The sequence below is a fragment of the Arthrobacter sp. Y3222053 genome (genome assembly GCF_059092805.1).
Genome location: NZ_JBNHIA010000001.1, coordinates 281126 through 728122, shown reverse-complemented (window position 1 = coordinate 728122; position 446997 = coordinate 281126). Strand labels below are relative to the sequence as shown.

The following is a 446997-nucleotide window of genomic DNA, read 5'->3' as shown; positions in this document are numbered from 1 at the left end:
CGGATGGTAGAGGTACTGGCGCCGTCCGGCGGCGTCGGTGCCGGTGGCCTGGATATGGCCGTTGGTGTAGGGACTGATCCACACGTCCTGCCAGGCCGGCGGAATGGCCAGGGAGCGGATGCGGTCCAGGGTCTGCCGGTCCGTGACCTTCGCTCCGCGGGCGTCGGTGTATGAAAAGCCCCGCCCGTGCCGACGGCGCGTCAGGCCGGGCCGCTCACAGTTGCTTCGGCGCAGTCGCATGGGTGCCTCTCCTCGCGCGGGCCGGGGCCCGCCGTGTCCTACCCCTGTTCTTCCCCGCGGACGAGCGATTCAAACCAGGTGTCGGCGGCTTCGAAGGCCTCGTTGCGGTTATGCCGCGCCACGGTGTGCTCCCGGCCGTCGGCCCTGGGGTAGGACCCCAGGAACCGCAGGCCGGGACTGATCCGGTGCAGGCCCTTCAGCGCCGCGGCCATCCTGGCGTCCAGGACGTGCCCGTCGGCGTCGATGCTGAAGAAGTAGTCCCCCAGATACTGGCCGGTGGGCCGTGATTCGATCCGGCTGAGGTTCACCCCGCGGGTGGAGAAGTGGCCGAGCATTTCCATCAGCGCCCCGGGATGGTCGTCCGGCAGCGGCACCACCAGGGTGGTCTTGTCCGCCCCGGTGGGCTCGGGGAGTTCGCCCGGGCGGCTGATCAGGACGAATCGGGTCACGGCGTCGGCGACGTCGCCGATGTCCTTGGCCAGGACGTCCAGCCCCAGCTTTTCTGCGACGAAGGGGGCGGAGATCGCCGCGTCATAGCCCGGCCGCTCCCCCGCGAGGCCGACGGCCGCGGCCGCGGTGGAGGACGCCGGAACATATTGCGCTTCAGGAATATGCGCTGCGGCCCAGCTCCGGCACTGCGCCCAGGCGTGCGAATGCGTGGACACGGAGCGGATGTCGGCCAGCTCCACTCCCGGCCGCACGGAGAGCACAAAGGTGATCGGCACCAGGATCTCGCGCAGGATCCGCAGGCTGCTGCCGGCGGAAATCGCGTCGAGGGTGGCGCTCACGCCGCCTTCCACGGAGTTTTCAATCGGTACGACCGCGGCGTCGGCCCCGCCGCTGCGCACCAGCTCCAGGGCGGCCGTGACGGAGGTGGACGGAATCCGGTGCGCCTGCCCCGCCCCCGGAACCTGCAGCAACGCAGCCTCGGTAAACGTCCCCTCGGGACCCAGGAACGTGTAGACGGGGGCCGGCGGCGGAACCGCGCTCATACGACGGTGGGCTCCTGACCGTTCTCCGACACCATCGGCTTGCCGGCTTCCAGCCACGCGCCCATGCCTCCGGTGACATTCACGGCCGAGTAGCCGTTGGCCTCCAGCCACTGCGTGGCCCGGGCGCTGCGGCCGCCGGTCCGGCAGATCACCGCGACGTCGGTGTCCGGGTCCAGCTCGCCCAGCCGGTCGGGCAGCTGGTCGAGGGGAATGTGCAGGGCGCCTTCGGCGTGTCCCGCGGCCCATTCGTAGTCCTCGCGGACGTCCAGAACGACGGCGTCGCCGGTCAGGGATTCGACTGATACGTTTTCCATGTCACCTGTCCTCAGGTCGGTGCGGCGCAGGCCTGCCGGCCCGCGGTCTGTTCCCGGCATCCAGCCTATAGCGGCCGGGGGCGGGCAGGAACAACGGTGACGCGCCCCGCCCGCTCCGGCCTTCACCGCCGCAGGCACAGAAAGGCCGCCATGGCTGAACTCCACCGCCTGACCGCCCTCCAGCTCCGCGACGAACTTGCCGCCGGCCGGGTGGGCGCCGTCGAAACGGCCGAGCATTTCCTGGCCCGCATCGCGGAGCTGAATCCCGCGCTCGGAGCCTTCCTGCGGGTGACCCCGGAGGCTGCACTGACCGCGGCGCATGCGGCCGACGCCCGCCGTGCCGCCGGCGGGGAGCTGCCGCCCCTGCACGGCCTGCCGCTGGCCCACAAGGACCTCACCGACGTCGCCGGCGTGCCGACCACCATGGGCAGCGCCGCGGTGGACGCGTGGGTGCCGAAGGCCGACGCGCCGCTGCCGGCCGTGCTGCGGCGGGCCGGAGCCGTCAGCCTCGGCAAGACCCAGGTTCCCGAGTTCGGGCTGAGCAGCTACAGCGAAAACCTGGTGGGCCCGCCAGCCCGCAACCCCTACGCCACGGACCGGAGTCCGGGCGGTTCCTCCGGCGGCAGCGCCGGAGCCGTGGCAGCCGGCCTGCTGCCGTTCGCGCCGGGAACCGACGGCGGCGGCTCGATCCGCATTCCGGCCGCGGCCACCGGCATCATCGGACTCAAGCCCTCGCGCGGCAGGGTACCGTCCGGATCCGGCCTGGCGGACCTGGGCCAGTTCGTCGTCGCCGGGCCGCTGGCCCGGACGGCCGCTGACGCCGCGCTGATGCTCGATGCGCTGATCGACGAACCGCTGCACCGGGCCACCGCGGCGCCGCCGGACCCCCAGCTGGACGGCCCCGCCACGGCCCCGAACCACGGGCCGTACCTCTCAGCGGCCCTGCGCGCCGAGGGCCGGTACCGGATCGGGGTGAGCACCGCGTCGCCGTTCGCCTCCAGGCTGGACATCCGGCTGGCGGATGAGGCGCTGGACGCGCTGCGGGCCGGCGAGGCGGCGCTCAGCGCAGCGGGACACACGGTGGACGAAGCGGCCCTCAGGTATGACGCACGGTATCCCGACGCCTTCGGGCTGGTCTGGACCGCGGCCCTGGCCAACCTGCCGCTCGGCCCCGGCCGGGAAGAGGACCTGACCCCGCTGACCGCCGTCATGCGCCGGCGCGCCCTGCAGCGCTCGGCGGCGGACCTGGCCGACGCCGTCGACGTCCTCCGCCGCTTCGAGGAGGACACTATCCGGGCCTTCAGCGACTGGGACATGATCCTGACGCCGACCCTGGCCATGGAGCCGCGGCCGATCGGCTGGTACGGCACGGACGCCGACGAGGATTATGCGCGGCAGTGCCTGTACTCCCCCTTCACCTCGCTGGTGAACGTGTGCGGTCTGCCGGCCGTCAGCCTGCCGGTGCACCGCACGGCCGCCGGGCTGCCGATGGGCGTGCAGCTGATCGGCCGCCCCGGGGCGGAGGCATCACTGCTGGCGGTGGCCGCGCAGCTGGAGGCCGCCGGAAACTACATCGAGGGCCCGCCGGAGCCGTTTTCGGCCTAGCCGCCCGGTTTCGGTATGAGATTTCTCACCTGCGGCGCGCCGGTGGGCCCGCCACGCCGGGCCTCACCGGCCCGCGGGGCCGAAAGCGGACATAATCCCGGTGCGACCATGGACGGATGACCGCAACGCCAACGCGCCCCACGGCGGATAACAAGACCTTCCTTGGCCACCCCCGCATGCTGGCCAACCTCTTCAGCGTCGAGCTGTGGGAACGGTTCTCCTTCTACGGCATGCAGGGCATCCTGCTGTACTACATGTACTACTCCGCCGCGGACGGCGGCCTGGGCATCGACCAGGCAACCGCCACCGGCCTCGTGGGCGCGTACGGCGGCGCGGTCTACCTGTCCACCATCCTCGGCGGCTGGCTGGCCGACCGGGTGCTGGGCAGCGAGAAGGTGCTCTTTTACTCCGCGGTCCTGATCATGCTCGGCCACATTTCCCTGGCCGTGCTCCCCGGCATCGCCGGGCTGGCCGTGGGCCTGGTGCTCGTCGCCTTCGGCTCCGGCGGGCTCAAGGCCAACGCCACCTCGCTGGTGGGCACGCTCTACAGCACCCACGACACCCGCCGCGACGCCGGGTTCTCCATCTTCTACATGGGCATCAACATCGGCGGCCTGGCCGGGCCGCTGCTGACCGGCCTGGCCTGGGACACCTGGGGCTTCCACTTCGGCTTCGGCCTGGCCGCCGCCGGCATGGCGATCGGCCTGGTCCAGTACGCGGTGACCCGGCACCGCCTGCCGGAATCCGCGCACGCCGTGGCCAATCCGCTTCCCCGCCGGCAATACCCGAAGATGGCCGGCATCGGCGCGGCCGCCGTCGTCGTCATCGCCCTGGCCTTCATCACCGGCCTGGTGACCGCCGAGAACCTTGCCCCCGTGATGGCCGGCGCCGCCGTCGTCGCGTCCGTGGCCTACTTCGTGGTGATCCTGCGCAGCCGCAAGGTGGGCGCCGAGGAGCGGAGCCGGGTCTACTCCTTCATGCCGCTGTTCATCGCCAGCGCCGCCTTCTGGGCCCTGTTCCAGCAGCAGTTCACTGTGGTGGCCCTGTACGCCGACACGCAGCTGGACCGCACCATCTTCGGCTGGGAAATGCCCCCGAGCTGGGTGCAGTCCATCAATCCGGTGTTCATCATCATCTTCGCCGGCATCCTGGCCGCCCTGTGGAAGAAGCTCGGCTCCCGCCAGCCCTCCTCCCCGCTGAAGTTCGCCGTGGGCCTGGCCCTGATGGGCGTGGCCTTCCTGGCCTTCATCCCCTTCTCCGGCGGCGGCCCCGCCAGCACCCCGCTGCTGGGCCTGGCGTTCATCCTGCTGCTGTTCACGCTCGCGGAGCTGTTCCTGTCCCCGATCGGCCTGTCGGTGGCGACCAAGCTGGCCCCCGAGGCCTTCCGCACGCAGATGGTGGCCCTGTTCTTCCTCAGCGTTTCGCTGGGCACCACCCTGGCCGGTTGGCTGGCCGGCTTCTACAGCGTGGAGAACGAGGTCAGCTACTTCGCCTTCAGCGGCATCACCGCGATCGTGCTCGGCCTCGCGCTGGCAGCCGCTTCCCCTGCCATCCGGCGGCAGATGAAGGGCATCCAGTAGTCCCCCGGCCATAAGCCTGCTGATAAACTCTTCGCACTCCGGGCCGGGCTTCCCGGCCCGCCACCAGATGCGAGGAGGCAGCCCATGGGCGGCAAGGACAGCACGGACAACCCGATCGGCAACGCGGCGGAAAACCTCATCCGGGACGGCGCGGACAACGGCCCCACCCCCACGGGGGACCAGGGCCACGCCGACGAGCGGACCGATGTGCATGCCAGCATCAGCGAAGGCTCCAACGCCGAGGAGGACGGCGCCGGAGCGGCCGGCTCACCGGAGCGCTCCGCCTGATCACCCGGCCACAGGGTGCGGTACCCCGACAGGGGTGCCGCACCCTTCGCGTTTCCCCCGGTTTATTACGTCCCGAACCTGTTGCCGGGATTGGACAGCACGTCCGCCCCCATGCTTCCAGTGCGACGAATCGTTCCGCCTGCCCGATGATGACCGTTGAATTGTCCATTCATGCGCCGACCTGTTAGACAATGTGACTGCGCTCACAGCTACTATCGGTAGACCGGTCCGAAGGCTCCCGGAAGCGGCGAGGACAAAGTGGTCCCGCCGGCTCCGCACGGCCAGGATGCACCGGCCACCACAACGGGTCTTCCGTGCGCCGCAGCACCGCGCGCACGGCTGCGCTGAAAGGGCACACATGAACAAGAGGACTGGAGCACTGGGGGCGCTGCTTCTGGGCGTTGCGCTGACGGCGACCGCCTGCGGCGGCGACACGGCGGCCGAGGGCAGCAGCGAAGGCGGCCCGGAGAGCATCAGCATCGGGATCTCCCAGCTGGTGGAGCACCCCTCCCTCGACGCCGCCCGCGAGGGTTTCGTGCGCGCCCTGGAGGAAAACGGCTACACCGAGGGAGAGAACCTCGAACTGGACGTGCAGAACGCCCAGGCCGACCAGGCGACCGCCACCACCATCGCTTCCACCTTCGCCGCCGACGGCAAGGACCTGGTCCTGGCCATCGCGACGCCGGCCGCCCAGGCCGCCGCGCAGGCGATCCCCGATATCCCGGTCCTGTTCACCGCCGTCACCGAGCCCGAGGTCGCCGGCCTGGTGAACTCCTGGGACGCACCCGGAGCCAACGTCACCGGCACTTCCGACCTGAACCCGGTTGCCGAGCAGCTGGGCCTGATCAAGGAACTGGATCCGGACGCGAAGAGCGTCGGCATCGTGTACAGCTCCGGCGAGGTCAACTCCGAGGTCCAGGTCGAGCTGGCCGAGGAGGCCGCCGCGGAGCTCGGCCTCGAGGTCAAGCTGGCCACGGTCAGCAACTCCGCCGAAGTGCAGCAGGCCACCGAGTCCCTGGACGTCGATGCGCTCTACATCCCGACCGACAACAACGTCGTCTCCGCCCTGCAGACCGTGATCCAGATCGCCGAGGCGAAGCAGCTTCCGGTGGTCGTGGGCGAAGGTGACTCCGTGGAGAACGGCGGCGTGGCCACCTACGGCCTGGACTACGAGTCGCTGGGCTACCAGACCGGCCTCATGGCGCTGAAGGTCCTCGAGGACGGCGCCGACCCGGCCGAGATGCCGGTGGAGACCCTGGAGGAGATCCAGCTGATCATCAACAAGTCCGCCGCCGAGCGCCTGGGCGTCGAACTGTCGCAGGAGATGCTCGACAAGGCCGACAAGGTCATCGAGTAACAGCTACCTGCCGAACGCACCAAAGGAAACGGATCTTCCATGATCACAGCAGTTGAACTGGGGCTCATCTATGCGGTGATGGCCCTGGGCGTCTATCTCACCTTCCGCATCCTGGATTTCCCGGACCTGACCGTGGACGGCAGCTTCACGACGGGTGCGGCCGTGGCGGCCATCATGATCATCAACGGGGCTCCGCCCCTGGCAGCCACGGCCGCGGCCTTCGGCGCCGGCCTCGTAGCCGGCTGCATCACCGGCCTGCTTCACACCAAGGGCAAGATCAACGGCCTCCTGGCCGGCATCCTGACCATGATCGCGCTGTACTCGATCAACCTGCGCATCATGGGCAAGGCCAACCTGCCCCTGCTGCGCGAGGAGACCCTGATCACCCCGCTGCGGGAGAACGGCTGGTTGGGCGGCGCGGTGTCGATCGCGATCTTCGCGCTGATCGCCCTGCTGGTGAAGCTCTTCCTCGACTGGTTCCTGCACACCGACCTCGGCCTGGCCATGCAGGCCACGGGCGACAACGAGGAAATGATCCGCAGCTTCGGTGTCAGCACCGATTCGATGAAGATCCTCGGCCTGGCCCTGTCCAACGGGTTTGTCGCCCTCTGCGGCGCCTTCATCGCCCAGTACCAGGGCTTCGCGGACATCGGCATGGGCATCGGCCTGATCCTGGTCGGCCTGGCCTCGGTCATCATCGGACAGGCGATCTTCGGCAGCCGGGTCATCATCATCTCTACGCTGGCGGTGATCCTGGGCTCGATCATCTACCGCATCGTCATCGCGCTGGCCCTGCAGGTGGGCTTCAATCCCTCCGACATGAAGCTGATCTCCGCGATCCTCGTGGTCCTGGCCCTGGTGCTGCCGCAGTGGAAGCTGTTCCGGAAGCTTCCGGCGCTGCGCTCGGTGCGCAAATCCAACGTGACCGTGGCGAGCTAGGAAGGGGCAGGCACATGCTGAAGATCGAGAACATCAAGAAGACCTTCTTCGCCGGCACGGTGAACGAGCGGGTGGCGCTGGACGGGATCTCCCTGGACCTGGCGGCCGGCGACTTCATCACCGTGATCGGCAGCAACGGCGCCGGCAAGTCCACGCTGCTGAACATGGTGTCCGGCAAGCTTCGTCCGGACGCCGGCAGCGTGCGGATCGACGGCCAGGACGTCACCCGGCTGCAGGACTTCCAGCGGGCCCGCTTCATCGGCCGGGTCTTCCAGGATCCGATGGCGGGCACGTCGCCGCAGATGACCATTGAGCAGAACATGTCGATTGCCTGGGAGCGGGGCAAGCGCCGCGGGCTGGGCTTCGGGGTGTCGGCCAGGAAGCGGGAGATCTTCTGCGAGGAGCTCACCTCCCTGGAGCTGGGCCTGGAAAAGCGGCTCAAGGCCAAGGTGGGCCTGCTCTCCGGCGGCCAGCGGCAGGCTTTGTCCCTGCTGATGGCCACGTTCAGCGAGCCGAAGATCCTGCTCCTGGACGAGCACACCGCTGCCCTGGATCCGCAGCGCGCGGCGCTGGTCTCCCGGCTGACCGGCGAGATCGTGGCCCGGCACCGGCTCACCACCCTGATGGTCACGCACAACATGCAGCAGGCGCTGGACCTGGGCAACCGCCTGATCATGATGCACGAGGGCCGGATCATCCTGGACCTGGACGCGTCGCAGAAGGCCGGCATGACCGTGCCGGACCTGCTGCACGAGTTCGAGAAGATCAAGGGCGGGCTGGACGACCGCACGCTGCTGCAGTAGCCGCGCGCGTCGTTGCCGCCGGCGGACGGCAGGCGGGCCGGAAACGGCCCACCTGCCGTCCGCCGCTTTTCTTTGGCATGCTTGGGACCATGTCTAATCGCGCAGGAACCCCGGCCCAGTCCTCAGACCTCATCGATGTCAGCGCCCTGCTGGACGCCTATTACGACGTCGCGCCCGACCTCGCCGATCCGGCGCAGCGGGTGGCGTTCGGCACGTCGGGGCACCGGGGCACCTCCCTGAACGGTTCCTTCAACGAGCGGCACATTGCCGCCATCACGCAGGCGATCGTGGAATACCGGGCGGGTGCGGGCATCACCGGCCCGCTGTTCATGGGGCGGGACACCCACGCCCTGTCCGAGCCGGCGCAGAACACCGCCCTCGAGGTCCTGGCCGGCAACGGCGTCGAGGTGCTGATCGACGCGCGCAACCGGTTCGTGCCGACGCCGGCCCTGAGCCACGCGATCCTGATGCACAATGCCGACCGCACCGACCAGGCCGACGGCATCATCATCACGCCCTCGCACAACCCGCCCTCGGACGGCGGGTTCAAGTACAACCCGCCCTCGGGCGGCCCGGCCGGCTCCGACATCACCAACTGGATCGCCGGCCGCGCCAACGAGCTGCTCGAGGACGGCCTGCGCGGCGTGAAGCGGGTTCCGCTGGGCGAGGCCCGGCTGGCCGATTCGGTGGGCACCTACGATTTCCTGGCCGCCTACGTGGACGACCTCGGCTCGGCCCTGGACCTCGGCGCCGTCGCCTCCTCCGGCCTGCACATCGGCGCCGATCCGCTGGGCGGCGCGTCGGTGGACTACTGGGCGGCCATCGGCGAGAAGTACGGGCTGAACCTGGATGTGGTCAACCCCGAGGTGGATCCGCAGTGGGGCTTCATGACCCTGGACTGGGACGGGAAGATCCGCATGGACCCCTCCTCGGCCAACGCGATGGCGTCGCTGATCTCCCGCGCGGGCAGCTATGACATCGCCACCGGCAACGACGCCGACGCCGACCGGCACGGCATCGTCACCCCCGACGCCGGGCTGATGAACCCCAACCACTACCTGGCCGCCGCCATCCGCTACCTCTATGCGAACCGGCCGGGCTGGTCCGCCGACGCCATGGTGGGCAAGACGATGGTGTCCTCCTCGATCATCGACCGGGTCACCGCCGACCTGGGCCGGACCCTGCTCGAGGTGCCGGTGGGCTTCAAGTGGTTCGTGCCCGGGCTGCTCTCCGGCGAGGTCGGCTTCGGCGGGGAGGAATCCGCCGGCGCCTCCTTCCTGCGCAAGGACGCCCGTCCGTGGAGCACCGACAAGGACGGCATCCTCCTGGCCCTGCTCGCCTCCGAGATCACCGCGGTGACGGGCCGGACCCCCTCGCAGCACTACCGGGAACTGACCGACCGCTTCGGCGATCCGGTGTACGAGCGGGTCGATGCGGCGGCCACCCGGGAGCAGAAGGCGGCCCTGGCCAAGCTTTCGCCGTCCGACGTCACCGCCACCACCCTGGCCGGGGAGGAGATCACCGCCCGGCTGACCGAGGCGCCCGGAAACGGCGCCCCGATCGGCGGGCTCAAGGTGACCACCGAGAACGCGTGGTTTGCGGCCCGGCCCTCGGGCACCGAAGACGTGTACAAGATCTATGCGGAGTCCTTCAAGGGCATCGAACACCTCAAGGCCGTGCAGTCCGAGGCGAAGGCGATCGTCGACTCGGTCATTTCCTGACCCCGGCGCGGACGGGGCGGCGGCCCGGCTCCCCTCGGGGCCCGGGCCGGCGCTGTCCGGTTTGGATCTGTCCTGCCCGACTCAGAGCAGGCGGCGCAGCAGCCGCTTCTTGAGCCCGGTGTAGGGCGGGTACGCCACGCGCAGGGTGTCCAGCAGGGTGTTCTTGGTGAACACGGGGCGCAGCTGGCTGAAGGTCTCGAAGGAACGGCGGCCGTGGTAGGCGCCGGTGCCGCTGGCTCCGACGCCGCCGAAGGGCAGCTCGGGGACGGCCAGGTGCACGGTGCTGGCGTTGTGGCTGATGCTGCCGGCACGCACCCCCTGCTCGAACCGGGCGCGGGCGGCGGCCGAGTTGCTGTACAGATACGCGGACAGCGGGGTGGGCCGGGCGTTGATGAACGCCATCGCCTCGTCGAGGTCCGCCACCCGCAGCACGGGCAGGATCGGACCGAAGATCTCCTCCTGCATGACCGGCGCCGACGGGTCGACGCCGGTGAGCACGGTCGGCTCGATATACCGCTCGGCACGGTCGTGCCGGCCGCCGGCGAGCACCGTGCCGCCCTCGATCAGGCCCACCAGCCGGTCAAAGTGGTCCTCGTTGACGATCCGTCCGTAGTCCGGGCTGCGCGAGGCGTCGGCACCGAACAGGCTGCGGGCGGCGTTCGCCAGCTGCTTCTCCAGCTCGGGAGCGGAGTCCTCGCTGACCAGCACGTAGTCCGGGGCCACGCAGGTCTGCCCGGCGTTCAGCAGCTTTCCGTACATCAGCCGCCGGGCGACCGCCGGCATCTGTCCGTCCAGCACGACGGCGGGCGACTTGCCGCCCAGCTCCAGGGTCACCGGGGTCAGGTGCTCGGCCGCGGCCTGCAGCACGATCCGGCCCACCCGCTCGCCGCCGGTGAAGAAAATCGTGTCGAAGCGCTCCTTCAGCAGGGCGCTGCTGGTGTCCGCGCCCCCTTCGACGACGGCGACGGCGTCCGGATCCAGGTACTGGGGCACCAGACGCGCGAGCGCGGCGGAGGAGGACGGGGCCATTTCGCTCGGCTTGAGCACCGCCGCGTTGCCGGCGGCGAGCGCCCCGACCAGCGGCGCGAGGATCAGCTGCACCGGATAGTTCCACGGCCCGATGATCAGGGCCACGCCCAGCGGCTGCGGCTCGGTCTTCGCGGCGGCCGGCTGCAGCCCCACCGGCACCGGAACCCGTCGGGGGCGGGCCCAGGCGGCGAGGTTCTTCAGGGCGTGCTCCGCCTCGGACCGGGTGATGGACAGCTCGGTGAGGTAGCCCTCCAGGGGATTCTTGCCGAGGTCCTGCTTCAGCGCGGCATTGAAGTCCTCCTCCCGCTCGGTGACCATCCGGACCAGGCCCTGCAGCTGGCGCCGGCGCCAGTCCAGCGGGCGGGTGCGCCCGTCGTCGTACGCGGCCCGAACGGCGGCGACGGCCTCCGGCACGGAGGCCTGGACGCCGGGGTTCACCTGGCCGCCCCGCGGGAATCGGCGGTGCCGCGGGTATCGGCGGTGCCCGCCGTGGCGGGCCGGCCGGTGAAGTGGTCCATCGACTGGTAGACCTTGAAGACCTTTCCGGCCACGATGTCCCAGGCCGGCTGCGGCAGCAGTCCGCGCAGGGCACCGGAGAGGAAGACCGTCCAGGGCAGCTGGACGCGGGCCTTCCCGGCCAGCATGGCGGCCCAGGCCTTGTCCACTACGTACTGCGGCTCCATCAGCGGGGTGAGCAGCGGCCCGCGGGCACCTTCGAACATGCCGGTCTTGATGTAGCTGGGAATCAGGGTGGTGACCTGGATGTGGCCGTGCCCGGCTTCGGCCAGTTCCAGCCTCAGGGAGTCGCTCCAGCCGATCATGGCCCATTTGGAGGCGGTGTAGACGCTCATCTTGGGCACCGACAGGGTGCCGGAGGCGCTGGCGACGTTGAGGATGCGCGCCGGCGTGCGCCGGTCGATCATATGCGGCAGGAAGGCCCGGGTGATGTGCATGGGCGCCAGGATGTTGACCTTCATGGTCGCCTCGATGTCCGCCTCGGGGGCGTGCTCCCAGAAATACTTTCCGCGCACGATCCCGGCGTTGTTGATCAGGATGTCCGGCGCGCCGGCCTCCGCAAGGACCCGGGCCGCGGCGGCGGCCGCTTCCTCCCGGTCGGCCACGTCCACCGCGTAGGGGTGGACGGCGGCGCTGCCCAGGGCACGCAGCTGCTCCGCGGCCTCCTGGAGCGCCTTTTCGTCGCGGTCCCAGAGGACGACGGCGGCGGCCCCCTCCCGCACGGCCCGTTCGGCGTACAGGCGACCCATGCCCATGGCGGCGCCGGTGATGAGGACGGTGCGTCCTGCGGCGGAGATGCTCATCCTGCTCCTGCTCTCCGGGCGGGCCGTAAAACAGGCGGCCGGGCCCGACAAAAGGCTTAAACTGCTGACGGTATGCAACGTAGCATCCCGGGCGCGGCCGTCCGGTCGGCGTTGATCATTCCCCACCCTTCCCGGAAGGCACTCCCTTGAGCAGAATCGGCACGGCTTGGCAGGTTCACGGCGACGGCCGGACGGTGAAGCCGGGCGAGATCGTCGCCCCCGAGGAGCGCCTCAGCTGGCCGCTCACCTTCAGCATCGGCGCCCAGCACGTGGTCGCCATGTTCGGCGCCACCTTCCTGGTGCCCCTGCTCACCGGGTTCCCGCCCGCCACGACGCTGCTGTTCTCCGGCATCGGCACGCTGCTGTTCCTGATCATCACCGCCGGGAAGGTGCCCAGCTATCTGGGCTCCAGCTTCGCGTTCATCGCCCCGATCGCCGCCGCCCAGGGCAGCTACGGCATGGCCGGGGCCCTCGGCGGCATCATCATGGCCGGCGCCGCCCTCTTCCTGGTCGGCCTGGCCGTCCAAAAGGCCGGAGCCCGGTGGATCCAGGTGCTGATGCCGCCGGTGGTGACCGGCACCATCGTGGCCCTGATCGGGCTCAACCTCGCACCCTCGGCCAGGGACAACTTTGAAAAGGGTCCGCTCACCGGCCTGATCACCGTGGTCGTCGTGCTGCTGTGCACGGTCCTGTTCCGCGGCATCCTGGGGCGGCTGTCCATCCTGGTCGGGGTGCTGGCCGGCTATGCAGCCGCCGTGGTGCAGGGCGAAGTGGACTTCTCCGCCATCTCCGAGGCCGCCTGGTTCGGGTTGCCGGAGTTCCAGACGCCGACCTTCCACTGGTCCGTCATCGGACTGTTCGTACCCGTGGTGTTCGTCCTGGTCGCCGAGAACATCGGCCACGTGAAGTCCGTGGCCACCATGACCAACCGGGACCTGGATCCCTACGCCGGGCGGGCGCTGATGGCCGACGGCGTGGCCACCGTGCTCGCCGGAGCCGGCGGCGGCTCGGCCACCACCACCTATGCGGAAAACATCGGCGTCATGGCCGCCTCGCGCGTGTACTCCACGGCCGCGTACTGGGTAGCCGGCATCATCGCCATCCTGCTCAGCCTGTTTCCCAAGTTCGGTGCGCTGATCGCCACCGTGCCCGGCGGCGTGCTGGGCGGCGCCGCCGTCGTGCTCTACGGCATGATCGGCATCCTCGGCGTGCGCATCTGGGTGGACAACCGGGTGAACTTCTCCAATCCGATCAACCTGTCCGTGGCGGGCGTGGCCCTGATCATCGGCATCGCCAACTTCACGTGGACCGTGGGCGGGCTGCAGTTCGAGGGCATCGCCCTGGGCACCGCCGCGACGCTGATCATCTACCACGGCATGGCGGCCATCGCCCGCTGGCGCGGCACCGACCCCGAAGATCCGCAGGAGGACACCGGCGCCAGGCCGAGCAAGCTGGGCTGAGCCCTCCGCCGCGCCTAGACTGGCTGGCACCGTGCGGAGTCCGGAGCTCCGCGCCGCCACGTCACTGGAGGTGGCCGCATGGCAACGGTCTCGGCCCCAGCGGCGGGAGCCGCAGGGCACCGCCGGCAGCGTCTGGGAAAGCGGGCCGCGGACCTGCTGCGCACCGCCCCCGTCACGCTCACGTTCGTGGTGCTGCTCTGGACGCTCGCGCTGGCGACCTCCTCGCTGGCCGCCGGTCCCGAATCACCGCTGCTGCAGTGGGTCAGCGTCACGCCGCAGTCCCTGCCGCAGCATTGGCCCGCCGTGCTGCTCTCCGGGCTCTGGGCCAGCAGCACGGCCGGCTATCTGGCCGGCACCCTGCTGGCCCTGGGCGTCGGCCTCCCGGCCGAACGGCTGCTGGGATCCCGGCGGCTGCTGGGCGCCGCGGCCCTCACCCACCTGGCCGGCGTCCTGGCCGGCATCGGTTTCGCCTTGTTGGCGGGCGCGCTCTTCCCCGACTGGGGCCGGGAGCTGGCGCTCGAGTCCTTCGTGGGGCCGACGGCGCTGCTCTGCGGGGTCGCCGCCGCCGGTTCGGCTGGCCTCGGTACCCTGTGGCGGCGCCGGCTGCGGCTCTTCCTGTTCACACTGCTGATGCTGCTGGTCCTCTACTCCGGTTCCTTTCAGAGCATCGTCGTCCTGGCCGCGGCGCTCAGCGGAGCCGCCGTCGGCCCCCTGCTGTTTGGCCGCCGTCCACGCCCGGCCGCCCGGCTCATCTCCTCCCGAAGGGAGGCCCGGGTGCTCGTGGCCATCGCCGTGGCGGCCTCGGCGGCAGGGCCGGTCCTGGCCGCACTCAGCGCGGAGGCCGCAGGACCGCTCGCGGTGCTCCGCTACCTTTACACCGACATCCAGGCCCTCAACCCGCAGGCACTGGAGCAGCTGTGCGCAGATCCCGGCCGGCAGACCGAATGCAGTGCCGCGCGATTCGAGCTGCGGGCCGGACCGGCGGGTTTCTTCCTGGTCGTGCTGCCGCAGATCCTGCTGCTGGTGCTCTGCGACGGGCTCCGCCGGGGGCGCCGATTCGCCTGGACGGCGACGCTGGTGCTGCAGGCCGCCATGACGGCCGCAGCAGCCGTCCGGCTGGCCGGCTACCTCGCGGCTCCCGCCCCCAACCAGGACCCGTTCGGCATCGGCTCCGCCAACCCGCTCGCCGCGGTGCTCCCGATGCTGGTGCCGCTGGCCGTCCTGGTGCTGCTGACGCTGACCGGGCGCCTGTTCACGGTGGCCGCGCCGCCGGGCACCTACCGCCGGTTCAGCCTGGCCGTTGCCGCCTCCGCCGTCATCCTGGCGGCCCTGTACCTGGGCGGCGGGCTGCTCTTCCGCACGGGATTCACACCCGAGGCCACCCCCGCCAGGCTGCTGGCGGATCTGCCCGCCTGCTTCATTCCGCTGGTGGAACTGAGCAGCGCCAACGTCCTGCTGCCGCTGACGCTTCCCGCCGCCATCCTCTACGAGGGGGTCGGGCTGCTCTTCTGGCTGATCGTCTGCGTCCTGCTCCTGCTCACCTTTCTCCGCCCGCCCGGCGGCGAAAAGGAGCAGGACCGGCGGCGCGCCCGCACCCTGCTGAAAACCCATGGCGGAAGCACCCTGGCATGGATGACCCTGTGGCCGGGAAACCGATACTGGTTTTCCGACGGCGGCCGGTCCTATGTCGCCTATCGGCTGGACTTCGGAGTGGCCCTGACCGTGGGGGAACCGGTCGGGCCGGCGGACGAACTGGCGGGAACGGTACGGCAGTTCGCTGCCTGGTGCATGGAGAACGGCCTGCAGCCCTGCTTCTACTCCGTGGGCACGAAGGTGCGGGCCATCGCCGCCGCGGACGGCTGCTTCAGCCTGGAGGTTGCCGAGGAAACGATCCTGGACCTGGAGCACCTGGAGTTCCGGGGCAGGAAGTTCCAGGATGTCCGCACCGCCCTCAACAAGGCCCGGAAACTGGGCATTCACCCCGAATGGACGACGTATCGGCAGGCCCCGCCCGCCGTGCTGGACCAGCTGCGGGCCATCTCGGAGGAGTGGGTGGCGGATAAGGGAATGCCGGAGATGGGGTTTACCCTCGGCGGCCTGGACGAGGTGGACGACCCCGAGGTCAGGGTGCTGCTCGCGGTTGATGAGGACCGCACGGTGCACGGCGTAACGTCCTGGCTGCCCGTCTACCGCGATGGGGAGGTCCGCGGCTGGACCCTCGATTTCATGCGCCGCCGGGACAGCGGATTTCCCGGGGTGATGGATTTCCTGATCGCCTCGGCGGCCCTGTCCCTGAAAGCGGAGGGCGTCGGGGTCCTCAGCCTCTCCGGCGCCCCGCTCGCCCGGGCCGAAGCCCCGGCCGGCCAGCAGTCCGGTTCCCCGGCGGTGCTGGACCGCGTGCTGGACCGGCTGGGCTCCACGCTGGAGCCGGTCTACGGTTTCCGGTCCCTGCTGGCGTTCAAGGCGAAGTTCCAGCCACGCTACGAGCCCCTGTACATGAGCTATCCGGATCCCGCCGCGCTGCCCGCCATCGCCAACGCGCTGGCCCGGGCCTACCTGCCGCACGTCTCCGTGGGACAGGGCCTCACCATGGCCCGCAGGATCATCGGCAGCTCCCGGTGACCGGCCTGCCGTTGGCCTCCGGGCCCGTGCCCGTTGCCGTGGTCCTCCTCGGCACCCTGGCACTGGCCTGGCTGGCGTACACCGTGGCCCGCCGGAGCCCTCGTGCAGCGGCGTTCACCGCCCTCGCCGCCCTCGCCCTGACCGGGCTGCTCCTCCTGCTCGCTGAACACCTGCTCTTCTGGTGGAACGCCTCCTTTCCACGCTGGCTGTATGTATATGCCTTCGCGGGCATATGGGCGGTGCTGCTGGTGGGTCCCCTGCTCCGGACGGTTTCGGGACGGGCCGGACGGGCGGCGGCGGCCCCCGCGGCCGCCGTGGTGCTGCTCGCCGTCATGTCCGGCGCCAACTCCGCCTACGGGCAGTACCCCACCGTGGGTTCGCTGATGGATCCTCCCCGCCCGGAGACGCAGGAGCTGCCGCGCCGGGCCCCGCCGGCCGCGCCCGGGCCGCCGACCACCGAGGCCACGTGGCAGCCGCCTGCGGACATGCCGGCCCGGGGAAGGGTCTTCGCAGCGGCCATAGGAGAGTCAGGTTCCGGCTACCGTTCCGATCCCGCCTGGATCTGGCTGCCGCCGGCCTATCTGGCCAGCCCGCCGGCGGTCGACCTGCCGGTCCTGGTCCTGCTGCACGGCCAGCCGGGCGGACCGTCGGACTGGTTCGTCAGCGGCCGGATCGCCGAGGCCCTGGACGAGTTCGCGGCCCGGCACCGGGGGCTGGCCCCGGTGGTCGTGGTGCCTGACCTCTCGGGCGCAGGGACCGGTCGGTGGCCGCTCTGCCTGGACTCCGACATCGGCGGAGCGGCAACCTACCTTGCCGTCGATCTGCCGCGCTGGGTGCGGGAGAATCTGGCCTCCGGACTGGCCGGAGGCCGACAGTGGGCGGTGGCCGGCTATTCCTACGGCGGCACCTGCGCGCTGCAGCTGGCAGTGACGTTTCCCCAGGCCTATCCCACCTTCATCGACGTGGCCGGAGCTGCCGGGCCCGCGGTGCCGTCCGGGCGGCGGCAGGAGCTGATCGAGGACTACTTCGACGGCGATGCGGCGGCCCTGTCCCGGCAGGAGCCCCTGGAGCTGCTCCGGAGCAGGGACCTGGCCGGCAGCGCCGGAATCGTCGTCATCGGCTCCGCGGACGGCTTCTATGCCCCGGCGGGGCGCCGGGTGTACGACGCCGCGCGGGCCGCGGGAGCCCACATGCAGCTGCAGGAGCGGCCGGGCGGGCATTCATGGCAGGTGTGGCGGGCCGGGGTTGTCGACAACCTGGACTGGCTGGGCGGGCGGCTGGGCCTGACGGCACCCTGATCCGGAGGCGCCGGAACGGAAAGAAGCGCCGCCCCTGCCGCCGTCAGGCAAGCGGGAGTACCGTCGGCGGGGACCACCGAAAGGACATCCGATGCAGACCGTCACCCTGAACAACGGCGTCGAAATGCCGATCCTCGGCTTTGGCGTGTACCAGGTTCCGCCGGAGGCGACCGAGGAGGCGGTGACGCATGCCCTTGAGGTCGGCTACCGTTCCCTGGACACGGCCGCGGCCTACCGCAACGAGGACGCCGTGGGCCGGGCGGTGCGGGCCAGCGGCATTCCCCGCGGAGAGCTGTTCATCACCACCAAGCTCTGGATCCAGGACAACGGGGCCACCACGAGGCAGGCGTTCGAGACCTCCCTGCAGAACCTGGATATGGACTACGTGGACCTGTACCTGATCCATCAGCCGTTCGGCGACGTCTACGGGGAGTGGCGGGCCATGGAGCAGATCAACGCCGAGGGAGCCGCCCGGGCCATCGGCGTGTCCAACTTCGGCCCGGACCGGCTGATGGATCTGATCTTCCACAACAGCGTCGTGCCGGCGGTGAACCAGATCGAAACCCATCCGTTCTACCAGCGGGCGGTGGAGAACCAGCTGATGGTCAGCCAGGGCGTGCGGCAGGAGTCCTGGGCCCCGTTCGCCGAGGGAAAGAACAATCTGTTCTCCGACCCGACGCTGGGTGCGGTGGCCGAGGCGCACGGCAGGAGCATCCCCCAAGTCGTGCTGCGCTGGCTGATTCAGCGGGAGATTGTGGTGATCCCCAAATCGGTGCGCCGGGACCGCATGGAACAGAACTTCCAGGTCTTCGACTTCGACCTCAGCCCGCAGGAAATGGCCGCCATCGCCGACCTTGACCAGGGGCACTCGCTGTTCCTCGACCACCGGGATCCGGCCGTCGTGGCCCAGCTCAGCGGCGTGACCATGGAATAGGCCCGGCGCCCTCCCGCTACGCTCCTTCGAGCGCCTGCCGGGTTCCCCAGGTGAGCCAGCGAGCGGCCTGCGTCATGGCCTCGGCCGGTTCCCGGACCAGGTCCAGCAGGCTCACGGCCGCGACGATGCCGTATTCCTGCAGCTGCTGCGGGGTCAGCGTGATTTGCCCGGCGACGGCCACCACGGGCAGTCCCCGCGCCGCCGCCCGCCGCGCCACCTCAAGCGGGGCCTTGCCGTAGGTGGACTGTTGGTCCAGGGAGCCTTCGCCCGTGAGCACCAGGTCGGCCGACTCCAGCGCGTCGGCCAGTCCGGTCAGCCCGGAGATCAGTTCAAAGCCCGGTTCCAGGGTGGCGTCGGTGAAGGCGAGGAAACCGGACGGGAAGCCGCCGGCCGCGCCGGCTCCCGGCACGTCCACGTCGTGCCCGGTCGCTTCGAGCAGCAGCCGCGCCCAGTTGCCCAGCGCGTCGTCGAGCAGGTCCCGGGCAGCGGCGTCGGCACCCTTCTGGGCGGCAAAGACATGGGCGGTTCCGTCGGCCCCGAGCAGCGGGTTAGTGACGTCGGCCGCGATGCGCAGCCGGACCTGCGCCAGCCGCGGATCCAGGTCCGCGGCGTCGACGGCGGCGGCCAGCGCGAGGCCGGCCCCGCCGTCGGGCACGGGCGCGCCGTCGGCGTCGAGGATGCGCAGCCCCAGGGCGCGCAGCGCGCCGGAGCCGCCGTCGGTCATGGCGCTGCCGCCGATGCCGAGTACGATTTCACGGGCGCCGGCGTCAAGGGCGGCGCGGATCAGTTCACCGGAGCCGTAGCTGGTGGCAGCGAGCGCGGTCTGCACGGTCGGTTCCACCAGCATCAGCCCGCTGGCCCGGGCGGTCTCGATCACCGCGGTTCCGTCGCCGCGCAGCGCCCACACCGCCGTGACCTCCGTATCCAGGGGGCCGCGGACCCGCGCCGTGTGCGGCACCCCGCCGGCGGCCAGGGCCGCCTCGAGGGTGCCTTCGCCGCCGTCGGCCACGGGTACGGCGGTGACCTGCGCCTCCGGGTAGACCGCCAGCACGCCCTCCGCCATGGCTGCGGCGGCTTCCTCGGCGGAGAGGGTGCCCTTGAATTTGTCCGGTGCAATCAGAACGCGCATGGGCCCCATTGTGCCAGCCGGCCCGGACACCGGAGTGACGGCCTCAGCCCTGCGGCCAGCACCCGCGGGCGGCAAGCACTTCGGCCAGCAGGTCGGCCCGGTCTGAGACGATCCCGTCCACCCCGGCGTCGAGCAGCTCCTCCATCTGCGCGCGCTCGTTGATCGTCCACACGTGCACCTGGACCCCGGCCCGGTGGCAGCCCCGGATCAGGGCAGGGGTCACCACGGGCAGGACGCCGTAGCGGCGCGGCACCTGCAGGCACTGGAAGCGGCCGAGCCGGGCGAGCAGCCCCACCCCGCCGAGGGGCGCGAGCAGCACGGCGAGGGCGGTGAACACGGAACCGGCGGAGCTGGCGACCGGGCCGGCGCCGCTGCGGCGCAGCCGGCGCAGCACGGCCAGGCGCCGGCGGTCCGAAAAGGACGCGACCAGCACCCGGTCCCCGGCACCGTGCCTGCGGATCAGGTCGGCCAGCGGTGCGACGCCGGCGGCGTCCTTCACGTCCACGTTCAGCCGGATCTCCGGCCACGCCGCCAGCAGCTGCTCCAGGGTGGGCACGGGCTGCCCGCCCACCCTCACGTCCGCCAGCTCGTGCATCGTGCGGGCCCCCACCGGCCCGGAGCTGCCGCTGACCCGGTCCAGGTCGGCGTCGTGGAAGGCCAGCAGCACGCCGTCGGCGGTGGCGCGCACATCCGTTTCCAACCAGCCGAAGCCCAGGTCGACGGCGGCCTGGAACGCGGGCAGCGTGTTTTCGGCTCCGCTGCGGGAGAAGCCGCGGTGGGACAGGCCGATGGGGGCCTGCCGTTCCGTGTCGGAGCCGGAGCCGCGGATCGGGTTGCGAAGGTATGGGGGTACCGTGATCACCTTCGTACTGTAGCCAAACCGGGCGGGCATACTGGTGGGATGGCTCCGGTTCCCGCGTCCCTGCGTTCCCTGTCGGCTTCCTTCGCGGCGTGGCTGCGTGCCCATGCCGGGCTGCTGCTCATCCTCGCCCTGGGCCTGGTTCCGGCGCTGGCGCTGACGGCCGCGTCGGCGGAGCTGTATGACGCGGTGACCGAGGAGGACGGCGTGGCGGTGCTGGACCGGCCGGTGCTCGACGCCGCGCTGGGCCTGCGCTCCCCCGGGCTGGACGCTGCGGTCACCGGCTTCACGAACCTCGGCGGCGCCGTGGGCATGCCGCTGCTGGCCGGCGCCGCGGCGGTTCTCATGGTGTGGCGGTTCCGGAGCTGGACGCCGCTGCTGCTGCTGTCGGTGTCCGCGGCGGGGTCGCTGCTGATGACCGTCACCGGCAAGGCGCTGGTGGGCCGCCCCCGGCCCGACCGGATGCTCGCCGTGCCGCCGTACGAGGTCTCGGCATCGTTTCCCAGCGGCCATGCGCTGAACTCGATGGTGCTGGCCGGGGTCTTCGCCTATCTGGTGCTGCTGTACTCCCGGTCCCGGGCGGTGCGGATCGTCGCGGTGGCCGGGGCGGCGCTGTTCGTGGTGGGCATGGGGTTGTCCCGGGTGTACCTGGGCCACCACTGGCTGACCGACGTGCTGGTGGCGTGGACCCTGGGCGCCGCGTGGGTGGCGGTGATCGTCACCGCCCATCAGCTGTTCCTGCGCCGCCGGCGTCCTGCGGTGCAGGGGCCCGGCGCCCCTTAGGCCTGCGCCCGGTCCAGCAGCCGTTCGAGGACCTGCGCGACGCCGTCCTCGGCGAAGGCGGGTGCGCTGCGGTCGGCGGCCGCGAGGGCGTCGGGGTGCCCGGAGGCCATGGCGTAGCCGCGGCCGGCCCAGCTGAGCATTTCAATGTCGTTGGGCATGTCCCCGAACGCGACGACGTCCGCCCGGTCGATTTCCAGCTCCTTGGCGTACTCGGCGAGGGTGACGGCTTTGTCCAGGCCGGGAGCGGCCATTTCCAGCAGCGGCATGCCCGGGGCGGAGTGGGTGGCGGACACCAGGCCCGCGACGGCGGGGCGGACCTGCGCCAGCAGCTCATCGGGGGACACCCCGTCCACCTTGGTGAGGAACTTGACCACGGGGGTGTCCCGGCCGAGGGTTTCGGCCAGCGGCGCCGGCTGGATCCCGCCCAGCCGTTCGGCGGTGGCGTGCTCCAGGAAGCCCGGCTCCAGATGGAAGCCCTGCAGGCTCTCGGCGGCGAACCGCGCCGCGGGATACAGGCCGCGGATGATGTCCGCCGCGGCGAAGACGTCCGGCAGCGGCACCGCCCGGGCGTCCAGGACGGTTTCGTTGCGCAGGTCGTAGGTCACCGCTCCGTTGGAGCAGATGACCGTTCCTTCGTGGCCGATCTGCCGGCGCAGCGGGCCCAGCCAGCGCGGCGGCCGGCCGGTGACGAAGACGATGTGCACTCCCGCGGCGGCCGCGCGGCGGAAGGCTGCGACCGTGCGGTCGCTGATCCGGTTGTCCGGCCCGATGATTGTGCCGTCGAGGTCGCTGGCCACCAGCCGCATCGTATTCCCTTTCCTCCGCGCCGGTGCCGGCGCCCCGCTTCCAGCCTAGCCGCAGCGGTTCCGCTTCCCGCCCCGGCGCGGCCGGGACGGGACGGGACGCGGAATCAGTCCTCGGGGATCTCGCCGATGCCGGTGATCCGGGCCCGGCCGAGGGTGTGGCTGAACAGGTTGAAGCCTAGGTACGCGGGGGTGGCGTCGGCGGGCACGCCCAGTTCCGCGACGTCCACCGCGTGCACCACGACCATGTAGCGGTGCGGGCCGTGCCCGGCGGGCGGGGCGGCGCCGGTGAACCCGGTGAAGCCGGCGTCGTTGGCGAGCTGGACGGCGCCCGGGGGCAGGCCGCCGTCGTTGGCGGCGCCGGCGGGCAGCGAGGTGCAGTCGGCGGGCAGGTTGAACGCCGCCCAGTGCCAGAAGCCGCTGCCGGTGGGGGCATCGGGGTCGAACATGGTCACCGCGAAGCTGCGGGTGCCTTGCGGCGCGCCGGACCAGCTCAGCTGCGGGGAGCGGTCCTCACCGTGCGGGACGCCCATCTGTCCGCTGTACAGTGCCGGCGGCAGCTGGTCCATGTCCTGGAAGTCCTCGCTGGTCACCTGGAACTGGGCGACCTTCGGCAGCACGGCATACGGGTCGTGGCTCTGCATGCGGTTCTCCTTTTTGCGTGGGTTGCGGGTGGTTCCGGGGGCCCGGTGTCAGGCCAGGTCGGCCCGGGTGGGCGGGTCGGCGCCTTCCCGGGTGACGGTGACGGCGGCGGCGCGGGCGGCGAACTCCAGCAGCCGGCGCAGGTCCGCGAGCGAAATCCGGGCCAGCTCGGAGCGGCGGGCTCCGCCGTCGAGCTCCTGGTCCATCAACCCGACCAGCAGCGCGGACATGAACGAATCCCCGGCGCCCACCGTGTCCGTGACGCTGACCGTGGGCGCGGGCACCTCGGCTTCCCCGGCGGCGGCCACCGCCCACGGCCCCTGCGAGCCGCGGGTGACGACGACGAGCGCGGGACCGGCGGCCAGCCAGCGCCGGGCGCTTTCCTCCACCGGCACGTCCGGGTAGAGCCAGCGCAGGTCCTCGTCGGAGGCCTTGACGACGTCGGCGAGGGCGACGAACTTCTCCGCCTGGTCCCGCGCATAGGAGACGTCGGTGATGATCGAGGGCCGGCAGTTCGGGTCGTAGGTGATGGTGGCCAGCGGATGGGCGCGTTCGACGGCGCGTTCCACGTCCCGGGCGCCGGGCATCAGCATCGCCGCGATCGAGCCGGTGTGCAGCATGGTGGTGCCCTCCAGCAGCCGCGGCAGGTCCGCCACCAGGCCGGGCAGCTGCCACTGCAGGTCGAAGGTGTAGCGGGCGCCGCCGACCGGATCCAGGGTGGCGGTGGCCACGGAGGTGGGCAGGTCGTCGGCCGGGGCGGCGGTGAGGACCGAGTTGCCGCGCAGGTGCTCGGCGATCAGCGCCCCGTTGGCGTCGGAGCCCCAGCGGCCGATGAACTGCACCGGCTTTCCCAGCCGGGCCACGCCCACCGCCACGTTCAGCGGACTGCCGCCGGGGTGGGAACGGCGCGGAGCGGTGTCGCTGACTACTTCGTCCACGAGGGCTTCGCCGATAACTGTGAGCACGCTCATCAACCTAGCATCGGCGCTCCGGCGGTGTCCTTAACGCCGGGTGCCCGGCCGGTTCGCCTCCCCTTTGTCCTGTTTCCCCCGCTTCGCCCGGTTTTCCGCCGCGTTGTCCGTTTCCTCCGGTTCCAGGCGGAGGAAACGGACAACGCGGAGGGAAACGCAGGCTGCGACCGGGCCCGGCTGGCATACGCTGGAGAGGAGCGGGCCGGCGAAGGGCCGCCGGCGGAAAGACGGGGAGGACATGGGCGCCTGGGAGAGCCTGGATGAGAGGCTGCGGCCCGCCGTGGCGGCGAGCACCGAGGAGTATGCACGGGTGCGGCCGGCGCTGGAGGAGGTCACCCGGGAGGTGGAAGGCGCCCTGCGGACGGTCCTGGCGGGCTCCGAGGTGCGGCCGCTGTTCATCACCGCGCGCACCAAGTCGGTGGAGTCGTTCCGGGACAAGGCCTCGCGCATGCTGGTCTCCGACGACCCCGAGGAAGTGCCCGCCCTGGTCTTCCCCGATCCGCTGCGTAACCTGACCGACCTGGTGGGGGTGCGGGTGATCATGACCCTGCCGCATGAGGTCGACGCCGCCGCGCAGCTGATCAAGCGCCAGCGCGCCGAGTTCGACTGCCGCGGAGACCGGGAAAAGGACATCGGCTCCATCGAGTCCGGCACCTACGGCTATTCCAGCCGCCACCTGATCCTGCGCACCATCCAGAACGAGACGGTACGGGCGTTCCACAAGGTGCTGGAGCCGGAGCACCGGCCCAACGGCAGCTACCTGTTCGAGGTGCAGATCCGCACCGTGCTGGCGCATGCCTGGTCCGAGATTGAGCACGACATCCGGTTCAAGGCCGGCGATCCGCGGGCCTGGAGCCCGTACTTCGACCGGCAGTTCACCGCCACCGCCGCCATGCTGGAAATGGTGGAGAAGGAATTCGCCGAGCTGCACGAGCGGTACGAGACGGTCACCGGGTTCTGGGACGAGGACGGCGAGGGCAGCGCTCCGCTGACCCCGAACCGGATCCGGCACGTGTGGCTGACGCTGCTGCCGCACGTGAACCGCAAGGTCGACGACGACTGGGGCTGGGCCGCAGAGCTGCTCGCCGCGCACGGGCTGAAGACCACCATGGACCTGGCCGGGCTGCTGCAGGCTGATGCGGTCACCGCCGTCCGGCAGGCCCTGGATCACCGCTACTCCCCCGGCCCGGACCGGCTGCTCGATGACCTGCTGCTGTGGCGGTTCGGCAAGGAGCACATCGAGCTCACGGCGGAACCGGCCGACGCCGCCTCGCACCCGCGGCGGGATTCGCTGGGCCGCCGCTACCGGCAGATCCAGCTGTACCGGGCCCGGCAGAAGGCCTGAGAGGCTGCAGCCGCGCCCCTTGCCCGGGGGCCTGCGCCGCCTTACCGTGACCGGATGAGCGTCAACCTCACCGCCGGGCAGGCCCGGCGGCTCCGCCTGCGGTCCCACCTTTTGGACGGCTCCGATCTGGCACCCGCCGACGTCGTCCGCCGCGCCGTCGCGCTGCAGGGCCAGGACCTGCCCGCGGTGCAGCGGGCCGTCGCGGTGCGCTCCCGGCCGGGCACCACGGTGGCCGAGGTCCGGGCCGCGTTCGACGCCGGGGAGCTGGTGCGGTCCTGGCCGATGCGCGGCACCCTGTTCGCCACCACCCCGGAGCACCTGCGGGCCCTGCTGTCCTTCACCGGCGAGCGCATCCACCGGGCCACGGCGCGGCGGCGGGAACAGCTGGGACTCTCCGACGCCGTCGTCGGGCAGGCCCGCGAGGTGCTGGCGGAGGCGCTGGCCGTGCAGCCGCTGCGCCGTGCCGAGGTGCTGGACCTGTGGGAGGCCACCGGCATCGCGACGGCGGACGGGCGCGGATACCACCTGCTGATGAACCTGTCGGTCGGCGGCGTGGCGCACTGGGGGCCCTTCGACACGGCCGGCGCCGAGCAGTACCTCATCCTCTCCCCCGCCGCGCCGCCCGCGGACCCCGACGCCGCCCTGGCCGAAGTGGTGCGCGGCTTCGTGCTGGCCCGCGGGCCGGTGACCGTGGACGACCTGGCCTGGTGGACCAAGCTGCCCAAGACGCTGCTGCGCCGGGCGGCAGCGCGCATTGAGGACCTGGTGGAGGTGCAGGTGGAGGGCACGCCGGCGTGGATGATCGGGGACCCGGCGCCGCCCGACGCCTCAGCGGCGCCCGACGCCGGCGCCGTAACCCTGGTGCCCGGCTTCGACGAATGGATCCTCGGGTACGCGGACCGTTCGCTGGTGGCGGGGCCGGACATGCTCCAGGCGCTGGTGCCCGGCGGCAACGGCGTCTTTCGGCCGGCCGTGCTGGTGGACGGACTCGCCGTCGGCACCTGGCGGCTGCCGCGCACCGGCCGCGGCGCACCGCAGCCGGTGATCGAGCTGGTGGAGCAGGTCCCGGCGCGGACCCGGGAAGCCGTTGAGGCCGCGGTGGCCGCCTGGCCGCACGGCTGACCGGACCACGGGTCAACCGCGTCGGACGGTGTAGGTCACCTGCACCATGCCGTTGTCGAAGCGGCGTTCCCGGGTCAGGTCCAGGTCCAACCGCAGCCCGTCCGGGAACACGCGCGTGCCGCCGCCGACCACTGCCGGGCAGATCAGCAGCTCCACCACGTCGACCACGCCCAGGGCCAGGGCGGTTCCGGCCAGGGTGGGGCCTTCAATGGTCAGGTCCCCGTCCGTCGCTGAGCGGGCCCGCTCCAGCGCCTCGAGGGTAAAGGCAGGCTCCAGCCGGGTGCGGGTCGTCCAGACGTCCTTCAAGGTGGTGGAGAAGACCACCTTCTCGGTGTCCTGCCACAGCCGGGCGAAAGCGGCGGATTCCGGGGACTCCTCCGCCGCGGACGGGTCGGTTTCCCAGATCGCCATCGTCTCGTACATCTTCCGGCCGTACAGGAAGGTCTTCACCGTGGCGAGGTCCTCGCTCAGGGCAGCGACCACGCTGTCCTCGGGGAAGGCCCAGTCGAACCGGCCTTCGGCGTCGGTGTTGTAGCCGTCCAAGGAGGACGCGACGGAGTAGATGAGTTTGCCCATGGGCCCACTCAAGCCATCGGGTGCGCCGGGGGCAAGAGGATCCCGCTTCCCGGCTGCCACGATCCCCGGACCCGGCGCGGGCGGCTCAGAACAGCAGGCTCCCCGGCCGGCCCGCTTCCCGGTCCAGCAGCCGCTGCTTGAGCTCCAGTCCGTACCGGAATCCGCCGAGCGTCCCGTCGGTGCGCAGGATCCGGTGGCAGGGCACGAAGAGGGCGGCGGCGTTCAGGGCACAGGCCGCCGCGGCGGCGCGTACCGCCGTCGGCCGTCCGGCCCGGGCGGCGTAGGCGGCGTAGGTCAGGCGTTCGCCGGGCGCGACGCCGCGCAGGGTGTCCCAGGCCTGGACACGGAACCCGCCGGAGTGCTGGCGGACCGGAATCCTGCCCGGAGCCGCCAGGTCGCCCGCATAGTAGGCGTGCACCGCAGCGACGGCGTCGGCGGCAACGGCGGCGGCCACGACCGGCGCTGCGCCGGAGCGCGGATCGGGGCGCTGGTCCGCCCGGAGCCGCAGGTCGGGGTGCGGCAGGGCCGCCACGGCGTCGTCGGCCGGGCGCAGGCTGGGATGCACCAGGGCGGACAGCGCCGCCTGGTCCGGCGTCCACCCGGAGGCGAGGACCCCGTCGACTGTTGCCAGCAGGGAGAAGGGGCCGTCCGGGGTGTCCAGGGTGGTGAAGACCGCCGCGGCGGGCGGGATGGGGTCGGCGGCTGCGGGCTCAGGTGTCGGGGCTGCCGGGCTGATGGTGGTTTTCATTGGTCGTCCTTTCCGGAACGGGGCGCGGCGGCGGGCCCGGCGGCGGCCCGCCACAGGTGCATGGCGGCGTAGGAGCGCCACGGCGCCCAGTCCGCGGCGCGTGCGGCCAGCGCCCGGTGGGCTGCGGGCCTGGGCAGGTCCGCAGCGGGCAGACCGGCGGCCCGGGCCCCGGCAAGAAGCGCGACGTCGCCGGGCAGCCAGGCGTCCGGGTCGCCGAGCACCCGCATCGCAATGTAGCCGGCCGTCCAGGGCCCGATGCCGGGCCGGGCCAGCAGGTCCGCGCGCAGGTGCTCGGCGTCGGCGCCCACGTGCACGGCCAGGTCGCCGGTGTCCAGGGCACGGGCGGCGGCCAGGACGGCCGCAACGGCCCGGGCGGGAAGCCGCAGCGGGCGGTCGGGGTCCTGGGCGCCGCCGTTCTCCGGTGCAGGCACCGCGGCGAGGATCTGTGCCGGGGCCGGGAAGAGCCGGTCCAGGCCGGGGATCGAGGCGGCGTACGGGCTGCCGGCCCGGCGGGCCAGCCGCGTGAGGTGGGTGGTGGCGGCGGCGACGGAGATCTGCCGGCCGAGCAGTGCCCGGATCACCAGCTCGTGCGGATCCACGGCACCGGGAACCCGGATGCCGGGCGTGCCGGCAATGAGCGGGGCGAGGGCCGGATCGGCGGCGAGGGCGGCGTCGACGGCGGCGGGATCGGCGTCCAGGTCCAGCAGCCGGCGGATGCGGGCGACGGCGGGCGCGGCGTCGGCCAGGGAGGCCAGCTCCAGCCGGGCGGTCAGCTGCCAGCCGCGTTTCGGGTGCTGTGCGGCGGTGATGTCGACGGCGGCCGGGCCGTGCGGCAGGGCCAGGGTGCGGGCGTAGCGCAGCCGGCCGGGGTCGCTGAGGTCGGCCAGTTCAACGCCGGCGACGGCGCGGGCCGCGAGGAAGCGGAAGATGCCCGGGGCGTCGTAGGGCGCCCGGACCGGCAGGTCGATGTCCAGCCGGGCGGCATGCGGGGCGGGGTCGGCGGAGGCCGTGCCCGGGGCCGGCCGGGCAGCAGTCGTTGCGGCGGAACCAGCGCGGTCGGCGCCGGCGGTCCCGGTCCGGCGTCGGGCGCGGGCACGCAGCTCGCCGGGCCTGCTGTCGAAGACCTCGCGGACGGTGTCGTTGAACTGGCGCACCGAACCGAACCCGGCGGCGAAGGCGACTTGGGCCAGCGGCAGGTCGCTGCCGGCCAGCAGGGCACGGGCGGACTGGGCCCGGCGGGCGCGGGCCAGGGCCAGCGGCCCGGCGCCCAGTTCGGCGAGCAGCAGCCGGTGGATGTGCCGCGGGGTGTAGCCAAGCCGCGCCGCCAGGCCGTCGACGCCTTCCCGGTCCACGACGCCGTCGCTGATCAGCCGCATCGCGCGGCCGGCAAGGTCGCCGCGCAGGTTCCACTCCGGGGTGCCGGGCCCAGCCTCGGGCAGGCAGCGTTTGCAGGCACGGTACCCGGCCTCGTGCGCTGCGGCGGAGGTCTGGAAGAACGTCACGTTCTCCGGCTTCGGCGTCCGGGCCGGGCAGGAGGGCCGGCAGTAGATGCCGGTGGAGGCCACGGCCGTGAAGAACTGTCCGTCGAAGCGGGCATCGCGGGCGTCGATGGCCCGGTACCGCTCGGCGAAAAGAGGATCCCCGGCCGTACCGGTGGAGCGGCGCGCCCGGGGCCGTCCCAGGGCGTCCGCGGCATCCGGTGCCGCGGCCTCGGTGATGGTCATGCCTCCAGTAAAGCGCGTTTCGGCACCGGCGTCCGGCGGTTTTCGGACACGGCAGTACGGGTTGCACCATGGCGGCAGGCCCCGTTCCGGAGGGGCCTGCCGCCACAAGGCGGCGGAAGCTGCGCCGGGACTTAGTACTTCGCGATGAAGCGGCCGACCACGCCGCCCTTACGGAGCTTGTCGATCGCGTCCGGGATCTCAGCCTGGGTGATGATGTTCATCGGCGGGTTCAGCTGGCCGGACTTCATCAGCTCGTACAGGGCCTCCAGGTCCTCCTTGGTGCCGGACTTGGAACCCTTGATGGAGAGCTGGTTGATGATGATCGGGTAGGTGTTGATCGTCGCTTCCAGCCGGCCCATGCCCACCTGCACCAGGGTGCCGAATTCGGCCAGGGTCTCGATGGCCGCCGCGGTGGTGGTGCCGAAGCCGGCGTAGTCCACGATCAGGTCCAGGCCCTTGTCCTTGAACTCGGTGATGGATTCGGCGACGCCGGCCAGGCCGATCTCGTCGGCCAGCTCGCGGGTGGCGGGGTTGATTTCGGCGCCGTAGACCTCCGCGCCGGAGAGCACCGCGACCCGGGCGCCGATGTAGCCCAGTCCGCCGAGGCCGATGACGCCGACCTTCATGCCCTTCTTCGCGCCGCCGACGGCGATGATCGCGTGGTAGGCGGTGAGGCCGGCGTCGGTGGCCATGGCCGCGAGGTCGAAGGGAACCTCGTCCGGGAGCTTGACGAGGTTGTCGTCGGTGGCCAGCAGCTTGGGCCCGAAACCGCCGTCCCACTTGCCGTAGCCGAGCGCGTCGCCGTCGCTCATCACCGGTGCCAGGCCCACCCGGTCGCCGACCTTCCAGTGCTCCATGCCCTCGCCGACCTCGGTGATCACGCCGGCGTTCTCGTGGCCCATGGTCCGCGGAAGCTGGAAGAACAGCGGCATCCAGCCCGGGTCGTCCAGGGCGGTGACGTCGGAGTGGCAGACGCCTGCGGCCTTGACCTCCACGACCACCTGGCCCGGCCCGGCGTGCGGCTCGGGCACTTCATTGAGTTCCAGCGGCTTGTTGGTTCCGGTGAACTGCCATGCCTTCATGGGGCATCTCCTTCGATGGTGCATGTTCTTGCATTTCCAGATTACGCCCGCTCCCGGGCCGGATCCGGCGGTGCCGGCGAACGTGCATCTGCACCATAAGTGTGCTTACTGTTGCGTGTGGGGGGCGCTGCTCCCCCGTCCGGTTTTCCCGATGGAAAGGACTCATATGTCACGCGTAGCCATCATCGGCGGCCACGGCAAGGTCGCACTGCACCTCGCGAAGGACCTCACCGCCAGGGGCCACCAGGTCACCTCACTGTTCCGCAACCCCGACCACGCCGCAGACGTCGAAGCCACCGGTGCCGCCGCCGTCGTTGCCGACGTCGAGCACCTTTCCACGGAGGAGATCGCCGACAAGCTGGCCGGCCAGGACGCGGTGGTGTGGTCCGCCGGTGCCGGCGGCGGCTCCCCGGAGCGGACCTATGCGGTGGACCGCGACGCCGCGATCCGTTCCATGGACGCCGCCCAGGCCGCGGGCGTGCGCCGGTACGTGATGGTGTCCTACTTCGGGGCCGGCCCCGATCACGGCGTGCCCGAGGACAACGGGTTCTTCGCCTATGCCGAGGCCAAAGCCGCGGCGGACGCGCACCTGCGCGGCAGCGGCCTGGACTGGACGATCCTGGGCCCCAGCGGGCTGACCACGGATCCGGGCACCGGAAAAATCGAAACCGGCCCGGGCATCGAGGGCCGCCAGGTCTCCCGCGAGGACGTTGCCCTGGTGGCCGCGGAGGTGCTGGACCGGCCCGGAACCATCGGCCGGATGATCGAATTCAACAACGGCTCCACCCCGGTGGCGGAGGCCCTGGACGCCCTGGCGGATCGAAGCGCCTGAGCCTGATGCCGGCGGCGCCTCCGCGCTCCCTGCCTAGGCCGAGGTCCGGCGCACCAGGGTGACCGGCGGCAGCCGCGCCTCGCCTTGCCCCGCGCCGTCCGGGACGCAGGCTGCTTCCGCGCCGCCGGCGTCGGGAGCCGACAGCTGGGCTAACCGCTGTCCCAGCCGGCGGGCATCCACCCGCACCGTGGTCAGCGGCGGCACCGCCAGCGCCGCGAGCGGAATATCCTCGGCGCCGATGACGGCCAGGTCCTGGGGAGCAGCGAGGCCGCGGCCCGCGAGCCCGGAGAGCAGCGCGAAGGCGTACTCGTCGTCGAACGCGCACACCGCGGTGACCGGCTCCGGGCGCCGGCGCCACTGCGCGACGGCGGCCCGGGCCTGGTCTGCGTCCAGCTCCATCCGTGCGACGGCCGGCGCCGGCAGCCCGTGCCGGACACAGGCGTCCTCCACTGCCGCCTGGCGAACCCGTGCCCGCCACTCGTAGCCTGGCGCCGCAGGCAGCGCCAGGCCCAGCCGGGTATGCCCGGCGCCGGCCAGGTGCTCCACCTGCTGCGCACCGATGCCCAGGTCCGGGGACAGCGGATCCTCCAGCTCGTCCTGCAGGCTTGCCACCGGTGTGCCGGAGGCGCGCAGTTCGGCCAGTTCGGCGGGATCCAGCGGCGTGGTGAGAATCAGGGCGGCCGGCGCCAGGGCCCGCACCAGGGCCGCGGCGCCGCCCTGCGGCGGCAGCCGGTGCGCCAGCAGCCGCTGCCCGCGCAGCTCCACCTGCTCGCTGGCGGCATCCAGCACCATGGCCAGGGCCTGGCCCAGCGGTTCGGGCGGCAGCAGCATCAGCACCACATCGCTGCGGCCGCGGCGCAGGGTGCGGGCCGCCGTCGACGGCGTGTACCCCAGCGTGCGGGCGGCGGCGAGCACCCGGTCCCGGGTGGCCGCGGAAATGCTCTGCCCGGACCGGCCGTTGAGCACGTAGCTGACGGTGGCCCGGGAGACGCCGGCGGCCTGCGCGACGTCGGCCGAGGTGACCCTGCGCTCCACGTGCCTGCCCCTCCCGACCCGCGAAAAACACGGGATGATGATGCTTCGATTTGTCCGGTAATCTGACGATACAGGCAACTTACACGTGTAACCCGGGGTTGCCTGCGCAACGGCCGCGCAACCACGGCCGTCCCACCGACCGAAAGGACCGGCACGTGGCCGATCAGCCCATCACCGCCCAGAACACCGTCCAGCAGTGGCTCGACCACCCGGCAGGCGGCCCCGCCATCCGCGGCATGCTTGCGCAGGCAGGCAGTGACGAATCCACCCTGGGCCCGGCCCTGAGCCTGAAGCTCCAGCAGCTGGTGGACCTCAGCCAGGGCAAGTTCCCGCAGGCTGCCGTGGACCAGCTGGTGCTGGCAGCCAACGGGGGCGTTATGCCGGAGGCCGCCGTTGCCGAGCTGCCCACCGTGCCGGGCCGCTTCGAGGGCAAAACCGTCATCGTCACCGGCGCCGGCAGCGGCATCGGCCGTGCCACCGCAGCCCGCATCGTGCGTGAAGGCGGACGCGTCATCGCCGTCGACATCGCCGAGGCGAAGATCAACGAGCTCGCCGAGGAAGCCGGCGACGCCGTCGTTCCGGTCGCCGCGGACCTCACCGACCTCACCGCCATTGACCGCATTGTGGCCGCCGCCGGCGGGCAGATCGACGCGCTGGCCAACGTGGCCGGCATCAACGACGACTTCTCTCCGCTGCACGAAGTCACCGACGCCATGTGGCAGAAGATCTTCGCGGTGAACGTGGACGGGCTGGTCCGCCTCACCCGCGCCGTGCTGCCGGGCATGCTCGAAGCCGGCAAGGGCTCGATCGTGAACGTCACCTCCGAGGCCGGCCTGCGCGGCTCCGCCTCCGGGGTCGCCTACACCGCCTCCAAGCACGCCGTCGTCGGCATCACCCGCAGCACCGCGTTCATGTATGCCCGCGAAGGCATCCGCGTGAACGCCGTGGCCCCGGGCGGCGTCGCCACCGGCATCCCGATGGGCGGCAAGACCAGCGAGTACGGCGAGGCGCACCTGGCCCCGGCCCGGGTGAACATCCCCGGCCTGGCCTCCGCCGAGGACCTGGCCGCGTCCATCACCTTCCTGCTCTCCGACGACGCCGTGAACATCAACGGCGCCATCCTGCCCTCCGACGGCGGCTGGTCCGCGGTCTAGCCACTGCAGTACGACGGCGGCCGGTTTCCTTCCGTTGAGAAGGGAACCGGCCGCCGTCGTGCTGTTAAGCCGGAGCTGCTACGCCCCGGAGACCGCCGCAGCGAGCTTGTTCAGCGACTCCTCCAGGTCATCCTTGGAGACCATCGGGAAGTTGACCTTCTTCAGGGTCTCCTTGTCCGTGACCTTGGACCAGTCATAGGTGAGCGTGACCTCGGTGGAGTCCTGGCCGAGGGCCTGCAGCTCCCAGACCCACTCCCAGCCCTTCGGCTCGGTGCCGGCGGGCGCGGTCTGCCAGGCGATCAGCTTCTTGGGGTCGAATCCGGTGACGTGGTTCTCGGTCTTGTAGTCCCCCATCTTGTCGTTGTGCATGTTCATGGTGAACACATCGCCCACCGCAGCGATGCGGTCGGTCTTCTCGTCCGAAACCACCATGCCGGAGCCGTCCAGTTCGTGGTGCCGCTCCGGGTTGGACAGCAGCCGGAAAATATCCTCCGCCGATGCGTCGATCACCCGGGTGACTACCACGTTCGTCTGCTCACCTGACATATGTTGATCTCCTTTTCGTCGGTTCTTCTTACTTCCGGCGGCGCGGGGCCGCCGAAGATTGTGCCGGGCCGCACGGCGTCGTCAGCCCGGAGTGTCGGCTTCGGCCTCCTGCAGGTTCCAGCCGGAAATGTAGGGCGGATCCTGGCCTTCGTCGCGGGTGTACTGCCGGGCGCGCAGCCGCTCGTCCTGCAGCCGCTGCCGCAGCGGTGCCTGCCGTTCCCCGAGCCCGGGCACCCGGTCCAGCACGTCGATGGCCAGCTGGAACCGGTCGATCTGGTTCAGCATCGCCATGTCGAAGGGCGTGGTGGTGGTGCCCTCCTCCTTGTAGCCGCGCACGTGCAGGTTGGCGTGGTTGGTGCGGCGGTAGGTCAGCCGGTGGATCAGCCACGGATAGCCGTGGTAGGCGAAGATGATCGGCCGCTCGATGGTGAAGAGCGTGTCGAAGTCCCGGTCCGGCAGCCCGTGCGGATGCTCCGCCGGATCCTGCAGCCGCATCAGGTCCACCACGTTGACCACCCGGATCCGCAGGTCCGGCAGGTTCTGCTTCAGCAGCGCCGCCGCGGCCACGGTCTCCAGGGTGGGGACGTCGCCGGCGCAGGCCATCACGACGTCGGGCTCCGCCGCCTGCGCCGGATCGGCCGGCTCGCTGCCGGCAAAGTCCCAGATGCCGATGCCGCGCTGCACGTGCAGCTTCGCCTGCTCCGGATCCAGCCAGGCCGGGGCGGGCTGCTTGCCGGAGACCACGACGTTCACCCGGTCCCGGGTGCCGAGGATGTGCTCGGTGACGGCGAGCAGGGTGTTGGCATCCGGCGGCAGGTACACCCGGATCACGTCGGCCTTCTTGTTGACCACGTGGTCGATGAACCCGGGGTCCTGATGGGAGAAGCCGTTGTGGTCCTGCTGCCAGACGTGGCTGGAGAGCAGGTAGTTCAGCGAGGCAATGGGCTGCCGCCAGGCCAGTTCGCGGGAGACCTTCAGCCACTTGGCGTGTTGGTTGAACATCGAGTCGACGATGTGCACAAACGCCTCATAGCAGTTGAAGACCCCGTGCCGGCCGGTGAGCAGGTAGCCCTCAAGCCACCCCTCGCAGAGATGCTCGGAGAGCACCTCCGCCACCCGCCCGCTGCGCGCCAGATGCTCGTCGACGGCGTCGATGCGCTGCTGCCAGACCTTGTCGGTGACGTCGTAGACCGCCTGCAGCCGGTTCGACGCCGTCTCGTCCGGCCCGAAAATGCGGAAGGTGGACGGGTTGAGCCGGATGATCTCGCGCAGATAGCCGCCGAGGTTGATCATCGGGCTCACCTGTTCGGCGCCGGGGCGCTCGACGGCGACGGCGTGGTCCGCGTAGGCAGGCAGGCGCAGGTCCTGCAGCAGCCGGCCGCCGTTGGCGTACGGGGTGGCGCTCATCCGCAGCTCCCCCTCCGGGGCGAGGGCGGCGATCTCCTCCCGCAGCCGGCCGGCGTCGTCGAACAGGTCCTGGGGCCGGTAGGAGCGCATCCACTCCTCGAGCTGGGCCAGGTGCTCCGGGTTGTCGTGGATCTCGGACAGCGGCACCTGGTGGGCGCGCCAGGTGCCCTCCACCTGCTGCCCGTCGACCTTGCGCGGCCCGGTCCAGCCCTTGGGTGAGCGGAGCACGATCATCGGCCAGACCGGGGCACCCGCGCCGGCGGGCGCATCACCGGCATCGGGGACCGGCGTCTCCGCGTCCGGCGGCGTCTCCCCGGAGCGGTACCGGGCCTGGATGGCGCGGATCTCCCCGACGCAGGCGGCCAGGGCGGCGGCGAAGTCCTCGTGCGCCTGCTCCACGGCGTCCGGGTCCTCGACGGTGACGAAGTAGGGCCGGTATCCGTAGCCTTCCAGCAGCTTGGTCAGCTGCTCTTCGGGCATCCGGGACAGGATGGTCGGGTTGGCGATCTTGTACCCGTTCAGGTGCAGGATCGGCAGCACCGCGCCGTCGGCGGCGGGGTCCAGGAAGCTGTTGGAGTGCCAGCTGGCGGCCAGCGGGCCGGTTTCGGCCTCGCCGTCGCCGATGACGGTGGCGGCGATCAGGTCCGGGTTGTCGAACACGGCGCCGTAGGCGTGCGCCAGCGAGTAGCCCAGTTCGCCGCCTTCATGGATGGAGCCCGGGGTCTCCGGGGCGGCGTGGCTGGGAATGCCGCCGGGATAGGAGAACTGCCGGAACAGGGTGGCCAGGCCTTCCTCGTCCAGCCCGACGTGGCTGTAGATCTCGGAGTAGGTGCCTTCCAGCCAGGCGTTGGCGACGTTGGCCGGGCCGCCGTGGCCGGGGCCGGTGATGAACAGGAACGGCTGCCTGGTGGCGCGGATCAGCCGGTTCAGGTGCGCGTAGATGAAGTTCAGGCCCGGGGTGGTGCCCCAGTGGCCGAGCAGCCGGGCCTTGACGTCGGCGGCCTCCAGCGGGCGGCGCAGCAGCGGGTTCTCGCGCAGATAGATCTGCCCGGCGGAGAGGTAATTCGCCGCCCGCCACCAGGCGTCCACCTCGGCCAGCTCCCCGGCGGGCACGGGTGCGGTGCCGGGCAGCGGGTCGGTCATGGTTCCGGCCGGGGTGCCGGTGCCGGGCTCGCTCATGGTCAGCTCCTTCGTTGGGGTCGGGGGTGCTGAAGACTGTCGGTTCGGGTTCCGCTACGGAACCTCCAGGACGACGTCGGACGGTTTCTTGTCCGGTCGCAGGCCGCGCCAGACCGGGTGGCGCAGTTTGCCGGTGCCGGTCATTTCGGCGTAGGTCACCTCGCCGACCAGGGCGGGCCGGACCCATTGGGCGTCGGCGGCGTCGGAACGGGGCACGTCGGGCAGCGGGGCGGTCTTGCGGCCCATCTTCTTCAGCTTCGAGCCGAGCACGGCGAGGTCCTTCTCGCCGAGGCCGGAGCCGACCCGGCCGATGTACTGCAGCTCGGTGCCGTCGGGCACGGCCAGCAGCAGGGACCCGACCTTGTTCGCCCGGTTGCCCTTGCCGGGCCGCCAGCCGACGATGACCACTTCCTGGGTCAGCTGGTGCTTGAGCTTGATCCAGGCCTTGGAGCGCCGGCCGGGAGCGTAGGTGCTGTCCAGGCGCTTGGCCATCACGCCTTCCAGGCCGAGTTCGCGGCTGGACTCCATCGCCTCGTCCAGGTCCAGCTGCAGCACCGGGGGCACCTGGATGGTGCCCTCCGGCTCGGGTTCGACGGCGGATTCCAGGATCTCGCGGCGCTGTAGGTAGGTCAGGTCCTCGAGGGAGTTGCCGTCAAGCCAGAGCAGGTCGAAGAGCATGAAGTGCACGGGGGTGCGGGCCGCGGCGACGTCGATCTCCCGCTTCTTCGTCAGGTGCATCCGCGGCTGGAGCAGGCCGAAGTCCGGCCGGCCGGCGGCGTTCAGGGCCACGATTTCGCCGTCGAGGACCGCGCGTTCGCCGTTGAGCCGTTCGCCCAGCTGCTGCAGTTCGGGGTAGGCGGCGGTCATGTCATTGCCGTTGCGGCTGATCAGCCGGACGCCGTCGGGGGTTACGTCGGCGATGGCCCGGACGCCGTCCCACTTCATTTCGTAGCCCCACTCCTCCTCGTCGCCGATGTCGGCGCGGGTGCCGAGGGTGGCGAGCATGGGTGCCAGGGCGGGCATCCCGGCGTCGGCCATGTCCGCGGCGACGGCTTTGGCGTCGGGAACCTGGGGCAGCGGGCGGCGGGTGGTGGGCGGCGGCGGGACGTCCTCGGCCGGGTCGCCGCCGTCGCCGTCCTGCGGATCGGGCTGGTCCTTCATGAGGTGGATGAGCCAGTTGTCCTTGCCCTGCTCGCGGCCGCCCCCGGTGTGGATCAGCGCGAACCGGCGGACGCTGCTGCCCTGGCCCGCCAGGCCGCCGTCGGGCTGGCCGTGCAGCACCGCGATGACCTCCTTGCCGTCCCGCCATTTTTCCCGCTCGTAGGTGCCGTGGTCCCAGATGGTGACATCGCCGCCGCCGTATTCCCCTTTGGGAATATGTCCCTCGAAGGTGGCGTAGTCCAGCGGATGGTCCTCGGTCTGCACCGCCAGATGGTTCTTTCCCGGCGAGGTGGGCGGACCCTTGGGCAGCGCCCAGGAGACCAGCACGCCGTCGTGTTCCAGCCGGAAGTCCCAGTGCAGGCGGCGGGCGTGGTGTTCCTGGATGACGAAGCTGTTGCCCTCCCGGGCGGGGGCCGGCTCGGCGGGAACGGGTTCGGGCGTCTTCTGCGGATCGCGCATGCTGCGGTATTTGCGCAGCCGGTCCGGGCGGCCGGCCCCTCTGCCGTCATCGCCGGCTGCGGCGTCTGCTTCGTCGCCGGCTTCGTCGTTGCCGGCTTCGGGCCGGTCCATGGCCTCGGCGAGCGCATCTTCGCTCAGCTCGCCGGCGTCGCCTCCGCCCTGTTCCAGTCCCTCCAGCGGATCGCCCAGCGTCTCCAGCCGGTCCAGGACCTGTTCATAGTCGAGATGCTCCAGGTCAGGGTCCTCGAGCTCCTCCCAGGTCCGCGGCGCGGCGACCATGGGCCGGAACCGGCCGCGCAGCGAGTAGGGGCAGATGGTGGTCTTGTTGGCGTTGTTCTGGCTCCAGTCCACCAGCACCTTGCCGGTGCGCAGCGACTTCTTCATGTCGGAGACCACCAGGTCCGGGTGGTCGGCTTCCAGGGCCCGGGCCAGTTCATGGGCGACGGCGTTGACTTCGTCCGCGGTCTGCGTGCCGTCCAGCGCCACATAGAGGTGGATGCCCTTCGAGCCGCTGGTCACCGGGCGGGCGTCCAGGCCCATGTCATCGAAGATCGCCCTGGCCCAACGGGCCACCTCGGCGCACTCCGGCAGTCCGGCTCCCTCGCCGGGGTCCAGGTCCAGCACCAGCCGGTCCGGGTTGCGGATGGCCCCGCGCGGGCCGAACTGCCACTGCGGCACGTGGATCTCCAGCGCGGCGGACTGGGCCAGCCAGGTCAGGGTGGCCAGGTCGTTGACCACCGGGTAGACGTTGGTGCCGCTCTTGTGCTCGATCGGGAAGCTCTTGACCCATTTGGGGGCGGAGTCCTCGATGTTCTTCTGGAAGAACACCTGCCCGGGCTTCTCCGGCGTGCCGACGCCGTGCACCCACCGCTTGCGGGTGGCCGGCCGCATCCTGGCGTGCGGAATCATGACGTCCGCGACGGCGGCGTAGTAGGCGAGGATGTCGGCCTTGGTGGTTCCGGTTTCGGGATACAGGACCTTGTCGAGGTTGGTCAGGCGCAGCCGGTGTCCGTCAACGCTGACCGTTTCCTGCTGCGACTTTGTCCCCGTGGTTCCCGCCATATCCCCTAGTCTTGCGGGATTGAAGGCAAAAGGCCAGCATTTCCTCAGCGTGCTTAGTATTTGCTTGGGGGAGGGGCTATCTTGGCCCCATGGCCCAAGAACGCATCCTGGTCACCGGCGCGACCGGTTACATAGGCGGGCGGCTGGTGCCGCTGCTGCTCGAGGACGGGCACCGGGTCACGGTCCTGGCCCGCACTCCGGATAAGCTTCGCGACGTGCCCTGGGCGGCCGACGTCGACATCCGGCAGGGCGACCTGTCCGACCCCGACTCCGTGCGTGAAGCCTTCCGGGACATCGGCACCGTCTACTTCCTGGTCCATTCCATGGCCTCCGGTGCCGGGTTCGCGGGACAGGAGGAGGCCATCGCGCGCAACACGGCCCGCGCCGCCGAGGACGCCGGGGTCCGCCGGATCATCTACCTCGGCGGACTGCACCCGGACGAGGGCGAACTGTCCCCGCACATGCGCTCCCGCACCGCCGTCGGGCAGGTCTTCCTGGACTCCGCGGTGCCGGCGGTGGTGCTGCAGGCCGGGGTGGTCATCGGCTCCGGCTCCGCTTCCTTCGAAATGATCCGGCACCTGACCGAAACCCTGCCGGTGATGCCCGCCCCGTCCTGGGTCCGCCGCCGGATCGAACCGATCGCGGTGCGCGACGTGCTGCATTACCTGGCCCGGGCGGTGGACCTGCCGGCGGATACCAACCGCACCTTCGACCTGGGGTCGCGGGAGGTGCTCACCTACGCCGAGATCATGAACGGTTACGCCGCCGAGGCCGGCCTGCCGCAGCGGCGGATCTTCGCCCTGCCGCTGCCCGCACCGCGCCTGGCCGGGCTCTGGGTGGCGCTGGTGACCCCGATTCCGCTGGCCATGTCCCGGCCGCTGGTCGAGTCGCTGCAGCACGACGCCGTCGCGAAGGAACATGACATCGACCGGTACGTGCCGGCCCCCGCCGGCGGGCACACCGGCTACCGCGAGGCGGTGCGCCGGGCGCTGGGCAAGGAGCAGCGCGGCGAAGTGGAAACCACCTGGGCCGGCGCCACCCCCGCCGCCGATGCGGCGTCCCAGCCGCTGCCCAGCGATCCGGAGTGGGCCGGCCGGAAGGTGTACGTCGATTCCCGCCAGCGCCGGGGCGAGGCCGCCCCCGCCCGGGTGTGGGAAGTGATCGAAGGCATCGGCGGGCGCAACGGCTGGTATTCACTGCCGATGGCGTGGGCGCTGCGCGGAATCCTGGACAAAACCGTCGGCGGCGCCGGACTCAGCCGCGGCCGGCGCCACCCCAAGCGCCTGTACACCGGCGACGTCGTCGACTGGTGGCGGGTGGAGCTGCTCGAGCGCGGCAGCCTGCTGCGGCTGCGGGCGGAAATGCGCGTCCCCGGCCGGGCCTGGCTGGAACTGGCCGTGGACCCGGACGGAAAAGGCGGCAGCGTGTACCGCCAGCGGGCCATCTACTTTCCCCGCGGGCTGACCGGCCGGCTCTACTGGTGGCTGATCTCCCCGTTCCACGGCCTGATTTTCCCCGCCATGGCCCGCAACATCCTCCGCCAGGCCTCGCGGCTGCCGGCCTGAGGACCCGGCCGGCCCCACGCCGGCGCAGGGACGTTCCGTCATCGACGCCCGCGCGCCAGCGGGTGCTCATAACTTTCGCGTATCATCAGGGCGCACAACAGTGTTCGCCTCCGGCCATCGGCGGCAGAATGGACTGGAATGCCCGGGCCGGTCAGCGCCGGACGACGACGCCGGCTGACCGGCGCAGCAAACACACTTCCCAGGGGGATCTCTCACAGTGCAGGAATCAAGCAGCACCGGTCGCAGGAAAGCGGCAGTCTGGACCACCGTGATCGTGGTGGTCGTTGCCGTGGCCCTGGGTGCCGCCTGGGCGCTGGGAGCCTTTGACCGCAGCAGCCGGCCGGCGGCCGGGCAGCAGCCGACCGCCTCGCCGACCGCCGCTGCGACCGCCGCCGGGCCGGTGAGCTTCACCACCGTGCCCGCCGACGGGGCTCTGGAGGTCAACCCGATCACGGTCGCCGAAGTGGCTGCCGTGAACGCCGAGATCGACAGCGTTTCTCTCCGTCCCGCCGGAGGCGGCGAAGCGGTGCAGGGAACCCTGGACGAGGACGGCGCGCTGTGGCGGGCCGACGGTCCGCTGGCCTTCAACACACAGTACGAGATGAAGGTCGTCCTCGCGGGCGACGACGGCTCGCGGGTCACCGAGACCAGCAGCTTCGCCACGGTCACCCCGCCCAACGAGGCCAACGCCTTCATGTACCCGCTCGACGGCGCGGTCGTCGGCGTCGGGCAGCCCATCGAGATCAACTTCAGCGAACCGGTCCTCAACAAGGACGCCGTCGAAGCGGCGATCTCCGTGGACGTCAGCTCCGGGCAGGAAGGCGCCTGGCACTGGGTCACCGACACCAAGGCGCGCTATCGGGCCGCCGAGTTCTGGGCGCCGTACACCACGGTGAAGGTGGACATGCAGCTGTTCGGCGTGGACTTCGGCAACGGCATGATCGGCAACTTCAACGAAGAGCGCACCTTCAGCACGCACAACACCAGGCTGGCCGTGGTGGACAACAACACCAAGACCATGCAGGTCTTCGTTGACGGCCAGCTCACCCGCACCTTCCCGGTCACCCTGGGCGACGCCGAGTGGCCCTCCCCGGAGGGCTACCTCGTGGTCATGGAACAGCACCGGTCCGTGCCGTTCCGGGCCGAGAGCATCGGCCTGCAGCCGGGCGACCCGGCCTACTACGAGCCGTTTGACGCGACCAACGCCAGCCGGCTGACCCACGGCGGCGTGTTCGTGCACCAGGCGCTGCCGGGAGCCATGGGGGCGCTGGGTGTCATCAACGTCTCGCACGGCTGTGTGGGCATGTCGCCCGAGGGCGCGCAGTACTTCATGGACACCTTCGACCCGGGCGATGTGGTCCAGGTGCTCAACACCGGTTTCCCGCCCGTGCCGATCGGTGACGGCTACGGGGACTGGAATACCCCGTGGGAGCAGTACGCGGCCGGGTAGCGGGCACGCCCTGCGTCAGGCAGGGCACCTGCCGCAGGAGAGCCCTCCGCAGCTCAGCGGCGGCGTCCGAACAGGAACCAGGCCGCCGGGCCGAGGAAGTTGATGCCGCAGGCCATGGACCAGGCAATCCGGTTCCCGCGCACCCGGGTTGCTGGGCGGCGCCAGATGTCGATCAGCGCTGCGGCGGCCAGGCCGACCTGGACGACGCCGGCGACGCCCAGTGACTTCTTCTGGCCGGGGGTGAGGTCGGAGAGTCTGCGCTTGGGCATGAGGGTTCCTTCCTGGATCCTGCGCCGGGCCGAGGTGCGGCGGGGGCGCCGCGTCGGGGTCCCCAATCTACCCTGCGGCGGCTCAGGGCAGCAGCGAGCCCGCGGAAAGCCGGTGGAAGGACCTGTTGTGGTAGACCAGCGGCGCGGCGTCGTCGTTCGTCTCGAGGACCTCTTCGACCTGCGCGGCGATCAGAACGGACGCCCCGACCGGGGTGCGGGAGAGGATCCGGCAGCGCAGCGCGAAGGCGGTGCCGTGCAGCAGCGGTTCACCGCCGGGCAGCCAGGACCACTGGCGGGGATCGGTGAACCGTTCTCCGCCCGGCCGGGCAAAGCTCCGGGCGAGCTCCACATTCGCATCGGACAGCAGGTGCACGACGATCGTCTCCGCAGCGCTGACCGCGCCGGCCGAGCCGGCCTGGGAGGCCAGGGAGAAGGCCAGGATGGGCGGCTCGGCGGAGACCGAGGCCACCGAGGACGCGGTCAGCCCGACCGGCGCCTCGCCGCTGCGGGCGGTGATCACAGCAACGCCCGCGGGGTGGTTGCGGAACGCGTCCTTGAAGCGGTCCACCAGGACCGGGCTGGACATGCGGGTGGAGGTCATGGGGTGGTGCTCCCTTGGCCGGTTGCGGCGCCTGCGCTGAACATCCCTCCACGCTAAGACCTCAACATTGGTTGAGGTCAAATCCGTCCCGCCTGCCGGAACCCGCCACGGTCCGGGCCTTCCGTCCGACTACTCCAGGACCCCCGAGCCGGTGCCCCGCGCAGCGTCGTCCGGGTTGACGAAACGGCACTCCGCCAGCGACAGGCAGCCGCATCCGATGCACCCGCCCAGCCGGTCCCGCAGCGCCTCCAGCCGATGGATCCGATCATCCAGCTCGCGCCGCCAGGCTGCGGAAAGCCGCTGCCAGTCCGACTGGTCCGGAACGCCGTCGGCCGGCAGCTCTGAGAACGCCTCAGCGATCACCGCCAGCGGAATGCCGGCGCGCTGCGCGGCGCGGATCACCGCCACCCGGCGCAGCATGGACCGGTCGAACCGGCGTTGGTTGCCCGCCGTGCGGCGGCTGGAAATCAGGCCCTGCCGTTCGTAGAAGTGCAGCGCGGACACCGCCACGCCGCTGCGCTCGGCCAGCTGGCCGACCGTCAGTTCCGTGGAGGTCATGGCCCGCCTGCCTTCCTTGTACACAGCTGTCCGCTGCGCTGCTGTCCTGTCCGGCCGCCGTTGCTCCGGCTTCCCGCCCAGGCTCCCGGCCGGGCGCGCTGGTCCGGTAGCATCGCGCCATCCTCCAGTATCCCAGCACCTGGAATAGGGCATCTTCGGAGAGGAGCCGGACATCGCCGACGCCGGCCAGGGCACCCTGGTCTTCCTGCAGGGCACCGGGCCGACCGACGGCTCGGTGGCCGATCTGCTGCGCGCGGGCCTGGCCGGGGAACCGCGCCTGGCCCGTTTCGGGCTGCAGGTCCTGGACTGGACCCGGATCGCGCCGCCTGACCTTCCCGCCGCACCGGCGCTGCCGGAGGAGGAACCCGCCGTGGCGACCGGGGTCACGCCGGACGCGGTGACGGCCGGGGCCGCGGCGGACGCGGCAGCGGATCTCGCGGCGGAACTGGGTGCCGAACCGGGTGCGGCCGCCGGGCAACTGGCCGGCGATGCCCTGCTTGGCCTGCTGACCGGCGTCGCGGTCCGGCACCGGGCCGCGCTGACCGACGCCGCCGGTGACTTTGCCCGCAACATCGGCTTCTACCTGGCCCAGGGCGCCCGGGTGCGGGAGCTCATCCGCGCCGACCTGGCGGCCTCGGCTCCCGTCCGCCCCGTCATCCTCTACGGGCACAGCCTGGGCGGGGTCGCGGCCGTGGACCTGCTGCGGGAGTCCGACGCCGCCTCCCTCGGAGTGGATCTGCTGGTGACCGCCGGATCGCAGGCGCCCTGGCTGGTCCTGCTCGGGCTCGCCGTGCCCGGGGCGGACCCGGCCGCGGCACCCGCGCCCGCGCCGTCGGCGCCGTGGCTGAACCTCTGGGACCGCCGCGACCTGCTGGCCTTCTGCGCTGAACGGGTGTGGCCGGCGGGCGGGCGCACCCATCCGGTGCGCGACGTCGAGCTGAGCTCAGGACAGGCGTTTCCGCAGTCGCACGGGTCCTATTTCCGCAGCGCCGAGGGCTTCCGGGCGGTCGCCGACGCCCTGTTCCCGGACGCGGGCTGACCTGTCACCGGCCGACGGACTGTGGCGGTGCCAAGCATGCTTGGTGTTCACTGGTTCCATGAGAGCCATCTGGAAGGGCGCGATCGCCTTCGGCCTGGTCAATGTCCCGGTCAAGGTCTATTCCGCCACCGAAGACCACGACGTGAGCCTGCACCAGGTCCACGACCACGACGGCGGCCGGATCCGCTACCAGCGGCGCTGCGAGATCTGCGGCAAGGTCGTGGACTATAAGGACATCGCCAAGGCCTACGACGACGGCGAGCAGACCGTGGTCCTGACCGATGAGGACCTCGCGTCCCTGCCGGTGGAGAAGAGCCGGGAGATCGACGTCGTCGAATTCGTGCCCAGCGAGCAGGTGGACCCGATCATGTTCGATCGGACCTATTACCTGGAGCCGGATTCGAAGTCGACGAAGTCCTACGTGCTGCTGCGCCGCACCCTGGAGGAGACCGACCGGACGGCCATCGTGCAGTTCTCGCTGCGCCAGAAGACGCGGCTAGGTGCGCTGCGGGTGCGCGGGGACGTCCTGGTGCTGCAGACCCTGCTCTGGGAGGACGAGGTCCGCGAGGCCGCCTTCCCGTCGCTGGATGAGAAGGTGCGCATCTCGGCCAAGGAACTGGAGATGTCCTCCGCCCTGGTGGATTCCTTCAGCTCCGACTTCGAGCCCGCCGCGTTCACCGATGAGTACCAGGAGCAGCTGAAGACGCTGATCGAGGCCAAGCTGGAGAAGGGGGAAACGGTCAGCACCGAAGACACCTTCGGCGAGGATGATGAGGAGGAGGGCGGCAAGGTCCTGGACCTGATGGAGGCCCTGCGCCGCAGCGTCGAAAAGGGCCGGGGCCGGCGTTCCTCCGGGGGCTCCGCCAAGGACAAGGACTCCGACGATTCCCCGGACGCGGAGGAGGACGACGACGCGAAGGCTCCGGCCCGGTCACGGTCACGGTCCTCCTCCGGCGGCTCGAAGTCGTCGTCGGGCTCCTCGTCCTCGTCTTCCTCGAAGAGCACCTCGTCGAAGGGGACATCGTCCCGCAGCACGTCCGCCCGCAGCTCCTCGTCCCGGAGCAGCGGCACGAAATCCGGCACCGCGAAGTCGTCCTCCAAGACGGCTTCCGGCAAGTCCGGCACCGCCAAGAGCACGAGGACCAGGAAAGGGGCCTGAGCATGTGGCTGAGCAGTTTCTTCAAGGACCGGTTCGGACGGCAGACCATCATTGAGAAGCCGAACGCCCCGCTGCTCGCCGCTGCGGGCTTCGGGGCCGCCTCGCTGATGGCGCTGACTCCCCGCTACCAGACGCTGATGGCGCGTCTGGCCCGCTGGTCGCTGGCGCTGTGGGCGGCGTTGGAGACGTTCGGCGGGGAAAGCTGGTTCCGCCGCACGGTCGGGGCCTGGACCCTGTCCCGGGTGCTGCTGCCGGGCGAACGTTCCGGCCGCTGACCTGCTCCGGGGCCGCGGCCCCGGAGCAGGTGCGGCTACTGCCGGTAGCCTTCCACTTCGTCGACCGGGCGGACCTCCGCGTCGTCGGGATCCTCTCCGGCGTCGAGCTTCGCCCGCCGCTGCCGGAGCAGGTCCCAGAGCTGATCCAGCTGCTCCTCCGTGCGGCGGAGCGTGGCGGCGTGCTCGGGGCCGGCGTCCGGCCCGGCGTCGCGCAGCTCCTGTTCGCGCTCGACGAGGTCCTGGATGCGCTGCTGAATATCGTCAGTGTCCATGACCACACCCTAGCCACACCCGGCCGCCGGGAACCACCCCGTCGGGGCGGCCCGCAGCGGTGCCGCGGGTCAGTCCGAGCCCGTCAGGAACGTGCTGAGCTCGGCGTTGTCCATGATCCGCTGGCGGTATTCGTCGGTCAGCATCTTGAGCATTGACTGTTCGTATTCCTCATCGGTGGAGGCCACGGCCTCACCGGCGAAGACCACCCGGAAGTTGTGTGCGAAAGCCTCGGCGGCGGTCTGTCCCACGCAGTTGTGGGTGGCGACGCCGGCCAGCACCAAGTGCTCCACATTCCAGTTCCGCAGCCGCAGCAGCAGGTCCGTACCGACGAACGCACTGTCGCGGGTCTTGACCAGGCGGGGCAGCTGTTCATATTCCAATCCGGGAATGAAGTCCGCCTGCTCGCTTCCGCTGAAAATGAAGCCCTGTCCGTCGTCGAGCATGCTGAGCGTCCAGGTGGACCGGTCCTGCTCGTGCTCGGTGCAGACCATGAGGACGGGAACGTCCGCGGAGCGGGCGATGCGGATCAGCTCGTTGGTCTTTTCGACCATCCGCGCCTGGTGCTTCTGCAGCTCAGGGCTTTCAAAGTAGGCGTTCTGCATATCGATGACCAGAAGTGCAGTGGACAAGGGATTCCTTCCCGTCGGGCCGGTGGTGCCTCCCAGTCTGCCACTGCCGCGGCACTGCACGCAGCCGCCCCCGGCGGCTGCCGGGGGCGGCTGGTGCAGGACGGACGCGGCCGGGCCGGCCGGGCAGCAGGCCTAGTTGGGGACGTAGCCCTCGCCGGAGGGGTAGCCGCCGCTGCCGGCACGTCGGGTGGAGTTGCCCAGGGCAAAGCCCAGGATGATCATGGCCGCTGCGAGGAACAGGTGCAGCCAGTTGTCCGCCTGGTTCAAGGGCACGAAGTTGGCCTGCGAGCCGAGGGGCACCAGCAGTCCGTACAGGAACAGCAGCAGGTACAGGACGCCTGCGCCGATCAGGTAGGTCTTCGCGGAGGAGTTGGTGCGCGCCATCCAGAGACCCGCGAAGCCCAGCAGCATGTGGACCACGTTGTGCAGGATCGAAACCTGGAAGACGCCCAGCAGGACGGCGGTGGAATCGGGCCCCGCGAACAGCAGGGATCCGTATTCGGTGGTGAGTCCGGGAATGAACCCGGCCACCCCCAGGACCAGGAAGGCGATGCCGAAGACGATCGCTGCGATCTGTGCTGAGGTACGGCGGGTGGAAAGTCCGCCGCTGCCGCTCTGTGCGTATGACATATCGACTCCCGTGCGTCGGAAATGCGGGCCGGGCGCCCACCGAACTGGCGCACCCGCGGTGGTGTTCCAACTCTTGCACAGTGCCCGATTCATGGGAAGCATGCTTACTATTGTTCGAAACGAAGGAGGAATAAATGCCGGAGGCACCCAGCAGGGCGATCATCACCGCAGCGGATTCCGGAATCGGCCGGGCGACGGCCGTGGCCCTGGCCCGGGCGGGAATGGACGTAGGCATCACCTGGCACACGGACGAGGAGGGCGCCCTGGGTACCGCGGAGGAGGTCCGGACCCTGGGGCGGAACGCGTACACGGCGCAGATCGACACCTCCGATCCACTCAGCTGCGGTCCGGTCATCGAACAGCTCGCGGAGCAGCTCGGCGGGCTGGACGTGTTTGTCAACAACGCCGGAACGGGCGACGGCGAGAAGTTCCTCGAGGTGCCCTTCGATACCTGGATGCAGACCGTCAACACCAACCTTAACGGCGCCTTCGTCTGCCTGCAGACCGCCGCCCGGCTGATGGTCGACGCCGGGCAGGGCGGCCGGATCATCGGCATCACCAGCGTGCATGAGCACCAGCCGCGGGTCGGGTCCGCCGCCTACACCGCCTCCAAGCACGGCCTAGGGGGCCTCCTGAAGGTCATGGCCCTTGAACTTGGACAGCACGGGATCACGGTCAACGCCGTCGCTCCCGGGGAAATCGCCACGCCGATGACCGGCCAGGACGATGAGGATCCCCGAGCGAAGGACCGCCCCGGCATCCCGCTCGGCCGGCCCGGCGATGCTTGGGAAATCGCCGAGGTCGTCGCCTTCCTGGCCTCCCCCGCCGCGTCCTACGTGACCGGTGCGTCCTGGCCGGTGGACGGCGGAATGCTGCAGATGGGCCCGCAGGGCGGTTCGCACATCACCACCGGAGACTGGCGGGAGGGCTGACCGCCCCCGCCGACCGCTGCCCACAGGAACCCGCCGGACTCGGAAAGGACCCGATGAAATCCCTTTGGCTCGACACCGCCCCGTCCATTGATACCGATACCTTTGCCCCCGGAGCCAGCTACGACGCCGTCGTGGTGGGCGCCGGGCTGACCGGCCTGACCGCCGCCGTCCTGCTGGCCCGCGCCGGCCTGAGCACGGCCGTGCTCGAGGCCCGCCGGGTGGGCGCGGTCACCACCGGCAACACCACCGCCAAGGTCTCCCTGCTCCAGGGCACCAGCCTCTCCTCGATCCGCCAGCACCACGACGACGACGCGGTGCGCGCCTACGTCGAAGGCAATCGGGAGGGCCAGAGCTGGCTGCTGCGCTTCCTGGAGGAGAACGGCGTCGGCTACGAGGTCCGGGACGCCTGGACCTACGCCGAGACGGCCAAGGGGCGCAGGAGCCTGGAGGCGGAGCGGGATGCCGCCGCGGCGGCCGGCCTCGATGTGGAGCTGACCACCGAAACCGAACTGCCGTGGGCGGTCAGCGGTGCCCTGCGCCTGCCCGGACAGGCACAGATCCATCCGCTGCAGGCACTGGCGGCGCTGGCGGCCGAGCTGCGCGCCCGCGGCGGGCAGCTCGTCGAGGGCGTCCGCGTCACCTCCCTGCGGCACGAAGGCGGCCAGGCGCGGCTGCTCACCGGGTCCGGCGAGGTCACCGCCGGCAATGTCATCCTGGCCACCGGCATACCGTTCCTGGACCGCGGCGGGTACTTCGCCGCGCTCAAGCCGCAGCGCTCGTACGCCGTCGCCCTGCCCACCACCGGCCGGGTGCCGCAGGGCATGTACCTTTCCGTCGATTCGCCGAGCCGCTCCCTGCGGACCGCCGCCGTCGACGGGACGGAGTACCTGCTGGCCGGCGGAAACGGCCATACGGTGGGGCGGCACCGCCACACCCGGGACCTGGTGGACGACCTCACCGGCTGGACCGTGGACCGTTTCCCGGTGCTGGCCGAGCACAGCTACGCCTGGTCCGCCCAGGACTATTCCCCCGCCTCCAAGATGCCGTATGTCGGCAGGGTTCCGCTGGGCGGCGGCGACGTCTATGCCGCCACCGGCTACAACAAGTGGGGCATGACCAACGCCGTCGCGGCCGCCCTGGCGTTGTCGGCGCAGATCCTCGGCGGACGCAACGACTGGGCTGCCCGGCTTTACAAGCCGCAGCTGGCACCGCGTGACGCCGCTGCCGGTGCCGGCTACAACGCCGAGGTGGGTCTGTCCATGGTCACCGGGTGGGCCGGCGGCCTGCTGCGGACCACCGATGATGAGCCGCCCGTCGAAGGCGAAGGCGTCGTGGCCCGGGAGAACGGGCAGCCGGTGGGCATCTGCACGGTCAACGGAGTCACCAGCCGGGTCTCGGCGGTCTGCCCGCACCTGAAGGGCGTGCTGAACTGGAACGACGCCGAGCTGTCGTGGGACTGCCCGCTGCACGGCTCCCGCTTCTCCGCCGACGGCACCCTGCTGGAAGGTCCGGCCACCAAGGGACTGGAACCGGCCTAACGGCAGCTCCGCCGCCCCTCAGACACGACGAAGCCCGGCCTCCTGAGGAGGCCGGGCTTCGTACCGGGGTGGTTACAGGCCGGCGCGCGGCCCGCCGGACTCCGGGTCATCCATCGCCGGGTCGGCGGACGGCGCCGCGTGGAGTCCGCTGCCGGTGGCGGCCGCCGTGCCGGTGCCCGCCGCCGCCGCACCTGAGGCGGGGGCCGGGCCGGATCCGGTGGCGGCATTGCCGGGGGCGTCCACGTTGCCGCGCCAGGCACCGGTTTCGGACCCCCTCGACTCAATGAACTCCTTGAACCGGGCCAGGTCGGACTTCACCTGACGGTCATCGGCGCCGACCAGGTGCCCCAGCTTCTCGGTGAAGGTTTCGGGATCCCAGTCGAGCTGGACGGTTACCCTGGTCTCGGTGTCACTGAGCCGGTGGAAGGTGACAACGCCGGCATGCGACTTTCCGTCGACGCTCTTCCAGGCCACCCGCTCGTCCGGGTGCTGCTCCGTAATCTCGGCGTCGAACTCACGTTCCACACCCCCGACCTTGGTCTTCCAGTGGGTCATCGTGTCGGCCGTCTGGGTCACGGACTCCACGCCGCCCATGAAGTGGGGAAACGACTCGAACTGCGTCCACTGGTTGTAGGCGGTGGTTACGGGGACTGCGACGTTGATTGATTCTTCTACGGTGGTCATGCACTTCCCTCCGATAGTGGAAATCTCAGTGCGGAGGCCTTTCCGGCCCCTCGCCTGACACGCTATCCAAAGTAAGTAGCCTTATCAACATTTGATAAGCTTGCTTAGGCAGGTTCCCTTACAGGCTGAACCGTTCCCATGAGTGGAGGAAAAATGAAGGCATCCGAAACACTGACCACCAATCTGCAGGCCGTCCTCGTTGACCTGATCGAACTGCATCTGCAGGGCAAGCAGGCGCACTGGAACGTCGTGGGACGCAACTTCCGGGACCTCCACCTGCAGCTGGACGAAATCATCGAAGATGCCCGCGCGTTCGCGGACGAACTGGCTGAGCGGATGCGCGCCCTGCAGGCAGTGCCGGACGGCCGCAGCCGCGCCGTCGCAGAAGGCACCTCACTGCCCCCGTTCCCGGCGGGCCTTGTCGGCACGCGGGACACCGTCGCTCTCGTCGTCGCCATGCTGAACGCCGTCGTTGACCGGATGCGGAAGGTCCATGACCAGGTGGACGAGGAGGATCCGACCACCGCGGACATCCTGCACGGCTTCATCGCCAAGCTTGAGCAGTACGCCTGGATGGTGGACGCCGAGAACGTTGAACCGACGGCAAGCGTGGTCATCCCGGAGGGCATGGCCACCCAGCCCACCGAGTAGTCCATCTTCGGCCGCCGGGGCGGCGGGCACCCCGCACGCGGGGCCCGCCCCTCCCGGGGCAAAGGTCAGTCGCCGATGGCGGAGCGGACCTCATCCAGCAGCCGCGCGGTATGGTCCTGGGCCTCCGCCGGCCGGCCCTCCGAGACGGCACGCGCAATGAGTTCGTGCCGGTGCACCGCCTGGGCGGGCGAGGCAGGCATCAGGCCCAACCGGGTACGGCCCTCCAGGACCTCACGCACCACATAGTCGAGCGAAGCGAAGAGCTCGTTGCCGCTGCTGCGCAGCAGCAGCGTGTGGAACGCGATGTCGGCGGCCAGGAAGTCCTCCCCGCCCCCGGCCGGGCCGGTCCGGCGCATCCGTTCAGCCAGTTCGACCAGGAGGGCCCGCTCCTCCAGCCCGGCGCTGCGGGCCGCGCAGGCGGCTGCGACGGGTTCAACCGCAGCCCGCAGCTCGGTCAGGCTACGGAACTGGCTTGCCCTGCCCCTTCCGGACAGACGCCAGCGCATGATCCGCGCGTCGAGCACGTTCCAGCGCTGGGCGGGCTGCACGACCACCCCGATCCGGCGCTTTGAGTACACCAGGTTGAGGGTCTCGAGCGTCCGGATGCTCTCGCGTACCACGGTGCGGGACACGAGGTATTCCTCCTGCAGCGCTTCGAGGGTCAGCCGGTCACCCGGGCGCAGTGCTCCCTCGATGATGCGCCGGCCCAGGGCCTCGATCACGCCTTCGCTGAGGACGGCTGCCGGCGCAGCTGTCGCGGACCCGCGCAGTTCCACCCGATACCCCTCTTCCCGTCATCGGTCCCCGCCGCGGACCCCGCTGTTCACAGTAGTCCGCGGCAATGCGGCAGGCCACTCTATGGTGATACCTTTGTCACGGATCGCGGTGCCTGCCGACACGCGTCGTCCGCAGCAGGCTGAGCAAGGAGATGACCATGGAGGTTACCCCGCAGCACGTGGTCGTCATGGGCGTATCCGGCTCCGGAAAAACAACCATCGCCTCCTGCCTCTCCGAGCACCTGGGCTGGATTGCGGCGGAGGCCGACGAGTTCCACTCCGCCGCCAACATCGCGAAGATGACCTCGGGAATCCCCCTCACCGATGACGACCGCCGCCCCTGGCTCGCGGCGATCCGCGACTGGATGAGCATCCAGGCCCGGCATGGACGCTCCACCATCGTCACCTGCTCCGCCTTGAAGCGGTCCTACCGGAACAAGCTGCGCACTGCGGAAGGAGACGTCCATTTTGTGCACCTTTCCGGTGCCCCGGAGGTCCTCCGGGAACGGATGAAGACCCGCAGCGGGCACTTCATGCCACCGGCGCTGCTCACCTCCCAGCTCGCCGCCCTGGAGCCGCTGGACCCGACCGAACCTGGTATCACCGTCGACATCATGCTGACACCTCCGGAAATTGCGCAGGACATCCTGCAGCGGCTGAAGCTCCCGCAGAACCGCTGACCGTCCAGGCCTCTCCGGCCGTTTGTCAGTGCCGCATGTGAAGATCATCTGGTGCCGGTCCCGGCACAGGCATCAACGAACGTCAGAAGGATCACCGCACCATGATGGGTGGCCACCACGCCGCGAGCGGGGCAGCGGCTTGGGTCGCCGTCGCCTCCACCGCCCCCTTTGCCCTTGGCTGGTACCCGGTCGATCCGCTGGGCATCGTCAGCGGAGCCCTGCTCACGGCGGGGGCCGCCCTGCTGCCGGATATCGACCACCGCAGCGGAACGATTGCCCATGCCCTGCCCCCGGTCACCACCGTCCTGGCCCGGCTGGTCGAGCACTTCAGCGGCGGCCACCGACGCGGGACCCACTCCGTGCTCGGGGTGATTGCGTTCACCGCCCTGGCGGCGGCGCTCGGCCGCATCACCGCCGATGTGCCCGTCCTGGGCAGCGTCGCGGTGGGGGCCGGGATCCTGTCCGTGCTCCTGATGGGTTTTGCGCTCAAGGCGCTGAAGATCGCCGGAGGGCCGGTCCGCAGCTGGGTCCTGGCCCTCTCCCTGTCACTGTTCGTCGCCGTCTACGCCCCGGAGAACAATGCCTGGCTTCCCCTGGCGGTCGGACTCGGCGTGGCGGCCCACATCGTGGGAGACCTGCTGACGCATCAGGGAGTCATGCTGCTCTGGCCGTTTCGGCTCAAGCGCCCCCGGGCCCTGCAGCGCGTTCCCGGCATCAACAGGATCTGGCGCAGCAGCGGCTGCGTATCCCTGCCGCTGATCGGGCGGGCAGGCTCCTGGCGCGAGTGGATGCTCATGGTTCCCGTTAGCCTGTACGCCGTCTACGGCACCGTCCATGCCCTCCTCGGCGGAGTGCGGATCTGGCTGTCTGCCTAGTCAGTCCTGGTGCAGCTGGATGTAGTTGCCGCAGCCGTCGTCGAAGACCGCCTGGGTGCCGAGGGCGTCGGAGGTCGGTTCGCCGGTGAACCTCACGCCCAGGGCGGTCAGCCGGTCCACCTCGGCCGCCAGGTCGTCCACCCCCAGCACGACCGCCGGCAGGCGCAGGGCGTAAAGGCCGCTCCGGTACGCCTCGGCGACCGGGTTGTCGCTGGGCTCCAGCAACAGTCCCGGACCTGTGGGCTCCTCAGGGGAACGAACCACGAAGAGGTTGTACTCCGGCATGACCATCAGCGGTTCGAAGCCCAGTGTTCCGGTATAGAACTCAAAGGCGGCCGCCGGATCCGTGACGTGGATGCTGCTCATCTTGATTCGCATGGGCACACGTTACCCAACACCGCCCCCAAATCCGCGCCGCCGGGCCTTCCGGTGACTCACCATGCGGAGGGGCCGCGGTTCACCGCCCCCGACGCCGGGGCGTCGCTCCTCCCGAGGCCCGCCCGCCCCGCCCGGCGCCGCGGCCCGACCGGGGCCCTGCGGCTGTCCCCGCGCCCTTTCCCCTGCTCGTGGCGGCGGTTCCCTTCGCGGCGCTCTTATCGGCGCCCTTACCGGCGCTCTTACCGCTGCGTGGAGTCTCCGCCGAGGGCTGGCGGGAACTGTTGGCGGTCCGCCCGCGGACCACCCCAACGAATTCCTGGATATCGTCGCTGTCGACGTCCTCGGGCCAGGCCAACACGATACGGGTGGCCGCGGCGTCGCGCACCGGCCGTGCCACCACGTCCCGCCGGGCGTGCAGGCGTGCCACCGACATGGGCAGCAGCATCAGGCCGGCACCCGAGGCCACCACTTCGATCCCCGGGCCCGCGCCGCCCATCACCGCCGGGTCCAGCAGTGTTTCCCCGGCCAGCGCGGCAAGGTCGAGTTCATCGAACAGGGAGAGTTCATGGTCACGGGGGGCAACCACCACCGGCTGCTCCACATAAAGAGGTACGGCACTGAGCCCCTCGGGCCGGGCATATCCTTCCGCCGGGAAACGCAGGAAGGCAAGGTGTGCCCCGCCGCTGCGCAGCATGTCCTCCGCTGCTGTTTCCTCAGCCTGGAACGCGTCGAGGGGACGGTCCGAGCGCTCCCGCCAGCGGCCCAGCCATTTGCCCGGGGTCACTCCCGGAACGTAAACCACGCGGAGCGCGGCGGGATCGGATTCAGTCTTGGCGGCCACCCGTCAACTTTCCCACACCGCCGCCCTGTCTCCGGCCGTCCCCTGACAAATGGGAGACCCGCCGGAGCCCGGAGCACGGCCGGCCCCGCGCCCGATACCCTTGCCGTATGAGTTCCTCCAAGAGCCAGCCGGCCATGAAACCGGCAACGGCCGCCAAGAAACTGGGCATCTACCTGCCCGCAGCACCCGCAGACTTCCAGGACAGCCCGCTCACCCGTGAGCAGTTCCTGGCCCTGCAGTCCAACCCGCCCGAGTGGCTCACCGAGCTGCGCCGCAACGGTCCGCACCCCCGGCCCGAGGTCGCCCGCAAGCTGAACGTGTCGATCAGCGGACTGACCCGCGGCGGCATCACCGAGGCCCTGACCACCGAGCAGATCAAGGCGCTGCTGGCGGACCCGCCGGCATGGCTGGTCGAAGAGCGTGCTACCTTCGCTGCCGTGCGTGAGGAAGAGCGCCGCCTGCGGGAGAAGGCCGCGCAGGACGCCACGGACCGGAAGAAGCAGGCACCCGGACGCTGACGGCTGTCCGGGACGGCGCACTGCCCCGTCCCGGACCCGCGCCGTCGCCGCACGGATCCGCAGACCCGCACAGGTGCCGCCGAGCTGCCTCCGCACCGGAGGCGTCCGGACATACAAAAAAATCACCCCGGCCGGAGCCGGGGTGATTCCCTGTTGGTGCGCGAGGGGGGATTTGAACCCCCACGCCCTTTCGGACACTGGCACCTGAAGCCAGCGCGTCTGCCGTTCCGCCACTCGCGCAAGTGAACTCCCGCGGCCACGATGTGCAATCGGTCTCCCTGCCGGTTATCAGCCGGCTGGTCGAACCTCTGCGTTTCCGTTTCCTCGGGAACAGCAGAATCAAGCATACAGAACTTTTTCCGAAACGCCTAAACGAGCCCAAAACCCCCTCCGACAAGGGGCTCGAAGGGCCTTCCCGGCGCCGGAGAGGCGCTTGCCGGCGTCCGCCTCCGCGGACAGGACAGCAGGCGCGGCGTCAAGGGCAGTGCCTGTTTCGGCGGTACCTTGTTGAGACACGTGAGCGCGGACCCCAGTAGTATCGGAGTAGGTGTACCAGTGCCGTACCTGCGCCGCCGCCGCTTTCGGCGGAGCGGCGGTCCGGCATCCATCAGCTGTGAGGATTGTGGAAGGAGGCGAACATGGGCTTGCTCGACAACGTTGAGCGCGGCATTGAACGGGTCGTCCGCAGCGCCTTCTCCACCGGATCATCCGGCCGGGTAGAACCGCTGGAACTGGCCACCGCTTTGCGCCGGGAGCTGGATGAGCGCTCCTACACGGTCAGCCAGGGCCGCGCCCTCGCCCCCAACGTCTTCACGATCCGCCTCGCCGACTCCGATTTCTCGCGGGCCCAGGAATGGGGCGCGCCGCTGGCGGAGGAGCTGTGCGACGTCATCATCAGGCACGCCCGCAGCCAGTCCTACACGCTGCAGGGCCCGGTCCGGGTGTCCTTCACCCGTGATTCCTCGCTGCGGGGCGGCAGCATGGAGATCGATTCGTCCTCGGAAAAGTCCACCCGGGCCGCGGCAACACCTCCGCACCGCCCCTCCCCGCCGGCTCCCCGGCAGAGTCCGGCCAGGATGCAGCCGGTGCTGGACATCAACGGGCAGCGTTATTCGATCAACGCATCCTCTGTGGTCCTGGGCCGTTCCTCCGAGGCCGACATCATGGTCGACGACACGGGAGTGTCCCGGCGGCATCTGGAAATCCGGGCCGGCGGCGGGACGATCCGCGCCGTGGACCTCGGATCCACCAACGGCAGTTACGTGAACGGCCAGCGAATCCGCGGCGAGGTCCGGCTGGAGGACGGCGCGGTCATCACCATGGGCCGCACCCGCATCACGTTTCGGCTGCTTCCTGTACCGACCGGGGGACACTAGTGCTTGATGAACTGACGGTCACGCTGCTCCGCTATGGCTTCCTGCTGCTGCTCTGGATCCTGGTGCTGTCCGTGGTGGCTGCGATCCGGCGTGACCTTGTCGTCGGCGCCCGCAACCGCACCGCGGCGCCGAGCGCCCGGCAGCTGCGCCGCAATCCCGAGCTCCAGGCACAGACACCGGCCCCAAGGACGGCACCGACCCGCCTGGTGGTGACTGAAGGCCCGCTGCGCGGCACCTCGCTTGACCTGGCCGCGAGCCCCATCCTGCTGGGCCGCGCCCAGGAAGCCACCCTGGTCCTGGAGGACGACTACGCCTCGGGCAGGCACGCCCGGCTCTTCCCGCAGGGCAGCCGGTGGTTCATCGAGGATCTGGGCTCCACCAACGGCACGTTCCTCGGCGAAAACCAGCTCACCAGGGCACAGCCCGTGGAACCCGGCGTCCCGATTCGGATCGGTAAGACGGTCATCGAATTGAGGCCATGACCATGGGTATGGTCCTCAGGTACGCCGCGCGCTCCGACGTGGGCATGGTCCGTACCAAGAACGACGATTCCGCTTACGCCGGCCGTTATCTGGCCGTCGTGGCCGACGGCATGGGCGGGCACGCCGGCGGCAACGTGGCCTCCGCCTCCACCGTCCTGGACCTCGTGCATCTCGACCGCCCGGAGCAGGACGGTCAGCCCCTGACCGTCCTGGCTGACGAGATCCAGGCCGCAAACTCGCTGCTGTCCGAGCTCGTCACCACCAGCCCCCAGCTCTCCGGCATGGGCACGACCGTCACGGCCCTGCTGCTGCACGGCAGCAGCTTCGCCTTCGCCCACATCGGCGATTCCCGGGCCTACCGGCTGCGCGACGGGGTCTTCGAACAGATCAGCATCGACCACACGTTCGTGCAGCGCCTCATCGATGAGGGCCGGCTGCGCCCGGAGGAAGCGGAGATCCACCCGCACAAGAACGTCCTCATGCGCGTCCTGGGCGACGTAGACGCGAGCCCCGAACTCGATCTGGCGACCTTCGACGTCGTCCCCGGCGAAAAGTGGCTGCTCTGCTCCGACGGGCTGACCGCCGTCCTGCGCGAGGAGGAGATCGAGGCGGTGGTCCGGTCGACTCCGGACCTGCAGGAATGCTGCGACACCCTCGTTGAGCTGACCCTTGCCGGCGGCTCTCCCGACAACGTGACCGTCGCCGTCATCGAGCCGGTGCCGGAGTCCGAAGCCGAAGCCGCGGCCGTCGCCGCTGCCTACGCCGGCCATGCCCCCGACGCGTCGGCTCCGGGCGGAGCACATCCCGCCGCCGGCCCCGCTGCGGTACGTGAGGCAGCGCCCGGGGATATTGACTGGCAGCCCGCCGCCCGGGCCCGGACGACCTCCGAGGACGACGCCGACGAGGCCCGGGGCCAGGTTCCCGGCCCCGGCGGCAACAGCGCCGAGGACGACGCCGCCGCCGAGGCGGCACGGGTCGCCCTCATCCGCCAGGACCTGCAGTCCCGTCCGCACGTCCTGGTGGGAGCGGCCGCCCTGGCCACCGAAACCGGCCAGATTCCCATCGTCGCCCGCCAGTCCGCGGACCGCCGCGCCGCCCGCATGCTGATGCACAAGCCGGAGTCGGAAACCGAGCAGGAGCCGGCAGCACCACGGCGCCGCCGGCCGCGCTGGCTGATACCGGCGATCCTCACCGTGCTGGCCGTCCTGCTCGCCGGCGTGCTCTGGGTGGGGTACGCCTGGACCCAGACCCGCTACTACGTAGGGTCGCAGGACAACCGGGTGGCGATCTTCAACGGCGTGTCCCAGACCGTCGGGCCGATCAAGCTGAGCCATGTCTCCGAGGTCTCCGACATCACCGTGGACAGCCTGCCCGAATACTCCCGGGACCGGGTGGAGCGGACCCTGCCGGCCAGGGATCTCGAACACGCCGAACAGATCGTCGAAGAGCTCCGCGGCACGGCCCGTGCGGCTCTGGCCTGCCCGCCGGCCGAGGGCGGGGCGGAGGACAACCGTGCCGAGGCTTCCGCCCCGGCGTCCGCCTCCCCCAGCCGGGCGCCGGAGGACACCGAAGCGCAGGCCTCCCCGGAAGCCGGCGCCGCCGACCAGTGTGAGGGGCAGCAGTAATGTCCGATCTCCTGACCGCTCCGAAGCCCCGGCGCAACATCGAGGCCCTCCTGCTGCTCGTCGCCCTCGCTGTGGGCGTGGGCGCCAACTTCCTGGTCACGGTTGACCAGGAAGGCACCTTCAGCCGGGACTTCTGGCTCCAGGCGGGTACCCTCGGCGGCCTCGTCGTGGTTTTCCACATCGTGCTGCGCTTCCGGGCGAAATATGCCGACCCGGTAATACTTCCGCTGGTGACCGCGCTGAACGGCATCGGACTGGCCATGATCCACCGGCTGGACCTCGTGTCCGGGGACACCGCGGCGGACCGCCAGCTGCTCTGGACAACCCTCGCGGTGGCTGCGTCCATCGTGGTGCTGTTTGTCCTGCGGGACCACCGCATCCTGCGGAGGTTCACCTACATCTCCCTGATCGTCAGCGCCGTCCTGCTGCTGCTGCCGCTGACTCCGCTCGGCGTGGAGATCAACGGCGCCCGGATCTGGATCAGTCTTGGCTTCGGCACCTTCCAGCCCGGTGAAATCGCCAAGATCACCCTGGCCATCTTCTTCGCCGGATATCTCTCCACCAACCGGGACCTGATCCTGCTGGCCGGCCGCAAGGTCGGGCCGCTCCAGCTGCCGCGGTTCAAGGACATGGGGCCCATGGTGGTGGCCTGGCTGGTCAGCATCGGCGTCCTCGTCTTCCAGCGCGACCTCGGGTCCTCCATCCTCTTCTTCGGCCTGTTCATGGCCATGATCTACGTGGCAACCAGCCGCGTCAGCTGGGTGCTCATCGGGCTCAGCCTGGTGGCTGTCGGCGGCCTGGTCGCCATGCAGCTCTTCAGCCACGTCGCGCTGCGCATTGACGGGTGGATCAATGCCTTCGATCCCGAGGTCATCGAGCGGCCGGGCGGCAGCTGGCAGGTCGTCCAGGGCCTCTTCGGCCTGGCCAGCGGCGGCCTGACCGGCACCGGGCTGGGCGAAGGCCGCCCGGACCTGGTCACCTACGCGAACTCGGACATGATCATCGCCGCGCTGGGTGAGGAGCTTGGCATGATCGGCCTGTTCGCCATCGTGCTGATGTACGTGCTGCTGGTCTCCCGCGGCTTCCGCGCCGCCCTGGGAACGCGCGACGGATTCGGCAAGCTGCTGGCCTGCGGCCTGTCCTTCACGATCGCCCTGCAGTGCTTCGTCGTGATCGGCGGCGTGACCCGGCTGATCCCGCTGACCGGCCTCACCACGCCCTTCATGTCCGCCGGCGGATCGTCCCTGCTGGCGAACTGGATCATCGTGGCCCTGCTGCTGCTGATCTCGGAGGCCTCGCGGCGGCCGGCGGTGTCCGGGCCCCTCGACTCCGAAATGGTCCCGGCGCTGCCCGGCGCCGGCACGCCGGCACTGGCCCGGCCGCGCAACCAGGAAGCAAGGGAGGCAGGCCGGGCATGAACCAGGCAATCCGCAACAGCTGGGTCGTCGCCCTGGCAATGTTCGTCCTCGTCCTCGGCTCGCTGACCTACGTGCAGTTCTTCGCCGCCGAGGAGCTGGGGGACATGACCCCCTACAACAGCCGCGGCGTGTACCAGGACTTCGGCCGGGACCGGGGCTCCATCCTCGTTGAAGGCGTCCCCGTGGCCGAGTCGGTGCCCTCCGACGACGAGTTCAAGTTCCAGCGGGTGTACAACTCTCCCGAGCTGTATTCGCATCTGACCGGCTACTTCTCGCTGGCGCACGGCAACACGCAGCTGGAGAGCGCCATGAACGACTATCTGGCCGGCACCAGCAATGAGCAGTTCTACGAGCGGCTGGTCCAGCTGTTCACCGGCGGCGAGGCGCAGGGCGCCTCGGTGGAGCTGACCATCGATCCGCAGCTGCAGCAGATGGCCTATGACCTGATTCCGGACGGGCAGCGCGGATCCATCGTCATGCTTGATCCGAAGACCGGCGACATCCTGGCGATGGTCTCCAAGCCGTCCTATGACACCAATCTGCTGGCCGGGCACGACACCGGCGTCGTGACGCAGAACATGGACGAGCTGCTGGCGGTTCCGGGCCTCTCGCCCTACCTGAACCCCGCCACGCAGTCCCTGCTGGCCCCCGGGTCCGTGTTCAAGCTGGTGGTCGCGGCCGCCGGGCTGGAGTCGGGCAGCTATGACGCCGATTCGGTGATTCCCAATCCGCAGGAACTCCCGCTGCCCGGCACCAACATCGCCCTGCCGAACTTCGTCAACGGGGCCTGCTCCAGCCGGACCGAGGCCGACCTGCAGTTCGCCCTGGAGCAGTCCTGCAACACGGTCTTCGCGCAGATGGCCTGGGAGCTGGGCGAGGGCGCACTCGCCGAGCAGGCCAAGCTGTTCGGCTTCGATACCTCCATCAACATTCCGACCCGGGTCGAGGCCAGCCACTTCCCCACCGAGCAGGACCAGGCGCAGCTGGCGCTGTCCTCGATCGGTCAGGGCAGCGTGACCGCCACGCCCCTGGAGGTCGCGATGATCTCCTCCGCCATCGCCAACAACGGCGTGCAGATGAAGCCGAACCTCATCCGCACCGTGCGTGCCTCCGACCTCTCCGTCATCGAGGAGCCGGACCCCGAGGTCCTCAACACCTCGGTAAGCCCGGAGACTGCCCGGCAGCTCACCGAGTGGATGGTGGATGTGGTTGAGCGGGGCACTGCGACCTCCGCCCAGGTTCCCGGCTTCACGGTCGCCGGCAAGACCGGCACCGCCGAGGTTGAAGGCCGCGGCGACAACGCCTGGTTCACCGGCTTCGCCCCGGCGGACGACCCGCAGGTGGCCATCGCCGTCGTCATGGAGGACGTCGACCTGGCCACCGGTGCACAACTGACTACTCCAAGCGCTCAAAAACTCCTAGAGGCGGTGTTGAACAAGTGAGGCCTACATCGGGTATCACCTTAGGCGGCAGGTTCCAGCTGACCGAGCGGATCGCGATCGGCGGCATGGGCGAGGTCTGGAAGGCCCGCGACCAGGTCCTCGGCCGCATCGTCGCCATCAAGATCCTCAAGGAGGAGTACACGGGTGACCCCGGGTTCCTGAACCGGTTCCGCGCGGAGGCGCGGCACACCGCCCTGCTCAACCACGAAGGCATCGCCAACGTCTACGACTACGGCGAAGAGGAGGGCTCGGCCTATCTGGTGATGGAGCTCGTGCCGGGTCTGCCGCTGTCGACGATCATCGAACGTGAACGGGTGCTGTCCCCGGACCGCACGCTCTCCATCATCGAGCAGACCGCTGCCGCCCTGCAGACCGCCCATGAGCGCGGGCTGGTCCACCGGGACGTGAAGCCGGGCAACCTGCTGATCCTGCCGGACGGCAGGGTGAAGATCACCGACTTCGGCATCGCCCGCCTGGCCGACCAAGTGCCGCTGACCGCAACCGGGCAGGTCATGGGCACCGCCCAGTACCTGGCCCCGGAGCAGGCCACGGGCCAGCAGGCCACCGGGTCCAGCGACATCTATGCCCTGGGCGTGATCGGTTATGAGCTGCTGGCGGGCACCCGCCCGTTCAGCGGCGAATCGCAGATCGCCATTGCCCTGGCCCAGGTCAACGACACCCCGCCGCCGCTTCCCGACAGCATCCCCGCGCCCGTGCGCGCCCTGATCATGTCGATGCTGGCCAAGGACCCGGCCGACCGCCCGGCCGACGCCGCCGCCCTCGCCAAGGCTGTCGCGGCCATCCGGCGCGGCGACATCGCCGCTGCGCAGGCCGCCGTGCCCGGGATGCTGGCCTTTGGCGCGGCGGACAGCGGAGCCGTGACCGCTCCCGTGCCCACCGCCGGAACCTCGGCCACCCAGGTGGTCGGCTCCGCCGCGCCGTCCACGTCCGCCCTGCCCACCGTGGCCGGGGCGTCGGTGGCCGCCGACACCGGCAGCCTGGAAGCGTCCCGCGAGTGGACCGACGAGGAGATCGACGACGACGGCGCCCTGCCGCCCGAGCAGGATGACCGTCAGGACGGGCGCAGCCGGCGCTGGCTGATTCCGCTGATCGTGGTGCTCGTGCTGCTGCTGGGCGGGCTCGTCACCTGGCTTGCCCTGGCCTCGAACACCGAGGACGCGGACAACGATCCCGCTCCCAGCAGCCCGGCCGCGACCAGCCCCAGCGCGGCGCCGTCGAGCCCCTCGCCCGAGGAGACCACGCCCAGCGAGGACGCCAATGAGGTGACCGTCAGCGCTGCCGGCTACACCGGCCGCAACATCAACGAGGTGGCCGCCGAGCTGACCAACCTGGGCCTGCAGGTCGATGCCCAGCGCGTGCCCTCGTCCACGGTGGCTGAGGGCATCGTCATGGATGTGCGCCCCGAAGGCGTCCTGAACCGCGGCGACGTCGTCACCGTCATCGTTTCCTCCGGCCCCGAGCTGGCCACCGTGCCCAGCGTCGTCGGGCTCAGCGAGGTCGAGGCCCAGGCTGCCATCGGCGAGGCCGGACTGGTGCCGATCAACGGCGGCACCGAGCCTTCCAGCCAGCCGGCCGGCACGGTCATCCGCACCTCCCCGGCGGCGAACCAGAGCGTCGAAGCCGGCAGCAACGTGACCTACATCGTCTCGTCCGGCCCGCGGGAGACCAGCGCTCCCCAGCCGTCGCCGTCCCAGCCGACCCAGCCGACCCAGCAGTCCGAACCAAATGACGGCAGTACGCCATGACCGAAGACTACGGATACCGTCAGCCCACCATGAAGGCCGACCGGGTGCTGAACGGGCGCTACGAGGTCAGTGAGCTGATCGGGCGCGGCGGCATGGCGGACGTCTACCTGGGCCGGGACGTCCGGCTCGGCCGGACGGTGGCCATCAAGGTGCTGCGCCCGGACCTGGCGCGGGACCCGCTGTTCCAGTCCCGCTTCCGCCGCGAGGCGCAGGCCGTGGCCGGCCTGAACCACCAGGCCATTGTCTCCGTGTACGACACGGGTGACGAGGTGGCCGACAACGCCGGTCCGGACGACATCCGGCTGCCGTTCATCGTCATGGAGTACGTGGCCGGTCAGACCCTGCGCGACCTGATCAAGGCCGGGGACATCACGCCCCGGGACGCGGTCGGCTACATGCTCGGCGTGCTCTCCGCGCTGGAGTACAGCCACCGGGCGGGAATCGTCCACCGCGACATCAAGCCCGCGAACGTCATGGTCAGCCCGCACGGCCAGGTCAAGGTCATGGACTTCGGCATCGCCCGTGCCATTGCGGACTCCGCCGCCACCATGACGCAGACCCAGGCCGTCATCGGCACCGCCCAGTACCTCTCCCCCGAACAGGCCCGCGGCGAGACCGTGGACGCGCGCAGCGACCTCTACTCCGCTGGCTGCCTGCTGTACGAGATGCTCACCGGGCGGCCGCCGTTCATCGGTGACAGTCCGGTTTCGGTGGCCTACCAGCACGTCCGCGAACAGCCTCCGGTGCCCAGCTCCCTGAAGCCGGGCATCTCCGTCCAGCTGGACCGGATCCTGCTCCGCGCCCTGGCCAAGGACCGCAATGACCGGTTCCAGGACGCCCGCGAATTCAGCCTGGCCCTTGAGGCGGCGGCCCGCGGCGAGGAGCCGCTGACCGCGGCCACCGAGGCGATCGCCGTCGCCCCGGCCCAGCCCGTCCCGGAGGCTGCGGAGGAACCGCAGACCCGGGCAATGGCCAGGGTCATGGCCGGCGGACCGCTGACCAGCCAGTCCCCTGCCTCCGACGCCGATAACGACGACGACGACGGCTCCCGGGACAGCGACGCGGGTGCCGTGACGGCCTCCCGGGACCGCGATCCGCAGCGCCGTGACCGGCGGCGGGCCTGGGTCACCACCCTGCTGGTGCTGCTGGCCCTGCTGCTGACGGCGGCGGGCGTCCTGATCTACAGCCTGCTGACCTCCGCCGAGCCGGAGGCCACGACCGCCGTCGTGCCCGACGTCGCCGGCATGAGCCAAACGGACGCACAGAACGCCATTACCGGTGCCGGGTTCAATGCGCCCATGATTGAGCAGGACTACCACGACACGGTGGAAAGCGGCTACGCAATCGGTACCAAGCCCGGCGGCGGCACGGACACGCCCCTCGACGGGCGGATCACGCTGCTGATCTCCCAGGGCCCGGCGGAGGTGACGATCCCGGAGGACCTGATCGGGATGACCGAGCCCCAGGCGCGGGATGTCCTGCGCAGCCTGGGCCTGCAGGGCGGAACGACCACCACGGCCAACAGCGCGTCGGTTCCCGAGAGCCGGGTCCTTTCCAGCGGCCCGGAGCCCGGCACCTCCGTCGCGACCGGCTCCACCGTCGATTTGGTGCTCTCCACGGGCCAGGTCACCCTTCCGGACCTGGTCGGCATGAGCCGCGCGCAGGCCGAGGAGGTGCTGGCGAACACCGCATACCAGCTCACCGTCACCATCAGCGAGGTGGAGAACGCCGAGGTGCCGGCCGGCACGGTCGTCGACCAGTCCGTGGCGGCGGGAACCGATGTACCCCAGGGCAGCAGCATCTCCCTGACCGTGGCCAAGGCGCCGGTGACCCCGTCACCCAGCCCCAGCCCGAGCGCCACCGAGCGCGGCGACGACGACTGACCCGCTCCGTTCGCGGCTGAACGCCTCCCGGTGATCCGGCGGGGCGCTCAACCGTTTCGGAGGCCGGCCCGCTCCGCCTCGGTGGACATCAGGGGGCTCAGGCCCGCGGCCCGCTCCGCTGCTCCAGCCAGGCCCAGGGACTCCAGCCAGGTGCCGAGCATCTGGTAGCCGCCCTCCGTGAGCACAGACTCCGGATGGAACTGGACGCCCGACAGGGGCGCCGTGCGGTGCCGCAGCCCCATGATGATCCCGCTGGGGGTCCGGGCGGTCACTTCGAGGTCGGCCGGCACGCTGTCGGCGACTGCGGCCAGCGAGTGGTAGCGGGTGGCGGTCAGCGGCGACGGCAGGCCCTGGAAGACATCGGCGCCGGCGTGTTCGACCTGCGAGGTCTTGCCGTGCATCAGTTCCTCGGCATGGGTGACCGTGCCGCCGTAGGCCTCGGCCAGCGCCTGGTGGCCCAGGCAGATCCCCAGCATCGGCTTGCCGACCTGACCGCACCAGCGGATCAGCTCGATGCAGACCCCGGCCTCGCCGGGAGCGCCGGGGCCGGGAGAGACCAGGACGCCGTCATGCCGGGCGGCCAGCTGCAGGACGTCGACTGCGCCCAGCTCATCGTTGCGGATCACGGTGGTTTCGGCGCCCAGCTCCTGCAGGTAGCCCACCAGGGTGTAGACGAAGCTGTCGTAGTTGTCGACGACGAGGATGCGGGTCATGATCAGGAACCTTCAATGGTGGAATCGGTAAACGGACTGAGGAAGCTGAACTCGGCCAGCCAGGGAAAGACATAGGTCATCAGGGCCAGCACGGCCGCGGCCGCCAGCAGGACGGCCGTCAGGATCCGCACCCACAGCGGGCCCGGCAGGCGCCGGAAAATCCATCCGTACATCTTAACTCTCCATTCTTCAGCCGGCCCGGCCGGCGACCCGCGCCACCTGGTCGGCAATTTCCTGCGGCGGCCCGTCCTGCAGCGGCTGCCAGGAGTCGAGCGCGGCATAGGCGATGATGCGTTCCTGGGAACCGAATCTGGGGTTGCAGGAGGTAAGCGTCAACAGCCGCTCCACCGGCTCTGCCTGCGGCCGGGTCGGGACCGGAGCGATCACGTCCACCCGGTCCGGCATGACGATCTCGCTGTTGCGGTACACGTAGCGGTAATAGCCCTCGGCGGTCTGGACATAGATGCTGTCGCCGGGCACCAGCGTGTGGATGGCGTCCAGTACCTGGCCGTGGGTCTGCCGGTGGCCGGCGAGGGCGACGTTTCCCACCGCTCCGGGCATGGCGGTGTCCGGATAGTGGCCCAGGCCCAGGTTGTCGAGCACGTCGCCGCCCACGCCGGAGGTCAACGGCCGCGCGTAGTCCTCCCCGAACCGCGGAATGTAGACAATGCCGAAGGTGGTGCCCGCTGCAACGGGATCGGAAACCTGCGGCTCCCGGTCCACGGCAGGTGCCGGCGCCGGGTCAAGCGGCACCTCGAACTGCTCGACAAGCCCGCTCACGGCGTCGGCCTGCTGCCGGTTGGAGTCGATGTTGGTCCACCACAGCTGCCAGACGACAAACAGCACCAGGAGGATTCCGGCGGTGATCAGCAGCTCCCCCACGGCCTGGACGGCCATTCCGGCAAGGCTGCGCCTGGGCTTCGGCCGGGCAGCCGTGCGGCGGCCCGTGCTGGTGGCGCTCACGCGCACCCCCTCCTTCCCGGCGCACCGGGCTGCTCTCGGGATGGTGACCCTGGGCGGGCGCGGATTCGCTAGGATAAACGAAGCGTTACGGCTTCAGCGTCGCCCCCTGCAAGGATAGCTTCCGGCGCGGCACTTCCGGCAAAGCCGTTTCGCCCGCAACGAGAAGCCGGCACCGTGCCGGTTCTGCTAGGAGGATGCGTGCCCGAGTCGAAGCCCCGCAAGAAGCCGGTCCCGGCGAAGGCAGACCGCAAGCCGGCTGCCGAGCCCGGGCCCAACCCCGTCTGGTTCAAGCCGGTCATGTTCGGGCTCATGCTGATCGGGCTGGTGTGGATCCTCGTGTTCTACATTTCCGAGGGCCGCTACCCGGTGCCTGCCTTTGGTTCCGGCAATATCCTGGCCGGGTTCGGCATCGCCATCGCCGGCTTCCTGATGACCACGCGCTGGCGCTGACCCGCCCCGGCCTCGCCGATGCCCGTCTCCCTCGGAGACGGGCATCGCCGTTTAACCCCGTCCGCGGGAACTTCTGTACACACCGTGTGCACAGAGTTATCCACAGGTGTGTACAGAACTGTGGGATCTGCAACCAAAAAGCGCGTCGTTACTGGGAAGCAGGGTTATCCACAGCTGTGGAATTACATGTGTGTAAGTCTGGACAGCCTCTGGATAACTCGGTTATCCACAGAATTGTGGATAAGTCCTGTGGATACCTGTGTGTAGCTGTGGACAGTCCCTTGGACCGCCTTTCGGCCGTTCCCGCCCGTCACGACGGTCCTTCCCCCGGCTGACGCCGTTTACTAGGCGGTCGAACGACACGCCTGTAGTTATTAACACTGTTGGTAACCCTGTGGATAAGACTTTTTAACGGGTGTGGGTAAGTCTGTGGATGAAAATCGCTCAGCCCAGGCCCCCGGCCAGGGCGCCGTACAGGGCGTCCACACGGATCAGTCCTCCGACGAGGATGACGGCGGTGATCCCGGCGAGTCCCAGGCACTGGATCAGGGTGCGGTGCCGGCCGCGGGGCGCGTATCCGAGGACGAGGGCGCAGGCCAGGCCCGTGACCAGTCCGCCGACGTGCGCCTGCCAGGAGATATTGGGGTAAAAGAAGCCCAGGGCGAGGTTGATCGCGAGCAAGACCACAATGCCGCGGATGTCACCGCCTTGGCGCCGCTGCAGGATCAGCAGCGCCCCAAAGAGCCCGAAGATGGCCCCCGAGGCGCCCAGCACCGGAGCCAGCGGGTTGCCCAGCAGCAGGACTCCGAGGGAACCGCCCAGGGCCGAGATGAGGTACAACGCGATGAAGCGGCTGCGTCCGAGCATCGGTTCCAAGGCCCGTCCCAGGAACCACAGCGCATACAGGTTGAAGGCAATGTGCAGCACCGAACCGGTGGAGTGCAGGAAGGCGGAGGTGAGAACCGTCCACGGTTCGAATCCGGTGAGCAGCGGCCGGTACCAGAACCGTTCGGTGAAGCCGGGAACCACCCATTGCAGGATGTAGGCGGCGGCACAGAGGGCCATGAGCGTGTAGGTGACCACCGGGCGTCCCCCGCGCACCGTTCCGCCTACGGCCGTGCGGTACCTCGGTGCCTGGGCGCCGGCCTGGCGGAAGCAGTCCACGCACTGGATGCCCACCGGAGCCGCATGCTGGCATTCCGGGCAGGCAGCCCGGCCGCAGCGCTGGCAGCGGATGTAGCTGATCCGGTCGGGGTGCCTCGGGCAGACGGGTGCCTGGGACGCTTCAGACTCAGCGGGAACTCCATAGGACATGTTCGTACTCTCCCGAATGGACGAAAAGCCCCGGCCGGAGGAACCGGCCGGGGCTGTGGCGACAGCGTTAGAGCTGTTCCACGGTGATGTTGTTGATGACTACGTCTTCGGCCGGCTTGTCGCGCATGTCGGTGGCGACGGCGTTCAGGGCGTCGACGACGGCCTTCGACTCATCGTCCGCGACCTCGCCGAAGATGGTGTGCTTGCCCTGCAGCCAGGTGGTGGGCACCGAGGTGATGAAGAACTGAGAACCGTTGGTGCCGCGGCCCATCTGGATGCCCGCATTGGCCATGGCCAGCTTGTACGGGGCGGTGAAGTCGAGATCGGGGCTGATCTCGTCGTCGAACTGGTAGCCGGGACCGCCGGTGCCGCGGCCCAGGGGGTCGCCGCCCTGGATCATGAAGTCCTTGATGATCCGGTGGAAGATGGTGCCGTCGTAGAGCGGACGGCTGGTCTTCTCGCCGGTGGCGGGATCGGTCCACTCGATTTCGCCCGTCGCAAGGCCGACGAAGTTCCGCACGGTCTTCGGCGCGTGGTTGCCGAAGAGGTTGACGCGGATATCGCCCATCGACGTGTGGATGGTCGCTTTTGCGGTAGGAATAGCAGTCATAGGGTTATTCTTCCACGCGGTGTCCGGCGAACGGCTGAAAACCGGCCGTTCCGCGCAGAGTGAAAAGCTCCCCGGGCAGGGCCCCGATAGCACTGCCCGGGCAATGCACGTAGGCTAGCGGTGAATCGTCACTATCCGGGAGGTTAGTTTTGAAGAAGAAGGACACCATCGCCCGCGATCTGCAGGCCAATGTCACCGCGGGCGTCGGCTCCGCCCGCGAGTGGGCGGCCCCCAAGGTGGAGAGCGCCGTGGGCTGGGCGGTTCCCCGCATTGAAAAGGGCATCGAGACCGCGTCCCCCAAGATCCAGGACGGCCTGAAGCGCGCAGCGGATGAGATCGCCATGGGCGTCGCCACGGTCACGCCGAAGCTGCAGGACGGCCTCCAGAAGGTCGGGCCGCGGATCAGCTCGGCCGTGGACGAGGCGGCTCCGAAGATCCAGCACACCCTGGACCGCGCCACTCCCGCCCTCAGCCATGCCAAGGACCGGGTCGTTGACGACTACCTGCCGGCCCTGTCGAAGGGCATCGGCGACGCCGCCGACACGGTGACCCGCACCCTGGGCACCGCAGCGGTGCCGGTGCAGACGGCCACCGCCAAGCTGACCGGCAACAAGAAGGCCATGAAGCAGGCGGCTAAGGCCGCGAAGAAGGCCGCAAAGGCCGGCAAGGGCAAGGGCAAGGGCAAGGGCTGGCTGATCTTCGGGATCGCCGCCGCAGCGGTGACTGCCGCCGTTGCCGCCTGGCGTGCCTCCCGCCCGGTCGAGGACCCCTGGAAGACTCCGGCGCCGGCTGCCCAGCGGCCCACCGTGGCCTCCTCGCCGGCAGCCCCGGCGCCGGCACCGTCGGCGGCGGCGGCAGCAGCTCCCGCCGCACCGGCCGTGAAGGAAGAGGCCCCGGCGAAGGCTGAGGCCCCGGCTCCCAAGCCTGCGGCAGCCGCCAAGCCGGCCGCTGCATCCAAGGCCACCGAGGGACTGGCCGGCAACGGCACCGCGGACAAGGCCGAGGCGGGCAAGCACTCCGCTGCGGCCGCGGACAAGCCGGCGAAGCCCTCCGGAGCGCACGCCGACAAGCCCTCCAAGTAGGGGCGCTGTCGTCCTCCGGGACGCTGGACTGAACTGAAGGCGGGGGCCTTCCGACACCTGTCGGAAGGCCCCCGCCTTTCCCTGTCAGGGCTCGATGTCCCCCAGTGCCGGCGGTGAGGGCGGCAGCGGCGCCCTGCGCCGGCCCCGCCTCGGCGTCCACCGCCCGGAGGACTGGATGACCACCGCGAGGCCGGCCAGGATCAGCGCCAGCCCGGCGTAGGTGCCGGCCGGCAGCTGCTCGCCCAGGAAGACGGCGGCCAGAAGGGCCGCCCCGGGAATCTCCAGCAGGATGATCATGGACACCACCAGGGGTGAGATGACTGCCAGCAGATGGTTGAACACCGTGTGGCCCAGCAGTTGCGCCGCGATGGTGACCCCCACGATCCCGGCCCACGCCGCCGGAGGGAACGAGACGAGCGGCTGGCGGAAGATCAGGCACATGCCCAGCAGGACCAGCGCGCACGCTCCGTAGCAGAGGGTGGTGTAGGTGGCTGTGTTCATGCTGGCCCTGGCCTTGCCCCCGGCAATGGTGTAGACGGCCGCCAGCAGCCCGCCGGCCAGTGCCAGCAGGTCCCCCAGCAGCGCCTCCCGGGAGAGCGCGAAGTCGAAGCCGGAGATGACCAGGACACCCACGAACGCGGCACCGAGGCCGGCCAGCAGGCGGGCGCCCACCGGGGTGCCGCTCAGCAGGTTGAACAGGGCGATCCACCCGGCCTGCAGGCACACCAGGGCCGTGGCGGCAGCCACGGAGGTCATCTGCAGTGCGGTGATGAAGCAGGCGAAGTGCAGCGCCAGGGAAAGCGCAGCCACGGCGGTCCACCGGTACTCCGCGGCGGTGAGACCGCGGATGCGGATCCGGCCACGGGCCGCGGACGGCAGCCCGATGGCAGCGGCGCCCAGGGCGTTGCGCCAAAACGCGATGGCCAGGGCGGGAGCGGCCGTGGCGGCCATGATGGGTCCGGAAGCGGAGACGCCGAGTACGCCGATGACGGCGAGGAGGAAGGTCACCTCGAAAGCCTACTGTTCCATGGCGGCCATCGACGGCAGCCGGCCCACCGTAAATCCCGGCGGCGGCACCGGGGGGCATCCCGGCTGTTAAACACGGAAGGGTTCCGGCTGATTGCCGGAACCCTTCCATTCGGTGGAGGCACGGGGACTCGAACCCCGAACCCCCTGCTTGCAAAGCAGGTGCGCTACCAATTGCGCCATGCCCCCGTATGTGAAGCTACTCGACCTTGTCGGTGGCTTCCTTCCAGACTGCCTTCTCAGCGGCACTTTCCTGCCACCTGCGATAGGCGAAGACTCCTGCGACCGCCGCCGCAGCGAATGCGACCAACTTCTTCACGGAGCCTCCTTTTCTGGTGGTCGACCGGCAATGCCGGCCTTCCGTGGGCGTACCAGGACTTGAACCTGGGACCTCTTCGTTATCAGCGAAGCGCTCTAACCGCCTGAGCTATACGCCCCGATTACCTCTCGGGCCGAGATAAGACTCTACCGCACTTCTCACCGGTTGCCAAAACCGGCGGGCATTCCGGGGCCGGTGCGGTGTACCGGCCCCGGAATCCGTCAGTCGTCGGTGAGGGTGACGCCGATGCCGCCGACCAGGGTGGAGGCGATGTTGTAGAGCACCGCGGCCAGCATGGACAGGGCAGTCAGCAGCAGGACGTTCACGACGGCGATGATGGTCGCGAAGGAGACGACCTGGCCCAGCGACGCGAAGTCCCGCAGGTCGAAGCCGCCGGACTCGGTGCCGGCGATTTCCCCGAGCAGGTCGTTGACCCGGTCGAAGATGCCGGTCAGGTCCAGCACGGTCCAGAGCACGATGGCCGCAATGACGGTCACGACGCCCAGGGCGACGGAGAGCAGGAAGGCCATCTTCAGCACGGACCAGGGGTCCACCTTGCTGACCAGCAGGCGGGCACGCCGCGCCTTGGCTTTCGGAGCGGGCCTGACCAGCGGCTGCCGGTTGCCGTTGCCCTGACCGCCGCCAGGGCGCTGTGCAGGCCGTGCAGGCGTCTTCACGCGCGGGCCCGCACCCGAGGTCGCCCTAGGGTTTGAGTTGGTCGAGCTCACTCACTACCTCCATTTTGCTCTTCCGGCCCGCCGGCCGTTTGGTCTGTAGACAACCGTACTTCATCGGTCATCGAGTCCACAGGTTCGGTTGCGGGCTCGGGAGCCGGTCCGTCGTCCTCACCGGTCTCCTCGATGGACAGCTGGCGCTCCGAGTTGCGGGCGACGGCAATGATCCGGTCGTTCTTGTCCGGCTTGGCGAAAATGACGCCCATGGTGTCGCGGCCCGTCGCGTTCACGCCGTTCACGGCGGAACGGACGACCTTGCCGCCCTGCATGACCACCAGGACCTCGTCGCCATCCTGGACCACCATGGCCCCGACCAGGTGGCCGCGGTCCTCGACGAACTTGCCGACCTTGATGCCCAGGCCGCCGCGGCCCTGCACCCGGTATTCCTCCACGCTGGTCTTCTTCGCGTAGCCGCCCTCGGTCACGGTGAAGACAAACGAGTCCTCGGTGACCACGTCGGCCGCCAGCAGCTCGTCGTCCTCGCGGAACTTCATGCCGGTGACGCCGGAGGTGGCCCGGCCCATCGGGCGCAGCGCGTCGTCGGAGGCGGTGAAGCGCAGCGACTGGCCCTTGCGGGAGACCAGCATCAGGTCATCCGATTCCGACACCAGCTGGGCGGAGACCAGCTCATCGCCCTCGCGCAGGTTGATCGCGATCACACCGGCGGACCGGTTCGTGTCGTAGTCGGCCAGGCGGGTCTTCTTCACCAGGCCCCGCTTGGTGGCCAGCACCAGGTACGGGGCGGCATCGTAGTTCGGCAGGTCCAGCACCTGGGCGATGTGCTCGTCCGGCTGGAAGGCCAGCAGGTTCGCCACATGCTGGCCCTTGGCGTCGCGGCCGCCCTCGGCCAGCTCGTACGCCTTGGCGCGGTACACCCGGCCCAGGTTGGTGAAGAACAGCAGCCAGTGGTGCGTGGTGGTGACGAAGAAGTGCTCGACGACGTCGTCTCCGCGCAGCTGGGCGCCGCGGATGCCCTTGCCGCCGCGGTGCTGGGCCCGGTAGTTGTCGCTGCGGGTGCGCTTGACGTAGCCGCCGCGGGTGATGGTGACGACCATTTCCTCTTCGGGGATCAGGTCTTCCATGCTCATGTCGCCGTCGAAGCCCGCCACGATCTGGGTCCGCCGGTCATCGCCGTGCTTGTCGACGATTTCCTGCAGTTCCTCGCTCACGATGATGCGCTGACGTTCGTCGGAGGCCAGGATTTCGTTGTACTCGGCGATCTCCGCCTCCAGCTTGGCGTGCTGGTCCTGGATCTTCTGCCGTTCCAGGGCGGCCAGGCGGCGCAGCTGCATGTCCAGGATGGCCTGGGACTGGATTTCGTCAATCTCGAGCAGGCCCATCAGCCCGTTCCGGGCGTCCTCGACGGTGGTGGACCGGCGGATCAGGGCAATGACCTCATCGAGGGCGTCCAGGGCCTTGAGCAGGCCGCGCAGGATGTGGGCGGCCTCCTCGGCCTTCCGCAGCCGGTAGCGGGTGCGCCGGACGATGACTTCCAGCTGGTGGTTGACCCAGTGCCGGACGAACGCGTCGAGGCTAAGCGTGCGGGGCACGCCGTCGACGATCGCCAGCATGTTGGCGCCGAAGTTCTCCTGCAGCTGGGTGTGCTTGTAGAGGTTGTTCAGCACCACCTTGGCCACGGCGTCGCGCTTGAGCACGATCACCAGGCGCTGGCCGGTGCGGCCGGAGGTCTCGTCGCGCAGGTCGGCGATGCCGGTGACCTTGCCGTCCTTGACCAGTTCGGCGATCTTCACCGCCAGGTTGTCCGGGTTGGCCATGTAGGGCAGCTCGGTGACGACCAGGCAGGTGCGGTTCTGGATCTCCTCGACGTTGACCACCGCGCGCATGGTGATCGAGCCGCGGCCGGTGCGGTAGGCCTCCTCGATGCCCTTGCGGCCCAGGATCTGGGCGCCGGTGGGGAAGTCGGGGCCCTTGACCCGCTTGAGCAGCTCCTCGAGCAGCTCCTCGCTGGTGGCCTCGGGGTTGCGCAGGTACCACTGCACGCCGTCGGCGACCTCGCGGAGGTTGTGCGGCGGAATGTTGGTGGCCATGCCGACGGCGATGCCGGAGGAGCCGTTGACCAGCAGGTTCGGGAACCGGGCCGGCAGGATGGTCGGCTCGAGGTTCTTGCCGTCGTAGTTGGGCTGGAAGTCGACGGTCTCCTCGTCGATGTCCCGGACCATTTCCATCGCCAGCTGGGCCATCTTGGTCTCGGTGTACCGGGGGGCGGCGGCGCCGTCGTTGCCGGGGGAGCCGAAGTTGCCCTGGCCCAGGGCGAGCGGGTAGCGCATGACCCAGTCCTGGATCAGGCGGACCAGCGCATCGTAGATCGCCGAGTCGCCGTGCGGGTGGTACTGGCCCATGACCTCGCCGACCACGCGGGCGCACTTGTTGAACGAGCGCTCCGGGCGGTAGCCGCCGTCGAACATCGCATACAGCACCCGGCGGTGCACGGGCTTCAGCCCGTCGCGCACGTCCGGCAGCGCGCGGCCGACGATGACGGCCATCGCGTAGTCCAGGTAGGAGCGCTGCATCTCGGTCTGCAGGTCGATCTGCTCGACGCGGTCCATCACGGTCCCGGTCAGCGGCTCGCCGTCGGCCGGTACCTCGGGAGTCTCATCACTCATTTGTCAGTTCCGTTCTGGTTCTTTCGAAGAAAGTCTGTCCGCGCCCTCCGCCGGAGGCGGCGCGGCGGCGGCGCCGGATCCGGGTCCGGCGCCGCCCTGTCCGGGCCGGCCTCAGATGTCGAGGAAGCGCACGTCCTTGGCGTTCTGCTGGATGAACTGGCGGCGGGATTCGACGTCCTCGCCCATCAGGACGGAGAACACCTGGTCCGCGGCGGCGGCGTCGTCCATGGTCACCTGCAGAAGGGTGCGGTGCTCGGGGTCCATGGTGGTGTCCCACAGTTCGGTGTAGTCCATCTCGCCCAGGCCCTTGTACCGCTGGATGCCGTTCTCCTTGGGTAGCCGCTGGCCGTTCGCGAGGCCGCGGGCGACGGTCTCGTCGCGCTCCCGGTCGCTGAAGACGTAGTCGTGCGGATGGTTGGACCACTTGATGCGGTACAGCGGCGGCTGGGCCAGGTACACGTAGCCGTGCTCGATCAGCGGGCGCATGTAGCGGAACAGCAGCGTCAGCAGCAGCGTGGTGATGTGCTGGCCGTCAACGTCGGCATCGGCCATCAGCACGATCTTGTGATAGCGGGCCTTCTCGACGTCGAAGTCCTCACCGATGCCGGCGCCGAACGCGGTGATCATGGCCTGGACTTCTGCGTTGCTCAGGGCCCGGTCCAGCCGGGCCCGCTCGACGTTCAGGATCTTCCCGCGCAGCGGGAGAATGGCCTGGGTCTCCGGGTTGCGTCCGCGCACCGCGGATCCGCCGGCGGAGTCGCCCTCGACGATGTAGATCTCGGACTTCGACGGATCCTTCGAGGAGCAGTCCTTCAGCTTGCCCGGCATGCCGCCGGATTCCAGCAGTCCCTTGCGGCGGGTCGACTCGCGCGCCTTGCGGGCCGCCATCCGCGCCTGGGAGGCCTGGATGGACTTGCGGATGACGTCGCGGGCCGGGCCCGGGTTCCGCTCCAGCCAGTCGCCGAGCTGATCGGTGACCACGCGCTGCACGAAGCCCTTGGCCTCGGAGTTGCCCAGCTTGGTCTTGGTCTGGCCCTCGAACTGGGGTTCGGCCAGCTTCACGGAGATGACGGCGGTCAGGCCCTCGCGGATGTCCTCGCCGGTGAGGTTGTCATCCTTGTCCTTGATGATGTTCTTTTCCCGCGCGTACCGGTTGATCAGCGAGGTCATGGCGGCGCGGAACCCCTCCTCGTGGGTGCCGCCCTCATGGGTGTTGATCGTGTTGGCGTAGGTGTGGACGCTCTCCGAGTAGGCGGTGGTCCACTGCATGGCCATCTCGACGGCGATCTTGCGGTCGCCGTCCTCGGTCTCGAAGGCGATGATGTCGTCGTGGATGACCTCGACCTTCTTCGAGGAGTTCAGGAAGTGGACGTAGTCCAGCAGGCCCTGCTCGTAGTGGTACTCGACGGTCCGGTGCGCCGGCGCCTCGCCGGCGTCGCCCGCGTCCTCGTTTTCGGCGATCTCCTCGTTGTCTTCGGCGGGAGCCCGCTCGTCGGTGAGGATGATCTTCAGGCCCTTGTTGAGGAAGGCCATCTGCTGGAACCGGGCGCGAAGCGTCTCGAAGTCGAACTCGGTGCTCTCGAAGATCTCCGGGTCCGGGTAGAAGGTCTGGGTGGTGCCGGTCTCGTCGGTTTCCTCACCCTTGACCAGGCCGCCCTGGGGATGGCCGCCGTCGGCGAAGCTCTGCCGCCAGACGTGGCCCTGGCGGCGGACCTCGGTGTCCACCCGCTTGGACAGGGCGTTGACCACGGAGATGCCCACGCCGTGCAGGCCGCCCGAGACGGCGTAGCCGCCGCCGCCGAACTTGCCGCCGGCGTGCAGGATGGTCATGACGACCTGCACCGTGGGCAGGCCTTCGGTGGGATGGATGTCCACGGGAATGCCGCGGCCGTTGTCCCGCACCCGCACGCCGCCGTCGGCCAGGAGGGTGATTTCGATCCGGTCGCAGTAGCCGGCCAGGGCCTCATCGACGGAGTTGTCCACCACTTCGTAGACCAGGTGGTGCAGGCCGCGGGGTCCGGTGGAGCCGATGTACATGCCCGGGCGCTTGCGGACGGCTTCCAGGCCTTCCAGGACGGTGATTTCATTCGCCCCGTACTCCGCGGGAGTGGCCTTTTCCGGATCGGTGTGATGCTCTGGAGTTAGCTCCGTGTTGTCCATCTCATTGTCGTTAGCCACAGGTGCTGTCGACTCCTCTTGTGTTGGTCTTGACCGACGCATGCCGGCGCCTCCCCGGCGCGGATAGGCATCCTTGTCCATTCTACCGTGCCGGCAGGGACAATCCGGCCCAAAACACCCTCCAGGAGGGCAGGAAACCGGGTTTTGAGCCGGTGCCGACCCCCGGCACGGGAACGGATACCTCCGAAGGGGTTTTCCCGCCGCTAATCGGCGGCTGCGGGATCCGCCGGACCTTTCCGCCGGACCCCTGCCACGGCGGGCGCCCCTCGTTTCGGATTCCTCCTACCCGTAGGTGTCGCGCGGACCGCGGCCTTTCACGCTGCGGGCGCCCCGGCGCCAGTTGGGCGCCGCCGGGCCAAGCACCTGGATGCGGGTGACGACGCCGGGGCCCAGCGCCTCGTCGAAGCGGGAGATCAGGGCCGGGCGCAGCAGGCGCAGCTGAGTGGCCCAGGCGGTGGAGTCGCAGCGCACCTGCAGCGTGGTGTCGGAGAACGATTCGGGACGGCAGTGGGCGGCCACGTCGCGGCCCACCAGCTCGTCCCAGCGGGCGATCACCGAACCGACCGCCACGGGGGAGTTCCAGCCTCGTTCGCTGACGAATCGGCTGAAGACGGAGCCCAGGCCCTGCGGGTCCCTTCCGACGTACTCTCCGGGGACAAAGGGCTGCCGGCGCTTCGGGGTGCCTTTGCGGCGCGGGCCGGCGGTGCGGTGCTCGCCGCGGGCCCGCGCGGCGTCACGCATGCGGTTCAGCTGGGCCTGCGCCGCATCCGGACCCAGCGGCTCCGCTTCCTGGCCGCCGGATTTCCCGGGCACGCCGGCACCGGCCTCCGGCGGTTCAGCGGACGGGCTCACGCACGCCTCCGGGCACCACGGTGATCTGTTCGCCCGACAGGGCACCGGGGATGTCATCGCCGACGGCGGCGGTCACCAGGACCTGTTCGGCGCCGGTGACGATGCCGGCCAGGCGCTCCCGGCGGGCGGCATCCAGTTCCGCGAAAACGTCGTCCAGGATCAGGATCGGTCCGGAGCCGGGGCGGTCATCGTCGTCGGCCAGCAGGTAGTAGGAGCCCAGGCGCAGGGCCAGGGCAAAGGACCAGGTCTCACCGTGGGACGCGTAGCCCTTCGCCGGCGCACGTCCGAGCATCAGCTCCACTTCGTCCCGGTGCGGTCCCACAAGCGAGGTGCCGCGGTCGACCTCCCGCCGTCGCGCAGCGGCAAAGGCCGCCAGATAGCGCTCCGTCAGCTCTGCGGTGTCCAGGCCGAGCAGGTCCCGCGGGTCGGGACCGGCAGCCCCCGACCCGTCTTCATCCACCGGCCCGAGCAGGGTGGAGCGGTACAGGGCGGAGACTGCCTTCGATCCGTCCGTCAGGTCCCGGTAGGCCGCCTGGAGGTGGGGCTGAATGCGGTCCAGCGCTGCCAGCCGCGCCGCGGTCAGCTCGGCTCCGGCTACGGCCATGTGCTGGTCCCAGACATCGAGCGTCGCTTCATGCGCCGAGGTGAACCGGCCCGCGGCGCGTGCGGATTTCAGCAGGGCGTTGCGCTGTTTGAGGACCCGGTCGTATTCCGTACGGGTTGCCGCGTGCCGGGGGACCAGGGCCACGATCAGCTCATCCAGGAAACGCCTCCGACTGCCCGGATCGCCCTTCACCAGCGCCAGGTCCTCCGGTGCGAACAGCACCGTTCGGCACAGGCCGAGGATGTCCCGCGCGCGGACCGGGTTTGCCCTGTTGATCCGCGCCCGGTTGGCGCGGCCGGGGTTCAGCTCCAGTTCCAGGGTCGTCGCCTGCGAAGCCCGGACCAGCCGGGCCCGGATCATCGCCTGGGCAGCATCGAAGGAGACCAGGGGAGCGTCGGAGCTGACCCGGTGGGAGGACAGCGACGCCAGATATCCGATGGCCTCGACAATGTTGGTCTTTCCGGTGCCGTTGGGACCGACGAAGACGGTCACGCCGGGGCGGAGGGCAAGGTCCAGCTGGTCATAGCTGCGGAAGGAGGTGAGCGAAAGCTGGTCGATATACATCAGGCCTCAACTTCCCATGGCGGCCGCGGTGGGAGCGCACAAGCATTCCGCATGAAGCATATACCCCTTATATTCCGTGGTCTGAATATATCGCGGGCTGCCCGCTTCTGCCTGCGGGCCGGCCCGGAGGCAGGCCTCGGACCCTCGGCAGCCGCCGGAGTTCCGGGTGGCGGACCGGTCGGTCCGGTGCAGATCCACCGGGCCGGCCGTCCGCGCTGCAGGATACCCGGGCTGCTACTGGTTGGGCAGGCGGACCGGCATCAGCAGGTAGCGGTAGTCTTCCTTGTCCTCGCCGTTGAGGTCCTCCTGCGCGGAAATGACCGCGGGCTTGGGCGGGGTGGTGAAGGAGAACCGCACGTACTTGCTGGGGAAGGCACCCAGGCCCTCACTCAGGTAGTGCGGGTTGAACGCCACCGTGATGTCGTCCCCGACCAGTGCGGCCTCAAGGACCTCGGAGGCCTGGGCGTCCTCGCCGGTGCCGGCGTCGAGGGCCACCTGCCCGTCAGTGAAGGCCAGCCGCACCGGGGTGTTCCGCTCAGCGACCAGGGAGACACGGCGGACCGCTTCCACCAGGGCACTGGTTTCCACCGTGGCGTGGATGGCGGTGTTCTCGGGGAACAGACTGCGGATCTTGGGGTAGTCGCCGTCGACCAACAGCGATGTCGTCCGCCGGCCGCCGCTTTCGAAGCCGATCAGTTCGCTGTTCTCCGAGAGTGCAATGCTGAGGTCCCCGCCGCTGCCGAGGGTCTTGGCCACTTCGCTGAGCGTCTTGGCCTTGACCAGCGCGCTCGTGGACAGGCCCGGCACGGACGGCTTCCAGGGCAGTTCACGAAGGGCCAGCCGGTAGCGGTCGGTGGCGAGGAAGGTGATGAGATCGTCCTCGATTTCCATCCGGACGCCCGTCAGGATGGGCAGGGTGTCATCACGGCTTGCGGCGATGATCACCTGGGACACCGCCTGCGCAAACGCATCGCCGTCAACGACGCCGCTGACGTCGGGAAGGGCGGGAAGTTCCGGATATTCCCCGACCGGCATGGTGGCGAGGTTGAAGTGCGAGTTGCGGCAGGTGAGGGAGACCTTTGATCCGTCGGTCTCCACTTCCACCGGTGCGGACGGAAGGCTGCGGCAGATCTCGGCCAGGAGCCGGCCGGAAACCAGGATGGTTCCTTCTTCGCTGATGTCGGCGGGAATGTGCAGCCGCGCCGAAATCTCGTAATCGAAGCTGGCCAGGCTCAGCACTCCGGCTTCCGCACGGATCAGCAGGCCGGACAGCACAGGCACCGGCGGGCGGGGGGAGAGGGAACGCGCTGTCCAGGTGACGGCCTCGGCCAGGACATCCCGCTCAACTCTGAACTTCACTGCAGGGTGCCGCCTTTCGCAACATACGACTCAGTACGGTTTCGGTACTTCTCAGGATGGGCGGGGGACCGCCGCAGCGGCGCGGGGCAGTCCCCGGACCGAATGACAACAATACCCCGCTCACAGCTTAGCCCCAGCGGGCGGGCCCTGCACCGGCGCAGGGCCCCGGCTTCGAGTCCAAAGGTGGGCATGGCTGGTGGTCTTCAGATGGGCGAGGTTGGGAACTTGTTATTTGGTGGAGCCAAATTTCTTAAGATCCGTAGTGTTAATAACTTCTGTGGAAACTGTGGATAACCCCGGCCGGCGGCGCGGCCTCACCGATTCGGCCTGTGGACAAGATGTGGACCTGCTGCCGCCCCGGCAGACCGGGCCTGTGGGGAAGATTTTGTGTAGTTCGCCGGTCCACAGCGGAAGCCCGTTAACCACGGGTTATGCACCGGGTTATCCACAGCCTTGTCCACAAATGTTAATTTCGAGCCCCTGCGGGGCTCGGGAACGGCCTGCCGGCCGGTCCGGTCAGGCCTCGCGCTGCTGCTGCTTGATCCGGTTGGTCAGCTCGGTGACCTGGTTGTAGATGGCGCGCCGTTCGGCCATGAGTTCGCGGATCTTGCGGTCGGCGTGGATCACGGTGGTGTGGTCGCGGCCGCCCAGCTCCTGGCCGATCTTGGGCAGCGACATGTCCGTCAGTTCCCGGCAGAGGTACATGGCGATCTGCCGCGCCGTAACCAGGGTGCGCGTCCGCGACTTGCTGCAGAGCTCCTCCAGGCTGATCTGGAAGTACGCAGCGGTCTGGCCAAGGATGGAGGCTGCCGTGATTTCCTGTGCACCGTCATCGGTGATGAGGTCCTTCAGCACGATTTCGGCGAGGCCGACGTCGACCTGCTGCCGGTTGAGGCTGGCGAACGCCGTGACGCGGATGAGGGCACCTTCGAGCTCACGGATGTTGGTGGAGATCTTCGAAGCGATGTACTCGAGCACGTCGTCGGGAGCGCTCAGGCTGTCGCCGATGGCCTTCTTCCGAAGGATGGCGATGCGGGTCTCCAGTTCGGGCGGCTGCACGTCGGTCAGCAGGCCCCACTCGAAGCGTGAACGCATCCGTTCCTCGAAGCCTGAGAGCTGCTTGGGCGGCAGGTCGGAGGTGATGACCACCTGCTTGTTGTGATTGTGCAGCGCATTGAAGGTGTGGAAGAACTCTTCCTGCGTTGCGTCCTTGTTGGCCAGGAACTGGATGTCGTCGATCAGCAGGATGTCGACGTTGCGGTAGAGCTGCTTGAAGCTGGCGCCTTCGTCGTACCGGATGGAGTTGATGAAGTCGTTGGTGAACTCCTCGGAGTTCACGTAGCGGACACGGATCCCGTTGTAGAGATGCCGGGCGTAGTGGCCGATGGCATGCAGCAGGTGGGTCTTGCCGAGACCCGAATCGCCGTAGATGAACAACGGGTTGTAGGCCTTGGCCGGGGCCTCGGCCACCGCCACCGCCGCAGCGTGGGCGAACCGGTTCGAGGAGCCGATGACGAAGGTCTCGAAGACGTACTTCGGGTTCAGCCTGCCGAACTCCTGCGAGTTGCTCGGCGGTGAGGGCGCCGGGGCGCCGCTCTCACCGCCGGGGACGGGGCTGGGCGTTTCCTGGGCCGGTTCCTGCTCGGGCTCGGGCTCGAGCACCGGGGTCATATCGGGGTCGATGACGAAGGCGCACTGGATGTCCGCCTGGAAGACGTCGCGGAGGACGTCGTCGAGGATGTTCTTGAGCTGTGTCTGCAGCACTTCCCGGGTGAGCTCGTTGGGAACTGCCACCAGCAGGGTGGTGCCGATCAGGCCCTGAGCCTGGGCGAGGACGACGAATCCCCTCTGGCGGGGTGAAACGCGGTCATCACCTTCCAGCGTCCGGATGACCTTCCGCCAGGAGCTTCCGACGTCGTTGCTTTCGTCCGTACCCACGCAAACCTCTCATGACGCATCCGTTCGGATGCCGTCGATGCTACTTGGCAGCCGCACCGGCTGCCGGCCTTCATCCACAGGGTTATGCACAGAAGTGGATAAAAACGGCCCGTGCCCAGACTAGAGGATGAACCGCCCCGGGGGTAGCTGGAAATCCGGGCGCGGGCGGCGATGGGACCGTCCTCACACGGCTGCAGGCCAGCCTTTGGGCGGGTCGCTTCCTCCACAGCTGTTGATAAGGTTGTTCATCCCTGTGGACATCCTCCGGTTTGACTGCTCAGGGCTGCTCCTCTAACGTGGGATAGTCCTTTGTGTCTGCTGCTTGCGCTCATGCATGCCCAGCCGGGGTTCTGGAAACTAGGGATCCAGGGTCCGGGTGAGCCGCGGCGGATACATGAAATACGCGCCGCTTGTTCTTCCCCCTTGTTGCAGCAAGCAGGGCGCATCTTCCGATCGTCTTGGAGTAACTACCGTGAGCAAGCGGACTTTTCAGCCGAATAACCGCCGTCGTGCCAAGAAGCACGGCTTCCGCCTTCGCATGCGTACCCGCGCCGGGCGTGCCATTCTTTCCGCACGCCGCGCCAAGGGCCGCACCGAACTGTCGGCCTAACCAGTTCTTCCGTTGTCGATGCTGCATCTGCGCAGCTTGACCGGCTTCCGGGTGGCGTGAATGCTGCCTCAGCGGAACCGGGTGCGGACGTCGACTGACTTCACGAACACCGTACGTTCCGGTGCCCGCAGCGGGCGCCGGAACGTAGTTCTATACGCAGTCGCCAACGGCGGCGGTCCCACCCGGGTGGGCTTCATCGTTGCCCGGAATGTGGGGAACGCCGTGACCCGGAACCTCGTTAAGAGGAGACTGAGGGAAGCGGCCGCCCGTGAAATTTCCGTACGCCCGGCCGGGCTGGATGTTGTGGTTCGGGCGCTGCCGGCATCGGCATCGGCCTCGTGGCAGCAGCTGTCCGCCGATTTCGGTTCCGCCCTGGGAACATGCAGGAAGAAACTGGCGCAGGATGACCGCAGGCAGGGGATGGTGAAACAGCAATGAGCAGCCCCTCGGGCGGTTTCCTCGCGCGGTGGGCCGTTACGGCCGGCCGCGTGGTGTGGAACCTTCCGCGCTACGTGCTCATCGCCGTATTGGTCGCCTACCGGGCGCTGATTTCTCCCCTCTACGGACAGGTCTGCCGGTTCTTCCCGTCCTGTTCGGCATATGCTCTTGAAGCCGTGACGGTCCACGGAGCCGTCCGCGGTTCATGGCTGGCCGCCCGCCGGCTCATTCGCTGCCATCCGTGGAACGACGGCGGCGTCGACCATGTTCCGCAGGGAAGCAGGACGTGGCGACACGGCCGGGTACCCCGCATCATTGTGCTGAATCATCCCCCGATTCCAGCCGACGAAGACAGCCGCACCGCGGCCTGAGGAGAGAAAATTGGGTTTCTTCGAGACGATTCTGTTCCCCTTTAAGTGGGTGGTCTCCTGGATCATGTGGATCTTCCACGAAGGGTTCGTCTTCGTGGGTATGGATCCCGCCTCGGGCTGGACCTGGACTCTTTCCATCATCGGCCTGGTCATCGTTATCCGGGCCGCCCTGATCCCCGTCTTCGTGAAGCAGATCAAGGCCCAGCGCGGCATGCAGTCCCTGCAGCCGGACCTGCGCAAGCTGCAGCAGAAGTACAAGGGCAAGACCGACCAGCTCTCCCGCCAGGCAATGGTGCAGGAGCAGACGGCGCTGTACAAGAAGCACGGGACCAACCCGTTCGCGGCCTGCCTGCCGATGCTGATCCAGATGCCGTTCTTCTTTGCACTGTTCACGGTGCTCAACGGCGTCTCCTCGGCGAACGACGGCGGCACCGGCATCGGGGCGCTCACTCCCGACGCCATCCGCCAGTTCGACGAGGCGACCATCCTGGGGGCCCCGCTGTCTTCCTCGCTGCTGCATGGTTTCGGCACCGAGGGGCACACCAGCGTCATCGTCCTTTCGATCATCATGATCCTCGCGATGACCGCCTCGCAGTTCATCACGCAGAAGCAGATCATGAGCAAGAACATGTCGGAGGAGGCCCTGGCCTCCCCGTTCATGCGCCAGCAGAAGATGCTGCTCTACGTACTGCCCGTGGTCTTCGGCGTCGGCGGCATCAACTTCCCGATCGGCGTGCTCATCTACTGGACGACCACCAACCTGTGGACCATGGGGCAGCAGTTCTTCGTCATCCGCCGCATGCCGACTCCCGGTTCCCCGGCGGCCAAGGCCCTGGCCGAGCGCCGCGCCAAGCGCGGCCTGCCGATGGTGCCCCTGCTGGGCGAGAAGAAGGCCCCCGAGCCGGCCCCGGTTCCTGCGTCCGCCAAGAAGACCCAGCGCCAGCAGCCGCAGCGCAAGAACAGGAAGAAAAAATGAGCACCGAGCACATTGACGAGTCCGTGGACCTTCCTGAGAACGGCCAGGCGGCCACCGGCCGCCTCGAGGAAGAGGGCGACGTCGCCGCGGATTACCTCGAGGAACTGCTCGACATCGCCGACATCGACGGCGACATCGACATTGAGGTGCGCGCCGGCAGGACCTACATCTCAGTGGTCTCCGAAGAAGAGGACAACGACGCCCTCCAGGCCCTGGTGGGCCCTGACGGAGAGGTGCTCGAGGCACTCCAGGAACTCGCCCGGCTGTCTGTGCTGACGGCTACCGAGAACCGCTCCCGGCTGGTGCTGGACATCACCGGATACCGGGCCGAGCGCTCCGCCGTGCTGCGCCGGCTGGCGGAGGACGCCGTTGCCCGGGCACGCGAGACGGCCCAGCCGGTGGCACTGGACCCCATGAGCGCCTACGAGCGGAAGATCGTGCACGACGCCGTTGCCGAGCTGGGCCTCATCAGCGAGTCCGAGGGCGAGGGCAGCGGACGGCACGTCGTCGTCATGCTCGCCGATGACTGACGACTGAAGCCCCACGGCTCGGCATGAGGCGTGATCGGCACGGGTCCGCAGGGGCCGCACCTGAATGCGGCAGATCGAAGAGGAACAGCACTGTTGGTTGAAATGAGTCCCGAGGAGACCGCCGCAGCCCGGAAGGTCTTCGGTGAGCGGCTGGATCTTGCCCGACGGTACGTGGAACACCTGGCGACATCCGGGATTGAGCGCGGGCTTCTCGGCCCGCGTGAGGTGCCCAGGCTGTGGAGCCGGCATGTGCTGAACTGTGCCGTGGTGGCTGATCTGCTTCCCAAGGGGGCCAGTGTTGCCGATGTCGGCAGCGGGGCAGGACTGCCCGGACTCTGCCTGGCGATCGCGCGTCCGGACCTGAGCCTTACGCTGATCGAACCGCTGGAGCGGCGCGTGATCTGGCTGAACGAGGTTGTTGACGATCTCGGGCTGGATAATGTGACGGTCCTGCGCGGCCGCGCTGAGCAGGTTGCTGCCGACGTGGACGTGGACTTTGCCACGGCCCGCGCCGTGAGTGCGCTGACCGGGCTGGCCCAGCTGACCATACCTCTGCTCAAGGGCAGGGGAGAGGTTCTGGCGATCAAGGGACGCAGCGCCGGCGAGGAAGTGCAGAAGGCCTCGAAGATCATTCGCCGGATGGGCGGACGCCGGACCGAAGTGGTGACCGTGGGCGCTGACGTGCTCGAGGAACCGACCACCGTCGTGCGTATCGTCGTGGGTTCCTGACACCCACCCATTCCAGCAGGCGGCTCCATTTCACGGCGCCCGTTCCGGGATCCGCTGGCCCTTAAGATCCGGGGACTACTCGGACGGCCGCAGTGGCGCCCTCCTGATTTGTCCCCTGCTGCGCTGCGATCCCGGCGATCAAGGCTCTACCCGATAGGCTAGATGCAGTTATTGCCTTGAGTTGGAAAGAGAGCACGTCCCGGTGACTATGCGCGGTTCGGCAGCTAAACGGATTCCCCCCTTTGCAGCGCTGGGGTCTGCCCTGTCGGCGTCGTTTGGACGTCAAAATCAACCGCAGCCGGGTGCCTATGTGGATCCGGCGGCTATCCCGTACGAATCCGTGGCGACGTTTGCCGACAGTTCCACCGTTTCACGTGAAACACCGTCCGTCCCGCCGGCAGTCGAACCGAAGCAGGAGCTGCAGGCGGATCCCGAAGCCGAAGAAGGGGGTGCGACCGCCGGGACTGATCTGGTATCCCCGTCGGTCGACGTCATGGACCTCATGGATGAAAGCACGCCGCTGGCCCGCGAGCTGGCCAGCGAAGCCCGTAGGCGCGAGAAGCTGGCGGGACGGAGCTTCCCCCGACCGGCCGAGACGCGGATCCTCACCGTCAGCAACCAGAAAGGCGGGGTGGGTAAAACCACGACGACCGTCAACCTGGCCGCAGCGCTGGCCACCGCCGGGCTGAACGTCCTGGTGATTGACATTGATCCGCAGGGCAACGCGTCGACTGCCTTGGGGATCGATCATCACGCTGAAGTGGAGAGCATTTACGACGTACTGATCGATGACCTTCCGTTGGGCAAGGTCGTGGCTCCCTGCCCCGATATCAATAACCTGCTGTGCGCGCCCGCAACCATCCACTTGGCCGGGGCTGAGATCGAGCTAGTCTCCCTGGTGGCCCGGGAACAGCGGCTGAGCCGGGCGATCGCCATGTATGCCAAGGAGCGGGAAGCCGCAGGCCTGCCGCGGTTGGACTTTATCTTCATTGACTGCCCGCCGAGTCTGGGCCTGCTGACGGTGAACGCCTTTGTGGCCGCCCGTGAGGTGCTTATTCCGATCCAGTGTGAGTACTACGCCCTGGAGGGATTGAGTCAGCTCCTGAAGAACATCGAGATGATCCAGAAGCATTTGAATGCTGATCTGGAGGTTTCGACGATCCTGCTGACCATGTACGACGGACGTACCAACCTGGCTGCCCAGGTCGCGGCCGAGGTGCGGGAACACTTCCCGGAGCAGGTCCTGAAGGCCGTGGTGCCCCGCTCCGTTCGTATCTCCGAGGCCCCGAGCTATCAGCAGACGATCATGACCTATGACCCGTCCTCCAGTGGTGCGCTGTCCTATCTCGAGGCAGCGGCCGAGATCGCCCAGCGTCAGTAGACACCACTGCAGCAGTTACCGGGATGTTCGCATCCTGAACCCTACAATGAGTTCACAAGCGATGTGCCGCCGGTTTTTCCTGCGGTAAATGGAAGGACTTACCCGTGACCGAAAAGCGTCGTGGATTGGGCCGCGGGCTGGGCGCCCTCATACCCAGCACACCTGAGGACAGCGAGAACGCAGCAGCGGCTCGCCCCGGACGTCCGGTCGACCTGTTCTTCCCTGCCGGCGGCAGCGGAACCGGCGCGGCCGGAAGGGGAGGCATCAACAAGGACGCCCTGCTGGGGCCGGCTCCCACACGGCGGTCCGCCACACGCAAGCCCGTAGACAAGGCTGCCACCAAGGCACAGAGCAATGGCACGGACGCCGCTGACAGTAATGCAGGTTCTCAGGCCGTCACTTCGTCCTCTGCGGCCGTAGCGGAGGCCCAGGGCGTCGCTGAACGTCCTTCCACGGCGACTCAGGGCCGCAGGGGCAAGACGGCATCGAAAGCCGGGGAAAAGCCCGTAGAGACGGTTTCGGATGCAGCCGAAGCCGGCCCTGGCAAGGCCAAGCAGGTAGCCCCGGCCGGTGCCGCAAGCAGCACGACAGACGAGTCATCGGTTTCCGCCGCGTCCACCCCGAAGTCGCCCCGTAAGTCCAAGAGCGCCGCTGCTGCCCCCGCTTCAGCGGCCCGTAAGGCTAAAGCGGGCACTCCCGCGGATGAGGAGGCCGCGGCGAACAGCACGACGGACACGACCGATACGGACGCGGTTTCACGTGAAACACTCGTTCCGGTTCCGGGCGCAACGTTTGCCGAGCTGCCGCTCGACGCGATCCACCCCAATCGGAAGCAGCCGCGCACCGTCTTTGATGAAGACGCGATGGCTGAGCTGGTGCACTCCATCCGCGAGATTGGGGTCCTGCAGCCGATCGTGGTCCGTCCGTCCAGTGAGGAGGACGATGCTCCGTACGAACTGGTCATGGGCGAACGGCGGTGGCGGGCCTCCCGAGAAGCCGGCATGGAGTCCGTTCCTGCGATCATCCGGTCGACTCAGGATGTTGACCTGCTGCGTGACGCCCTCCTTGAGAACCTGCACCGCAGTCAGCTGAATCCGTTGGAAGAAGCCGCCGCCTACCAGCAGCTCCTGGACGACTTTGAATGCTCGCATGAAGAGCTGGCTGAGCGCATCGGGCGCAGCCGACCGCAGATCACCAACACGCTGCGGCTCATGAAGCTGCCTCCTTTGGTACAGCGGCGGCTTGCAGCCGGGGTGCTCTCAGCCGGTCACGCTCGAGCGCTCCTGGGGCTTGCGGAGCCGGCCGACATGGAGAAGCTGGCTCAGCGGATCGTGGCCGAAGGACTCTCGGTTCGGGCGACCGAGGAACTCGTGTCCCTGAGTGCAGGGGCGAAGCGCACCACCCGCCAGCAGAAGCCCAAGGAAAATGCGCGGCATGAGCGCCTTGATTACTTGGCCAATGCCCTGTCTGACCGTCTTGATACGAGCGTAAAGATCACGCTGGGGGCCAAGAAGGGTAAGGTCAGCATCGAGTTCGCGAGTGTGGATGACCTTAACCGCATTATGGGGGTCCTGAACCAGCCCGCAGGCTGAATACTTCAGAAGCGAGGGTACTGTTTCACGTGAAACGGTACCCTCGCTTCTTTTTATCCGAGCATTGCCGCCGGTCGTGAAGAGCGCTAGCCAACTTCCTCAGCTCCGTGGGAAGGAGGGTGGCGTCAGCGACGGATGAGCTCGGTGGCAGCACCTTGCGGGCGCCTTGGTAGGGGACTGTTGCCCACTAGCGCGGGACTACGTGATCCTCGCTAGCGCTAGCGTTGGGAGCGCGCCCCATGGACCGCGTGGAGAAGAGGGGAGTCATCGAGCGTGCTAAGTGACGTTGGGCCCGGTGGTGAAGTCAAACTCGGGGGAGTCGCACGCACAGCTGAGTCCGCGAACAGGCGCCGAGCCGAGTTAGGTGTGTGGCTCTTCACGCGCTAAGCCGAGCGTTGAAGGTTTCACGTGAAACCAAGCAAGGTAAGCGGAAGGAACTCTGATGGGCGGCCAGCTGGCCAGCGCTAGGACTCGATGACCGGGAGGCAACCCGCACCCTGGCGTTAGCCCAGGAAGGGGTAGAAGCCGGAACCGGATGCTGGACTTGCAGTGCAGACGTACGGAGCAGGAAGCGCACGCGAGCAGGCCACGTAGCAATGGCCAAATAGGACAGCCAGGGAGCGCGAAGGTGTGTAAAGACAACGCACTGCCGATACTGGTGACAGCGAACCGGCCGCCTGACAACGTCGCATCAGACTACTCCAGCTGGCATATGTACTCGCGACAGTAGGCGTGCCAACGCCTACTTCCTTGGTGCACCGAGGCCCGTGTACACAGTGACCTCTAGCCCGTTCGGGGTTCGGACCGCTGGCCCCTTGGCTTGCGAGCAACCGCAGCTGAGGACAGGGGGTCAGAGTACGGTTCAGGGGCGTACTGGTACCCTCTGCGGGTTACTGTGCTTATCCGTCGCCGGCCCCTGCACCTGTCGAAGCCGAGTCTTTTGTTTGGGGCGCTTTAACCGCCTACCTTGTGGCACCCCGCGGCGCCGTTTCACGTGAAACTCGGTATGCCGCCCTCGAACCGCTGGGAGGCTCGTGATGAAAGCGGTGCGCGACAAGCGATCATTCCGGCCGTGAGGAACCAGGCGGCTGGAACTAGGCGTAGCGGGCAGGCGGTTGACGCGGGTTAGCGGAGGACGAGGGCACCGGCTCAGTCGTCGCCTGATCAGGCCGGGGTGGCGGCGCTACGCGTGGAACCATAAGGGGATCGGCCAGCTTCCTATCCAGCTGGTGTAAGTCTGCACGGTAGGGCAGCTAGTCCAGGGAGAAGAGTCCGGTACCCGGGCTTCACAAGGGAGACCTAATCCCGCGTTCAAGGAGCAGGGAAGTTTGCATTTGATGTGCCATCAGCCAGTAGGCATACATCGGCCTCGGCCTAGCAGGTACGGCCCTCTTAGCCGGGCGGTCCCATGGGCGGCGCTTACGAACACCTGGCCGGCATTGCCGACAACATGGGGGACCGGCCGGTTTCATTCTATGGTGATGTGGCCCTCTCCGATGACGGACGGTGGACATCCCGCCCTCAAGACTGCCGATTGCCTCGCCACTCGCCTTCGTTGCGGCTCAGCCGCGAAGGGTTGTTGGGTGCCGAGGCTGGGCCATGAGTAGCTCGCAGAGGCGCCATGAGTTGCGGCTGGGTCATGGAGGTTTTCGGCTTTGGGGCGGCCTCTAGTGCGTTCTGATGCTGTAGCTGCGGCTGCACCAAGAGTCGTGCCTGCCTCGGGAACGACCGGAGGGATCGTGGCTGTTTCACGTGGAACGCCCTGGCTCACGGCGCTCCACGCAGCTTGGGCAAGCAGGGCCCGGGTGGCGCCCCGGTTGCCAATCGCAGCGGCCGTCTGCTGGCATTGGATCATTCTCCGGAGCTACCTACTGGTACGACAGGTCGACCCGGATGACTCCAAGCTCAAGTCAGCTGGCCCGCCTCTCACCTTGGAGAGTCCGCGGAGAGGGCTCGGCGCTGTTGGTTTCACGTGAAACAAGCAGCATGGTGCTCCCTCGTCTCGTTCGAGCATCCACGGTTGGAGGGGGAGCGCGCTTCCGGAGGGGAATGAGTCTCAAGGGTCGATCAAGGATCCAAGGAATTGTGGGTGGCCCGACCAGTGTGGGAGACCGCTGCTGGGCCCAGCCGGCAGGGCAGACTGCTGCTGGGGCAAGCGGTAGTGCAAGTCGCTGGCGGGCCCGCCGGCAGAGCAGGACGTTGCCGTCGCAAACGGACGAAGCGGCTGGCGGGACGCAGAACGGGAAGCAGGCGAGGTCACACGAGTCGGGCCAAGACAGCTCTACTGAAGCATCTCCCGGTGGGGCACCCTTGTAAGGCAGGTATGCATGTGGACGGCCATAAGCACGCAGCGATCAGAGACGAAGTAAGCAGGTTGGCGCAGCAGTGATGCTGGTCAGACGCAAACGGGTTGTCTGTTTGGCCGCCCAGGTCAGCGGCCCCAGCAGCGCAAGGCAGGATCTGTCACGGGCAGTCATTCCGGGCCTAGGACAAAACGAAACTGATAGGCACTCGTAAAGTGGCCTCTCATGGGAGGTGAAGCAGGGGTGATTCGTCAGCTTGCGAGGGTGGTGGGTGTTACCCAAGGCAGGGGGCCACGTAGCTGATGCTGGGCGGGGCTATCACTGGCGACAGGGGCTGGCCGTGGTTGGGCGGTGCGGGCGCGTCATGTACGTGGGTCCATCGCCGAATGAGTGGACAGACGTGCGTTCGCATTTCCAGACCAACTATGTGTCCGCAGTGTGAAACGAGCCGACGGAGCATCTTCGGCTGGGGCGAAATGCTGACTGCGTCGAACATGTCTTGGCCAGGCGAGGTGGGTAGACGCGGGAGACTCCTGCGGGCACCGCCTCCAAGGTGGTGGCGGTGCCGGGCATGAAGGGTGTTCAGAACCTTGTGAGAAGGATCGGCGTCAGGACCCATCGGTTGTGACGCCGGCAGCGGTTGTGACTCCGGCAGCGCGCCGGCCAAGCCGCTCGCGGGGAAGTCCGGCCCCTCGAGAGTCTGGCACTGAGCAAATGGCCACATAAGGTTTAAGCAGGTGACTACGCAATCCTCACCAGCGCGGTATCAGTTCAGGTTTCTCACCAAGCACCTTATGGCAGCTGCCTCGACCCCATCGAGGGGTCGGCCCGGAAGGATCCCAGCACACACGCCCTCGTGCCGCTGCCGGGCTCAGTGCACGGACTGTGGATGGGCGGGGGAGCGCCGGCGGAGCCGGCACAAGTCGGCGATGCACGTAGTGTCATCGCCGGACCGAGGGCACTTCAGTCGGACCAGCGCTTCATCCATCGAGGGTGGCCGTGCGCACAGCCTGTTCTGCAGGGAGCGGGGGGATTCGGCACGGCAGGGTCGGACGGCCTCTCCAGCGTCACAGGCGACCCCGACGGGCACAGGGTTCCGGTCTCACAAGAGATAAGGGGAGAGACGTTCCACGTGAAACATTTGGTACCTCCTCCTGGCCGATCCTGCGGCCAGGAGGAGGGCTGAATCATTTCTAACAGCCCGCGGGCTGTTTATGGAACTGACACGCGGAAGGCACCGCTCTGTTACAGAAAGCCGGAAGACTCCGTTCGAAAGCGACGGTCAGCCGGTGAGTCGCTGCTCTTCGGAGGGGTTGAAACGGCTGACGTCATCCAGCGCCAGGGTGCCCGTCGGCTGGTCTTCCTCCTCCAGCAGGTACAGGCGCTGGACCGCGATGACGATGGAGTCGGCGATGGTCTGCCGTACCACCGGGTCGGCCAACCGCGCGGCATCATGAGCGTTGCTCAGGTAGCCCATGTCGATGCTGACCGACGGGGTGCCGGCGATACGGAGGGTATCCCAGGTGCGGCCGTGCACGCCCAAAGGCGCGAAGTCGGTGCGTGCGGTCAACTCCTTAAGCATGAGGATCGCTGCCCGGTGACCGATCGGTGACCGCGGCTCCCCGGTGGAGGGGATGCCCCAGTAGTAGGTTGCGATGCCCGCGGCGGCCTCCTGGTCGAGCCAGTCACAGTGCAGGTCCAGGCTGAGGCTCGGAACCGTTTCACGGCGTCGGTCGCCGCTTCCCGCAGGAGCAGGGCGTGTCGAATCAGCGGAGACGACGTGGGCGCCGAACTGCGCGAGGATCCGCTCCACCCGACGGGCTACGTCGCCTGCCACCAGCAGCTCGGTAAGGGCCGCACCCGTGAGACGTTCGGTGGCATGCGGCGAAACCGCGGTGGACCGGCCCGCGCTGACCCGGATGAGCCTTCCGCGCAGGGCAGCGGTGCTGCGGTCCAGGCGGTCGTAGTCCCGCAGGGCGAACGCCTGGCTGGGGGACAGCGCACGGTTCACCCGCGCCATCGCCGTCATCGTTTCGGCATCACATACGCCGGTTCCCGGGATGCCCAGGTTCTGCTGCAGCTCCGCCACCGCGTATCCGGTGCGGAAGCCGAAGGATCCGTCGATATGGCCGTAGTAGAAGCCGAGGTGGGACAGGTGCCGCTGCAGCTCCGCGACGTCGTCGCCCCGCTGCACCGGTTCGTCCTCTTCGTAGGACAGCACACGGTCGCCGAACCGGAACTGGGCCTCCTGCAGGGCACGCTGCGTGTCCGGGCCCGCAACGCCGTCGACAATGAGGCCACGGCTCTGCTGAAAGGCGCGCACGGCGGCATCGACGTGGTCGTCAAAGACGGAGGGGTTGTTGACGGCGTCAGGGGCGAGGTAGGACATGGAAATGCCGGCGCGCAGCAGCGCTTCACGAAGCGCCACCACGCGCCGGCTTACGTCCAGCCTCTGCAGACTGTCATCTGCGGAGTGTTGAATCATGGCTACTTCAGGAACGCCGCGAATTCCTGCTCCAGGACCTGCTTGGGCTTGGCCCCGATCGACGTGGCGGCCACCTCGCCGTCCTTGAACACGTAGACGGCGGGAATCGAGGTGATGCCGTACTTCGCTGCGGTCGCCGGGTTCTCGTCGACGTTCAGCTTCACGACCTCGACCTTCTCGGCGTACTGGGCCGCAAGATCGTCGAGGATCGGGGACAGCATGCGGCACGGACCGCACCATTCCGCCCAGAAATCGACAATGACGGGCTTGTCAGCCTGCAGGACATCGCTGCCGAACGAAGCGTCGGATACAGCCTTGGCGTTGCTCATGTGGGGCTCCTATCTAAGGGTCCGGGTCTAGAGGGTGGCTTCCTCGGAAACAGCCTCGGCCGGCGGGGTGGGGACCTCCGCCGCCGTGTCGTTGCCGGCGACGTCGGCCAGGTAGTGCTCGACGTCGATCGCGGCCACACACCCGCTGCCGGAGGCGGTGATTGCCTGGCGGTAGGTGGGGTCGATGACATCGCCGGCGGCAAAGACGCCGGGCAGGGAGGTCTTGGAGGTGCGGCCCAGGACCGCAATGGTGCCCTCCTCGGTCAGCCGCAGCTGGTCCTTGACCAGGTCGGTGCGGGGATCGTTGCCGACGGCGACGAACAGGCCGGTGACCGGCAGATCCGACTCGGATCCGTCGGCGGTGTTGCGCAGCCGCACGCCGGTGACCTTGTCCTCGCCGTGGATGCCGATGACCTCGGAGTCCCAGACAAAGCGGATCTTCTCGTTGGACAGGGCACGGTCCTGCATGATCCGGGAGGCGCGCAGCGTGCTGCGGCGGTGGATCACGGTCACCGAGTTGGCGAACTTGGTGAGGAAGAGTGCCTCCTCCATGGCCGAGTCGCCGCCGCCGACGACGGCGATGTCCTGGCCCTTGAAGAAGAAGCCGTCGCAGGTGGCGCACCAGGAGACGCCGCGGCCGGAAAGCCGCTTCTCGTCCTCGAGGCCGAGCTCACGGTAGGCGGAGCCGGTGGAGATGATGACCGCACGGGCACGATGGACGTCGCCGTTGCCCAGGGTGACGACCTTGATCTCGCCCTGCAGGTCCACGGCCGTGACGTCCTCGAACAGAATCTCGGTGCCGAAGCGCTCCGCCTGCTTCTCGAACTGGGACATGAGGTCCGGGCCCATGACGCCTTCCGGGAAGCCCGGGAAGTTCTCGACGTCGGTGGTGTTCATCAGCTCGCCGCCGGCGGTTACGGAACCGGCGATCAGCAGCGGCTTCAGGTTGGCGCGGGCGGTGTAGATCGCAGCCGTGTACCCGGAGGGGCCGGAGCCGACGATGATGACGTCGCGGACCTCGCCGGCGGTGCCGGCGTCCACGGTGGTTTCGCTGCTCACGTGCTGTGAACCTCTTCCTTGTTGACGCTGTTACTTTCCTGGCCCTTGCGGGCGGAGAGGATACCGGCAAAACGCCTGCTGCTCCCAGCTTATTCCGCGGGCGGCGCCGAGGGATATTCCCGGAGCCCGGAGCCGGGCCTCAGGCGGCCCGGCAGCTCAGGACACGCTGATTTCGCTGATGCGCAGGCCCCAGGGGTACTCGGCCTGGACACCGCTCAGCCGCGGCAGCTGCGTGAAGTTGATGATCACGTAGCGGGCGCCGTCGCCGGCCTCCTGCTCGGGCACCTGGATGGTGGTGGTGGAGCCGCTGAAGCCGCTCTGAGCCACGGTCCGAGCGCCGTCCAGGGTGGGTTCGTTGTTGAGCATCACCGTGAAGTTGCCGCCGGTGCCGTTGAGCTGGGTGATTTCCACCGCGTTGACCGTGGCTTCCTGCTCCAGCTCGACCACCAGGGCCAGGCTGGGAGCCAGGCCACCGAAGGTGTCGTTGGCGTAGACGTAGCTGGACCAGAAGCTGGCCGGGTCGCCGTCGATGATCCGGGGAAGCGCTCCGTCGTTGACCGAGTCGAGCTGCTGGTTTCCCGGAACCAGCCGGCTGACGCCGGCTACCACGGGGGCGGGCGCGGTCTCGGCGGCGGGGCCGTCCGACGGGGCGGCGGGCTCCGGCGCGGCCGAGGTCTCGGGAGCGGCCTGTTCGGCGGCGCTGAACATGTCGCCGAGCCGCCCGAGGTTTCCAACGGCGAATACGACGGCCAGGATCAGCACCAGGCTGAGCACCCCGCCCACGACCAGCCGGCCGGTGCGCTTGCCGCCGGAGGAGGAAGTGTCCTCGTCAGCGTCGTCGTCGGTCAGCTCGCCGGCGAGGGAGTCGTCGTAGCCGGTGCCGGCCATGGCTGACCGGGGGAAGCTGGAGGGGCGGCGGGCGTCACCGTTGCCCTCCTCCGTGCGCTCATCCTCCCACCGGCTGACCTTGGCGCTCTGGGCGCGGGCGGCGGGTGCCGCAGCCGGAGCTGCGGGCATGGCGGACGTCGCCGCCTCCCGGCGCGGGGGAGCGGACGGCGGCGGCGGTGCGGCGGCGGCGCCGGTGGCCGCTTCGGCGGGGGCGTCGTCCACTCCGCCGTACTCCAGGTCCTGTCCGCTGCCGGCGGCGGCCGCCGCGGCCGCGCCGGCTCCGGAACGTCCGAACCTGGGCATCCTGGCCTTCGCCATGTGCGGCAGCAGGGGCCGCTTGGGGCGGTCCTCGTCCACTTCGACGTAGATGTCTTCGCTGTCGTCGGGCTCCGGCTCGCGTGAGCGGGGCATCCCGAAGATCTCGGAACCGAGGGTGTCGGTAAAGAAGGGCTCGACGAACGGCGCGTCGCGTTCGATCACGAGGTCCAGCAGGTCCGCGGCGTGCGACTCGCTGGTGACGAGGTAGGTCTGCCCGTCGCTGATGCCCAGGTCAAGCACCTGCACATTGGCCTCGCGCTCACCGGTGGCGATTTCGCGGGCACTGGCCGTCACCTGGCTGGCATTCGCCGGAGCCGCGAGGAGGATGCTGACCGGCCGGTTCAGGACCTGGTCCACGCCGTCGAGGACAAGGTCGTTCTCAGCTGAGGCCAGCACCTGGGCGGTCACTTTATAGCGTCCTCCCAGCACTGAGCCGACGTCTACCGGCTGCGGCACGTTTTCCTCCCAAGGAAACGGCAAGTGGGGCCTTGCCTATGGACAACTGCTGTCGGGCTGCGGACCACGCAAGACCGCCCGCTCTCGGTCCCATGCTACCCGCGCCCCCGGGCAAAACCGCAGTTCCGGTACTAGGCCCCGCGGCGGACCCTTGCCAGCAGGGGCGCCAGGAAGGTATCGAGTTCGCGGACCTTCAGCAGGCGCAGCCCGACGTAATAGACCGCCGCCATCACCAGGCCGCAGACCGCGATCACCACCACGGAGGAGGTCATTGACTGCCAGGCGTAGCCGTCCGCGGAGTATCCGCCGAGCAGCGCCAGCACTGCGGCGCCGACGGCGGCGCTGCCCAGCGCGGCCACCGTGAGGCGCAGGTGCACGTCCACTGTGCGGGCGGCGCCGTAGCTGCCCAGCCGGCGGGTAAGGAAGATATGGCTGAGGATGACGGCGGCGACGTTGCCCAGGGAATAGGCCACGGCCAGCCCGAACACGATGCGGTCCGGGGGCAGCGCCAGGGCCGCGAAGGCCAGGGCGATCCCGAATGCGGAGAGGATCAGCTGCATGATCAGGGGGGTCTTCGCGTCGTCATTGGCGTAGAAGGCCCGGTTCATCAGGAAGGTGGCGCTGAGGAACGGCGCGCTGACGGCCAGCAGCACCAGCACCTGGGCCTGCACGGCGGCCGAGGCATTGGACCCGCCGCTGAACCACATGCTGATCGGCCCGGCGAGGACCACGAGGACGGCGGCGGCAAACACGGTGGCGACACCGATGGAGCGCAGGCCGCCGGAGAGGGTGCGGCGCACCGAATCGAGGTCCTGCTCCGCGAAGGCGTGGGACATGTGGTTGAACAGCACCGTGGCAATCGAGAGCGTGATCACCGAGTGCGGGATGATGTACAGCATCGAGGCGGTCTCGAGGTTCAGATGGCCTGCGATCACCTGCGGCGGGTCCAGGGCGAGGTAGGCGTCGCGTGCCCGAGTCGCGGCCGTGGCCACGTTCGTGTAGACCAGGTACGAGCCGTTGCCCACGAGCATGGTGATGATGGTCCAGCGGGCCACCTTGGCCGCCTGCCCCAGTCCGGCGCCGCGCAGCTTCAGGGACGGCCGCAGGCCGAGGCCGAGCCGCTTCAGCGGCACGAGCAGGATCAGCGCCTGGGCCGCGATGCCCAGGGTGGTGGATCCGGCGAGGATCAGGGTGGCGGTTCCGGACCAGGTGTCCGGGGTGAACCCCTGCGTTTCCTCCCGTCCGATGACACTGATGAACAGCAGCAGGCCCGCGATCGCCACGATGTTGTTCAGCACCGGCGCCCACATGTAGGCGCCGAACCGTGCGTTTGCGTTGAGGATCTGCCCGATCACCGCGTAGGCGCCGTAGAAGAAGATCTGCGGGAACAGCCAGTAGGCGAAGGTGGTGGCCAGCCCCAGCTGATTCTCGTCGAAGCGGGTGACCACGGGCAGGATCAGCGGGGCGGCGAGCGTGACCAGCAGCGTGACGGCGGCCAGGAAGACCAGGCTCAGGGTCAATATGCGTGAGACGAACTCCCGGCCCCGGTCCGGCCGCTTGCTCGCCTTGATGATCTGCGGCACCAGGACGGCGTTGAACACGCCGCCGGCCACCATCAGGTAAATGAAGTTCGGCAGCACGTTGGCCGCGCTGAAGAGGTCGGTGACCAGGCCGGTGCTGCCGATCGCCACGGCGAGCAGTGCCGTCCGGACCAGTCCCAGGAGGCGGGAGGCGAGTGTTCCCGCGGCCATTACCGCGCTGGAACGGGCGGTACTCGTTGCTGTGATGTTCTCGGCCATGGTGCCTTTATGCTCTCACCTCCGCGGCCGGGCTCCCCAACCGCAGCACCGCGGCTCAGAGGTGGCGGGGCAGGATTTCCCGGGCGAGGTCCGCGATGCGGCGCTCGTTGGGGAAGGAGAGCCGGCGTCCCAGCTCGGCCAGCGGCACCCACGCGACGTCGACCGCTTCGTGGTCGGGATCGTTCTCGATGGTGAGGTGGCCGCCGGTGGCTTCGAGCAGGAAATGGTGCACCGTCTTATGCACGCGGTGCCCGCTGACCGTGAACCAGTAGTCGATGCTGCCCAGGGTGCTCAGGATGCGTCCGCTGATCCCGGTCTCCTCGGCGATCTCCCGCACGGCGGCCTGCTGGTTGGTCTCGCCGTTCTCGGGGTGCCCCTTCGGCAGGCACCATTCGAGCCGTCCGCCGCGGTTGAGCCGGGCGATGATGGCCACCGGCAGCTCCGGCGCCGTGCAGTCCACCACGATTCCCCCCGCGGAGACCTCCTCCACGGTGGGCAGCGGCATCTGTCCCGCGTGCGTGCCGGAGGAGCCCATTGACGCAGTCAACGGGGTCCTCTTCGGAGCACTCGGAACAGGGTGGGCCATAACCCCACTCTAACGACCTTTGTCCGGCGATGATGACTGTTCGGCGACGCCCCGGTGCTGCCGCGGCGCCCCCGGCGTGTCCGCCCGCTACAGGGCTCCCGTGGTCCGCCCCGGCCTCTTTATCTGGCACGCTTAAAGCACTATGGTGCACCTTTTTGACGGCTCGGCCCTCCAGACCCCGCTTCCTCCCGTCGTGACGGAGCTCGGCGGCCTGTTCGAGGCCGCCGGATTCGAGCTGAGCCTGGTCGGCGGGCCGGTTCGTGACCTCTTCCTTGGCCGCCTGTCCCCGGACCTGGACTTCACCACCAACGCCCGCCCGGACGACATCATCGGCGTGGTCCGCACGTGGAGCGACACCTTCTGGGAGATCGGGCGCGAGTTCGGCACCATCGGCCTGCGCAAGGGCGGCTGGCAGATCGAGATCACCACCTACCGCGCCGACGCCTACGAGCGCAGCTCCCGCAAGCCGGAGGTGCGCTTCGGCGAGAAGCTCGAGGATGACCTGTTCCGCCGCGACTTCACCATGAACGCCATGGCGCTGCGGCTGCCCTCGCTCGAGCTGGTGGACCCGTTCGGCGGAGTCCAGGACCTGCATGCCGGACGCCTGCGCACCCCGGGCACCCCCGCGGCATCGTTCTCCGATGATCCGCTGCGGATGATGCGCGCGGCCCGGTTCGCGTCCCAGCTGAAGGTCGACGTCGCCCCCGAGGTGTTTGAGGCGATGCAGGACATGGCTGAGCGGATCACGATCATCTCGGCCGAACGGGTGCGCGATGAGCTGGTCAAGATGATCAACGGGGCCGACCCGGCCACGGGCATCGACCTGCTGGTGCGCACCGGCATCGCGGACCAGGTGCTGCCGGAGGTTTCGGCGCTGCGGCTCGAGCTCGATGAGCACCACCGGCACAAGGACGTGTACCAGCACTCGCTGACGGTGCTGCGGCAGGCCTGCGAGCTGGAGTCCGACGCCGACGGCCCGGTTCCCGGCCCCGACTTCATCCTGCGCTTCGCCGCCCTGATGCACGACGTCGGCAAGCCTGCCACCCGCCGTTTCGATCCGTCCGGGGCGGTCAGCTTCCTGCACCACGACGTGGTGGGCGCCAAGCTCACTGCCAAGCGGATGAAGGCGCTGCGCTTCGACAACGACACCATCAAGGCCGTGGCCCGGCTGGTGGAGCTGCATATGCGCTTCTACGGCTACGGGGATGCCGGGTGGACGGATTCCGCCGTCCGCCGCTATGCGAACGACGCCGGCGCGCTGCTGCCGCGCCTGCACCGGCTGACCCGTTCCGATGTCACCACCCGGAACAGGCGCAAGGCCGAGCGGCTGGCCTTCGCCTATGACGACCTGGAACGGCGCATCGCCGAACTGGCTGAGCAGGAGGAGCTTGCCGCCGTCCGCCCTGACCTGGACGGCGAAGCCATCATGGCGCTGCTGGGCGTCGGTCCCGGGCCGGTGGTGGGCCGCGCGTACCGGTTCCTGCTGGAGGAGCGCCTGGAGAACGGGCCGCGCAGCGACGCGGAAGCGGCGCAGCTGCTGCTCGCCTGGTGGCGGGACCAGCCGGAATCGGCAGACTCCGCCGGTTCCGGCGCGGACCGGCCCGGGGACGCCGGGCCTGCCCGCTAGGCGCGCTTCAGGCGGATCAGCTTCAGACGGACCCCTCGACTCGACCCCATCGGACTCAGCGCAGCGTGGAAGGAAAACCCATGGAGGCACCCCAGGACCTCGGACCGGCAGTTCCGGACCTCACGCCGTCCGGCACCCGGCTTCCCATGCTCTGGCTGCTGCGGCACGGGGAGACGGAATGGTCCCGGGACGGCCGGTACACCGGCCTCACCGACATTCCGCTGACCGACGCCGGCGAGGCCCAGGCGCGCGCTGCCGGACGCAAGATCGGCGACGTCGTCTTCGACCGGGTGCTGACCTCACCCCTGGGGCGTGCCCGGCGCACCGCCGAGCTGGCCGGCTACCCGGGAGGCCAGGTCGTTCCGCACGCCCACGAATGGGACTACGGGAACAACGAGGGCCGCAGCAGCCGGACTGTCCGGGAGGAGAACCCCGGCTACCTCATCTGGAACGACGGCGCCCCGGGCGGCGAGAGCCTGGAGCAGATCGCCGCCCGCGCGGACCGGATCATCTCCGACGTCCAGGCCGGCTGCGGCACGGCCATGGACCGGGACCCCGAGGCGGTTCCCGTGGAGCGGGTCCTGCTGGTTGCGCACGGGCATTTCCTGCGGGTGCTTGCGGCCCGCTGGCTGGGTCTGCCGGCTGCGGCCGGCAGGCATTTCGTCCTCGGCACCGCCGCCGTCTGCATCCTGGGCTGGGATAAACGGACCCCGGCCGTCGTCCGCTGGAATAGCTAAAAGTAATATCTTTCGGCTTTTTTGCCTTTTCGGCTTGTGCGCCGCCGCGTATTCGGGGTAGCTTTATTCCACACGAATCCCAGCGGTTGAGAGCAGCCGCCAAACACCAAATGGAGGTGGAGAATGATCACAGCGCGAATCAACGTCGTAAACACCTCCGGTGTAGGCATGCTCCCGCGTCAGCGGATTTCGGCGGCCCCAGGTCCGCGACGGCATGGTGCATCCGCCCATGGTTTCGTCGCCGGCCTCGGCCGCGGGGCGGGCTTTGGCACCGGCCTTGGCTTCGGATCGCGGGGCAATAAGGCCTGAGCGTCCACCGGCGGGTTGAGCCTGCCGGGCCGTTGGCCGCCTGCAAGGCAGGCGCGTAGCTTCGCCTCCCTTGCGCCGGAGTTCCGACCCGGGCTACTGCACTGACCTCACGCACCGCCAACGGCGGCCTTCGCCTCACCTTACGGACTGCCGGAACATTCCGGCCTCCTGCGAAGGCGCCCGCGGCAGCGGCTGGAGGGCGGCTGTGGCTCCGTTTCCGTCCCGGTCCGGCAACGCCTGGTTTTTCAATTGGCGGACGCGGCCCGGCCGGCATCGGAATCGGTGCTCATTTTTCCGGCGGCCACGGCTCAACGCCCCCCGTATATTCTGCGGCACTTTCAGCCCCGTTTTTCGCGGCTGTTTTAACCCTTTATTTCCGTGCTGATTCCTGCCCGAATTCAGTCATATCACCAGGAGAAATTGTCATGCCCAAAAACGCCCTCCCATCTCCCGCACCCCCGGCCGCACTGTCCGCCGCCGCCCTCCACCGTCCCGCCCCTGCGGCAGGGGCAGGGGCGGCAGCTCGAACCTCTGCCTCCGCAGCGGCCAGGCTGCTGCGCCGCCTGGCTGCTGCCTGGCACCGCGCCGGAGCCGGCAGCAGCGCCGTCGCCGAGGCGCACCGCCGGACACCGGAATGGCACCTGCTCTCCCATCACCGCCACATGGTCCGCTGACGCGTCCGGCATCACGCCCGGACCCGGAAACATCCGGGCCCCTGCCGGCGTTATACAGTCGATAGTGCGGCCGTTGCTCGGCGGCCCGCGCGCAGGCCGGCAGTGAAGGGAGCGGGGTGCCTGAAGTCAAGCGTGTAGCCATGCTGTCCCTGCACACCTCCCCGCTCGAACAGCCCGGATCCGGCGACGCCGGCGGCATGAACGTCTACGTCCGCTCGGCCGCCCTTGAGCTGGCGCGCACCGGTATCGACGTCGACATTTTTACCCGCGCCTACGCGGGGTCCCAGCCGGACGTTGTCCGGCTGGGACCCGGCGTTGTGGTTCGGCACGTCAAGGCCGGCCCGCTGCGCCGGGTGCCCAAGGAGGACCTGCCCCGGCTCAGCGGTGAGCTTGCGCACGGTGTCTGCGAGGCCGGAGCCGGCCAGGACTACGACCTGCTGCACTCCCACTACTGGATCTCGGGCATAGCCGGCCTGGACGTGTCCCGTGCCTGGGGCCTGCCCCTGGTCCACACCATGCACACCATGGCGCAGGTCAAGAACCAGCGGCTGCAGCCCGGGGAGCAGCCCGAGCCGGCCGTGCGCATCCACGGTGAACAGCAGGTCGTCGACGGCGCGGCGCGGCTCATCGCCAACACCGCCACCGAGGCCGGTGAGCTGCGCGATCTTTACGGCGCCGATCCCCGGCTGGTGGACGTGGTGGCCCCAGGGGTGGACCTGCGGCTCTTCCATCCCCACGGGCGGGCCACGTCCCGGGCGGCGCTGCGGATGCCTCCTGAGGCGTTCCACGTCGTGTTCGCCGGGCGCATCCAGCGCCTGAAGGGCCCGCACGTGCTGCTGCAGGCGGCCGCCGACCTGGTTCGCCGCCGCCCGGATATTCCGCTGGCGGTCAGCGTGATCGGTGCCGGCAGCGGAGCGCAGCTGCTGGACCTGAAACCGATGGTCACGGCCCTGGGGCTTGAGCGGCGGGTCACCCTGCATGAGCCGGTCCAGGCCGCCGCGTTGGCTGGCTGGTTCCGCTCGGCCGACGTCGTGGCCGTTCCCTCCTTCAGCGAATCGTTCGGACTGGTGGCCCTGGAGGCCCAGGCCTGCGGCACGCCCGTGGCCGCCGCCAACGTGGGCGGCCTGCCCGAGGCCCTGGGCAACGGGCGGTCCGGAGTCCTGGTGGATGGACACGCACCCGAAGCGTGGTCCCGTGCGCTGGAACGGCTGCATGACGATCCGGCGGGGCGCACCGCCCTCGGAGCCGCTGCGGCGGCACGCGCACAGAACTTCGGTTGGCAGCACACGGCGGCGCTCACCGCCCGCAGCTACGAGGCCGCGGCGGCCCGGCACCACGCCTTCTCGCTGCCGCACTGAACCGTTCCGGCGACAGCCGGGACGGCCGCTGATAGGTTGACGCAGAGAGTACCGCCGCGCCGAAGCGGCGCGGCCAGCACGAGCCGGAAGGAGACGCTGCATGCGTCCGGCAGAAGCCGCCTCACCTGATCTTGAAATCTCCCGCCGCGCAGTGATGCTGCCCATCGCGGACATCGCCCGCCGGGCGGGCATCCCCGACGAGGCGCTGGAACCCTACGGACGGCACAAGGCCAAGGTGGATCCCGGGCTCGTACCCGACGCCGGTGCCCGGGGAGCAGTCGTGCTGGTCACCGCCATGAGCCCCACTCCGGCCGGCGAAGGCAAATCCACCGTGACCGTGGGCCTGGCCGACGCCCTGGCCCGCAGCGGCCGGCGCACCATCGCTGCCCTGCGGGAACCTTCCCTGGGACCGGTCCTGGGCATGAAGGGCGGCGCCACCGGCGGCGGCTACTCACAGGTCATTCCGATGGAGGACATCAACCTGCACTTCACCGGCGATTTCCACGCCATCACCAGCGCCAACAACGCCCTCGCGGCGCTGATCGACAACCACATCCACCACGGCAATGAACTGGGCATCGATCCGCGGCGGATCACCTTCAAGCGCGTCCTCGACCTCAACGACCGCGAACTGCGGCAGGTGGTGGTGGGCCTCGGCGGCCCCGCCCAGGGCACCCCGCGCGAGGACGGCTTCGACATCACCGTCGCCAGCGAGGTGATGGCCGTGTTCTGCCTGGCCCGCGACCTCGCCGACCTCAAGGCCAGGCTGGCGGCCATCACCGTGGGTTACACCTGGGACCGCCGTCCGGTCACGGTCGGGGACCTCGGCGTCGAGGGCGCGCTGGCGCTGCTGCTGAAGGAAGCGGTCAAGCCCAACCTGGTCCAGACCATCGCCGGGACACCGGCCCTGGTGCACGGCGGCCCGTTCGCCAACATCGCACACGGCTGCAACTCCGTCATCGCCACGTCGCTGGCGCGCCGGCTGGCCGACGTCGTCGTCACCGAAGCCGGCTTCGGCGCCGACCTCGGTGCCGAGAAGTACATGGACATCAAGGCCCGGACAGCCGACGTCGCTCCCGACGCCGTGGTGGTCGTGGCCACGATCCGTGCCCTGAAGATGCACGGCGGGCAGCCGGTGGAGCGCATTGACGAACCGGCGCCGGAGGCGCTGGCGGCCGGCACCGCCAACCTGCACCGCCACCTGCGGAACGTGGCCGGCTTCGGCATCCGCCCGGTGGTGGCCATCAACCGGTTCGCCTCCGACACCGACGACGAACTGCAGTGGCTGCTGCGCTGGTGCGCCGACCAGGGCTTCGACGCCGCAGTGGCCGACGTCTGGGCCGGCGGCGGCGGGGGACCGGGCGGCGACGAGCTCGCCGCCCGGGTGCTCAAGGCCCTGGACGAACCGCGCAGCTTCCGCCACCTCTACCCGCTGGAGCTTCCGGTGGAGGAGAAGATCCGCACCATCGCCCGCGAAATCTACGGGGCGGCGGACGTGGAGTTCGCCCTGCCCGCCCTGCGCCGGCTGGAGGAGATCCGCGCCAACGGCTGGGACCGGCTGCCGGTGTGCATGGCCAAGACGCAGTACTCCTTCTCCGACAATGCCGCGCTGCTTGGCGCTCCGGAGGGCTTCACCCTGCACGTCCGGGACCTGGTGGTGAAGACCGGAGCCGGGTTCGTCGTCGCGCTGACCGGCGCCGTCATGACCATGCCCGGCCTGCCCCGGTACCCGGCGGCGCTGCGCATGGACGTCGACGCCGACGGCACCCCTTCCGGCCTGAGCTGACGCCGGAAGGGGGCGCTGACGCCGGAAGGGGTCCCGGGCCGGGCGGGCAGCCTAGCGCTCGGCCTCGCCGCGGATGAACTGCTCCACCTTTTCGCGGGCAATGTCGTCGTTGTACTGCTCCGGCGGGGACTTCATGAAGTAGCTCGACGCGGAGAGGATGGGGCCGCCGATGCCGCGGTCCAGGGCGATCTTCGCCGCACGCACGGCGTCGATGATGACGCCGGCGGAGTTGGGGGAGTCCCACACCTCCAGCTTGTACTCCAGCGACACCGGCGCGTCGCCGAAGTTGCGGCCCTCGAGGCGGACGAACGCCCACTTGCGGTCATCCAGCCACGCCACGTAGTCCGACGGGCCGATGTGCACGTCGTCGGCCTTCAGCTCGGCGGAGGTGTTGGACGTGACCGCCTGTGTCTTGGAGATCTTCTTCGACTCCAGCCGCTCCCGCTCAAGCATGTTCTTGAAGTCCATGTTGCCGCCCACGTTCAGCTGGTAGGTGCGGTCCAGGGTCACGCCGCGGTCTTCGAACAGCTTGGCCATGACCCGGTGGGTGATGGTGGCGCCGATCTGGCTCTTGATGTCGTCGCCGACGATCGGCACGCCGGCCGCCGTGAACTTCTCGGTCCATTCCCGGGTGCCGGCAATGAAGACCGGCAGGGCGTTCACGAACGCCACGCCGGCGTCGATCGCGCACTGGGCGTAGAACTTCGCCGCCTGCTCCGAGCCCACCGGCAGATAGCAGACCAGCACATCGATGGCTGCGTCGCGGAGCGCCTGCACCACGTCCACCGGCTCCTCGGAGGACTCCTCGATGGTCTCCCGGTAGTAGCGCCCCAGCCCGTCGAGGGTGGGGCCGCGCTGTACCCGCACCCCGGTGGCCGGCACGTCGCAGATCTTGATCGTGTTGTTCTCGCTGGCACCGATCGCGTCGGCCAGGTCCAGGCCGACCTTCTTGCCGTCGACGTCGAACGCCGCGGCGAACTGCACGTCGCGGACATGGTAGTCGCCGAAGCGGACGTGCATCAGCCCGGGAACGGTGGAACCGGGATCGGCGTCACGGTAGTAGTGCACCCCCTGCACCAGCGAAGCCGCGCAGTTGCCGACGCCAACGATTGCCACCCGGATGGGATTCTCAGCCACTTTTCTCCTTTGAAGAACAGGTCCCGTGCGGTGCTCCCGGCGCCGCAACGGGACCAGTCTAAGGGGTGTGACCGGGGATACACCCCCGGATCCGGGAGCCTGCGGTCCGGAACCGGCCGGGGCCGCAGACGGCGGCCTACGGGGCAGCCTAAGGTGGAACGGCCCGGACCTGATCAGCCGCCCTCCACCGCAGGGAGTCGAAGATGTCCGCACCTCCGCAGCACGCGGGCGGCCGCCTCGCCCTCGCCGCCGTGCTCACCGCGCTCGCCGCGGCCGGCTGCTCGGGCGGCGGCAGCCCGGAACAGAGCTCCTCCGGCACCGCGGCCGGCACGCCCACCGGCGGCCAGCCGGCGTCGGCCGCAGCCTGCAGTGCGCCGCCGTCGGGGGACATCGGTGCGAGTCCCACCTCCGGACAGGACTTCAACACCTCCGCGGCCGACGCCTCGGCGCTGGCGCTCTCCGACGGTGAAAGCCGGTCCCTCACGGGCGGCACGATCACCAAGACCGGAGACAGCAGCAGCGAGGACCAGTCCAGCTTCGCCGGGCTCAACGCCGCCGTGCTCGCCCCCGGCGGCGCACGGCTGGCGCTGTCCGGCACCACGATCACCTCCACCGGCACCGGAGCCAACGCGGTCTTCGCCACCGGCACGGGCTCCCTCATCCAGCTGCAGGACCTCACCATCACCGCCGGCGGCAGCCTCGCCCACGCCGTCATGGCCACCGCCGGGGGAGCGGTGACCGGAGCGAACCTCACCATGGAGACCACCGGCGAGCGTTCCTCCGCCGTCGCGACCGACCGCGGCGGCGGCGAGATTACGCTGGCCAACGCCACCGCCAGCACCAGCGGGGAACGCTCCGCGCTGGTCTACTCCACCGGCCAGATCACCGCGTGCAACCTGGCCGGGGCCTCCGGCGCCGCCGAAGCGGTCGTGGTGGAAGGGGCCAACGCCGCGGCGCTGACCGCCTCCGACGTCACGGGCGCCACCGCCGGAGCCCGGCTCTACTCCAGCACCTCCGGCGGCACCGGCGGCGGGTCCTTCAGCATGAGCGGCGGCAGGCTCACCGCCCGCTCCGGCGACGCCGTGCTGATCGAGGGCGTCAGCGGACAGGTGAACCTTTCGAACCAGGCGCAGCTGCAGGCGGACGCCGGGATCCTGATCCACGCGACGGAGGGCGCACGGGGCAGCGCCAGCCTGGCCGAAACCACCCTGACGGGGCCGGTGGGCGCCGACGCCGCGTCCAGCCTCGACCTCTCGCTGACCGCCGACAGCGTCATCGAAGGAACCCTGGAGAACGTGGGCGTCACCCTCGACAACACCAGCAGCATCCGGCTTGAGGCGGACTCCACCGCCACCACCGTGGCCGGAGCATTGGTCAGCGGGAATCAGATCAGCAACATCACCGGCAACGGCCACACCCTCACCTACGATCCGTCGGCTTCCGGCAACGACTACCTGGCAGGCGGCAGCTACGACCTGCAGGGCGGGGGCACGCTGCAGCCCGCCGCCGAGGCGGGCGAAGGCGGGTAGCCGGACAGCGCCCGGACCGGGACGGCGGTCGGCAGCCGGACCGTCCAAGGGGAATACTGGAAGCCATGGAGGAACCAGCCCCCCGCCGCCGGCCGCTGCGCATCGTGGTGCCCAGCCGCAACGACCCTTTCCTGCGCCGGTTCACCGAGCTGATCGGCGGCCCGCTGGGCCGCTTCACCGCTCCGGGCATCGTCTCGCCGGGCTTCTGGACCGTGCCCCGGGTGCTGGTCCTGCTGACCACCGCCGCCGCCCTGCTGGCCGTGGCGGTGAAGAGCCCCTGCCGGGCGGCGGGCTGGAACACCCCGGAGCACTTCTACCGGGCCTGCTATTCGGACTGGCCGGTCCTGTTCACCGGACGGGGCCTGGCCGACGGGGTGTTCCCGTTCCTGACTCCCGGCGCACAGTTCGAGTACCCGGTGCTGCTGGGCCTGATCGCCGGAGCCACCGCGCTGCTGGTGCCCGGCACCGGCACCGGGGCCGACCGCGCCCTGGCCTACTTCGACATCAACGCGCTGCTCGCCACCGGCGCCTGGATCGGCACCGTCATCACCACCATGCGGATGAGCCACCGCAGGCCCTGGGACGCCGCAATGGTCGCCCTGGCCCCGGCGCTGATCCTGTCCGTCTACATCAACTGGGACATCTGGGCGGTGCTGGCCGCCGCCCTCGGCATGCTCGCCTTCTCCCGCGGGCGGTACCTGCAGGCCGGCCTCTGGCTGGGCCTGGGTACCGCGCTGAAGCTCTACCCGCTGATCCTGCTCGGGGCACTGCTGGTCCCGGCCCTGCGGACCCTGAAGCTGCGGCCGTTCCTGATCACCACGGCGGCCACGGCGGGCACCTGGCTGCTGGTCAATTTCCCGTTCATGCTGCGCGACGTTGAGGCCTGGTCCTTCTTCCTGCAGTTCACGGGCGACCGGCCGGCCGGCTACTCCTCGGCCTGGTTCGCCTGGAACCTCACCGCGGACCGGCTGGGCCTGCCCGGCGTCGACGCGGGATTCATCAACGTCTGGGCGTATCTTCTCTTCGCCCTGGCCTGCGCCGGAATCGCGGTCCTCGGCCTGGCCGCGCCGCGCCGGCCCCGGGTGGCGCAGCTGGCCTTCCTGATCGTGGCCGCGTTCGTGCTCACCAACAAGGTCTATTCGCCGCAGTTCGTGCTCTGGCTGGTGCCGCTGGCGGCCCTCGCCCTGCCGCGCTGGCGGGACTTCCTGATCTGGCAGTTCTTCGAGGTGCTGCACTGGTGGGCCATCTGGATGTACCTGGCCCGGGAGACCTCCGGCGGCTCCACCCAGAACAACATCGACGATCCCTGGTACGTGGCCGCCGTCGTCGCCCACATGGCGGCCACGGCCTACCTGATGGCCCGGGTGGTGGCCGGGATCCTCGATCCGCGCGAGGATCCGGTGCGCCGCACCGACGTCGACGACCCGACGGGCGGGCCGTTCGACGGCGCCGCGGACCGGTTGCGGCTGAAGGGGCTGCGACCCGTTCGGGTAGCCTTGGAACCGCACGCGGAACCGGCGAAAGAAGCATTGTGACCCCCCAGTCCTACCGTTCACAGCAGTTGACGGACCACGAATTCGAGGCCCTGGCGAAGGAGCACCCGGACACCGTCATCCCGCTGGAGCAGACCCCGATGTGGGCCCGGTTCGAAAAGCGGCTGGGGCGGGACCCCTACGGAATCTGGGCCTACTACGACGACGCCGGGCAGCTGGTGGCGCTGGCTTCCTACCTGCGCTCGCAGCGGAAGCTGCGGCCCTCGCTTGTGGTGGTCAACGGCCCGGTGTGGTTCGCCGAGCGCACGGCCGACGCCGAGGCCGCCCTGGTGGCCACGGTGCGGCGCCAGTTCCGCGACGATCCGGCGGTGGACCCGCTGTACGTGCGGATGCAGGTCGCCCACCCGGCGCCGCCGGTGGCCGGGCCGCTGGAGCACGGCTGGTACGAGCGGGAAATCGTGGTGGACCTGACCCCCGACGAAGACGCCATCTTCGCCGCCTTCCGCTCCAACGCCCGGAACCTGGTGCGCAAGGCCCGGAAGCTCGGCGTCGAGGTCCGCAGCATCGAACGCAGCCGGTGGGCCGAGGTGTTCCGCACCGAGCTGTATCCGATCCTGCAGGAGACCGCGGCGCGTGACGGCTTCACCAGCTTCGATTCCGGCTACTACGAGACGCTGCTGGACGAGCTGGGGGAGCACCTGCGCCTGATGGTGGCCTACGCGGACGGCCGGGCGGTGTCCTGGCTGATCACCACCGAATACCGCGGCTACGCCGTGTACTACTTCGCCGGCAGCTCCGCCGACGCCCGGAAGACCAACGCCCCCTACCTGCTGCTCTGGGAGGCGTTCCGCGAACTGAAGGCCGCGGGCAACAGCGCGTGCGGCCTGACCGGCATCGAGAGCGAGAATTACCCCTCGCTGGCGAACGTGACGACCTTCAAGCGCAATTTTTCCAAGACCGTGGTCACGGTTCCCACCACCTATGACATCCCGCTGCATCCGGCCCGCTACCGTATATTGGCCGCAGTGCTGGCTGCGCGCCGGGAGATGCCTGGCCGGGCCCGGGCGGCCGTGGGAGCCCTCCGCGGACTGCCGGGGCGGCTGCGCCGGCGCGGTTAGGAGATCCATGGCAGACGTCACCGTAGTGGGAGCCGGGCCGAACGGGCTGGCGGCGGCCGTGGTCATGGCCCGCGCCGGCCTGTCCGTGGAGGTCCGGGAAGCGGCGGATACGGTCGGCGGCGGCAGCCGCACCAAGGAGCTGATCGAGCCCGGCCACCTCCACGATGTCTGCTCGGCCGTCCACCCGATGGCCCTGGCCTCACCGTTCTTCCGCGACTTCGAACTGGCCCGCCGGATCCGGCTCATCGTCCCCGAGCTCTCCTACGCCAATCCGCTCAGCGGCGGCCGGGCCGCCCTGGCCTGGCATAGCCTGGAGCGGACGGCGGAGGGACTGGGCCGGGACGGGGCCGCCTACCGCACGCTGATGGAACCGCTGGCCGAGCATTCCGAAGCCATCACCGATCTGTTGATGGGATCGCTGCTGCAGTCACCTCCCGCAGCCCTGCGCCATCCGGCGGCCGCCCTGCGCCTGGGCCTGGCCGTGCTCGAGCAGGGCAGCCCGGCCTGGAACCTGCGCTTCCGCGGCGAGGAGGCCCCCGCCCTGCTGACCGGCGTCGCCGCGCACCCGGTGGGCCGGCTGCCGAGCCTGTCCTCCGCGGGAGCCGGAACGATGCTGAGCCTGCTGGCCCACACGGTGGGCTGGCCGGTGCCGGAAGGCGGCTCGCAGGCGATTGTCGAGGCGATGGCCGACGACGTGCGGGCCCACGGCGGGGACATCCTGACGTCCAGCCCGGTCACCTCGCTGGACGAGGTCCGCGGTTCGCGGGCGGTGTTCCTGGACACGGCACCGGCAGGACTGCTGGCGCTCGCCTCGGACCGGCTGCCGGCGCGCTACCGCCGCAGCCTGGAGCAGTTCCGCTACGGCAACGGAGCCTGCAAGGTGGACTTCATCCTCTCCGAGCCGGTGCCCTGGTCCCATCCCGACGTGGCCCGGGCCGGCACCGTCCACCTGGGCGGAAGCCGGGCCGAAACCGCCAGGGCGGAACGGCAGGTCGCCGACGGCTTCCATCCGGACGTTCCCTATGTGCTGGCCTCGCAGCCCACCGCCTTCGATGCGGGCCGTGCTCCCGAGGGACGGCACATCCTCTGGGCCTACTGCCACGTGCCGGCCGGTTCGGACATCGACATGACCGAGACCATCACCCGGCGGATCGAGGATTTCGCTCCCGGGTTCCGGGACACGGTCATCGCGTCCCGGGCGACGACGGCCGCCGGCCTGGAGCAGTACAACGCCAACTACGTGGGCGGGGACTTCGGCGCCGGGGCGATCTCCCTGCTGCAGATGCTCAGGCGTCCGGTCATCTCGCCCTCGCCCTGGCGCACCCCGCTGGACGGCGTCTACCTCTGCTCCTCCTCGACCCCGCCGGGGCCCGGCGTGCACGGCATGGCCGGCTACCACGCTGCCCGGATCTCCCTGCAGCGCGACTTCGGCCTGCCGGTGCCTTCGCTGGCCGCCTGAGCGCTCCACCGCTCCCCGCCGTCTCCGCCGGCTGCTTCCGCCCGGCGGGGCCGGACGAAAATGGGGTGAGCCCATCAAAACCTTGTATGTTGAGGAGTTGCGGCGTCAGGGGGACGCCGTTTTATTCCTTGGGGGGAATTGATGAATAACGGACCCGACAACGCGAACGGTTGGGGGCAGGGCGGCAATCACTGGCCGCAGATGTCCCCTCCGGCGCAGGTCCCGCCGCCCGGCCAGCCCGGGCAGCCGTATGCCGGACAGCCTCAGGCTTCCGGATCTCACACCTCGCAGAACGCGGCGCAGGAACAGAGCGCAGGGCAGCAGCAGAACGCAGGGCAGCAGCCGGTTGCCCCGCAGCAGCAGGCCGCCGGGGCGCCCGGCCAGCCCGCCGGGCAGCCTTATATCGCCGGGCAGCCGCCGGTGCCGCCGGTTCCACCGGGGCCCGCGGGCTTTGGCGCCGGCGCCCCGATGCCGCCGGCGCCGTCCCGGCCGCCGATTCCTTCCGCCGCCTGGCTGGCGGGCCTGCGGGCGGCAGCCCTGGCGTACGGGCTGACCCTCGCCGCAGCGGTCGCCGCGATTGTGCTGCTGGTCATCGGCTTCATGATCGATGATTCGGCCTTGGACTACGCGGCTCCGCTGGCGGGCATCGACGTTTCTCCTTCCGCGGTGCTGACCCTGCTGGGGCTGCCGTTCCTGCTGGTCGGAATGGCCCTGGGCGGCACTGCCGCGGCCGGCAGCAGCGAGTCGATGTTCGGATTCAGCGCAGACGTGGCCACCAGCATGTTCGTGCTTCCGCTGGCATTGACTGCGGTTGCGGTCATCGTGCTGTGGAGGCAGGGACGGAAGGCCGAGCAGGCCGCCCCGCTGGCAGGCACCGGAGCCCGCTGGCTGGTCTCCGCGGCCACCGGCGGCATGTTCGCCGTGACGGCGCTCGTCCTGGCGCTGGTCTTCACCGTGCGCGACGAGGGCAGCACCGTCACCACCGCCGGTTTCAGCCTGTTCCTGGGTGCACTGTCCATCGGGCTGCTCGCCTCCTGGGGCGGCCGCCAGGCCGCATCTCCGCGGCCGGTGCTGCAGTTCGGGCCCGTGCTGCGCGCCTTGCCCGAGACGGCACCGGCCGGCCTGCTCTTCGGCCTGCATTTTGCCGCCTGCACCTTGATCGCCGGGGTCTTCCTGTTCTTCGCCGTCCTGTTCAACGGCAGCTTCGGAGCCCTGTTCGCCGCCCCGCTGTGGATTCCGACCGTCAGCGCCTGGATGTACGCCGCCATGCACTTCTCCGGCATTTCCGCCGCGGCGGGCGGGTTCGGCGGCACCGGCCATATCTTTGATTACCCCGGGTGGGCGGCCCTGCTGGTGGTCCTGGTGACCCTGGCCGCGACGGTCGCGGCCTCCGTGGCCTGGCTGATCATCCGCGGCCGGATTCCGGCGCCGGGCGATGTCCGCGCCTGGCTGGTCCTGCCTGCCGTCTTCACCGCAGGCACGCTGCTGATCCAGCTGCTCACCCTCGCCGCCATGGCCGGCGGGGTCGGCGGTTTCGGCGTCACCGCCGTGATGGGCATGGCCTGGTGGACCTTCCTGGTCATGGCCGTCTGGGCGGCCCTGATCGAAACCTCGTCCCGGTTCCTCGCTCCCCGTCTGGCCCGGGTGTTTCCCGCCGTCCTGCGCTCCCGCCTGTCGTGGCTTGCGGCGAAGGCGCGGTCCGAGTCCATCTGGGGCCCCGTCCCGGCGCCCGCAGCGCAGGCACCCGCCCTGTCCGCCGGCCAGGCAGCCGTGGCGACGACAGCCGCCGCACCCGCCGCGGCTGCGACGGGGCAGCTGCCCCCGCAGCCCGCGGATTCCGGTGCCGGGACAGCCGCCGCACCTGCCGCACCTGCCGTTCCCGGCACCGGGATCCCCGAGCCGGCCCCGTTGAGCCCCGAGGCCAGACGGAAGCTGAAGATCGGTGCGCTGGTCGGCGGCGGCGCGGTGCTGCTCGTGATCGCCGTTGCGGTGGCCTACAACGTCCTCGCCGGGTCGGTGTTCAGTCCCAAGGTGCAGGTCGAAAAGTACCTGGATGCCCTGAAGAACGGTGACGCCGAGGCCGCGCAGGAAATGTTCCCGGTCACCGGCGATGCCACCCGGGCGGCGCTGACGAACGAAATCTACGGCCAGTCCGAGGGACGCATCACTGAATACGAGGTGATGGAGGTGTCTGCGCGGTCCGACCGGGCCGACGTCGCGGTCACCGTGTACCGGGGGGACGAGTCCTCGACCATGGTGTTCAACCTCGCCGCCAACGGGCGCACCGCTGTGCTGTTCCAGGACTGGCGGATCGCCTCCGGGCCCTCGGAGTGGACTGCGGACCTGTCCCTGCCGGAAGGCCAGGACACCATCACCGTCAACGGGGTCGAAGTGCAGCTCGACGAGGTCGATGCGGACGGTTACGCCCGGCTCGCGCTGCTGCCCGGCGAGTTCGTGATCGGTGCCCCGGAAGGCTCGAAGTACGTCGAGTACGGGGAGGACCAGGTCGTCGAGATCTCCCCTAACGGCTATTACGACATCGTGCGGTTCGAGGCCGGGTACACCGACCAGCTGGCCGAGGACGTCACCACCCAGGCGAACGCCCTGCTGGCCAAGTGCATGGAGTCCACGGAGATGGACCCGGCGGGCTGCCCCAACCAGGCGTATGCGTACCGCGACGCCGAGGACTACCGGAACGTCAGCTGGAGCCTGGAGAAGGAACCGACGTACGAGGTCACCGACTATTACTCGGGCGAAATCGTCTTCCGGTCCTCGGACGGGGAGGCCGTCGTGAAATACGAGGAGAACACCGCCTGGCGGGACGGCGAGGAGGAATGGGAGGCCGAGGAGGACTCGGTGTCCCTGTACATCAGCGGCGAGGTGCTGCTCGAGGGAGACAAGCTCACCGTGGAGTTCACTGACTAGCGTCCGACCGCACCAGGTTCCGCCGCACCGCTTTCCGGGCCGGTCCCGGCACGCAGCCCCCAGGGCCGCCCGCCGGGACGGCCCGGAGGCATGTGGGCTTCCCTTTTGCGGCCCGCCGTGGCGAACTGGAGGAAGCATCCGGCGACAAGGAGCCTGCCATGCCCGTCCACCTGAATGACCACCACCGGGACACCCTCCAGGAGATCCTCCGGCATCCGACCAGCGGCAACATCGAATGGCGAAGGGTGCGGTCGCTGCTTGAAGCGGTGGCCGACACGACGCGGGAGCACAACGGCAAATACGAGGTCACCCTGGCCGGACAGACTGAGTACCTCACCCCGCCGCACGGCAAGGACATCGACGAACAGACCGTGGTGGACCTGCGCAAAATGCTGCAGCGGGCCGGCTACACGCTCGATACGCGGTAACCGGCCCGCTGCAGCGGGGGATATCCCTAGTCGACGGTGAGCTCACCCATCCGGGACCATTCGGTGGCGCCCTCGATCACCGTGTTGATGATCTGCGGCGTTTCCACCAGGGCCGGCTGCATGTCCTTCATGGCCTGCTGGAAGTGCTCGCTGTTGACATGGGCGGCCGCGGCGTCGTCCTGGAACGCCTCTACCAGCACGTATTCGTTCGGGTCCTCGAGGCTGCGGGACCAGTCGAACCACAGGTTGCCCGGTTCGCTGCGGGTGGCCTCGGTGAAGGCCCGGGTCAGCTCCGGCCACTGCTCGGCCATCTCCGGCTTGACCTTGAACTTGACGACGATGAAGATCACGGCTGTCCTGCCTTTCGTTCGTGGGGTACAGGCTGCCATCGTATTCCGGCCTGGCGAGGCCCTGTCCAGCCGAACGCCGGCAGGCACGCGCTGCCCGCCGGCGGATCCGGGTCAGGGACGGGGCCAGGGCCTGCCGTCGATCCGTTCCACGCCCTCGTTGAACCGCTGGAGCATGCCCGCAAACGTCTTCAGTTCCTCCGGTGACCAGCCGGCCAGGACCTTGTCCAGGGCAGTGAGCTTCTCGGCCCGGTCTGCAGCAAGCTGATCCGCTCCGCGGGCGGTGATTCGGAACGGCCGGGCCGCGCCTCCATCCGGATCCGGTATCCGCTCGACAACGCCCGAGCGCAGCATCGCCGAGGTCTGCCGGCTCAGCGTTGACTGGTCGAGGCCGAACGCTTCATGCAGCTGGCGGATGGTCATCGGTCCCTGGCTCTCCAAACGGTTCAGGATCAGGTACGCCGAACGGTCCAGCGAGCCTCCCCGAGCTTTGGACGACGCCGGGCCGAGCAGGGCATGGCGGCCCAGCAGCATGACCTCCAGCTCCACCCGGCCATGGACGCCCTCTGTCTCCTTGCCCATGGTTTTAGTATAGGCCGTGAAATATGTACTATGCATATGCACACTACACATCCCATTTGAGGACGAACACATGAAGCAGCCCACTGCCTCCCCGGCAGCGGCCAAACGCGGCGCCGCGCAGACCCGCGTCATCGTTGCCCTTGCCTTCGGCGGCATCGTTTCAGCGGTCATGCAGACGCTGGTCGTGCCGCTGATCGCTCAGTTCCCCGAGCTTCTGGATACTTCCCCGGGGAACGCATCGTGGATCGTCACGGTGACGCTGCTGGCCGGTGCGGTGGCCACCCCGATGGCAGGAAAGCTGGGTGACATGTACGGCAAACGGCGCGTGATCCTGCTGCTGACCCTGCCCATGATCCTGGGATCGGTGGCCTGCGCGCTCGCCGACGGCCTGGCCCTGATGATTATCGGCCGGGCCCTCCAGGGACTCGGCATCGGCATTGTGCCGCTCAGCATCAGCTTGGTCCGCGACGTCATGCCGCGGGAACGGCTGCACTCCTCGATTGCGCTGATGAGCGCGTCCATGGGCGTCGGCGGCGCGCTGGGGCTGCCGATCGCCGCCGCGGTGGCGGAGCAGGGGTCCTGGCGGCTGCTGTTCTGGTTTGCGGCCCTGCTGAGTGCGTTGATTACCCTTGCGGTCGTTCTCTGGGTGCCCGCCCCCGCACCGGACGGTGAGGAGCGCGGCCGGTTCGACGTCATCGGCGCGCTCGGCCTGTCGGCGGTGCTGGTCTGCCTGCTGCTGGCCGTATCGAAGGGCAACGAGTGGGGCTGGAGCTCCACGGTGGTCCTGGCCCTGTTCGCCGCCGCCGTGCTCGCCGCCGTGGCCTGGGGCTGGTGGGAGCTGCGGGCCGCGAATCCGATGGTGGACCTGCGCACCACGGCCCGGCCGATCGTGCTGTGGACGAACGTTGCGTCCTTCCTGGTCGGCTTCGCCATGTACGCCCAGTCCCTGGTGGTTCCCCAGCTGCTCCAGCTTCCGGTCGAAACCGGTTACGGCCTGGGCCAGTCCATGGTCGCCATGGGCCTGTGGATGGCCCCCGCGGGCGTGATGATGATGGCCATGAGCCCGGTGGGGGCAAAAATCACGGGGCGGTTCGGCGCCAAGGTCACCCTCGCCATCGGCGGACTGGTAGTGGCCGCAGGCTACGGTTCAGCACAGTTCCTGCTCGGTTCCGCCCCCGCCCTGCTCATCAGCACCGTCCTGACGTCCTGTGGAGTGGGCCTGGCCTACGGGGCAATGCCGGCGCTCATTATGGCCGCCGTGCCGCATCACGAAACCGGTGCCGCCAACGCATTCAACTCGCTGACCCGTTCCGTGGGCTCCTCGGTCGCGGCGGCGATCATGGGAGTGGTGCTGGCCGGGCTCACCATGGACCTGCACGGACACGCCGTGCCGTCGCTGGAAGGTTTCCGGATTGCCTTGCTTATTGGCGCCGGCGTCGCCGTCCTGGCCGCGGTGATCGCCGCCCTGCTCCCCACAGGCCGCTCCGAAACGGCGGCACACCGCCCGGCCGCCGAGAAGGCGGGCACCGCTGCCCGCTGAGGCTTCCCGGTCCCGGCAGTGCGAGGATGGAGGCGTGGCGCATCTCGACGTATCCGGTATCGACTACTTCCTCTCCGACGGCAGGCAGCTGCTGAACGGGGTCTCCTTCAAAGTGGGGGAGGGGCACAAGACTGCCCTGATCGGGCCCAACGGCACCGGCAAGACCACTTTGCTGCGGATCATCTGCGAAGACATCGCCCCCGACGCCGGAGTGGTCTCCCGCTCGGGATCCCTGGGCGTGATGCGCCAGTTCGTCGGCCAGGTCCGGGACGAGAGCACGGTCCGGGACCTGCTGGTCAGCACCGCCACCCCGGCGCTCGCCGCCGCGGCGAAGGCGCTCGACGCCGCCGAAACGGCCATGATGGAGGACGCCGACAGCGAGGCGGTGCAGATGCGCTACGCCACGGCGATCTCGGACTGGGGCGACGCCGGCGGCTATGAGCAGGAAACCGTTTGGGACGAAGTGACGATGGCCGCCATGGGCCTGCCGTACGACCGGGCACAGCACCGGCCGGCCGCCAGCCTCTCCGGCGGCGAGCAGAAACGGCTGGTGCTCGAGGCCCTGTTCGCCGGCCCGCACGAGCTGCTGCTGCTGGATGAGCCGGACAACTACCTCGACGTGCCGGGCAAGCGCTGGCTGGAGGCCAAGCTGGCCGCCTCGCCCAAGTCAGTCCTGTTCGTCAGCCACGACCGGGAGCTGCTGGACAACGCCGCCACCCGCATCGTCACCCTCGAACCGGGCATCAACGGCGCCTCCGCCTGGATCCACGGCGGCGGCTTCGGCAGCTACGTGCAGGCCCGCGCGGACCGCAACGCCCGCTTCGAGGAACTGCGCCGGCGCTGGGACGAGGAGCACATCAAGCTCAAGGAACTCGTCAACATGTACAAGAACAAGGCCGCGTTCCGCTCCGACATGGCCAACCGCTACCAGGCGGCCCAGACCCGCCTGGCGAAGTTCCTCGAGGCCGGCCCGCCGGAGGCCCTGCCGATCGAGCAGAACGTGTCCATGCGGCTGCGCGGCGGCCGCACCGGCAAGCGCGCCGTCGTCGCCGAGAAGCTGGAACTGACCGGCCTGATGAAGCCCTTCAGCACCGAAATCTGGTTCGGGGACCGGGTGGGGGTGCTCGGCTCCAACGGCTCCGGCAAGTCCCACTTCCTGCGCCTGCTGGCCGCCGGCGGCACCGACCCGGACCGCGAGCACGAGCCGGTCTCCGAGGTCACCATCGCCCCGGTGGAGCACACCGGCAGCGCCAAGCTGGGCGCCCGCATCCGGCCCGGCTTCTTCGCCCAGACGCATGTCCGTCCCGATTTGCTGGGCCGCACCCTGGTGGAAATCCTGCACCGCGGCGACGACCACCGCTCCGGGCTGGGCCGCGAGGCGGCCGCCGCCGTCCTGGACCGCTACGGGCTCGCTGCCCAGGCGGAGCAGAAGTACGACTCGCTCTCCGGCGGCCAGCAGGCGCGGATGCAGATCCTGCTGCTGGAACTCTCCGGCGCCACCCTGCTGCTGCTGGACGAGCCCACCGACAACCTGGACCTGCACTCCGCCGAGGCGCTGGAAAAGGCGATCGACGGCTTCGAAGGCACGGTGCTGGCGGTCACCCACGACCGCTGGTTTGCCCGCAGCTTCGACCGCTTCCTCGTCTTCGGCTCCGACGGCCGGGTCTATGAAAGCACGGAACCGGTATGGGATGAGTCACGGGTGGACCGGATCCGCTGAGCACCGGGGAGACAATGGCACCGTGACCCGTACGTCCGAATCCGCTGTCCATACCGCCGCCGCGGTGAACCGGTCGATGTTCGCCGTTTTCGCCGTGTTCGCCCTGAACGGCATCGTCTTCGCCAGCTGGGCCGCCCGGATCCCGGCCGCCGCCGAGGCCCTGGGCATCGGCGCCGGCGGCACCGGCGTGCTGCTGCTGTTCTCCGCCGTCGGCTCCGTGATCGCCCTCCCGCTGGGCGGAGCGGTCGCTGCGCGCATCACCAACGCCGGCGCCGTGCGTGCCGGCGGGCTCACGACGTCGGCCGCCTCCCTGCTGATCGCCTTCGGACTCTCCGCCGGGTCGATGCCGCTGACCGCCGCCGGGCTGCTGGTCTTCGGCGCCGGCATCGCGCTGTGGGACGTGGCCATGAACCTGGAGGGCGCCGACGTCGAGCGCCGCCTGGGCAGGACCATGATGCCCCGCTTCCATGCGGCCTTCAGCGGCGGCTCCTTTGCCGGTGCCCTGATCGGCGCCGGGCTGGCCGCGCTGGGCGTTTCCCTGCCGCTGCACCTGGTGGGCGTGCTCAGCGTCGTCGCGGTCACCGTCCTGCTGCTGCCGCGCAGCTTCCTGCCGGCCCGCCCGGTCCGGTCCCGTGCCGCAGCCGGCAGGGTGCCCGCCCACGCGGGCCGGGACCGCCGCCGCGGCGGCGCCTGGACCGAGGGCCGGACCCTGCTGATCGGCGTGGTGGTCCTCGGAGCGGCACTGACAGAGGGCGCGGCCAACGACTGGGTGGCGAAGGCCACCGTGGACGGTCTCGGCAGCAGCGAGACCGCCGGCGCTCTGATGTTCGCCGTCTTCGTGGCCGCGATGACCGCCACCCGCTGGGTGGGCTCCACCCTGATCGACCGGTTCGGCCGGGTGCGGGCGCTGCGCTGGTGCATGGGTGTCTCGCTGGCCGGGCTGCTGGTCTTCGTGTTCGCGCCCAACGTGTGGCTGGCCGGTGCCGGGGCCGTGCTCTGGGGCATCGGTGCGGCGCTCGGGTTCCCCACCGGTATGTCCGCGGCGGGGGAGGACCCGCAGCACGCCGCCGCCCGGGTGTCGGTGGTGTCGACCCTCGGCTACATGGCCTTCTTCGTCGGCCCGCCGGTGCTGGGTTTCTTCGGCGAGCTGTGGGGCATCCGCACCGCGCTGCTGCTGGTGGCCGGCGCCATGCTGCTGTCCATCCTGGCCGCACCCGCGGCCAGGGAGCAGCACCGCACGGCATCCACGCCCGACTAGCAGTCCCGGGGCAACCCCTCCGGCATTGCCGCGGACCGAAGCTGTCCTCAAACTGGGCGCGGTGAGGCCCGGCCCGGGCCTACTCTGCTGCGATGAGTGCTTCCCCCACCACTTCCGCGCTGATCCAGGCGCAGCAGCTGCGCAAAACGTATAAGTCCAAGTCCGGTCCCGTGCACGCCCTGGCCGGGCTGGACATCGCCGTGCCGGAACGTACCGTGACGGCGCTGCTCGGGCCCAACGGGGCCGGCAAGACCACCGCCGTGAAGGTGCTCACCACCCTGATCACCGCCGACTCGGGCACCGCCGTGATCGACGGAATCGACGTGGCCGCGGACCCCCGGGCGGTGCGCCGGGTCATCGGCGTCTCGGGCCAGTACGCGGCGGTCGACGAGAACCTCACCGGCCTGGAGAACCTCGCCATGGTCGGGCGGCTGTACCACCTGGGCACCCGCCGGGCCCGTGCCCGGGCCGCGGAGCTGATCGACGTGTTCGACCTCTCCGACGCCGGCTCCCGCCCGGTCAAGGGCTACTCCGGCGGCATGCGGCGCCGGCTGGACCTGGCCGGCGCCCTCGTGAACGAACCGCGGGTGCTGTTCCTGGACGAGCCGACCACCGGGCTGGACCCGCGCAGCCGGCTGGCCCTGTGGGACGTGATCAAGGACCTGGTCTCCGCCGGCACCACTCTGCTGCTGACCACCCAGTACCTGGAGGAGGCGGACCAGCTTGCCGACAGCATCGCCGTCATTGACGGCGGCACCGTCATCGCCTCCGGCACCTCCGACGAGCTCAAGGCGGACATCGGCGGGCACCGCGTGGCCGTCACCCTGGTCGCCGGGGCCGACGGCGGCACCGCCCGGGCCGTCCTGGCCCGGCACGGCACCGGCGAACCCCGGGCCGGCGGCGACGGCCGCAGCTGGGAGGTCGCCGTCGTCGACGGGCCCGCCGCCCTGCAACGGGTCCTGGCCGACCTGGCGGAGGCCGGAATCGAACTGCACGACGCCGGCATCCGCCGGCCCACCCTCGACGACGTCTTCCTGCAGCTGACCGGCCGGCCGGCGGAGGCGGACGAGGCGGAGAGTGAGGCAGGCAGCGGAACCGGCAGCGCAGAGAAGGAGGCAGTGCGATGAGCGTCGCCGTAGCCCGACCCCGCGCCACCCGGACGGATGCCCCGGCGCCCGGCGTCATGGGGCGCTGGTTCGCCGACGGCTGGACCGTCACCGCCCGGAACCTGATCAAGGTCAAGCGGTCCCCGGACATGATCATTTTCGCCGTGCTGCAGCCGATCATGTTCGTGCTGCTGTTCAGCCAGGTCTACGGCGGGTCCATCGCCGTGGCGGGCACCGACTACACCCAGTACCTGATGGCCGGGATCTTCGCCCAGACCGTGGTGTTCGGCTCCACCTTCTCCGGAGCGGCGATGGCGCAGGACCTGAAGGAAGGCATCATCGACCGGTTCCGGACCCTGCCGATGAGCAGCTCGGCGGTGCTGATCGGGCGCACCAACGCCGACCTGGCACTGAACGGGATCTCGATGCTGATCATGATGGGCACCGGCCTGCTGGTGGGCTGGCGGGTGAACACCGATCCGGCGCGGTTCCTCGCCGCCGTCGGCCTGCTGCTGCTGTTCTCCTACGCGTTCAGCTGGGTGATGGCGCTGCTGGGCATGATGGTCCGCACTCCGGAAACCATCAACAACGCCTCGTTCATGATCCTGTTCCCGCTCACGTTTATCTCCAACGCCTTCGTGCAGAGCGCCAACCTGCCCGAGCCGCTGCGGATCTTCGCCGATTGGAACCCGGTCTCGGCCCTGGTGCAGGCCGCCCGCGAGCTGTTCGGGAACCTCGGCACCGCCCCGGTGCCGGACACCTGGCCGATGCAGCACGCGGTTCCCACGGTGCTGATCGGCTCCGCCGTGATGCTGCTGGTGTTCGTGCCGCTGGCGGTGCGGCGGTTTGCACGCAGCAGTTCCCGCTGAGCCGCCGTCATCCTTAAGGTGGAGCGGAGCGGGGGCGAACATCATTCGTCCGGCCAATGTGCCGCCGTCGCGAAATGCCTAGTGTGGAATACGCAGGAAGACGTGCGAGAGGCCCCGCAGGGGCCCGCACCGACACGGACGGCAGCGGAGCGAGCTGCTGCGCGCGGGCTCCTGCGCCGAACTGTCCGCTCCAACCAGAGGACGAACCATGATTGAGGCACAGGGCCTCGCCAAGCGCTACGGCGCCAAAACCGCCGTCGACGGCATCACCTTCACGGTCCAGCCGGGCAGGGTCACCGGCTTCCTGGGCCCGAACGGCGCCGGCAAGTCCACCACCATGCGCATGATCGTCGGCCTGGACCGCCCCACCGCGGGCACCGTGACCGTCAACGGGCGTCCCTACGCCCGGCACCGGGCCCCCCTGCACGAGGTCGGCGCGCTGCTGGACGCCAAGGCCGTGCACACCTCCCGCTCCGCGTACAACCACCTGCGCGCGCTCGCCGCCACCCACGGCATCCCCAACAAGCGCGTCGACGAGGTCATTGAACTCACCGGCCTCGGCCCGGTGGCGAAGAAGCGCGTGGGCGGCTTCTCGCTGGGCATGGGCCAGCGCCTCGGCATCGCCGTCGCCATGCTGGGCAACCCGCAGACGCTCATCTTCGACGAGCCGGTCAACGGGCTGGACCCGGAGGGCGTGCAGTGGGTGCGCAACCTGGCCCGCGGGCTGGCCGCGGAGGGCCGCACCGTGTTCCTCTCCTCGCACCTGATGAGCGAAATGGCTGTCACCGCCGACCATCTGATCGTGATCGGCCGCGGCCGGATCATCGCCGACGCGCCGATCCAGGAGATCATCGCCGGCAGCGACCAGGAGCGTACCCTGGTCCGCACCGACGACGCCGAGGCCCTGGTCAGCGCCATCGGCTCCGCCGGCGTCGAAGTCCGCCGCGTCGAGGCCGACCGCCTGGAGGTCCTCGGCCTGGCGCCGCGCAGCATCGCGGAGGCCGCCCTGTCCCGCGGCATCCTCATCACCGAGCTCACCCCGCAGCGGCTCTCCCTCGAAGAGGCATATATGGAGCTGACCCGCGGTGAGGTCGAATACCAGTCGCAGCAGATGAACCAGCCGGCTTCCGCTCCGGCCCAGGAAGGACAGCCCGCATGAGCACCGCCACAGCCCCCGCCGCCCGGCCGGCCCGCGCTGCCGGAAACGAACGCGTGACCTTCCCGCGGGTCCTGCGCTCGGAATGGATCAAGGTCACGACGCTGCGCTCCACCGTTATCCTGCTCGCCATCACCGTCGCGGTGATGATCGGGCTGGCGGCGCTTTACGCCTGGTCCACTGCCCTGACCGCCGACATGGTCGCCGACAACCCCGCCATGGGCCCGGACATGGGCGTCGGCCCCGGCTTGGACCTCCAGCAGATGGCCTACGACGCTCCGTCCTCCGGGCTTGTGTTCGGCCAGCTGCTGATCGCCGCGCTCGCCGTGGTGCTGATCGCCTCCGAATACACCACCGGCATGATCCGCTCCACCATGGTGGCCGTGCCCACCCGCATCCCGGCCCTGCTGGCCAAGACCCTGGTCACCGCGGTCGTCGCCTTCGTCGTGGGCGTTGTGGCCGCCTTCGCCAGCTATTTCATCAGCCAGCCGCTGCTGGCGCCGGAGAACCTGGAGTTCGGCCTGGATGCGCCGGGCGTGCTGGGGAGCATCATCAACACCGGCACGTTCCTGGCCCTGGTAGCCGTGATGGGCGTGGCCATCGGAGCGCTGCTGCGCAGCACGGCCGGCGGCGTGGTGACCATCATCGGCCTGCTGTTCGTGGTGCCGATTATCGTCTCGCTGATCTCCGGCCTGGCGGACTGGATTCCCGACGCCGCCCGGTTCCTGCCGGACTCGGCGGGCATCCAGCTGGTGGCCACCCGGATCAGCGACGGAGACCTGACCCAGCTGCAGGGCGGCCTGGTCATGGCCGCCTGGGCCGTGGGCCTGCTGGCCGCCGCCGCCCTCGTCGTGAAGAAGCGCGACGTCTAAGGACCCCGCCATGAGCGGAAGAAGCCCGGTGGAAGGGGCAGCGGAACGAACGGCCGCCGCCCCTTCCACCGAATCCGTTCCCCTCGGCGACATCAGCTTTCGGCGCCGCGGGCCGCTGCGCCGCTACCTGCACCGCCACCCGCGCGTCACCGACGTGCTCGTCGGCCTCATCTACCTCCTCGGCACCGTTCCGGATGTGCTGGCCGCCCCGCGCGACACGGCGGACCTGAATGCCGCGGTGATGATCCCGGCCTTCCTGGCCGGAGGCGTGCTGCTGGTCCTGCTGCGCCGCAGCCGGCCGATCCTGGTCACGGTGCTGCTGGCCCTCGGCGACCCGCTGCTGCTGGTCTACAGCGGCGGGCTGTTCAGCCTCGGCTTCGGGGTTCTGCTCGGCCTGTATTCCGTGGCCGTCAAGCACCGGGCCGCGGTGACCTTCACGGTGCTTGTCCTGGCCGCGGTCCCCACCGGGGCGGCGCTCCTCATCCTGGGTGACACCCTGGCGGAGGGAAACCCCACGGTCATCTGGATCCTGGTGGTCATGCTCCTGATGATGTACGTCATCGCCGCCGGGGCCGGCATCACGGTGCGCCGCAACCGCCTGCACGACGAGGAGGTCAGGGCCTGGGCAAACCGCAACGCGCAGCTTGCCTCGGTCACCGAACGCAACCGCATCGCCCGCGAGATGCACGACATCGTGGCCCATTCGCTGACCGTCATGATCGCCTTGTCCGACGGCGCCGCCGTCGTGCTGCGCCGGGACCCGGCACGCGCCGGCGAGGTGCTTGCGGAACTTTCCGGCACCGGCCGCTCCGCCCTGGCCGACATGCGCCGGGTGCTCGGCGTGCTCCGGGAGGACGCCGCCGGCTCCGGGCCGGACCCCGGGCAGCCGGCCGCGCCGGCCCCGCGCAACCCGCTGCTGCCCGGCTCCCTCGAGTCGCTGGTCGACGGGTTCAGCTCCGCCGGCCTGCCGGCGACGCTGACCCGCAGCGGCCCGCCGCTTCCCGACGACCCGGCGTTCCTGCTCACCGTGCACCGGATCGTGCAGGAATCGCTGACCAACGCCCTGCGGTACGCCCGCGGGGCGTCCCGGGTGCAGGTACGGATTGACCGCACCGCGGAGACTGTACGGGTCAGCGTGTCCGACGACGGAGCCGGCCCGGTGCTCCACGCGGCGTCGAACGGCGACGCAGCGGCCCGCCAGGCCGACGGCGGTGCAGCCCCCGGCAGCCGGCCCGGCAGCGGCCAGGGGCTGCACGGCATGCGCGAACGCGCAGCCATCTACGGCGGCACAGTCCAGGCCGGCCCGCTGCCCGGCGGCGGGTGGCGGACGACGGCGGTGCTCACCGTACCCGGGGCCCCGGCGCACGCGCCGTCCGGGCCCGCCGGGGACACCGCGGGCGCGCAGGGCACCGCGGATCCAGCGGCTGACGGCGACGCCGGCACCGTCCGACAGGGGGAGGACCAGCAATGAATGACGTACCCATCCGCGTGCTGCTCGTGGACGATCAGCCGCTGCTGCGCATGGGCTTCCGGCTGATCCTCGAGGGCGAGGAGGACCTGGCGGTCGTCGGCGAGGCCGGGGACGGGGCCGAAGCCGTCCGGCTCGCCGCGCAGCTGGCCCCCGACGTCGTGCTGATGGACATCCGGATGCCGGGCATGGACGGCATCGAGGCCACTGCCCGCCTCTGCGCGGCGGACGGGCCGCGGGTGATCCTGCTGACCACCTTCGACCTGGACGAGTACGTGTTCTCCGGGCTGCGTGCGGGAGCCTCCGCGTTCCTGCTCAAGGACGCCGCTCCGGCGGAGCTGGTGCACGCCCTGCGCGTGGTCAACGCCGGCGACGCCGTCGTCGCCCCGCGGGTCACCCGACGGCTGCTGGAAAACCACCTGCTGGCCGCCCCCGCGGCCCGCCCCGGCCCGGACCCGCGGCTGGCCGACCTCACCGCCCGCGAACGGGAGGTGCTGCACGCGGTCGCGGAGGGGCTGTCCAACAGCGAGATCGCCGCGCGGTTCGTGGTCAGCGAAGCCACGGTCAAGACACATGTGGGCCGGATGCTGGCCAAGCTGGGCCTGCGGGACCGGGTGCAGGCCGTCGTCTACGCCTACGAGTCCGGGCTGGTGGTCCCAGGCGGCTGATCCGGGCGCCGTGCGCCCGGGCGCGCGCGGTGGTTGAATCGGAGCATGTCTGATGCACTCGAGCACGTCCACGACCTCGGCGCCTACGTCAGCGCCTCGCCCTCCAGCTTCCACGCCGTCCGCGAGGCGGTCCGCCGGCTCACCGCCGCCGGCTTCACCAAGCTGGATGAGCGGGCGGACTGGCCCGCCGCCCCGGGCCGCTACGTCGCCGTGCGGGACGGAGCGTTCATCGCCTGGATCGTCCCGGAGGACGCCGGCCCGCACACCGGATTCGCGGTGCTGGGCACGCATACGGACTCGCCGACCTTCAAGCTGAAGCCGCGTCCCACCACCGGCCGCTACGGCTGGCTCCAGGCCGGCGTGGAAGTCTACGGCGGGCCGCTGCTGAACTCCTGGCTGGACCGTGAACTGCAGCTGGCCGGCCGCCTGGTCACCCTGGACGGCCAGGAACGGCTGGTGGAGACCGGGCCGCTGCTGCGCTTCCCGCAGCTGGCCATCCACCTGGACCGGGCCGTCAACGAGGGCCTGAAACTGGACAAGCAGCAGCACATGAATCCGGTCTGGGGGCTGGGCGATCCTTCCACCTCCGACCTGCTTGAGCTGCTGGCCGCCCGGGCCGGCCTCGACGTCGGGCAGCTGGGCGGCTACGACGTCGTCGCCGCCGACACCCAGGCGCCGCAGGTCTTCGGCGCTGACGGGGAGTTCTTCGCGTCCGGGCGCCTGGACAACCTCTCCTCCGTGCACGCCGGGCTGAGCGCGCTGATCGGCGCCGCCGAGGACAAGCGCTCCGGCGCCATCGCCGTGCTCGCCGCGTTCGACCATGAGGAGGTCGGCAGCGGCTCACGCTCCGGAGCCGCGGGGCCCTTCCTGGAGGATGTGCTGCAGCGCATCGGCGCCGGGCGGGGCGCGGGCGACGCCGACCGCCGCCGGGCCATGGCCGCCTCCTTCTGCCTGTCCGCCGACGCCGGGCACGCCGTGCACCCCAACTACGCCGAGCGGCATGATCCGGCCAACCACCCGGTGCTCAACGGCGGGCCGCTGCTGAAGATCAACGCCAACCAGCGCTACACCACCGAGGCGTGGGGCACTGCGGTGTGGGCGCGGCTGTGCGCGGAGGCCGGGGTGGCCTACCAGGAATTCGTCTCGCACAACCAGGTGCCGTGCGGCTCCACCATCGGCCCGCTGACCGCCACCCGGCTGGGCATCCGCACCGTCGACGTCGGCATCCCGCTGCTGTCGATGCATTCGGCCCGGGAGATGGCCGGCGTCGCCGATCCGCTGGCCCTTGCCCGCGTCAGTCGCCGCCTCTTCCTGGCCGAAGGGTTCTAGGAGCCTGCGCTTTTCCACGGCAGGGCCCGGCGTCGGCGCGGAGCGGAAAAGTCGGATAGGATAGTGAAGTCTGTGCTGTGGGCCCTGCCCGCTGCCGCGCCGACCGGCATGAACCGCCGGCCGGCCGAGACAACGCAATAGAACCTCCTGTTACGGAAATACCGTGACCGTATAGCCCAAAGGAGGTGGGTTCACAATGCGTGCTTATGAACTGATGGTAATCATCGACCCCGAGGTCGACGAGCGTACCGTTGAGCCTTCGCTCGACAAGTTCCTCAACGTTGTCCGCAACGACGGTGGAACCATCGACAAGGTCGACATCTGGGGCCGTCGCCGCCTCGCCTACGACATCAAGAAGAAGTCCGAGGGCATCTACGCGGTCGTCAACTTCACCGCCAACCCCTCTGCTGCTGCTGAGCTTGACCGCCAGCTTGGCCTCAACGAGACCATCCTGCGCACCAAGATCATCCGCCCCGAAGACCAGAAGGTTTCCGCCGAGTAGTTTCGGCGACACTTTCTTTCTTACGACGAGCCCCGCAACGGGCTCAGACAGCAGGAGGCAGTCATGGCAGGCGAAACAACGATCACCGTTATCGGCAACCTGACCAACGATCCGGAACTCCGGTTCACCCCGTCGGGTTCGGCAGTGGCGAACTTCACCATTGCCTCGACTCCGCGCACCTTTGACCGCCAGTCGAACGAGTGGAAGGACGGCGAAACGCTGTTCCTCCGCGCTTCGGTCTGGCGTGAGGCCGCTGAGAACGTCGCGGAATCCCTGACCAAGGGAACCCGCGTGGTTTGCCAGGGCCGCCTGAAGTCGCGTTCGTATGAAACCAAAGAGGGCGAAAAGCGCACCGTCATGGAGCTGGAGGTCGACGAGATCGGCCCCTCGCTCCGCTATGCGTCGGCCAAGGTCACCCGCACCCAGCGCTCCGGCGGTGGCGGCGGCGGCTTCGGCGGCAACAGCGGCGGTGGCGGCTTCGGCGGGAACTCCGGCGGCGGCTTCGGCGGCGGCAACTCCAACTCCGGTTGGGGCGGCGGCGGCCAGCAGCAGCAGTCCGGTCCCGTAGATGATCCGTGGGGCGCTCCGGCCGGAGGCAACTCCGGCGGCGGCTGGGGCACCGGCCCCGGCTCGGACGACCCGCCCTTCTAACCCCCTCGGGCGGATGCGGCGGCCCCGTCGGCCGCCGCCCCGCCCCTCCCGGCGCTCCGGCGCCACACTCAGACGGCAACCGCCGTCGAGCCCATCCCGTGGAATGATCCACGGGCTCCAACAGACATAAGGAGCTCCACGATGGCTAAGGCTGAACTTCGTAAGCCCAAACCAAAGTCCAACCCCCTGAAGGCCGCTGACATCACTGTCATCGACTACAAGGACGTCGCGCTGCTGCGCAAGTTCATTTCCGATCGCGGAAAGATCCGCGCTCGTCGCGTCACCGGTGTCACTGTTCAGGAACAGCGCAAGATCGCCCTGGCGATCAAGAACGCCCGGGAAGTCGCTCTCCTGCCCTACTCCGGCGCTGGCCGCGGCTAAAGGAAAGGAACGAATCCCATGGCAAAGCTCATTCTGACCCATGAAGTGACCGGTCTCGGCACCGCCGGCGATGTCGTCGAGGTGAAGAACGGTTACGCACGTAACTACCTGCTGCCCCGCGGCTTCGCCCTGGCCTGGTCCAAGGGTGGCGAGAAGCAGGTCGAGTCCATCAAGGCCGCCCGCGCTGCGCGCGAGCACGCTTCGCTGGAAGACGCCCAGAAGCAGGCTGCCGCACTGTCGGCCAAGCCGGTCAAGCTGGCCGTCAAGGCCGGCGAGTCCGGCCGCCTGTTCGGCACCGTGAAGGCCGCCGACGTTGCCGCTGCAGTCGAGGCCGCAGGCCTGGGCAGCATCGACAAGCGCAAGGTGGAGCTGCCGACGCACATCAAGTCGCTCGGTTCCTACCAGGCCAACATCCGCCTGCACGAGGACGTTGCCGCCGTGATCGACCTCGAGGTCGTCGCCGGCTAGCGTTTTCCGCTGCGGTTTCGAAAAGCGCCTCCTGCCTTCGGGCGGGGGGCGCTTTTTGCTGCACCGTAACGTGTTTCCGGCCACTCTCCGCCTGATCGGCCTGAAGGTTATCCACCGCTGCAGGCGGTTTATACACAACAATCCACAGCTGGGGACAACCGCTGTGGATAACTTTGGGACGCTGGGCCGGAAACGTGGACAACCCCGTGCAGCCTCACCCCGCATCCGGGGTTTGTCAACCGGGGTTTGGGCTACGGCGTGGCGCAAAAATACTTTTTCTCCACAGGTGTTAACACGCGTTTGCCCTAGTCAGAGCCATATTTCGCACATATGTTCCCCTCTGTCCACAGAGTTATGCCCAGCCTGTGCACACAACACGCCGCGTTATGCACAGGCCACCCACAGGCTCTGTGGATAAGTCACTTGGCGATGTGGTCGGAGGAGGACTACGGTGACGGGGAATCCCTCATACGCCGGGGAAAAGTCCCCTTATCCCCACATTCCCTGCCCGCCGCCGTCGTCGGCGGGAATGTCGGTGGCAGGAGGTAGGACTGGAACCAGCCGGCCCGGTGCCCAGGGGTCGCCAGCATTACCTCTCGGAAGGCTTTTACAGTGTCGCTCACGCATTCGGACGCTCCGGCGGTCTCCAGCGCCGGGGATTTCGGCCGCACACCCCCGCAGGACCTGGTGGCGGAGCAGTCCGTGCTCGGCGGCATGATGCTCTCCAAGGACGCCATCGCCGACGTCGTCGAGGTGCTGCGCGGCGTCGACTTCTACCGCCCGGCCCACGAGGCGATCTACGAGTCAATCATCGACCTGTACGGCCGCGGCGAGCCCGCCGATGCGGTGACCGTCTCCGATGAACTCACCAAGCGCGGTGAGATTACCCGCATCGGCGGCCCGGCCTACCTGCACACGCTGATCCAGTCCGTGCCCACGGCCGCGAACGCCGGGTTCTACGCAGAGATCGTGCGGGAGCGCGCCGTCCTGCGCCGGCTGGTGGATGCCGGCACCAAGATCGTCCAGCTCGGATACTCCAACGACGGCGAGGTCGACGACCTGGTCAACGCCGCGCAGGCCGAGGTCTTCGCCGTGGCGGAGCGGCGCACCGCCGAGGACTACGTGCCGCTGAAGGACATCATCGAGGGCACGGTCGACGAGATCGAGTCGGCCGGACACCGCGGCGAGGGCATGACCGGCGTGCCCACCGGCTTCTACGAACTGGACGAACTGACCCAGGGGCTGCACCCCGGTCAGATGATCGTCATCGCCGCCCGTCCCGCCGTCGGCAAGTCCACCTTCGCGCTGGACTTCGCCCGCTCCGCGGCGATCAAGAACAACATGACCACGGTGTTCTTCTCCCTGGAAATGGGGCGCAACGAGATCGCCATGCGCCTGCTCTCCGCCGAGGCCACCATCGGGCTGCAGGACCTGCGCAAGGGCACCATCAAAGACGAGCAGTGGGGCAAGATCGCCACCACCATGGGCCGGATGAACGACGCGCCGCTGTTCATCGACGACAGTCCGAACATGTCGCTGATGGAGATCCGCGCCAAGTGCCGCCGGCTCAAGCAGAAGCACGACCTCAAGCTCGTGGTGCTCGACTACCTGCAGCTGATGTCCTCCGGCAAGCGCGTGGAATCCCGCCAGCAGGAAGTCTCCGAGTTCTCCCGTGCCCTGAAGCTGCTGGCCAAGGAGCTTGAGGTGCCGGTGATCGCGCTCTCGCAGCTGAACCGCGGCTCCGAACAGCGCACCGACAAGAAGCCGATGGTCTCCGACCTCCGTGAATCCGGCTCGATCGAGCAGGACGCCGACATGGTCATCCTGCTGCACCGCGAGGACATCTACGACAAGGAGTCTCCGCGGGCCGGCGAAGCCGACGTCATTGTCGCCAAGCACCGTAACGGCCCTACCAAGACCATTGTGGTCGGCTTCCAGGGCCACTACTCCCGGTTCGCGAACATGGCCGTCGAGGGCGGCAGCGGGTTCTGACCCGCGGTTCCGTCCCCGAGCCTCCGCACTCACCCACCCCACCGCCACGGCCTCCAGGAGTCCCGATGCCCAAATCAAAGCCCCGCAGGAAGGCCGCCGCCAAGAAGAAGCAGGCCCGCCGCGCCACGCATGAGGTCAACGCCCGCTTCCGCGGCGAGCAGGCCTTCTTCAGCGACGAGGCGGACGCCCTGCTGACCGCCCGGGGCTGGATCAGCGAGCGGGCCCAGCCCGGCGGCGCTGACCTGGGCGACGCCTGGTACTGGATGCCCTCCCAGCTGCCGGCCTACCTGGCCGAGGGGGAACCGGTTCCGACGTCGGTCTTCGCCCTGGCCGAGGGTGCGTTCGGCAGCGAGTTGGCCTCGGTGGGCAGCTCGGTTCCGCCCGGCGCGCAGCGCGAGTACGCCTCCCTCGCTGAGCTGGAGGCCGACCTCGAACGGCTGGAGGCGCACCGGGTTCCGGAGGGGCAGTACACGGTGCTCGATGGCGGGCCCTCCGAGCAGGAGACCCCGGATGACCTCATCGACTCCATCGCCGAGGAATGGGAGCTGATTGCCGAGCTCATCCACTTCCCGTACAGCGACGCCGGCCCCCGCTCCTTCGCCGCCGTCGAGCAGGCCCGGGACCAGGGCCGGCTCTCCGACTACGCGTATCAGTCCGTGCTGGCCGGCCGGGCCGGATAGCACGGCCCACGCCGGCCCGGGCGCGTCCGGCCGGGGCCCGCGCCGGCCCGGGCCCCGCGTCCGCCCGCTCCTGCGCGCCTTGCCTGTACCGGCCGGGCATGGCTAGCATCGACCCATGTTCAAGTCCTGATTGACGTGCCCGCGCCTGCGGCTGCCCCGGAGCGATGCCGACGCCCATGCTGCGTCCGCTCCCGGAGGGTTCCACGCCCGGCGGGCTGATCCATCTGCGGACGACAGGACCCTTCATGGCCGACTCCACTCCGGCGTCTTCGACTACCTCCCCGACTTTTTCCTCCGCCGCGCGCCGTGCCCGCACTGCCCGGCACTTCAGTTTCGACGGCATTGGGCTGAGCTATCCGGGCCACCGGATCCTCACCGACGTGACCTTCACGGTTCCGGCGGGATCACGTACCGGCCTGATCGGGGAAAACGGGGCCGGCAAGTCCACCCTGCTGCGCATTGCAGCAGGACAGCTTGCGCCTGGCGCAGGGACGGTCCGGCGCCCCGCCGGCACCGGGTACCTGGCGCAGGAGTCGATTCCCTCGCCGGCGGCGACCCTCGGCGAGGCGGTGGACGCCGCCGTCGCACCGGTCCGCCGGCTGGAGCCGGCCCTGGCCCAGCTGGCGGCGCAGCTGGCCCGCGGCCCGGAGGACGCCGCGGTCGCCCGGGCCTACGACCTGGTGCTCACCGAAGCGGAACGGGCCGGGCTGTGGGCCCTGGAGGCCCGAATCGGCACGGTGCTCGGCGGGCTTGGGCTCGCGGATGCGCCGCTGGACAGGCCCCTCCGGCGGCTTTCCGGCGGCCAGCGCCGCCGGCTCGCCATCGCCGTGCTGCTGCTTGAGCGCCCCGACGCGCTGCTGCTCGACGAACCCACCAACCATCTCGACGACGACGCCGTCAGCTTCCTCGCCGCGGAACTGCGCGGCTGGACCGGGCCGGTGCTGATGGCCAGCCACGACCGGTGGTTCCTGGACACAATCGCCACGCACCTGGTGGATCTGGACCCGTCGCCCGGGCCGGAGGGCTACGGTACCGACGCCGTGCAGGGGCGGCGGTACACCGGGGGGTTCTCGGCCTACCTCAGGGAACGGGCCGAAGAGCGGCGGCGATGGGTCGAGGCATGGCACGCGCAGCAGACCGAACGGGCCCGGCTCCGACGCGCAGCCGGGACCACGCAGGGCGAGGTCTTCCACACCGACGTTCCGCGGACCGAGGCCCGCGGAGCGCAGAAGTTCTATGCCGACCGCGCCGCGAAGACCGTCGGCGGGCGGATCCGCTCAGCCCGGCAGGCCCTGGCGGCGCTGGAGCGGCAGGCCGTTCCTCCGCCGCCGGTGCCGCTCCGCTTTCGGGGCGCCGACTCATGGCGCGGCGTCGACACCGCTGCCGGGCCGGGATCCACAGCCGGCCGCCCCGATCGGCTGTCGGATGCGGAGGAGCCGCTGCTGACCCTGGCCGGAGCCGGAGTGTGGAACAGGCTGGAGCCCCTGGACCTGGTCCTGCACACCGGGGACCGGCTGCTGGTCGAGGGCGCCAACGGGTATGGCAAGTCGACGCTGCTGGCCGTCCTCGCGGGGGAACTCCACCCGGATGTCGGCACCGTGCAGCGCCGCCCGGAGCTCGGGGTCGGCTGGCTGCGCCAGGACGGGGAGGTGGGGCTTCCCGCTGATCTGACGGCGGAAGAGGCGTATCGGCGGCGGCTGCGGTTCCCGGACCTGGCACCGTCGCTCCCGGATCTCGGCCTGCTGCCGGCATCCCGGTGCGGGCTGCCGCTGAGCCGGTTGTCCCCCGGCCAGCGGCGGAGGGTGGCCCTGGCGCCGCTCCTGGCCGAGCCCCCGGAGCTGCTGCTGCTCGACGAACCCACCAACCATCTGTCCCTGGCCCTGGCGGAGGAACTGGAGAGCGCGCTGGACGCGTACCCCGGCGCCGTGGTCCTGACCAGCCACGACCGCTGGCTGCGCCACCGCTGGGACGGTCCCAGGATCGGGCTGCGGCGGGGCTGACGGCCCGGCTCAGCCCCGGGTGTGGGCGCCGGGACCGCCGGCGGGCTGGCCCTCGGCGTCGCGGCTTGAGGCCAGCTGCCACGGCACGCTGGCGACCATGATGCCGGGCTCGAAGTGCAGCCGGGCCTTGATCCGCAGCGCGGTCTGGTTGTGGACCAGCTGCTCCCACCAGCGGCCCACCACGTATTCGGGGATGTAGACCACGAACAGCTCGCGGGGCCGGTTCCGGCGCGCTTCACGCAGGTAACTGAGCACCGGTGAAATGGTCTCCCGGTACGGGGAGGACAGGACGGTCAGCCGCACCGGGATCTTCAGCCGCTCCCACTCGTCGGTGACCCGCCGGGTCTCCTCCGGGTCCACGTCCACGGTGATGGCCTCCAGGCTGGAGGGTCGGGAGGCGCGGGCGTAGGCGACGGCGCGCAGCGCCGGCTTGTGCACCTTGGACACCAGGATCACGGCGTTGACGCGCGAGGGCAGCGCAAGGCCCTGTTCGTCGTCGCCCAGGGCCAGTTCCCGGGCCACGGACTCGTAGTGCGAGCGGATGCCGAACATCATCAGGTACAGCCCGGCCATGGCGAGCAGTGCGATCCACGCCCCGTGGGTGAACTTGGTGACGATGACGATCACGAGCACCAGCGCCGTCATCCCGAAACCCAGCGAGTTGATCGCCCGGGACCGCTGCATGGCGCGCCGGGCCTCCTTGCTCCGCTCCAGCCGCAGCCGTCCCGTCCAGTGCCGGATCATGCCCAGCTGGCTGGCGGTGAAGGAGACGAAGACACCCACGATGTAGAGCTGGATCAGCCGGGTCACGTCCGCATTGAAGAGCAGGATCAGCACCAGTGCGCCCGCCCCGAGGGAGATGATCCCGTTGCTGAAGGCCAGCCGGTCGCCGCGGGTGCGCATCTGCCGCGGCAGGTACCCGTCGCGGGCAAGGATCGAGGCCAGCACCGGGAAGCCGTTGAACGCGGTGTTGGAGGCGAAGACCAGGATCAGGCCGGTGGCCCCCACCACCAGGTAGAAGAGCAGGCTACCGTCACCGAACACCGTCTCCGCCAGCTGGGAAATCACCGGGTGCTGGATGTAGCTCTCGCCCACCGGCCGGCCGTCGTCGAGCAGCTGGGTGGCCGGGTCCTGGACCACATGCACCTTGGCCGCGGCCGCGAGGGCGAGGATGCCGGCCAGCAGCGAGGCGGCGATGATACCGAGCAGCAGCAGGGTCGTGGCGGCGTTGGCGCTCTTCGGCTTGCGGAACGTGGGCACGCCGTTGCTGATAGCCTCCACGCCGGTCAGTGCCGCCGCACCCGAGGAGAAGGCACGCAGCAGCAGGAACGCGCCGGCCAGGCCCACCAGGCCGTTGTCCAGCCCCGCCTCGGGCACGATGCTGAAGTCGGCGGAGGGCGCCTCGCCCAGCTCTCCCGTGACGGCCAGGAAGCCGCCGTAGAGGCACATGCCCAGCACGGAGGCCATGAAAATGTAGGTGGGCACCGCGAACAGCGCCCCGGCCTCCCGGACGCCGCGCAGGTTCACGAGCACGAGGATCACGACGCCGGCGGCGGCCAGGGCGGCGCGGTGCTCGTGAAGGGCGGGGACCGCCGTCGCCAGATACGCCGCGGCGGAGGACATGGACACCGCCACGGTGAGCACATAGTCCACCAGCAGGGCCGAGGCCACCGTGAGGCCGGCCGGCCGGCCCAGGTTCGTCGTCGCGATCTCGTAGTCGCCGCCGCCGGAGGGGTAGGCGCGCACGTTCTGCCGGTAGGAGGCGACGACGGTCAGCAGCACCACGATGACGGCCAGGCCCACCCAGGGGGAGAAGGTGACGGCGGCTACGCCGGCGAGGGCCAGGGTGAGGAGGATCTCGTCCGGCGCGTAGGCGGCCGAGGACAGCGCGTCGGAGGAGAAGACCGGCAGGGCGATCCGCTTGGGTAGCAGGGTCTGCGAGAGCCGCTCGTTGCCGTAGGGGCGTCCCACCAGAATGCGCTTGAGCGCATTGAAGAACGTGAGCACGAGGACCAAGGTTAGACCGGGGCCTGCGGACTGTCCAGAAACGGCCGAAACCGGGTGTGAGAAACCTAACCGATAGGCCGTGGATGGTACTCGATCGGCTTGCTGGCGCGGATCTGCGACACGTAACGATTCACGCCGAGTTGATATCGATTTGGTCTCGACTGCAGGCTGCCCTATCTTCGTTAAGAGCCCGAATCGAGGGTGAACCGTTGACCGGAACAGCGTCGACGGCGGTCGGCACCGCAGAGGTGCGACCGGGTAGGAAATGCCAAGTGCCACGCGTCCACCGTGCAGTCGCCGCTGCGTGCGCACCGTAAGAGACCTCCGACAGTCTGGGGTAGGCGACGGCGCGATGAAGCCCGGGGACGGGTAGAGCGCAGGTGGAACCCTTGGGAGCAGAAGAAACCGATGAAGAACCAGAAGATCCGTCGTATCGTGCGTCGCAGCCTGGCCACTGCCGCCATCACCGGCGCGGGCGCAGCGGGACTCGTCAGCCTCGCTGCTCCCGCCAACGCCAGCTCCATGGACTGGGACGCCCTTGCACAGTGCGAAAGCAGCGGAAACTGGCAGATCAACACCGGCAACGGCTACTCCGGGGGACTGCAGTTTGTCCAGAGCACCTGGGAGGGCTATGGCGGTACGAGCTACGCCCCGACCGCCGCGCAGGCGACTCGTGAGCAGCAGATCGCTGTCGCCGAGCGGGTCCTGGCCTCGCAGGGCCCCGGTGCCTGGCCGGCTTGCACCGCCAAGCTGGGCATGACCGGTGCCACCGCCAACCCGCAGGCCACCGCTCCGGCCCCGACCCAGACCGAGACCTACGTCCAGCCTCAGGCTGAGGTTCCGGCTCAGACCTACGTCCAGCCGCAGGCCGCCGAGCAGGTTGCCCCGGTGGAGACCTACGTCCAGCCGCAGGCCGCCGAGGTTCCCGCGCCGACAGCTGCCGAGAACATCCAGGTGCAGGCCACCGCTCCGGTGCAGACCGCTCCGGTCCAGACCGAGGCTCCGGCCCTGTCCGGTGAGACCTACACCATCCAGGCCGGCGACACCCTGTCGACCATTGCCGAGAAGCTGGGCATCGAGGGCGGCTGGCAGGCTCTGTACAACGCCAACGTCGACACCGTCATCCACCCCGACCTGATCTTCACCGGCCAGGTCCTGCAGCTGCCGGCCTAGCAGGCTGCTGCAGTCAGGCAGGTTCTGCAGTCCTGCAGCAGCACTCCTGCAGTACCTGCCGCCGGTGACGGCAGGCACTACGGAGGGCACTCCCGCGCACAGCGGGGGTGCCCTTTCGTCGTTGCCGGGCGGACTCGTGCTGCCGGGTGGCCCCGGCCTGCTGCGCTCGGGCGGCGGCCGGAACGGGGGCGGTCCCGGCCTGCCGCTGTCCTCCACAGGAATGGGCCGCGAGAGTGTTGTGCCCGGCACTGACGGGTACGCGACAGATGCCCGAAGCCTGTTGCTGGAATGGGGCTATGACAGCCACCGTGAACGGCGGAAGCGGACCGGACGGTCCCGGGGAGCGCGGCCCGATGAAGCCGGGCGGCAGCGCAGGCTCCGTGGCGCCTGGGCCGGGGCATGAGTTGGCCGCCGGTGTGCCGGAGGCGGTCCCCGCAGCTGTGTCGGACCATGCGTCGGAGTTTCGGCAGGCAGGTGGGGAAGGTGCCGCAGGGCTTTTCACTTCCCGGCATCCGGTGCTGACCGGTTCCCTGGTGCTGGAGGACGTCATGGCTCTGCCCCAGGATCGTCTCGTCGAGGCCTTGGAACTGCTTGAAAGGGTGCTGTCCTGGGCCCGGGCCCAACAGGCCCGAGGCATCCACCGGCTGCAGCAGCTGGTGGCGGATGAGCTGTCTTTCTTCGACCGGACGGATCCACAGCTGGCATTTCGGGCGGCCGCTTCGGAGGTCGGTGCGCTGCTGTGCCTGCCACCGCTGACGGCCCAGCGGCTCATGGCTGAGTCGCAGACGCTTGCCGCCGACTGCCCCGAGACCCTGGCCCGGCTGGAGGACGGCCGGCTTACCTACGGGCAGGCGCAGGCCATTGCCCGTGTGGTCGCGGGGTTGGGCCGGGAGGACCGGGAGCGGATCGAGCAGATCATGCTGGGGAAGGCCAAGGACCTGACGGCTGCCCAGCTCGAGCGCATCGGACGCCGGCACCGGGACGCCCTGCTCAGCGAGGAACAGCTGGCCAGGCAGCATCGCCAGGCGCGGGCTGAACGCTCCGTGTGGCTGCGTCCCGAACCGGAAGGCATGGTGCAGCTGTCAGCTTTCCTTCCGGCTGCCCAGGGGCAGGGCATCTACGCGATGCTCACCACGGCGGCCCGGGGTGAACAGGCAGCGGGCGATCCCCGGACATTGAACCAGCTGCGCACCGACATCTTTGCGGCATTGCTGACCGGCGATCCTCAGTGCAGTCCGCCGGCTGAGGGGAGCGGGGGCGCTGATGAACAGGAGCATCCCGGCGCCCTCCGGGGCTGCACCCCTGACAGGGCAGCCGGAGGGACGCGGTGCGAAGTCATGGTGCTGCTGACGGCGGAGACGCTGCTGGGGTTGAGCGGTCAGCCTGCTGAGCTGAACGGATATGGCTCCATCAGCCCTGAGGCAGCCCGTGCCCTGGTGGAATCGGCTTCACACCTGACCGCTTTGCTGACCGATTCCCTGGACGGTGAAGTCCTGGCGGTGGGTGCCCGACGTCGAGTCCCCCCGGGCGTGAAGCGCTGGCTGCAGGCCAGGGACGGGACCTGCCGCTTCCCCGGATGCAGCGCCGGAACCATTGCCGCCGAAACCGACCACACCGTGCCCTACGTACAGGGCGGAAGCACCGACCATCGGAATCTCGCCTGCCTGTGCCGGAAACACCACCGGCTCAAGACGCTCGGATTCTGGCACGCCCGCCAGCCTGAGCCCGGACACCTGGTCTGGACCTCGCCGACGGGACGGACGTACCGGACCGAGCCTCAGCTTGTCCTGAAACAAGGCCGGGCGGAGCCCGAGCCGGCCCCGTTCTAGGGGATGACCCTTCCGGAACCGACACCGATCCGGGCCCCTTCACCGGCCGGGGGAGGGGCGGTCCGCACCTTTGCCGGGCACAGTACCCTTTCGCTATGAAAGCACTTCCGACCGTCCACGCGGAGCCGCGCCTAACTGTGAAGGCTCCGGCGTACCGTGTTCACTTCTGGGAGCGGCCGGCTCCGGGCTGGGCGTGGAACCTTGATGCGCACGTTCTGACGGAGGCCGCCGACGTCGGCGAGGTCCTGCGGTGGGTCGAGGACAACGCGCGGGGACGCCGCGTGGAGATCTTTGTCGAGATGGACGAGGAACCGCAAGGGGATTTTCAGGCTGCCCGGGAAAGCGGGCTCCTCCGCCTGCTGGGCAGCGACCCCAACGATCCCGACAGCAACAACGACCCCAGCGGCGTCAACGGCTCAACGGGAGCAAAATAGGAGGACCCGCAGGGACCCACAGCCGTTAGTAGGAGCCGTCGGGGGTTTCAGCCGCCGGCTACGGACTGCAGCACCAGTACTTCGGCACCGCCGACGACGGACCCTCCCCGGGCAGCGAAGTCGCGGATGTCCTCCCCGTCCACATATATGTTGACGTAGCGGCGGACGGCCCCGGCTTCATCACAGATCCGGTTGAGGATCCGCGGGTACTGGCTGCGCAGGGCGGCAAGCAGCCCACCAACCGTGGGGACCTCGGCAACCACCTGCACGACGCGCCGTCCATCCACAGCCTCGGCCAGGGAGGCCGGCAGCATCAGCAGCACGGCCACCGGCCCCGACGCCGCCGGTCCCGGCTCCGCCGTCTCCGGCGGCCTAGAGCTGGACGGCGCGGACACAGAGCACATCTGGAAGATTGGCGGCGACCAAGTTGAACGATTCGCCCTCGTCGGCGCTGGCATACACCTCGCCGCCCCGGGTGCCGAAGTAGATGCCCACCGGGTCAGCGTTGTCGATGGCGGCGGCGTCGCGGAGGACGGCATTAAAGTCGTAGGCCGGCAGTCCGTCGTTGAACCGCTCCCAGCTGTCCCCGGCGTCCCTGCTGCGGTACACGGCCGGCCGTCCCTGCGGCGGATTGCGCTCCTCGCCGGACCCCATGGGAATGGTCCAGATCGTGTCCGGCCGGGACGGGTGGGCAAGCATCACGAAGCCGAAATCCGAAGACAGCCCGTCGGCGATGGAGATCCACTGCCCGCCGGCGTCGTCGCTGCGGTACACCCCGCCGTGGTTCTGCGCGTAGAGCCGCTGCGGGTTTCCGGCATCGCGGGCGATCTTGTGGACGCACTGGCCAAACTCGGGGTACTTCTCCGGCTGGAAGTCCGCGATGATCCCCGCGTTGGCGGGCGCCCAGCTGCCGCCGGCGTCGTCGGAGCGGTACACGCCGCCGGTGCTCATGGCGATGTGGACCGTGTCGTCCACCGGGCTGGTGGAGATGCTGTGCGCGGCGGGCCCGCCGTATCCCTCGCCCCACTCGGTGCGGTGCGGGTGGTCCCACAGCCCGCGCATCAGTTTGAAGCTGCGCCCGCCGTCCTCGGAGCGGAACACGGAGATCGGCTCGCAGCCGGCCCACACGACGCCGGGCCGGTCCGCGGTGTCCGGATACAGCTGCCAGATACGGTGGAGGGTGGCGCCGGTGTCTTCGGGGAAAGCGATCGCCGGGCCGTCGGGCTCCTGCCAGCTCATCCCGAGGTCTTCGGAGATCGCCACATTGGTGCCCCACCACTCCGACCGGACACCCGCCAGCAGGCGCGGCGGGCCGTCCCGGGTATCGAACGCCAGGGAGGGAACCTCAGATGCGGCAAAGTGCGGGCCGGTCAGGTCCCAGTTCCTGCGGTCCGGGCTGCTGGCCAGCCAGAGGCCTTTGCGGGTTCCGATGGCGACGACGGTCGACGGCGCGTCCATGCGACCCATTGCAGCATCACAATGCCGCTCCGACAAGGGGGAAAACCAATTCAACCGGCAGCGCGCCGCGCCGTCGGCAGGATTGCGGGGAGGCGCCGCGCAGAAGCCCGCCCCGGGGTCGCCGACGAGCTGCGCGTGGCATTAACCGGCCGCGCTGCGATAGGTATAGGTGATGCAGCTGTTCCGGCCGGAAGCCCGTCCATGATCTACATCGACCCGCCGATGTGGCCGGCGCACGGCACGCTCTTCTCCCACCTGGTCTCGGACACCAGCTTGCCGGAGCTGCACGACTTCGCCGGCCGCTGCGGGATCAGCCCCCGGGCCTTCGACGGCGACCACTACGATGTTCCCGCGCACCGGCACGGTGAGCTCGTTGCCGCCGGCGCCGTGGCCGTGGACTGCGGCAGCCTGGTCCGCATCCTCATTGCCAGCGGGCTGCGGATCCCGGCCCGGGAACGGCCAGGCGCCCTGGTCCGCCCGCTGATGGAGCGCTGGCACCGGCTGCTGCCGCAGCAGCCCGACCTCGGGTCGGCCCTGCTGGACCGGTGGAATGAACCGCACCGCCGCTATCACGACCGGCGGCACCTGCTCCAGGTCCTCGAGGCCCTTGACCTGCTCGCCGGCGGCCGGGTGCCCCGGCCGACGGCGCTCGCTGCCTGGTTCCACGACGCCGTATACGCCGGGCAGGCAGGAGCCGACGAGGAAGCCTCGGCCCGGCTGGCCGAAGACCTGCTGCCCGCCGCCGGAGTACGTGCCGCGGAGGTCGCCGAGACCGTCCGGCTGGTCCGCCTGACGGCGCAGCACCGGCCGGCGGACGGGGACGACGCCGGCGCGCTGCTCTCCGACGCGGACCTGGCCGTCCTGGCGCGGGACCCGGACGGCTATGCCGCATATGTCCGCGACGTGCGGGCCGAATACGCGCACGTGCCGGACGAGGCGTTCCGCCAGGGCCGGCGGCAGGTGGTGGAAGGCCTGCTCGCCGCCGATCGGCTCTACGCCACCGCGGAGGGCCGGCGCCGCTGGGAGGACCGCGCCCGCCGGAACCTGGCCGCGGAGCTGGCGGAGCTGGCGGAGCTGGCCGGGCTGCCCGGCCCGGCCGCCGCCCGCTCGCCGGCCGCGCAGCCGGACCCGGTACCCGGCCCCCACCGGACCACGCCGTGAGCTCCGGCACCGCCGGGGCAGGATTCACCGGCCACCCCAGGGGCAGCCGCGGCTACCGGGGCGTGCTCGTCGGCCTGGCCGCCGCCGGCGTCGCCACCTTCGCCCAGCTCTACTCGCTGCAGGGCGTCCTGCCGGACCTGGCCGCGGACCTGAACCTCCCCGAATCCTCCGCAGCGCTCACCGTCTCCGCCGCGACCCTCGGCCTGGCGCTCGCGGTGATCCCGTGGTCCGCCGCCGCGGACCGGTTCGGCCGCCTGCCGGCCATGCGCACCGCGATCCTGGCGGCCGTCGTCCTGGGGCTCTCCGTTCCCCTGGCCGACAGCTTCTCCCTGCTGCTGGTGCTGCGCTTCCTTGAGGGTGCGGCGCTGGGCGGCATTCCCGCCGTCGCGCTGGCCTACCTCAGTGAAGAGGTCGATGCGCGGTCGGCCGCCCTGGCGGCAGGCACCTACGTTTCGGGCACGACGGTGGGCGGACTGGCCGGCCGGATCATCGCCGCGCCGCTCGCCGAGGCAGTGGGGTGGCGGCTCGGCGTGGCGGCGGTCAGCGTGCTGGCGGCCCTCGCCGCCGTCGTCTTCATGCTCACCGCGCCCCGCCAGCGCGGCTTCACGCCCGCCGCCGACGGCGACCGGCTGGCGCGCAGGCTGGCAGCCCACCTGCGTGAACCCCGCATGCTCGTGCTGTATCTGCAGGGCTTCCTGCTGATGGGCGGCTTCGTTGCGGTCTACAACTACCTCGGCTTCCGGCTGGTCAACCCGCCCTTCGGGCTGCCGCAGTCGGTGGCCGCGTCGCTGTTCCTGGCCTATCTGGCCGGCACCTGGTCCTCCCGGGCCGCCGGACGGCTGACCGGGCACCCGCGGCTGGGCCGACGGCGGGTCCTGCTCGGCGCTATCGCCGTGATGGGAGCCGGGCTGGCCCTGACGGTCCTGCCGTTCCTGCCCGCGGTGGTCGCCGGGCTGGTGGTGTTTACCGCCGGGTTCTTCGGCGCGCACGCCGTCGCGTCCGGCTGGGCGGCGGCGATCGCCGTCCAGGGCCGCGCGCAGGCCTCCTCGCTGTACAACCTCGGCTACTACGCCGGATCCAGCCTGCTCGGCTGGGTGGGCGGCTTCTTCTTCCAGGACGCCGGCTGGGCCGCCCTGGCCGGGTTCGTGGCAGCGCTGATGGCCGTCGCCGCGCTCGCCGCCGCGCTGGTGCTGCGGGCCGACTCGGTGCTCCCGCCCGCGCCTGACCCCGTGCGCCGCCGTAGGCTGGAACGGTGAAAACGCGCACGCAGCCGCACCGGGGGACCGGGCGGCAGATCCTCGCCCTGGCGGTGCCGGCGCTCGGCGCCCTGATCGCCGAGCCGATGTTCCTGCTGGCCGACTCCGCGATCGTCGGGCACCTCGGCGTCGCCGAACTCGCCGGCCTGGGGCTGGCCTCCACCATCCTGCAGACCGCAGTTGGGCTGATGGTCTTCCTCGCCTACTCGACCACGGGCACCGTCGCCCGCTTCCTGGGTGCCGGCAGGCGTGGCGACGCCGTGGCCGCCGGGCGCGACGGCATCTACCTGGCGGTGCTGCTGGGCCTGTTGCTCTCGGCCGCCGGCATCCTCCTGGCCCCCGCCCTGGCCACCGCCCTGGGCGCCGACGGCGCGGTGCACGGCTTCGCGGTGGACTACCTGCAGTGGTCCATGCCCGGCCTCACGGCCATGCTCGTGGTCCTGGCCGCCACCGGCATGCTCCGCGGACTGCAGGATACGAAGACGCCGCTGCTGGTCGCCGGCGTCGGCTTCGCGGTGAACATCGGCCTGAACTTCCTGCTCGTCTACGGGGCGGGACTGTCGGTGGCCGGGTCCGCGATGGGCACCAGCCTCACCCAGCTGGGCATGGCCCTCGTCTACGTGCTGATGCTCGCCCGGATGGCACGCCGCGAGGGCACCCGGCTGCGGCCGGACCTGCGCGGGGTCCGCGCCGTCGCCCGGGTCGGCTCCTGGCTGATGCTGCGCACCCTCAGCCTGCGCGTGGCGGTGCTGGCCGCCGTCGTCGTCGCCACCGCGCAGGGGCCGGTGCAGCTGGCCGCCCATCAGCTGGTGATGACCGTCTTCACCTTCCTCGCCTTCGCCCTCGATGCGCTGGCCATCGCCGCGCAGGCCCTCATCGGCAAGGAGCTCGGCGCCGGCAACGCGCCGCTGGTGCGCCGGCTCACCGGCACCATGGTCCGCTGGGGCGTGGGCTTCGGCGTGCTGACCGGGGCGGTCCTGGCGCTGGCGGCCCCGCACCTGGGGGCGCTGTTCAGCCCGGATCCCGGTGTGCAGCAGGCCATGGCCGCCGGGCTGTACGTGCTGGCCGCGGCGCAGCCGGTCTGCGGACTGGTGTTCGTGCTCGACGGCGTGCTGATCGGCGCCGGGGACGCCCGCTACCTGGCCCTGACCGGGCTGCTGAACCTGGTGGCCTATCTGCCGCTGCTCTGGGCCGTGCACCTGGCCGCTCCGACCGGCAGCGCGGCCACGGCCTGGCTGTGGGCTGCCTTCGGGCTCGGCTACATGCTGGCCCGGGCGCTGACCCTGTCCTGGCGGGCCCGCCAGGAGGCGTGGATGGTTCCCGGTGCGACAGCAGGCGGGGCGAACGACTAAGCTTGACGGTGGCCAACCGGCCGCTCAAGCAACTTTTCCTGGAGGCTCAGCGTGGGCGTCAAGAATCCCGTCGCGCCGTGGACCCCGGTCCTGCTGCGCTCCGCCGCAGCCGCCGTCTACGGGCTGCTGTCCATCTTCTGGCCCGCGCAGGACACCACCTTCGTCAGCATCGCCGGCGGCCTGTACCTGCTGGTGACGGGCGTCGCCGTCTGGCGGACGGCCGCCGTGGCCGGCGCCGGTGAGGTTCCGGGCCTGCGGGCGCTGCTGCTCGCCGAAGCCGGAGTATATGCAGCAGCCGGCATACTCGTTGGGGCCCTGCAGGACAACTGGGTGTTCGCCCTCGCCGCCGGGGCCGCGCTGGCCGTCGGCGGCGTCGTGGAGCTGATGTTCTGGTTCCGGGCCCGCACCCGGTTCCTGCCCGCCCGCGACTGGCTGATCACCGGCGTCACCAGCATCGGCGCGGCCGTGCTGCTGCCCGTGATGCTGCAGATGGGCCTGGACGCCCGGGCCCTGCTTGGCGTCAGCGGCGGCTCGGCCGTCATCATCGCGGTGATCCTGGCGACCTCGGGGTTCGGCGCCCGGCATGATGCCCGGCAGCCGGCCGCCCCGCGTGCCGCGGACGCCGTAAACTAACAGCTACGGGTTTCTACTTTCTGTAGAAGCCGAGGAAACAGCAGGAGGACAGTTTCGTGGCCAAGAATACGAACGGGGACCCGCAGGAGCGGAACTCCGTGAAGGGACCGCTCGCGTTCTCCGCCGTGCTGGCAGTCATCGCCGGCGTCACCACCACCATCTTCGCCACCGGCGGTGCCGAGAAGGAACTTCGCCTGGACCTGGGCCTGATCGGCGCGGGCATCGCGTTCATCGCGAGCCTGCTCATCTCGTCGCTGCTGCTGATGACGGAAAAGCCCAACCCCGAGCACCTCAGCGCCGGCTCCGGCATCCACCGCAGCGCAGCCAAGATTCCCGGCGGCGCCGGCAGCGTGGGCGGCAACCAGCCGCAGCCGCGTGCCGCGGAGGACGACGGCCCCGCGCCCGCCGACGGCACCGCACCCCGCTCCGACGACGACGGCGCGGCCGGCCCCGGCACGCCGCGGACCCCCGGCACGCATTAGCCGGTCGAGCACAGCCTGACGCCGCCGTCCCCGCAAGGGGCGTCGTGCGTTCGGCGGCTGTCCACCGCCTGCCGGCGGCGAGCCGCCGGCAGGGCAGTCAGTCGAAGATTTCCTTGCTGATGTCGGTGGGGGCGTCGTACTGACGGTCCGGCAGCCCCTGGAGGGCGTCCATCACGGATCCGGAGGTGCCGGCGTCGGAGGCCTTCTGCACGATGGCGTCCTTGGAGGCGGGGTAGTCGAGGCCGCCGAGGGCCTTCTGGATGTCGATCGGGCTGGGCTTGTCGGCCATGGGCGCTTCTCCTTCGGCAGGTTCCCGGCGTTCCCGGGCTCCTTCCTTTGTAGGCCGACGGCGGCCGCCGTGCCTAGGTATTTCGGGCGCCGGGTGGTCCGGATGCCCGAACGCCCGGACTCAGGTGCCGAGCAGATCCGCGGCATCGACAGAGCGGTCGGGGACCGTGGTCGGCGATTCCAGGTGCACGGCGCCGCTGGGCAGGATCCCGGCGCCGCCGTAACGCTCCATCACCGCCCACTGCGCCGCGACGTCCTCGCCGGCGTGTTCGGGCGGCAGGTTCCGCCAAAAACCGAACCCGCCGCAGTCCTCCAGCTTGGCTCGGTCGAACAGGACGCAGGCGCCCACCCAGGCGACCTTGTACAGGCGCCACTCTTCCGGTCCCAGGCCGAGGTCGGCGGCGGCATGGACCAGGTTCGCGGCGTTGTGCAGGGTCCAGCGTTCCGAGCCGGGACCGTCGCGGCGCAGGTGTTCGGGCTGCACCGGACCGTCCCAGAACTCCAGCGGTTCGCGTTCGTGCGGCCGGTCATCGTCGAGATAGGACAGGCCCTGCACGGCCGAGCCGACAAAGCCGGCGCCGCTGGAGCGGACCGCGGCCAGCATCCGCGCCAGCGAGCCCGGCTCCAGCCACACGTCGTCGTCGAGGAACAGAACATAGGGTGCCGTCGCCTGTGAGAGCAGGAAGTGCCGCTGTTCGGCCAGGCCGCGGGCCGGAAGGTGCCGTTCCCGGCGCACCGGCCGGCCCTGAGCCTGCAGCACCCGGCACATGGCATCCGCGGCCGGGTGTTCATAGGAGGCGTCGCCCGTGCTTTGGTCGCTGATCAGCACGCGGAAGTCCGGGTCGTCCTGGCCGGCGAGCCCGGCGAGCGTCACGGCCAGCTCGGCCGGCCGGTCGCAGGTCGGGATCAGCACCTCGAGCGTCGGCGGCGCGGCCCCGGGCCGGCCGGCGTCCGGGCCGGTGCCCGGCCCGGCCCGGCGCGCATCCTGCCGGGCGGCCTCCGCCCAGCGTGCGGCACCGCGGCGGTTCACGGCCTGCTCCCGTCCGCCGGGTCGGGCTCCTGCCCCGGCAGCCTGCCGGCCTCCGGCCGGGCGCGGATCCGCTCCACGACGGCGGTCGTTGAATGGTCGGCGACGTAGTCCAGGATCCGCACCTGACCGCCGCAGGCCTCGACCACCGGCGTTTCCTCCAGCATCTGGGGGGAGTAGTCCCCGCCCTTGGCGTAAATGTCCGGGCGCAGCGCCTCGATCAGCGGAATCGGGGTGTCGGTATCGAAGACGGTCACGTAGTCCACGCAGCTGAGCGCGGCGATCACCCCGGCCCTGTCGTGCAGCGGATTGATCGGCCGGTCCGGGCCCTTCAGCCGCCGGGTGGATTCGTCGGAGTTCAGGGCCACCACGAGCACGTCGCCCAGCGCCTTGGCCTGGTTCAGGTAACGGGTGTGGCCGCGGTGCAGCACGTCGAAGCAGCCGTTGGTCAGCACCACGGTCTTCCCGGCGTCGCGTTCCAGCGCGATCCTGCCGAGCAGCTCCTCCGGGGCCAGCGCCGTATCACCGAGGCTGCCCAGATAGGAGACCAGATCGGTGGTGGTGCACACGGAGGTGCCGGGCCGCTGCACCACGATGTCCGCCGCGCTCTGCGCCAGGTCGACGGCGGTGGCCGGCGGCAGCCCGCAGGCCCGGGCCAGGGCCAGGCAGGCAACGAAGGTGTCGCCGGCACCCGAGGCCTGCTTCTCCGTCGCCGGGCGGGCCCACGTGCGGTGGGTGCCGCCGTCGCCGGCCAGCAGCAGCGCCCCGTCGCGGTCCAGGGTGACGACGGCGGCGCCCGCACCGGCGAGCGAGCGGATCCTTTCGGCGTGGCGGGCCACCTCGGCCGCCCGGTCCGCGGCCGGATCGAGCTTCAACCCCAGCATCGCCCCGGTCTCGGCGGCGTTCGGGGTGATCAGGTCCGGGCGCAGGTCCGCCCAGCGGGCGGGTTCGTGGGCGTCCACGAGCACCAGCTTCCCGCCCCGGTGCGCCTCCAGGGCCTGCCGGACTTCGCCGTGCAGCAGCCCGGAGCCGTAGTCGCAGACCAGCACGGCGTCCACGTCGGCGAGCTGCTCCGGCAGGGCCCGGGCCAGGTCGGCGGCGGCGTCGGGCGGCAGGGTCCGCGCGCCGTCGTCCATCCGCAGCAGCACCTGGTCCCCGGCGATGACCCGGTACTTGGTGGTGGTCTGCCGGTCCGGATGCAGCTGCAGCCCGGAAACCTCCACGCCGCCTTCGGCGAGCAGTGAGGCCAGCCGGCGGCCGGCCTCGTCGTCGCCGGCCAGTCCGGCGACGGCCACCCGGGCGCCCAGGGCGGCCAGGTTCATCGCCGTGTTGGCCGCACCGCCCGGGGCGTAGACCCGCCGGTGCAGGTCCACCACCGGTGCCGGCGCCTCCCGGCAGAGACGTTCCGACACGCCGGAAAACCAGCCATCCAGCATCACGTCGCCGACCACCAGGATCCGCGGCGCGGCCTCGGCCAGCTGTACGGGCAGGGCGGCGGTCAGGCCGCGGACGGCGGAGAAGTCGGGCTGCTCGCTCATGGGCGGTTCCCTGCGGCGTCCCGGGTCTGCGGCAGGCCGACGTGCACCACCTTGACCAGGGAGAACTCGTCCAGCAGCTCCGGGCCGTAACCGAAGCCGCTGCCGGATTCGCCGCGCGGCTGGGCGGCGCCGCCTGGAGCGCCGCCGAAGACGGCGTTCACCTTCACCGTGCCGGCCCTGAACGCCGCCACGGCGCGGTGCGCATGCCCGATCCGGCCGGTCAGGACGTTGGCGGCGAGCCCGTAACGGCCGGCGGCGGCGAGGGCCAGGCCCTCCTCGAAGCTGTCCACCACCTGCACGGGCGCCACGGGGCCGAAGGTCTCTTCGGTCATGATGCTCATCCGGTCGCTGCAGCCGAGCAGCACGGTGGCCGGGTAGTGCGCGCCGGGCCCCGCCGGGACCGCGCCGCCCTCCGCGGCGGTGGCGCCGAGCCGCAGCGCCTCCTCGACCTGCTCGTGCACCAGGGTGCGCATCCTGCCGTCCACCAGCGGGCCCAGCGGATCCTCCGTGTTGCGGCGCCGCGCCTCGGCGGTGAGCGCGGCAACGAACTCGTCGGCAATGCCCCGGTGCACGTAGATGCGTTCGACGGCGGTGCAGATCTGCCCGCTGTTCGCGAAGCAGCCCAGCGCCGCCTGCTGCGCCGCCCACTCCGGATCGACGTCGTCGTCAATGAGCAGCGGATCGTTGCCGCCGTTCTCGCGGATCACGTGCGCGCCGGTCAGCGCCGCGGCGCGGGCGATCCGGGCGCCGGTCGCGGAGGACCCGACGTGCGCGAACATGTCCACGTCGGTCTCCGCGGTGAGCGCGGCACCGAGCTCCGGCCCGCCGGTCAGGGTGGCCAGCACGCCGTCGGGAAAGTGCGGGGCGAGTATTTCGCCCAGCCGGGCGCCGGTGTGCGGGCACCGCTCCGAGGGTTTGTGGATCACCGTGTTGCCGGTGACCAGGGCCGCGCCGAGCAGCCCGGCGGCGACGGCGACCGGATCGTTCCACGGCGTGAGCAGGACCGCGACGCCGCGCGGCTCAATCACCGTGTAGTCCGCTGCGAGCACGGAGCCGCGCAGGCTGCGGCCGCGGTGCACGGGCCCGAGCTCGGCGTACTGCTCCAGGGTGGCGACGCCGGCCTCCACCCCGCCGAGCGCGTCGCCGTAGGGCTTGCCGGTTTCCCGGGTGTTCAGCCGGGCCAGTTCCTCGGCGTGTTCGGCCACCGCGGCGGCGGCGGCCCGCAGGGCCTTGCCCCGGGCCGCCGGATCGGTCGCGGCCCAGCCGGCGCGGGCGGCAGCGGCGGTACGCACCGCCGCGGTGGCCTCGTCCCGGCCGGCGACGGGCAGGCTGCCGACGACGGACCCGTCGGCCGGGTCGTGGATGGTCAGCTCGGACTGGCCCGCTGTGGTGTCGATGTAGGCGCTGGTGGTCATGCCGCTCCTCAGGTCGGTCCTCCCGGCTGCGCGGAGCCGGTACGTGCTCTTCTACACGGCCTGTACCCCCTTCCGGAATGATTCAGACACCTGCGGGCCCGGGGCGGGCGGGGTTGGCCCGAATCCGGGGCGCGGCCCTAGGGTGGGGAAAAACCTGTCCGGCGGGACGGGGCCGGTGTGGAAGGGGTTTGCAGTGCCAGGAGCCAGGGAAGACATGCCGCAGGAGATGCCCGCAGAGCGCGGCGGGCAGCAGCCGCCGGCCGCTGCGCCGGAGCTGATGCGCCGCGGCGTCGGGCCGGTGCTGGCCCCGTTCGAGGGGGTGCGGAAGGTTGCCGTGCTGCGCGGCGGGGGACTGGGCGACCTGATGTTCGCGCTGCCGGCCATCGACGCGCTGGCCGCGGCCTACCCGGGGGCGGAGATCGTGCTGCTGGGCACGCCGGCGCATGCCGCGCTGCTGGCCGGACGGCCAGGGCCTGTGGCGCGGGTGGAGGTCCTGCCCTTCGCGCCGGGTGTCCGCCCGGGGGAGGAGGATCCGGCCGCCACCGAGGAGTTCTTCGCCCGGATGCGGGCCGAGGCCTTCGACCTGGCCGTGCAGGTGCACGGCGGCGGACGCAACTCCAACCCGTTCCTGCTGCGCCTGGGTGCCCGATATACGGTGGGCACCCGCACCCCGGATGCCGCCGCCCTGACCCGCGCCATCCCCTACGTCTACTACCAGCACGAGGTGTTCCGGGCCCTGGAGGTGGCCAACCTGGCCGGGGCGGTCCCGGTGAGCCTGGAGCCGCAGCTGCAGGTGCCGGAGGAGGAGCGGCGCGCGGCGGCGGCGCTGCACGGCGGTGACCGGCCGCTGGTGACCATCCACCCCGGTGCCACGGATCCGCGCCGGCACTGGCCGGCGTCGTCGTTTGCCGAGGTGGCTGCCCGGGCGGTCGCCGCCGGCTGCGAGGTGCTGGTGGTCGGCGACGAATCCGACAAGGCTGCGGCGGAGGAGATCTTGCAGGGCGCCCGGGCCGCGGCTTCCGGCGGCGAGGGCGTGCTGCGCAGCCTGGCCGGGGAGCTGGACCTGGGCACGCTCACCGGGCTGCTGCACGCCAGCGCCGTGATGGTCGGCAACGACAGCGGTCCCCGGCACATGGCCCAGGCGGTGGGCACCCCGACGGTGGGCGTCTACTGGTTCGGCAACGTCATCAACGCCGGCGCGATGGGCCGCACCCTGCACCGGGTGCACATGTCCTGGACCTCCACCTGCCCGGTCTGCGGCATCGACGTGACCCAGGTGGGCTGGACGGCCGAGCGCTGTGAACACGACGATTCGTTCGTGGCCGAGGTGCGGCCCGAGGCCGTGTGGGCCGACGTCGAGGAGCTGCTCGCCGTGCCCCGGGAACTTCGCCGCTGATCAGCCGGCCAGGGCCCCCAGCTCCTGGACCAGGACGAAGGCGCCCATCAGCAGCACGAAGATGCCGAAGCCCTTCCGCAGCGCGGCCTCCGGGATCCTGCCGGCCAGCCGGGCTCCCAGCAGGGAGCCGACGACGGCGGCCGCGGTCACGGCTCCCACCAGCCCCCAGTCCAGGGAGACGCTGGTGAGGTAGCCGCCGAGACCGGCGAACGACTTCATGGCGATGACCACCAGCGAGGTGCCCACGGCCAGCGGCATCGGCAGCCCGCCCAGCAGGGCCAGGGCCGGCACCACCAGGAAGCCGCCGCCGGCGCCGACCAGGCCGGTGACCAGCCCGACCACCAGGCCCTCGGCCAGGATCTTGGCGATCGGCAGCCGGGCCGGAGCGCCGTCGCCGGCGGTCTTCTTCCGGCCGCGGATCATGGCGGCCGAGGTGGCCACCATCATCAGTGCGAAGGCGATCATCAGGACGGTGCCGGGAATCCGGCCGCCGAGCAGGCCGCCGGCGAACGCGCCGGCCATGGAGGCGGCGCCGAAGATCAGGCCCGTCCGCCACTGGACCCGGCCGGCGCGGGCGTGGGAGACCGCGCTGACCGCGGAGGTGACACCGACGACGAATAGGGAGGCGGCGATCGCCTCGCGGGGATCCAGGCCGGCCACGTAGGTCAGGATGGGCACGGTCAGGATGGACCCGCCGCCGCCCAGCAGGCCGAGCGAAACGCCGATCAGCACGGACAGCGCCAGGGTTGCGGTGAGCACCAGGGTCATGGCACGGGTTCCTTTCGGGTGGAGCCGGGGCTACTTCGCTGCGGGGATGCGGGCGATGGCCGCGGCGGCGGTGGGCTCGTCGGCGGTCCGGTTCCACGGCATCTTCGACAGGGCTTTGCCCATGGCGCAGGTGTTGGTGGCGGCGGAGAACGTCAGGCCGGCGCCGATGCCGCCGGCCAGCAGGCGCAGCTTGGGTGAGACGAAGCGTCCGGCCAGCATGCCGGCCAGCACGAGTGAGCCGGCGGCCATCCGGACCTGGCGCTCCAGGTCCCAGCGCTGGGCGCCGCGGACGACGTCGCCGCCGTCCGCGGCGAAGCCGGGCACGCCGCCGGTGAGCACCTGGGCGCCGGTGATGCCCGCCGCGCCGAGGCGCTGCCGGGCCTGCTCGGCGCGGACGCCGGACTGGCAGACGAGGACGACCCGGCCGCCGAGCCGGCTGCCCAGCTCGTCGGCGTGCTCGGCGAGCAGGGGCAGCGGCACGTTGTACGAGCCGCGGATGTGCATGGTTTCGAACTCGGCGGCGGAGCGCACGTCGATGACCACCGGAGCGTCAGCGCCGGCCAGCTGCCCGCGCAGGGTTTCCGGGCTGATGGCGGCGAGGGTGGAGGAAGTCAAGGGGTGTCCTTTCGGGAACGGTGAGGTGCTCTGCCGCCCGGGCGGCGCCGGGCGGCATCCCGCGGCGCGGGAAAGGGCGGTGGGGCGGCGCTTGGCCACCCCACCTGGGTATATGCCGTCAAGGCGATATTTCGGAGCGGGCGTCCGGCCGGTCGTGTGCAGGGCCGGACATGGATGCTTAGGCGGGTTCGCCGGCGGCGCGCCAGGCGCTCCAGCCGGCGTAGCTGCCGTCGAGTTCGACGACGTCGTAGCCGGCGCGCCGCAGGGCGCTGGCGGCCACTGAGTTGCGGACGCCGGACTGGCAGTAGGTAACCAGCGTGCCCTGATCGGGCAGCTGGTCGGTGTGCCAGAGGACCCGCCCGGCGCTGAGCTGCAGGGAGCCGGGAATGTGGCCGGCGGCGTGCTCTGTCTTGTTGCGCACGTCCACCAGGGCAGACGCGTCGAAGTCCTCCAGCTCGGCGGCGCGAATCACCTTGGGCGTTGCCGTGGGCAGGCCCTGCAGGCTCGGCACGAAGCCGGCGACGGCGTCGATGCCCACCCGGACCAAGTGGTCCCACATCTGCCGCGCGGCGCCCTGGTCCGGAGCGAGCAGCACCAGCGGGCGGGAATCCGTTTCCGGATCATAGGCCCAGGCGCCGAAGCTGGCGGCCTTGGTGCCGGCGGGGATGTTCAGGGCGCCGGGCACGGTGCCGGTGTGCACCGCGGTGTGCGGACGGGTGTCCACGAAGGTGATCCGGTCCGCGGCCAGGTCGGCGGCCACCTGCTCGGCGGGCAGCTCGGGCAGCGGGCCGCGCTCGCCCAGAACCTCCGGGCCGAGCCGGTTCTGCCGCTTCATGCGGGCGAAGTAGGCGTGGGCGTCGGGCTGGCCGTCGAGCAGCTCGTCGATGAAGCCCTGCTCGTCGTCGGCCGCCAGGTAGGGACCCCACCAGGCGTTGAGGCGTTCATAGCCGACCGTGGTGGAGGGCAGGGCGCCCAGTGCCTTGCCGCAGGCGCTGCCGGAGCCGTGGCCGGGGAAGACCTGGACATGGTCCGGCAGGGTCAGGAACTTCTCCCGCAGGCTGCGGAAGAGGTCCTTCGCGCCGGCGAAGCGGGTGTCGACGCCGCCGGCCGCCTCATCCAGCAGGTCGGGCCGGCCCAGGTCGCCGGAGAAAACGAAGTCGCCGGTCAGCATGTAGCCGGGCTGCCGGCTGAACGCCCCGTCGGTGATCAGGAAGGCCAGGTGCTCGGGGGTGTGCCCTGGCGTGTGCACCGCCTGGATGGTGATGTTGCCGATGGCGATCGCGTCGCCGTCGTGCAGCCGCGCGGCCTCGAAGCCGTACTGCCAGTCCTCGCCGCCCTCGCCCGAGACGTAGACGTCCGCGCCGGTGGCGGCGGCCAGTTCGCGGGTGCCGGAGAGGTAGTCGGCGTGGATGTGGGTCTCGGTGACGGCGGTGATCTTCATGCCGTTCGCCTTGGCCAGAGCCAGGTACTGGTCGATGTCGCGCCGGGCGTCGACCACCACGGCCTCGCCCTTGGCCTGGCAGCCGATGAAGTAGCTCGCCTGGGCGAGGTCCTCGTCATAGATGCGTTCCAGCAGCATTCGTTTCTCCTTCCGGTGATACCCCTAGGGGTATTGCTTGCCCTTCACGATACATACCCCCGGGGGTACGCCGCAAACCGGCTGCGGCAGGGTGCGCCCGAAGGCGGGTGTTGACGCGGACACCGCGCGCACCCCGGGGCTAGGCTGCCGGGGAGGAGGCGGAATGGACGACGACGCCGAGGTGCTGGCCGGCGGGGTGGCGAATGCCGGGGCCGTGGTGCGGATCGGAAACGAGGTCCGCCGTCCGGCCTCGCCGCGCTCCGAACTGGTGTTCTCCTTCCTCGCGTATCTGCGCGCGGCGGGCTTCACGGGGGCGCCGGAACCGCTGGGCTTTGACGCGCAGGGCCGGGAGCGGCTGGGGTTCATCCCGGGAGATGTCGGGCTGCCGCCCTTTCCCGGTTGGGTGCTCGAACCGCAGCTGCTCGCCTCCGCCGCCCGGTTGCTGCGCCGGTTCCATGAGGCGGCGGCCGGATTCGTGCAGCCGGCCGCGCTGGGCTGGAACACCGAGCTGGCCTGGCCCGGCGGCGGGCCCGTTGTCGGGCACAACGACGTGTGCGTGGAGAACGTGGTGGTCCGCTCCGGGCAGGCCGTGGCGCTGCTGGACTTCGAGTTCGCCGCGCCCACCCATCCGCTGCATGACCTGGCCGTGCTGGCCCGGCACTGGGTGCCGCTGGACACCGCGGCCGACGCCGCCCGGCTGGGCCGGTCAGGCTTCGACGTACCGTCCCGGCTGCGGCTGGCGGCCGACGCCTACGGCGTGCCGTTCGGGGCCGAACGCGAGGAGCTGGTGTCGATCATCGTGGCCGGCGTGCACCGCGGCGGGCGGTTCATCAAGGCCCGGATGGCCCGGGGCGAGCAGCCGTTCATCGACCTGTGGGAGAAGCTCGGCGGCCAGGCGCACGTGGACCGGCGGATCGCCTGGATCGACGGGCTCCGGCCCGAGCTGGAACGGGCGCTGAACCGGCAATGAGCCGGCGGCGTCGCGCCGCCCTCAACTCCGGTTATCCCGCCGGGACCCAACCGGTATCCTGCAGCCACGCCGGCAGGTTCCACACGTCCGGATCGATCCGCCGGGTCGCGGCCAGGTTCCCCTGATAGGCCGGCGGCTGGGCGAACCAGCGGAACATGGCCTGCATGTCCTCGTTGCCGTCCAGCACGTCCAGCGGCAGCGGCCGGTAGGTCACGGGCCGGCCGGTGTGCTCGGCGAAGGCGGCGGCGATCTGGCTGCCGGTCCGCTCATCCCCGGCGATTTCCACGGCGCCGTCGGTCAGCACGCCGTCCGGGAGCTGGTCAAGCAGCGCCGCGGCGCTGACCCGGCCGACGTCGCGCGCGGCCACCATCTGCAGCGGCACGTCGTCGGGAAGCGGCATCGTCACAGTCAGGGCACCATCTTCCGGCCCGCCCTGCGGGGCCATGTTGTCCGCCGAGAGGTTCTCCATGAAGAACACCGGCCGGATCACGGTGGCGTCCAGCCCCAGCTGCTGGATCCGTTCCTCCACCCGCCGCTTGCTCTCGAAGTGCGGAATGCCGGTGTGCCGCTCGGCCCCGCCCACGGAATTGAACACGACGTGCGGCACGCGGGCCTGCGCGGCGGCGTCGGCCAGCGCCCGGCCCTGCCGGACCTCGCCTTCGGTGCCTTCGGGGGTGAACGGCGTGGTCATGAAGAAAAACGCGGCCGCCCCCTCCAGTGCCGCCGGCAGCGTGGCCGGATTCGCCAGGTCCGCGTGGGCCAGCTCGACGCCGCGGGCGGCCAGCGCGCCGGCCCGTGCCGAGTCCGGTTCCCGCACCAGCGCGCGGATACGGGCGCCGCGCTCGAGCAGGGCCTCGACGACGGCGCCGCCCTGGGTGCCGGTGGCTCCGAAGACGGCGACGGGCCGGTCTTGGCTGGGCATGGCTGCTCCTTTTCGCCGGCGGCGGGTCCGGGGCAAATGTACTGGTCCGGGGTGCAGAGGGGAAGGGCTGTTGCTGGTGCTAGGGCAGCAGCAGCGGTGCGGGCGGGGTGAGGAACGGTCCTAGCCGCCCGGCCCGCGGCTCCGCCGCGGCCGGGCGCGCAGATGTGCCCGCTCGCCCTGCGGGCCGAAGAGCGCCAGGAACTCCACCGGAGCACCGTCGGCGCTGTCCATCCAATGCGGCAGCCGGGTATCGAATTCCGCGGCCTCGCCGGGCTTAAGGACCAGGTCGTTCGCGCCGAGGAGCAGCCGCAGCCGCCCGCTGAGCACGTACAGCCACTCGTAGCCCTCGTGCGTGCGCGGCTCCGGCCCGGCCGGGCTTAGCCGCGGCGGGAGGATGTACTTGTAGGCGCGGATGCCGCCGGCCTTCTCGGTCAGCGGCAGGATGGTGGCGCCGTCGCGCTGGATCGGGCGCATATGCACCCGGGGATCGCCGGTGGCCGGCCCGCCGACCAGCTCATCCATGGTCACTCCGTAGACCCGGGCCAGGGGCAGCAGCAGCTCCAGCGTGGGCCGGCGCTGCCCGGATTCCAGCCGGGACAGCGTGCTCACCGAGATACCGGTGGCTGCCGCCACGGCCTTCAGCGTAGTGCGCCGCCCGGCCCGCAACGCCCGCAACCGGGGCCCGACGCCGGTCAGCGCCGCCTGCAGTTCGTCGTCCATGCACCGACCCTGCCACAGAGGCGCATGGAACCGCCGGGCATTTGCCGTCGCGGCAAAAAACGTTGCCCGGGTTTCCCGCTCCGCCGCACAGTGAAGGCACCGGTCCGGCCGGCGCGCCGGCCCCGCACAGAGACGGAGAGCTTTCATGGACACGCACAACAGCAGCATTACGGGCCACGCAGACGCGGACCAGGACGCCCGGTACGACGTCGTGGTGGTGGGCGGGGCGGCCGCCGGGCTCAGCGGAGCCCTCACCCTGGCCCGGGCCCGACGCCGCGTCGCGGTGATCGACGCCGGCGCGCCGCGCAACGCCGCCGCCGGACACATCCACAGCTATCTCGGCCGGGAAGGCACGACCCCGGCGGAGCTGTACGCCGACGGACGGGAAGAGGTCCGCAGCTACGGCGGAACGGTGCTGGACGGCAGCGTCGAGGACATCCGCCGCACGGAGGACGGACGCTTCGGCGTGCACCTGGCCGACGGGCGGCAGCTGCGTGCCCGGAAGATCCTGGCCGCCACCGGCGTCACCGATGAGCTGCCCCCGGTGCCCGGACTGGCCGAGCGGTGGGGCCGCGACGTGCTCCACTGCCCGTTCTGCCACGGCTGGGAGGTGCGCGACGAGCCGATCGGCATCCTCGCGGTGGACCTGGGCGCCGCCATGCACCAGGCGCTGCTGTGGCGGCAGTGGAGCGACAACGTCGTCCTGTTCCTGCGCGATGCGGGCGAGCCCGACGCCGCGCAGGCGGCCAAGCTGGCCGCCCGAGGCATCCGCGTGGTGCGCGGGCAAGTGACGGCCGTGGAGGGCGCGCCGGGTGCCCCGGTGGTGCTGCTGGCTGACGGCGAACGGGTGGAGCGGCGCGCCGTCGTCGTGCTCACCCGGCTGCAGGCGCGGGCCGGATACCTTGCCGGGCTGGGACTGGAGCCGGTGGACCAGGTGGCCAACGGCCTGAACTTCGGCACCGCCGTGCCCGCCGGGCCGACCGGCGCCACCTCGGTGCCCGGGGTGTATGCGGCGGGCAACCTGGCCGCCCCCATGATTCAGGTGCTGCCCGCGGCCGCGGCCGGGCAGGCCGCAGCTGCTGCGATCACCGCCGAGCTGATGATGGAGGAAGTGGAGGCGGCGGTTGCCGGTGCGGCCGCCGCCGCCGCCGTGGGTTAGCCTCCGGTGCCGTAACGCGTATCCGGGCCCGTCAGCGGCCGGCCGCGGCCGGGCTGTCCAGCGCTGCGCTGCGCGCCGCCAGCCGGGCAAAGGGGCCGCCTGCCGCCCGCAGCTCGGCGGCGGTGCCGCGCTCGACGATCTCCCCGCCGTCGAGCACCACCACCTGATCGGCGTTCTCCACGGTGGAAAGCCGGTGCGCGATGGTCAGCGTGGTGCGCCCGACGGCGAGCCGCTCCAGTGCGGCCTGCACCTGCGCCTCGGTGGTGTTGTCCAGGGCGGACGTGGCCTCGTCCAGCACCAGCACCGGCGGGTTGCGCAGGATGGTGCGGGCGATGGCCAGCCGCTGCTGCTCACCGCCGGAGAACCGGTGCCCGCGCGCCCCGACCAGGGTGTCCAGGCCCTCGGGCAGGGATCCGACGGTATCCGCGATCCGGGCCGCGGCCAGCGCCGTCCACAGCTGCTCATCGGTGGCCTCCGGATCGGCGAGCAGCAGGTTCTCCCGCACGGACGCGTGGATCAGGTAGGTCTCCTGCGAGACGACGCCGACGATCCGGGCCAGGTCCTCCGCCGCGATCTCCCGGACGTCCACGCCGTCGATGGTGACCGCCCCGGCGGAGACGTCGTTCAGCCGGGGCAGCAGCGAGGCCAGCGTGCTTTTGCCCGAGCCGGTGGGGCCGACGACGGCGGTGGTGGTTCCGGCGGGCAGGTGCAGGTCGATGCCGCACAGCACCTCCCGCCCGGGCACGGGCGCCACGCCGCCCGCCGGAGCCGCGCCGTCGTAGGCGAACCGCACGCCCTCAAAGCGGACCTCGCCGCGTACCCGCGCCGGGTCCAGGCGGACCGGGTCCGTTGCGGGGCGGATCTGCGGCACCAGGTCCAGGTACTCGAAGATCCGGCTGAAGAAGGCCAGCGCGGTGACCCACTGGACGCCGATGTTCAGCAGGCCCATCACCGGGCGGAAGATGGTGCCCTGCAGCGCAGTGAACGCCACCAAAGTCCCGATCGTCATGCCGCCGGTGGCGGCGGGAAACCCGGCGGCCAGGTAGATGACCGCCGGTATCGCGGCGAAGACGATCTGCATGGTGGCCATCCGCCAGCGCCCGGCCAGCTGGCTGCGCAGCTCCAGGCCCACCAGGTTGTCGGACCGGGCGGTGAACCGCTCGGCGTCGCGGGGCACGGTGCCCAGGGTCTTGGCCAGCCGGACGCCGGAGACGGACAGGCCCTCCTCCACTTGGGTGTGCAGGGCGGCGAGCTCGCGCTGCCGCTGGTCGGTGACGTCGCGGCGGATCATCGCGACCCGGCGGGAGAGCCAGATGGCCGGCGGCAGGACCGCCAGCGAGATCAGGCTCAGCCCGGGGGAGAGCGCGACCATGGCGACGGCGGTGGCCACCGCCGTCGTCAGGTTGGCGGCCACTCCGGTGGCGGTGTTGGTGACGACCGACTGCATGCCGGCGATGTCGTGGGTGAGGCGGGACTGCACTTCGCCGCCGCGGGTGCGGGTGAAGAAGCCCAGCGACTGGGCCTGCAGATGCGTGAACAGCTTCACCCGGAGCGTGTGCATGACCCGCTGGCCCATTTTCGTGGCCAGCCAGGTCTGCACGACGCCGATCACGCTGGTCAGCGTCGCGACGCCGACCATGGCGGCGGTGAGCAGCACCAGTAGGCGGAGGTCCTGCTGCGGAAGCGCGCGGTCGATGACGGCGCGCACCAGGAACGGCTGGGCCAGGTTGATCACCGAGGACGCGGTGATCAGGGCGACGACGACGGCGATGGTGGTCTTGTGCGGTGCGAACAGGGCCCCGATGCGGCGCAGCGGCACCGGATGCCGGGTCAGCTGGGTCTTGTCGCCGGGGTGCAGCTTGGCGGGGCCGCGCCGGCCGCCGCCCGGTCCGCCGCCGGGCAGGCCGTCCGGAACCGTGCCTGGACCGTCGGGAAGGCCTGAGCCTCGTGCCATGCGGTACCTCCAAGGGCAGGAAAGAGCGCCTCATCTCGAGGCAATATGGAGAGGTTACCTCATTATGTGGTTGCCCCCAAGGCCGGTAGGCTGGGCGGGTGACCGAACCGCTTCCCGACTCCGCTGCCCTGGGTGAACTGATGCACGCCGCGTTCCGCGGCCTGCGCAAGCGCTGGATGCACCAGCTGGCGCCCTACAACCTGACCCCGCACCAGTATCGCGCGGTCAACGCGCTGGGCCGGATGCAGGAGCACGGGCACGTTGCAGGGCCGCACGATATGGGCGGCGCGACCGGGAAGGCCGCCGGGGTCGCTGAACCGGAGGGCATCCGCCTCAAGGAGTTGGCCGAACGGCTGCACATTGCCCCGCGCTCGGCCACCGAGGTGGTGGACCAGCTGGTGGCGAAGGCGCTGGTGGAGCGTCGCCCGCACCCGAGGGACCGGCGGGCGACGCTGCTGTCGCTGACCGAGGACGGGCAGGACCTGCGGACCCGGGTGAAGGAGGATCGGAAGCGGGAGGCGGACGAGTTCTTCGCCGTGCTGGAACCGGCGGACCGGGCGGAGCTGGCGCGGATCCTTGGGCGGCTGTCGCGGGGCCGGGGCTAGCGGGTTCTGGGACGGCGGCGGCGGGAACCGCAGAACGGTAGGCTGACCGGCCGGTGGCTGACGGTTGATCCGGCCGCGGAGACCTATCGGAGAACCGCGGGCATTCTGAGGTGAAATGGAAGGCGCGGATTGTGCGGAGGACACCGATGCAGTTTGTGTTACTTTGACTGCTTCGCACGTGCCGCGAATTCTCCGAATGATCTGAAGGTCGGAACGGACAAAAGCGCTGACGCGGGAGGTGTCCGCAATCGAGTTTGTCGCAACTCTTTGGTGGCTGCTGGTGATGGCATACCTCTCTGTGTTCGTCCACGAAGTGTGACATCTGGTCACCGGACGAATGGCGGGCGTTCCGCGGGACGGCATGAAGATGGTTCTTCGCGGTGTTCCGCATGTCGCGATAAATGACGGTTCCTCGTGGCGCGCCCCTGATGATGCTGGTTACGCGGAGGTATTCAGCAGGCGGTACAACGACTCCGCCGGCGGTGCGTGGCTTTTCATCGCGGGCGGATTCCTGATCGAAACCCTGACCGTTGCTGCCCTGGGGTGGGCCCTTTATCTGTGGGTTACGGAAGAGCTGGCCGCTGTGCTCTATTGGGCCTCTTTCGGGGTTTTCGTTCTGTACATTGGTCTCGATTTTGCGATGTCCGTCCGCCGCAGAGCTGCACACGGCGACGCTTCGGCCATGTGTGAGGTTAACCGGCCAGGAACCGCCGTTTTCCTAGCCGCCATCCTGGTGATCAAGTCCGCTGCCCTCTGGGCTGTTTCCAGCTGAGGATGTGCGTACCGGCTGTGGCCGGCACTCGCCGGCGTCCTGTCCCGGCGGGGTGTCGGATATTCCTGCAGGTCGGGGATTCCCGCCTCCCCGGGGGATCCGGTGGGGGCAGCCTGTCCCGCCTGACAGCGGCCCGGTAGCGTCGTAACTGTCCGCTGCGCCCGGTCACCGGCGCGCGCACGGCAACCCGGGAGGTCCGTCCCATGCCCGCACATGCAGCACCCCTTCCCGAAGCCTCACCGCCGCCGCCCCGCACCGGGGGAGAGCACCGGCATCTGCGCCCGCCGGGCCAACGCCGCGGCGCCTACATCTCGCCGCGGACCTGGCTGCTGCCGCTGCTGGTTCTCCTGCTGCTGGGCGGCACCGGCTCCGCCCTTTACATCGGCGGGCTGGGCAGCCCGGGGGATCACCTGCGGCACTTTCCGATCGCCGTCGTCAATGAGGACCGCGGCGCCGAAACTACCGGGCCGGACAGCGCGCAGACGCAGGAGAACCTGGGCCAGACCATCGCCGATGAGATGCGTCAGCGGACCAGGGACAGCGACGAGGTCGACCTGCGCGAGCTGAGCTGGGACCAGGCCCAGGAGCAGCTGCGTAAAGGCCAGCTGTACGCCGCCGTCGTGATCCCCGAGTCATTCTCCGCCGACGCCGTCGGGCTGGTCTCCTCCGCGCTGACCCAGGCCGAGGCGGCGCGGCCGGAGATCACCGTCTACACCAATCCGCTGGCCAGCCCGCTGGGCACCTCCCTGGCCGAGGCCAGCGTGGATCCGGCCCTGCGCGACGCGAGCGCCAGCCTCGGCAGCCAGCTCACCGAATCCTCGCAGCAGGCCCAGGCCCAGGCGCAGGCCGAAGCGCAGGCCCGGCTCGCCCAGCTGCCCGCCGCGGTGCGCGCCCAACTGGGCACCGGCTTTGAACCGCAGATCGACGGCACCGCCGCGGCCGCGCTCCGGGACCCCATCCAGGTGAACACCACCCCGTTCCGGGCGCCGCCCGAAGGCGCGGCGCTGGGCATGGGCGCCTTCTTCTACTCCGTGCTGCTGATGGTGGTCGGCCTCAGCGGCTCGGTGGCCCTGCACTTCCTCCTCGACTCCCGCACCGGGGTACTGCCGGTGGAACTGGGCCCGCGGTTCGTGCTCGGGCCGCGGCTGCGGCCCTCCCGGTGGGGGGCCTTCCTGCTCAAGTGGGGCGTCGCGGTGCTGGCCGGCCTGCCGATGGCCGGGCTGATGATGTGGATTGCCAACGCCGTCGGCATGCCGATCCCGCACGGCGGCTGGTTCTTCCTCTCCACCTGGCTCTCCTTCGTCACCGTTGCCTCCGTGGTGCTGGCGCTGATCACCCTGCTCGGCAGCGCCGGGATGATCCTGTCCGTCATCTACGTGGTGTTCATGGGCCTGCCGGCGGCCAGCGGCGTGGTGCCGCTGGAGGCCCTGCCCCGGTTCTTCGACGCCATCGCCCGCGGCGAGCCGCTCTACCAGATGACCATCGCCAACAAGGCGGTCCTCTACTTCGATGCGGAGGCCGATGCCGGGCTGCAGGCGGGCATCATCGGCATGCTCGTGATCATCCTGATCGCCGTGGCGCTCGCCTTGGCCGGCGGGTTCCTCTACGACCGGTGGTTCGGCCGCCGAGGGGCGGCGCTCGCTCCGGAGACGGCCGCGGCCGGTTAACCGCCCCGTCACAGACCGGCCGGCAGCATGCCCGACGCCGGGCTCCGGCTACGCTTTTCCGGTGACCCTGAGCATCCGGCGGGCCGATTTCAGCGACCCCTCCCTGAAGGACTTCCTGCAGCAGCATCTGGACGACATGGCGCCGACCGCTCCGCCCGAAAGCCGGCACGCCCTGGACCTGGCCGCGCTGCAGGCCCCCGGCGTCCGGCTCTGGACGGTCACGGCCGACGGCGGCATCATCGTGGCCACCGGGGCGCTCGCCGCCCTGGCGCCGGGTCACGAGGAGCTGAAGTCGATGCGCACCGACCCGCTGCGCCGCGGCCAGGGCCTGGCCCGCCGCCTGCTGGACCACCTGCTGGCTGACGCCGCCGCCCGCGGGGTGGGCCGGGTATCGCTGGAGACCGGCAGCATGGACTTCTTCGCCCCCGCCCGGGCGCTCTACGCCTCGGCCGGGTTTACCCCGTGCCCGCCGTTCGGCAGCTACCGGGAGGACCCGAACAGCGTGTTCATGACGCTGTTGTTGCCGTCGTCGTGACCGACCGTCCGGAAGACTAGCCGCCGATCCCGACCAGCGACACCATCAGCGGCAGCAGCGCGATGATCAGCGCCGCGCCGAGGATGTCGAAGACCAGACCGGTGCGGATCATCCGGACGATCGGCACCGCGCCGGATCCGTAGACAATCGCGTTCTGCGGCGTCGAGACGGGCAGCATAAACCCGAACGACGCCGCGAACGTCGCCGCCAGCGCGGGCACGAACGGGTCCACCCCGATCGCGGTGCACAGCGGAATCACGATGGGCACGACGACGGCGGCCGAGGCGGTGTTGCTGGTGGTCTCGGAGATCAGGATGGCCAGCAGGGCGGAGAACGCCGTGATGGCGACGATGTTGGTGATGCCCAGGGTGTCCGAGGCGGCGGCGCCGATGGTTTCGGCCAGCCCGGTCTCGGCCAGCAGGGCCCCGAAGATGATGCCGGTGCCGAACAGCAGGATGGTGCCCCAGTCGATCTTCGCCGCGTCCGTCCAGGTCAGCGTGGCTTTCCGTTCCTTCCAGTTCACCGGCAGGATGAACAGCAGGGACGCGCCCAGCACGGCGACGATGCCCTCGTCCAGCCGGTCGTCCAGGAACGCGTAGGCTGCGGAGTCGGTCCCGGCCACCAGGGAGGCGATCGCCGGGGTCAGCCACAGCACCACGGTGAGGCCGAACGCGATCAGGGTGTTGATCTCCGCCCGGGACATCGGGCCCTGCTCGGCCTTCTGCTCGCGGATGAACTCCGAGACGCCCTCGATGCGCCGGACCTCCGGCCGGTTGAGGAGGAACATCACCAGCACCAGGACGATGAACATGCCCACCACCAGCGGGGCCGCGGCCGCCATCCACTGCGCGAACGAAATGCGCTCCCCGGTGGCCTCCTCGATCAGTCCCCGGCCGATCAGGTTCGGCGGCGAGCCCACCGGGGTCAGCAGCCCGCCGACGCTCGCGCCGTAGGCGAGGGTGAGCATCAGGGCCGCGCCCACCCGCAGCCGCAGCGGATCGAAGTCCGGCTTCACCAGCCCCTTGTCCTGCAGCAGCTGGGCGATGACGACCAAAATGCCCAGCGCCGTCGGCAGCAGCATCGCCACGGTCGCGGTGTTGGACACGAACGCGGACAGCAGGCAGGTGATCAGCCCGAACGCCGCGATCAGCCGGTAGGTGGACCCGCCGACGCCGGGCAGCGACAGCACCGCATACGCCAGCCGCTGCGCCAGGCCGTGTTTGAGCATGGCCTGGGCAAGGATGAACGCGCCGATGAACGTGAAGATGGTGGTGGAGCCGAACGGTGCGAGCACCGCCGTCGACGGCGCGACGCCCAGGATCACGACGGCGGCGACGCCGATCAGCCCGCCGACGGGAATGGGGACCGGCTCGCAGATCCACAGCACGATCACGCCGAGCAGGATCGCCGCGAGCAGCTGCTGGGTGGGATCCATGGCCGAGGGCACCAGGGCGAAGATGATGGTGACCGCCGGGGCGAGGAAGAAGCCCGTGGTCTGCCGGATGCGTTCGAAGCGTTCCTCGCGCGGCGAGAGCTGCTGCTCGCTCAGGGTGCGGAAGGTCCGCCCGCCCAGCAGCGCGGCTTCGACGTCGGTCCGCTGGGGCTCCTCCGGGCTGGTCCGGGAGGGGGAGAGATCGTGGGACATCGTCGGCCTCCGTCGTCGTCGAGCGGAACGTGCCCGGAAACGGGCGCGGCACGGCGAACGTAGCGCCGCCGCGGCGACGAATCCAGAGGGCGGACCAAAACGGAGCCGCCCGGTGCGGTTACCGGGTCTCGGTCCGCAGCTTGTCCAGGCAGCGCCGCGCATATGCGGGCTCGGCAGGCCTGCGCGTAACGCTGCGGCGCCGGTTGTCGCAGGGGTGTGAGACAGCTAACATAAAGCAATAGTCGAACACCGCGTTCGATTATCGAACGCTTGCTACAACGGCAGCCACATGACGAAGTGAGGAAAGTCCGTGCAATTCCACCATCACGGCTACGTGTCCGGGGACCCGCGCATCGAGCCCGCCGCCGGCGTCGGAATCGACCGCCCCGAGGAGCTCCCGGAGGAAGTCGACGTGCTGATCGTCGGCACCGGCCCGGCCGGCATGATCGCCGCCGCGCAGCTGTCCCAGTTCCCGAACGTCACCACCCGGATCGTGGAGCGGCGGCCCGGCCGACTGGTGATCGGCCAGGCCGACGGTATCCAGGCCCGCAGCGTGGAAACCTTCCAGGCGTTCGGCTTCGCCGAGGAAATCACCGCCGAGGCGTACCGGATCACGGAGATGTGCTTCTGGCGCCCGGACCCGGAGGACCCCTCCCGCATCGTCCGCGCCGGCCGCGCGCTCGACGACCCGGCCGGCATCAGCGAGTTCCCGCACCTGATCGTCAACCAGGCCCGCGTGCTGGACTACTTCGCCCGGTTCATGGCCTACTCCCCGGCGCGGATGACGCCGGACTACGGCTACGAATTCGTCTCCCTGGAGGTCGACGACGCCGCCGAGTACCCGGTCACCGTCACCCTGCTGCACACCGCCGGCCCGCTCGAGGGCACCGAGCGCACGGTGAAGGCCAAGTACGTGGTCGGCGCCGACGGCGCGCGTTCCAAGGTCCGCGCCTCCATCGGGTGCACGCTGGCCGGCGACGCCGCCAACCACGCCTGGGGCGTGATGGACGTGCTCGCCAACACCGATTTCCCGGACATCCGCACCAAGTGCGCCATCCAGTCCTCCAACGGCGGCTCCATCCTGCTCATTCCGCGTGAAGGCGGGCACCTGTTCCGCATGTACGTGGACCTGGGCGAGGTGCCCGAGGACGACAACGGCGCGGTCCGCAAGACCACCATCGAGCAGATCATCGCCAAGGCCAACGGCATCATGGCCCCCTACAGCCTCGACGTGCGCAACGTCGCCTGGCACAGCGTCTACGAGGTGGGCCACCGGCTCACCGACCGGTTCGACGACGTGCTGCCGGAGGACCTGGGCACCCGCACCCCGCGCGTGTTCATCACCGGCGACGCCTGCCACACGCACAGCGCCAAGGCCGGCCAGGGCATGAACGTCTCCATGCAGGACGGCTTCAACATCGGCTGGAAGCTCGGCCACGTGCTGGACGGCCGCAGCCCTGAGTCGCTGCTGGCCACCTACTCCGCCGAGCGCCAGGTGGTGGCGAAGAACCTCATCGACTTCGACAAGGAATGGTCGACGCTGATGGCGAAGAAGCCCGAGGAGTTCGAGAACCCCTCGGACCTCGAGGACTTCTATGTGCGCACCGCCGAATTCCCGGCCGGCTTCATGACCGAGTACACCCCGTCCATGCTCATCGCCGAGGCGAAGCATCAGGACCTGGCCGCCGGCTTCCCCATCGGCAAGCGCTTCAAGTCCGCCCCGGTGCTGCGGGTCTCCGACACCAACCCGGTGCAGCTGGGCCACCAGCACAAGGCCGACGGCCGCTGGCGGATCTACGTCTTCGCCGACGGCGCCGCCGCCGGCACCTCCCCGGCCGTCACCGAGCTGGCGGAGTGGCTGGAGAACGCCCCGGACTCGCCCCTGGCCGCCACCCCGGCCGGCCTGGACCGGGACGCCTGGTTCGACGTGAAGGTCATCTACCAGCAGGACCACACCGCCATCGACCTCAACGCCGTTCCGGCCGTGTTCAAGCCGCAGGTCGGACCGTTCCAGCTCACCGACCTGGCCAAGGTCTACGGCACCGATCCCAACGCCGACATCTACGAGGCGCGCGGGCTCTCGCGCGACGGCGTCGTGGTGGTGGTCCGCCCGGACCAGTACGTGGCCAACGTGCTGCCGCTGACGGCGACCGCGGAGCTGGGCGAATTCTTCGCGCCGCTGGTGGCCGGCCGCAAGGCCGGGGCCGTCTAGGACTGCTTCGGCTCCACGACCGGTTACTCGACCCACGCACGACGACGGCGGCACTCCGGTGCCGCCGTCGTCCTGCGTGTGCCCGGCGCCTAGACGTTGAGCTCCTGGAACCAGAGCACGCGCACGTTGGAACAGCTGCCCCGGAAATAGTCCCGGTCCGTCGCAGTGTCCCCGCTCTGCGCAGGGGCGATGACCGTCGCGTCGTAAACCTCGAGGTTGGCCACGTATGCCTGGAGGGCGGGCAGCGACGTGAACGTGGCGAGGTGCGCCAGGGCCTCGTCCCGGCCCGTCGCATCGCCGTCGTCCCCGGCCTGGAGATAGGAGCCTATCCACGCGCAGAACCAGTAGTAGGCCACGTCGAGGTCCTGGTTGCCGTCCTCGATGACGACGTTTCTGCCGTTGGGATTGATCTTGGGATCGGTGCTGGTGAGGTGGCTGGTGTCGAAGTACCAGTCGACGCCGTCCGGCAGCGGCTGCGGGAATTCCGCGATGGCCTCGGCCAGCGCCGCGTCGTAGCAGTCAACCTTGATGCTGGTCATGCCGCCGGGCTCCTGGCGCAGGATCTCTCCTCCGGGGCAGGGCCGCAGCGTCATGGTCGGCTTCGGCGCGGGCCGGGCCTGAAGCTCGGCGATCGCCTGCGCCTCGTTGAGCTCCGCATCGGTCGGTCCGCAGCCGGTGAGGGCGGCCGCCAGCAGGGCTGCGGACAGGACCGCCGCCGTTCGTCTTTTCATTTATCCCCCAGAAGTCAGCTCCCTGGAGGATAGACGGGAAAACCGCCGACGGATAGCTGTCGAATCAGCCGACGAACCCGTGCCGCGCCGGCGGTGGATCTCCCCGGTCCGGCCAGAGCGGTCCGGCCTTTGCCGCCGCGGCCAGCAGAGGAGCGACGGCGACGCCGGTTACGGTCTCCGGGATGCCTCGATCCAGCCACTGCAGGCCGATCCGGATGCTGCCGGCAGGCGGCAGCGGCCACATCCAGTAGTCCCGGGCCCAGCGGTCCATGAAGGCCGCGGGCGGGCCCAGGCCCTCCAGGACCGGGCCCTCGACCTGGTCCGAGCGGATGTCCTGCACTCGCGCCCACGGCGACTCGTCCAAGGTGGTGACCTTCCGCCCGTCGTCGAACTCCACACCCCAGCGCAGGCCGCCGGCTCGGAGCCGCTCGTCGAGCTGCCCGCGGCCGTGCGAGCGCTCCAGATAGGAGAACACCCGGTTCCGGGCCTGCCGGCCGGAGTCCCGGATGCGCAGGACCAGCCGGAGGCTCAGCCCGTGCGGGAAGCAGCCGGCGCTTTCCAGGAACGCCGCCGTGCTCTCGGAACGGGCGATCTCTGTGTTCAGGGCCACGATCACCGGGCGCTGATGCCAGGCCGGGCCTGTCCACGGCGGGTCCTCTAACGGCGGCAGGTGGTCGTCATCCTCCGCGGCGAAGCCACGCTGCGGTACCGCGGGAAAGAAGGAAGTCACGCTGCTGCCCCCTGGAATCGGCCGTGCCCTGCACTCGTTTGTCTGGCTGAGTGTACGCGGGACCCGACGCAGCCTCTCAGACGGATGGCATCAGGTGAAGGTCAGGTCATCTCTTGTACAGCTGATGTCGCTAAGACCCCGCCTAAGCTGCGTTATCTGTACAAACGATGGACGGCAGAGCGGCAGGACGGCGCTATCCAGCATTATCTGTACAAAGGATGCGCGGGTAATGGGGGCGGAGCTGCCTGAGGTAGACGCTGCGTCAGCGGCCGGATCTGCCTGCGGGTGGCGCGCCGGCAGCGTCAACGAAACCGTCGGCCTCCGGGCGCATCCGCGTTCGAGCCATGCCGCCGGCGCCGGGGCCGCTCCTATACTGCAGCAATGGAGGCCCAGCCGCGGATCCTGGTGGTCGAGGATGACCGCCGCCTTGCCCGGATGCTGGAGGAGATCCTGGAATCGGAGGGCTACGCCGTCACCTTGGCCTTCGACGGGCAGCGGGCCCTGCACGAGGGGCTGACCCGCGAGTTCGACGTGCTGCTGCTGGACCGCGGGCTGCCCGCCATCGAAGGCCTCGACGTGCTTACCCGGCTGCGCAGCCGCGGCGTGCTTGCTCCGGTGCTGGTGCTCTCGGCGTTGGGCACTCCAGCGGACCGGGTGGAGGGCCTGGACCGCGGCGCCGAGGACTACCTGGCCAAACCGTTCGACGTCGATGAGCTGCTGGCCCGGCTGCGCGCCCTGCGCCGGCGCAGCATCGCGCGGGTTCCGGTGCTGACCGTTCCGGGCGGCTCCTTCGACGCCGCGGGCCGCACGGTCAGTACCGCGGACGGCGCGCAGGTGGTGCTCTCCGAGCGGGAGGCGGCGCTGCTGGAGGAGCTGGCCCGCAACCCGCGCCTGGTCTTTCCGCGGGCGGAGCTGCGGGACCTGGTGTTTCCGGACGCGGACGACGACGGCGTGGTGGACACCTACGTCCACTACCTTCGGCGCAAGCTGGGCCGGCCGGTGATCACCACCGTGCGCGGCGTCGGCTACCGGCTGGGCGCACCGGCATGACCGGCCGGGACCGGTCCGAGCTGCGCCGCGCCGCCGTCCGCCTTTCCCTGCAGTACACGGCGCTGACCGTGGTGCTGCTGTCCCTGGCCGGGCTGCTGGTCTACGCCCTGGCCGCCGCCGGAACCCGGGACGCCACCCACGACACCCTGGAAACCGCCGTGCAGCTGGACAACGTCCGGGACGTCCCGCTGAACGTCTTCCTGGCCGTCTACGACCGGGGTCGGCTGACGGTCTCCCGCGACATGCCCGGCGGGCTGCCCGTCCAGGACGCCCTGGCGGAGGTCGCTGCGGGCGGCGGGCCGCGGGAGGACACCGTCGAGGCGGACGGAAACACGTACCAGGTCCTCACCGCCCGCACCGGCCGGGACGTGGTGCAGGCCGCCGTCGACACCCGGGAGGCCCGGCAGGAACTGGAACGGCTGGCCCTGGCCCTGGTGGCGTCGGTCCTGGCCGCCGCCGTGATCGCCGCCGTGTTCTCGGTGCTCGCCGCCCGGGCGGCCATGCGGCCGCTGGCCCGCGCCCTGGACCTGCAGCGACGCTTCGTGGCCGACGCCGGCCACGAGCTGCGCACCCCGCTGACCCTGCTCAGCACCCGGGCGCAGCTGCTGCGCCGCCAGCTGGGAACCCGCGCGAATCACCCCGCGCCGGAACCGGTTCCGGAATGGCTGGACACCGGACTGGACGAGATCGTGGCGGACACCCAGGTGCTCACCGGCATCCTGGAGGACCTGCTGGTGTCGGCGGACCCCCGCCGCGCCGGACCGGCGGAACCGGTGGACGTCGCCACCCTGGCCCGCCGCGCCGCCGAGGCCTTCGGCGCGGAGGCTGCGCGCCGGAACCTGCAGCTGGCCGTGACCGGGGACGGCGGGCCCCTGGTCGTGCGCGGCAGTCCGGCCGGACTGCAGCGGGTGCTCACCGCGCTGCTCGCCAACGCCGTCGACTACGCCCGCACCCGCATCGAGGTGAGCGCCGTACGGGAGGGCCGGGACGCCGTCGTCCGCGTCACCGACGACGGACCGGGGCTGCCCGCGGAGCTGCAGGACCGCATGTTCGACCGGTTCGCCTCCGCCCGGAGCACGCCCGACACCGGCGGCGGACATGAGCGGCACTACGGGCTGGGTCTGGCGCTCGCCGCCGAGATCACCGCCCGCAGCGGCGGAACCCTGCGCGCCGACTCCCGGCCCGGTGCCGGCGCCTCGCTGGTGGTCCGGCTGCCCCTGGCCGGCCGCGGAGCCGGGACCTGAGCGGCGCACAGGTCTAAGAAACCTCCAAGAAATCCCTCCGACGATGGAAGCATCAGGAACGATTCAACGGAGGTGAAACCCATCATGCAGGTGGGAGACAAGGCCAAGCGGATCCTCATCTGGACCGGAGCGGGCCTGGGCGGCGTGGCCCTGCTGGCCGGCAGCTTCTTCACCGGAGCGGCCGTGGCAGAGCATGACCGGTGGGAGGATGCGTCCTACTCCCAGGAGGACTTTGACCGGGACGGCGACGGTCCCTTCGCCGACCAGGACCAGGACGGGGACCAGGACGGCCGCGAGCGGCACCACGGCGGCCCGCGCGACCGGGACGGAGACCGACCCGAGGCGCCGGACCGGGACGCCGACGATGACACTGACGCCGACTCTGACTCCGACGCCGAAACCGACGATAACGCCGAGACCGACGGCAACAGCGACGACGGCAACGACGACGGCGGCGAGCAGTCCTGACGCCCAGGGCGGAAAAGCCGGGCAGGGCCGGCACCTTCCCGTGGGGAGATGCCGGCCCTGCCGTTTGCGTTCGGACTAGGCCGGGGTGGTTTCCGCGGCCGCCGGGCGGACGGCGTCGGTGCCCTGATGCGGGCGCAGCCGCCACAGGGCCAGCGCGGCCAGCAGGACGACCACCGCGACGCCGATGTACAGGCTGGTCGGCGACCAGCCGGCGTCGAGCAGCGCGCCGACCAGGATCGGTGCGAGGATGGCGCCCACCCGCCCGACGCCGATGCCCCAGCCCACGCCCGTGGTCCGCACCGCCGGGGCGTAGGACTGCGGAGCCACCGTGTACAGGCCGGCAATGCAGCCGTTGATCAGCATCCCGACGACCACGCCGCTGGAGAAGGCCAGCAGCGGCACCGAGGTGCTGGTGATGAACAGCACCAGCGTCGCTGCGGAGAGCACGGTGAAGGCGATCAGGGTCAGGCGGGCGTCCCACTTGGTGGTCAGCGCCCCGTAGAGCAGGGAGCCGAAGGTGCCGCCCATGGTGAGCATCAGCCCGCCGATGATGCCCTGCTGCTGGCTCATCCCGGATTCCACCAGCAGGGTGGGGGTCCAGGAGTTCGCGAAGTAGAAGCCGAACATGATCAGGAAGAAGGAGAGCCACAGCAGCAGGCTGGTGGTGCGGTAGCCGGGACCCAGCAGCTGGGCCACGCTGCCCTTCCGGGGGCCGTCGACGGCGGGCGGCGTGCCCAGGACGATGTCGCCCTGCAGCCGGAGCCGGCGGACGATGCCGGCGAGCTGCTTCTCGGCGTTGGCCGGTCGGCGGGCCCGCAGGTAGTCCACGGATTCGGGGAGCACGACGGCGACCAGCAGGATCGCCACGACGGTCACGATGCCGCCGGCCAGGAACACCGAACGCCAGCCGAAGGCGGGAATCAGCTGGGTGGCGCCCATGCCGCCCAGGGTGGCCCCCACGCCGTAGCCGGCGGTGTAGATGCTCACCGCCATGCCCCGGTACCGGTTGTTGGAGTATTCGCTGGTCAGCACGGTGACCGTGGCCAGGATGCCGCCCACGCCCAGGCCGGTCACCACCCGCCAGATGCCGAGCTCGAGGGCGGAGTTCGCGGTGGCGGAGAGGAACAGGCCCAGCGCGTTGACGGCCAGCGCCACCAGCAGGATCAGCCGGCGGCCGTACCGGTCCGCGAACGGCCCGAAGGCCAGGGAGCCGGCGGCCATGCCGATCAGGCCGGTGCTCAGCAGCCAGCCCAGCTGGGACCCGGTGAGCCCGAACTCCTCGGTTACCGAAGTGGCGGTGAAGGCCATGGCCAGCACGTCGTAGCCGTCCAGGGCGTTGAGGAAAGCCGCGATGGTGACGATGCCCCACTGATAGGGGGACATGCTGGAGGTGTCGATCTTCTGTCGGATGTCCATGCGGGACCTTTCAGGAAACGTCAATGGTGACGAGGGCGGGGGAGCCCGGGGCGGCGGAGGGAGCGACGGCGCGGGAGACGCAGCAGCACATCTGGGTGTTGGGTTCCTTCTGCCGGTCCGAATAGAAGACGTCCCGGTGGTCGATCCGGCCCTCCAGGGCCAGGACCTTGACCTGGCAGAGCCCGCACTCGCCCTTCCGGCAGTCGAACATCATGTCCACGCCCTGCCGTTCGAGGGCTTCGAGCATGGACTCGTCCGAATTGACGGTCGCCTCCACGCCGAGGCGGGGGATGCGCACGGTGAACGGCTCGGCGTCGAACCATCCGCTGTTGCCGAACGTCTCGTAGCGCAGGTTGGTCGGGTCCAGGCCGCGCTCGAGCCAGGCGCGGCGCACGGCATCCATCAGCCGGATGGGCCCGCACATGTACAGCTCCCCGCCCGCCGGCACGCTGTCGACCAGGGCCTGCACGTCCAACGAGCTGCCTTCGTCGTCGATGTGCGTCTCGAGGCAGGAGCCGTGCGCCTGTTCGAGCCGGTCGGCGTAGGCCATCGCGGCGCGGGAACGGGCGGCGTAGACCAGCCGGTAGCTCGCACCCAGCCGCTGCAGCAGGGCGGCCATGCCGGCGATCGCCGTGATGCCGATGCCGCCGGCCAGCAGCACATAGTGGGGAGCGCCCACCCGCAGCGGGAAATTCTGCAGCGGCTGGGTGATCTCCAGGACCTGCCCCGGGACCAACCGGTGCATGAACACCGAGCCGCCCCGCGAGGTCGGGGTGAGGAACACGCTGATGGCCAGCTCGGCGCCGTCGGGGCTCGCGTCGACCACGGAGTAGGAGCGGAGGGTCGCCGTTCCGTCGATCAGGACCCGGACGTCCACATGCTCGCCGGGGCGGACGGGCCGCGGCAGCTCGGGGCGCAGGACAATGCGGCGGATACCGGCGGCAACCTCCTGCACCTCCTGCACGACGGCGTTCTGCCAGACCTGTGAATTGGAGTCAGCCATGATGCAGCCTCAGGCCCCCGTGACGACGGCGGCGTCGGCGGCGGCGAGGCGTCCCTCGGCCTCCAGCGCCCGCTCCAGCAGGCGGCGCACCCACATGCCGCCGGCGTCGATGTTCAGGCTGTAGAACTCGTAGTCCGGGTTGGCATCGATGGCGGCCTGCTGGGCCTGCAGCATGGCCTCATCCTCGCCGAACACCCCGTGCACGCCGTTGCGCAGCTGGGTGGTGATGAGCTGGCTCTCCAGCCGGTAGTTGCGCATGAAGGCCCAGAAGTAGTGGCAGGAGCGCTCCGTTTCGGGAGTGATGGTGTTCATGACGTAGCCGTTGACGCCGCGGGAGCGATCGCCCTCCGGCGCGCCGGTGCCGGCCTCCGCGACCCCGACGTCGATGCAGATGGTGGAGGGGAAGTAGTAGTGGATGATCTGCCAGCGGTCGACCTTGCCTTCGAAGCCGGGGAACTTGTCCCGCATGTTCTTCAGCCAGAAGGGCGGCGCGTCGATGTTCCGCATCCAGCGGGTGACGGTCACCGAGTTCTCATCATGGGTGACCTCGAATTCGGATTCGCTGAGCTCCTCCTGGCCGATCGAGGAGCTGTGCACGAACTCCTCGTGGGTGAGGTCCATCAGGTTGTCCAGCACCAGCTGGTAGTTGCAGGGGGCGTGGATGGTCTCGCCGTCGCCGGCCCATTCGGTACTGCCCAGCTGGTGCATGTCGGGCACGAGGGTGGGGTCGGCCAGGGTGGGATCGCCCAGCCAGACCCAGATGTACCGGTAGCGCTCCACCACCGGGAACGAGGGCACGGTGGCGGAGGGGTTGAGCGTCTCCTGCGCCGGCATGCCCGTGCAGCGGCCGGCCGAGTTGTAGCGGAGCCCGTGGTACGGGCACTGGATCTCATCGCGGCCCACCAGCTTGCCCATGGACAGCGGCGCGAGCCGGTGCCAGCAGGCGTCGGCGAGGGCCACCGGGTTGCCTTCCGCGGTGCGGTAGAGGGCCAGCGGGCGGCCGGCGACCTTCCGCGCGAGGATGCCCTTTCCCGTGACTTCGTGGTCCCAGGCCGCCACGTACCAGGCGTTGAGCGGGTGGGAGAGGAGTTTGGCGGTGGTGGTGCTCTTGGTGGCGGGAACAGTCATGGCGGGTCCTCTGCTGCGCTCGGCGATGGTAGCTAGCCAACTACCTATGTCGATAGTTAGTCGGTGAGATAGCTCACATGCTAGCCAGCGGAGGGGGCGGCGGCAAGCGTTGCGGCCCGCGGGCCGTCTGCGCCGCCCGCCTCCCGGTCCCGGCCTGCCGCCGGAGCCCGGCTAGGCTTTTGGAGGAATACCGACGTGTGTGGAGGGGCGAGGGCCGGTTGAGTCTACGAATGGCATTACTTGCGCTGCTGTCATCCGGTCCCATGACCGGGTACGACGTCGGCAAGCAGTTCAGCGCCTCCGTCGGCCATGTCTGGCACGCCCCGGATTCGCAGATCTACCCGGAGATGCGCCGGCTGAACGCCGAAGGGCTGCTCTCCGCCCGCCCGGTGCCCTGGGGCTCCCGGGGGGCAACCAAGACGGAATACGCGCTCACCGCTGAGGGCGAGGAGGAGCTGCGCCGCTGGCAGGAACGGCCGCCGACGTACGTGCGCGAACGGGACCCGGCCCGGCTGCGGGCAGCCTACTTCGAGTGGGCCCCGCCGGGCGCCGCCGCCGCGCAGCTGCGGGCGCACATCGCCCATCACGAGGAGCAGCGGCTGCAGACGCTGCGGGTCATCGACGAGCTGCAGCGCCGCACGCAGCCCACCCTGGCCCGCCGCCTCAGCCGCTATCCGGAGCAGGAGCAGGACCGGATCGTCGCCTTCAAGGTCTTCGCGTACGAGGGTCAGCTGGCCCGGGTGGAACAGGAAATCGCCTGGGCGAAACGTGGATTGGAGCTGCTGGACAGGCTCGGCGAGCCCGAGGCTGCCGGCTAAGGTCCGGGGCGCGGCACCAGCTCCAGCATGTGTGCCTGCACGTAGTCCAGCGCCAGGCGCACCGCTCCGGCGGGCACCAGCAGCTCGCCCATGTCCGAGACGGCCACCCGTGGCGGCTCCGGCACGTACCGGCCCAGCTCCTGGGTCATCGCCGGCAGCAGCGCGGTGGCGGAGGCGGCGACGGCGCCGCCGATCACGATCAGCTTCGGATCGAAGAAGGTGCTGACCAGTGCCAGTACCCGGGCCATCCGGCGGGCGATCCGGTCCAGGATCTCCGCCGCCACCGGGTCCCCGTCCGCGGCGGCCTCGAACACGAACCGCGCCGACGCCCGGTCGGTGTCCGGCCCGACCAGGGCCCGGATCCGCCCGTTGTGCCCGTCCCGCAGCGCGGCGCTGCCCCAGAGGCGGGCCAGCTTGGCGATGCCGTCCTCGTTGCCCACGCCCTCCACCAGTTCCAGCCCGCCCATCGCCCCGGTGCCCCCGCGGGCCCCGTGCAGCAGCCGCCCGTTCTCGATGATGCCGCTGCCCAGGCGCTCGCCGGCGAGGATCACGGCGAGGTTGTCCTCCCCGGCGCCCACCCCGCGCCAGCGCTCGGCCAGGGCGGCGAGCTTTGCGTCGTTCTCCACCAGCAGCGGCCAGCCCCGGACTTCGCTGAAGGCTTCGGTCAGGCCCAGGTCGAACAGCTCGGCGGCCTCCTGCTCGGGGGCCACCGTGCCGTCCGCAGTGACCTGCGCGGCCAGGCCGAGCCCCGCGCACAGCACCGCGGAGGCGGGCACCGCGGCGTCCGCCAGCGCGGCGTCGACCGCGTTGGTGACCACCCGGCGTCGGGCCTCCGGCTGCCCGCCGTGGCGGGGGAAGCGGGCTTCCGCGCGGCCGACGACGGCGCCGGCCAGGTCGGCGACCAGCACGCGGACGGTGGCGATGCCGACGTCGAGCCCCAGCACGTAGCCGGCGGTCTCGTTGAACGCGAAGCGTCGGGCCGGCCGGCCCTTCTGGCCGCCGACGCGCGGGGAGTCGGCTTCGCGCGCCCAGCCGCGTGCGATCAGGTCGTCACACACGGCGATGACGGTGGCGCGGGTCAGGCCGGTGGCCTCGATGAGGTCGGTGCCGGTGGCCGAGGGGACGGTGCGCAGCACGTCCAGGACGGCGCGCAGATTCGTGCGGCGCAGCAGCTGCGGAGTGCTGGCGGAGGAGTCCATGGCGCAGGTCCCTTTGACGTGTGGCGGTTACAACAGCATAATTATAGAAGGTACTAAATATAGGTTCTAAATCTAATACTCTTGAGCCTGAGGAGGCCACAGTGACGGTACGCGTCGGTATCAACGGTTTTGGTCGCATCGGCCGCAACTACCTGCGGGCGGCCCTGCAGCACGGAGAAGGCTTCGAGGTCGTCGCGGTGAATGACCTGGGCGATCCCGAGCAGCTGGCCCACCTGCTCAAGTACGATTCGGTCGCCGGACGGCTGGCCGAGAAGGTCTCCGTCGAGGACGGCAACCTGCGCGTCGGCGAGCGGACCATCAAGGTGCTTGCCGAGCGCGATCCGGGCAGCCTGCCCTGGGCCGAGCTGGGCGTGGACATTGTCATCGAATCCACCGGCTTCTTCACCAACGCCGAGGATGCGCAGAAGCACATCTCCGCCGGCGCGAAGAAGGTCCTGGTCTCCGCCCCCGCGAAGGGCGACGCGCTGACCGTGGTGATGGGCGTCAACGAGGGCGACTACGATCCCGAGAAGCACGACATCATCTCCAACGCCTCCTGCACCACCAACTGCCTGGGCCCGCTGGCCAAGGTCCTCAACGACGCGTTCGGCATCGAAAAGGGCCTGATGACCACGGTGCACGCGTACACCGCGGACCAGAACCTGCAGGACGGCCCGCACAAGGACCTGCGCCGCGCCCGCGCTGCAGCCCTGAACATGGTGCCCACCTCCACCGGTGCCGCCAAGGCCATCGGCACCGTGCTGCCGGAGCTGAAGGGCAAGCTGGACGGCTTCGCCATCCGCGTCCCGGTGCCCACCGGTTCCGCCACCGACCTGACCGTCACCCTGGAGAAGGAAGCCACGGTCGAGGAGATCAACGCCGTCTACCGCGAGGCCGCACAGGATCCGCGCTGGGCCGGCATCCTCACCTACACCGAGGATCCGATCGTCTCCTCCGACATCGTCGGCGACCCGGCCTCGTCCATCTTCGACGCCGGCCTGACCCGTGTGATGGGCAACCAGGTCAAGGTCGTCGCCTGGTACGACAACGAGTGGGGCTACTCCAACCGCCTGGTCGACCTGACCGGGCTGGTCGCCTCCAAGCTCTAAGGCGACACCGCACTCTTTCGCAACGTGTACGACGGCGCCGCCGGACCTTTTCGGTCCGGCGGCGCCGTCGTTGGTGTGTCCGGGCGGTTTCGCTGCTCGGTGGGGCCCGGTCTCTCAGCCCAGGACGGCCCAGCCGCGGGCCGGCAGCTGCGCCGTCCGGTGCTCGGGGTTCAGTCCTGCGGCTCCGGCGAGGACGTCCCTGCTGCTTCCCGCGGGAACGGTGGCCGGCGCATTGGTAAGATTGAGCGCGACGACGAGCGGCGGCTCCCCGGCGGCGCTTGCCCGATAGGCGAGGACCTCATTGGAGCGTTCGAGTACCTCGGTGCGGGCCCGGTGCAGCCACGGGTGGCGGCGGCGCAGTCCGATCAGCTGCCGGTGCAGCTCAAAAACCGGTGCCCCGACCGGGGAGAACTCTTCCGGCGCGGCCGGGAAGCGGGGCCGGATGTCGTCGTCGCCGCCGGCCCGGTCCTCCTTGATCCCGCGGTAGCCCTGCTCATCGCCGTAGTACACAGCCGGAGTGCCGCCCACCGTCATCAGGATCACCAGCGCGTGCGCGGCCAGGGCCGGATCCGCCAGCTTGCTGGCAATCCGGGTGACGTCGTGGTTGCCGATGAAGGTCCACGGGACGAAGGAGTCGAGGAACGCGTTGTGCCGCTCCAGCGCGGCGGTCAGCTCCCAGAAGTTGGCGTCGTTGAGCGAACTCCAGACGGCCTTCCAGAGCTCGTACTGGGTCGCTGCACCCAAGGCGCCGGCCTGCACTTCGGCGGCGTAATCACCGTGGATGTACTCGCCCACGAAGTAGGCGTCCGGGTGGGAACGGCGGACCCGGCCGGTCACCTCCGCCCAGAACGACGCCGGCACCGCATAGGCTGCGTCCAGCCGCCAGCCGTCTGCGCCGCGTTCCAGCCAGTAGTCCATCACCTTGACGACGAAATCGGCGACCTGGGGTTCCGCGTGGTTCAGTGCCACCAGGTGGTGGTGGCCCTCGAAGTCCCTGTAGCCGGGCTCGGTGCCCGGGCCGGCGCCGTCGGGCCAGTCCAGGTGGAACCAGGCGGCGGTGCCCGCCGGCGGCCCCTCGGCCAGCACCCGTTGAAACGGCTCGAAGGAGCGCCCGACATGGTTGAACACGCCGTCGAGCAGGATCCGCAGGCCGCGCCGATGCGCCTCGGCGACCAGCCGGTCGAAGTCCTCGTCCGTGCCCAGGCGTGGATCGACCCGGTAGTAGTCCGTGGTGTCGTAGCCGTGGGTTTCGGAGGCAAAGATCGGCCCGAGGGCCAGGCCGGAGGCGCCAAGTTCGACGACGTAGTCCAGCCAGGGCAGCAGGTCCAGCAGCCGGTGCGCGCGGGCCGGCTCGGACACGGCCTGCTGCTCAGCTCCGGTGAAGCCCAGCGGATACACCTGCCACCAGATGGCGTGCTGCACCCAGTCCGGTTCGTGCATATCTGCCATGCCTTTCGCCGCCGGTACCGAGGGCGGAGGACCTGATCGGACGCCGCCCGTTCCCGCTCAAGTCTGCTGGAGGGCTGCAGCGATGGCCAAACCTTCCGGTGTGCAGCGCCGACGGCGGGTGCGGCGGCCGTCCATTGGATGGCAGTGCCGCTTCCCTCCGTTTCGCGCAGGGGCCCTCCACTTGGCGGCGTTTCCCTCCAGTTGGCGGCGTTCCCCTCCGCTTTGACCGTTACCTCCGGTTCTACCTGGAGGAAACGGCCGAAGTGGAGGGGCTGACTGCGAAGCGGAGGGGCCGTCGGAAAGCGGAGGGCTCTGGGTAGGAAGTGGTGGACTCGCCAGGGTGGGCCGACACATAAGAGGCCGACCGGCCCGGAGCGTTGGACAGGGAGGGTGCCCGACGGCGGGTAGGTTGGGCGGGGGTTGGATCAGTCACCGGAATGCCCCGACCGGCAGGGAGACGGCTCCCGCGAAAAGAAATCGGAGCAGACCGTGAACCTTTATCGGTGAGCGGGCATTACAGAGCGTGAACACAGACAAAGAGCTGGTGGAACGGTCGCGCTGGGGTCCGGCCGTTTTTGGGGAACTCTATGACCGGCACGCGCCGGACATCTACCGGTACGCCGCCCGGCGGGCCGGTGACTTCGCCGCCGAAGACGTGATGGCGGAGACCTTCCTGATCGCGTTTGAGCGGCGGCAGACCTTCGAGGGTCCGGACGAGGCAGTGCGGCCCTGGCTGTTCGGCATCGCGACCAACCTGCTGCGCCGGCATCATCGGGCAGAGTCGCGGATGCTGCGGGCGCTGGCCCGGAACAGCGGCCGGGCCGAGACCGCTGACGGGCTGGACCTGGTGGACGCGCGGGCTGATGCCGACGGCGCCCGTGCCCGTATCGGCCAGGCCCTGCAGGCGCTGGCCGACATCGACCGCGAAGCGATCCTGCTCTACGTCTGGGCGGACCTGACGTATGAGGGCATCGCCACCGCGACCGGAGTGCCCATTGGCACCGTCCGCTCGCGAATCAACCGCGCCCGGCGGAAGCTTCGGGCGGACCTCGGCTTCACCCTCCTGGATGAAATGGACAGTGATCATGGACGACCTGCAGCTGCTTCGCGCCACGCGTAACACCGCCGAAACCGTTCCGCCGGCGGTCCTGGCCGCCGGCCGCGAACGGCTCATGAAAAAAGCCGCCGAGGAAGAGCGCCGTTCCCTGGCGCACGCCGCGGCCGGGCCCGACGCCGGCGGGTCCGACGCCGGCGGGTCCGGTGCCGCGTCCGACACCGGCTTTGGCGGCTCGGGCGGGTCCGCCGGTGCCGGACACGGCGGGGGTCAGGTGCTGCGGCCCCGCCGTCTCTTGCGGCGGGTGCTGGTTGCCTCCGCGGCTGCGGCGGCCATCGTCGCCTCGGTGGTGACTTTCGACGTCGTCGGCTCCGGTGACAGTCCGGCGACAACTGCCTCCGCAGCCGAAGTGCTCAACGCAGCTGCGACGACGATCGAGGCCTCCGACCCGGTGCTTGCACCAGGGCAGTACCTGTCGATCGACACCAAGGCCGTGTATACGACCGCCACTGTCGCGGCGAACGGCGAAGAGTTCGTCTGGTTGGCGAGCCAGGATCACCAGCTCTACGTTCCGGCGGATCGAACCGGCGAATGGGTCTGGGTCCGGCAGCCAACGGAACCCGTGCAGTTCTTCGACGAGGCTTCCCGGCAGGAGGCTGAACGTCAGGCCGCCGAACGGGAAGCGGACGGAACATTGAACGAGGCTGAGGTCTGGCGGGCACCTGCCGGTCAATGGCGGCCATATGGGGAAGAGCTGGGGCCCGTTGCACTCGGCCCTAAGATCTTGGGCGATATGCCGCTGGAGGAAGCGATTGCCACCGCGCCGCGGGACCCTGAGGCGCTGCTGGAGTTGATTTACGACTATCAGCGCGGCCAAGGCAAGGGCGATGCGCCCTACGAGGAAGCCTTTACCACCATTGCGGACACCCTCCGAGAAGGCGTCATCGTGCCGGCGGACCTTCGGGCGGCTCTGTATAAAGCGGCGGCCCTGATCCCAGGTTTGACCGTGGTGGACGAGCAGGCCACGCTGGACGGCCGCACCGGTGTGTCGCTCGGCATGCAATCCAGCCGATATGAAGCTCGCCGGGAAATCATCGTCGATCCGGCGACGGGGCAAATGATCGGCGAGCGCGAAATCCTGCTCGAGGATGTGGAAGGCATTCCGGCGGGAACCGCCTCGGCCTGGACCGCCGTGACCACCTCCGTGGTGGACTCGGCACCGTAGCCGCCCGGCGTTCCCTCCGCTTTGTCACTGGGCCTCCGGTTTGTCCGTTTCCTCCGGCTCTACCTTGAGGAAACGGACAAACCGGAGAAACCGGCCGAACCGGGGGGATCCGGACGAAACGGCGCGACGCCGTCAAGCGATCTTCCGCCGCACCTTGATTCACCTCTCGAAATTCGATAGATATGAGCCGTTACCCATTCGAAGGAGGAGCCATGGGACGGCTCACCATCCTCACCCTGCACGTCCTGCTGGCGTTGGTCCTGGCCGGCACGGTGTTCGTCCAGGCGGTCATGGTGCCGCTGCTGGGCGCCGACCTCGCCGAGGCGGGCGCCGGCGTCGTCCGCCTCCCGATCCTTGTCATCGTGCTGCTGGGCATCGTCTGCTTCCAGCTCACCCTGATCTGCGTGTGGCGGCTGCTGACCATGGCGCGGCGCGGCACGGTCTTCTCCCATGACGCCTTCCGCTGGGTGGACCTCATCATCGGCGCCGTCGCCGCCGCCGCGGTGCTGTTGGTGGCCCTCGGCGTCGTGCTGGCGCCCGGCGAGGCCGTGGCGCCGGGCATCGTCCTGCTGATCGGGGGAGCGACGGTGACGGTAGCCGCCGTCGCGCTGGTGGTGCTGGTGATGCGCACGCTGCTGGCCCAGGCCGTGGCGCGCGACGCCGAGGCGCGGCACCTGCGCAGCGAGCTGGACGAGGTGATCTGATGCCGATCGTTGTGGACATCGACGTCATGCTCGCCCGGCGCAAGATGCCGGTGGGCGTGCTGGCCGAACGCATCGGCATCACGCCCGCCAACCTGGCCGTGCTGAAGAACGGCCGGGCGAAAGCCGTCCGGTTCACCACCCTCGAGGCGCTCTGCGAGGTGCTGGACTGCCAGCCCGGGGACCTCCTGCGCTGGGAGCCCGACGACGACGGCGGGCAGGAACCCTCGGGCACCGCCGAAACAGCCGCCCGGGAACGGTAAAGGGAACGTTTCCCGCGGGAAACGCAACGGAAACCGCCGCTGCCTAGCGTGGCGGGATGAGTCTCGTACAAACGCCGCCGCGGTCCCGCTGGTACACGTCCCTGTTCGTGCAGCTGCTGGTGGCCGTGGTCCTCGGCGTCCTTGTCGGTACGCTGTGGCCCGAGGTCGGAGCGGCGTTCAAGGTCCTCGGCGACGGATTCATCCGGTTGATCAAGATGATCATTGCGCCGCTGATCTTCCTGGTCATCGTCACCGGCATCGCGCACATCAGCGACGTCAGCGCGGTGGGCCGGGTGGGCGCCAAGGCCCTGGCCTACTTCCTCGGCGCCTCCAGCTTCGCCTTGGTCTTCGGCATGCTGGTCGCCAACCTCGTCCGCCCCGGCGCCGGGCTGAACATCGACCCCGGCACCCTGGAAACCTCGCAGCTGGAGGCCAAGACCTCGGCGGAGGTGGCCTCGCCGTCGGAGTTCATCCTCAACGTCATCCCGGTGAGCGTGTTCGACGCCTTTGCCAGCAACTCGCTGCTGCAGGTGCTGTTCTTCGCCGTGTTCTTCGGCGCGGCCGCCGTGGTGCTGGGCCGCGAAACCTGCGAGCCGGTGCTGAAGGTCATGGAGGCCACGCTGGAGATCATCTTCAAGGTCATGGGCTGGATCATGCGGCTTGCCCCTATCGGCGCATTCGGGGCCATGGCCTTCATCATCGGTGAGTACGGGCTGGCGACGCTCGGCACCTACGCCAAGCTGATCGCCGCCTGCTACGGAGCCGCCGTGCTGTTCATCGGCATCCTGTTCGTGATCGCCCGGGTCTGTGCCGGAGTTCCGCTCTGGCAGTTCATCAAATACACCCGGGAGGAGTTCCTGCTCGCCCTGGGCACGGCCTCCACCGAATCGGTGATGCCCCGGATCATGACCAAACTGACCAACGCCGGCTGCTCGCGCGCCACCACCGGACTGGTGGTGCCCACCGGCTACTCCTTCAACCTCGACGGCGCCGCGATCTACCTGTCCATCTCCGTGGTCTTCCTGGCCCAGGCCTTCAACATCGACCTCAGCCTGGAGCAGCAGATCGCCGCCCTGGGCGTGCTGCTGCTGACCTCCAAGGGCATGGCCGGGGTGCCGGGTTCATCGTTCCTGGCCCTGTCGGCGACGGCGGCCGCGCTCGGCCTGTTCCCGGTCGCCGGCGTGGCCCTGCTGCTGGGCGCGGACCGGCTCATGGATTCGATGCGGGTGGTGGTCAACCTGCTCGGCAACTGCGTGGCCACCTTCGTGGTCGCCCGGTGGGAAGGCCAGCTGGACCGGCAGGCGATGCTCGCCGCGTTCACCCCCGCCGTCCAGGCCGACGGACATGACGCCGACGGCGGCGCTCCGGCTGCCGGCGAGGTCACCGGCGTGCCGGCCCCGTCCACGGCGCGGTGATGAGCGTGCCGCCGCGTCAGTGCGGGCCGGCAGCCAGCGGTTAGGCTGACACCCATCGCAGCCGGAGCCGGTCAACATCAGGCCGGCCAGGGCCTGCGCGATCGGCACCGCACGGACGGCCGGGGGGACACATGGGACAACAGGCACGGCACCGGGCGCCCACGCGCCTGCAGGAGTCAGCCGTGGAGCGGCCTTCGGCTGCCGACGACGGCGCAAACGCCGGCACCGCCCGCGGGGCCCGTCCCCGTCCGCCGGTGGCGGCCCGCCTGGCCGGCGGCTTCGGCATCGGGCTGCTGGCCGCCCTGGTCGGCCTCGCACCCTGGCTGGCCACCGGCGCCCGGCTGCCGCTGCAGAACCTCTGGGCGGAACCGACGCTGCCGGAGGCCATGCCGCTCAGTGCCCTGCCCCTGAGCCAGTACCTGACGAGCGGCCTGCTGGCCCTGATGGCGGCCGGAGGACTGGCGGCCGGACTTGCCCTGCGCCGGTGGGTGCGGGGCGGCGGCGTCGCCGTCGTGGCCGCAGCGATCGGGCTGCTGACGGTTCAGCTGGCGGCGACCGACCAGTCCTTCGGGCTGCTCGAGGACGGCCTGCGTCCGGGCAGCGCAAGCGAGCTGTACAGCTCGGGGCTGTTGGGCGGCGTCCTGGCCTCCACGGCGCTGGCCGTCGTGGTGCTGCTGCTGGTCGCCGCGCGCCGGGGCGGTGCGGTGGCCCTGGGCATCGGCCTGGCGGCGGTGCCTTTCGCCGAATGGCTGCTGCTGTGGACCGTGCCGCCCTTTGAGTCCTCGGACGTCCCGGTCCAGCTGCTGTTGCTGATCGGTTGGGTGCCCGCCGTCCTGGTCGGACTCGCCCTGGCCTGGTACTCGGCCTTTGGCGGGGCCGGCGGATGGCCTGCAGCGACCGCAGGGACGACTGCCGGGACCCGGACCGGGCCGGCGCGCGCTGTCCTGGCCGCGGTCTGGTTGGTGGACCTGGCCCTGCTGTGGGTGTTTCCCGCCCTGCTGATCGGTGTCGAGGCCGCCCTGGGCAGCCGCGTCTATCTGGGCGAATGGGCGATGATGGCCCAGTCGGCGCGAACAGCCTTCAGTATGGAGCTGCTGACGGGCTGGGGCCCGGTCCTGTGCGCCGCCGTGCTGGGCGTCGTCGGCGCCGCCGTCCTGAGCCGCCTCCGGGCAGGCCGGCTGCAGGCGCCCGGGCCGGACGCCGCGTCGGGCAAAGACGGGTCCCGGTAAGCCCCGGGGCCCGGCAGGCCCGGCCCCGGTACGTCTGGGGCCGGCCGGCCCTAGCCCCGGGGCTTCCGGCGGCCCGACTCCGAAGCATCCCGCACGACATCCAGGGCCAGTGAAGCGGCGGCTGCTCCCGCCGCCATCCAGCGACGGGGGTGGCGGAGGCCGTAGCCGGCCAGCCGGCGTTCGATGTCAGCGTCCACCTTCAGGGAGCCGGCCTGCAGCGCGGTGATGATCACCGCCGCCGTCACCGACACGAGGGCACGCGCGGCCAGGGCTTTTCGGGGTTCAGATCCCGCACCGGCGGCATCGGTCCCGGGCGCCGGCGCCGGGGCCGCGGGTGTCGGTCCTGCGGGGAACTCGGCGGCCGGGGCTCCGGCTTTCCCATCGCTCTTCCGCCCCGGCCGGGTGGTCCAGAGGACGCCGCCGGCAACGGCCGCTCCGGGCAGCCAGACATAGGCGCGGCGGACGGCGGGACGCCAGTCGGCGGGGCGGAGCAGGGTCAGCGCGCCGGATGCGGCGGCGGTGGCCAGGGAGACAACGGGCGGAGGCAGAGACATCATCGGTCCAGCCTACTAAGGCCGCCTCAAGTCCGGGCGGCTTCCGCGGCGGGGCCGGCGGCGTCGGGGTGGCCGGCCGGCCTGGTCCGGGCGGCCAGGACGGCGCGGGCGGCGGCGGCCAACGCCAGCCGCCCGCCGACGACGCCGGCAGCCATCCAGACGCGGGGCCGCAGGGCTCCCCGACGGCGCAGCCGGTCCTCGATCATGGCATCGGCCTTCAGCCGGACCAGCTGCACGGCTGCGAGGAGGGACGCCGTTCCGGCAGCAATGGCCGCGGCCCTGCCCCAGCGCCCGTGAACCGGCGCGAGGTGCCCTCCCGGCACGATGCTGTCCGCCGCGCCAATCGGCGTAGGACCGCCCGCGGAGGCGGCGCCGTCGGCGGCCGTCGGTTCCTTTGCGGGCCGCTCCGGGCTGTCCGTGCTGCCGGGGCCGGTTTCGGCCCGCGCCGCGGCGAGGACGCCCCAGGCCGCGATCGACCCGGGCAGCCAAACGTACGCCAGACGGAGGCCGGCCGGCCAGTCCGCTGGCCGGATCAGGGCCACGGCGCCGTAGGCGGCGGCCTTGGCATAGGGCAGGTGGGTCGGCGGCACGGCTGTCATGGGCCCACCCTACAGAGTCCGCTTCAACTCACCCGGACGGGCCTGCACCGGACTCCCGTTCCCGCCGCGGTGCGCGTAAAGGCGCGCCTGTCGGCTGGACAGGGCCAGGATCAGCAGCACGTCCAGGGAGTAGCCGGCCAGGTTGCTCTCCAGCGGCACCGCCGGCCCGCCCGCGGACACCGCGGTGATCTGCCCGAGAATCGCCGCCGCGCTCAGCGACATGGACGCCAGCCGCGCCCCGTTGCCGCCGCGGAGGATGCCGACGCCGAGCGCCGCCTCCACGCACGCGAAGGCCGCCAGGGCGAGTCCGGTGATGGTGTTGGCGCTGCCCAGGTCCGCCACGTCCTGCCCCTCGCCCAGCAGGAACGAGCGCCAGGGCCCGGCGCCGGGCTGCGCCAGGAACGCCCACGCCACCACCAGCGCGGCAGAGGCGCGCAGGAACACCAAAGCGGCGCCCACCGAGGTCTGCAGCGGCCGGCGCGGTACGTTTGCGGCCGCCGGCGCGACGGCGCCGCCCGGCTGGGCGGGGACGCTGCCGACGTCGAGCACCGGCAGGTCCCCGTCCGTCACGAACGAATCGCCGCCGCCGTTGCGGGAGTGGTACCCGGTGGAGAAGTCCCGGATCACGTCCACCGTGATCTGAGGGCAGGCGTCGGTCAGCGAGGACACCACGTGGTCCCGCTCCCGGTCGATGTCCGCCCCGATCCGGTGCGTGACCTGCAAAGTAAAGAAGGACAGGCCGACGGCGCTGTCGTACTCGGCTGCGGCAAGCCAGTCCACCGAAGTCCCGCCGGGCAGCATCCAGCCCTCCGGGCAGCGCCAGAACCGGATGTGGTGGCGGCGGCGCGGATCGCCGTCGAGCTCCTGCTGGTAGGCGAAGTCCTGCTGCCGGTCGAACAGGAACAGCGGGCTGACCGGGGCCTGCGGGTAGCTGCGGTGCAGCAGGCTGGCGGTGACGATACGTCGGCTGCTCTGCAGCGTCACCGGGTCCGCGGCGGTCCAGCCGGCCATCTCCAACGCGGTCCGCAACGGGCCCTCACCGCCGCGGAAGGCCAGGTTCACTGCGTCGCCGAACAAGCCGTCGCTGGTGCGGGTGCGGCCCATGAAGTAGTCGGGAATGTAGATGCGGGTCAGGATCCGGTGCAGCCGTGGCAGCACCAGATACGCCAGTACCGCCCAGAAAAGCACGAGGAACCAGAGATGCCGCCAGCTCAGGCTCTCCTCCAGCAGCAGGACCGCGAACCAGCCGGCGGCCACGCCGCCGAAGACGAAGAACGCCCGGTCCAGCACGGTGGCAGGCCCGACGTGCGGCCGCCTGAGGACCCCGGCACGCATGCGTTCCATGGGCCCACGATCGGCGGTGCCGTGCCGCCGGTCAAGCCCACGCGGGCCCGCTCCGCCCGGCACGGCCCGGTCCGGGCAGTCAGGCGCTCCCGGGCCGAACGACGGGGCGCACCTCGACCAGGGCCATCCGCCGCCCCTCGGCCAGGCCGCCCAGCTCGGCCGCCGTCAGGGCGGGCGCGTGCATCTGCTCGAGGGTCTCCGGCCGCAGCATGGAGCCCGACGGCGGTGCGGCGCCGAGATGGGCGAGCATGAAACGGCCCATATCGGCCGCGGTGGCGGACATGGCGCCGGCGGGCGCCGCGGCCACGTACTCGAAGGGCAGTGCCGGCTGCGCGGCGTCCGGATGGCCCGCAGCCAGCCGCCCCGCGAGATGCGGGGGCAGCGGCTGCTCGAAACTGGAGGACTCCATGCCCAGCGGATCCAGGATGTTCCGCTGCACGTACTCGGCAAAGGCCAGCCCGGTGACCCGCTCCACGATGTAGCCAGCCAGCGCGTTGCCGTAGTTGGAGTAGGCCGGCAACGCGCCCGGAACGAACACCTGTTCCGGCGGGTCCACCGCCACCGCCTGCCGCAGGGCCGGGGCGGCCTCGGCGGAGATCAGCCCGCGGACGCGTTCCTCGAACCCCGCCGCGTGGGTGAGCAGGTGCCGCAGCGTGATCTCGCCGAGGGGCTGCGGCAGGTCGAAGTCCAGGTACTGCGCGACGCCGGCGTCCAGGTCCAGCTCGCCGCGCTCGGACAGCTGCATCACGGCCGTGGCGGTGACCGCCTTCGACACGGACGCAATCCGGAACACGGTGCGCTCGCCGTCGACCTCCCGGTTGCCCCCGCCGGCGTCGGCAGCGGCGCCGTCCCCACCGATGTCCGCCCGGCCGAAGCCGCGCGGAGTCAGGATCCGGCCGTCCGCGACCACCGTGACGGCGGCTCCGGGAATGCCGGTCGATTCGAGGCTGCGGGGAACGACGTCCTGGAGCCACGAGTCCACGTCCTCCCGGGAGAGCAGTACAGAGGCCGGCGCTGACGGAGCCGGTTCAGTTGCCTCCGCCGCGGGCAGCTCGCTGCAACCGGAGGCCGTCAGGGCCAGCGATCCTGCGCTGAGGAGGAGCAGGGCATGGCGCAGTCGTCTGCGGGCCGGCCGGGCAGAAAGGGCAGCGGGTGTGGAAGCCATGCCGAAAGTCTGCCCGGGCGGCTCCGCCGGCGCATCCGGCGCAGGTCCTCATTACGCGTGCGACTTTCGGCTGACCCTGTGCTGGACTCGCGGCTGCTTCGGGGCTGGAACTTCGGTTCCCGCTCCATGCGGACCGGCAGTGCACGGGCCGGGCATATAGTCAGCGCAGATGGAGCGGCCCGGACGAGGAGGCAGCATGGGTGGACAAGTGGTTTTGCTCGGCGCGACCGGATACACCGGCGGATTGGTCCTGCACGCACTGCTGGAACGGGGCATCCGGCCGCTGATCGTCGGCCGAAGGGCCGCCGCGCTGGAGGCACTGGCCGATGAACGGGGCGGGCTGGCCACGGCGGTTGCCGACGCCGAAGACCGGGCAGCGATCCGCGGCCTGCTGCGGGAAGGTGACGTCCTCATCAGCACCGTGGGGCCTTTCGAGCGGTTCGGGCTGCCGGTCGCGGCGGCAGCAGCAGAGGCCGGCGCGCGCTATCTGGACACCACCGGGGAAGTGGGCTTCATCCGTACCCTGCAGCAGCGGTACGCCGCGACGGCTGCCGGGAGCGGCGCGGTCCTGCTGCCCGCTTTTGGCTACGACTATGTGCCGGGGATTTTGGCCGGCGCGCTCGCCGCGCGGCAGGCAGGTGACACCGGGCGGGTCCTCGACGTCGGCTATTTTGTCACGGGAGCAACCCGGAACGGGCTCAGCCAGGGCACCCGGACCACTCTGCGCGACGGTCTGACCCTGCCCTCCCTCCGCTGGCTGCGCGGGGAGTTCGTCCAGGAACGGACGGCCGGCCGGGTGCACCGCTTTCCGACGGCGGACGGGTGCACCAAAGCCGCCGTCCTGGCGTCCGGCAGCGAGGTCCTTTTCCTTCCCGGCCGGTTCCCGAACCTGAACACGGTCACCGTCTGGAACGGCTGGTTTGCCTCGTTGAGCCGCCCGCTCAGCGTCCTGGCGGCCCTGCCGCAGGCAGCTGCGCGCACGGCCGGCGGCCGCCGGATGGTGGACGCCCTGACCCGGCCGCTGATCGGCCGGCCGGGTGGCCCGGACGCCGCCGAACGGGGCCGGACCCGCACCCAGGTGGTGGCGACGGTTGCTGATGCCGCCGGCGCAACGCTCGCCGCCGTGCAGTTGGAAGGGCCAGGCACGTACACCCTTACCGGAGAACTCGTCGCATGGGCAGCGCAGCAGCTGCGGGACCGGGACGACGTGGAGCCCGGAGTTCTGGGTCCGGTGGAGGCATTCGGTCTGGAGGGGCTGCGGGAGGGCTGCGCGCAGATCGGGTTGGTTCCGGTCTAGGTGTACCGGGCACCGGGGTCCGCCTCACGGCAGGTGCACAGGCTGCCGCCGGCCACGGCCCCGCGGTGGACAGGCCCGCGGCAACCTCAGCCGATGCGTTCCAGCGCGGTCCGTACCGTGTGCAGGGCCGCGGCGTCGATCCGATCGAAGAACAGCTCGCGCACCTGGGCGATGTGTTCCGGCAGGACCTTGTCCAGCAGTGCGCGTCCCTCATCAGTGAGGGTCATCCGGACAGCGCGGTCATCATTGGGGTCCGCGACCCGGGCGACCAGGCCCCGCGCTTCGAGCTGCTTGGCCTGGTAGGTCAGCCCGCCCTTCGAGACGACCAGGGCCTTGGCCAGCTCACCCATGCCGATTCCCCCGGCTTCGGAACGGAGCTGGGCAAGCACAGTGAACTGCACCTCGGTCAGCCCGTAGGGCCTCAGGTGGCCGGTCACGGCCCGCTGGAGGAGGTCTCCGGCCCGGCGCAGCGCGAAGTAGGCGGCAAGTTCCTCGGCGGTGAGGGCCTGCCGGGGCCCGTCTTCGGACATACGGAGGCGATAGCCCGCAGCTCCGTCGTCCTCAGCGCGCTCGCCGCGGCCCACTCGCTCGAGACGCTGTCGGCCCTGCGCGGGGACCTCGCCGGCCGCGTCCTGATCGCCATCGGCAACGCCGTGGATCCGCAGATGGAGCTGATCTACTCCGACTCCAGCCTGGGGGAGCGGCTGCAGCAGGCCCTTCCGGAAACGAAGGTCGTCAAGACGCTCAATACCGTGCCCGGACCGATCGGCGCGGACCCGGCAACCCTGTCGGCGCCCACGAGCGTCTTTCTCTCCGGCAACGATCCCGAGGCGAAGCAGCTCGTGTCGGCGCTGCTGGTCGATCTGGGATGGGCGCCCGGGCAGCAGATCGATCTGGGCGGCATCGCCACCGCCCGCGCCGCGGAGCATTACTTCCTGCTCTTCGCGGCGCTGATGGGCGCGCTGCGCAGCCCCAGCTTCAATCTCGCGATTACCCGCTGACGCCGGGCGGCGGCGTTGGGAATCTCCGGCGCAGACGGCGGCAGGGCCCCGCGGAATCATCTCCGCAGGCCCTGCCGTCGTGGGTTGCTGCGCCGGATCGCCTGCCGGCCTAGGGCCAGGAGTCCTCCTCCTCGTGGCAGATCACCATTTCGCGCACCTCGCAGCCCTTCGGCTGGTTCAGCACGAACAGGATCGCGTTGGCGACGTTCAGCGGATCGTTCAGCCGGGAATCGTCCTGCGGCTTGTACTGCTCGGTGCGGTCGTCGAAGAAGTGCGTCTTCATGCCCGCCGGAATCATGGTGGTCACCCCGATCTCACCGCGCGTCTCCGCCGCCAGCGCCCGGCTGAAACCGACCACGCCGAACTTCGAGGCGCAGTACGCGGTCGCGTCGGACACCGCCTTGATGCCCAGCGAGGACGCCACCGTCACGGCCCGGCCGTGGCTCTCCTTCAGGTACGGCAGCGCCGCCCGGACCACCGAGACGGTGCCCATCAGGTTCACGCCGATGACCTTTTCCCATTCCTCGGCGGGCACGTCCTCCAGCCGGCCGCAGCGGTCGATGCCCGCGGCGGTCACCACGGCGTCCAGCCCGCCGAGCTCCTCGGCGGCCTGCGTCACCGCCGCCTCCACGGAGGCGCGGTCGGCGACGTCGGCCTGGAAGGCCTTGGCGCCGGACACGGCGCTGATGTCGCGGTCCAGTACGACGGCGGTGCCGCCGGCGGCGGTCACGGCCTGCACCACTGCGGCCCCCAGGCCGGAGTTTCCGCCGGTCACGAGGACCCGTCCGGGATTGCCCATTGTGTTGCTCACTGTGTTCCTTTCCTAGGGGATCGTTGGTCGTTCCGCGGAGCGCCCGGCCGGTCAGCCGACCTTGGCCAGGGCCGCCGCAAGCTTGGTGGTGGAGCGCGCCGGGTAGTAGGGCACGGTCACGGTGTCGCCGCCCCAGCTGCGCAGCAGCGCGGTCTCGGGCAGGTCGTCGGCGCGGTAGTCGCCGCCCTTGACCCAGATGTCCGGGCGCAGCCGCTCCAGCGCCGCCTCGGGGGTGTCCTCGTCGAAGATCATCACCCCGTCCACGCATTCGAGCGCCAGCAGCAGTTCGGCGCGGTCCTCCTGGCCGATGATCGGCCGCGCCTCGCCCTTGAGCCGGCGCACCGAGGAGTCGGAGTTCAGGCACACGATCAGGCAGTCGCCGAGCCTGCGGGCCGCGGAGAGCGTGCGGGCGTGCCCGGCGTGCAGCAGGTCAAAGCAGCCGCCGGTAGCCACCACGGTCCCGCCGGCCTCCCGGGTCCGGGCCGCGGCGCGCAGCGCGTCCATGGCGTCGCCGGGCAGCGGTTCGGGTTCCTTCTCCCGCTGGAGGCCGGCCACGCCGCCGGCGGCGAGGAACGTTGCGGCGGCCTTCGCCGCCTCGGCGGCGGCGTCGTCCACGGAGGCCCCGGCGGCCAGTTCGAGGATCAGCGACGCGGCGAACCGGTCCCCGGCCCCGCATGGATCGGAGGTGGCCACTTCGGGGACGGGCACCACCTGCGGCAGGCCGGCCTCCGAGAGCACCAGGGCGCCCTGCCCGCCGAGGGTGACGACGACGGCGCGCGGCTGCCACCGTCCCAGCAGCTCCTCGGCGGCGGCGAGGGCGGCGGGCAGGCTGTTGCCGGAGCCGCCGGTGGCGCGCAGCGCCTCGGAGAGGTTCGGGGTGACCGCGGCGACGTCGGGCACCGGGTCGGTGCCCGAGGGGTGCGGATCCCAGACCACCGGGATGCAGCCGGCCAGCCGCTGCACCGCCTGGCGCAGCGCGGGCACGGCGGTGATGCCGCGGCCGTAGTCGGCCACGATCACCGCTTCGGCCGCGTTCAGCGCCGCGAGCATCTCTTCGGTGGCCTCCGGCACGGGGGCGGGGGCGCAGCCCTCATCGAAGCGGACCACCGCCTGTCCGGCGGCCCGCACCCGGGTCTTCACCGGCGTCGGCGCTCCGGAGGGGCCGGCGATGACCGTGATGCCCGCCAGGGCGGCGCGCAGGTCCTCGGAGGCCGGGTCGTCGGAGAGGACGGTCACCAGGGTGACGCGGTGCCCGTCCCGGGCCAGCATCCGGGCCACCAGGCCCGCCCCGCCGGCCCGCCGGTGCACGGCGCCCACATCGACGACGGGTACCGGCGCGTCGGGGGAGAGGCGCTGGGCCTCGCCGGCGATGTCCATGTCCAGGAGCACGTCTCCCAGCACCACGATGTTCATGCCCGTGCCTCCTGTGCGGACTCGGCTGCTGAGGGGGATGGTCCGGCTTCCGGGTCCGCCGTGCCGGGCGCCGCGGCCGCCTCCGCGTCCAGGCGGGCGATCTCCGCGTCGAAGGCGCGGCAGAGCATGTGGACGCCGATCAGGTGCGCTTCCTGCGCGTTGGCGGACCGGGCCTGGATGGCGACGTGGTCGTCGCAGGCTTCGGTCAGCGGATTCGGGGCCGAGCCGGTCAGGGCCCAGGTGGTGATGCCCGCCGTGCGGGCCGCGGCGGCGGCGCGCAGCAGGTTGGGGCTGCGGCCGCTGGTGGAGAGCAGCACCAGCACGTCGCCGGGGCGGCCGTGCGCGGCGACCTGGCGGGCGTAGAGCTCCTCGAAGCCGTAGTCGTTGCCGATGGCGGTGACCGCCGAGGTCTCCGCGTGCAGGGCGATCGCCGAGAAGGCGCGCCGCTCGCCGTCGAACCGTCCGACCAGTTCGGCGGTGAGGTGCTGGGCCTCGGCGGCGGAGCCGCCGTTGCCCGCGGCCAGCAGGCGGTGCCCGGCGTGCAGCCGGCGGGCCAGGTCCACGCCCCAGGCGGTGAGCCGCCCGGCCTGCTCCTGCAGCGAGCTGATGGCCGGGGCCAGGTGTTCGAGGTGCTCGCGGACGGCGTCGCGGGCCGGGCCGTCGCTGCGCGGTGCCGTCGCGGTGCCGGCGGGCGCCGGAACGGCCGCGGGCGTGGTGCCGGGGTGGATGCTGAGCGGATTCACAGGGCCTGCCCTCCCAGCGGCTGCAGCCGGCGGCGCGGGCTGGCGGTGACGGTGGCCTGGTAGGCCTTCTCGGTGTCCGCGGCCACCCGATCCCAGGAGTAGCGGGCGTTGGTGCGGGCCAGGCCGGCGGCGCCCAGGCGCCTGGCGTAGGCGGGGTGGCCCAGCAGCTCCGCGAGCGCCTCGGCCAGCGCTTCCGGATCCCGGGGCGGCACGTGCAGCCCGGTCTTGCCGTGGACCACGGTGTCGATCAGGCCGCCGACGGCGGAGGCGACCACGGGGATGCCACAGGCCATGGCCTCCAGCGGGGTGATGCCGAACGGCTCGTACCAGGGGGCGCAGACCACCGCGTCGGCGCTGCGCAGCACGGCGGGCATCTGTTCGCGCGGCACCTGTCCGCGCATCACCACCCGGTCCTCGACGCCGAGCTCCTTCGCCAGCGCCTTCAGGCGCCGGGCCTCGGGATCGCGGTCCAGCCCGGCGGAGTCGCTGCCGCCGCCGACGATCAGCAGCTCGACGTCGTCGATGCCCTGCCCGGCCATCAGCGCCAGCGCCCGGATCACCAGGTCCATGCCCTTTCGCGGCACCAGCCGGCCGATGGTGGCGATCCGGTGGGTGCGTCCGCGTGGCTCCACCGGCCCCTCCGCTCCGAACAGGGACAGGTCGACGCCGCAGGGCACCACCGAGATGCGGCTGCCGGGAATGCCCAGGGCCTTGAGTTCGAAGACCTCGTCGGAGCAGGTGGCCACCACCCGGTCCGCGTTGCGGCCCACCGACGGTTCCAGCCAGGTCCGTTCGGAGGGGCTGGTGTCCTCGGCGCCCTGGTGGCGCTTCTTCACCGAGCCCAGGGCATGGAAGGTCTGGACCACCGGCACCGGATAGCCGGGGCCGTCCAGCCGGCGGGCGGCGTCGAGGGCGGCGACGCCGGACATCCAGAAGTGGCCGTGCACCACGTCCGGCGGGCTGGCGCCCCAGTCGGCGGAGATGCCGGCGGCGAAGTCCTCCATGTAGGGCAGCAGGGTGTCCTTGGGCAGTGCCTCGGCGGGCCCGGCGTCCACGTGCACCACCTCCAGGCCTTCGGCGACCGCCACCCGTTCGGGCAGCGCCGGATCGTCCCGCCGCGTGTACACGCTGACCTCATGGCCGCGGCGGGCCAGGGCCAGGGACAGGGCGGCGACGTGCACGTTCTGCCCTCCGGCGTCCACCCCGCCCAGCGCGGCGAGCGGGCTGGCGTGCTCGGAAACCATTGAAATCCTCACAGGGCGCTCCTTCCACCGGCCGTGGAGAGGACGCCGGTATCGGTGACGGGGTGCCCGGGCGCGGAGGCGCCGGGACGGGAGGAAACGACGTCGGAGAGGACGTTGTCCCAGTCGGTGAGGAACCGCTGCAGCCCGTACCGGGCCAGGGCCGCCTCGCGGGCGATCCTGCCGCGGGCGCGGGCCTCGTCCGGGTCCTCGATCAGCCGGGCGGCCGCCCGGCACAGCTCATCGACGCTGGCCGAGATGGCTCCGGCCTCCGGCGGCACCGCGCGGGCCGCTTCGGTGGCGTCCAGGGCGATGACCGGCATCCCGAGGTGCATGGCCTCCAGCAGGGACAGGCCCAGCGAGGTCCAGCGCATCGGGTGGACGTAGGCGCGGCAGCCGGCCAGGGCCGGGTGCAGGGACCCGCCGGACAGGTCGCCGCGCACGGTCAGCTCGTCGGGGCCGAGGTCGGTGGCCTCGTTGAGCCCGTCGCCGCCCATGCCGAACACCTCCAGGTGCCCGGCCCGGGCGAAGTGCGGCAGCAGGTCGGTGCCGGTCACCCGCCAGCGGCGCACCGGCTCGTTGATCACCACGCCCAGGTGGTCCCGCTCGCCGGTGTACAGCAGGCCCGGGTCCGGAATGCCGTGCTCGATGACCCGGACCGGAGCGGATCCGGTGTCCCAGAACAGGGCGTTGAAGTGGGTCACGTGGATGATCGGGATGTCGTTCTGGTCCGCCAGCGGATGCCGGCTGTCGGGGACGCGGCCGTCCTTGGGTGTGTTGTGCTCCAGGAACACGGCCGGCAGGTCGCGGCCCGGGCGGCGGCCGGTCAGCCGTTCGACTTCGGCGATCTCCTCGGGCCGCTGCAGCACCACGACGTCGATGTCGTGGCCGCGCAGGTCCCCGGGCGCCACCTCGACCGCGTTGTCGGGCCAGGCCCGGCCGCCGCGGCCCAGGCCCCAGGAGCCGCCGTCGGGCGTGGCGGGCAGCAGGCAGCGGTGGCTGCCGCGGACAAAGGCCTCCATCCAGCCGCCGTGGACGTGCCAGACCAGGATGTTCATCCATTCCTCGTTTCTCTGCGGGTGCGCAGTGACGTGACGCCGGTGGTGAGCCGGACGACGGCCTCCAGAACCTGTTCGGGGTTCACCCCGGCCAGGCAGGGATGTCCGGGAACCGGGCAGACCCGGGCGCGGCTGTTGCGGCACCGGGCGTTCTGGTCCCCGAGCAGTTCCAGCGGCACCTTGTAGGGTGCCCAACGGACGGCCGGAACAACAGGGGAAAACAGGCTGACAATCGGCGTGCCGACGGCGGCGGCCAGGTGGGCCGGGCCGGTGTTGCCGACCACCACGCAGGACGCGCCGGCGAGCACGCCGGCCAGGGTGGGCATGTCGGTGCGCCCGCCCAGGTCCAGGGCGGCGACGCCTGCCACGGTGGCGGTCAGGTCGGTCTCGCCGGGCCCGCCGGTAACCACCACCCGGTAGCCGGCGCCGGTGAGCAGCTCGACCACGGCGGCGTTGTGCAGCGGCGGATAGGCCCGTGCCGGCACGGCCGCGCCGGGGTGGACCACCACGTACGGGCCGTCGCCGACCAGGTCGGTGACCTCGGGGATGCCGCGCACCATGAGCCGGCCGTCGTCGTCGGCGGGCAGCCGGTAGCCGGCGGCCGCGGCGATGCGCAGGGCCCGCTCCGCCTCCGGCTGGTCCTCGGGGAAGTCCTCGCCGGGCTTGAGCCGCACGTCCAGCAGCGAGCCGGCGTAGTCCACGGAAGCGCCGCTGATCTTCGCCACCCCGGCGGTGCGCAGCAGCAGCGCCAGCGGCAGCGGGGACTGATGGAAGCTGGTCAGGATCACGGCCTCGTCGATGTCCCTGGCGCGCACCCAGTCCAGCAGCGTGCCCAGGTGTTCGGGCGTGGCCTGCGGGGCCGGGTCCACGATCCAGGGGCTGGACCAGGTGAAGACCTCGGCGACGCCGGGCAGCAGGTGTGCCGCGGCGGTTCCCTGGGGCCCGCACAGCAGCAGCACCTCGGTGTCCGGAGCGGCGGCGACGGCGCGCACGGCCGGCCCGGAGACCAGGACGTCGCCGGCGCTGTCCAGCCGGGCCACGAGCACCCGCCGGCTCATGCGGGCCCCCGCAGCAGTGATACGGCCTCGGCGAGGGAACCGGCCACCAGTTCGGCGGCTTCAACCTCTTCGGCGCGGGTGACCGGTGTCGGGACCAGGACGCCGCGGGCGCCGGCCGCACGGGCGGCGTCGACGTCGGCGCCGATGTCGCCGATGAAGCCCAGTTCCCCGGGGGCCAGGCCCAGCCGTTCGGCGGCCGAGAGCAGCATGCCGGGGGCCGGCTTGCGGCAGGGGCAGCCGTCGTCGGGGCCGTGCGGGCAGATCTCCCAGAGGTCAAAGGGGCCCAGCAGGTCCTCGACCCGGGCGTTGACGGCGTCGACCTGGCTGCGGTCCAGCAGCCCGCGGGCGATGCCGGACTGGTTGGTCAGCACGCCGGTGGGTACACCCTCGGCCCGCAGCCGGTCGAGCACTTCGGCGGCTCCGGGGATCGGGCGGACCAGCTCCGGGTCGGAGTTATAGGGCACGTCGAAGACCAGGGTGCCGTCCCGGTCGAACAGGACGGCGCGTACCGGCGGCTTCGGCTGGTGTTCCATACCTGTCCTGTGCCCAGCCGGGCGGGAAATGAAACAGCCGGGCGGGATTTTCTTGCCCCACCTTGGGTTGTTCTAGTGGTAGTAGAATAAGAACATGTTGATGCGAGTGGATCCGGGCAGCGGTCAGCCGCTGTTCGCGCAGCTGGCGGCCTCTATCCGCGCCGACGCCGCAGCCGGGCGGCTGCGCCCCGGCGAACGTCTACCGGCCGCCCGGGAGGTGGCCCAGGGCCTCGGCATCAACGTGCACACCGTGCTGCGGGCCTACCAGGAGCTGCGCGACGAAGGACTGATCGAGCTGCGCCGCGGCCGCGGCGCGGTGGTCACCGAGGCGGCCGCTCCGCTGGCCGCCCTGCACGACGACGTGCTGGCGCTGGCCGCGAAGGCGCGCGCGCTCGGATTGTCGCCGGAGACCCTGGCTGAATACGTGAAGGAGATTGCCCATGAGCGCTGACACCGCTTCCGCCCGCCGCCGCTTCCTGCTGGTCGCGGTGGCCGTGCCCGCCGTCGTCGTGGCCGCCGCCCTGGCGCTGCAGCTGGCGGCCCTGGGATCGCTGCCGGATCCGGTCGCCGTGCACTGGGGCGGGCAGGGCCCGGACGGCTTCGGCCCGCCCTGGCTTCCGGTGCTGCTCACCACTGTCTTCGGCGCGCTGGTGCCGGCGCTGATGGTCCTCTCCGCCCTGCCGGGCCTGCGCGACGGCGGTGCCAGCTACCGCTTCCTCGGAGCCCTGGTGCCCGGGTTCACCGTGCTCCTGTGCACGGTCCTGACCTGGGGACAGCTCATGCAGGCAGGCCTCGCCGATGCCCGGCAGGCACCGGGCATCGGTCTTCCGCTGCTGGCGTCCACGGCCGCCGGGCTGACTGTGGCCGCCCTGGCCTGGGCGGTGCAGCCGGCCCCGGCGCCGCCCGTCCCCGCCGTTCCAGCCCGGCCGCTGCCGCTGCGCGCCGGAGAGCGGGCCGTCTGGTTCCGGGAGGCGTCCCTGGCGCTGCCCGGACTGCTGCTCATCCTCGGGGCGGTCACCGCTGCGCTGGCCGGCACGGTGACCGCCTGGCTGTGGGCAGAGGCCAACCTGGCCTGGGTGCTCACCGCCGTCACCCTGGTGCTGCTGGCCGCCGCGGCCACCACCACGGCGTTCCGGGTCAAGGTGGACGGCCAGGGGCTGACGGTGACCTCAGTGGCGGGGCTGCCCCGCTTCCATATCGCGCCCGACGACGTCGCCTCCGCCGAGGCGGTGACGGTGAACCCGATGGGCGAATTCGGCGGATGGGGACTGCGTTCCGCCCCGGGCCGCTTCGGCGTGGTGCTGCGCACCGGCGAAGCGCTGCAGGTCCGCCGGCGCAACGGGCGGCAGTTCGTGGTCACCGTGGACGACGCCGGCACCGCAGCCGCCCTGCTGCAGGCGCTCACGCGGCGCGGGTAGCCCGGCCCGGCCGCGGCGGCACCCGGAGGCGGTGCCTGTTCCGGCGTCTGGCAGGATGAAAGCCGTGCACTGACGCCCGCCGGAAGGACGCCGACTTGAAGAACGAAAACACCCCCGCCCGGGACGGGCGCCCCGAGGTGCTCGCCCTGCGCGCCCTGAAGCTGGGCGACCTGCTGGTGGCCGTACCGGCCCTGCGCGGCCTGCGCCGGGCCTTCCCGGAGCACCGGATCTTCTATGCGGCACAGCCGTGGCTGCGGCCGATCGTCGAGCTGGTCGGCAGCGTGGACGAGCTGCTGCCCATGCACGGGCTGGACGTTCCCGTGCCCCTGGAGCCGGGCCGGGTGGACGTCGCGGTGAACCTGCACGGCAACGGCGCTGAAAGCCGCCAGCGGCTGGAGGCCCTGCAGGCGGCCCGCGTCATCGGGCACAAATCCCCTGGCTGGGACGGTCCGGAATGGGAGCACGGCATCCACGAGCGGGAGCGCTGGGCCCGCCTGGTCTCCTGGCACGGCATCGAGGCCGATCCGCTGGACTACAAACTGAACCGGCCGGCCGTGCCCGCTCCGGTGCCGGGCGCCGCGGTCATCCACGTGGGCGCCGCGTACGGCAGCAGGCTCTGGCCGGTGGAGCGCTTCGCCGCCGTTGCCCGCCAGCTGGCCGACGCCGGCCTGCCGGTGGTGTTCACCGGCAGCCAGGGTGAGCGGGCCCGGGCCCTGGCGGTGGCTGACCGCGCGGGCCTGCCGCTGGAGACCGTCGCCGCCGGCGAGCTGGGCCTGGACCGCTTCGCCGCCGTCATTGCCGAGGCCGCCGTCGTCGTGTCCGCCGACACCGGCGCCGCACATCTGGCCTCGGCGTATGAGCGGCCCTCGGTGGTGATCTTCGGCCCGGCACCGGTGAGTGAATGGGGTCCGCCGCCGGGGCCGCACATCGCGCTCACCGACGAATCGGTGCGGCGCGGGGAGACCTTCTCGCCGGATCCGGACCCCGCACTGCTGGCGGTCACGGTGGAGGACGTGCTGGCCGCCGTCGGCAAGCTCGACGTGATCTGACCCGTCGCTCCCGCCGCCCGGCGGCGGGACCGACGCGGGACGCGGGTCAGGCCGACTGCGCGTTCATCCCGGACGGCGCGTTGCCTTTCCCGTCGGAGCGTTCCGGGGTGCCGAGCAGCCGCAGCTGGAGCTTGACCAGGACGCGGGCCAGCCGGCGGGACACCTGCATCTGCGTCATGCCGAGGCGCTCGCCGATCGCCTGCTGGGACAGTTCATGGAAATATCGCAGGAACAGCAGCTGCCGTTCGGTCTCCGGAAGTCCGCGCATGGCCTGGCGAAGCATCAGCACGTCATCGGAGCGTTCGGTCCACGGTCCCTGGGGGTCCTCGGGCTCGAGTGCCGCACCGCCGGGGGCCGGTGCGTCCAGGGACTCCGGCCGCATGCTGCCCGAACAGGCCAGCGCTTCGAGGATGTCCTGGACCGGTTCGCCCAGCTCGGCGGAGAGGTCCTGCGCCGTCGCCTCCCGGCCCAGCCGCTGGCTGAGGCCGGGCTGGGTCTTGGCCACGGCCGTGCGCAGGTCCTGCAGCCGCCGCGGCGGGCGGATCACCCAGCCGTTGTCGCGCAGGTGGCGTTTGAGCTCGCCGTGGATGGTGGGCAGGGCGAAGGCCGGAAAGTGTTCGCCCTTGGACGGGTCGAACCGGCGGGCGGCCTTGATCAGCCCCACGTAGGCGACCTGGCGCAGGTCCGCCGCCTCGCGGCCCGGAGCGCGGTAGCTGCCGGCCGCGGTCTCGGCCAGGTACCGGTGCTCCTGCACCATCTCGTTCTGGAGGGCCACCTGCAGGTCGCCGCCGCGGCGCCGCTGGGGAGCCGGGCCATCGCCCGGGACATCAATTCTGTTCATGCAGCGCCTCGAATACCACCTCAGGGACGGGCCAGGCCGTCGAACCGAAAGCATACTTAGGACAACAAAAACAGAAGTAACCTTAGGTTTCAACTGCCCCATTGGTCCGGAGGTGGTGTTTTATGCGCGGCGCGGGGTTCCGGGACTGTCTTCGGCAGGCGGAAACCGGGTGCAGGCAGCTGGCCGGAGCCGGCTACCCTCCGGGAGGGCGGGTGCCGGCGTCCTCCGTTGCCGCGTCCGGCGTGCCGCGCATCGAGCGGTAGTGCCGGTAGAGGATGGCCGCCGCCCCGGCCCCGAGGGCAAAGCTGAGGATGACGGCGATCAGGGCAAAGTACAGGAACAGGAGCATCGCCATGGGCGGCGTGCCGGCCGGCGGCCGGAGCAGGTTGAGGGCTCCGGCGGTCCAGAGCACGGCGCAGCCGAGCAGGACGAGCCAGGCTGTACGGGGACGGACGCGGGTGAGGAAGCTGCGGTTCACGGGACTCCCAATGAGGCCGGATGCCACGCCAACTGCTTGACGTTCCCAGCGAGTCTAGGGTTCACCGGAACGGGGTGGAACGGTCCGAAGCCGTTTAGGGGGCCTTCCGGGGGTAAGGCTGTGCCAGGCCTGCGGAGGCCCGCACCTGGACCGGAACGCCCCGGCCGGGATTGTCGCGGCGCGCCGCCTCCTGGAGCCCCGGTGCCTCCTCCGCGGGGACGTGGAGCACCACGCAGCCTTCACGGCCGTTGAGCAGCGCGCGGTGGAGGTGGACTTCGGGCCCGCCGGGGGAACGTGTCCAGGCGAGCACCCGGTCCAGGGCCTCCTTCAGCGCATCCTCGGTGAAGGGCGCGCGGTGCGGCTCGGCGCCGGCGGCAGCCACCCTCTGCGACGCGGCGTCGCTGGTGACCGCGATGTGGAGGCTTCCGTCCTCGATCCAGGAGGCGGCGTAGTTCTCACGGACGTCGTCCTTGATCCGGCTGTTGAGGGCCAGCAGTTCGTCGGTCTGGTCCTGGCTCATGCGGTGGTCCTTGTCGACGGAGGTTGTGTGGGAACGGGAGCGCGGAGCGCAGCCGCGCCCGCCCGGGCGGCGGGCTGAAAGCCGCAGGGCGGGTCCCGGCCGAAGCCGGGACCCGCCCTGGTGGCTTGATGCAGGCTAGCTGCGGGTTGCCACGTGAGCGCCGCGGCGGCGGCGGTTCAGCAGCAGTGCACCGGTGCCGCCGCCCACGAGGAGCAGGCCGGCTGCGGCTGCCATGCCGACGCCGTTGGCGCCGGTGTCGGCGAGGTCGCCGTCATCGTTGCCGCCGGCGTTGCCGTTGTTGTTGTTACCGCCGTCGTTGTTGCCGCCCGGGTTGCCGGGAGCACCCGGGGTGCCCGGATCGCCGGGGTTGCCGCCCGGTGCCACCTGGAGGGCGGCGACGCGGACGGTCAGCTGGGTGAAGTCGGAGCCGACGCCGTCAACCTGCTGGGAAGCGGTGATGGCGTACTCGCCGGCGGCCCAGGGCTCGACGTCGTAGGACCAGCGGCCGTCTTCGTCAACCTCGGTGGTGCCGGTGGCCAGCGCGTTGCCGACGGCCACGGTCACAGTAGCGCCCGGACGGGCGGTGCCGGTGATCGTCTCGGGGGTGGAACCCTCGGTGAACTCCTGCCCGTCCTTCAGGTTGGTGATGACCGGAGCGGTGTACAGGACCGAGAGGTCCAGGGCGGCTTCATCGGAGTCCGGCGTACCGGTCATGGACTGCACCGCGGTCACCCGGTAGGTGCCCGGCCGCAGCGCGTCCTCGAGCTCGACGGTCCAGCTGCCGTCCTTGACCTCGACGGTTTCGGTCAGGGGGAGTTCGGCCAGTGCGGCCGCCTCGCCCTGCTTGGCTGCGGCGCTGATCTCCACGGTCACCGTGGCGCCCTCGACGCCGGTGCCGGAGATCTCGGCCACTTCCCCGACCACGGTGGCCGGGGTGGTGAACACGGGCAGATCCAGCGGAGCCTTCTCAAGGTTGAGGGTGAACTCGGCCATCGAGGACTTGTTGGACCCGTTCACGGCGCGGACGGTCATTTCGAGCGTCCGTTCCATGACGTCTTCGTCCGTGATGCCCGGGGCGGTGACGCTCCAGGTGCCGTCCGCGGCGACGTCCACCGGATCGATCGGCTTGCCGTCGAAGGTGACCTGGACCTTGGTGCCGGCGGGAGCGCCGGGCACGGTGCCGGTGATCGGCTTGCCGGTCAGGACCGTCCCCTCGGCCGCCGGGCCGGTCAGGGTGGGCTTGGCGATGAACATCGCGAGCTCAAAGGTGCTGGGAAGGTAGCGGACCGCGTCGGACAGCAAGGCGCCGTTGGTGATGACGCCCTCGATGCCGGCGCTGATCAGGCCGACGGCGGTGGTGCCGCTGACGATGCTGCCACCGGAGTCGCCCGGGGCGGCAACCAGGTCTGCGCTGCCGAAGCCCCAGACGGCGCGGACGTCGTCGACGCCGTTGCCGCCGCCCACGAAGAAGATGCCCAGTTCGGAGACGCTGCCGCAGGTCCAGAAGGTCGTGCGTCCGGACTTGCAGATCGGGCTGCCGAGGGCGACGTCCGCCGAACCGGTGACCGCCAGGGTGTCGGCGTTGCGATCGGTGTTGGCGCCGCGCTCGGTGACCTCGGCCGTCAGGTCGATGTCCTCGTCAATGTTCTGGATGAGGGCGATGTCGGTGCCGCGGTTCGGTTCCGCTTCAGGATCGTTGGGGGTGGGGCTGTGGTTCGTGCCGCCGAACTGGGAGAAGGTGAATTCGCCCAGCGGCACCAGCACGTTGTCGCCTTCAAGCGGCTCCAGGAAGGCCAGGTTCGAGGCGTCGTCGCCGGTGCAGTGGCCTGCGGTCAGGGCGGCGGGGCTGCCCGCGGTGAACCCGTTGAAGCCGATGGAGCACAGCCCGTCCGGACCCGCGGCGCTGCCGGTGACGATGCCGGAGCCGCCCGGCACGTCCTCAAAGGTGATCAGCGGCTGGGGCTGCTCCAGAACGGTGACGTTGGTGTACTCGGCGTCGAACTCGGCTGGCGTCATCTTCGGGGCGCTGGCCATGCGGATCAGGGACCCGGCGGGCTGGGCGGGCAGCGCATCCAGCGGCGTGCCCAGCTTGATGGTGTATTCGCCGGGACCGGTGAGCATCACGGAGCGCAGGCCTTCGGCGCTGCCGACCTTCTGCACGTACGCGCGGAGCAGGCTGTCGACGTCTTCGGCGACGGAGGAACCGGCGGCCGGCTCCTCGTCGTCAGCGGCTTCTTCCTCAGCGGCGGGAGCTTCGGCTGCGGCGGTTTCCTCGGCCGTCTCGGCGGCGGCGTCCTCGGACTCGGCGGGAACCGGCTCCTCAAGGATGGCGCCGAGCTCGGACACCGCAGCGGTGAGTTCCTCGCCCGAACCGGTGACGACGATCTGGTCGGCTTCCAGGCGCAGGCTGACGAAGCCCTCGATCTTCTGGAGCTCGGGCAGCGCGAGGGCTGCCTTCTCGCCCAGCTCGCCTGCCGCGATGAATTCCTCGAGGCTCATGCCAAGGTCGCGCATGAGTGCCTCGGCCAGGCCCGGGGGCAGCTCGGAGGCCGCTGCGGTTCCCTCTGCATCCGCTTCCGGCGCGGGAACGGCGTCCTGGGGAGCAGCCGGTGCCTTGGCGGGAGCCGGCGTGGCGGGAGCGGTGGCCGGAACGGCGGTGGTGGTGGCCGTGGGCTCGGCGGGTGCCGTGGCCTCGTCGGCGTTGGCCGGCGCGGCGGCCATAAGCCCGGTGAAGGCCAGCACGGCTGCGGCGCTGAGTGCGCCCGCGCGTTTGTGGATGGCGCGTGGTTGATGCATGAAGTTATCCCCCCGGTAAGCGGTCCGTGCGGGACTGCAGGCTGCAGCGGTGCAGCCTGCGGCCTCGGACGGACCGTTCAGAGTTGCGAATGAGACTTGCTGGAAAGTGCCGTCGGCTTCCGAAAGCACCCGGTTCAGGTGCTTCAGCGCAGCCCGCAGTGGGGATAGGGCTGCAGCCGGAGGCAGGGTTAGGCTAGCCGACCGTCAGCGTGCTGACAACAGTGCATGCGCACGCATGTGAACCCAGCCCAGCATCCGGCAGGCATTGATCCGCGACGGAGTGTGAATCGGACGCGTTGACCGCCCTCGGCGGCCGGGGCTAGCGTCATCCTCATCAGCACTTTCCCGCTCCTGCCGGCGCGCGCCGGGACAGCCCCCCGGGAACCCTCGGCACCACATGAAAGGGGAGCCCGGCATGCCACGGCGCAGCTCACCCCACCACGGCAGCACCCCCGCCGGGCAGACTGCCTCCATCGCCTCGGCCGGCGCCTCGGGGCTGGCCGTTGCGCTGTTGTCCTCAGCGGTGTTCGGCCTCTCCGGCTCCTTTGCGAAGGCCCTGCTGGAGACCGGCTGGAGCTCAGCGGCCGCCGTCGCGGTCCGGATGGGCGGCGCCGGCCTGGTCCTGCTCGTTCCGGTCCTCTGGGTGCTGCATGGACGCTGGCACCAGGTCCGGGCGAACTGGCGCACCATTGTGCTGTTCGGCCTCATCGGGGTGGCCGGCTGCCAGTTCTTCTACTTCAACGCGGTGAACCGCCTGTCGGTGGGCGTGGCCCTGCTGCTGGAGTTCCTCGCACCCGTGCTGATGGTCCTGTGGATCTGGCTGGTCCGCCGCCGCCGGCCCGGACTGCCGACCATGCTGGGCACGGTCGCCGCCGTCGCCGGGCTGGTGCTCGTCCTCGATGTCACGGCCGACGCCCGGGTGGACCCGATCGGCGTCCTCTGGGGCCTGGCGGCCGCGGTCTGCCTGGCGGTCTACTTCTTCATCACCGCCCGGCAGAACGACACCCTGCCTCCGCTGGTGCTGGCCACCGGAGGCATGTTCGTGGGCGCGGCCACCATGGCCCTGCTCGGCGCCGTCGGCCTGGTGCCGATGGCCTGGAACACGGCCGACGTCGAACTCGCGGGCTGGACCACCCGCTGGTGGGTGCCGCTGCTGGGCCTGGTCCTGTTCTCCACCGTGCTGGCCTACGTGACCGGCATTGTCGCGGCGCGGGCGCTGGGCTCCCGGGTGGCATCCTTCGTCTCGCTGACCGAGGTGCTGTTCGCGGTGCTGTGGGCCTGGCTGCTGCTGGCCGAGCTGCCGCGGCCGGTGCAGCTCACCGGCGGCGCGCTGATCGTGATCGGCGTGTTCCTGGTCCGGGCGGACCGCCGGGGCGCCCTCCCGGAGGAAGGCGCCCCGGAGGTGTACTCCTAGGTTCCGCCCGGGCCTGGCCCGGCCCGGATCCGCCTAGCCCTGGCCGCCCTGGCCCAGCGCGTCCTCGGCCGGCTTGCCGGCCGTCACGTTGATCTCGCGCTTGAGGATCTTGCCCGTGGGCCCCTTCGGCAGGGTGTCCGTGAGCTGCACGATCCGCGGGTACTTGTAGGCCGCCAGGCGCTCCTTCGCGAAGTCCCGGATGGCGTCGGCCAGCTCGGCCCGCCCGGGGCCGTCGTCCGGCAGCATGCCTTCCTTGACGCCGACGACGGCGGCCACCTCCTCGCCGGACAGCTCGTCCGGAACGCCCAGCACGGCGGCTTCGGCGACCGCGGGGTGCTCGTACAGGACCTCCTCAATTTCGCGCGGATAGACGTTGTAGCCCCCGCGCAGGATCATGTCCTTCTTCCGGTCAACGATGTAGATGTTGCCCAGCTCGTCGAACCTGGCCAGGTCCCCGCTGCGGAACCAGCCGTCCGGTATTGCTGCGGCGGTCGCCTCGGGATTGTTCCAGTAGCCCTGCATCACGCCCTCGCCGCGGATGGCGAGCTCTCCGACTTCGCCCACCGGCAGGTCCGCGCCGGCGTCGTCCACGATCCGCACCTCCATGCCCGCCACGGGCTTGCCGATCGAACCGGCCCGCCGGTCGGGGCCGGGAAGGTTGAAGGACACCACCGGCGAGGTCTCGGACAGCCCGTAGCCCTCGAGCATCTCGGTGCCGAACACCTCCTCGAACTCGTGCAGCACCTCCAGCGGCAGCGACGCGCCGCCGGAGATCGCCCCGCGCACCGTGGAGGTATCGGTCTGTGCCATGGCCGGGTGGCGCAGCATCGCAATGTACATGGTGGGCACGCCCTGGAAGATGGTGACCCGGTCCCGCTCGAGGATCTGCAGCGCCTGTCCGGGATCGAAGCGCGGCAGGAGGCTGATCGAGGCGCCGGCCATCACCGCCGCGTTCAGGGCCGCGGTCTGGCCGAAGACATGGAAGAACGGCAGGCCGCCGAAGATTACGTCCTCGGGCTGGGTATCCAGCAGCGAGCGGGATACCTCGGCGTTGCTGTACAGGTTGTGGTGGGACAGGGTTGCTCCCTTGGGCCGTCCCGTGGTGCCGGAGGTGTAGAGGATGACGGCGGTGTCGTTGTCGGCTTTCTCCGCCACCTCCGGCCGGGCCTCCACGGAGGCCAGCAGCTGCCCGAAGGTGGCCGGGTTGACCGCCACCACCTCGACGTCGCCCGCCTCCGCGGCGCCCGCTTCGGCCTGCGCGAGCATGTCCTCGAAGTCGAAGGCAAAGATCATCCGGGCTCCGGAGTCCTGCAGATGGTAGGCAATTTCCCGTGCCTTGAGCAGCGGGTTCAGCGGCACCACCACCGCTCCTCGGCGAAGGATGCCGTAGTAGATGGCGGCCATCGGCGGGATGTTCGGCAGGATGATGGCTACGCGGTCGCCGGGCTCGATGCCACGCTCGGCAAGCAGCCCGGCCACCCGGGCGCTCATGCCGTCCAGCATGCCGAAGGTGACCGCGGTGTCCTGGATCCGCAGCGCCGTGCTGTCCGGAAGGCGGGCTGCGGTGTCGGTGAGGATGGTGGCGAGGTTCGGCACGTGATCTCCCTTGATCTGGCGGATGTGCAGCAGAATCTAGCAACGATCCATCGGCCTGGGAATGCCATTTTCGGCGGGTCCGGAAACATACCGGGGGTATGTCCGGAGGCGCCCGGAACATACCCCCGGTATGTGCAGCGGCGGGCTCCGCATAGGCTGTAGCGGGAGGATCATGAGCACTGAATTACCGGCCGACACCTGCGCCGGGGCTGCCCGTCCCGCAGCCGCCGGCTGCACCGGCGCGGCCCGGGCCAGGCGGGAGGTTTCGGCATGAGCGGAGAGCTGTTTCCGCGTGAGCGCAGCGCGCCCGCGCTCGGCGCGGTGCATGTCCCCGGGTGGCTGGGCCCGGAGCAGCAGCGGGACATCGTGACGGCCTGCCGCCGCTGGGCGGTGGGGCCGGTGCCGATGCGCTCGGCCGTGATGCCGGGCGGACATCCGATGTCGGTGCAGACCGTCTGCCTGGGCTGGCACTGGCAGCCGTACAAGTACACGCGCACCGCGGACGACGTCGGCGGCGGCCGGGTGGCCGAGCTGCCGGACTGGCTGGCGGACCTGGGCCGGCGGGCGCTGGCCGCCGCCTACCGCACCCCGGGCGAGCCGGGCTGGGATCCGGCGTCGTTCGATCCGGAGTCGTATGAACCGGACACCGCACTGATCAACTGGTATCCGCACGGGGCGAAGATGGGCCTGCACCAGGACAAGGACGAAAAGTCGCCGGCCCCCGTGGTGTCCCTGAGCATCGGCGACAGCTGCATCTTCCGGTTCGGCAACACCGAGACCCGGACCCGGCCGTGGACGGACCTGGAGCTGGCCTCCGGAGATTTGTTCGTCTTCGGCGGGCCGTCCCGGTTTGCGTATCACGGGGTGCCCAAAACACTGCCGGGCACCGCCGATCCGGAGTGCGGCCTCACGCAGGGGCGCATCAACATCACGCTCAGGATGACCGGGCTCTAGCGCAGCCGCCGGCATGCACTGCCGAAAAGACGCCGCGCAACATTAACGATAATGATTCTCATTTAAGTTACGCTGGCCGGCATGACACCACGATCCGGTTCCCGCCGCGCGTTCGCGGCCCCCCGCCAGCACGCTCTCCTGCCCCTCGCCGCCCTGCCCCTTGCCGCCCTGCTGCTTGACGGCTGCGCCGCGCCCGCGGCGCCGCCCACGACGTCCGCACCGCCTGCGGAGGGGTCCTCCTCCGGCGCGCCGTCGCCGTCGCCCGCACCCACCCGGGAAGCCGGCGCCGCGTCGCCGCGGCTGGTGCTCACGCACGACGGCGGCCTGAGCGTGCTCGACGCCGCCACCCTGGAGCCGGTGGCGGAGCTGGACCTGCCCGGTTTCCTGCGCCTGTCCGATGCCGGGGACGGCCGTCACCTGGCGGTGTCCGGCGACGGCGGCTTCCATCTGCTGGACGCCGGCGCCTGGACCCGGCAGCACGGCGACCACGGGCACCACTACACCACCGAGCCGCGGCTGACCGGCCAGCGGATCGACGCCGGCGCACCCGGCCACGTGGTCGCCCGGGACGGCCGGACGGCGTTCTTCGACGACGCCGACGGCAGCGTCACGCTGCTGGACACGCAGCGGCTCGCCGCGGGCCGGGAGGATACGGAACTGCGGCTGCCCGAACCCCACCACGGCGTCGCCGTGCCGCTGGCGGACGGCGGGCTGATCGTCAGCCGCGGCGACGATCAGGCGCGCACCGGCGCGGCCGTGCTGGCCGAGGACGGCACCGAGGTCCTGGCCGGCGGAGACTGCCCGGGGCTGCACGGCGTGGTCGAGGCCGCGGACGCCCTCGCCTTCGGCTGTGAGGACGGCATGCTGATCCACCGCGACGGCGCCTTCGCGAAGGTGCAGAGCCCGGACGGCTACGGACGCCTGGGCAACCAGGCGGGCTCTTCCGCCTCCGCCGTGATCCTCGCCGATTACAAAACCGATCCGGAGGCGGATCTGGAGCGGCCCCGGCGTGTGGCCCTGGTGGATACGGCCGCAGCCTCGATGCGCCTGGTGGACCTGGGCACCAGCTATTCGTTCCGTTCGCTCGGCCGCGGTCCGGCCGGGGAGGCCCTGGTGCTGGGCACCGACGGGGCGCTGCACGTGATCGACCCGGACACCGCGCAGCCCACGGCCCGGATTCCGGTGACCGATGCGTGGGAGGAGCCGCTGGACTGGCAGCAGCCCCGCCCCACGCTGTTCGTGCTCGGCGGCACGGCCTACGTCACCGACCCGGCCCGCCGCGCCCTGCACGCGGTGGACCTGGCTGCGGGCGCCGTCGTGCGCTCCGCGGACCTTGAGCACGTGCCCAACGAACTCGACGGCGTCGAAGGGTAGGCGCGTCAGGCGCCCAGCAGGGTGAACACCAGCGCCACCGCCGCAGGCCCGCCCTGGATCAGGGCCGGGCGGGCCATCCGGCGGTCGTTCACCAGCAGCACCAGGGCTGCGAGCAGCATGCACGCGGTGGTGAAGCTCATCAAGGTCAGTCCGGCCACTCCGTTGCCCAGCGTGAGCAGCAGGACGCCCAGCAGGGCGCCGACGGCGAGGAACAGGTTGTAGAACCCCTGGTTGTAGGCCAGGGCCTGGGTGTCGGCCGCCGCCTGCGGGCTGCCCACCCGGAAGATCGCCATGGTCTCGGGTTCGGTCCAGCGCAGCGACTCAAGGATGAAGATGTACACGTGGACGGCCGCGGCGGCCAGCGCGGCAATAACGGCGATGATGAGCACTGGTTCTCCATCGGCCGGGGATGCGGACCGCATCCTGAGGTGCGGGCGCCGTCGCCGGCGGCCGCCGTCGGTCCGACCATCGTGGCACCGCGGTGCAGCCGGGCCAAGGGCGGGCACGGAAACCGGCGGCCGGGTCCGCCGGCCGGTTGGCGGTGCAGGCGCGGGGACCGCTAGCCTTGATGAGGCGGCCGGCCACAGCCGACGCCGCCGGCCCGCCCACAAGCCTGCTGCCGCACCCCCGTCTGGATGTCTTTGGAAGGACCGCCCCCAGTGCCCCTGCCCCGCCTCGCCCGTCCTCTCGCCCTGGCTGCCGCGGCGGCCCTGGCCCTGACCGCCTGCGGTTCCGATTACCCGCTGGGGGACGAGCAGCGCGAAGCCGCCGAGCGCAGCACCTCCAACCTCACCGGCACCCTGTCCGGCTCCGGGTCCAGCGCGCAGGGGCCGGCGATGGACGCGTGGATCGCCGGCTTCGGCCTGCTCCACCCACGGGTCCAGCTGCAGTACTCGCCGGACGGCTCCGGCGCCGGCCGCAACGCCCTGCTCAACGGAGCGGTGCAGTTCGCGGGCTCCGACGCCTATCTGCAGGAGCAGGAAATGGGCCAGGCCCGGGACGTCTGCGGCCCGGACGGGGCGTATGACATCCCGACCTACATCTCCCCGATCGCCGTGGCCTTCAACCTGCCCGGCATCGAGTCGCTGAACCTGGACGCAGCCACCATTGCCGCCGTCTTCCGCGGCGACATCGATACCTGGACCCACCCGGAGATCGCCCGGCAGAACCCCGACGTCGAGCTGCCGGACCTGCGGATCACCCCGGTCAGCCGGGCGGACGACTCGGGCACCACGGAGAACTTCACCGAGTACCTGCACGAGGTGGCGCCTGACGCCTGGCCGGATGCGCCGTCGGGCACCTGGCCCGGCGGCCTGGCCGGGGAAAACGCCCAGGGCAGCGCCGGCGTCGTCAGCACCGTGACGCGCACCGAGGGCGCCGTGACCTACGCCGACGATTCGGTGGTGGACGAGTCCATGGGCACCGTGAACCTGCTGGTCGGCGAACAGTACGTGCCGATCAGCGGCGAGGCCGCCGCAATTGCCGTCTCCGAGGCCACCCGGGTGCCCGGCCGCGACGAGCACGACATCGCCCTGCACCTGAACCGCACCACCACCGCGCCCGGGGCATATCCGCTGGTGCTCGTCTCCTACGAGATTTTCTGCAGTTCCTACGATGATCCGAAGATGGCGGAACTGGTGAAGGAATTCGGTCTGTACCTGGTCAGCGAGGAGGGCCAGACCGCCTCCGAGGAGGCTGCCAAGAGCGCGCCGCTGCCCGAGGAGCTGGCGCAGCAGGCCCGCGCGGCCATCGGGTCCATCAGCGTCCGCGACTGACAACCCGGTCCCGGCCGCGTGCCGGCGCGGCGGCCGGTACCAGCCGGGGGCCGGAACCGGAAGCTGGCGGCGTCCCCTTGCGCGGGTGCGGGGCCGGTGCCACCTTTGTTCTACTGCGAATGAAAGGGGGCTGTCATGGAACCCATCCGCATTGAACGCTGGTGGCCCTACCTGGACATCACGGCCAAGGAATGGCTGCGGGAGAACCTGCGCGATGAAGGGATCCCGCCGAAGGTCCAGACCCGCATTGCCGAGGCCGGCGGCCCGGTGATGGATCCGATCCTGAACAACCAGGACTGGGACTTCATCGAGACGCAGTCCGAGTTCGTCGACTGACGCTTCAAGGCCCGCTGTCCGTCACCGCGCGTTCCTGCCGGCTAGAAGAGCAGCACCAGGCGCCCGCGCGTGCCGCCGGCCTCCAGCCGCCGATGCGCCTCCGCGGCTTCCTCCGCAGGCAGAGTGTCGGCGACCCTCAGCGTCAGGACGCCTTCCTCGGCCAGGGCCCGCAGCCGGTCCAGCTTCTCCTGCGAGCGGTATTCCTCGCCCACCCAGATCGGGTGCACGGTGATGCCCCGGCCGGGATCGCCCTTCCAGCCGCGGACGGTGGCGAAACCGCCGCCGTCGCGCACCGCTTCGGCGGCCGCCTCGTTCTGCACGGCGGCATCCGCCACGGCGTCGACGCCGTCGGGGAACAGTTCCCGGACCCGCCTGCCGAAGTCATCCCCGCGCTCGACGATGTGGTCCGGGCCCAGCGCGGCAACCAGTTCACGGTCCTTCGGGGCGGCGTCGGCGACGACGGTCAGGCCGGCGAGCTTGGCCAGCTGGACAAGGTAATTGCCCAGGGTGCCCGCGGCGCCGTTGACGGCCAGGACCTGGCCGGGGGAGAGGTCGAGCTTTTCGAGGATTTGCACCGCGGTCAGCCCGTTCATGGGCAGGGTGGCGGCGGTGGGCAGATCTGTTCCGGCGGGTATCGGTGCCAGCGACTCATCGGGAGCGATGAGGTACTGGACGTAGGCCCCGCGGTGTTCGCCGCGGGGCACGGCGATGGCCATGACCTCCTCGCCTATGCTCCAGCGGCTGCCCTCACCCACCTCGTCGATGATGCCGGCTGCATCCATGCCGGGAATGTGGGGCGCCTGCTTGCCGCCGGTGCCCTGCAGCCCTGCCCGCAGCACGGTGTCGGTGGGGTTGACGGCTGCTGCGCGAACCCGGATCCGGACTTCACCGGGCCCAGGGTGCGGGTCGGGTACCTCCAGCACCTGCAGGGCCTCGGGTCCGCCGAATTCGGTTACTCCAACAATCTTCATGCGGTTCCACCTTTCAGTTGGGTCGGGTGTTCTCGCTGTTTACATCTGCAACGGGTGTGCCGTCGCGGGCATTCCCGGTCGTTTTGTCCAAAGCGGAGCTTTAGGGCCAGCCTCGGCCCGCTCGGCGGCGGTGCAGCCAGACGGCGGCCAGCAGGGCGGCGCCCAGCTCCCACGCCGTCAGAATCAGCATCGCTTCCAGGCCTGACGGCGCGGCGGCCGCAGTGCTCGACGCCGCCGCGGGGGACCCCGGGCCGGTGCCCGACGCCGCTGGCAGAGCCCCGGAGGCGACGGCCACGGAGCCGTGATGCGCGTGGGTTGCGGACCCGCCGGCGAGCAGCAACAGGGCATGGAAGCCGGCCATGGCCAGGGCCGCCGCCATGGCCATCCGGGCGCCCGACGCGGAAGGAGAGCGCCACAGGCCCCAGCCGCACGGCAGGCAGGCAGCCGCCATGCCCAGCATCAGGACCGCCTGCCACCACGGATGCGGATGCGCCAGCACCATCCACAGATGCGCCAGGGCGCCGGCCAGCACGGCCGCCGCGCAGGCCCGGGCGTGGATCAGCTGCCCGCCGGCTACCGCTCCCGCAGGCGGGAACCGCACGGCCGCGCCGTCTACCGGTGGCAGTGCGCGCCCGGGGCGGGCGGGGGCACGTCGAGCACCGGCGACCGGTCGAAGAATCCTTCCGGGCGCAGCTTGAACCCGGCGGTGTCCACGGGCATGATCGGCCAGTCCTCCACCCGCGGAAAGTGCGTCAGGCCGAAGGTGTGCCAAACCACCAGGTCCTCGCCGTCCAGGTTTCGGTCCGCCTGCACCCACTCGGGCAGGCCCGCGTCGCCGGCATGCTGGTTGACGAAGTCGCCGGTCGGGTACCGCTGCGCCTCGTCCCGCCGGGTCACCCACAGCGCCTTGGATGCAAAGGTCGCCCGCCGGTAGATCGAGGAATCCTCGTCCGCCAGCAGCGTGGGCTGGCCCTCCGGATGCAGCTTGTAGCCCACCGGCTCGCCCAGCCGGTTCCGGACCTCCGGGTTGGAGACCACCCAGGTGCGGCCGACGCCGGGCGCGGCGTCGCGCGCGGCCTCGGACTCCCTCGCCAGCACGGTCCGCCTGCGGGTGAAGGCATTGCCGCGGGGGTTCTCCGCGCTGACCGCCACGCGCACGGCGTCCTCCTCCTCGACCCGGCCCGGACCGCCGTCGAGCGCGAAGTCCAGCCGCGCGCTGAACAGGTGCTGATGGAACGGGGCGCCCAGGCCGGGCGCCATTTCGGAGGCGTAGGGGTAGTCCTTGCCCGGGTAGGCGCTGGTGAACACGACGCCGGTGGCCTTGGCCTCGAACTCGATGGTGCCGTCCAGGTACAGGTACCAGTAGAAGCCGTAGTCGTAGTTGCCCACGGTGGTGAAGAAGCTGATCACCAGGCGCCGGTTGCGGCGGGTGTAGTTCACCCTGGACCACAGGTCGGAGTGCTTGGCGAGGATGGAGGCGTCCTCCTCATGCATGCAGATCCCGTTTTTGATGGTGCGCGGATTGCCCCGCGCGTCGGAGACGGTGGGGGAGATGTAGTGGATCTCGCCCAGGCAGTCACAGCCGAGTTCGAGCGAGTTCGCGAACTGGCCCACGAGGTATTCGCCGGTGTCGAAGTAGTTCTGCCAGGACCGGGTGGGGGCCGGATCGCCGTAGGGCACCACCATTTCGGCGATGGACGCACGGTTGAGGATCCGGCGCACCCTGCCGCCGTCCTCGAAGCCGATGTTGTGCAGCACCAGGCCCTCGCGGACGTCGAAGCCCACGTCAAGGTGCCACTTTTCCCACTCGACGTGGTTGCCGCCGGTCACCGTGAAGCTCGGGCCTTCGGGCTGGGTGATGCTGATCGGCTTCTGGGTGGTGCGCAGCGGCCCGGTCAGCGCGGGGTCGGTGTAGTTGCCGTGCTCCTCGGGCACCGGCATGGCGCCGAAGTCCAGCACCTGGTCCACGGTGCGGGCGGTGACGTCCACGTAGGCCACGAGCCCGTCGATCGGATGCGCCCAGGCCGAGTCCTCGGCGTGGGTCTGCAGGAACGCCAGTCCGCGCAGGATCCGCCGGCCCTTTTCCTCCGGGTATTCGAAGACGCCGGCGGACAGCGGCGCCACGCGTACCTGCGCGACGTCGAGCCCGCGCTTTTCCAGCGCCGCCAGCCAGTCCGGATCGGCGGCGAGGATCTGCTCCACCACCTCGAACTCCTCCTCGAGCACGGGCAGCTCGCCGGTGACGGCGGTGTCCAGCTCGGTGTCGGAGAGCACCTCGCGACGGGCCGCGGAGACGACCACGTCGTGCGGCCGGCCGCCGGCGGTGTCCAGCAGGAAGACCCGGAATCTGCGGTCCGGTGCTCCGGCTCCGGCTGCTGCGTCGGTATCGGCGTCGGCAGCGGTGCCCCGGGGCGGATCGACCAGGCCCAAATACGCGATCCGGGCGGTCTCCGGGAACAGGCCCGCTGCCTCCAGCACCTCGCGGACGGCGGTGATTTCCTCGGGTGCGGCCAGTGCGTAGGCGCCCGCGGGGCCGGGATCGACGGCGACGGCGGCCGGTGCTGCGGAACCGGAGGGGGCGCCCGGGGCGGATGGGGAGTGGCACGAGCTCATGGGGGATCTCCGTTTTCTGGAAGCCGGTTTGCTGCGGCGGGACGGGCGGCACTGCGAAAACCCACGGGTAGCTGCGGCGGCTGAACCACGGGTTTTTCTATGGCTGTAGACAATAACCGCGTGTGGCGTGGGTTACAAGAGGTGTTTTTTCGGACCCGGCGCTCCTGCGGCGGCGCTCCGTAAAGGACTGCGCGCAATGACAAGGGGCAGTCGCCGGACGACAAGGCCGATCCGCCCCGCACAGCCGAAGCTGGCAGAAGACCGCCTGCTGCCTGCCGAAAGAGGACCGCCCCGTGACCACCCACGCTCCCATCGACTTCATCGTCGTCAACGGACCCGTCTACACCAGCGACCCCGCGAACGAGTGGGCCGAAGCCTTCGCCGTCGGCGCCGGCCGGATCCTCGCCGTTGGCAGCGAGAGCGAGATCCGCGCCCGCGCCGGCGACGGCGCCCAGGTCCTGGACCTGGGCGGCCGGCTGGCGATGCCGGGGTTGGTGGACGTGCACGCGCATCTGGGCCTCGGCGGCCGGCAGGCGGCGTTCGAGCTGCCGCTGCTGCCCACCGACGGCACCGGACAGATCTTCGCCAAGGTGCGGGCGTGGACCGAACGGCTGGAACCGGGGGAGTGGATCATCGGCGGCATCGTCGGCTCGACGGTGATGGACGACCTCACGGTCGAGGACCTGCACGCCCTCGACGAGGCCGCCGCCGGGCACCCGGTGCTGCTGCGGGATGACTCCATGCACAACCGCTGGGTCAACTCCCGCGCGCTGGAGCTGATGGGCGTGGACGCGTCCACCCCGGATCCGGAGGGCGGCACCTACGTGCGCGACGACGCCGGGCAGCTCACCGGCGTCCTGCAGGAGCTGGCCAGCCCGGTCGCCGAGGCGGCGGCCGCGGCCTCGATCGAGGAGACCCCGGAGCGGCACGCCGCCGCGTTCCGCACCGCCGTCGACATCCTCAACGGCTACGGCGTCACCGCCGTCCAGGAGGCCGCCACCATGGACTACGCCCTGGAAACCCTGGCCGGCATGGATGAACGCGGGGAGCTCACCGCCCACGTCGTCGCCTCGATGCCGTCCCGCCCGTTCATCGAGCCCGGCACCACCGGCGCGGACCTGTACGACGTCGGCGCACGGCACCGCACCGCGCATCTGCATCCGGACTTCTCCAAGTACGTCTTGGACGGGGTGCCGATGACCCGCACCTCCGCCATGCTGACCCCCTACCGCTGCAGCCACGCCGGCCACGATCCGCAGCACACCGGCGAGCCGCTCTGGCAGCTGGAGGAATTGGTCTCCTCCCTGGAGGATCTGGTGGACCGCGGCCTGCATGCCAAGCTGCACGCCACCGGCGACGCCGCTGTGCGGCTGATCCTCGACGCCGTGGAGCGGGTGCGTGCCGGCCGCGGCGACGGTCCGCTGTTCCAGATTGCCCACGCGGAGTACGTCAGCGATGCGGACCTGCCCCGGTTCGCGGCCCTGGGCGTGGTCCCGGATGCGTCGCCGTACATCTGGTTCCCTTCCGTGATCCAGGAGAGCATCGCGAAGCAGATTCCGGCCGAGACCTTCGAGAAGTCCTGGCCGCTGAAGGACCTATTCGAGGACGGCGCGCTGGTCAGCGGCGGCTCCGACTGGCCCTGCTCGGCGCCGACGCCGGACCCTTGGACCGGGCTGGAAACCATGATCACCCGCCGCAACCCCGATTCCGCCGTCGAAGGCGAGCTCAACGCCGCGCAGGCGCTGGACATCCGGCAGGCCGTGGCCGCCTTTACCCGCAATCCGGCCGCCGCGATGGGCCTGCAGGACACGGTAGGCATGCTGCGCGCAGGCCTGTCGGCGGACTTCATCGTGCTGGACCGGAACATCTTCACCATCGATCCCGGGCAGATCCATGAGACCCGCGTGCAGCAGACCTGGTTCGAGGGCCGGTTGGTGCACGACGCCGCGGCGCAGCAGGTGCCCGAACCCGCCTGACCGGGGCCCTTCGGGACGGCGCCGCTGCCGGGCTGCGGGATCGCTACGATGTCCGGGGACCTCCGGCCGTCCGGGCCGGGCCGGAAAGGGAGTATGCCCAAGATCGTCGACCACGAACGCCGGCGCGCAGAAATTGCCGAGACCACCTGGCGGATCATCGCCCGGCGCGGGCTCGACGGTGCCACCCTGCGCGAGGTGGCGGCCGACGCCGGCTACGCCAACGGGGCGATCAAGCCGTACTTTCCGAGCAAGGCGAGCCTGATGGAGGCCACTTTCCGGCACGTCTTCGGCCGCACCAACGCCCGCATCGCCGAAGCCACCGCCGGGCTGGACGGCTTCGCGGCCCTGCGGGCCTTCAGCCTGGAGGTGCTGCCGCTGGACGCGGACCGGCTGGACGAGGCGCGGGTGGTGGTCGCGTTCTGGCAGCAGGCGCTGCACCATCCGGCCCAGGCCGAGGTCAACGACTCGGCGATGCGCCAGTGGCGGGAGCGCATCCGCAGCTGGCTGCAGGAAGCCCGACGGCGCGGCCTGGCCGCGGACCGGCCGCCCTTGGAACCCGCGGCGGAGACCGTGCTGACGTTCCTGCTCGGAGCGCAGATCGCCGCCGTGCTGCATCCGGACTTCAACTCGCCGGAGCAGCTGATCAGTCAGCTCGACGCCCAGCTGGAGCTGCTGCGCGGGTAGCGCCGGAGGACGGGCCGCCGCCGGCCGCCGGGACATGAAGTTCACCAACGGGAGAAAATCTTAGACAAGTACGAAACAAGAGCGTAGATTGCCCCTCATGTGAGCCACGCCACCGGCGGCGGAAGGAGGAGCATGAGCATCACGGCATCTCAACCGGTATCGCCTGCCGCCGCACCCGTGCAGCGCGCCGCAACCTTCGCCGAATGGCAGCGCCTGGTCTCCGATTCCTTCGTTCCGCTGGCCGCCTCGCCGGCCCACGGCGGACGGCCCGACGGCGCGTTCGGCGGGCAGCTGCTCGGCCGCCGGCTGCGGGAGCTGGCCATCGTTCGGGTGGATGCGCAGGCCCATACCGTCGAACGCACCGCCGCCCTGGCTGCCGCCGCCGAGCAGGGCTACTACAAGCTCAGCCTGCAGATGAGCGGCCGCGGGGTCCTGGTCCAGGGTGGCCGAGAGACTGTGCTCGATGCCGGCGACCTGGCCATCTACGACACCCAGCAGCCCTACACGCTGCATTTTCCGGGAGAGATGACCAGCCTGGTCCTGATGTTCCCCAAGCAGCTGCTGAACCTGGCCGCCGAGGACCTGGCCGAGCTGACCGCCGTCCGGCTCGGCGCCGGGCACCGGCTGGGGGACGCCGTCGTGCCGTTCCTGACCCAGATCGCCGGCCTGCTGCCGGACCTGGACGGGCCGATCGGGCACCGGCTGGCCATGAACACCGTGGACCTGCTGGCCACCATGCTGGCCGCCGAGGCCTACGCCGGCCCGGAGAGCGCCGGCCATGAGCGGATGCTGCGCCGCATCAAGCACTTCATTGACGGGCAGCTGGCCAATCCCGAACTCTCACCCGGCTACATCGCGGCCGCGCACTACATCTCCACCCGCAGCCTGCACAAGCTTTTCGAGGACAGCGGCACCACGGTGGCCGCCTGGATCCGGGAACGGCGGCTCGACGGCGCGCGCCGCGACCTGGCCGACCCGCTGCAGGCCGACGTGCCGGTGGCGGCCATCGGCGCGCGCTGGGGACTGCCGGATCCGGCGCACTTCAGCCGGGCGTTCCGAACCGCGTACGGCTGCCCGCCCTCGGCGTACCGACTGCGGCGCTAGGAGCCGCGGGGCCGGCTCGCGCTGCCGGTTTGCGTCGGGGCTGCCGGCGCGCAACGGCAGCAGCCGGTCAAAGCGGCAGCGGCGCGGGCCCTTCCCCCCATGGGCCTGCGCCCGGCGACAACAACAGCACGCGCAAAGCCAAGCTGCACCAGTGTGGCGCAGGACACAGTAAGGGTGAACATCCCCCACTGTTCCCGTCCACCAGGAGGCCCCCATGGGCACCACCCTTCCGCCGCGCGGCTCCGACGCCGGCATCGGCCTGGGGCAGCGCCGCCTCGGCGTTCCGGCCCTCGTGTTCATGATCATCGCGGCCTCGGCGCCGCTGACCGTCGTCGCCGGCGGCGTCACCAGCAATTACGCGGTCACCGGCCTGCTCGGCATCCCGCTGTCCTTCCTGGTGCTGGGCGCGGTGCTTGTGCTCTTCTCCGTGGGGTATTCCGCGATGAGCCGGCACGTGCACAACGCGGGCGCCTTCTACGCCTACATCGCCCGCGGCCTCGGCCGCCCGGCGGGAGTCGGCGCCGCCTGGATCGCCCTGACGGCCTACAACGCCATGCAGATCGGCATTTACGGGATGTTCGGCTTCGCCCTCAGCTCCTTCCTCGGCGGCGTGACCGGATCCGTTGTGCCGTGGTGGGCGTGCGCGCTCGCGGCCTGGCTCATCGTGGGGCTGCTCGGCGTGAACAAGGTGGACCTTTCCGCCAAGGTGTTGGGCGTGCTCGTGGCCCTCGAATTCCTCGTGGTTCTCGTGTACGACGTCGCCGCGCTCGGTGCCGCTCCGGAGGGCCTGAGCACGCAGTCGCTGATGCCGGGCAGCCTCTTCGGGGCCGGCGTCGGCGCCGCGCTGGCGTTCAGCATCGCCGCGTTCATGGGCTTCGAATCCGGTGCCATCTACAACGAGGAGGTGAAGGATCCGCGCACCACCGCCCGCCGCGCCACCTTCATCGCCGTCGGCGTCATCGCGGCCTTCTATGCCTTCTCGGCCTGGGCCATGGCGGTGGGCGAAGGCGACGGCGCGGTGATCGGCCGTTCGGCGGACCTCGGCCCCGACCTGGTCTTCCTCTTCCTGGCCGAGCGGGCGCCGCAGTGGTTCGTGGACCTGTGCTCGCTGCTGTTCGTCACCAGCCTGCTCGCGGCGCTGGCCGCGTTCCACAACGTCGTGGCCCGCTACGTGTTCTCGCTCGGCCGCGAGGGCGTGCTGCCCCGCGCACTGGCAGCCACCAGCCGCCGCACCCAGGCGCCGGTGGCCGGCTCGCTGGCGCAGTCCGCCGTCGCGCTGGTGCTGCTGATCGTCTTCGCCGCTGCCGGCAGCGGACATGAGTACGGGCCGCTGTTCCCGGTGCTGACCCTGTTCACCTGGCTGACCAACATGGGCGCCTTCGGGCTGGTGCTGCTGATGGCGCTGACCTCCTTCGCGGTGATCGGCTACCTGCGCCGGCACCGCACCGAGTACGGCGCCTGGACAAGGAGCGTCGCCCCGGGGCTGGCCGGCGTCGCCCTGGCCGGGCTGTTCGGGCTGATCGTGATCAACTTCGACGTGCTGATCGGCCTGGCCGAAGCCAGCGCGCTGTCCTGGCTGCTGCCGCTCATCGTGGTGCTGCCCGGAGTCCTCGGCGTAGGCCAGGCGCTGGCGCTGCGCCGCTCCCGTCCCGCCGTCTACGCCGGCATCGGCGGCGGCGGCGACCCCGACGTGCCGCTTCCGGCTCCGGCGGAGCCTCAGGTGACGGCGTAGCGGACCCGCACCGCGCCGTTCGCGAACCGCCGCTCCTCCAGCAGCCGCAGCTGCAGCCGGATCCCGCGCGGCAGTGCGGGGGTGCCGCCGCCGACAACCACCGGATAGATCAGCAGCGAGATCACGTCCACCACGCCCAGGCGCAGGGCCTCGGCCGCCAGGCCCGGCCCGCCGATGGTCGCGTCACCGGCCGCCTTGGCCCGCTCCGCGGCCTCCCGGGTGAAGGCCGGTTCGATCCGGGTGCGCCGGGTCAGCGGCTCGTCGAGGGTGGTGGAAAAGACCACCTTCTCGGCCGGGGCCCAGGCCGCGGCGAAGCGGGCCGACGCCGGGGAGAGCTCCGCCAGGGCCGGATCCGTCTCCCAGACGGCCATCGTTTCGTACATCGCCCGCCCGTAGAGGAACGTCCGCGCCGCAGCGACGTCGGCGGCGTACGCCTCCGTCGTCTCCTCCAGGTCATCGCTGAAGTCGAAGTTCCCCTCGGCGTCGGCGCTGAAGCCGTCCAGCGAGCAGTTGATCAGGTACGTCAGCTCTCCCATGGGCCCAGCCAACCGTGCCCCGCGCACGCAGGCAAGGGTGCGCGCCGGGACTCCGGGTCCGGACCGTGCACGCAGCGGCAAGCACCGCTCACGCAAAGCCAACCGTCCACGATGAGACGTGCGCCACAGTAGAGGGAGGACACCCCGGCCGATACCCAGCACAAGGAGAACCCCCATGCAGCTCGCCGATTCCACCCTGACCTCCTACACGGCCCTTCTGGCCGCCGTCGCCGCGCCTGCCGGGGGCCGGGACATCCTGGACCCGGCCACCGGCGAGGTGATCGCGGCCGCGCCGGTGCACACCGCCGCGGACCTGGAGACCGCCGTCGCCGCCGCCCGCGCCGCGCAGCCGGGCTGGGCCGCGCTGGGCCATGCCGAGCGCTCCGCCGTGATGCACCGCGCCGCCGACGCCGTGGAGGCCTCGTCCGAGGCCCTGGCCGAGCTGCTCTCCCGGGAGCAGGGCAAGCCGCTGAACGGCCCGAACGCCCGCTTCGAGGTCGGCGGGTGCGTGGCCTGGCTGCGCGCCGCGGCGTCCTTCGAGCTCGAGCCCGAGGTGCTGGTGGACGACGACGGCGGGCGCGCCGAGCTGTTCTACCGCCCGCTCGGTGTGGTGGGCGCCATCGGGCCGTGGAACTGGCCGATGATGATCAGCATCTGGCAGCTGGCCCCGTCCCTGCGGATGGGCAACACGGTGGTCATGAAGCCCTCCGAATACACCCCGCTGTCCGTGCTCGCCCTGGCGGCGGTGCTGAACCAGGCGCTGCCCGAGGATGTGCTGCAGGTGGTCTCCGGCGGCCGCGACGTCGGCGAGGCGCTCTCCGCACACCCGGACATCGCCAAGATCATGTTCACCGGCTCCACCGCCACCGGCAAGGCGATCATCCGCTCCTCCGCCGACACGGTGAAGCGCCTGACCCTGGAGCTCGGCGGCAACGACGCCGGCATCGTGCTGCCCGACGCCGATCCGGCCGCCATCGCCGAGGACCTGTTCTGGGGCGCGTTCATCAACACCGGCCAGACCTGCGCGGCGCTGAAGCGGCTCTACGTGCACGAGGACCTCTACGACGATGTCGTCGACGCGCTGGCCAAGGTCGCCGCCGCGATGCCGATGGGCCGCGGCCTGGACGAGGCCAACGTGCTCGGCCCGCTGCAGAACAAAGCCCAGTACGACATCGTCGCAGACCTGGTCGAGCAGGCCCGCGCCGCCGGGGCCCGCGTCGTCGTCGGCGGGAACCCGGACCCGGACCAGCCAGGCTACTTCTACCCGGCCACCCTGGTCGCCGACATCGACAACGACAACCCGCTGGTCGCCCGTGAGCAGTTCGGCCCCGCGCTGCCGATCATCCGCTACTCCGACGTGGACGAGGCGGTGGCCATGGCCAACGGGCTCGAGGTCGGGCTCGGCGCCTCGGTCTGGTCCTCGGACAAGGACGCCGCCCGCGAGGTCGCGGCCCGGCTGCAGGCCGGCACCGTGTGGATCAACAAGCACGGCGCGATCGACCCGCGGATTCCGTTCGGCGGCGCCAAGCAGTCCGGCTACGGCCTGGAGTTCGGCGTCGAAGGCCTCAAGCACCTCGGTGCCCCGCAGGTCATCAGCTACTAGGACACGGTTTCCGGGCGCCGGCTCCGCGCCGACGTCCCGGGATCTTCCAGCGTGCCGGGCAGCGCCGCCCGGCACGCCGCGGTGCCGGGCCGCCTACCCCCGCCGGCCCGGCACCGCACCTCCGCACCACCCTGGAAAGGCCCCCCACATGGAATCCGACTACATCGTCATCGGCGCCGGCTCGGCCGGCTGCGTCATCGCCCGCCGCCTGCTCGACGCCGGCCACCGCGTCACCGTCCTCGAAGCCGGCGGCGAGGACACGAACCCGATCATCGCCAACGTGCACGAAGCCGGCGGGCTCTGGCACGGGCCGGAGGACTGGGACTACTACACCGAGGAACAGCCCGGCTGCTCCAACCGGCGGATCCACCTGCCCCGCGGCAAGGTCCTCGGCGGCTCGCACGCCCTGAACGCCACCATCTGGGTCCGCGGCGCGAAGCAGGACTACGACACCTGGAACTACCTCGGCTGCCCCGGCTGGGGCTGGGAGGACGTGCTCCCCGTCTTCCGCGCCATCGAAAACTACGACGGCGGGGCCTCCGAATCCCGCGGCACCGACGGCCCGCTCGACGTCGTCGGGAACTTCCCGATGAACCCGGTGCAGGAATCCATCCTGGCCGGCGCCCAGGAGATGGGTATCAAGCTGAACGAGGACTACAACTCCGGCGACGTCGAAGGCGTCTCCAAGATGCAGCTGAACGTACGTGACGGCAAACGGTTCAACACCTGGCATGCCTACCTGCGCCCGGTCGCCGGCTCGCCTGACCTCACCCTGCTGACCGGCGCCACCGTGCGCCGCCTGCTGATCGAGGACGGCGCCGTCACCGGCGTCGAGTTCGAGCACGAGGGACAGGTCAAGACGCTGCGCGCTGCGGAGACCATCCTCGCCGCCGGGGCGATCGGCTCCCCGGAGGCGCTGTTGCGCTCCGGCGTCGGGCCCGCGGAGGAACTCCGCGCCGTCGGCGTCGACCCGGTGCTGGACCTGCCCGGCGTGGGCAAGAACCTGCACGACCACCTGCTCTCCCCGGTCATTTACACCACCACCGCCAAGCCGGTCCCCGACTGCGAGGTGGGCGCCGCGGAGACGCACCTGTTCTGGAAGTCGAACCCTGATCTGGCGGTGCCGGACACCCAGCCGATCCACTTCTCGCTGCCGATGTACTTCCTGGATTCCATGACCGGCCCCGAGAACGGGTTCTCGCTGGTCGCCGGCATCGTGCGCCCGCTCAGCCGCGGCGAAATCACACTCTCCGGGCCGGCGTCGGAGGATCCGATCCGGATCGACCTGGGCGCGCTCACCGAGCAGGCCGACGTCGACTCACTGGTCGCCTCGGTCCGGCAGTGCCGCGAGCTCGGGCGGACCCGGGCGCTGGCCGAATGGGGTCCCGAGGAGGTCTACCCCGGACCTGAGGTCTCGGACAGCGACGAGGACCTGGAACAGTACGTCCGCGACACCGCGGTGACTTACCACCACCAGGTCGGCACCTGCAAGATGGGCCTGGACGCCCTCGCCGTGGTGGATCCGCGCACGCTGCGGGTCCGCGGACTCGATGGCGTCCGTGTCGCCGATGCGTCGATCATGCCGCTGGTGCCCACCGGCAACACGAACGCGCCGTCGATCATGATCGCCGAGCGCGCCGCGGCGCTGCTGACCGGCGTCGGCCCGGGCACGGCTGCAGAAGCAACGGTGGAGGCAGCGGCGGGCGCCTGATCAGGCCGGGGGCGTGCCCGCCTGATCGGCCCGGTGGGTCTCCGGTTCACAGCCGGTGCAGCGCTCCCCGCAGGGAGGCGAGGTCGGGGTAGCCGTTGACCGCCATGGTCAGGTCAGCCTCGGCGAGCAGGGACCGCATCACGTTGCGTGATGCCGGCCTGCCCGCCCACGGCCAGCCCGTACACGTAGGGCCGGCCGATGCCTGCCGCCGTCGCGCCCAGGGCCAGGGCCCGCAGGGCGTCGACGCCCGAGTCGAAGAGCACCGGAGCGCCGTCGGCCGCCTCGACGACGGCGGCCGGATCGTCCGAGCCTTGCTCGGCCAGCAGCTTCCGGAACCGCTCGTCGGTCAGGTAGTTGGCCAGGCACTGCCCGCTCAGCATGGGTAGGTAGGCAGGTGATGCCGGCGGCCAACTCGCTGCTGTGGTCCGTGTCCATCCTCAACCCGACCTACGGGCTGATGAACTGGCTGATCGGGCTGGTCGGGATTCCGCCCGTGGACTGGACCAGCGCGCATCCGATCGTCTCGATCCTGATGTCCCTGGTCTGGCAGTGGACGCCGTTCATGATGCTGCTCGTGCTGGCCGGGCTGCAGGCCCAGCCCAAGGACGTGCTGGAAGCGGCGCAGGTGGACGGCGCGGGCTGGTGGCGCACCTTCGTCTGGGTCACCCTGCCGCAGCTGCGCCGCTACATCGAACTCGGCGTGCTGCTCGGCGCCATCTACGTGGTCAACACCTTCGACCAGATCTACCTGATGACCGCCGGCGGGCCGGGCACGGCCAGCGCCAACCTGCCCTTCTACATCTACCAGCGGGCCTTCCTGGGCTTCGACATCGGCCAGGCCGCCGCCATGGGCGTGGTCGTGGTGGTGGCGACCATCGTCGTCGCCACGCTCGCCCTGCGCCTGATCTTCCGCAGCTTCGACGTAAAGGACTGATCCGTGGCCACCTCCACCGCTCCCGCCCCGCCGAGCCGGCCGGACTCGGCGGGCACCCCCGAACCGGCGCGCCGGCCGGCCCGGCGTGCACCGGCCTCGCTGCTCACGGCCCTGACCTGGATTCTCGCCGTCGGCTTCTTCTCCCCGGTGCTGTGGATGGTGCTCACCAGCTTCAAGCAGGAGTCCGCGGCGGCGTCGACGCCGCCGACCTTCGTCTTCGCGCCCACCCTGGACCAGTACCGGGCGGTGCTCGACGCCGGTGCCGGCTCCTACTTCCTCAACTCCCTGATTGCCACGGGCGTGTCCACGGTGCTGGTGATCCTGCTGGCGGTCCCCGCCGCCTACGCGCTCAGCATCCGCCCGGTGAAGAAGACCTCCGACGTGCTGTTCTTCTTTATCTCCACCCGCATGCTGCCCGTGGTGGCCGTGATCATGCCGATCTACGTCATTGCCGGGCAGCTGAAGGTCCTCGACAACGTGTGGACGCTGGTGGTGCTGTATACCTCCATGAACCTGCCCATCGCCGTGTGGATGATGCGCTCCTTCTTCCAGGAGGTCCCCGGCGAGGTGCTGGAGGCGGCGCAGATGGACGGTGCGGGACTGATGACGACCATGCGCCGGGTCCTGATGCCCATGGTCGCCCCGGGCCTGGCCGCCACCGCGCTGATCTGCGTGATCTTCGCGTGGAACGAGTTCTTCTTCGCGCTGATCCTCACCGCCGGAAAGTCCGCCACCGTGCCCGTGTTCCTCGTTTCGCAGATGACCAGTGAAGGCCTGTTCCTGGCCCAGCTCTCCGCTGCGTCCGTGCTCGCGTCGCTGCCCGTTATCCTTGCCGGATGGATTGCACAGAAACAGCTGGTCCGCGGACTGTCCATGGGGGCGGTGAAGTGACGCCGCTGCCCGCCGTCATGTCCGCCAGCGTGCTGGACGGACCCGGGAAGCTGCGCCTGGAGGAACGTCCCGTCCCTTCACCGGGTCCCGGCGAGGTGTTGGTGCGCATCCTTGCCGTCGGGGTCTGCGGCTCCGACACGCACTACTACCGGGAAGGCCGGATCGGGGACTTCGTGGTGGAGGAGCCGCTCGTGCTCGGCCACGAACCCGCCGGCCGGATCGTGGCGCTGGGCCCCGGGGTCACTGACCGCCAGGTGGGCCAGCGTGTGTCCCTGGAACCGGGCATCCCGGCCCCGTATTCGCCGCAGACGCTCAGCGGACGGTACAACCTGGACCCCGACGTCCGGTTCTTCGCCACCCCGCCCGTGGACGGGGTGTTCTCCGAATACGCCGTGCATCCGGCCGCCTTCTGCCATCCGGTGCCCGACGCGGTCTCCGACGAGGCGGCGGCGCTGCTCGAACCACTCAGCGTTGCGCTCGCCGCCCGCGCTGCCGGACAGATCGTGCTCGGCCAGCGGGTGCTGGTCGCCGGCGCCGGGCCGATCGGGCTGCTGATCAGCATGGTCGCGCAGCTGGCCGGCGCCGTCGTCACGCTGACGGACACCCGCGCTGACCGGCTGGAGGCGGCAGCACGCTACGGCGCCGCGGAAACCTTCACCCCGCAGGAAGCGCCGCCGGCGTCGGACCCCTGGCCCGGCGGCGGCTACGACGTGTTCATCGACGCGACCGGCGCCGAGCCGGCCGTGCTCTCCGGGCTGGCCCGGCTCGCGCCGCGGGGCCGGGCGGTGCTCGTCGGCATGGGCGCCGACACCCTGGCGCTGCCGGTGCCGCTGCTGCAGAACCGCGAGCTGACCATCACCGGCACGTTCCGCTATGCGAACACCTGGCCCACTGCCGTCGAACTGGCGGCCCGGGGCCTGGTGGACCTGGACGGGCTGGTCACCTCCCGGCACGGCCTGGACGACGTCGAGCAGGCCCTCACCGCCGGGGAACGGCCGGGTGCGGTGAAGGCGGTCGTGGTTCCGTAACCCGCCGTCGGGCCGTGCCTGCGGCGCCGGGCCGTTACTGCGGGCCGGTTCAGCCGATGACCCGGTTGCGGCCCACGAGCAGCGCCACCACGCACAGCACCGCCATCACGGCGGCGGTGGCCACCAGGGAGGGGGTCCAGCTGCCGGTCGCGTCGTACAGGGCGCCGAATCCGATTGGACCGAGGGCGGCGAGGCCGTAGCCCAGCGACTGCGCCATGCCGGAGAGCGAGGCCGCCTGGCCCGGGCTGGAGGTCCGCAGGCTGAACAGCGACAGGGCCGTGACGATCAGGGCGCCGCCGGCCGCCGCGCCGCAGACCACCCAGACCAGCACCACCTGGGGAAAGGCGGCCAGCCCGGCAAACGCGACGGCGGCCAGCACGGAGGAGCCCACCGCCACCGCCCGCTGGTCGGCGAACCGGTGCAGCAGGGCGCCGGCCACGAGGCTGGCCGCCATGCCCACCAGCAGGAAAACGGCGGTGTGCAGGCCGGCTTCGGCCTCACTGATGCCGAGGCTGTGCTCGATGCTGGGCAGCCAGGCCATGAACACGTAGAAGGAAATGGACTGCAGGCCCATGAACGCCGTCACCTGCCAGCCGAGCAGGCTGCGCCAGGGGGAACGCCCGGCGCCCGCGACGGCCGCCGTCGGCGCCGGCGGTTCGCGCCGCAGTACCCGGGGCAGCAGCGCGGCCAGGGCCAGCAGGGCGACGCCGGCCCAGACCCCGAGCGCCAGTCGCCACCCGTCCGGGGTGGTGCCGGCAATGGGCACCACGAGCGCCGTGCCGACGGCGGCGGCCGCGCTCTGCGCGCTGCTGTAGATGCCGGTGACCTGGCTGACGCGCTCGGGGAAGTCCCGTTTGCCCAGCGAGGGCAGCAGGACGTTCAGGAAGGCGATGGCGATGCCGATGACGGCGGTTCCGGCCCAGATGGCGCCGGGCACGGGCAGGGAACGGCCCACGATGCCGGCGGCGAGCAGCAGCAGGGACAGCCACAGCGCGCGGTCCAGGCCCACGCCGCGGGCCAGCGGCGGCGCGAGGGGGGAGAACAGGGCGAAGGCAATGAGCGGCAGCCCGGTGAGCAGGCCCGCCTGGCTGCTGGTCAGGTCCAGGTCGGTGCTGATGCTGCCCAGCAGCGGCCCGACGCTGACGAAACCCACCCGCAGGTTCACGGCAATCAGCAGCACCCCCAGCAGGGCCAGGCCGAGCCGTGCCCGCTGAACCCCGCCGTCGGCCGTTGCCGCCGCGCCGCCGGCGCCTCGATTCTCCGTCACCGCCATTGCTGCTGTCTCCGTCTCTGCTCTCCGGCCCGGTACCGGTGCCGACCGGCTCGACGTTAGCCCACCCCGCCGGGGAAGACGAACCTTGTCCGGACACACCTGAAATACGTCGGGAAGAACGGCCTCCGGCCCAGGCCCGCCCAATCCGTCGTCGGGCGCACCGGAACGGGGGCGCCGCTGTTGACAGCCTGCGCAGGCCAACTGGCAGGGTGGCCCCGCGGACGGCAGGTGGGGGAGCCCGGCAGAACGGCGGGCGGGGGCGCAGCGTCCGCAGGAGCATCCATCCATGCCCTTCCGGGCACGCACTCCCTAGGCGGATTTCCCATGAGCAACAGAACACGAACGACACTGGCAACGACGGCGGTGGCGGCGCTCCTGCTGGCCGGCTGCGGCACGGGCAGCGTTCCCGGCACGGCGGGGGACGGCCGTGGCGGGCCTCCGGGGCAGGACCACGGCGGCGGTAACGGCGGCGGGAACGGCGGGAACGGCGACGACGACGGCGCCCGCAACGTGATCCTGATGGTCGGGGACGGCATGGGCGCCGCGGCCCGGAACCTGATCCGGCTGGGCACGGTGGGCCTCAGCGGCGAACTCGAAATGGACTCGCTGCCGGTGGAGGGCCGCGCACACACCAACTCCGCGGACCCTGAAACGTTCGTCACCGACTCGGCCGCGGCGGCCACCTCGATGGCCACCGGCGTGAAGACCTACAACGGCGCGATCGGCATGGACCTGGCCCGGCAACCGGTGCCCACGGCCCTGGAGGTCGCCGAGGAGCTCGGCAAGGCCACCGGGCTGGTCACCACCAGCCTGGTCACTGACGCCACTCCGGCCGCCTTCGGCTCCCACGTGCTGGACCGGGACGAGCAGAGCGAAATCGCCCGCCAGTTCCTCGAGTCCTCCCGCCCGGAGGTCATCCTCGGCGGCGGAGAGGACTACTGGTATCCGGCAGGGAACCCGGGCGCCTTCCCGGACAACCCGCCGGAGGATCCGTCCGAGGAAAGCCAGGGCAGCGCCGGGAACCTGGTGGAGCGGGCCCAGGAGCTGGGCTACGACTACGTGACCGACGCCGAACAGCTCGCGGCGGCCGACGGCGACCGGCTGCTGGGCCTGTTCGCCAACCAGGAGATGTTCCAGTACGGCGACGACGTCGAGGAATCCTACGCCCCAACGGTGCCGCTGACGGACATGACCGCCAAGGCCCTCGACGTGCTCTCCGCGGCGGAGGACGGCTTCTTCCTCCTGGTGGAGGAGGAAGGCATCGACTCGATGGCCCATGTCAACGACGCTGCGCTCACCCTGGCCTCCGGCGCGGAGTTCGACCGCGCCGTCGGGCTGGCCCGGAACTTCGCGGAGGAGGAGGGCGAGACCCTGGTGATCGTCGTCGGCGACCATGAGACCGGCGGGCTGACCATCGAATCGCTGGACGACCCGGAGAATCCCGATGAGAGCGGGGACGGCCCCTCGGCCGAGGACGGGCCGCTCGACGTCGCTAACTCCGACCAGCAGTTCATGGTCGACTGGACCACCGAAGGCCACTCCGCGGTGGACGTGCCGCTGACCGCGATGGGCCCCGGCTCGGAGGAACTTGACGGGGTCTACGAGAACACCCGGATCTTTGAAGCCATGGTGGCGGCGATGCGCGCAGGAGCCGCTGACGACGGGGACGGTGACGGCGGAAGCGGCAGCCCCGGCGTCGGGCAGCGGCACCGGTTCGACCTGCAGTCCCACCGCGGCGGGCGGGGCGAGTACACCGAGGAATCGCTGACCGCCTTCGCCCGCTCCCTGGAACTGGGCGTGAGCACCCTGGAACTGGATACCCACCTCACCGAGGACGGGCGGGTGGTGGTCTGGCACGACGACACCATCCAGCCGGAGAAGTGCCGCGACACCGCACCGGCCCAGCCCGCCGATCCGGAGTACCCGTACGTCGGGGACAGGGTGGCGGACCTGACCCTGGCGCAGGTCAAGACCCTGGACTGCGGTTACCAGCAGCTGCCCGGCTACCCGGAACAGCAGGTCGTTGAGGGCAACCGGATCGCGGAACTGCGCGACGTGTATGCGCTCGCCGAGGAGTACGGCGCCCGCAAGGTCCGTTTCAACGTCGAAACCAAGGTGGAGGAGGGCCAGGCCGGCGGACCGGGCATGGTGGCCCTCACCGAGGCCGTGGTGGCGGAAATCCGGGCCGCCGGCACCGAACGGCGCACCACGGTGCAGTCCTTCGACTGGAGCGCGCTGAACCTCGTGCAGGACATCGCCCCCGAGCTGCGCACCGTCGCCCTGGCCGCCGACGCCGAGTCGCTCGGCGTCGGACAGCCCGGTGCGGCACCCGAGCTGGGCGGGATCGACATCGACGACTTCGGCGGGTCGGTGGTGCGGGCAGCGGCCGCGCAGGGCTACGACGTTGTCTCACCCATCTACACCACCGTCGATGAAACGATGATCCGTGATGCACGCCGGCTCGGCCTGCCCGTGATTCCCTGGACGGTCAACGAGGAGGCCGAAATGGTCCGGCTGATTGAACTCGGGGTGGCCGGCATCATCACCGACTACCCCACCCGACTGCGCGGCGTCATGGAGGACCTCGGCCTCAAGCTGCCCCGGGCCTATCCCGCCCCATACCAGTCCTGACCGTCGCCTCCCGGCGGCCGGCATGGAGGCAGCGCCCACCCTGCTCCCAGAAACCGTCCAGCCGGGAATCGTACGTTGGACGCAGGGCCGAACCCCGTTCCCCGGTCGCAGCCATGGGGGTCCGGCCCTGCCACAGGGCTTGGGTGGCTAAGCGGTCGCCCCGCTCCGCTGGTTGTCACACACAAGGATGCCCCGACCGTTCCGGAAGACCGGTCGGGGCATCTTGCTGTGCTGGGAACCACCAATCATGGACAGGCGGCACCAGTTTCGTCGTCTGCTCTTCTGGTACCGTGCCGCCGTCGTTACCGTCTGGGGTTCCCTAGCGTCTCACCAGCGCTTTGTTCCAACCCAAGGCAGGCACCCTTATGGCATCGTCACTACCTTTCGCGCGGTCGGGAACGCGGCCGGCCCTCAGACGCCCCCACGGTCTTCGCGCGCTGCTCGTGGCGCTGCTGGCGCTGTTCCTGGTCGCCGCGCCGCTCGGCGTCCCCGCCGGAGCCGTCTTCGAGGGCGAGCCTCCACGCAACACCCCCATCATTGAAGGCCCGAATACGGACCTCATCATTACCCGGCTGGGCGAGGGGCAGTCTGTGACCGGAGCGCTGCCGCCCGCGGGCAGCACCTGGGCCGTCAACGAGTACCCGACGTCCATCCCTCCGGGCTACCAAACCGACAACGTGGATTTTGCCGGCATCATCTATGCGCAGGACGTGGAGGGCACGGAGGAGGCGCCCACGTACTGCATTGACATCCGCACCTCGACCCGGGTGGACATCGGCTACGAAAACGGCACCTGGGGCGAGGCCAACGTCCCCAACGTCGGCTACGTGGCCCGGATCCTGAACTCCTACTACCCGGCCGTCCCGGGCCAGCCCGCCGGGTTGACCAACAACCAGCGTGCGGCCGCCGTGCAGGCAGCCATCTGGTTCTTCAGCGACGGCTATGTGGTCAACCCGCGTAACCCGCTGTATTCGGCGGTGCAGGCGATCGTCAACGCCACCGTCGCCGCCGGGCCGCTCACCGAGCCGGAGGCCCCCGACGTCAACATCGACCCGCCCACAGCGGAAGGCCCCGTCTCCGGTCTCACCGGCCCCTACACGCTGACCGCGGAAGACGGCGCCACGCTGACGGTGGCCGTGTCCGAGGGGTACAGCCTGTACGCCGACGCAGCCGGCACGCAGCCGCTGCCGGAGACGGTCCCCTCCGGCACCCAGGTCTGGGTGCGCAGCGACACCGGCAGTACGGAGCCCGCCGTGATCACCGCCAGGGCGGTGGTCACGGTGCAGAGCGGCAATGTCTTCCTCTATGACGGCAACACGCCGGGGGTGGCGAATGCGCAGAAGCTGATCCTTGCCGCCACCCGGGATATCTCCGCCACCGCCGAGGCAACCGCGGAGTTCTTCGCCGTCGGTGGCCTGACGGTCACCAAGAGCATTGCCGGGGAAGCGGCTGGCCAGCAGGGCGCGGTGACAGTCGCCGTCGACTGCGGCGACGACGGCCAGTTCACCCTCGACGTTCCAGCCGAAACCACGGAGGACACCTCCCAGACCTTCACCGGCATCCGCGCCGGTGCCGTCTGCACCATCACGGAGCCCGCCACGGGGGCCACCGACACCGTTCTGGTCATCCCCTCGATTCCCACCCCGGTGACCATCACCGCGGGCACGACGGCGACGGCCACGGTCATCGACACCTACACCTTCGCTCCGGGAACCCTGGTCGTGGAGAAGCTGTTCACCGGCGAGGCGGTGGGTAACCAGGGACAGATCGTGCTGAATGTCGTCTGCACCAACGGGCTGAACACCACAGTGACCATCCCGGAAGGCCAGGCCGAGACCTTCACCGCCGAGTTCGGCGACCTCCCGGCAGGGACCTCCTGCACCGTGACGGAGCCGACCACCGGCAGTACCGAAGAAGTCACGGTCACCCCCACCCTGCCCGCGGCGGTGACCATTCCTGCGGCAGGCAGCGTCACGGCCACGGTCAACAACGCGACGGCCTTCAACCCCGGCGTCATCGCGGTCAACAAGGTCATCGCCGGTCTGGCAGCGGGCCAGCAGGGCCCGGTCGTCCTCGCCCTGACCTGCACCAGCGGCGGCGCAACCGTCTTCTCGCAGAACATCACCATTGATGCCGGAGCCACCGGCACGGTCCGCAACGAATACGAGGGCGTGCCCGCGGGCGCCTCCTGCTCGGTGACGGAGACCAGCAGCGGGGCGACCGCCGCCGTCGGGGTTGCCACCGAAATCACCGGTCCGGTCACCATCCCGGCCGGCGGCGGAGCGGAAATCACCGTCACGGACACCTACACCCTGAATCCGGGCAGCATCACGGTGGCCAAGGCCCTGGCCGGGCCTGCCGTGGGCCAGCAGGGCCCCGTGACCCTCCGGGTCATCTGCACCGCAGACGGCGCCGTCGTGCTCGACGAAACCGTGGAGCTCGCAGCCCAGGCAGTGGCAGGCACCTCCGAGACCTTCCCGAACGTGCCGGCCAACGCCTCCTGCGCCGTCACCGAACCGGCCACCGGGGAAACCGTGCAGGTCGCGGTGGACGTCGACCTGCCTGACACCGTGACCATTCCCGCCGGCGGTACGGTCACGGCCACGGCGACGGACACCTACACCCTGAAAGACGGCCTTCTCCAGGTGGTCAAGACCATCGACGGTGAAGCGGCCGGGCTGCAGGAGGGGATCGAAATCGACGTCAGCTGCGGTCCCGACGGGTCCGTGCTGCTCCAGACCTGGACGATCCCGCCCGGAAGCACCGGCGAGAACGTCTCGGAGTACCGCAACATCCCCGCCGGCACCGAGTGCACGGTCACGGAAGTCACGGCCGGCACCACCCCCGCAATCACCGTGGTCACGGTGGAGCCGGATCCGGTGACCGTCCCGGCGGGTGAACGGATCCAGGAGCGGGTGTCCAACACCTACAGCTTCGCTCCCGGAACCCTGGCCGTGAACAAGGTCTTTGCCGGTGCCGCCGCAGGCGAGCAGGGAGACGTGCAGCTTGAGGTGCTGTGCACCCTCAACGGCGAAGAGGTGCTGTCCGAAACGGTGGACATCCCCGCCGGGGAGACGGAAACGTTCCAAACCGCCTTTGAGGACATCCCTGCCGGAGCGGAATGCTCGGTGACCGAACCCGTCACCGGCGCCACCGAAACCGTCAGCGTTCTGACCGACCTGCCCGATCCGGTCACCATCCCGGCCGGCGACGGTGCGGAGCTGACCGTGACGAACACGTACGGGTTCGGTCCGGGGATTCTCGCGGTCACCAAGACGATCGCCGGCGCGGCCGCGGGAGAACAGGCGGAAGTGATCATCGACGTCCGCTGCACGGTGGGTGAGGAGGCCAGCCTGACGGCGACGGTCACCGTGCCGGCCGGCACCACGGGCAGCTTCAGCCAGGAGTTCCCGGGCGTGCCGGCAGGTTCGGAATGCGCCGTGACGGAGACCGCGGACGGGCGCACCGAAACGGTCAGTGTGGAAACCGTGCTGCCCGCCGCGGTCACGGTGCCCGCAGCCGGCAGGGCCGAGCTGGCGGTGGTCAACACCTACGCCACCGACGTCAGGCCGGCGCCCGCGCCCCGGCCGCGGCCGGAACAGCCGGGAAACCTTCCGGACACCGGCAGCAACGGGGTGGGCCTGGCCTTCTCCATCGGCGCCGGGGCGCTGTTGCTGGGAAGCGTGCTCCTTATGGCGGTCCGGCGGCGCCGGGGGACAACAGGTGAGAACCTCTAGCCGCTGAACGGGAGGAAGCGGGCGGCAGCCTCCTGCCGTCCGCTTCCTGCCGTCCCGGCGTTCCCGGCACCCCGGAGACAAAGCACGTGACGGGGCGCATACTGGTGCGGGCGTTTGAAACGACCGGACACGACGGGACGGTGGAAGAGCAGTGGAACGCGAAGGCCGAACGAAGACTGTCTCCGGCCTGCCTGACAAGCAATCGGGCGGCCGTCCTTCGTACGCACGCACCCCGGCGGGCGGCGGGCCGCTCGGCAGGGCGCGGGCCCTGGACCTCGCAGCGGGACTCTGCGCGGTTGCGGCGGCGCTGCCCACCCTGCTGCTGTGGGGGATCATTCTCGGGCCGGTGCCCACTGAACCGACCGCCGAGGAGATGCTGTCCCTCACCGCCGGTGCGGGCGGATTCGGCGCCCTGGGCAGCGGCCTGGCCCTTGCCGCCGCCGCACTGCGGCAGGCGCCCGGGTCAGGGGCGTCCAGGCCTGCCCGTCACCGGCGGATATGCGCCGCAGCCGCCGTCTCGGCAGCGCTCTGCCTGCTCGCCAATCTGATGCGCCACGTCATCTGGGAAACCGACCGGATCGTTGTTCCGGTCCTGGCCGTCTGCTCGGCCGCGTTGGTGCTCGCCCTGTTCTCCGGAATCTTCGGACGGATGGAACGCGCCGGCTGAGCCGGGCGGTCCCTCCTCCTTTCGACGGATGGGGAACCTCCTTTTGAAGGACGACGGCGGCCCGGGACGCTTCCTAGGGTTGCGGCATGAGCATCACACTCCTGGGCGTCCTGGCCCTCCTGGCGCTGATTGATTCGACCAGCTTCGGCACTCTGCTGATTCCCATCTGGCTGATGATGGCCCCCGGGCGGCTGCGGCCGGGCCGGGTCCTGCTCTTCCTCGGCGTGGTGGCGGCCTTCTATCTCGCCCTGGGCCTGGCCCTGGCCGGCGGCCTCATGATGATTCCCTGGCAGGACGGCGGGTTCGAACTCCGGTCCCTGTTCGAGGAACGGCCGACGGCACTGATCCTGCTGGCGGGCGGCGCGGGCCTGCTCGCCTGGAGCTTCCAGCTGGAGTCGAAGGCAAAGCGGGACAAAGCTGCCCGGCAGGCCGCTGAAGTCCAGGCAGCGGGAACACGGCAGGCCTCCGACGCCGGAGCCCCGACTGCGTCCGTACCCGCCGCGGTGCCGCCGCTGCCGGGCCGGCTTGGCCGCTGGCGGCAGCGCGCCGTCGGGCAGGGCGGAGCCGGCGGAGCGGGGGCGCTCGCCGGCCTGGCCCTGGCGGCCGCCGGGCTGGAGGCCGCCAGCATGCTGCCCTATCTGGCCGGCATCGGGCTGATCACGACCTCGGGGATCGGATGGCCGCTGACCGGCGGTATTCTGGTCGGCTACTGCACCGTCATGGTGCTGCCCGCCCTGCTGCTGCTGGCGGCGCGGATGCTGGCCGCGCGCCGCATGGAACCGGTGCTGCGGCGGCTGGACGACTGGCTCACCCGCAATGCAGCGAACACGCTGTCCTGGGTGGTCGGAGCACTGGGTGTGATCCTCATTGTCAACAGCGTGGACGGCGCCCTCAATGCATGACACGGGGCGCAGCCCTGCGCCGGGGCCGTGGCCGGGTGCGCACGGGTTCGTGACGCAACAAAGCGGTTGATAGGGGCGTCCGGGCTAACATGCTCGAAAATACCGAGTTATCACCGACCCCCGGCCAGCGGCGCCGGACGGGGCAGATCTGCGAGGACACGACATGGCAACGGAGCCTTTGGAACAGCCGACCCTGGAGGCGGGCGCCCTGCGCGCCGCAGCCCCCGCAGCCACCAAATCGGCGGGTCACGTCATCGTGGATGCCCTGGCCGCCCACGGTGTGAAGCGGGCCTACGTCGTTCCGGGTGAAAGCTACCTTGACGTGCTCGACGGCCTGCACGACTCCGCGATCGAGACCATCGTCTGCCGGCATGAAGGCGGTGCGGCCTACATGGCCGAGGCTGACGGAAAAATGAACCAGGTGCCCGGCGTGGCCATGGTGACCCGTGGCCCGGGTGCCGCCAACGCCCACGTGGGACTCCATACCGCGTGGCAGGACTCGACTCCCATGGTCCTGTTCGTCGGCCTGATTCCTTTCCAGCACCGGGACCGGGAGGCCTTCCAGGAGTTCGACATCAAGGCGTGGTTCGACACCGGAGCCAAGCGCGTCATGGTCCTGGACCACCCCGAGCGTGCCTCCGAGATCGTTGCCGAAGCCATGTTCGCCGCCAGCAGCGGACGGCCCGGCCCCGTCGTCGTCGGCCTGCCGGAGGACGTGATCCGGATGCAGGTGGACTCCACCCCGCACCCGGTCATCCCGGTCGCTCCGGGCGGCATGACCGTCACGGACTGGAAGGCCCTGCGGGATGCGCTCATGGAGTCGGAGAAGCCCCTGTTCGTCACCGGCGGCAACGACTGGACCCAGGAAGGCGTGGATGAGCTGACCCGCTGGCTGGAGGAACACCACATCGCGGCCGCGGTGGAATGGCGCTGCGAGGGCAACATTCCGTTCAGCTCGCCCAGCTATGTGGGGCCGATCGGCTACGGCCGGCCCAAGCCCACCTACGATCTCCTGGAGGAGACGGACCTGCTGGTCTTTGTGGGCACCGTGCCCGGTGACGTGATCACCGACGGCTTCATCATCCGCCAGGACTGGGCGCGGAAGAACTTCCTGGTCACCATCGACCCCTCGCTGCGCGGCCGCTCCGGCGCCGTGTCCTGGCAGATCGTGGCCAAGCCCGACGTCTTCGTGAGGGACCTCGTGAAGATGGACCTGCCCGTGCGGGACGAATGGCGGGCCTTCACGGAGCGGATGCGCTCGGAGCAGGAGAAGTTTGCGGCGCTCCCGCCTGCCGAGCCCTCGGCGGGCCGCGCCCGGATGGACACTCTCATGGCCAACCTCGTCCCGACGCTGCCCGAGGACGCCGTGGTGACCCTGGGCGCCGGCGAGCACACGAACTGGGCGCACCGGTACTTCCCGTCCGAGCGGTTCGCCTCCATGATCAGCGCCCGCAACGGCTCCATGGGATATTCGGTGCCGTCCGCGATCGCCGCCTCGCTGAACTTCCCGGGGCGCCGGGTGGTCACCATCGCCGGCGACGGCGAGTTCCTGATGAACGGGCAGGAGCTGGCCACCGCCGCCCAGTACGGTGCGACGCCGCTGGTGGTCGTCATGGACAACCAGGAATACGGGACCATCCGCACTCATCAGGAACGGCACTATCCGGAACGGGTTTCGGGCACCCAGCTGAAGAACCCGGACTTCGCGGCCATGGCCCGGGCCTTCGGCGGCTGGGGGATCCGGGTCGAACAGGACAGCGAGGTGCCCGGCGCCGTCCGCGATGCTCTGCAGGCGATCGACGAGACAGGCACCTTCGCGCTGATCCACCTCATCGTGGACCAGCGGGTCAAGGCGTACTGACCGCATGGGCCGTCCCGGGTGGTCGGACGGCGTGCGCGCCGGGCGGGAGAAAGACCGCCCGGCGCGCACGCTTAAACGGCCGCATAATGCCTGCAGCCCAAAGAAATGCGCAACCCGTTGACTGCCGGCAATTGCAGTCGGGCGGCATGGAACAAAACAGATAAAATACCTGAGGGAAACGGCGCGCGGAGTGCCGAAAATATTTAGCTGCCCCGCCTGGCTTCAGTCCAAAGCCAGGCGGTGCAGGGGCTGCGACGGGGGTGGCCGCCCGGTGTGGCGACGCCGGGCGGCCGTTCCGTCAGCGCTGGTTCTTGCGCGGCTTGATGATCTCGCTGGTCTCGGCCCTGGCCCGCTTCTCGGCGCGTTTCTCCAGGATCGTGCGGCCGGTCTTCTTGGCTCCGGAACCGCGTGGCGACTTGCCTGCCATCCCAACCAACTCCTTCTGTAGGTCCGTAGTTCGAACCATACCCAAGAAAAAAATAAAAGCCAGCCGCAGGGCACCCGGGTTTTTTGCGGTGTGATGTGCGCGGCGTTTTTCCCGCCCGGCTGTCTTTTCCCGGGGCGGTTTCCTACGATGGTCGGATCAGCTGTCCGCTGAGGTTCAATTCGGGCGGTTTTGTGGAGGAAAAATGTTCAGGCCGGGCGCACCCCTGGAAGAGATCGAGCAGGACGTCGAGTCGGTGATCCAACGCCTGGTGGCGGAGCTGGACACCACCGCGCAGCGGGACCCGCATCAGCCCGGGGCAGGGGACCGGGCCTACATCAAGGCCTTCTCCGATGCCCGGGCCAACAGTGATACCGACCAGGTCTCCCTGCTGGCCACGGCCGTGACCCGGCCCCAGCTGGCGGAATCGCTGCTCTACCTGAACCGCACCCTGGACAGCCAGGACCTGGATCCGCGCGAACCCGCCGGGCTGATCGGCATTGTCGTGCGGCTGGCGATGGACGGGCTGTGGGTCAGCGACATCCTGGACTCCACCCGCTTCACGGAGGCCCAGCGCCGTCGGATCACCGACCTGCTGACCCGGCTGACCTACGTCGACGACGCCCGGCTCGGGCAGCTGCTCGATGAGCTCACGCCTGGCGGCTCAGCGCCATCAGCTGCTCAAGCTGGTCCCGGGGAACGGCGGCACCGGTAAAGTTCAGGAACTGGCCCATCGGCATGGAGGAGATCATCTCCAGCAGATCGGCCCCGGCGTCTCCGCTGCCTCCCGGAGCCAGCGCGGCCAGGGCCTGGCGCAGCACCGGGCCCACGGCCGGATGGGAGAGCCATTCGCCGAGCGTGGAATCAAGGTCGAGAGCGGGGTCGGGACGGTCTCCGTCCAGCTGAAGCTCGGCCTCCGCCACAATCCACGCAGCGCTCTCCCCGATCTGGATCCGGTACCGGCCGCCGGCCACGCGCCAGCCGCCGGCCGGCGTGTCCCAGAACGCGAAGGCGCGGCGGCCCAGGTCCAACCGGATCTCCCGCTCCTCGCCAGGTTCCAGGAACACCTTGGCGAAGGCCCGCAGCTCGCGCTCCGGGCGGCGCACCGGGCCGTCCCCGGCGGCCACATAGCACTGCACCACGTGCCCGCCCGCCCGGGTGCCGGTATTGGCCACCCGCAGGCTGACGACGGCGCTGTCCGGGCCCGCCGGCGCGACGGTGAGGGCGGAGGTGCTGAACGTGGTGTAGCTCAGGCCGTGGCCGAAGGGATAGCGCACCGCGCGGCCGGCCGTCTCAAAGCCCCGGTAACCGACCATCACCCCTTCCCCGTACCGGACATGCCCCAGTTCGCCGGGAAAGTTCAGATAGCTGGGGGTGTCCTGCAGGCGCAGCGGAATGGTCTCCGCAAGCCGTCCCGACGGGTTGGCCACACCGAACAGCAGATCCGCCAGGGCGCCGCCGCCGGCCTGGCCCAGCAGCCACCCCTCCAGGATGGCGTCCACCCCGTCATGCCAGCCTTCGAGGCTCACCACCCCGCCGTTGGACAGGACGACGACGGTACGCGGGGCAGCGGCGGCGACGGCGCGGATCACGCCCACCTGTGCGGCTGGGAGGTCGATTCCGGTGCGGTCCACGCCCTCGGACTCGTCCTGGTCAGCCAGTCCGGCGAACACGACGGCGACGTCGCACCCTTCAGCCGCCGCCGCCGCGTCAGCCAGCAGGGCCGGGGCATCTCCGCCGCCGTCCAGGCTGAATCCCTGCCGGTACTCGACGGCACCGCCGCGCTCAGCGGCCAGGGTGCGGACCGCCTCCAGCGGAACGTCCACCCGCGTCGGGTTGATGTGGGAGCTGCCGCCTCCCTGGAAGCGCGGTGCCACGGCGAACTCACCGACCACCAGCAGCCGCTGCGGCCCGTCCAGCGGGAGCACGCCGTCGTTCTTCAGCAGCACCGCGCAGCCGACGGCCAGTTCGCGGGCCAGCCTATGGTGGGCGTCGACGTCGAAGGCGCCCTCGGGTTCCCGGGCCAGCGCGGCCAGGGCCGCAGCCCGGGCGGCGGCGTCGTCGACCACGGCTTCATCCAGGTGTCCGTCCCGGACGGCGCGGACCACCTCGGCGTCGCCCAGCCCGCCGTTGCCGGGCATCTGCAGGTCCAGGCCGGCCGCGAGCGCGGCGACGCGGTCGGCGACCGCGCCCCAGTCCGAGACCACGGCACCGGTGAAGCCCCACTCCCGGCGCAGCACCGTGGTCAGCAGCCAGGGGTTCTGCGAGGAGTAGACGCCGTTGATCCGGTTGTAGGAGCACATCACGGTGGCCGGGGAAGCGGTGCGGACGATGTGCTCGAACGCTGCCAGGTAGATTTCGCGCAGCGTCCGTTCGTCCACCTCGGCGCTGATCCGCATCCGCTCGGTTTCCTGGTTGTTCGCCGCGAAGTGCTTCACCGAGGCGCCCACGCCGCGTTCCTGCAGCCCGGCCACGTGGGCCGCGCCCAGCTGTCCGGACAGCAGCGGGTCTTCGCTGTAGTACTCAAAGTTGCGTCCGCACAGGGGAGAGCGCTTGATGTTCACGCCCGGGCCCAGCACGACGCCGACGCCGAGGGCGCGTGCCTCCTCGCCCACGGCTGCGCCCAGCCGGCGCGCGGCGTCCGGGTCCCAGCTGGAGCCCACGGCGACGGCGGGCGGGAAGCAGGTGGCCGGTGCGCTGCGGTTCAGGCCCAGATGGTCGGCGGCGCCGGTCTGCAGCCGCACTCCGTGCGGGCCGTCGGTCATCACCACTGAGCCGATTCCGGCTTCCGGTACGGCCTTGGTGGACCAGAAGTCCCGTCCGGACAGCAGCGACGCCTTCTGCTCCAGGGACAGGGCAGCCACGTCGACGGGCTCGTGCGGCGCGGCGGGCGGCTGGGCAGGGGCGGCTGAATCGGGCATGGTGCTCCTCAGCGAAGGGGACCGTTCAGGCCACTGAGTAAACCACTGATCAGGGTGCGGCGGCACCCCCGGGCAGGGACGGCGGGAGCCGGGGCAGGCCGGGTTAAACAAAAACGGTTCCGGCTGGATGTACCAGTCGGAACCGTTTTCCTTGGTTGCGGGGGCAGGATTTGAACCTGCGACCTCTGGGTTATGAGCCCAGCGAGCTACCGAACTGCTCCACCCCGCGGCGTGATATCCACTCTACAGCAGGGGCGCGGAAACCTCGAATCGTGTGGGCTGATTCACAACTATCCGCTCACGGGTTCGCTACGCTGGCCGCGTGACTATGCCCTGCCGTGACACCCAGGTCAGCTATCCCGACGGCGCCACCGACGGATTATCAACCGTGCTCCATGTGGAGGCGCTTCCCGACGGCCGGCAGGCCGTCCTGCTCGAGGTGACGCCGGTGCACCCGGTGGATTTCGCGTGGCCGGACCAGGGCGCGGACCGGGCCTGGCTTCAGACCGGCGGTGATGAGGTGCCCGTGCTCGACTGTGTGGTCGGAGCCGTGGCGGACGGCCGGCTGCATCTTGGCGGGGCCATCCCGGTCAGGAAGGGCACCGAAGGCTGGGCCTTCGTGGTCGCGCACATCGTGGGCCCGGAGGCGGCCGTGGAGGAGGGCGGCGTCGTCGGCGTCCAAGTCGACGCCTCCCACCGCGCCGCGCTGTCGGCCGGGCATACCGGCTGCCACCTCGCGTCGCTGGCCCTGAACCGGGAACTGGCCGGGGCATGGCGGAAGGACGTGGCGCTCGACGCCGCCGGGCATCCCAACTTCGATGCGCTGGCCATCGACACCTCCACGATCCTGCCCGACGGCTCCCGGGACGTGTACCGGCTGGGCAAATCCCTGCGGCGCAGGGGATTCCAGCCGGAGGAGCTCCTCGGCCGGCTGGAGGACATCACGAACCGTGTCAACGCCGTCCTGGCCCAGTGGACGGCATCCCAGGCAGCCGTGGCGGTCGAGCGTGAAGGCGGCAGGGGCCTGACCGACCTGCGCCGCTGGACCTGCGCCCTGCCGGAGGGAACCGTGTCCATTCCGTGCGGTGGAACGCACGTCGCCTCCCTGGCTGACCTTCTGGAGGTCAGGGTGCACCTGCAGGCCGAGGAAGCGGCCGGAGCAGTCGTCGTCACCATGGATACCCTCAGCCCCCGGCGCTGAGGCTGGCTGCGCGCAGCCGCCGGTCCGCTACCTTCCCCCGAACCCGGTGGCCGGAGGACTCCGTCCCTGTGACGCGGGAAGCCGACGCGTTTTGGCCCGGCTCCGCCGTCCGCCTTAGCGTGGTCCTCCTGAAAGCCCGCCGGCAGCCCATGCCCGGGGGAAAGGACAGCGTGAGAACAGCAGATACCGGTTCGAGGCCGGCAGCGCCGGGAAACGGCACGCCCGGTGCGCCCGAAAGCGCGGAACCCGGGCCCCGGACCGGCGGGCGCCCCGCCGTCGCCCGCCGCGGTGTCGCCCGCCGGGGCGGGCTCTACCTGGGTTTGTGCATCGTGCTGATCGGGCTGAACCTGCGCACCGTGTTCTCCAGCTTCTCCGCTGTCCTGGCCGAGATCACCGCGGCCACGGGCATGCCTGCCGCGCTGGTGACCGTCCTGACCACGATGCCGGTGCTGCTGCTGGGCGCGGTCGCTCCCGCGGCGCCGCCGCTGGCCCGCCGTTTCGGCATTGAACGGATCATCCTGGCCGCCATGCTGCTCCTCGCCGCAGGGCTCGCCGTGCGCGGTACGGGTGCCTTCCCGGCCATGCTGGCGGGCACCGCGGCCGCCGGGGCCGGGATCGGCGTCGTCAACGTCCTGCTTCCCACCCTGGTCAAGCGAGACTTCCAGCACCGCGTGGGACTGATGAGCGGGCTCTACACCGGCGCCATCTGCGCCGCAGCCGCGCTCGGCGCCGGTTTCACGCAGCCGCTGCTGCAGGCCACCGGCTCCTGGCAGGGAGCGCTGCTGTTCTGGGCGCTGCCGGCCGCCGTCGTCGTGCTGGTCTTCGCGCCGCTGGCGCTGGGGCGGCCGCCGGTCCCGGCCGGCACCGCGACGGCGGCGCCCGTCTCCGTCTGGCGCTCGCCGACCGCCTGGCAGATCACCGCGTTCATGGCCCTGCAGGCCATGATGTCCTTCAGCGTCTTCGCCTGGCTGGCACCGATCCTGCGGGACCGCGGCATTGACGGCGGAACTGCGGGCTGGGTCGTCGCGGCGTCCATCGTGGTCCAGGTGGGCGGTTCGTTCCTCGCCCCGCCGCTCGCCGCCAGGCTGCGGAGGCAAAGCTGGCTCAACGCAGCCATCGCGCTGCTCACCGGAGCCGGCTTCGCGCTGTGCATCTTCGGGCCGGTCCAGCTGATCTGGCTCTGGGCCGCGATGCTGGGCGTCGGCCAGGGCAGCCTCACCGCCCTGGCCCTGACGCTGATCGTGCTGCGCACCCGCGGCGCGGACACCGCGGCGCGGCTTTCCGGAATGATGCAGTGCATCGGATACGGCGTCGGGTCCTCCGGAACGCTGCTGGTGGGCCAGCTCCACGCGGCCACCGGCTCCTTCGTGCCGGCCGGCGTGATGTTCCTGGGCATCGGCGCCGCGGCCGCCGTCTTCGGTTTCCTAGCCGGCCGCGACCGGTACGTGGGGGAGGGCCGGCAGGCCTGACGGCGGCAGGATTGTCACAATCCTTCGCCGGGCCTCGGCGGCGGGAGGAAGCGGTGTTACTGTCGCTGTGCAAAGGCGGGCGCGGCACGGCCGCGCTATCCACCTGGCGTCCACCTGCAGATCCGCACGGTCCACGCCGGACCGGAGCGCCGGCACCACGGGGAGCCCCACATGAATACTGCCGACACCGCCACCCGCACCGGAGATGAAGCCCGCTGGCTCGCCCGGGCCGTCGACCTCGCCACCCGCAACGTCGCCGACAACGGGGGTCCCTTCGGAGCCGTCATCGTCACCGCGGACGGGCGGGCGTTCGACGGCGCGAACCGCGTCACCGCCAACAACGACCCCACCGCGCACGCGGAAGTCACCGCCATCCGCAACGCCTGCGCAGCGCTGGGCACCTTCGACCTCAGCGGCGCGGTGCTCTACACGAGCTGCGAGCCCTGCCCCATGTGCCTGGCGTCCTCGCTCTGGGCGCGCCTGGACCGGGTGGTCTTCGCCGCAGACCGGCATGACGCCGCGCGGGCCGGCTTCGACGACGCCGAGTTCTACGAATACTTCGAAACACCGGTCGAGGAGCGCACCCTGCAGGTCACCCGGATGGCCCTGTCCGACGACGCCGCCCAGGCGCCCTTCACGGCCTGGCGGGGAGTCGAGAGCCGCGTCGACTACTGAGCGGCCGCCTGCCGACGGCCCGCCTGTCGCCTGCCGGCGGGCGGGCCGCGGCGCGGGCGGGGTTCGCTGTCCAGACATGGCGCGGCGTCCCGAAAAGGGGCCGCTGCGCGGCCCTATCCCGGCGGGTGTGGCAGCACGGCCCGCAGTCCCGCTCCGATGTCCTTGGCGTAGCAGACCGACCCCGGGGCGCCGGCGTAGGGTCCGTATCCCGGAACCATCCGGTATCCGGCCGTCTCGTAGAACCGCTTGCCGTCCGGCTGGGCGGAGCCGGCCTCGGCCGCCACGGTCCGGTACCCGGCCTGCCATGCGTGGGCTTCAAGGGCGGCCAGGATCGACGTCGCCACCCGGGAGCCGCGCGCGTAGGGCAGGACATACAGCCGCTTGACCTCCGCCGTCGTTTCATCGACCCGGCGCAGCCCGCCGCAGCCCAGCGGCTGGCCGTTGGAGCGGGCATAGGCGATGAAGAAGACCTCATGGTCCTGCTCGGACGGCGGCGCCGGATCATGCCGGGCGGTTCCGAACCGGGCGTCCAGCTCGGCCTGCTGCGCGGCCCGCAGGTCTGCGCCGACAGGGTTGGACCAGGGGACTTTCCGCAGCCGCAGCGGAGGCGCCGCGTCAAAGGAGCCGGACAAGGGGGCCTCCCGGGGGCAGTTGGGACGGTACAGCGTTCCCTGCGCGGCCGGCAATCCCGGCCGCTTTCGGCCAGCCTAGGCACGGCCGGTTACCCCCGTGTTTCCGCCCCGTGGCAGGCAGGCAACGGTTCCGTTCCAACGGATGACGGGCCGCGCTGCGGGACCCGACTGTGGTGTTCCCGACACCCTCTGCTGCCGATTGGACAGGCGTGCCACAATAGGTGCTGATGCCTTCCCCCAACATTTCCCCCGCGAACAACCGTGCCCAGGTTCGCCCCGCCACCGAAGGGTGGCAGCAGGCGACTGCCGCGGACGGACGGCCGCTGCTGCAGTTCAAGTCCTCGCCGCGCGTGTCCCAGCCGCCGAAGCACCTGGCGGACATGACGCTGGCCGAGCGCCAGGACAAGCTCAAGGAGCTGGGCCTGCCGGCCTTCCGCGCCAAGCAGCTGTCGGTGCACTACTTCCAGCACTACACCACCGACCCCGAGGCGATGAGCGACCTGCCCAAGGCCGGCCGCGCAGAGCTGGTCGAGGCGATGTTCCCGAAGCTGCTCACCGAGGTGAAGCGGCTGACCACCGACAACGGCGACACCATCAAGTTCCTGTGGCGCCTGTTCGACGGCTCGCTCGTAGAGTCGGTGCTGATGCGCTACCCGGGCCGTGTCACCCTCTGTGTGTCCAGCCAGTGCGGCTGCGGCATGAACTGCCCGTTCTGCGCCACCGGCCAGGCCGGGCTGACCCGGAACATGTCCACCGCCGAAATCCTGGACCAGATCGTCCAGGCCAACCGGGTCATCGCCGAAGGCGGGCTCGGCGGCGGGCGGCGCGACGGCGGCCACGACGCCGAGCGGGTCACCAACATTGTCTTCATGGGCATGGGCGAGCCGCTGGCCAACTACAAGCGGGTCATGAACGCGGTGCACCGCATGGTGGACGAGGCCCCCGAGGGCCTGGGCATGAGCGCCCGCGGCATCACGGTCTCCACCGTGGGCCTGGTGCCGGCGATCAACAAACTGGCGGATGAGAAGCTGCCGTTCACCTTCGCCCTGAGCCTGCATGCGCCGGACGATGAGCTGCGCGATGAGCTCATTCCGGTCAACTCGCGCTGGAAGGTGGACGAGGCGCTCGACGCCGCGTACGGCTACTACCGGGCCACCGGACGCCGCGTGTCCATCGAATACGCGCTGATCAAGGACATGAACGACCACGCCTGGCGGGCCGATCTGCTGGCCAAAAAGCTGAACTCCCGCGGCCGCGGCTGGGTGCACGTGAACCCGATTCCGCTGAACCCCACGCCCGGCTCCATCTGGACCTCCTCCGATCCCGACGTCACCCGCGAGTTCGTGGCCCGGCTGAACGACGCCGGCATTCCCACCACCCTGCGCGACACCCGGGGCAAGGAGATCGACGGCGCCTGCGGCCAGCTGGCAGCGGCCGAGTAGCGCTTCGGGCGGCTGATACGACAACGACGGCGGCGGGCCGGGTCCAATGGATCCGGCCCGCCGCCGTCGTCGGAGCAGGCTGTGCGGCCCTACTTCTTCAGGTGGTCCACCAGCGCGTCGGCGATGCCGGTGTAGCCGCCGGGGGTGAGGTCCAGCAGCCGCTGCTGCGCGGCGTCGGACAGGCCCAGACCGGAGACGAACTCCCGCATCCGGGCCGCGTCCACGCGGTGGCCGCGGGTCAGTTCCTTCAGCCGCTCATAGGGGTTCTCCATGCCCGGCACGCCGGCGATCGCCTCGGCGCGCATGACCATCTGGATGGCCTCCCCGAGCACCTCCCAGTTGGTGTCCAGGTCCGCGGCCAGGACGTCCGCGGCGACGTCGAGCCGGTCCAGGCCCTTGGCGACGTTGGAGATGGCCAGCATCGAGTGGCCCAGGGCCACGCCGATGTTGCGCTGCGATGAGGAGTCGGTGAGGTCGCGCTGCCAGCGGGAGGTGACCAGCGTGGCGGCAAGGGTGTCCAGCAGGCCGTTGCTGATCTCGAGGTTCGCCTCGGCATTCTCGAACCGGATCGGGTTGACCTTGTGCGGCATGGTGGAGGAGCCGGTGGCGCCGGCCACCGGGATCTGCGCGAAGTAGCCGATCGAGATGTAGCTCCACACGTCGGTGCAGAAGTTGTGCAGGATCCGGTTGAACCGGGCGATGTCGGCGTAGAGCTCCGCCTGCCAGTCGTGGGATTCGATCTGGGTGGTCAGCGGGTTCCAGGTCAGGCCCAGGTGCTCCACGAAGGTGCGGGCCACCTGCTGCCAGTCCACGCCCGGGGCGGCCACGGTGTGCGCGGCGTAGGTTCCGGTGGCGCCGTTGATCTTGCCCAGGTATTCGGTGCGTTCGATGCGGCCCAGCTGGCGGGTGAGCCGGTGCGTGGTGACCGCGAGTTCCTTGCCCAGGGTGGTGGGCGTGGCGGGCTGGCCGTGCGTGCGGGAGAGCATGGGCACGTCCCGGTTTTCCTCGGCCATCGCGGCGATCTGTGCAACCATCGTGCGGGCGGCCGGCAGCCACGCCTGCTCGACGGCGCCCTTGACGCCGAGGGCGTAGGAGAGGTTGTTGATGTCCTCCGAGGTGCAGCCGAAGTGCACCAGGGGTGTCAGGTGCTCCAGGCCCAGGGCGGGCAGCCGCCGGCCGATGAAGTACTCGACGGCCTTCACATCGTGCACGGTCTGCCGCTCGATCTCGGCCAGCTCCGTAACGGAGTTGCCGTCAAAGGAGGCGACGATTTCGCGCAGGCCCGCGACCTGTTCATCGGTGAGCGGGCGGGTACCGGGAAGGACCGAGCCGGCGGTGAGATGGATCAGCCACTCCACCTCCACATGGGTCCGGTCGCGGTTCAGCGCGGCTTCGGAGAGGTAGTCCACCAGCTCTGCGGTGGCGGCGCGGTAGCGGCCGTCCAGCGGGCCCAGCGCGATGGCGGGGACCACGGAGGCGAGGGACACACGGGAGGTGGGAGCAGGAGTTTCGGCCATGGCCACAATTCTTCCACGGACGACGACGGCGCCTGCTTCCGTGACGGGCCCGCCTCCTGGGCGGGGCGCTTGTCCTCCACAGCGGGTGCCAGGGCGGCGGCTATCCCCGGCGCTGGCCCCTCCACAGCCGTCCTCTTGGCCTCGCCGTAGCGTTTCCGCAGCGGCGCAATGGAGGGGGAGGGCGTGTACGACTTTTCGGGAGCGGCATACGTCGGGCAGGGTTCCCTGCTCGGCGGCAACGGAAGCGTTGAGGAACTGGCGCAGGAGCTGGACGCCGCGGCAGCCGACGTTGACCGGATTGCAGGCGGAGCTGCAGATGAGAGCTTCGTGCGCTGGCATTCCGGGGCCGCGGAAGCCTTCCGGGACGCGCTTGCGGATTCGGTCGCATCGGTGCGGGCGGCAGCGGATGCGCTCATCGCCGCCGCGGCTGCGGTGGCGGCCTACTCCCACCTGGCGGAAGGCCCGGCCTAGGCCGGGCGGGAGGAGCGATGGGCATGGATGATTACCGGGTAACAGGCGGTACGGGAGGCCTGACGGTCGAATACGAGGAACTTGAGGCCGCGGGACATCGCATCCAAGGGCTGGCGGAGCAGCTCGGTGACAGGGCGGCGCAGCTGCACCGGCAGGCCGCCCTGCTCGCATCGCCCGCTCCCGCCCACGCTTTGGCCGCGCGGCTGCATGCCGTTGCCCTGACCGGAGAAGCCGTCGAGGACCTTCGGGCAGCGGCGGAAAGCCTAGAGGACACGGCCCGGGGCGTGGTTTCCAGTGTCAGGAACTACCTCGCGGCGGAGGGAAGGCTGCGCTTTGGCGGGTCCGGCGCCTCTTTGGGCGCCGCTATTGGGCTGTGGGGGCTTCCCGGCGCGTCCCGGGACGGCCAGGCAATCGAGACTCTGCTGGGCTCCCCGCTTCCAGCCCAGGTGTTTACCTTCCTGGGAGGGAAGGTCGGCAGCCTGGAACGTGCCGCCGTCCTCCGGCCCACCGGGCAGACCGTGGAGGTCGACGGCGCCGCATCCTTCCTGGTCGGCCGCAGCCGCAGCCTGCAGGACGAGGCCAGGGGAGATGTGTTCGAGATCGTTGTGCATGAGGGGCCGGAAGGAAAGGTCTTCATCGTCACGCTGCCAGGCACCCAGTCCGAGGGGGAACTGTTCGACGTTTCCGGCATTTCGGAGGCGACCACGCGCGGCAGTACCCGGACTGCCGCGCTTGTGGCCGATGCGTTGCGGCAGGCCGGGGCGGCGGCCGACGACGCGGTGGTGCTCAACGGCTACAGCCAGGGAGGAATCCATGCCGCCAATGCCGCCGGGCCACTGCTCGACGAGGGATTCGACGTGCAGTTCGTCATGACCGCCGGAGCTCCCACAGGGGACATCGACACTCCGACGGGCGTAACGGTGGTGCATGTGGAACACGGTCAGGACTGGGTTCCTGCTTCCGACGGTACCCCCAACCCCGACACCCCTGACCGCACCACCGTCATTATGGAGGATCCCGTGGCGACGCCGGAGGGAGCGGGTAAGGGACTCGGTCCCGGACACCGCCTGGAGAATTACGAGGAAGCGGCCCGCGTCGTCGAAACGGCGCCGGAGCAGTCCCTTCAGGATTCCATGGCCATTCTCAGGAACATTCTTGGTACCGCGGGCGGATCAGCGGGGCAGGCCAAAGTGATTCGGGTGGAGGCGCGCAGGGTTCCGCCGCCCGCACCTCCGCGTCCCGCAGCAGCGGTCCCGACAGAGCCGCGAAAGCCCCCTTCGGGCCCCGGGCCTCAGCCCTCTCCTCGCCCGGGCCCACAGCCGGCGCCCCCGGCGGAGCCCCCACCGAAGCCGCGGGATATGCCGCCCGCGGGCCGTGGGGAAGACCGGCCCACCCCCGCGGCAGATAAGAAACTGGGCGGCCGCTGACGGCCGGGGACCTCAGTAAGGACAGTGTCAGCGGCGCCCGCCGGTCACCGCACTGAGCACGGTGGAGACGAAGCTGATGATCAGGGCCGCGAGGATCGCCTGCCAGAAAAAGTCGGTGATTTCCAGATGGATGGGGGTATGGGTGGACAGCCAGGACGTGAGCATCAGCATGGCCGCGTTGATGATCACGGTGAACAGGCCCAGGGTGAGGATGGTCAGCGGCAGCGAGAGCAGCTTCACCACCGGGCGCACCAGCGCGTTGACCACCCCGAATATGAAGCCGACGAACAGGTACGCAATGATCAGGTCGGCGGTGGGGTTGCCGGTCAGCGGGCCGCTGCTGGCAGTGATGTCCATGCCCGGCAGCAGCCAGGCGGCAACCCACAGGGCCAAGGCATTGACGACAATCCGCAGAAGGAACATGCACCCCATGCTGGCACAACAAAACGTCTTTGCGGCAGCAGTAGTTCGATCCAGTGGTCCACTACCCGCCGAGGAACGTGACACAGGACACGGGCCGCAGGGTGCGGGGACTACATTTAATCCATGACCACTACCGAAAACGACTTCAACGACGTCGGAGTTGAAGCCCCCGAGATCACGCCGCGCCCGGTCGTTGGTGCGCTGCCGCAGTACAAGGCCGGCAAGCCGCCGGCAGTGATTGATGGGCTGCAGGCCTACAAGCTCTCCTCCAACGAAAACCACTTCCCGCCGCTGCCCTCCGTGCTGGAGGCCATCCGGGGGCAGGAAAGCGTGAACCGGTATCCCGATCCGCTGGCCAGCGTCCTGCGCGCCGAACTCTCGGCGTTCCTCGACGTTCCCGCCGAGGACATCGTCACCGGGGCCGGCAGCCTTGGGGCCCTCAACCAGCTGCTCTCCACCTTCGCCGGCCGGAACGACGACGGGACCGCCGACGAGGTGGTCTACCCCTGGCGCTCCTTCGAGGCCTACCCGATCAGCGTCGGCCTGGCCGGAGCCCGCAGCGTCCAGGTGCCCCTGAACGAAGACGGCACCCACGACCTGGAGGCGATGGCGGCGGCCGTCACCGACCGCACCAAGATGGTCCTGCTGTGCACGCCCAACAACCCCACCGGGCCGGTGCTGACCACCGCCCAGGTAGAAGATTTCCTCGCGAAAATCCCCGCCAACGTCATTGTGGTGATCGACGAGGCGTACGAGGACTTCGTGCGCGATCCCGGCGCCGTGGACGGCGTCGATGTCTACCGCCGGCACCGCAACGTCGTGGTGCTGCGGACCTTCTCCAAGGGCGCCGGCCTTGCCGGGCTGCGGGTCGGCTACTCCATCTCCCACCCGGAAGTCACCCGCTACCTGCGGATCACCGCCACCCCCTTCGCCGTCTCCCAGATCGCCGAACACGCCGCCGTCGCCTCCCTCCGCCACCACGATGAACTTGTGGAAAGGACACAAGCGCTGGTCGAGGAGCGCACCCGGGTCGTCAACGGGCTGAAGGAGCTGGGCTGGTTCGTGCCGCAGGCTGAAGGCAACTTCGTGTGGCTCGCCCTCGGCGAGAATACTCCCGAGTTTGCAGTGCTGGCCGAACAGCAGGCCCTGGCCGTCCGGGCCTTCGGCGCCGAGGGCGTCCGGGTCACCATCGGCGAGGAGGAAGCCAACAGCCGCTTCCTCGCTCTCTGTGCGACCTATACAAAAGGACCGCGGGTTTCCTAGCGGGTAGTCAACACGGGCCGCTTCCCGGCCCTCGCTAGGCTGTGAGAAGAACCTTCCACATATATGCTGAATCGGGAATGTATTCCGACAGAGGCATATCTCTAGCGGGGGCCGGTCAGCCGGCCTTGGCGAGGAGCGGCCCATGGACACGCAGTATTCCCCCCTGCCCGACGCGCCGGCGGAGACGACGGACGCGCAGATGCTGCAGCTGCTGACCCCGGACGGTGAGCTGCTCGGGGACGAAGCCTTCGCGCCCTACCTGGGCGTGCTCGACGGCGACCGGCTCCGGGCCATGTACCGGGACATGCACCTGATCCGGCGCTTCGACCAGGAAGCAACCGCCCTGCAGCGCCAGGGCGAACTGGTCATGTGGGTGCCGCTGGCCGGTCAGGAGGCCGCACAGATCGGATCCGGCCACGCGCTGGCACCCGACGACTACGTCTTCCCCACCTACCGTGAGCACGGCGTCGCGCTGACCCGCGGCCTGCAGCTGTCCAGCCTGCTGCGCCGCTTCCGCGGCATCAGCCACGGCGGCTGGGATCCGAGGGAGACCAACTTCCACCTGTACACACTGGTGCTCGCCGCCCAGGTTCCGCACGCCGTCGGCTACGCCATGGGCATGGCCCGCGACCGGGCCGCCGACCCGTCCGTCCCCGAAGCGGCCACGGTGGCCTACTTCGGCGACGGCGCCAGCTCCGAAGGCGACGTTCACGAGGCGATGGTGTTCGCCGCCTCCTACAACGCGCCGGTGGTCTTTTTCTGCCAGAACAACCACTGGGCCATCTCGGTGCCGACCGAGGTCCAGACCCGCGTGCCCCTCGCCCGGCGGGCACAGGGCTACGGCTTCCCGGGGCTGAGGGTGGACGGCAACGACGTGCTCGCCGTGCACGCCGCCACGCGCTGGGCCCTGGAGCAGGCCCGTTCCGGGGCGGGGCCCGTGCTGATCGAGGCCTTCACCTACCGCATGAGCGCCCACACCACGGCGGATGACCCCACCAAGTACCGGCTCAGCGAGGAGGAGCAGGCCTGGGTGGGCCGCGACCCGCTGTCCCGGCTGGAAAAGCACCTGCGGGCGGCGGACCTGGCCGACGACGCCTGGTTCACCCGGCTGGCCGCCGAAGGCGACGCCATGGCCTCCGCCCTGCGCAGCGACGTCCAGGCCATGGAGGCGCCTTCCTTCGAGGACGCCTTCCGCCACGTGTACGCCGAGGCCCACCCCCTGGTCCAGGAGGAGCTGGACTTCCACCGCCGGTACGAGGCCGGCTTCGTCGACCCCGAGGAGGCCCGCGCATGAGCGCCGACGTCCGGACCGTCCCCGCCGAGGGCATGGTCCGCACCATGACCCTGGCCAAGGCCATCAACGCCGGGCTGCGCGACGGCCTGGCGGCGGATCCGAAGGCCCTGCTGATGGGTGAGGACATCGGCCCCCTGGGCGGCGTCTACCGCGTCACCGAGGGCCTGTCCGCCGAGTTCGGCCCGCAGCGGGTCATGGACACGCCGCTGGCCGAGTCCGGCATCGTGGGCACCGCCATCGGCCTGGCCCTGCGCGGCTACCGGCCGGTCTGCGAAATCCAGTTCGACGGGTTCGTGTTCCCCGCCTTCAACCAGATCACCACCCAGCTGGCCAAGATGCACTCCCGCAGCGACGGCGCGCTGTCCGCCCCGGTGGTCATCCGCATTCCCTACGGCGGCGGCATCGGGTCCATTGAGCACCACAGCGAGTCGCCCGAGGCCCTCTTCGCCCACACCGCCGGCGTCCGCATCATCACGCCGTCCAGTCCGCAGGACGGCTACTGGATGATCCGGCAGGCGATGACCGGAAGCGATCCGGTGATCTTCTTCGAACCCAAGCGCCGTTACTGGCTCAAGGGCGAGGTGGACACCTCCGCGCCCGCGTCTGACCCGTGGACCGCCCAGGTGCTGCGCAGCGGCACCGACGCCACGATCGCCGCCTACGGGCCGCTGGTCCCGGTGGCCCTCGCGGCCGCCAACGCCGCGGCCGAGGACGGCCGCAGCGTGGAGGTGGTGGACCTGCGCTCCATCTCCCCGATCGACTTCGACACGCTCACCGAATCGGTGCGCCGGACCGGCCGGCTGATCATTGCGCACGAGGCCCCGACCTTTGGCGGGATCGGCGGCGAGATCGCCGCGCGGATCACCGAGCGGGCCTTCCTCTCGCTGGAGGCCCCGGTGCTGCGCGTGGGCGGGTTCCACATGCCCTACCCGGTGGCCAAGGTCGAGGACAGCTACCTGCCCGACCTGGACAAGCTGCTGGACGCCCTGGACCGCTCCTTCGCCTACTAGCTTCCGGCCGGCCGCCGACACCCTTCCACAGCCAGAAAACGAGAACCATGACTGACCAGACCTTCAGCCTTCCCGACGTCGGCGAGGGCCTCACCGAGGCCGAGATCGTGCAGTGGAAGGTCAAGCCCGGCGACCGGGTGTCCATCAACGACGTGATCGTGGAGATCGAGACCGCCAAGTCCCTGGTGGAGCTGCCCAGCCCGCACGCCGGCGTCGTCAGCTCCCTGCTGGTGAAGGAGGGCGAGACCGTCGACGTCGGCACGCCCATCATCGCCGTCCGCCCGGACGGTGCGGCTGCCGGGACCGTGCCCGACGGCGGCGCGGCGGTGCCCGGCGAACCCTCCACTCCGCCGGTGGTTCCGGCACCGGCGGCAGACGACGCGCAGCCGGCCTCCTCGCTGACCGGCACCGGACCCAAGGCCGACGCCGTCAAGCGCCGGCCTCGGCGCCGCAACGCCGCTGCTTCCGGGGCTGTGGACGGCGCCGCGGATACGGCAGTCCCCGATACGGCAGTCTCCGATACGGCCGCCGCGGCCGGCCGCCGTACGGAGGCCCGGGCACAGGTGGCTGCCGCCGGGGCCCAGGTGGCGGCGGCAGGGGCGGCCGTGCAGGACAGGGTCAACCAGCTGCTGCAGCGGGTGCTGGCCAAGCCGCCGGTCCGCAAAGCGGCCAAGGACCTCGGCATCGACCTGGCCGAGGTGCCTGGTACCGGCGCCGGGGGAGAGGTGACGAAGCAGGATCTGCTCAGTTACCAGGCCCAGCGCGAATCCGAGCAGGACGCCGCAGACACCTTCTGGACCCCGGCTGGCACGCCCAAGCGCCGCCGGATCGAGCGGGTCCCGGTGCGCGGGGTGCGCAAGGCGACGGCCAAGGCGATGGTGCAGAGTGCGTTCAGCGCCCCGCACGTGAGCATCTTCGTGGATGTCGATGCCTCCCGCACCATGGAGTTCGTCAAGCGGCTCAAGGCCTCCCGCGACTTTGAGGGCATCAAGGTTTCACCGCTGCTGATCCTGGCCAAGGCCGTGATCTGGGCCGCCGCCCGCAACCCCTCGGTCAACGCCACCTGGGCCGGCGACGAAATCCACGTCAAGCACTTCATGAACCTGGGCATCGCCGCCGCCACCCCGCGCGGGCTGATGGTGCCCAACATCAAGGACGCGCAGGACCTGTCCCTGAAGGAACTGGCGGTGGCCTTGAACGAGCTTGCCGCCACGGCCCGCGCCGGACGCACCAAGCCGGCGGACATGCAGGGCGGCACGCTGACCATCACCAACATCGGCGCTCTCGGCATCGACACCGGCACGCCCATCATCAACCCGGGCGAAGTCGCCATCGTCGCCTTCGGCACGATCAAGCAGAAACCCTGGGTGCTCGACGGCGAGGTGCTGCCGCGCTGGGTGACCACCTTGGGCGGATCCTTCGACCACCGGGTGGTGGACGGGGACCTTTCCGCCCGGTTCATGGCCGACGTCGCGGCCATCCTGGAGGAGCCGGCGCTGCTGCTGGACTAGGGCTGCCCGGCCGGGGCCGCGTCCACCGCGCGGCGGATGATCGGGGCCAGCCGGCGCACGCCCTCGGCGATGTCCTCGGGCGAGACCCCGGAGAACGCCAGGCGCAGCGTGGACGCGGGCTCGTCCGACGGCGTGAAGGCGGCTCCGGGCACGAATACCACGCCGGCCTCCACGGCCTCGGCCAGCAGCGGATAGGTGTCCACGCCCTCGGGGAGGGTGAGCCAGACGAAGAACCCGCCGTCGGGCTCCGTCCAGGACACGCCCGGGGGCATCTGCCCGCTCAGGGCTGCCAGCATGGCGGCGCAGCGCTCCGCGTACAGGGCACGTGAGGCCTGCAGCTGCGCCCGCCAGTCGTAGTCCCGGAAATAGGCGGTCACCAGCATCTGGTTCAGCGGCGACGGGCACAGGACCACGGCCTCGCAGGCCAGGTAGAAGCGGCGGAACAGGTGCCGCGGCACCAGGGCCCAGCCCAGCCGGACCCCGGGGGCAAAGATCTTGGAGAACGAGCCGAGGTACAGCACGTCGTCGGGGTTGCCCGCCCGCATCGGCGCCAGCGGATGGCCGTCGAACCGGAGCAGTCCGTAGGGGTTGTCCTCGAGGACGAGGATGCCGTGGTCCCGGCAGATGTCCACGATCTGCTGCCGTCGTCCGGCGGTCATGGTGATGCCGCTGGGGTTGTTGAAGCTGGGGATCGTGTACAGGAGCTTGATGCGCCGTCCGGCGGCTTCCAGCTCCCGGATCCGCTCCGCCAGGCGCTCCGGAACGAGCCCCTCGGCGTCGGTCTCCACCGGCTGCAGGTCCACCTGGTAGGCCTCGAAGGAGTTCAGCGCACCCACATAGGTGGGGTCCTCGCAGAGCACGACGTCGCCGGGATCGCAGAAGACCTTCCCCGCCACGTCCTGCGCCGCCTGCGAACCGGTGGTGATGACGACGTCCTCGGGATCGGCATCGGTGATGCCCTCCTCGGCCATGATCTCGCAGGCGAGCCTGCGCAGCTCGTCCGTTCCGCGGCCGCCGCCGTACTGGAGCGCTTCCAGGCCATGCCCGCGGATGAGGTCCGCGGCCGTGGCGGCCAGGTCGTCAAGGGGCAGGGAGCGCAGGTACGGGCTGCCGCCGGCCAGGGAGATGAGCCCGGGCCGGATGGAGATGTCGAAGACGTCGCGGACCGCGGACTGCTTGATGTGGTGTGCGCGCTGCGAGAACAGCTGCTCATGCCGGTGGGCTGCCTCCGCCCGTTCCAGGGCCACCTCGGTCTCGGCGGCCAGCTCCACGGATTCCGATGCGTTCGTCGACGAAGTCATTCCCACATGATAGTTCCCGCGGTTCACCCGCAGGCACCGCCTGTTGACCTCTCGGTGCCATGCCGGCCGCGGCGCGGGCGCATCCTGCCGTCCGGCCCGGCTCTGCCGTGCAGCTTAGATCCAGCCGACCCGATGCGCCTTGATTCCCGCCTGGAAGCGGCTCTCTGCTCCGAGCTCCTCGAGCATCCAGGCGATGTGCCGCCGGCAGGTCCTGACGCTGATGCCCAGCCGCCGCGCGATGACTTCATCCGAGGCGCCGGAGGCCAGCCCGCGCAGCACGGATCGCTGGGTGCTGTTGAGCGCGGCCCCGCTGGCCTGCTCCGCCAGGAACGGTTCGGCCAGGCCCCAGGCGAACTCGAAAAGATGCGTCATGGCATGCACCAGGTTCGGATCCCGGATCACCAGCCCTGCCCGGTCCTCGGGGTGGAGCTGGCGGGCCAGCACGCCGACCTTGTCGTCAAAGATCAGTGCCCGCACCGGCAGGTACGGCAGGACGCGGAACTCCCCGCCGGCTGCCGTGATGGCTTCGACGGCCTTGCGGGTAGGGACATGGTCCCGGGTGCTCGACTGGTAGAGGGTCTTGCGCAGGACGCCCTGCTGGAGCAGCTCGACGTCCTTCTGGACGCTCTCCTCCTGGAAGTCCGCGCTGGAGCCCTGGCCGGGCCGGGCGATCAGCACCCGGTCGGAAACGGAGCGGCCGTACTCGATCAGCACGCGCTGGACCTGTTCGGGGTCTTCAAGGACCTCGACCGAGGCATCCTCACTCACCTGGCGGCGCGCCTCCAGGAAGGCCGGAACAAGGCTGGTGAGTTCCCGTCGGCGCTCGGCGATACGCGAGCGCAGCTCCAGCAGGGCGCGCTCGTCCGGATCCACCAGCTCAGCCAGGGCAACGTCGGGGGAGACCGCGCTCAGGCCCACGCCGTCGGGCTGCTCCACCAGGAGGCACCGGGTCCGGAGCACATCGATGGCGGACTCGATCGCCTTGGAGGTGAACCCCAGCGCCTCGGACGCCTGCGGTACGCTCCATCCGGGATGGCTCACCGCGAACCGGTACACGTCGAGCGATACCTGATCCAGCACAACTGCTCCTTTCCTGCCCTCCCCCCGGCACTTCTCTGTAACCCTATCCGGAAGCCTCCCATTCGGTGCGCAGAAGGCTCCCGGCGAACATTCAGGAACCCGACTGCTTGTGAAAACCCTGCCATGTCCGGATGCTGACAGCTATCGGAAACATTGCGCTTTTCCCTTCTGCGCCCCGGATTCGCCGCCGTGTCGGACCATCATCCGCGGCGGAGCCGTTTTCCCTCTGGATGTCCAGTTCCTGTTCCTGTCATGTCCGCAAGAGGGCAGTGGGAAGGGGTGGACACTGGTCTTCCCTGCGCGGGAAGCTTTCGGAGTCAATCAAGGCACCGGCCCCACTCTCAGGGGGCTGCAAAATGAGGGGAAATCACATGAACAGGATTCGCATCAGCGCCGCCGGCTCCAAGAGCTGGGAGTGGTTCTAGGCTGGTCCCCTCTTTTGGGGGAACAGTTTTTGTTTTTTAGCAGGTAAAGACTCGCCCCAGCGGCGGTAGCCAGGTTTACCCGGAGGGAAGACGCCATGAGTCAGCTAGCTGCAGTTCGATCAGCCTCGCGGACACAGACAGGCACTCATTGGTGGACCCTTTCCATCTATACCGGGGGATTCGATGTAGCGGACGGCATCATTGGAGAACTGGTTACCCCGCTGGCGGCGCAGGCTCAGGTGTGGGGCGCCCAACGGTGGTTCTACACCAGGTGCTCGGAGCCGGGCAATGCTCATGTCCGGCTCCGGGTGCTGGCCGGCCGGGAGACCATGGACCGGCTGCAGTCGCTCCTCGCGGCCCTGCAGGAGCGGGCCAGCGGAGTCATCGGGCACCTTGACGTCTCGCACGAGTTCACTGAGCCGGCCATGGACCGGCTGGGTCCGGGCGGCATGGAGCCCCAGGACCCCCGGGTCGAGGCCGACCTCGCCAAGTACGGCGGGGTGGAGGGCCTGGCCCTGGCGGAGGAGGTCTTCGAGCTTTCCTCCGACCTCGCCTGCTGGGCGACAGCACGGTTCCCGAAGGTGCAGAACCGCTGGGCGCTCGGATCCCTGCTGCTTTTCGATTCCGCGCGCAGCATGATGAAGGGCCCCCGGGCCTCAAGCTGGCCGGATCGGCGGCGCCTCTCCTGGGAGTACTACTGGGACAGCCACCTGCGCAGCTGCACTGCCGGCCTGGGTCCCCGGGCCGCCGGAATGCGGCAGGCGATGACGGTGCAGGTCGGTGCCAAGATCATGCCCACCCACCGGCTGATGGCCGCGACCGCAGCCGAGTCGGCCGTGGAGAACTGGCGGCGGCGCTGGTTCCGGGCCATGGACACGTACCTTTACCGTGCGGACAAGGCCCGGATCAGCAGGAGCGCACAGCATCTGACGGTGTACCAGGCGCACATGCTGCTGAACCGGCTGGGCCTGTCGCTGAGGGAAGAAGCCGCCATGGGCCTCTATGCGCGGACCTGGAGCCCTGAACGGGAAGCCATGCTGCTGGACAAGCGCTAGCCCCGCGTGGGTCGGGGGAAACCACTGAAAGGGGCAGTATCACCATGGGGGAGCAGGAAGACGTAGTCCTCGCAGCCGACACCGGCGATCTCGGAACGGCTCTCGGCTGTTCCGAAGACCAGGTGCTTGATATGTGTGAAATGGGAATGGTGGCATCGCGCGGCGAACTGTGGGATGTCGCCTCGGCACGGAGCTATCTGCGGGATGCGGCCTGGGCGGACGGCCTCTGGGAGTAGTCCGCCGCGGAGCCGGCAGACGTAGGGCGGGCACCTGAAAAGTGAATAGGCAAGCAAGCAAAAGACCATGGAACCCGGGCCCCTGCTTCGGCACCAGGCCTGCGGTGTAACCCAGGATTTCAAGACTTGCGCTGCGTCGGCCGGCCGTGCTGGGATCCGACCCACGCAGCGCAGCGGCGGGGTGCCGGCCAAGCCCCCGCCACGGAAGGACCTGCCGTATCCCCCTGCGGCGGGTCCTTCCTCACATCCGGGTATCGTCGGCCGGCCCGCGGCCGGGTGGCTCCGGCGTCGGAAGGGGATCCGCGGCGAGGCGTCGGATGATGCCGATCAGTTCGGAGCGCAGGAGAATCTCATCCTCCGGGGCCAGTGCCGGCGCGGCACTGCATCGCTCCTCAGCGGCGGCGGCTACGTAGGCGGCCGCCGAGAGCAGGCGCGGGGAATAGCCCACCGGATACGGCGGCTTCATGGTTGCCCGGGGGCGGACGGGGCGGGGATGGGGGCTGATAAACGCGTCAAGGGTGCTTCCTCTGCAGCAGGCAGGAACCACGGCCGCGTCTTGACCGGTGCTTATCGTATGATCATTCTTTCCTGACACCAATTCTGGACCCTGATGGTCCGCGGGAAGGCCTGCTGATCATGATGGATTCCAACGCGCGTGATCGGGCCCTGCCCTCATCGGAGAAGGACGGGGAGGCCCGCCAGGCGGCCGCGGCGGCGCTGCAGGACCTGCTGGTGGATTCTGCCGACGTGATCGGGTTCCTGCAGGAGCTGGCCCGCCTGAGCGCATCGGGTTTCTCCTGCCGGGGCACCGTGTACTGCGGCATCACCCTGCAGCGCGCGGTAGCCGCGGAATACACCGTGGCCAGCAGCAGTGACACCGCCCAGGGCCTCGATGAGGTCCAGTACGACTTCGGTGACGGTCCCTGCCTGCATGCGCTGCGGACCGGCGAGGAGGTGCTGGTGGCGGATACCGTGCTCGAAAGCCGCTGGCGCAACTACACCGCGCACGTCACAACGCTGGGGGTGCGCTCGGTCTTCAGCCTGCCGTTGGCCCTTGAGGGCCGGGCCAGGGCGGCGCTCAATCTGTACGCGACGGAACCGGGGTTCTTTGATCACCGGTTCCGGCACGCGGCCCGCGCCTACGCGGAGCAGGCCTCGCAGGCCCTGAAACTCGCGGTGCGGATGGCGACGCAGGTGGGCACGGTCGCCGACCTCCAGGCCGTGCTGGCCTCCCGGACCGACATCGACCTCGCGGTCGGCATCGTCATGGGCCAGAACCGCTGCGGACAGCAGGAAGCATTCGATGTCCTCCGCCGGGCCTCCAATGCGCGGAACCTGAAGCTGCGGGAGATCGCCGCGGAAGTCGTCCAGCGGTACAACGGAGCCCCGGCGCAGACCCACTTCGAGAACGCGTAGGGGCGCGGGCGCCGCAGCCCGCACCTCCTGCGCACCACGGCCCTATGCCGGGAGCAGCTGCTTCCAGTGGGCCAGTTCGAGGCCGTGGGCTTCGGACACCGAGTGGTGCATGACCTGCCCGTCCGCGGTGTTCAGCCCCTGGGCCAGCGCCGGGTCCGCCTCGAAGGCGGCCGGGACGCCCTTGTCGGCGAGGGCGACGGCGTATGGCAGCGTGACGTTGGTCAGCGCGTAGGTGGAGGTGTTGGGAACCGCGCCGGGCATGTTTGCCACGCAGTAGAACAGGGAGTCATGGACCCGGAACGTCGGGTCCTCGTGCGTGGTCGGGTGGCTGTCCTCGAAGCAGCCGCCCTGGTCGACCGCGATGTCCACGAGCACGCTACCCGGCTTCATCCGGGCGACCAGGGCGTTGGTGACCAGCTTGGGGGCGCGGGCGCCCGGGATCAGGACGGAGCCGATGACCAGGTCGGCGTCCAGCAGGGCCCGTTCAATCTCAAAGGCGTTGGACGCGACGGTCTTGATACGCCCGGCGTACTGGGCGTCCAGCTCGCGCAGCCGGGCAATGTTGATGTCCAGCACCGTGACGTCGGCGTGGGCGCCCACGGCTCCGGCGACGGCGTTGGTGCCGGCCACCCCGGCGCCCAGGACCACGACCTTGGCCGGACGGACACCGGGCACCCCGCCCAGCAGCAGTCCCGGACCGCCGGCAGGACGGGTGAGGCACTGCGCGCCCACCTGCACGGAGAGCCGCCCGGCCACCTCCGACATGGGTGCCAGGAGGGGAAGCGTGCGGCCCGTCTGCACGGTCTCATAGGCGACGGCGGTGACGCCCGCGTCGAGCAGGGCCCGGGTCAGCTCCGGCTCGGCAGCGAGGTGCAGGTAGGCGAACAGCACGAGGCCGGGCCGGAAGTGGCGGTACTCCGAGGCCACCGGTTCCTTGACCTTCAGCACCATGGCGGAACGGGACCAGACGTCATCGGCTGTTTCCGCGATCTCCGCGCCGGCCGCGGCGTATTCCCCGTCGCTGATCTGGGACCCCGCCCCGGCTCCCGACTCGATCAGCACCCTATGTCTGCGGGTGGTAAGTTCATGCACTCCCGAGGCCGTGATGGCCACCCGGTATTCGTTGTTCTTGATTTCCCTGGGGACGCCGATGATCACGAGACCTCCATTGGTCGACAAATGTGGGGCGGATCACGCCCGTCAGACCAGCATAGGTCGCCGCAGGCCCGGGAGCCATCAGGCCGGAACCGCGCTGCGCGGGGTCCCTTCGGCAGGAGCCGGTCAGTCGGCTCCCGTCACGGCCCGGCCCGGGGCCTGCCGGGCTTCCTTCGCGAGGCGCTGCTGCTCCAGCCATGCCTGGATGTCCTCCATCCGGATGCGCCGGTGCGAGCCCCGGTATTCCACCGGGATGATCCCGGCGTCGGTGAGGTTGCGCAGGTAGGTGTGCGAGATGCCCGCCGCGGCGGCAGCCTGCGAGGTCGTCAGCAGGGGAGAGGGCACGGCTGCGGCCTGTGCGGCGGGCCGGGCGCCGGCGTTTTCCAGGCTCCTGCCGGCATGTGCGTCGGCGACGGTTACGGCGGCCCCGCGGGCGAGCCGCGCCAGCAGGTCGAGCACGGCGTCACGGGCCTCCGGCGGCAGCCGCAGTGCCGTTCCGTCGACAAAGACCGTCACGTCCCCGGCGTCCAGGGCCCGGGCGAGCGCCGCGGCCTCTTTCTCGGGCAGCGGCTGCGTGGTCCGCGAAGTGGAGTCCATCGGACCATCTTGCCAAACCGGAACGGCGCATTGCGGGCGCCTCACCGGAAACGTGCCCGGCGTCCTTTGGTGCCTGCCCGGCTGCGTGCTGCAATGGAGGCATGGCCAACCGCAGGACTGCAGGACCCCGTCCCGCCGCCCCGCCGGCCACCGCCGCGCAGCCTGCGGCTGAGCCTGCCCGCTGGCGGCCCGACATCCTCGGCCCCGGCTTCGAGCAGCTGACCCTGCACCTTCCAGAGGATCGGATCGCGACGCTGGTGCGCCGGCAGCCGGATCCGGAGGACACCCGAACCCCGCGGATGGACGTCCTGTACGTGCACGGCTGGTCGGACTACTTCTTCCAGAAGGAACTGGCACAGTACTGGGTCGACGCCGGCGCGCGGTTCTTCGCCCTGGATCTGCACAACTACGGGCGTAGCCTCCGGCCCGGGGACACCCCCGGCTTCGTCACCGACCTGGCCGAATACGACGCCGACATCGCCGCGGCGCTGCAGGCCATGGGCCGCAGCGATCCGGGCCGGGGGCGGGCAGCCGGACCTCCGGTCGGTGCCGGCGGGCCGGAGGCCGCGGCGGACCTGCCGCTGGTGCTGCTGGGCCATTCCACCGGGGGCCTCACGCTGAGCCTGTGGGCGGCCCGTCATCCGGGCCGGGCAGCAGCGCTGATCCTCAACAGTCCCTGGCTGGAGTTCCAGGGCGCCGAGCTGGGACGCCGGGCGATCAGCCCGCTCATCAACCTGGAGGCTGCCCGGAATCCACGCGGGACCCTGCCCGCCGTGGACTCGGGGAACTACTCCCGGGCCGTTTCATCGGCTTTCGGCGGGGAATGGCATTACAACACGCAGTGGCGGCCGGTCCGCGGCTTCACGGCGACGACGGCGTTCATCCACGCGGTGTTCCGCGGCCAGGCGGCGGTGGCCCGGGGCCTGCACCTGGACCTGCCCGTCCTGGTCCTGCTCTCCAGCCGCAGCTACCTGCAGCCGCGCTGGTCGCCCGAGGTTCGCACTTCCGACGTCGCCCTGGACGTGAACGTGGTGGCGCACCGGGCCTTGTCGCTGGGCAACACCGTCACCATCATCCGCGTCCCGGGCGCGATGCACGATGTCTTCCTGTCGCTGCCGCCGGTACGGGCGGACGCCTACGCGGCGATCAGCCGCTGGGGGGCCGGCTACCTGCCCCCGGAAAGGGAGCAGGCCGCCGGACCGCCGCGCTGGCTGCGCGGGCTGGCCCGCCTGCGTGCCCGGGCCGGCCGCGCGGTTCAATCGATCAGTTCGTAGGCCGGCAGGGTCAGGAAGTCCGGGTAGTCCTCGGAGAGGCTGATGGACCCGATGAGCCGGCTGGCCGGCTCGTAGTACCGGCTGAACATCTCCTCGGACACTTCGCCGCGCAGCCGCTCGGTCTCCTCCGCCAGCAGGCGCCGGACGAGGTCTTCGGTGACGGTCTCCCCGGTGTCTTCGAGCACCACGGCGTTGCGCACCTGCTGCCAGACCTGGGAACGGGAGATTTCGGCGGTGGCGGCGTCCTCCATCAGGTTGTGGATGGCCACCGCGCCGTTGCCCGAAAGCCAGACGGCGGTGTACGCCACTGCCACATACAGGTTGGAGCGGAGGCCCGCTTCCGTGATCGAGCCCTCAGCGGTGGTGACGTCGAGCAGGTCCCGCGCGGTGACGGACACGTCCTCGCGCAGCCGATCCACCTGGTTCGGCTTCTCGCCCAGCACGCCGTCGAACACCTCCAGGCAGGTGGAGACCAGGTCCGGGTGGGCCACCCAGGAACCGTCGAACCCGTCGGTGGCCTCGCGGGTCTTGTCCGCCTTGACCTTCTCGATGGCGGCGGCGGTCACCTCGGGTTCCCTGCGGTTGGGAATGAAGGCGGCCATGCCGCCCATGGCGAAGGCGCCGCGGCGGTGGCAGGTCTTCACCAGCAGCTCCGTGTAGGCGCGCATGAAGGGCGCGGTCATGGTCACGTCGGCCCGGTCCGGCAGCAGGAAATCCTTTCCGGCATCGCGGAAGTACTTGATGATGCTGAACAGGTAGTCCCAGCGGCCGGCGTTGAGCCCTGAGGCGTGGTCGCGCAGCTCCCAGAGAATCTCCTCCATCTCGAACGCGGCCGGGATGGTCTCGATCAGGACGGTCGCGCGGACCGAACCGTGGGGCACGCCGACGTACTCCTCGGAGAAGGTGAAAATGTCGTTCCACAGGCGGGCCTCAAGGTGGCTTTCCATCTTCGGCAGGTAGTAGTACGGCCCCTGCCCGTTCTCCAGCAGGCGGGCGGCGTTGTGGAAGAAGTGCAGGCCGAAGTCCACCAGCGCGCCGATGCCCTCCCGGCCGTCCACGCTGATGTGCTTCTCGGGCAGGTGCCAGCCGCGCGGGCGCATGACGACGACGGCGAGCGGCGCGTCGGTGCGCAGCGCGTATTCCTTGCCGTCGGACGAGGTGAAGGACAGGTCACCCCGTGCGGCCCGGTAGAGGTTGACCTGGGAGTCGACGGCGTTGTGCCAGGTGGGGGTGGCGGCGTCCTCAAGGTCGGCGAGCCACACCCGGGCGCCGGAGTTCAGCGCGTTGATCGCCATCTTCGCGGGCGAGGCCGGCCCGGTCATCTCCACCCGGCGGTCCTGCAGTGCGGCCGGGGCCTCGGCCACCTTCCAGTCCCCGCTGCGAACCTCGGCGGTTTCGGGCAGGAAGTCCAGCTTGCCGGTGGCGGCTACGTCGGCGCGGCGCCGGCCGCGGGCCGCCAGCAGCTCGTCCCGGGTGCCCCCGAAGCGGCGGTGCAGCTCCTCCACGAAGGCCAGCGCCTCTTCAGTGAGGATCTGATCCGCGCCGTCGGCGGGCCGAAGGTCGGTTGTCTCGATGGCCATGCGTGTTCCTCCTTGGATGGGGCTGGGGCTCCGGGACCGTGCAGCGGGCCGGAGGTTCAGCTGGGGCTGTGGTGGCAGGCGCTCCGGTTCCGACCGGAACACCTACTTTCACAGTGTGGAATTTAAGACCGCGAATTTGAAAACTGGTGGTCTCATTATGCTGTCCGTCACAGGCGAGGGCAACCGTGCGGGCCCAGGGCAGGTCACACAGGGCAGGTCACACAGCGGCGCCGACCCCGGCGGGCCGCGCACAGGGGCAGCCGCCGCCCGCGCCGTGCGGTCACCGCCAGGCGACCATGGCTTCGGCGAGTTTTTCCCGGGCCCGGGCCAGCCTGCCCCGCACGGCGTGCGGACTGATGTGCAGCGCGCTGCCGATCTCCCGGTAGCTCTGCTCGTGGAGCTCACGCAGCAGCCAGCACGAGCGCAGATCCTCCGGCAGCGCCCGCAGGGCAACGGCCAGGTCCAGCAGTTCCGCCGCTGTCTCGGCGGTGCGGTGGGGATCCATGTCCGGCTGCCCGGATCCGATGAGGGCGCTGCCCAGGTCCGCCGCGTCGACCGCCTCCTCGGGATGGGAGCTGCGGCGGCGCAGCACGTCCCGGGACTTGTTGGCGGCGGTGCGGTACAGCCACCCGCCGAAGGCGCCGGGCGTTTCCAGCAGGGGCAGGGCACGCCAGCCGGCGGCGAGCGTCTCCTGCATCACGTCTTCGGCTTCACCGGCGTCGCCCAGCATCCGCAGCGCCAGGCGGTGGATCCGGCCCCGGTAGGCCAGGACCAGGAACTCGAAGGCGGCGGCGTCGCCGGCCTGGGCCAGGGCGACGACGGCCGCCTCCTCCAGGGCGGTGAAAGCAGCCGGGGCGCCGGGGTGCTCCGGCCGGCGGGCAACGGTCACGTCGAACCCCCGTCCGAACGGCCGGTGCCGTTCAGGACCGATTTTCCCACCGCCGCCACGGGGGAGGAATAGCGGGTGCGCCGTCGTCGGGCATTAACGGCAAGTTCACGCGCCGGCCGTGACGAAGCCCCGCGGCGTGCGTCTTTAAGGACGTCAAGGTGCGACGAACAGGCAGGAGATGAGTTCCATGGCCGATGTGTCGAGGAACCAGGCGGGATCCGTGGCCGCCGAGCAGAAGAACCCGGTGGAAACCGATGTCCCGCCGCAGGAATCCCAGCGGGTGTCCGGGCCGCTGCATACCCCGCGCGGTGACACCACGATCGAGGAGACGGTGGTGCAGAAGCTGGCCGGCATCGCCACCCGGGAAGTGCCCGGTGTCGCCGCGATGGGCGGCGGTGCCCGCCGTGCCCTCAGCGCCATGACCGAGCGCATCCCCGGGTCGCAGACCAATGTGGCCAACGGCGTCAGCGTCGAAAAGGGCGAACGCCAGGCGGCGGTCGACGTGAGCATCGTCGTGGAATACGGATACTCCATCGTCGAGGTCAGCCAGGCCATCCGCCGCAACGTGATCCGTTCCGTGGAGAACGCCACCGGGCTGGAGGTCCTGGAGGTCAACGTCAACGTCTCGGACGTGCACCTGCCCCAGGACGACGACGACGGCGGCAGCGGCGACGACAGCCGGCAGGGCTCCACCCGTCTCGAATAGGAGCCCGGGCACCGGATTCGAAAGCAACGATAGGAGAAATGCCATGTCCGCAACGCGTTGGTGCCTGGCCGTCGGCCTGGTGCTGGGAATCGTCCTGGCCTTCGGGGGATGGCTGGCGTTCCTGCTGACCATCCTGTTTGGACTGATCGGGCTGCTCGTCGGGCTGGCGGCGGACGGGCGGCTGGACCTGCAGTCCCTGTTCGGCAGGGCGTCGAGCAGATGACGGCCCAGGCGCCGCGCAGGCCGCGCCCGGTCGAGGAACGGGGAGCCACACGGATGGCCCGCCAGGTGCTGGAGAAGATCGCGGGGCAGGTCACCGCGGATGAGACCGCCGCCGGCGGCGGAAGCGGCGGGTTCATGGGCTTCGGCTCCGCGGCGGACCTCTCCGCGCGGCCAAAGACCTCCGTGGAGCTGGCCGGCAACATCGCCAGCCTGCAGGTGGAGGTGGGCATGCCGTATCCGGTGCCGCTGCGGGCCGAGGCTGACCGGCTGCGCGGCCGCCTGACCGCCCGGATCGGGGAGCTGACCGGCGTCGAGGTGCGGCAGGTGGACATCCTGATCCGCTGGCTCCAGCCGCCGCGTGCGGACGGCCCGCGCCGGAGGCTGCAGTGAGCGCGGAGGCGCCGGGGCAGCTGAACCTCCGCCGGCGCCCCAGCCGGACCCTCCCGGCGCTGATCACCTCGCTCCTGCTGCTGGCCCTGGCGGTGGCGCTGTGCTGGGTGGCCGTGGAACGGCTCCTCCAGGGCCGCTGGCCGCAGGTCCTGCGCAGCGGCACGCGGGAGGCGTCGGAGACCATGTGGAACGAGCCGGCGGCCTGGATCGTGGGCGCGTCCCTGGCCGTCCTCGGGCTGGTCCTGCTGCTCTGCGGACTGATTCCCGGCGGTTACCGCACCCTGCCGGTGCGCATGCCGGCGCGCAGCTCCGGTGTTCAGGACGCGGCCGTTTCCGGTTCGGGCGGCGCCGCCGCGGTGATCTCGCGCCGTGGAACGGCCCGGCTCGCGGCAGCGACCTGTGAACACATCGACGGGGTGTCCTCGGCCTCCGCGACCGCGGGGGACCGGACGGTGCGGGTGGCGGTGCAGACGGCCCTGCGGGACACCGCCGATCTGCAGAACTGGGTCGCCGACGGAGTGCGGTCCCGGCTGGAGGCCTCGGGGCTGGATCCGGTGCCCGAGGTCCGGGTGGACGTGCGGTCCACGGCGTGATGCGGCGGAAAGGACAAGGACATGCGTGAGCATCCCGGGGCGGCCAACCGCACCTGGCTGACCCTGCTGGGGCTGCTGGGCCTGGCGGGGGGCATCTGGATCCTGCTGCTGGCATCGGGCGCGGCGGACGGCGCCAGCGGCGGCGCGGCGGGGCGCCCGCAGGACCGGGCAGCCCCCGGCCTCGGCAGCTTCACGGAGGGCTCCGACTGGCTGCCCTGGGCCGTGCTGGCCGCCGGAGTGCTGCTGGGCCTGCTGGCGCTGTGGTGGCTGATGGCCCAGATCCCCCGGCGTCGGCCCGGCAGCCGGTTCCGGCTGCAGGAGAACCCCGCCCGCGGCATCACCGTGATCGATCCGGCCGTCCTGGCGGGTGCTGTTGAGGAGCAGGCCGGCCAGGTGGCCGGTGTCGTCGGCTGCGACGCGCTGCTGCGCGGCACGGCCGAGGAGCCGGACCTGGCCCTGCGGCTGACCGTGAACTCACGGGCGGACATCCAGCAGGTGCTCCGCGAGGTGCAGGACCGCCTGGTGCCGGACCTGGCGGCGGCCCTGGAGACGCCGCTGCACTCCCTGGGCATCCTGGTGGAGGTGTCCGGACAGCCGGCGAAGGCGGGCACGACCGTGCCCGCCAGCGGCACCGTGGTGTACTAGCCGGGCTGCTGCCCGACGGCGGCCAGCGCCGCGCGCTCGGCGCTGCGCTGTGCCCTGAAACCGGCCACCCGGGCGCGGTGTTCCGGGCGGCGGCGCATCACGGCGTACACCACGCCCAGCAGGAGGAACCAGATGGGCGTGACCAGCAGCGCCTGCAGGGTGTCGGGCTGGGTGGTCAGCGCCCAGAGCAGGAACACGAAGAAGGCCAGCACCAGATAGACCATGCCGACGCCGCCGGGCAGCTTGAACGTCGATGCCGCGTGCAGGTGCGGGCGGCGCCGGCGGTAGGCCAGGTAGCTGACCAGGATCAGCGTCCAGACGAACATGAAGCACAGCGCGGAGATGGTGGTGACCAGCGTGAAGGCCGCGCTCACCGAGTCGCCGGCGTAGAGCAGCACGACGCCGGCGAGCAGGAAGGTGCAGGAGAAGAACAGGGCGTTCTGCGGCACCTTGCGCCGCGACAGCCGGCCGAACGCCTTGGGCGCGTCGCCCTCGTGCGCCAGGCCGTACACCATGCGCGAGGTGGAATAGATGCCGGAGTTCGCCGAGGATGCGGCGGAGGTCAGGACCACGAAGTTGACCACGGCCGCGGCGGTGCCCAGCCCGGCCAGCGCGAACATGCCCACGAACGGGCTCTCGTCCGCGCTGAATCCCGTCCACGGGGTGACCGCCATGAGGATGGCCAGCGCCGCAACGTAGAAGAGCATCACGCGGATCGGAATGGAGTTGATGGCCTTCGGCAGGTTCTTTTCCGGATCCTTCGTCTCGGCGGCGGCGGTGCCCACCAGCTCGATGCCGACGAAGGCGAACACGGCGATCTGGAAGCCGGCCACGAAGCCCATGGGCCCGGTGGGGAAGAAACCGCCGTGCGCCCACAGGTTGGTGAAGGAAGCCTCGCCGGAGTCGGAGCTGAAGCCGGAGAAGATCATCACCAGGCCCACCACGATCAGGGTCAGGATGGCAATGATTTTGACCAGGGCGAACCAGAACTCGGTTTCGCCGAAGGCCTTCACGGTGGGCAGGTTCAGCGCCACCAGCAGCAGGATGCAGGCCAGGGCCGGAATCCACAGCGGGGCGTCAGCCCACCAGAACGTCACGTAGTGCGCAATCGCGACCACATCCGCGATGCCGGTGACCACCCAGCAGAACCAGTACGTCCAGCCGGTGAAGAATCCGGCCCACGGGCCGAGCAGATCGGCGGAGAAGTCGGTGAAGGACTTGTAGTTCAGGTTGGACAGCAGCAGCTCGCCGAGGGCCCGCATGACGAAGAACAGCATGAACCCGATGACCATGTACACGAAGATCACCGACGGGCCTGCCACCGAGATGGTCTTGCCCGAGCCCATGAACAGGCCGGTGCCGATCGCTCCGCCGATGGCCAGCAGCTGGATGTGCCGGCTGGACATGGAGCGGGCCAGCCCGCTCCCGCCGCCCCCGCCGTCGTCCGTTCCGGAGCCGGGAACAGCCGGGGTGGATGAAGGGGAGATGGAGGCGGTGCGGTCAGACATGGAGATCTTTCTTCTAGGCGCAGCCGGAGCGGACGCGTCCGCTCGGCCGAGGCCGCCGCCCGGGGAGACCGGGGGATGCGGCGCCGCCGCCGACCCTTGAAAGTCTGGGAGTCCGCGCAGGCGATGTCAAAACAGGAGCGGGCCGCTCCCCGCCCCGAGTCACCGGGCGCGCGGCGCCTCCGCGCGCGGAGGGAGGGCACCCCGCCGCTTGTCACGGGCCGAAACCGCCTTGCTGCGGCCGGGGGTGCGGGCTAGAGTTTCGTAGCGTAGAACACAATTGAAAATGCCGTTATCAGCCGCGGCGGGAGAGCCCGCCGGAGCATCACATCCGTCGGCGCCGTAGGAGCAAACCCTCCCCGGGAATCTCTCAGGCACCGGTACCGCCGCAGCGAGGCAACTCTGGAAAGCAGCCCGGCCCAAGGCCGTGCTCACCGACGGTGCAAGCGGGCCTCACCCGCGGAATCTCTCAGGTCCAATACAGAGCGGGGAGGAGCCGGCTGCCCGCCGGCATGCCCTCATCCTGCCTGCCCCGGAGTTGAAGATGACTGCCCCCGCCGACACCCCCGCCGCCTTCGTCGACCGCCACATCGGCGCCGACGCCCCGGCCACCGAGACCATGCTCAAGGCCGTCGGCTACGACAGCCTGGACGCGCTGGTGGACGCCGCCGTTCCCGCCGCCATCCGCCAGGACGCCCCGCTGGTGCTCGGGCAGGCCCGCAGCGAGGAGGAGACCCTCGCCGAGCTGCGCGCGCTCGCCGGGAAGAACCGCACCGCCGTGCAGATGATCGGGCAGGGCTACTACGGCACGCACACTCCGCCGGTGATCCTGCGCAACATCGTCGAGGACCCGGCCTGGTACACCGCCTACACCCCGTACCAGCCGGAAATCTCCCAGGGCCGGCTCGAGGCGCTGCTGAACTTCCAGACCATGGTCCAGGACCTCACCGCCCTGCCGATCGCCAACGCGTCGCTGCTGGATGAAGCCACCGCCGTCGCCGAGGCCGTGCTGCTGATGCGCCGGTCCAACAAGAAGAAGGCGGACGGAAAGATCGTCCTCGACGCCGAGGCGTTCCCCCAGACCATCGCCGTGGTCGAGGGCCGGGCCCGGGCGCTCGGCTTCGACGTCGAGGTCGCCGACCTCTCCGCCGGCCTGCCCGAGGGAGAGATCACCGGCGTCGTGCTGCAGCAGCCCGGCGCCTCCGGCGTCGTCCGTGACCAGGCGCCCCTGATCGCCGAGGCGAAGGAACGCGGCGCCATGGTCACCGTCGCCGCCGACCTGCTCGCCCTGACCCTGCTCACCCCGCCCGGGGAGCAGGGCGCCGACGTCGCCGTCGGCTCCGTGCAGCGCTTCGGCGTCCCGCTGTTCTTCGGCGGCCCGCACGCCGCGTACATGGCCGTGCGCAAGGGCCTGGAGCGCTCGCTGCCCGGCCGCCTCGTCGGCGTGTCCAAGGACGACGCCGGCACCCCCGCCTACCGGCTGGCACTGCAGACCCGCGAGCAGCACATCCGCCGCGAGAAGGCCACCTCCAACATCTGCACCGCCCAGGCGCTGCTGGCCATCACCGCCTCCATGTACGCCGTCTACCACGGGCCCGAGGGTCTGCGCGCGATTGCCCGGCGCACCAACGACCGGGCCCGTACCCTGGCCGCGGCCCTTGTGAAGGCCGGACTGGAACCGCTGCACGAGACGTTCTTCGACACACTGACCGTGCAGGTTCCCGGCCGCGCCGCCGAGGTCCTGGCCGCCGCCCGGGAGCGCGGCATCAACCTGCGCTCCATCGACGCCGACACCGTGGGCGTCTCCTGCGACGAGACCACCACCGAGGCGGTGCTGGCCGACGTCGCCGCCGCGTTCGGCGCCGGCGAGCCCGGCCCGGCCGACGCCGCAGGGTACGAACTGCCCGACGCCCTGCTGCGCACCTCGGACTTCATGACCCACCCGGTCTTCTCCGCCTACCGCTCCGAGACGCAGATGCTGCGCTACCTGCGCCGCCTCTCGGACCGGGACCTGGCCCTGGACCGCACCATGATCCCGCTCGGCTCGTGCACCATGAAGCTGAACGCCACCGCCGAGATGATGGCCATGACCTGGCCGGAGTTCGCCACCATCCACCCCTTCGCCCCCGAGGAGCAGACCGCCGGCTGGCGTGAGCTGATCGAGGGCCTCGAAGCGAAGCTGGCCGAGATCACCGGCTACGACGCCGTGTCCATCCAGCCCAACGCCGGCTCGCAGGGCGAACTGGCCGGCCTGCTGGCCATCCGCGGCTGGCACCGCTCGCGCGGCGACGTCCAGCGCGACATCTGCCTCATCCCCGCCTCGGCGCACGGCACCAACGCCGCCTCCGCCGTCCTGGCCGGGATGAAGGTCGTGGTGGTCGGCACCGCCGACGACGGCGCGATCGACCACGCCGACCTGCGCGCCAAGATCGACGCGCACCGGGAGAACCTCTCGGCCATCATGATCACCTACCCCTCCACCCACGGCGTCTACGACGACGACGTGCGCGACGTCTGCGACGCCGTCCACGAAGCCGGCGGGCAGGTCTACATCGACGGCGCCAACCTCAACGCCCTGGTCGGCCTGGCCAAGCCGGGCGAGTTCGGCGGCGACGTCTCGCACCTGAACCTGCACAAGACCTTCTGCATCCCGCACGGCGGCGGCGGCCCGGGCGTCGGCCCGGTCGCGGCCCGCTCCCACCTGGCACCGTTCCTGCCCGGCAACGCCGCGGCCTGGGACGGCGGCGAGGACATTCCCGTCTCCGCCTCCCGCTACGGCTCCGCCGGCGTGCTGCCCATCTCCTGGGCGTATGTGAACCTGATGGGCGGGGAGGGCCTGACCCAGGCCACCAAGAGCGCCCTGCTGGCCGCCAACTACGTCGCCGCCCGGCTGAACGAGCACTTCCCGGTGCTCTACACCGGCAAGGGCGGTCTGGTGGCGCACGAGTGCATCCTTGACCTGCGCGAACTGACCGCGAAGACCGGCGTCACCGCGGAAGATGTCGCTAAGCGGCTCATCGACTACGGCTTCCACGCTCCCACCCTGTCCTTCCCGGTGGCCGGCACCCTGATGGTCGAGCCCACCGAGTCCGAGGACCTGGGCGAGCTGGACCGCTTCATCGACGCGATGATCGCCATCCGCGCCGAAATCGACCAGGTGGCCGCCGGCGAGTTCCCGGTCGAGGAGTCCCCGCTGCGCCGCGCCCCGCACACCGCGGCCGCCGTCGTCGCCAACGAATGGACCCGCCCGTACCCCCGCGAGCAGGCCGCCTTCCCGGTGCCCGGGCTGCGGATGGACAAGTACTTCCCGCCGGTCGGCCGGATCGACGGCGCCGCCGGCGACCGGAACCTGGTCTGCTCCTGCCCGCCCATCGAAGCCTTCGAGAACTAGGAGCGCTCCCGTGACCGACAAGACCACTGCGCTGTATGCACAGCACCAGGCCGCCGGCGCGTCCTTCACCGACTTCGGGGGCTGGCAGATGCCGCTGAAGTACAGCTCCGAGCTCGCCGAGCACCGTGCCGTCCGCGGGGCCGCCGGGCTGTTCGACCTCTCGCACATGGGCGAGGTCCGGGTTTCCGGTCCCGAGGCCGGTGCGTTCCTGGACTACGCGCTGGCCGGAAAGCTCTCCGGCGTGAAGGTGGGCAGGGCCAAGTACTCGCTGATCACCGACGCCGACGGCGGCATCATCGATGACCTGATCAGCTACCGGCTGGCCGACGACGAATTCCTGGTGGTGCCCAACGCCGGCAACGCCGCGGTGGTGGCCGGCGAGCTGGCAGCCCGCGCCGAGGACTTCGACGTGGCTGTGGAGGACGAGTCCGCCAATACCTCGCTGGTGGCAATCCAGGGCCCGAAGGCGGAACAGATCCTGCTGCGCCTGGTTCCGGCCGCCACGCAGGAGACGGTCACCGGCATGAAGTACTACGCCGCGGCCCCGGTGCCCCTGGAGCTCGCGGACGCCGGGGCAGCCGAGCTGCTCGTGGCCCGCACCGGCTACACCGGCGAGGACGGGTTCGAGATCTACGTGCCCAACGCACAGGCCGCCGCCCTTTGGTCCGCCCTGCTGGCCGCGGGAGCCGACGACGGCCTGGTGCCCGCCGGGCTGGCCTGCCGCGATTCGCTGCGCCTGGAAGCCGGGATGCCGCTCTACGGAAACGAACTCAGCCGGAACCTGGACCCCTACGCTGCGGGCCTGGGCCCGGTGGTGTCGCTGGCCAAGGAGGGCGACTTCGTCGGCCGCGCCGCCCTGGAGAAGCTCTCCGGAAGCGAACCGGCCCGGAAGCTGGTCGGACTGAAGGGTGCCGGACGCCGCTCGGCGCGCTCCGGCTATCCGGTGCTCGCCGACGGGCGCACCGTGGGCGAGGTAACCTCCGGTGCGCCGAGCCCGACCCTCGGCTACCCGATCGCCCTCGCCTACGTGGACGCCGCGCTCGCCGAGCCGGGCACCGCCGTCGAGGTTGACCTGCGCGGCCGCCCCGAGGCATTCGAGGTCGTCGCCCTGCCGTTCTATCGGCGCGACCGCTCCTAGACTCATACCAGCGCCTGCTCCCACGGCGGCGTTCCCCGATCCCTCCGCACCCTTTCGAAAGGCACCCACCAATGAGCAAAGTCGATTCCTCCCTCCGCTACTCCGCCGAGCACGAATGGGTGGACAGCTCCTCGCCCGTGAAGGTCGGGATCTCCGCCGTCGCCGCCGACGCCCTGGGCGATGTGGTCTACGTTGACCTGCCCGCCGTCGGCGACACCGTGACCGCCGGCGAGACCTGCGGCGAGGTGGAATCCACCAAGTCGGTCTCCGACCTGTACGCCCCGGTCTCGGGCGAGGTCGTGGAGATCAACCAGGAGGCCATCGACAACCCGGCCCTGCTGAACGAGGACCCGTACGGCGCCGGCTGGCTGTTCACCGTGAACGTCACCGCCGAGGGCGAGCTGCTCTCCGCCGAGGAGTACGCGCAGAAGAACGGCGGCGAGCTGTGAGCTGCCGCCTTTCCGGCGGCGGAGCGTAACCATGGCCGTCGGCGTTTTTGACCTGTTCTCCGTGGGGATCGGACCTTCGAGTTCCCACACGGTGGGCCCCATGCGGGCCGCCGCGGCCTTCGCCGCGGAACTGGCCGACGCCGGTGTCCTGCCTGCCGTGGCCGGGCTGCGGGTGGACCTGTACGGGTCCCTCGCAGCGACCGGCCGCGGACACGGCACCATGACCGCCGTGCTGCTCGGGCTCGAAGGCTTTGCGCCCGAGCTGATCCTGCCCGGGCAGGTGGACGAGCGGCTGGCCGACATCTCCGCCACCGGCAAGCTGCGGCTCGGCGCGGAGCTGACCGGCGCCGGCGGCGTCGTCCTGGCCTACACGGCCGAGGACATCATCCTGCACCCGCTGACCATCCTGCCCCGGCACACCAACGGCGTGAAGTTCGCTGCGCTCGACGCCGGCGGGGCCGTGCTGCACGAGGGCACCTGGTTCTCCGTGGGCGGCGGCTTCATCGTCCGTGACGGCGAGGAGGACGCCGCGGCGGCGGAGCTGGAGTCCAGCAAGGCGCAGCTGCCCTACCCCTTCCGGACCGCCGCCGAGCTGCTGGCACACTGCGAGGCCGGCAACCTGTCGATCAGCCAGGTGATGCTGGCCAACGAGATGGCCTCCCGCACCGAGGCCGACATCCGCGCCGGCCTGCTGCACATCCGCGACGTCATGGAGGAGTGCAAGAACTCCGCCATCAGCCGCACGGGGCTGCTGCCCGGCGGGCTGAACGTCCGCCGCCGGGCCCCGGCCTGGCACACCCGGCTGCGCGCGGAGGACCCGACCCGGGATCCGAAGTTCTGGCAGGAATGGGTCAACCTGGTGGCCCTGGCCGTGAACGAGGAGAACGCCTCCGGCGGCCGGGTGGTCACCGCCCCCACCAACGGCGCGGCCGGCATCATCCCCGCCGTCCTGTTCTACGCCACCCACTACGGCCCGGGCATGGAGGGCGCGACGCCGGCGGAGCGCGACGACGTCGTCGTCCGGTTCCTGCTTGCCGCCGGCGCCGTGGGGGTGCTGTACAAGGAGCAGGCTTCGATCTCGGGCGCCGAGGTGGGCTGCCAGGGCGAGGTGGGCTCGGCGTCGTCCATGGCCGCCGCCGGGCTGGCCGAGATCCTCGGCGGCACGCCCGCCCAGGTGGAAAACGCCGCCGAAATCGCGATGGAACACAATCTGGGGCTCACGTGCGATCCCATCGGCGGGCTGGTGCAGGTGCCCTGCATCGAGCGCAACGCGATCGGTGCGGCGAAGGCGGTGAACGCCGCGAAAATGGCGCTGTGGGGCGACGGCGACCATCGGGTTTCCCTCGACGAAGTCATCATCACCATGCGCGAAACCGGGCGCGATATGAGCGACAAGTACAAGGAAACCGCCATGGGTGGGCTGGCCGTGAACGTCGTGGAGTGCTGACGTCGGGAGGCCCGGCAGCGCACCCCCTCCTTCTGTGATTTGTGTTACTCCTGTGATTTAAGCAAGGCTATAGGCCACGAAAGTCAGCCTGCTTATTAAACCGGAGGTTCCGCATGGTTCCCAGCGCATTCGCACCCATGGCATCGGAATCCGGGGGTGGCTGGCTGGCTTCCGTGGACAGCGCCGTCAATTCGTTCTTCGAGCCGATCGCCGCGCTGTTCAACGCCGTCGTGTTCGTGCCGCTGACCATCGGAGACTTCAGCTTCCCGCTGGTCGTCGCCTGGCTGATCATCGCGGGCATCGCCTTCACCTGCTACTTCGGCTTCATCCAGTTCCGGGGCCTGAAGATCACCGCCGAGGTGGTGCGCGGAAAGTTCTCCACCAAGCGGGACCCGGGCGAAGTGCCGCATTTCCAGGCATTGACGTCCGCATTGTCCGGCACGGTCGGGCTGGGGAACATCGCCGGCGTCGGCGCCGCGATGGCACTCGGCGGGCCGGGCGCAACCTTCTGGATGGTCCTCGCCGGCCTGCTCGGCATGGCGACCAAGTTCGCCGAGTGCACCCTGGGAGTCAAGTTCCGGCAGGTGCACGAGGACGGCAGCGTCAGCGGCGGGCCGTTCAAGTACCTGCCCGTGGCCTTCCGGCGCTTCGGGCATCTTCCCGCCAAGGTCCTGACCGGGATCTTTGCGGTGGCGATCCTGCTCTTCGGCGTCGCCGGCGGCAACATGTTCCAGGCGAACCAGACCTTCGCCCAGGTCCGCAACGCCACCGGCGGGGAGAACGGGTTCCTGGGGTCCGACGGCGCCGCCCTTGCCTTCGGCCTCGTCCTGGCCGTGCTGGTGGCCGTGGTGATCCTCGGCGGCATCAAGTCCATCGGCGCGACCACGTCGCGGCTGGTGCCCGCCATGGCGGCGCTCTACATCGTCGCCTGCGCGGCGGTGATCCTTGTGAACATCGACCAGATTCCCGCAGCGGTCGGGGCCATCATCGAGGGGGCCTTCCGGCCGGAAGGATTCGCCGGCGGCGTCCTCGGCGTGATGATCATCGGCTTCCAGCGCGCGTCCTTCTCCAATGAGGCCGGGGTGGGATCGGCGGCCATCGCGCACTCCGCGGTGAAAACCCGCCGCCCGGTCAGCGAAGGATTCGTGGCCATGGTGGAGCCCCTGGTGGACACGGTCCTCATCTGCACCATGACGGCCCTGGCCATCATCATGGCGGGAGCGCCCAGCCTGCAGTCCGGCATCGACCAGGTGCAGGCCGGCGGCGACGCGCCCGACGGCGTCATCCTCACCTCCGACGCGTTTGCCACGGTGCTGCCCTGGTTCCCGATCATCCTGTCCGTCGCGGTCGCACTGTTCGCCTACTCCACGCTCATCACGTGGTCCTATTACGGGCTTAAGGCCTGGGAGTACCTTTTCGGGAGGGGGCGGCGCCGCGAAATCGCCTACAAGGTCATTTTCCTGACCTTCACCGTGGCGGGCTGTGTGCTGTCCTTCAGCCAGGTCATCAGTTTTACCGACGCCACGCTCTTTATCTGCGCCTTTGTGAACCTGCTGGGCGTGTATTTGCTCCTGCCGGTTGTCAAACGGGAAATGAAGGCTTACCTGGCGGACCGGAAGGCGGGGCGGCTGGAGATCCTCGGCATCGAAGACGAGGAGATCGAGGAGGCGCGCCCCCGCGGATGAAGGTCACCGGATCGGGGCGGTGCGGCAGTTGGTGCAGCAGGGGCGGATGTGCAATCTGATAGTAAGTGTGCTTATGATGGTGCACCAGACTTCGTAAAACCCACGAGAGATTGGACAGGCATATGACTTCTCCCGGAACCGGCGGCGTCGAAACCCGCAGCCGTACCAACGTCCAGAAGGCAGCCCTCGCCTACGGTGTGGTTTTCCTTCTGGTGGGCATCATGGGATTCATTCCCGGAATCACCACAAACTACGAGGCACTGAGCGGTGCAGGACATCATTCCGGCGCATTGCTGCTGGGTGTTTTCCAGGTGTCGATTCTGCATAACGCCGTGCACCTGCTCTACGGAGTCGCAGGCCTGGTCCTGGCCCGCACGGTGGGCGGAGCCCGCAGCTTCCTGCTCTGGGGCGGTGCGGTGTACCTGGTGCTGTGGATCTACGGCCTGGTCGTCGACCACGACTCCTCGGCCAACTTTGTGCCGCTGAACAATGCCGACAACTGGCTGCACCTGTTCCTCGGCGTGACCATGATCGGCCTGGCCCTGCTGCTGACCCGCGACCGCGGACCCGCCGGGCGCCAGGTGGGCCACAACGCCTAGCCGGTTTGCCCGCAGGCGGCGGGCAGCGGTGGAATGAAAGGGGCGGCCGGCTGGCCGTCCCTTTCAGTCTTAAGGGGAACAGATCAGTCGGGAGCAGGGAGCAGAGTCCGTGGATATGGCAGCCAGGTCCGGGGCGTCGGCGGCGTCGCAGCCGGCAGGCAGCGGTGCACGCAGGTTTCGTATCGATCGGGAGGCGCTAAGGGCGTCCGTGTGGTTCTGGCCCACCTGTGCCTCCCTCGCTGCGCTCGCCGTGACCCTGCTGCTGCTGCCGGTGCGGCCCGGGCAGGACCAGGCGTGGGCCCGCTGGATCTGGCCCAGCGGCATGGAGGCGGCCTCCACGCTCCTTCAGGCGGTGGCCACCAGCGTGATGACCGCCGTGACCGTGACGTTCTCGCTGACCGTCGTGGCCCTGCAGTTGGCGTCACAGCAGTTCTCGCCCCGGCTGCTGCGCGAGTTTGCCCGGGACAAGCGGACCCAGCTGGTCCTGGCCGTCCTGCTGTCAACCTTCGTGGTCAGCATCACCGGGCTGCGCGGCATGGACCCCCAGACGCCGGTGCCGGTGCTCGTCGTCGGCCTGGTTTATGTGCTGGGCATCGCCTGCGGCATGGTGCTGCTCCTGTTCATCGGCCACATCACCAGGTCCCTCCGGGTGGACACGATGATGGTCACGGCCCATGGGCAGGCGCTGGCCGTGCTGCGCGCGACCTATCCCGATTCCCCGGACGGCGAGGAGCAGTGCTTCCCGGCGCCCGACGGCGGCACGCTCCTCCGCGCCCCGCGCAGCGGCATCATCAAGGCACTGGACTGGCGCCCCCTGGTGGAGGCGTTGGAGCGCAGCGCCCAGGTGCTCCATGTGGACGTCCAGCCGGGCGACCACGTCGCGCTGGGTGCACCGATCGGGCGGCTGTGGAACGACGACGGCGCGCCGGCCGCCGACACTGCCGACGTCACCGCAGCCCTCGCCCGCGCCCTGGAGATCGGCTATGAACGCACGCCGGAACAGGATGCCGCACTTGGCCTGCGGCAGCTCACGGACATTGCCGTGAAGGCCATCTCGCCCAGCATCAACGACCCGGTGACCTGTTCCCATGCCCTGGGCTACTGCACCGACCTCCTGGTGGATATCCAGCACCGGCGTCTTGGGCCGGAGGCGCACCGGGGCAGGAACGGAACGCTGCGCCTGGTGACTGCCGGCCGCGACTATCGATCCTTCATCGACCTGGTCTGCGCACCCGTCCGCCACTACGGCTCCGGTGATCCGGTCGTGCTGACCGCGCTGCTGCGCCTGCTGCGGGACTGCGCGGCGAGCGCCGCCAACGATACCCAACGGGACGAGATCAGGCGCCAGGCCTCCCTGGTGCTGGATGCCGTGGACGACCGGATGGTGGGCGTGGATGCGGAGAAGGTCCGGGGCATGGTCCGCCGCGTGGAACTCGCCCTGGACGGTGAACTGATGGAGTCCTACCTTGATCGGGCCGGGGAGACGCGTTCCGCCTAAGGTGCACGCCTGGTCCGTGACGCGCCTGATCGGGGCCCGGGCGGCGGCGTCGGGCGCTTGAGGGGGCGGCGATATGGTGATAGACCATAAGTACCCTTAGTAACAGCGGAGAGGTTCAGGACGCCATGGAACCCAACCGCACCGCAGAGACCGGCGAATCCGGGCGCAACAGCTGAGCCGGCGGGACAAGGAGACATGATGCCGAAGACGTCAAAGAGCGGCCATGCGAAGGACAGCGAGCTGCCCTCGACCCTGCAGCGTTCGGACACCAAGGCGCAGGACACGTTCGCCAAGACCTACGACTCGGCCATGGAGTCCTACGACGGGAACGAAGAGCGCGCAGCCCGCGCCGCCTATGCCTCGCTGAAGCACACACACGAGAAGGTGGGTGACCATTGGGAGGAGAAGGACGAGTCCGGCCCTTCCGACAAGCGCGCGGAGGGCGGCGGCCCGGGATCCTCGAAGGGAACCGCAGGCGGTGTGGACGCCAATGCCTCCAAGGACCACCTCTACGAGCAGGCAAAGAAGCTGGACGTGCCCGGGCGGTCCACCATGACGAAGGACGAGCTCGTGGACGCGCTGCAGAAAGCCAACGACAAGCAGACCCGCAAGGCCCGCGAAAAGTAGCCGCGCGGGACGCTCCGGGCCGGCCCGGCATCTTCCCGCGCCGCACGGCCCTTCCGCTTCATGGAAGGGCCGTGCGGCTTTTCAGCGGCAGGGGAAATCAGGAACCTGACGAGGGTTGACCGCCCTGAGGGGCGCGCCTACTGTCGTCCCCATCGTGAGACGGCTACGGTGCCGTCCGGCCGGCCCGGCTCCCGAGGTTCCACGGGGAGACTGGCCAGCACAAAAACGAGGGGGTTTTTGTGGCTATCCAGGTTGCGGCTTTTCAGCAGGTCCTCGATCCGGTGGGCGGGTCGCTGGTGTTCTCGGCCATCCTCGCTGCCCTGCCCCTGCTGCTGCTGTTCGTCCTCCTCGGCGTGTTCCGGATGAAGGCCTGGCAGGCCGGCGTCATCGGCCTGGCCCTGTCCTTCCTCCTCGCGGTGATCGCCTGGGGAATGCCGCTGGGCCAGGCGCTCTCGGCCACCGGGCTCGGTGCGTTCTACGCGGTCTTCCCCATCCTCTGGATCCTGATCAACGCCCTGTGGATCTACAAGCTCACCGTCTCCACCCCGTGGTTCGAGCTGCTGGGCAGGACGATCCGGTCGATCTCGGATGACCTGCGCATCCTCTCCATCCTGATCGCCTTCTGCTTCGGCGCCCTGCTCGAATCCCTGGCCGGGTTCGGAGCGCCCGTGGCGATCGCGGCGGCCATGCTCATGGCCGCCGGCATGAAGCCGATCAAGAGCGCCGTCGTCGCGCTGCTGGCCAACACCGCCCCGGTCGCCTTCGGTGCGATGGCCGCGCCGATCATCGCCCTCAACGGCGTCACCGGCATCCCGCTGCAGGAGCTGTCCTCCATGACGGGCCGGCAGACTCCGTTCGTTGCCCTGGTGGTGCCGCTGATCCTGGTCTTCCTGGTGGACGGAAAACGCGGCCTCCGCCAGACCTGGCCGGTGGCCCTGGTCTCCGGCATCGCCTTCGGTCTCGCCCAGTTCGTGGCCTCCAATTTCTTCGTCGTGGAGCTGACCGACGTGGTGGCCGCCGTCGTCACCGTTATTGCGGTGCTGCTGATGCTGCGGGTCTGGCAGCCGAAGGAAATCATCGGCATGAACGGCCAGTCGCAGGACGTCGAAGACACCGCCGTGGCCGATGCCCGCGGCGGTGACGCCGACGGCGACGGCGCGCTCCCGGTTTCGGCCGGAGGCGGCAGCGGCGGCGGACGGCATGCAGCGCCGTCGCCTGCGGGTCCGGGCGGCCTCGACGGTGCGGCGGAAGCCCCCGGCCGCGCCGGAGCCCACGCCGCGGCGTCGCCCGCGGACGGTGGCACCGATCGCCCGGCAGAGGACGCCGACAACACCCGGCCCGATGCCCGGAGCGTCTGGATGGCGGTGGCACCGTACCTGATCATCATCACGGTCTTCTCCCTCGCCCAGATTCCCGCCGTCAAGGCCTGGCTGACGCAGATCGGCGGGGTGACCTTCCACTGGCCGGGCCTGGACGTCACCAATTCCGCGGGCGAGCCGGTGGCGGCGCAGAACCTGCGCTTCGATCATGTGAAGGCCACCGGAACGCTGCTGCTGTTCTCCGGCATCCTGACCATGCTCCTCTACCGCATCAGGCCCGGCGCCGGGGTGCGGATCTACGGCGAGACCCTCAAGCAGCTGCGCTGGACCATCCTCACGGTCTGCGCCGTGCTGGCCCTGTCCTTCGTGATGAACCTGAGCGGGCAGACCACCACTCTCGGCGTGGCACTGGCCTCGGCGGGCGGCTTCTTTGCCATCCTCTCGCCGCTGCTGGGCTGGATCGGCGTGGCGCTGACCGGTTCCGACACGTCGTCGAACTCCCTGTTCGGCCAGCTGCAGGTTGCCGCCGCCAACGAGACCGGCCTGTCGCCCACCCTGATGGCCGCCGCCAACTCCTCGGCGGGCGTCATGGGCAAGATGCTCTCGCTGCAGAACCTGGCCATCGCCTCCGCCGCCGTCGGCCGGGAAGGCTCCGAGAGCCTGCTGCTGCGCAAGCTCATCGGCTGGAGCCTGGCCCTGCTGGCCATGCTCACCGTCATCATCTGGCTGCAGTCCACACCCATCCTGGGGTGGATGGTTCCCTGACGGCTCCGCGCCCGACGTTCGAGAGGACCCATGAACACCATCGACTTCGACCTGACCGCCGGTTCCACCGCCGCGCTGCTGCAGGCGGCACCGAACGCATCCATCCGAAGCGAGGACCGGGAGCGGGCCAGCACCGACCGTTCCGGCTACCTCTCGCCCAGCCCGCCGGACGGCGTGGTCTTTGCCCGCAGCGCCGACGACGTCGTGCAGACCCTTCGGCTCGCCAGCCGGCACCGGGTGCCGGTGGTGCCGCGGGGCGCCGGCACCGGCCTCGCCGCCGCCTCCGCCTCCCGCGCCGGGGAGGTGGTGCTCGACGTCTCGGGCATGAACGAGATCCTGCGCATCGACCCGGTGGAGCAGCTCGCCGTCGTCGAACCTGGCGTGCTCAACGCCGAACTGAACGCCGCGGCCGCCGGCTACGGGCTGTTCTACGCCCCGGACCCGGCCAGCACGGCGATCTGCTCGATCGGCGGGAACATCGCCACCAACGCCGGCGGGATGCGCTGCGCCAAATACGGAGTGACGCGGGAATCCGTCCTGTCGCTGCGGGTCATCCTCGCTGACGGCCGCGAGCTGCGCACGGGGCGGGACACCATCAAGGGGGTCACCGGATATGACCTGAACGCCCTGTTCATCGGCTCCGAGGGCACCCTCGGGATCGTGGTCGAGGCGACGCTGCGGCTGCGCCCGCTGCCCACCGCCACGGCCACGGTCGCGGCCTTCTTCCCGGATGTGGAGAGCGCGGCTCGGGCGGCGTCGGCGGTGGTCGCCGCGCGGGTCCAACCCTCGATGATGGAGCTGATGGACGGGCCCACGCTGGAGGCCGTGGACATGGCGCTGGGCACCGACTACCGCTCCCGGGGCGGCGCGTTCCTGCTGGTGCAGACCGACGGGTACGGCGCCTTCCTGGAGCAGGAGGTGGTGCTGGAGGCGGTCAGCCCGCTCGGCACCTGCGAGAAGGCGGTCGACGACGAGCATGCGGCCGCGCTGGTCACCGCACGGCGGGAGGCGATTCCGTCGCTGGAGCGGCTGGGCCGGGTGTCCATCGGCGACATCGGGGTGCCGCGCGGCCGGCTGGCCGAGGTGGTCGCCGGGCTCGAGCAGATCAGCGCCGACACCGGTGTGCGGATCTTCACCATCGCGCACGCCTCCGACGGGAACCTGCACCCGATGATCGTCATGGATCAGGAGGAGTCGGTGACCGAAGGGCCGCCGAAGGAGGCGCTGGGGCGGATGTTCCACCTCGCCAAGCGCCTGGGCGGCACCCTCACCGGCGAGCACGGCGTCGGGCTGCTCAAACGCGACTGGCTGCGCGACGAGCTGGGGGACGTCTCCCTGGAGGTGCAGCACGCCATCCGGCAGGCACTGGATCCGCTGGGCATCCTGAACCCGGGCAAGGCGATCTGACCGGGCGCGCTGAGCGGGGGGAGCCGGATCTCAGAGAAGAAAGATCGCCGGGATCCCCAGGGCGGTGATGGCCAGGCTCACGGTTGCCAGCAGCAGGGCCCGCTTCCCTGAGCGCAGCCGGCCCGCTGCCGCGCCGGCCCAGGCGGCGCCGCCGAAGAGGGCGATGAAGTACAGGACAAGGAGCGCCATCACGCCGTACTCCGGGCCCGAGCAGCTGACGGACTCGGGCGTGCAGCTGGGCATCAGGCCCCTGCCGCTGTCGTCGTACCGGCTCGAGGCGAACAGGAACAGGACGGCGGCAAAGGCGGAGACCGGCACCAGCAGGGCGCTGATGCCGCCCGTTACCGCGATCGCTCGTCCCCAGCTCGGTTTCGGTCGCGTGGGCTGCGTCATGTCGGACTCCTCGTCAGGCCGGGACGTCGGCCTCGGCCTGCAGCCCGGACCGGTCCGGCTGCACGCCGTCCCGCAGCCCCAGGTACAGCACATCGTGGGCCAGCGGCAGCCGGGCAAAACGCACGCCGGTGGCGCTGCGCACCGCGTTCGCCAGGGCCGGGGCCACCGGGTTGAACGGGCTTTCGCTCATCGACTTGGCGCCCATCGGGCCCAGCTCGTCGCTCGTCTCGGCGAAGAACACCTCGGTCCGCGGCACGTCCGCGAAGGTCGGCACGTGGTACTGGCGCAGGATCCGGGTCTCGACGTCGCCGTCGGCGCCCACCCGCACCTCCTCGAACAATGCCGCGCCCAGGGCCTGGGCCACGCCGCCCTCCACCTGGCCGCGGCACTGCAGCGGGTTCATCACCACGCCGGCGTCGGCCGCCTGCACGCTCTGCAGGATCCGCAGTTCCCCGGTGCCCGGATGCACCGCCACGCGGAAGCCCTGCACGTTGAACGCGACCGAGCGGGGAGTGCCGCCCCAGCGGGCCTCGGCGGACAGGTCGACGCCGGCCTCCGCCGCCCTGCGGGCCACCTCGGCCAGCGGAATCCGCTCGTCCCCGCACTCGACGGCGTCGGCGGCCAGGCGCACCTGCGCCGAGGTGCCCGCGAACAGCGACGCGGCGAAACCCACGAGCCGCACCGCCAGCTCCGCGGCGGCGGCCAGCGAGGCCTTGCCGGCCACCACGGTACCGGTGGAGCCGTACGCGCCGGTGTCATGGTCCACCAGGTCGGTGTCCGACTGGCGGATCACCACCCGGCCCGGCTCGGTGTGCAGGGCCGAGGCGGCCAGCTGGGCGTGGACGGTGGTGGTGCCGTTGCCGAATTCGGCGGTGCCGACGTCGAGCCCGTACCGCCCGTCCGGCAGCAGCGCGACGCGGGCGTGAGAGACGTGGCCGCGCGGCGGCACGGTGTCGATCATCGACAGCGCCGTCCCCTCGCCGATCAGCCAGTCCGGCTCCAGCCCGACGCCGGAGCGGGCCGGATCCTCCCGACCGGCGGCCAGGGCGCCGCGGACCAGGGAGATGCACTGGTCCAGCCCGTAGCTGCCGTAATGCACATCCTCCGCGGGTTCCGCGGAGGTGGACACCATCGGGTCGCCCTCGGCCACCACGTTGCGGGCCCGGAACTCCAGCGGATCCATGCCCAGGCCACGGGCGAGTTCGTCCATGGCGGACTCCACGGCGAAGACCATCTGGCTCAGCCCGTAGCCGCGGAACGCGCCGGCCGGGACGGTGTTGGTGTAGACCGAGCGGGCGTCCACCCGCTTGTTGGCGCAGCGGTAGACGGCGACCGACTCGCCGCAGCCGTGGAACATCACCCCGGGGCCGTGGTTGCCGTAGGCGCCGGTATTGGCGGTGGCGTCGACCTCCAGCGCGGTCAGCGTGCCGTCGGCGGAGGCACCGGCCTTCACCCGGACCCGGAAGGGATGCCGGGTGGTGGCGGCGGCGAACTGCTCCTCACGGGTGAATTCCAGCTGCACAGGCCGGCGCAGGCGCAGCGCTGCCAGGGTCACCAGGTCCTCGACCAGCACCTCCTGCTTGCCGCCGAACCCGCCGCCCACCCGCCCCGCCAGCACCCGCACCTGGCCGAGCTCGAGGTCGAACAGCCGGCACAGGGTCCGCCGGACCAGGAACGGGACCTGGGAGGAGGTGCGGACCGTGAGCCGGCCGGCGTCGTCGAACCAGGCGCGGGCCGCGTGCGTCTCCAGCGCCACATGCGCCAGCCGCTGGCTCTCGTAGGTGCCTTCATGCACGACGTCGGCCGTCGCCAGCGCCGCCGTCGGCTCGCCGATCACCGAGTGGACTTCGGCCACGGTGTTGCCGACGGCGCCCGGGGCATCCGGATGCAGCAGGGCCGCGTCGGGGGCGAGGGCGGCATCGACGTCGAGCACCGTCGGCAGCGGCTCGTACTCGACGCGCAGCCGGCGCACGCCCTCCTCGGCGGCAGCGACGGTGGCGGCGGCCACCACCGCCACCCGCTGGCCCTTGAACCGGACGACGTCATCCAGCACCCGGGTGTCCTCAGGGTCGTCGGTGTGCAGCTCGTGCTGGGCGGTGGAGAACCGGCGCTCCGGAGCGTCCAAATGGGTGAAGACGGCCTCGACGCCGGGAACGGCCAGCGCGGCGGACGTGTCGATCGAGAGGATGCGGGCATGGGCGTGCGGGGAGCGCAGCAGCTTGAGGTGCAGCATCCCGGGAGGGGCAGGCTGGTCCAGGGTGTAGGCGGCGCGGCCGGTGACGATGTCCGGCCCGGCCGGCGCGGGAGCGCACCGACCTACGGGAGAGTCCCCGGACGCGTCGTCGTCCACGTTCTTTCTCCCGAGGACCGCGTCCTTAATGGCACGGTAGCCGGTGCAGCGGCACAGGTTGCCCTTGAGGTTGCGCGGCAGGTCCCGCCGCTGGTCCTCCGAGAAGGTGGCGGCGGTCATCACCATCCCGGCAGTGCAGAAGCCGCACTGGAAACCCTGCGCGTCCAGGAACTGCTGCTGCATCGGATGCAGCTGCTCGTCCGGGCCAGCCAGGCCTTCGATGGTGGTCACCTCCCGACCCTGGGCCCGCACGGCGGGGAACAGGCAGGAATGCACCGGCGCGCCGTCCACGTGCACGGTGCACGCGCCGCAGTCGCCGGCGTCGCAGCCCTTCTTCACACCGAAGCTGCCCTGGTCGCGCAGGAAGGTGCGCAGGCACTGGCCGGGGGCGGGGGAGGCGTCGGTTTCCCGGCCGTTGAGGGTGAACTTCATGCCCTGGCTCCTTCCGCCGCCGCGGCGGCCAGTTCAGCGCGGATCTCTTCGGCCAGCCGGCCCGTCATGTCCCGCCGCCAGTCCGGCAGCCCGTGCACGTCGTCGTGCCACAGGTCCGGGGCGACGGCGGCCGCGAGGGCCGCGGCCAGCTCCGCGGCCCCCGGGACCGCGGGCATCCGCAGCTGCACGGGACGCTTGACGGCGGCGGTGACGGTCAGGACGAACCCGCCGTCGGCGTCGAGCCGGCCGATCAGCAGTACGCCGGAGCGGCCGAGGCTGGTCAGCGACAGCCGCCGGAACGCGGTGCGGGCGCTCAGCGCGGCGGCCGGAAGGCTGATGCTGCGCAGCAGCTCGCCGGGCTGCAGGGCCGTCTTTCCGTCGCCGGTGACCAGTTCGGCGACCGGTATCCGGCGGGTGCCGCCGTCGGGTGCCAGGAGAAGTGCGACGCCGTCCAGGGCCGCGGTGAGCGAGGTCATCGGCCCGGCGGGCAGGGCGGTGCAGATGTTTCCGCCGACCGTGGACACGTTCCAGATTTTGAAGGACGCGACGAAGGACTCGCAGCAGCGGCGCACCAGGTCCAGGGCCGGCCACTGTCCGGCGTGCCGCGACCGGTGGGGGAACGCGAACAGCTCGGCGATGGTGCAGGTGGCCGCGATCTCCAGGCCCTCGGGGCTCTCGGTGAGCGGCTGCCACCCGGCGCCGGTCAGGTCCAGCAGCCGCCGTGCCGTGGTGCCGTAGGAGAAGAGCACGGTGCCGCCGGCGAGCCAGGCGTCGCCGGGCTGCCAGTGCGCCGGGTCGGCGGCGGGCAGGTGGGCGGTGACGGTGTTCAGGTCCACGGACCAACCTCCGGAGTCGTGGCGGCGGCGCGGCCGTGGGGTGCGGGTACGGGTCCCGAGGCGGCGGTTTGCCCGGTTGGGGCGGCGGGCACGGCCCCATGCAGGGCGCCGGAGCCGAGTGACAGCGGCAGCCCGGTGCGGCCGGTGCGTTTGGCCAGGATTTCGGCGAAGACCGCGACGGCGATTTCCTGCGGTGTGGCGGCGCCGATGTCCAGGCCGATCGGGGCGTGCAGCCGCGCCAGGCGGTCCGCCGGGACGCCGCGGGCCTGCAGCTCCCCGGCGCGCTGCGTGCAGGTCCGGCGGGAGCCCATGGCGCCCACATACGCCCAGTCCTGCCGGAGTGCGGTGTCCAGCACGGCGGCGTCGAACCGTGCGTCGTGGCTGAACAGGCAGAACACGGTGCGCGGATCCGGGGCCTCGGCGTCGATCAGCTCCGCGATCCAGGTTTCGGGCCACTGCACGGTGACCGCCGCGTGCGGAAACCGTTCCGGGCGGGTGAAGACGGGCCGCGGGTCGCACAGCGAGACGTGGTAGCCCAGGCTGCGTCCCAGCGCGGCGACGGCGGCCGAGTGGTCGTTCGCCCCGACCAGGAGCAGGCGGGGTGCGGGCAACCGCGATTCGATGAAGAGTTCAACGGCGGGGCAGTCGTCTCCGCCGGGCAGGGAAACGAGCCCCGTGTGCCCCTGCTGAACGGCGGCGTGGACCGCGGCGGTGAGGCGGTTCACGGCGTTGTCGAAGAGGCCGAGCCGGCCGACGATGCCGGCCAGTGCCTGCGGGCCGGCTGCGGCGAGGCGCCCGGTGTCGGGCAGCAGGAGCGGAGCCGCGGCCGGACCGTCGACCCGCCACAGCAGGGCGACGGCGGGTGTGGGGGCGCTGCCATCAGGGGTGACGGAGGCGTCGGCGGCTCCGGCGTCGCCGTCCGGCGTCGTCACCGGCTCACTGCCGGCCCGGAAGGGTTGGATGTGGACGTGGAGGGTTCCGCCGCAGCTGAGGCCGGGTTCGAAGGCATCCTGGGGGCTGTAGCCGAAGCTCATCCGGCGGGGCTGCTCCGTGGCCAGGGCCTCGAGGGCGGCGTCGAACACGGCCGCTTCCACGCAGCCGCCGCTCAGCGTGCCGGCGACCTCGCCCGCGGCGCTGATCAGCATGGTGGTGCCCACGGGCCGCGGGACGGATCCTTCGACGGCCACGATGGTGGCGGCGGCGCAGTCCTGCCCGTCCGCCAGCCACTGCCGCAGTGCTGAGAGCTGGTCCAGCATGAGTGCCTCCAGGACCTGCCGACGGCACACACCACCGGCCAGGCCAGTAACCCAAGCGGTGAGTTCCCCGCGGCCGCCCTCAGGGGCCGCGGGCCTTAAATCCGCGGAACGATTTGGAAATCAACCACTTTCGGAATTCATTTCCGAATCATCGGCGCAGCGGACACGCGGCGCCGATAAATGCGGTGCCGAACAAATGCGGTGCCGAACAAATGCTGTCCAGCAACGGCTCCGAAAGTAATTGGCAGGAAGCGTACCACGCCGACCAATCATGCGATACGGGTTTGACCAAATACGTCCGAGGCAATTGACGTGCCGCCGGGCCGGGCTTAATCTGGCGCCGGACCGGAGAGCCGGTGCCCCCTGGATCGGGCCGACCTTGGATCAGCAGACAAGTGCACTGAGCTGGCTGACGCAGGATCCCCTGCGGCCGCCGGCCGTGGTCCCTGCCCGGCACCGAGGTCAGGAGGCAGGCATGGGCCGGCTCTGGATACGCACGCCCCTTGCGGTGTTCACCGCGAACGACCTGGACGCCGCCGGCGGCGTCGTGGTGGAGGACGGCCGCATCGCCGAGCTGGTCCCGGCCGGCGGGGCTCCCGCGGCACCCTGCACGGAGGTGTTTGACGCCTCGGAGCACGTCCTGCTGCCGGGGCTGATCAACACCCATCACCACTTCTACCAGACCCTCACCCGCGCCTGGGGGCCGGTGGCCAGCGCCGAACTGTTCCCCTGGCTGAAGAACCTCTACCCGGTCTGGGCCCGGCTGACGCCGGAGGCGCTGCACCTGGCCAGCACCGCCGCGCTCGCCGAGCTGCTGCTCTCCGGCTGCACCACCGCGGCCGACCACCATTACCTGTTCCCGGGCGGGCTCCAGGACGCCGTCGACATCCAGGTGGAGGCCGTCCGCTCGCTCGGCATGCGCGCCATGCTCACCCGCGGCTCCATGACCCTGGGGGAGGACGACGGCGGCCTGCCGCCGCGGCAGGTGGTGCAGGAGGCGGAGACGATCCTGGCCGACAGCGACCGGCTGATCCGCACCTATCACGAGCGCGGCGACGGAGCGGTCGTGCAGATCGCGCTGGCGCCGTGCTCGCCCTTCTCGGTGACCACGGACATCATGAAGGCTTCGGCCGCGCTGGCCGAGGAGCACGACGTGCGGCTGCACACCCACCTGGCGGAAACCCTGGATGAGGAGGAGTTCTGCCGGGAGATGTTCGGGCTGCGCACGGTGGACTACCTGGACAGCGTCGGCTGGCTCGGCCCGCGCACCTGGCTGGCCCACGGCGTGCATTTCGACGACGACGAGGTGGCCCGGCTGGGTGCCGCGGGCACCGCCGTCGCGCACTGCCCCACCTCCAACATGCGCCTGGCGTCGGGGATCGGCCGGATGCTGGAACTGGAGGACGCCGGGGCGCCCGTGGGCCTGGGCGTGGACGGCTCGGCCTCCAATGACGCCTCCAACCTCATCCAGGAGGTGCGGCAGGGGCTGTACCTGCAGCGGCTGCGCTACGGCGCGGCGGCCGTCACCCCGGAGCGGGCCCTGGGTTGGGCCACCCGCGGCTCCGCCCGGGCGCTGGGGCGGACCGACATCGGCGAGCTCGCTCCCGGCCGGCAGGCGGACCTCGCCCTGTTCCGGCTGGACGGCCTGCGCTTTTCCGGGTCCCACGACCCGCTGGCGGCGCTGGTGCTGTGCGGGGCGGACCGGGCGGACCGGGTGATGGTCGGCGGGCAGTGGCGGGTGCTGGACGGGCAGATCCCGGGCCTGGACCTGGCCGAGCTGACCGCCCGGCATTCGGCGGCGGCCGCCCGGCTGATCTCCGGTTGACCGGCCGGCGGGGCGGTCCGCGCGTTTCCGGACGGTCCCGCTCGGCCGGGCTGCCGGCGCGCCCGGAGCCGGCGCGCCTGGAGCCGGAGCGCCGGCTCCAGCACGGCTCATACGTCAGTCCGGGCACCCCCGGCCGGCGGCCCCTGCCATGCCGGAGCGGCTCCGGAAACGGCCGTATCACGGCGGTGCGGCGTCCCTTTTTACCCGGAATTTACGCGGCGGAAACAATGCGCCGAAACGTGCGGCGGGATTCGGATTTCCCCTTGACATTTCCGTATTCGACTTGCTTACACTGGGCACCAATAATTTCCGGTTGGGAAACATCGAATCAAGTCGGCTTTGCCGATGGTCAAGGGTGTTCAGCGCCGAGCCGGAATCATGCGCCAACGAAAGCTGACACCCGTGCCCTCCACGCCCTCCACCGCCGTCGACGGCGGACTCGCCGCCTTCAACGCCGCCCCGCTGCCCGCCGCAAGGGACTTCCTGCGCCCGTGCGTGGACATTGACCGCTGGATCGAGGAGGTTGCCGACGGGCGCCCCTACGCCGACGTCGCCGCCGCCCTCGCGGCGGCCCGCACCGCGGCGCCGGACTGGACCGAGGCGGAGCTCGACGCCGCCCTGGCCCGGCATCCGCGGATCGGCGAGCGGGCCGCCGGCGCGGACGCGGAGGCGGCCCTGTCCCGCCGCGAGCAGTCCGGCGTCGGGCACGACCCCGATGTCCAGGAGCGCCTGCGCGAGGGCAACCGGGCCTATGAGGACAAATTCGGGCGGGTCTTCCTGATCCGCGCCGCCGGGCGCAGCGCGGAGGAGATCCTGTCCGCGCTGCAGGCCCGGCTCCGCCATACTCCCGAGGAGGAACTGCCGGTGATCGCCGGGCAGCTGAGGGAGATCGCCATCCTGCGACTCGAAGGACTGCTCACCGCATGAAACGCAGCCATGTCACCACCCACGTCCTCGACGCCGCCGCCGGCCGTCCCGCCGCCGGCGTCACCGCCCGGCTCGACGGGCTCCGCGGCGATGCCTGGGAGGAAATCGCGCAGGCCGTCACCGACGACGACGGCCGGATCAGCGCGTTCGGACCCGAGCGGCTCGACGCCGGCACGTACCGGATCGAGTTCGCCGTCGGGGAGTATTTCGCCCGCACCGGGACCGAGACCTTCTATCCGAGCGTGACGCTCACCTTCGCCCTGGCCGACCCCGCGCAGCACTACCACGTTCCGCTGCTGCTGAGCCCTTTCGCCTACTCCACCTACCGAGGAAGCTGACACCATGACCGCAACAGAACAGGCGCCCACCGCGCGCATCGTGCTCGGCGCCAACCAGTACGGCAAGGCCGAGGTCCGGCTGGTCAAGGTCACCCGGGACACGGCCCGGCACGCCATCGAGGACCTCAGCGTGACCTCCCAGCTGCACGGCGACTTCACCGCCGCGCACACCGAGGGCGACAACTCCCACGTCGTGGCCACCGACACGCAGAAGAACACCATCTACGCCTTCGCCCGCGACGGCGTCGGCTCGCCGGAGCAGTTCCTGCTGCGCCTGGCGGACCACTTCACCGGCGGCTTCGACTGGGTCACCGGCGGACGCTGGGCCGCCGAGCAGTACGCCTGGAACCGGATTGACGACCACGACCATGCGTTCGCGAAGGACAAGTCGGAGGTCCGCACCGCGGTGCTGCTCGCCGAGGGCGGGGAACGGAGCCTGGTGGCCGGGCTGCAGGGGCTGACCGTGCTGAAGTCCACCGGATCCGAATTCCACGGCTTCCCGCGGGACCGGTACACCACCCTGGCCGAGACCACCGACCGGATCCTTGCCACCGACGTCACCGCCCGCTGGCGGTACAACCGCACCGACCTGGACTTCAACGCCCTGTACGCCTCGGTGCGGGCCCTGCTGCTCGCCGGGTTCGCCAATACCCACTCGCTGGCCCTGCAGCAGACCATGTTCGAGATGGGCCGACGGGTCCTCGAGGCGCATCCGGAGATCGACGAGGTCCGGCTCTCGCTGCCGAACAACCACCACTTCCTGGTGGACCTGGCCCCGTTCGGCCTGGACAACCCCAATGAGGTGTTCTTTGCCGCGGACCGGCCGTACGGCCTGATCGAGGCGGCCGTGCAGCGCGACGGGGACGCCGCCCCGGCGCCGGTGTGGAACACCATTGCGGGGTTCTGCTGATGCCGCGCCGGTCCGACGGCGATCCCCAGGCGGGCGCGGGGGCCCGCATGAGCAGCCGCGGCTCAGGACGGGGCCGCGCCCGCAGCGCCGGGTCGACGGCGCCGGAGGATGAGCGCCTGCCGCTGGGCAGCACCTTCGCCTACGGCCTGCAGCATGTGCTGACGATGTACGGCGGGATCATTGCCCCGCCGCTGATCATCGGCACCGCGGCCGGCATGTCCGGCGCCGAGATCGGCATGCTGGTGGCCGCATGCCTGTTCGTCGGCGGCGCCGCGACCCTGCTGCAGACCCTGGGCCTTCCGTTCTTCGGGTCGAAGCTGCCGCTGGTGCAGGGTGTCTCCTTCGCCGGCGTCGCGACGATGACCGCCATCCTGGACGGCGACGGCGGCATCCAGTCGGTGTTTGGCGCCGTCATGGCCGCCTCCGTGGTCGGCCTGCTGATCACGCCCATCTTCGCCAAGGTGATCCGTTTCTTCCCGCCGGTGGTCAACGGCGTCGTGATCACCGTCATCGGCCTGTCACTGATGCCCGTCGCCGCGAACTGGGCGATGGGCGGTGACGCCGCCGCACCGGACCACGGTTCCATGGGCAATATCGGGCTGGCTGCGCTGACCCTGCTGGTGGTGCTGCTGCTCAGCAAGGTGGGCAGCGGCACCATCTCCCGGCTGTCCATCCTGCTCGCGATCGTCGTCGGGACCGTCGTCGCGTTCGTCATCGGCAAGGCGGACTTCTCCGGCGTGGGGGAGGGGGACATTTTCGCCCTGCCCACGCCGTTCGCGTTCGGGCCGCCGACCTTCGAGATTGCGGCGATCATCTCCATGCTCATCGTCATCCTGGTGACGCTGACCGAGACCACCGCCGACATCCTCGCCGTGGGTGAGATCACGGGCAGCAAGGTCTCCTCCAAGCGCATCGCCAACGGGCTGCGGGCGGACATGCTCTCCAGCGCCCTGTCTCCGGTGTTCAACTCCTTCACCCAGAGCGCGTTCGCGCAGAACGTGGGCCTGGTGGCCATCACCGGTGTGAAGAGCCGGTTCGTGGTCAGTGCCGGCGGCGCGATCCTGGTGGTCCTGGGCCTGCTGCCCGTCCTGGGCCGGATCATGGCCGCGGTGCCGACGCCGGTGCTCGGCGGGGCCGGCATCGTGCTGTTCGGCACGGTCGCGGCCAGCGGCATCCGCACCCTGGCCAAGGTCGACTACCGCAACAACATGAACCTCATCATCGTGGCGGTCTCGCTGGGCGTGGGCATGGTGCCGATCGCCGCTCCCACGTTCTACGAGCACTTCCCGAGCTGGTTCGGCACCATCTTTGACTCCAGCATCAGTTCCGCCGCCGTGGTCGCCATCCTGATGAACATCCTGTTCAACCATGTGAAGGCGGGCAACCCGGAGAACCCCTCGGTCTTCGCCGCCACCGACCGGGCCATCGATCCCGCACGGATCGCGTGCCTGCAGGAAGGCGACCATGTGGCGGACGGGCGGCTGCTCGACGCCGACGGGCACGAACTCGCCGTGGTCCCCGGGGAACCGGCGGCTGACGCGCCGGCTGGAGACGCCGCCGGAACGGGCGACGCCGGGGCTGGCGCCGCCGGTGCTGCCGGGACGGGGCCGGCGGCAGAGCCGGGCGACGTCGGGACAGGCGACGCCGCGGCGCCCGCCGGATCCACTGAGGCAGGGAGGCGGCAGCCATGACCGTATTCACCGACGCAGACCGGGCCGAGCTGGAGGCCATGCTCGCCGATACCGACAAACTGCTGGCCACGGCCTACCCGGGAGATCCGGGCACCCGGCAGCCGGTCCACACCGTGTACGTTCCGGCGAACCGGTTTACCCCCGACCTGCCGGCCGTGTGGGGGGCCGAGGCGCTCGACGCCGCGGCCCGGCAGGGCGGGCTCGCCCGGCTGGCCGCGGATCTCGGTTTGGACGGGACCGCGGGGTCCGGGACCGGTTCCGGGGCCGGGGCCAGTTCCGGGGCCGGGGAAGCGGAGGCCGTCGCCGCGCTGGTGCAGGCCAAGCTGGAATCCGAACCCATCGAGGACCTGCGCCTGGACTTCGAAGACGGCTACGGCACCCCGGACGACGGGACGGAGGACGCCGACGCGCGCGCTGCGGCGGCCGCCGTCGTCCGCGCCCGGGAAGCGGGCACCGCCCCTCCGTTCATCGGCATCCGGTTCAAGAGCTTCGAAGCGGCCACCCGCACCCGCGGCCTGCGCACCCTGGACCTGTTCCTGGCCGGGCTGCTCGAGGGCGGGGACCTGCCGGACGGGCTGGTGCTGACCCTGCCCAAAGTGTCCACGGCCGCGCAGGTGACGGCGATGGCCTGGGCGTGCGCCCGGCTCGAGGAACGCCACGGGCTGCCGGCCGGACGGCTGCGGTTCGAGGTGCAGGTGGAGACCCCGCAGCTGATCCTGGGCCCGGACGGCACGGTGCCGGTCGCGGCGTTGCTGCACGCCGCGGACGGACGGATTTCCGGGCTGCACTACGGCACCTACGACTACAGCGACGCGCTGCAGATCGCGCCGGCGTGGCAGGCGATGGACCATCCCGGCGCGGACTACGCCAAGGCCGTCATGCAGGTGGCCGCCGCCGGCACCGGCGTCCGGCTCTCCGACGGGTCCACCAACATCCTGCCGCTCGGCACGGACGAGGAGGTGCTCGCCGCCTGGCGGCTGCACGCCCGGCTGGTCCGTCGGTCCCTGGAACGCGGCTACTACCAGGGCTGGGACCTGCATGCCGCGCAGCTGCCCACCCGCTACCTGGCCACCTATGCGTTCTACCGGGATGGCGTCCCCGCTGCCGTCCGCCGCCTGGAGAACTACCTGTCCGAGACCGGCAGCGGAGTCCTGGACGAGCCGGCCACCGCGCGGGCGCTGGCCCGGTTCGTGGACCGGGCGCTCGCCTGCGGGGCGGTCACCGAAGCCGAGGCCCTGGCCCCGGCCGGGCTGGACCGGGCGCAGCTGGCCCGACTTGCCCGCGCCCGGGCTGCAGGTGCCGCGGGTTCCTCCGCTGACGACGGCGGTTCCGGGCCTGCCGTGCCGGACGGGGCAGGAGCCGGGACCGGCAGGCCCGCTGCCGACGTCGGGTATGCCGCTGACGCCGGGCCGCCGTCGCCCTGAATCCTGCCGCCCTTCCCTGAATCCGCACTGACGACCATCCGAGCATCGAACCGCTCCATCTGATCAAGAGGTCCTTTTCGTGAACACTCCCTTCTATTACGACCCGACCGCCGGCCACCCGCCGCAGACCGAGCTGCTCACCGGGCGCGCCGTCGTCACCGAGGCGTACACCGTGATTCCGCGCGGCGTGCTGCGCGACATTGTGGTCAGCGAGCTGCCGGGCTGGTCCGACACCCGCACCTGGATCCTGAACCGGCCGGTCTCCGGGGGCGCGACGACGTTCGCCCAGTACCTGCTGGAGGTCAGCCAGGGCGGCGGGTCGAAGACGCCGGAGCCGCAGCCCGGCGTCGAGAGCTTCCTGTTCGTGCTGTCCGGCGGGCTGGAGCTGAGCATTGACGGCGAAGAGCATGTGCTCGGTCCCGGCGGATTCGCGTACGTGCCGCCGGGCGCGGTGTGGCAGGTGGTGAACCGGCTGCCCGCGCCGGCCAAGTTCCAGTGGATCCGCAAGGCCTGGGAGCCGCTGGCCGGGTACACGCCGCGCGCCGTCGTCGGCAATGAACGGGACATCACCCCGAATCCGATGCCGGGCACCGACAACAAGTGGCGCACCACCCGGATGATTCCGGTGGACGACCTGGCGTACGACATGCACGTCAACATCGTCACGTTCGAGCCGGGCGCGGTGATTCCGTTCGCCGAAACGCACGTGATGGAGCACGGGCTGTACGTGCTGGAGGGCAAAGCCGTGTACCGGCTGAACCAGGACTGGGTGGAGGTGGAGGCGGGGGACTACCTGTCGCTGCGCGCGTTCTGCCCGCAGGCATGCTATGCCGGCGGGCCGGGGAACTTCCGCTACCTGCTGTACAAAGACGTCAACCGGCAGATCATGCTGGGGACGCCGTGAAAGACGGCATGAGTTTCGACCTGGTGATCCGCGGCCGGGCCGTGCTGCCCGGCGCCGGGACCGTTCCGGCCGAGGTGGGCGTGTCCGGCGGGGTGATTGCCGCCGTCGAGCCGCTGGGGGCCGGGCTCGACGGCGCGCGGGTGCTGGAGCTGGCCGGTGACGAGACGCTGCTGCCGGGCCTGGTGGACACGCACGTGCACGTCAACGAGCCCGGCCGCACCGAGTGGGAGGGGTTCGCGTCCGCGACCCGGGCTGCGGCGGCCGGCGGGGTGACCACCCTGATCGACATGCCGCTGAACAGCATTCCGCCCACGGTGTCGGTGCCGGCGCTGCGGGCCAAGCAGGAGGTGGCCGCACCGCAGGCGTTCGTGGATGTCGGGTTCTGGGGCGGAGCGGTCCCCGGCAACACCGGGGAGCTGGCGTCGCTGCATGAAGCCGGGGTGTTCGGGTTCAAGTGCTTCCTGGTGCATTCGGGCGTGGACGAGTTTCCGCACCTGGACGCGGAGGAGCTGGAGCGGGACCTCGCCGAGCTGGCCCGGCTGGGTGCGCTGATGATCGTGCACGCCGAGGATCCGGCCGTGCTCGACGCCGCGCCCGCCGCGGCGGGCAGCCGCTACGCCGGGTTCCTGGCGTCCCGGCCGCCGGAGGCGGAGGAGCGGGCCATCGCGCTGGTGCTCGAGGCCGCGCGGCGCACGGGAGCGCGGGTGCACATCCTGCACCTGTCCGACGCCGGAGCGCTGCCGATGATCGCGGCGGCCCGCGCTGAAGGGGTGCCGGTGACGGTGGAGACCTGCCCGCACTACCTCACGCTGGCCGCCGAGCAGATTCCGGACGGAGCCACCGCGTTCAAGTGCTGCCCGCCGATCCGGGAGGAAGGCAACCGGGAGCGGCTCTGGCAGGGGCTGCTGGATGGAACCATCGACTGCATTGTGTCCGACCATTCGCCCAGCACGGCCGACCTGAAGGACCTGGAGAACGGGGACTTCGGAGTTGCGTGGGGCGGAGTGGCGTCGCTGCAGCTGGGCCTGCCGCTGATCTGGTCGGAGGCGCGGGAGCGCGGGATCGCGATCGAGCAGGTGGTGGAGTGGATGTCGGTGCGGCCGGCTGCGCTCGCCGGGCTGGCGTCGAAGGGCGCCATTGAGCCCGGCCGGGATGCGGACTTTGCGGTGTTCGCGCCGGAGGAGGCGTTCGTCGTCGACCCGTTGCTGCTGCACCACCGCAATCCGGTCACTCCCTACGCGGGGGCGAAGCTGCACGGGCGGGTGCGGCGGACGGTGCTGCGCGGCGTCGAGCTGGCCGGGATCGGTGTTGGCGGTGAAGGTGCCGGTGGTGAAGGCGGCGGTGCTGGTGCCGGTGTTGGGGGTGGAGGCGGCGTTGGGGGTGGAGTCGGCGGGGCTGGGGCCAAACCTGGGACCGCGCCGCGGGGACGGCTGCTGCGACGGGGCGAGGCATGAGGGAATCCGGGACGGCGGCGGACCGCCGGGAGGGCGATGGCGGGCGGCGTCGGAATCGATGCGTTGTAATGCTCGCCACTGTCGCTGCTCCCCATTGGAATACCCCCGACGCAGGAAAGTAAGGTCGTACCTATGGCCCCATTCCGAAACACGCGTGCCGCCGCGCTGCCCGCCAAGCTCTCCCGTTCCTGGCTGCTTGCCTCGGCTGCCGATGAAGCCAACTTCGGCCCGGCGCTGGCCTCCGAAGCGGACTCGGTGGTCTTTGACATGGAGGATGCGGTTCCTGCGGACGGCAAGGCCGAAGCGCGGGAACGCGTGGTGGAGGCGCTGTCCACCGGCATGACCGCCTGGGTGCGCGTCAACGGCATCGAGACCGATTACTGGGCTGACGACCTGGCCGCGCTGTCCAAGGCGCCCGGCCTGCGCGGCGTCATGCTGGCCATGACCGAGAAGCCCGAGCAGGTCACCCACACCGCCATGCGGCTGCAGGCCGGCACTCCGGTGCTGGCGCTGGTCGAGTCGGCACTCGGCATCGAAAACGCCACCGCGATTGCGTCCGCTCCGGGCACCTTCCGGCTCGCGTTCGGCGTTGGCGACTTCCGCCGCGACACCGGCGCCTCCGACGATCCGATGGCGCTGGCGTACGCCCGCTCCAAGCTTGTGGTCGCCTCCCGGGTGGGCCAGCTGCCGGGCCCGATCGACGGGCCGACGCCGGGTGCGCTGGGCGAGCCGCTGCTGGAGGCCTGCAAGGTCACGCAGTCGATGGGCATGACCGGCAAGCTCTGCCTGATGCCTGAGGCGGCGGACACCATCAACGTCGGGCTGTCGCCGAGCGCGTCGGAAATCGCCTGGGCGCACGAGCTGCTGGAAGCGCATGCTGCCGGGGCTGTCGTCGGCGACGGGTCCTACCTGCCACGCCTGGCGCGCGCGCAGAAGATCTCCTCGCTGGCCGATTCGTACGGTCTCTGGAACGCGTAGGTCCTGGGACGGATTCTTCGGCGCTTTTGCTGAGCTTTGCTGAGCCGCAGTGCCGCCTCTCCGAGCGTTCATGCAGCGCTTCCTGTCTGAGCTTTCCGCGCTGAGCTTTCTCACAGAGCCGCAGTGCCGCCTTTGGCGGGCTGCGGCTCTGCTGTTTCGAGCGTAGGGAGTGGGGCGTTGGGAGTGGGCGGCGTCCCGATCCCGGCACTGGTGCGGGTGCCGAGGGCCTGGCTGTACCAGCCTCGCCTTGCCTCGGCGGTGCGGGTTCGGCGGTCTTCTGTCGGGCCTCAGGCGCCGGTTTGAGCAGTGACGGGAACGTAGGTAACCGGCGCGAAAAGTCCCGTAATTGCGCGAATCCCCAGACCCCTTTTGGGGCCCGAAAGTGTCAGAGGCCACTGGAAGACTTAAGGCATGACCAAGCGGGGAAGCAGCCGGACGGACAAGGAACAGGCAGTCCTTTTTGGTGCCTCAGCCCTGTCCGCAGACGCTTCGCCCCTGGCTGGTTCCGGGCCCTTGCCGCCCGCTTCCAACGCTCCGAACCCCGACGCCGTCTCTGCCGTGTTCCGGGCCTGGCCGGACGACGTCGATGGAGAGGCCGACGGCACGAGCGGCGGCGTCCGTGCGGTCGGAGCAGCCGGCGGCAGCGACTGCAGTGACGGCGCGGGCACGCCGGACGGACTGTCGGGAGAGCTGTCCCTGTACGGGCCGGAGAGCCTGGATTCCACCGAAGCTGTGGCGACCTTGGAGCGTCTGAACGTGCTGAACGCCTGGGTACAGGCGCAGCAGGCGCTGGTGGTCGCCCGCGTGGAGGAGCTGATGGCGCGTGCTGCCGAGGTCGAGCGGCTTCCGGAGAAGGACCGTCCGAGCAGCGCGTTCGATCTGGCGGCGGCGGAAGTCGGTTCGGTGCTTCAGGTGCCGCACGTGACAGCGCAGCGGGTGGTGGCGGAGTCCGGCCTGCTGGTGCGCCAGCTGCCCTCGACCTTGGCACGGTTGTCGTCCGGCCGGATCACCTATTCCCACGCGCGGGTGGTCCTCGATGAGATACGTTTCGTGCCCGCTGAAGACGCCAAGGGCTTCGAAGCCGAGGTGCTGGATGCCGTCAAGGATCGGACGGCGGCGCAGCTGGCCCGCAAGGTGAGGGTCATGCGGGAGCGCCGATATCCGGAAACCGTTCCGGAGCGCCACGGGGACGCCTTGTCCAAGCGGCGCGTGTGGCTGGAGCCCGCCCCTGACGGGATGGCCTCGCTGACTGCCCTTCTGGCGGCCGAGAAAGCCCAGGCCATGTTCAACACCTTGACCACGGCCGCACGGGCGCGGCGGCGGGCGGGTGATCATCGGACCCAGGACCAGCTGCGTGCCGACCTGTTTGCTGCCTCCGTCCTGGGCCGCCGGCCTGCTGCGGAACCATCCGGCGGCGTGGGCGGGGAGGGCGCTGGCGGCCTTGCGCCCGCAGGGCCGGATATGGGCGGCAAAGGCGGCCCGCAGGCTGGTGCGAGCCGGGGCAGGGCTGCCCGGGGTGCTCGTGGCGGCGGTCCAAACAGCGGCGGGAGTGCAGGCACCGGGGCTGACAGCGGCGGCGCAGGTGCGGGCAGGGCGGCTGGCGGCGGCGGTCCGAACAGCGGCGGTCCGAACACCGGTGGTCCGAACACCGGCGGGAGTGCAGGCACCGGGGCTGACAGCGGCGGCGCAGGTGCGGGCAGGGCAGCTGACTCGGGCGAGTGGGCCGACAAAGCCGATTGGACTGACGACCCGGAAGACCTGCCGGGGATGCGTACCGAGCTGATGGTCATCATCAGTGCCGAGACGCTTCTGGGCGCTGACGACCGGCCCGCTGAACTTAGTGGCTACGGACCGATCAGCGCTGATGCCGCCCGGCGGCTCATCCGGACCGTCAGGCACTGGACGGGTTTGGTGCAGGACTCCGCTACGGGGGAGATTCTGGCCGTGGGTCGGCGCCGCAAGGTTCCGGCCGGGCTGGCCCGGTGGTTGCAGGCTCGTGATGGAACCTGTCGTTTTCCGGGCTGCAGCGTCAACGCCGTTCGGGCGGGCATGGAGATTGACCATACGGTGCCGTGGTCACACGGTGGAGCGACCGAACACGGAAACCTCGAGTACCTCTGCCCGAAGCATCACCGGCTGAAAAGTCAGGGTTTCTGGAAGGCCAGGCAGAACCAGCCCGGCGACCTGGAGTGGCTCTCTCCTCTGGCCCGCCGTTACGGCAGCGAACCTCAGCTCAAGCTGAAACCACCTCCTACAACGGATTCAGGGCGAGAGCCCGCTGCTCTGCCAAGCGGCTCCGGGAACGAGGACATCCCGCCGCCGTTCTAAGTGCTCCGGGTGTGGTTCTGGGCCGCGCGCCTCTTGGGGAATCACACACCCAACCCTGGTCTGAGGATGGCCAGAGTTCAGTGGCGACCTCAAACCGTCCGGGGACCTTCCCCCGGAAGCCGAGGACTTCCAGTTCGCGGCGCGCGCCGCTGGCATACCGGCCGATGAAGCTCGGAACCTCCAACCTCCGCGGCCCCATGGACCGCAACGATCAGGTCGACGCGTCCGCCCGCGCAAGCAGGGCCAGCACCCGTGCGGTCAGAGCGTGGGCGGCCTCGGCGTCGTAATCGGGTGAACTGATGTCCGCGAAGAAGTGGCCGCTGCCCGGGTACAGCACCAGTTCTCCGTCCGGTGCCGTCTCCACCAGGTTGCGGGCGGCGTCGAGGTCACCCTCGTCGACGAACACCGGGTCCTCGGCCATGGCGTGGACCTGCAGCGGAACAGCAGCAGGCCATGTGTCGGCGTAGGCGCCCGGCGGCAGGCACGAGCTGACCAGGACGGCTCCCCGAGCACCGGCCCGGGTCTGTGCCAGGCGCTGCGCCGGCATCACGCCGAGCGAAAAGCCGATGTACACCAGGTCCGGAGGCAACCGGTCGGCCAACCGCACCCCCAGTGATTCGAGCACATCGAAACCGATGTCCTGGGCATACTCCACACCCGCCTCCAGGCTGGAAAAGGTTCGGCCGTCATAGAAATCCGGCACGGTCACCATGTGGCCCGCATCCCGCAGCACATCGGCGAACGCGTCCACTCCTGCAGTGAGGCCCAGAGCATGATGAAACAGCAGCACATTGGCCAATGGGGTCCCCTTGAGGTCGAAGAGACGTTGGTTCTACCTCCCAGCCTCTCAGAACAGTGTCGGGCAGGGTCGGGGGCGGTGTCGGGTAGAGCCGAGCTGAGCAGTGTCGGGCGGGGCTGAGCTGAGCAGAGCCGGGCGGGGCTGAGCAGAGCAGTGTTGAGCAGGGCAGAACGGGGCGGGTCAGCGCCGGGCAGCGCCGGGCAGCGCCGGGCAGCGCCGGGCAGCGCTGAGCTGAGCAGAGCCGGGCAGGGCTGCGCGGAGCGCTGAGTCAGCGCTCGACCAGAATCCCGTCCTCGTCCGCCCACAGCATCGCCCCGGGCCGGAAGGCGACGCCCCCGAACTCCACCGGCACGTCGACCTCGCCCACTGACTCCTTGGCGCTCTTGCGCGGGTTGGACCCCAGCGCCTTGACCCCCATGGGCAGCTTCGCCAGGGCGGCACGGTCCCTGATGGGCCCGTGAATGACGACGCCGGCCCACCCGTTGGCGACGGCGGCCTCGCCGATCATGTCGCCCATCAGGGCGGTATTCATGGAGCTGGCGCCGTCGACCACCAGCACGGCACCCTCGCCCGGAGAGTTCAGGGTGGACTTCACGAGCCCGTTGTCCTCAAGGCAGCGGATGGTGCGGATCGGACCGGAAAAGCGGGTTCGCCCGCCGAGGTCCTGGAACTGGAGCGACACCGAGGCCAGAGCCTCGCCCTTCTCGTCATACAGGTCTGCTGTGCTGATATCCATGCCCTCCACTGTGGCAGAAATCACCCAGCGGCTGCTGCTGCGACGCGGGTGCGGACGGCATCTCGGCCCGTGGCGTTCACTCTGTGGCGTTAACCCACAGTGCCGTTAACCCCTGTGGCGTTCACCCGTTGGCGTTAACCCCTGTGGCGTTAACCCCCAGTGGCGTTTAACCCCCAGTGGCGTTAACCCCTGTGGCGTTCACCCCTTGGCGGCAGCGGCAGCCTGCGCCTTCAGCAGGTCTACGACCTGCAGCAGCTGCTGCACGGATGCCTCCGAGGACCGGTCCTTGTCCTGCGGCCACCCGCCGGGCAGGCCCTCGTTGTAGTAGAGCCCGTCGCCAAGGAGCACGATGGCCCGGGCAATGACCGGATCGCCGACCTCCTGGTGCACGAGGTCGTACCAGCTGCGGTGTATGCTGCGCAGCAGGTCCGATGCCGCCGGATCGTTGGCCTGCGCCAGACGCACCACTCCGATCAGTGCGCGGTCCAGCTCGCTGCCCACATAGACCGACTCGCGCACCAGATAGCGGGAGGGCCCGTCGGCGTCGGCCGCCATTTTCTGGAGGTCCAGGTCGGCGAGCTCGCGGAGCTTGGCAATCAGCCCCGCCGCCAGGGCTTCCTTGTTCTTGAAGTGGTACAGCAGTCCGCCCTTGGAGACTTCCGCCAGCGCGGTGACGGCGTCGAGGGTCGCTCCCCGGGGGCCTTCATTGATCAGCAGGTCCTCGTAGGCAGCGAGAATCCGCTCCCGGGCAGGTGTGGGCGAGGTCATGGAATTTAAGGTACGCCATCGATGCTGTACAGTCTAGACGGTACAGTAACGGTCCGGCCCCACGAGAGCGCCCGAAAACCGTTGCTGACTCTCCCCTTAATGGCACGTCAACAGGCGTGTCCGGAAGACATCACAGACGTGAGGAATGGAGGACTCGTGCTCGCGGTGCAGGAAGCTCCCCGGCTGCAGCAGCAGTCCGCCGGCAAGCGTGAATGGCTTGGCCTGGCGGTGCTCATGCTGGCGGTGCTGTTGGTTTCGGTGGACAACACGGTGCTCAGCTTTGCGGTGCCCGCCATCTCCCAGGCCCTGACGCCCACGGGCACCCAGCTGCTGTGGATCATTGACATCTATCCGCTGATCCTTGCCGGCCTGCTGATCCCCATGGGTTCGTTGGGTGACCGGATCGGTCGGCGCCGGATCCTGATGCTCGGCAGCGCCGGGTTCGGCCTGGTGTCCGTGGCGGCCGCGTTCTCTCCCACCGCGGAAGTGCTGGTGGGCGCCCGTGCCCTGCTCGGCTTCTTCGGCGCCATGCTCATGCCGGCCACCCTGTCGCTGATCCGCAACATGTTCGTCGATCCCTCCCAGCGCCGCATCGCCATCGCCATCTGGGCCGCCGGCTTCTCCGCCGGGGCCGCCCTGGGCCCGATTGTCGGCGGCGTGCTGCTCGAACACTTCTGGTGGGGCTCCGTGCTGCTGCTGGCCGTCCCTCTGCTCGTTCCGCTGCTGGCCTTCGGCATGATCCTGCTGCCGGAAAGCCGCGACCCGGAGCCGGGTCCGGTGGACCTGGTCAGCATCGGACTGATCATGGCCGCCATGTTCCCCGTGGTGCTCGGCATCAAGAACTTCTCCAGCTACGGACTGGGCCTCGAATCGCTGCTGCCGATCGCCGTCGGCGTCGTCTTCGGATTCCTCTTCGCCCGCCGCCAGCTGGCCCGCCGCTACCCGATGCTGGACGTGCGGCTGTTCCGCAACCCGGTGTTCACCGGCTCCATCACGGCGAACCTCCTCAGCCTGTTCGCCATGGTCGGCTTCATCTACTTCCTCTCCCAGCACCTTCAGCTGGTGCTCGGCATGAGCCCGCAGGAAGCCGGCGTCTTCATGCTGCCCGGCCTGCTGGTGACCATCGTCGCCGGCCTGGCGGTGGTGCGCCTGGTGCGGCACGTACGGCCGGTCTATGCCGTCGTCGGCGGCCTGCTGTTCAACGCCGCCGCGTACACGCTGGTGATGCTCACCGGACAGGAGTCGCTGCTCGGCCTGGCGGTGGCGTTCATGCTGCTCGGCGTCGGCGTCGGCGCGGCGGAAACGATCTCCAACGACCTGGTGCTCGCCAGTGTTCCGGCAGCCAAGGCCGGCGCGGCGTCGGCCATCAGCGAGACGGCATATGAGGTGGGCAGCGTGCTCGGCACCGCCATCCTCGGCACCATCCTCACCGCCTCCTACCGCTCCGGAGTGATGCTGCCCGACACGCTCAGCCCCGAGCAGCAGGCCGCCGCCGGCGAAACACTCGGCGGCGCCGTCGAAACCGCCCGGAACCTGCCGGCGGACGTCGCCGGGCCCCTGCTCGAGACGGCCAAGGCCGCGTTCGACTCCGGTGTCGTGGTCACCTCGGCCATCGGCGTCGCGGTGATGCTGTTCGCCGCGGTGCTCAGCGCCTTCCTGCTCCGCCGCGCCCGCAGCTAGCACGGCGCGGCGGAGCGCCGCTAGGGTTCGGCCCGGCGACGACGGCTGGCCGGGCGGCGACGGCGGCTGGCCGGCTCGCGGCGGCGCGACGACGGCGGGTGGCCGGCTCGCGGCGACGGCGACTGGCCGGCTCGCGGCATCGCGGCGACGGCGGCTGGCCGGGTCGCCGGTCGGTCGGGTGGCGGCCGGCTGGCGCCCTCCTGATCGCTTCGCCGCCCTCCTGGCCCCGCTCCGAGCGGGTGATAGAGGGGCTGCCCGGTTTAGTGCCTGACCCGGCGTCGACCGTGCACAATCAGTACCGGACAGCGGGCGTGGGAGGCCGCCGCGGTGCTGACCGAACCGAGCAGGAGGTCACTGATTCCGCTGCGCCCCTTGTTGCCCACCACCAGCATTTCGGCCTGGTCGGACGCTTCCACCAGCACTCTCGCGGCCTGTCCGCCGACCACGGTCTTGCGCACGCCCTGCGGTTCCGGCTCGCCGTAGACCTGTTCGACGCATTCCTCCAGCAGGCCGACAGCCTCGGCACCGGGAGAAAGCTCCGACGATGCCACCGGCACGGCCATCGCCACGGGATACTCCACCACCGTCAGGGCATGGACCGTGCATCCCAGTTTTCCGGCCAGCCGCCGGGCAGTGCGCAGCGCGACGATGGACAGCTTGGAGCCGTCGACGCCCACTACGATTTCCGGCAGCTGCCCCTCCTCGGGCAGCTGCTCCGTCAGCTCCGGTCCCGTCTGCCCCGACGCCGCGGAGGCATGCTGTCCGGCGGAAACGGGAACGCCGTGCGGCCCGGTGCTGTCTGGCTGTGCTGTCTTCACGTGTCTCCTCCGGTACGGTCACGCGCTGGCGGCCACAGGTGCCCGATGTCGTCCCAAAAGTCTGCGCTGTCACTTCCGCTTCGACCAGAGACGACGGCACTGCCGGGGTCTCCGAAGTCCTAAAGCGTTGGTGCACGGGTATATGGGTGCACGGGTATATGGGTGCACGGGTAGCGGTGAGCACGCCGTGGGTGCGTCGCCATGCAGGCACGCGAATGGGCGGAAGCGGGTGCGTGACCCGCGCGGCGGTGGCTGTTCAAGCGCGGGCAGACGGGCCCGGCCGTCATGATCCGAAACGGAGGAACCGGCGAGCATAGGATCAGGTCCATGCCTGCACCGCCCTTCGGCCGGCGCGCGGTTACGGCGCTGACGCCCGGACTCTTCCTGGCGCTGGCGCTGCTTTCCGCCACCGGCCCCTTCGCCACCGACCTCTACCTTCCCTCGTTTCCCGAGATCGGCCGCGACTTTTCCGCAGGCGCCACGGGGGTGCAGCTGACCCTGACTGCGTTCCTGCTTGGCATGGCCGCCGGACAGCTGTTCTTTGGCCCGGCCTCCGACAAGTACGGCCGGTACCGGCCGCTGCTGATCGGCTCGGCCGGTTTCGTGGCAGCTTCGGTGGCTGCCGCCCTGGCTCCCAACCTGGCGGTGCTGATTGGAGCCCGGCTGGTGCAGGGACTGTGCTCCTCCGCCGGAGTGGTGATCGCGCGGGCTGTCGTCTCGGACCTGACGCACGGGCCCCAGGCCGCACGGACCTTCAGCCTGCTCATGACCATCGGCGGCGTCGCCCCGGTGATCGCCCCCACCGTGGGCGGCCTGCTCGCCACAACCCTGGGCTGGCGCGGCGTGCTCTGGGTGCTGGCCGGCCTGGCCCTGCTGATGTTCGCCTGCGTGGTTTTCGTCCTGGGCGAGACCCGGCCGCCGGAGCAGCGCAGCAGCGGCTCGCCGTTTGCCGGCCTGCGGCAGGTGCTGCACAGCCGCCGTTTCCTTGGCTATGCCCTGCTGTTCGGCTCGACCTTCGGCGTGCTCATGGGCTACATCTCCGCATCGTCATTCATCTACCAGAACCTGATCGGCTTCACCGCGGCGCAGTACGGCTTCGCCTTCGGGCTGAACGCCCTTGGTCTGGTGACCACCGGCTACGTCTCCTCCCGCCTGGCGCGGAGGGTTCCGCCGCGGCGGACCGTCACCGTGGCCGTCCCCGTGCTGCTGGCAGCGTCCGCGACTGTGCTGGCCCTGGCGCTCTCGCCCGCACCTCCGCTGCTGCTGGCCGTGGCCATCTTCTGCGCCGTGGCGAGCATCGGCTTCATCATGGGCAATACGACAGCCCTGGCGCTCGCCGAGGTGCGTCATACCAGTGGCAGCGGCTCCGCCGTGCTCGGCGGAGGCCAGTTCCTTCTGGGCGCCCTGGTCTCACCGCTGACCGGACTCGCCGGCGAAAGCAGCGCCGTGCCGCTGGGCATCGTGATGACCTGCGCGGCGCTGCTGGCTGCCACGGCGCTGTTTGCCACCCGAGACCGGTCCGCCCGCACCTGACCGGGCCGCACGCCGGCTCCGAGATGCCGGACTGTCGGCGGCCGACGTCCTGCCACCGGGATCCACCCGGCTCGCCGCCCTGGCCCGCCCGGCGCAGCCCGGCGGCCGTCGTCCTGCCACCGGGATCCACCCGGCTCGCCGCCCGTCGTCGTGCCGCCCGGCGCAGCCCGCCGCCCGGGGCCGGACTTGAGCCGCCCGCCCGCCAAGGCGTAGGGTACTAAGCATACTTACAGTAGTAAGTGGCCCGAGAGGACATCTACCGAAAGGTGGCATGAATGACCAACGGCAACTCGACTGATCAGTACACGTTCCAGGATCCGGTGACCCGGTACCCGAAGATCGCTCCGCCGGAGCAGGACCAGTCCGAACCCGGTCTGGATAAGGACATGACTCCTCATGTCGACCACGGCGAGGACACCTACCGCGGCACCGGCCGACTCGAAGGCCGCAAGGCGCTGATCACCGGCGGCGACTCCGGCATCGGCGCGGCCGTGGCCATTGCGTTCGCCCGGGAAGGCGCCGACGTCGCGATCTCCTACCTCCCCGAGGAGGAACCGGACGCCCAGCACATCGCCGAGGTGATCGAAAAGTCCGGCCGCAAGGTGGTGAAGCTGCCCGGCGACATCAAGGACGCCGAGCACTGCGTCCAGCTGGTCGAGGACGCCGTCGCCGGTCTGGGCGGACTCGACATCCTGGTCAACAACGCCGGCAAGCAGGTCGCCGTCGACAACCTTGAGGACCTGTCCGACGAGCAGCTGGACCACACGTTCAAGACGAACATCTACTCGTTCTTCCGGATCACCAAGGCTGCGCTCAAGCACCTGAAGCCCGGCTCGAGCATCATCAACACCACCTCGATCCAGGCCTACATGCCCTCGGCCAACCTGCTGGATTACGCCAGCACCAAGGCGGCGATCAACAACTTCACCAAGGGCCTGGGCCAGCAGCTGGCACCCAAGGGCATCCGGGTGAACGCCGTCGCGCCCGGTCCGTTCTGGACTCCGCTGCAGCCGAGCGACGGCCAGAACAAGGAAGACCTGCCGGAGTTCGGCCAGAGCGTCCCGCTGGGCCGCGCGGGCCAGCCCACCGAGCTCGCCCCGGCGTACGTGTTCCTGGCATCGCCCGAATCCAGCTACGTGATCGGCGAAACGCTGAACGTCAACGGCGGCACCCCCAGCCCGTAGCGGGCGACGGCGGGCGGCTGGGCGGCCCGTGAGTCGCGGGTGTGGCGGGCACCCCCACCCCGCCTGTGCCGTGGAAGCCTGAAGGGCCGGCATTCCGGAAACGGAGTGCCGGCCCTTCGTGCGTGGGCGCTTGGATGGCCTGGATCCCTCCGGTTCGGATCCTGCCCCTCCACTTTGTCCGTTCTCTCCGTCTGGAACTGGAGGAAAAGGCGCAACGTGGAGGGGGCGGCGTCGAACTGGAGGGGGCGGCGTCGAACTGGAGGGGCACGTCCGGACGGTGGTGCTGGGGGGTGAAGGAGGAGCCGGAACATGGCTTCGGGGCTGCTGCGCAGTGGTGCGAGCAGCCCCGAAGCTTGGGCCGAGGCCCGAGGCCCGAGGCCCGAGGCCGGCGTCCGGCGTGGCTGGGCCCTAGCCCTCGGCACCGGCCACGCAGCCCCGAAGCGGCTTCCGCCGGGTCAGCGCCGGTTGTCGTCCACCGGGCCGAAGTCCGCCTTGTCGATCCGGCGGTGGTACCGCATGCCGGCCAGGCCGCCCAGCAGCGCGCCGACCAGCGCCACCGCCAGGGACAGGCCGACGGCCAGCCAGGTCATCGGATTGATCTCGTCAAAGGACTCCGGCAGCGGCGCGAGGGCGTTCGCCTGCGTCAGCGCGCTGATGTCATTGCCGAAGATCAGCCCCAGCACGATGACGACGGCGGAAATGATCAGCCCCCAGATCCACACCGCCAGGCCCTGCTTCAGGCCGTTGAAGCGGGCCATCCGCCCGGCGACGTAACCGCCGGCAAAGTAGGCGATCAGCAGCACCGCCAGCGCGATGATGACACCGGCAATGCCGGCGGACTGGTCGGTCCCCACCTGGTTCAGGGCCTGCCCCAGGTCGGCATTGTTGGACAGCCCGACGGCGGCCGCAATCGCCGCGGCGAGTGCCGAGAGCAGCACGAGCATCCCGGTGGCACTGAGCCAGCCGAAGAACGCCGCACCGAACTTCATGCCGCCGAAGGCCTCCTTCTCGCGCTGCAGCAGCGACTCCCGGTTGGGAGCGGCGACGGCGGCATCCCCGGCGTCCCGGCCTCCGGCACCGGTTGCCCGGCCGCCACGTCCGGTCCCGGCCCCGGCGCCCGCCCCTGCGGCTCCGCCGAGCACGGCTCCGGCCCGGCCCCCGCCGGAGCTGCGAGCGCCGTCGTCAGCCGCGGAACCGGCGTCGTCCCGGTAGCCGCCGTCGCGCGGATCCCGTTCGGCACTGATGGATGACGAGCGGTCCCCGTCGGCCTGGGGCATGGCCCGGGTCCGGTCCCGGTCGGAGATGCGCTCCGTGGGGGAGTCGGTGCTGCGGCGCTCCTGCGCCTCATCGGGCAGCCGCCGGGTGGCCCCGTCGTGCGAATCCTCTTCCTGGAACGCGCCGTAGTCGATGTCGGTGTAGCCGCCGTCCGTTGCCCCGGCGGGCACGTCGTTATCCGCGGCCCGCCGTCCCGTCGGCCGCCCGGCGTCCGCGGGTGGCTCCGCGACATGGGCGCCCGCTCCTTCCGTGGGCATGGCCTGCGTCGCGTCCGGGTCCGGGTTGCGGCCCCGCCGGTCCCCGCCGCTGTTCCGGCCTCCTGTGGCATCCGAGCTCATGGTGTCCTCCTTGGCAGTGTGCGGTGACTGTCTGGTAGTCAGCAAGCTTACTATTGACGGCGGTGAAAGGGGATGTTGGCCCCCGAGCGGCCTGGAAGTCGGACCCGTCAGGAAGCTGCTGCGGGAAAGGTGCGTCGCCGGTAATGCGAGACTGGGGAGATGGACGCCGACCTGATAGTGACCCTGGCCGCCGGAGTGCTGATCGCCGTCGGCGTGGCCGGCATCGTGGTTCCGGTGCTGCCGGGCAGCATCCTGATCCTGCTGGCCTTCCTCGGCTGGGCGATCGGAGTGAGCAGCGGCGCCGGCTGGTGGTCATTCGCCTTCGGGGCGCTGTTCGCACTCGCCGGGATGTCCGCCAGTGTGGTGCTCACCGGCCGGAAGCTGAAGCAGCGGCAGATCCCCAACCGCTCGGTGCTGGTCGGGCTCGTGGCCGGCGTCGTCGGCATGTTCGTCATCCCTGTGGTCGGCCTGGTGGTCGGCTTCGCGGGAGGGCTGCTCGCCAGCGAATTCGTGCGCCAGCGGAACCTGGGCGCGGCGGCGTCGTCGAGTTGGGCCGCCCTGAAAGCCACCGGCCTCGGCATGCTGGCGGAGCTCGCGCTCGCGTTGGCAGCCGGCACTGCGTGGATCATCGGCGTCTGGGTGCACTTCGCCACCCGCTGAGCCGTCGCCGCACCCACCACCCAAGGAGGAACCCCATCAAGGGCTGGATGATGCTCTGCGCCGCCGTCGCGGCCGAAGTGACCGGGTCCCTGACCCTGAAGGCGGCACTGGAGATGCCGGGCCTGTACGCGGTGACCGCAGGGGCTTACCTCACGGCGTTCATCATGCTTGCCGGTGCCCTGCGGCAGGGCATGCCGCTCGAGGCCGCCTACGGTTTCTGGGCGGCCAGCGGCGTCGCCCTCACGGCGGTGCTGTCCACCCTTATCTTCGATGAACCGATGACCTGGCTGATGGGCGCCGGCATCGTGCTGATCATGGCCGGCGTGCTGTGCGTCGAACTCGGCTCGCAGGCGGCAGCCGGCCGCGCCGAACCAGCCGCGAGCGGCAACCGGCGCGACGGCGGTGGGCGCGGCGGCGGCTCCGGGGGACACGACGGAGGCGGGGGCTCCGGCGTCTCCGGTGGACGCGACGGAGGCGACGCCTCTCACCGGGCCCCCGGGTCCGACCGGGCGGAAGGAGCGCACTGATGCAGTGGATCCTGCTCGCCGTCGCGATTCTCGCAGAGGTCGGTGCCACGCTGTCGCTGCGCGCCGCGACAGGCGGCTCCCGGCGCTGGTACATCGCCGTGGTCGCCGGCTATCTGGCCGCATTCAGCCTGCTCGCCGTCGTCCTGGCCCTGGGCATGCCCCTCGGCATCGCCTACGGACTGTGGGCGGCCGCCGGCGTCGCGCTGACAGCCGTGCTCAGCCGGGTGATCTTCAAGGAACCCTTCACCTGGGTGATGGGGCTCGGGGTGGCGCTGATCGTCGGCGGCGTGCTGCTCGTCGAGACCGGCGCGGCCCACTAACCGGCGGAGCCGCCCCGGCAAGGGTCCCAGCCCGCTGGCGCCCGGGACCGTCGACGTCGCGCTGCCGGTTTGGGCAGCTGCTGCCGGTACGCAATGGCAGCAAGTGCACAAACCGGCAGCGGAAGCCGGGCGGCACCGGCGCCCGACGCCGGCCGCCCGTCCAGCCCCGCCCCGCAGCCCTTACCGCGGCGCCACGAACTCCGCCAGCGCGGCCAACTGCGCCCGCCGGGCCTCCGGCTGTACGTACATCATGTGCCCGGCCTCGTAATAGTGATGGGTGAACCTCGCCCGCGCCTCGTCAGTCAACCGCATGTGCGCCCAGACGTACTCGGCGGCGAAGTGCGGCGTCGCGCCGTCGTAATACCCGTAATCGACGTGTACCCGCAGGGACGGGTTGTGCGCCATCAACCGCTCCAACGTCTTGGTGACATCCACCGGCACGCCCTCGAACTGCCGGTAGCTCCACGGCTGCACCCGCCCGCTGAGCACCTCGTAGGGCAGGTCGTTCTCGTAGCCCAGCTCGGCGCGCAGGTAGTGGTTGATGGCCGCCGCGTAGGGCCCGTTGATGGCGGCGAGGCTGGGATCGTCCCAGTTGATCGAGGCCTGCGGATCCTCCGCCGGCGCCGTAAACCGCCCGTCGATCCGCCCCACGGCCAGGTGCTTCTCCCGCAGCAGCTCCGCGGAGAACTGCGCGTAATCCCAGCGCAGGTTGGTCCGCCGGATGAAACCCGGATCCAGGGTGGTGAGCTCCGCCAGCCGCGCCACCACGCCGTCGAACTCCTCCGCGGACAGCCGCGCGCCCTGCGTCAGCGCGTAGCCGTAGTCGCGGGCCGCGTACTCCTCGGCCTCGCGCACGACGTCGGCCAGCTCCCGGCCCGGATGCCGGCCGTGATAGTGGGCAATCGCCGCGTAGGTGGGCAGGTGCAGCGCGTACGGAGTGTCCCGGCCCGGCGCGAAATCCAGCGTGGCCAGGTTCAGCACCGTGGAGATCAGGCCGAGCCCGTTGACCGCCATCCCATACGCCTCGAACAGGCGGCCGGCGACGGCGACCGCGCGCAGCGTGCCGTAGGACTCGCCGACCAGGTACTTCGGGCTCAGCCACCGGTTGTTGCGCGTGGTCCAGAGCCGGATCACCTCGGCCACCAGGTCCCGGTCCTGCTCGAAGGCGTGGAACTCGTCGGCCTGGTTGCCGTCCACCACCCGGGAGAAACCGGTGTTCACCGGATCGATCATCACCAGGTCGGCGTGTTCCAGCAGGGTCTCCGGGTTGTCGACCAGGCCGTAAGGTGCCGGGGTCAGGGCGCCGATGTCGCCCGAGTCCACCATCCGCGGGCCCAGCAGGCCCAGGTGCAGCCAGACCGACGACGAGCCGGGCCCGCCGTTGAACGCAAACACCACCGGGCGCGGGTTGGGAGAGGACACTCCCTCGGCAGGGTCGCGGTCGGCGGTGTAGGCGGTCAGGAAGATCTCCGCCTTGGCCCGGAAGCCGTCCGCCAGGCCGTCCTTGGTCTCCTCGCGGCGGAACACGATCCGCCCGGCGGTGGTGGTGTAGGCCAGCCCCGAGGGCAGCACGTGACGGCGCACGGCCAGGTCGTCGCTGACCTGGGCCGGCCCGACGTCGGCCGCTCCGGTGCCGCGGCCCGGTGCTGCCTGCGGGCGTCCCCCCGGTGAGGAACCGGAATGGGCCGTGCCGGGGTTGTCGTCGGCTGGAGCGGAAGGACGGACGGCGTCGCCGGATCCGGAGGCAGCCCCGGCATCGGGGGCAGGCAGGTGCTCAGACATGGCGACAGCCTAGCCGCAGCGGACGGCCGGGGCGGAACGGTGCGCCGGCGGAGCGGCCCACCCGGCCCGCCGCCGCGCAGACGCTCCCTACGCGCCGTTCCGCGTCACGCAAGACAACCGGCAAAAAGAAGTCATAAGCTTGCTGATGACCCTTCCCACGGGTGGACCGCATGGCTAGGTTGAGGACACCCCGATCCGGCCAACTTCCCCTGTGGGGACGTGCACGGGGCCGGGTCACCCAAGGCCAGGAGGAAATTGCATGTTTTTCCACAAGCAGGAACTCCAGTTCAAAACCGTCCCCGATCAGCCCGACGCCGTCTTCGCCCGCAAACTGCAGGAGGTGCTCGGCGGGCAGTACGGCGAAATCACGGTGGCCATGCAGTACGGCTTCCAGGCATGGAACTCACACCTTCCCGGCAAGTACCGGGACCTGCTCTACGGCATCGCCGCGGAGGAGATGGGCCACGTCGAAATGCTGGCCGTCATGATCGCCCAGCTGCTCGAGAAGGACCCCCTGGGTGTTTCCCGCGGCTCCACCCAGGACGACCCGGCCGTCGCCGCCGTGATCGGCGGGCAGGACGTGCAGCAGGCAATTGTCGCCGGAGCGGGCGCGCGTGCCGTGGACTCCAACGGCAACCCCTGGCAGGGCAGCTACATCACCGCCAGCGGCAACCTGCTGGCGGACTTCACCTCCAACGCGAACGCCGAAATGCAGGGCCGCGTCCAGGTCGCCCGGCTCTACCACATGACCGATGACCACGGCGTGCGGGATCTGCTCTCGTTCCTGCTCGCCCGGGACACCATGCACCAGAACCAGTGGACCGCCGCCGCCATGGAGCTGCAGGCCGAAGGCATGGAGTCCCTGCCGGTGCCGAGCAACTTCCCGCTGAAGAACGAGGCCCGCGAGGTGTCCTACCAGTACCTGAACTTCTCCAACGGCCCGGCCGCCGCGGAAGGCCGCTGGGCCTCCGGCCCCACGCCCGACGGGCACGGCGAATTCAGCTACCACGACGGGCCCACCACCACGGCGCCCATGCCGGACGTCACCCGCCCGGACGCCCGCTACTACGGCACCACCGACCTGCCCAACACCATGGAAAAGGCCGCCGGCGTCGTGCAGGACAAGATGAAGAAGGAATAGCACCAGGCCGGACACGGGCGGCGCTGCGGCGCCGCCCGGCCCGACCGCCACCCCTCGACGCGGCCCCTCACCAGGGGCCAGATGCACCGGAAAGGAATACCAGCACCCGTGAAGCCGGCCCCCGACCTCGCCGACGCCGAGTACATCCTGCCCCTGAAATGGGCCGACGACGCCGGGTTGGCCGAGCTGGCCGACTACCTGGCCCGGCTCAGCCGCTGGCTGCCGGTGACCGTCATCGACGGGTCGGATCCGGACCGGTTCGCCGCGCACGCCATCGCCTTTCCGCCCGCCGTCCGGCACCTGGCGCCGGAACCGCTGGGCGTGCTCAACGGCAAGGTGGCCGGAGTGCTCACCGGCCTGCGGCAGGCCAACGCGCCCTGCGTGGTGATCGCCGACGACGACGTGCGGTACACCCGGGCGGCACTGGAACGGGTGGTGGCCGGGCTGGGCCGGGCCGACGTCGTGCGCCCGCAGAACCACTTCATCGGCGCCCAGTCCTGGCACGTCCGCTGGGACACCGCCCGCAGCCTGATCAACCGTGCCCTCGGCTCTGACTACCCTGGCACGGTGGCGGTGCGCCGGGCGGTGCTGGAGCGCACCGGCGGGTACGACGGCAACGTGCTCTTCGAGAACCTCGAACTGCTGCGCACCGTCCGGGCCGCCGGCGGCACCGAGCTGCGCGCCGATGACCTGTTCGTTCCCCGCCTGCCGTGCAGTTCCCGGCACTTCCGCGGCCAGCGCGTCCGGCAGGCCTACGACAGCTTCGCCCAGCCCGCCCGGCTGGCAGCTGAACTGACGCTGCTGCCGCTGATCCTCTCCGGGCTGCGCCGGCCCCGACGGCTCGCCGCCCTGGCCGCCGCGGCGGTCGTCGTCGCCGAGGCAGGCCGACGCCGCGCCGGCGGCACCGCCATGTATCCGCCGACAGCGGCGCTCTGGGCGCCGGCCTGGACCGCGGAACGCGCCGTGTGCATCTGGGCGGCCCTGTACTGGCGGCTGCGCGGGGGCGTCCCGTACGCCGGCCGGCGCCTGCGCCGCGCCGGACACTCCGTCCGCACACTGCGCCGCCGCCTGGCCGACGCTGCCGCGGCAGCAGCTCCGGCCCAGACCCCCGACCCCCAACCGAAGGAGACCGATGACCGTCCCCAAACTGCGCACGCCCGATAGCTCAGCCGCATTCCTGCGTGAGGGATACACCTTCATCTCCGCACGCTGCGACCGGCTGGGCACCGACATCTTCCGCACCCGGATCGCGGGGCGGCCGGTGGTGTGCATGCGCGGGGCGGAAGCCGCCCAGGTCTTCTACGACGGCGGCCGCTTCACCCGCAAGGGCGCATTGCCGCCCACCGTGGTACACCTGCTGCAGGACAAGGGCAGCGTGCAGACCCTCGACGGCGCCGCGCACCGGCACCGGAAGGCCATGTTCCTGGCCATGATGGGCCCGGAGGCGGTCACCCGGCTGCGGGAAATCTTCGTCCGGACCTGGAAGCGACGCGTCGACTCCTGGGGCGTGGACCCGGTGGTGCTGCACGGCGAAGCGCACTGGATCCTCACGGCTGCGGCCGCGGAGTGGGCCGGCGTGCCCCTCGCTGACAGCGAGGTGGACGCGCGGGCTCCCGAGTTCGCGCTGATGGTGAACCAGGCCGGGTCCTTCGGGCCGAAGAACTGGTGGGCGCAGCTGCGCCGCCGGCGCACGGAAAAGTGGGCCCGCGGAATCATCGCCGACCTGCGCGCCGGCCGCCGCCGCGCACCCGCCGACAGCCCGGCCGCCCTGGTCGCGGCGCAGACCGGCGACGACGGCGCGCCGCTGCCCGAGGACGTGGCCGCCGTGGAACTGCTCAACGTCATCCGCCCGATCGTGGCCGTGGCCCGGTTCATCGCCTTCGCCGCCACCGCCCTCGTGGAGCACCCGCAGTGGGCCGCCGCCTTCGCCTCCGGCGACGCGGAACGGCTGCAGGACCTGGCACCGTTCGCTCAGGAAGTGCGCCGCTACTACCCCTTCTTCCCGGCCGTGGCCGGGGTGGCCACCACCACGTTCAGCTGGGGAGGACACACCTTCAAGCCCGGCACCTGGGCCATGCTGGACCTGTACGGCACCAATCACGACGCGCGGATCTGGCCTGATCCGCAGGCCTTCCGTCCGGAGCGGTTCCGCAGCTGGGACGACAACCCCTACCGGCTGGTTCCCCAGGGCGGCGGCCAGGTCGAGTCCGGCCACCGCTGCCCCGGCGAAGCGCTCACCCTGGCCCTGGTCGAAGAGGCCACCCGCCTGCTCGCCGAGGGCGGCTACCGGGTCCCCGCACAGGACCTCACCGTGCCGCTGACCCAGCTGCCCTCGATCCCGCGCAGCGGCGTGATTCTCCAGGCGGCCGGCTGACGACGCCGGCTGACCCTGCCCCCGGTGCTATCCACAGCACCATCACCCGTCACTGCTGCTGCTCCACAGTGTGACGTGGCCAACTTGTGCGCTTGATCACACCCCGTCTATAGTTTTGCTCTGTTCGCAAAAAGAGACAGCAGTTCAACTATCGAACACTGCAACGGCGGCCCGGCCGGACGGGCCGCGGGGGCGTGCAGTGCTCGCGGGTAGTCGGTGAGGTGTTGCCGGTGGCTGATTTCCAATGGCGGCCGCAGTCCAGGGCCCGCCGCCCTGTGTCATTTTCGCGGACGCATGCGTCACATTCCCCGGAACAAGTGTCCTGGGTCACATGCGGCGGTATCGTGTAGCACGTTTTACCGACCGTTCTTTCAGTAATTCGTTCCCTCAATCCCAGCTGGCAGTTCAGGCCAAGAACATCGGAGTTCCCATGACCACAGCATCTGCGTCTGCGGCGTCCTCGCAGCGGATGAGCAAGGAAGAGCGCAAAGTCCTTGCCGGCACCCTGGTCGGTACCACCATCGAGTGGTACGACTTCTTCATCTACGCCCAGGCCGCCGGCCTGGTCCTGGCGTCCCTGTACTTCGCCCCGCTGGGCGAGGCCAGCGCCCTGGCGCAGATCGTTTCCTGGGCCTCCATCGGCATCAGCTTCCTGTTCCGCCCGCTGGGCGCCGTCGTCGCCGGCCACCTGGGGGACAAGCTGGGCCGCAAGAAGATGCTGGTCTTCACCCTGGTCATGATGGGCGCAGCAACCGCCCTGATCGGCGTGCTGCCCACCTACGCCCAGATCGGTGTCGCGGCCCCGATCCTGCTGCTGGTGCTGCGCATCCTGCAGGGCTTCTCCGCCGGCGGCGAATGGGGCGGCGCGGCCCTGCTGTCCGTGGAGCACGCACCGATCAACAAGCGCGGTTTCTTCGGCGCCTACCCGCAGATCGGCGTGCCGGTCGGCATGATCCTCGCGACGTTCGTCATGTTCATCATCTCCAGCTCCATGAGCAACGAGGCGTTCATGGAATGGGGCTGGCGCATCCCGTTCCTGCTCTCCGTGGTGCTGATCTTCGTCGGCTACTTCATCCGCCGCACCGTGGATGAGAGCCCGGTCTTCCAGGAGATCCAGCAGCGCAAGAAGGAATCCTCCGCCCCGCTGGGCCAGCTGTTCAAGCACAACTCCCGCGAGGTCATCCTCGCCGCGCTGATCTTCATCGCCAACAACGCCGCCGGATACCTGGTCATCGCGTTCTTCGCCTCCTACGCCGGCAAGACCCTGGGCATGGAGCGTCCGGCCGTGCTGCTGGCCACCGCGGTGGGATCCTTCGGCTGGCTGATCTTCACCATGTACGGCGGCATCCTCTCCGACAAGATCGGCCGGATCCGCACCTTCCAGATCGGCTACGCCTGGGTCTTCCTCTGGTCGATCCCGATGTTCCTGCTCATCGACACCGCGAACGTGTTCCTGTTCGGGCTCTCGATCTTCGTGCTGACCATCGGCCTGGGCCTGTCCTACGGCCCGCAGTCCGCGCTGTACGCCGAGATGTTCCCGGCCCGGGTCCGCTACTCCGGCGTCTCCATCGGCTACGCGATCGGCGCCATCCTCGGCGGCGCGTTCGCCCCGATGATCGCCGAAATGCTGCTGGAAGCCACCGGCTGGTCCGGGTCCATCGGCATCTACATCATGGTCCTCTGCGTCATCTCCTTCGTCGCCGTGAGCATGGTCAAGGAAACCAAGGGCGCGGACCTGCACGTCGAGGACGTCCACAAGGCACCGCTGGCCCGCTAGAACCACCCGGCACCCCCCACAAGGAAGAGCGGCCGACGGCGCCCCCGCCGTCGGCCGCTCTTTTCCTTACGGGCGGCGCTCCCCACCGGCCCCGAAGGGCTGCGGATCAGCGGGTCAGCTCGCCGATCCGCAGCCCTTCGGCGTTGAACACCGCCAGCACATCCTCGGCGGGCTCCACCGAGGCTGCGCCGGAGAGCCAGGTGTCCAGATCGGGGCAGCCCTTTAGTGTCATGGGCCCGGGATCGAGGATGACGCGGCCGCCGTCCTCCCGCCAGTTTCCGGCCATGCCGTTGCATCCGTCGGTGCCGGAGTAGGTGCCGTCCGGGCCGAACTCCAGGGACGGAGCGGAGGAATCATCGAGGTTTCCCCAGCCGCCCAGCACGGGGCCGCCGGGTTCGTTGGAGTCAGCGCCCGCGCCGGAACCATCAGACGGCAGGGTCGACGTCGCGCTGTCCGCGGATGCCGGAGCGGACGGGCCGGCGGACTGTCCCGCCGAATCACCGCAGGCGGCCAGGGGCAGCAGCAGCATCGCCGCGGCCAGGGCCAGGGTCCTTCTCACCATGTCCTCCTTGGTCAGAGCCAGTTGTTGCGCTTGAACGTGACATACAGGCCGATGCCCATCAGGACCATGAGCGCCAGCGCCAGCGGATACCCGGCCGGCCAGTCCAGTTCGGGCATGTGCTCGAAGTTCATGCCGTACACCGTGCCCACCAGTGTCGGAGCGAACAGTATGGCAGCCCAGGAGGAAATTCGCTTCACCTGCTCGTTTTGGGCAATGGAGGTTTCCGCCAGCCGGTTGGAGGCCAGGGTGGAGGACAGGTTCAGGGCGTTGTCGAGGATGGCCCGGTAGGCGTTCACCCGGTCGGTCAGGCGCAGGACGTGGTCCAGCACGTCGCGCAGGTTATCGCGCAGCACGTCCGGCAGGGCTGTTCCGGCCTCGGGGTCGCGCCGGATGGCCTCCAGCATGTCCTCCAGCGGGCTGATGGCGCGCTGGAACTGGATGACTTCGCGGGAGAGTTCGTAGATGCGGCGGGAGACCTCGGAGTCGCCGCCGAACAGTTCGTCCTCGATCTCATCGACGTCGTTTTCCAGGCCCGCGGCCACCGGCTCGTATTCGTCCACCACTTGGTCCAGGAGGGCGTACATGACGGCCAGCGGGCCCAGGGCCAGCAGCTGCTGTTCCTGTTCCAGCCGTTTGCGGACCCGCCGCAGGTCCGGGGACTCGGCGTGGCGGATGGTGACCACGTAGTTCGGGCCGATGAAGATGTGCAGCTCGCCGAACTCCACCTGCTCCTCCTCGTCGAGGTAGCGGGCCGGTCGCAGCACCAGGAAGAGCGTGTCGCCGTAGCGTTCCAGCTTGGAGCGCTGGTGGCCGGCCAGGGCGTCCTCCACGCTGAGCAGGTGCAGGCCGAACTCCTCGGCGACCGCCAGCAGCTCGACGGAGTCCGGCCGGTAAAGCCCGATCCAGGCCATGCCGCCGGTCTCCCGGACGGCCTGGAACGTCTCATCCAGCGATGCGGGGCTGCAGTGCCGCCGCCCGTCCACGTAGACCGCGTTGTCGATCAGGGCCACCGGTTCTCCTTCCGCCCGTGCGGCAGGGCGCCTCCGGGCGAAGGCGCCGCCGCGGCGGGCTGAGCCCATTATCCGCGGTTTCCAGCGCGTTTGCCCGCCGGGCGCTACCGCGTCCGCCCGCGCGTGAGGCTGCGGCAACCGCGCCCGCCGGGGGACCGGCGTCGGGCAGACCGGCAGCCGGGCCCGACGTCGGCGGCGCGGCTACGGGGTCAGCAGCACCTTGATGGCCCGCCGTTCGTCCATGGCGCGGTAGCCTTCGGCGGCGTCCTCCAACGGCAGGGTGAGGTCGAAGACCTGGCCGGGGTCGATGGTGCGGTTCCAGATCAGGTCGATGAGCTCCGGCAGGAACCGGCGCACCGGGGCGGGCCCGCCCAGCATGTTGATCTCAGCGAAGAACAGTTCCAGGCCCGGCAGGGCGACGTCGTGCGAGACGCCGACGAAGCCCATATGCCCGCCGGGGCGGGTGGAACGCATCGCCTGCATCATCGCCTCCTGGGTGCCCACGGCCTCCACCACCGAGTGCGCGCCGAGCCCGTGGGTCATGTCCTTGATAACGGCCACGCCGGCGTCGCCGCGTTCCTCGACGATGTCGGTGGCGCCGAAGCGGCGGGCCAGCTCCTGCCGCTGCGGATGCCTGCTCATGGCGATGATCCGGTCCGCGCCCAGCTGGCGGGCGGCGAGCACGGCGAGCAGCCCGACGGCGCCGTCGCCCACCACCGCGACGGTTTTGCCGGGCCCGGCCTGGGCTGCGACGGCGCCGAACCAGCCGGTGCCGAGCACATCGGAGGCGGCCATCAGCGAGGGGATCAGGTCGGCGTCGGGCTGGCCGGGCGTGGGAACCAGGGTGCCGTCGGCGAGCGGGATGCGGGCGTACTGGGACTGGGTGCCGATGCCGCCCATGGGCACGGCCTGCACGCAGCGGCTCTGGTAGCCGGCGCGGCAGATTTCGCAGGTGTTGTCCGAGGCCCAGAAGGAGCCGACCACGAAGTCGCCGGGCTTGATCGTGCGGACGTCCTCGCCGACCTCCTCGACGGTGCCGACGTACTCGTGGCCCATCGGCGCCGCCGACTGCACGTCCTCGATGCCGCGGTAGGGCCAGAGGTCGGAGCCGCAGATGCAGGTGGCGGCCAGCCGGATGACCGCGTCGGTCGGTTCGAGGATCCGCGGGTCCTGGCGGTCCTCCACCCGGATATCGCCGGGGGCATGAATGACAACTCCGCGCATGGGGTTTCCTTTCGCCGGGCGGCTGCGGATCCTTCCAGCAGACCACCCGCAGCGGCCCGGCGGTAGCCCCGGCACGGTCCGCGGGCCTCCCGCGTGGGCAGCGGCCCGGGTGAGCGCGGACCGGGCCCTGCCCGTTGCCGGGCACCGGGAGGGTCTATAGCATCCGGCCATGGAGATCATCGACTACCACCCCACCCGTGACCAGCTCGTTTACACCTTCGGGGGAATGGCCCCGGTGATGACGGTGAAACCCGGCACCACACTGAAGCTCTGGAGCGAGGACGCGTTCAACAACGCGCTGACCTCGGTGGAGGACCTGTCCAGCGAGAAGGTGGACCTGAGCTTCGTGAACCCGCAGACCGGCCCGTTCTACGTGGAGGGGGCCGAGCCGGGGGACACCCTGGCACTGCACATCGCGGACCTGACCCCGGCGCGCAGCTACGGCGTCTCGGCTGCCATCCCTTTTTTCGGCGGCCTGACCAGCACCGACCGCACGGCGTTCCTGCAGGACCCGCTGCCGGACACCACGTGGATCTATCACGTGGACTCCTCCCGGAACACGGTCGGGTTCTCCGCCCGCTTCGGGGAGTTCGACGTCGCCCTGCCGCTGGAGCCGATGCTCGGCACCGTGGGCGTCGCCCCGCCCGGCGGGGAGGTGCGCTCCGCGCTGGTCCCGGAACGGTTCGGCGGCAACATGGATGCGCCGGAAGTGAAGGCCGGGACCACCGTGTACCTGGGCGTGAACCAGCCCGGCGCCCTGTTCTCGATCGGCGACGGGCACTACCGGCAGGGCGAGGGCGAGGCCTGCGGCACTGCCGTCGAAGGCGCCATGAATTCGGCCATCATCGTGGAGCTGATCAAGGGCGGCGCGCCGGCCTGGCCCCGGTTGGAAACCGACGCGCACTGGATGGCCGTCGGCTCCTCCCGGCCGATGGAGGATTCCTGGCGGATCGGGCAGGTGGAGATGGTGCGCTGGTTCCAGGAGCTGTTCGGGCTGCACCAGATGGACGCCTATCAGCTGCTGAGCCAGACGGCGCAGGCGCCGATCGCCAACGTGGTGGACGCCAACTATTCGGTGGTGGTCAAGGCGCGCAAGGACCTGTTCCCCGCAGCGACCGCGTATGACGGCTTGCACGCGGAGCTGCGGCAGCGGGCCGCTGAGCTGCGCTGAGCATCCCGCCGCGCCGTCGGGCCCCACCCGCACAACACACCGCACCGCAAAGATGGAGGAAGTGCCATGGATCTGCAGCTCTCCGGCAAGACGGCCCTGGTCACCGGCGGCACCCGCGGGATCGGCCGGGCAATTGTGGAGGCCTTCGCCGCCGAGGGCGCCAACGTGGCGTTCTGCGCCCGCAGCCCGGAGGAGATTGCCGCGACGGAGGCGGCCCTTGCCGACACGGGTGTGCGGGTGGCCGGCACGGTGGTGGATATGGCCGACGCCGACGCGGTGGCCCGCTGGGTGGCCGACGTCGGCGAGGGTTTCGGCGGGCTGGACGCGGTGGTCAGCAACGTCAGCGCGCTGGAGATCGCCGACACCCCGGCCGCCTGGGAGGCCTGCCTGCGGGTGGACCTGCTGGGCACGGTGGCGCTGATGAAGGCGGCCCTGCCGTTCGTGGAACGCAGCGAGGCGCCGTCGCTGGTAGCGATTTCCAGCGTTTCCGGCCGGGAGGTGGACTTCGCGTCCGGCCCGTACGGCACGGTGAAGTCCGCGCTGATCGCGTACATGGCGGGGCTGGCGTTCCAGCTGGCGGAGCGGGGGATCCGGGCGAACACGGTCTCGCCGGGCAACACGTATCACGACGGCGGGGTGTGGCAGAGCATCGAATCCGGCGCCCCGCAGCTGTTCCGGGAGTCGATGGACCTGAACCCCACCGGCCGGATGGGTACGCCGCAGGAGGTGGCCGATGTCGTCGTTTTCGTCTCCAGCCCGCGTGCGGCCCGGATGACCGGGGCCAACGTGCTGGTGGACGGCGGGCTGTCCCGCGGCATCCAGTTCTAGGGTGCTTCCTGGTCCTGCGGAGGGCAGACACGCGGTGGTTCCGGCGCGTCCAAGAGTTCCCCTTACATTTTGTGCGGGGCAGCAGGATCGGGATGGGAACACCTCGGGCCGTGTCCTGCCCGGGTTTGCGCGGGGGAGTGGGGCAGGATCGGCAGCAACCAACTGTCTCAACGAGAGCGAGCCCTCGTGGGTATCTTTGGCAAGAAGCGTCCTCCGGTGGAAGCGCCGGATCCGTATCTGACGTTCCTCCCAGCCTCCGCCGCCAACGACTTCCGGGCCCTGACCCGGCAGGTTCTCGCCGAGATGGGGTATGAGGTCGAGGTTTATCCGGACCATGCGGTGGACAGCACGGGACGCAAGTTCGGGTTCTGGAACATTGCGGCCGTCTGCAGCAAGGAACCGCGGTCCGAGTGGCGGCCGCTGATCACCGCCCATCTGGAACGCCTGCTGACCAGTTTCGCGGCGCCGGATCCCTTTGGAGACCTCTCGCCGGCGGATGTCGCGAGGCAGACCTACGCCCGCCTGTATGAGGAGTCGGGCCTTCCCCCGCTGGACGGCTTCCCGCACCGGGAGTTCGCGCCGGGCATCGTCGAGATGCTTGCACTGGATCTTCCCGAAACCGTGGCGGTTTTCAGCCATGACCACGCCAGGAAATTCGGCGGATGGGAGGCGCTCAGGAATCAGGGAATTGCGAACCTCCGCGGCCTGGAGGTGGAGCAGCTGGAAACGTTCGAGGGGCCGGGAGGCAGTTCCTTCACGGGCCTGTCCGGCAGTTCCTTTTATACCGCCAGCCGGGCCATGCTCCTTCCCGGCCTGGCCACGCAACTCACCGGCACTCCTGTCCGTGAGGACCTCGGCTGGCTACTGTCCGTACCCAACCGGCATCAGCTTGCCTGGCACGTCATCGAAAGCAGTGCCGTCATCGGTGCAATGCGGGGCATGGTCCGCTTCGCGGCCGACGGATACTTCAATGCCCCCGGTCCGGTGAGCCCGCACGTCTACTGGTGGAACGGAACCGGCTACGAACAGGTTACGCATCTGGCGGATGGCAGCATGTCGGTTCGTCCCAGCCCGGCGTTTCAGGCGGTCCTGGCATCGCTGCTCCCGGCCGGACAGGAATCCTAAACCCAGTCCGGACAACGTGGGGTCGGCTCGGCGGTTCGGCGGCCGACCAGCGGCGGACCCGGCAGTTCAGGTGCAGCACGAAACCAGCACGCCCGTGCGTCGTCGGCGGGACCGGGGGCGGTCTCCAGACGATCAGTCGAGCACCCGGCCGACGTGGGTGAGCCAGCGCGCGATGACGGCAAGCTCCTCCGCGGTGAAGCCGGCGGTGATGTGCCCGTTCAGCTCCTGCAGGGAGGAACGCACGGCGTCGAGGGCCTCGCGGCCGGCGTCGGTCAGGTCCAGCCGGATGGTCCGGCGATCGGCGGGGTCCGGAGTGCGGGTGAGCAGCCCGGCCTTCTCCATCCGCGCCAGCAGGCCGCTCAGCCCGGCAGGGGAGGCGTCGACGGCGGCGGCGACCTGCCCGGTGCCCGCGCCGGGGTTCGCCGCGAGGTAGAGCAGGACGCCGCAGGCCGCCGCGGACAGGCCCCGGCCTTCGCCGCGGGCGGCAATCCAGCGGCGCAGGCGGCTTCCGGCCGACAGGGTCAGGAAGACCAGCCGCGGCGGCCGCCTGGCTCCGCCGCCATCCGGCCGCGGCGCCGGCCCGCCGTCGCCGTCCGGCTGACGTACCGGCCCGCCGTCGCTCACGGCTGCGCTGCCTGCGCCCGGGCGTTGAGCCAGTCCAGGACTTCGGGCCACAGGCTCTCGCGCAGCCCGCGCCGGAAGAAGCCCATGTGTCCGATGGCTGGCACGCCGCCCTGCTCGGGGGTGTAGGTGCGCTGCTCCACGCGGGCGTTGGGCAGCCGGCCGTAGATCGCGTCGATCTGTCCGGGCGTGGCCCAGAGGTCGTCGCTGAACCCGACGGCCAGTACATCGGTGGTGACGGCGGCGGCGCGGGCGGCGGCGTCCATGCCCGGGTCGTCGAAGAAGTAGCCTGGGCGGCGGGACCAGCGGCTCCACTCCAGCATCGCGGCCGCCGGCATGTCTTCGCCCAGGCCCAGCCGGCGTCCGGGCACGGCTCCGAGCAGCCGGGCGGTGGCCGGGCCAATCACCCGCAGGATCAGCCCGACGCGCAGCTGTTCCCGCCGTTCCGGGATGGCCCGGGTGACGCCGGCATGGGACGCGACGGCCACGAAGCCGCGCAGTTCCGCCGAGCCGTGGTTCAGGGCCAGGGCATGCCCGCCGATGCTGTGCCCGACGGCGAGCTGCGGCAGGTCCGCGAACCGCTGGGCGAGCCAGTCGGCGGCGGCCGGGACGTCCTGTTCCATCCAGTCCCGCATCCGCAGCTGCCGGTGCGAGCGGGTGCTGCCGGAGGCGCCGGTGCCGCGGTAATCGTAGGTCAGGACAGTGAACCCGTGTTCGGCGAGGTACTCGGCGAACCCGGTGTAGAGCCGTTCGGCGACGGCGGTCGCCGGGTGGATGGCCACGGCGGCCAGCGGCTTACCGCCCTCGGGCAGGCGGAGGGTACCGACGACGGCGCCGCCGGCGGGTACCGGGATGCTGATCCGCTCGCTGAGGGCCGGCGTCGTGCTGTTATTTCGCATGCGAAGCAATATACGGGCGATCCTGGGACGTGGGAAGGGGAGAGCGGGGATGCTCCGAGACGATCAGTAGCGGCGGCTAACTTTGTTCAGCGGAGTCTGTTTCCGTTTCGTCCGGGAGACTGAAGTCCGCGACATAGCCGTCGCCGTCCCACACCGCGTTTATGGTCACTGAGCGGCACCCGGAGTCGGGAACGGTGATGGCAGAAACGGTGCTTGACTCGCCTTTGCCGGTTACAAGGGCCTGAACACTCTCAGAGCAGCCCAGCACCTCCTCATAGAGAGCTGCAGCAGCGGCTTCTGCAGGAACATTTACTTGAATGCTGTCATGTGTTGTTACAGCTACCGGAGAGGTGGGCAGGCCCAGTGGGTGCATTGCGGCTGCATAGGTCAGAATGCCCAATCCGGCAAAAGCTCCTGCAATCACAAGTTGGTTGGCTGTCCGTCGATAATTCCACTGCAGGCGTTGGTAGCTCGCGGCTTCCATAGCCGCTCCCAGTTGCGCTTCGTACCATGCCCGCTTGATACCCGCCGCCTTCAATGCTCTGTTGGCAACGAGGTCTGCTGGTGCTTCAACGGCGGCTTGCAGAGCGAACCGCTCCTCGCTTATGGCGTGAGAAACGTTCTTGCTGAATTCATCGAGATTCTTGTGCCCGGCAAGATAAGCGTTTGATTCTGTCCCGATGATTCTTGCTGCATATTTATCACCCGTGCCCCTCCCCTGCTTTCCTGTGTTCCCGCTGTCAAGTAAATCTGACATCGACACGGCGGAGGCAGATGCAAGCTTTACCACCAGGCCGAGCATTAGCGCTACGCTCACGATTGCTACTAGTGCGCCGGCCAAAGCGAACCAAAAACTTGCAGATCGCGGGTTTAAGGTGCTTAAGCCCGTGAGGCTCAAACCCGTGATAACGGTAAGTGCTACAGCCCCGAGTGAGGCCACGAAGACACGTGCGTTCTCACGCAGCCGATCGGAAGCGTGGCGCCAGTAGGCGGCGGGTGATGCCGGTTCGGGAGCCTTGTCCTCAGCCACCGGTGCTCCTTGTACTCCCGCCCGGGCGAGCCCTTTCAGCTTCCGCACGGCGCAAAGAACGTGACCCGCCAAGCCCCTGCGGAGTGGGCGGGGGATCGTCAACCAGCCCGCCCGCCTGGGCTCGGAGGATCAAGGTGGTTATATCCCCTGGGTCAAGAGTTGCGGAGAATCCGCCTTCAACCTCTACCTGGACGACATCCGGTCTCTCAAAGGTGACGGTGAGCTGCAGCTCACCGTTCACATCGATGACTTGTTTGCTCCGGGCCATAGTGAACCCGATCCTTTCGTGCCCCCGGGCCTTCTGGATCCATGCCAAGTAGAACTGTTGTGACATGGTTCGAGCAGATCCACAATGCCCGGGATTATGCGTCAGGGTGTGTGGTGCCGATGGTGCACGAGTACTGGATTAAACAGCGGCTTTCGTCTGTGGGTGGTGATATCGCAGACATCACGATGAGAAACGCGCCCCACGCACAACGGGAGGAACGCACCAGCCGTCCCTCCCGCCGTCGTACGCGGTACTGCCCGAAACTAGAGCTGCGAGCCGACCTTGAAGTCCGTCTCGTCACCGCGGGTGTAGGAGAACCCGTCGGCACCGATGGTGACCTCCATTTCGGAGGAGTCGGTGCGCTGGGTCAGCGGCTGCGGGTTGCCGTCCAGGTCCAGGACCAGGGAGGCCTCGGTGTACCAGGACGGGACCACCGGGTTGCCCCACCAATCGCGGCGCTGGTTGTCGTGCACGTCCCAGGTGACCGTGGGGTTGTCCGGATCGCCGGTGTAGTAGTCCTGGGTGTAGATCTCCACGCGGTGGTTGTCCGGATCCAGGATGTACAGGTAGAAGGCGTTGGAGACGCCGTGCCGGCCGGGGCCGCGCTCGATCCGGTCCGAGATGCGCAGCGCGCCCATCTTGTCGCAGATCTGGATGATGTTGTGCTTCTCGTGGGTCGCGAACGCCACGTGGTGCATGCGCGGGCCGTCGCCGCCGGTGAGGGCGGTGTCGTGCACGGTGTGCTTGCGGTGCATCCAGGCGGCGTAGGTGGTGCCCTCGGAGTCCTTGATGTCCTCGGAGACGCGGAAGCCCAGGTTCTCCAGGTAGGCGCGGCCGCGCGGAACGTCCGGGGTGACCTGGTTGAAGTGGTCCAGGCGCACCAGCTCGCCGGCGGAGTAGAGGTCGTAGCGCTGGGTCAGGCGCTCGACGTGCTCCACGTCGTAGAAGAACTCGTAGGGGAAGCCCAGCGGATCCTCCACACGGACCGAATCGCCGATGCCGCGGGCGAAGCCGTCCTTGCGGCGCTCGGTGCGGCAGCCCATCTCCTGGTAGTAGCGCTCGGCGACGTCCACGTCCTCCGGAGTGCGCACCCGGTAGGAGAAGGCGGCGACGGCGGCGATCGGGCCCTTGCGCAGCACCAGGTTGTGGTGGATGAACTCCTCGAAGGAGCGCAGGTAGATGGCCTCGTCATCTTCGTAGGTGACGTGCAGGCCGAGCAGGTCAACGTAGAACTTGCGGGAGCGCTCCAGGTCGGTGACGACCAGGTCCATGTAGGCGCAGCGGACGATGTCCGGCGGCTGGATGGAGGGAACGGGAACGGGGGTGCTCATGATGGTTCTCCTTTGAAGCGTGAAGCGAGCGGGTCAGTAGTCGATCTTGGCGGCGTCGTCGCTGCCGAACTTGGGGGTGTGCACCTCGCCGAGGCTGATGTGCACGGCCTGCTGGTCGGTGTAGAAGTCGATGGACCGGTAGCCGCCCTCGTGGCCCAGGCCGGAGGCCTTCACGCCGCCGAACGGAGTGCGCAGGTCGCGGACGTTGTGGCTGTTCAGCCACACCATGCCGGCCTCCACGGACTGCGCGAAGGTGTGCGCGCGCTTGAGGTTCTGGGTCCAGATGTAGGCGGCCAGGCCGTACTTGGTGTTGTTGGCCAGCTCCAGCGCCTCCTCGTCCGAATCGAACGGGGTGATCGCGACGACCGGCCCGAAGATCTCCTCCTGGAAGATCCGGGCGTCCGGGGCGACGTCGGCGAACACGGTGGGGGCGATGTAGTTGCCCTCCTCCAGGCCCTCGGGGCGGCCGCCGCCGGCCAGCAGCCGGCCCTCGGACTTGCCGATCTCCACATAGGAGGCGACCTTCTCGAAGTGCTCGGGGTGCACCAGGGCACCCACCTGCGTCTTCGGATCGTGCGGGTCGCCGACGACGATGGTCTTCGCGCGGGCGGCGTACCGCTCGCAGAACTCGTCATAGACCGGCCGCTCGACCAGGATGCGGGAGCCGGCGGTGCAGCGCTCGCCGTTGAGGGAGAAGACACCGAACAGGGCGGAGTCAATCGCCGCGTCCAGGTCCGCGTCGGCAAAGACGACGCAGGGGCTCTTGCCGCCGAGCTCCATGGACAGGCCCTTGAGGTGCTCCGCCGCGTTGCGGAAGATCAGCTTGCCGGTGCTGGATTCGCCGGTGAAGGAGATCAGCGGCACCTCCGGGTGCTTGACCAACGCGTCGCCGGCTTCCTCGCCCAGGCCGTTGACCAGGTTGAACACGCCGGCCGGCACGCCGGCCTCGGTGAAGATGTCCGCCCACAGGGAGGCCGACAGCGGGGTGAACTCGGCCGGCTTGAGCACCACGGTGTTGCCGGTGGCCAGCGCCGGGGCGAGCTTCCAGGACTCGAGCATGAACGGGGTGTTCCACGGGGTGATCAGGCCGGCGACGCCGATCGGCTTGCGGTTCACGTAGTTGATCTGCGCGCCGGGGACCTTCATGGCGTCGTCGAACTGGGCGACGATCAGGTCCGCGAAGAAGCGGAAGTTCTCGGCGGCGCGGCGGGCCTGGCCCTTGGCCTGGGTGATCGGCAGGCCGGTGTCGAAGGTTTCCATCTCGGCCAGGCGCTCTTCCTGGGCCTCGACGGCGTCGGCGATCCGGTTCAGGATGCGGGCGCGCTCGCGCGGCTTCATGGCGGGCCACGGGCCGTTGACGAACGCCTCGCGGGCGGCGGCGACGGCGGCGTCGATGTCTTCCTTCTGGCCGGCGGCGCAGGTGGCGTAGGTCTTGTTGGTGACCGGATCCAGCACGTCGAAGGTGGCGCCGTTCGCGGAGTCCACGAACTTGCCGTTGATGAAGTGCTGGATGTGGTTGGGCAGGTTGTCCGGCACGTAGTGCTCAGCCATGGGAGTCTCTCCTTTGATGCTTCCGGTGGGGGTCTGCTGGGTTCTGCGGGGTGGTCTGGGGTGGTCTGTGCGGGTGCGGACCTAGTGGGCGGCCTGCGGATCAAGCTTGTTGTGCTTCAGGTAGGCCTCGAGGGTCCCGGCGCGGTGCGCGCGGGCGGCGCGCTCGACGTCGTCCGGTGCGGCGCCGTCATTGATCAGCCGGAGCAGGTTCTCGTGCTCGGCGACCGACTCATGCGCCCGGCCCGGCACGTAGCTGAAGGTGGACGAGCGCAGCGCGCCCAGCCGGTTCCAGCCGCGGTGGACCAGGTCGAGGATGTGCGGGTTCGGGCAGTTGGTGAACAACGCCGAGTGGAACGCCTTGTTCAGCTCGGTGAAGCGCACCGGATCGAAGTCCTGCAGGCAGGCCCGCATCTCCTCGTTCACCGCCCGCGCCGCGGCCAGGTCCGCCGCGGTGACGAACGGGGCCGAGAGCGCGGTGGCGTAGCCTTCGACCAGCGCGAGCGTCTGCATCGTGTACAGGTACTCGGTGGGGTCGATGCCGGTGACGGTGGCGCCCACGTTGCGTTCGAACCGGACCAGGCCTTCGGCCTCGAGACGGCGGATCGCCTCGCGGACCGGGACCACGGAGCAGCCCAGGTCATCGGCGATCCGGCTCAGCACCAGCCGGTAGCCGGGCCCGTATTCCCCGGAGGAGATCCGGGCCTGCACCGTCCGGTAGGCCTGCTCGGACTTGCTGGCCGTCGTCGGAGGAGTCACTGCCCGTCCAGCCAGGCCTGGTACTTCTCCTGCCACTGCTGGTTCATCGGGTACAGCCCGTCCACGGAGTGTCCGGCCTTGACCTGCTCGGCGATGAACTCCTCCTGGCGCTCCTGCTCGATGCAGTCCTCGACCAGCTCCGCGGCGATGGCCGGCGGGATGACGAGGATGCCGTCGTCGTCGGCCACGATGATGTCGCCGGGCTGGACGGTGGCGCCGCCGCAGGCGACGGTGATGTCGGTGTCCCAGGGCACGTGCCGGCGGCCGAGGACGGCCGGGTGCGGGTTGGCGCAGTAGACGGGCAGGTCGATGCCGGCCACGGTGGAGTAGTCGCGGACGCCGCCGTCGGTGATGATCGCCGCGGCGCCGTTGTGCTTGGCGCGCAGGGCGAGGATGTCGCCCAGGGTGCCGGTGCCCTTTTCGCCGCGGGCCTCCATGATCAGCACTTCGCCTTCGCGGACGGAGTCGATGGCGCGCTTCTGCGCGTTGTAGCCGCCGCCGTGGGACTTGAAGAGGTCCTCGCGGTTGGGCACGTAGCGCAGGGTGCGGGCGGTGCCGACCACCTTGCGGCCGGTCTTGGTGCCGGTGAGCCCGTCGATGGAGACGTTGTTCAGGCCGCGGCGGCGCATCTGCGAGGACAGGGTGGCGGTGGCCACGGATTCCAGCTTGGCCTTCAACTCGGGAGTGAGGGCCGACGCCGGTTCCTCCTTCGCGGGCAGGCCGGCGGCCTCGAGCGAGCCCCAGGCCTCTTCGCGCTGCTTGTCGTCGATCTTGGGCTGCGCGCCGAAGGGAGCCAGCGGCGTCGTGCCTTCGGTGACGGTGGTGGAGAGCCGGCCGGTGGACAGGCCGACGGCGGGGGCGTCCACCTCGACTTCGAGGACGTCGCCGGGCACGGCTACGGAGGCGCCGGCGGGGGTGCCGGTGAGGATCAGGTCTCCGGGCTGCAGGGTGAGCAGCTGGGAGAGGTCCGCGACGAGGCGGGCGAAGGGGAAGAGCAGGTCTGCGGTGGTGTCGTCCTGGACCAGCTCGCCGTTGATCCAGGTGCGGATGCGCAGAGCCGCGGGGTCGACGGCGGTGGCATCGATGAGGCCGGGGCCGACGGGGGTGAAGCCGTCGCCGCCCTTGGAGCGCAGGTTGGAGCCCTTGTCCGCCCAGCGCAGGTCGTAGACGCCGAGGTCGTTGCTGGCGGTGACGGCGGCGACGAGGCTCCAGGCGTCGTCGATGGAGACGCGGCGGGCGGTCTTGCCGATGACCAGGGCGATTTCGCCTTCGTAGCCGAGCAGTTCGCAGCCGGCCGGGCGCTCCACGGTGCCGCCGGTCAGGGCGAGCGAGGAGCCGGGCTTGAGGAAGTAGCTGGGCTGCTCCGGGGTGCGGCCGCGCTGGGCCGCGCGGGAGGGGTAGTTGATGTGGACGGCGATGACCTTGCCGGCCGAGTCGAGCATCTGCTGGGTGACCTGCTCCATGGCGCTGACGGTCCCTCCTGAATCAAGTACGAAATCGTATATGATCCAGTGTGCCGTGTGGGCGGGGTCACGTCAAGGGCGGACGACCGATGTGCTTTCATGCGGTCAGCGGCAGAGCCGGAACTCGGAAATCTCAGCGCAGAACCACCGCGGTGGATTCTGGATGACGAGAGTCAGGCAGGCCAGCAGGCTTTTATGCGCTCCGCGATAGCCTCCGTCTCCTCTAACGTCGCCTCCGCCACCTTGCCCCATTCTGTTCCCCCGGAATCTAGCGTTCCAGCTACGTGGAAATGGACATGTCTAATCGATTGACTGGCAGGCTCTCCATTGTTCTGCCATATGGAAATTCCCGAGCGATGGTAGGCGGTGTCGATTGCCTTAGCGGCGTTCCTAACATCGAGCATCAAAGCGGAAGACTCGTCATCGGTTAGCTCGAGAATGGTCTCACGATGAGAGGTTGGGATTACTAACAGGTGGGGGACCCCTCGTTGTTCTCGGGTTACCATTACCGCGGTGACATCATCCTTTTTGATAAATGTGAAGTCCCTTAGTCCCGTCAGATAGGCGCAGAAGGCGCATGAGTCCTGCATGGGCGGAAGCTGGATTCCTGAGCGGGTCAAGATGGCCTCAAAGACGATAGAAATGCTTGCAGTTCAAGACGATCCAGTCGGTCGTAATCCGGCGCATGAACGACTATGCGCAACTCGTCGCAGACTTTTTTAGTCCGCGATGCGAACATAAAGGAGAGGACTGTGAACCGTATAGAGTCCTGTGCTGGCATAATTTGTGACAAGCGAGACTGTCCTCCGCCGATGACAGGTATGGCGACGGGATTGCCATTGGCTGTCCGTGAAACCTCCTCCCATAGTGACGCAAGGCTGCGCCAGATTCCGTCGGCGCTGCTCTGGGCCTCGTTGTGGTGGTTCATCTCGGTGTAGGCCAAGAAGTAGGCTCGATGCGAATTTCGGCGAAGGGTTGCGACAGTTCCGACTCCGTACTTGCCGGTTTTTCCAGGTTTATCGATAGTCTCCACCACACTTTTGTTCTTTAAGGCGGAATCGAGCTCCAGGTCTAATTGCCGAACATCGCCTCCATAGAGCCGATCAAGCGCCTGTCCTTGGATGCTCTTTTTCTCAATAATGTGAGGCGTAGACGTATCAAATGTGTCGCAAGTTCCAATGACGATGTGGCAATCCTGGGCGAATAGATCGCCTTTTACGATCTCTATGGTCGTATTTGGCGAGTTGTAAAGCTGTCTTATGGGCCGAGGCCAAGCGCGAAAGAGTCCATAGCCAATCGATGGAATGACTATCCATAGGGCAAGCGGAAGCCCGCTGGCGGGTATGGTTCCCATGATAAGACCCCACACCTCAAGTAAGACAGCGATGACCCCAATTGCGGAGAACATCTGAAGGAGAAACCAGCGCCAGAACCGCCAAGTGCGGAGATCCTGAAATAGGGCACACACTAGAGCCCGAGATTCGCGTAGATGTGCGGCTCATAGTAATGGGGACCCGAGCCGGCCTTCGTCCGGTAGCGGAGGGCGTAATTATCGAGCCCATAGCGGATAATTTTCGGCTGAAAAGAGACTGACAAGGTGTAATAGTCACTGTCCAATAGAGGGCTGGGGATGAAATCGCGATCAACGTTCCGGTCACCATCAAGGTTTGCGACGATTACCGGAAGGTTGAACTCCATCATGACCTTCACTTCATGTGCCAAAAACGAAATCCCGTCGCTACCCTTTTTCTTGCCTACCTTGCTGCCCAGAAGGACAACTTGCTTAGCATTCTTCATCCGCTCTCTGAGGTTTCGCTTTATTGTTTCTGGTTTGCTTGTATCTCTAGAAATATAAAGACTGTGAGCGTCAAAGAAGTCAAAGTCGATGTTTGCATTCTGTCTCCACGCCTGCATCATGCGATATTGACTTATATCTTCGCTCGCAAATGCAACGTAGGTCTTGTTCCGGTAGCTCATTAATTCCCTGACTGTCTGTGATAGTGCTTGCTGGCGTCCAGTCTAGGTTCACTCGGCGGAGAGCAGGGGATTATCCGCACGTGTCGCTCATCTGGCCGCTTGTCCCAGTGCATCCCACGCCGAAAGACTCGAGTTTGAACTCGATTCGGATTGGATGTTTCCGCGTGGGCAACTCACGTTGTCGAGCAGCGAGTTGAAACTAAGGCGGATGACTTGTAGCCCGAAGTCGAGTACATCACGACAAGAACACACACCGCCGAAAACCCAGCCTGCGCTAGCAGAAGCACCCCGGGCGCGTAGCCCAGGAACAGGCTAGCAGCAGCGGAACCAGAGCCAGCAGCGTCGTGTCGAATCCGCGGATCATCGACCCGGCCCGCGCGCTGGGCATCGGACCGAACGGGGTGTCCTTGGGCGCAACAGTCCAGTCGGGCTGGACCCGGTAGGCGCCACGCACCGCCGCCGCGCCAAAACCCACACCAGCCAGCGCACCCAGAGCCATCACTGCCGGATCGCCCGCGCCGAGCAGAACCAGCACCGCACACAAATCCGCCGTCCACACAGCCAGAGCCGCAGCAGGCAGTGCCAGGCGGCTCAGCCGGACCAGGGCCGGAGACAACGGCAGCAGCATGTCCAGGCCGGGCATGATCGCCGTCCGCCGCGCCACCGCACCCAGCGCCGGAACCGCAGCAACCACAGCCGCCGCAATCACTCCCAGCTGCACCAGTGGAGGCTTTGCGCCGCTGGCCAGCAGCAGGACCACGCACAACAGGAGCACCAGCACCGGACGCACCCACAGACCGCGGGCCCGCAGGAACGCCGCGGTATCCGCACGCAGCAGCGCAACAAACGGTGTCCGCCCGCCCCGTGCATACCAGCGCGCCGCCCGGGCGGAGGCAACGCCGTCGTGCTCTGCCGCCAACGACCGGCCCAGCTCGTTCGCGTCCATCAGGAACACCGCCGCCCCGGCATGCCCGGACACCGCACCGCCGCGGACCAGCTCCCGCCCCGGAATCCGGTCCAGCCGCGTGAACACGAGCCGGCCCAGTGCAACCATGACGCATAGGTCGCCGACCGCCAGCGGCCAGAACCCCGCGGCAACCCCCACTGTTGTCAGGCTCAGAAGCGCCAGCAGCAGCAGGCCGGGAACCAGACCCCGGCGTCGCTCAGCCGTCGAGTGCGGAACCGGCCGGGCCTGCTGCAACGCCGCCAGCAGCACCGCACACACAGCAGCCACCCCAAACGTTCCGGCGGTCAGGAACTGACCCGGCACGCCGGCCTCCAGATCCGTGATGAAGCCGATCGGCAGATACGCTACCGACGCGCCCGCCCACACCAGCAGCAGGCGCCGGAACAGAAGCCCGGACACCATCAGCCGTCGCTCCACCGGCAGCGGCGTCGATCCCGTCCGCGCGGGTGTAGGGCAACAGCCCGACCCAGTCGATCCACGCCGCCCCGGTCCCCAGAAAGCTCCAGTCGCAGAACACCGCATCTCCCGACGCGATCATGCTGCTGGAAGAGGACCTGGCCGACGCCGTCGTCGTCGGCCGCCCGGTCATCGCCAACCCGGACCTGGCCCGCCGCTGGCAGGAAGACCTGCCGCTGAACGAGGTCGACCAGGCCACCGTCTACACCGACGGCGCCGCCGGCTACACCGACTACCCGGTGCTCGAACCGGCTGCCTCCTAAGGTGATAACGGAAGGGCTGCCGCAGCATGCGGGAGGCCTCGCTGCCTACTCACGGCCCTCAATCCGAAACTGCGTGCAATGCTGCGTCAGCCAATCACTAGCTGCACGCGGCAGGACGAACGCCGGCCGTGACCGAGTCCACCGGGAAATCGTTTTAGCCCACTCAGGTACCCCGGTGCCTGCCTCCGTCACCCTTTGCGCCAGGACGCGCGCAGCGCGTCAACTCCGTCCAGCAGCACATCCAGGCCGGTTTCGAACTCGACGTCGTAGTCGTAGCCTTCCCGGGCGAGCTCGCCCACCACTTCCAGCAGATAGGGGTAGCGGGCGGCGACGTCGTCGGGCATCCCGTCCCGGGTGGCCGCCGCAGCCTGCCCGGACTCCTCCGGCGTCTCGAAGGACAGCGTCTTCTGCTGCAGCGCAAACCCATAGATGTACGCATCCAGCAGCGATGTCACATGGACCGCGGTGCGGAAGGAGAAGCCGCTCTCGCGCAGGCAGCCCAGCAGGGCATTGTGCTGCTTCAGGTTCTCCGGCCCCGGACGGCCGTGCGCTTCCATCAGCCCGACCGCCCAGCGGTGCCGGACCAGCGCGTTCCGCAGCGACACCGCGCGCTCCCGCAGTGCGGGCTTCCACCCCCGGGCCGCGTCCGGTTCGGTGACCTCCGCCCAGACCAGATCCACCATGCCGTCCAGCAGCTCCTGCTTGTTCGCCACGTGCTTGTACAGCGCCATCGGCACCACGCCCAGCTCCTGCGCCAGCGTGCGCATGGTGAACCCGTCAATGCCCACCGCGTCCGCCAGCACGACGCCGGCGCGCAACACCGCGGCCTGGTTCAGGCGCGGGCGGCGGCCGACGGCGTCCTGCCGCCCGCCGTCGTCAGCCTGCGGAACGGAACGGTTGGGCACGGGGTTCTCCTGCCGGGTTCGGAACAGCTGTTGACAAAGTGTACGGCATACACCTAGGTTCGATCGCACTCGGTGTACGCCGTACACCCACGGCCGGCAGGAACGTCATGCAGCCCTCCCAGACCACCGCCCTCCCCGCAGGAATCCTGTTCCTGATCACCTTCGTCTCCGCCATCGCCGGCGCAGCGCTCTACGCGCCGCTGCTCACCGACCCCGGCTACGTCACCGGCCCCGGGACGGACGCCCGGATCCTCTGGGGCGCCGTGTGCGAGCTGGTGCTGCTCATCAGCAACATCGGCACCGCCGTCGTCCTCTTCCCCGTCCTGCGCCGCTGGAGCGAGGCGGCCGCGCTGGGCTACGTGGCGGCCCGGATCATGGAGTGCGCGCTGATCGCCGTCGGAATCCTCAGCCTGCTGGCCGTGGTCACCCTGCGCCAGGACACCGGCGACGACGGCGGCGCCTATCTGCCGGTGGCCCAGGCCCTGGTGGTCGTGCACGGCTGGACCTTCCTGCTCGGGCCCGGGTTCGTCGTCGGCCTGGGCAACGGCCTGCTGCTGGGGTTCCTGTTGTACCGCTCGCACCTGGTGCCGCGGCCGATGGCGCTGTTCGGCCTGATCGGCGGGCCGCTGATGTCGGTGTCCGGGCTGGCCGTGCTGTTCGGCGCCTACGGGCAGACGTCGGTGCCCTCGGCCCTGTTCACGCTGCCGGAGATTCTCTGGGAGGCGTCGCTGGGGATCTACCTGACGGTGCGCGGGTTCCGGAGCGGCGCTGGCGGGCCACGGGAGCAGGCACGGGTGCAGGCTCAGGCGCAGGCAGAGCAGCTGCCCTCCGGCGACGTCGGGCAGTCGCCAGCGGCCACCCGCCCGATGTGACGTGCCCGCTCCGCGGAATGTTCCGGACCGCCTTCACGGTTGCCCGCTGGAGGACCGAAGCACGCAACAGAAGGAAGTCGCCCACGTGAAACTGTTTACCCCCCTGCCCGTGGGCACCATGAAACTGCCAACCGCCTCGTCATGGCCCCGACGTCCCGGGTGCGCGCCCGCCGCGACGGCGTGCTGGAAACCGACCGCGCGGACGTCACCGCCACGTACACCGCCCCGGTGGACGGCATTGCCGACCTCAAGCCGGCCTACCTGTCCATCCTGCATGAGGATCCGGCCGACGAGCTGGTCCAGGGCCTGCGCCACTGTTTCGGGGGCCCGGTGCTGCTGAATACCGGCTTCGGCACGGTCACCAGCCGCGACGACGCGATCATGCTGCTGGAAGAGGACCTGGCCGACGCCGTAGTCGTCGGCCGCCCGGTCATCGCCAACCCGGACCTGGCCCGCCGCTGGCAGCAGGACCTGCCGCTGAACGAAGTCGACCAGGCCACCGTCTACACCGACGGCGCCGCCGGCTACACCGACTACCCGGAACTGGAGCCTGCCGTCTCTTAAGGGAAGTAGGACGACGGCGGCAGGCCTTCCGCGGGATGCGGGAGGCCTGCCGTCGCTGTGGTTAAGGGGCAGTTGATCAAGCACAGAGGGACGCCTGACATGTGCCGTTTGTCCGGTCACCGTGTCACCTCCACGCGCTGGCGTCCGACGCCGGGCGAGACTGGGCAGAATCCGCATCTGCAATGCGGTCACGAGTTGTCAAACAGTGCAATGATCCATCGAATGGATACTAGTTGGGCCCCAGGGGTTGAACCTGTCGCACAAAAGTTCGAGGCTGCGTGGAACGTATTTGCGTCGTCCTGCGGGCATCTGTGGGCGAATGAGGCAAGTTATCAAGCTTGGTTCGCGCATTATTTGATTGGCCAGTTCGGGATTGACCGAGTTGGCCGGGAAGTCATCATCAACGAAAGGTACTTCCTCCACGCGCCAGGGGCAGGCGAAGTGCGTCCTGATGCGGTGGTGTCACGTGAGCCTGGCATCATGATCCCTCATTACGCCAACAGTGAGGCCCGTTCCTCGGATAAGTCCGGAATCGGAATTCTGAAGCATCTTGCGGTGATTTCCGAGCTGAAAGTGGGGGCCAGCACCGCCCATGGCCTCCAGCGGCGCGCGATTCTCGCTGATGTGCGCAAATTAGGACGCCTATTCGAGGAACACAGGCGCAGTTCTCCCGACGTGGATGCTCCGCTTGCTTACGTCTGTGTGTTGGACAACCACCATCGACAGACAATCGACCTCGAAGCGTTGAAAGACGAGGTGCGGGACGGCCGCTACCAAGGGGTCGAGCTGATAGCAGTCTCCGCATCCAGGAGGCCGGTTGCGCCGGAGGGGCATTCCCTCGTCTGGTAGGGAGCGGCGTAAGTCCGAGGGTGCTGAGGCGCTCCGGGGTCGGCCCACCCTAGCCGCGCCTACCTGCCTGCCTTACCGCTGGGCGGCGCAGAGTCACGTCAGCCGATTAGCGTCCGACGGCAACACCTGCCCCGTCTATAGGCACAGGGGCTGGATCTGCTTGCCCCTGGGATCTTTGGGTGTCGGTGGCAGCTGTTACGGTTCGAGAATTATCACTCGATCATGGGGGAAGCATGCCCAGTTTATCGTTCGGCCCTGAGCCGGATCCAGAACAGCCGAAGAAGAAGCCAACCGGATTCGGCCGCCACGTCACCTGGGCCAGTATCGGCCTTCTTCTGATGGCCTTGTTGCCGTCCGAGGCTTTTTTGGTGAGCCTGATCGTGGCCGCAGGTGTGTTGTGGATCCTGCTGAATGTCCTGAAGCAGTACAAAAAGGCCTTCGGGGCTCCGGCAGAAGGTTTCGGAGTCAGCGCGGAGAACATCTATCGCACCGGCATGGGGGCCCCACCCGTCCCCGCCGCCGGACTGAAGCAGTACGCCGACGAGGTTTACCTGGCCAATACGCAGATGTTCTCCGACCTGCAACGTGTCGGAGCCCTCGACGTCATTGCGAAGGAACGCCATAATGCAGACCTGAACCAAGCGATTTCGGTCGCGGAACAGGAGTTGGCCGCTGCGAACGCCGAACTCGCATCCGTCCGCGGCGAGGTGCTCGACGTGCGCCAAGTGGCCGACCGGCACAATATCGGGTTCTACGATTATGAGCACCCGGCCGAGGCCTCCGTGAAGCTTGCCGACGAACTGGCCACAGTGCGCGCCCGCATCAAGGACAGGCTGCGGGAAAAGACTGCAGTCACCGCCGTCTCCGGGTTCACGTTCAACAACTCGGCCCGGGAGGGGGCCAAGTTCGTTCGAGATCTCTCTGCCCTGCTGCTACGTGCCTACAACGCCGAGGCGGAGAACTGTGTGAAAACCGTCAAGGCGGGCAACTTGGCCACGGCGCAGGCACGCCTGGAGAAGGCTCGCGAGCAGATCGCCAAGCGCGGCGCCATGATCGGACTTCAGGTCACTAACGCTTACCACCAACTACGCGAGCAGGAGCTCGCGCTCGCCGCCCGGCACCTGCAGGCGGTGGCTAATCAGAAGCAGCTCGAGGCCGAAGCCCGCGCAGAGGCTCGCGAGGCCGCCAAAGCCCAGCGGGAATGGGAAGCGCTAAAGGCCAAGCAAAAGAAGGAAGTCGACCACTACGCGACCGTCCTGGCCCAGCTGCAATCCGCCGGCGACCTCGAAGGCGTCCAGCGTGTCCAGGAGCAGCTGGAGGAGGCCGAAGCCAAGCTTGCCGATGCCGAAGACAACGCCCTGAACACGCGCGCCGGGTATGTGTACGTCATCTCCAATCTCGGTGCCTTTGGCGAGGGCGTGGTGAAGATCGGAATGACCCGTCGCCTCAACCCGATGGAGCGCGTCCGAGAACTGGGAGATGCCTCAGTCCCGTTCCTGTTCGACGTACACGCCTTGTTCTTCTCTAAGGACGCGGTGGGGATCGAGAGCATGCTTCACCAACATTTCGCCGCCCAGCGGGTGAACCTGGTGAACCTGCGCCGGGAGTACTTCTACGCCAGCCCGGCCCAAGTGCGTGAGGCCCTAGTGGAGCACCACGTCGAACTCGTTGAGTACCAGGAAGAGGCACTCGCGGAGGAGTTCACCGCATCCAGAGACTTGCGCGAGGCGGGACAGTTCGCCGGCGTCCGTTAGTGGTGGCGAAGCCCAGCCAGAGCTACCGGCTGAGAGTTTGTTGCCGTGCCGAGATTATCGGCGCCGAGCACGCCGCCGGCTATACCGACTACCCGGTGCTCGAGCTGGCTGCCTCCTAGAGAAGTACGACGACGGCGGGCCCCTCCACATGACGGGAGAGGGCCCGCCGTCGTCGTCTACCTGCCCACCTCGCTCCGCAGCGGCGTCATAGCCGCGTCAGCCAGCTCAGTGTCATGCCTCTCGCGGCGGGCCCTGCGGAAGCGGGCCTGGGGGAGGCCCGGAGGCCGAGGCGCCGGGTGCCGGACCGGGCGCATGCGGCGGAGCCGGCAGGGACGGCTCGGGGGCACGCCGCCACGGCCGCCGCTCGTAGATCGCCAGCAGCTGGGCCCCCAGGCCGAAGAACACCATCGCCAGCCACACCACGATGTTGAGCCACGGGATGTGCAGCGCGACGATAAGGATCACCCCGCCCACGAGCGCCTTGATCACCGGATGCTGGTTGCCGCGGAACACGAGCCGGCCGATGTAGTACGCGCCGAACACGAACGAGGCCAGGGTGAGCACGGTCCAGACCAGTAGCCAGGACAAGGCCAGGGGAATGCCGATGACCGTGACCAGGGCCAGCAGCGTCCCCACCGGAACGGCGACGGCGGCCACGAACCCGACCAGCAGCGCTTTCCAGGGCCGGGGCACGAGCTGGTCGGTCACCCGGCGCAGCAGCCGCGGGAACAGCCAGCCGGCGAGCACCGTGATGATGCTCAGCGACACCAGCGCATACAGCAGTCCCAGCAGCCAGCCCACGAACCGCTCACCCGGCGTCGGGTCCGGCATGGTCTCCGGGACGCTGCGCTCCACGGACCCGGCCACGGCGCCGTCGGCGATGTCCGCCTCCTCGTTCGAGCTGTACGAGAGGTTGCCGCCCACCGTTCCGTCGATGGAAAGGGAGCCAACGCCGACCTCGACGTCTCGCCCGACGGTCCCGGCGATGTCGATGTCCTGCCCGGCTCCCACCAGGTCCTCGCCGAAGGACCCGCTGCCGGTGACTTCGATGTCCGCACCGAAGATCGTGCCGCTGCGCGACACCGCCCCATTGATGGTGATGTTCTGCCCGGCCAGGCGGACGTTGCCGTCAACTGTGCCGTTGATGGTGATCGTCTGGCCGGCGGCGATGACATCACCGGTGATATCGCCGTCGATGGTGATGTCCTGCCCGGACGCGTACACGTCTCCGGAGACGTTGTCCCCGACGTCGACACTCAGCCCGCTGTAGAACTGGGGGCCCGTAGCGTCGCCGCTTCCGCCGTCGTCGCCGTCGACCATGGGGAGTGCTGCGGGCCCGGCGGGCCCCATCCGGGGCGGTGCGGCGGAGGACAGGGCGGACGCGCCCGTCGCAGCGGCCAGGAGCAGAAGGCCGGCGGCAAGGACTATGGAGATCATGCGCCGCAGAGAGGGGAGAAGTCTCATGGGGCTGCCTTTTCTGTGCTGCCGGGAGGCACCGGACGAACCGGCTCCGGACCGACGTCGGCCTTTCCGCCATGATCACCCCGGCGCCGGTGGGGGTAAAGGCTCAGCCGGTGCCCGGGCCGCAGTGGCACCGTTTCGGGTCGGTCCGGGTCGATGCGCCCGCCGCCGGCGTGTGACCTGCCGGACGCTGTGGAATATCTGCAGTGGGCTTCACGGTTGCCCTCGCTGAAGAACCATCAGCGCGGGGAGCGCTTCCCTGCCGCAAGCGAGAGAAAGAACCGGCTTAGTGAAACTGTTTACCCCGCTGACCGTCGGCACCATGGAACTGCCCAACCGCCTCGTCATGGCCCCGATGTCCCGCGTGCGAGCCGACCGCAGCGGCGTGCCCACCGACATCATGGTCGAGCACTACCGCCAGCGCGCCTCCATGGGCCTGATCATCAGCGACGGCATCTACCCCTCCTTCCCCGGCCAGGGCAACCCGCTGATGCCCGGCCTGGTCACCGAGGAGCACGTGGCCGGCTGGAAGCGCGTCACCGACGCCGTGCACGAGGCCGGCGGCCGGATCGTCGCCCAGCTGATGCACTCCGGACGCGTGGCTCACGAGAACATCAACGGCGGCCGCCAGCCGCAGGCCCCCAGCGCCATCGCCGTCGAAGGCATGGCGCACACCTATGACGGCAAGCAGCCCTACCCGGTGCCGCACGCCCTCACCACGGAGGAGCTGCCCGGCGTCGTCCAGGACTTCGTCTCCGCCGCGCGGAACGCGATGAAGGCCGGGTTCGACGGCGTCGAGCTGCACGGCGCCAACGGCTACCTGCTGCAGGAATTCCTCTCCCCGGTCTCCAACACCCGCACGGACAACTACGGCGGCTCCCCGGAGAACCGGGCGCGGATGGTCATCGAAACCTTCCGTGCCGTGGCCGAGGCGATCGGCGCCGAGCACACCGCCATCCGTATCTCCCCGGAGCACAACATCCAGGGCGTGCTGGAAACCGACCGCGCGGACGTCACCGCCACCTACACCGCACTGGTGGACGGCATCGCTGATCTGTTGCCGGCCTACCTGTCGATCCTGCACAAGGACCCGGCGGACGAGCTGGTCCAGGGCCTGCGCCACCGCTTCGGCGGCCCGGTGCTGCTGAACACCGGCTTCGGCACCGTCACCAGCCGCGACGACGCCATCATGCTGCTGGAAGAGGACCTGGCCGACGCCGTCGTCGTCGGCCGCCCGGTCATCGCCAACCCGGACCTGGCCCGCCGCTGGCAGGAAGACCTGCCGCTGAACGAGCTGGACCAGGCCACCGTCTACACCGACGGCGCCGCCGGCTACACCGACTACCCGGTGCTGGCTCCGGTGTCCTAACCGTACGAACGACGTCGGCTCCTCCACACGCGGTGGGGGAGCCGTCGTCGTGTCCGCTGGCGGGGAATCCCTTACGCGCCGCCGCGCCCCTGGGCAGCGGAGGTGACGAGGTCGCTCTTGGCCAGCGGCGCACCCGTCCGCAGCGCCGCCGCCCAGGTCTCGGCGTCGGCAACGGCAGCCCAGTTGGAGTGCAGCAGCGCCATGAGGGTTTCATGCACCTGGCGTGCCGGTGCGGTGCCCGCCTCGTTGGCCAGATCGATGGCTCCGGTCGCGTCGGAGAGGACCTCGACGGCGAAACCGAGGGGTTCGGCGGCCGCAGCGGAAGCGATCACACAGTTGTTGGTCATGTAGCCGGCCAGGGTAATGGTGTCGATGCCCTGCTCCCGCAGCCAGGGTTCCAGGTCCGTGCCGGCGAAGATGCTGGAGAACTGCTTGCTGATGCGCTTGGCTGCCTCCCCTTCATGGGCGGCCACTCCGGGGTGGTTCCGCCACGTCGGCGAGCCGGAGGCGAACACCGGCGCTTCGGCGGGGAGCTCATGCTGCACGAGCACCACCGGCACCCCGGCGTCCTGCGCCTCCTTGATAGCGGACCGGGACGACGGCGAGTGAGTCGTCCCGGTCCGGGTACTGGATCGGAAGCAGTCCGTCGTCGAAGTACTCCTGCTGGGCGTCAACGACAATCAGGGCTCGGCGTGGTGCGGTCATGGGGATCTCCTGGAATGGTTGGGCTGGAAGTGCTGACATTATGGGTGGCGCATTAACTGGCGGCCGGAAGCGTGTCTGTGCGTGGCAGTGAGTAGTGATCGGCGAGGAGGTTGATGCCTTCTTCGTCGAGTGCGGTCGAGTGGCCGCCGACCACGAGCATCACTTCATCGACCCCGGTGCGCTTCCAGAGGGCCTCGAGGCGATCGGCCACGGCAGCGGCCGTCCCGTGGAAACTGCGGTTGGTATAGGAGTCGAGGATCTGCCGCTCCTGCAGGGTTGCCTGATAGGCCTCGACCTCATCCGGCGGCAGGAGCAGATAGCCTTCGCGCTTGAACATCCGTAGCATCGCCATCGCCGAGGTTGCCGCCTGGCGCTTTGCCTCCTCGACGTCGTCGCTGATCGCCACGGGCACGCTCACGAGGGTCTGCGGCGCCGCGAGCACATTGGAGGGTCGGAAGCTGTCCCGGTACAGCTGCATAGCCGTGTCAATGTCGGCGTCACCGAACTGCAGGGCGAAGGCATAGGGGCGGCCGAGGTGCCCGGCCAGCCGGGCCGAATACGGCGAGGAACCCAGAATCCACAGTTCCGGCAGGGACTGGGGCGGCGGGACCCGGTTTTCCTTGGCCTGCCAGGGGCCGGGCACAGCATGGACGTGCCGGTACGGGTGGTCGGCCGGGAACTCGTCACGCAGGAAGCCCATCAGCTCGAGCACCTGCTGCGGGAAGCCGTCATTGGCGTCCGCACCCCGCCGCAAAGCCGCGGCCGTGGCCCCGTCCGTTCCGGGCGCGCGCCCCACACCCAGGTCGATCCGGCCCGGAGCGAGGGCCTCCAGCATGCCGAACTGCTCAGCAATCAGCAGCGGCGCATGGTTGGGCAGCATGACTCCGCCGGCGCCGAGGCGGATGCCAGCAGTCTCGGCGATGAGCCGCGCGACCATCAGCTGCGGCGACGAGACTGAGGTCGCTCCCATCCCGTGATGCTCAGACATCCAGAACCGGTGATAGCCCCGGCGGTCCGCGGTGCGGGCAAGCGAAATCACCGCCGCAAGGCCCTCCTCGGCGGTCATCCCCACTCCCGTGCCGCCCGCGGACAGGACGGACAGCGTGAACGGCGCCGAGCCGGAAGATCGACCGTGGTGCATACAACTCCTCATGGAAACGTGCGAGCTTAAGCGTGATAAGACCGTAGCAGGCATCTCACGGTTAAATGCAACTGATAGCATGAGAACATGTCTGATTCAGTGCCCGCAGCCGCACCGGGAACCCTGGAGCATCCCTGCCTGGCGCTGATCAACAGCGCCGGCCTGCAGCCCGGCGGAAAAAGCTACGACGAGCTGGCCACTCCGGCAGCGGCGGTAGCCTGGCTGAAGGCTCACGGACTCATCGCGCCCGACGCCGTGCTGTACGAACACTGCCGGGGCCGGCTGGCAGCGCTGCGCGCTGACCTGCGCGCCCTCTTCACCGCGCTCACGGCGGGTGAAGCGCCCCCGACGGCGGCCGTGGAGGCCGTGAACCGCGCACTCACCTCCGCCCCGGGCGCATTGCTGCTGCGCTTTGAGCCCGCGGCAGGATTCCACCGCTCCGCCGAGCACCCCGTGACCCAGATTGTCGAGCATGTCATGGCCGTTATCGCTGACGATGCCGCGACTCTGCTCAGCAGCGAGCAGGCATCACAGCTTGCGTTCTGCGAAGCGGACTCGTGCGAGAGGTTCTTTCTCCGCACCCACGCACGACGGCAATGGTGCTCGACCCGTTGTGGTGATCGGGTCCGTGCTGCACGGGCCTACGCACGCAAACGCACCCTCCAGAGCACCTGACGCCGCGCCGGCTGTGCCGCCGTACGACCTGCGCCGCCGGCCGCTTGGCCGGCACGGTCCCGTCCAACTCCGATGGCGCCGCCGGCTACACGCTGACCCGACGACGACGGCCTTCCGCACTTCTCGGGGAGGCCTGCCTCGTTGTCTATCGGCGGACCTCAATCCGCAGCGGCGTGCAGAGCCGCGTCAGCCAGTCAGCGTCGTGCGGCAGTGCGAAAGCCCGTCCGTAGGCGGGGTCCACCCGCGAAATCATCCTCACGCACGCGGTCGCCGAAGAACACATAAGCCTTCTCGGTGTCGCACTGGTGGCTCATCCAGGTAATGCCCTCAAAGCCGGCCGTGTGTGCGGCCTCCGCCCACAGGACTGTCTCCCCGTAGCGGCTGGCCGGTGTCCGGGTGACATCTTCAGCGGAGGCCCCCATGGTCCTGAATCCCGTTCCCATGAACGACGCCAGGCGAAGCGGGCGCTGCGCTACCAACCGGCCCACCACCTTGTTTTGGTAATCCCCGGGCAGCAGTGCGCCGCCCTCGGCAGGGATATCGTGCAGCACGGTTTCGGAAATCGCGGCAATCTCCGATTCGCCCGCGTAGAGCACCGGCACGACCGGGTCTCCGAAGAAGGCAAAGCGGGTCCGCGGCCCGGCACCGGGGTTGAAGGTACCGGCATGCCTGTTCGGACTGTTGGTGAACAGCCGGTACAGGTGCGCCCCCTCATCCAGAATGTGAGTGTCGGCGGTGAGCGGTCCGGAGGGGCCCGCAGTCACCACTCGGCTCCGAAGTGCCCCTGAGCGGCCGCCAGAACAGCGTCGACATCCTGCAGCCGGTCCACCGGGCGGTCCCCGTCGAGGTAGCCGGACGGGAGGCAGATCCACTGGGCAAGGTCCTCGTCGCTGCGCCGGGATTCGCGGGCCACCTGAATCAGTGCAGGGATGGCCTGGTGGACGTTTCCGTTGCTGTCGAACTGAAATCCGGGGTAGAGGACGGCGTTGCCGCGGCGGATGCCGAGCAGCTGCCCGCTCTCGCGGCGGTCGTGGGCGAGCGTGCTGCGGCCCTTGGCGCGGGATCCGAGTGCCCTGGACGTCTCCTGAGCCGAGAAGCACGGGAGTGTTGGTTGAGGAGTCGGCGGACAACCGCAGGCGGTCGAGGGGATTGGTCCCGGTCGGGCGGTGGATGGGGCGTCATTGAATCTCTCGCGGACATCGGCGTCGATCTGCTGGTCGAAGTCCTCGCTCGCCGCTCACGGGACTCGGCGCCGGCCCTGGACGCCGTCCTCAACGCACAGCGCAGCCTCGATGCCCTCCGTCCCGCCCTTGAGGTCTGTCGGGACCGCGACCCGAAGTATTCACACCTGAGGCATGAACGTCGCCAGGCGCTCTTGCCAGGACCGCGCGACAGGCACTGGCAGGATTGTGCTGTGATGACACGAGAAGCTAAAACAGGCTGCGGGCGGACCTTGCTGCAGGTGAAGGTCACAATCGCGGACAGCGAGCCGAGCATCTGGCGCTTCCTGGAAGTCGACGCGTCACTGAGCCTGGACGGGTTCCACCAGGTCATCCAGACAGCTGTGGGCTGGCGGGATTCCCATCTGCATTACTTCACCGACACGGACCCCAACAGGCGGCCACCAGGCTTCCGTGCAAAGGGCCGCGAACATCGGCGCTGGGTTCCGGAGGACGTGGTGGAAGACCATGATGGTGCCCTCCCGGAGTCTGAGTGGGCCCTGGGCGATGTCTTCTCCGCCGAGACCACGCGGTTGTTTTACGAGTACGATCTCGCCGACGGCTGGACTCACCGCCTGGAACTCACCGGATCCCGCGCTGCCCGGGCCGATGATCCCGTAGCTCGCGTCGTGGAGGGCGCGCGGAGGGCGCCCCTGGAAGATTCCGGAGGAATCCACGGCTACCAGAACCTCCTCGCGGTACTCGCCGACCCGAGGCACCGCGATCACGACGAGGCCAAAGAATGGGTGGCCGCAGTGACAGGTCCGTGGAACGGCTTCGACCCGGAGGACCCGAACCTCGACGCCGCCAATGACGCTTTACGGCACCTGTTCGCGGACGGGGCGCTCATGGGGCCCGAAGCGTCGGCGATCGAGGCGTTGGCGCATCGGGTGCTCCCGGCAGCCCGCCGTGAGTTCCTGGCCTACGTGGCCAGCGCCGGCGTGGAACAGCGGGCAGATGTGGACCCGGATGTCGCCGCAGCAATGACCGCACCGTATCTCTGGCTCATCCGGCGCATAGGCCATGACGGTGTTTCCCTGACGGCGGCAGGCTGGCTGCCTCCGTCCCTGGTCCAGGAGGCCATGACCGAGCTCCGGTTGGACCCGGGCTGGATCGGCAAGGCCAACCGTGAGGTGCAAACCATTCCCGTCCTCACGCTGCGCCAGAGCGCTCAGGAGCTGGGGCTGATCCGCAAGCTCAAGGGCAGACTCATCCTCTCGGCGGCCGGCAACCGGCTGCTCGATGACCCGGTGGCTTTGTGGGTCTCCCTGGCCCGGTCTTTGGCGCACCGGCATCGGCATGAGGCTGAACTGGACGCAGCCCTGCTACTCCTCCTTGAGATTGCGGCAGGAAAGAGGACTGCTTGGAACGAGATCGTAGAGGCGGTCGCCCACGGCCTGAGCACGCTGGGCTGGGCCACCAGCGCCGAAACCAGGCTGCCGCGCGCAACCGTCCAGAAACTTCTCCGCAGGCCCAGGCAGGTCCTGCTGATCCTTGGGTTTTTTGGCGGCACTGGCGGACTGCCGGCGAAGGAGCCGGCCCCGCAGGAACGGGCCTGTGCCCGTGCCGCCCTGCAGGCATAACCGCAATCACGATCCGCGACGGCGCCGCCGGCTACACGACCACCCGGACCATGCTCCGCTCCGGTGCCCTAGCACATGTGACTTCCGGGCACTGCCGTCACGGTGGCCCCCTTCGACCTGATCAGGGTCATAGCCGGTTCCCTTCGCGTGCGTAGCGGGCGGCGTCGTGCCGGGTAGTGGTCTGGATCTTCTGCGTGGCACTGGAGAGGTGATTACGGACGGCGCCGGCGGCGAGGCGCAGTTTGGTGGCGATCGCGGCCGATGGTGGCTTCATCCCTGGACCGCCCCGCCGCTAGCCTCTACGTCATGGAGAGGACGGATCCGCCCCGCCGGAAAGCGGGCATCAAACGCGGGGAGGCAACAGGCCTCGCGCTGATGGCTGCGGCCGCGCTGGCCTACGGGGCTGCCTACACGGTGCTGACCACCCCGCACACCGACGCGTCCGGCCGGAGCGTGGTGTTCCACTTCTTCGGCCTGTCCCGTGACCTCATCTGCAGCGGAATTCTGCTGCTCAGCCTGGCCGGCGGCGCCCTGGGGATGGTGCTGCTGGCGAAAGGGCTGATTGGGCGCATTCGGAAAACCTGGGTCCGGGAAACCGTGGGATGGACCAGTGTCGCCGCGGGCCTCCTGGCAGCTTTCGTGCCGGCAGTGATCGGGTATGTAGTCGTACTGGCAATGGGTCTAGCCGGCGACCAGATCAGGTTCGAAGCCGACGACGGGCGATCGGTGGTGATTACCCAGGACGGTTTCGACGGCGACCGGGTGGGCATTTACACCGAGCACGGTCCGTTCCACTACGTGTGGAACCGCCCGGCCGACGAGCTGAGCGGCTTTCCCCGGGTGGAAGACCGTGACTGCGAACTCGAGGCTGACGGGGACGCGCTCCTGCTGACCTGCGGCACCGAGACCGTGACCATCGAGCCTTAGCCGCTGAGCCGGCGCCGGCTCCACGGACCGGAGCGGTTGGCTAAGCGGCTCACGCGCCCCGGCCGTGCACCGGTCGGGCGTTCGCCGGCGGCTCGCCGACCTCCTCCACGGTGTGGCCGCTGCAGGCCGCCTTGGTGACGTTGGCCCGCTCGATGCGCGCCACGGCAAACCAGCGCATCGCGTCCCGCAGCCGGCACCAGCCGACCAGATACCACCGGCCGTTGGTGGAGGCGAACAGCACCGGTTCGATGTCGCGGCTGGCCGTTGTCCCGTCCGCCGCGGTGTAGCGGATGCGCACGACCCGTTGCTCCGCCATTGCCTCCTCCAGCGCCGACCGAACCGTGCGGGGCGAGGCGGGAAGCGCGTTGACCCAGACGCGGCCGGCCAGCTCGTCCGCATGGGCCCGGGTGCGCGGATCGAGGACATCCAGGATCTTCTGGATTCCGGCCGACGCCAGATCGGCGTACGGAGCATCAGATGCGGCGGACACGGCTGCCATGAGCGCCACCGCCTGCGACGGGGACAGGCTGACCGGCGGCAGGGACGCGCGGGCGGCCAGGCCGAAGCCGCCGCCGGGCCCCGGGCGCGACCAGACCGGCGCGCCGCTGTTCTCCAGAGCCGTGAGGTCCCGCTTGACCGTGCGCACCGAGACGCCGAACTCGGTGGCCAGCCGCTCGGCGGAGCACCCCCGGGTTCCGCTGCGGCGCAGCATCTCGGACAGGGCATGGAGCCGTTCCGCCCGTTTCACTCTTCGGCCCGCCGCAAATTCATGACACAAATAGTGACATACAGCTGGCCGGGGGACCCCCGAGAGTAGAGATATGACAGCTACTACGAGCAGCCCCACCATCGTTCTCATCGCCGGCCACTGGCTGGGCGCCTGGGCCTGGGACGAAGTCCTCGACCACTTGAACTCCGGCCCCTCGCGTGCCGTCGCGCTGACGCTGCCCGGCCTCGACGGCGACGATCCGGAGCGGACCGCCAAGACGCTCGACGATCAGGCCGCAGCAGTGCTGGACGTGTTCGCCCGGTCCGGGATCTCCGCGGAGTCGCCGGCGGTCCTGGTCGCGCACAGCGGCGCGAACTTCCCCGTCAGCCTGGTCCTGGACCGGCACCCCGAGCTCGTGCAGCGGGTGGTGTGGGTCGACTCCGGGCCGGTGGCGCCGGGCAGCATCTTCGCGCCGGACCTGCCGGAGGAAACGGAGGAGCTTCCGCTGCCGCCGCTGGAGGTCCTCGGCCAGCAGGCCAGCCTGGAGGGCCTGAGCCCAGAGGCCCGCGAGCGGTTCACGGCCCGGGCGGTCCCCGTGCCCGGCCCCGTGCTCCGCCAGCCCGCGAACCTGACGAACGAGGCCCGCCGCGCGGTTCCCACCACCCTGGTGTGCTGCTCGATTCCGGGCGCGCAGGTCCTGGAGCTGGCCCGCAGCGGCCATCCCATGTTTGCCGAGGTCGTGACCCTGGCGCACACCGACGTCGTCGACCTCCCCACCGGGCACTGGCCGATGTGGAGCCGCCCGGCCGACCTCGCCGAGGTCATCGCGTCGGCGGCGGCCCGCACCGCCTGAACCGCGCGCGGAACCGGGAAGGGGCCATCCGCATCGGTGGCCCCTTTCCGCCCCGCCCTACGGAAGGGTGCGTTCTGTCCGTTAGGATGAGGCAGCTCTTGACGAATCCTAGGGGGAAATTATGAAAAAGGCTGTCACCCTGCCGGCCCTTGCGTTGCTCCTGCTCACCGGCTGTGCCGAGGCCGACGCCGGCCCAGCGCCCCAGGCGGCGCCGGCCTCGTCGGCCTCCGCGGGCTCACCGGCAGCCGCCCCCGCACCGGCACAGGATTCGGAGGAAGATACATGCCTCAAGCTGATGGGCAGCGACGGTGCAGGTCCCCTGAGTGAGGCGACGAACCGCATCACCATTTATGACGGCACCAGCGGCTACCAGGGCACCGCGGAGACCGGCCGCCTGCTTCTGTCGGAACTGGACGCCATTACCGAGTCAGCCCCTCGCGACATGGAAGACGCACTGCTGGAACTCTCCTCGCCTGTCCAGAACTCCATCGAGCTGGAAGAGGGCACCACCACCTTCTGGGGCCTCGACGTCGAGACCTGGCAGAGCGCCGTCGAGGACCTCCGCGCCCGCTGCGCCCCCTACAGCTCCTAACCGACTCCGGGGACGGGCGCCGCGGAGCCTGCCGGCACTCGACGCTCTGCTCGCGCCCGCCTGATTTCCGGGCGAAGGAAAAGATTAGTCGCCGTTCGTGGACACCGTCCGGCCGGCCAGCGGGATCCGCCAGCCGTAGCGCAGCGAGAGGACCCGCAGGGCAAAGACCAGCAGCGCCACGGCGCATCCCAGGACCGGGGTGAAGATGTCCAGGGACAGGAACAGCGAGACCAGTCCCGCGCCCAGCAGCGCGGGGATGGCATAGACGCCGCGCGGGTTGAACACCTGCGGCACCTCGTTGGCGACGACGTCGCGCAGCAGCCCGCCGCCGACCGCCGTCGTCAGCCCCAGCAGCGCCGCGGAGACGGGGTTGAGGCCAGCGGCGTGCGCGGTGAGGGTGCCGGTGACGCAGAACAGGGCCAGCCCGGCGGCGTCGAAGACCAGCAGCGTGCGCCGGTACCGCTGCACGCCCAGGGCGTGAAGGAAGACCAGCAGGGCGGCCAGCACCGGCGGCAGCAGATAGATCGGTTCGGTGAAGGCCAGCGGCACGCCCTGGTTGATGATCAGGTCCCGCATCACCCCGCCGCCCAGCCCCACGAGGGAGCCGAGCAGCAGCGAGCCCACGATGTCGAAGTTGCGGCGGGCGGCCAGCAGGCACCCGGAGACGGCGAAGAAGAAGATGCCGAGCAGGTCGAGGACCAGCAGCGTGGTGGCGGTGTCAATCACTTGCCTGCTCCGTCCAGATGGGCAGGGGAGAGGACGTCGTTGCCGGATTCCGGTGCCGATGCGGCTTGCTCCGCGCGCAGAGACGGGAGCGGGCGGCTGGCGGCGGACGGCATGGATAAGTCTCCTTCAAGCCGGCCCGGCTGGGCTGGCAGGTGCTGTGTGATGGGGGCACGCAGGCCCCCATAAGGATAAAGGTACGAGGAGGGCGGGAGTGCGGCTCCGTTGTCAGGCCAACCGGCTTCTGCTGTCGGGGCTCGCCGCCCGCCGGGCGGCGAGCCAGTCGTACGCCAGCCGGGCCGTGTACCGGCCGTGGCTGCGCAGCTGCGGGCTGGCGTCGTCCTCCGGCTGGCCGCCCCAATAGATCATGAAGTTCAGCAGCGCGGCGAGCCAGGCATCGATATGCGCCGCCGGCACGTCCAGGGTGAGCGCGGACCGGTGCAGCCAGGCGTCGGCGTCGATTCCGTCCGGGCGGATGTACGGCAGCAGGCCGACCCAGTCGATCCAGGCCGCCCCGGTGCCCAGGAAGTTCCAGTCGCAGAACAGCGCGTTCCCGGAATCGATCAGGATGTTGTCGCCGCGCAGGTCGCCGTGGATTACGCCGTCGCCGGACAGCGCCTCGGGGCTCAGCTCCAGCGCCCGCTGCAGTTGGTGCGCCTCATCTCGGCCCATGCCGGGCAGGAACCAGGGCGGGGCGGCGCCGTCGAGCACCGGCTGGAACTGCGACGGGATCAGGGCCATGTCCTCGCCCAGCGCGGACCCGCGCGCGCTGCGGGGAAACTCCGCCAGCAGCGCGGCCGACGTCAGGCACGCGCGTTCGACGGCGGCGACGTCGGCCTCCGTCCACGGCAGCCCGGGCATCCGTCCGGCCACCGCCTCGTAGACGAGCAGCTGCCACTCCACGCCGTCGACCGGCAGGCTCTCCGCCGTCCGCAGCGCGGGCACCGGCATCCCCGGCGGCATCAGGCCGGTCACCTCGGCCTCGCGCCGGTAGGAGCGGTAGACGGACGGGTCCGACGCCGGAGCGGCCTTCGCGAACACGCTCTCCCCGGCGTCGTCGCTCAGCACGGCCGCGAAGCCGGGCGTGAAGCCGCCGCCGGCGGGCTGCACCGACGCCACCCGGCCGCCGAGGTGGGCGGCGAGGGTCTCCTGAACCGGTGCGGGCAGCCGGTCCCAGGGCAGCCGCCGGGAGGTGCGGCGGTAGTCGATGGCGGGCGGTTCCTGCTGCATCGGAGCAGCCTACGCCCCGAACCCGCCGGCGGCCGCCGGCTGCCCGGCACCGAGGGATGCCAGGCGTGGCGGCTGACGCCGTGATCGTGGATTTCGGCCGGCTGTGGTTGGGTAGGGCGATGGATGAGTATGTAACGACGGGCACATTTTGGTTCACGGTCGCGCTGATCAACGCCGGTCTCGCTGAACAGAAGAACCGTTCCCGCTGGATCTGGTTCCTGGTGTCACTGCTGCTGGGCCCCATCGCCACCTTGCTGATCGTTGTGAAGCGGGCAGTGATGCCGGTGCTCCCGGCCACGACGGAGGGAACCCGCTAGCCCCGCGCCGCAGCCTCCCGGCGCGGACGTTCCCGCTGCTGCTCGTGCCAGACGAGCAGGACGGCAAAGGCAAAGAACCCCGCGATCAGCCACGACCGGTCGTTCAGCAGATACGCGGCGGCTGCGGCGGCCGCCGCCGTCCATGCCGGCCAGGGCAGGAACCGCCACCGGCGAACCCCGGCGGCCAGGCCGGCGATCAGCGCGCAGAGGACGACTGCCGGCAGGAAGATGGCCTCGGTCTCCGTCGTCGTCAGGTCTGTCACCCGGGCAATCAGAAGTGCGACGACCCCGATGCCAAACAGCGGCGCAGCAGTCCGTATCGCTGACGTCATGTGCTTCTCCAACCTCCGGGGAATCTCGTAGGGGCGCAGGATCGGGCCAGCCTAGCGGACGGCGTGGACCGGCGACCGCCGTAGGGGGTCTGGCCCGCCCCGGGGACCCGCGCCGCGGTCAGCCCACAAAGATGCAGAACGGATGGCCGGCCGGGTCCGCGTAGACATACAGCGGCTCGTCCGGATCGTCCGTCCGGTTCAGGCGAAGCTCCGCGCCCAGCTCCAACGCCCGGGCATGATGGTGCTCCAGGGCGGCCCGGTCCGGGACCGTGAAATCGAGGTGCAGCTGCATCGGCACCCTGGGGGAGGGCCAGATGGTCCGTTCCAGCCGTTCGACCAGCTGGAAGGCCAGCCGGCGCCCGCCCTGCGCGTCGGTCAGGACCAGCCAGTCGACGTCGTCGTCCGCCGCCTCCGGCTCGTCACCGGGCCGGTACTGCAGCCCCAGGAGCCGGCGGTAAAACTCGGCCAGCCCGCGGACATCGGTGGTGTCCAGAACAGGATGCAGCAGCTCAGGGAATCCGGTCATGGGGCGAGACTAGCCGTGACGCATGCCGGAGCGCATGGGACCGAGGCAACCCGCGGGCTACCAGGACGCCTGAACGCGGCGGGCCCGACGGCGGACGGCGGCCTCCTGCCGCGCCTTGCGGACGCCCAGCACCCCGCCGAGGCCACAGAGCAACGCCAGGGCAAGCCACCAGCTGCCATACCGGCGTTCCCAGCCGTCCACCACGGCCTGCGAGGGGTCGTGGGGATCGTAGTAGACGGTCACGGTCTGGCCCGGTTCGGCCGCGGGGGCGTTATCGCGTGGAACCGGCCAGCCGGTCCGCACCAGCTGCTCCAGCCGCTGCGGCGACGGGCCGTAGGGGCCCGGCACGGTGTAGCGCACCTCGGCGATCGTCTCCCGGAGCCCGTCCCGCGGCCGGCCAACGGACTCCTCACGGACGGTGAGCACGGCGCCGTCGACGGCGTCACCTCGGCTGATCAGCCGCCCGTCCGTGTGCGCGCCGTAAACTACCCAGCCGCCGATTGCGACACCGGCCAGAATCGACAGGACGGCCACCAGCAGCGGCCGTTCCGGCCGTGGCTTTCGCTTCCGCCACCACATGCGCATCGTGCCCTCACCCCCAGCGCCATGCTACTTCCCGCTGGGAGGCCGCCGGCCGGTTCGGGGAATTCCTCGCGGGGCCGCTCGGTTGGGACCGAGACAGGCGGCCGCAGGACACGCCGTCGGCAGTCATCGAAGCATCCGACCGAGAGGACGCAGCATGCCAACCCTGGGAATCATCGGAAGTGGAAACATCGGCTCGGCGGTCGCCCGGCTGGCGGTTGCCGCGGATATGAACGTGGTCATCGCCAACTCCCGCGGCCCGGAAACCCTGCAGGACCTGGTGGCCGAGCTCGGCCCGCTGGCCCAGGCCGGCACGGTGGAGGAAGCTGCGGAGCGCGGTGACGCCGTCGTGCTCTCCATCCCGCTGAAGGCGGTTCCGGACCTGCCCGAGGGGCTGCTGGCCGACAAGCTCGTGCTGGACACCAGCAACTACTACCCGTTCCGGGACGGGCGGATCGACGAACTGGTGGACAACACCGTCACCACCAGCGAACTGGTGCAGCGCCGGCTGGGCACGCCCCGCTATGTGAAGGCCTTCAACAACATCATCGCCGCGCACATCCCGGCCCTGGCCCGGCCCGCCGGCGCCGATGACCGCACCGCGCTGCCCATCGCCGGCGACGACGCCCGGGCCAAGACCGAGGCGGCGGAGATCGTCGACAAGCTGGGCTTCGACACGGTCGACGCCGGTCCGCTTGCCGAGAGCTGGCGGTTCGAACCCGAGACGCCCGTGTACGGGCGGATCTACTTCGAGGACCCGAATGTGCCGGACGAAAAGGTAGCCGAATCGGATCCGGGACCAACGCCGGCGGGCGACATCAGGGCGGCGCTCGACGCCGCGACCCGGGTGAACGTGGCCGAGCGGCGGTTCTAGCATCATGACCACCATCGGCATTCTCGGTTCCGGGCAGGCCGGAAGCACGATCGCCCGTGCGGCGGCCGCAGCCGGCTACGACGTCCTCATCGCGAACTCACGGAGCCAGGAGGGGCTTCAGGGGCTGATCGCCGACCTGGGTCCGCGGGTGCGTGCCGGATGGGCCGCGGCAGCCGCAGCGGCAGCCGACTTCGCCGTCGTCGCGTTTCCGTACCGACCCGATGACCGGCTGCCGGCCGAGGAGCTTGCCGGGAAGATCGTGCTCGACACCAACAACTACATGCCGTGGCGCGACGGCAGCTATCCCGAGGTGGAATCCGGCCTGAAGACCGTGCACGAACTGCGGCAAGAGCAGCTGCCCGCCTCCAAGGTGGCGAAGGCCTTCACCCACATCCAGCATCATGCGCGGTCTCCGATCCGGGTGCCCAGCGATGCGCTGCCCGGCCTGTTCCGGCTAGCCCGGCCCGCCGGTGCGGCGGACCGCAAGGCGCTGACCGTATCGAGTGACTTTCCGGAAGCCGTCGAACTGGTCACCCGGTTCTATGACGAGCTCGGCTTCGACACGGTCGACAACAGCCCGCTGAGTGAATCCTGGCGCAGCGCTCCCGGCACGCCGATGTGGATGCACTCGGTTGACGGGCAGAACCGCAGTGAACTGCTGCGCAACCTGCAGCGCGCCGAGCGGCCGACGCCGGGGCGGCCCGACGGCCCCGACCACAACCAGAACGTGGCCGGTCGGCGGGTCTGGGCGCGCAGCAACGCCAGACCGCCTCGGCCCGTGTGGGCCACGGCCGGGGCCGGCCTACCGGCGGGCGGCGTCGACCAGCGGCCGGAGGTAGCGGCCGGTGACGCTCTCCGGGTTGCGCGCCACTTCGGCAGGCGTGCCGGCGGCAATGATGCGCCCGCCGTCGGCGCCGCCCCCGGGGCCGAAATCGATCAGGTAGTCCGCATTGGAGATCAGGTCCAGGTCGTGGTCGATGGCGATCACGGTGCCGCCCCGGTCGATCAGCCCCTGCAGCACGTTCAGCAGGACCTGCACGTCCAGGGGATGCAGGCCGATCGAGGGCTCATCCAGGACGAACACGGTGCCGCGCTGGTCGCGGTCCAGGTCCGAGGCAAGCTTCAGCCGCTGCGCCTCGCCGCCGGAGAGCGCCGTCGTCGCCTCGCCCAGGGTGAGGTAGCCCAGACCCAGCTGGGCCAGCATCCGCAGCCGGGAGGACACCTTCTTCAGGTCCGCGGTGGCCTCGGCCGCATCCTCCACCGTGAGGGCCAGCAGCTCCGGCAGGGTGAGACCCTCACCCTGCACATCGGATGCCGTGCCGTCCCTATCGGTGCCGGTGCCGTCCCCGCCGGCGCGGTCGACGTCGGCCCCGCCGCCCGTCGTCGTGCGCTCCCCCGCCCGCTTGCCGCCGGCTCCCGACTTGGGTGGCCGGCGGATTCCGTCAGCCGCGGGCGCGTACCGGCTGCCGTTGCAGTCCGGGCAGACGATGTCGACGTCGGGCAGGAACTGCACGTCCAGCGAGATCTGCCCGGTCCCGTCGCAGGTGGGGCAGCGCAGCGAGCCGGTGTTGTAGGAGAAGTCCCCGGCCTTCAGCCTGCGCCGCCGGGCCTCCGGGACGGCGGCGTAGGCCCGGCGCAGCTCGTCGAAGGCTCCGCTGTAGGTGGCCACGGTCGAGCGTACGTTCGCCCCGACCGGGGAGGCATCGACCACGCTGACCCGGTGCACGCCGTCGGCGGCCAGCTCGTTGACGTGCCCGGGCAGCGGCGTCCCGCCGATGGCCGCGGTTAGCGCCGGCACCAGGCTCTCCAGCACCATCGTGGTCTTGCCCGAACCTGACACCCCGGTGACGACGACGAGCCGGCCCCGCGGAATCTCCACGTCCAGGGCCTGAACGGTATGCAGGGGGCGGGTGACGAGCCGGATGCGGCCGTCGTCGAACATCCTGTCAGGCTCCGGGGGAGTGCGGACCAGGATTTTCTCGGAGCCGGCGATGAACCCGGCGATCCGCGAACCGGGTGCCTGCAGCGCTTCCTCGAGGGGAGCGGAGGTGATGATTTCGCCGCCCTGCGCGCCCGAGCCCGGGCCGATTTCGATCAGCCAGTCCGCGGCGCGGAGCAGCTGGACGTCGTGGTCGACGATGACCACGGAGTTGTCGTCCTCGAGCAGGGCGCCGACGACGGACAGGAGCCCGTCAATGTTCGACGGGTGCATGCCGATGGATGGCTCGTCGAGCACGTAGAGCACCCCGGTAGTGCGGTTGCGTACCGCCCGGGAGAGCTGCACGCGCTGGCGCTCGCCGGTGGACAGGGTGGAGGAGGCCCGGTCGAGGGTGAGGTAGCCGAGGCCGAGCCGGATCAGCTGCTCCGCGGCGTCGAGCATCTGGGACACGATGCTTTCCGCCATCGCCGTGAGCGTTGGCGGCATGGCGGCCGGGATGGTCCGCGCCCAGGCGGTGACGTCGGCCAGGCTCAGCGCCGTGGCCTGGGCGAGGCTGAGGCCGTCCAGCAGCGAGGCGCGGGCGCGTTCGCTTAGGCGGGTGCCGCGGCAGTCGGGGCAGACCTGGACGCTCAGGAACCGGTCGATCCGGCGCAGCCCCTTCTCGGTGGAGGCCTTGCGCAGCGCCTCCTCGACGGCGTCGCGGGCGTTGCGGTAGGTCATGTTCAGCTCGAACAGCTTGCCGTTCTTCGCCGGATACAGGATGCGCCGTTTCTCCGGTGGGCCGTGGAAGACGATCTCCCGCTCCGTGGCGGTCAGGTCCCGGAACGGAACGTCCGTGCGCACGCCCATTTCCCCGGCCGCCTGGGCGTTGCCGGCCAGTCCGAACAGCGACCAGGGGGCGACCGCGCCGTCGTCAATGGTCAACGAGTCATCGGGAACGAGGGCGGATTCCTCCACATCGCGGATCGTGCCGGTGCCGGTACAGGTGGGGCAGGCACCTTCACTGTTGAAGGCAAACGACTCGGCGCCGGGCGGCGGGAACACCGCACCGCAGGCGGGGCAGGTCAGGTCCAGGTCCAGTGCGACGTCGATCGTCGGCTCCAGACGATGCCCGTTCGGACACTGATGGCTGGCCAGACGGGAGAACATCAGCCGCAGGCTGTTCAGCAGTTCGGTGGAGGTGCCGAAGGTGCTGCGTACCCCCGGCATCGGGGGCCGTTGCCGCAGGGCCAGGGCGGCCGGAACGTGCTGCACGCTGTCCACCTGGGGGCGGGCCGCCTGGGTCAGCCGGCGCCGGGTGTAGGTGGAGAGGGCCTCCAGGTACCGGCGCGAGCCCTCCGCATAGAGCACCCCGAGGGCCAGGGACGACTTGCCGGACCCGGACACGCCGGCCACGGCCACCAGCTGCCCGAGCGGCACGGACACGTCCACATTGCGAAGGTTGTGTACCCGCGCACCGCGCACCTCGATGGTTCCCGGCCAGGGGCGGCCGGCGTCGCGTGCTCGGTCCAGATCCACCATGCTGCGCCGCCTTCTGGGGTTCGTGCGTTCGCCTTTGCCGTCAGCCGTGCCCGCGCTGCGGCACTGTCCACGATACGTACCGGCGGGTGGATTTGGCCTTGGCTGAGCGGGCCGGGCAGCCCGAACCCGCGATCGCGAACCTCACGCCCCGGCGTCGTACCGTTTCTTCGGGCCGGAATACATCGCCATCAGCACGCAGACCCCGGACACCGCCGCCTGCGCCAGCAGCAGCACCGGCGGCACCGAGCCCAGAAACAGGCCCAGCAGCAGCGGCACCAGCGCGACCAGCGTGGTGTCCAGGCCCTGGATTATGGGCCCGGTCTGTGCCGAGGGCATCGGCCCGAACGCCGTCTCGATGGGTGGGGCGGACCAGTCCGGCTGCGGCCGGTACGCCCCGCGCACCGCCGACGCGCCAAACCCGACACCCGCCAGCACGCCCAGGACAATCAGCATCGGGCTGCCGGCTCCCAGCAGCACCAGCAAGGCACAGCACACCGCAGCCCAGAGCGCCAGCGCGACGGCGGGGAGCACCAGCCGACTGAGCCGGACCGTGGCGGGCGAGAGCGGCAGCAGGGCATCCAGTCCGGGGGTGATTGCGGTCCGCCGCGCCAAGGCGCCCAGTGCGGGCACGGACGCACACACCGTCACCGCGATGACGGCCAGCTGCAGCGGGGCCGGCTGCGCTCCGCCGGTCAACAGCAGCGCCAGGCCCAGCAACAGCAGCAGCACCGGCCGTCCCCACATCCCGGGGGTGCGCAGGAACGCGACGGCGTCGGCGCGCAGCAGCGCCGTGAACGGAGTGCGGGCACGCTTTGCGTACCAGCGGCGGCCCCGGGTCGAGGTGGTCATCCGGTCTTCAGCAGCCAGCGCCCGCCCGATCTCGTTGACGTCCATCAGGAATACCGCGCCGCCGGCGTGCCCGGAGACCGCGCCGCCGCGGATCAGCTCCCGCCCCGGTATCCTGCCGAGCCGGGGCCACAGCAGGGCCCAGAGCCCGACGGCGGCGGCCAGGGCCGCCGCGGCCGGCCAGATCTCTCCCGCGGCGGCGGGCCGGGGCAGCAGGCTCAACAGGGCCAGGACCATAAGACCGGGCAGCGCCCGGGCAGCGTTGCTGCCGGATGCAGGCTTCCCGCCGGCCGGCACGGTCCCTCCAAGATGTTCATCGGCATCCCCAGGAGGTTCATCGGGCGCGCCTGACGTGCGATCCGCGGGGCCGGTGCCGTTCCGCCGTCGTGCCACCTGCCGCAGCCCTGCGGCCAGCACCGCGCAGACGGCGGCGAGGCCGAAGACCGCGGCGCCGAGCAGCTGTCCGGCCGGCGTCGCGCCGAGGTCGGTGATGAACCCGAACGGCAGATACAGCACGGCACCGGCGGCCCAGGCGGCCAGGAGGCGGCGGAGCAGGCGGCCGGCCAGCATGGGCCGCCGGTCGACCGGCAGGCTCAGCCACCAGTATCCCTCCGGCGCTCCGACCGCCGCCGGCCCGAACTTTCGGGCCAGGGCCATCACCGCGGCCAGCGCCGCGAACAGCAGGACCGTGGTCGCCGTGCCGTCCGGCAGGGACAGCCAAGGTGCGTCCACCAGCGCTCGGCCGCCGGCCCCGATGTCCACGGCGCGGGCCACCTGCTCACGCAGGGCCAGCACCAGGCCCGCGGCCAGGGCGCCGATGGTGCCGGCGGTCAGGGCGGCGGAATAGGCGTCCAGCAGGACCTCGCGGAACCGCCTGCGCCCCCGGGACTGGGCGCGCGAGGCGCGCCGGGTGTACCGCACCGGGTTGAAGCCGGAAACTGTAGCGGTACTGGCGGCGGTGTCGCTGCGGCTCACGGTTAGCGTCCGGCGATTTCCGCGGCGGCGCGGGCAGCGGAAATCTCCTGCACCTCGTCGGCGATGAGCAGGCAGCGTTCGGCGGTGGCGACCAGCATCGCCGGATCGTGGGTGATCAGCAGGACGGCGCCGCCGTCGTCGGCATAGCCGCGGATCCGGGTGCCCAACCGCTCCCGCATCACCGGGTCCAGGCGCTGTTCGGGTTCGTCGAGGATCAGCAGCGACGAGGGCCGGATCAGGGCCGAGGCCAACAGCAGCCGGCGCCGTTGACCGGAGGAGACGGCGGCGGGCACGGCGTCGGCCCGGTCCTGCAGAGCGAAAAAGTCCAGTTCGGCGTCGACGGCGGCGTCCGGATCCGGAACGGAATGGCCACGGGCGATCAGCTGAAGGTGCTCGCGGATGGACAGGGAGGGGAAGAAGGCGTCCTCGTCGAAGAGCGCGGCGACCTGGCGGCGGAACGGGATGCCGTCCTCGTCCACCGGCAGGCCATGCACCAGGACGTCGCCGGCCAGCGGCGTTTGCTTGCCGGCAATGGTGCGGGCGGCGGTGGATTTACCGGCACCGTTGAAACCCACCACGCCCAGAACCTCACCGGGCCCGGCGGCGGCGGTGATCGGCCCACAGACGGCGGCCCCGCCGTAGCCCACGGACAAATCGGTCATCTGCAGTACGGCCCCCGGAGCAGTCATGGCCTCAATCTACTGGAGGTCAGGTGCCGTCGGGCGCCAGCCGCCGCAGGGCGTCCTCCACCTGCTCCGCCCGGCCCGGTTCCAGGCTCTCCGCCCAGCGCCGGCGGGCGGCGTCGAACGCGTCCCGGCCGATCGCGGTCATTTCATATCCTCGCGCCGTCACGCGCAGCCGTTTGCGCCGGGCATCCGCCGGATCCGGAGCCGTGTCCAGGTAGCCCAGCTGAGTGAGCGCGGCAATCGCCTTGGCGGCGCCCTGCCGGGAGATGCCGAGGCGGCGGCCCAGCTCTGCGGCCGAATCGGCACCCTCGTCAACGGCCTGCAGGGCGAACTCCAGCGACGCGGTGACGCCGGGGTGCCCGCGGCGGGCCAGCTCGGCCATGGCCTCGTTGACCATGGCGTCGAATCCGGCGAGAAGCAGGCGGGCCAGCTGCGTACCGGGGGACTGTTCCATGCGCCGATCCTAAGCCGCTTCGGGCACCCATTGACAACCCGGTTGCCTAAGCGCAATCTGACAGCAAGGTTGTCAATTCCGGGGCCCTTCCCGGACCAAGGAGCCGACCATGACCCTGAACCCACCGGCCGCCACGCTCGACGCCGTCGAACACCACACCGCGTTTGTTAACGGCACGGACCTGCACTACGTCTCCGCTGGATATGCCGGCACGCCGATCCTGCTGGTGCACGGCTTTCCGGAATCCTGGTGGGCCTTCTCCAGACTCATTCCGCTGCTGGCCCCAACGCACCGCGTCTACGCAGCGGACCTGCGCGGCTTCGGCGACTCGGCGCCGGCGGAGGAGGACTTCAGCAGCGCCGTCGCCGCGGAGGACCTGCACCGGCTGATCCGCCGGCTCGACGTCGGCCCGGTGCACCTGGTCGGCCAGGATATCGCCGGCGGCGCGCTGTTCCGGCTGGCCGCCGCACATCCGGAGGACCTTGCCAGCTACACCGGCATCGAAATGGGCCTGCCCGGCTTCGGTCTCGAAGCCTTCGCCGACGTGACCCGCGGCGGGTCGTGGCATCTGGGTGCCCTGGCCGCCCCGGGCATCCCGGAGCTGCTGTTCACGGGCCGGGAGGAACAGCTGCTGGGCAGCTGGGCGTTTCCCGCCATGACCGCGGTGCCCGGCGAGGTGAGCGGGGCCGACGTCGCGGAGTTCGCCCGCGGCTACGCCCGGCCCGGCGGCTGGCGCGGCGCGGCCGGCATCTACCGGTCCATCCTCAGCGAAGGCGAGGAACTGCGCGCCCTGGCCGAACGGACGAAGCTCCGGGTCCCGGTGCTCGCGGTCGGCGGCTCCGGCGGGCCCTTCACCGCGGCGACGCTTGGGAACGTGACCGACGGTGACGTCACCTCGGTGCTGCTCGACGGCGTCGGGCACCATGTGGCGCTGGAAGCGCCCGACGCGCTGGCGGATGCGCTGCTCGGGTTCCTGCGCGGCGTGGACGGCTAGGAACAGGGGGTTTGCGGACAACGCGACGGGTGCCGCGAGGCCGAAGTGCGCCGCACTTCGCGGCATCTCTAGGCGGGTTGGAGTCGTTAAGGGCGGGCCCAGGCAGCCTCAGCCCGCCGAGAGTTGCAACGGAACCAGCCCAGCCCGCGCCGTCCGGGCTCAGAACGGCCAGATGAGCGGCACATACAGCACCGCCGCGGCGAGGAACACGACGGCGACCGGCAGGCCAAGCCGCCAGTAGTCCCCGAAGCGGTAACCGCCGGGCTGCATCACCATGAGGTTCGCCGGGGTGGCGATGGGGGTCAGGAAGGCAGCGGCGCCGACGACGCAGAGCGCCATCATGAACGGCTGGACGCTGACCTCCAGTGTCCGGGCGAAGGTTACCGCGACGGGCCCCATCACGAGCACGGTGGCCACGTTGGAGATGAACTGGCCGAGGACCAGAGCGAGCACGCAGATCACCAGCAGGGCGAGATGAGGCGAACCGCTGCCGGTGGAGTCCAGGACCAGCCCGGCGATCGCGTCCGCCGCGCCCGAGGAGACAAAGGCGGAGGAGAGCGGGATCAGCGCCGCGATCAGGACCACCGTGTTCCAGGAAATGGCGCGGAACCCCTGCGGCACGGTCACCACGCCCAGCACCACCAGGGCCACCGCGGCCAGGAGCCCGACAATCACGGGCGGGAGGAGCCCGGTGGCCAGCAGCCCGATCGTGGCGGCCAGCACCGCGAGGCAGCGCCGCCATCCGCGGCCCAGCGGCACCCCGCGCTGGAGCGTGTGCGGGGGTTCGACGGCGATCACGTCGGGGGACTGCGCGTAGCGGTGCAGCGCGTCCCAAGGACCCTGGACCAGCACCGAGTCACCGGCGCGCAGCGTCAGGGCCCCAGGCGGTGCGGGAGCGTCGGGGCCCGGCGCGGTGGTGCCGCCGCGGTGCAGCGCGACGATCACCAGCTCCTCGTCCCGGGTGGTCATGCCGGGACTGACGATGCGTCCGATCAGCGACGAGCGGGGCGCGATGAGGACCTCGACAACCCCCACCTGTCCCGTGAACAGCCGTTCCGTGTCGAGGTCGGCCGTATAGCTCTCCCGCCAGGACCGCACCCGTTCCCGCGGATCGGCGCCCGCCTCCGCCAGCCGCTCGGGTGCGCGTCCGGGCAGCAGCCGCCGGCCAAGCACCACGACGAGGAGCGTCGTCACGACGACCAGCGGAAGCCCGACCAGCGCGAACTCGAAGTACCCGAACTCACGGCCGCCCGAGCTGGCGGCGAGCTCGGAGACGATGATGTTCACCGGCGTCCCGGTCAGGGTCAGCAGCGACCCAGCGCTGGCCGCAAAAGCCAGCGGAATGAGCATGTGCGACGGGACAACGCCGGCCCGCGCCGCGGCGACGACGACGACCGGCAGCAGCGCCGCGACGGCGCCGTTGATGCTGATCACCGCGGAGAGCGCTGCGGCGACGGCCATGATGGTGACGAGCAGGCCGGTCCGGCTGAGGGACGACCGCCGTTCCAGCTGCTGGCCGATCCAGGCGGTGATCCCGGTGGCGTCCAGGGCTTCGCTGAGCACGAACAGCGAGGCTATGAACAGCACGATCGGGTCGCTGAAACCCGCCAGGGATTCGTCGAGCGGCAGCACCCCGGTGGCCCACAGCGCCACCGGAACGAACAGCGCGACGACGACGATCGGCACCCGGCTGATCATGAAACCTGCGACGGCCACGGCCAGCACCACAAAAGTGGCGGCGATCGGCGAAATCATGCGGCCGGGCTTTCAGCTCTGTCCACGTCTCACCCCTGGATCCGATCCTCCGATGGCTCGTGCACGCAACATCCCCGCCTCACACGCAACATCCCCGCCTCAATAGCCTGCGCCCCGAGCGCGGGCAAAGCCATAGCGGCGCAAGCGGCCCCGGCCGGCCTCCGGGCAGTTTTACCTCACGCCGGGCGGGTGTGATTCGGTGCGGCTGCCGTATTGTGGGGACAGAGCCAACAATTGGGTGGCCTGACGCCGGAGGGATCTCCCGACGCGGGGAATCCTTAGGACTGTGCATAATGAGGCACCAGCCGACCCCGCAGGAGCTTTCCGAGGCCCTGATCGGGATTGTCTTGAAGAGCCCCGGCCTTGAAGGGTTCCTGAACGAGCTGACCTCCCTGGCCGCCGCGGCGCTGTCCCGCCCGGGAGAGGAGTTCCACTGCGCGGTCACCTTGATCCGCAGCTCGGGTCCCCGGGTGCTGGCCAGCAGCACCGAGCTGGCGCAGCAGGCGGACGAACTGCAGTATGCCTATGGCGACGGGCCCTGCCTGCGGACCGCTAAAGATGAGGTGATCACCGAGGTCACGGACTTCCATTCGGATCAGCGGTGGCCCGAGTACTTTGAGGCGGCGGTCAAGTACGGCGTAGGGGCGGTGCTGGCCGTGCCCATGTCGCTGCCCGGGCAGACGAAGAGCGGGCTGAACATCTACGGCACCGAGCCCCATGTCTTCTCCGAGCCGGAGGCGGACGCCGTCAAGGAGTTTGCCCGCCAGGCGACGGCGGCGGTGCAGCTGGCTGTTCGGATTGCGGACATGGAGACCACGTCCGAGGACCTGCTGGCGGCCATGTCCTCCCGCACCACCATCGACCTGGCGGTGGGGATCATCATGGGCCAGAGCCGCTGCTCGCAGGACGAAGCCTTCAGGATCCTCCGGGCAGCCTCCAGCCACCGGAACCGGAAGCTGCGCGACGTCGCCGCCGAGCTGGTGCAGTCCCTGAACGGCGCTGCGCCGGAAACGCACTTCGAGTTACACGACTAGATTGCTCAGGCGGCAGCTTCCCCCGGTACACGGGAGGCCGCGGCGGGGGCGTGCTTCACGCCGTGTGCCGCCCGCACCGCCCGGGTCTTCCGCCCGCCGCTCAGCGCCCGCAGCGCGTTGAGGATCGCGGCCAGGTCCACCAGCTCCTGGGTCAGTGCCCCGGCGATGGCCGGAATGTAGCCGAACGCGGCGATGAGCATCAGGCCCAGGCTCAGCGCGATGCCGAGCCAGATGCTGCTCAGCGCCACGCGCATGGTCCGTCGGCCGATCTCCACCGCCCCGGCCACCTTGCCGATGTCGTCGGCCACCAGCACGACGTCGGCCGACTCGCTGGCGGCGGTGGAGCCGCGCGCGCCCATCGCGATGCCGACGTCGGCCGCCGCCAGCACGGGGGCGTCGTTGACGCCGTCGCCGACCATGATCACCGGACGCGGCTCCATCGCGGCGACCGCGCGGACCTTGTCCTCGGGCAGCAGCTGTGCGCGGACCTCGCTGATGCCCAGCGGCCCGGCCACGGCGTCGGCGGTGGCCTGGCCGTCACCGGTGAGCATCACGGTGCGGCGGATACCCAGCCCGGCCAGCCGCTGCAGGGTGGCGGCCGCGTTCTCGCGCACCGAGTCGCTCATGATCAGGGTGCCGGCGAACCGCCCGTCCACCCCCACGTAGACCACCATCTGCCCCGCCTCCAGCCGGGCGCGGACGGTGTCCGGCGCGGTTTCGGCGACGAAGCGTTCCTTGCCGACCCGGACCGCGCGGCCCTCCAGCACGGCCTCGACGCCGTTGGTTGCCACCTCCTGCGCGTCCGTGGACGGCTGCAGTTCAAGTCCGTGGGTCCTGGCGGCCTGCTGCACGGCGGCGGCGAGCACGTGTGAGGAGTACTGCTCGGCCGACGCGGCCAGGCCCAGCACTTCATCGCCGGAGAAGCCCGGCTGCGGCCGCACCTCCACCAGCTCCGGCTGCCCGTGCGTGAGGGTGCCGGTCTTGTCGAACGCGGCGCTGCGTGCCTTGGCCAGCTGCTCCAGCACGGCGCCGCCCTTGACGATGATGCCGGCGCGCGCCGAGCGGCTCATGCCGCCCAGGAACGCCACGGGCGCGGCGATCAGCAGCGGGCACGGGGTGGCCAGCACCAGCACCTCGGCGAAGCGGACCGGATCCCCGCTCAGCGCCCACGCCAGGCCGGCGATCAGCAGCGACACCGCGGTGAACGGCACCGCGTACCGGTCCGCCAGGCGCACCACCGGCGCCTTCGACTCCGCGGCCTCCGCCACCAGGGCGACGATGCGCTGGTACTGGCTGTCCGCCGTCGTCGCCGTGGCCCGCAGCAGTACCGCCCGGGTGCCGTTCACCGAGCCGCTCATCACCGGCTCGCCCGCCCGCCGGGTCACCGGCAGCGATTCGCCGGTGAGCGAGGATTCGTCGAAGTCAGCCTCGTCGGAGAGCAGTTCCCCGTCCACCGGCACCACCTCGGCCGGGCGCAGCAGCAGCACGTCGCCGGGCACGACGGCGGTGGCCGGCACCTCCTCGGGGATCATCTCCGGATCGCCGCCGGGCAGCCGATGCGCGTGCTGCGGGGCGCGGGCCAGCAGGGAATCGAGTTCGCGGCGGGCCCGGCCGGCGGCGTAGTCCTCCAGCGCCTCGCCGCCGGAGAGCATCAGCACGATGATCAGCGCCGCCAGGTACTCGCCCACGGCCACGGTGGCCACCATCGCCACCACGGCGAGGATGTCCAGCCCGTAGTGCCCGGCGCGGATGTCGCGGACCATTCCGACGGCGGTCCAGAGGACGACGCCGAGCACGAACAGCGACGCGGTCCAGGCCGCAACCGGCTCCAGGCCCGCGCCGAGCAGGCCCAGCACGGCCAGTCCGACGGCCACGACGGCTGCCACCAGCGGATAACGGCGGATGAATCGGATCACGCTCATACAGCTGTTGTAAGCCGGTTCGCGCGCGGTTTCCAGCAAGCGAAAGCTAGCCTAAGTGGCCCGGGGCCGTCCGGGCGCGCCTGATCGGCACAGCCCGGCGCGGTTCCTAGAGCAGCTCGGATTCGATGATGCGGGCGCTGGCGGCCAGGCGTTCGCCGATGGCGTGCTCGTCCTTGCCGCCGCCGAAGTACACCACGGACACCGCGGCCGGCAGCTGTCCCGCCGCGCGGATCGGCGCGGCCACCGAGGAGACGCCGTCGATCACCTCGTCATGGCTGGTGGCGTATCCGTCGCGGGCGACCAGCCGGGCCTCGGCGCGGAACGGGACACCGGTGCCCATCCGGGCCCACCCCTCCTCGCCGAGGGAGGCCTGGATCGCGATGCCGGGCGCGCCGTAGGTGACCGAGTGCCGGCTGCCCGGCCGCTGGATGACGGCGGTGCGCCCGTGCCGCGGCTCCACGCTGACCAGCGTCACGCAGTCGGTGCCGTCCAGCACGGCGACGAAGGCCGTCATGGTCAGCTCATTGGCCAGGGCGGTCAGCTCCGGCAGCGCCGCGGACTGCAGGTCCCGGGACACGCCGCGGGCCAGCGCCGCGAGTCCGGGCGCGGGGGAGACCCGCCCGGCGTCGTCGCGCCGCACCAGCGAATGCGCCTCCAGCGTGCGCAGGATCCGGTACGCGATCGAGCGGTGCACGCCCAGCCCGGCGGAAAGCTCGGCGATGGTCAGCGGCGACTCCGACTCCGCCAGCAGCTCCAGGGCCCGCAGCCCCCGGGACAGGGTCTGGGACAGGGAACCGGTGGCGGTATCGGCGGCAGGCATGCCGATCATTCTAGGCGCTCCCGCCGGTGCTTGGCGCGCCCTCCCGCCCCGACCCCGGACACAGGATTCCTCTGTTGCCGCAGGTCAGGCCGACGCCGTCGCGCCCGCCGCCGCGTCCGCCGCCGCCGCCGTCGCCGTCTGCCGACGTCGGGCCGCCAGCCGCCTGCCGATGATGCCCTGCCGCGGCGCGAACAGGTACACCAGGGTGAACACCACACCCTGGCAGAGCACCATCATGCCGCCGGGGGAGGTGTCCAGGTACCAGCTCAGGTACAGCCCGGTCACCGAGCAGGCCACCGAGACGGCGGGGGCAATAAACAGCATCCGGCCGAACCGGTCGGTGAGCAGATATGCGGTGGCGCCGGGGATGATCAGCATCGCGACCACCAGGATCACGCCCACCGCCTGCAGCGCGACGACGGCGGTCAGCGCCAGCAGGCCGAGCAGCGCCGCGCCCAGCACCTTGGGGCTGAGCCCGACGGCATGCGCATGGGTGCGGTCAAAGGCGTACAGGGTGAAATCGCGGCGCTTGAGCAGCAGCGCCAGGAGCGCGACGCCGCCGAGCAGCCCGATCTGGGTCAGGTCGCCGGCGCTGACGCCCAGGATGTTGCCGAAGATGATGTGGTTCAGGTCCGTCTGGCTGGGCGTGACCGAGATCAGCACCAGGCCCAGCGCAAACAGGGTGGTGAACACGATGCCCATCGCGGCGTCCTCCTTGACCCGGCTGGTGCCGTTGACCAGCCCGATCAGGGCCACGGCCAGGAAACCGAAGACCACCGCGCCGACGGCGAACGGAGCGCCGACAATGTAGGCGAGCACGACGCCGGGCAGCACCGCGTGGGAGACGGCATCGCCCATGAGCGACCAGCCGATCAGCACGAGCCAGCAGGAGAGCACCCCGCACACGGCGGCGGCGATCACGGCCACCGAGATGGCGCGGATCATGAAGTCGTAGTTCAGCGGATCCAGCAGCAGCTCAAGCATCGGAGGGTCCCTTCGCGATTGCGCCGGCGGCGGCTCCGGCCGCGGCCGCGGCGGGCGCGGGCGGCGCAGGTGAGGCGGGTTCGGGCGGCGCGTCGGCGGCGCCGGGCCGGGTTCCGCCCAGCACGTCGAGGCCGAACGCGCGGGCCAGGTGCTCCGGGCGCAGCACCTCGGAGGGGTGCCCGTGCACCAGCACCCGGCGCATCAGCAGCACGGCCTGGTCGGCCAGCTCGGGCAGGGCCTGCAGGTCATGGGTGGAGATCAGGATGGAACGTCCGTCGTCGGCCAGGGCGCGCAGCTGCGCGGTGATGGTCGCTTCGGAGCGCTTGTCGACGCCGGCGAACGGCTCGTCCAGCAGCAGCACGGACGCCTCCTGGGCGATGCCGCGGGCCACGAAGGCCCGCTTCTTCTGCCCGCCGGAGAGCCGGCCGATCTGCCGGTCCGCGTACTCGGTGAGCTCTACGCGCTCCAGTGCCCGGTCCACGGCGTCGTGGTCGGCCTGCTTCGGGCGGCGGGTGAAGCCCATGTGCCCGTACCGGCCCATCATCACGACGTCGCGCACCGAGACCGGAAAGGACCAGTCCACCTCCTCGGCCTGGGGCACGTACGCCACCGAGCCGCGGCGGCGGGCGGCGGCGGGGGAGCCGCCGTGAATGCGCACCGAGCCGGCGTCGGGCTTCACCAGGCCCATGATGGTCTTGAACAGCGTGGACTTGCCGGAGCCGTTCATGCCGACGAGCCCGCACACACAGCCCGGATCCAGGGTGAGCGAGGCGCCCTCGAGCGCGGTCACCTCCCCGTAGCGGACGGTGAGGGCGTCGACGGCGACCGCGGGCGCGCCGGCACTGGTCACGGCCGGTCCCCGGTCAGGCCTTCGAGGATGGTCTCGGCGTCATGGCGCAGCAGGTCCAGATACGTGGGCACGGGGCCGCCGTCCTCGGAGAGCGAGTCCACGTAGAGCACGCCGCCGAACTCCGCATCGGTCGCCTCCACCACGCGCTGCATGGGCTCGTCGGAGACGGTGGACTCGCAGAACACTGCAGGCACCTCGTTGTCGCGGACGAATTCGATGGTGTCCTTGATCTGCTGCGGGGTGGCCTGCTGCTCGGAGTTCACCGGCCAGATGTAGCGCTCGGTGAGTCCGGCGTCGCGTGCCAGGTAGGAGAAGGCCCCTTCGCAGGTGACCAGGGCGCGCTGGTGCTCCGGCAGGGTGGCCAGTTCGCCGGTGAGCTGGTCCTGCACCTGCTGCAGCTCGGCCTTGTATGCCTCGCCGTTGGCCGCGTAGGCCTCGGCGTTGTCCGGATCCAAGTCGCTGAACGCGGCGACCATGTTGTCCACGTAGATCTGGCCGTTGACCGGCGACATCCAGGCGTGCGGATTGGGCTTGCCGGCGTAGGCGTCTTCGGTGATGTCCAGGGTGTCGACGCCTTCGCTGACCACGACGTGCGGCACGTCGACGTCCTCCACGAACTGGCCGAACCATGCCTCGAGGTTCATGCCGTTATCCAGGATCAGGTCAGCCTCGGCGGCGGTGCGGAGGTCGCCCGGCGTGGGTTCGTAGCCGTGGATTTCGGCGCCGGCCTTGGTGATGGACGCAACGGTGAGGTGGTCGCCGGCGACGTTCTGCGCCATGTCGGCCAGGACGGTGAACGTGGTCAGCACCGTGGGTTTGCCGTCCTCGTCCGGGCGGGCGTCGGCGGACCCGCCGCACCCGGTCAGGGCGAGCAATGCCAGGGCCGCAGCGGCGGCGGTGCGGAAACGTGTGGCAGGAGCTTTGAGGAACATAGCAGGACACTAATATTAGGCGCCCCTGTAAAACAAGTTCGGGTCGCCTAACTATGATCAGCACCCTTGTGTTCCGGTGTGCCAAGCCTAGCTGAGCGGGCGTTCGGCCGCCGCTGCGGAGAACCGCGACGGCGGCCGAACGGTTACCAGCGGACCTTGCGCTCCCGCGGGCCCTGCCGGCCGCTCGGGTGCTGGGGCTTGCGGCTGCCGCCCAGGCTCTGCCAGCCGGGCAGGGCCGTCGACGAGGCGCCGGCGCCGGTGCGCTGGCCGTCGTCAGCGAGCCGGGACGCGGCGTCGTCGCTGAGGTGGACCTGCAGGTCCGGGGCAGCGGCGGGCGCCTGATCAACAGGGGTGGGACTGGTCTTGGAGGCGGGTTTCTTCTTGGGACGGGTCATGGGATGCTCCCTCGGTTCCGAGCCGTGAGGACGGCCGGGCCGTTCCGGGGGTCGCGGCGTCGCGCGCACGGTGCGCGGGAGGCCGGGACCTGGGGTTCGAGCTGCAGACGGAACGGCCGCGAGGCAATGCCTCAGCCGGCGATGTTGATGATGGTCTGCGTGCGCACAGAGCGGCGCTACTCGAAAATCAGCATGTCCAGGAGAGTAGCAACCGGCTCAGCGGCGGACAAGGGGGCGCTGGTTGAAGCCCCTCTTGGAGCGCGTCGCCCTGTGTTGCCCTGCGCCGCCGCGGGTGCCGCCCCCTGCCAAGCCTCCGCTCCACTCCAGGCGGTTGGTCACGCGCGGTGCAGCAGGCCTTCACCCGGTGCCGGGTTTCCTGGAATCTCCGTGCCGGTGATCGGCTGGCCTGCGGTCTCCCTGGTGAAGGGCAGCGCGAGCATGCCGACCAGGCAGGCGGCCATCATATAGAACGCCGGGACGAGGAGGCTGCCGGTGGCGTTGATCAAGGCCTCATTGGCCGCCGGGGCTGTGCCGCCGAAGAGCGCCGTGGCCAGGTTGTAGGTCACGGCGAACCCGGCGAACCGGACTTGGGTGGGGAACATTGCGGGGAACGTGGCCGAAATGGTGGACAGCTGCAGCACGTAGAGGACGCCCAGCACCGCAAAGCCGATCAGGGCACCGGTGAACCCGGTGCCGATCAGCAGATACATGGGCACTGCCGCCACGAACAAACCGCCCAAGGAGGCCCACCACAGCGGCTTGCGGCCAAACCGGTCCGACAGCCGGCCGGCGAAGGGCAGCAAGGCGGCCATGACCACCTGACCGATCAGGATCAGGGTCAGCGCCCCGTTGGCGCTGAGCCCGACCTGCCCTTCCAGATAGGTGGGCATGTAGCTCAGCAGGGTGTAGTTGGTGACGTTCAGTGCGATGACCAGCCCGGTCATCGCCAGCATGGGACGGGCGTAGTGGGCCACCAGATCCTTGAGCGCGGTGCCCGCACCGGCCTCGATCTCATCGTTTTCCTGCAGTTCCCGGAACACCGGGGTGTCCTCCAGCCGGGAGCGCAGGTACAGGCCGATTGCACCCATCGGCCCGGCGATCAGGAACGGGATCCGCCAGCCCCAGTCCATCATCGTCTCCTCGCCGAGCGTCAGCTGCAGCAGCAGCGTCACGAACGTGCCGAACGCGAAGCCGAGAATGGTGCCGAATTCCAGGAAGCTGCCGAGGAAGCCGCGGCGCCGGTCCGGGGAGTACTCGGCCATGAAGGTCGCGGCTCCGCCGTACTCCCCGCCGGTGGAGAAGCCCTGGACCAGCCGCAGCAGCACCAGCAGGGCCGGCGCCCACCAGCCGATCGCGTCGAAGGTCGGCAGCAGGCCGATGCAGACCGTCGCGCCGGCCATCAGGATGATGGTCATGGCGAGCACCCGCCGTCGGCCGATCCGGTCGCCGAGCGGCCCCCAGACCAGCCCGCCCAGGGGGCGGACCAGGAAGGAGACGGCGAAGGTGGCCAGCGCCAGCAGGGTGCCGGTGCCGCCGTCGCCCGGAAAGAAGTTGGCGGTGATGTAGGCGACGACGACGGCGTAGACCCCGTAGTCGTACCATTCGGTGGCGTTGCCGATCGCCGAGGCGCCGATGGCGCGGCGGACTTCCTTGTCCGACGGCGGGGTGGCGGGATGCTCGGTTTCGGAGGCGCTGGTCACGACGTTCCTTCCCGTTGCGGAGGCCCTTTCGCACACGAAACGGCCACCCGTTCGTTGAAGTCCGCCCCGCGGCTGCGGGGCGGACCGTGACGGCCCACGCTAACGCGTGCGCGGAAGTGGTTTCCAACGTATGGGACAGATGTTGTCGTTCCGTTGCCTGGCAAAGGGGCGCCCGCCAGGACCGGCCGTCAGGTGATGCGGCGTCGGCTCAGCAGCCCGGACATCATGAGGAACAGCCCGCCCGCCACCGGCGGCCACCAGAGCAGCAGCGGAGCCGTGCCGCCCACAATGGCGATACCGAACAGGGTGATCAGTCCCGCGAAGAGCAGCAGCATGCCCAGCACAATGCGGAACCTGCCGCGGTTCGGCGGCGGGATCGGCGGCAGCCAGGGCGGACGCTCATCGGTCCATTCCATCGGGCCAGTGTAGGACCGCCCGGGCCGCATGTAACCGGGATCCCGTGCTTTTTCTGCGTCCGTCACCCGTGCCGGGGCGACGTCGTCGGGCACCTTCCGTACCGGCCGGCCAGCTGGCAGGATGGCAGGCACCGACCTGCTCCCCCGAACTGCCTTGGAGCGTGCACATGGATACGAGCGACCTGCTGCTGGATGCCTTTGGGCGGATGCCGGACTCGGTGCGCGGGGCGGTGAAAGGACTGGACGCGTCGCAGCTGAACCACCGGCCGTACGCCGAGGGCAACTCCGTGGCCTGGCTGATCTGGCACCTGGCCCGGGTCGAGGACGCGCAGATCGCCGACGTCGCCGGCACGCCGCAGGCCTGGATCGAGGACGGCTGGTTCGAACGGCTCGGGCTGCCGCTGCATGTGGAGGACACCGGGTACGGGCACACGTCCGAGCAAGTGGGCCTGGTCCGGGTGCGGTCCGGGGAGGACCTGACCGGATACTACCGGGACGTGCACGCCCGGACTGCCGCCTTTGTCTCAGGGCTGGACGCCGAGCAGCTGGACCAGGTGGTGGACGAGGCCTGGGACCCGCCAGTCACGCTGGGCGTGCGGCTGGTCAGCATCCTCGACGACGTCGCCCAGCATGTGGGGCAGGCGGCGTATCTGCGCGGAGCGCTGCTGGCCGGCGCCGACGACGGCGACTCCTGGGCCTAGCCCGGGGAGCAGGCGGCCTGCGGCCCGTCGGCGGGAGTTTTGGAGCCGGTGGCATGAGTGCTTACAATGGGACTCGGCCCTCCGGGGCCGGCAGCGGAACTCCGGTTCCGGTGCGGGGCTTTAGCTCAGTTGGTAGAGCGTTTCGTTCGCAATGAAAAGGTCAGGGGTTCGATTCCCCTAAGCTCCACCAAAAGGAAAACCCCCGGGAAACCGGGGGTTTTGCTTTGCCCGGGTGCGCCTGCGCGGAAGGCCGACCTGTTCCGCAACCGGCTAACGGAACGTATGCGGGAAGCAGGCCTCTGCCTAACACCGCCCTAACGCCGGGCGCGGTGCAATGACGGAGTGAAGACCTCCGACCTGGCCGCCGCACGGCGGGCCTCGCACAACAGCACGGCCGCACGCCTGGAATACCTGCTGCTGGGCAGCCACCCCTGGGGCACCTGGCGCTGCATCGATTCCCCGAATGGCTTCGAGACCCACGAACTGACCGTCTACCCGCCCGGAATCCGCCCCCTGCAGCGATGGGCGTTGTCACCCGCGGCGCCCCTGCTCGGCATCGCCCTGGGCGTGGTGCTGTGCGCGTCGTTCCATGAGGTCCTGCCTGTCATGGTGTCCCTGATGCTCCTGCTTGGACCGGCGGTGCTGCTGACCCTGGCCGCGGAGCGGATCACCCGGTCCGTCCGCCCCGGACTGCATGCGCTGACAGTCACCATCGACCACCGGGCCCAGCCTGCCCGGGTGGCGGGCGACCCCGCCGCGCTCGCCGCCTGTCGGCGTCGCCTGCGGGAGCTGGACCATGGTGCCGGGCGCGCCGATCCTGCCCGGTATGAGCGGACCTGGCGGGAGGCTTATGAGGCAGCTGCCCCGGCCGTAAGCACAGAAGGGCGCCGGCCGTCATACTGAACGGCATGATCGAGCAGTCTCCGCTGCCGCCCTGGCCGCAGACCCCACCCACCCACGGCGGCGTCCTGCTGCGCGCAGCCACGGAGGACGACGTCGCGATGGCCTGCGAGCTGTCCGCCGACCCCTACGTGCCGCTGATCGGAACGTTGCCGCACCGGGCAACCGAAGAGCAGGCGCTTGAATGGGTCCGCCGGCAGCAGGGCCGGCACGCCGAAGGGGGCGGGTTCTCCTTCACCGTCGCCGAGAACGGAACCGGCCGGGCGGTCGGGCAGTGCGGGCTGTGGCTGCGGGAACTGGAGCAGGGCCGGGCGACGGCGGGCTACTCGCTGGTCCCCTCCGCCCGCGGACGCGGCTTGGCCGCCGATGCGCTGTTGGCGCTGACCGCGTTCGCCTGGACCCTGCCGAAGCTGCACCGGATCGCGCTGCACATCGAGCCGTGGAACACCGGTTCCGTCCGGACCGCCGAGCGCGCCGGCTACTCGCGCGAAGGGCTGCTGCGCAGCTACCAGGAGATCGGCGGCCGACGTCGGGACATGCTTCTCTACGCCGCCGTCCGGCCCTAGCCCTGGCATGGCGGTGACGCGGCCGCGGCGCCCGCCCGCCGTCGTGCGAACACTGCACGGAGCCAGGGCAACCATGGGTTGGCGCCCACGACCCGCCGTCCCTCTGCCCAGAGCAGAACTGCTCCGCCGCCCCTCCCGGCGGCGCCGCCGAACGTTTTACAGTCGAGCATGGCCGACATCGACGTGTTCCCCAGGTCCGCTCCCGGCTCCCGCGAACCGCTGTGGCGGGAGGTGCTGGGAGAGCTGCTGCGCCGGCTGCGGCACGAGCGCGGCCGGACGCTCGGCGAGGTGGCGGAGCGCGCCGGGATTTCGCCGCAGTACCTTTCGGAGATCGAGCGCGGGCGCAAGGAGCCGTCCAGCGAGATGATCGCCGCCGTCGCCGGTGCCCTGGGCATCACGCTCCTGGACCTCACCGCCGCCGCGGCGGAGGTGCTGCTCCTCAGCCGCGGCGGTGTACCGCAGCGGGCGGCGGTCCGCGGGGCCTTCGCCCTCGCGGCCTGAGCGCTTCCGGGCACGGCTTCCTTTCGGGTGCGCCGGCCGAGACCCGGGTTTCCCTCCGGTTTGCTTCATTTCCCTCCACTTTGGCCAGGTCCTCCGCCTCCAACCGGAGGAGCCGGGCGAAGTGGAGGGTGCGGCGTCGAACTGGAGGGTGCGGCGCCGAACTGGAGGGTGCGGCGTCGAATTGGAGGGAACGGCGCCAAAGCGGAGGAGGAATGAGCCCGACGGCGGGACCCGCCCGCCGTCGGACGCTCAGCCCTGCTCGATGACGTGGTCGAGCAGCCCGTAGTCGCGGGCCGCCGTGGCCGTGAAGAGCCGGTCCCGGTCGGTGTCCGTCCGGAGCGTCTGCACGCTCTGACCGGTGTGCCGGGTCAGGACCTCCTCCATGTCGGAGCGCACCCGGACCAGCTCGTCCGCCTGCAGGATCAGGTCCGGAATGGCGCCCCGGCCCTGTACGGCGGGCTGGTGCAGGATGACCCGCGCATGCGGCAGGGCGGCCCGCTTGCCCGGTGCCCCGGCGGCCAGCAGCACGGCCCCGACGGCGACGGCCTGACCCACGCAGGTGGTCGCCACCTGGGGGCGGATGAAGCGCATGGTGTCGTAGATGGCCAGCATCGCGCTGGGATCTCCGCCCTCGCAGTTGATGTACAGCTCGATGTCGGCGTCGGGCTTGTCGGCGTGCAGATACAGCAGCTGCGCGATCAGGGTGTTGGCGACGCCGGCGTCGATCGCGGTGCCTAGGTAGACGATCCGCTCGGTGAGCAGATGCGAGTAGATGTCCATGATCCGCTCGCCGCGCGGGTGCTGCGCGATGACGTTGGGGACGGTGTAGGTGCTCATCGGAATCGCCTTTCCGAGCCGGCGTCGGCTCCTGTCATGGTGGATGGGCCGGTCCCGGAAACCCCGGGCCCGCCCCCAGCCCCGGAGGCGCCCGAGGTTGCAGCGCCGTGGTGCTGCAGCTCGGCGGCCCCGGCCAAGCCGAAGCCGGCGGGGGTGCGGCCGCGCGGCCGGAACTCGTCGAAGGAGCTGACAATCCGGTCCACAAACCCGTAGGCGCGGGCCTCTTCGGCGGTGTACCAGTGGTCGTGCAGGGAGTCCTCGAAGACCTGCTCCAGCGGCTGGCCGGTGTCTTCGGCGATCAGCCGCAGCACGGTGTCGCGGGTGTGCCGCAGGTCGTCGGCCTGCAATTCGATGTCGACGGCGGTGCCGCCGATTCCCGCCGACCCCTGATGCATCAGTACCCGGGCGTGGGGCAGGGCCAGGCGTTTTCCGCGGGTGCCGGCGGAGAGCAGGAACTGTCCGGCGCTGTAGGCGATGCCGAGCACCAGGGTGGACACGTCGTTGGGAATGGTGCGGATGATGTCGCGGATGGCGAGCATGGCCGGGACGGATCCGCCGGGGGAGTGGATCCACAGGGCGATGTCGGTGACCGGGTCTTCGGCGGCGAGGGAGATCAGCTGGGTGGCGAGCAGGGTGCCGTTGTCGTCGTCGAGCGGGCCGTCCAGCACCAGCACGCGCCGTTCAAGGAACTCCTGCCGGACGGCTTCGGTGAACAGGGGGATTTTCGATGATTCGCTCATGCCCCCACCCTGCGCCGGGCCGCGGACCGGTGGGAAGGTTTCGCTGCCTGCGGCAGATCTGCCTGCAGCGGAGATCCGAAGTATGCCAGACGCCGACGCCGGCCCCGGTGAGCCGGGGCCCGGCGTCGGGCATACTGGTGCGACCGGCGACAGCGAGGAGACCCCCATGAAGACGGTGCCTTTCGGCCCGACCAGCACCCAGGTGCCCGCCGTCGCGGCAGGCATGATGCGCATCGCCGACAAGTCCGATGAGGAGATCCGGGCGCTCTACACCGCCGCCCGCGACGCCGGCATCGACTTCTTCGACCACGCCGACATTTACGGCGGTGAAGCCCACCGGTGCGAGCAGCGGTTTGCCTCCGCCCTGAACCTGAGCGCCTCCGAGCGGGAGCAGATCACGCTCCAGACCAAGGCGGGCATCGTGCCGGGGGAGTGGCACTACGACTCCTCCTATGAGCACATCACCTCATCGGTGGACGGCTCGCTGCACGCGCTGGGCACCGACTACCTCGACGTCCTGCTCATCCACCGCCCCGATGCCCTGGTGGAACCGGAGGAGGTCGCCCGCGCCTTCGACGACCTGCACAGCGCCGGCAAGGTCCGCGCCTTCGGCGTCTCCAACCACACCCCGCGGCAGATCGACCTGCTGAAGACCGCCGTCAGCCACCCCATCGTCGCGAACCAGCTGCAGCTGTCCATCACGCACTCGCCGATCATCGCGCAGGGGCTGGCCGCCAACATGGCCGGCGAGCAGGACGCGGTGACCTATGACGGCGGCGGCATCCTGGACTACTGCCGGATCAACCGCATCACGGTGCAGGCCTGGTCTCCGTTCCAGACCACCTTCCGGGGCGAGGTGATCTTCGGCTCCGAGAAGTATCCGGAGCTGAACGCGGAGCTGGACCGGCTGGCCGGCAAGTACGACGTCGACCCCATCGCCATCGCGACGGCCTGGATAACCCGCCACCCCGCCGGGATGCAGGTGGTGCTCGGCACCACCACACCGCAGCGGGTCGCCGACGCCGCGGCTGGATCGGACCTGCCGCTCACCCGCGCCGAGTGGTACGGCCTGATCCAGGCGGCCGGGCACCGGGTCCCGTAACGCGCCCTCCCGGGCCCGCCCGCCCGCCCAGGCCCGCCCAAGCCGGCCCAGGGCTGCGGCGGCTCACAGCCGGTCGATCACCGCGTCGGTGAAGTCCGCCGTCGACGCCGTGCCGCCCAGGTCGCCGGTGCGGATGCCGTCGCGCAGGGCACCCTCGAAGGCGTCCGTGAGCTTCCGCGCCGCGGTGTCCTCACCCAGATGCTCCAGCATCATGGCGCCCGACCACATCTGGCCGACCGGGTTGGCCAGCCCCTTTCCGGCGATGTCCGGGGCGGTGCCGTGGACGGGTTCGAACATGGACGGGAGTTCACGGGTCGGGTTGAGGTTCGCCGACGGCGCGACACCGATTGACCCGGCGACCGCCGCCGTGAGGTCGGAGAGGATGTCCCCGAACAGGTTGGAGGCCAGGACCACGTCGAGCGACCCGGGTTTCAGCACGGCCCGCGCCGCCAGGGCATCGATCAGCACGGACTCGACCTCGACGCCGGCGTAATCCGCCGCGACCTCGGCCACGATCTCGTCCCAGAACGGCATGGAGTGGATGATGCCGTTGGACTTGGTGGCCGAGACGATCCGGCCGGTGCGGGCCCCCGCCAGCTCGCACGCAAACCGGGTGACACGGGCGATGCCCTCCCGGGTGAACACGGCCTGCTGGATGGCCAGGGCTTCGGGGCGGCCGCTGTACGCGCGGCCGCCGATCTCCGAATACTCGCCCTCCACGTTCTCGCGCACCACCACCAGGTCCAGGTCCTCGGCGCCGATCACGCGCGGCGAAATGCCGGGCAGCAGGCGCATGGGGCGCAGGTTGATGTACTGCATGAACTCGCGGCGGATCGGAATCAGCAGCCCCCACAGGGTCACGTGGTCGGGGATATCGGGATGCCCGACGGCGCCGAGGAAGATCCCGTCACCGTCCGCCATCTGCTCCAGCCCGTCGGCGGGCAGCATCGCCCCGTCCTTCAGGTAGCGCTCCGAACCCCAGTCGCGTTCCCGCCAGTGCACCGCGAATCCTTCACTCCGCGCCACGGCGTCGATGGCCCGGGCCGCGGCCGGGGCCACCTCCTGGCCGATACCGTCACCGGGAATGAGGTCGATCGTGTACTCGCGCATGGGGACTGCTCCTTGCCTGTGTCGTGTGTGCAAAGCCTAGCCACCCGCGGCGGCGGCCGGGGCATCGGAGTTTTGACCGGCCGCTCTGGCCTGCCGCTGCACGCGGGCCTACCGTGAAGGCCACCGTCTCGGGAAAGGCCCGCTTCCATGCTTGAACTGCCGCTGCGCACGCTGATCAGTCCCGGCCGCTACGTGCAGGGCCCCGGCGCCATCGTCCGGCTCGGGGAATACCTGCGTGACGTCGGCTCCCGCCCGCTGGTGGTGGCCGACGACGTCGTCTGGAACCTGGTCGGCGGCGCCGTCGAGACCGCCTTCCGCACCGGCGGGCTGCCGCTGCGCCGCGTGGGCTTCGGCGGCATCCCGACCGCCGTCGAGGTGGACCGGCTCACCGACGCCATCCGTGCTCCGGGCGAAGACCCGGCGGACGTGATCGTGGGCGTCGGCGGCGGCAGCACCATCGACGCGGTGAAATCCGCCGGGCACCAGGCGGGCATCCGCTGGGCCTCGGTGCCCACGGTGGCCTCCACCGACGCGCCAACCTCGGCACTCGCGGTCATCTACACCGCCGAGGGAACGTTCGAGGAGTACCGGTTCTTTCCCCGAAACCCGGACCTGGTGCTGGTGGATTCGCAGATCGTTGCCTCCGCTCCGGCGGCGTTCCTGGCGCACGGGGTGGGGGACGCGCTCGCCACCTGGCTGGAGGCCCGGGCGACGGCGGCGTCGTACTCGACGACGATGGCCGGCGGGATTCCCACGCTGGCCGGCACCGCCCTGGCCAAGCTGTGCTGGGACACGCTGTGGGATCACGCGCTGCCGGCCCTGGATGCGGTGCGGGCCGGGGTGACGACGGCGGCGGTGGAGAAGGTGATCGAGGCCAACACCCTGCTGTCCGGGCTCGGCTTCGAATCCGGCGGGCTGGCCGCCGCACATGCCATCCACAACGGACTCACCGCTGCGCCGCAGACGCACGGGCTGGCGCACGGGCAGAAGGTCAATATCGGGTCCCTGACCCAGCTGGTCCTGGAGGGCGTTCCGGAGGCGGAGGTCGCGGAGTTCATCAGGTTCACCACCAGGGTGGGGCTGCCGACCACGCTGACCGAGATCGGCCTGTCCGTGGACGACACCAAGGAGCTGGAGCTGATCGGCGTGGCGGCCACGGTGCCCGGGGAGACCATGAAGGCCATGCCGTTCGACGTCGGCCCGGCCGAGGTGGTGCAGGCGCTGAAGTCCATCGAGGGCTTCTCCCGGCGGGTGCGCCGCGAGGCGGGACTGCGGGGCACTGAATAACGCCGCCGCTGCACGCCGGCACTGAACGACGCTGCAGCGGTCTTCGCTAGGGCGTTGGCTCACGCCGGAGGACGAAGAAGAAGGGCCGGCGCATGCCCCGGGCGTCCATCAGGCCCAGCAGGGTGTCGGCGTCGATCCGTTTGAAGAGGTCGTTGATCGGCAGCGCGTCGTAGATCATGGTGGCGGTCGGTGCCGCAGTGGCCGCTGGCTCTGCCTCCGCCGTTGCCGTGGGACCCGTGGGTGCCGGTGGCTTGGCCATCCGCAGCCGGGCTCCCGGGCGTTGGGTGCGGAGCAGGGGCATCAACCGTCTCAGAAACCGGAGGGCGGCGGGTCGGCGCAGCCGCAGCACGGCGCCCAGCGGCACCAGGGCCGGATTCACCGCAAACGTCCCGCCGTCCGGGGCGGCGAAGATCAGCGGGAAACACGCCTCAGCGTCGTCGAACCGCTTGCCGTGCCAGCCCAAGGCGGACAAGGCGCCGTCGAGCCGGTGGCCGGTAGGCAGTTCGGATCCCCGCCATGATCCCGTCAGATCGGCGACGTCGGCCGGCGGCAGTGCGTCGAAGAACGCCTTGGCCGTGACGGTGTCGGTTCCTTCCTGCAGTTCGGCCAGCCGCCGTCCGGCGGGCCGAACGATCGTCTGCCGCTTTTCCTGTGGCTGTTCCACGCGCGCTCCTCCCTCCGGGGGTCCGCAGCGGGTCAGGGCCCGGCCGGCCGCGGATCAGTGGACAGGATGCCCATGTCGATGGCATCCACCCACTCGTCGCCCCAGTGAAGCACCTCGCGGCGCCGGCCTTCCACCCGAAATCCGCACTTTTCGTAGCAGCGCTGTGCGCGCGGATTGAACGCGAAGACCTCCAGGCCCACCCGGTGCAGCCCGACGTCGGTGAAGGCATGCTCGAGCACGGCCCCGACCGCTTCGGTGCCGTACCCGCGGCCGTACGCGTGCGGGCCGGCCAGGGCAATGCGCAGGCCGGCGGACGCGTTGTCCGGGTCCAGGTCGTTGAGGACCACTTCACCGAGGTAGCTTTCGTCCTCCCGGCTGATGATCGCCCAGTCGGCACGGTCCGTCGCAGCGGCAAGCCCGGCCAGCCAGGCGCGGATCTGCTCCTGCGTGAAGTCGGTGTGGGTGCCGGTGAGCCGCCGCGCCTCGTCGTCCTGGAGCGCGGCCCACGCGCCGTCGAAATGCGCCGGGCCCAGCGGTTCCAGCCGCAGCCGCGGCGTGGTCAGGACGGCGACGGCGGCGAACTGGGTCTGTGTGATCACTCAAGGCATCCTATGTGCCGCCGCTTCCGGCACGCGGCACACCGCGGCGGCGTCGGGGACGGACCATGGGAAAAACAGCCTACCGGCCCAGCTCGAAGCTGTCGGCCAGCTCCTCAAGCGACCCGGGCACCACCGAATAGTAGGCCCAGACGCCGCGCTTCTCGCGGGCGAGGAGGCCGGCCTCCACCAGGATCTTCAGGTGGTGCGACACCGTGGGCTGGCTGAGCCGGACCGGTTCCGTCAGGTCGCAGACGCAGGCTTCCCCGTCGGGCTGCCGGCGGATGATCGAGAGCAGCCGCAGCCGGGTCGGATCCGCCACCGCCTTGAGCACGTGGGCGAGGCGGACGGCGTCCTCCTCCTGCAGCGGCGGACCCAGGGGCAGCCCGATGGGGGGAGGCCCGGAGGCAGGCCGTTCCGGAGCGGGGCTGATAGCGGTCATGGCATCCATTATGGACTCATATTGACACTTGTCGATGTGTTGAACAAAGATCAACCCATAGACCGTCGTCGATAGATAGGAACCGGGATGGGCAGTGCCGCCGTCAACTCTCCTCCGGCGCCGTCGTCGGTGCCCGTCCGTGTCGCATCCGGCCCCGGCCGCCGCTTCTGAAAGGAAACCCCGTGACTGTCCGGCCCAGTGTCCTGTTCGTCTGCATCCACAACGCCGGCCGCTCCCAGATGGCCGCCGCCTACCTGACCGCCCTGAGCGGCGGGCTCGTGGAGGTCCGCTCCGCCGGATCAGCCCCGGCGGAGGCCGTCAATCCGGCCGCCGTGCAGGCCATGGCCGAGGAAGGCATCGACATCTCGACTGAGCTGCCCAAGGTGCTCACCACCGCCGCGGTGCAGGCGTCCGACGTCGTCGTCACCATGGGCTGCGGGGACACCTGCCCCGTGTTCCCCGGCAAGCGCTACGAGGATTGGCAGCTCGCGGACCCTGCCGGCCAGGGGCTGGCAGCAGTACGGCCCATCCGCGACGAGATCCGGCACCGTGTGCAGACACTGCTGGCGGAGCTGGCTCCCGCCGGAATACCCGCCCGGCAGGACGGCGGCTCCGTATAGCCTTCCGCTGGCCTTGGCAGTGATGCCATGCCGCAATTACCCGATCAACACCCACCTACCCGAACAACGCATGGAGAACCGATGGAACCAGCGGCACCCGCCACGACGGCGCAGGAACTGCCCGTGGCCGTGATCGGAGCCGGGCCCGTGGGCCTGGCTGCGGCCGCGCACCTGATCGAGCGCGGCCTGCGGCCCCTGATCTTTGAGGCCGGCCCGGAACCCGCCGCGGCGGTGCAGTCCTGGGGGCACATCCGGCTGTTCTCGCCTTGGCGGTACAACATCGACGCCGCCGCCCGCCGGCTGCTGGAGGCCTCGGGCTGGCAGGCGCCGGACCCGGACGTGACACCCGCCGGCGCCGAACTGGTGGACCGCTACCTGGCGCCGCTGGCCCGGCTGGCACCGCTCGCCACGGCGCTGAAGCTGAATACCCGGGTGACCGCAGTAGCCCGGCTGGGCCTGGACCGCACCCAATCCGCGGACCGCGAGCAGCGCCCGTTCCTCATCCGCACGGTGGACAGCCGCGGCATCGACGCCGAACACCTGGCCGGCGGGGTAATCGATGCCAGCGGCACCTGGCACACCCCGAATCCGGCCGGGGGGTCCGGCCTGCCCGCCCCGGGCGAAGCCGAAGCCCGTGCGATGGGCCTGGTGTCCGGGCCGCTGCCGGACGTCCTGGGCGCGGAGCGCGACCGGTTCGCCGGCCGCCGGGTGCTGGTCACCGGCTCCGGCCACTCCGCGGCAAACACCCTGCTCGCCCTGGCCGAGCTGGCCGACAGCGACGGCGGCCGGATCAGCTGGGCCGTGCGCGGCACCGGCACCGCCAGGCTCTTCGGCGGCGGCGACCAGGACGGCCTGCCGGCCCGCGGTGCCCTCGGGCAGCGGTTGAAGGCCTTGGTGGAGTCCGGGCGCATCGAGCTGCACACCGGTTTCACCGTGACGGGCTTCAAAGCCGCCGACACGCTGCTGGTCAGCGGGCGCAGCGCGGGCGGTGAGGAACAGTTCGAGGTGGACGTGCTGGTGCCCGCCACCGGGTTCCGGCCGGACCATTCATGGCTGCGGGAGATCCGGCTGGACCTGGACCCGGTGGTGGAGGCGCCCAGCCGGCTCGGACCGATGATCGATCCCGAATTCCACAGCTGCGGCACCGTTCCGCCGCACGGGGCCCGGGTCCTGTCCCACCTGGAGCGGGATTTCTACATTGCCGGGGCCAAGTCATACGGTCGGGCCCCCACCTTCCTGCTGGCCACCGGATACGAACAGGTCCGCTCCATCGCCGCGGAGCTGGCCGGCGATTCGGCCGCCGCCGACGAGGTCCATCTGGACCTGCCGGAGACCGGAGTATGCTCCACCGACCCCGCGCCCGCCTCCGCGGCGGAGGGCGGCTGCTGTGCGCCCGGACCAGCGCAGCTGGGGCTGCCCACCGGCCTGAAGCACGGCCGGTCGGGGGACGACGCCGGGCCGGCTGCTGGCTGACTGCAGGCGCGGGATGAGGTCCGTGCCGGTCAGCTGGCCTCATCCCGCGCCCGTGAACGTGAGCACCAGCAACAGGGTGTTCAGTCCGATCAGCAGCGCCGCCACCAGGACCCCGAGCGCCGTGGTCCACCAGCGGTTACGGTAGGCGCCCATCAGGCCGGGGCGGGCGGTCAGCCAGACCAGCGGCACCAGGGCGAACGGAATTCCGAAGCTGAGCACCACCTGGCTCAGGATCAGCGACCGGGTCGGATCCAGTCCCAGCGCAAGGATCGCCAGGGCCGGCAGCAGCGTCACCAGCCGACGGGTCAGCAGCGGGATCCTGATCTTCAGCAACCCGGCCATGATTTCGGCTCCCGCATAGGCGCCCACCGACGTGGACGCCAGTCCGGAGGCCAGCAGTCCCACCGCAAACAGGGTGGCGACGACGGCGCCGAGCGTCCCCTCGATCGCCGCATACGCCCCCTCCAGGGAGTCGGTGCCGGCCGTACCCTGCAGCGAGGCCGCGGCCAGCAGCAGGATCGCCAGGTTCACGGAACCGGCGACGGTCAGCGCGACGGTTACATCCCACCGGGTGGCCCGCAGCAGGGTACCGGTGTTCAGCCCGGCGGTCCGGACCGGAAACCGGTCCCGCGCCAGCGCGGAATGGGCGTAGATAGCGTGCGGCATCACCGTGGCACCGAGGATCGACGCAGCGAGCAGCACCGAGTCGGCGCCGTCGAACCGGGGCACCAGCCCGCCGGCGAGGGCACCGGCGTCGGGCGGAGAAATCACCACCCCGGCAGAGAAGCCCACGGCAATGATCACCATCATCGACACGATCACGTATTCGAAGCCGCGGTGCCCGCGTTTCTGCAGGGCCAGCACGGCCATGGACACGGCGCCGGTGATCAGCCCGCCGAGCAGCAGCGGCAGATCGAACAGCAGCCAGAGGGCGACGGCCCCGCCGATCACCTCGGCGACGTCGGTGGCCATCGCGACGAGCTCCGCCTGAAGCCAGTACAGCCTGCGGGCCGTCCGCCGTCCGATCCGCCGTCCCAGCAGCTCCGGAAGCGACCGGCCGGTCACCAGCCCGAGCTTCGCGGACAGGTACTGCACCAGCCAGGCCATCACGTTGGCCGCCACCACCACCCAGGCCAGCAGGTACCCGTAGCGCGCACCGGCAGTCATGTTGCTCGCCACGTTTCCGGGGTCGAGATAGGCCACGCCCGCCACGAGGGCGGGGCCCAGCAGCCAGGGCAGCCGCGGCGTCCGGGGATGGCCCGCGGAGGAAGCGGGCGACGGCGGCAACCCGGTCCGGCGCGGCATGGGAGCCAAGCTAGCACGCGGTTTCGGGTTGCCGAACACGGGGCCGGCAACCGGGACGGAGCGGCGCTGATCCGCGGTTGTGGCTAGGCTGGCGCTATGAGCAGCCCAACCATCCGGGTGTCCCTGGCGCAGATCAACAGCACTGCGGACCCCGCCGCGAACCTGGCCGTCATCCGTACCCGTGCCGAAGAAGCCCGGGCCGCCGGCGCCCGGCTGGTGGTCTTTCCGGAGGCCACCATGTGCGCCTTCGGCAATCCGTTGAAACCGGTGGCCGAGCCGCTGGACGGGCCCTGGGCCACGGCCGTGCGGGACATGGCCCAGGAACTGGACATCGTGATCATGGTCGGCATGTTCACGCCCGGCACGGACGGCAGGGTGCGCAACACCGCCCTCGTCACCGGGCCCGGAGTGGAGGCCGCCTACGACAAGATCCACCTGTTCGATGCGTTCGGCTTCGCCGAGTCCGACACGGTGGCACCCGGCGACCGTCCCGTGACCTTCACCCTCGACGGCGTCACCTTCGGCCTGGCCATCTGTTACGACATCCGCTTCCCGGCACTGTTCACGGCCAACGCCGCCGCCGGGGCGGACGTGAACATCGTCTGCGCGTCCTGGGGCGCGGGGGAGGGGAAGGCGGACCAGTGGACGCTGCTGGCCCGGGCCCGGGCGCTGGACAGCACCTCCTTCGTCCTGGCCGTGGACCAGGCCGACCCCGCCGCGGCGGGCGGCGAGGTACGCAGCAAGGCGCCGCTCGGCGTCGGGCACAGCCTGGCCGTCTCACCGCTCGGGGTGCCGCTGGGCGAACTGGGCGCCAAACCGGGCCTGCTCACGGTGGACCTGGACCTGGCGCAGGTGGCGCAGGTGCGTTCCCACCTGCCGGTGCTGGCCAACGCGAAGGCCGTGTCCGCCCCGGGCACGGCGACGGCGGCCGCAGGAGCCTGAACGTCTCCCGCTCAGGGCATGGCATCCTGGGCGGCAGCGCATCCCTCCGTCTTCGTGACAGAGGGGCGGCGTTCAGTATCCGGGCGCGCTTCCTTGCGGGTCTCGGCAGCGGGGGCCGGGGATGCGGCCTCGGTGCCGGTGCGCCGGTCACGGAACTGGCTGAAGCCCAGCCACGCCAGCGGCCCAAGCAGCGGCAGCACCACAATCGCCGTCCCCCAGGCCACCCGCGCCGGCAGCGGAAGGCACACGGCCCGCACCAGGCTGACGAGCGCCGCGGCGGCCAGGACGATGACCAGCACAGCGCCGAGAATAGCCAGGGGCATGAACAGCAGGTACTCGACCGGCATGGCGGATCGGCCTCTCTGATGAACTCATGGTGCTGCCTGTTGTCAGTGCGGCGGCCTGCCGGGACCCCGTTCGCGTGAGGCCCGGCAGGCCGATCGGTTTCAGCCTAGGATGCCCGTTCCGGCCGCGCATCATGCCAGGAGCTGACATTCCACCCGGCGTGTCCGACCATCGGATGACCGGTGGCGGGGCGGACGCCCAACTGCGTCCGGCCGGGAGGCTGTACCTCCATTCTCCGAACCGGAAGGGCTTGGGACATCAGGGCCAACCCTGAGAACAACCCTGATTCCTCCGACCGGCCGACGTCGGCCGGAAGGGTGCGGGGCTCCGCCTAAAGTACTCCGCCTAAAGTAAAGGCATGGCCGCCTCCGTTCCGACTCCGCCGCTGCCGCGCCGCCGCTCCGCCTTCGATGCGGTCATGGCGGGCTCCAGCCTGCCGATGGCCCTGCTGGTTCCGGTGTGGGTGTGCCTGGGGCGGACGTGGTTCGGCCCGGCGGGCTGGCTCTCCCACGCGCTGGCCTTCACCGCCGGTCCGCTGCTGGCCGTGGTGATGCTGTTGGCGGCGGCCAGGATCACCGCCAACGCAGCCGCCTACCGTCCGTTCGGGGCCCCGCGGCGCACCTCACTGCTGCTGCTGGGCCAGTATGCTGCGGCGGCGGGGGTCGGTTTCCTGCTGCCGGACTTCGGCGACGGAGTCGGGGTGCACGGCTCGGTGCTGTCCCGGCTGGCGGGGGACGAGTATGTCGGGATCTCCGCGGGGCTGGCCAATCCCCTGGGTATCGCGGCCCTCGGCCTCACCGTTGCCGTGCTGGTCACCGCCTTCCGCGATGCCGCCCGGACCCGTTCCCTGCAGCAGGCTGCAGCTGGTCACGCACCTGCCACGGCCAGCGCCCGGTGACCTCCAGCTGCAGTGAATAGCTGAGGAAGGTCCGGATCAGGACGATCACCGCCAGTACACCCAGGGACTCGAAGGTGGGCGTGATGGCTACGGTGCGGATGATATCCGCGGCCACCAGCAACTCCAGGCCGAGCAGGATGGAGCGGCCCAGCCGGCGTCGGAAGTCCTCGTACAGCCCGGTGCGCTCGCCGCGCAGCAGGGAGCGGATGACCACGGCCCCGGAGAGGAGGGCACCGACGACGATCGCCGCCACCCCGGCCAGGTCCATCAGCGCGCCGACGTCCTCGATGAAGTACTGAAAGTCCACGGCACCTCCCGACGCCGGCCCGCGCGGGCCCTGCCCCTATCTGCGGCCATGACGACCGGGGGTGTCAAGGGCGGCGGCGGGCCGCCCGCCGCGGGCCGGTGAATCCGGGCCCGAGGGGCAGCGGGCCCGCGGCATGGGCGATGCGGGGGAACTCAGGCAGCCTGCGCCGTGCCCAGATAGAAGGCGTGGTCGTCGTACGGATCCTGCCAGGCGGAGTCACTGCGCTGGATCCGCCGCACCAGGGCAGCCGCCAGCCACCGGTTGTGGGCCTGGCCGTCGTCGTCAATCCAATGCAGCAGCACGTGCGTGCGGGTCCAGGCGACCGCCTTGCCGTCCACCGTCACCCCCGGGACGGGACGCGCCCGGATATACGGTTCACGGCGGTACGGCGCATGCGTCACCCGGCCCGCCGGCCGGCCGGAACCCGCAGCGGCCGGGTCGGCGGCTGCCGGAAGCGGCGTGCCCGAGACGGAAACGGTGCGGGGCGGGACGGAGGCGGTGCGCGGGGCGGCAAGGGTGGCAGGCATTTCTCCACAGTGACTGCCGGCACTGACATTCCGTCAGAAAGCCGATCCCGGTCCGGTCAGGAAGCGGACGGTTAGGAACCCGACGATGGTGGCCGCTTGGTCAGGAAGCGAGGTCCCGCCACTTGGCGGCGGCGCGCTGGGACAGGGCGGTGCCGCCGTCGGCCACCCGCCGGGGCACCATGCGGATCACCGGGGCCAGCTCGGAGAGGTGGTGCACCCGATGGGTGGATCCGGCCCGGTTCATGACCAGGAAGGCCACGCACACCGGCGCGGCAAGCAGGGAAATCAGGGTGAGCACGCCCAGGCCGTAAAGGGCCAGCAGGGCGTACATCGGGGTGTCGAACAGGGTGGCGATGAAGGCGGCGCTGCCGAAGAGCAGCCAGAGCCAGAAGACACCGATCAGCACCAGGCACGTGCGCGCACGGCGGAAGAGCATCACAGAGCGTCGAGTGGCGGGCGCACCCGCCTGAGACCCAGTCCTCATCTTGCGTTTCTCCCCAGCTAACGGACCCCCCAGCTGGGCCCCCACGCTGAATATTAGCCCCTTTTTTCGTTGCGGGTGGGACCAAGGTGAAGAATGTTCCCTGACTGTGTCGAGGAGGGGAACATCATGGGAGCGAAGGCAGGCCCGGGGCTGCTGTTCATCCTGGTCTGCGCCATGGGCGCCGGCCCGGTGATGAACTACGGAATCAGCGCGGCCAGCACCCTGATCATCGCGGACCTGGGCATCAGCGAAGGGCAGTTCGGCCTGCTCGCCACGGGCTGCTTCCTCAGCGCCGCCCTGTGCTCGCTCTCCCTCGGCCGGCTCAGCGACCGGATCAGCTCCCGGGCACAGATGCTGATCATCTTCGGCGGCAGCGCCCTGGCCCTGCTGCTCATGGCGGTCTCCGGCAGCTACTGGTGGCTGCTGGCCGCAGCGGTGCTGGCCGGGCCCGCGCAGGCCATCTCCAACCCCACGACCAACCGGATCATCAGCCACCGGGTCGAGCCGCAGCGCCGCCCCGGCTGGCTGGGCATCAAGCAATCGGGAGTGCAGGCCAGCCAGCTCTTCTCCAGCCTCTTCTTCCCGGCCGCCGCGCTGCTCGCGGGCTGGCGCGGCGCCGCCGTCGCCGCCGCCGCCCTGCTGGGCCTGCTGCTCGCCTACGCCTGGCGGCACCTTCCCCCGTCGGCCGACGCCCTGACCGCCGCCGGCGCCGTCCGTGACACGCCCGCCGCGGACAGCCGGCCACATCCGGATGCGGCGGGCCGCCGCTTTCCGGGCGCGGTGTGGCTGCTGGCCGCGTTCGCCCTGTTCTCCGGCGCCGGCATGCAGGCCACCAACGTCTACCTGCCGCTGTTCGCCCAGCGGGAACTCGGCTTTCCGCTGCTGCTGGCCGGCGCGACGGCGGCAGCGGCCGGAGTCATCGGCGTCGCCTCCCGGGTCCTCTGGGGGCGCCGGATGGCCGGCGGCGTCTCGGCCGCCACGCTGCTGGTGATCCTGGCCCTCGGCGCGGTCGGCGGCGCGGGCCTGCTGCTGGCGGCGGGGGAAACCGGGGTGCCCGCCCTGCTGTGGACCGGCGTCGCGCTGCACGGGGCAACCGTGCTGGGCGTGAACGTGGTGGTCATGGCCGGGGTGCTGCGCCTGGTTCCCGGCTCCCGGGTGGGAGCCGCCTCCGGGGTGGTGTCGCTGGGCATGTACAGCGGCTTCGCGCTGGGGCCGCTGGCCATGGGCCTGCTGCTTGACCTTTCGGGACACTTCCTGGCCGGCTGGATCTTCGTCGGCTCCGGCTATCTGGTCTGCCTGCTCATCGGCGGGCTGCTGCACCTGTCCCGCAGGAGAGCCGCCCGCGTAGGTGCCGCGGATGGCGCGGCGGCCCCGGCGGGCTGACCCGGGCAGCGCCCTGCCGAGGCCCCGCCAAGGCCCCGGTGGGCAGGCGCCGCCGGGCCGGGCACCGGCCTAGCCCGTGGGCTCGGAGTCGGGGGACGCGCTGGGCTGCAGCCGGGGGCTGGACGGGTTCAGCAGCGAATGCCGCCGCCCGTAGAACATGTACAGCAGCAGGCCGATCACCAGCCAGATCCCGAACCGCAGCCAGGTTTCCCAGTGCAGCTGCAGCATGAGGAAGCCCGAGGCCAGCACGCCGAAGGCCGGTATCCACGGCATCAGCGGCAGCCGGAACTCCCGCGGCGCCTCAGGGGCCCGGTAGCGCAGCACGATCACCGCCACGCACACCACCACGAAGGCGGCGAGGATGCCGATGTTGGTCAGGTCGGCGACGGCGCGGATCGGGAAGAGTCCGGCCAGCACCGCCGAGGCGATCCCGGCGATCCAGGTGACCCGCTGCGGGGTGCCGCGGCGGTCGGTGCCGGCAAACCAGCCCGGCAGCAGCCCGTCCCGGCTCATCGAGAACCACACCCTCGTCACCCCGAGCAGGAAGGTCAGCATCACGGTCAGGATGGACAGCACCGCGAAGGCTGAGATCACCGTGGCGATCACGGGCAGCCCCACCGACTGGAACGCGGACGCAAAGCCCGCCGTCGGGCTGATGTCCCGGTAGTTCTGCATGCCGGTGAGCACCAGGGTGGCCAGCACGTACAGGAGCATGGCCACGCCCAGGGACAGCAGGATCGCCTTGGGCATGTGCTTCTTGCCTTCCTTGGCCTCCTCGGCGGCGGTGCTCATGGCGTCATACCCGAAGACCGCGAAGAACACGGTCGCGGCGCCGGTAAACACCGGGCCGAAGCCGTTGGGCAGGAACGGGGTGTAGTGCTCCGGGTTGATGTAGAAGATGCCCAGTCCCACGATGAACAGGATCAGCAGCACCTTAAGCCCGACCGCCACCAGCTCAAACCGGCCGAATGTGCGGGTGCCCCGGCTGAGGATGAAGGTGATGAACAGGCAGACGACGATGGCCGGCAGGTTCATCAGCCCGCCCTCGATCTGGTCGCCGGTGCCCTGCATCCAGATCGGGACGTCAATGCCGATTCCCGCCATGAACTCGGTGAAGTATCCGGAGATGCCTATCGCCACCACCGCGACGATCGCCGTGTACTCCAGCAGCAGGTCCCAGCCGATGAACCAGCCGATGACCTCGCCCAGGGCCACGTAGCCGTAGGTGTAGGCGGAGCCGGCCCGCGGCACCATGCCTGCGAACTCGGCGTAGGACAGCGCGGCGGCGGCACTGGCCAGGCCGGCGATGAGGAAGGAGATCAGCACGGCGGGCCCGACGCCGGGCGCGTCCTCCCCGCCGTTGGCCACCAGCCCGGCGAGGGTGAAGATACCGATGCCGATGATCCCGCCGACGCCGATGGCGGTCAGCTGCCACAGCCCCAGGCTGCGGAACAGCTTGGGGCCGCCGGTTTCATCCTCGACGTCGTCGATCGGCTTGCGCCGGAAGACCGACGACGGGTTGTTCCTGGTGCTCATCACGCAGCTCCTGCCGCCCGGGATTCTCGGACAGCAGTTAACACCCCGCAGCCGGTGCTGCCCAGCCCGTCAGGGCTTTTTTCCGCCCGCCGGTGCGCTGCGGGCCTCCACCAGGCGCAGACCGGCCACGCAGGCGATGATCCCGGCCAGGAACACGATCTTCAGCACGCCGGCCGCCTCCGCGCCGGTGAACATGGCCCACGCCGCGGTCAGTACCGCGCCCAGGCCGGTCCACACCGCGTAGGCGCTGCCCACCGGGATGCTGCGCATGGCCCGGGACAGGCCCATCATGGACAGGACGGCGGCCACGAAGAACACCACGGTCGGCAGCGGTCGGGAAAAGCCCTCGGAGGCGGCCAGGGCGGTGGCCCAGACGGCCTCCAGCAGGGCGCTGAGAATCAGGATCAGCCACGGCATGTCAGCTCACCGCCTTCAGGCCGATGACGCAGCCGATGATCCCGGCCAGCAGCAGCAGCTTCGCGGTGGTGGCCTGCTCGCGTCCGACGGCCATGGAATACCCGGCGGTCAGCACGGCGCCGATGCCCACCCAGACGGCGTAGGCGGTGCCCACCGGAATGGACTGCATCGCCCAGGCCAGGCCGGCCATGCTCAGCGTGATGGAGGCGACGAACAGCAGGGTGGGAAGGGGGCGGCGGAAGTTTTCGGATCGGTCCAGCGCGGTGGCCCAGACGGCCTCCAGCATCCCGGACAGAACCAGGACAAGCCAGCTCATGATGATTTCCTTTGGCCAGTCTTGTCGCTGTCCGGGTACTGATCCCTCGTCCGGGGGCCGCATACGCCCGGCCCTGATCCCACGGTAGCAAATTCGGGCGGCGCCGGCTGGCCGGATCAGCCGCCGGGCGGCGTGTAGTGCCCGGGCCAGTCCGCGGACCGGATCCGGCTGATGCTGCGGACCGGGCCGACGCCGGCCCACTCGTTGCGGCCCAGGCGCGAGAGCGGGCGCAGCCGGCTGATGTCGGGGTGTCCGTCGACCAGTGCCGCGTCGTCGACGGCGGCCAGGGTGACCTCGCCGATCACCATGAAGCAGTCGCCCACCGGCAGCACCTGGTGCAGGCGGCATTCCAGCACGGCGGGGGAGCCGGCCACCCGGGCCGGCGCGACGGTGACTGCGGGCTCCCGCACCACCCCGGCGGCGTCGAACTCGCTGGTGCCGGGCGGAAAGTCCGTGGCCGTGGCGTTGACCTGCTCGAACAGGTCCTCCGGCGCGAGGCTGACGGTGAACTCGCCGGTGGCGCGGATGTTGCGCAGTGTGTCCTTCTCGCCCACGGAGGTGAAGGCCACCATCGGCGGTTCCACCGACGCGACGGTGAAGAAGGAGTGCGGGGCCAGGTTGTCGCGCCCGGCGGCATCCATGCTGGCCACCCAGGCGATGGGACGTGGAACCACCACGGAGTTCAGCAGGCGGTAGAAGGCGGAGCCGGACATTTCGTCCGGGCGGAAATCTGTCCTCATGCCCCGAGCCTATCGGTGTTCGCGGCCCGCTCCGGGCCTTTCACGGATCACCCGGGACAGCCGCAGCCGCCGCCGGACAGGCCCATAATGGGGGCATGAGCATCATCAAGATCAACGCGATCACCGTGCCCGAGGACTCCGGCGACGAGCTCGCCCGCAGGTTCGCCGCCCGCGCCGGGGCCGTGGACAACCAGGACGGTTTCGAGGGCTTCGAGCTGCTGCAGCCCACCGACGGGCGCACCACCTGGCTGGTGGTCACCCGCTGGCGCGACGAGGAGTCCTTCCAGGCCTGGACGGCGTCCAGGAACTTCGCGCACGGCCACGGCCACGGCGAGGGGGCCGACGCCGGCCGGCAGCGTCCGGTGGGGGTCAGCGCTGAACTGTGGAGCTACCAGGTGGCCGGCGGCAGCGGGGGAAACCGCAGCTGATCGGCTTCCGCTAGGACCAGGGCAGGAAACTGCTCCGGGCGTCGCGGGCGTTGGTGCGGATCCGGTACAGGCTGCTGGAGGCCGTGATGTACAGGCTCTGCCCGTCCGCGCCGCCGAAGCAGAGGTTGCCCACCGTCTCGGGTACCGGGATGGTGAGCAGCAGCGCGCCGTCGGGCGTGAACACCTGCACCGCGCTGCCTGCGGAGGTCCAGAGGTTCCCGTTCGTGTCCACCCGGAATCCGTCGGCCAGTCCGTCCTGGATTTCGAGCAGCAGGCGCCCGTTCTTCACCCACCGGCCCGCGCCGACGTCGTAGGCGCGGATGCCGTGGCCTCCGCCCGGATAACCGGCCGGGGTGCGTTCGGGCAGCTCCATGGAGGTGTCGGAGACGTAGAGGATGCTCTCGTCGGGGGAGAAGGCCAGACCGTTGGGCATTCCGACGTCGAGGACCGCCGGCTGCACCGTGCCTGTGCCCGGGTCGAGCCGGAAGACGTAGTGGTCACCGTACTCAAGCTCGCCGGGATAGCCCTCGCCGTCTTTCAGGATGCCGTAGGAGGGGTCGCTGAACCAGATGGTCCCGTCGGAGGTCACCACCACGTCGTTGGGCGAGTTGAAGCGGTGGCCGTGCCACTGGTCGGCCAGGGGCTCGACGGCGCCGTCGCGGTCCCGTTCCATCCGCCGGCGTCCCTGCGAGCACTGGACCACGGATCCGTCCGGCGCCAGCGCCCGGCCGTTGGTGTACTCGACCTCGGTGGCGTAGACGCTGAGCTCGCCGGTGCGCTCGCTGTATTCCAAGATGCGGTTGCCGCTCACGTCGCTGAAGCGCACCGCCCGCCGGTCCGGAATCCAGGCCGGCCCCTCCGCCCAGGAAGCGCCGCTGGCTACCTTCTCCAGGCGGGCGGTGTCCGGAAGCAGATCGGAAGAACGCACGGTAAAGCTCCTTCGGAAGTTGCCGGACGGAGTCGAGCGGCGCGTCCGTCCGGGGCGGGTGGTTCCGGGTACCAAAAAGGCCGTCCCCCACCTGCACGGGGACGGCCCACAGGTCTTACTGCTGGGGAATGATCTGCAGCGAACCGGTATGCAGCAGCCGGTCCACGTCGTTGGTGGTCAGCCCTGCGGCCTTGGCAACCGCTTCAGGCTCAGTTCCCTCCTCGAGGGCATCCTGGACGACTTCTGCAAGTGCCTGCTCGGCACGGTCCAGTTCCCACTGCTGGACTTCCACACGGGAGGCAGCCATCACCAGGGGGGAGAGAGACTCGCTCGCTTCGTCCGCCACAGCGGTTCCTTCAGAAGCAATATCGTTCTCGAGGGGGGTCTGGGGTACCAGGGACATTGAGCTTCACCTCCGACTATTACATTTCCCTAACAAGTAGCTAGGAGAACTATTTATATCCGTCAGCATCCTGAAATGTCCAGCCTGCAGATACGGATGAATGCTAGTGGGACTGCTTTGGTTTCGCATGCTCCCCGTCCGTGTCGTCCAGGACCCGGGTCATCGCCTGCAGGAAGCGCGTGATGATGACCGCTTCCTGGGGCGTGAGTTCCTCCGCAGCGGCCAGCATGCGGCGGTGCATGAGGCCGAGCGTGTCCCGCACCTCGGCGTCGGCGTTTTCGGTCGGCAGGATTTCCAGCGCCCGCCGGTCGGTCGGGTGCGGGCGCCGCATCAGGTAGCCGCGGGCCTCCAGCCGATCCAGCAGGGCGGTGGTGGAAGCGGTGGAGATGTTCAGGATGCGCGACAGGTCCTTGGGGCCGATGCTGCGGCCGGCCTGCCGGGCCTGCATGACGTACCGGATGGCGAGCAGATCGGTCTCGTTCATCCGCATGGAGTCACGGGTGCGGCGCCGCATGGCGGCCTCCGCGGCGCGGTAGGTACGGAGGGCGTTGAGCACGTCGACGCTGTCTGCGGACTCGCGCTCGGGCACGTACCAATAGCCCGCACCGTTCGAAGTTGCTGGTGAGTCCATAGGCACTATCCTAGCCCCGCTTCTAGATAGGCCGTCTACCTATTGATGTTTCTCCGACGGGAAGCCGGTGTCTCCCCACCCTAGCAGCCCGGTTTTCCGGGCATCCCGCGGGTGGACGCGGGCTGCGGGGTCAGCGCCAGCCCGCGGCCGGGGCGACATGCTGCACGATGCTCTCCAGCAGGTGCGCGTTGTAGTCCACGCCCAGCTGGTTCGGCACCGTGACGAGCACCGTATCGGCGGCCTGCACCGCGGCGTCGGCGGCCAGCTCGGCGGCAATCGCATCCGGCTCGCCGATGTAGCTGCGCCCGAACCGGGAACGCACGCCCTCGAGGAGCCCCACCTGGTCGGTGCCGTCGGCCTGGGCCCGCAGGCCGAACCAGCGCCGGTCCTGCTCGGTAACCAGGGGAATGACGCTGCGGCTGACCGAGACCCGGGGCCCGCCCTCGTGTCCGGCGTCGCGCCAGGCGCCGCGGAAGAGCTCGATCTGCTCCGCCTGCAGCTCATCGAACGGCACGCCGGTGTCTTCGGTCAGCAGGGTGGAGCTCATCAGGTTCATGCCCTGCTCGCCCGCCCACCGCGCCGTCGCCCGGGTCCCGGATCCCCACCAGATGCGCTGCCCGAGACCGGGCGAGAGCGGCTCAACGGACAGCAGGCCCTCCTGCCCGCCGGTCATGGCCGGGTCCGCCGGAGCCATGCCCGCCCCGGCGATCGCGGCGCGGAACCGGGCGGTGCGGCGTCGGGCGTCCTCCGCCGGGTCCTCGGGCCGGTAGCCGAAGGCCTCCCAGCCGTGCAGGGCCGGCTCGGGGGATCCCCGGCTCAGGCCCAGCTGCAGCCGGCCGCCGCTGATCAGGTCCACGGCGGCGGCCTCCTCCGCCATGTACAGCGGGTTCTCGTAGCGCATGTCGATGACTGCGGTGCCCAGCTCCAGCCGGGAGGTGCGGGCCGCCATGGCCGCCAGCAGCGGGAACGGCGAGGCCAGCTGCGGCACGTAGTGATGCACGCGCAGGAACGCGCCGTCGGCTCCTACCTCCTCGGCGGCCACGGCCAGCTCCATGGTCTGCCGCAGCGCATCCTGCGCGGTGCGTACCTGCGAGCCGGGGATGTCCCGGTAATGGCCGAACGTGAGGAATCCGATGCGCTTCATGCTTCCCTGCAGCGCCGGAACCGGCTTCGATATTCCGGCGCAATGGCTGCCGAAGCGGCCGAGCCGGCGGAGGTGAGTCCGGCGGCTCAGGCGGGGCACTCGATGAGGTAGGTTCGAGCCTCTTTGATTTTGGCGGTCCTGGACGTGCTGGCGAATCTGAACACGTGGCTGAAGGAGAGCCGGCCTGAGCCGGATTCCAGGAAGCCATCGCAGGACGCGAGCCTGCCGTGCGTGATGATCGAAGTTACCTCGACGCGGCTGGTCGTGCCGTCCGGACACGCCTCATTGGCCGCGTCCCCGCCGCTGACCGGTTCTTGTCCAACGACGGTCCAGACGACGTCGTCGGTCAGCCATGCAGCGACTGCCCCGGTGTCTCTTCTGGCCCAGTTGGTGACGAATTCTATGGAGATTCTTGGCGCATTTCCACAGTCGGTGGGAAGAATGGTCTTCATGTGGGGCTGGGCGCGGGCCCCGGAGACCTGCGGCCGGACGCGTCGGCCGCGGGGCTAGGCTGGAACAAAGTCGTCAAAGAAGGAGCTATCCCCGTGAGTGCACTGCTGTCCTCCCTCGTCTCCAGCGCCGGCCTGCTGGGCGGCTACAAAACCGCCCGTGACACGGGCAACCGGCAGCTCGGCGGCGCCGTGCTCGCCGCCGCCGGAGCGGCCGCGTTCGCCCTGTGGAAGCGCGACGCGGGCACCGCCCGGGCCGCGGCGCTGACCGGTTCTTACGTGGCGGCCTTCGGCCTGTCGCACCCGCTGGCCAAGAAGATGGGCGCCTGGCCCTCGGTCTTCACCGTGACCGGGGCGATGGCCGCGGCCTCGTTGATCTTCGGCCGCCGCCGCTGAACCGGCCCCGCCCGCCCGTGACCGGGCCGGGTGCCCGCAGCCGGCCGAACCGGAGCCGCTAGGGTGGAAAACACCAAGGCAACGACGGCAAGGAGGCAACGCATGACACCCCCACGCGGACGCACACTGCTGAAGGCAGCGGCAACCGGAACCCTGGCCGGGCTGGCCGGTGTGGCGGCAATGACCGCCGGCGAGAAGCTGGAACAGGCCCTGACGCACCGGCCCAATTCCTACGTGCCGGCGCGGACGCTGCTCTCCCTGCTGGGCCGCAGGCCGGGCGACGAGCCGCAGTCTCCGGCGTGGAACCACGCCATGCACTGGGGCACCGGCGCCGCGCTGGGTGCGCTGCGCGGGGTCTGGTCCGTCACCGGCATCCGGGGCCCGCTGGCCAACACCTGGCACACCGTGGTGCGCCTGGCCACAGACCAGACGCTGGAAAACGCCACCGGAGTGGGTGCCCCGCCGCCCACCTGGGAGCGTCAGGACCAGATCGTGGACGTGCTGCACAAGAGCGTGTACTCCTGGGCCACCGGCGCGGCGTCGGACGCCATGATCCGGCCGGTGCTTGAGTCCCGGCGCGGCACCGCCAGCCACTGACGCCCTCCCGCCATCGGGCTCGGAGCAGAGACACAAACGCCGACGCCGGGCAGGAAGGTTCCTGCCCGGCGTCGGCGTTTGTGCCCGGGGCCGCCGTTCACTTCGGCCCCGGGCGGTACAGCGGTCAGCGCACGCGCATGGCACGGCTGTCGTCGCGGATCTGGCCCACGAGTTCCTCGATGACATCCTCGAGGGTGAGGATGCCGATGGTGCGGCCTTCGGCGTCGACCGCGGCCGCCAGGTGGGCGGCGTCGGCCTGCATGGCGGCCAGCGCCTGACGCAGCGGAGTGGTGACGACGATGCGCGGCAGCGGGCGGACGGCGTCGGCCGGGATGGGCATCTCGCGCTGCTCCGGGCCTGCGCTGAGCAGGTCCTTGATGTGCACGTAGCCTTCCAGACCGCCCGGCCCCGAAATCGGGAACCGGGAGAACCCGCCGCGCGCCACGGCCTCGGCCTGGGCCGGGGTGACGCCGGCCGGCAGGGTCTTGACCGTGCTGATCGGCAGGGTCACCTGCTTCACGGTGCGCTCCTCGAAGGTGAGGGCACCGAGGAGCAGCCGCTCGTCGCTGACGTCCAGCAGGCCGCCTTCGCGGGACTCCTCGACCAGGGCGGCCACCTCGTCGCGGGTGAACACGCTGGTCACCTCGTCCTTGGGCTGGACCTTCATGGCGCGCAGGATCAGGTTCGCGATGCCGTTCATGACCCACAGCAGCGGGCGCAGCACAGTGGCGATGCCCACCAGGATCGGGCCGAGGATCATGGCCATCCGCTCCGGGCCGGCCAGGGCGATGTTCTTCGGCACCATTTCACCGAAGACCACGTGCAGGTAGGTGACCAGGGACAGGGCGATCGCGAAGGCGATCGGGTGGACCAGGGCCTCCGGGATGCCGATCGCGTTGAACGGCACCTCCAGCAGGTGGGCGATGGCCGGTTCGCTGATCGCGCCCAGCGCCAGCGAACAGATGGTGATGCCCAGCTGGGCGGCGGCCATCATCAGGGAGACGTTCTCCATGGCCCCGAGCGTGACCTTTGCGGCCCAGGACCCGGCCTGCGCCTTGGGCTCGACGATGGTACGCCGGGCGGAGATCAGCGCGAACTCCGCGCCGACGAAGAACGCGTTGAACAGCAGCAGGAAAATGGTCAGCAGGATGCCGGTCAGGTCGCTCATCGGCGGGCCTCGCTTTCCTCGGCGCCGTCCGCGGCGTCAACAGGCTCGTGATGGGTGACGACGGCGCGCACCCGGACAATCCGGTGCTCATCGGTCTCCTCGACGCGGAGGACGATGGTGGCCGGGTTCACGCCGTGCGGGTTGTCCGCGGCGATGGTCACCTCGTCTCCCACCTGGGCCAGGCGTTCCAGCTCCAGGGTCACGAGGCCGGCGAGGGTCTCATAGTCGTCGTGCTCGGGCACGCAGGCACCGAGGTATTCGCTCGCCTCGTCGGGGCGCAGCAGGGCGTCGAGCACCCAGGACCCGTCGGCTGCCTGGACGGCGGAGGGGCCCTGCGGGTCGTGCTCGTCGAGCACTTCGCCCACGAGCTCCTCGACGAGGTCCTCCAGGGTGACCAGGCCGGCGGTGTCGCCGAACTCGTCCACGAGGACGGCCAGCTGCAGGCCGCCGGAGCGCAGAGTGTCCATCAGGTGGTCCAGTTCCACGGTGTCCGGGACCACGGTGACCGGGCCCATGACGGAGCTGACCGGCGTCGTTGCACGCTGCTCGTAGGGGATGGCGAGGCTGTGGCGCACGTGCACCAGGCCGAGCACCTTGCCTTCGTCCTCCTCGATGACCGGGAAGCGGGAGAACCCGGACTCGGTTGCCGCAGCGAGCATCTGCGCCACGGAGGTCTCCGGGGAGAGGTCGTGGATGCGGGCGCGGGGGGTCATCACGTCGCGGGCCCGGCGGTCACCGAAGGCGAAGGAGCGGGCGACCAGTTCGGCGGTCTCCGCGGCCAGTGCACCCTGCTTGGCTGAGTGCTGCACCAGGCCGGCGAGTTCCTGCGGGGAGCGGGCGGAGGCCAGCTCCTCCTGCGGCTCGATGCCGAAGGAGCGGACCACCTTGTTGGCGGTGCCGTTGAAGAAGCGCAGCAGGATGGCGGTGGAGCGGCTGAAGCCGCGCTGGAAGCCGGTAACGGCGCGGGCAGTGGCCAGCGGCTTGGCAATGGCCAGGTTCTTCGGCACCAGTTCGCCGAAGATCATGGTCAGGCTGGTAGCCAAGACCAGGGCGATGGCCACTGATACAGAGCGTGCCGCGACCTCGCCCAGGCCCATGTCCTGGAGCGGTCCGACGACGAGGGAGGCGATGGCCGGTTCGGCCAGGAAGCCGATGCCCAGGTTGGTGACGGTGATGCCCAGCTGGGCGCCGGACAGCTGGGTGGAGAGCGTGCGCATGGCTTTCAGCACGCCCTGGGATTTACGGTCGCCGGCTTCCGCGGAGGCTTCGACGTCGTTGCGGTTCACCGTAATCAGGGCGAACTCGGCGGCAACGAAGGCGCCGCAGGCGGCAATCAGAATAATGCCAATCAGGATGGCGACGACTTCCATCAGCCCCACCATCCCGTCTCAGTCTTCAGGCCCGAAGGCCAGGGTCTGTGACAGGGTGCGTCGCAGCGGGCGCTCATGATCTCCATACTTTTATCGACAATGGGAAAGCCGGCCTTGCCAGACCAGCTGTAACCAGAATAGCGAGTCCGGCTGACGCCGGTTACCAGCAAGTTCCCAGCCTGGCGTCGGGCGACGTCCGGCTGGACCTCCTCAGCTTGGCGGCGGGCATTCCGGGCCACGAGCCAGATGGTTCCGGCGAAGAAAGTCCAGGATTGTTGCGGCCAGTCCGGCGCCGACGTCGGCCGGCGGGCGCTTGTTGCCGGCGACGTTGAAGGAATGGTCGCCGCCCTCGATCGGTTCGACGCAGGCATTGGCGCCGATCCGCTCGGCGACCGGCTCCAGTTCGCCGGGCAGGGCGAAGGGATCGCGGGTGCCCTGCAGGAACAGCATGGGCAGGGTGAGGCCGTAGAGGTGTTCGTCGCGCAGCTTCTCCGGCTTGCCCGGCGGGTGCAGGGGATAACCGAGGTAAATCAGCCCGGCGGCCGTCATGCCTTCGGCCACGGCCATGGATGCCATCCGGCCGCCGAAGGACTTGCCGCAGGCCCACAGGGGTTCGCCCGCTGCGGCCCGCTCCTGCGCGGCGTCCATCACTGCACGCCAGGTGGCGATCGCCGTCGGCGCCTTGTCCGGGAACTTCTTTCCGGCCTCCCGGTAGGGGAAGTTGAAGCGCAGGGTGGCCGCGCCGCCGTCGTTCAGGGCGTCGGTGAAGCCGACCATGAACGGATGCTCCATCCCGGCTCCGGCCCCGTGGGCGACGACGACGGTCGCGAACGCGTCCTGCGGGCGGGCGTAGGCGGCGCTGACGTCGGTGTCGCCGACGGTGATTCGAAAGTCCTCCTGCTGCATGGTTCCAATCTAATGTGCGGGTGGAAGTGCCGCGTTCGTCTTAACGCCTGTGATGCGAAGGCTGTAATCCGTAGACCGGAGTCGGCAGCCCCTCCATCCGCGCCTTCAGCTGCAGGGCAAGGAAGAGCGAGTAGTGCCGGCTCTGATGGAGGTTTCCGCCGTGGACCCACAGGTGCTCGACGTTGGTGGGCTTCCACATATTTCGGAGTTCACCCTCCCAAGGGCCGGGGTCCTTTGTCGTGCCGGACCCAAAGCCCCAGCATTTGCCCACCTGGTCCGCGACCTCGGGGGAGATGAGGTCGGCGAGCCAGTTATTCATGGACCCGTAACCGGTGGCATAGATGACCATGTCAGCGTCCAGTTCCGTGCCGTCGTCCATGACCGCGCCGTTGCCGGTGAGCTTGGCAACCTGTCCGCGGTGAAGCTTCACCCGTCCGTCGATGATCAGCTGCGAGGCACCGACGTCGATGTAGTAGCCCGATCCGCGGCGCAGGTACTTCAGGAAAAGCCCGGATCCGTCTTCACCGAAGTCGAGCTCAAACCCGGCCTCCTGCAGCTGGCGGTAGAAGCCGGCGTCGTGCTCGGCGATCTGTTCGTAGATTGGAATCTGCGCCTCCGGAAGGATGCGGTAAGGCAGCGAGGCGAACAGCATGTCCGCCTTTTCGGTGCTCACTCCGGCGGCCAGCGCACGTTCGGAGTACAGGTCGCCGAGGGCGAACTCCATCAGGGAGTCGCTGCGGACCACATGGGTGGAGGAACGCTGGACCATGGTGACGTCGGCGCCGTGTTCCCACAGGTCAGCCGCGATGTCATGAGCCGAGTTGTTGGAACCGATGACCAGGGCTTTCCGTCCGGTCTGGTCGCCCCCGCCTGGATACTGGGAGGAATGGTACTGCTCGCCGAGGAAGGCCTTGGCACCGTCGAATTCGGGGATGTGGGGGTAGCCGGAAACGCCGAGGGCGAAGACCAGCTGCTTGGGACGAAGGACGAGATCCTCACCGTGCCGGTGCACGCGGACTTCCCATTCGCCCTCGGTTTCGTTGAACCGGGCGTTGAGGCACTCGGTACCGGACCAGTAGTCCAGTTCCATGACGGCGGTGTAGTGCTCCAGCCAGTCCCCGATCTTGTCCTTGGGCGCGAAGACCGGCCAGTCATCCGGGAACGGCAGGTACGGCATGTGGTCGTACCAGACCGGGTCGTGCAGGGCGAGGGACTTGTAGCGCCGGCGCCAGGAGTCACCGGCCCTTTCGTTGCGCTCGATGACCAGGGTCGGCACGTTGAGCCGGCACAGCCTTGCGGCAAGGCCGACGCCGCCCTGGCCGCCGCCCACGATGACGCAGTACGGCTGATCCTCGCGCCCGAGCCGTTCCTGCCGATCGAGTTTTTCCTCCAGCCAGGATTTCCGACCGCGGGCGATTGTGTGTTCCACGCCTTTGGCCCGCCGCGGACCCTTCGCCTCTTCGTAGCCCTTCAGCTCCTGCAGAGTAGTGAGCAGGGTCCAGCACCTGCCGCCGCGCAGGCGCAGGTGGCCCCAGCCGCGGCCTGCCCCGGTTTCGAAGGTGATCCACGCTTCGATCAGCCCGGCGTCGCCGGTGGCGGGCTCGGCCAGGGCCCAGCCCGAGGGCGCGGTGTCGTCCAGGACGGCCTCGAGCATTTCGGTGATCTGGCTCCGGCCTTCACATGTCTTGAGGTTCCAGGTGAAGGAAACGAAGTCCCGCCACAACCCGTCCGTTTCGAACAGGTCTGCGGCCGCCTCGGCGTCGCGTTCGGTGAGCGCCGTATCAAGCCTGCGAAGCCAGTCCTCCACGGTCCGATCGAGTTGGGGTGCTGCGGTGTCGGGCATGTCCACTCCTTCGTGGGGCGAGCTTGAACGGGGACAGTAAACCCCCGTCCCCGGTCCAGGGGAAGACGTGCGGGACCTGTCGTTCCGGTCTTGACTGTTTCGTGCCAGACGGGTTGGGCGCGGCCGTCCACGTTTGTCCGTCAACGCCGACCCGGCCGAAGAAATTGGCCCACGCGGGTGCTGAGCATCACCTGTCGTGAAGTCGCCGCCTCCGCCGGACCGCCCGGATACTTGAACCCATGACAATCACCTCCGCTGAAACCCTTCCGGCCCGGGAGCCGGAAGCGGTTACGGTCTCGATCACGCGCCGGGTCGATCCCCGCCGCGTTCCCGAGGTCACGCACTGGGTCCAGGACGGCGTCAACCTCGCCAATGCCTGGCCCGGGTTCCTCGGCTCGGGCTGGGTCCGCGCCTCGGCCACCTCCGACGAATGGCACATGCTCTACCGGTTCGCCGACGAAGCCACGCTCGACGCCTGGGAGCAGTCCGATGAGCGCCGCACCTGGCTCGAACGCGGCCGCGACATGGTCGAAGACCGCACCGTCACCCGCCGCACCGGCATCGAGGGCTGGTTCGACGCGCCGTCGGCCACCACCGACCTGCAGACACCCGTCAAGCCGCCGGCCTGGAAGCAGTCGATCGCCATCTGGCTCGGCTTCTTCCCCGTGAACCTGGTCTTCACCTGGCTGATCGGGCTGGCGTTCCCCGAGTGGGACGCCCTGTTCATGCCCCTGCGTGTATTCCTCACCACCGCCATCCTGACGCCCATCATGGCCTACTGGGTGCTGCCCTGGGTGACCGGCATGCTGCAGCCCTGGCTGCAGAAGCCCCGCCGCCGCTGAGCGGCACGCTCCAAGACCACCAACGACGGCGGCGGCCCGGCCGGGTCGCCGCCGCTCAGGAACCCCCGCGCTGATCCAGCGCCGCCAGGAACCGGCGCACCGACCCGCCCAGGTTCCATTCCTCCGCCAGCCGCTCCAGCTCGGCCCGGTGGTCCCCGCCGACCGGGTGCAGCTGCGCGCCCGCCTCCTCCAGGGAGGGCAGATCGAGGTCCCGGACCACGCGTACGACGTCGGGCGCTACCTGGAGGTAGTCCGCCGCGGCGGCCAGCTTGGCCCGCACACCGGAGGCCAACCCGCTGTCCCGGTCCTCCGCTGCGGCGAGCAGCGCTTCGAGCGTGCCGTACTCGGCCAGCAGCGACGCGGCGGTCTTTTCACCGATGCCGGAAACACCCGGCAGCCCGTCCGACGCGTCGCCGCGCAGGGTCGCGTAGTCCGCGTACTGCTGCGGCAGCACCCGGTACTTGGCGACCACCTCCTGCTCGGTGAGCACCTCCAGGTTCTTCATGCCCCGCGCCGTATAGATCACCCGCACTCCGCGCGCGTCGTCGATCAGCTGGAACAGGTCCCGGTCCCCGGTGACGACATCCGTGGGCAGCTCGGCGCGGCTCGCATAGCTGCCGATCACATCGTCCGCCTCGTGCTCAGCGGCGCCGACGACGGCGATGCCGCCCAGTTCCAGCACCCGGCGGATCAGCGGGATCTGCGCTTCGAGGGGATCCGGGACCACCTCGGTGTCCGGGCCGACGTCGGACGTTTCCGCGACCCGGTGCGCCTTGTAGGTGGGCAGCAGGTCCACCCGCCACTGGGGGCGCCAGTCGTCGTCCCAGCAGGCCACCAAGTGGGTGGCACCGTAATCCACGGTGAGCCGGGCGATCATGTCCAGCAGCCCGCGGACGGCGTTGACCGGGGTGCCGTCGCTGCATTTGATGCTGTCCGGAACGCCGTAAAAGGCGCGGAAGTACAGGGAGGCGGTGTCGAGCAGCATCAGGCGCTGGGGCATAGCTGATCCTTGCACGATCCGGGTGCCCACGTCAGGTTCGGGGTCCGCGTGGTCCGGCCGCAGCACCCCCCCGTCGCAGCGGGAAGCCGGCCCGGGACTCGAAGTCCCGGGCCGGCCCATCGTGTCTCCGCCGTGCCGGCGACCCCGCTAAACCGTGGCCGGTTGCCGCGGAGCTTCCTGCCGCTCGGCCTTCCAGGCCTTCACGAACCCGTCGGCGATGTCCCAGAGGCCGATGAAGAGCACGAACGCGGCGGTGATGCCGTTGATCCAGCCGGTGTTCGCGCCGTCCCAGTTCGCCTCGGCCAGGAAGGCCCAGTTGTAGACCTGGTCCGTGGCCAGCAGCCACAGGACCGGAACCATGAACAGCAGGCCCAGCACCGTGTTGACGGCGGCGGAGCCCCAGGTCCAGCCCCTCCGCAGGTACAGTGCCACGGCGAAGGCGATCTCCACCGCCAGCAGGACGATCACGTAGGGCAGCCAGAAGCTCCACAGCCCGTCGTTCAGCACCGGGACGGGTTCCCCGTTGAGGTACAGGGCCGAGCCGAAGTGCTGCCAGATCAGCACGGTGATGAAGATGCTCAGCATGATGACCGAGGCGACGGTGTCACCCAGCGAGACCTGGGACCGCCGCGGCAGCTGGGGCAGCTGCTCCGGGGTCCACCGGGCCAGGCCGAGGTCGCTGCGCCGGGTGCCGGTGCTCTGGATGAGGTAGAACGCCAGGGTCACCCAGAACGCGATGTTCACGACGACGCTGATGCCCAGGCCGATCGCCGAACCGATGGCGCCGCCGATGTCCGCTGGATCGAGGGCGAGCCGGATGATGAGGTTGGCGACGACGGCGAGCGGCACCACGATGATCAGCAGCGTCTTGAGCAGCCGCCACCAGTCCAGGAACAGGTCCGGTCCGATCAGGTACAGCGGCCGGTCCGCGTACCGGGCGGCCAGGCGCGCCGGATCGCCGAATTCGGTCAGGACCGCGGTTTCGGCCGATGCGGGCGTCTCGCCGGCTTCGACCCGGGCCTCGACGGCGTCGGAGATCGAGCCGCGCAGCTCCCGGTCAATGTCCGAGCGCTGGTTCTCCGGAATCGACTTGAGGGCGGTGAAGACGTAACGGTCGATGAGCGTACTCATGAGGGCCTTCCTTCATTGAGCTGCCGGATAGAGGTGTGCAGGTCGTCCCAGTCTTTGAGCAGCAGGTCCAGCAGTTCCCTGCCCTGCTCGCTGGTGGTGTAGAACTTCCGCGGCCGCGCCTCTTCGGTGTCCCAGGAGCTGGTGAGCAGTCCCTGTTTTTCCAGACGGCGGAGCAGCGGGTAGAGGGTGTTCGCCTCGACGCCGAAACCCGCGTTCCCGAGCGCCTCCAGCAGGCCGTAGCCGTATCCGGGGCGCTTGAGGATGGACAGGCAGGCCAGCACCACGGTTCCCCGGCGCAGTTCCTGCAGATGTCCGCTCAGCAGATCTTCATCCATGTCCAACACGATAGTGTGTGTCACACAATATTGGAAGAGGAAAGATCGTTTTTCCCGCACCCCTGCGCGCCGGGACAGGGGACGGGCTGTGGCCCTGAGAGTTGTCCGGCGTCGTAGATCATCAGTAGCCTGATAATTGTGGGCCGACGGGGCTGTGCCTCTTCGCAGCGGTGCGGCCTGCCGGTAACTGCACATCAGGCGATTGGAGAAGAAATGACCCACGTCCAGCCCATGCTCGATACCTACCCCGGTGACCTCGGGATCGACCAAGCGGCGCTCGCCGAGTGCATCGCGGCCTGCTACGACTGCGCCCAGACCTGCACCGCGTGCGCCGATGCCTGCCTGGGGGAGGAGATGGTCGCCGAGCTGCGCCGCTGCATCCGCACCGACCTCGACTGTGCGGCGGTCTGCTCGGCCACCGGGCAGGTGCTCTCCCGCCAGACCGCCCGGGATCCCTACCTGGTCCGCGCTCTGCTGGAAGCCTGCCGGGCCGCCTGCCGGGTCTGCGCCGAGGAATGCGAGCAGCACGCCGACATGCATGAGCACTGCCGCATCTGCGCCGAGGTTTGCCGCCGCTGCGAAGCGGCCTGCGCGGATCTGCTCGCCGTGCTTCCCGCCTGATACCACTTCGCAGGCGCCGATAATTGAACCAGACAACCAAACCACGGCCTGGTGCGGTGCATCCGGGCGACCCATTCAGCGAGAGGCAAGACAGCACATGAAGGCCATCAGCGTTATCCCCGGCGATCCGGACTCCCTGCGGCTGGCGGACTTCAAGGAGCCCCGCGCGGAGGAAGGATCGGTCCTCGTGGAGGCGCTCGCCGTCGGCCTCTGTGCCACGGACCGCGAAGTGATCGACGGCGGACACGGGGAAGCGCCGGAAGGGCACCGGGAGCTGGTTCTTGGCCATGAGAACCTAGGGCGGGTCCGCGAGGCACCGGCGGAATCGGGTCTGGAACCGGGCGACCTGGTGGTCGGAATCGTGCGAAGCCCCGATCCGGAACCGTGTGCCGCCTGCGCCGCCGGGGAGTTCGACATGTGCCTGAACGGCGGGTACCGCGAGCACGGCATCATGGGCATGGACGGCTTTGCCCGGCAGCTCTGGCGCGCCGAGCCGGATGAACTGGTGCGGCTGGATCCGGAGCTGGAGCCCGTGGGCGTCCTGCTGGAGCCGGCCACCGTGATTGCCAAGGCCTGGGAGCAGATCGAGGAGATCGGCCGCCGGGCCTTCTTCGAGCCGAAGGTGGCTGCCGTGACCGGCGCCGGACCCGTAGGACTGCTGGCCGCCTACTTTGGTATCCGCCGGGGCCTGGAGGTCCACGTCTTCGACCTCGAGGAGGGCGCGAAGGCGGACCTCGTCCGGGACCTTGGCGGTATCTTCCACACGGAGACGCTTCCCGAGTCCGGGCTTGAGCCGGATGTCCTCATTGAATGCACCGGCGTGCCCTCCGTGGTGCTCCATGCCGTGAGCGCAGCAGGAAGGAACTCCATCACCTGCCTGGCCGGCGTGTCCGACGGCGGGGAGGAGATCCCGGTGGACGTGGGCGCACTGAACAAGGAAATGGTGCTGGGCAACGCCGTGGTTTTTGGCACCGTGAATGCCAACCGCCGCCACTACCTGCAGGCCGTGGAGGCCTTCACCGGCGGCAACACCGCATGGCTGCGCCGCCTGATCACCCGCACCGTGCCCCTTTCCGACTGGCGGCAGGCCTTTGATCCGCAGGAGGACGACATCAAGGTGGTCGTCGACTTCAGCGCCGGCTGAGATGCGGCGCGGCAGGGCGGTGGATTTCAGCCCCAGGGCTGGAATCCGACTACCGCAGGGCGGAAACGCAGCGGATGTCCGGCGACGGGCCCGAAGCGGCCGCTAGCCTGCTCGGCATGGACAACCTGACCCGATTCCTTCGCACCTGGGGTGCGCCGTGCGCCGCGGCCGTCTTTTTCACGCTCTGGTGCATCGGGGAAGCCGGCCGCATGGGCGGCAGCTTCCTCGTCTGGCCCGGCGCCCCAACGCTGACCGCGCTCACCCTGGCCATCGGCCTCGCCGCCGTCGCGCCCTTGGCCTCATTGGTGTTTGCTGTCCTGCTGGCTGCCGCGCTCCTCGGGCACCTGGTGGGTCCCTTGTCCAGCGACTGGGCGATCTACCTGGGGGTGGGATATGCGTTGTTTTTCGCGGCCCTGAACCCCAGGACCCGTGCCTGGCACGGCCCGGCGGCAGCGCTGGTCTTCTCCTGCATCTTTGCTTTCCTGATGGTCTCCCGGCAGTACGGCTCGGGTGTCGGCTGGCTGTGGGTTCTGGGAGTGGCCCGTCCGACGATGTTCGCGTACTGGCTGATGGTCTCCGGACTGCTGCTGGTGATCATGCTGCTGTGCTGGCTGCCCGGGATGGCGCTGCGCCTGAGGGAGGAGCGGGGCTGGCTCACCGGGGCCCGGCTGAAGGCCGAGGAGAGCCTGCGCCACGCCGAAATCGACCTCGTCGTGGAGCAGGAGCGCAATCGGATCGCCCGGGACCTGCACGACGTGCTCGGCCATTCCCTGGCCGTGATTGCCGCCCAGGCGGACGGCTCGCGGTATCTGGGCAAGGACCAGCCCAAGCCCGTGCTGAACGCGCTGGAGAACATTGCCTTGGCGGCCCGACGGGCGCTCGCCGACGCCCAGCGGGTCATCGACGGCGTACGTGAGGACAGCCTCGAGCGGGCGCCCCAACCCGGCCTCGCCGATCTGGATACCCTCATCGCACAGATGCAGGCGGGCCAGCTGAGTATCGAGCGGACCGAATCCGGGGCGCCGGTCGAGCTTGAAACAGGCCAGCAGCTGGCGGTCTACCGGATCGTCCAGGAGGCGCTGACCAACGCCCTGCGCCACGGCGGACGGGGAACGGCGGTCATGATCCATCTCGACTGGAGCGGTCCGGGCCTGGCCCTGCAGATCGGTTCCCGCGGTGCTGCCCCCGAAGGCGGTGGGGCAGGCGGGCCCGACGCCGGTACGGACCCCGGGAGCGTGGCATCGGAAAGCGGTGGACCGGGCGGACAGCCGGGACGCATCGGCCGGGGCATTCCAGGCATGCGGGAGCGGGCGAACCTGGCGGGCGGCTGGCTCACCGCCGGTCCGGACGGCGCGGACTTCCGGGTGACGGCCTTCATTCCCTACAGTGCGGCTGCGGTATCTCCGGGCTTGGCTTCGGCGGCCTTGCCCGCAGCGGAACCGGCACTTGCACTTGGCCGCGCCGGTGAGTGAGGCGGAGGCCGAGGCGGGGTCCGCCATCCGGGTCGCTCTTGTGGATGACCAGGCCCTCTTCCGGTCGGGCCTGCGGATGCTCATTGACTCCCAGCCGGACCTGGTTTTCTGCGGGGAGGCCGAGAACGGGGAGGCAGCGGTGGCGCTGGTCACCGAGGCGGTGCCGGACGTGGTGCTGATGGACCTGCGCATGCCGGTGCTCGGCGGGGTCGCCGCCACGGCTCGGATCACGGCCGCCGCCCGGGAGGCGGGCTTCGAACCGCCCAAGGTCATCGCGTTGACCACCTTCAACCGTGACGCCGCGGTTGTGGACGCGGTGGCGGCCGGTGCCAGCGGCTACGTGCTCAAGAGCTCGGACCCCGAGTTCCTTCTGGCAGCGATCCGGACCGTGCACTCCGGCTACTCCGTGATCGCGCCCGGCTCGGTGCATGACCTGTTCCGGCACGCGGCCCGTTCCACCTCCGTTTCGGCCCCCGGCCCGCGGGTGGAGGCGCTGGCACCGCTCTCACCCCGCGAACGGGACGTCTTCCTCCTGGTGGCCAAGGGGTTGGGCAACGCGGAGATCGCGGCGGCTGAGTTCGTGGCCGAGGCGACCGTGAAGTCTCAGGTCCGCAGCATCCTTGCCAAGCTGGGGCTGAAGACCCGCACCCAGCTGGTGGCCTATGCCTATGAGAACCGGCTGATGGGCTGACACCGCGGCAGCATGTGCGCCGACGTCGGGCAGAATGGAGCGGGACGCGCGCCGACGGCGGCAGGCTGGACGCCGCGGCCCCGGAACAGGAGCGGTCATGGGCGTTGTCATCATCGGAGCCGGTCAGGCAGGCGTACAGGCCGCCGAATCGCTGCGCGCCGGCGGGTATGACGGCGCCGTCACTCTGGTGGCCGGGGAAGGCGGCATTCCGTACCAGCGGCCGCCGCTGTCCAAGGACTGGCTGATGCCGGCTTCGCCCGAGCCTGCCCTGCTGCCGCTGCGCCCCGCTGAGTTCTTCGACCGGGAAGGGGTGACGCTGCTGCACGCCGCCGCCGTCGGCGTCGACCGGCGTGCCCGCACCGTCAGCCTCGGTGACGGCCGGGAGCTGACCTACGATCATCTGGTCCTTGCCACCGGGGCGCGGCCGCGGCCGCTGCCCGCGCCGGGGGCCGACCTCCCCGGCATCCACCAGCTGCGCACCGCCGACGACGCCGCCGCCCTGCGCGCCGGGCTGGGCGCCGCCCGCAGCGTGGTGGTGGTCGGCGCCGGATTCATCGGCCTGGAGGTTGCCGCCGCGGCGCGGGCCCACAGCTGCAAGGTGACGGTGCTGGAGTTTGCGCCGCGGCCCATGGCACGTGCGCTGACGCCGCGCATGGGGCAGTGGTTTGTCCAGGCACACGCTGACCTGGGCATCGACCTGCGCCTGGGCGAGGGGATCAACGCCTTTGCCGCCGGTCCGGACGGGCGGGTGGCCGCCGCGGTCTCCACCGCCGGCGTCGAGTATCCCGCGGATCTGGTGGCGGTGGGCGTGGGCGTGCTGCCCAACCAGGAACTGGCCGAAGCCGCCGGACTGGACACCGGCAACGGCATCGTCGTGGACGCCGCGCTGCGTACCGCCGATCCCCGCATCTACGCGGTGGGCGACGCCGCGGCCTTCCCCGGCGGCCCGGACGGCGGGTTGATGCGGCTGGAATCGGTGCCCAACGCCGTGGACCAGGGCCGGCACGTCGCCGCGGCGATCCTCGGCTCAGATGCACCGTACCGGGCCGTGCCCTGGTTCTGGTCCACCCAGGGCCCCTATCGACTGCAGATGGCCGGGCTGGCGCTGCCCGATGACGAAACGGTGCTGCTGGGCCGGCCGGAGGGCGGCGCGTTTGCCGTGCTCTGCTTCCGCCGCGGTGTCCTGGCCGCAGTCGAGACGGTCAACCTGCCCTCGGAGCATCTGGGGGCACGAAAGCTGCTGGAGGCCGGCGCCCGGGTCACACCCGCGGACGCTGCCGCCGAGGGCTTCAGCCTCAGGGGTGCGGCGAAGGCTGCCCGCCGCGCCCGGGCCTGATCGCGCCCGGCCCTGAGGACACGCACGCCCCGCCGGGCCCGCAGACGACGGCGGCCCGCCGTTCGGGAGGAACGGCGGGCCGCGGCACCGGCTCCGGCAGCGGCGGGAGGCCGCCGTCGGAACCGGAGAACCAGGCTAGAGGGTGAGGGTCGCGTCGGCGTAGCCCATGCGGGGCAGGCGCGGGTGGCGCGGTTCGCCGGCGGGCACGCCGATGTTGACCACGAGGATGGTCTGGCGGTCCAGGCCGGCGTGCAGGTCGGCGTCCAGGCCGGCGGCGTCGAAGCCGCCCATGGGCCCGGCGGCCAGGCCAAGCGCGCGCACGGCCAGCAGGAAGTACCCGGCCTGCAGGTGGGCGTTGTTGTTGCCCATGACGTTGCGCAGCTCGGGGTTGGCGGCGAAGGACTCGGCCATCGCGGCGGCCGGCGGGAAATGTTCCGGGAAGCGCTCATGCCAGTTGCGGTCGAAGCTCAGCACCGCGGTCACCGGGGCGGATGCGGTCTTGGCCTGGTTTCCCTCGGCCATGTGCTGCACCAGGCGGGCCCGGGCGTCGGCGGAACGGACCCAGGTGATGCGCAGCGGCTGGATGTTCATGGCCGTGGGGCCCATCTTGGCCAGCTCGTAGATGGCCTGCAGCTGCTCGTCGGTGACGGGCGCATCGCTGAACTCGCCGACGCTGCGGGCATCACGGAACAGTGCTGCCAGTGCGGCGTCGTCGAGGATCGGAAGGGTGGATTCCAGGGTGCCGTCGCTCATGCGGGCTGTCTCCTTTGGGTGGGGGTACCGGGAACATAGTTGAGTCTTCAATAAAACCAACGGCCCGTTCCGGCTGCTCATTCCAACCACTGCCGTGATCTGCGTCACGGTGGCGCGGCGGGCAGGGGGCGCGGACGACGTCGGACGCCTCAGGCCGGTGCGGTGTCCTGGTCCGGCAGGACGAGCCGGGATTGGCGGCCGCGGTGCCTGCCGTGGAGCAGGAAATACAGCCCCATCGTCACCACGGCCAGGCCTGCCATCAGCAGGTACATGCCGTGATAGCCGGTGAGCGGAATCAGCAGCCCCAGCAGCAGCGGCCCCAGGCCGCAGCCGGCGTCGAGCATGAGGAAGAACGTGGAGGTGGCGATGCCGATCCGGTGCTCCGGCGCATTGGTCACCGCAATGGTCTGCCCGCTGGGCATCAGCCCGCCGAACCCGACGCCGATCAGCACGGCGGCCGCCAGCATCGTCCAGGTGTCCTGCGCCAGTCCCAGAACCAGCAGCCCGACGGCGAACACGGCCAGGATGGGGTAGACGACGGTGTTGTCGGTGCGCCGGTCGTGGATCCGGCCGATGAACAGCCGGGACACCAGGACGGCCACGGCGTAGACGAGGAAGAAGATGCTGCCGGCCGCCACCAGGTCCAGGGCGGTGGCGTAGGAGCTGAGGAAGGACATCACGCTGGAATACGCCACCCCGGCCAGGAACATCACCACGGCGATCGGCAGGGCAGCGGGGTCCAGCACGTCGGTCAGGCGCATCCGCCACTTTTCCTGCTGCTCGCGTTCGCTGGGCGCCCGCTCCGGCAGGCGCAGCAGCAGGGCGAGCAGCAGCGCGGCGGCCGAGGCCCCGGTGCTGACCGCGAACAGCGCGGTGTAGCCGACCGTGTCGGCCAACAGCAGGGCCAGGAAGGGGCCGATCGCGGCGGCGAGGGTGGCGGAGATGCCGAAGTAGCCCATGCCCTCGGCGCGGCGGCGCAGCGGGATCAGCCCGACGACGGAGGCGGACACCGCGGTGCTGGCGGCGCCGAAGGCCATGCCGTGCACCAGTCGGATTCCCATCAGCAGGCCCAGGCTGTCCGCCGGGATGTACAGGGCCCCGGCGATCACGTAGGCGACCAGGCTGATCAGCAGCAGTTTCCGCCGGCCGACAAAGTCAAGGTACTTGCCGGCGAAGACGCGGGCGGCAAGCGCTCCGAGGACGAAGATGCTGGAGGCCAGACCGGCGGCGCTTTCCGCCGCGCTGAACTGTTCCACGGCGTAGAGCGCCATGGTGGTGACCAGCAGGTAGAAGACGGTGGCGATGAAGAACTGGGTGAGGATCGCCAGGATGAAGCTGCCGCTCCACAGTTTCCGCTGTCCTTCTGTGCCGGTCATGCCTGCCTGCTCCTCATCCTGCCGTGGCGCCGCGCCGCGGAGGGCGGGTGCGCCGTGTGGTGCCGCGAACCCCCTTGTCCGTGCCTTGAACGTCGTTCAGGATACGCCTGCCTCCATCCCGGGCCCGGCCGCCGGTGAGCCGGGTCTCACCGGCGGCCCGCCCCGGCGTCCGGGCAGGCACGCCGCCGCGGACCGTCAGGCCAGGAACCTGTCCGGCGTCAGCGGCAGGTCGCGGACCCGGATGCCGGTGGCGTTGTAGGCGGCGTTGGCGATGGCGGCGGCCGAGCCCACGATTCCGATTTCGCCGATGCCGCGGGCCCCGAGCTTTCCGGCGTGCGGGTCGTCGTCCTCGATCCACAGGGCGTCGACGTCGAGGATGTCGGCGTGCGCGGGCACGTGGTACTCGGCCAGGTCGTGGTTGACGAAGATGCCGAACCGGGCATCCATGACGCTTTCCTCGTGAAGGGCCATGCCCAGGCCCATGGTCAGCCCGCCGATGAACTGGGACCGTGCGGTGGAGGGGTTGATGATCCGGCCCGCGGAGAACACGCCGAGCAGCCGCGGCACCCGGACCTCGCCGGTGTCGGCGTTGACGTGCACTTCGGCGAAATGCGCGCCGAAGGACTGCAGGGTGAACTCGCCCGCCGCAGGGTTTTCCGGCGGCGACGCCTCGGACTGCGCGCCCGGGGAGGGCGCCTCACCGTGGTCGGCCCGGAACTGTTCCGCTGCGGCAATGATGGTGGCGCCCCAGCTGGCGGTGCCCGAGGAGCCACCGGCCACGGTGGCCAGCGGCAGGGCGCTGTCGCCGATCTGCAGCCGGATCCGGTCCAGCGGCACGTCCAGGGCGTCGGCGGCGATCTGGGTGAGCGCCGTCCATGCCCCGGTGCCGATGTCGGCGGCGCCGATCTGCACGGTGTACACGCCGGCGCTGTCCAGCCCGCCGGCGCCCGCGGCGGCCCGCGCCCCGGCGGCGTCGGTGCCGGGTCCGGTGCCGGCGTCGTACCGGATCCGGGCCTTGTTCGCCGGCTGGGCCATGAACGGATAGGTGGCGCTTGCCACTCCCAGCCCGGTCCACCAGCCGTCCACCAGCCGCTGCCGCGGACGCCGGCTGCGCCGCTCCCAGCCGAAGTGCTCCGCGCCGCGGCGCAGGCACTCGGCCAGGTGCCGGGAGGCGAACGGCTTGCCGGTCTCGGGATCGGTCTGGGTGTCGTTGCGCAGCCGCAGCTCGATCGGGTCCAGCCCGCAGGCCTCGGCGAGCTCGTCCATGGCGACCTCGGGGCCGTACATGCCCGGACATTCGCCGGGTGCACGCATCCAGGAGTTCACCGGAATGTCCAGGGCGGCCAGCCGGGTGGTCGTGGCGCGCGCCGGCGCCGCGTACATCATCCGGATCGGCGCCGGGGTCTGCTCGGCGAACTCCTTGATCACGGCGGTCTGCTCCACCACGTCCAGCGACAGCGCCTGCAGGGTGCCGTCCCGGTCCGCGGCGAGCCGGATCTTCTGGATGGTGGGCGTGCGGTAGCCGGCCAGGGAGAACATCTGCTGCCGGGTCAGCGCGAAGCGCACCGGCCGCCCGCCGGCCCGCAGCGCCGCCAGCCCGGCCAGCACCACGTTGGCGTGCGGCATGCCCTTGGAGCCGAACCCGCCGCCCACATGCGGGGCGACCACGCGCACCTGGCTCTCCTCGAGCCCGAACACCGGCGCCAGGGTGCCCTTGACCACGTGGGTGCCCTGGGTGGAATCGATGAGCGTAAGCACCTCTCCGTCCCACTGCGCGGTGGTCGCGTGCGGCTCCATCGGGTTGTTGTGCTCCGCCGGGGTCCGGTAGACCGCCTCGACCACGATGTCGGCGCTGACGAACGCCCCGGCCACGTCGCCGTCGCTGCTGTCCGGCTCGATGCCGGTGTTCAGCTCCTCGGGTTTGTACAGCTCCGGATCCTCCGGGTCCAGGGCGGCCCGGTGCGGCTCCTCGTCGTAGCGGACGACGACAGCCGCGGCGGCCTCCCGCGCCGCCTCCGCCGTCTCGGCAAGCACGGCGGCGACGAACTGGCCGCGGAAACCGACGTCGGGGCCCTGCAGCACGGCCAGCTCCCGGTCCTCGGTGTCCGCCAGCCGGGGCGCATTCAGATGGGTGAGCACCTGCGCCACGCCGGGCACGGCCTCGGCGGCCGCGGTGTCGATGCCGGTGATCCGGCCGCGGGCGATGGTCGAGAGCACCGGGAACAGGAACAGCGGGTCCTCGGCCGGATGCTCGACGGCGTACGGGGCGGTGCCCTTGACCTTGAGCACTCCGTCCAGGCGCTCGATGCCCAGGCCGATTTCGCGGGCCGGCAGCAGCTCGGTCATCGGATCTCCTTTCCGTCGTCGTCCATTCCGCCGTCCATCCCGCCGCCCGGGGCCCCGGGGTCGGCGCCGTCGCCGCGCGGCACTCCGGTCAGCCCGCGCAGCACCGCGGTGAGCGTGTTGCGCAGCATCGGCACCTTGAACGCGTTGCCGGACAGCGGGCGGGCCGCCTCCAGCTCCGCGTCGGCGGCGCGGCGGAACAGCTCCTCGGAGGCGGTTTCACCGCGCAGCAGGTCCTCGGCCGCCCAGGCCCGCCACGGCTTGTGCGCGACGCCGCCGAAGGCCAGCCGGGCCTCCCGGATCACCGGGCCGTCCGGGCCGTCCTCGAGGTCGACGGCGGCCGCGACCGAGACCAGCGCGAACGCGAACGAGGCGCGGTCCCGCACCTTCCGGTAGGTCGAGTTCACCGCGTAGGGCACCGGCGGCAGTTCGACGGCGGTGATCAGCTCACCGTGCCCGAGCACTGTGTCGTGCTGCGGCTCATCGCCGGGCAGCCGGTGGAACTCGGAGAGCGGAATCCGCCGTTCTCCGTGCGGGCCGAGCGCCACCACGACGGCGTCGAGCGCGGACATCGCCACGGCCATGTCGGACGGATGCGTGGCCACGCAGTCCTCGGAGGCGCCCAGGATGGCCAGGTTGCGGTTCAGGCCCTCCAGGGCGGAGCATCCGGTGCCGGGCTCCCGCTTGTTGCAGGGCGTGGTGATGTTCTGGAAATACACGCAGCGGGTGCGCTGGAGCAGGTTCCCGCCGGTGGTGGCCAGGTTGCGCAGCTGCCCCGAGGCTCCGGAGAGCAGCGCCCGGGCGAGCAGCGGGTAGCGGGTGCGCACCAGCGTGTTCGCTGCGAGGTCGGCGTTGCGGACGTTGGTGCCGATCCGCAGCCCGCCCTCGTCCGTTTCCGTGACGGTGTCCAGCGGCAGCCGGCTGATGTCCACCACCAGGTCCGGTTCCGTGACGCCCAGCTTCATCCGGTCCACCAGGTTGGTGCCGCCGGCCAGGAACACGGCGCCGGGGTGCTCGGCGGCTGTGGCGACGGCTGCGGCGGCGTCGTCGGCGCGGTGGTAATCGAAGGGCTTCACGGCCGGTCCTCCGGATGCGAGGTCATCGACTCGGCGGTGGGGGAGCCTGCCAGCTCGGCGTCCGGCTGCTGCTGTTCCGCGCCGCGGCGGTGTTCGAAGGCCGCCGCGCGGCGGACGGCGGCGAGGATGTTCACGTACGCTCCGCAGCGGCAGAGGTTGCCGCTCATCCGCTCTCGGATCTCCTCATCCGTGAGGGCGACGGCGCCGTCCTCCTCCAGCGCGGTGGCGGTGGAGGGCTGGCCGGCGGCGGCCTCCTCGATGACGCCCACCGCGGAGCAGATCTGCCCGGGCGTGCAGTAGCCGCACTGGAAGGCGTCCTCGGCCAGGAAGGCCTGCTGGACCGGGTGCAGCGTGTCGTCTCCGGCGAGGCCTTCCGCGGTGACGATCTCCGCGCCGTCGTGTGCCACCGCCAGGGCCAGGCAGGAGTTCGCCCGCCGCCCGTCCAGCAGCACCGTGCATGCGCCGCACTGGCCGTGGTCGCAGCCTTTCTTGGGGCTGGTGACGCCCAGCCGGTCCCGCAGGGCGTCCAGCAGCGTGGTGCGGGTGTCGACGGCCAGCGGCCTGGGCTGCCCGTCCACCTGCAGGGTTATGTGTACGTCCATCGGCCCCTCCAGCGTTTCGACAGTAGGCTTAGAACCTATCGTGATCGGCGTCACGGTCACAACGACGGCCGGCCGCGGCCGGGCCGGGCAGCCGGCCGACGCGGGTGGCCCCACTCAGGTCGAGCGCGTCGCAGATCTCCAGCAGGTCATCGACGTAGCCGTCCGCGTGGGCGGCACTATGGCGATCGCCGCCGCCGCCCGGCCCGCCGCGCGGGAACGGATCGGCCGGATCGTCCTGCTGGCGGCGTCGCCAAGCTACGTGGACCATCCGCTGGACGGCTACGTGGGCGGCTTTACGCCGGGCGACATCGATGAGCTGATGCTCTCGATCGACGGGAACTTCCCGGTTTGGGCCGCTTCCATGGCGCCGGTGGTGATGGGCGCGCAGTTCCCGGAGCTGGCGGTGGAGCTGGAGCGCCGCTTCTGCCGGGTGGATCCGATGATCGCGCGCCAGTTCTTCCGGGTCTCCTTCCTCACCGATGTCCGGCACCAGCTGGGGGACGTGACCTGCCCGGCCCTGGTCCTGCAATGCGCGAATGACGCTCTGGCCCCGACTGCCGTCGGCACTACCTGCACCGGAACCTGCCGCACGCCGAGCTGGTGCGGCTGCGCGCCGTCGGGCACATGCCGCACGTCAGCGCCCCAAAGGAGACGGCGGAGGAAATCCTCAGGTGGCTGGCGAAGCCGTGAGCCGCACCCGTTGACTCCGCCTTCCGGCGCTTGTTCCATAGGGGAATCCGCGCGGCGCCCCTGCCGCGTGCCGCCCCCGGCGCACCGCCGCGGGACAGCTGCCGGAGGTCTGAGGGAGGCCGGCATGAAGGCCGTCATCGTCTACGACTCCAACTACGGCAACACCCGGGCCGTTGCCGAGGCCATTGCGGCCGCGCTGACCGGGCTGCGGGCCCGGCTGGTGCCCGCCGAACACTTCGTGCCGGGCATCCTGGAACCCGGGGACCTGCTGATCGTCGGCAGCCCGATCAACGGCTGGCAGCCCACCGCCAAAGTCCAGCAGGCCCTGGCCGGGCTGCCCTCCGACGCCCTGCACGGCGTCCGCGCCGCCGCCTTCGACACCCGGGTCCGGCTGTTTATCCACGGCGACGCGGCCCGAAAGATCAGCAAGGCGCTGCAGGCGCACGGGGCGCGGATCATCTCCACGCCCATGGCCTTCCACGTGGAGGGGAGGGACGGCCCGCTGGCCGACGGCGAGCTGCAGCGGGCGGCCGCCTGGGCCGGGAACCTGCTTCTCCAGCTGCGGGCAGCGCCCAAGGCCAAGGCCTAGCCCCTGTACGCCAGTGGCGTAACGCCAATCACCAATTTGACCTCAACTTTGCTTGAGGTCCTAGGTTGGTATCAACACTGATGAACCTGAGCATGAAGGAGAAGCTGTGAACAATAAGTACACCCTGCCTGAGCTGCCCTACGATTACGCCGCCCTGGAGCCGCACATCTCCGCGCGGATCATGGAGCTGCACCACGACAAGCACCACGCCACCTACGTGGCCGGCGCCAACACCGCCCTTGAGCAGATGGCCGAAGCCCGCGAGGCGGGCGAGTTCGGCTCCATCCCGAAGCTGTCCAAGGACCTGGCGTTCCACCTGGGCGGACACACCAACCACAGCATCTTCTGGAACAACATGAGCCCGGACGGCGGCGACAAGCCCGAGGGCGAGCTCGCGGCCGCCATCGACGAGTTCTTCGGCTCCTTCGACGGCTTCCGCGGCCAGTTCACCGCCGCGGCGACCTCGCTGCAGGGCTCGGGCTGGGCGATCCTGGCCTACGACCCGCTGGGCAGGAACATGGTCATCGAGCAGCTCTACGACCAGCAGGGCAACATCCCGGTGGGCACCATCCCGCTGCTGATGCTGGACATGTGGGAGCACGCCTTCTACCTGGACTACGTCAACGTCAAGGCCGACTACGTCAAGGCGTTCTGGAACATCATCAACTGGGCCGACGTCGCGCAGCGCTTCGACGCCGCCCGCTCCGGCGCCCCGGCACTGATCCTGCCCAACGAGGCGTAACGCTCCGAATTGCCATCGCCGCTGGCCGCCGTCGCCCCCACCAGGGGCGACGGCGGCCAGCGGCGGTTAAGGGCGACGGCTCAGGCCGCAGCCTCGACCAGCAGCCGCCGGGCCACTTCGGTGAGCAGCTCGACGCCGTTCAGCGCGTCCTCGTCGCGGGTGAACTCGGCCTCGTTGTGGGAGATGCCATCCACGCTGGGCACGAACAGCATGACGGTGGGAACGCTGTCCTTCATATTGGTGGAGTCGTGCCCGGCGACGGTCATGATCTCCATGTGCGTCAGCCCCAGGAGCTCCGCCGCGTCGCGGGCCAGCCGCACGCCCTCCGGCTGATAGGGGGTCAGCCCCCAGCGGTGGGTAAGTTCCCGCGAGACCTTGGTTCCGGAGGTGGCCTCGGTGTCGGCGATCCGCTTCTCCAGCAACTCCATGGCTCGGGCCAGCACCGCCTCATCGGGGGAACGCAGGTCCAGGTTCATCATCACCTGGCGGGCGATGGTCACCGGCGAGTTGGGCAGCACCTGCATCTGCGACACAGAGCTGTGCAGCCGGCCCGGCTCGAACTCGTTGGTCAGTTCGCGGGCGGCGGCGATCAGCAGGGCCGCCCCGTAGAGCGCGTCGCGCCGGTCCTCCATCCGCGCGGAACCGGTATGGGACTGCTCTCCGTCCACCGTCACCCGGTACTTTGCGGCGGCCCAGGTGGCGTGCACCAACCCGATCTGTACACCCGACTCTTCCAGGACGCGGCCCTGTTCGACGTGGATCTCGGCGTAGCGGGCGACCTGGTCCAGGATGGGAGCCGCGACCGGCACTGCTCCGGCCGCGCCGTCGAGGGCCGCCGCGGCCGCGGCGAAGTCGCCCGCCCCCGCGAGGGCCTCGGCTACGGTGGTGCCCGCCGCGTCGGTGGTCGCCAAAGCGCTCGCCAGGTCCAGCTTGCCGGTGAAGACGCCGCTGCCCATCATGCTCGGCGTGAAGCGGCTGCCCTCTTCGTTGAACCAGTTCACCACGGCCAGGTTGCGGGCCGGTGTCAGCCCGCCCCCGCGCACCTCCCCGGCGATCCGGGCCACGGCGTGTGCGGCGGCGAGCACTCCGTAGGCGCCGTCATAGCGGCCGGCCAGAGGCTGGGAGTCCAGGTGTGAGCCCAGCAGCACCCAGGGCGCGCCGGGGGTGAATTCGGCCAGCCCGAACTGGTTGCCGGCGGCGTCGACCGCCTCGCGCAGCCCGTGGGCTGCAAGCCAGCCGCTGAACCAGGCCCGCACGGCATGGTCTTCGGGCGTGCCCGCCTGACGGTCCACACCGCCGCCGGCAGTGGCGCCGTAACGGGACATGTCGGCGAAGTCGGCGGGGAAGTTGAGCTGCATCAGGGGTTCTCCTTGCGGACGGTAGCGGGGGCAGGGGCGGGCGAAGCGGAGGTGCCGGGGCCTCCGGGAGCGACGGGGCCGCCGGCGGTGCCGGGCACGACGGCGGGCAGAGCCTGGCCGGCAAAGCGGCCGGTGCCGTAGCGAAGCCGGCCGCCGACCATAGTGCCCAACACCTGGATCGAACCGATTCGGCCGGGATCGGCGGTGACCGGATCGGCGTCGAGCAGCACCAGGTCCGCCAGCATCCCGGGGGCCAGCCTGCCGCGGGAGGCCGCGGTGCCGGTCGCGGCGGCGGAGCCGGTGGTGTAGGCGGCCAGCGCCTCGGCGGCGGTGATCCGCTGATCTGCTCCGTAGACGGCGCCGGAGGGCGTGAGCCGCTGCACGAAGGCCTGCATGACATCCAGCGGGCGGCCGTTGGAGACCGGCCGGTCGGAGCTGCCCGGCAGCACCGCACCGCGTTCGAGCAGGGCGCGCGCCGGATAGGACCAGGCGGTGCGCTCGGGGCCCAGCAGCTCGGCCATGCCGTCGCCGAACTCCGTGATGAAGTGTGGCTGCGGCACCAGCACTATGCCGGCCGCGGCGATCCGGTCCAGCTGCTCCGGGCGCACCACGCCGCCGTGCTCGATCCGGTTGGGCATGCAGTTGCGCCCGTAGGCCTGCTGAGCCTCGACGAGGATGTCGATGGCGTGGTCCACGGCGGAGTCGCCGATGGCGTGCATGGCGATCGGCCAGCCGGCCCGGTAGGCCGCCAGCGCGGCGGCCTGCAGCTGTTCGGCGTCCATCTGCAGGTAGCCGTGGTTGTGCGGACAGCCCACGTAGTCCTCGCTCATATACGCGGTGCCGCCGAGCAGGGAGCCGTCGCTGAAGATCTTCACCGGGCCGATCCTCAGCCAGTCATCGCCCAGCCCGGCGCGGATGCCGGCGTCCAGGCCGCGCACCTGCGGATCGTCGCTGTGCCCGGCGAGGCCGTGCAGCGCATCCAGCACCGGCATCGGCTGCATCCGTACCTGCAGCAGTCCTTTGTCCCGGGCGGACTGATAGGCGGCGAATTCGCGCGGTGAATGGCCGATCCAGCCGCCGGCGATCCCGGCGTCGGTCACGCTGGTGATGCCCTCGGTCAGGTAGTGGGCGGTGGCCAAGGCCAGTGCCCGCTCAATGGTGGCCAGCGGATACGGCAGCATCAGCTCCTGTACCAGCCGCATCGCGTTTTCCTCCAGCAGCCCGGTGGGCCGCCCGTCGGCATCGCGCACGACGACTCCGCCGTCCACCTCGGCGGGCAGGCCGCCGTCGCCGGCCACCAGGGCCAGCGCGGCGCCGTTCAGGGTGCAGGCGTGTCCGGAGGAGTGCTTGATCCAGACCGGACGGCCGCCTGCGGCCTCGTCCAGCCGGTCGCGGTCCGGCTGCGCCCCGCCGAGCAGCAGCGGGCTGAAACCGGAGGCAATGACCCACTCCTCAGGACCGAGGCCCTCGGCCGTCGCGGCGACCACCGCGTACACCTCGTCCAGCGAACGGACGGCGCCGAGGGCCGCCTCCATCAGGCCGAGCCCGAACCAGACGCTGTGCGCATGCACATCGTGGAAGCCGGGCACGACGGTGGCCCCGCCGGCGTCGAGCACCCGGCGGGCCTGTACGCCATCCCCGGGGTCCACCGCGAGGACCTTGCCGTCATGGATGAGCAGGGAGCCGGCCTGCGGCTGCCGCGGGTCCATGGTGCGGACGGCGGCGTTGGTAAGCAACAGGTCGAAGAGCATGTTTCCTCAGTGGGCAGGTGACGGGAACTGCTGCTATTCAACACTGGCCAAATGCCTGCCTCAATGGACATACGCCGCCACAATTGCCGCTCTGATTGGGCATTTTCCTAAGCTGGCACCATGAGTGCCCCTGAACGCGCGCTGCCTTCGTCCGCCGCCTCGGGCGCCGCGCTGAGCTGGGAGACGCTGATCCAGCGGCTGTGGAACGAACGGAATTCGCTGGTGCGGGACTTCCTGGGCCGCTTCGACACCATTTCCTACAACGGCGCCGTGGTGCCTGAGGACGATGTGTACACCACCGCCGTCGACACCATGGACCGTTTCCTCTATCAGATGGTGGACGCCGAGCTGCCGCCCGAACTGGTGCACCTGCCCCGCGAGGTGGCCGGACGCCGCTGCGCGCAGGGGGTTGCGCTGCATTCCTTCCTCGAAGCTGTGCGGCACGATTTCCGGGTGTTGTGGAAGGGGCTGGAACGGGTGGCCGGGCCCGAGGGCGTTCCGCTGCTGATGGCCAACATGGACCGGGTGTTGGACACCGTGGAGCGTTACGTCAGTGACATCCAGCAGGCCTTCCTGGAAGAAGAGGCCCTGCAGGCCCGCAACCGGCAGCTCTACCGGCAGCGGCTGATCACCCGGCTCTTCAGCTCCGAGGCGGTGGACCTGCACGAGACCGCCCGCGGGCTGGGCGTGAGGCCGGATGAGCGGTTCGAGCTGCTCGCCGTCACCGGGCCGGACCTGCCGGCCGCGCAGCGGCTTGCCGTCTCCGCACAGGGAGTGTTCGCGTGGGAGCAGGGCGCAGTGTTGTATCTGTTCCGTCCCCGGCGCGCCGGGCAGACCTGGGCGGAGCAGCCGCCGTCCTTGTCCGCCGGCTACGTGCCCGATGCCGGCGCGCTGGCCGACCTGCCCGCGTCGGCTGCGTCCGCGCGGGTCCTGGCGGCGGCGGCCGACGGCGGGTTGTTCACGGTGGACTCCGCTTGGCTGGCACTGGCCCGCGGACATCTGGAGGAGGCCTTTCCCGGCTTCGCGGACCGGGCCCGGCATGCACTGGCCGGCTGCACCGCCCATGAACGGGAACGGCTGCTGGAAGCGGCGGCCACCTATGCACGCACGGGATCAATCAAGGCCACCGCCGAGGAGCTGTACTGTCACCGCAACACCGTGGTGAACCGCCTGCACGCCCTGCAGGAACTGATCGGTTTGAACCTGACCGTGCCGCTGCAGGCGGCGCGGGCACTCGTGATGCTCGCCGACGAGCCGGCCCTCCGGCGGGCGCTGCTTGTGAAAACGCCCAAAGCACCAACCAAAGATGGGTGAAAAACGCCATTGTTTGGGCTTTTAGCCCACCACTACGCTCAGAGAAACGTCACCCCAGCGTCGGGGAGTCCCGACCTGCCGACGCCGGGGCCGTCCGGAGGATCCCGGCCCGCGCCCGACGTTCCCCCCACTGCACGGCAGCAGCCGATTATTCGATGCTGCACGCTCGAAAGGCACACTCGTGAGCACCTCTTCCACCGCGCCGGCGACGGCGCCTCCGACAGTCTCCGGCAAGGACGCGGGAAAGATCGCCCGCGCCGCGTTCGTCGGCACGGCCCTGGAATGGTACGACTACTACCTGTTCGGGACGGCTGCGGCCCTGGTCTTCAACCGGCTCTTCTTCACCGATATGAACCCCACGGCGGCGCTGCTGGCCTCCTTCGCCACCTTCGGCGTCGGCTTCCTGGCCCGCCCGGCGGGCGCTGTCCTGTTCGGCTACATCGGTGACCGTTTCGGCCGGCGGCCGGCGCTGCTGTCCACGATCGTCATGATCGGCGTGGCCACCGGGCTCATCGGTTTCCTGCCGGACTTCGGCTCCATCGGCCTGGCAGCGCCCATCCTGCTGGCCGTGCTGCGCCTGGTGCAGGGCCTGGCGGTGGGCGGGGAATGGGGCGGCGCGGTGACCATGGCCGTGGAACACGCCCCGGTGGAGAAACGCGGCCGGTACGCGGCGCTGGTGCAGATCGGCTCCCCGGTGGGCACCCTGCTCTCCTCGTTCGCATTCACGCTGGTGCTGCTGTTCCCGTCCGAGACGTTCGACGCCTGGGGCTGGCGCCTGCCGTTCCTGGCTGCCTTCCCGCTGCTGATCGTGGCGCTGTGGATCCGCGTCAAGGTTGAGGAATCACCGATCTTCAAGGACCTGCTCGAGCAGGAGGAAACCGCCAAGGTGCCCGCCGTCGACGTCATCCGCAAGTCCGGCGGCCGGCTGCTGGTTGCGGTGCTCGCCGCGCTGCTGGGCGTGGGCGGCTTCTACATGATCACCACGTTCATCGTCAGCTACGGTTCCAATACCTTGGGCGTGGAGCGCAGCGTGCTGGTCAACGCCACCATGATTGCCGCCGTCGCGCAGATCTTTGTCACCATCGCCATGGGCCGGCTGTCCGAGAAGCTCGGTCCGGGCAAGGTGACCATGTGGGGCGGCCTGCTCACGGCCGCCGCGGCGTTCCCGATCTTCGCCATGGTGGACACCCGCTCGCCGTTGATGATCACCTTGGCGATCACGCTCGGCATCATGCTCGTGGCGGTGGCGTACGCCGTGAACGGCGCCCTGCTGACCGAGCTGTTCGATCCGCGGCTGCGGTACTCCGGTGTGGCGCTGGGCTACAACATTGCCGGCGCGACCAGCGGGTTCATGCCGATGATCGCCACCGCCATGCTGGCCGTCTCCGATAACCGGTCCTGGGGTGCGGCGCTGATCCTCGTGATCATTTCCCTGCTCACGGCCCTGGGTGGGCTGCTCGGTGAACGCCTGCGGGTCAAGGACAAACAAATCGTGGCCGCCGACTAACGGCGGTCCCCGCGCCGGGACGACGGCGCCACGACGACGGCGGGAATCCGGAGCACCGGGTCCCGCCGTTGTCGCGCCGACATCCGGCTCTGTCGCGCCGACATCCGGCTCTGCTGTCCGGCGCGGTGCCGTGCCGGTCCCGGTATGCGGGTGTCAGAGCTCGCAGGCGTCGGCCAGGTTCTGCAGCGACTCCAGATAATCCAGGGCCAGCTGGTAATCGGCGGATTCGACCTTCTCCGCCGGCATCAGCATGACCTCGCCCACGGTGCGCAGGTCATCCGACAGATCCGGGTGCCCGTTCTCGGCCAGGTCCAGCAGTTCGGAGCCCACCTGGCGGGTCTGCTCGGTGCCGGTTTCGGTGACCTGGCCCAGATTCAGTTCCTGGAGGCGGGTGCAGGTTTCCTCGCTGCCGCCGGCGCAGGCGGTGAGGCTGACGAGCAGGGCGGCGGCCAGGGCGGCGCCGGAGAACGTCTTCACGGTGAAGTCCTTGATGTCATGCTGGGGGAGGAGCCGCGAGCGGGCCCTTTCACGATACCAGCGGGGCCGCCGCGGGAATCATGGGCCGCGGCCCGGTGCACGAAGGCCGGACCACAGTGCATGACCGTCGAACGCAGTCGAACGCTGTCGAAGGCAAAGGAGCTGCCGTGCAACCCGTTCCCGTCGTCCGCCACCTTGACGAGGTGCAGGAGATCACCTGGTCCGATCACCGCGGCCGGATTTCCTTCCGGACGGCGGTCGGAGACGGAACCGTGCCCACCGCGGACCTGTGCTCCGGCGTCGCCCGGCTGGAGCCCGGCGGCTGGCTTGCCCTGCACCGCCACGCGGCACCCGAGGTGTACCAGGTGCTGTCCGGGACCGGAGTGGTGACCCTTGACGGGCAGCAGCACGAGGTCGGGGCAGGATCGGCGGTCTACATCCCGGGCAACCGGGAACATGGCATCCGCAACAGCGGGGACGGGCCGCTGGAGTTCGTCTACGTCTACCAGACCGATTCGATCACCGACGTCGACTACGTGTGGTCCCCGGCCGGCTGAGCCCGGCGCCGCCGGTTCCTCCCGCAACGGGCGGCCTGCGCCCTACTGGCCGCCGGCCACCGTGATCACGGTGCCGGTGATGTAGGCCGCCTCCGGGGCCAGCATCCAGAGCACGGCTGCGGCCACCTCCTCCGGTTCGGCCGGGCGGCCCAGCGGAATCCGGGCCGCCACCCGGGCCGGGCGTCCAGGGTCGCCCGCAGCGGCGTGGATGCCGGTGTTGGTCGTTCCGGGCGCGACGACGACGGCGCGGATCCCGGCCGGGCCCAGCTCCTTCGCCAGCCCCCTGGTGAAGGTTTCCACCGCGGCCTTGGACGCCGCATAGGCAAGGTATTCGCCGGGGGAGCCGGTGCCCGCCGCGGTCGAGCCGATGTTCACGATGCTGCCGGCCGTGCCGGCGTGGAGCCAGGCCCGCACCGCCGCCCGGCAGAAGCCGAAGACCTGGTGCACGTTGACGTCGAAGATCCGCCGTTCGGCCTCCTCCTCCGAGTCGGCGAACGCCCCGAGCGGTCCAGTGATGCCGGCGTTGTTGACCAGCGCCGTGACCGGGCCCAGCCCTGCCTCCGCCGCCGCGTACTGTTCCGCGGGAGGCCGGTCTGCGGCCAGCGCCCGGACGCGCACGCCGTCGCCGGCCAGCTCCGCGGCGAGCGCTTCGGCCTCGGCGAGGCTGTTCCGATAGGTGAAGGTGACCGCCCAGCCCTGGGCCGCCGCACCGCGGACGATCGCCGCGCCGATGCCGCGGCTGCCTCCGGTCACCAGCAGATGCCTGTCCATGGTTTCCTCCTCCGCTTTCCGGTCCGGTGTGCCGCCGCCGGCTCCGGTGGTCCCCAGCCTAGGCTGAGGCCCATGACTTTTACGCCTCCTGAGCCTCCCGACTGCGCCGACGAGCGGGACACGCTGAACGGTTTCCTCGACTACCTGCGCGGCGCCGTCGTCGTGAAGGCCACCGGGCTGAGCGACGCCGACGGCGCCCGCCGGCTGCTGCCCTCGCTCACCACGGTGAGCGGGCTGGTACGCCACCTGGCCGACGTCGAGCGGTCCTGGTTCCGCGAGAAACTGGACGGGCAGGCCGATGTGCCCACCCGCTGGAGCGATGCGGACCCCGACGGCGAGTTCCGGGTGACGGCCGACGACTCGCTGGCGGAGATCATCGCCGACTACGAGGCGGCCTGCGCCGAGTCGCGGGAGGTCGCAGCCCGATATGAGCTGGATGACCTCTGCCGGAAGCCGGGCGTCAAGCACAACCTGCGCTGGGTGCTGACGCACATGATCGAGGAGACCGGCAGGCACGCCGGGCACGCGGACATCCTGCGGGAAATGATCGACGGGGTGACCGGGGACTGAGTTCCTGCGGGCGCCGCCCGTCGACACTCCCGCCGCGGCTTCCTAGGCTGGAAACCTGCGCAACCCGCGCACCTCAGCACATCGCGGGCGGCACGTGCCGCCCGCTCACCGCACCCGGCATCCCGCTGACGAACGGAACCGGACATGGCCCTGCCAGGCAGCACCGACACCCTCATCATGGGCGCCTTTGCCCCCTCGCCGGGCCTGGTCGCCGGGATGCGGCAGGGCTTCTTCGCCCGGCACGGCATCGACCTGGTGATGGAGCACGTCGGTTCCTCCGATGAGCAGTTCCGCGGGTTCGCCGAAGGCCGCTGGGACGTGCTGCAGACCGCACTGGACAATGTGGTGAACTACCGGTTCAACGGGTCCAACGACCTCGGCCGCACCCTGGACGTGCAGGCCGACTTCGCGCTGGACCTGGGCATGGAGCTCACCGCCGTCGGTGCCCGCGACGTCGAAACGGTGCAGGACGTGCGCGGCGGCCGGGTAGGCGTGGATGCCGCGGACAGCGGCTACGCGTACGTCCTGTACTGGATGCTCGAGCAGGACGGGCTCACGCCCGGCCGGGACTACCAGGTGGTGTCGCTGGGCGGGGTGGCGGAGCGGTACGCCAGCATGGTCGGGCCGACGCCGGGCGTGTCCGCCACGCTGCTGAGCAACGGCTTCGAGGCGCTGGCCCGGCAGCAGGGGCTCCGGCACCTGGGAACGGAGGACAAGCTGCCCGGCCCCTACGTGGGCTGCGTGGCCGCCTACCGGGGAACCTGGTACCGGAACAACCAGGACCTCGCCCAGCGCTTCCGCGCCGGCTACGAGGACGCCCTGTCCTGGGTGTTCCACCCCTCCAACCGGCAGCAGGCCGTGCGGTTGGTGGCGCAGGCGCGCCGGCTCAACGAGAAGGACGCCGCCGTGGTGCTCGACGCCGAGCTGGGCCGCTGGGGCGTGGCCCGCGAGACGAAGATCCAGGAGGATGCCGCCGTCGCCGTGTTCCGGCTGCGTGAGCACTACGGCGGGTTCGACGCCGGCGGGCTTCCGGACGCGGAGCAGCTGGCGGGGCTGTGGGTGGAAGGCGAGCCGAAGTAGCTGTTTGCCGTCCGTTCACCCGGATGCCGTTCACTGAATGGCAACGGCAACGGCAACGGCAGCGCCAGCGGCAGTGGCAGCGGCGGTGGCAGCACCGGACGCTGCGCGCCGTCGGGGGCGGGTGGCGTGGCCGGCCCGGGGGCGGGCGGACGCGGTACAGGAAAGGAACAGCGATGGGCAGGGACGCGGGCAGCGGCGCCGACGCCGGTGGTACTGTGGGCGGCGCCGACGGCACCGTGGGCGGCACCGAAGCCGCGGCGCCGGGAAGCGTGCGGGAGGTCTTTGGGGCCTTCCTGCGCCTGGGGCTGACCTCCTTCGGCGGGCCGGTGGCGCACCTTGGGTTCTTTCGCGAAGCGTTTGTGCAGCGCAGGCGCTGGCTCAGCGACCGTGAGTATGCGGACCTGGTGGCGCTGTGCCAGTTCCTGCCCGGCCCGGCGTCCAGCCAGGTGGGCATGGCGCTGGGGCTGCAGCGCGCCGGCTGGGCGGGCATGCTTGCGGCTTGGGTGGCCTTCACGCTGCCGTCGGCGGTGCTGCTGGTGGGCTTTGCCTACGGCGCCGCGGCACTGGACGGGGCGGGCACGGGCTGGCTGGACGGGCTCAAGGCCGCCGCGGCCGCCGTCGTCGCGCAGGCCGTGCTGGGCATGGCCCGCACCCTGACCCCGGACCTGCGCCGGGGCGGCATCGCCGCCGCCGTGCTGGTTGTTGTGCTGCTGGTTCCACATCCGCTGACCCAAATCGGCGCGATCGTCGGGGCCGGGATGCTGGGGCTGCTGCTCCTGAGGACCTTGGGGCCGCCGGCCCCGCCCGAGGCTGGGGCAGCCGGGGAGCAGGGCCCGGCGGTGCGGGCGGCGGTGCGGGTGCCTCGGGCGGTGTCGGTGGCCTCGCTGGCGCTGTTCGTTGCCCTGCTGGTGCTGCTGCCGGTACTCGCGGCGCTCACGGGCAGCGCCGTGCTGCGCCTGACGGAGGTCTTCTACCGGGCCGGGGCGCTGGTGTTCGGCGGCGGGCACGTGGTGCTGCCGCTGCTGGAAGCCGGCATGGTCCCGAGCGGGATGGTGCAGGCGGACGCGTTCCTCGCCGGCTACGGTGCCGCGCAGGCGGTGCCCGGGCCGCTGTTCACCTTCGCCGCGTACCTGGGTGCGGTGGCGCAGGTGCCGCCGGGCGGCGTCGTCGGCGCGGCCCTGGCCCTGGCGGCGGTGTTCCTGCCGTCGATGCTGCTGGTGCTCGGCGTGCTGCCGTTCTGGGACCGGCTGCGCCGCCGCCCGCGGCTGCGGCGGGCGCTAACCGGGGTGAACGCGGGCGTGGTGGGGCTGCTGGCCGCGGCCCTCTACAACCCGGTCATCACCACAGGCATCACGACGCCGGCGCTCGCCGGGCTGGCCGCCGTCGCCTTCGCCGCCCTGGCCTTTGGCCGGGTGCCACCGTGGGCGGTGGTGATCGGGGCGGGAGCGGCCGGCTGGCTGCTGTTCTGAGCCCGCCGACGCGCCGCCCTGGCAGCTGCAGCGGCCCTGGCTGCTACAGCGGCAGCGCGCCGCCGTCCTTGAGGCTCTTCATGACGATCGTGCTGTTCAGCTTCTCCACGCCGGGCAGCCGCACCAGCACCTCGTCGTAGAAGCGCTGGTAGGCGGGCAGGTCCTCGGCGATCACCTTGAGCAGGAAGTCGGGTTCGCCGAACAGTCGGTTGGCCTCGACGATCTGCTCGATCCGCTCCACCTCCTGCTCGAAGGTGAGCATGTTCTGCCGGTCCTTCAGGGTGACGAACACCAGGGCCTGGAACCCCAGACCGACGGCGGTCGGATCGATGACAGCGCGGTAGCCGGTGAGCACGCCGCGGGCCTCCAGCTCCTTCAGCCGGCGGTGGCACGGCGCCACGGTCAGACCCACCTTCGCCGCCAGCGCGGTGGCAGTGATTCGTCCATCCTGCTGGAGGTGCCGCAAAATTTCCCGGTCGATCGCATCAATCACGCAAAAATCCTATCGCCGCAGCGGCCTGTCGGCGTTAATCCGGTCAGCACATTTCGCGGCGGAATTCCTAGGGTGGAACCCATGGATCCCCAGCAGCTTCTCGGCTTCGCGGCCGTCTCGATCACCCTTGCCATGACCCCGGGGGCTGACTGGGCGTACGCCATCTCCGCCGGCCTGCGCCCGGGACGGATCGCACCGGCCATCGCCGGCCTCTGCGCCGGCTACCTCGTGCACACCGCGCTCATCGTCGCCGGACTGGCCGCGCTCATTGCCGCCCGGCCGGAACTGCTGACCGTGCTCACCGTGCTGGGCGCCGCGTACCTGCTCTGGCTGGGGATCACCACCATCCGCTCCTGGCGCTCGGCGGGCTTCACGGCCGGCTCCGATCCGGCGGATCTGCCTGCAGTGCCCGACGCCGTCCCCTCGGCTTCCTCGGCCCTCTCGCCTGCCGGCGTCGTGCCGTCCGCCGGGGTCGCGGGGGCTGCGGCGGTGCCGCGGGCAGGCGACGCCGGCCCTGCGCTCCTCACAGTTCCACGTGAAACCGAATCGGTTGATTCCACGCCGGTGCCGGAGCACGCCGCGTCCGACCGCCGGGCCTTCTTCAAGGGGCTGGGCACCAGCGGCACCAACCCCAAGGCGCTGCTGCTGTACCTGGCGCTGATTCCCCAGTTCATCGCTCCCGGTGCCGCCTGGCCGGTCCCGCTGCAGTCCACGGTGCTCGGGCTGTCGCACCTGATGGTCAGCGCCGTGCTCTACACCTGCGTGGCCCTGGGCGCCCGGCGGCTGCTGCGCTCCCGGCCCGGTGCCGCTCGGCTCGTCACGCTGGGCAGCGGCATCATCATGGTGCTGCTCGCCGTCGGCCTCGTGGGCGAGCAGGCTGCGGCCCTGTTCTAGCCGGGGTCAGCCCAGCTCGAGGCGCATCAGCACCCTCGGGAAGCCGGCAAGTACCGACGTCGTATCAGCGGCTTTGCGAAAACCGGCCTGCTCGAACAGTGCACGGGTGCCCACGTATGCCATCGTCAGGTCCACTTTCACGCCGGCGTTGTCCACCGGGTACCCCTCGACGGCCGGCGCCCCGTGGCCCCGGGCGAACTCCACGGCGCCAGCCAGCAGTCGGTGCGAGATGCCCTGCCCGCGGTGCCCGGGCCGGACCCGGATGCACCAGATCGACCAGACGTCGGCGTCGTCGACATGCGGGATGCGGCGGTTCGTCGCAAAACTCGTATCCGCCCGCGGATGGACCGCAGCCCACCCGGTCACCTCGCCGTCGTCGTACGCGAGAACTCCCGGCGGCAGGTCCTCGGCGAGCAGCTCCCGGACCCGGTCCCCGCGGTCCGTTCCGGCCAGCTCCCGGTTCTCCCGGGAGCTGGTCAACCGGTAGCTCAGGCACCAGCACACGTTCGCGTCCGCACGCTTCGGGCCCAGCACAGCCTCGACGTCGTCGAACACCTCCGCCGGGCGCACCTCGATGGACATGCCGCCCAGCGTACGCCCGCAGGCGTTGCTGCATGGACTGTCACGGGATTTTGCGGGCCCGGCGCACCCCACTAGCCTTCGGAACAGACGCCAACGGCGCTGGATCGCCCTGCCGCCGCGGGCGCCCGATCCAGAAAGGCCCGCATGTACGCTGCCGCGAACGGCACCTCAGCATCTCGGCCCGCAGCCTGGCTGTGGGCGCTGGTGGCGGCCGCGATGCTCAGCCAGTCCGCCATCAACCTGGCCCGGCCGCTGATCTCCTACAAGGTGCTGGCGCTCAACGGCGATGCCGTCGCCGTGGGCGCCGTATCCGCCTCGTTCGCCCTGCTGCCCGTGGCCTTCGCAATCAGCCTGGGCCGGCTCTCCGATCGCGCCGCACGGTTGAGGGTGCTGCTGAGCATCGGACTGGCGCTGCTGGTGGGCGGAGCAGTGCTGCTGGCGGCAGCCCCCGGCCTGGTGCTGCTGGCTGCCGGCGCAGCCGCCCTCGGCATGGGGCATCTGGCGTTCACCATCGCCGGGCAGTCCGCGATCGCGAAGTTCGCGCCGCCGCACCGAGTGGACAGCGGGTTCGGGTGGTTCACGGCAGCGTTCGCCGTCGGGCAGCTGGTGGGCCCGCTGCTGGGCGGGGCGCTGCTCGGCGCCGAGGCCGGGGTGGATGCGGGCGGACGACTGCAGCGGATCGACGCCGCGCTGCTGCTGTCCGGTGTGATTGCCCTCCTCGCGCTGCCCGCCTCCCTGGCCCGGTTCCCTCTCGCCCGGCGCCCATCCGGCGGCTCACTGGCCGGAACTCCATCGGCCGACGCGTCGCCGCAGGGTGCCGCGGGCGGGACTCCGCCGGTCGGCGCCGGGCAGGTCCAGACGGACGGCGGCAGCCGGCCCCGCAAGGAGCCGATCAGCGCCATTCTGGCCCGGCCGGGCGTTAAGGCGAACGTGGTCGCCAGCCTGGCGCTGCTGGCCACCACCGACATCCTGCTGGCGTTCCTGCCGCTGATGGGCGAGGAGGCCGGCGTTGCGCCCGTCGTCGTCGGGGCACTGCTTGCCGTCCGGGCGGCGGCGACCATCTCCTCGCGGCTGCTGCTGGGCGTGCTGGTGCGCCGGTGGAGCCGGGAGCAGCTGGTGCGGGCAAGCCTGCTCGGAGCCGCGGCCGGGCTGAGCACGACCCCGTTCGTGCTGGGCAGTACCTGGGCGGCGGTGTTGAGCCTGGTGGTGGCCGGCTTCTTCCTCGGTCTGGGCCAGCCGATCACCATGACACTGGTGTCGCAGGCGGTGGCCCCTGAGTCCCGCGGTGCGGCGCTGGCGCTGCGGCTGCTGGGCAACCGCATCGGGCAGGCCGCGCTCCCGGCCCTCGCCGGCGTGGCGGCGGCGCCGTTGGGACCTGCCGGGGCCGTGTGGATGTCCTGCCTGGTGCTGGCGGGCGCCGCCGTGGCGCGGCGGCGGTGGCATCGTTTGGAATAGCGGGTCACTATGCCTTGCCTGGGGCACTCAGGAGCAGCGCTTATTGAGTTCTCGTTGCCTGTTGGAGCGCAACCGGATTGCCAAAGCACTTTCACGCGTGGCGGTGTGAGAGACGGCAATCTTTCGTGTGTACCCGCTATCGTGTCCGGGTGAGCAGTCAACACCCCAAACCAGGAGGAGCCAGTCAAGCCGGTGGGGCGACGGCCCGTGGCGAGGAACGCGAAGACGTTACGGCTTGGCTTGTTGTAGATGAGGAATCAGGCGGAGACGAGGTCAAGTTCTGGCTGGCTCAAGGGCGAGGAGATAGACAGAGCGATTGGTGGCTCTTCAAAGAGTTCAAGCAGGGGTTTCAAGCCGGTGAGCCGTACAGGAGGCGCGACGACTACTCGGAGCGGATTGCTAGCCGCTTGGCTGCCGTAATCGGCCTCCCCGCGGCCGACGTGCGACTCGCTGTACGTGCGGGCGTGGATGGAGAACTGCAAGACGGCGTTATTTCGAAGAATGTTTCACCCGAAAATTGGAGCCTGCAGCCCGGAAATACATACCTTTCCGAGTATGAGGGGTATCTAGACTGCGCTTCTGAGCTGCGTCCCCCCAATCGTATCGGCCATAACATCACGAATATTCACAACCTATTAGGCGGCCTGCCGGGCCCCCCCAATACTGCGTGTGAAGAGATGCCTGCCTATGAGGTCTTTGTGGGATACCTTCTTTTTGATGCCTGGATCGCGAATACGGACAGGCATGCTCTGAATTGGGGCATTCTTAGCCGCGGCGGGGAACAGCGACTGGCTCCTTCCTACGACCATGGGGCCGCACTGGGCTCGGGACTCAGTGACGAGAATCTCCATATGCGCCTCGCCCGCAACTCTGTGTCCAAGTGGTGCAGGGGGGCCAGGGCGCGTACGTTTGAAGATGGCAAGAACCGAAGCTTGTCTGCTCTGGCGAGCGAAGCTGCTTCGCTCGCCCCGCTCGCAGGCGCATACTGGCTAGAGCGGATCCATGCCTGTGAGGATGGGGTCCTGGAAGCACTCGTTGCGGATCTTCCAGGAATGTCGGAGGCTGCACGTACGTTTGCGGTGGAAGTGCTCAAGGAAAACAGGAAGAGGCTGTCTGATGGCAACTAGCGTAATGACCCGTCCCGGCGTGGACTCGTCTCTGGCTGCTGTCAACAAGCTACTTGTCACGCAGCAATTCCCCGGGTCCCGCACTTATAGGGCGGTAGGTATTCTCTTTTGTGAGGAAGGCGAGTACGTTTTTCGCTATTTCCGCTCTGCCGTTGACGCAGATTGGTTTGTTCCCTTGCCGGGGCTCAGTAAAGTGCGGCACACCTATAGATCTGAGACCTTATTCCCCATTTTCTCGGAGCGTGTTATCTCCAGTCGACGCCCTGATCGGGCGGTAGCGCTAGAGGCTCTAGGGTTGGACCCAGACGCAGGTCCTTTCAATATACTCCAGCGAACCGGCGGTCGAAGGGTTGGGGATAGCATTGAACTCGTTGCGATTCCCGCAATCGAAGTCGACGGTAGTGTGTCTGAGTTTTTCCTAGTACATGGCGTGCGCCATATGGACGCTGAGGCGCAGAGCGTCATTGGGGGATTGGGGCGACATGAAGAGCTTGCATTAGCCCCCGAACCTGAAAACGTTGTGAATCCTCGTGCTATTCAGGTAATACATCCAACTGAGGGTGTGGTTTTGGGGTATGTGCCTGACCCGCTGCTTGAGCTAGCCCATGAGGTTATGCGTTGCCGTGGCTATGAGCTACGGGTGGAAGTAGCAAGCGGGCCGGAGATTAGGCCCAACTTTCGGCTTCTCGTGCGGCTGCATGGGAGAGTCCGCCCAGAGTTCCGGCCTTTCACCGGGCAAGAATGGGAACTGGCCTAGCCGGTTACCCGAGCACCTCCGCCAGGCCGCGGACCAGCCAGGGGTTCCACCACGCCCAGTCGTGCCCGCCGGTGATGGAGCGGAAGCCGATGTCCGCGCCGGTGCGGACAAGGTCCCGGTGCAAAGCCTCACCGGCCCGGTGGATGGTGTCCTCATAGATGCCCGCCTGGATCCGGATCCGGACCTGCCGGGCCACGGCGGCCAGCGGATCGGCGAGGTCGTACCGCCACAGCGACGGCGACTGCGCCAGCGCCACGCCCACGAGGTCGGGGAAGCGGGCCAGCTGCCAGAGCGAGGCCAGCCCGCCGAAGCTGGCCCCGGAGGCCACGGTGCGCGCCGGATCGGCTGTGACCGGGAAGCAGGTGCGCAGCAGCGGCAGCAGGTCGCGGGCCACGAAATCCACGGTGCCGGTCGGGCCGGACAGTTCCCGGGTCCGGGTCGGCACATCCAGCGAATCGATCATCGCCACCGCCAGCGGCGGCAGGACCCCGCCCGCGGTCGCCGCGTCCAGGGTGGCGGCCAGGTTGAGGTACTTCGCCCAGACCTGCCCGTCGTGCAGCAGCACCAGGGGCAGGTCGGCGGTGTCCGGGCCCAGCTGCGGTGGCAGATACAGCCAGATAAGCCGGTCCCGGCCGGCACCGGTGTCGGGAACCACAAGCTCACGTAGCCCGGTGACTGCCGCCCCGGCCCTCCGGACGCGGGCCGGATCGCCGGCACCAGCCCCCATCACCGACGGCAACGTGCTTCCGGCCTCCGGAGTCGCCGCGGCCAGCCACGTTGCGTCCGGCGCCCCGGGCAGCTGCAGCAGCGACTGCGGTGCCCCGCTCATTCCGGCGCCGACCATCGGATTCAGCGGATCCGGGGCCCCGGCGTCGGCGGCCAGACGCACGGTGCGCCGGTCCGCTCCGGGCAGCCGCCAGGGCGGCAGCCCGGCCCCGACATGGGCGGTGATCCGGTAGCCGGCCTGCCAGTCGGCCGGCATCCGCAGGGTCAGCGCCCACAGGTCGGAGTCGTCGAGCCGGTCGAATTCCATGGCGGCCGGGTTGCGGTGATCCAGCAGCCCGTTGGCCGAAAGGATCACCGCCGACGCCGCGGCGTGCCGGTGCAGGAACGTCACCGCACGGAATCCGGGATTCCCACGCGGGTCCGGCTCAATCAGCGGAAGGGACCCGGCGGGCAGGTCGTCCACCAGCTGTTCCCGTTCGCGGCCGCCCCAGGACGCCCACCGGTTCCGGAACCAGCCCGGCAGCACGGGCGACGGCGGCGGGGTGGGCGGCACCGCCGGCCGCGGCGGCGGAAACGGCGCGTCGAAAAAGGGCCCGGGTGGAACGTCCGCCGGTGCCGTGGCCGGCTGCGGCTCAGTGCGCATGGGCGTGCTCCTGCCCGGGCAGCACGTCCGCCAGTTCTCCGCGCTCGCGGTCATGGTCGGTGCTGCGGGTGTACCCGGTTTCGGTCATGCCGCGGTGCCAGTAGCCGATGATCAGCTGGTGCCGCCGGTCAAAACCCAGCCGCTTCAGGTGCGCGCGGGCAAAGCGGACGACGGCGGACTCCGCCGACACCCAGATCCGCACCTGCCCGGCGGCCAGCTCCGCAGCCGGGAGCTCGACGGCGGCCAGCGCCTCCTGCAGCAGGGTCGTCGTGCCGGCCGGCGCGGCAGGGCCGGACGATGATGCCTCATCCGCCCGGGTCCGGCGGTGCAGCCAGCGCACCTCAAACCCGTCCGGGGCGGCGAGGTCCTGTTCCTCCTCGGGCCCGGCGACCTCGATCAGTGCCAGCCCGCGCTGCTCCGGCCGTTCCGCGGAGAAGCGTTCCAGTGTGGAGCCGATCGCGGGCAGCGCGGTTTCGTCGCCGGCCAGCAGGACCCACCCGCCGTCGCGCACCACCAGCCCGCCGCCGCCCAGGGCGCCCAGCTCCGCGCCCGGCGCCGCGCGTTCGGCCCAGGCGGAGGCCAGCCCCTCGTCG

General features: G+C 70.2%; 418 protein-coding genes, 5 tRNA genes, 5 pseudogenes and 2 riboswitches (2 of these 430 only partly in view). Of the genes and pseudogenes, 224 read left to right on the top strand and 204 right to left on the bottom strand.

Translation table 11 applies throughout. The annotated features are described in order from the left end of the window. The 3 genes in view from AC5RUW_RS03440 to AC5RUW_RS03430 are tightly spaced (at most 38 nt apart) and all read right to left on the bottom strand, a layout consistent with a single transcriptional unit that may run on beyond the window. On the bottom strand, window positions 1-240 hold the 5' portion of the coding sequence (locus AC5RUW_RS03440; RefSeq protein ID WP_494159398.1) for a DNA topoisomerase IB. The gene continues 732 nt to the left of window position 1, outside the view; only the first 240 of its 972 coding nucleotides appear in the window; it begins with the start codon at window positions 238-240; its stop codon lies off the left edge, out of view. A gap of 38 nt (window positions 241-278) precedes the next feature. Continuing rightward, on the bottom strand, window positions 279-1232 hold the full coding sequence (pheA, locus tag AC5RUW_RS03435) for a prephenate dehydratase (RefSeq protein WP_494159397.1): 954 nt from the start codon (window positions 1230-1232) through the stop codon (window positions 279-281). Then, complete coding sequence (locus tag AC5RUW_RS03430; RefSeq protein ID WP_494159396.1) at window positions 1229-1546, bottom strand: rhodanese-like domain-containing protein; 318 nt, start codon at window positions 1544-1546, stop codon at window positions 1229-1231. The genes pheA and AC5RUW_RS03430 overlap by 4 nt, the downstream gene beginning before the upstream one ends. Window positions 1547-1696: 150 nt before the next feature. Between AC5RUW_RS03430 and AC5RUW_RS03425 the strand changes: the two genes are divergently transcribed. The 7 genes from AC5RUW_RS03425 (at window position 1697) to pgm (ending at window position 9839) form a co-directional block, all read left to right on the top strand. Then, the gene (locus tag AC5RUW_RS03425; RefSeq protein WP_494159395.1) at window positions 1697-3151 is read left to right on the top strand and encodes an amidase; all 1455 of its coding nucleotides are present in this window, start codon (window positions 1697-1699) and stop codon (window positions 3149-3151) included. A gap of 116 nt (window positions 3152-3267) precedes the next feature. Then, window positions 3268-4731, top strand: coding sequence for a peptide MFS transporter (locus AC5RUW_RS03420; protein ID WP_494159394.1), 1464 nt, complete (start codon window positions 3268-3270; stop codon window positions 4729-4731). An 84-nt stretch (window positions 4732-4815) separates the two neighbouring features. Then, entirely contained in the window at window positions 4816-5019 is a 204-nt protein-coding gene (locus AC5RUW_RS03415) for a hypothetical protein (RefSeq protein WP_494159393.1), read from the top strand. A 358-nt stretch (window positions 5020-5377) separates the two neighbouring features. Next, window positions 5378-6376, top strand: coding sequence for an ABC transporter substrate-binding protein (locus tag AC5RUW_RS03410; RefSeq protein WP_494159392.1), 999 nt, complete (start codon window positions 5378-5380; stop codon window positions 6374-6376). Window positions 6377-6415: 39 nt separating this feature from the next. Further along, a complete protein-coding gene (locus AC5RUW_RS03405) occupies window positions 6416-7315 on the top strand; it encodes an ABC transporter permease (RefSeq protein WP_494159391.1) in 900 nt (299 codons plus the stop codon). Between the two features lie 14 nt (window positions 7316-7329). Then, a complete protein-coding gene (locus AC5RUW_RS03400) occupies window positions 7330-8118 on the top strand; it encodes an ABC transporter ATP-binding protein (RefSeq protein ID WP_494006430.1) in 789 nt (262 codons plus the stop codon). A gap of 89 nt (window positions 8119-8207) precedes the next feature. Next, window positions 8208-9839 (top strand): phosphoglucomutase (alpha-D-glucose-1,6-bisphosphate-dependent), encoded by a 1632-nt coding sequence (gene pgm, locus AC5RUW_RS03395; protein WP_494159390.1) that lies wholly within the window; start codon window positions 8208-8210, stop codon window positions 9837-9839. A gap of 81 nt (window positions 9840-9920) precedes the next feature. On the opposite strand, the gene AC5RUW_RS03390 is transcribed toward pgm, so the two are convergent. Together AC5RUW_RS03390 and AC5RUW_RS03385 are read right to left on the bottom strand one after the other, a co-directional pair. Further along, window positions 9921-11306, bottom strand: coding sequence for an aldehyde dehydrogenase family protein (locus AC5RUW_RS03390; RefSeq protein ID WP_494159389.1), 1386 nt, complete (start codon window positions 11304-11306; stop codon window positions 9921-9923). Further along, window positions 11303-12187, bottom strand: a complete 885-nt coding sequence (locus AC5RUW_RS03385; RefSeq protein ID WP_494159388.1) for an SDR family NAD(P)-dependent oxidoreductase — start codon at window positions 12185-12187, stop codon at window positions 11303-11305. The genes AC5RUW_RS03390 and AC5RUW_RS03385 overlap by 4 nt, the downstream gene beginning before the upstream one ends. 146 nt (window positions 12188-12333) lie before the next feature. Between AC5RUW_RS03385 and AC5RUW_RS03380 the strand changes: the two genes are divergently transcribed. The 4 genes from AC5RUW_RS03380 (at window position 12334) to AC5RUW_RS03365 (ending at window position 18501) form a co-directional block, all read left to right on the top strand. Next, the gene (locus AC5RUW_RS03380; protein WP_494159387.1) at window positions 12334-13647 is read left to right on the top strand and encodes a uracil-xanthine permease family protein; all 1314 of its coding nucleotides are present in this window, start codon (window positions 12334-12336) and stop codon (window positions 13645-13647) included. A 78-nt stretch (window positions 13648-13725) separates the two neighbouring features. Next, a complete protein-coding gene (locus AC5RUW_RS03375; RefSeq protein ID WP_494159386.1) occupies window positions 13726-16269 on the top strand; it encodes a bifunctional lysylphosphatidylglycerol flippase/synthetase MprF in 2544 nt (847 codons plus the stop codon). 26 nt (window positions 16270-16295) lie between these two features. Beyond that, entirely contained in the window at window positions 16296-17567 is a 1272-nt protein-coding gene (locus AC5RUW_RS03370) for an alpha/beta hydrolase (protein ID WP_494159385.1), read from the top strand. Between the two features lie 91 nt (window positions 17568-17658). After that, complete coding sequence (locus AC5RUW_RS03365) at window positions 17659-18501, top strand: aldo/keto reductase (protein WP_494159384.1); 843 nt, start codon at window positions 17659-17661, stop codon at window positions 18499-18501. Window positions 18502-18517: 16 nt separating this feature from the next. On the opposite strand, the gene AC5RUW_RS03360 is transcribed toward AC5RUW_RS03365, so the two are convergent. After that, on the bottom strand, window positions 18518-19630 hold the full coding sequence (locus AC5RUW_RS03360) for a glycerate kinase (RefSeq protein ID WP_494159383.1): 1113 nt from the start codon (window positions 19628-19630) through the stop codon (window positions 18518-18520). Window positions 19631-19673: 43 nt separating this feature from the next. After that, window positions 19674-20492, bottom strand: coding sequence for a glycerophosphodiester phosphodiesterase family protein (locus tag AC5RUW_RS03355; protein WP_494159382.1), 819 nt, complete (start codon window positions 20490-20492; stop codon window positions 19674-19676). 39 nt (window positions 20493-20531) lie between these two features. On the opposite strand from AC5RUW_RS03355, the gene AC5RUW_RS03350 reads away from it, so the two are divergent. Beyond that, window positions 20532-21272 carry a phosphatase PAP2 family protein gene (locus AC5RUW_RS03350; RefSeq protein WP_494159381.1) on the top strand — a complete coding sequence of 247 codons (741 nt, stop codon included), beginning with the start codon at window positions 20532-20534 and terminating at the stop codon, window positions 21270-21272. Here the strand turns inward: AC5RUW_RS03350 and AC5RUW_RS03345 are convergent. The 3 genes from AC5RUW_RS03345 to AC5RUW_RS03335 form a co-directional block, all read right to left on the bottom strand. Beyond that, entirely contained in the window at window positions 21269-22078 is an 810-nt protein-coding gene (locus tag AC5RUW_RS03345; protein WP_494159380.1) for an HAD family hydrolase, read from the bottom strand. The genes AC5RUW_RS03350 and AC5RUW_RS03345 overlap by 4 nt on opposite strands. Window positions 22079-22182: 104 nt before the next feature. Continuing rightward, complete coding sequence (locus AC5RUW_RS03340; protein WP_494159379.1) at window positions 22183-22719, bottom strand: YbhB/YbcL family Raf kinase inhibitor-like protein; 537 nt, start codon at window positions 22717-22719, stop codon at window positions 22183-22185. Window positions 22720-22767: 48 nt separating this feature from the next. Continuing rightward, entirely contained in the window at window positions 22768-23688 is a 921-nt protein-coding gene (locus AC5RUW_RS03335; RefSeq protein WP_494159378.1) for a carbohydrate kinase family protein, read from the bottom strand. Between the two features lie 238 nt (window positions 23689-23926). Here AC5RUW_RS03335 and AC5RUW_RS03330 point away from each other — a divergent pair, with 238 nt between their 5' ends. Together AC5RUW_RS03330 and AC5RUW_RS03325 are read left to right on the top strand one after the other, a co-directional pair. After that, window positions 23927-25033, top strand: coding sequence for a GTP pyrophosphokinase (locus AC5RUW_RS03330; RefSeq protein ID WP_494159377.1), 1107 nt, complete (start codon window positions 23927-23929; stop codon window positions 25031-25033). A 54-nt stretch (window positions 25034-25087) separates the two neighbouring features. Then, on the top strand, window positions 25088-26155 hold the full coding sequence (locus AC5RUW_RS03325) for a winged helix DNA-binding domain-containing protein (protein WP_494159376.1): 1068 nt from the start codon (window positions 25088-25090) through the stop codon (window positions 26153-26155). A gap of 12 nt (window positions 26156-26167) precedes the next feature. On the opposite strand, the gene AC5RUW_RS03320 is transcribed toward AC5RUW_RS03325, so the two are convergent. The 4 genes from AC5RUW_RS03320 to AC5RUW_RS03305 all read right to left on the bottom strand — a co-directional run bounded on the left by AC5RUW_RS03320 (window position 26168) and on the right by AC5RUW_RS03305 (window position 30285). Beyond that, on the bottom strand, window positions 26168-26731 hold the full coding sequence (locus AC5RUW_RS03320; protein WP_494159375.1) for a dihydrofolate reductase family protein: 564 nt from the start codon (window positions 26729-26731) through the stop codon (window positions 26168-26170). Between the two features lie 85 nt (window positions 26732-26816). Further along, window positions 26817-27479, bottom strand: a complete 663-nt coding sequence (locus AC5RUW_RS03315) for a methylated-DNA--[protein]-cysteine S-methyltransferase (RefSeq protein ID WP_494159374.1) — start codon at window positions 27477-27479, stop codon at window positions 26817-26819. Further along, complete coding sequence (locus tag AC5RUW_RS03310; protein WP_494159373.1) at window positions 27476-29203, bottom strand: bifunctional transcriptional activator/DNA repair enzyme AdaA; 1728 nt, start codon at window positions 29201-29203, stop codon at window positions 27476-27478. Before AC5RUW_RS03310 ends, AC5RUW_RS03315 begins: the two co-directional genes overlap by 4 nt. A gap of 131 nt (window positions 29204-29334) precedes the next feature. Further along, window positions 29335-30285 (bottom strand): zinc-binding dehydrogenase, encoded by a 951-nt coding sequence (locus AC5RUW_RS03305; protein WP_494159372.1) that lies wholly within the window; start codon window positions 30283-30285, stop codon window positions 29335-29337. Between the two features lie 166 nt (window positions 30286-30451). Between AC5RUW_RS03305 and AC5RUW_RS03300 the strand changes: the two genes are divergently transcribed. Then, on the top strand, window positions 30452-31117 hold the full coding sequence (locus tag AC5RUW_RS03300; RefSeq protein WP_494159371.1) for an SDR family oxidoreductase: 666 nt from the start codon (window positions 30452-30454) through the stop codon (window positions 31115-31117). A gap of 33 nt (window positions 31118-31150) precedes the next feature. On the opposite strand, the gene AC5RUW_RS03295 is transcribed toward AC5RUW_RS03300, so the two are convergent. Next, window positions 31151-32152, bottom strand: coding sequence for a LacI family DNA-binding transcriptional regulator (locus AC5RUW_RS03295; RefSeq protein WP_494159370.1), 1002 nt, complete (start codon window positions 32150-32152; stop codon window positions 31151-31153). A gap of 155 nt (window positions 32153-32307) precedes the next feature. Between AC5RUW_RS03295 and AC5RUW_RS03290 the strand changes: the two genes are divergently transcribed. Then, window positions 32308-33306, top strand: a complete 999-nt coding sequence (locus AC5RUW_RS03290) for an SDR family NAD(P)-dependent oxidoreductase (protein WP_494159369.1) — start codon at window positions 32308-32310, stop codon at window positions 33304-33306. Between the two features lie 78 nt (window positions 33307-33384). Here AC5RUW_RS03290 and AC5RUW_RS03285 read toward each other — a convergent pair whose 3' ends face one another. The 3 genes from AC5RUW_RS03285 to AC5RUW_RS03275 all read right to left on the bottom strand — a co-directional run bounded on the left by AC5RUW_RS03285 (window position 33385) and on the right by AC5RUW_RS03275 (window position 39120). Next, a complete protein-coding gene (locus tag AC5RUW_RS03285) occupies window positions 33385-33852 on the bottom strand; it encodes an SRPBCC family protein (protein WP_494159368.1) in 468 nt (155 codons plus the stop codon). 81 nt (window positions 33853-33933) lie between these two features. Then, a complete protein-coding gene (locus AC5RUW_RS03280; protein ID WP_494159558.1) occupies window positions 33934-36402 on the bottom strand; it encodes a phosphoketolase family protein in 2469 nt (822 codons plus the stop codon). 90 nt (window positions 36403-36492) lie between these two features. Further along, entirely contained in the window at window positions 36493-39120 is a 2628-nt protein-coding gene (locus AC5RUW_RS03275) for an ATP-dependent DNA ligase (protein WP_494159367.1), read from the bottom strand. An 89-nt stretch (window positions 39121-39209) separates the two neighbouring features. On the opposite strand from AC5RUW_RS03275, the gene AC5RUW_RS03270 reads away from it, so the two are divergent. Together AC5RUW_RS03270 and AC5RUW_RS03265 are read left to right on the top strand one after the other, a co-directional pair. Next, entirely contained in the window at window positions 39210-40685 is a 1476-nt protein-coding gene (locus AC5RUW_RS03270; protein WP_494159366.1) for an SDR family oxidoreductase, read from the top strand. A 217-nt stretch (window positions 40686-40902) separates the two neighbouring features. After that, complete coding sequence (locus AC5RUW_RS03265) at window positions 40903-42135, top strand: L,D-transpeptidase (RefSeq protein WP_494159365.1); 1233 nt, start codon at window positions 40903-40905, stop codon at window positions 42133-42135. 53 nt (window positions 42136-42188) lie between these two features. Here the strand turns inward: AC5RUW_RS03265 and AC5RUW_RS03260 are convergent, their stop codons facing one another. From AC5RUW_RS03260 to soxR, 3 genes are all read right to left on the bottom strand, one after another. Then, window positions 42189-42404, bottom strand: a complete 216-nt coding sequence (locus AC5RUW_RS03260) for a PLD nuclease N-terminal domain-containing protein (protein ID WP_494159364.1) — start codon at window positions 42402-42404, stop codon at window positions 42189-42191. 82 nt (window positions 42405-42486) lie between these two features. After that, window positions 42487-43005, bottom strand: a complete 519-nt coding sequence (locus tag AC5RUW_RS03255; RefSeq protein ID WP_494006398.1) for a flavin reductase family protein — start codon at window positions 43003-43005, stop codon at window positions 42487-42489. A 129-nt stretch (window positions 43006-43134) separates the two neighbouring features. Continuing rightward, window positions 43135-43563, bottom strand: a complete 429-nt coding sequence (gene soxR, locus AC5RUW_RS03250; protein WP_494159363.1) for a redox-sensitive transcriptional activator SoxR — start codon at window positions 43561-43563, stop codon at window positions 43135-43137. 235 nt (window positions 43564-43798) lie between these two features. On the opposite strand from soxR, the gene AC5RUW_RS03245 reads away from it, so the two are divergent. The 3 genes from AC5RUW_RS03245 to AC5RUW_RS03235 are packed head-to-tail and all read left to right on the top strand — an operon-like array spanning window position 43799 to window position 46036. Further along, a complete protein-coding gene (locus tag AC5RUW_RS03245) occupies window positions 43799-44602 on the top strand; it encodes a hypothetical protein (protein WP_494159362.1) in 804 nt (267 codons plus the stop codon). A 58-nt stretch (window positions 44603-44660) separates the two neighbouring features. Continuing rightward, window positions 44661-45761: a non-homologous end joining protein Ku gene (ku, locus tag AC5RUW_RS03240; protein ID WP_494159361.1), complete on the top strand. Its 1101-nt coding sequence runs from the start codon at window positions 44661-44663 to the stop codon at window positions 45759-45761. Window positions 45762-45763: 2 nt separating this feature from the next. Continuing rightward, a complete protein-coding gene (locus AC5RUW_RS03235) occupies window positions 45764-46036 on the top strand; it encodes a hypothetical protein (RefSeq protein ID WP_494159360.1) in 273 nt (90 codons plus the stop codon). A gap of 35 nt (window positions 46037-46071) precedes the next feature. Here AC5RUW_RS03235 and AC5RUW_RS03230 read toward each other — a convergent pair whose 3' ends face one another. The 3 genes from AC5RUW_RS03230 to AC5RUW_RS03220 all read right to left on the bottom strand — a co-directional run bounded on the left by AC5RUW_RS03230 (window position 46072) and on the right by AC5RUW_RS03220 (window position 47568). Further along, window positions 46072-46308, bottom strand: coding sequence for a DUF2630 family protein (locus AC5RUW_RS03230; protein WP_494159359.1), 237 nt, complete (start codon window positions 46306-46308; stop codon window positions 46072-46074). 69 nt (window positions 46309-46377) lie between these two features. After that, a complete protein-coding gene (locus tag AC5RUW_RS03225) occupies window positions 46378-46938 on the bottom strand; it encodes a cysteine hydrolase family protein (protein ID WP_494159358.1) in 561 nt (186 codons plus the stop codon). A 132-nt stretch (window positions 46939-47070) separates the two neighbouring features. Continuing rightward, complete coding sequence (locus AC5RUW_RS03220; protein ID WP_494159357.1) at window positions 47071-47568, bottom strand: DUF4383 domain-containing protein; 498 nt, start codon at window positions 47566-47568, stop codon at window positions 47071-47073. Between the two features lie 134 nt (window positions 47569-47702). Here AC5RUW_RS03220 and AC5RUW_RS03215 point away from each other — a divergent pair, with 134 nt between their 5' ends. Together AC5RUW_RS03215 and AC5RUW_RS03210 are read left to right on the top strand one after the other, a co-directional pair. Continuing rightward, window positions 47703-48500, top strand: a complete 798-nt coding sequence (locus tag AC5RUW_RS03215) for an SDR family oxidoreductase (RefSeq protein ID WP_494159356.1) — start codon at window positions 47703-47705, stop codon at window positions 48498-48500. Between the two features lie 53 nt (window positions 48501-48553). After that, complete coding sequence (locus tag AC5RUW_RS03210) at window positions 48554-50038, top strand: FAD-dependent oxidoreductase (protein WP_494159355.1); 1485 nt, start codon at window positions 48554-48556, stop codon at window positions 50036-50038. A gap of 240 nt (window positions 50039-50278) precedes the next feature. On the opposite strand, the pseudogene AC5RUW_RS03205 reads toward AC5RUW_RS03210, so the two are convergent. Further along, window positions 50279-50722 (bottom strand): annotated as a pseudogene (locus AC5RUW_RS03205) (SRPBCC family protein); the annotation flags it as partial. A gap of 153 nt (window positions 50723-50875) precedes the next feature. Between AC5RUW_RS03205 and AC5RUW_RS03200 the strand changes: the two are divergent. Continuing rightward, window positions 50876-51373, top strand: a complete 498-nt coding sequence (locus AC5RUW_RS03200; RefSeq protein WP_494159354.1) for a Dps family protein — start codon at window positions 50876-50878, stop codon at window positions 51371-51373. A gap of 65 nt (window positions 51374-51438) precedes the next feature. Here AC5RUW_RS03200 and AC5RUW_RS03195 read toward each other — a convergent pair whose 3' ends face one another. Further along, entirely contained in the window at window positions 51439-52149 is a 711-nt protein-coding gene (locus AC5RUW_RS03195; protein ID WP_494159353.1) for a FadR/GntR family transcriptional regulator, read from the bottom strand. A 158-nt stretch (window positions 52150-52307) separates the two neighbouring features. On the opposite strand from AC5RUW_RS03195, the gene AC5RUW_RS03190 reads away from it, so the two are divergent. Then, on the top strand, window positions 52308-52829 hold the full coding sequence (locus AC5RUW_RS03190; RefSeq protein ID WP_494159352.1) for a gluconokinase: 522 nt from the start codon (window positions 52308-52310) through the stop codon (window positions 52827-52829). Window positions 52830-52930: 101 nt separating this feature from the next. After that, window positions 52931-53704, top strand: coding sequence for a metal-dependent hydrolase (locus AC5RUW_RS03185; RefSeq protein WP_494159351.1), 774 nt, complete (start codon window positions 52931-52933; stop codon window positions 53702-53704). Here the strand turns inward: AC5RUW_RS03185 and AC5RUW_RS03180 are convergent, their stop codons facing one another. Continuing rightward, window positions 53705-54082 (bottom strand): VOC family protein, encoded by a 378-nt coding sequence (locus tag AC5RUW_RS03180; RefSeq protein WP_494159350.1) that lies wholly within the window; start codon window positions 54080-54082, stop codon window positions 53705-53707. Window positions 54083-54161: 79 nt separating this feature from the next. Beyond that, on the bottom strand, window positions 54162-54923 hold the full coding sequence (locus AC5RUW_RS03175; protein WP_494159349.1) for a LysR family transcriptional regulator substrate-binding protein: 762 nt from the start codon (window positions 54921-54923) through the stop codon (window positions 54162-54164). 107 nt (window positions 54924-55030) lie between these two features. Here AC5RUW_RS03175 and AC5RUW_RS03170 point away from each other — a divergent pair, with 107 nt between their 5' ends. Next, on the top strand, window positions 55031-55441 hold the full coding sequence (locus tag AC5RUW_RS03170) for a DUF5997 family protein (RefSeq protein ID WP_494159348.1): 411 nt from the start codon (window positions 55031-55033) through the stop codon (window positions 55439-55441). A 154-nt stretch (window positions 55442-55595) separates the two neighbouring features. Here the strand turns inward: AC5RUW_RS03170 and AC5RUW_RS03165 are convergent. After that, window positions 55596-55681 (bottom strand) — tRNA-Leu (locus AC5RUW_RS03165). A gap of 398 nt (window positions 55682-56079) precedes the next feature. Here AC5RUW_RS03165 and AC5RUW_RS03160 point away from each other — a divergent pair. From AC5RUW_RS03160 to pknB, 7 genes are read left to right on the top strand one after another with little or no spacing between them, the layout of a single operon-like run. Beyond that, on the top strand, window positions 56080-56817 hold the full coding sequence (locus AC5RUW_RS03160; protein WP_494159347.1) for an FHA domain-containing protein: 738 nt from the start codon (window positions 56080-56082) through the stop codon (window positions 56815-56817). Further along, window positions 56817-57299 (top strand): FHA domain-containing protein FhaB/FipA, encoded by a 483-nt coding sequence (locus AC5RUW_RS03155; RefSeq protein ID WP_494159346.1) that lies wholly within the window; start codon window positions 56817-56819, stop codon window positions 57297-57299. The genes AC5RUW_RS03160 and AC5RUW_RS03155 overlap by 1 nt, the downstream gene beginning before the upstream one ends. Beyond that, window positions 57296-58924: a PP2C family protein-serine/threonine phosphatase gene (locus AC5RUW_RS03150; protein ID WP_494159345.1), complete on the top strand. Its 1629-nt coding sequence runs from the start codon at window positions 57296-57298 to the stop codon at window positions 58922-58924. The genes AC5RUW_RS03155 and AC5RUW_RS03150 overlap by 4 nt, the downstream gene beginning before the upstream one ends. Beyond that, a complete protein-coding gene (locus tag AC5RUW_RS03145; RefSeq protein WP_494159344.1) occupies window positions 58924-60342 on the top strand; it encodes an FtsW/RodA/SpoVE family cell cycle protein in 1419 nt (472 codons plus the stop codon). Before AC5RUW_RS03150 ends, AC5RUW_RS03145 begins: the two co-directional genes overlap by 1 nt. After that, window positions 60339-61784 (top strand): peptidoglycan D,D-transpeptidase FtsI family protein, encoded by a 1446-nt coding sequence (locus AC5RUW_RS03140; RefSeq protein WP_494159343.1) that lies wholly within the window; start codon window positions 60339-60341, stop codon window positions 61782-61784. Before AC5RUW_RS03145 ends, AC5RUW_RS03140 begins: the two co-directional genes overlap by 4 nt. Further along, window positions 61781-63550 carry a protein kinase domain-containing protein gene (locus AC5RUW_RS03135; RefSeq protein WP_494159342.1) on the top strand — a complete coding sequence of 590 codons (1770 nt, stop codon included), beginning with the start codon at window positions 61781-61783 and terminating at the stop codon, window positions 63548-63550. The genes AC5RUW_RS03140 and AC5RUW_RS03135 overlap by 4 nt, the downstream gene beginning before the upstream one ends. Further along, entirely contained in the window at window positions 63547-65433 is a 1887-nt protein-coding gene (pknB, locus tag AC5RUW_RS03130; protein ID WP_494159341.1) for a Stk1 family PASTA domain-containing Ser/Thr kinase, read from the top strand. Before AC5RUW_RS03135 ends, pknB begins: the two co-directional genes overlap by 4 nt. A 47-nt stretch (window positions 65434-65480) precedes the next feature. On the opposite strand, the gene AC5RUW_RS03125 is transcribed toward pknB, so the two are convergent. From AC5RUW_RS03125 to AC5RUW_RS03115, 3 genes are read right to left on the bottom strand one after another with little or no spacing between them, the layout of a single operon-like run. Then, complete coding sequence (locus AC5RUW_RS03125; protein WP_494159557.1) at window positions 65481-66152, bottom strand: anthranilate synthase component II; 672 nt, start codon at window positions 66150-66152, stop codon at window positions 65481-65483. After that, window positions 66149-66319, bottom strand: coding sequence for a hypothetical protein (locus tag AC5RUW_RS03120; RefSeq protein WP_494006374.1), 171 nt, complete (start codon window positions 66317-66319; stop codon window positions 66149-66151). The genes AC5RUW_RS03125 and AC5RUW_RS03120 overlap by 4 nt, the downstream gene beginning before the upstream one ends. 16 nt (window positions 66320-66335) lie before the next feature. Continuing rightward, window positions 66336-67043 (bottom strand): class E sortase, encoded by a 708-nt coding sequence (locus AC5RUW_RS03115; RefSeq protein WP_494159556.1) that lies wholly within the window; start codon window positions 67041-67043, stop codon window positions 66336-66338. Window positions 67044-67307: 264 nt separating this feature from the next. Between AC5RUW_RS03115 and AC5RUW_RS03110 the strand changes: the two genes are divergently transcribed. Further along, entirely contained in the window at window positions 67308-67559 is a 252-nt protein-coding gene (locus tag AC5RUW_RS03110; RefSeq protein ID WP_494006373.1) for a cell division protein CrgA, read from the top strand. A 444-nt stretch (window positions 67560-68003) separates the two neighbouring features. Here the strand turns inward: AC5RUW_RS03110 and AC5RUW_RS03105 are convergent, their stop codons facing one another. Continuing rightward, window positions 68004-68738, bottom strand: coding sequence for a rhomboid family intramembrane serine protease (locus AC5RUW_RS03105; RefSeq protein ID WP_494159340.1), 735 nt, complete (start codon window positions 68736-68738; stop codon window positions 68004-68006). Between the two features lie 202 nt (window positions 68739-68940). Further along, complete coding sequence (locus AC5RUW_RS03100) at window positions 68941-69483, bottom strand: peptidylprolyl isomerase (protein WP_494006371.1); 543 nt, start codon at window positions 69481-69483, stop codon at window positions 68941-68943. Window positions 69484-69632: 149 nt separating this feature from the next. Here AC5RUW_RS03100 and AC5RUW_RS03095 point away from each other — a divergent pair, with 149 nt between their 5' ends. Next, complete coding sequence (locus tag AC5RUW_RS03095; RefSeq protein ID WP_494159339.1) at window positions 69633-70565, top strand: hypothetical protein; 933 nt, start codon at window positions 69633-69635, stop codon at window positions 70563-70565. 84 nt (window positions 70566-70649) lie between these two features. Here AC5RUW_RS03095 and AC5RUW_RS03090 read toward each other — a convergent pair whose 3' ends face one another. The 11 genes from AC5RUW_RS03090 to dnaA form a co-directional block, all read right to left on the bottom strand. Beyond that, window positions 70650-71573, bottom strand: a complete 924-nt coding sequence (locus AC5RUW_RS03090; RefSeq protein WP_494006369.1) for a DMT family transporter — start codon at window positions 71571-71573, stop codon at window positions 70650-70652. 134 nt (window positions 71574-71707) lie between these two features. Beyond that, window positions 71708-71780, bottom strand: a tRNA-Ala gene (locus AC5RUW_RS03085). Between the two features lie 10 nt (window positions 71781-71790). Further along, complete coding sequence (locus tag AC5RUW_RS03080) at window positions 71791-71910, bottom strand: DLW-39 family protein (protein ID WP_494006368.1); 120 nt, start codon at window positions 71908-71910, stop codon at window positions 71791-71793. Window positions 71911-71954: 44 nt separating this feature from the next. Then, window positions 71955-72028, bottom strand: a tRNA-Ile gene (locus tag AC5RUW_RS03075). A gap of 103 nt (window positions 72029-72131) precedes the next feature. Next, window positions 72132-72638: a DUF3566 domain-containing protein gene (locus AC5RUW_RS03070; RefSeq protein ID WP_494006367.1), complete on the bottom strand. Its 507-nt coding sequence runs from the start codon at window positions 72636-72638 to the stop codon at window positions 72132-72134. After that, on the bottom strand, window positions 72635-75268 hold the full coding sequence (gene gyrA, locus AC5RUW_RS03065; RefSeq protein ID WP_494159338.1) for a DNA gyrase subunit A: 2634 nt from the start codon (window positions 75266-75268) through the stop codon (window positions 72635-72637). The genes AC5RUW_RS03070 and gyrA overlap by 4 nt, the downstream gene beginning before the upstream one ends. Window positions 75269-75379: 111 nt before the next feature. Continuing rightward, window positions 75380-77428 (bottom strand): DNA topoisomerase (ATP-hydrolyzing) subunit B, encoded by a 2049-nt coding sequence (gyrB, locus tag AC5RUW_RS03060; protein ID WP_494159555.1) that lies wholly within the window; start codon window positions 77426-77428, stop codon window positions 75380-75382. Window positions 77429-77728: 300 nt separating this feature from the next. Next, window positions 77729-78298: a DciA family protein gene (locus AC5RUW_RS03055; protein ID WP_494159337.1), complete on the bottom strand. Its 570-nt coding sequence runs from the start codon at window positions 78296-78298 to the stop codon at window positions 77729-77731. Next, window positions 78282-79466, bottom strand: coding sequence for a DNA replication/repair protein RecF (gene recF, locus AC5RUW_RS03050; protein WP_494159336.1), 1185 nt, complete (start codon window positions 79464-79466; stop codon window positions 78282-78284). Before recF ends, AC5RUW_RS03055 begins: the two co-directional genes overlap by 17 nt. A gap of 234 nt (window positions 79467-79700) precedes the next feature. Next, window positions 79701-80825 (bottom strand): DNA polymerase III subunit beta, encoded by a 1125-nt coding sequence (gene dnaN, locus AC5RUW_RS03045; protein WP_494159335.1) that lies wholly within the window; start codon window positions 80823-80825, stop codon window positions 79701-79703. A gap of 516 nt (window positions 80826-81341) precedes the next feature. Then, entirely contained in the window at window positions 81342-82763 is a 1422-nt protein-coding gene (gene dnaA / locus AC5RUW_RS03040; protein ID WP_494006362.1) for a chromosomal replication initiator protein DnaA, read from the bottom strand. 472 nt (window positions 82764-83235) lie between these two features. Here dnaA and rpmH point away from each other — a divergent pair, with 472 nt between their 5' ends. From rpmH to AC5RUW_RS03000, 8 genes are all read left to right on the top strand, one after another. Continuing rightward, on the top strand, window positions 83236-83373 hold the full coding sequence (gene rpmH, locus AC5RUW_RS03035; protein ID WP_022889115.1) for a 50S ribosomal protein L34: 138 nt from the start codon (window positions 83236-83238) through the stop codon (window positions 83371-83373). 60 nt (window positions 83374-83433) lie between these two features. After that, complete coding sequence (rnpA, locus tag AC5RUW_RS03030) at window positions 83434-83811, top strand: ribonuclease P protein component (RefSeq protein ID WP_494159334.1); 378 nt, start codon at window positions 83434-83436, stop codon at window positions 83809-83811. Beyond that, a complete protein-coding gene (yidD, locus tag AC5RUW_RS03025) occupies window positions 83808-84182 on the top strand; it encodes a membrane protein insertion efficiency factor YidD (RefSeq protein WP_494006360.1) in 375 nt (124 codons plus the stop codon). Before rnpA ends, yidD begins: the two co-directional genes overlap by 4 nt. 10 nt (window positions 84183-84192) lie before the next feature. Continuing rightward, window positions 84193-85158: a membrane protein insertase YidC gene (gene yidC / locus AC5RUW_RS03020; protein WP_494006359.1), complete on the top strand. Its 966-nt coding sequence runs from the start codon at window positions 84193-84195 to the stop codon at window positions 85156-85158. Further along, window positions 85155-85688, top strand: a complete 534-nt coding sequence (locus AC5RUW_RS03015; protein ID WP_494159333.1) for a Jag family protein — start codon at window positions 85155-85157, stop codon at window positions 85686-85688. Before yidC ends, AC5RUW_RS03015 begins: the two co-directional genes overlap by 4 nt. Window positions 85689-85790: 102 nt before the next feature. Then, complete coding sequence (rsmG, locus tag AC5RUW_RS03010) at window positions 85791-86417, top strand: 16S rRNA (guanine(527)-N(7))-methyltransferase RsmG (RefSeq protein ID WP_494159554.1); 627 nt, start codon at window positions 85791-85793, stop codon at window positions 86415-86417. Window positions 86418-86619: 202 nt separating this feature from the next. After that, complete coding sequence (locus tag AC5RUW_RS03005; protein WP_494159332.1) at window positions 86620-87798, top strand: ParA family protein; 1179 nt, start codon at window positions 86620-86622, stop codon at window positions 87796-87798. A 104-nt stretch (window positions 87799-87902) separates the two neighbouring features. Further along, window positions 87903-89390 (top strand): ParB/RepB/Spo0J family partition protein, encoded by a 1488-nt coding sequence (locus tag AC5RUW_RS03000; RefSeq protein WP_494159331.1) that lies wholly within the window; start codon window positions 87903-87905, stop codon window positions 89388-89390. Between the two features lie 3585 nt (window positions 89391-92975). Here the strand turns inward: AC5RUW_RS03000 and AC5RUW_RS02995 are convergent. From AC5RUW_RS02995 to AC5RUW_RS02970, 6 genes are all read right to left on the bottom strand, one after another. After that, window positions 92976-94178 carry a peptidoglycan-binding protein gene (locus AC5RUW_RS02995; RefSeq protein WP_494159330.1) on the bottom strand — a complete coding sequence of 401 codons (1203 nt, stop codon included), beginning with the start codon at window positions 94176-94178 and terminating at the stop codon, window positions 92976-92978. A gap of 2 nt (window positions 94179-94180) precedes the next feature. Then, window positions 94181-94507: a thioredoxin gene (gene trxA / locus AC5RUW_RS02990; RefSeq protein ID WP_494006355.1), complete on the bottom strand. Its 327-nt coding sequence runs from the start codon at window positions 94505-94507 to the stop codon at window positions 94181-94183. 27 nt (window positions 94508-94534) lie between these two features. After that, complete coding sequence (gene trxB / locus AC5RUW_RS02985; protein ID WP_494159329.1) at window positions 94535-95566, bottom strand: thioredoxin-disulfide reductase; 1032 nt, start codon at window positions 95564-95566, stop codon at window positions 94535-94537. Between the two features lie 156 nt (window positions 95567-95722). After that, on the bottom strand, window positions 95723-97228 hold the full coding sequence (locus AC5RUW_RS02980) for an ABC transporter substrate-binding protein (RefSeq protein WP_494159328.1): 1506 nt from the start codon (window positions 97226-97228) through the stop codon (window positions 95723-95725). A 131-nt stretch (window positions 97229-97359) separates the two neighbouring features. After that, window positions 97360-99027 (bottom strand): murein biosynthesis integral membrane protein MurJ, encoded by a 1668-nt coding sequence (gene murJ / locus AC5RUW_RS02975; protein ID WP_494159327.1) that lies wholly within the window; start codon window positions 99025-99027, stop codon window positions 97360-97362. Window positions 99028-99082: 55 nt separating this feature from the next. Then, window positions 99083-99613: an NUDIX hydrolase gene (locus tag AC5RUW_RS02970; protein WP_494159326.1), complete on the bottom strand. Its 531-nt coding sequence runs from the start codon at window positions 99611-99613 to the stop codon at window positions 99083-99085. Between the two features lie 142 nt (window positions 99614-99755). Here AC5RUW_RS02970 and AC5RUW_RS02965 point away from each other — a divergent pair, with 142 nt between their 5' ends. From AC5RUW_RS02965 to AC5RUW_RS02945, 5 genes are all read left to right on the top strand, one after another. Continuing rightward, window positions 99756-101240: a CCA tRNA nucleotidyltransferase gene (locus AC5RUW_RS02965; protein ID WP_494159325.1), complete on the top strand. Its 1485-nt coding sequence runs from the start codon at window positions 99756-99758 to the stop codon at window positions 101238-101240. Window positions 101241-101386: 146 nt separating this feature from the next. Next, complete coding sequence (locus AC5RUW_RS02960; RefSeq protein WP_494159553.1) at window positions 101387-101977, top strand: histidine phosphatase family protein; 591 nt, start codon at window positions 101387-101389, stop codon at window positions 101975-101977. Between the two features lie 734 nt (window positions 101978-102711). Then, complete coding sequence (locus AC5RUW_RS02955) at window positions 102712-102960, top strand: hypothetical protein (protein WP_494159324.1); 249 nt, start codon at window positions 102712-102714, stop codon at window positions 102958-102960. Between the two features lie 116 nt (window positions 102961-103076). Next, window positions 103077-104318 carry a D-inositol-3-phosphate glycosyltransferase gene (gene mshA, locus AC5RUW_RS02950; protein WP_494159323.1) on the top strand — a complete coding sequence of 414 codons (1242 nt, stop codon included), beginning with the start codon at window positions 103077-103079 and terminating at the stop codon, window positions 104316-104318. A gap of 100 nt (window positions 104319-104418) precedes the next feature. Continuing rightward, window positions 104419-106104 (top strand): formate--tetrahydrofolate ligase, encoded by a 1686-nt coding sequence (locus AC5RUW_RS02945; protein WP_494159322.1) that lies wholly within the window; start codon window positions 104419-104421, stop codon window positions 106102-106104. A 51-nt stretch (window positions 106105-106155) separates the two neighbouring features. Here the strand turns inward: AC5RUW_RS02945 and AC5RUW_RS02940 are convergent, their stop codons facing one another. Then, window positions 106156-107241: an inositol-3-phosphate synthase gene (locus AC5RUW_RS02940; protein ID WP_494159321.1), complete on the bottom strand. Its 1086-nt coding sequence runs from the start codon at window positions 107239-107241 to the stop codon at window positions 106156-106158. A gap of 203 nt (window positions 107242-107444) precedes the next feature. On the opposite strand from AC5RUW_RS02940, the gene AC5RUW_RS02935 reads away from it, so the two are divergent. From AC5RUW_RS02935 to AC5RUW_RS02910, 6 genes are all read left to right on the top strand, one after another. Continuing rightward, window positions 107445-108770 carry a hypothetical protein gene (locus AC5RUW_RS02935; RefSeq protein ID WP_494159320.1) on the top strand — a complete coding sequence of 442 codons (1326 nt, stop codon included), beginning with the start codon at window positions 107445-107447 and terminating at the stop codon, window positions 108768-108770. 65 nt (window positions 108771-108835) lie between these two features. Then, on the top strand, window positions 108836-110305 hold the full coding sequence (locus AC5RUW_RS02930) for a glycosyltransferase family 87 protein (protein ID WP_494159319.1): 1470 nt from the start codon (window positions 108836-108838) through the stop codon (window positions 110303-110305). After that, entirely contained in the window at window positions 110302-111381 is a 1080-nt protein-coding gene (locus tag AC5RUW_RS02925) for a lipid II:glycine glycyltransferase FemX (protein WP_494159318.1), read from the top strand. Before AC5RUW_RS02930 ends, AC5RUW_RS02925 begins: the two co-directional genes overlap by 4 nt. A 7-nt stretch (window positions 111382-111388) precedes the next feature. After that, entirely contained in the window at window positions 111389-112840 is a 1452-nt protein-coding gene (locus AC5RUW_RS02920) for a phytoene desaturase family protein (RefSeq protein WP_494159317.1), read from the top strand. A gap of 468 nt (window positions 112841-113308) precedes the next feature. Further along, window positions 113309-115765: a hypothetical protein gene (locus AC5RUW_RS02915; RefSeq protein WP_494159316.1), complete on the top strand. Its 2457-nt coding sequence runs from the start codon at window positions 113309-113311 to the stop codon at window positions 115763-115765. A gap of 158 nt (window positions 115766-115923) precedes the next feature. Further along, complete coding sequence (locus AC5RUW_RS02910) at window positions 115924-116193, top strand: hypothetical protein (RefSeq protein WP_494159315.1); 270 nt, start codon at window positions 115924-115926, stop codon at window positions 116191-116193. Window positions 116194-116219: 26 nt separating this feature from the next. Here the strand turns inward: AC5RUW_RS02910 and AC5RUW_RS02905 are convergent, their stop codons facing one another. Both AC5RUW_RS02905 and AC5RUW_RS02900 read right to left on the bottom strand, forming a co-directional pair. Continuing rightward, the gene (locus AC5RUW_RS02905) at window positions 116220-116543 is read right to left on the bottom strand and encodes a putative quinol monooxygenase (RefSeq protein ID WP_494159314.1); all 324 of its coding nucleotides are present in this window, start codon (window positions 116541-116543) and stop codon (window positions 116220-116222) included. A gap of 111 nt (window positions 116544-116654) precedes the next feature. After that, window positions 116655-117122, bottom strand: a complete 468-nt coding sequence (locus AC5RUW_RS02900; RefSeq protein ID WP_494159313.1) for a MarR family winged helix-turn-helix transcriptional regulator — start codon at window positions 117120-117122, stop codon at window positions 116655-116657. A 70-nt stretch (window positions 117123-117192) separates the two neighbouring features. On the opposite strand from AC5RUW_RS02900, the gene AC5RUW_RS02895 reads away from it, so the two are divergent. The 17 genes from AC5RUW_RS02895 (at window position 117193) to AC5RUW_RS02815 (ending at window position 135782) form a co-directional block, all read left to right on the top strand. Continuing rightward, window positions 117193-118662 carry an MFS transporter gene (locus tag AC5RUW_RS02895; protein ID WP_494159312.1) on the top strand — a complete coding sequence of 490 codons (1470 nt, stop codon included), beginning with the start codon at window positions 117193-117195 and terminating at the stop codon, window positions 118660-118662. Between the two features lie 34 nt (window positions 118663-118696). Continuing rightward, window positions 118697-120382: an ABC-F family ATP-binding cassette domain-containing protein gene (locus AC5RUW_RS02890; protein ID WP_494006339.1), complete on the top strand. Its 1686-nt coding sequence runs from the start codon at window positions 118697-118699 to the stop codon at window positions 120380-120382. Window positions 120383-120404: 22 nt separating this feature from the next. After that, window positions 120405-121640 (top strand): MFS transporter, encoded by a 1236-nt coding sequence (locus tag AC5RUW_RS02885; RefSeq protein ID WP_494159311.1) that lies wholly within the window; start codon window positions 120405-120407, stop codon window positions 121638-121640. Window positions 121641-121732: 92 nt separating this feature from the next. Continuing rightward, a complete protein-coding gene (locus AC5RUW_RS02880) occupies window positions 121733-122767 on the top strand; it encodes an ATP-binding cassette domain-containing protein (protein ID WP_494159310.1) in 1035 nt (344 codons plus the stop codon). After that, the gene (locus AC5RUW_RS02875; RefSeq protein ID WP_494159309.1) at window positions 122764-123615 is read left to right on the top strand and encodes an ABC transporter permease; all 852 of its coding nucleotides are present in this window, start codon (window positions 122764-122766) and stop codon (window positions 123613-123615) included. Before AC5RUW_RS02880 ends, AC5RUW_RS02875 begins: the two co-directional genes overlap by 4 nt. A 208-nt stretch (window positions 123616-123823) precedes the next feature. Then, complete coding sequence (locus tag AC5RUW_RS02870; protein WP_494159308.1) at window positions 123824-124774, top strand: ABC transporter ATP-binding protein; 951 nt, start codon at window positions 123824-123826, stop codon at window positions 124772-124774. Continuing rightward, window positions 124771-125643, top strand: a complete 873-nt coding sequence (locus AC5RUW_RS02865) for an ABC transporter permease (protein ID WP_494159307.1) — start codon at window positions 124771-124773, stop codon at window positions 125641-125643. The genes AC5RUW_RS02870 and AC5RUW_RS02865 overlap by 4 nt, the downstream gene beginning before the upstream one ends. 10 nt (window positions 125644-125653) lie before the next feature. After that, window positions 125654-127114: a sensor histidine kinase gene (locus AC5RUW_RS02860; protein WP_494159306.1), complete on the top strand. Its 1461-nt coding sequence runs from the start codon at window positions 125654-125656 to the stop codon at window positions 127112-127114. Next, complete coding sequence (locus tag AC5RUW_RS02855; protein WP_494159305.1) at window positions 127111-127779, top strand: response regulator; 669 nt, start codon at window positions 127111-127113, stop codon at window positions 127777-127779. Before AC5RUW_RS02860 ends, AC5RUW_RS02855 begins: the two co-directional genes overlap by 4 nt. A 45-nt stretch (window positions 127780-127824) precedes the next feature. Next, a complete protein-coding gene (locus AC5RUW_RS02850; RefSeq protein ID WP_494159304.1) occupies window positions 127825-129108 on the top strand; it encodes a M18 family aminopeptidase in 1284 nt (427 codons plus the stop codon). A gap of 196 nt (window positions 129109-129304) precedes the next feature. Further along, window positions 129305-129610: a 30S ribosomal protein S6 gene (gene rpsF, locus AC5RUW_RS02845; RefSeq protein WP_494006330.1), complete on the top strand. Its 306-nt coding sequence runs from the start codon at window positions 129305-129307 to the stop codon at window positions 129608-129610. Window positions 129611-129673: 63 nt separating this feature from the next. Further along, entirely contained in the window at window positions 129674-130261 is a 588-nt protein-coding gene (locus tag AC5RUW_RS02840; RefSeq protein WP_494159303.1) for a single-stranded DNA-binding protein, read from the top strand. Between the two features lie 141 nt (window positions 130262-130402). Next, window positions 130403-130642: a 30S ribosomal protein S18 gene (rpsR, locus tag AC5RUW_RS02835; RefSeq protein ID WP_205161597.1), complete on the top strand. Its 240-nt coding sequence runs from the start codon at window positions 130403-130405 to the stop codon at window positions 130640-130642. An 18-nt stretch (window positions 130643-130660) separates the two neighbouring features. Continuing rightward, window positions 130661-131110: a 50S ribosomal protein L9 gene (rplI, locus tag AC5RUW_RS02830; protein WP_494006328.1), complete on the top strand. Its 450-nt coding sequence runs from the start codon at window positions 130661-130663 to the stop codon at window positions 131108-131110. A gap of 612 nt (window positions 131111-131722) precedes the next feature. After that, window positions 131723-133102 carry a replicative DNA helicase gene (gene dnaB, locus AC5RUW_RS02825; RefSeq protein WP_494006327.1) on the top strand — a complete coding sequence of 460 codons (1380 nt, stop codon included), beginning with the start codon at window positions 131723-131725 and terminating at the stop codon, window positions 133100-133102. A gap of 65 nt (window positions 133103-133167) precedes the next feature. Continuing rightward, window positions 133168-133782 (top strand): hypothetical protein, encoded by a 615-nt coding sequence (locus AC5RUW_RS02820; protein WP_494159302.1) that lies wholly within the window; start codon window positions 133168-133170, stop codon window positions 133780-133782. Between the two features lie 245 nt (window positions 133783-134027). Next, window positions 134028-135782, top strand: a complete 1755-nt coding sequence (locus AC5RUW_RS02815; protein ID WP_494159301.1) for an ABC-F family ATP-binding cassette domain-containing protein — start codon at window positions 134028-134030, stop codon at window positions 135780-135782. Window positions 135783-135791: 9 nt separating this feature from the next. Here the strand turns inward: AC5RUW_RS02815 and AC5RUW_RS02810 are convergent, their stop codons facing one another. Further along, window positions 135792-137789, bottom strand: coding sequence for an APC family permease (locus AC5RUW_RS02810; RefSeq protein WP_494159300.1), 1998 nt, complete (start codon window positions 137787-137789; stop codon window positions 135792-135794). 408 nt (window positions 137790-138197) lie between these two features. Here AC5RUW_RS02810 and AC5RUW_RS02805 point away from each other — a divergent pair, with 408 nt between their 5' ends. The 3 genes from AC5RUW_RS02805 (at window position 138198) to AC5RUW_RS02795 (ending at window position 141225) form a co-directional block, all read left to right on the top strand. Continuing rightward, a complete protein-coding gene (locus AC5RUW_RS02805; protein ID WP_494159299.1) occupies window positions 138198-138962 on the top strand; it encodes a transglycosylase family protein in 765 nt (254 codons plus the stop codon). A 548-nt stretch (window positions 138963-139510) separates the two neighbouring features. Continuing rightward, a complete protein-coding gene (locus tag AC5RUW_RS02800) occupies window positions 139511-140791 on the top strand; it encodes an HNH endonuclease signature motif containing protein (protein WP_494159298.1) in 1281 nt (426 codons plus the stop codon). Between the two features lie 95 nt (window positions 140792-140886). Continuing rightward, window positions 140887-141225 carry a hypothetical protein gene (locus AC5RUW_RS02795; protein ID WP_494159297.1) on the top strand — a complete coding sequence of 113 codons (339 nt, stop codon included), beginning with the start codon at window positions 140887-140889 and terminating at the stop codon, window positions 141223-141225. 47 nt (window positions 141226-141272) lie between these two features. On the opposite strand, the gene AC5RUW_RS02790 is transcribed toward AC5RUW_RS02795, so the two are convergent. Further along, window positions 141273-141554: a MoaD/ThiS family protein gene (locus AC5RUW_RS02790; RefSeq protein WP_494159296.1), complete on the bottom strand. Its 282-nt coding sequence runs from the start codon at window positions 141552-141554 to the stop codon at window positions 141273-141275. Between the two features lie 43 nt (window positions 141555-141597). Then, window positions 141598-142692: a WD40/YVTN/BNR-like repeat-containing protein gene (locus AC5RUW_RS02785; protein WP_494159295.1), complete on the bottom strand. Its 1095-nt coding sequence runs from the start codon at window positions 142690-142692 to the stop codon at window positions 141598-141600. A gap of 192 nt (window positions 142693-142884) precedes the next feature. Between AC5RUW_RS02785 and AC5RUW_RS02780 the strand changes: the two genes are divergently transcribed. The 5 genes from AC5RUW_RS02780 to AC5RUW_RS02760 are packed head-to-tail and all read left to right on the top strand — an operon-like array spanning window position 142885 to window position 147567. Further along, window positions 142885-143844: a DUF4031 domain-containing protein gene (locus tag AC5RUW_RS02780; protein WP_494159294.1), complete on the top strand. Its 960-nt coding sequence runs from the start codon at window positions 142885-142887 to the stop codon at window positions 143842-143844. Continuing rightward, window positions 143841-145100 carry an MFS transporter gene (locus tag AC5RUW_RS02775; protein ID WP_494159293.1) on the top strand — a complete coding sequence of 420 codons (1260 nt, stop codon included), beginning with the start codon at window positions 143841-143843 and terminating at the stop codon, window positions 145098-145100. Before AC5RUW_RS02780 ends, AC5RUW_RS02775 begins: the two co-directional genes overlap by 4 nt. After that, window positions 145097-146452, top strand: a complete 1356-nt coding sequence (locus AC5RUW_RS02770) for an MATE family efflux transporter (protein WP_494159292.1) — start codon at window positions 145097-145099, stop codon at window positions 146450-146452. The genes AC5RUW_RS02775 and AC5RUW_RS02770 overlap by 4 nt, the downstream gene beginning before the upstream one ends. Window positions 146453-146503: 51 nt before the next feature. Then, on the top strand, window positions 146504-147085 hold the full coding sequence (locus AC5RUW_RS02765; RefSeq protein WP_494159291.1) for a hypothetical protein: 582 nt from the start codon (window positions 146504-146506) through the stop codon (window positions 147083-147085). A gap of 56 nt (window positions 147086-147141) precedes the next feature. Continuing rightward, window positions 147142-147567 carry a hypothetical protein gene (locus tag AC5RUW_RS02760; RefSeq protein ID WP_494159290.1) on the top strand — a complete coding sequence of 142 codons (426 nt, stop codon included), beginning with the start codon at window positions 147142-147144 and terminating at the stop codon, window positions 147565-147567. A 97-nt stretch (window positions 147568-147664) separates the two neighbouring features. On the opposite strand, the gene AC5RUW_RS02755 is transcribed toward AC5RUW_RS02760, so the two are convergent. From AC5RUW_RS02755 to AC5RUW_RS02740, 4 genes are all read right to left on the bottom strand, one after another. Next, window positions 147665-147856, bottom strand: coding sequence for a DUF2795 domain-containing protein (locus AC5RUW_RS02755; protein ID WP_494159289.1), 192 nt, complete (start codon window positions 147854-147856; stop codon window positions 147665-147667). Between the two features lie 120 nt (window positions 147857-147976). Next, window positions 147977-148885 (bottom strand): glycosyltransferase family 2 protein, encoded by a 909-nt coding sequence (locus AC5RUW_RS02750; protein WP_494159288.1) that lies wholly within the window; start codon window positions 148883-148885, stop codon window positions 147977-147979. Beyond that, on the bottom strand, window positions 148882-150420 hold the full coding sequence (gene rfaE2, locus AC5RUW_RS02745) for a D-glycero-beta-D-manno-heptose 1-phosphate adenylyltransferase (protein WP_494159287.1): 1539 nt from the start codon (window positions 150418-150420) through the stop codon (window positions 148882-148884). Before rfaE2 ends, AC5RUW_RS02750 begins: the two co-directional genes overlap by 4 nt. Next, window positions 150417-151835 (bottom strand): aldehyde dehydrogenase family protein, encoded by a 1419-nt coding sequence (locus tag AC5RUW_RS02740; protein WP_494159286.1) that lies wholly within the window; start codon window positions 151833-151835, stop codon window positions 150417-150419. Before AC5RUW_RS02740 ends, rfaE2 begins: the two co-directional genes overlap by 4 nt. Window positions 151836-152112: 277 nt before the next feature. Here AC5RUW_RS02740 and AC5RUW_RS02735 point away from each other — a divergent pair, with 277 nt between their 5' ends. Further along, window positions 152113-153231: a glycosyltransferase family 9 protein gene (locus AC5RUW_RS02735; protein WP_494159552.1), complete on the top strand. Its 1119-nt coding sequence runs from the start codon at window positions 152113-152115 to the stop codon at window positions 153229-153231. Here the strand turns inward: AC5RUW_RS02735 and AC5RUW_RS02730 are convergent, their stop codons facing one another. From AC5RUW_RS02730 to AC5RUW_RS02720, 3 genes are all read right to left on the bottom strand, one after another. Next, the gene (locus AC5RUW_RS02730; protein ID WP_494159285.1) at window positions 153232-153999 is read right to left on the bottom strand and encodes a sulfite exporter TauE/SafE family protein; all 768 of its coding nucleotides are present in this window, start codon (window positions 153997-153999) and stop codon (window positions 153232-153234) included. It lies immediately after the preceding gene. Window positions 154000-154029: 30 nt separating this feature from the next. Next, window positions 154030-154614, bottom strand: coding sequence for a rhodanese-like domain-containing protein (locus AC5RUW_RS02725; RefSeq protein ID WP_494159284.1), 585 nt, complete (start codon window positions 154612-154614; stop codon window positions 154030-154032). Window positions 154615-154792: 178 nt separating this feature from the next. Next, window positions 154793-156193, bottom strand: coding sequence for an MBL fold metallo-hydrolase (locus AC5RUW_RS02720; protein ID WP_494159283.1), 1401 nt, complete (start codon window positions 156191-156193; stop codon window positions 154793-154795). A 163-nt stretch (window positions 156194-156356) separates the two neighbouring features. On the opposite strand from AC5RUW_RS02720, the gene AC5RUW_RS02715 reads away from it, so the two are divergent. Then, window positions 156357-157163: a phosphotransferase gene (locus AC5RUW_RS02715; RefSeq protein ID WP_494159282.1), complete on the top strand. Its 807-nt coding sequence runs from the start codon at window positions 156357-156359 to the stop codon at window positions 157161-157163. Window positions 157164-157194: 31 nt separating this feature from the next. Here AC5RUW_RS02715 and AC5RUW_RS02710 read toward each other — a convergent pair whose 3' ends face one another. Continuing rightward, the gene (locus AC5RUW_RS02710) at window positions 157195-158085 is read right to left on the bottom strand and encodes an NmrA/HSCARG family protein (RefSeq protein ID WP_494159281.1); all 891 of its coding nucleotides are present in this window, start codon (window positions 158083-158085) and stop codon (window positions 157195-157197) included. Between the two features lie 120 nt (window positions 158086-158205). Beyond that, complete coding sequence (locus AC5RUW_RS02705; protein WP_494159280.1) at window positions 158206-158805, bottom strand: helix-turn-helix domain-containing protein; 600 nt, start codon at window positions 158803-158805, stop codon at window positions 158206-158208. Window positions 158806-158950: 145 nt separating this feature from the next. Here AC5RUW_RS02705 and AC5RUW_RS02700 point away from each other — a divergent pair, with 145 nt between their 5' ends. Continuing rightward, entirely contained in the window at window positions 158951-159964 is a 1014-nt protein-coding gene (locus AC5RUW_RS02700) for an NAD(P)/FAD-dependent oxidoreductase (protein ID WP_494159279.1), read from the top strand. A gap of 31 nt (window positions 159965-159995) precedes the next feature. Here the strand turns inward: AC5RUW_RS02700 and AC5RUW_RS02695 are convergent, their stop codons facing one another. Continuing rightward, window positions 159996-161918 (bottom strand): ABC transporter ATP-binding protein, encoded by a 1923-nt coding sequence (locus tag AC5RUW_RS02695; RefSeq protein ID WP_494159278.1) that lies wholly within the window; start codon window positions 161916-161918, stop codon window positions 159996-159998. Window positions 161919-162016: 98 nt separating this feature from the next. Here AC5RUW_RS02695 and AC5RUW_RS02690 point away from each other — a divergent pair, with 98 nt between their 5' ends. From AC5RUW_RS02690 to AC5RUW_RS02675, 4 genes are all read left to right on the top strand, one after another. Then, a complete protein-coding gene (locus AC5RUW_RS02690; protein ID WP_494159277.1) occupies window positions 162017-162523 on the top strand; it encodes a MarR family winged helix-turn-helix transcriptional regulator in 507 nt (168 codons plus the stop codon). Between the two features lie 361 nt (window positions 162524-162884). After that, window positions 162885-163295 (top strand): hypothetical protein, encoded by a 411-nt coding sequence (locus tag AC5RUW_RS02685; RefSeq protein ID WP_494159276.1) that lies wholly within the window; start codon window positions 162885-162887, stop codon window positions 163293-163295. A gap of 203 nt (window positions 163296-163498) precedes the next feature. Further along, window positions 163499-164962 (top strand): ABC transporter permease, encoded by a 1464-nt coding sequence (locus AC5RUW_RS02680; protein WP_494159275.1) that lies wholly within the window; start codon window positions 163499-163501, stop codon window positions 164960-164962. 61 nt (window positions 164963-165023) lie between these two features. Continuing rightward, on the top strand, window positions 165024-165497 hold the full coding sequence (locus AC5RUW_RS02675; RefSeq protein ID WP_494159274.1) for a GNAT family N-acetyltransferase: 474 nt from the start codon (window positions 165024-165026) through the stop codon (window positions 165495-165497). Window positions 165498-165513: 16 nt separating this feature from the next. Here the strand turns inward: AC5RUW_RS02675 and AC5RUW_RS02670 are convergent, their stop codons facing one another. Then, complete coding sequence (locus AC5RUW_RS02670; RefSeq protein ID WP_494159273.1) at window positions 165514-167142, bottom strand: SLC13 family permease; 1629 nt, start codon at window positions 167140-167142, stop codon at window positions 165514-165516. 310 nt (window positions 167143-167452) lie between these two features. Between AC5RUW_RS02670 and AC5RUW_RS02665 the strand changes: the two genes are divergently transcribed. Continuing rightward, complete coding sequence (locus AC5RUW_RS02665; RefSeq protein WP_494159272.1) at window positions 167453-169354, top strand: FAD-binding monooxygenase; 1902 nt, start codon at window positions 167453-167455, stop codon at window positions 169352-169354. 89 nt (window positions 169355-169443) lie between these two features. Here AC5RUW_RS02665 and AC5RUW_RS02660 read toward each other — a convergent pair whose 3' ends face one another. Continuing rightward, a complete protein-coding gene (locus tag AC5RUW_RS02660; RefSeq protein WP_494159271.1) occupies window positions 169444-170085 on the bottom strand; it encodes a hypothetical protein in 642 nt (213 codons plus the stop codon). A 64-nt stretch (window positions 170086-170149) separates the two neighbouring features. Further along, window positions 170150-170815 (bottom strand): hypothetical protein, encoded by a 666-nt coding sequence (locus AC5RUW_RS02655; RefSeq protein ID WP_494159270.1) that lies wholly within the window; start codon window positions 170813-170815, stop codon window positions 170150-170152. A 381-nt stretch (window positions 170816-171196) separates the two neighbouring features. On the opposite strand from AC5RUW_RS02655, the gene AC5RUW_RS02650 reads away from it, so the two are divergent. The 3 genes from AC5RUW_RS02650 (at window position 171197) to AC5RUW_RS02640 (ending at window position 173577) form a co-directional block, all read left to right on the top strand. Beyond that, entirely contained in the window at window positions 171197-171865 is a 669-nt protein-coding gene (locus tag AC5RUW_RS02650) for a response regulator transcription factor (RefSeq protein ID WP_494159269.1), read from the top strand. After that, the gene (locus AC5RUW_RS02645) at window positions 171862-173109 is read left to right on the top strand and encodes a sensor histidine kinase (protein ID WP_494159268.1); all 1248 of its coding nucleotides are present in this window, start codon (window positions 171862-171864) and stop codon (window positions 173107-173109) included. The genes AC5RUW_RS02650 and AC5RUW_RS02645 overlap by 4 nt, the downstream gene beginning before the upstream one ends. Window positions 173110-173181: 72 nt before the next feature. Continuing rightward, window positions 173182-173577 carry a hypothetical protein gene (locus tag AC5RUW_RS02640; RefSeq protein WP_494159267.1) on the top strand — a complete coding sequence of 132 codons (396 nt, stop codon included), beginning with the start codon at window positions 173182-173184 and terminating at the stop codon, window positions 173575-173577. 75 nt (window positions 173578-173652) lie between these two features. Here the strand turns inward: AC5RUW_RS02640 and AC5RUW_RS02635 are convergent, their stop codons facing one another. Genes AC5RUW_RS02635 through AC5RUW_RS02625 form a run of 3 tightly spaced genes read right to left on the bottom strand, consistent with a single transcriptional unit; the run spans window position 173653 to window position 177124 of the window. Further along, on the bottom strand, window positions 173653-174993 hold the full coding sequence (locus AC5RUW_RS02635; protein ID WP_494159266.1) for an MFS transporter: 1341 nt from the start codon (window positions 174991-174993) through the stop codon (window positions 173653-173655). A gap of 10 nt (window positions 174994-175003) precedes the next feature. Next, on the bottom strand, window positions 175004-175996 hold the full coding sequence (locus AC5RUW_RS02630) for a PDR/VanB family oxidoreductase (protein ID WP_494159265.1): 993 nt from the start codon (window positions 175994-175996) through the stop codon (window positions 175004-175006). A 9-nt stretch (window positions 175997-176005) separates the two neighbouring features. Continuing rightward, window positions 176006-177124 carry an aromatic ring-hydroxylating oxygenase subunit alpha gene (locus AC5RUW_RS02625; RefSeq protein ID WP_494159264.1) on the bottom strand — a complete coding sequence of 373 codons (1119 nt, stop codon included), beginning with the start codon at window positions 177122-177124 and terminating at the stop codon, window positions 176006-176008. 218 nt (window positions 177125-177342) lie between these two features. Here AC5RUW_RS02625 and AC5RUW_RS02620 point away from each other — a divergent pair, with 218 nt between their 5' ends. Next, a complete protein-coding gene (locus tag AC5RUW_RS02620; protein ID WP_494159263.1) occupies window positions 177343-177942 on the top strand; it encodes a PadR family transcriptional regulator in 600 nt (199 codons plus the stop codon). Here AC5RUW_RS02620 and AC5RUW_RS02615 read toward each other — a convergent pair. Beyond that, window positions 177939-179141, bottom strand: coding sequence for an ROK family protein (locus tag AC5RUW_RS02615; protein WP_494159262.1), 1203 nt, complete (start codon window positions 179139-179141; stop codon window positions 177939-177941). The genes AC5RUW_RS02620 and AC5RUW_RS02615 overlap by 4 nt on opposite strands. 101 nt (window positions 179142-179242) lie before the next feature. Between AC5RUW_RS02615 and gap the strand changes: the two genes are divergently transcribed. Beyond that, window positions 179243-180250, top strand: coding sequence for a type I glyceraldehyde-3-phosphate dehydrogenase (gene gap / locus AC5RUW_RS02610; protein WP_494159261.1), 1008 nt, complete (start codon window positions 179243-179245; stop codon window positions 180248-180250). A gap of 114 nt (window positions 180251-180364) precedes the next feature. Here the strand turns inward: gap and AC5RUW_RS02605 are convergent, their stop codons facing one another. Further along, window positions 180365-181699: an alpha-amylase family glycosyl hydrolase gene (locus tag AC5RUW_RS02605; RefSeq protein ID WP_494159260.1), complete on the bottom strand. Its 1335-nt coding sequence runs from the start codon at window positions 181697-181699 to the stop codon at window positions 180365-180367. Window positions 181700-182222: 523 nt separating this feature from the next. Here AC5RUW_RS02605 and AC5RUW_RS02600 point away from each other — a divergent pair. The 6 genes from AC5RUW_RS02600 (at window position 182223) to AC5RUW_RS02575 (ending at window position 187586) form a co-directional block, all read left to right on the top strand. Then, window positions 182223-182819 carry an RNA polymerase sigma factor gene (locus AC5RUW_RS02600; RefSeq protein WP_494159259.1) on the top strand — a complete coding sequence of 199 codons (597 nt, stop codon included), beginning with the start codon at window positions 182223-182225 and terminating at the stop codon, window positions 182817-182819. Then, window positions 182785-183978 carry a CU044_5270 family protein gene (locus AC5RUW_RS02595; RefSeq protein WP_494159258.1) on the top strand — a complete coding sequence of 398 codons (1194 nt, stop codon included), beginning with the start codon at window positions 182785-182787 and terminating at the stop codon, window positions 183976-183978. The genes AC5RUW_RS02600 and AC5RUW_RS02595 overlap by 35 nt, the downstream gene beginning before the upstream one ends. Window positions 183979-184190: 212 nt before the next feature. Then, entirely contained in the window at window positions 184191-184682 is a 492-nt protein-coding gene (locus AC5RUW_RS02590; RefSeq protein WP_494159257.1) for a DUF2975 domain-containing protein, read from the top strand. Further along, a complete protein-coding gene (locus AC5RUW_RS02585) occupies window positions 184682-184942 on the top strand; it encodes a helix-turn-helix domain-containing protein (RefSeq protein ID WP_494159256.1) in 261 nt (86 codons plus the stop codon). The genes AC5RUW_RS02590 and AC5RUW_RS02585 overlap by 1 nt, the downstream gene beginning before the upstream one ends. Before the next feature lie 56 nt (window positions 184943-184998). Then, window positions 184999-186357, top strand: a complete 1359-nt coding sequence (locus AC5RUW_RS02580) for a cation:dicarboxylate symporter family transporter (protein WP_494159255.1) — start codon at window positions 184999-185001, stop codon at window positions 186355-186357. Window positions 186358-186539: 182 nt separating this feature from the next. Next, window positions 186540-187586, top strand: a complete 1047-nt coding sequence (locus tag AC5RUW_RS02575; protein WP_494159254.1) for a hypothetical protein — start codon at window positions 186540-186542, stop codon at window positions 187584-187586. Window positions 187587-187636: 50 nt separating this feature from the next. Here the strand turns inward: AC5RUW_RS02575 and AC5RUW_RS02570 are convergent, their stop codons facing one another. The 4 genes from AC5RUW_RS02570 to AC5RUW_RS02555 form a co-directional block, all read right to left on the bottom strand. Beyond that, on the bottom strand, window positions 187637-188143 hold the full coding sequence (locus AC5RUW_RS02570; RefSeq protein ID WP_494159253.1) for a hypothetical protein: 507 nt from the start codon (window positions 188141-188143) through the stop codon (window positions 187637-187639). A gap of 23 nt (window positions 188144-188166) precedes the next feature. Further along, on the bottom strand, window positions 188167-188739 hold the full coding sequence (locus tag AC5RUW_RS02565; RefSeq protein ID WP_494159252.1) for a hypothetical protein: 573 nt from the start codon (window positions 188737-188739) through the stop codon (window positions 188167-188169). A gap of 9 nt (window positions 188740-188748) precedes the next feature. Further along, on the bottom strand, window positions 188749-190083 hold the full coding sequence (locus AC5RUW_RS02560; RefSeq protein WP_494159251.1) for an LssY C-terminal domain-containing protein: 1335 nt from the start codon (window positions 190081-190083) through the stop codon (window positions 188749-188751). Between the two features lie 79 nt (window positions 190084-190162). Further along, window positions 190163-191248, bottom strand: coding sequence for a serine hydrolase domain-containing protein (locus tag AC5RUW_RS02555; protein WP_494159250.1), 1086 nt, complete (start codon window positions 191246-191248; stop codon window positions 190163-190165). A gap of 196 nt (window positions 191249-191444) precedes the next feature. Here AC5RUW_RS02555 and AC5RUW_RS02550 point away from each other — a divergent pair, with 196 nt between their 5' ends. Further along, window positions 191445-192545, top strand: coding sequence for a saccharopine dehydrogenase NADP-binding domain-containing protein (locus AC5RUW_RS02550; protein ID WP_494159249.1), 1101 nt, complete (start codon window positions 191445-191447; stop codon window positions 192543-192545). An 86-nt stretch (window positions 192546-192631) separates the two neighbouring features. On the opposite strand, the gene AC5RUW_RS02545 is transcribed toward AC5RUW_RS02550, so the two are convergent. Next, a complete protein-coding gene (locus tag AC5RUW_RS02545; RefSeq protein ID WP_494159248.1) occupies window positions 192632-192982 on the bottom strand; it encodes a MarR family winged helix-turn-helix transcriptional regulator in 351 nt (116 codons plus the stop codon). Here AC5RUW_RS02545 and AC5RUW_RS02540 point away from each other — a divergent pair. Then, window positions 192971-193546, top strand: a complete 576-nt coding sequence (locus AC5RUW_RS02540) for an NADPH-dependent F420 reductase (RefSeq protein WP_494159247.1) — start codon at window positions 192971-192973, stop codon at window positions 193544-193546. The genes AC5RUW_RS02545 and AC5RUW_RS02540 overlap by 12 nt on opposite strands. Window positions 193547-193655: 109 nt before the next feature. Here AC5RUW_RS02540 and AC5RUW_RS02535 read toward each other — a convergent pair whose 3' ends face one another. From AC5RUW_RS02535 to AC5RUW_RS02505, 7 genes are all read right to left on the bottom strand, one after another. Next, complete coding sequence (locus AC5RUW_RS02535; protein ID WP_494159551.1) at window positions 193656-194345, bottom strand: SDR family oxidoreductase; 690 nt, start codon at window positions 194343-194345, stop codon at window positions 193656-193658. Between the two features lie 63 nt (window positions 194346-194408). After that, a complete protein-coding gene (locus tag AC5RUW_RS02530) occupies window positions 194409-195770 on the bottom strand; it encodes a PfkB family carbohydrate kinase (protein ID WP_494159246.1) in 1362 nt (453 codons plus the stop codon). After that, window positions 195767-196513 (bottom strand): D-sedoheptulose-7-phosphate isomerase, encoded by a 747-nt coding sequence (locus AC5RUW_RS02525; protein ID WP_494159245.1) that lies wholly within the window; start codon window positions 196511-196513, stop codon window positions 195767-195769. Before AC5RUW_RS02525 ends, AC5RUW_RS02530 begins: the two co-directional genes overlap by 4 nt. Beyond that, window positions 196510-197769 carry a glycosyltransferase gene (locus AC5RUW_RS02520; protein WP_494159244.1) on the bottom strand — a complete coding sequence of 420 codons (1260 nt, stop codon included), beginning with the start codon at window positions 197767-197769 and terminating at the stop codon, window positions 196510-196512. The genes AC5RUW_RS02525 and AC5RUW_RS02520 overlap by 4 nt, the downstream gene beginning before the upstream one ends. Beyond that, a complete protein-coding gene (locus AC5RUW_RS02515; RefSeq protein WP_494159243.1) occupies window positions 197766-198812 on the bottom strand; it encodes a glycosyltransferase in 1047 nt (348 codons plus the stop codon). Before AC5RUW_RS02515 ends, AC5RUW_RS02520 begins: the two co-directional genes overlap by 4 nt. Then, entirely contained in the window at window positions 198809-199870 is a 1062-nt protein-coding gene (locus AC5RUW_RS02510; protein ID WP_494159242.1) for a glycosyltransferase family 9 protein, read from the bottom strand. Before AC5RUW_RS02510 ends, AC5RUW_RS02515 begins: the two co-directional genes overlap by 4 nt. After that, a complete protein-coding gene (locus tag AC5RUW_RS02505; RefSeq protein WP_494159241.1) occupies window positions 199867-200403 on the bottom strand; it encodes a D-glycero-alpha-D-manno-heptose-1,7-bisphosphate 7-phosphatase in 537 nt (178 codons plus the stop codon). The genes AC5RUW_RS02510 and AC5RUW_RS02505 overlap by 4 nt, the downstream gene beginning before the upstream one ends. A 94-nt stretch (window positions 200404-200497) precedes the next feature. On the opposite strand from AC5RUW_RS02505, the gene AC5RUW_RS02500 reads away from it, so the two are divergent. The 3 genes from AC5RUW_RS02500 (at window position 200498) to AC5RUW_RS02490 (ending at window position 202870) form a co-directional block, all read left to right on the top strand. After that, on the top strand, window positions 200498-200854 hold the full coding sequence (locus tag AC5RUW_RS02500) for a GntR family transcriptional regulator (RefSeq protein WP_494159240.1): 357 nt from the start codon (window positions 200498-200500) through the stop codon (window positions 200852-200854). Next, window positions 200844-201821: a DUF1648 domain-containing protein gene (locus AC5RUW_RS02495; RefSeq protein ID WP_494159239.1), complete on the top strand. Its 978-nt coding sequence runs from the start codon at window positions 200844-200846 to the stop codon at window positions 201819-201821. The genes AC5RUW_RS02500 and AC5RUW_RS02495 overlap by 11 nt, the downstream gene beginning before the upstream one ends. 95 nt (window positions 201822-201916) lie before the next feature. Then, window positions 201917-202870, top strand: coding sequence for a glycosyltransferase family 9 protein (locus tag AC5RUW_RS02490; protein ID WP_494159238.1), 954 nt, complete (start codon window positions 201917-201919; stop codon window positions 202868-202870). Window positions 202871-202916: 46 nt separating this feature from the next. On the opposite strand, the gene AC5RUW_RS02485 is transcribed toward AC5RUW_RS02490, so the two are convergent. The 4 genes from AC5RUW_RS02485 to AC5RUW_RS02470 form a co-directional block, all read right to left on the bottom strand. Then, window positions 202917-203711 carry a sigma-70 family RNA polymerase sigma factor gene (locus AC5RUW_RS02485; protein ID WP_494159237.1) on the bottom strand — a complete coding sequence of 265 codons (795 nt, stop codon included), beginning with the start codon at window positions 203709-203711 and terminating at the stop codon, window positions 202917-202919. A gap of 193 nt (window positions 203712-203904) precedes the next feature. Continuing rightward, window positions 203905-204189 (bottom strand): hypothetical protein, encoded by a 285-nt coding sequence (locus AC5RUW_RS02480; RefSeq protein ID WP_494159236.1) that lies wholly within the window; start codon window positions 204187-204189, stop codon window positions 203905-203907. Window positions 204190-204283: 94 nt separating this feature from the next. Beyond that, window positions 204284-204709, bottom strand: a complete 426-nt coding sequence (locus tag AC5RUW_RS02475) for a hypothetical protein (RefSeq protein WP_494159235.1) — start codon at window positions 204707-204709, stop codon at window positions 204284-204286. Window positions 204710-204844: 135 nt separating this feature from the next. After that, window positions 204845-207505, bottom strand: a complete 2661-nt coding sequence (locus AC5RUW_RS02470; protein ID WP_494159234.1) for a hypothetical protein — start codon at window positions 207503-207505, stop codon at window positions 204845-204847. Between the two features lie 415 nt (window positions 207506-207920). Here AC5RUW_RS02470 and AC5RUW_RS02465 point away from each other — a divergent pair, with 415 nt between their 5' ends. Further along, window positions 207921-208919, top strand: coding sequence for an EamA family transporter (locus AC5RUW_RS02465; RefSeq protein WP_494159233.1), 999 nt, complete (start codon window positions 207921-207923; stop codon window positions 208917-208919). 33 nt (window positions 208920-208952) lie between these two features. Here the strand turns inward: AC5RUW_RS02465 and AC5RUW_RS02460 are convergent, their stop codons facing one another. Beyond that, window positions 208953-210515 carry a long-chain-fatty-acid--CoA ligase gene (locus AC5RUW_RS02460; RefSeq protein ID WP_494159232.1) on the bottom strand — a complete coding sequence of 521 codons (1563 nt, stop codon included), beginning with the start codon at window positions 210513-210515 and terminating at the stop codon, window positions 208953-208955. Window positions 210516-210785: 270 nt separating this feature from the next. Here AC5RUW_RS02460 and AC5RUW_RS02455 point away from each other — a divergent pair, with 270 nt between their 5' ends. Together AC5RUW_RS02455 and AC5RUW_RS02450 are read left to right on the top strand one after the other, a co-directional pair. Beyond that, a complete protein-coding gene (locus AC5RUW_RS02455; protein ID WP_494159231.1) occupies window positions 210786-211469 on the top strand; it encodes an alpha-ketoglutarate-dependent dioxygenase AlkB family protein in 684 nt (227 codons plus the stop codon). Between the two features lie 81 nt (window positions 211470-211550). After that, window positions 211551-212843, top strand: a complete 1293-nt coding sequence (locus tag AC5RUW_RS02450; protein WP_494159230.1) for a hypothetical protein — start codon at window positions 211551-211553, stop codon at window positions 212841-212843. A gap of 5 nt (window positions 212844-212848) precedes the next feature. Here the strand turns inward: AC5RUW_RS02450 and AC5RUW_RS02445 are convergent, their stop codons facing one another. After that, the gene (locus tag AC5RUW_RS02445) at window positions 212849-213232 is read right to left on the bottom strand and encodes a DUF1304 domain-containing protein (protein ID WP_494159229.1); all 384 of its coding nucleotides are present in this window, start codon (window positions 213230-213232) and stop codon (window positions 212849-212851) included. Window positions 213233-213502: 270 nt separating this feature from the next. Between AC5RUW_RS02445 and pstS the strand changes: the two genes are divergently transcribed. Both pstS and AC5RUW_RS02435 read left to right on the top strand, forming a co-directional pair. Next, entirely contained in the window at window positions 213503-214618 is a 1116-nt protein-coding gene (pstS, locus tag AC5RUW_RS02440; RefSeq protein ID WP_494159228.1) for a phosphate ABC transporter substrate-binding protein PstS, read from the top strand. A 144-nt stretch (window positions 214619-214762) separates the two neighbouring features. Further along, on the top strand, window positions 214763-214954 hold the full coding sequence (locus AC5RUW_RS02435; protein WP_494006630.1) for a hypothetical protein: 192 nt from the start codon (window positions 214763-214765) through the stop codon (window positions 214952-214954). A gap of 41 nt (window positions 214955-214995) precedes the next feature. Here the strand turns inward: AC5RUW_RS02435 and AC5RUW_RS02430 are convergent, their stop codons facing one another. From AC5RUW_RS02430 to AC5RUW_RS02420, 3 genes are all read right to left on the bottom strand, one after another. Beyond that, complete coding sequence (locus AC5RUW_RS02430) at window positions 214996-215925, bottom strand: NADP-dependent oxidoreductase (protein ID WP_494159227.1); 930 nt, start codon at window positions 215923-215925, stop codon at window positions 214996-214998. 100 nt (window positions 215926-216025) lie between these two features. Then, window positions 216026-216526 carry a hypothetical protein gene (locus AC5RUW_RS02425; protein ID WP_494159226.1) on the bottom strand — a complete coding sequence of 167 codons (501 nt, stop codon included), beginning with the start codon at window positions 216524-216526 and terminating at the stop codon, window positions 216026-216028. Between the two features lie 11 nt (window positions 216527-216537). Continuing rightward, window positions 216538-218538, bottom strand: a complete 2001-nt coding sequence (locus AC5RUW_RS02420) for a primary-amine oxidase (protein WP_494159225.1) — start codon at window positions 218536-218538, stop codon at window positions 216538-216540. A 293-nt stretch (window positions 218539-218831) separates the two neighbouring features. Here AC5RUW_RS02420 and AC5RUW_RS02415 point away from each other — a divergent pair, with 293 nt between their 5' ends. From AC5RUW_RS02415 to AC5RUW_RS02400, 4 genes are all read left to right on the top strand, one after another. Then, on the top strand, window positions 218832-220514 hold the full coding sequence (locus AC5RUW_RS02415; protein WP_494159224.1) for an amidohydrolase: 1683 nt from the start codon (window positions 218832-218834) through the stop codon (window positions 220512-220514). Between the two features lie 93 nt (window positions 220515-220607). Continuing rightward, window positions 220608-221198, top strand: a complete 591-nt coding sequence (locus AC5RUW_RS02410) for a TetR/AcrR family transcriptional regulator (RefSeq protein WP_494159223.1) — start codon at window positions 220608-220610, stop codon at window positions 221196-221198. A 132-nt stretch (window positions 221199-221330) separates the two neighbouring features. Beyond that, a complete protein-coding gene (locus AC5RUW_RS02405) occupies window positions 221331-222302 on the top strand; it encodes an AraC-like ligand-binding domain-containing protein (protein WP_494159222.1) in 972 nt (323 codons plus the stop codon). A gap of 214 nt (window positions 222303-222516) precedes the next feature. Then, on the top strand, window positions 222517-224034 hold the full coding sequence (locus AC5RUW_RS02400; protein ID WP_494159221.1) for an APC family permease: 1518 nt from the start codon (window positions 222517-222519) through the stop codon (window positions 224032-224034). Here the strand turns inward: AC5RUW_RS02400 and AC5RUW_RS02395 are convergent. Beyond that, window positions 224019-224570 (bottom strand): dihydrofolate reductase family protein, encoded by a 552-nt coding sequence (locus tag AC5RUW_RS02395; protein ID WP_494159220.1) that lies wholly within the window; start codon window positions 224568-224570, stop codon window positions 224019-224021. The two genes, AC5RUW_RS02400 and AC5RUW_RS02395, sit on opposite strands and share 16 nt — an antisense overlap. 196 nt (window positions 224571-224766) lie before the next feature. Between AC5RUW_RS02395 and AC5RUW_RS02390 the strand changes: the two genes are divergently transcribed. Together AC5RUW_RS02390 and AC5RUW_RS02385 are read left to right on the top strand one after the other, a co-directional pair. Continuing rightward, on the top strand, window positions 224767-226173 hold the full coding sequence (locus tag AC5RUW_RS02390) for an aldehyde dehydrogenase family protein (RefSeq protein ID WP_494159550.1): 1407 nt from the start codon (window positions 224767-224769) through the stop codon (window positions 226171-226173). A 148-nt stretch (window positions 226174-226321) separates the two neighbouring features. Then, window positions 226322-227884, top strand: a complete 1563-nt coding sequence (locus AC5RUW_RS02385; protein ID WP_494159219.1) for a GMC family oxidoreductase — start codon at window positions 226322-226324, stop codon at window positions 227882-227884. A gap of 113 nt (window positions 227885-227997) precedes the next feature. On the opposite strand, the gene AC5RUW_RS02380 is transcribed toward AC5RUW_RS02385, so the two are convergent. Further along, window positions 227998-228264, bottom strand: coding sequence for an alpha-hydroxy-acid oxidizing protein (locus tag AC5RUW_RS02380; RefSeq protein ID WP_494159218.1), 267 nt, complete (start codon window positions 228262-228264; stop codon window positions 227998-228000). Between the two features lie 17 nt (window positions 228265-228281). Here AC5RUW_RS02380 and AC5RUW_RS02375 point away from each other — a divergent pair, with 17 nt between their 5' ends. Genes AC5RUW_RS02375 through AC5RUW_RS02365 form a run of 3 tightly spaced genes read left to right on the top strand, consistent with a single transcriptional unit; the run spans window position 228282 to window position 230737 of the window. Continuing rightward, on the top strand, window positions 228282-228818 hold the full coding sequence (locus AC5RUW_RS02375; RefSeq protein ID WP_494159549.1) for a carbohydrate ABC transporter permease: 537 nt from the start codon (window positions 228282-228284) through the stop codon (window positions 228816-228818). A gap of 3 nt (window positions 228819-228821) precedes the next feature. Continuing rightward, window positions 228822-229709, top strand: coding sequence for a carbohydrate ABC transporter permease (locus AC5RUW_RS02370; protein WP_494159217.1), 888 nt, complete (start codon window positions 228822-228824; stop codon window positions 229707-229709). A gap of 17 nt (window positions 229710-229726) precedes the next feature. Beyond that, on the top strand, window positions 229727-230737 hold the full coding sequence (locus AC5RUW_RS02365; protein ID WP_494159548.1) for an NAD(P)-dependent alcohol dehydrogenase: 1011 nt from the start codon (window positions 229727-229729) through the stop codon (window positions 230735-230737). 49 nt (window positions 230738-230786) lie between these two features. Here AC5RUW_RS02365 and AC5RUW_RS02360 read toward each other — a convergent pair whose 3' ends face one another. Further along, window positions 230787-232010: an MFS transporter gene (locus AC5RUW_RS02360; RefSeq protein ID WP_494159216.1), complete on the bottom strand. Its 1224-nt coding sequence runs from the start codon at window positions 232008-232010 to the stop codon at window positions 230787-230789. A 324-nt stretch (window positions 232011-232334) separates the two neighbouring features. On the opposite strand from AC5RUW_RS02360, the gene AC5RUW_RS02355 reads away from it, so the two are divergent. The 5 genes from AC5RUW_RS02355 to AC5RUW_RS02335 all read left to right on the top strand — a co-directional run bounded on the left by AC5RUW_RS02355 (window position 232335) and on the right by AC5RUW_RS02335 (window position 241808). Further along, complete coding sequence (locus tag AC5RUW_RS02355) at window positions 232335-234641, top strand: alkaline phosphatase (protein ID WP_494159215.1); 2307 nt, start codon at window positions 232335-232337, stop codon at window positions 234639-234641. Between the two features lie 443 nt (window positions 234642-235084). Then, entirely contained in the window at window positions 235085-238378 is a 3294-nt protein-coding gene (locus AC5RUW_RS02350; protein ID WP_494159214.1) for a thioester domain-containing protein, read from the top strand. A gap of 151 nt (window positions 238379-238529) precedes the next feature. Next, complete coding sequence (locus tag AC5RUW_RS02345) at window positions 238530-239045, top strand: hypothetical protein (RefSeq protein WP_494159213.1); 516 nt, start codon at window positions 238530-238532, stop codon at window positions 239043-239045. An 86-nt stretch (window positions 239046-239131) separates the two neighbouring features. Then, window positions 239132-239947, top strand: a complete 816-nt coding sequence (locus tag AC5RUW_RS02340; RefSeq protein ID WP_494159212.1) for a GAP family protein — start codon at window positions 239132-239134, stop codon at window positions 239945-239947. Window positions 239948-240110: 163 nt separating this feature from the next. Continuing rightward, window positions 240111-241808 carry a thiamine pyrophosphate-dependent enzyme gene (locus tag AC5RUW_RS02335; RefSeq protein ID WP_494159211.1) on the top strand — a complete coding sequence of 566 codons (1698 nt, stop codon included), beginning with the start codon at window positions 240111-240113 and terminating at the stop codon, window positions 241806-241808. 298 nt (window positions 241809-242106) lie between these two features. On the opposite strand, the gene AC5RUW_RS02330 is transcribed toward AC5RUW_RS02335, so the two are convergent. Continuing rightward, a complete protein-coding gene (locus tag AC5RUW_RS02330) occupies window positions 242107-242235 on the bottom strand; it encodes a hypothetical protein (protein ID WP_494006229.1) in 129 nt (42 codons plus the stop codon). A 202-nt stretch (window positions 242236-242437) separates the two neighbouring features. On the opposite strand from AC5RUW_RS02330, the gene AC5RUW_RS02325 reads away from it, so the two are divergent. Next, the gene (locus tag AC5RUW_RS02325; RefSeq protein ID WP_494159210.1) at window positions 242438-242947 is read left to right on the top strand and encodes a TetR family transcriptional regulator; all 510 of its coding nucleotides are present in this window, start codon (window positions 242438-242440) and stop codon (window positions 242945-242947) included. On the opposite strand, the gene AC5RUW_RS02320 is transcribed toward AC5RUW_RS02325, so the two are convergent. Then, the gene (locus AC5RUW_RS02320; protein WP_494159209.1) at window positions 242883-245153 is read right to left on the bottom strand and encodes a glycoside hydrolase family 3 C-terminal domain-containing protein; all 2271 of its coding nucleotides are present in this window, start codon (window positions 245151-245153) and stop codon (window positions 242883-242885) included. The genes AC5RUW_RS02325 and AC5RUW_RS02320 overlap by 65 nt on opposite strands. A 152-nt stretch (window positions 245154-245305) precedes the next feature. Then, a tRNA-Met gene (locus tag AC5RUW_RS02315) sits at window positions 245306-245382 on the bottom strand. 99 nt (window positions 245383-245481) lie between these two features. Between AC5RUW_RS02315 and AC5RUW_RS02310 the strand changes: the two genes are divergently transcribed. From AC5RUW_RS02310 to AC5RUW_RS02300, 3 genes are all read left to right on the top strand, one after another. Beyond that, window positions 245482-246354 (top strand): alanyl-tRNA editing protein, encoded by an 873-nt coding sequence (locus tag AC5RUW_RS02310; RefSeq protein ID WP_494159547.1) that lies wholly within the window; start codon window positions 245482-245484, stop codon window positions 246352-246354. Between the two features lie 170 nt (window positions 246355-246524). After that, entirely contained in the window at window positions 246525-247823 is a 1299-nt protein-coding gene (locus AC5RUW_RS02305) for an MFS transporter (protein WP_494159208.1), read from the top strand. A 171-nt stretch (window positions 247824-247994) separates the two neighbouring features. Beyond that, entirely contained in the window at window positions 247995-248498 is a 504-nt protein-coding gene (locus AC5RUW_RS02300) for a nucleoside deaminase (RefSeq protein ID WP_494159207.1), read from the top strand. A gap of 113 nt (window positions 248499-248611) precedes the next feature. Here AC5RUW_RS02300 and AC5RUW_RS02295 read toward each other — a convergent pair whose 3' ends face one another. Next, the gene (locus AC5RUW_RS02295; RefSeq protein ID WP_494159206.1) at window positions 248612-249130 is read right to left on the bottom strand and encodes a GNAT family N-acetyltransferase; all 519 of its coding nucleotides are present in this window, start codon (window positions 249128-249130) and stop codon (window positions 248612-248614) included. Window positions 249131-249357: 227 nt separating this feature from the next. Here AC5RUW_RS02295 and rlmN point away from each other — a divergent pair, with 227 nt between their 5' ends. Then, window positions 249358-250572, top strand: coding sequence for a dual-specificity RNA methyltransferase RlmN (rlmN, locus tag AC5RUW_RS02290; protein WP_494159205.1), 1215 nt, complete (start codon window positions 249358-249360; stop codon window positions 250570-250572). Between the two features lie 89 nt (window positions 250573-250661). Here the strand turns inward: rlmN and purB are convergent, their stop codons facing one another. Beyond that, window positions 250662-252089 carry an adenylosuccinate lyase gene (purB, locus tag AC5RUW_RS02285; protein WP_494159204.1) on the bottom strand — a complete coding sequence of 476 codons (1428 nt, stop codon included), beginning with the start codon at window positions 252087-252089 and terminating at the stop codon, window positions 250662-250664. Between the two features lie 183 nt (window positions 252090-252272). Here purB and AC5RUW_RS02280 point away from each other — a divergent pair, with 183 nt between their 5' ends. Both AC5RUW_RS02280 and AC5RUW_RS02275 read left to right on the top strand, forming a co-directional pair. Further along, window positions 252273-252560 (top strand): hypothetical protein, encoded by a 288-nt coding sequence (locus AC5RUW_RS02280; RefSeq protein WP_494159203.1) that lies wholly within the window; start codon window positions 252273-252275, stop codon window positions 252558-252560. Between the two features lie 23 nt (window positions 252561-252583). Then, entirely contained in the window at window positions 252584-253987 is a 1404-nt protein-coding gene (locus tag AC5RUW_RS02275) for a hypothetical protein (protein WP_494159202.1), read from the top strand. A gap of 27 nt (window positions 253988-254014) precedes the next feature. On the opposite strand, the gene AC5RUW_RS02270 is transcribed toward AC5RUW_RS02275, so the two are convergent. Next, window positions 254015-254419, bottom strand: coding sequence for a phage holin family protein (locus AC5RUW_RS02270; protein ID WP_494159201.1), 405 nt, complete (start codon window positions 254417-254419; stop codon window positions 254015-254017). A gap of 114 nt (window positions 254420-254533) precedes the next feature. On the opposite strand from AC5RUW_RS02270, the gene AC5RUW_RS02265 reads away from it, so the two are divergent. The 4 genes from AC5RUW_RS02265 (at window position 254534) to AC5RUW_RS02250 (ending at window position 259488) form a co-directional block, all read left to right on the top strand. Next, on the top strand, window positions 254534-255673 hold the full coding sequence (locus tag AC5RUW_RS02265; RefSeq protein ID WP_494159200.1) for a histidinol-phosphate transaminase: 1140 nt from the start codon (window positions 254534-254536) through the stop codon (window positions 255671-255673). 142 nt (window positions 255674-255815) lie between these two features. Next, window positions 255816-256967: a pyruvate dehydrogenase (acetyl-transferring) E1 component subunit alpha gene (gene pdhA / locus AC5RUW_RS02260; RefSeq protein ID WP_494159199.1), complete on the top strand. Its 1152-nt coding sequence runs from the start codon at window positions 255816-255818 to the stop codon at window positions 256965-256967. Continuing rightward, complete coding sequence (locus AC5RUW_RS02255) at window positions 256964-257977, top strand: alpha-ketoacid dehydrogenase subunit beta (RefSeq protein ID WP_494159198.1); 1014 nt, start codon at window positions 256964-256966, stop codon at window positions 257975-257977. Before pdhA ends, AC5RUW_RS02255 begins: the two co-directional genes overlap by 4 nt. Before the next feature lie 47 nt (window positions 257978-258024). Next, window positions 258025-259488, top strand: coding sequence for a dihydrolipoamide acetyltransferase family protein (locus tag AC5RUW_RS02250; RefSeq protein ID WP_494159197.1), 1464 nt, complete (start codon window positions 258025-258027; stop codon window positions 259486-259488). On the opposite strand, the gene AC5RUW_RS02245 is transcribed toward AC5RUW_RS02250, so the two are convergent. Both AC5RUW_RS02245 and AC5RUW_RS02240 read right to left on the bottom strand, forming a co-directional pair. Beyond that, the gene (locus AC5RUW_RS02245; protein ID WP_494159196.1) at window positions 259485-260789 is read right to left on the bottom strand and encodes an aminotransferase-like domain-containing protein; all 1305 of its coding nucleotides are present in this window, start codon (window positions 260787-260789) and stop codon (window positions 259485-259487) included. The two genes, AC5RUW_RS02250 and AC5RUW_RS02245, sit on opposite strands and share 4 nt — an antisense overlap. Before the next feature lie 114 nt (window positions 260790-260903). After that, complete coding sequence (locus AC5RUW_RS02240; protein WP_494159195.1) at window positions 260904-261869, bottom strand: helix-turn-helix transcriptional regulator; 966 nt, start codon at window positions 261867-261869, stop codon at window positions 260904-260906. A 520-nt stretch (window positions 261870-262389) separates the two neighbouring features. On the opposite strand from AC5RUW_RS02240, the gene AC5RUW_RS02235 reads away from it, so the two are divergent. Then, window positions 262390-263349 carry a lantibiotic dehydratase C-terminal domain-containing protein gene (locus AC5RUW_RS02235; RefSeq protein ID WP_494159194.1) on the top strand — a complete coding sequence of 320 codons (960 nt, stop codon included), beginning with the start codon at window positions 262390-262392 and terminating at the stop codon, window positions 263347-263349. Between the two features lie 44 nt (window positions 263350-263393). Continuing rightward, on the top strand, window positions 263394-263585 hold the full coding sequence (locus AC5RUW_RS02230) for a hypothetical protein (protein ID WP_494006211.1): 192 nt from the start codon (window positions 263394-263396) through the stop codon (window positions 263583-263585). A gap of 241 nt (window positions 263586-263826) precedes the next feature. On the opposite strand, the gene AC5RUW_RS02225 is transcribed toward AC5RUW_RS02230, so the two are convergent. Beyond that, entirely contained in the window at window positions 263827-264051 is a 225-nt protein-coding gene (locus AC5RUW_RS02225; protein ID WP_494159193.1) for a hypothetical protein, read from the bottom strand. 170 nt (window positions 264052-264221) lie between these two features. Between AC5RUW_RS02225 and AC5RUW_RS02220 the strand changes: the two genes are divergently transcribed. Continuing rightward, window positions 264222-265001 (top strand): GAF and ANTAR domain-containing protein, encoded by a 780-nt coding sequence (locus tag AC5RUW_RS02220; RefSeq protein WP_494159192.1) that lies wholly within the window; start codon window positions 264222-264224, stop codon window positions 264999-265001. A gap of 42 nt (window positions 265002-265043) precedes the next feature. Here AC5RUW_RS02220 and ald read toward each other — a convergent pair whose 3' ends face one another. Continuing rightward, complete coding sequence (gene ald / locus AC5RUW_RS02215; protein WP_494159191.1) at window positions 265044-266159, bottom strand: alanine dehydrogenase; 1116 nt, start codon at window positions 266157-266159, stop codon at window positions 265044-265046. A gap of 123 nt (window positions 266160-266282) precedes the next feature. Beyond that, a complete protein-coding gene (locus AC5RUW_RS02210) occupies window positions 266283-266753 on the bottom strand; it encodes a helix-turn-helix domain-containing protein (RefSeq protein ID WP_494159190.1) in 471 nt (156 codons plus the stop codon). 101 nt (window positions 266754-266854) lie between these two features. Here AC5RUW_RS02210 and AC5RUW_RS02205 point away from each other — a divergent pair, with 101 nt between their 5' ends. Beyond that, window positions 266855-268027, top strand: a complete 1173-nt coding sequence (locus AC5RUW_RS02205) for an alpha/beta hydrolase (protein WP_494159189.1) — start codon at window positions 266855-266857, stop codon at window positions 268025-268027. On the opposite strand, the gene aceB is transcribed toward AC5RUW_RS02205, so the two are convergent. Further along, a complete protein-coding gene (aceB, locus tag AC5RUW_RS02200; RefSeq protein WP_494159188.1) occupies window positions 268009-269607 on the bottom strand; it encodes a malate synthase A in 1599 nt (532 codons plus the stop codon). The two genes, AC5RUW_RS02205 and aceB, sit on opposite strands and share 19 nt — an antisense overlap. 280 nt (window positions 269608-269887) lie before the next feature. Continuing rightward, window positions 269888-270496: an RNA polymerase sigma factor gene (locus AC5RUW_RS02195; protein ID WP_494159187.1), complete on the bottom strand. Its 609-nt coding sequence runs from the start codon at window positions 270494-270496 to the stop codon at window positions 269888-269890. Window positions 270497-270683: 187 nt separating this feature from the next. Between AC5RUW_RS02195 and AC5RUW_RS02190 the strand changes: the two genes are divergently transcribed. From AC5RUW_RS02190 to AC5RUW_RS02170, 5 genes are read left to right on the top strand one after another with little or no spacing between them, the layout of a single operon-like run. Further along, window positions 270684-271202 carry an Asp23/Gls24 family envelope stress response protein gene (locus AC5RUW_RS02190; protein WP_494159546.1) on the top strand — a complete coding sequence of 173 codons (519 nt, stop codon included), beginning with the start codon at window positions 270684-270686 and terminating at the stop codon, window positions 271200-271202. A 43-nt stretch (window positions 271203-271245) separates the two neighbouring features. Next, window positions 271246-271425, top strand: coding sequence for a hypothetical protein (locus AC5RUW_RS02185; RefSeq protein WP_494006202.1), 180 nt, complete (start codon window positions 271246-271248; stop codon window positions 271423-271425). Beyond that, window positions 271422-271814, top strand: a complete 393-nt coding sequence (locus tag AC5RUW_RS02180) for an Asp23/Gls24 family envelope stress response protein (protein WP_494159186.1) — start codon at window positions 271422-271424, stop codon at window positions 271812-271814. The genes AC5RUW_RS02185 and AC5RUW_RS02180 overlap by 4 nt, the downstream gene beginning before the upstream one ends. Next, a complete protein-coding gene (locus tag AC5RUW_RS02175; RefSeq protein ID WP_494159185.1) occupies window positions 271811-272407 on the top strand; it encodes a DUF6286 domain-containing protein in 597 nt (198 codons plus the stop codon). The genes AC5RUW_RS02180 and AC5RUW_RS02175 overlap by 4 nt, the downstream gene beginning before the upstream one ends. A gap of 21 nt (window positions 272408-272428) precedes the next feature. After that, on the top strand, window positions 272429-273052 hold the full coding sequence (locus AC5RUW_RS02170) for a hypothetical protein (protein ID WP_494159184.1): 624 nt from the start codon (window positions 272429-272431) through the stop codon (window positions 273050-273052). On the opposite strand, the gene cycA is transcribed toward AC5RUW_RS02170, so the two are convergent. Beyond that, a complete protein-coding gene (gene cycA, locus AC5RUW_RS02165) occupies window positions 273049-274560 on the bottom strand; it encodes a D-serine/D-alanine/glycine transporter (RefSeq protein WP_494159183.1) in 1512 nt (503 codons plus the stop codon). The genes AC5RUW_RS02170 and cycA overlap by 4 nt on opposite strands. A gap of 292 nt (window positions 274561-274852) precedes the next feature. Next, window positions 274853-274953: riboswitch (glycine riboswitch) on the top strand. Between the two features lie 148 nt (window positions 274954-275101). Between cycA and gcvP the strand changes: the two genes are divergently transcribed. The 10 genes from gcvP to AC5RUW_RS02115 all read left to right on the top strand — a co-directional run bounded on the left by gcvP (window position 275102) and on the right by AC5RUW_RS02115 (window position 288882). Further along, on the top strand, window positions 275102-277948 hold the full coding sequence (gene gcvP, locus AC5RUW_RS02160) for an aminomethyl-transferring glycine dehydrogenase (RefSeq protein WP_494159182.1): 2847 nt from the start codon (window positions 275102-275104) through the stop codon (window positions 277946-277948). 10 nt (window positions 277949-277958) lie between these two features. Next, the gene (gene gcvT / locus AC5RUW_RS02155) at window positions 277959-279086 is read left to right on the top strand and encodes a glycine cleavage system aminomethyltransferase GcvT (protein WP_494159181.1); all 1128 of its coding nucleotides are present in this window, start codon (window positions 277959-277961) and stop codon (window positions 279084-279086) included. Between the two features lie 71 nt (window positions 279087-279157). Then, a complete protein-coding gene (gcvH, locus tag AC5RUW_RS02150) occupies window positions 279158-279535 on the top strand; it encodes a glycine cleavage system protein GcvH (protein ID WP_494159180.1) in 378 nt (125 codons plus the stop codon). Between the two features lie 31 nt (window positions 279536-279566). After that, complete coding sequence (locus AC5RUW_RS02145) at window positions 279567-280982, top strand: L-serine ammonia-lyase (RefSeq protein WP_494159179.1); 1416 nt, start codon at window positions 279567-279569, stop codon at window positions 280980-280982. Window positions 280983-281119: 137 nt separating this feature from the next. Continuing rightward, window positions 281120-282667, top strand: a complete 1548-nt coding sequence (locus AC5RUW_RS02140) for an alanine/glycine:cation symporter family protein (protein ID WP_494159178.1) — start codon at window positions 281120-281122, stop codon at window positions 282665-282667. 122 nt (window positions 282668-282789) lie between these two features. Next, window positions 282790-283266: a DUF4383 domain-containing protein gene (locus AC5RUW_RS02135; RefSeq protein ID WP_494159177.1), complete on the top strand. Its 477-nt coding sequence runs from the start codon at window positions 282790-282792 to the stop codon at window positions 283264-283266. Window positions 283267-283474: 208 nt separating this feature from the next. Then, a complete protein-coding gene (locus AC5RUW_RS02130; protein ID WP_494159176.1) occupies window positions 283475-284764 on the top strand; it encodes a DUF2254 domain-containing protein in 1290 nt (429 codons plus the stop codon). Between the two features lie 198 nt (window positions 284765-284962). Then, entirely contained in the window at window positions 284963-285391 is a 429-nt protein-coding gene (locus AC5RUW_RS02125) for a ChaB family protein (protein ID WP_494159175.1), read from the top strand. A gap of 239 nt (window positions 285392-285630) precedes the next feature. Continuing rightward, complete coding sequence (locus AC5RUW_RS02120) at window positions 285631-287475, top strand: L-lactate permease (RefSeq protein ID WP_494159174.1); 1845 nt, start codon at window positions 285631-285633, stop codon at window positions 287473-287475. 30 nt (window positions 287476-287505) lie between these two features. Further along, window positions 287506-288882: an FAD-binding oxidoreductase gene (locus AC5RUW_RS02115; RefSeq protein ID WP_494159173.1), complete on the top strand. Its 1377-nt coding sequence runs from the start codon at window positions 287506-287508 to the stop codon at window positions 288880-288882. Between the two features lie 30 nt (window positions 288883-288912). On the opposite strand, the gene AC5RUW_RS02110 is transcribed toward AC5RUW_RS02115, so the two are convergent. From AC5RUW_RS02110 to AC5RUW_RS02095, 4 genes are read right to left on the bottom strand one after another with little or no spacing between them, the layout of a single operon-like run. Beyond that, on the bottom strand, window positions 288913-289275 hold the full coding sequence (locus AC5RUW_RS02110; protein ID WP_494159172.1) for a hypothetical protein: 363 nt from the start codon (window positions 289273-289275) through the stop codon (window positions 288913-288915). Between the two features lie 13 nt (window positions 289276-289288). Next, a complete protein-coding gene (locus tag AC5RUW_RS02105; RefSeq protein WP_494159171.1) occupies window positions 289289-292057 on the bottom strand; it encodes a molybdopterin-dependent oxidoreductase in 2769 nt (922 codons plus the stop codon). Then, a complete protein-coding gene (locus AC5RUW_RS02100; RefSeq protein ID WP_494159170.1) occupies window positions 292054-292893 on the bottom strand; it encodes an FAD binding domain-containing protein in 840 nt (279 codons plus the stop codon). Before AC5RUW_RS02100 ends, AC5RUW_RS02105 begins: the two co-directional genes overlap by 4 nt. Further along, window positions 292884-294149 carry an XdhC family protein gene (locus tag AC5RUW_RS02095; protein ID WP_494159169.1) on the bottom strand — a complete coding sequence of 422 codons (1266 nt, stop codon included), beginning with the start codon at window positions 294147-294149 and terminating at the stop codon, window positions 292884-292886. The genes AC5RUW_RS02100 and AC5RUW_RS02095 overlap by 10 nt, the downstream gene beginning before the upstream one ends. A gap of 475 nt (window positions 294150-294624) precedes the next feature. On the opposite strand from AC5RUW_RS02095, the gene AC5RUW_RS02090 reads away from it, so the two are divergent. The 10 genes from AC5RUW_RS02090 to AC5RUW_RS02045 all read left to right on the top strand — a co-directional run bounded on the left by AC5RUW_RS02090 (window position 294625) and on the right by AC5RUW_RS02045 (window position 306928). Beyond that, window positions 294625-295974, top strand: coding sequence for an 8-oxoguanine deaminase (locus AC5RUW_RS02090; RefSeq protein ID WP_494159168.1), 1350 nt, complete (start codon window positions 294625-294627; stop codon window positions 295972-295974). 402 nt (window positions 295975-296376) lie between these two features. After that, window positions 296377-296901, top strand: coding sequence for a 2-oxo-4-hydroxy-4-carboxy-5-ureidoimidazoline decarboxylase (gene uraD / locus AC5RUW_RS02085; RefSeq protein WP_494159167.1), 525 nt, complete (start codon window positions 296377-296379; stop codon window positions 296899-296901). Then, the gene (uraH, locus tag AC5RUW_RS02080; RefSeq protein WP_494159166.1) at window positions 296898-297239 is read left to right on the top strand and encodes a hydroxyisourate hydrolase; all 342 of its coding nucleotides are present in this window, start codon (window positions 296898-296900) and stop codon (window positions 297237-297239) included. The genes uraD and uraH overlap by 4 nt, the downstream gene beginning before the upstream one ends. A gap of 4 nt (window positions 297240-297243) precedes the next feature. Then, window positions 297244-298149, top strand: a complete 906-nt coding sequence (pucL, locus tag AC5RUW_RS02075; RefSeq protein ID WP_494159165.1) for a factor-independent urate hydroxylase — start codon at window positions 297244-297246, stop codon at window positions 298147-298149. A 47-nt stretch (window positions 298150-298196) separates the two neighbouring features. Next, entirely contained in the window at window positions 298197-299840 is a 1644-nt protein-coding gene (locus AC5RUW_RS02070; protein ID WP_494159164.1) for a nucleobase:cation symporter-2 family protein, read from the top strand. Then, the gene (locus AC5RUW_RS02065) at window positions 299837-301264 is read left to right on the top strand and encodes a DUF6986 family protein (RefSeq protein WP_494159163.1); all 1428 of its coding nucleotides are present in this window, start codon (window positions 299837-299839) and stop codon (window positions 301262-301264) included. The genes AC5RUW_RS02070 and AC5RUW_RS02065 overlap by 4 nt, the downstream gene beginning before the upstream one ends. Before the next feature lie 79 nt (window positions 301265-301343). Further along, window positions 301344-302168, top strand: a complete 825-nt coding sequence (locus AC5RUW_RS02060) for a bifunctional allantoicase/(S)-ureidoglycine aminohydrolase (RefSeq protein ID WP_494159162.1) — start codon at window positions 301344-301346, stop codon at window positions 302166-302168. Between the two features lie 8 nt (window positions 302169-302176). Beyond that, window positions 302177-303622 (top strand): allantoinase AllB, encoded by a 1446-nt coding sequence (gene allB / locus AC5RUW_RS02055; RefSeq protein ID WP_494159161.1) that lies wholly within the window; start codon window positions 302177-302179, stop codon window positions 303620-303622. Window positions 303623-303754: 132 nt separating this feature from the next. Then, window positions 303755-304600, top strand: coding sequence for an HpcH/HpaI aldolase/citrate lyase family protein (locus tag AC5RUW_RS02050; protein WP_494006176.1), 846 nt, complete (start codon window positions 303755-303757; stop codon window positions 304598-304600). A 513-nt stretch (window positions 304601-305113) separates the two neighbouring features. Beyond that, a complete protein-coding gene (locus AC5RUW_RS02045; protein ID WP_494159160.1) occupies window positions 305114-306928 on the top strand; it encodes an HNH endonuclease signature motif containing protein in 1815 nt (604 codons plus the stop codon). Between the two features lie 211 nt (window positions 306929-307139). Here AC5RUW_RS02045 and AC5RUW_RS02040 read toward each other — a convergent pair whose 3' ends face one another. The 3 genes from AC5RUW_RS02040 to AC5RUW_RS02030 form a co-directional block, all read right to left on the bottom strand. After that, on the bottom strand, window positions 307140-307718 hold the full coding sequence (locus AC5RUW_RS02040) for a dienelactone hydrolase family protein (protein ID WP_494159545.1): 579 nt from the start codon (window positions 307716-307718) through the stop codon (window positions 307140-307142). 277 nt (window positions 307719-307995) lie between these two features. Then, entirely contained in the window at window positions 307996-308463 is a 468-nt protein-coding gene (rraA, locus tag AC5RUW_RS02035) for a ribonuclease E activity regulator RraA (protein ID WP_494159159.1), read from the bottom strand. 198 nt (window positions 308464-308661) lie between these two features. Next, window positions 308662-309231, bottom strand: a complete 570-nt coding sequence (locus AC5RUW_RS02030; protein WP_494006172.1) for a TetR/AcrR family transcriptional regulator — start codon at window positions 309229-309231, stop codon at window positions 308662-308664. Window positions 309232-309387: 156 nt separating this feature from the next. On the opposite strand from AC5RUW_RS02030, the gene AC5RUW_RS02025 reads away from it, so the two are divergent. After that, window positions 309388-310911 carry an MFS transporter gene (locus AC5RUW_RS02025; protein WP_494159158.1) on the top strand — a complete coding sequence of 508 codons (1524 nt, stop codon included), beginning with the start codon at window positions 309388-309390 and terminating at the stop codon, window positions 310909-310911. Window positions 310912-311171: 260 nt separating this feature from the next. Here AC5RUW_RS02025 and AC5RUW_RS02020 read toward each other — a convergent pair whose 3' ends face one another. After that, window positions 311172-311729, bottom strand: a complete 558-nt coding sequence (locus tag AC5RUW_RS02020; RefSeq protein WP_494159157.1) for a universal stress protein — start codon at window positions 311727-311729, stop codon at window positions 311172-311174. A gap of 327 nt (window positions 311730-312056) precedes the next feature. On the opposite strand from AC5RUW_RS02020, the gene AC5RUW_RS02015 reads away from it, so the two are divergent. Then, window positions 312057-313262: a multidrug effflux MFS transporter gene (locus tag AC5RUW_RS02015; RefSeq protein ID WP_494159156.1), complete on the top strand. Its 1206-nt coding sequence runs from the start codon at window positions 312057-312059 to the stop codon at window positions 313260-313262. Window positions 313263-313537: 275 nt separating this feature from the next. Then, the gene (locus tag AC5RUW_RS02010) at window positions 313538-314446 is read left to right on the top strand and encodes an SDR family oxidoreductase (RefSeq protein WP_494159155.1); all 909 of its coding nucleotides are present in this window, start codon (window positions 313538-313540) and stop codon (window positions 314444-314446) included. Window positions 314447-314901: 455 nt separating this feature from the next. Here AC5RUW_RS02010 and AC5RUW_RS02005 read toward each other — a convergent pair whose 3' ends face one another. After that, window positions 314902-316059, bottom strand: a complete 1158-nt coding sequence (locus tag AC5RUW_RS02005; RefSeq protein WP_494159154.1) for a TIGR04086 family membrane protein — start codon at window positions 316057-316059, stop codon at window positions 314902-314904. Between the two features lie 159 nt (window positions 316060-316218). On the opposite strand from AC5RUW_RS02005, the gene AC5RUW_RS02000 reads away from it, so the two are divergent. The 3 genes from AC5RUW_RS02000 to AC5RUW_RS01990 are packed head-to-tail and all read left to right on the top strand — an operon-like array spanning window position 316219 to window position 317566. Further along, window positions 316219-316719, top strand: a complete 501-nt coding sequence (locus AC5RUW_RS02000) for a DUF456 domain-containing protein (RefSeq protein WP_494159153.1) — start codon at window positions 316219-316221, stop codon at window positions 316717-316719. Continuing rightward, entirely contained in the window at window positions 316680-317246 is a 567-nt protein-coding gene (locus AC5RUW_RS01995; protein ID WP_494159152.1) for a DMT family transporter, read from the top strand. Before AC5RUW_RS02000 ends, AC5RUW_RS01995 begins: the two co-directional genes overlap by 40 nt. Further along, complete coding sequence (locus tag AC5RUW_RS01990) at window positions 317246-317566, top strand: DMT family transporter (RefSeq protein ID WP_494159151.1); 321 nt, start codon at window positions 317246-317248, stop codon at window positions 317564-317566. Before AC5RUW_RS01995 ends, AC5RUW_RS01990 begins: the two co-directional genes overlap by 1 nt. A gap of 180 nt (window positions 317567-317746) precedes the next feature. Here AC5RUW_RS01990 and AC5RUW_RS01985 read toward each other — a convergent pair whose 3' ends face one another. Next, window positions 317747-319348, bottom strand: coding sequence for a S10 family peptidase (locus tag AC5RUW_RS01985; protein ID WP_494159150.1), 1602 nt, complete (start codon window positions 319346-319348; stop codon window positions 317747-317749). A gap of 259 nt (window positions 319349-319607) precedes the next feature. Between AC5RUW_RS01985 and AC5RUW_RS01980 the strand changes: the two genes are divergently transcribed. The 4 genes from AC5RUW_RS01980 (at window position 319608) to AC5RUW_RS01965 (ending at window position 324640) form a co-directional block, all read left to right on the top strand. Then, window positions 319608-320489 carry a manganese catalase gene (locus tag AC5RUW_RS01980; protein WP_494159149.1) on the top strand — a complete coding sequence of 294 codons (882 nt, stop codon included), beginning with the start codon at window positions 319608-319610 and terminating at the stop codon, window positions 320487-320489. 108 nt (window positions 320490-320597) lie between these two features. Next, window positions 320598-321653 (top strand): glycosyltransferase family 2 protein, encoded by a 1056-nt coding sequence (locus AC5RUW_RS01975; protein ID WP_494159148.1) that lies wholly within the window; start codon window positions 320598-320600, stop codon window positions 321651-321653. Further along, window positions 321622-322863 carry a cytochrome P450 gene (locus AC5RUW_RS01970; protein WP_494159147.1) on the top strand — a complete coding sequence of 414 codons (1242 nt, stop codon included), beginning with the start codon at window positions 321622-321624 and terminating at the stop codon, window positions 322861-322863. Before AC5RUW_RS01975 ends, AC5RUW_RS01970 begins: the two co-directional genes overlap by 32 nt. A 430-nt stretch (window positions 322864-323293) precedes the next feature. Next, window positions 323294-324640, top strand: coding sequence for an MFS transporter (locus tag AC5RUW_RS01965; protein ID WP_494159146.1), 1347 nt, complete (start codon window positions 323294-323296; stop codon window positions 324638-324640). Between the two features lie 106 nt (window positions 324641-324746). Here AC5RUW_RS01965 and AC5RUW_RS01960 read toward each other — a convergent pair whose 3' ends face one another. The 3 genes from AC5RUW_RS01960 to AC5RUW_RS01950 all read right to left on the bottom strand — a co-directional run bounded on the left by AC5RUW_RS01960 (window position 324747) and on the right by AC5RUW_RS01950 (window position 327436). Then, window positions 324747-325202 carry an META domain-containing protein gene (locus tag AC5RUW_RS01960; RefSeq protein ID WP_494159145.1) on the bottom strand — a complete coding sequence of 152 codons (456 nt, stop codon included), beginning with the start codon at window positions 325200-325202 and terminating at the stop codon, window positions 324747-324749. Between the two features lie 11 nt (window positions 325203-325213). Continuing rightward, window positions 325214-326212 (bottom strand): magnesium/cobalt transporter CorA, encoded by a 999-nt coding sequence (gene corA / locus AC5RUW_RS01955; RefSeq protein WP_494159144.1) that lies wholly within the window; start codon window positions 326210-326212, stop codon window positions 325214-325216. A 201-nt stretch (window positions 326213-326413) separates the two neighbouring features. Further along, the gene (locus tag AC5RUW_RS01950; protein WP_494159143.1) at window positions 326414-327436 is read right to left on the bottom strand and encodes a zinc-dependent alcohol dehydrogenase family protein; all 1023 of its coding nucleotides are present in this window, start codon (window positions 327434-327436) and stop codon (window positions 326414-326416) included. A gap of 169 nt (window positions 327437-327605) precedes the next feature. Here AC5RUW_RS01950 and AC5RUW_RS01945 point away from each other — a divergent pair, with 169 nt between their 5' ends. The 3 genes from AC5RUW_RS01945 to AC5RUW_RS01935 all read left to right on the top strand — a co-directional run bounded on the left by AC5RUW_RS01945 (window position 327606) and on the right by AC5RUW_RS01935 (window position 330560). Next, window positions 327606-328607 carry an acetamidase/formamidase family protein gene (locus AC5RUW_RS01945; protein WP_494159142.1) on the top strand — a complete coding sequence of 334 codons (1002 nt, stop codon included), beginning with the start codon at window positions 327606-327608 and terminating at the stop codon, window positions 328605-328607. 66 nt (window positions 328608-328673) lie between these two features. Next, a complete protein-coding gene (locus tag AC5RUW_RS01940; protein ID WP_494159141.1) occupies window positions 328674-329435 on the top strand; it encodes an SDR family NAD(P)-dependent oxidoreductase in 762 nt (253 codons plus the stop codon). A 186-nt stretch (window positions 329436-329621) separates the two neighbouring features. Continuing rightward, complete coding sequence (locus tag AC5RUW_RS01935; protein WP_494159140.1) at window positions 329622-330560, top strand: hypothetical protein; 939 nt, start codon at window positions 329622-329624, stop codon at window positions 330558-330560. A gap of 132 nt (window positions 330561-330692) precedes the next feature. On the opposite strand, the gene AC5RUW_RS01930 is transcribed toward AC5RUW_RS01935, so the two are convergent. The 11 genes from AC5RUW_RS01930 to AC5RUW_RS01880 form a co-directional block, all read right to left on the bottom strand. Beyond that, entirely contained in the window at window positions 330693-331184 is a 492-nt protein-coding gene (locus AC5RUW_RS01930; protein WP_494159139.1) for a MarR family winged helix-turn-helix transcriptional regulator, read from the bottom strand. After that, window positions 331181-332080, bottom strand: a complete 900-nt coding sequence (locus AC5RUW_RS01925) for an alpha/beta hydrolase family protein (RefSeq protein ID WP_494159138.1) — start codon at window positions 332078-332080, stop codon at window positions 331181-331183. Before AC5RUW_RS01925 ends, AC5RUW_RS01930 begins: the two co-directional genes overlap by 4 nt. Before the next feature lie 76 nt (window positions 332081-332156). Then, window positions 332157-333110 carry a hypothetical protein gene (locus AC5RUW_RS01920; RefSeq protein WP_494159137.1) on the bottom strand — a complete coding sequence of 318 codons (954 nt, stop codon included), beginning with the start codon at window positions 333108-333110 and terminating at the stop codon, window positions 332157-332159. A gap of 531 nt (window positions 333111-333641) precedes the next feature. Further along, window positions 333642-334709 (bottom strand): 3,4-dihydroxyphenylacetate 2,3-dioxygenase, encoded by a 1068-nt coding sequence (hpaD, locus tag AC5RUW_RS01915; RefSeq protein ID WP_494159136.1) that lies wholly within the window; start codon window positions 334707-334709, stop codon window positions 333642-333644. Between the two features lie 33 nt (window positions 334710-334742). Beyond that, window positions 334743-336260 (bottom strand): 5-carboxymethyl-2-hydroxymuconate semialdehyde dehydrogenase, encoded by a 1518-nt coding sequence (gene hpaE / locus AC5RUW_RS01910; RefSeq protein ID WP_494159135.1) that lies wholly within the window; start codon window positions 336258-336260, stop codon window positions 334743-334745. Between the two features lie 81 nt (window positions 336261-336341). Then, complete coding sequence (locus AC5RUW_RS01905) at window positions 336342-337016, bottom strand: GntR family transcriptional regulator (RefSeq protein ID WP_494159134.1); 675 nt, start codon at window positions 337014-337016, stop codon at window positions 336342-336344. Beyond that, window positions 337013-338479 (bottom strand): fumarylacetoacetate hydrolase family protein, encoded by a 1467-nt coding sequence (locus AC5RUW_RS01900; RefSeq protein ID WP_494159133.1) that lies wholly within the window; start codon window positions 338477-338479, stop codon window positions 337013-337015. Before AC5RUW_RS01900 ends, AC5RUW_RS01905 begins: the two co-directional genes overlap by 4 nt. Before the next feature lie 173 nt (window positions 338480-338652). After that, on the bottom strand, window positions 338653-339069 hold the full coding sequence (locus AC5RUW_RS01895) for an HIT family protein (protein WP_494159132.1): 417 nt from the start codon (window positions 339067-339069) through the stop codon (window positions 338653-338655). Between the two features lie 26 nt (window positions 339070-339095). Further along, entirely contained in the window at window positions 339096-339833 is a 738-nt protein-coding gene (locus AC5RUW_RS01890) for a macro domain-containing protein (protein WP_494159131.1), read from the bottom strand. A 113-nt stretch (window positions 339834-339946) separates the two neighbouring features. Beyond that, window positions 339947-340456, bottom strand: a complete 510-nt coding sequence (locus AC5RUW_RS01885; protein ID WP_494159130.1) for a TIR domain-containing protein — start codon at window positions 340454-340456, stop codon at window positions 339947-339949. 274 nt (window positions 340457-340730) lie between these two features. Further along, window positions 340731-341840 (bottom strand): DUF6297 family protein, encoded by a 1110-nt coding sequence (locus tag AC5RUW_RS01880; RefSeq protein ID WP_494159129.1) that lies wholly within the window; start codon window positions 341838-341840, stop codon window positions 340731-340733. 128 nt (window positions 341841-341968) lie between these two features. Here AC5RUW_RS01880 and AC5RUW_RS01875 point away from each other — a divergent pair. Further along, a pseudogene (locus AC5RUW_RS01875) lies at window positions 341969-342142 on the top strand (alkene reductase); the annotation flags it as partial. Between the two features lie 188 nt (window positions 342143-342330). Here AC5RUW_RS01875 and AC5RUW_RS01870 read toward each other — a convergent pair. Next, window positions 342331-343047 (bottom strand): TetR/AcrR family transcriptional regulator C-terminal domain-containing protein, encoded by a 717-nt coding sequence (locus AC5RUW_RS01870; protein WP_494159128.1) that lies wholly within the window; start codon window positions 343045-343047, stop codon window positions 342331-342333. 107 nt (window positions 343048-343154) lie between these two features. Between AC5RUW_RS01870 and AC5RUW_RS01865 the strand changes: the two genes are divergently transcribed. The 4 genes and pseudogenes from AC5RUW_RS01865 (at window position 343155) to AC5RUW_RS01850 (ending at window position 347086) form a co-directional block, all read left to right on the top strand. Then, window positions 343155-343919: a DUF4386 domain-containing protein gene (locus AC5RUW_RS01865; protein WP_494159127.1), complete on the top strand. Its 765-nt coding sequence runs from the start codon at window positions 343155-343157 to the stop codon at window positions 343917-343919. Between the two features lie 177 nt (window positions 343920-344096). Next, window positions 344097-344483: pseudogene (locus AC5RUW_RS01860) on the top strand (alkene reductase); the annotation flags it as partial. 222 nt (window positions 344484-344705) lie between these two features. After that, the gene (locus AC5RUW_RS01855; RefSeq protein ID WP_494159126.1) at window positions 344706-345332 is read left to right on the top strand and encodes a hypothetical protein; all 627 of its coding nucleotides are present in this window, start codon (window positions 344706-344708) and stop codon (window positions 345330-345332) included. Between the two features lie 233 nt (window positions 345333-345565). Further along, the gene (locus AC5RUW_RS01850) at window positions 345566-347086 is read left to right on the top strand and encodes an SNIPE associated domain-containing protein (RefSeq protein ID WP_494159125.1); all 1521 of its coding nucleotides are present in this window, start codon (window positions 345566-345568) and stop codon (window positions 347084-347086) included. A 231-nt stretch (window positions 347087-347317) separates the two neighbouring features. On the opposite strand, the gene AC5RUW_RS01845 is transcribed toward AC5RUW_RS01850, so the two are convergent. Continuing rightward, window positions 347318-348550, bottom strand: a complete 1233-nt coding sequence (locus AC5RUW_RS01845; RefSeq protein ID WP_494159124.1) for a DUF8173 domain-containing protein — start codon at window positions 348548-348550, stop codon at window positions 347318-347320. Window positions 348551-348836: 286 nt separating this feature from the next. On the opposite strand from AC5RUW_RS01845, the gene AC5RUW_RS01840 reads away from it, so the two are divergent. Next, window positions 348837-349916, top strand: a complete 1080-nt coding sequence (locus AC5RUW_RS01840; RefSeq protein WP_494159123.1) for an alkene reductase — start codon at window positions 348837-348839, stop codon at window positions 349914-349916. A gap of 71 nt (window positions 349917-349987) precedes the next feature. Here the strand turns inward: AC5RUW_RS01840 and AC5RUW_RS01835 are convergent, their stop codons facing one another. From AC5RUW_RS01835 to AC5RUW_RS01825, 3 genes are read right to left on the bottom strand one after another with little or no spacing between them, the layout of a single operon-like run. Continuing rightward, window positions 349988-350476 carry an isochorismatase family protein gene (locus tag AC5RUW_RS01835; protein ID WP_494159122.1) on the bottom strand — a complete coding sequence of 163 codons (489 nt, stop codon included), beginning with the start codon at window positions 350474-350476 and terminating at the stop codon, window positions 349988-349990. Continuing rightward, a complete protein-coding gene (locus AC5RUW_RS01830; RefSeq protein WP_494159121.1) occupies window positions 350451-350621 on the bottom strand; it encodes a hypothetical protein in 171 nt (56 codons plus the stop codon). Before AC5RUW_RS01830 ends, AC5RUW_RS01835 begins: the two co-directional genes overlap by 26 nt. 52 nt (window positions 350622-350673) lie before the next feature. Next, window positions 350674-351762, bottom strand: a complete 1089-nt coding sequence (locus AC5RUW_RS01825) for an LLM class flavin-dependent oxidoreductase (protein WP_494159120.1) — start codon at window positions 351760-351762, stop codon at window positions 350674-350676. An 87-nt stretch (window positions 351763-351849) separates the two neighbouring features. Here AC5RUW_RS01825 and AC5RUW_RS01820 point away from each other — a divergent pair, with 87 nt between their 5' ends. After that, the gene (locus tag AC5RUW_RS01820; RefSeq protein WP_494159119.1) at window positions 351850-352437 is read left to right on the top strand and encodes a CGNR zinc finger domain-containing protein; all 588 of its coding nucleotides are present in this window, start codon (window positions 351850-351852) and stop codon (window positions 352435-352437) included. 194 nt (window positions 352438-352631) lie between these two features. Here the strand turns inward: AC5RUW_RS01820 and AC5RUW_RS01815 are convergent, their stop codons facing one another. After that, window positions 352632-353201 (bottom strand): RES family NAD+ phosphorylase, encoded by a 570-nt coding sequence (locus AC5RUW_RS01815; protein ID WP_494159118.1) that lies wholly within the window; start codon window positions 353199-353201, stop codon window positions 352632-352634. Then, window positions 353198-353350: a hypothetical protein gene (locus tag AC5RUW_RS01810; protein WP_494159117.1), complete on the bottom strand. Its 153-nt coding sequence runs from the start codon at window positions 353348-353350 to the stop codon at window positions 353198-353200. The genes AC5RUW_RS01815 and AC5RUW_RS01810 overlap by 4 nt, the downstream gene beginning before the upstream one ends. Before the next feature lie 549 nt (window positions 353351-353899). On the opposite strand from AC5RUW_RS01810, the gene AC5RUW_RS01805 reads away from it, so the two are divergent. Next, window positions 353900-355240, top strand: coding sequence for a plasmid pRiA4b ORF-3 family protein (locus AC5RUW_RS01805; RefSeq protein ID WP_494159116.1), 1341 nt, complete (start codon window positions 353900-353902; stop codon window positions 355238-355240). A 127-nt stretch (window positions 355241-355367) separates the two neighbouring features. Here AC5RUW_RS01805 and AC5RUW_RS01800 read toward each other — a convergent pair whose 3' ends face one another. Next, window positions 355368-355514, bottom strand: a complete 147-nt coding sequence (locus tag AC5RUW_RS01800) for a LuxR C-terminal-related transcriptional regulator (protein ID WP_494159115.1) — start codon at window positions 355512-355514, stop codon at window positions 355368-355370. A gap of 32 nt (window positions 355515-355546) precedes the next feature. Here AC5RUW_RS01800 and AC5RUW_RS01795 point away from each other — a divergent pair, with 32 nt between their 5' ends. Beyond that, the gene (locus AC5RUW_RS01795) at window positions 355547-356167 is read left to right on the top strand and encodes a hypothetical protein (RefSeq protein WP_494159114.1); all 621 of its coding nucleotides are present in this window, start codon (window positions 355547-355549) and stop codon (window positions 356165-356167) included. 49 nt (window positions 356168-356216) lie between these two features. On the opposite strand, the gene AC5RUW_RS01790 is transcribed toward AC5RUW_RS01795, so the two are convergent. Continuing rightward, a complete protein-coding gene (locus AC5RUW_RS01790) occupies window positions 356217-356915 on the bottom strand; it encodes a helix-turn-helix transcriptional regulator (protein WP_494159113.1) in 699 nt (232 codons plus the stop codon). A gap of 73 nt (window positions 356916-356988) precedes the next feature. Here AC5RUW_RS01790 and AC5RUW_RS01785 point away from each other — a divergent pair, with 73 nt between their 5' ends. Continuing rightward, a complete protein-coding gene (locus tag AC5RUW_RS01785; RefSeq protein ID WP_494159112.1) occupies window positions 356989-357729 on the top strand; it encodes an alpha/beta fold hydrolase in 741 nt (246 codons plus the stop codon). 121 nt (window positions 357730-357850) lie between these two features. After that, window positions 357851-358321, top strand: a complete 471-nt coding sequence (locus tag AC5RUW_RS01780; RefSeq protein WP_494159111.1) for a hypothetical protein — start codon at window positions 357851-357853, stop codon at window positions 358319-358321. An 84-nt stretch (window positions 358322-358405) separates the two neighbouring features. On the opposite strand, the gene AC5RUW_RS01775 is transcribed toward AC5RUW_RS01780, so the two are convergent. Together AC5RUW_RS01775 and AC5RUW_RS01770 are read right to left on the bottom strand one after the other, a co-directional pair. After that, window positions 358406-359047: a trimeric intracellular cation channel family protein gene (locus AC5RUW_RS01775; RefSeq protein ID WP_494159110.1), complete on the bottom strand. Its 642-nt coding sequence runs from the start codon at window positions 359045-359047 to the stop codon at window positions 358406-358408. A 225-nt stretch (window positions 359048-359272) separates the two neighbouring features. Next, complete coding sequence (locus AC5RUW_RS01770) at window positions 359273-360274, bottom strand: phosphotransferase family protein (RefSeq protein ID WP_494159109.1); 1002 nt, start codon at window positions 360272-360274, stop codon at window positions 359273-359275. Between the two features lie 65 nt (window positions 360275-360339). Between AC5RUW_RS01770 and AC5RUW_RS01765 the strand changes: the two genes are divergently transcribed. Then, window positions 360340-360591: a hypothetical protein gene (locus tag AC5RUW_RS01765; protein WP_494159108.1), complete on the top strand. Its 252-nt coding sequence runs from the start codon at window positions 360340-360342 to the stop codon at window positions 360589-360591. Here AC5RUW_RS01765 and AC5RUW_RS01760 read toward each other — a convergent pair. From AC5RUW_RS01760 to AC5RUW_RS01750, 3 genes are all read right to left on the bottom strand, one after another. Beyond that, window positions 360588-360923, bottom strand: coding sequence for a hypothetical protein (locus tag AC5RUW_RS01760; RefSeq protein ID WP_494159107.1), 336 nt, complete (start codon window positions 360921-360923; stop codon window positions 360588-360590). The genes AC5RUW_RS01765 and AC5RUW_RS01760 overlap by 4 nt on opposite strands. Window positions 360924-361041: 118 nt before the next feature. Then, complete coding sequence (locus tag AC5RUW_RS01755) at window positions 361042-361449, bottom strand: VOC family protein (protein WP_494159106.1); 408 nt, start codon at window positions 361447-361449, stop codon at window positions 361042-361044. A 57-nt stretch (window positions 361450-361506) separates the two neighbouring features. Continuing rightward, complete coding sequence (locus AC5RUW_RS01750; protein ID WP_494159105.1) at window positions 361507-362028, bottom strand: DUF3592 domain-containing protein; 522 nt, start codon at window positions 362026-362028, stop codon at window positions 361507-361509. On the opposite strand from AC5RUW_RS01750, the gene AC5RUW_RS01745 reads away from it, so the two are divergent. Together AC5RUW_RS01745 and AC5RUW_RS01740 are read left to right on the top strand one after the other, a co-directional pair. Beyond that, on the top strand, window positions 362027-362905 hold the full coding sequence (locus AC5RUW_RS01745) for an NADPH-dependent F420 reductase (protein WP_494159104.1): 879 nt from the start codon (window positions 362027-362029) through the stop codon (window positions 362903-362905). The genes AC5RUW_RS01750 and AC5RUW_RS01745 overlap by 2 nt on opposite strands. Before the next feature lie 4 nt (window positions 362906-362909). Continuing rightward, window positions 362910-363173, top strand: a pseudogene (locus AC5RUW_RS01740) (NAD(P)-binding domain-containing protein); the annotation flags it as partial. 534 nt (window positions 363174-363707) lie between these two features. Here AC5RUW_RS01740 and AC5RUW_RS01735 read toward each other — a convergent pair. The 4 genes from AC5RUW_RS01735 to AC5RUW_RS01720 all read right to left on the bottom strand — a co-directional run bounded on the left by AC5RUW_RS01735 (window position 363708) and on the right by AC5RUW_RS01720 (window position 369326). Continuing rightward, entirely contained in the window at window positions 363708-366365 is a 2658-nt protein-coding gene (locus AC5RUW_RS01735) for an excinuclease ABC subunit UvrA (RefSeq protein WP_494159103.1), read from the bottom strand. Window positions 366366-366506: 141 nt separating this feature from the next. Further along, window positions 366507-368186 (bottom strand): DUF6297 family protein, encoded by a 1680-nt coding sequence (locus AC5RUW_RS01730; RefSeq protein WP_494159102.1) that lies wholly within the window; start codon window positions 368184-368186, stop codon window positions 366507-366509. Window positions 368187-368188: 2 nt separating this feature from the next. Beyond that, on the bottom strand, window positions 368189-368875 hold the full coding sequence (locus AC5RUW_RS01725; RefSeq protein WP_494159101.1) for an ABC transporter ATP-binding protein: 687 nt from the start codon (window positions 368873-368875) through the stop codon (window positions 368189-368191). A gap of 19 nt (window positions 368876-368894) precedes the next feature. Further along, window positions 368895-369326, bottom strand: a complete 432-nt coding sequence (locus AC5RUW_RS01720) for a MarR family winged helix-turn-helix transcriptional regulator (RefSeq protein WP_494159100.1) — start codon at window positions 369324-369326, stop codon at window positions 368895-368897. A 109-nt stretch (window positions 369327-369435) separates the two neighbouring features. Here AC5RUW_RS01720 and AC5RUW_RS01715 point away from each other — a divergent pair, with 109 nt between their 5' ends. Further along, window positions 369436-370320 (top strand): alpha/beta fold hydrolase, encoded by an 885-nt coding sequence (locus AC5RUW_RS01715; protein WP_494159099.1) that lies wholly within the window; start codon window positions 369436-369438, stop codon window positions 370318-370320. A 159-nt stretch (window positions 370321-370479) separates the two neighbouring features. On the opposite strand, the gene AC5RUW_RS01710 is transcribed toward AC5RUW_RS01715, so the two are convergent. Continuing rightward, the gene (locus AC5RUW_RS01710; protein ID WP_494159098.1) at window positions 370480-372075 is read right to left on the bottom strand and encodes an SLC13 family permease; all 1596 of its coding nucleotides are present in this window, start codon (window positions 372073-372075) and stop codon (window positions 370480-370482) included. 293 nt (window positions 372076-372368) lie between these two features. On the opposite strand from AC5RUW_RS01710, the gene AC5RUW_RS01705 reads away from it, so the two are divergent. Next, a complete protein-coding gene (locus tag AC5RUW_RS01705; protein WP_494159097.1) occupies window positions 372369-373109 on the top strand; it encodes an ANTAR domain-containing protein in 741 nt (246 codons plus the stop codon). A 5-nt stretch (window positions 373110-373114) separates the two neighbouring features. Here the strand turns inward: AC5RUW_RS01705 and AC5RUW_RS01700 are convergent, their stop codons facing one another. The 8 genes from AC5RUW_RS01700 to AC5RUW_RS01665 all read right to left on the bottom strand — a co-directional run bounded on the left by AC5RUW_RS01700 (window position 373115) and on the right by AC5RUW_RS01665 (window position 381128). Next, complete coding sequence (locus tag AC5RUW_RS01700) at window positions 373115-375031, bottom strand: heavy metal translocating P-type ATPase (protein ID WP_494159096.1); 1917 nt, start codon at window positions 375029-375031, stop codon at window positions 373115-373117. A gap of 106 nt (window positions 375032-375137) precedes the next feature. Then, complete coding sequence (locus AC5RUW_RS01695; RefSeq protein WP_494159095.1) at window positions 375138-375851, bottom strand: IclR family transcriptional regulator; 714 nt, start codon at window positions 375849-375851, stop codon at window positions 375138-375140. Between the two features lie 84 nt (window positions 375852-375935). Beyond that, window positions 375936-376835 carry a metal ABC transporter permease gene (locus AC5RUW_RS01690; RefSeq protein ID WP_494159094.1) on the bottom strand — a complete coding sequence of 300 codons (900 nt, stop codon included), beginning with the start codon at window positions 376833-376835 and terminating at the stop codon, window positions 375936-375938. Further along, window positions 376828-377685, bottom strand: coding sequence for a metal ABC transporter ATP-binding protein (locus AC5RUW_RS01685; RefSeq protein WP_494159093.1), 858 nt, complete (start codon window positions 377683-377685; stop codon window positions 376828-376830). The genes AC5RUW_RS01690 and AC5RUW_RS01685 overlap by 8 nt, the downstream gene beginning before the upstream one ends. Further along, window positions 377682-378617, bottom strand: a complete 936-nt coding sequence (locus AC5RUW_RS01680) for a metal ABC transporter substrate-binding protein (RefSeq protein ID WP_494159092.1) — start codon at window positions 378615-378617, stop codon at window positions 377682-377684. Before AC5RUW_RS01680 ends, AC5RUW_RS01685 begins: the two co-directional genes overlap by 4 nt. Before the next feature lie 143 nt (window positions 378618-378760). Next, entirely contained in the window at window positions 378761-379012 is a 252-nt protein-coding gene (locus tag AC5RUW_RS01675) for a hypothetical protein (protein ID WP_494159091.1), read from the bottom strand. Between the two features lie 335 nt (window positions 379013-379347). Beyond that, the gene (locus AC5RUW_RS01670) at window positions 379348-380712 is read right to left on the bottom strand and encodes an MFS transporter (protein ID WP_494159090.1); all 1365 of its coding nucleotides are present in this window, start codon (window positions 380710-380712) and stop codon (window positions 379348-379350) included. Window positions 380713-380900: 188 nt separating this feature from the next. Continuing rightward, window positions 380901-381128, bottom strand: a complete 228-nt coding sequence (locus tag AC5RUW_RS01665; RefSeq protein WP_494159089.1) for a hypothetical protein — start codon at window positions 381126-381128, stop codon at window positions 380901-380903. A 167-nt stretch (window positions 381129-381295) separates the two neighbouring features. Between AC5RUW_RS01665 and AC5RUW_RS01660 the strand changes: the two genes are divergently transcribed. The 5 genes from AC5RUW_RS01660 to AC5RUW_RS01640 all read left to right on the top strand — a co-directional run bounded on the left by AC5RUW_RS01660 (window position 381296) and on the right by AC5RUW_RS01640 (window position 383796). Further along, a complete protein-coding gene (locus tag AC5RUW_RS01660; RefSeq protein WP_494159088.1) occupies window positions 381296-381829 on the top strand; it encodes a mycothiol transferase in 534 nt (177 codons plus the stop codon). Window positions 381830-381943: 114 nt separating this feature from the next. Further along, window positions 381944-382019 (top strand) — tRNA-Ala (locus AC5RUW_RS01655). A 152-nt stretch (window positions 382020-382171) separates the two neighbouring features. Next, window positions 382172-382732, top strand: coding sequence for a DUF6611 family protein (locus AC5RUW_RS01650; RefSeq protein WP_494159087.1), 561 nt, complete (start codon window positions 382172-382174; stop codon window positions 382730-382732). Window positions 382733-382737: 5 nt separating this feature from the next. Then, entirely contained in the window at window positions 382738-383295 is a 558-nt protein-coding gene (locus tag AC5RUW_RS01645) for a GNAT family N-acetyltransferase (protein WP_494159086.1), read from the top strand. Window positions 383296-383463: 168 nt separating this feature from the next. After that, window positions 383464-383796 (top strand): helix-turn-helix domain-containing protein, encoded by a 333-nt coding sequence (locus AC5RUW_RS01640; RefSeq protein WP_494159085.1) that lies wholly within the window; start codon window positions 383464-383466, stop codon window positions 383794-383796. A gap of 249 nt (window positions 383797-384045) precedes the next feature. On the opposite strand, the gene AC5RUW_RS01635 is transcribed toward AC5RUW_RS01640, so the two are convergent. Both AC5RUW_RS01635 and AC5RUW_RS01630 read right to left on the bottom strand, forming a co-directional pair. Continuing rightward, window positions 384046-384633 carry a ClpP family protease gene (locus AC5RUW_RS01635; RefSeq protein WP_494159084.1) on the bottom strand — a complete coding sequence of 196 codons (588 nt, stop codon included), beginning with the start codon at window positions 384631-384633 and terminating at the stop codon, window positions 384046-384048. A 134-nt stretch (window positions 384634-384767) separates the two neighbouring features. Then, window positions 384768-385373: pseudogene (locus tag AC5RUW_RS01630) on the bottom strand (ClpP family protease); the annotation flags it as partial. A gap of 166 nt (window positions 385374-385539) precedes the next feature. Here AC5RUW_RS01630 and AC5RUW_RS01625 point away from each other — a divergent pair. Beyond that, window positions 385540-386475 (top strand): aldo/keto reductase, encoded by a 936-nt coding sequence (locus AC5RUW_RS01625; protein ID WP_494159083.1) that lies wholly within the window; start codon window positions 385540-385542, stop codon window positions 386473-386475. A 63-nt stretch (window positions 386476-386538) separates the two neighbouring features. Here the strand turns inward: AC5RUW_RS01625 and AC5RUW_RS01620 are convergent, their stop codons facing one another. Further along, on the bottom strand, window positions 386539-387585 hold the full coding sequence (locus AC5RUW_RS01620) for a tartrate dehydrogenase (RefSeq protein ID WP_494159082.1): 1047 nt from the start codon (window positions 387583-387585) through the stop codon (window positions 386539-386541). 147 nt (window positions 387586-387732) lie between these two features. Here AC5RUW_RS01620 and AC5RUW_RS01615 point away from each other — a divergent pair, with 147 nt between their 5' ends. Beyond that, a complete protein-coding gene (locus AC5RUW_RS01615) occupies window positions 387733-388872 on the top strand; it encodes a glycerol dehydrogenase (protein WP_494159081.1) in 1140 nt (379 codons plus the stop codon). Between the two features lie 46 nt (window positions 388873-388918). Here the strand turns inward: AC5RUW_RS01615 and AC5RUW_RS01610 are convergent, their stop codons facing one another. The 3 genes from AC5RUW_RS01610 to AC5RUW_RS01600 form a co-directional block, all read right to left on the bottom strand. After that, a complete protein-coding gene (locus AC5RUW_RS01610) occupies window positions 388919-389536 on the bottom strand; it encodes a GXWXG domain-containing protein (RefSeq protein ID WP_494159080.1) in 618 nt (205 codons plus the stop codon). A gap of 32 nt (window positions 389537-389568) precedes the next feature. Beyond that, entirely contained in the window at window positions 389569-390135 is a 567-nt protein-coding gene (locus tag AC5RUW_RS01605; protein ID WP_494159079.1) for a GNAT family N-acetyltransferase, read from the bottom strand. Between the two features lie 79 nt (window positions 390136-390214). After that, window positions 390215-390574 carry an ArsR/SmtB family transcription factor gene (locus AC5RUW_RS01600; protein WP_494159078.1) on the bottom strand — a complete coding sequence of 120 codons (360 nt, stop codon included), beginning with the start codon at window positions 390572-390574 and terminating at the stop codon, window positions 390215-390217. A 182-nt stretch (window positions 390575-390756) separates the two neighbouring features. Here AC5RUW_RS01600 and AC5RUW_RS01595 point away from each other — a divergent pair, with 182 nt between their 5' ends. Both AC5RUW_RS01595 and AC5RUW_RS01590 read left to right on the top strand, forming a co-directional pair. After that, entirely contained in the window at window positions 390757-391194 is a 438-nt protein-coding gene (locus AC5RUW_RS01595) for an arsenate reductase ArsC (RefSeq protein WP_494159077.1), read from the top strand. Between the two features lie 81 nt (window positions 391195-391275). Continuing rightward, window positions 391276-392667 carry an FAD-dependent oxidoreductase gene (locus AC5RUW_RS01590; protein WP_494159076.1) on the top strand — a complete coding sequence of 464 codons (1392 nt, stop codon included), beginning with the start codon at window positions 391276-391278 and terminating at the stop codon, window positions 392665-392667. Window positions 392668-392706: 39 nt separating this feature from the next. Here AC5RUW_RS01590 and AC5RUW_RS01585 read toward each other — a convergent pair whose 3' ends face one another. Then, window positions 392707-393972, bottom strand: a complete 1266-nt coding sequence (locus AC5RUW_RS01585) for an Nramp family divalent metal transporter (RefSeq protein WP_494159075.1) — start codon at window positions 393970-393972, stop codon at window positions 392707-392709. A gap of 111 nt (window positions 393973-394083) precedes the next feature. On the opposite strand from AC5RUW_RS01585, the gene AC5RUW_RS01580 reads away from it, so the two are divergent. Beyond that, the gene (locus AC5RUW_RS01580; RefSeq protein WP_494159544.1) at window positions 394084-394914 is read left to right on the top strand and encodes a carbon-nitrogen hydrolase family protein; all 831 of its coding nucleotides are present in this window, start codon (window positions 394084-394086) and stop codon (window positions 394912-394914) included. Window positions 394915-394925: 11 nt separating this feature from the next. On the opposite strand, the gene AC5RUW_RS01575 is transcribed toward AC5RUW_RS01580, so the two are convergent. Further along, window positions 394926-395261, bottom strand: a complete 336-nt coding sequence (locus AC5RUW_RS01575; RefSeq protein ID WP_494159074.1) for a hypothetical protein — start codon at window positions 395259-395261, stop codon at window positions 394926-394928. A gap of 356 nt (window positions 395262-395617) precedes the next feature. Between AC5RUW_RS01575 and AC5RUW_RS01570 the strand changes: the two genes are divergently transcribed. Continuing rightward, the gene (locus AC5RUW_RS01570) at window positions 395618-396157 is read left to right on the top strand and encodes a hypothetical protein (RefSeq protein WP_494159073.1); all 540 of its coding nucleotides are present in this window, start codon (window positions 395618-395620) and stop codon (window positions 396155-396157) included. On the opposite strand, the gene AC5RUW_RS01565 is transcribed toward AC5RUW_RS01570, so the two are convergent. The 3 genes from AC5RUW_RS01565 to AC5RUW_RS01555 form a co-directional block, all read right to left on the bottom strand. Further along, a complete protein-coding gene (locus AC5RUW_RS01565; protein ID WP_494159072.1) occupies window positions 396072-396464 on the bottom strand; it encodes a DUF1622 domain-containing protein in 393 nt (130 codons plus the stop codon). The genes AC5RUW_RS01570 and AC5RUW_RS01565 overlap by 86 nt on opposite strands. A 152-nt stretch (window positions 396465-396616) precedes the next feature. Then, entirely contained in the window at window positions 396617-396991 is a 375-nt protein-coding gene (locus tag AC5RUW_RS01560; RefSeq protein ID WP_494159071.1) for a hypothetical protein, read from the bottom strand. A gap of 100 nt (window positions 396992-397091) precedes the next feature. Further along, window positions 397092-397427, bottom strand: a complete 336-nt coding sequence (locus AC5RUW_RS01555; protein WP_494159070.1) for a hypothetical protein — start codon at window positions 397425-397427, stop codon at window positions 397092-397094. Window positions 397428-397601: 174 nt separating this feature from the next. Between AC5RUW_RS01555 and AC5RUW_RS01550 the strand changes: the two genes are divergently transcribed. Further along, window positions 397602-398858 carry an MFS transporter gene (locus tag AC5RUW_RS01550; RefSeq protein ID WP_494159069.1) on the top strand — a complete coding sequence of 419 codons (1257 nt, stop codon included), beginning with the start codon at window positions 397602-397604 and terminating at the stop codon, window positions 398856-398858. Window positions 398859-398927: 69 nt separating this feature from the next. Here the strand turns inward: AC5RUW_RS01550 and AC5RUW_RS01545 are convergent, their stop codons facing one another. From AC5RUW_RS01545 to AC5RUW_RS01530, 4 genes are all read right to left on the bottom strand, one after another. Beyond that, entirely contained in the window at window positions 398928-400394 is a 1467-nt protein-coding gene (locus AC5RUW_RS01545; RefSeq protein ID WP_494159068.1) for an amino acid permease, read from the bottom strand. Window positions 400395-400463: 69 nt separating this feature from the next. Further along, window positions 400464-400811: a DMT family transporter gene (locus AC5RUW_RS01540; RefSeq protein ID WP_494159067.1), complete on the bottom strand. Its 348-nt coding sequence runs from the start codon at window positions 400809-400811 to the stop codon at window positions 400464-400466. Between the two features lies 1 nt (window position 400812). Continuing rightward, window positions 400813-401127 carry a DMT family transporter gene (locus tag AC5RUW_RS01535; RefSeq protein ID WP_494159066.1) on the bottom strand — a complete coding sequence of 105 codons (315 nt, stop codon included), beginning with the start codon at window positions 401125-401127 and terminating at the stop codon, window positions 400813-400815. Window positions 401128-401137: 10 nt separating this feature from the next. Further along, a riboswitch (guanidine-III (ykkC-III) riboswitch) is annotated at window positions 401138-401204 on the bottom strand. 39 nt (window positions 401205-401243) lie between these two features. Beyond that, entirely contained in the window at window positions 401244-401867 is a 624-nt protein-coding gene (locus AC5RUW_RS01530; protein WP_494159065.1) for a flavin reductase family protein, read from the bottom strand. A gap of 95 nt (window positions 401868-401962) precedes the next feature. Here AC5RUW_RS01530 and AC5RUW_RS01525 point away from each other — a divergent pair, with 95 nt between their 5' ends. Further along, on the top strand, window positions 401963-402295 hold the full coding sequence (locus AC5RUW_RS01525; RefSeq protein WP_494159064.1) for an antibiotic biosynthesis monooxygenase family protein: 333 nt from the start codon (window positions 401963-401965) through the stop codon (window positions 402293-402295). Window positions 402296-402305: 10 nt separating this feature from the next. Here AC5RUW_RS01525 and AC5RUW_RS01520 read toward each other — a convergent pair whose 3' ends face one another. The 5 genes from AC5RUW_RS01520 to AC5RUW_RS01500 all read right to left on the bottom strand — a co-directional run bounded on the left by AC5RUW_RS01520 (window position 402306) and on the right by AC5RUW_RS01500 (window position 405853). Then, the gene (locus AC5RUW_RS01520; protein WP_494159063.1) at window positions 402306-403223 is read right to left on the bottom strand and encodes an SMP-30/gluconolactonase/LRE family protein; all 918 of its coding nucleotides are present in this window, start codon (window positions 403221-403223) and stop codon (window positions 402306-402308) included. A 115-nt stretch (window positions 403224-403338) separates the two neighbouring features. Next, window positions 403339-403569, bottom strand: coding sequence for a hypothetical protein (locus AC5RUW_RS01515; RefSeq protein ID WP_494159062.1), 231 nt, complete (start codon window positions 403567-403569; stop codon window positions 403339-403341). Window positions 403570-403729: 160 nt separating this feature from the next. Next, entirely contained in the window at window positions 403730-404257 is a 528-nt protein-coding gene (locus tag AC5RUW_RS01510) for a MarR family winged helix-turn-helix transcriptional regulator (protein WP_494159061.1), read from the bottom strand. A gap of 130 nt (window positions 404258-404387) precedes the next feature. Further along, entirely contained in the window at window positions 404388-405401 is a 1014-nt protein-coding gene (locus AC5RUW_RS01505) for an LLM class flavin-dependent oxidoreductase (protein ID WP_494159060.1), read from the bottom strand. 86 nt (window positions 405402-405487) lie between these two features. Further along, a complete protein-coding gene (locus AC5RUW_RS01500) occupies window positions 405488-405853 on the bottom strand; it encodes a nuclear transport factor 2-like protein (protein WP_494159059.1) in 366 nt (121 codons plus the stop codon). Window positions 405854-405946: 93 nt separating this feature from the next. Here AC5RUW_RS01500 and AC5RUW_RS01495 point away from each other — a divergent pair, with 93 nt between their 5' ends. Both AC5RUW_RS01495 and AC5RUW_RS01490 read left to right on the top strand, forming a co-directional pair. After that, on the top strand, window positions 405947-406246 hold the full coding sequence (locus AC5RUW_RS01495; protein ID WP_494159058.1) for a hypothetical protein: 300 nt from the start codon (window positions 405947-405949) through the stop codon (window positions 406244-406246). A 102-nt stretch (window positions 406247-406348) separates the two neighbouring features. Next, window positions 406349-406843 (top strand): hypothetical protein, encoded by a 495-nt coding sequence (locus tag AC5RUW_RS01490; protein WP_494159057.1) that lies wholly within the window; start codon window positions 406349-406351, stop codon window positions 406841-406843. Window positions 406844-406967: 124 nt separating this feature from the next. Here AC5RUW_RS01490 and AC5RUW_RS01485 read toward each other — a convergent pair whose 3' ends face one another. The 4 genes from AC5RUW_RS01485 to AC5RUW_RS01470 all read right to left on the bottom strand — a co-directional run bounded on the left by AC5RUW_RS01485 (window position 406968) and on the right by AC5RUW_RS01470 (window position 412130). Beyond that, window positions 406968-408011, bottom strand: a complete 1044-nt coding sequence (locus tag AC5RUW_RS01485) for a hemolysin family protein (RefSeq protein ID WP_494159056.1) — start codon at window positions 408009-408011, stop codon at window positions 406968-406970. After that, window positions 408008-409393 carry a hemolysin family protein gene (locus AC5RUW_RS01480; protein ID WP_494159055.1) on the bottom strand — a complete coding sequence of 462 codons (1386 nt, stop codon included), beginning with the start codon at window positions 409391-409393 and terminating at the stop codon, window positions 408008-408010. The genes AC5RUW_RS01485 and AC5RUW_RS01480 overlap by 4 nt, the downstream gene beginning before the upstream one ends. Window positions 409394-409591: 198 nt before the next feature. Then, entirely contained in the window at window positions 409592-410287 is a 696-nt protein-coding gene (locus tag AC5RUW_RS01475) for an alpha/beta hydrolase family protein (RefSeq protein WP_494159054.1), read from the bottom strand. Between the two features lie 40 nt (window positions 410288-410327). Beyond that, complete coding sequence (locus tag AC5RUW_RS01470) at window positions 410328-412130, bottom strand: NAD(P)-binding domain-containing protein (RefSeq protein ID WP_494159053.1); 1803 nt, start codon at window positions 412128-412130, stop codon at window positions 410328-410330. 239 nt (window positions 412131-412369) lie between these two features. On the opposite strand from AC5RUW_RS01470, the gene AC5RUW_RS01465 reads away from it, so the two are divergent. Then, window positions 412370-412972: an antibiotic biosynthesis monooxygenase gene (locus tag AC5RUW_RS01465; RefSeq protein ID WP_494159052.1), complete on the top strand. Its 603-nt coding sequence runs from the start codon at window positions 412370-412372 to the stop codon at window positions 412970-412972. Between the two features lie 55 nt (window positions 412973-413027). Here the strand turns inward: AC5RUW_RS01465 and AC5RUW_RS01460 are convergent, their stop codons facing one another. The 3 genes from AC5RUW_RS01460 to AC5RUW_RS01450 all read right to left on the bottom strand — a co-directional run bounded on the left by AC5RUW_RS01460 (window position 413028) and on the right by AC5RUW_RS01450 (window position 415438). Further along, window positions 413028-413972 carry a 5'-3' exonuclease gene (locus AC5RUW_RS01460; RefSeq protein ID WP_494159051.1) on the bottom strand — a complete coding sequence of 315 codons (945 nt, stop codon included), beginning with the start codon at window positions 413970-413972 and terminating at the stop codon, window positions 413028-413030. A 147-nt stretch (window positions 413973-414119) separates the two neighbouring features. Continuing rightward, a complete protein-coding gene (locus tag AC5RUW_RS01455) occupies window positions 414120-415103 on the bottom strand; it encodes a permease prefix domain 1-containing protein (RefSeq protein WP_494159050.1) in 984 nt (327 codons plus the stop codon). Further along, window positions 415100-415438, bottom strand: a complete 339-nt coding sequence (locus AC5RUW_RS01450) for a PadR family transcriptional regulator (RefSeq protein ID WP_494159049.1) — start codon at window positions 415436-415438, stop codon at window positions 415100-415102. The genes AC5RUW_RS01455 and AC5RUW_RS01450 overlap by 4 nt, the downstream gene beginning before the upstream one ends. A 213-nt stretch (window positions 415439-415651) precedes the next feature. Between AC5RUW_RS01450 and AC5RUW_RS01445 the strand changes: the two genes are divergently transcribed. The 5 genes from AC5RUW_RS01445 (at window position 415652) to AC5RUW_RS01425 (ending at window position 420702) form a co-directional block, all read left to right on the top strand. Next, a complete protein-coding gene (locus tag AC5RUW_RS01445) occupies window positions 415652-416059 on the top strand; it encodes a four-helix bundle copper-binding protein (RefSeq protein WP_494159048.1) in 408 nt (135 codons plus the stop codon). Window positions 416060-416156: 97 nt separating this feature from the next. Continuing rightward, window positions 416157-417203 carry a glucose 1-dehydrogenase gene (locus AC5RUW_RS01440; protein ID WP_494159047.1) on the top strand — a complete coding sequence of 349 codons (1047 nt, stop codon included), beginning with the start codon at window positions 416157-416159 and terminating at the stop codon, window positions 417201-417203. Window positions 417204-417319: 116 nt separating this feature from the next. Further along, the gene (locus AC5RUW_RS01435; protein WP_494159046.1) at window positions 417320-418675 is read left to right on the top strand and encodes a sensor histidine kinase; all 1356 of its coding nucleotides are present in this window, start codon (window positions 417320-417322) and stop codon (window positions 418673-418675) included. Next, window positions 418668-419366 (top strand): response regulator, encoded by a 699-nt coding sequence (locus AC5RUW_RS01430; RefSeq protein WP_494159045.1) that lies wholly within the window; start codon window positions 418668-418670, stop codon window positions 419364-419366. Before AC5RUW_RS01435 ends, AC5RUW_RS01430 begins: the two co-directional genes overlap by 8 nt. A 97-nt stretch (window positions 419367-419463) precedes the next feature. Continuing rightward, window positions 419464-420702, top strand: a complete 1239-nt coding sequence (locus AC5RUW_RS01425) for an NAD(P)/FAD-dependent oxidoreductase (RefSeq protein ID WP_494159044.1) — start codon at window positions 419464-419466, stop codon at window positions 420700-420702. A 135-nt stretch (window positions 420703-420837) separates the two neighbouring features. Here the strand turns inward: AC5RUW_RS01425 and AC5RUW_RS01420 are convergent, their stop codons facing one another. The 5 genes from AC5RUW_RS01420 to AC5RUW_RS01400 form a co-directional block, all read right to left on the bottom strand. Further along, window positions 420838-421455, bottom strand: a complete 618-nt coding sequence (locus tag AC5RUW_RS01420) for a malonic semialdehyde reductase (RefSeq protein WP_494159043.1) — start codon at window positions 421453-421455, stop codon at window positions 420838-420840. 149 nt (window positions 421456-421604) lie between these two features. Beyond that, the gene (locus tag AC5RUW_RS01415) at window positions 421605-422831 is read right to left on the bottom strand and encodes an MFS transporter (protein WP_494159042.1); all 1227 of its coding nucleotides are present in this window, start codon (window positions 422829-422831) and stop codon (window positions 421605-421607) included. A 195-nt stretch (window positions 422832-423026) separates the two neighbouring features. Then, window positions 423027-425177: a xanthine dehydrogenase family protein molybdopterin-binding subunit gene (locus AC5RUW_RS01410; protein WP_494159041.1), complete on the bottom strand. Its 2151-nt coding sequence runs from the start codon at window positions 425175-425177 to the stop codon at window positions 423027-423029. Continuing rightward, a complete protein-coding gene (locus AC5RUW_RS01405; protein WP_494159040.1) occupies window positions 425174-426250 on the bottom strand; it encodes an FAD binding domain-containing protein in 1077 nt (358 codons plus the stop codon). Before AC5RUW_RS01405 ends, AC5RUW_RS01410 begins: the two co-directional genes overlap by 4 nt. Beyond that, complete coding sequence (locus AC5RUW_RS01400) at window positions 426247-426852, bottom strand: (2Fe-2S)-binding protein (protein ID WP_494159039.1); 606 nt, start codon at window positions 426850-426852, stop codon at window positions 426247-426249. The genes AC5RUW_RS01405 and AC5RUW_RS01400 overlap by 4 nt, the downstream gene beginning before the upstream one ends. A 40-nt stretch (window positions 426853-426892) precedes the next feature. On the opposite strand from AC5RUW_RS01400, the gene AC5RUW_RS01395 reads away from it, so the two are divergent. Together AC5RUW_RS01395 and AC5RUW_RS01390 are read left to right on the top strand one after the other, a co-directional pair. Next, on the top strand, window positions 426893-428131 hold the full coding sequence (locus tag AC5RUW_RS01395) for a flavodoxin family protein (protein WP_494159038.1): 1239 nt from the start codon (window positions 426893-426895) through the stop codon (window positions 428129-428131). Between the two features lie 106 nt (window positions 428132-428237). Continuing rightward, entirely contained in the window at window positions 428238-428873 is a 636-nt protein-coding gene (locus AC5RUW_RS01390) for a superoxide dismutase (RefSeq protein WP_494159037.1), read from the top strand. An 80-nt stretch (window positions 428874-428953) separates the two neighbouring features. Here AC5RUW_RS01390 and AC5RUW_RS01385 read toward each other — a convergent pair whose 3' ends face one another. Both AC5RUW_RS01385 and AC5RUW_RS01380 read right to left on the bottom strand, forming a co-directional pair. Further along, window positions 428954-430231, bottom strand: coding sequence for a M20 family metallo-hydrolase (locus AC5RUW_RS01385; protein WP_494159036.1), 1278 nt, complete (start codon window positions 430229-430231; stop codon window positions 428954-428956). Then, window positions 430231-431982 carry an amidohydrolase gene (locus tag AC5RUW_RS01380; protein WP_494159035.1) on the bottom strand — a complete coding sequence of 584 codons (1752 nt, stop codon included), beginning with the start codon at window positions 431980-431982 and terminating at the stop codon, window positions 430231-430233. Before AC5RUW_RS01380 ends, AC5RUW_RS01385 begins: the two co-directional genes overlap by 1 nt. Window positions 431983-432102: 120 nt before the next feature. Here AC5RUW_RS01380 and AC5RUW_RS01375 point away from each other — a divergent pair, with 120 nt between their 5' ends. Beyond that, window positions 432103-433296, top strand: coding sequence for a PucR family transcriptional regulator (locus AC5RUW_RS01375; RefSeq protein WP_494159034.1), 1194 nt, complete (start codon window positions 432103-432105; stop codon window positions 433294-433296). 181 nt (window positions 433297-433477) lie between these two features. Continuing rightward, the gene (locus AC5RUW_RS01370) at window positions 433478-434803 is read left to right on the top strand and encodes an MFS transporter (protein WP_494159033.1); all 1326 of its coding nucleotides are present in this window, start codon (window positions 433478-433480) and stop codon (window positions 434801-434803) included. Window positions 434804-434956: 153 nt separating this feature from the next. On the opposite strand, the gene AC5RUW_RS01365 is transcribed toward AC5RUW_RS01370, so the two are convergent. Further along, window positions 434957-435280, bottom strand: coding sequence for a hypothetical protein (locus tag AC5RUW_RS01365; RefSeq protein WP_494159032.1), 324 nt, complete (start codon window positions 435278-435280; stop codon window positions 434957-434959). Window positions 435281-435447: 167 nt separating this feature from the next. Here AC5RUW_RS01365 and AC5RUW_RS01360 point away from each other — a divergent pair, with 167 nt between their 5' ends. Next, window positions 435448-435837 carry a cupin domain-containing protein gene (locus AC5RUW_RS01360; RefSeq protein ID WP_494159031.1) on the top strand — a complete coding sequence of 130 codons (390 nt, stop codon included), beginning with the start codon at window positions 435448-435450 and terminating at the stop codon, window positions 435835-435837. Window positions 435838-435879: 42 nt separating this feature from the next. On the opposite strand, the gene AC5RUW_RS01355 is transcribed toward AC5RUW_RS01360, so the two are convergent. Continuing rightward, window positions 435880-436608, bottom strand: a complete 729-nt coding sequence (locus AC5RUW_RS01355; protein ID WP_494159030.1) for an SDR family NAD(P)-dependent oxidoreductase — start codon at window positions 436606-436608, stop codon at window positions 435880-435882. A gap of 72 nt (window positions 436609-436680) precedes the next feature. Between AC5RUW_RS01355 and AC5RUW_RS01350 the strand changes: the two genes are divergently transcribed. From AC5RUW_RS01350 to chrA, 3 genes are all read left to right on the top strand, one after another. Continuing rightward, the gene (locus AC5RUW_RS01350) at window positions 436681-437178 is read left to right on the top strand and encodes a DinB family protein (RefSeq protein WP_494159029.1); all 498 of its coding nucleotides are present in this window, start codon (window positions 436681-436683) and stop codon (window positions 437176-437178) included. 144 nt (window positions 437179-437322) lie between these two features. Beyond that, on the top strand, window positions 437323-438258 hold the full coding sequence (locus AC5RUW_RS01345) for an ABC transporter substrate-binding protein (RefSeq protein ID WP_494159028.1): 936 nt from the start codon (window positions 437323-437325) through the stop codon (window positions 438256-438258). A gap of 173 nt (window positions 438259-438431) precedes the next feature. Beyond that, window positions 438432-439727 (top strand): chromate efflux transporter, encoded by a 1296-nt coding sequence (gene chrA, locus AC5RUW_RS01340; protein ID WP_494159027.1) that lies wholly within the window; start codon window positions 438432-438434, stop codon window positions 439725-439727. A gap of 43 nt (window positions 439728-439770) precedes the next feature. On the opposite strand, the gene AC5RUW_RS01335 is transcribed toward chrA, so the two are convergent. Beyond that, entirely contained in the window at window positions 439771-440220 is a 450-nt protein-coding gene (locus AC5RUW_RS01335; protein ID WP_494159026.1) for an Lrp/AsnC family transcriptional regulator, read from the bottom strand. Window positions 440221-440301: 81 nt separating this feature from the next. On the opposite strand from AC5RUW_RS01335, the gene AC5RUW_RS01330 reads away from it, so the two are divergent. Then, a complete protein-coding gene (locus tag AC5RUW_RS01330; RefSeq protein WP_494159025.1) occupies window positions 440302-441114 on the top strand; it encodes a LysE family translocator in 813 nt (270 codons plus the stop codon). A 6-nt stretch (window positions 441115-441120) separates the two neighbouring features. On the opposite strand, the gene AC5RUW_RS01325 is transcribed toward AC5RUW_RS01330, so the two are convergent. Then, a complete protein-coding gene (locus AC5RUW_RS01325; RefSeq protein ID WP_494159024.1) occupies window positions 441121-441696 on the bottom strand; it encodes a GNAT family N-acetyltransferase in 576 nt (191 codons plus the stop codon). Window positions 441697-441840: 144 nt separating this feature from the next. On the opposite strand from AC5RUW_RS01325, the gene AC5RUW_RS01320 reads away from it, so the two are divergent. Both AC5RUW_RS01320 and AC5RUW_RS01315 read left to right on the top strand, forming a co-directional pair. Beyond that, window positions 441841-443151 (top strand): MFS transporter, encoded by a 1311-nt coding sequence (locus AC5RUW_RS01320; protein ID WP_494159023.1) that lies wholly within the window; start codon window positions 441841-441843, stop codon window positions 443149-443151. 149 nt (window positions 443152-443300) lie between these two features. Further along, entirely contained in the window at window positions 443301-444278 is a 978-nt protein-coding gene (locus AC5RUW_RS01315) for a HipA domain-containing protein (protein ID WP_494159022.1), read from the top strand. A 761-nt stretch (window positions 444279-445039) separates the two neighbouring features. Here AC5RUW_RS01315 and AC5RUW_RS01310 read toward each other — a convergent pair. Both AC5RUW_RS01310 and AC5RUW_RS01305 read right to left on the bottom strand, forming a co-directional pair. Next, window positions 445040-446404 (bottom strand): enterochelin esterase domain-containing protein, encoded by a 1365-nt coding sequence (locus AC5RUW_RS01310; protein WP_494159021.1) that lies wholly within the window; start codon window positions 446402-446404, stop codon window positions 445040-445042. Continuing rightward, on the bottom strand, window positions 446394-446997 hold the 3' portion of the coding sequence (locus tag AC5RUW_RS01305; RefSeq protein ID WP_494159020.1) for a siderophore-interacting protein. The gene runs 359 nt beyond the window's last position; only the last 604 of its 963 coding nucleotides appear in the window; its start codon lies off the right edge, out of view; the stop codon is at window positions 446394-446396. Before AC5RUW_RS01305 ends, AC5RUW_RS01310 begins: the two co-directional genes overlap by 11 nt.

What these genes read in the sequence shown, in the direction of transcription:
- pheA (WP_494159397.1), bottom strand. Translation starts at nt 1,232, where the DNA reads ATGAGCGCGGTTCCGCCGCCGGCCCCCGTCTACACGTTCCTGGGTCCC.
- AC5RUW_RS03430 (WP_494159396.1), bottom strand. Translation starts at nt 1,546, where the DNA reads ATGGAAAACGTATCAGTCGAATCCCTGACCGGCGACGCCGTCGTTCTG.
- AC5RUW_RS03425 (WP_494159395.1), top strand. Translation starts at nt 1,697, where the DNA reads ATGGCTGAACTCCACCGCCTGACCGCCCTCCAGCTCCGCGACGAACTT.
- AC5RUW_RS03420 (WP_494159394.1), top strand. Translation starts at nt 3,268, where the DNA reads ATGACCGCAACGCCAACGCGCCCCACGGCGGATAACAAGACCTTCCTT.
- AC5RUW_RS03415 (WP_494159393.1), top strand. Translation starts at nt 4,816, where the DNA reads ATGGGCGGCAAGGACAGCACGGACAACCCGATCGGCAACGCGGCGGAA.
- AC5RUW_RS03410 (WP_494159392.1), top strand. Translation starts at nt 5,378, where the DNA reads ATGAACAAGAGGACTGGAGCACTGGGGGCGCTGCTTCTGGGCGTTGCG.
- AC5RUW_RS03405 (WP_494159391.1), top strand. Translation starts at nt 6,416, where the DNA reads ATGATCACAGCAGTTGAACTGGGGCTCATCTATGCGGTGATGGCCCTG.
- AC5RUW_RS03400 (WP_494006430.1), top strand. Translation starts at nt 7,330, where the DNA reads ATGCTGAAGATCGAGAACATCAAGAAGACCTTCTTCGCCGGCACGGTG.
- pgm (WP_494159390.1), top strand. Translation starts at nt 8,208, where the DNA reads ATGTCTAATCGCGCAGGAACCCCGGCCCAGTCCTCAGACCTCATCGAT.
- AC5RUW_RS03385 (WP_494159388.1), bottom strand. Translation starts at nt 12,187, where the DNA reads ATGAGCATCTCCGCCGCAGGACGCACCGTCCTCATCACCGGCGCCGCC.
- AC5RUW_RS03375 (WP_494159386.1), top strand. Translation starts at nt 13,726, where the DNA reads ATGGCAACGGTCTCGGCCCCAGCGGCGGGAGCCGCAGGGCACCGCCGG.
- AC5RUW_RS03365 (WP_494159384.1), top strand. Translation starts at nt 17,659, where the DNA reads ATGCAGACCGTCACCCTGAACAACGGCGTCGAAATGCCGATCCTCGGC.
- AC5RUW_RS03360 (WP_494159383.1), bottom strand. Translation starts at nt 19,630, where the DNA reads ATGCGCGTTCTGATTGCACCGGACAAATTCAAGGGCACCCTCTCCGCC.
- AC5RUW_RS03350 (WP_494159381.1), top strand. Translation starts at nt 20,532, where the DNA reads ATGGCTCCGGTTCCCGCGTCCCTGCGTTCCCTGTCGGCTTCCTTCGCG.
- AC5RUW_RS03345 (WP_494159380.1), bottom strand. Translation starts at nt 22,078, where the DNA reads ATGCGGCTGGTGGCCAGCGACCTCGACGGCACAATCATCGGGCCGGAC.
- AC5RUW_RS03340 (WP_494159379.1), bottom strand. Translation starts at nt 22,719, where the DNA reads ATGCAGAGCCACGACCCGTATGCCGTGCTGCCGAAGGTCGCCCAGTTC.
- AC5RUW_RS03335 (WP_494159378.1), bottom strand. Translation starts at nt 23,688, where the DNA reads ATGAGCGTGCTCACAGTTATCGGCGAAGCCCTCGTGGACGAAGTAGTC.
- AC5RUW_RS03330 (WP_494159377.1), top strand. Translation starts at nt 23,927, where the DNA reads ATGGGCGCCTGGGAGAGCCTGGATGAGAGGCTGCGGCCCGCCGTGGCG.
- AC5RUW_RS03325 (WP_494159376.1), top strand. Translation starts at nt 25,088, where the DNA reads ATGAGCGTCAACCTCACCGCCGGGCAGGCCCGGCGGCTCCGCCTGCGG.
- AC5RUW_RS03320 (WP_494159375.1), bottom strand. Translation starts at nt 26,731, where the DNA reads ATGGGCAAACTCATCTACTCCGTCGCGTCCTCCTTGGACGGCTACAAC.
- AC5RUW_RS03315 (WP_494159374.1), bottom strand. Translation starts at nt 27,479, where the DNA reads ATGAAAACCACCATCAGCCCGGCAGCCCCGACACCTGAGCCCGCAGCC.
- AC5RUW_RS03310 (WP_494159373.1), bottom strand. Translation starts at nt 29,203, where the DNA reads ATGACCATCACCGAGGCCGCGGCACCGGATGCCGCGGACGCCCTGGGA.
- AC5RUW_RS03305 (WP_494159372.1), bottom strand. Translation starts at nt 30,285, where the DNA reads ATGAAGGCATGGCAGTTCACCGGAACCAACAAGCCGCTGGAACTCAAT.
- AC5RUW_RS03300 (WP_494159371.1), top strand. Translation starts at nt 30,452, where the DNA reads ATGTCACGCGTAGCCATCATCGGCGGCCACGGCAAGGTCGCACTGCAC.
- AC5RUW_RS03285 (WP_494159368.1), bottom strand. Translation starts at nt 33,852, where the DNA reads ATGTCAGGTGAGCAGACGAACGTGGTAGTCACCCGGGTGATCGACGCA.
- AC5RUW_RS03280 (WP_494159558.1), bottom strand. Translation starts at nt 36,402, where the DNA reads ATGACCGACCCGCTGCCCGGCACCGCACCCGTGCCCGCCGGGGAGCTG.
- AC5RUW_RS03275 (WP_494159367.1), bottom strand. Translation starts at nt 39,120, where the DNA reads ATGGCGGGAACCACGGGGACAAAGTCGCAGCAGGAAACGGTCAGCGTT.
- AC5RUW_RS03270 (WP_494159366.1), top strand. Translation starts at nt 39,210, where the DNA reads ATGGCCCAAGAACGCATCCTGGTCACCGGCGCGACCGGTTACATAGGC.
- AC5RUW_RS03260 (WP_494159364.1), bottom strand. Translation starts at nt 42,404, where the DNA reads ATGCCCAAGCGCAGACTCTCCGACCTCACCCCCGGCCAGAAGAAGTCA.
- AC5RUW_RS03255 (WP_494006398.1), bottom strand. Translation starts at nt 43,005, where the DNA reads ATGACCTCCACCCGCATGTCCAGCCCGGTCCTGGTGGACCGCTTCAAG.
- soxR (WP_494159363.1), bottom strand. Translation starts at nt 43,563, where the DNA reads ATGACCTCCACGGAACTGACGGTCGGCCAGCTGGCCGAGCGCAGCGGC.
- ku (WP_494159361.1), top strand. Translation starts at nt 44,661, where the DNA reads ATGAGAGCCATCTGGAAGGGCGCGATCGCCTTCGGCCTGGTCAATGTC.
- AC5RUW_RS03235 (WP_494159360.1), top strand. Translation starts at nt 45,764, where the DNA reads ATGTGGCTGAGCAGTTTCTTCAAGGACCGGTTCGGACGGCAGACCATC.
- AC5RUW_RS03230 (WP_494159359.1), bottom strand. Translation starts at nt 46,308, where the DNA reads ATGGACACTGACGATATTCAGCAGCGCATCCAGGACCTCGTCGAGCGC.
- AC5RUW_RS03220 (WP_494159357.1), bottom strand. Translation starts at nt 47,568, where the DNA reads ATGTCATACGCACAGAGCGGCAGCGGCGGACTTTCCACCCGCCGTACC.
- AC5RUW_RS03215 (WP_494159356.1), top strand. Translation starts at nt 47,703, where the DNA reads ATGCCGGAGGCACCCAGCAGGGCGATCATCACCGCAGCGGATTCCGGA.
- AC5RUW_RS03210 (WP_494159355.1), top strand. Translation starts at nt 48,554, where the DNA reads ATGAAATCCCTTTGGCTCGACACCGCCCCGTCCATTGATACCGATACC.
- AC5RUW_RS03200 (WP_494159354.1), top strand. Translation starts at nt 50,876, where the DNA reads ATGAAGGCATCCGAAACACTGACCACCAATCTGCAGGCCGTCCTCGTT.
- AC5RUW_RS03190 (WP_494159352.1), top strand. Translation starts at nt 52,308, where the DNA reads ATGGAGGTTACCCCGCAGCACGTGGTCGTCATGGGCGTATCCGGCTCC.
- AC5RUW_RS03185 (WP_494159351.1), top strand. Translation starts at nt 52,931, where the DNA reads ATGATGGGTGGCCACCACGCCGCGAGCGGGGCAGCGGCTTGGGTCGCC.
- AC5RUW_RS03180 (WP_494159350.1), bottom strand. Translation starts at nt 54,082, where the DNA reads ATGCGAATCAAGATGAGCAGCATCCACGTCACGGATCCGGCGGCCGCC.
- AC5RUW_RS03170 (WP_494159348.1), top strand. Translation starts at nt 55,031, where the DNA reads ATGAGTTCCTCCAAGAGCCAGCCGGCCATGAAACCGGCAACGGCCGCC.
- AC5RUW_RS03160 (WP_494159347.1), top strand. Translation starts at nt 56,080, where the DNA reads ATGGGCTTGCTCGACAACGTTGAGCGCGGCATTGAACGGGTCGTCCGC.
- AC5RUW_RS03150 (WP_494159345.1), top strand. Translation starts at nt 57,296, where the DNA reads ATGACCATGGGTATGGTCCTCAGGTACGCCGCGCGCTCCGACGTGGGC.
- AC5RUW_RS03145 (WP_494159344.1), top strand. Translation starts at nt 58,924, where the DNA reads ATGTCCGATCTCCTGACCGCTCCGAAGCCCCGGCGCAACATCGAGGCC.
- AC5RUW_RS03140 (WP_494159343.1), top strand. Translation starts at nt 60,339, where the DNA reads ATGAACCAGGCAATCCGCAACAGCTGGGTCGTCGCCCTGGCAATGTTC.
- pknB (WP_494159341.1), top strand. Translation starts at nt 63,547, where the DNA reads ATGACCGAAGACTACGGATACCGTCAGCCCACCATGAAGGCCGACCGG.
- AC5RUW_RS03120 (WP_494006374.1), bottom strand. Translation starts at nt 66,319, where the DNA reads ATGTACGGATGGATTTTCCGGCGCCTGCCGGGCCCGCTGTGGGTGCGG.
- AC5RUW_RS03115 (WP_494159556.1), bottom strand. Translation starts at nt 67,043, where the DNA reads ATGGCCGTCCAGGCCGTGGGGGAGCTGCTGATCACCGCCGGAATCCTC.
- AC5RUW_RS03100 (WP_494006371.1), bottom strand. Translation starts at nt 69,483, where the DNA reads ATGACTGCTATTCCTACCGCAAAAGCGACCATCCACACGTCGATGGGC.
- gyrA (WP_494159338.1), bottom strand. Translation starts at nt 75,268, where the DNA reads ATGAGTGATGAGACTCCCGAGGTACCGGCCGACGGCGAGCCGCTGACC.
- gyrB (WP_494159555.1), bottom strand. Translation starts at nt 77,428, where the DNA reads ATGGACAACACGGAGCTAACTCCAGAGCATCACACCGATCCGGAAAAG.
- recF (WP_494159336.1), bottom strand. Translation starts at nt 79,466, where the DNA reads ATGTATATCGACCAGCTTTCGCTCACCTCCTTCCGCAGCTATGACCAG.
- rnpA (WP_494159334.1), top strand. Translation starts at nt 83,434, where the DNA reads ATGCTGCCTCAGCGGAACCGGGTGCGGACGTCGACTGACTTCACGAAC.
- yidD (WP_494006360.1), top strand. Translation starts at nt 83,808, where the DNA reads ATGAGCAGCCCCTCGGGCGGTTTCCTCGCGCGGTGGGCCGTTACGGCC.
- AC5RUW_RS03015 (WP_494159333.1), top strand. Translation starts at nt 85,155, where the DNA reads ATGAGCACCGAGCACATTGACGAGTCCGTGGACCTTCCTGAGAACGGC.
- rsmG (WP_494159554.1), top strand. Translation starts at nt 85,791, where the DNA reads ATGAGTCCCGAGGAGACCGCCGCAGCCCGGAAGGTCTTCGGTGAGCGG.
- AC5RUW_RS02995 (WP_494159330.1), bottom strand. Translation starts at nt 94,178, where the DNA reads ATGATTCAACACTCCGCAGATGACAGTCTGCAGAGGCTGGACGTAAGC.
- trxA (WP_494006355.1), bottom strand. Translation starts at nt 94,507, where the DNA reads ATGAGCAACGCCAAGGCTGTATCCGACGCTTCGTTCGGCAGCGATGTC.
- murJ (WP_494159327.1), bottom strand. Translation starts at nt 99,027, where the DNA reads ATGGCCGAGAACATCACAGCAACGAGTACCGCCCGTTCCAGCGCGGTA.
- AC5RUW_RS02970 (WP_494159326.1), bottom strand. Translation starts at nt 99,613, where the DNA reads ATGGCCCACCCTGTTCCGAGTGCTCCGAAGAGGACCCCGTTGACTGCG.
- AC5RUW_RS02965 (WP_494159325.1), top strand. Translation starts at nt 99,756, where the DNA reads ATGGTGCACCTTTTTGACGGCTCGGCCCTCCAGACCCCGCTTCCTCCC.
- AC5RUW_RS02960 (WP_494159553.1), top strand. Translation starts at nt 101,387, where the DNA reads ATGCTCTGGCTGCTGCGGCACGGGGAGACGGAATGGTCCCGGGACGGC.
- AC5RUW_RS02955 (WP_494159324.1), top strand. Translation starts at nt 102,712, where the DNA reads ATGCCCAAAAACGCCCTCCCATCTCCCGCACCCCCGGCCGCACTGTCC.
- AC5RUW_RS02945 (WP_494159322.1), top strand. Translation starts at nt 104,419, where the DNA reads ATGCGTCCGGCAGAAGCCGCCTCACCTGATCTTGAAATCTCCCGCCGC.
- AC5RUW_RS02935 (WP_494159320.1), top strand. Translation starts at nt 107,445, where the DNA reads ATGTCCGCACCTCCGCAGCACGCGGGCGGCCGCCTCGCCCTCGCCGCC.
- AC5RUW_RS02930 (WP_494159319.1), top strand. Translation starts at nt 108,836, where the DNA reads ATGGAGGAACCAGCCCCCCGCCGCCGGCCGCTGCGCATCGTGGTGCCC.
- AC5RUW_RS02920 (WP_494159317.1), top strand. Translation starts at nt 111,389, where the DNA reads ATGGCAGACGTCACCGTAGTGGGAGCCGGGCCGAACGGGCTGGCGGCG.
- AC5RUW_RS02915 (WP_494159316.1), top strand. Translation starts at nt 113,309, where the DNA reads ATGCCGCCGGCGCCGTCCCGGCCGCCGATTCCTTCCGCCGCCTGGCTG.
- AC5RUW_RS02910 (WP_494159315.1), top strand. Translation starts at nt 115,924, where the DNA reads ATGCCCGTCCACCTGAATGACCACCACCGGGACACCCTCCAGGAGATC.
- AC5RUW_RS02900 (WP_494159313.1), bottom strand. Translation starts at nt 117,122, where the DNA reads ATGGGCAAGGAGACAGAGGGCGTCCATGGCCGGGTGGAGCTGGAGGTC.
- AC5RUW_RS02895 (WP_494159312.1), top strand. Translation starts at nt 117,193, where the DNA reads ATGAAGCAGCCCACTGCCTCCCCGGCAGCGGCCAAACGCGGCGCCGCG.
- AC5RUW_RS02880 (WP_494159310.1), top strand. Translation starts at nt 121,733, where the DNA reads ATGAGTGCTTCCCCCACCACTTCCGCGCTGATCCAGGCGCAGCAGCTG.
- AC5RUW_RS02875 (WP_494159309.1), top strand. Translation starts at nt 122,764, where the DNA reads ATGAGCGTCGCCGTAGCCCGACCCCGCGCCACCCGGACGGATGCCCCG.
- AC5RUW_RS02870 (WP_494159308.1), top strand. Translation starts at nt 123,824, where the DNA reads ATGATTGAGGCACAGGGCCTCGCCAAGCGCTACGGCGCCAAAACCGCC.
- AC5RUW_RS02865 (WP_494159307.1), top strand. Translation starts at nt 124,771, where the DNA reads ATGAGCACCGCCACAGCCCCCGCCGCCCGGCCGGCCCGCGCTGCCGGA.
- AC5RUW_RS02860 (WP_494159306.1), top strand. Translation starts at nt 125,654, where the DNA reads ATGAGCGGAAGAAGCCCGGTGGAAGGGGCAGCGGAACGAACGGCCGCC.
- AC5RUW_RS02855 (WP_494159305.1), top strand. Translation starts at nt 127,111, where the DNA reads ATGAATGACGTACCCATCCGCGTGCTGCTCGTGGACGATCAGCCGCTG.
- AC5RUW_RS02850 (WP_494159304.1), top strand. Translation starts at nt 127,825, where the DNA reads ATGTCTGATGCACTCGAGCACGTCCACGACCTCGGCGCCTACGTCAGC.
- rpsF (WP_494006330.1), top strand. Translation starts at nt 129,305, where the DNA reads ATGCGTGCTTATGAACTGATGGTAATCATCGACCCCGAGGTCGACGAG.
- AC5RUW_RS02840 (WP_494159303.1), top strand. Translation starts at nt 129,674, where the DNA reads ATGGCAGGCGAAACAACGATCACCGTTATCGGCAACCTGACCAACGAT.
- rpsR (WP_205161597.1), top strand. Translation starts at nt 130,403, where the DNA reads ATGGCTAAGGCTGAACTTCGTAAGCCCAAACCAAAGTCCAACCCCCTG.
- rplI (WP_494006328.1), top strand. Translation starts at nt 130,661, where the DNA reads ATGGCAAAGCTCATTCTGACCCATGAAGTGACCGGTCTCGGCACCGCC.
- AC5RUW_RS02820 (WP_494159302.1), top strand. Translation starts at nt 133,168, where the DNA reads ATGCCCAAATCAAAGCCCCGCAGGAAGGCCGCCGCCAAGAAGAAGCAG.
- AC5RUW_RS02815 (WP_494159301.1), top strand. Translation starts at nt 134,028, where the DNA reads ATGGCCGACTCCACTCCGGCGTCTTCGACTACCTCCCCGACTTTTTCC.
- AC5RUW_RS02805 (WP_494159299.1), top strand. Translation starts at nt 138,198, where the DNA reads ATGAAGAACCAGAAGATCCGTCGTATCGTGCGTCGCAGCCTGGCCACT.
- AC5RUW_RS02800 (WP_494159298.1), top strand. Translation starts at nt 139,511, where the DNA reads ATGGCTCTGCCCCAGGATCGTCTCGTCGAGGCCTTGGAACTGCTTGAA.
- AC5RUW_RS02795 (WP_494159297.1), top strand. Translation starts at nt 140,887, where the DNA reads ATGAAAGCACTTCCGACCGTCCACGCGGAGCCGCGCCTAACTGTGAAG.
- AC5RUW_RS02785 (WP_494159295.1), bottom strand. Translation starts at nt 142,692, where the DNA reads ATGGGTCGCATGGACGCGCCGTCGACCGTCGTCGCCATCGGAACCCGC.
- AC5RUW_RS02780 (WP_494159294.1), top strand. Translation starts at nt 142,885, where the DNA reads ATGATCTACATCGACCCGCCGATGTGGCCGGCGCACGGCACGCTCTTC.
- AC5RUW_RS02755 (WP_494159289.1), bottom strand. Translation starts at nt 147,856, where the DNA reads ATGGCCGACAAGCCCAGCCCGATCGACATCCAGAAGGCCCTCGGCGGC.
- rfaE2 (WP_494159287.1), bottom strand. Translation starts at nt 150,420, where the DNA reads ATGAGCGAGCAGCCCGACTTCTCCGCCGTCCGCGGCCTGACCGCCGCC.
- AC5RUW_RS02740 (WP_494159286.1), bottom strand. Translation starts at nt 151,835, where the DNA reads ATGACCACCAGCGCCTACATCGACACCACAGCGGGCCAGTCCGAGCTG.
- AC5RUW_RS02735 (WP_494159552.1), top strand. Translation starts at nt 152,113, where the DNA reads ATGCGCCGCGGCGTCGGGCCGGTGCTGGCCCCGTTCGAGGGGGTGCGG.
- AC5RUW_RS02730 (WP_494159285.1), bottom strand. Translation starts at nt 153,999, where the DNA reads ATGACCCTGGTGCTCACCGCAACCCTGGCGCTGTCCGTGCTGATCGGC.
- AC5RUW_RS02720 (WP_494159283.1), bottom strand. Translation starts at nt 156,193, where the DNA reads ATGCTGCTGGAACGCATCTATGACGAGGACCTCGCCCAGGCGAGCTAC.
- AC5RUW_RS02715 (WP_494159282.1), top strand. Translation starts at nt 156,357, where the DNA reads ATGGACGACGACGCCGAGGTGCTGGCCGGCGGGGTGGCGAATGCCGGG.
- AC5RUW_RS02710 (WP_494159281.1), bottom strand. Translation starts at nt 158,085, where the DNA reads ATGCCCAGCCAAGACCGGCCCGTCGCCGTCTTCGGAGCCACCGGCACC.
- AC5RUW_RS02705 (WP_494159280.1), bottom strand. Translation starts at nt 158,805, where the DNA reads ATGGACGACGAACTGCAGGCGGCGCTGACCGGCGTCGGGCCCCGGTTG.
- AC5RUW_RS02700 (WP_494159279.1), top strand. Translation starts at nt 158,951, where the DNA reads ATGGACACGCACAACAGCAGCATTACGGGCCACGCAGACGCGGACCAG.
- AC5RUW_RS02695 (WP_494159278.1), bottom strand. Translation starts at nt 161,918, where the DNA reads ATGGCACGAGGCTCAGGCCTTCCCGACGGTCCAGGCACGGTTCCGGAC.
- AC5RUW_RS02685 (WP_494159276.1), top strand. Translation starts at nt 162,885, where the DNA reads ATGAAGATGGTTCTTCGCGGTGTTCCGCATGTCGCGATAAATGACGGT.
- AC5RUW_RS02680 (WP_494159275.1), top strand. Translation starts at nt 163,499, where the DNA reads ATGCCCGCACATGCAGCACCCCTTCCCGAAGCCTCACCGCCGCCGCCC.
- AC5RUW_RS02670 (WP_494159273.1), bottom strand. Translation starts at nt 167,142, where the DNA reads ATGTCCCACGATCTCTCCCCCTCCCGGACCAGCCCGGAGGAGCCCCAG.
- AC5RUW_RS02660 (WP_494159271.1), bottom strand. Translation starts at nt 170,085, where the DNA reads ATGAAAAGACGAACGGCGGCGGTCCTGTCCGCAGCCCTGCTGGCGGCC.
- AC5RUW_RS02650 (WP_494159269.1), top strand. Translation starts at nt 171,197, where the DNA reads ATGGAGGCCCAGCCGCGGATCCTGGTGGTCGAGGATGACCGCCGCCTT.
- AC5RUW_RS02645 (WP_494159268.1), top strand. Translation starts at nt 171,862, where the DNA reads ATGACCGGCCGGGACCGGTCCGAGCTGCGCCGCGCCGCCGTCCGCCTT.
- AC5RUW_RS02635 (WP_494159266.1), bottom strand. Translation starts at nt 174,993, where the DNA reads ATGGACATCCGACAGAAGATCGACACCTCCAGCATGTCCCCCTATCAG.
- AC5RUW_RS02630 (WP_494159265.1), bottom strand. Translation starts at nt 175,996, where the DNA reads ATGGCTGACTCCAATTCACAGGTCTGGCAGAACGCCGTCGTGCAGGAG.
- AC5RUW_RS02625 (WP_494159264.1), bottom strand. Translation starts at nt 177,124, where the DNA reads ATGACTGTTCCCGCCACCAAGAGCACCACCACCGCCAAACTCCTCTCC.
- AC5RUW_RS02615 (WP_494159262.1), bottom strand. Translation starts at nt 179,141, where the DNA reads ATGGACTCCTCCGCCAGCACTCCGCAGCTGCTGCGCCGCACGAATCTG.
- AC5RUW_RS02605 (WP_494159260.1), bottom strand. Translation starts at nt 181,699, where the DNA reads ATGGCAGATATGCACGAACCGGACTGGGTGCAGCACGCCATCTGGTGG.
- AC5RUW_RS02595 (WP_494159258.1), top strand. Translation starts at nt 182,785, where the DNA reads ATGGACGACCTGCAGCTGCTTCGCGCCACGCGTAACACCGCCGAAACC.
- AC5RUW_RS02590 (WP_494159257.1), top strand. Translation starts at nt 184,191, where the DNA reads ATGGGACGGCTCACCATCCTCACCCTGCACGTCCTGCTGGCGTTGGTC.
- AC5RUW_RS02585 (WP_494159256.1), top strand. Translation starts at nt 184,682, where the DNA reads ATGCCGATCGTTGTGGACATCGACGTCATGCTCGCCCGGCGCAAGATG.
- AC5RUW_RS02580 (WP_494159255.1), top strand. Translation starts at nt 184,999, where the DNA reads ATGAGTCTCGTACAAACGCCGCCGCGGTCCCGCTGGTACACGTCCCTG.
- AC5RUW_RS02570 (WP_494159253.1), bottom strand. Translation starts at nt 188,143, where the DNA reads ATGATGTCTCTGCCTCCGCCCGTTGTCTCCCTGGCCACCGCCGCCGCA.
- AC5RUW_RS02565 (WP_494159252.1), bottom strand. Translation starts at nt 188,739, where the DNA reads ATGACAGCCGTGCCGCCGACCCACCTGCCCTATGCCAAGGCCGCCGCC.
- AC5RUW_RS02560 (WP_494159251.1), bottom strand. Translation starts at nt 190,083, where the DNA reads ATGGAACGCATGCGTGCCGGGGTCCTCAGGCGGCCGCACGTCGGGCCT.
- AC5RUW_RS02555 (WP_494159250.1), bottom strand. Translation starts at nt 191,248, where the DNA reads ATGGCTTCCACACCCGCTGCCCTTTCTGCCCGGCCGGCCCGCAGACGA.
- AC5RUW_RS02550 (WP_494159249.1), top strand. Translation starts at nt 191,445, where the DNA reads ATGGGTGGACAAGTGGTTTTGCTCGGCGCGACCGGATACACCGGCGGA.
- AC5RUW_RS02535 (WP_494159551.1), bottom strand. Translation starts at nt 194,345, where the DNA reads ATGGGCAATCCCGGACGGGTCCTCGTGACCGGCGGAAACTCCGGCCTG.
- AC5RUW_RS02530 (WP_494159246.1), bottom strand. Translation starts at nt 195,770, where the DNA reads ATGAACATCGTGGTGCTGGGAGACGTGCTCCTGGACATGGACATCGCC.
- AC5RUW_RS02515 (WP_494159243.1), bottom strand. Translation starts at nt 198,812, where the DNA reads ATGAACATCCTGGTCTGGCACGTCCACGGCGGCTGGATGGAGGCCTTT.
- AC5RUW_RS02510 (WP_494159242.1), bottom strand. Translation starts at nt 199,870, where the DNA reads ATGAGCCGGCGGGTGCTCGTGGCCCGGCTGGACAGCGCCGGCGACGTC.
- AC5RUW_RS02505 (WP_494159241.1), bottom strand. Translation starts at nt 200,403, where the DNA reads ATGGAACACCAGCCGAAGCCGCCGGTACGCGCCGTCCTGTTCGACCGG.
- AC5RUW_RS02500 (WP_494159240.1), top strand. Translation starts at nt 200,498, where the DNA reads ATGTTGATGCGAGTGGATCCGGGCAGCGGTCAGCCGCTGTTCGCGCAG.
- AC5RUW_RS02495 (WP_494159239.1), top strand. Translation starts at nt 200,844, where the DNA reads ATGAGCGCTGACACCGCTTCCGCCCGCCGCCGCTTCCTGCTGGTCGCG.
- AC5RUW_RS02485 (WP_494159237.1), bottom strand. Translation starts at nt 203,711, where the DNA reads ATGAACAGAATTGATGTCCCGGGCGATGGCCCGGCTCCCCAGCGGCGC.
- AC5RUW_RS02475 (WP_494159235.1), bottom strand. Translation starts at nt 204,709, where the DNA reads ATGAGCCAGGACCAGACCGACGAACTGCTGGCCCTCAACAGCCGGATC.
- AC5RUW_RS02470 (WP_494159234.1), bottom strand. Translation starts at nt 207,505, where the DNA reads ATGCATCAACCACGCGCCATCCACAAACGCGCGGGCGCACTCAGCGCC.
- AC5RUW_RS02465 (WP_494159233.1), top strand. Translation starts at nt 207,921, where the DNA reads ATGCCACGGCGCAGCTCACCCCACCACGGCAGCACCCCCGCCGGGCAG.
- AC5RUW_RS02455 (WP_494159231.1), top strand. Translation starts at nt 210,786, where the DNA reads ATGAGCGGAGAGCTGTTTCCGCGTGAGCGCAGCGCGCCCGCGCTCGGC.
- AC5RUW_RS02450 (WP_494159230.1), top strand. Translation starts at nt 211,551, where the DNA reads ATGACACCACGATCCGGTTCCCGCCGCGCGTTCGCGGCCCCCCGCCAG.
- AC5RUW_RS02430 (WP_494159227.1), bottom strand. Translation starts at nt 215,925, where the DNA reads ATGAAGATTGTTGGAGTAACCGAATTCGGCGGACCCGAGGCCCTGCAG.
- AC5RUW_RS02420 (WP_494159225.1), bottom strand. Translation starts at nt 218,538, where the DNA reads ATGAGCTCGTGCCACTCCCCATCCGCCCCGGGCGCCCCCTCCGGTTCC.
- AC5RUW_RS02410 (WP_494159223.1), top strand. Translation starts at nt 220,608, where the DNA reads ATGCCCAAGATCGTCGACCACGAACGCCGGCGCGCAGAAATTGCCGAG.
- AC5RUW_RS02405 (WP_494159222.1), top strand. Translation starts at nt 221,331, where the DNA reads ATGAGCATCACGGCATCTCAACCGGTATCGCCTGCCGCCGCACCCGTG.
- AC5RUW_RS02400 (WP_494159221.1), top strand. Translation starts at nt 222,517, where the DNA reads ATGGGCACCACCCTTCCGCCGCGCGGCTCCGACGCCGGCATCGGCCTG.
- AC5RUW_RS02395 (WP_494159220.1), bottom strand. Translation starts at nt 224,570, where the DNA reads ATGGGAGAGCTGACGTACCTGATCAACTGCTCGCTGGACGGCTTCAGC.
- AC5RUW_RS02385 (WP_494159219.1), top strand. Translation starts at nt 226,322, where the DNA reads ATGGAATCCGACTACATCGTCATCGGCGCCGGCTCGGCCGGCTGCGTC.
- AC5RUW_RS02380 (WP_494159218.1), bottom strand. Translation starts at nt 228,264, where the DNA reads ATGCTGAGCGGGCAGTGCCTGGCCAACTACCTGACCGACGAGCGGTTC.
- AC5RUW_RS02375 (WP_494159549.1), top strand. Translation starts at nt 228,282, where the DNA reads ATGCCGGCGGCCAACTCGCTGCTGTGGTCCGTGTCCATCCTCAACCCG.
- AC5RUW_RS02365 (WP_494159548.1), top strand. Translation starts at nt 229,727, where the DNA reads ATGTCCGCCAGCGTGCTGGACGGACCCGGGAAGCTGCGCCTGGAGGAA.
- AC5RUW_RS02360 (WP_494159216.1), bottom strand. Translation starts at nt 232,010, where the DNA reads ATGGCGGTGACGGAGAATCGAGGCGCCGGCGGCGCGGCGGCAACGGCC.
- AC5RUW_RS02355 (WP_494159215.1), top strand. Translation starts at nt 232,335, where the DNA reads ATGAGCAACAGAACACGAACGACACTGGCAACGACGGCGGTGGCGGCG.
- AC5RUW_RS02340 (WP_494159212.1), top strand. Translation starts at nt 239,132, where the DNA reads ATGAGCATCACACTCCTGGGCGTCCTGGCCCTCCTGGCGCTGATTGAT.
- AC5RUW_RS02335 (WP_494159211.1), top strand. Translation starts at nt 240,111, where the DNA reads ATGGCAACGGAGCCTTTGGAACAGCCGACCCTGGAGGCGGGCGCCCTG.
- AC5RUW_RS02330 (WP_494006229.1), bottom strand. Translation starts at nt 242,235, where the DNA reads ATGGCAGGCAAGTCGCCACGCGGTTCCGGAGCCAAGAAGACCGGCCGC.
- AC5RUW_RS02325 (WP_494159210.1), top strand. Translation starts at nt 242,438, where the DNA reads ATGTTCAGGCCGGGCGCACCCCTGGAAGAGATCGAGCAGGACGTCGAG.
- AC5RUW_RS02320 (WP_494159209.1), bottom strand. Translation starts at nt 245,153, where the DNA reads ATGCCCGATTCAGCCGCCCCTGCCCAGCCGCCCGCCGCGCCGCACGAG.
- AC5RUW_RS02310 (WP_494159547.1), top strand. Translation starts at nt 245,482, where the DNA reads ATGCCCTGCCGTGACACCCAGGTCAGCTATCCCGACGGCGCCACCGAC.
- AC5RUW_RS02300 (WP_494159207.1), top strand. Translation starts at nt 247,995, where the DNA reads ATGAATACTGCCGACACCGCCACCCGCACCGGAGATGAAGCCCGCTGG.
- rlmN (WP_494159205.1), top strand. Translation starts at nt 249,358, where the DNA reads ATGCCTTCCCCCAACATTTCCCCCGCGAACAACCGTGCCCAGGTTCGC.
- purB (WP_494159204.1), bottom strand. Translation starts at nt 252,089, where the DNA reads ATGGCCGAAACTCCTGCTCCCACCTCCCGTGTGTCCCTCGCCTCCGTG.
- AC5RUW_RS02275 (WP_494159202.1), top strand. Translation starts at nt 252,584, where the DNA reads ATGGATGATTACCGGGTAACAGGCGGTACGGGAGGCCTGACGGTCGAA.
- AC5RUW_RS02270 (WP_494159201.1), bottom strand. Translation starts at nt 254,419, where the DNA reads ATGGGGTGCATGTTCCTTCTGCGGATTGTCGTCAATGCCTTGGCCCTG.
- AC5RUW_RS02265 (WP_494159200.1), top strand. Translation starts at nt 254,534, where the DNA reads ATGACCACTACCGAAAACGACTTCAACGACGTCGGAGTTGAAGCCCCC.
- pdhA (WP_494159199.1), top strand. Translation starts at nt 255,816, where the DNA reads ATGGACACGCAGTATTCCCCCCTGCCCGACGCGCCGGCGGAGACGACG.
- AC5RUW_RS02255 (WP_494159198.1), top strand. Translation starts at nt 256,964, where the DNA reads ATGAGCGCCGACGTCCGGACCGTCCCCGCCGAGGGCATGGTCCGCACC.
- AC5RUW_RS02250 (WP_494159197.1), top strand. Translation starts at nt 258,025, where the DNA reads ATGACTGACCAGACCTTCAGCCTTCCCGACGTCGGCGAGGGCCTCACC.
- AC5RUW_RS02245 (WP_494159196.1), bottom strand. Translation starts at nt 260,789, where the DNA reads ATGACTTCGTCGACGAACGCATCGGAATCCGTGGAGCTGGCCGCCGAG.
- AC5RUW_RS02235 (WP_494159194.1), top strand. Translation starts at nt 262,390, where the DNA reads ATGAGTCAGCTAGCTGCAGTTCGATCAGCCTCGCGGACACAGACAGGC.
- AC5RUW_RS02230 (WP_494006211.1), top strand. Translation starts at nt 263,394, where the DNA reads ATGGGGGAGCAGGAAGACGTAGTCCTCGCAGCCGACACCGGCGATCTC.
- AC5RUW_RS02225 (WP_494159193.1), bottom strand. Translation starts at nt 264,051, where the DNA reads ATGAAGCCGCCGTATCCGGTGGGCTATTCCCCGCGCCTGCTCTCGGCG.
- AC5RUW_RS02220 (WP_494159192.1), top strand. Translation starts at nt 264,222, where the DNA reads ATGATGGATTCCAACGCGCGTGATCGGGCCCTGCCCTCATCGGAGAAG.
- AC5RUW_RS02210 (WP_494159190.1), bottom strand. Translation starts at nt 266,753, where the DNA reads ATGGACTCCACTTCGCGGACCACGCAGCCGCTGCCCGAGAAAGAGGCC.
- AC5RUW_RS02205 (WP_494159189.1), top strand. Translation starts at nt 266,855, where the DNA reads ATGGCCAACCGCAGGACTGCAGGACCCCGTCCCGCCGCCCCGCCGGCC.
- aceB (WP_494159188.1), bottom strand. Translation starts at nt 269,607, where the DNA reads ATGGCCATCGAGACAACCGACCTTCGGCCCGCCGACGGCGCGGATCAG.
- AC5RUW_RS02190 (WP_494159546.1), top strand. Translation starts at nt 270,684, where the DNA reads ATGGCCGATGTGTCGAGGAACCAGGCGGGATCCGTGGCCGCCGAGCAG.
- AC5RUW_RS02185 (WP_494006202.1), top strand. Translation starts at nt 271,246, where the DNA reads ATGTCCGCAACGCGTTGGTGCCTGGCCGTCGGCCTGGTGCTGGGAATC.
- AC5RUW_RS02180 (WP_494159186.1), top strand. Translation starts at nt 271,422, where the DNA reads ATGACGGCCCAGGCGCCGCGCAGGCCGCGCCCGGTCGAGGAACGGGGA.
- AC5RUW_RS02170 (WP_494159184.1), top strand. Translation starts at nt 272,429, where the DNA reads ATGCGTGAGCATCCCGGGGCGGCCAACCGCACCTGGCTGACCCTGCTG.
- cycA (WP_494159183.1), bottom strand. Translation starts at nt 274,560, where the DNA reads ATGTCTGACCGCACCGCCTCCATCTCCCCTTCATCCACCCCGGCTGTT.
- gcvP (WP_494159182.1), top strand. Translation starts at nt 275,102, where the DNA reads ATGACTGCCCCCGCCGACACCCCCGCCGCCTTCGTCGACCGCCACATC.
- gcvH (WP_494159180.1), top strand. Translation starts at nt 279,158, where the DNA reads ATGAGCAAAGTCGATTCCTCCCTCCGCTACTCCGCCGAGCACGAATGG.
- AC5RUW_RS02145 (WP_494159179.1), top strand. Translation starts at nt 279,567, where the DNA reads ATGGCCGTCGGCGTTTTTGACCTGTTCTCCGTGGGGATCGGACCTTCG.
- AC5RUW_RS02140 (WP_494159178.1), top strand. Translation starts at nt 281,120, where the DNA reads ATGGCATCGGAATCCGGGGGTGGCTGGCTGGCTTCCGTGGACAGCGCC.
- AC5RUW_RS02135 (WP_494159177.1), top strand. Translation starts at nt 282,790, where the DNA reads ATGACTTCTCCCGGAACCGGCGGCGTCGAAACCCGCAGCCGTACCAAC.
- AC5RUW_RS02125 (WP_494159175.1), top strand. Translation starts at nt 284,963, where the DNA reads ATGCCGAAGACGTCAAAGAGCGGCCATGCGAAGGACAGCGAGCTGCCC.
- AC5RUW_RS02115 (WP_494159173.1), top strand. Translation starts at nt 287,506, where the DNA reads ATGAACACCATCGACTTCGACCTGACCGCCGGTTCCACCGCCGCGCTG.
- AC5RUW_RS02110 (WP_494159172.1), bottom strand. Translation starts at nt 289,275, where the DNA reads ATGACGCAGCCCACGCGACCGAAACCGAGCTGGGGACGAGCGATCGCG.
- AC5RUW_RS02105 (WP_494159171.1), bottom strand. Translation starts at nt 292,057, where the DNA reads ATGAAGTTCACCCTCAACGGCCGGGAAACCGACGCCTCCCCCGCCCCC.
- AC5RUW_RS02095 (WP_494159169.1), bottom strand. Translation starts at nt 294,149, where the DNA reads ATGCTGGACCAGCTCTCAGCACTGCGGCAGTGGCTGGCGGACGGGCAG.
- AC5RUW_RS02090 (WP_494159168.1), top strand. Translation starts at nt 294,625, where the DNA reads ATGGGCCGGCTCTGGATACGCACGCCCCTTGCGGTGTTCACCGCGAAC.
- uraH (WP_494159166.1), top strand. Translation starts at nt 296,898, where the DNA reads ATGAAACGCAGCCATGTCACCACCCACGTCCTCGACGCCGCCGCCGGC.
- pucL (WP_494159165.1), top strand. Translation starts at nt 297,244, where the DNA reads ATGACCGCAACAGAACAGGCGCCCACCGCGCGCATCGTGCTCGGCGCC.
- AC5RUW_RS02070 (WP_494159164.1), top strand. Translation starts at nt 298,197, where the DNA reads ATGAGCAGCCGCGGCTCAGGACGGGGCCGCGCCCGCAGCGCCGGGTCG.
- AC5RUW_RS02065 (WP_494159163.1), top strand. Translation starts at nt 299,837, where the DNA reads ATGACCGTATTCACCGACGCAGACCGGGCCGAGCTGGAGGCCATGCTC.
- allB (WP_494159161.1), top strand. Translation starts at nt 302,177, where the DNA reads ATGAGTTTCGACCTGGTGATCCGCGGCCGGGCCGTGCTGCCCGGCGCC.
- AC5RUW_RS02050 (WP_494006176.1), top strand. Translation starts at nt 303,755, where the DNA reads ATGGCCCCATTCCGAAACACGCGTGCCGCCGCGCTGCCCGCCAAGCTC.
- rraA (WP_494159159.1), bottom strand. Translation starts at nt 308,463, where the DNA reads ATGGATATCAGCACAGCAGACCTGTATGACGAGAAGGGCGAGGCTCTG.
- AC5RUW_RS02030 (WP_494006172.1), bottom strand. Translation starts at nt 309,231, where the DNA reads ATGACCTCGCCCACACCTGCCCGGGAGCGGATTCTCGCTGCCTACGAG.
- AC5RUW_RS02015 (WP_494159156.1), top strand. Translation starts at nt 312,057, where the DNA reads ATGCCTGCACCGCCCTTCGGCCGGCGCGCGGTTACGGCGCTGACGCCC.
- AC5RUW_RS02010 (WP_494159155.1), top strand. Translation starts at nt 313,538, where the DNA reads ATGACCAACGGCAACTCGACTGATCAGTACACGTTCCAGGATCCGGTG.
- AC5RUW_RS02005 (WP_494159154.1), bottom strand. Translation starts at nt 316,059, where the DNA reads ATGAGCTCGGATGCCACAGGAGGCCGGAACAGCGGCGGGGACCGGCGG.
- AC5RUW_RS02000 (WP_494159153.1), top strand. Translation starts at nt 316,219, where the DNA reads ATGGACGCCGACCTGATAGTGACCCTGGCCGCCGGAGTGCTGATCGCC.
- AC5RUW_RS01990 (WP_494159151.1), top strand. Translation starts at nt 317,246, where the DNA reads ATGCAGTGGATCCTGCTCGCCGTCGCGATTCTCGCAGAGGTCGGTGCC.
- AC5RUW_RS01985 (WP_494159150.1), bottom strand. Translation starts at nt 319,348, where the DNA reads ATGTCTGAGCACCTGCCTGCCCCCGATGCCGGGGCTGCCTCCGGATCC.
- AC5RUW_RS01980 (WP_494159149.1), top strand. Translation starts at nt 319,608, where the DNA reads ATGTTTTTCCACAAGCAGGAACTCCAGTTCAAAACCGTCCCCGATCAG.
- AC5RUW_RS01970 (WP_494159147.1), top strand. Translation starts at nt 321,622, where the DNA reads ATGACCGTCCCCAAACTGCGCACGCCCGATAGCTCAGCCGCATTCCTG.
- AC5RUW_RS01965 (WP_494159146.1), top strand. Translation starts at nt 323,294, where the DNA reads ATGACCACAGCATCTGCGTCTGCGGCGTCCTCGCAGCGGATGAGCAAG.
- AC5RUW_RS01960 (WP_494159145.1), bottom strand. Translation starts at nt 325,202, where the DNA reads ATGGTGAGAAGGACCCTGGCCCTGGCCGCGGCGATGCTGCTGCTGCCC.
- AC5RUW_RS01950 (WP_494159143.1), bottom strand. Translation starts at nt 327,436, where the DNA reads ATGCGCGGAGTTGTCATTCATGCCCCCGGCGATATCCGGGTGGAGGAC.
- AC5RUW_RS01945 (WP_494159142.1), top strand. Translation starts at nt 327,606, where the DNA reads ATGGAGATCATCGACTACCACCCCACCCGTGACCAGCTCGTTTACACC.
- AC5RUW_RS01940 (WP_494159141.1), top strand. Translation starts at nt 328,674, where the DNA reads ATGGATCTGCAGCTCTCCGGCAAGACGGCCCTGGTCACCGGCGGCACC.
- AC5RUW_RS01925 (WP_494159138.1), bottom strand. Translation starts at nt 332,080, where the DNA reads ATGCGAAATAACAGCACGACGCCGGCCCTCAGCGAGCGGATCAGCATC.
- hpaD (WP_494159136.1), bottom strand. Translation starts at nt 334,709, where the DNA reads ATGAGCACCCCCGTTCCCGTTCCCTCCATCCAGCCGCCGGACATCGTC.
- hpaE (WP_494159135.1), bottom strand. Translation starts at nt 336,260, where the DNA reads ATGGCTGAGCACTACGTGCCGGACAACCTGCCCAACCACATCCAGCAC.
- AC5RUW_RS01900 (WP_494159133.1), bottom strand. Translation starts at nt 338,479, where the DNA reads ATGGAGCAGGTCACCCAGCAGATGCTCGACTCGGCCGGCAAGGTCATC.
- AC5RUW_RS01895 (WP_494159132.1), bottom strand. Translation starts at nt 339,069, where the DNA reads ATGCAGGACTCATGCGCCTTCTGCGCCTATCTGACGGGACTAAGGGAC.
- AC5RUW_RS01890 (WP_494159131.1), bottom strand. Translation starts at nt 339,833, where the DNA reads ATGGGAACCATACCCGCCAGCGGGCTTCCGCTTGCCCTATGGATAGTC.
- AC5RUW_RS01885 (WP_494159130.1), bottom strand. Translation starts at nt 340,456, where the DNA reads ATGAGCTACCGGAACAAGACCTACGTTGCATTTGCGAGCGAAGATATA.
- AC5RUW_RS01865 (WP_494159127.1), top strand. Translation starts at nt 343,155, where the DNA reads ATGCAGCCCTCCCAGACCACCGCCCTCCCCGCAGGAATCCTGTTCCTG.
- AC5RUW_RS01855 (WP_494159126.1), top strand. Translation starts at nt 344,706, where the DNA reads ATGGATACTAGTTGGGCCCCAGGGGTTGAACCTGTCGCACAAAAGTTC.
- AC5RUW_RS01850 (WP_494159125.1), top strand. Translation starts at nt 345,566, where the DNA reads ATGCCCAGTTTATCGTTCGGCCCTGAGCCGGATCCAGAACAGCCGAAG.
- AC5RUW_RS01845 (WP_494159124.1), bottom strand. Translation starts at nt 348,550, where the DNA reads ATGAGACTTCTCCCCTCTCTGCGGCGCATGATCTCCATAGTCCTTGCC.
- AC5RUW_RS01830 (WP_494159121.1), bottom strand. Translation starts at nt 350,621, where the DNA reads ATGACCGCACCACGCCGAGCCCTGATTGTCGTTGACGCCCAGCAGGAG.
- AC5RUW_RS01825 (WP_494159120.1), bottom strand. Translation starts at nt 351,762, where the DNA reads ATGCACCACGGTCGATCTTCCGGCTCGGCGCCGTTCACGCTGTCCGTC.
- AC5RUW_RS01820 (WP_494159119.1), top strand. Translation starts at nt 351,850, where the DNA reads ATGTCTGATTCAGTGCCCGCAGCCGCACCGGGAACCCTGGAGCATCCC.
- AC5RUW_RS01800 (WP_494159115.1), bottom strand. Translation starts at nt 355,514, where the DNA reads ATGAAGCCACCATCGGCCGCGATCGCCACCAAACTGCGCCTCGCCGCC.
- AC5RUW_RS01795 (WP_494159114.1), top strand. Translation starts at nt 355,547, where the DNA reads ATGGAGAGGACGGATCCGCCCCGCCGGAAAGCGGGCATCAAACGCGGG.
- AC5RUW_RS01785 (WP_494159112.1), top strand. Translation starts at nt 356,989, where the DNA reads ATGACAGCTACTACGAGCAGCCCCACCATCGTTCTCATCGCCGGCCAC.
- AC5RUW_RS01780 (WP_494159111.1), top strand. Translation starts at nt 357,851, where the DNA reads ATGAAAAAGGCTGTCACCCTGCCGGCCCTTGCGTTGCTCCTGCTCACC.
- AC5RUW_RS01770 (WP_494159109.1), bottom strand. Translation starts at nt 360,274, where the DNA reads ATGCAGCAGGAACCGCCCGCCATCGACTACCGCCGCACCTCCCGGCGG.
- AC5RUW_RS01760 (WP_494159107.1), bottom strand. Translation starts at nt 360,923, where the DNA reads ATGACGTCAGCGATACGGACTGCTGCGCCGCTGTTTGGCATCGGGGTC.
- AC5RUW_RS01755 (WP_494159106.1), bottom strand. Translation starts at nt 361,449, where the DNA reads ATGACCGGATTCCCTGAGCTGCTGCATCCTGTTCTGGACACCACCGAT.
- AC5RUW_RS01745 (WP_494159104.1), top strand. Translation starts at nt 362,027, where the DNA reads ATGCGCATCGTGCCCTCACCCCCAGCGCCATGCTACTTCCCGCTGGGA.
- AC5RUW_RS01750 (WP_494159105.1), bottom strand. Translation starts at nt 362,028, where the DNA reads ATGTGGTGGCGGAAGCGAAAGCCACGGCCGGAACGGCCGCTGCTGGTG.
- AC5RUW_RS01735 (WP_494159103.1), bottom strand. Translation starts at nt 366,365, where the DNA reads ATGGTGGATCTGGACCGAGCACGCGACGCCGGCCGCCCCTGGCCGGGA.
- AC5RUW_RS01725 (WP_494159101.1), bottom strand. Translation starts at nt 368,875, where the DNA reads ATGACTGCTCCGGGGGCCGTACTGCAGATGACCGATTTGTCCGTGGGC.
- AC5RUW_RS01720 (WP_494159100.1), bottom strand. Translation starts at nt 369,326, where the DNA reads ATGGAACAGTCCCCCGGTACGCAGCTGGCCCGCCTGCTTCTCGCCGGA.
- AC5RUW_RS01715 (WP_494159099.1), top strand. Translation starts at nt 369,436, where the DNA reads ATGACCCTGAACCCACCGGCCGCCACGCTCGACGCCGTCGAACACCAC.
- AC5RUW_RS01710 (WP_494159098.1), bottom strand. Translation starts at nt 372,075, where the DNA reads ATGATTTCGCCGATCGCCGCCACTTTTGTGGTGCTGGCCGTGGCCGTC.
- AC5RUW_RS01705 (WP_494159097.1), top strand. Translation starts at nt 372,369, where the DNA reads ATGAGGCACCAGCCGACCCCGCAGGAGCTTTCCGAGGCCCTGATCGGG.
- AC5RUW_RS01700 (WP_494159096.1), bottom strand. Translation starts at nt 375,031, where the DNA reads ATGAGCGTGATCCGATTCATCCGCCGTTATCCGCTGGTGGCAGCCGTC.
- AC5RUW_RS01695 (WP_494159095.1), bottom strand. Translation starts at nt 375,851, where the DNA reads ATGCCTGCCGCCGATACCGCCACCGGTTCCCTGTCCCAGACCCTGTCC.
- AC5RUW_RS01690 (WP_494159094.1), bottom strand. Translation starts at nt 376,835, where the DNA reads ATGCTTGAGCTGCTGCTGGATCCGCTGAACTACGACTTCATGATCCGC.
- AC5RUW_RS01680 (WP_494159092.1), bottom strand. Translation starts at nt 378,617, where the DNA reads ATGTTCCTCAAAGCTCCTGCCACACGTTTCCGCACCGCCGCCGCTGCG.
- AC5RUW_RS01675 (WP_494159091.1), bottom strand. Translation starts at nt 379,012, where the DNA reads ATGACCCGTCCCAAGAAGAAACCCGCCTCCAAGACCAGTCCCACCCCT.
- AC5RUW_RS01665 (WP_494159089.1), bottom strand. Translation starts at nt 381,128, where the DNA reads ATGGAATGGACCGATGAGCGTCCGCCCTGGCTGCCGCCGATCCCGCCG.
- AC5RUW_RS01660 (WP_494159088.1), top strand. Translation starts at nt 381,296, where the DNA reads ATGGATACGAGCGACCTGCTGCTGGATGCCTTTGGGCGGATGCCGGAC.
- AC5RUW_RS01645 (WP_494159086.1), top strand. Translation starts at nt 382,738, where the DNA reads ATGATCGAGCAGTCTCCGCTGCCGCCCTGGCCGCAGACCCCACCCACC.
- AC5RUW_RS01640 (WP_494159085.1), top strand. Translation starts at nt 383,464, where the DNA reads ATGGCCGACATCGACGTGTTCCCCAGGTCCGCTCCCGGCTCCCGCGAA.
- AC5RUW_RS01635 (WP_494159084.1), bottom strand. Translation starts at nt 384,633, where the DNA reads ATGAGCACCTACACCGTCCCCAACGTCATCGCGCAGCACCCGCGCGGC.
- AC5RUW_RS01625 (WP_494159083.1), top strand. Translation starts at nt 385,540, where the DNA reads ATGAAGACGGTGCCTTTCGGCCCGACCAGCACCCAGGTGCCCGCCGTC.
- AC5RUW_RS01620 (WP_494159082.1), bottom strand. Translation starts at nt 387,585, where the DNA reads ATGCGCGAGTACACGATCGACCTCATTCCCGGTGACGGTATCGGCCAG.
- AC5RUW_RS01615 (WP_494159081.1), top strand. Translation starts at nt 387,733, where the DNA reads ATGCTTGAACTGCCGCTGCGCACGCTGATCAGTCCCGGCCGCTACGTG.
- AC5RUW_RS01600 (WP_494159078.1), bottom strand. Translation starts at nt 390,574, where the DNA reads ATGACCGCTATCAGCCCCGCTCCGGAACGGCCTGCCTCCGGGCCTCCC.
- AC5RUW_RS01590 (WP_494159076.1), top strand. Translation starts at nt 391,276, where the DNA reads ATGGAACCAGCGGCACCCGCCACGACGGCGCAGGAACTGCCCGTGGCC.
- AC5RUW_RS01585 (WP_494159075.1), bottom strand. Translation starts at nt 393,972, where the DNA reads ATGCCGCGCCGGACCGGGTTGCCGCCGTCGCCCGCTTCCTCCGCGGGC.
- AC5RUW_RS01575 (WP_494159074.1), bottom strand. Translation starts at nt 395,261, where the DNA reads ATGCCGGTCGAGTACCTGCTGTTCATGCCCCTGGCTATTCTCGGCGCT.
- AC5RUW_RS01570 (WP_494159073.1), top strand. Translation starts at nt 395,618, where the DNA reads ATGGCCGCCTCCGTTCCGACTCCGCCGCTGCCGCGCCGCCGCTCCGCC.
- AC5RUW_RS01560 (WP_494159071.1), bottom strand. Translation starts at nt 396,991, where the DNA reads ATGCCTGCCACCCTTGCCGCCCCGCGCACCGCCTCCGTCCCGCCCCGC.
- AC5RUW_RS01555 (WP_494159070.1), bottom strand. Translation starts at nt 397,427, where the DNA reads ATGCTCTTCCGCCGTGCGCGCACGTGCCTGGTGCTGATCGGTGTCTTC.
- AC5RUW_RS01550 (WP_494159069.1), top strand. Translation starts at nt 397,602, where the DNA reads ATGGGAGCGAAGGCAGGCCCGGGGCTGCTGTTCATCCTGGTCTGCGCC.
- AC5RUW_RS01545 (WP_494159068.1), bottom strand. Translation starts at nt 400,394, where the DNA reads ATGAGCACCAGGAACAACCCGTCGTCGGTCTTCCGGCGCAAGCCGATC.
- AC5RUW_RS01540 (WP_494159067.1), bottom strand. Translation starts at nt 400,811, where the DNA reads ATGCCGTGGCTGATCCTGATTCTCAGCGCCCTGCTGGAGGCCGTCTGG.
- AC5RUW_RS01535 (WP_494159066.1), bottom strand. Translation starts at nt 401,127, where the DNA reads ATGAGCTGGCTTGTCCTGGTTCTGTCCGGGATGCTGGAGGCCGTCTGG.
- AC5RUW_RS01530 (WP_494159065.1), bottom strand. Translation starts at nt 401,867, where the DNA reads ATGAGGACAGATTTCCGCCCGGACGAAATGTCCGGCTCCGCCTTCTAC.
- AC5RUW_RS01525 (WP_494159064.1), top strand. Translation starts at nt 401,963, where the DNA reads ATGAGCATCATCAAGATCAACGCGATCACCGTGCCCGAGGACTCCGGC.
- AC5RUW_RS01510 (WP_494159061.1), bottom strand. Translation starts at nt 404,257, where the DNA reads ATGGACTCACCAGCAACTTCGAACGGTGCGGGCTATTGGTACGTGCCC.
- AC5RUW_RS01505 (WP_494159060.1), bottom strand. Translation starts at nt 405,401, where the DNA reads ATGAAGCGCATCGGATTCCTCACGTTCGGCCATTACCGGGACATCCCC.
- AC5RUW_RS01500 (WP_494159059.1), bottom strand. Translation starts at nt 405,853, where the DNA reads ATGAAGACCATTCTTCCCACCGACTGTGGAAATGCGCCAAGAATCTCC.
- AC5RUW_RS01490 (WP_494159057.1), top strand. Translation starts at nt 406,349, where the DNA reads ATGACACCCCCACGCGGACGCACACTGCTGAAGGCAGCGGCAACCGGA.
- AC5RUW_RS01485 (WP_494159056.1), bottom strand. Translation starts at nt 408,011, where the DNA reads ATGAGCGACCTGACCGGCATCCTGCTGACCATTTTCCTGCTGCTGTTC.
- AC5RUW_RS01480 (WP_494159055.1), bottom strand. Translation starts at nt 409,393, where the DNA reads ATGGTGGGGCTGATGGAAGTCGTCGCCATCCTGATTGGCATTATTCTG.
- AC5RUW_RS01475 (WP_494159054.1), bottom strand. Translation starts at nt 410,287, where the DNA reads ATGCAGCAGGAGGACTTTCGAATCACCGTCGGCGACACCGACGTCAGC.
- AC5RUW_RS01470 (WP_494159053.1), bottom strand. Translation starts at nt 412,130, where the DNA reads ATGCCCGACACCGCAGCACCCCAACTCGATCGGACCGTGGAGGACTGG.
- AC5RUW_RS01465 (WP_494159052.1), top strand. Translation starts at nt 412,370, where the DNA reads ATGACAATCACCTCCGCTGAAACCCTTCCGGCCCGGGAGCCGGAAGCG.
- AC5RUW_RS01460 (WP_494159051.1), bottom strand. Translation starts at nt 413,972, where the DNA reads ATGCCCCAGCGCCTGATGCTGCTCGACACCGCCTCCCTGTACTTCCGC.
- AC5RUW_RS01455 (WP_494159050.1), bottom strand. Translation starts at nt 415,103, where the DNA reads ATGAGTACGCTCATCGACCGTTACGTCTTCACCGCCCTCAAGTCGATT.
- AC5RUW_RS01450 (WP_494159049.1), bottom strand. Translation starts at nt 415,438, where the DNA reads ATGGATGAAGATCTGCTGAGCGGACATCTGCAGGAACTGCGCCGGGGA.
- AC5RUW_RS01445 (WP_494159048.1), top strand. Translation starts at nt 415,652, where the DNA reads ATGACCCACGTCCAGCCCATGCTCGATACCTACCCCGGTGACCTCGGG.
- AC5RUW_RS01440 (WP_494159047.1), top strand. Translation starts at nt 416,157, where the DNA reads ATGAAGGCCATCAGCGTTATCCCCGGCGATCCGGACTCCCTGCGGCTG.
- AC5RUW_RS01435 (WP_494159046.1), top strand. Translation starts at nt 417,320, where the DNA reads ATGGACAACCTGACCCGATTCCTTCGCACCTGGGGTGCGCCGTGCGCC.
- AC5RUW_RS01425 (WP_494159044.1), top strand. Translation starts at nt 419,464, where the DNA reads ATGGGCGTTGTCATCATCGGAGCCGGTCAGGCAGGCGTACAGGCCGCC.
- AC5RUW_RS01420 (WP_494159043.1), bottom strand. Translation starts at nt 421,455, where the DNA reads ATGAGCGACGGCACCCTGGAATCCACCCTTCCGATCCTCGACGACGCC.
- AC5RUW_RS01415 (WP_494159042.1), bottom strand. Translation starts at nt 422,831, where the DNA reads ATGACCGGCACAGAAGGACAGCGGAAACTGTGGAGCGGCAGCTTCATC.
- AC5RUW_RS01410 (WP_494159041.1), bottom strand. Translation starts at nt 425,177, where the DNA reads ATGACCGAGCTGCTGCCGGCCCGCGAAATCGGCCTGGGCATCGAGCGC.
- AC5RUW_RS01400 (WP_494159039.1), bottom strand. Translation starts at nt 426,852, where the DNA reads ATGGACGTACACATAACCCTGCAGGTGGACGGGCAGCCCAGGCCGCTG.
- AC5RUW_RS01385 (WP_494159036.1), bottom strand. Translation starts at nt 430,231, where the DNA reads ATGCAGCTCAACTTCCCCGCCGACTTCGCCGACATGTCCCGTTACGGC.
- AC5RUW_RS01380 (WP_494159035.1), bottom strand. Translation starts at nt 431,982, where the DNA reads ATGCTCTTCGACCTGTTGCTTACCAACGCCGCCGTCCGCACCATGGAC.
- AC5RUW_RS01375 (WP_494159034.1), top strand. Translation starts at nt 432,103, where the DNA reads ATGAGTGCCCCTGAACGCGCGCTGCCTTCGTCCGCCGCCTCGGGCGCC.
- AC5RUW_RS01355 (WP_494159030.1), bottom strand. Translation starts at nt 436,608, where the DNA reads ATGGACAGGCATCTGCTGGTGACCGGAGGCAGCCGCGGCATCGGCGCG.
- AC5RUW_RS01350 (WP_494159029.1), top strand. Translation starts at nt 436,681, where the DNA reads ATGACTTTTACGCCTCCTGAGCCTCCCGACTGCGCCGACGAGCGGGAC.
- AC5RUW_RS01345 (WP_494159028.1), top strand. Translation starts at nt 437,323, where the DNA reads ATGGCCCTGCCAGGCAGCACCGACACCCTCATCATGGGCGCCTTTGCC.
- chrA (WP_494159027.1), top strand. Translation starts at nt 438,432, where the DNA reads ATGGGCAGGGACGCGGGCAGCGGCGCCGACGCCGGTGGTACTGTGGGC.
- AC5RUW_RS01330 (WP_494159025.1), top strand. Translation starts at nt 440,302, where the DNA reads ATGGATCCCCAGCAGCTTCTCGGCTTCGCGGCCGTCTCGATCACCCTT.
- AC5RUW_RS01325 (WP_494159024.1), bottom strand. Translation starts at nt 441,696, where the DNA reads ATGTCCATCGAGGTGCGCCCGGCGGAGGTGTTCGACGACGTCGAGGCT.
- AC5RUW_RS01320 (WP_494159023.1), top strand. Translation starts at nt 441,841, where the DNA reads ATGTACGCTGCCGCGAACGGCACCTCAGCATCTCGGCCCGCAGCCTGG.
- AC5RUW_RS01310 (WP_494159021.1), bottom strand. Translation starts at nt 446,404, where the DNA reads ATGCGCACTGAGCCGCAGCCGGCCACGGCACCGGCGGACGTTCCACCC.